Source organism: Streptomyces sp. NPDC048002 (assembly GCF_040653275.1).
Taxonomy (GTDB): Bacteria; Actinomycetota; Actinomycetes; order Streptomycetales; family Streptomycetaceae; genus Streptomyces.
Genome location: NZ_JBEZNL010000001.1, coordinates 349,037 through 672,185, shown reverse-complemented (window position 1 = coordinate 672,185; position 323,149 = coordinate 349,037). Strand labels below are relative to the sequence as shown.

The 323,149-nt window shown below is 71.0% G+C and carries 284 protein-coding genes, 4 tRNA genes, 1 other RNA gene, 4 pseudogenes and 1 riboswitch; of the genes and pseudogenes, 139 read left to right on the top strand and 154 right to left on the bottom strand.

The window, feature by feature from the left end; genetic code table 11:
- Nucleotides 1-101: 101 nt before the first annotated feature.
- Nucleotides 102-1,016 carry a hypothetical protein gene (locus AB0E07_RS03015; protein WP_362245710.1) on the bottom strand — a complete coding sequence of 305 codons (915 nt, stop codon included), beginning with the start codon at nt 1,014-1,016 and terminating at the stop codon, nt 102-104.
- Entirely contained in the window at nt 1,013-1,558 is a 546-nt protein-coding gene (locus tag AB0E07_RS03010; protein ID WP_362245708.1) for a SigE family RNA polymerase sigma factor, read from the bottom strand. Before AB0E07_RS03010 ends, AB0E07_RS03015 begins: the two co-directional genes overlap by 4 nt.
- An 81-nt stretch (nt 1,559-1,639) precedes the next feature.
- On the opposite strand from AB0E07_RS03010, the gene AB0E07_RS03005 reads away from it, so the two are divergent.
- Entirely contained in the window at nt 1,640-2,077 is a 438-nt protein-coding gene (locus AB0E07_RS03005) for a protein phosphatase (protein ID WP_362245706.1), read from the top strand.
- 42 nt (nt 2,078-2,119) lie between these two features.
- Here the strand turns inward: AB0E07_RS03005 and AB0E07_RS03000 are convergent, their stop codons facing one another.
- The gene (locus tag AB0E07_RS03000; protein WP_362245704.1) at nt 2,120-3,712 is read right to left on the bottom strand and encodes an alpha/beta hydrolase; all 1,593 of its coding nucleotides are present in this window, start codon (nt 3,710-3,712) and stop codon (nt 2,120-2,122) included.
- Between the two features lie 102 nt (nt 3,713-3,814).
- Nucleotides 3,815-3,955: pseudogene (locus tag AB0E07_RS02995) on the bottom strand (GNAT family N-acetyltransferase); the annotation flags it as partial.
- 100 nt (nt 3,956-4,055) lie between these two features.
- Between AB0E07_RS02995 and AB0E07_RS02990 the strand changes: the two are divergent.
- From AB0E07_RS02990 to AB0E07_RS02975, 4 genes are all read left to right on the top strand, one after another.
- Complete coding sequence (locus AB0E07_RS02990) at nt 4,056-4,856, top strand: SCO2525 family SAM-dependent methyltransferase (RefSeq protein WP_362245702.1); 801 nt, start codon at nt 4,056-4,058, stop codon at nt 4,854-4,856.
- 59 nt (nt 4,857-4,915) lie between these two features.
- On the top strand, nt 4,916-6,763 hold the full coding sequence (locus AB0E07_RS02985; protein ID WP_362245700.1) for an SCO2524 family protein: 1,848 nt from the start codon (nt 4,916-4,918) through the stop codon (nt 6,761-6,763).
- Between the two features lie 4 nt (nt 6,764-6,767).
- Nucleotides 6,768-7,685, top strand: a complete 918-nt coding sequence (locus AB0E07_RS02980) for an SCO2523 family variant P-loop protein (protein WP_362245783.1) — start codon at nt 6,768-6,770, stop codon at nt 7,683-7,685.
- A 114-nt stretch (nt 7,686-7,799) separates the two neighbouring features.
- Nucleotides 7,800-8,780: an FAD-dependent oxidoreductase gene (locus AB0E07_RS02975; RefSeq protein WP_362245697.1), complete on the top strand. Its 981-nt coding sequence runs from the start codon at nt 7,800-7,802 to the stop codon at nt 8,778-8,780.
- Here AB0E07_RS02975 and AB0E07_RS02970 read toward each other — a convergent pair.
- Nucleotides 8,770-9,903: a GNAT family N-acetyltransferase gene (locus AB0E07_RS02970; protein ID WP_362245695.1), complete on the bottom strand. Its 1,134-nt coding sequence runs from the start codon at nt 9,901-9,903 to the stop codon at nt 8,770-8,772. The genes AB0E07_RS02975 and AB0E07_RS02970 overlap by 11 nt on opposite strands.
- Nucleotides 9,904-10,171: 268 nt before the next feature.
- On the opposite strand from AB0E07_RS02970, the gene AB0E07_RS02965 reads away from it, so the two are divergent.
- From AB0E07_RS02965 to AB0E07_RS02945, 5 genes are all read left to right on the top strand, one after another.
- On the top strand, nt 10,172-11,149 hold the full coding sequence (locus AB0E07_RS02965) for an SCO2522 family protein (protein WP_362245781.1): 978 nt from the start codon (nt 10,172-10,174) through the stop codon (nt 11,147-11,149).
- A gap of 1 nt (nt 11,150) precedes the next feature.
- A complete protein-coding gene (locus AB0E07_RS02960) occupies nt 11,151-12,140 on the top strand; it encodes an SCO2521 family protein (protein WP_362245693.1) in 990 nt (329 codons plus the stop codon).
- A 162-nt stretch (nt 12,141-12,302) separates the two neighbouring features.
- Nucleotides 12,303-12,518 carry a hypothetical protein gene (locus AB0E07_RS02955; RefSeq protein ID WP_362245691.1) on the top strand — a complete coding sequence of 72 codons (216 nt, stop codon included), beginning with the start codon at nt 12,303-12,305 and terminating at the stop codon, nt 12,516-12,518.
- A 59-nt stretch (nt 12,519-12,577) separates the two neighbouring features.
- A complete protein-coding gene (recO, locus tag AB0E07_RS02950) occupies nt 12,578-13,324 on the top strand; it encodes a DNA repair protein RecO (RefSeq protein WP_362245689.1) in 747 nt (248 codons plus the stop codon).
- Nucleotides 13,325-13,340: 16 nt separating this feature from the next.
- Nucleotides 13,341-14,177, top strand: coding sequence for an isoprenyl transferase (locus AB0E07_RS02945; protein WP_362245687.1), 837 nt, complete (start codon nt 13,341-13,343; stop codon nt 14,175-14,177).
- A gap of 144 nt (nt 14,178-14,321) precedes the next feature.
- Here the strand turns inward: AB0E07_RS02945 and AB0E07_RS02940 are convergent, their stop codons facing one another.
- Genes AB0E07_RS02940 through AB0E07_RS02925 form a run of 4 tightly spaced genes read right to left on the bottom strand, consistent with a single transcriptional unit; the run spans nt 14,322 to nt 17,455 of the window.
- Nucleotides 14,322-14,732 (bottom strand): transcriptional repressor, encoded by a 411-nt coding sequence (locus tag AB0E07_RS02940; RefSeq protein WP_362245685.1) that lies wholly within the window; start codon nt 14,730-14,732, stop codon nt 14,322-14,324.
- Nucleotides 14,733-14,790: 58 nt separating this feature from the next.
- A complete protein-coding gene (locus AB0E07_RS02935; RefSeq protein ID WP_362245683.1) occupies nt 14,791-15,693 on the bottom strand; it encodes a metal ABC transporter permease in 903 nt (300 codons plus the stop codon).
- Nucleotides 15,693-16,463 (bottom strand): metal ABC transporter ATP-binding protein, encoded by a 771-nt coding sequence (locus AB0E07_RS02930; RefSeq protein WP_362245682.1) that lies wholly within the window; start codon nt 16,461-16,463, stop codon nt 15,693-15,695. Before AB0E07_RS02930 ends, AB0E07_RS02935 begins: the two co-directional genes overlap by 1 nt.
- A gap of 17 nt (nt 16,464-16,480) precedes the next feature.
- A complete protein-coding gene (locus AB0E07_RS02925) occupies nt 16,481-17,455 on the bottom strand; it encodes a zinc ABC transporter substrate-binding protein (protein ID WP_362245680.1) in 975 nt (324 codons plus the stop codon).
- A 130-nt stretch (nt 17,456-17,585) separates the two neighbouring features.
- On the opposite strand from AB0E07_RS02925, the gene AB0E07_RS02920 reads away from it, so the two are divergent.
- From AB0E07_RS02920 to AB0E07_RS02905, 4 genes are all read left to right on the top strand, one after another.
- On the top strand, nt 17,586-18,968 hold the full coding sequence (locus AB0E07_RS02920; RefSeq protein WP_362245678.1) for a glycine--tRNA ligase: 1,383 nt from the start codon (nt 17,586-17,588) through the stop codon (nt 18,966-18,968).
- A 194-nt stretch (nt 18,969-19,162) separates the two neighbouring features.
- Nucleotides 19,163-19,780, top strand: a complete 618-nt coding sequence (locus AB0E07_RS02915; protein WP_362245676.1) for a LysE family translocator — start codon at nt 19,163-19,165, stop codon at nt 19,778-19,780.
- Nucleotides 19,781-19,881: 101 nt separating this feature from the next.
- Nucleotides 19,882-20,889 carry an aldo/keto reductase gene (locus tag AB0E07_RS02910; RefSeq protein WP_362245674.1) on the top strand — a complete coding sequence of 336 codons (1,008 nt, stop codon included), beginning with the start codon at nt 19,882-19,884 and terminating at the stop codon, nt 20,887-20,889.
- Between the two features lie 32 nt (nt 20,890-20,921).
- A complete protein-coding gene (locus AB0E07_RS02905) occupies nt 20,922-21,512 on the top strand; it encodes a TetR family transcriptional regulator (protein ID WP_362245672.1) in 591 nt (196 codons plus the stop codon).
- 30 nt (nt 21,513-21,542) lie between these two features.
- On the opposite strand, the gene AB0E07_RS02900 is transcribed toward AB0E07_RS02905, so the two are convergent.
- The 3 genes from AB0E07_RS02900 to AB0E07_RS02890 form a co-directional block, all read right to left on the bottom strand.
- Nucleotides 21,543-22,166, bottom strand: coding sequence for a GNAT family N-acetyltransferase (locus AB0E07_RS02900; RefSeq protein WP_362245669.1), 624 nt, complete (start codon nt 22,164-22,166; stop codon nt 21,543-21,545).
- Between the two features lie 85 nt (nt 22,167-22,251).
- Complete coding sequence (locus AB0E07_RS02895; RefSeq protein WP_362245667.1) at nt 22,252-22,458, bottom strand: hypothetical protein; 207 nt, start codon at nt 22,456-22,458, stop codon at nt 22,252-22,254.
- Between the two features lie 133 nt (nt 22,459-22,591).
- On the bottom strand, nt 22,592-24,040 hold the full coding sequence (locus AB0E07_RS02890) for an MFS transporter (RefSeq protein ID WP_362245665.1): 1,449 nt from the start codon (nt 24,038-24,040) through the stop codon (nt 22,592-22,594).
- Between the two features lie 99 nt (nt 24,041-24,139).
- Here AB0E07_RS02890 and dusB point away from each other — a divergent pair, with 99 nt between their 5' ends.
- A complete protein-coding gene (dusB, locus tag AB0E07_RS02885) occupies nt 24,140-25,279 on the top strand; it encodes a tRNA dihydrouridine synthase DusB (protein ID WP_362245663.1) in 1,140 nt (379 codons plus the stop codon).
- An 82-nt stretch (nt 25,280-25,361) separates the two neighbouring features.
- On the opposite strand, the gene AB0E07_RS02880 is transcribed toward dusB, so the two are convergent.
- From AB0E07_RS02880 to AB0E07_RS02870, 3 genes are all read right to left on the bottom strand, one after another.
- Nucleotides 25,362-27,554, bottom strand: coding sequence for a CDP-alcohol phosphatidyltransferase (locus AB0E07_RS02880; protein WP_362245779.1), 2,193 nt, complete (start codon nt 27,552-27,554; stop codon nt 25,362-25,364).
- A 164-nt stretch (nt 27,555-27,718) separates the two neighbouring features.
- A complete protein-coding gene (locus tag AB0E07_RS02875; RefSeq protein ID WP_362245661.1) occupies nt 27,719-29,659 on the bottom strand; it encodes a glycogen debranching N-terminal domain-containing protein in 1,941 nt (646 codons plus the stop codon).
- Nucleotides 29,656-31,125 (bottom strand): hypothetical protein, encoded by a 1,470-nt coding sequence (locus AB0E07_RS02870; protein ID WP_362245659.1) that lies wholly within the window; start codon nt 31,123-31,125, stop codon nt 29,656-29,658. The genes AB0E07_RS02875 and AB0E07_RS02870 overlap by 4 nt, the downstream gene beginning before the upstream one ends.
- 120 nt (nt 31,126-31,245) lie before the next feature.
- On the opposite strand from AB0E07_RS02870, the gene AB0E07_RS02865 reads away from it, so the two are divergent.
- Together AB0E07_RS02865 and ppdK are read left to right on the top strand one after the other, a co-directional pair.
- Nucleotides 31,246-32,442 carry an ROK family protein gene (locus AB0E07_RS02865; protein WP_362245657.1) on the top strand — a complete coding sequence of 399 codons (1,197 nt, stop codon included), beginning with the start codon at nt 31,246-31,248 and terminating at the stop codon, nt 32,440-32,442.
- 406 nt (nt 32,443-32,848) lie between these two features.
- A complete protein-coding gene (ppdK, locus tag AB0E07_RS02860; protein WP_362245655.1) occupies nt 32,849-35,554 on the top strand; it encodes a pyruvate, phosphate dikinase in 2,706 nt (901 codons plus the stop codon).
- A gap of 117 nt (nt 35,555-35,671) precedes the next feature.
- Here ppdK and AB0E07_RS02855 read toward each other — a convergent pair whose 3' ends face one another.
- The 6 genes from AB0E07_RS02855 to AB0E07_RS02830 all read right to left on the bottom strand — a co-directional run bounded on the left by AB0E07_RS02855 (nt 35,672) and on the right by AB0E07_RS02830 (nt 42,980).
- Nucleotides 35,672-36,088, bottom strand: a complete 417-nt coding sequence (locus AB0E07_RS02855) for an excalibur calcium-binding domain-containing protein (RefSeq protein WP_362245653.1) — start codon at nt 36,086-36,088, stop codon at nt 35,672-35,674.
- Nucleotides 36,089-36,333: 245 nt separating this feature from the next.
- The gene (locus AB0E07_RS02850; RefSeq protein WP_362245651.1) at nt 36,334-37,494 is read right to left on the bottom strand and encodes an alkaline phosphatase PhoX; all 1,161 of its coding nucleotides are present in this window, start codon (nt 37,492-37,494) and stop codon (nt 36,334-36,336) included.
- A 249-nt stretch (nt 37,495-37,743) separates the two neighbouring features.
- Nucleotides 37,744-38,388, bottom strand: a complete 645-nt coding sequence (locus tag AB0E07_RS02845; protein WP_362245649.1) for a LysE family translocator — start codon at nt 38,386-38,388, stop codon at nt 37,744-37,746.
- 373 nt (nt 38,389-38,761) lie between these two features.
- Nucleotides 38,762-39,112, bottom strand: coding sequence for a nitrite reductase small subunit NirD (gene nirD / locus AB0E07_RS02840; protein ID WP_362245647.1), 351 nt, complete (start codon nt 39,110-39,112; stop codon nt 38,762-38,764).
- Complete coding sequence (gene nirB, locus AB0E07_RS02835) at nt 39,109-41,736, bottom strand: nitrite reductase large subunit NirB (protein ID WP_362245645.1); 2,628 nt, start codon at nt 41,734-41,736, stop codon at nt 39,109-39,111. The genes nirD and nirB overlap by 4 nt, the downstream gene beginning before the upstream one ends.
- Complete coding sequence (locus AB0E07_RS02830) at nt 41,736-42,980, bottom strand: FAD-dependent oxidoreductase (protein WP_362245643.1); 1,245 nt, start codon at nt 42,978-42,980, stop codon at nt 41,736-41,738. The genes nirB and AB0E07_RS02830 overlap by 1 nt, the downstream gene beginning before the upstream one ends.
- A gap of 210 nt (nt 42,981-43,190) precedes the next feature.
- Here AB0E07_RS02830 and AB0E07_RS02825 point away from each other — a divergent pair, with 210 nt between their 5' ends.
- Nucleotides 43,191-43,973 carry a TSUP family transporter gene (locus tag AB0E07_RS02825; protein ID WP_362245641.1) on the top strand — a complete coding sequence of 261 codons (783 nt, stop codon included), beginning with the start codon at nt 43,191-43,193 and terminating at the stop codon, nt 43,971-43,973.
- 51 nt (nt 43,974-44,024) lie between these two features.
- Here the strand turns inward: AB0E07_RS02825 and AB0E07_RS02820 are convergent, their stop codons facing one another.
- On the bottom strand, nt 44,025-44,669 hold the full coding sequence (locus tag AB0E07_RS02820; protein ID WP_362245639.1) for a class F sortase: 645 nt from the start codon (nt 44,667-44,669) through the stop codon (nt 44,025-44,027).
- A 108-nt stretch (nt 44,670-44,777) separates the two neighbouring features.
- Nucleotides 44,778-45,299: a hypothetical protein gene (locus AB0E07_RS02815; RefSeq protein WP_362245637.1), complete on the bottom strand. Its 522-nt coding sequence runs from the start codon at nt 45,297-45,299 to the stop codon at nt 44,778-44,780.
- 281 nt (nt 45,300-45,580) lie between these two features.
- On the opposite strand from AB0E07_RS02815, the gene AB0E07_RS02810 reads away from it, so the two are divergent.
- Nucleotides 45,581-46,171, top strand: a complete 591-nt coding sequence (locus tag AB0E07_RS02810; protein ID WP_362245635.1) for an NAD(P)H-dependent oxidoreductase — start codon at nt 45,581-45,583, stop codon at nt 46,169-46,171.
- Nucleotides 46,172-46,265: 94 nt separating this feature from the next.
- Here AB0E07_RS02810 and AB0E07_RS02805 read toward each other — a convergent pair whose 3' ends face one another.
- On the bottom strand, nt 46,266-46,679 hold the full coding sequence (locus AB0E07_RS02805) for a helix-turn-helix domain-containing protein (protein WP_362245633.1): 414 nt from the start codon (nt 46,677-46,679) through the stop codon (nt 46,266-46,268).
- A gap of 83 nt (nt 46,680-46,762) precedes the next feature.
- Between AB0E07_RS02805 and AB0E07_RS02800 the strand changes: the two genes are divergently transcribed.
- Entirely contained in the window at nt 46,763-47,638 is an 876-nt protein-coding gene (locus AB0E07_RS02800) for an NAD(P)H-binding protein (protein ID WP_362245631.1), read from the top strand.
- Between the two features lie 7 nt (nt 47,639-47,645).
- Here the strand turns inward: AB0E07_RS02800 and AB0E07_RS02795 are convergent, their stop codons facing one another.
- Complete coding sequence (locus AB0E07_RS02795; RefSeq protein ID WP_362245629.1) at nt 47,646-49,298, bottom strand: M4 family metallopeptidase; 1,653 nt, start codon at nt 49,296-49,298, stop codon at nt 47,646-47,648.
- A gap of 135 nt (nt 49,299-49,433) precedes the next feature.
- Between AB0E07_RS02795 and AB0E07_RS02790 the strand changes: the two genes are divergently transcribed.
- The gene (locus tag AB0E07_RS02790; protein WP_362245627.1) at nt 49,434-49,841 is read left to right on the top strand and encodes a gamma-glutamylcyclotransferase family protein; all 408 of its coding nucleotides are present in this window, start codon (nt 49,434-49,436) and stop codon (nt 49,839-49,841) included.
- Nucleotides 49,842-50,018: 177 nt separating this feature from the next.
- Here the strand turns inward: AB0E07_RS02790 and AB0E07_RS02785 are convergent, their stop codons facing one another.
- Nucleotides 50,019-52,145, bottom strand: a complete 2,127-nt coding sequence (locus AB0E07_RS02785) for a molybdopterin oxidoreductase family protein (RefSeq protein WP_362245625.1) — start codon at nt 52,143-52,145, stop codon at nt 50,019-50,021.
- A 100-nt stretch (nt 52,146-52,245) separates the two neighbouring features.
- Nucleotides 52,246-52,947 carry an ElyC/SanA/YdcF family protein gene (locus tag AB0E07_RS02780; RefSeq protein WP_362245623.1) on the bottom strand — a complete coding sequence of 234 codons (702 nt, stop codon included), beginning with the start codon at nt 52,945-52,947 and terminating at the stop codon, nt 52,246-52,248.
- 178 nt (nt 52,948-53,125) lie between these two features.
- Between AB0E07_RS02780 and AB0E07_RS02775 the strand changes: the two genes are divergently transcribed.
- The 5 genes from AB0E07_RS02775 (at nt 53,126) to AB0E07_RS02755 (ending at nt 60,438) form a co-directional block, all read left to right on the top strand.
- Entirely contained in the window at nt 53,126-53,959 is an 834-nt protein-coding gene (locus AB0E07_RS02775) for a sirohydrochlorin chelatase (RefSeq protein WP_362245621.1), read from the top strand.
- A 439-nt stretch (nt 53,960-54,398) separates the two neighbouring features.
- A complete protein-coding gene (locus AB0E07_RS02770; protein ID WP_362245619.1) occupies nt 54,399-55,679 on the top strand; it encodes a deoxyguanosinetriphosphate triphosphohydrolase in 1,281 nt (426 codons plus the stop codon).
- A 145-nt stretch (nt 55,680-55,824) separates the two neighbouring features.
- The gene (locus AB0E07_RS02765) at nt 55,825-57,090 is read left to right on the top strand and encodes an FAD-dependent oxidoreductase (protein ID WP_362245617.1); all 1,266 of its coding nucleotides are present in this window, start codon (nt 55,825-55,827) and stop codon (nt 57,088-57,090) included.
- Nucleotides 57,091-57,130: 40 nt separating this feature from the next.
- Nucleotides 57,131-59,032 carry a DNA primase gene (gene dnaG, locus AB0E07_RS02760; RefSeq protein WP_362245615.1) on the top strand — a complete coding sequence of 634 codons (1,902 nt, stop codon included), beginning with the start codon at nt 57,131-57,133 and terminating at the stop codon, nt 59,030-59,032.
- 104 nt (nt 59,033-59,136) lie between these two features.
- Nucleotides 59,137-60,438, top strand: coding sequence for an RNA polymerase sigma factor (locus AB0E07_RS02755; RefSeq protein WP_362245613.1), 1,302 nt, complete (start codon nt 59,137-59,139; stop codon nt 60,436-60,438).
- Between the two features lie 108 nt (nt 60,439-60,546).
- Here the strand turns inward: AB0E07_RS02755 and AB0E07_RS02750 are convergent, their stop codons facing one another.
- The 4 genes from AB0E07_RS02750 to AB0E07_RS02735 all read right to left on the bottom strand — a co-directional run bounded on the left by AB0E07_RS02750 (nt 60,547) and on the right by AB0E07_RS02735 (nt 66,194).
- Nucleotides 60,547-62,475: an ABC transporter ATP-binding protein gene (locus tag AB0E07_RS02750; protein WP_362245611.1), complete on the bottom strand. Its 1,929-nt coding sequence runs from the start codon at nt 62,473-62,475 to the stop codon at nt 60,547-60,549.
- A complete protein-coding gene (locus tag AB0E07_RS02745) occupies nt 62,475-64,208 on the bottom strand; it encodes an ABC transporter ATP-binding protein (RefSeq protein ID WP_362245609.1) in 1,734 nt (577 codons plus the stop codon). The genes AB0E07_RS02750 and AB0E07_RS02745 overlap by 1 nt, the downstream gene beginning before the upstream one ends.
- Before the next feature lie 171 nt (nt 64,209-64,379).
- Nucleotides 64,380-65,816 (bottom strand): FGGY family carbohydrate kinase, encoded by a 1,437-nt coding sequence (locus tag AB0E07_RS02740; RefSeq protein ID WP_362245607.1) that lies wholly within the window; start codon nt 65,814-65,816, stop codon nt 64,380-64,382.
- 72 nt (nt 65,817-65,888) lie between these two features.
- Nucleotides 65,889-66,194: a YtxH domain-containing protein gene (locus tag AB0E07_RS02735; protein ID WP_362245605.1), complete on the bottom strand. Its 306-nt coding sequence runs from the start codon at nt 66,192-66,194 to the stop codon at nt 65,889-65,891.
- A 130-nt stretch (nt 66,195-66,324) separates the two neighbouring features.
- On the opposite strand from AB0E07_RS02735, the gene AB0E07_RS02730 reads away from it, so the two are divergent.
- From AB0E07_RS02730 to AB0E07_RS02715, 4 genes are all read left to right on the top strand, one after another.
- Nucleotides 66,325-66,397: transfer RNA gene (locus tag AB0E07_RS02730), tRNA-Asn, on the top strand.
- 6 nt (nt 66,398-66,403) lie between these two features.
- A tRNA-Asn gene (locus tag AB0E07_RS02725) sits at nt 66,404-66,476 on the top strand.
- Nucleotides 66,477-66,655: 179 nt separating this feature from the next.
- Nucleotides 66,656-66,729 (top strand) — tRNA-Ile (locus AB0E07_RS02720).
- 103 nt (nt 66,730-66,832) lie between these two features.
- Nucleotides 66,833-68,068: a tyrosine-type recombinase/integrase gene (locus tag AB0E07_RS02715; protein WP_362245603.1), complete on the top strand. Its 1,236-nt coding sequence runs from the start codon at nt 66,833-66,835 to the stop codon at nt 68,066-68,068.
- Nucleotides 68,069-68,110: 42 nt separating this feature from the next.
- Here AB0E07_RS02715 and AB0E07_RS02710 read toward each other — a convergent pair whose 3' ends face one another.
- From AB0E07_RS02710 to AB0E07_RS02695, 4 genes are all read right to left on the bottom strand, one after another.
- The gene (locus AB0E07_RS02710; RefSeq protein ID WP_362245777.1) at nt 68,111-68,458 is read right to left on the bottom strand and encodes a DUF6527 family protein; all 348 of its coding nucleotides are present in this window, start codon (nt 68,456-68,458) and stop codon (nt 68,111-68,113) included.
- A gap of 188 nt (nt 68,459-68,646) precedes the next feature.
- The gene (locus tag AB0E07_RS02705; protein WP_362245775.1) at nt 68,647-69,213 is read right to left on the bottom strand and encodes a transposase; all 567 of its coding nucleotides are present in this window, start codon (nt 69,211-69,213) and stop codon (nt 68,647-68,649) included.
- Nucleotides 69,129-69,725 (bottom strand): winged helix-turn-helix domain-containing protein, encoded by a 597-nt coding sequence (locus AB0E07_RS02700; RefSeq protein WP_362245601.1) that lies wholly within the window; start codon nt 69,723-69,725, stop codon nt 69,129-69,131. Before AB0E07_RS02700 ends, AB0E07_RS02705 begins: the two co-directional genes overlap by 85 nt.
- A 189-nt stretch (nt 69,726-69,914) precedes the next feature.
- Nucleotides 69,915-71,246, bottom strand: a complete 1,332-nt coding sequence (locus AB0E07_RS02695) for an ISAs1 family transposase (protein ID WP_362245599.1) — start codon at nt 71,244-71,246, stop codon at nt 69,915-69,917.
- A 142-nt stretch (nt 71,247-71,388) separates the two neighbouring features.
- Between AB0E07_RS02695 and AB0E07_RS02690 the strand changes: the two genes are divergently transcribed.
- Nucleotides 71,389-72,156: an IS5 family transposase gene (locus tag AB0E07_RS02690; protein ID WP_362245597.1), complete on the top strand. Its 768-nt coding sequence runs from the start codon at nt 71,389-71,391 to the stop codon at nt 72,154-72,156.
- Nucleotides 72,157-72,573: 417 nt separating this feature from the next.
- On the opposite strand, the gene AB0E07_RS02685 is transcribed toward AB0E07_RS02690, so the two are convergent.
- The 4 genes and pseudogenes from AB0E07_RS02685 to AB0E07_RS02670 form a co-directional block, all read right to left on the bottom strand.
- Entirely contained in the window at nt 72,574-73,503 is a 930-nt protein-coding gene (locus AB0E07_RS02685; protein ID WP_362245595.1) for a family 16 glycosylhydrolase, read from the bottom strand.
- 420 nt (nt 73,504-73,923) lie between these two features.
- A pseudogene (locus AB0E07_RS02680) lies at nt 73,924-74,570 on the bottom strand (transposase); the annotation flags it as partial.
- A gap of 174 nt (nt 74,571-74,744) precedes the next feature.
- A complete protein-coding gene (locus tag AB0E07_RS02675) occupies nt 74,745-77,081 on the bottom strand; it encodes a beta-galactosidase (RefSeq protein ID WP_362245593.1) in 2,337 nt (778 codons plus the stop codon).
- 425 nt (nt 77,082-77,506) lie between these two features.
- A complete protein-coding gene (locus AB0E07_RS02670; RefSeq protein WP_362245591.1) occupies nt 77,507-78,985 on the bottom strand; it encodes an aldehyde dehydrogenase in 1,479 nt (492 codons plus the stop codon).
- Nucleotides 78,986-79,116: 131 nt separating this feature from the next.
- Between AB0E07_RS02670 and AB0E07_RS02665 the strand changes: the two genes are divergently transcribed.
- The 14 genes from AB0E07_RS02665 (at nt 79,117) to AB0E07_RS02600 (ending at nt 96,355) form a co-directional block, all read left to right on the top strand.
- Complete coding sequence (locus AB0E07_RS02665; protein ID WP_362245589.1) at nt 79,117-80,196, top strand: LacI family DNA-binding transcriptional regulator; 1,080 nt, start codon at nt 79,117-79,119, stop codon at nt 80,194-80,196.
- Between the two features lie 322 nt (nt 80,197-80,518).
- Entirely contained in the window at nt 80,519-81,679 is a 1,161-nt protein-coding gene (locus AB0E07_RS02660) for an extracellular solute-binding protein (protein ID WP_362245587.1), read from the top strand.
- Nucleotides 81,680-81,816: 137 nt separating this feature from the next.
- Nucleotides 81,817-82,662, top strand: a complete 846-nt coding sequence (locus AB0E07_RS02655) for a sugar ABC transporter permease (RefSeq protein WP_362245585.1) — start codon at nt 81,817-81,819, stop codon at nt 82,660-82,662.
- Between the two features lie 11 nt (nt 82,663-82,673).
- Nucleotides 82,674-83,555, top strand: a complete 882-nt coding sequence (locus AB0E07_RS02650) for a carbohydrate ABC transporter permease (protein WP_362245583.1) — start codon at nt 82,674-82,676, stop codon at nt 83,553-83,555.
- Between the two features lie 26 nt (nt 83,556-83,581).
- Nucleotides 83,582-84,694: a glycosyl hydrolase gene (locus AB0E07_RS02645; RefSeq protein WP_362245581.1), complete on the top strand. Its 1,113-nt coding sequence runs from the start codon at nt 83,582-83,584 to the stop codon at nt 84,692-84,694.
- 61 nt (nt 84,695-84,755) lie between these two features.
- The gene (locus AB0E07_RS02640) at nt 84,756-85,841 is read left to right on the top strand and encodes a mandelate racemase/muconate lactonizing enzyme family protein (RefSeq protein WP_362245579.1); all 1,086 of its coding nucleotides are present in this window, start codon (nt 84,756-84,758) and stop codon (nt 85,839-85,841) included.
- Nucleotides 85,842-85,980: 139 nt separating this feature from the next.
- Nucleotides 85,981-88,935, top strand: a complete 2,955-nt coding sequence (locus tag AB0E07_RS02635; protein WP_362245577.1) for a glycoside hydrolase family 2 TIM barrel-domain containing protein — start codon at nt 85,981-85,983, stop codon at nt 88,933-88,935.
- Between the two features lie 440 nt (nt 88,936-89,375).
- Nucleotides 89,376-90,362: a C-terminal binding protein gene (locus AB0E07_RS02630; protein ID WP_362245575.1), complete on the top strand. Its 987-nt coding sequence runs from the start codon at nt 89,376-89,378 to the stop codon at nt 90,360-90,362.
- A gap of 8 nt (nt 90,363-90,370) precedes the next feature.
- Nucleotides 90,371-91,393: an alcohol dehydrogenase catalytic domain-containing protein gene (locus tag AB0E07_RS02625; RefSeq protein WP_362245573.1), complete on the top strand. Its 1,023-nt coding sequence runs from the start codon at nt 90,371-90,373 to the stop codon at nt 91,391-91,393.
- Nucleotides 91,393-92,145 carry an SDR family oxidoreductase gene (locus tag AB0E07_RS02620; RefSeq protein ID WP_362245773.1) on the top strand — a complete coding sequence of 251 codons (753 nt, stop codon included), beginning with the start codon at nt 91,393-91,395 and terminating at the stop codon, nt 92,143-92,145. The genes AB0E07_RS02625 and AB0E07_RS02620 overlap by 1 nt, the downstream gene beginning before the upstream one ends.
- A gap of 221 nt (nt 92,146-92,366) precedes the next feature.
- A complete protein-coding gene (dgoD, locus tag AB0E07_RS02615) occupies nt 92,367-93,491 on the top strand; it encodes a galactonate dehydratase (protein ID WP_362245571.1) in 1,125 nt (374 codons plus the stop codon).
- Between the two features lie 127 nt (nt 93,492-93,618).
- Nucleotides 93,619-94,620 carry a sugar kinase gene (locus AB0E07_RS02610; protein WP_362245569.1) on the top strand — a complete coding sequence of 334 codons (1,002 nt, stop codon included), beginning with the start codon at nt 93,619-93,621 and terminating at the stop codon, nt 94,618-94,620.
- A 38-nt stretch (nt 94,621-94,658) separates the two neighbouring features.
- The gene (locus AB0E07_RS02605) at nt 94,659-95,306 is read left to right on the top strand and encodes a bifunctional 4-hydroxy-2-oxoglutarate aldolase/2-dehydro-3-deoxy-phosphogluconate aldolase (protein ID WP_362245567.1); all 648 of its coding nucleotides are present in this window, start codon (nt 94,659-94,661) and stop codon (nt 95,304-95,306) included.
- A 269-nt stretch (nt 95,307-95,575) separates the two neighbouring features.
- On the top strand, nt 95,576-96,355 hold the full coding sequence (locus AB0E07_RS02600; RefSeq protein ID WP_362245565.1) for an NAD-dependent epimerase/dehydratase family protein: 780 nt from the start codon (nt 95,576-95,578) through the stop codon (nt 96,353-96,355).
- Nucleotides 96,356-96,505: 150 nt separating this feature from the next.
- Here AB0E07_RS02600 and AB0E07_RS02595 read toward each other — a convergent pair whose 3' ends face one another.
- Entirely contained in the window at nt 96,506-96,934 is a 429-nt protein-coding gene (locus tag AB0E07_RS02595) for a transposase domain-containing protein (protein WP_362245563.1), read from the bottom strand.
- Between the two features lie 5 nt (nt 96,935-96,939).
- Here AB0E07_RS02595 and AB0E07_RS02590 point away from each other — a divergent pair, with 5 nt between their 5' ends.
- The 6 genes and pseudogenes from AB0E07_RS02590 to AB0E07_RS02565 all read left to right on the top strand — a co-directional run bounded on the left by AB0E07_RS02590 (nt 96,940) and on the right by AB0E07_RS02565 (nt 100,619).
- A complete protein-coding gene (locus AB0E07_RS02590; RefSeq protein WP_362245561.1) occupies nt 96,940-97,440 on the top strand; it encodes a transposase family protein in 501 nt (166 codons plus the stop codon).
- 15 nt (nt 97,441-97,455) lie between these two features.
- A pseudogene (locus AB0E07_RS02585) lies at nt 97,456-97,911 on the top strand (transposase); the annotation flags it as partial.
- Between the two features lie 60 nt (nt 97,912-97,971).
- Nucleotides 97,972-98,511: a winged helix-turn-helix domain-containing protein gene (locus AB0E07_RS02580; protein WP_362245559.1), complete on the top strand. Its 540-nt coding sequence runs from the start codon at nt 97,972-97,974 to the stop codon at nt 98,509-98,511.
- On the top strand, nt 98,508-99,056 hold the full coding sequence (locus AB0E07_RS02575; protein ID WP_362245771.1) for a transposase: 549 nt from the start codon (nt 98,508-98,510) through the stop codon (nt 99,054-99,056). The genes AB0E07_RS02580 and AB0E07_RS02575 overlap by 4 nt, the downstream gene beginning before the upstream one ends.
- 72 nt (nt 99,057-99,128) lie before the next feature.
- The gene (locus tag AB0E07_RS02570; RefSeq protein ID WP_362245769.1) at nt 99,129-99,650 is read left to right on the top strand and encodes a transposase; all 522 of its coding nucleotides are present in this window, start codon (nt 99,129-99,131) and stop codon (nt 99,648-99,650) included.
- Between the two features lie 492 nt (nt 99,651-100,142).
- On the top strand, nt 100,143-100,619 hold the full coding sequence (locus tag AB0E07_RS02565) for a hypothetical protein (RefSeq protein WP_362245557.1): 477 nt from the start codon (nt 100,143-100,145) through the stop codon (nt 100,617-100,619).
- 86 nt (nt 100,620-100,705) lie between these two features.
- Here AB0E07_RS02565 and AB0E07_RS02560 read toward each other — a convergent pair whose 3' ends face one another.
- The 14 genes from AB0E07_RS02560 to AB0E07_RS02495 form a co-directional block, all read right to left on the bottom strand.
- Nucleotides 100,706-101,743 carry a rod shape-determining protein gene (locus tag AB0E07_RS02560; protein WP_362245555.1) on the bottom strand — a complete coding sequence of 346 codons (1,038 nt, stop codon included), beginning with the start codon at nt 101,741-101,743 and terminating at the stop codon, nt 100,706-100,708.
- A 461-nt stretch (nt 101,744-102,204) separates the two neighbouring features.
- Nucleotides 102,205-103,560: a carboxyl transferase domain-containing protein gene (locus tag AB0E07_RS02555; RefSeq protein WP_362245553.1), complete on the bottom strand. Its 1,356-nt coding sequence runs from the start codon at nt 103,558-103,560 to the stop codon at nt 102,205-102,207.
- Nucleotides 103,553-104,998, bottom strand: a complete 1,446-nt coding sequence (locus AB0E07_RS02550) for an acyl-CoA synthetase (protein WP_362245551.1) — start codon at nt 104,996-104,998, stop codon at nt 103,553-103,555. Before AB0E07_RS02550 ends, AB0E07_RS02555 begins: the two co-directional genes overlap by 8 nt.
- A gap of 105 nt (nt 104,999-105,103) precedes the next feature.
- Complete coding sequence (locus AB0E07_RS02545; protein WP_362245549.1) at nt 105,104-105,997, bottom strand: hypothetical protein; 894 nt, start codon at nt 105,995-105,997, stop codon at nt 105,104-105,106.
- 94 nt (nt 105,998-106,091) lie between these two features.
- Complete coding sequence (locus AB0E07_RS02540) at nt 106,092-106,724, bottom strand: hypothetical protein (protein ID WP_362245547.1); 633 nt, start codon at nt 106,722-106,724, stop codon at nt 106,092-106,094.
- On the bottom strand, nt 106,702-107,508 hold the full coding sequence (locus AB0E07_RS02535; protein WP_362245545.1) for an FkbM family methyltransferase: 807 nt from the start codon (nt 107,506-107,508) through the stop codon (nt 106,702-106,704). Before AB0E07_RS02535 ends, AB0E07_RS02540 begins: the two co-directional genes overlap by 23 nt.
- Complete coding sequence (locus tag AB0E07_RS02530) at nt 107,505-107,732, bottom strand: Trm112 family protein (RefSeq protein ID WP_362245543.1); 228 nt, start codon at nt 107,730-107,732, stop codon at nt 107,505-107,507. Before AB0E07_RS02530 ends, AB0E07_RS02535 begins: the two co-directional genes overlap by 4 nt.
- Nucleotides 107,729-108,649 (bottom strand): hypothetical protein, encoded by a 921-nt coding sequence (locus AB0E07_RS02525; protein ID WP_362245767.1) that lies wholly within the window; start codon nt 108,647-108,649, stop codon nt 107,729-107,731. The genes AB0E07_RS02530 and AB0E07_RS02525 overlap by 4 nt, the downstream gene beginning before the upstream one ends.
- A gap of 28 nt (nt 108,650-108,677) precedes the next feature.
- Nucleotides 108,678-109,436 carry a class I SAM-dependent methyltransferase gene (locus tag AB0E07_RS02520; protein ID WP_362245541.1) on the bottom strand — a complete coding sequence of 253 codons (759 nt, stop codon included), beginning with the start codon at nt 109,434-109,436 and terminating at the stop codon, nt 108,678-108,680.
- A complete protein-coding gene (locus AB0E07_RS02515; protein WP_362245539.1) occupies nt 109,433-111,031 on the bottom strand; it encodes a condensation protein in 1,599 nt (532 codons plus the stop codon). Before AB0E07_RS02515 ends, AB0E07_RS02520 begins: the two co-directional genes overlap by 4 nt.
- Nucleotides 111,028-115,191 (bottom strand): alpha-(1->3)-arabinofuranosyltransferase family protein, encoded by a 4,164-nt coding sequence (locus AB0E07_RS02510; RefSeq protein ID WP_362245537.1) that lies wholly within the window; start codon nt 115,189-115,191, stop codon nt 111,028-111,030. Before AB0E07_RS02510 ends, AB0E07_RS02515 begins: the two co-directional genes overlap by 4 nt.
- Nucleotides 115,188-115,922 (bottom strand): class I SAM-dependent methyltransferase, encoded by a 735-nt coding sequence (locus AB0E07_RS02505; protein WP_362245535.1) that lies wholly within the window; start codon nt 115,920-115,922, stop codon nt 115,188-115,190. The genes AB0E07_RS02510 and AB0E07_RS02505 overlap by 4 nt, the downstream gene beginning before the upstream one ends.
- Nucleotides 115,919-117,181 carry a glycosyltransferase family 4 protein gene (locus tag AB0E07_RS02500; RefSeq protein ID WP_362245533.1) on the bottom strand — a complete coding sequence of 421 codons (1,263 nt, stop codon included), beginning with the start codon at nt 117,179-117,181 and terminating at the stop codon, nt 115,919-115,921. The genes AB0E07_RS02505 and AB0E07_RS02500 overlap by 4 nt, the downstream gene beginning before the upstream one ends.
- Before the next feature lie 260 nt (nt 117,182-117,441).
- Nucleotides 117,442-118,416 (bottom strand): DUF3068 domain-containing protein, encoded by a 975-nt coding sequence (locus AB0E07_RS02495; protein ID WP_362245531.1) that lies wholly within the window; start codon nt 118,414-118,416, stop codon nt 117,442-117,444.
- Between the two features lie 266 nt (nt 118,417-118,682).
- Here AB0E07_RS02495 and AB0E07_RS02490 point away from each other — a divergent pair, with 266 nt between their 5' ends.
- Together AB0E07_RS02490 and AB0E07_RS02485 are read left to right on the top strand one after the other, a co-directional pair.
- Nucleotides 118,683-118,835 carry a hypothetical protein gene (locus tag AB0E07_RS02490; protein ID WP_362245529.1) on the top strand — a complete coding sequence of 51 codons (153 nt, stop codon included), beginning with the start codon at nt 118,683-118,685 and terminating at the stop codon, nt 118,833-118,835.
- Nucleotides 118,836-118,838: 3 nt separating this feature from the next.
- Nucleotides 118,839-120,074, top strand: coding sequence for a helix-turn-helix domain-containing protein (locus tag AB0E07_RS02485; RefSeq protein ID WP_362245527.1), 1,236 nt, complete (start codon nt 118,839-118,841; stop codon nt 120,072-120,074).
- A gap of 10 nt (nt 120,075-120,084) precedes the next feature.
- Here AB0E07_RS02485 and AB0E07_RS02480 read toward each other — a convergent pair whose 3' ends face one another.
- The 12 genes from AB0E07_RS02480 to AB0E07_RS02425 all read right to left on the bottom strand — a co-directional run bounded on the left by AB0E07_RS02480 (nt 120,085) and on the right by AB0E07_RS02425 (nt 134,441).
- Nucleotides 120,085-121,215 carry an MBL fold metallo-hydrolase gene (locus tag AB0E07_RS02480; protein WP_362245525.1) on the bottom strand — a complete coding sequence of 377 codons (1,131 nt, stop codon included), beginning with the start codon at nt 121,213-121,215 and terminating at the stop codon, nt 120,085-120,087.
- Between the two features lie 178 nt (nt 121,216-121,393).
- A complete protein-coding gene (locus AB0E07_RS02475; protein WP_362245523.1) occupies nt 121,394-122,677 on the bottom strand; it encodes a helix-turn-helix domain-containing protein in 1,284 nt (427 codons plus the stop codon).
- A 46-nt stretch (nt 122,678-122,723) separates the two neighbouring features.
- Entirely contained in the window at nt 122,724-123,629 is a 906-nt protein-coding gene (locus AB0E07_RS02470; RefSeq protein WP_362245521.1) for an ABC transporter permease, read from the bottom strand.
- Nucleotides 123,616-124,404 (bottom strand): ABC transporter ATP-binding protein, encoded by a 789-nt coding sequence (locus AB0E07_RS02465; RefSeq protein ID WP_362245519.1) that lies wholly within the window; start codon nt 124,402-124,404, stop codon nt 123,616-123,618. The genes AB0E07_RS02470 and AB0E07_RS02465 overlap by 14 nt, the downstream gene beginning before the upstream one ends.
- Nucleotides 124,405-124,446: 42 nt before the next feature.
- On the bottom strand, nt 124,447-125,613 hold the full coding sequence (locus tag AB0E07_RS02460; protein WP_362245517.1) for an ABC transporter substrate-binding protein: 1,167 nt from the start codon (nt 125,611-125,613) through the stop codon (nt 124,447-124,449).
- Nucleotides 125,600-126,853: a GTP-binding protein gene (locus AB0E07_RS02455; RefSeq protein ID WP_362245765.1), complete on the bottom strand. Its 1,254-nt coding sequence runs from the start codon at nt 126,851-126,853 to the stop codon at nt 125,600-125,602. Before AB0E07_RS02455 ends, AB0E07_RS02460 begins: the two co-directional genes overlap by 14 nt.
- 133 nt (nt 126,854-126,986) lie before the next feature.
- Entirely contained in the window at nt 126,987-127,895 is a 909-nt protein-coding gene (gene cysD, locus AB0E07_RS02450; RefSeq protein ID WP_362245515.1) for a sulfate adenylyltransferase subunit CysD, read from the bottom strand.
- Entirely contained in the window at nt 127,892-128,440 is a 549-nt protein-coding gene (cysC, locus tag AB0E07_RS02445; RefSeq protein ID WP_362245513.1) for an adenylyl-sulfate kinase, read from the bottom strand. The genes cysD and cysC overlap by 4 nt, the downstream gene beginning before the upstream one ends.
- On the bottom strand, nt 128,437-129,570 hold the full coding sequence (locus AB0E07_RS02440) for a sulfotransferase (RefSeq protein WP_362245511.1): 1,134 nt from the start codon (nt 129,568-129,570) through the stop codon (nt 128,437-128,439). Before AB0E07_RS02440 ends, cysC begins: the two co-directional genes overlap by 4 nt.
- Before the next feature lie 102 nt (nt 129,571-129,672).
- Nucleotides 129,673-130,719 (bottom strand): 3-oxoacyl-[acyl-carrier-protein] synthase III C-terminal domain-containing protein, encoded by a 1,047-nt coding sequence (locus tag AB0E07_RS02435; protein WP_362245508.1) that lies wholly within the window; start codon nt 130,717-130,719, stop codon nt 129,673-129,675.
- 428 nt (nt 130,720-131,147) lie between these two features.
- A complete protein-coding gene (locus AB0E07_RS02430; protein WP_362245506.1) occupies nt 131,148-133,586 on the bottom strand; it encodes an MMPL family transporter in 2,439 nt (812 codons plus the stop codon).
- A gap of 123 nt (nt 133,587-133,709) precedes the next feature.
- Nucleotides 133,710-134,441: a DUF2993 domain-containing protein gene (locus AB0E07_RS02425; RefSeq protein WP_362245504.1), complete on the bottom strand. Its 732-nt coding sequence runs from the start codon at nt 134,439-134,441 to the stop codon at nt 133,710-133,712.
- A 74-nt stretch (nt 134,442-134,515) separates the two neighbouring features.
- Between AB0E07_RS02425 and AB0E07_RS02420 the strand changes: the two genes are divergently transcribed.
- The 3 genes from AB0E07_RS02420 (at nt 134,516) to AB0E07_RS02410 (ending at nt 136,954) form a co-directional block, all read left to right on the top strand.
- On the top strand, nt 134,516-135,136 hold the full coding sequence (locus AB0E07_RS02420; protein WP_362245502.1) for a helix-turn-helix domain-containing protein: 621 nt from the start codon (nt 134,516-134,518) through the stop codon (nt 135,134-135,136).
- Between the two features lie 139 nt (nt 135,137-135,275).
- A complete protein-coding gene (locus AB0E07_RS02415) occupies nt 135,276-136,049 on the top strand; it encodes an IclR family transcriptional regulator (RefSeq protein WP_362245500.1) in 774 nt (257 codons plus the stop codon).
- A gap of 11 nt (nt 136,050-136,060) precedes the next feature.
- A complete protein-coding gene (locus AB0E07_RS02410) occupies nt 136,061-136,954 on the top strand; it encodes an SMP-30/gluconolactonase/LRE family protein (RefSeq protein ID WP_362245498.1) in 894 nt (297 codons plus the stop codon).
- 12 nt (nt 136,955-136,966) lie between these two features.
- Here AB0E07_RS02410 and AB0E07_RS02405 read toward each other — a convergent pair whose 3' ends face one another.
- From AB0E07_RS02405 to AB0E07_RS02395, 3 genes are all read right to left on the bottom strand, one after another.
- Nucleotides 136,967-138,361 carry an FAD-dependent oxidoreductase gene (locus AB0E07_RS02405; RefSeq protein WP_362245496.1) on the bottom strand — a complete coding sequence of 465 codons (1,395 nt, stop codon included), beginning with the start codon at nt 138,359-138,361 and terminating at the stop codon, nt 136,967-136,969.
- A gap of 169 nt (nt 138,362-138,530) precedes the next feature.
- The gene (locus tag AB0E07_RS02400) at nt 138,531-139,751 is read right to left on the bottom strand and encodes an MAB_1171c family putative transporter (RefSeq protein ID WP_362245494.1); all 1,221 of its coding nucleotides are present in this window, start codon (nt 139,749-139,751) and stop codon (nt 138,531-138,533) included.
- Nucleotides 139,748-140,359, bottom strand: coding sequence for a toxin-antitoxin system, toxin component family protein (locus AB0E07_RS02395; RefSeq protein ID WP_362245492.1), 612 nt, complete (start codon nt 140,357-140,359; stop codon nt 139,748-139,750). Before AB0E07_RS02395 ends, AB0E07_RS02400 begins: the two co-directional genes overlap by 4 nt.
- A 296-nt stretch (nt 140,360-140,655) precedes the next feature.
- Between AB0E07_RS02395 and AB0E07_RS02390 the strand changes: the two genes are divergently transcribed.
- From AB0E07_RS02390 to AB0E07_RS02355, 8 genes are all read left to right on the top strand, one after another.
- The gene (locus AB0E07_RS02390) at nt 140,656-142,005 is read left to right on the top strand and encodes an extracellular solute-binding protein (RefSeq protein WP_362245490.1); all 1,350 of its coding nucleotides are present in this window, start codon (nt 140,656-140,658) and stop codon (nt 142,003-142,005) included.
- Nucleotides 142,002-142,940 carry a sugar ABC transporter permease gene (locus AB0E07_RS02385; protein ID WP_362245488.1) on the top strand — a complete coding sequence of 313 codons (939 nt, stop codon included), beginning with the start codon at nt 142,002-142,004 and terminating at the stop codon, nt 142,938-142,940. Before AB0E07_RS02390 ends, AB0E07_RS02385 begins: the two co-directional genes overlap by 4 nt.
- 35 nt (nt 142,941-142,975) lie before the next feature.
- Entirely contained in the window at nt 142,976-143,869 is an 894-nt protein-coding gene (locus tag AB0E07_RS02380) for a carbohydrate ABC transporter permease (protein ID WP_362245763.1), read from the top strand.
- Between the two features lie 41 nt (nt 143,870-143,910).
- Entirely contained in the window at nt 143,911-144,837 is a 927-nt protein-coding gene (locus tag AB0E07_RS02375; RefSeq protein WP_362245761.1) for an arabinan endo-1,5-alpha-L-arabinosidase, read from the top strand.
- A gap of 120 nt (nt 144,838-144,957) precedes the next feature.
- Entirely contained in the window at nt 144,958-146,472 is a 1,515-nt protein-coding gene (locus AB0E07_RS02370; protein WP_362245486.1) for an alpha-N-arabinofuranosidase, read from the top strand.
- Between the two features lie 62 nt (nt 146,473-146,534).
- Nucleotides 146,535-146,993, top strand: a complete 459-nt coding sequence (locus tag AB0E07_RS02365; protein WP_362245484.1) for an Rrf2 family transcriptional regulator — start codon at nt 146,535-146,537, stop codon at nt 146,991-146,993.
- 91 nt (nt 146,994-147,084) lie between these two features.
- The gene (locus AB0E07_RS02360) at nt 147,085-148,017 is read left to right on the top strand and encodes a sulfite exporter TauE/SafE family protein (RefSeq protein WP_362245482.1); all 933 of its coding nucleotides are present in this window, start codon (nt 147,085-147,087) and stop codon (nt 148,015-148,017) included.
- A 133-nt stretch (nt 148,018-148,150) separates the two neighbouring features.
- The gene (locus tag AB0E07_RS02355; RefSeq protein ID WP_362245759.1) at nt 148,151-149,365 is read left to right on the top strand and encodes a sialidase family protein; all 1,215 of its coding nucleotides are present in this window, start codon (nt 148,151-148,153) and stop codon (nt 149,363-149,365) included.
- 47 nt (nt 149,366-149,412) lie between these two features.
- Here the strand turns inward: AB0E07_RS02355 and AB0E07_RS02350 are convergent, their stop codons facing one another.
- Nucleotides 149,413-150,174, bottom strand: a complete 762-nt coding sequence (locus AB0E07_RS02350; RefSeq protein ID WP_362245480.1) for an intradiol ring-cleavage dioxygenase — start codon at nt 150,172-150,174, stop codon at nt 149,413-149,415.
- A 323-nt stretch (nt 150,175-150,497) separates the two neighbouring features.
- Between AB0E07_RS02350 and AB0E07_RS02345 the strand changes: the two genes are divergently transcribed.
- Together AB0E07_RS02345 and AB0E07_RS02340 are read left to right on the top strand one after the other, a co-directional pair.
- On the top strand, nt 150,498-151,061 hold the full coding sequence (locus AB0E07_RS02345; RefSeq protein ID WP_362245478.1) for a Uma2 family endonuclease: 564 nt from the start codon (nt 150,498-150,500) through the stop codon (nt 151,059-151,061).
- 248 nt (nt 151,062-151,309) lie between these two features.
- Entirely contained in the window at nt 151,310-151,963 is a 654-nt protein-coding gene (locus AB0E07_RS02340; RefSeq protein ID WP_362245476.1) for a DUF4360 domain-containing protein, read from the top strand.
- Between the two features lie 30 nt (nt 151,964-151,993).
- Here AB0E07_RS02340 and AB0E07_RS02335 read toward each other — a convergent pair whose 3' ends face one another.
- The gene (locus tag AB0E07_RS02335) at nt 151,994-152,200 is read right to left on the bottom strand and encodes a DUF397 domain-containing protein (protein ID WP_362245474.1); all 207 of its coding nucleotides are present in this window, start codon (nt 152,198-152,200) and stop codon (nt 151,994-151,996) included.
- The gene (locus AB0E07_RS02330; protein WP_362245472.1) at nt 152,197-153,033 is read right to left on the bottom strand and encodes a helix-turn-helix transcriptional regulator; all 837 of its coding nucleotides are present in this window, start codon (nt 153,031-153,033) and stop codon (nt 152,197-152,199) included. The genes AB0E07_RS02335 and AB0E07_RS02330 overlap by 4 nt, the downstream gene beginning before the upstream one ends.
- 172 nt (nt 153,034-153,205) lie before the next feature.
- Here AB0E07_RS02330 and AB0E07_RS02325 point away from each other — a divergent pair, with 172 nt between their 5' ends.
- The 4 genes from AB0E07_RS02325 to AB0E07_RS02310 all read left to right on the top strand — a co-directional run bounded on the left by AB0E07_RS02325 (nt 153,206) and on the right by AB0E07_RS02310 (nt 156,905).
- Nucleotides 153,206-153,631, top strand: a complete 426-nt coding sequence (locus tag AB0E07_RS02325; RefSeq protein WP_362245470.1) for an ATP-binding protein — start codon at nt 153,206-153,208, stop codon at nt 153,629-153,631.
- 75 nt (nt 153,632-153,706) lie between these two features.
- Nucleotides 153,707-153,931, top strand: coding sequence for a hypothetical protein (locus tag AB0E07_RS02320; RefSeq protein WP_362245468.1), 225 nt, complete (start codon nt 153,707-153,709; stop codon nt 153,929-153,931).
- Between the two features lie 599 nt (nt 153,932-154,530).
- Complete coding sequence (locus AB0E07_RS02315; protein ID WP_362245757.1) at nt 154,531-155,490, top strand: arabinan endo-1,5-alpha-L-arabinosidase; 960 nt, start codon at nt 154,531-154,533, stop codon at nt 155,488-155,490.
- A complete protein-coding gene (locus AB0E07_RS02310; protein WP_362245466.1) occupies nt 155,472-156,905 on the top strand; it encodes a family 43 glycosylhydrolase in 1,434 nt (477 codons plus the stop codon). The genes AB0E07_RS02315 and AB0E07_RS02310 overlap by 19 nt, the downstream gene beginning before the upstream one ends.
- Nucleotides 156,906-157,005: 100 nt before the next feature.
- On the opposite strand, the gene AB0E07_RS02305 is transcribed toward AB0E07_RS02310, so the two are convergent.
- From AB0E07_RS02305 to AB0E07_RS02270, 8 genes are all read right to left on the bottom strand, one after another.
- The gene (locus AB0E07_RS02305; RefSeq protein ID WP_362245464.1) at nt 157,006-158,580 is read right to left on the bottom strand and encodes a histidinol-phosphate transaminase; all 1,575 of its coding nucleotides are present in this window, start codon (nt 158,578-158,580) and stop codon (nt 157,006-157,008) included.
- 126 nt (nt 158,581-158,706) lie between these two features.
- Complete coding sequence (locus AB0E07_RS02300; RefSeq protein ID WP_362245462.1) at nt 158,707-159,855, bottom strand: aldose epimerase family protein; 1,149 nt, start codon at nt 159,853-159,855, stop codon at nt 158,707-158,709.
- Between the two features lie 54 nt (nt 159,856-159,909).
- Nucleotides 159,910-161,154: a multiple monosaccharide ABC transporter permease gene (gene mmsB, locus AB0E07_RS02295; RefSeq protein WP_362245460.1), complete on the bottom strand. Its 1,245-nt coding sequence runs from the start codon at nt 161,152-161,154 to the stop codon at nt 159,910-159,912.
- A complete protein-coding gene (mmsA, locus tag AB0E07_RS02290; protein ID WP_362245458.1) occupies nt 161,151-162,701 on the bottom strand; it encodes a multiple monosaccharide ABC transporter ATP-binding protein in 1,551 nt (516 codons plus the stop codon). The genes mmsB and mmsA overlap by 4 nt, the downstream gene beginning before the upstream one ends.
- 32 nt (nt 162,702-162,733) lie before the next feature.
- Nucleotides 162,734-163,846: a multiple monosaccharide ABC transporter substrate-binding protein gene (gene chvE / locus AB0E07_RS02285; protein ID WP_362245456.1), complete on the bottom strand. Its 1,113-nt coding sequence runs from the start codon at nt 163,844-163,846 to the stop codon at nt 162,734-162,736.
- Nucleotides 163,847-163,935: 89 nt separating this feature from the next.
- Nucleotides 163,936-164,904 carry a hypothetical protein gene (locus AB0E07_RS02280; RefSeq protein ID WP_362245454.1) on the bottom strand — a complete coding sequence of 323 codons (969 nt, stop codon included), beginning with the start codon at nt 164,902-164,904 and terminating at the stop codon, nt 163,936-163,938.
- A 111-nt stretch (nt 164,905-165,015) separates the two neighbouring features.
- Nucleotides 165,016-166,020 (bottom strand): alcohol dehydrogenase catalytic domain-containing protein, encoded by a 1,005-nt coding sequence (locus AB0E07_RS02275; RefSeq protein WP_362245452.1) that lies wholly within the window; start codon nt 166,018-166,020, stop codon nt 165,016-165,018.
- Nucleotides 166,017-167,174, bottom strand: coding sequence for a mandelate racemase/muconate lactonizing enzyme family protein (locus tag AB0E07_RS02270; protein WP_362245450.1), 1,158 nt, complete (start codon nt 167,172-167,174; stop codon nt 166,017-166,019). The genes AB0E07_RS02275 and AB0E07_RS02270 overlap by 4 nt, the downstream gene beginning before the upstream one ends.
- Before the next feature lie 267 nt (nt 167,175-167,441).
- On the opposite strand from AB0E07_RS02270, the gene AB0E07_RS02265 reads away from it, so the two are divergent.
- The gene (locus tag AB0E07_RS02265; RefSeq protein WP_362245448.1) at nt 167,442-168,227 is read left to right on the top strand and encodes a hypothetical protein; all 786 of its coding nucleotides are present in this window, start codon (nt 167,442-167,444) and stop codon (nt 168,225-168,227) included.
- 318 nt (nt 168,228-168,545) lie between these two features.
- On the opposite strand, the gene AB0E07_RS02260 is transcribed toward AB0E07_RS02265, so the two are convergent.
- A complete protein-coding gene (locus AB0E07_RS02260) occupies nt 168,546-168,983 on the bottom strand; it encodes a MarR family transcriptional regulator (protein WP_362245446.1) in 438 nt (145 codons plus the stop codon).
- Between the two features lie 90 nt (nt 168,984-169,073).
- On the opposite strand from AB0E07_RS02260, the gene AB0E07_RS02255 reads away from it, so the two are divergent.
- Both AB0E07_RS02255 and AB0E07_RS02250 read left to right on the top strand, forming a co-directional pair.
- Nucleotides 169,074-170,096: an NADP-dependent oxidoreductase gene (locus AB0E07_RS02255; protein ID WP_362245444.1), complete on the top strand. Its 1,023-nt coding sequence runs from the start codon at nt 169,074-169,076 to the stop codon at nt 170,094-170,096.
- Between the two features lie 111 nt (nt 170,097-170,207).
- Nucleotides 170,208-170,627: an organic hydroperoxide resistance protein gene (locus AB0E07_RS02250; protein ID WP_362245442.1), complete on the top strand. Its 420-nt coding sequence runs from the start codon at nt 170,208-170,210 to the stop codon at nt 170,625-170,627.
- A gap of 66 nt (nt 170,628-170,693) precedes the next feature.
- On the opposite strand, the gene AB0E07_RS02245 is transcribed toward AB0E07_RS02250, so the two are convergent.
- Nucleotides 170,694-171,848, bottom strand: a complete 1,155-nt coding sequence (locus tag AB0E07_RS02245) for a serine hydrolase domain-containing protein (protein WP_362245440.1) — start codon at nt 171,846-171,848, stop codon at nt 170,694-170,696.
- 255 nt (nt 171,849-172,103) lie between these two features.
- Here AB0E07_RS02245 and AB0E07_RS02240 point away from each other — a divergent pair, with 255 nt between their 5' ends.
- Together AB0E07_RS02240 and AB0E07_RS02235 are read left to right on the top strand one after the other, a co-directional pair.
- Nucleotides 172,104-172,967, top strand: coding sequence for a hypothetical protein (locus AB0E07_RS02240; protein ID WP_362245438.1), 864 nt, complete (start codon nt 172,104-172,106; stop codon nt 172,965-172,967).
- Nucleotides 172,968-173,010: 43 nt separating this feature from the next.
- The gene (locus tag AB0E07_RS02235; RefSeq protein ID WP_362245436.1) at nt 173,011-173,802 is read left to right on the top strand and encodes an EI24 domain-containing protein; all 792 of its coding nucleotides are present in this window, start codon (nt 173,011-173,013) and stop codon (nt 173,800-173,802) included.
- On the opposite strand, the gene AB0E07_RS02230 is transcribed toward AB0E07_RS02235, so the two are convergent.
- The gene (locus tag AB0E07_RS02230) at nt 173,792-175,024 is read right to left on the bottom strand and encodes a pyroglutamyl peptidase (RefSeq protein ID WP_362245434.1); all 1,233 of its coding nucleotides are present in this window, start codon (nt 175,022-175,024) and stop codon (nt 173,792-173,794) included. The two genes, AB0E07_RS02235 and AB0E07_RS02230, sit on opposite strands and share 11 nt — an antisense overlap.
- A 58-nt stretch (nt 175,025-175,082) precedes the next feature.
- Nucleotides 175,083-176,015, bottom strand: coding sequence for a LysR family transcriptional regulator (locus tag AB0E07_RS02225; RefSeq protein ID WP_362245432.1), 933 nt, complete (start codon nt 176,013-176,015; stop codon nt 175,083-175,085).
- A gap of 58 nt (nt 176,016-176,073) precedes the next feature.
- On the opposite strand from AB0E07_RS02225, the gene AB0E07_RS02220 reads away from it, so the two are divergent.
- Nucleotides 176,074-176,880: an NAD(P)-dependent oxidoreductase gene (locus AB0E07_RS02220; RefSeq protein WP_362245430.1), complete on the top strand. Its 807-nt coding sequence runs from the start codon at nt 176,074-176,076 to the stop codon at nt 176,878-176,880.
- A complete protein-coding gene (locus tag AB0E07_RS02215) occupies nt 176,877-177,272 on the top strand; it encodes a RidA family protein (protein ID WP_362245428.1) in 396 nt (131 codons plus the stop codon). The genes AB0E07_RS02220 and AB0E07_RS02215 overlap by 4 nt, the downstream gene beginning before the upstream one ends.
- On the opposite strand, the gene AB0E07_RS02210 is transcribed toward AB0E07_RS02215, so the two are convergent.
- Nucleotides 177,250-177,825, bottom strand: a complete 576-nt coding sequence (locus AB0E07_RS02210) for a TetR/AcrR family transcriptional regulator (protein ID WP_362245426.1) — start codon at nt 177,823-177,825, stop codon at nt 177,250-177,252. The two genes, AB0E07_RS02215 and AB0E07_RS02210, sit on opposite strands and share 23 nt — an antisense overlap.
- Nucleotides 177,826-177,927: 102 nt before the next feature.
- Between AB0E07_RS02210 and AB0E07_RS02205 the strand changes: the two genes are divergently transcribed.
- Entirely contained in the window at nt 177,928-180,363 is a 2,436-nt protein-coding gene (locus tag AB0E07_RS02205; RefSeq protein WP_362245424.1) for a glycoside hydrolase family 3 C-terminal domain-containing protein, read from the top strand.
- Nucleotides 180,364-180,441: 78 nt separating this feature from the next.
- Here AB0E07_RS02205 and AB0E07_RS02200 read toward each other — a convergent pair whose 3' ends face one another.
- Both AB0E07_RS02200 and AB0E07_RS02195 read right to left on the bottom strand, forming a co-directional pair.
- Nucleotides 180,442-181,416 carry an aldose epimerase family protein gene (locus tag AB0E07_RS02200; protein ID WP_362245422.1) on the bottom strand — a complete coding sequence of 325 codons (975 nt, stop codon included), beginning with the start codon at nt 181,414-181,416 and terminating at the stop codon, nt 180,442-180,444.
- 15 nt (nt 181,417-181,431) lie between these two features.
- A complete protein-coding gene (locus tag AB0E07_RS02195) occupies nt 181,432-182,325 on the bottom strand; it encodes an SGNH/GDSL hydrolase family protein (protein WP_362245420.1) in 894 nt (297 codons plus the stop codon).
- A 256-nt stretch (nt 182,326-182,581) separates the two neighbouring features.
- On the opposite strand from AB0E07_RS02195, the gene AB0E07_RS02190 reads away from it, so the two are divergent.
- Nucleotides 182,582-183,076: a DUF3145 domain-containing protein gene (locus AB0E07_RS02190; protein ID WP_362245418.1), complete on the top strand. Its 495-nt coding sequence runs from the start codon at nt 182,582-182,584 to the stop codon at nt 183,074-183,076.
- Nucleotides 183,077-183,251: 175 nt separating this feature from the next.
- Here AB0E07_RS02190 and AB0E07_RS02185 read toward each other — a convergent pair whose 3' ends face one another.
- The 5 genes from AB0E07_RS02185 to fasR form a co-directional block, all read right to left on the bottom strand.
- Nucleotides 183,252-184,523: a beta-ketoacyl-[acyl-carrier-protein] synthase family protein gene (locus AB0E07_RS02185; RefSeq protein WP_362245416.1), complete on the bottom strand. Its 1,272-nt coding sequence runs from the start codon at nt 184,521-184,523 to the stop codon at nt 183,252-183,254.
- 84 nt (nt 184,524-184,607) lie between these two features.
- On the bottom strand, nt 184,608-184,856 hold the full coding sequence (locus tag AB0E07_RS02180; RefSeq protein ID WP_152787270.1) for an acyl carrier protein: 249 nt from the start codon (nt 184,854-184,856) through the stop codon (nt 184,608-184,610).
- 81 nt (nt 184,857-184,937) lie between these two features.
- Nucleotides 184,938-185,939: a ketoacyl-ACP synthase III gene (locus AB0E07_RS02175; protein ID WP_362245414.1), complete on the bottom strand. Its 1,002-nt coding sequence runs from the start codon at nt 185,937-185,939 to the stop codon at nt 184,938-184,940.
- A 16-nt stretch (nt 185,940-185,955) separates the two neighbouring features.
- Nucleotides 185,956-186,870, bottom strand: a complete 915-nt coding sequence (locus AB0E07_RS02170; RefSeq protein WP_362245755.1) for an ACP S-malonyltransferase — start codon at nt 186,868-186,870, stop codon at nt 185,956-185,958.
- A gap of 89 nt (nt 186,871-186,959) precedes the next feature.
- On the bottom strand, nt 186,960-188,165 hold the full coding sequence (fasR, locus tag AB0E07_RS02165; protein WP_362245412.1) for a fatty acid biosynthesis transcriptional regulator FasR: 1,206 nt from the start codon (nt 188,163-188,165) through the stop codon (nt 186,960-186,962).
- Between the two features lie 51 nt (nt 188,166-188,216).
- Here fasR and AB0E07_RS02160 point away from each other — a divergent pair, with 51 nt between their 5' ends.
- Entirely contained in the window at nt 188,217-188,885 is a 669-nt protein-coding gene (locus AB0E07_RS02160; protein ID WP_362245753.1) for a pirin family protein, read from the top strand.
- A gap of 154 nt (nt 188,886-189,039) precedes the next feature.
- On the opposite strand, the gene AB0E07_RS02155 is transcribed toward AB0E07_RS02160, so the two are convergent.
- The gene (locus AB0E07_RS02155) at nt 189,040-189,861 is read right to left on the bottom strand and encodes a serine hydrolase domain-containing protein (protein WP_362245410.1); all 822 of its coding nucleotides are present in this window, start codon (nt 189,859-189,861) and stop codon (nt 189,040-189,042) included.
- Between the two features lie 19 nt (nt 189,862-189,880).
- Nucleotides 189,881-190,351, bottom strand: coding sequence for a GNAT family N-acetyltransferase (locus AB0E07_RS02150; protein WP_362245408.1), 471 nt, complete (start codon nt 190,349-190,351; stop codon nt 189,881-189,883).
- Nucleotides 190,352-190,447: 96 nt separating this feature from the next.
- Between AB0E07_RS02150 and AB0E07_RS02145 the strand changes: the two genes are divergently transcribed.
- Both AB0E07_RS02145 and AB0E07_RS02140 read left to right on the top strand, forming a co-directional pair.
- Nucleotides 190,448-190,912, top strand: a complete 465-nt coding sequence (locus AB0E07_RS02145) for a MerR family transcriptional regulator (RefSeq protein ID WP_351930183.1) — start codon at nt 190,448-190,450, stop codon at nt 190,910-190,912.
- Nucleotides 190,909-191,928, top strand: coding sequence for an aldo/keto reductase (locus AB0E07_RS02140; RefSeq protein WP_362245405.1), 1,020 nt, complete (start codon nt 190,909-190,911; stop codon nt 191,926-191,928). Before AB0E07_RS02145 ends, AB0E07_RS02140 begins: the two co-directional genes overlap by 4 nt.
- A 34-nt stretch (nt 191,929-191,962) precedes the next feature.
- Here AB0E07_RS02140 and AB0E07_RS02135 read toward each other — a convergent pair whose 3' ends face one another.
- From AB0E07_RS02135 to AB0E07_RS02125, 3 genes are read right to left on the bottom strand one after another with little or no spacing between them, the layout of a single operon-like run.
- Nucleotides 191,963-192,832 (bottom strand): DUF4429 domain-containing protein, encoded by an 870-nt coding sequence (locus AB0E07_RS02135; RefSeq protein WP_362245751.1) that lies wholly within the window; start codon nt 192,830-192,832, stop codon nt 191,963-191,965.
- A 58-nt stretch (nt 192,833-192,890) separates the two neighbouring features.
- Nucleotides 192,891-194,108 (bottom strand): alpha/beta hydrolase, encoded by a 1,218-nt coding sequence (locus AB0E07_RS02130; protein WP_362245403.1) that lies wholly within the window; start codon nt 194,106-194,108, stop codon nt 192,891-192,893.
- Between the two features lie 54 nt (nt 194,109-194,162).
- Nucleotides 194,163-194,789 (bottom strand): TetR family transcriptional regulator, encoded by a 627-nt coding sequence (locus AB0E07_RS02125; RefSeq protein WP_362245401.1) that lies wholly within the window; start codon nt 194,787-194,789, stop codon nt 194,163-194,165.
- Between the two features lie 66 nt (nt 194,790-194,855).
- Here AB0E07_RS02125 and AB0E07_RS02120 point away from each other — a divergent pair, with 66 nt between their 5' ends.
- Both AB0E07_RS02120 and AB0E07_RS02115 read left to right on the top strand, forming a co-directional pair.
- Entirely contained in the window at nt 194,856-196,448 is a 1,593-nt protein-coding gene (locus AB0E07_RS02120) for an MFS transporter (protein WP_362245399.1), read from the top strand.
- A gap of 273 nt (nt 196,449-196,721) precedes the next feature.
- Nucleotides 196,722-197,012, top strand: coding sequence for a small hydrophobic protein (locus AB0E07_RS02115; RefSeq protein ID WP_362245397.1), 291 nt, complete (start codon nt 196,722-196,724; stop codon nt 197,010-197,012).
- A gap of 322 nt (nt 197,013-197,334) precedes the next feature.
- Here the strand turns inward: AB0E07_RS02115 and AB0E07_RS02110 are convergent, their stop codons facing one another.
- Both AB0E07_RS02110 and aceE read right to left on the bottom strand, forming a co-directional pair.
- Nucleotides 197,335-198,141: a potassium channel family protein gene (locus AB0E07_RS02110; protein ID WP_362245395.1), complete on the bottom strand. Its 807-nt coding sequence runs from the start codon at nt 198,139-198,141 to the stop codon at nt 197,335-197,337.
- Nucleotides 198,142-198,227: 86 nt separating this feature from the next.
- Nucleotides 198,228-200,975, bottom strand: a complete 2,748-nt coding sequence (aceE, locus tag AB0E07_RS02105) for a pyruvate dehydrogenase (acetyl-transferring), homodimeric type (protein WP_362245393.1) — start codon at nt 200,973-200,975, stop codon at nt 198,228-198,230.
- 389 nt (nt 200,976-201,364) lie between these two features.
- Between aceE and AB0E07_RS02100 the strand changes: the two genes are divergently transcribed.
- The 6 genes from AB0E07_RS02100 to AB0E07_RS02075 all read left to right on the top strand — a co-directional run bounded on the left by AB0E07_RS02100 (nt 201,365) and on the right by AB0E07_RS02075 (nt 205,880).
- The gene (locus AB0E07_RS02100) at nt 201,365-201,805 is read left to right on the top strand and encodes a DUF3052 domain-containing protein (RefSeq protein WP_362245391.1); all 441 of its coding nucleotides are present in this window, start codon (nt 201,365-201,367) and stop codon (nt 201,803-201,805) included.
- A gap of 120 nt (nt 201,806-201,925) precedes the next feature.
- Nucleotides 201,926-202,384, top strand: coding sequence for a peroxiredoxin (locus tag AB0E07_RS02095; RefSeq protein WP_362245389.1), 459 nt, complete (start codon nt 201,926-201,928; stop codon nt 202,382-202,384).
- Between the two features lie 113 nt (nt 202,385-202,497).
- The gene (locus tag AB0E07_RS02090; RefSeq protein ID WP_362245387.1) at nt 202,498-203,073 is read left to right on the top strand and encodes a calcium homeostasis/redox stress adaptation protein; all 576 of its coding nucleotides are present in this window, start codon (nt 202,498-202,500) and stop codon (nt 203,071-203,073) included.
- A gap of 107 nt (nt 203,074-203,180) precedes the next feature.
- Nucleotides 203,181-203,756 (top strand): TerD family protein, encoded by a 576-nt coding sequence (locus AB0E07_RS02085; protein WP_362245385.1) that lies wholly within the window; start codon nt 203,181-203,183, stop codon nt 203,754-203,756.
- A gap of 152 nt (nt 203,757-203,908) precedes the next feature.
- Entirely contained in the window at nt 203,909-205,051 is a 1,143-nt protein-coding gene (locus AB0E07_RS02080; protein WP_362245383.1) for a DUF475 domain-containing protein, read from the top strand.
- 88 nt (nt 205,052-205,139) lie between these two features.
- Nucleotides 205,140-205,880, top strand: a complete 741-nt coding sequence (locus tag AB0E07_RS02075) for a Tellurium resistance (RefSeq protein WP_362245381.1) — start codon at nt 205,140-205,142, stop codon at nt 205,878-205,880.
- A gap of 28 nt (nt 205,881-205,908) precedes the next feature.
- Here AB0E07_RS02075 and AB0E07_RS02070 read toward each other — a convergent pair whose 3' ends face one another.
- Nucleotides 205,909-206,715, bottom strand: coding sequence for a TerD family protein (locus tag AB0E07_RS02070; protein WP_362245379.1), 807 nt, complete (start codon nt 206,713-206,715; stop codon nt 205,909-205,911).
- Between the two features lie 188 nt (nt 206,716-206,903).
- On the opposite strand from AB0E07_RS02070, the gene AB0E07_RS02065 reads away from it, so the two are divergent.
- The 3 genes from AB0E07_RS02065 to AB0E07_RS02055 are packed head-to-tail and all read left to right on the top strand — an operon-like array spanning nt 206,904 to nt 211,369.
- Complete coding sequence (locus AB0E07_RS02065; RefSeq protein ID WP_362245377.1) at nt 206,904-208,070, top strand: HpcH/HpaI aldolase/citrate lyase family protein; 1,167 nt, start codon at nt 206,904-206,906, stop codon at nt 208,068-208,070.
- A gap of 21 nt (nt 208,071-208,091) precedes the next feature.
- On the top strand, nt 208,092-210,557 hold the full coding sequence (locus AB0E07_RS02060) for a phosphoribosyltransferase (RefSeq protein ID WP_362245375.1): 2,466 nt from the start codon (nt 208,092-208,094) through the stop codon (nt 210,555-210,557).
- The gene (locus tag AB0E07_RS02055; protein WP_362245373.1) at nt 210,557-211,369 is read left to right on the top strand and encodes an HAD family hydrolase; all 813 of its coding nucleotides are present in this window, start codon (nt 210,557-210,559) and stop codon (nt 211,367-211,369) included. Before AB0E07_RS02060 ends, AB0E07_RS02055 begins: the two co-directional genes overlap by 1 nt.
- 55 nt (nt 211,370-211,424) lie before the next feature.
- Here the strand turns inward: AB0E07_RS02055 and AB0E07_RS02050 are convergent, their stop codons facing one another.
- The 3 genes from AB0E07_RS02050 to AB0E07_RS02040 form a co-directional block, all read right to left on the bottom strand.
- Nucleotides 211,425-211,637: a zinc ribbon domain-containing protein gene (locus AB0E07_RS02050; RefSeq protein ID WP_362245371.1), complete on the bottom strand. Its 213-nt coding sequence runs from the start codon at nt 211,635-211,637 to the stop codon at nt 211,425-211,427.
- An 80-nt stretch (nt 211,638-211,717) separates the two neighbouring features.
- Nucleotides 211,718-213,100 (bottom strand): hypothetical protein, encoded by a 1,383-nt coding sequence (locus AB0E07_RS02045; RefSeq protein WP_362245369.1) that lies wholly within the window; start codon nt 213,098-213,100, stop codon nt 211,718-211,720.
- A gap of 77 nt (nt 213,101-213,177) precedes the next feature.
- A complete protein-coding gene (locus AB0E07_RS02040; RefSeq protein WP_362245367.1) occupies nt 213,178-213,948 on the bottom strand; it encodes a DUF4097 family beta strand repeat-containing protein in 771 nt (256 codons plus the stop codon).
- 164 nt (nt 213,949-214,112) lie between these two features.
- Between AB0E07_RS02040 and AB0E07_RS02035 the strand changes: the two genes are divergently transcribed.
- Nucleotides 214,113-214,184, top strand: a tRNA-Val gene (locus AB0E07_RS02035).
- 67 nt (nt 214,185-214,251) lie between these two features.
- On the opposite strand, the gene AB0E07_RS02030 is transcribed toward AB0E07_RS02035, so the two are convergent.
- Nucleotides 214,252-214,482: a DUF2277 domain-containing protein gene (locus AB0E07_RS02030; RefSeq protein WP_362245365.1), complete on the bottom strand. Its 231-nt coding sequence runs from the start codon at nt 214,480-214,482 to the stop codon at nt 214,252-214,254.
- 119 nt (nt 214,483-214,601) lie between these two features.
- Between AB0E07_RS02030 and AB0E07_RS02025 the strand changes: the two genes are divergently transcribed.
- The gene (locus AB0E07_RS02025; RefSeq protein ID WP_362245363.1) at nt 214,602-215,498 is read left to right on the top strand and encodes a 2-dehydropantoate 2-reductase; all 897 of its coding nucleotides are present in this window, start codon (nt 214,602-214,604) and stop codon (nt 215,496-215,498) included.
- A gap of 109 nt (nt 215,499-215,607) precedes the next feature.
- Here the strand turns inward: AB0E07_RS02025 and AB0E07_RS02020 are convergent, their stop codons facing one another.
- Entirely contained in the window at nt 215,608-216,114 is a 507-nt protein-coding gene (locus tag AB0E07_RS02020; RefSeq protein WP_362245361.1) for an N-acetyltransferase, read from the bottom strand.
- A 106-nt stretch (nt 216,115-216,220) separates the two neighbouring features.
- On the opposite strand from AB0E07_RS02020, the gene AB0E07_RS02015 reads away from it, so the two are divergent.
- Nucleotides 216,221-216,568 (top strand): hypothetical protein, encoded by a 348-nt coding sequence (locus tag AB0E07_RS02015; protein ID WP_362245359.1) that lies wholly within the window; start codon nt 216,221-216,223, stop codon nt 216,566-216,568.
- Here the strand turns inward: AB0E07_RS02015 and helR are convergent.
- The 6 genes from helR to AB0E07_RS01985 all read right to left on the bottom strand — a co-directional run bounded on the left by helR (nt 216,545) and on the right by AB0E07_RS01985 (nt 224,599).
- A complete protein-coding gene (helR, locus tag AB0E07_RS02010; RefSeq protein ID WP_362245357.1) occupies nt 216,545-218,695 on the bottom strand; it encodes an RNA polymerase recycling motor ATPase HelR in 2,151 nt (716 codons plus the stop codon). The two genes, AB0E07_RS02015 and helR, sit on opposite strands and share 24 nt — an antisense overlap.
- 204 nt (nt 218,696-218,899) lie before the next feature.
- Nucleotides 218,900-219,502, bottom strand: coding sequence for a VTT domain-containing protein (locus AB0E07_RS02005; protein ID WP_362245355.1), 603 nt, complete (start codon nt 219,500-219,502; stop codon nt 218,900-218,902).
- 100 nt (nt 219,503-219,602) lie between these two features.
- Nucleotides 219,603-220,040: a DoxX family protein gene (locus AB0E07_RS02000; RefSeq protein WP_362245353.1), complete on the bottom strand. Its 438-nt coding sequence runs from the start codon at nt 220,038-220,040 to the stop codon at nt 219,603-219,605.
- A 51-nt stretch (nt 220,041-220,091) separates the two neighbouring features.
- Nucleotides 220,092-221,993, bottom strand: coding sequence for an FAD/NAD(P)-binding protein (locus AB0E07_RS01995; RefSeq protein ID WP_362245351.1), 1,902 nt, complete (start codon nt 221,991-221,993; stop codon nt 220,092-220,094).
- A gap of 207 nt (nt 221,994-222,200) precedes the next feature.
- Complete coding sequence (locus tag AB0E07_RS01990; protein ID WP_362245749.1) at nt 222,201-223,844, bottom strand: alkaline phosphatase D family protein; 1,644 nt, start codon at nt 223,842-223,844, stop codon at nt 222,201-222,203.
- Nucleotides 223,845-223,954: 110 nt separating this feature from the next.
- Nucleotides 223,955-224,599: an HNH endonuclease family protein gene (locus tag AB0E07_RS01985; RefSeq protein WP_362245349.1), complete on the bottom strand. Its 645-nt coding sequence runs from the start codon at nt 224,597-224,599 to the stop codon at nt 223,955-223,957.
- Nucleotides 224,600-224,951: 352 nt separating this feature from the next.
- Between AB0E07_RS01985 and AB0E07_RS01980 the strand changes: the two genes are divergently transcribed.
- The 3 genes from AB0E07_RS01980 (at nt 224,952) to AB0E07_RS01970 (ending at nt 226,969) form a co-directional block, all read left to right on the top strand.
- On the top strand, nt 224,952-225,533 hold the full coding sequence (locus AB0E07_RS01980) for a TMEM165/GDT1 family protein (protein ID WP_362245347.1): 582 nt from the start codon (nt 224,952-224,954) through the stop codon (nt 225,531-225,533).
- A 169-nt stretch (nt 225,534-225,702) separates the two neighbouring features.
- Complete coding sequence (locus AB0E07_RS01975; protein ID WP_362245345.1) at nt 225,703-226,368, top strand: HAD family hydrolase; 666 nt, start codon at nt 225,703-225,705, stop codon at nt 226,366-226,368.
- Between the two features lie 118 nt (nt 226,369-226,486).
- The gene (locus AB0E07_RS01970) at nt 226,487-226,969 is read left to right on the top strand and encodes a hypothetical protein (RefSeq protein ID WP_362245343.1); all 483 of its coding nucleotides are present in this window, start codon (nt 226,487-226,489) and stop codon (nt 226,967-226,969) included.
- A gap of 46 nt (nt 226,970-227,015) precedes the next feature.
- On the opposite strand, the gene AB0E07_RS01965 is transcribed toward AB0E07_RS01970, so the two are convergent.
- Nucleotides 227,016-227,978 carry a peptidoglycan-binding protein gene (locus tag AB0E07_RS01965; RefSeq protein WP_362245342.1) on the bottom strand — a complete coding sequence of 321 codons (963 nt, stop codon included), beginning with the start codon at nt 227,976-227,978 and terminating at the stop codon, nt 227,016-227,018.
- A 208-nt stretch (nt 227,979-228,186) separates the two neighbouring features.
- On the opposite strand from AB0E07_RS01965, the gene AB0E07_RS01960 reads away from it, so the two are divergent.
- Nucleotides 228,187-230,223: a DHA2 family efflux MFS transporter permease subunit gene (locus AB0E07_RS01960; RefSeq protein ID WP_362245340.1), complete on the top strand. Its 2,037-nt coding sequence runs from the start codon at nt 228,187-228,189 to the stop codon at nt 230,221-230,223.
- Here the strand turns inward: AB0E07_RS01960 and AB0E07_RS01955 are convergent.
- Complete coding sequence (locus AB0E07_RS01955; RefSeq protein ID WP_362245338.1) at nt 230,216-230,707, bottom strand: GNAT family N-acetyltransferase; 492 nt, start codon at nt 230,705-230,707, stop codon at nt 230,216-230,218. The genes AB0E07_RS01960 and AB0E07_RS01955 overlap by 8 nt on opposite strands.
- A gap of 106 nt (nt 230,708-230,813) precedes the next feature.
- Here AB0E07_RS01955 and AB0E07_RS01950 point away from each other — a divergent pair, with 106 nt between their 5' ends.
- Nucleotides 230,814-231,389 carry a hypothetical protein gene (locus tag AB0E07_RS01950; RefSeq protein ID WP_362245336.1) on the top strand — a complete coding sequence of 192 codons (576 nt, stop codon included), beginning with the start codon at nt 230,814-230,816 and terminating at the stop codon, nt 231,387-231,389.
- A 5-nt stretch (nt 231,390-231,394) separates the two neighbouring features.
- A complete protein-coding gene (locus AB0E07_RS01945) occupies nt 231,395-232,165 on the top strand; it encodes a hypothetical protein (protein ID WP_362245334.1) in 771 nt (256 codons plus the stop codon).
- Nucleotides 232,166-232,184: 19 nt separating this feature from the next.
- Here the strand turns inward: AB0E07_RS01945 and AB0E07_RS01940 are convergent, their stop codons facing one another.
- Nucleotides 232,185-232,604, bottom strand: coding sequence for a DUF1992 domain-containing protein (locus AB0E07_RS01940; RefSeq protein WP_362245332.1), 420 nt, complete (start codon nt 232,602-232,604; stop codon nt 232,185-232,187).
- Between the two features lie 80 nt (nt 232,605-232,684).
- Between AB0E07_RS01940 and AB0E07_RS01935 the strand changes: the two genes are divergently transcribed.
- Nucleotides 232,685-233,077: a hypothetical protein gene (locus tag AB0E07_RS01935; protein WP_362245330.1), complete on the top strand. Its 393-nt coding sequence runs from the start codon at nt 232,685-232,687 to the stop codon at nt 233,075-233,077.
- An 81-nt stretch (nt 233,078-233,158) separates the two neighbouring features.
- On the opposite strand, the gene AB0E07_RS01930 is transcribed toward AB0E07_RS01935, so the two are convergent.
- The gene (locus tag AB0E07_RS01930) at nt 233,159-233,830 is read right to left on the bottom strand and encodes an O-methyltransferase (RefSeq protein ID WP_362245328.1); all 672 of its coding nucleotides are present in this window, start codon (nt 233,828-233,830) and stop codon (nt 233,159-233,161) included.
- A 47-nt stretch (nt 233,831-233,877) separates the two neighbouring features.
- The gene (locus tag AB0E07_RS01925) at nt 233,878-234,939 is read right to left on the bottom strand and encodes a DUF2330 domain-containing protein (protein WP_362245326.1); all 1,062 of its coding nucleotides are present in this window, start codon (nt 234,937-234,939) and stop codon (nt 233,878-233,880) included.
- Nucleotides 234,940-235,388: 449 nt separating this feature from the next.
- Here AB0E07_RS01925 and AB0E07_RS01920 point away from each other — a divergent pair, with 449 nt between their 5' ends.
- Nucleotides 235,389-237,434 carry a bifunctional glycosyltransferase 87/phosphatase PAP2 family protein gene (locus AB0E07_RS01920; RefSeq protein ID WP_362245324.1) on the top strand — a complete coding sequence of 682 codons (2,046 nt, stop codon included), beginning with the start codon at nt 235,389-235,391 and terminating at the stop codon, nt 237,432-237,434.
- A gap of 10 nt (nt 237,435-237,444) precedes the next feature.
- Here AB0E07_RS01920 and AB0E07_RS01915 read toward each other — a convergent pair whose 3' ends face one another.
- On the bottom strand, nt 237,445-238,680 hold the full coding sequence (locus AB0E07_RS01915; RefSeq protein ID WP_362245322.1) for a cytochrome P450: 1,236 nt from the start codon (nt 238,678-238,680) through the stop codon (nt 237,445-237,447).
- Nucleotides 238,681-238,879: 199 nt separating this feature from the next.
- Between AB0E07_RS01915 and AB0E07_RS01910 the strand changes: the two genes are divergently transcribed.
- Entirely contained in the window at nt 238,880-240,049 is a 1,170-nt protein-coding gene (locus AB0E07_RS01910) for a steroid 3-ketoacyl-CoA thiolase (protein ID WP_362245320.1), read from the top strand.
- Here the strand turns inward: AB0E07_RS01910 and AB0E07_RS01905 are convergent.
- On the bottom strand, nt 240,033-240,215 hold the full coding sequence (locus tag AB0E07_RS01905; protein WP_362245318.1) for a DUF397 domain-containing protein: 183 nt from the start codon (nt 240,213-240,215) through the stop codon (nt 240,033-240,035). The two genes, AB0E07_RS01910 and AB0E07_RS01905, sit on opposite strands and share 17 nt — an antisense overlap.
- Nucleotides 240,196-241,023 carry a helix-turn-helix transcriptional regulator gene (locus AB0E07_RS01900; RefSeq protein WP_362245316.1) on the bottom strand — a complete coding sequence of 276 codons (828 nt, stop codon included), beginning with the start codon at nt 241,021-241,023 and terminating at the stop codon, nt 240,196-240,198. Before AB0E07_RS01900 ends, AB0E07_RS01905 begins: the two co-directional genes overlap by 20 nt.
- A gap of 74 nt (nt 241,024-241,097) precedes the next feature.
- Here AB0E07_RS01900 and AB0E07_RS01895 point away from each other — a divergent pair, with 74 nt between their 5' ends.
- The 5 genes from AB0E07_RS01895 to AB0E07_RS01875 all read left to right on the top strand — a co-directional run bounded on the left by AB0E07_RS01895 (nt 241,098) and on the right by AB0E07_RS01875 (nt 244,716).
- Nucleotides 241,098-241,517 (top strand): ATP-binding protein, encoded by a 420-nt coding sequence (locus tag AB0E07_RS01895; protein WP_362245314.1) that lies wholly within the window; start codon nt 241,098-241,100, stop codon nt 241,515-241,517.
- A 161-nt stretch (nt 241,518-241,678) separates the two neighbouring features.
- Nucleotides 241,679-242,056, top strand: coding sequence for a hypothetical protein (locus AB0E07_RS01890; protein ID WP_362245312.1), 378 nt, complete (start codon nt 241,679-241,681; stop codon nt 242,054-242,056).
- Nucleotides 242,057-242,426: 370 nt separating this feature from the next.
- Complete coding sequence (locus AB0E07_RS01885) at nt 242,427-243,398, top strand: hypothetical protein (protein WP_362245310.1); 972 nt, start codon at nt 242,427-242,429, stop codon at nt 243,396-243,398.
- Nucleotides 243,380-243,979, top strand: a complete 600-nt coding sequence (locus AB0E07_RS01880) for a hypothetical protein (protein ID WP_362245308.1) — start codon at nt 243,380-243,382, stop codon at nt 243,977-243,979. The genes AB0E07_RS01885 and AB0E07_RS01880 overlap by 19 nt, the downstream gene beginning before the upstream one ends.
- Nucleotides 243,976-244,716 (top strand): ATP-binding cassette domain-containing protein, encoded by a 741-nt coding sequence (locus AB0E07_RS01875; protein ID WP_362245306.1) that lies wholly within the window; start codon nt 243,976-243,978, stop codon nt 244,714-244,716. Before AB0E07_RS01880 ends, AB0E07_RS01875 begins: the two co-directional genes overlap by 4 nt.
- Before the next feature lie 153 nt (nt 244,717-244,869).
- On the opposite strand, the gene AB0E07_RS01870 is transcribed toward AB0E07_RS01875, so the two are convergent.
- The 7 genes from AB0E07_RS01870 to AB0E07_RS01840 all read right to left on the bottom strand — a co-directional run bounded on the left by AB0E07_RS01870 (nt 244,870) and on the right by AB0E07_RS01840 (nt 251,934).
- Nucleotides 244,870-245,049, bottom strand: a complete 180-nt coding sequence (locus tag AB0E07_RS01870; RefSeq protein WP_362245304.1) for a hypothetical protein — start codon at nt 245,047-245,049, stop codon at nt 244,870-244,872.
- A 103-nt stretch (nt 245,050-245,152) separates the two neighbouring features.
- A complete protein-coding gene (locus AB0E07_RS01865; RefSeq protein WP_362245302.1) occupies nt 245,153-245,569 on the bottom strand; it encodes a transglycosylase SLT domain-containing protein in 417 nt (138 codons plus the stop codon).
- Between the two features lie 334 nt (nt 245,570-245,903).
- Complete coding sequence (locus AB0E07_RS01860) at nt 245,904-246,764, bottom strand: ECF transporter S component (RefSeq protein ID WP_362245300.1); 861 nt, start codon at nt 246,762-246,764, stop codon at nt 245,904-245,906.
- Nucleotides 246,761-248,821 carry an ATP-binding cassette domain-containing protein gene (locus AB0E07_RS01855; protein WP_362245298.1) on the bottom strand — a complete coding sequence of 687 codons (2,061 nt, stop codon included), beginning with the start codon at nt 248,819-248,821 and terminating at the stop codon, nt 246,761-246,763. Before AB0E07_RS01855 ends, AB0E07_RS01860 begins: the two co-directional genes overlap by 4 nt.
- Complete coding sequence (locus tag AB0E07_RS01850) at nt 248,818-250,089, bottom strand: energy-coupling factor transporter transmembrane component T (RefSeq protein WP_362245296.1); 1,272 nt, start codon at nt 250,087-250,089, stop codon at nt 248,818-248,820. The genes AB0E07_RS01855 and AB0E07_RS01850 overlap by 4 nt, the downstream gene beginning before the upstream one ends.
- Nucleotides 250,082-250,702 carry an SCO2322 family protein gene (locus AB0E07_RS01845; protein WP_362245294.1) on the bottom strand — a complete coding sequence of 207 codons (621 nt, stop codon included), beginning with the start codon at nt 250,700-250,702 and terminating at the stop codon, nt 250,082-250,084. Before AB0E07_RS01845 ends, AB0E07_RS01850 begins: the two co-directional genes overlap by 8 nt.
- Complete coding sequence (locus AB0E07_RS01840; RefSeq protein WP_362245292.1) at nt 250,699-251,934, bottom strand: prenyltransferase/squalene oxidase repeat-containing protein; 1,236 nt, start codon at nt 251,932-251,934, stop codon at nt 250,699-250,701. Before AB0E07_RS01840 ends, AB0E07_RS01845 begins: the two co-directional genes overlap by 4 nt.
- A 116-nt stretch (nt 251,935-252,050) precedes the next feature.
- A riboswitch (cobalamin riboswitch) is annotated at nt 252,051-252,195 on the bottom strand.
- A gap of 19 nt (nt 252,196-252,214) precedes the next feature.
- Between AB0E07_RS01840 and AB0E07_RS01835 the strand changes: the two genes are divergently transcribed.
- Nucleotides 252,215-252,397 (top strand): hypothetical protein, encoded by a 183-nt coding sequence (locus AB0E07_RS01835; protein ID WP_362245290.1) that lies wholly within the window; start codon nt 252,215-252,217, stop codon nt 252,395-252,397.
- Nucleotides 252,398-252,430: 33 nt separating this feature from the next.
- Here AB0E07_RS01835 and AB0E07_RS01830 read toward each other — a convergent pair whose 3' ends face one another.
- Entirely contained in the window at nt 252,431-253,456 is a 1,026-nt protein-coding gene (locus AB0E07_RS01830; RefSeq protein ID WP_362245288.1) for an MBL fold metallo-hydrolase, read from the bottom strand.
- A 182-nt stretch (nt 253,457-253,638) separates the two neighbouring features.
- Here AB0E07_RS01830 and AB0E07_RS01825 point away from each other — a divergent pair, with 182 nt between their 5' ends.
- Both AB0E07_RS01825 and AB0E07_RS01820 read left to right on the top strand, forming a co-directional pair.
- On the top strand, nt 253,639-255,096 hold the full coding sequence (locus AB0E07_RS01825; RefSeq protein WP_362245286.1) for an aldehyde dehydrogenase: 1,458 nt from the start codon (nt 253,639-253,641) through the stop codon (nt 255,094-255,096).
- A 3-nt stretch (nt 255,097-255,099) separates the two neighbouring features.
- Nucleotides 255,100-255,333 carry a ferredoxin gene (locus tag AB0E07_RS01820; RefSeq protein ID WP_362245284.1) on the top strand — a complete coding sequence of 78 codons (234 nt, stop codon included), beginning with the start codon at nt 255,100-255,102 and terminating at the stop codon, nt 255,331-255,333.
- A gap of 389 nt (nt 255,334-255,722) precedes the next feature.
- Here the strand turns inward: AB0E07_RS01820 and AB0E07_RS01815 are convergent, their stop codons facing one another.
- Nucleotides 255,723-256,382 (bottom strand): TetR family transcriptional regulator, encoded by a 660-nt coding sequence (locus AB0E07_RS01815; RefSeq protein ID WP_362245282.1) that lies wholly within the window; start codon nt 256,380-256,382, stop codon nt 255,723-255,725.
- A 220-nt stretch (nt 256,383-256,602) separates the two neighbouring features.
- Here AB0E07_RS01815 and AB0E07_RS01810 point away from each other — a divergent pair, with 220 nt between their 5' ends.
- From AB0E07_RS01810 to AB0E07_RS01800, 3 genes are read left to right on the top strand one after another with little or no spacing between them, the layout of a single operon-like run.
- Complete coding sequence (locus tag AB0E07_RS01810; protein ID WP_362245280.1) at nt 256,603-257,991, top strand: glycosyltransferase family 4 protein; 1,389 nt, start codon at nt 256,603-256,605, stop codon at nt 257,989-257,991.
- On the top strand, nt 257,985-258,764 hold the full coding sequence (locus AB0E07_RS01805) for a class I SAM-dependent methyltransferase (protein WP_362245278.1): 780 nt from the start codon (nt 257,985-257,987) through the stop codon (nt 258,762-258,764). The genes AB0E07_RS01810 and AB0E07_RS01805 overlap by 7 nt, the downstream gene beginning before the upstream one ends.
- The gene (locus AB0E07_RS01800; RefSeq protein WP_362245276.1) at nt 258,761-259,831 is read left to right on the top strand and encodes a prenyltransferase; all 1,071 of its coding nucleotides are present in this window, start codon (nt 258,761-258,763) and stop codon (nt 259,829-259,831) included. The genes AB0E07_RS01805 and AB0E07_RS01800 overlap by 4 nt, the downstream gene beginning before the upstream one ends.
- A gap of 46 nt (nt 259,832-259,877) precedes the next feature.
- Here AB0E07_RS01800 and AB0E07_RS01795 read toward each other — a convergent pair whose 3' ends face one another.
- The 8 genes from AB0E07_RS01795 to AB0E07_RS01760 all read right to left on the bottom strand — a co-directional run bounded on the left by AB0E07_RS01795 (nt 259,878) and on the right by AB0E07_RS01760 (nt 267,778).
- Nucleotides 259,878-260,168, bottom strand: a complete 291-nt coding sequence (locus AB0E07_RS01795; RefSeq protein WP_362245274.1) for a hypothetical protein — start codon at nt 260,166-260,168, stop codon at nt 259,878-259,880.
- A gap of 37 nt (nt 260,169-260,205) precedes the next feature.
- Nucleotides 260,206-261,213 (bottom strand): LLM class F420-dependent oxidoreductase, encoded by a 1,008-nt coding sequence (locus tag AB0E07_RS01790; protein WP_362245272.1) that lies wholly within the window; start codon nt 261,211-261,213, stop codon nt 260,206-260,208.
- A gap of 102 nt (nt 261,214-261,315) precedes the next feature.
- A complete protein-coding gene (locus tag AB0E07_RS01785; RefSeq protein ID WP_362245270.1) occupies nt 261,316-262,104 on the bottom strand; it encodes a hypothetical protein in 789 nt (262 codons plus the stop codon).
- Between the two features lie 158 nt (nt 262,105-262,262).
- A complete protein-coding gene (locus tag AB0E07_RS01780) occupies nt 262,263-263,210 on the bottom strand; it encodes an N-acetylmuramoyl-L-alanine amidase (protein WP_362245268.1) in 948 nt (315 codons plus the stop codon).
- Nucleotides 263,211-263,232: 22 nt separating this feature from the next.
- Nucleotides 263,233-263,883, bottom strand: a complete 651-nt coding sequence (locus AB0E07_RS01775) for a class I SAM-dependent methyltransferase (RefSeq protein WP_362245266.1) — start codon at nt 263,881-263,883, stop codon at nt 263,233-263,235.
- Nucleotides 263,884-263,974: 91 nt separating this feature from the next.
- A complete protein-coding gene (locus AB0E07_RS01770) occupies nt 263,975-265,714 on the bottom strand; it encodes an MFS transporter (RefSeq protein ID WP_362245264.1) in 1,740 nt (579 codons plus the stop codon).
- Nucleotides 265,715-265,805: 91 nt separating this feature from the next.
- Nucleotides 265,806-266,438 carry a response regulator transcription factor gene (locus tag AB0E07_RS01765; protein ID WP_362245747.1) on the bottom strand — a complete coding sequence of 211 codons (633 nt, stop codon included), beginning with the start codon at nt 266,436-266,438 and terminating at the stop codon, nt 265,806-265,808.
- A 5-nt stretch (nt 266,439-266,443) separates the two neighbouring features.
- The gene (locus AB0E07_RS01760; protein ID WP_362245262.1) at nt 266,444-267,778 is read right to left on the bottom strand and encodes a sensor histidine kinase; all 1,335 of its coding nucleotides are present in this window, start codon (nt 267,776-267,778) and stop codon (nt 266,444-266,446) included.
- 266 nt (nt 267,779-268,044) lie between these two features.
- Here AB0E07_RS01760 and AB0E07_RS01755 point away from each other — a divergent pair, with 266 nt between their 5' ends.
- From AB0E07_RS01755 to AB0E07_RS01745, 3 genes are read left to right on the top strand one after another with little or no spacing between them, the layout of a single operon-like run.
- Complete coding sequence (locus AB0E07_RS01755) at nt 268,045-268,902, top strand: MaoC/PaaZ C-terminal domain-containing protein (protein ID WP_362245260.1); 858 nt, start codon at nt 268,045-268,047, stop codon at nt 268,900-268,902.
- Between the two features lie 36 nt (nt 268,903-268,938).
- Nucleotides 268,939-270,015, top strand: coding sequence for a Zn-dependent alcohol dehydrogenase (locus AB0E07_RS01750; protein WP_362245258.1), 1,077 nt, complete (start codon nt 268,939-268,941; stop codon nt 270,013-270,015).
- A complete protein-coding gene (locus tag AB0E07_RS01745; RefSeq protein WP_362245256.1) occupies nt 270,012-270,986 on the top strand; it encodes a 3-oxoacyl-ACP reductase in 975 nt (324 codons plus the stop codon). Before AB0E07_RS01750 ends, AB0E07_RS01745 begins: the two co-directional genes overlap by 4 nt.
- Nucleotides 270,987-271,049: 63 nt before the next feature.
- Here the strand turns inward: AB0E07_RS01745 and AB0E07_RS01740 are convergent, their stop codons facing one another.
- Nucleotides 271,050-271,202 (bottom strand): hypothetical protein, encoded by a 153-nt coding sequence (locus AB0E07_RS01740; protein ID WP_362245254.1) that lies wholly within the window; start codon nt 271,200-271,202, stop codon nt 271,050-271,052.
- A gap of 252 nt (nt 271,203-271,454) precedes the next feature.
- Complete coding sequence (locus AB0E07_RS01735; protein WP_362245252.1) at nt 271,455-272,624, bottom strand: hypothetical protein; 1,170 nt, start codon at nt 272,622-272,624, stop codon at nt 271,455-271,457.
- 198 nt (nt 272,625-272,822) lie between these two features.
- Here AB0E07_RS01735 and AB0E07_RS01730 point away from each other — a divergent pair, with 198 nt between their 5' ends.
- From AB0E07_RS01730 to AB0E07_RS01720, 3 genes are read left to right on the top strand one after another with little or no spacing between them, the layout of a single operon-like run.
- Nucleotides 272,823-273,662 carry a Nif3-like dinuclear metal center hexameric protein gene (locus tag AB0E07_RS01730; protein WP_362245250.1) on the top strand — a complete coding sequence of 280 codons (840 nt, stop codon included), beginning with the start codon at nt 272,823-272,825 and terminating at the stop codon, nt 273,660-273,662.
- Nucleotides 273,659-274,402 (top strand): C4-type zinc ribbon domain-containing protein, encoded by a 744-nt coding sequence (locus tag AB0E07_RS01725; RefSeq protein ID WP_362245745.1) that lies wholly within the window; start codon nt 273,659-273,661, stop codon nt 274,400-274,402. Before AB0E07_RS01730 ends, AB0E07_RS01725 begins: the two co-directional genes overlap by 4 nt.
- Nucleotides 274,403-274,441: 39 nt before the next feature.
- Nucleotides 274,442-276,046, top strand: a complete 1,605-nt coding sequence (locus AB0E07_RS01720) for a bifunctional RNase H/acid phosphatase (protein WP_362245248.1) — start codon at nt 274,442-274,444, stop codon at nt 276,044-276,046.
- Here the strand turns inward: AB0E07_RS01720 and AB0E07_RS01715 are convergent.
- Together AB0E07_RS01715 and yaaA are read right to left on the bottom strand one after the other, a co-directional pair.
- Nucleotides 276,021-276,653, bottom strand: a complete 633-nt coding sequence (locus tag AB0E07_RS01715) for a bifunctional 4-hydroxy-2-oxoglutarate aldolase/2-dehydro-3-deoxy-phosphogluconate aldolase (RefSeq protein WP_362245246.1) — start codon at nt 276,651-276,653, stop codon at nt 276,021-276,023. The genes AB0E07_RS01720 and AB0E07_RS01715 overlap by 26 nt on opposite strands.
- An 80-nt stretch (nt 276,654-276,733) precedes the next feature.
- On the bottom strand, nt 276,734-277,516 hold the full coding sequence (gene yaaA, locus AB0E07_RS01710; RefSeq protein ID WP_362245244.1) for a peroxide stress protein YaaA: 783 nt from the start codon (nt 277,514-277,516) through the stop codon (nt 276,734-276,736).
- Nucleotides 277,517-277,592: 76 nt separating this feature from the next.
- On the opposite strand from yaaA, the gene AB0E07_RS01705 reads away from it, so the two are divergent.
- The 6 genes and pseudogenes from AB0E07_RS01705 to pglW all read left to right on the top strand — a co-directional run bounded on the left by AB0E07_RS01705 (nt 277,593) and on the right by pglW (nt 288,068).
- Entirely contained in the window at nt 277,593-279,029 is a 1,437-nt protein-coding gene (locus AB0E07_RS01705; protein ID WP_362245241.1) for an RNB domain-containing ribonuclease, read from the top strand.
- 122 nt (nt 279,030-279,151) lie between these two features.
- Entirely contained in the window at nt 279,152-279,745 is a 594-nt protein-coding gene (locus AB0E07_RS01700) for a Uma2 family endonuclease (RefSeq protein WP_362245239.1), read from the top strand.
- 33 nt (nt 279,746-279,778) lie between these two features.
- An RNA gene (rnpB, locus tag AB0E07_RS01695) (RNase P RNA component class A) lies at nt 279,779-280,182 on the top strand.
- A 226-nt stretch (nt 280,183-280,408) separates the two neighbouring features.
- Nucleotides 280,409-280,823 (top strand): annotated as a pseudogene (locus AB0E07_RS01690) (transposase); the annotation flags it as partial.
- Nucleotides 280,824-280,994: 171 nt separating this feature from the next.
- Nucleotides 280,995-283,271, top strand: a complete 2,277-nt coding sequence (locus tag AB0E07_RS01685) for a DUF262 domain-containing protein (RefSeq protein ID WP_362245237.1) — start codon at nt 280,995-280,997, stop codon at nt 283,269-283,271.
- Between the two features lie 411 nt (nt 283,272-283,682).
- Nucleotides 283,683-288,068: a BREX system serine/threonine kinase PglW gene (gene pglW / locus AB0E07_RS01680; protein WP_362245235.1), complete on the top strand. Its 4,386-nt coding sequence runs from the start codon at nt 283,683-283,685 to the stop codon at nt 288,066-288,068.
- A 147-nt stretch (nt 288,069-288,215) separates the two neighbouring features.
- Here pglW and AB0E07_RS01675 read toward each other — a convergent pair whose 3' ends face one another.
- The 3 genes from AB0E07_RS01675 to AB0E07_RS01665 all read right to left on the bottom strand — a co-directional run bounded on the left by AB0E07_RS01675 (nt 288,216) and on the right by AB0E07_RS01665 (nt 291,662).
- Nucleotides 288,216-289,691 (bottom strand): hypothetical protein, encoded by a 1,476-nt coding sequence (locus tag AB0E07_RS01675; protein WP_362245233.1) that lies wholly within the window; start codon nt 289,689-289,691, stop codon nt 288,216-288,218.
- On the bottom strand, nt 289,688-291,040 hold the full coding sequence (locus AB0E07_RS01670; protein ID WP_362245231.1) for a P-loop NTPase: 1,353 nt from the start codon (nt 291,038-291,040) through the stop codon (nt 289,688-289,690). The genes AB0E07_RS01675 and AB0E07_RS01670 overlap by 4 nt, the downstream gene beginning before the upstream one ends.
- Nucleotides 291,041-291,110: 70 nt before the next feature.
- Nucleotides 291,111-291,662, bottom strand: coding sequence for a hypothetical protein (locus AB0E07_RS01665; protein ID WP_362245229.1), 552 nt, complete (start codon nt 291,660-291,662; stop codon nt 291,111-291,113).
- A gap of 155 nt (nt 291,663-291,817) precedes the next feature.
- On the opposite strand from AB0E07_RS01665, the gene pglX reads away from it, so the two are divergent.
- Nucleotides 291,818-295,576, top strand: a complete 3,759-nt coding sequence (gene pglX, locus AB0E07_RS01660; protein WP_362245227.1) for a BREX-2 system adenine-specific DNA-methyltransferase PglX — start codon at nt 291,818-291,820, stop codon at nt 295,574-295,576.
- Nucleotides 295,577-295,642: 66 nt separating this feature from the next.
- On the opposite strand, the gene AB0E07_RS01655 is transcribed toward pglX, so the two are convergent.
- Entirely contained in the window at nt 295,643-295,834 is a 192-nt protein-coding gene (locus AB0E07_RS01655; protein ID WP_362245225.1) for a DUF397 domain-containing protein, read from the bottom strand.
- Nucleotides 295,831-296,661, bottom strand: coding sequence for a helix-turn-helix transcriptional regulator (locus tag AB0E07_RS01650; protein ID WP_328428142.1), 831 nt, complete (start codon nt 296,659-296,661; stop codon nt 295,831-295,833). The genes AB0E07_RS01655 and AB0E07_RS01650 overlap by 4 nt, the downstream gene beginning before the upstream one ends.
- Before the next feature lie 151 nt (nt 296,662-296,812).
- Between AB0E07_RS01650 and AB0E07_RS01645 the strand changes: the two genes are divergently transcribed.
- Nucleotides 296,813-297,322 (top strand): ATP-binding protein, encoded by a 510-nt coding sequence (locus tag AB0E07_RS01645; protein ID WP_362245222.1) that lies wholly within the window; start codon nt 296,813-296,815, stop codon nt 297,320-297,322.
- On the opposite strand, the gene AB0E07_RS01640 is transcribed toward AB0E07_RS01645, so the two are convergent.
- On the bottom strand, nt 297,280-298,341 hold the full coding sequence (locus AB0E07_RS01640) for a hypothetical protein (protein ID WP_362245220.1): 1,062 nt from the start codon (nt 298,339-298,341) through the stop codon (nt 297,280-297,282). The genes AB0E07_RS01645 and AB0E07_RS01640 overlap by 43 nt on opposite strands.
- 389 nt (nt 298,342-298,730) lie before the next feature.
- On the opposite strand from AB0E07_RS01640, the gene AB0E07_RS01635 reads away from it, so the two are divergent.
- The 4 genes from AB0E07_RS01635 to AB0E07_RS01620 are packed head-to-tail and all read left to right on the top strand — an operon-like array spanning nt 298,731 to nt 308,864.
- Nucleotides 298,731-302,636: a PglY protein gene (locus AB0E07_RS01635; RefSeq protein ID WP_362245218.1), complete on the top strand. Its 3,906-nt coding sequence runs from the start codon at nt 298,731-298,733 to the stop codon at nt 302,634-302,636.
- The gene (gene pglZ / locus AB0E07_RS01630) at nt 302,636-305,401 is read left to right on the top strand and encodes a BREX-2 system phosphatase PglZ (RefSeq protein WP_362245216.1); all 2,766 of its coding nucleotides are present in this window, start codon (nt 302,636-302,638) and stop codon (nt 305,399-305,401) included. The genes AB0E07_RS01635 and pglZ overlap by 1 nt, the downstream gene beginning before the upstream one ends.
- A gap of 5 nt (nt 305,402-305,406) precedes the next feature.
- Entirely contained in the window at nt 305,407-306,738 is a 1,332-nt protein-coding gene (brxD, locus tag AB0E07_RS01625; RefSeq protein ID WP_362245743.1) for a BREX system ATP-binding protein BrxD, read from the top strand.
- Complete coding sequence (locus tag AB0E07_RS01620; protein ID WP_362245214.1) at nt 306,735-308,864, top strand: DEAD/DEAH box helicase; 2,130 nt, start codon at nt 306,735-306,737, stop codon at nt 308,862-308,864. The genes brxD and AB0E07_RS01620 overlap by 4 nt, the downstream gene beginning before the upstream one ends.
- Before the next feature lie 109 nt (nt 308,865-308,973).
- Here the strand turns inward: AB0E07_RS01620 and AB0E07_RS01615 are convergent, their stop codons facing one another.
- Nucleotides 308,974-309,438, bottom strand: a complete 465-nt coding sequence (locus tag AB0E07_RS01615) for a hypothetical protein (protein ID WP_362245212.1) — start codon at nt 309,436-309,438, stop codon at nt 308,974-308,976.
- A 527-nt stretch (nt 309,439-309,965) separates the two neighbouring features.
- Here AB0E07_RS01615 and AB0E07_RS01610 point away from each other — a divergent pair.
- Entirely contained in the window at nt 309,966-311,852 is a 1,887-nt protein-coding gene (locus AB0E07_RS01610) for a DUF2075 domain-containing protein (RefSeq protein WP_362245210.1), read from the top strand.
- A gap of 225 nt (nt 311,853-312,077) precedes the next feature.
- Complete coding sequence (locus tag AB0E07_RS01605; protein ID WP_362245208.1) at nt 312,078-313,082, top strand: hypothetical protein; 1,005 nt, start codon at nt 312,078-312,080, stop codon at nt 313,080-313,082.
- A 13-nt stretch (nt 313,083-313,095) separates the two neighbouring features.
- Here the strand turns inward: AB0E07_RS01605 and AB0E07_RS01600 are convergent, their stop codons facing one another.
- Nucleotides 313,096-314,352, bottom strand: a complete 1,257-nt coding sequence (locus AB0E07_RS01600) for a PE-PGRS family protein (protein WP_362245206.1) — start codon at nt 314,350-314,352, stop codon at nt 313,096-313,098.
- Nucleotides 314,345-316,447, bottom strand: coding sequence for an AAA family ATPase (locus AB0E07_RS01595; RefSeq protein WP_362245204.1), 2,103 nt, complete (start codon nt 316,445-316,447; stop codon nt 314,345-314,347). Before AB0E07_RS01595 ends, AB0E07_RS01600 begins: the two co-directional genes overlap by 8 nt.
- 424 nt (nt 316,448-316,871) lie before the next feature.
- Here AB0E07_RS01595 and AB0E07_RS01590 point away from each other — a divergent pair, with 424 nt between their 5' ends.
- Both AB0E07_RS01590 and AB0E07_RS01585 read left to right on the top strand, forming a co-directional pair.
- A complete protein-coding gene (locus AB0E07_RS01590) occupies nt 316,872-317,762 on the top strand; it encodes a helix-turn-helix transcriptional regulator (protein ID WP_362245202.1) in 891 nt (296 codons plus the stop codon).
- Nucleotides 317,759-317,947 (top strand): DUF397 domain-containing protein, encoded by a 189-nt coding sequence (locus tag AB0E07_RS01585; protein WP_362245200.1) that lies wholly within the window; start codon nt 317,759-317,761, stop codon nt 317,945-317,947. The genes AB0E07_RS01590 and AB0E07_RS01585 overlap by 4 nt, the downstream gene beginning before the upstream one ends.
- A gap of 222 nt (nt 317,948-318,169) precedes the next feature.
- Here the strand turns inward: AB0E07_RS01585 and AB0E07_RS01580 are convergent, their stop codons facing one another.
- Complete coding sequence (locus tag AB0E07_RS01580) at nt 318,170-318,529, bottom strand: MazG-like family protein (RefSeq protein ID WP_362245198.1); 360 nt, start codon at nt 318,527-318,529, stop codon at nt 318,170-318,172.
- A 37-nt stretch (nt 318,530-318,566) separates the two neighbouring features.
- Entirely contained in the window at nt 318,567-319,124 is a 558-nt protein-coding gene (locus AB0E07_RS01575; protein ID WP_362245196.1) for a DoxX family membrane protein, read from the bottom strand.
- Between the two features lie 134 nt (nt 319,125-319,258).
- On the opposite strand from AB0E07_RS01575, the gene AB0E07_RS01570 reads away from it, so the two are divergent.
- Nucleotides 319,259-319,588 (top strand): nuclear transport factor 2 family protein, encoded by a 330-nt coding sequence (locus tag AB0E07_RS01570; protein WP_362245194.1) that lies wholly within the window; start codon nt 319,259-319,261, stop codon nt 319,586-319,588.
- Between the two features lie 86 nt (nt 319,589-319,674).
- Here AB0E07_RS01570 and AB0E07_RS01565 read toward each other — a convergent pair whose 3' ends face one another.
- From AB0E07_RS01565 to AB0E07_RS01555, 3 genes are all read right to left on the bottom strand, one after another.
- Entirely contained in the window at nt 319,675-320,361 is a 687-nt protein-coding gene (locus AB0E07_RS01565; protein ID WP_362245192.1) for an ABC transporter ATP-binding protein, read from the bottom strand.
- A gap of 29 nt (nt 320,362-320,390) precedes the next feature.
- Nucleotides 320,391-321,875, bottom strand: a complete 1,485-nt coding sequence (locus AB0E07_RS01560) for an ABC transporter permease (RefSeq protein WP_362245190.1) — start codon at nt 321,873-321,875, stop codon at nt 320,391-320,393.
- 436 nt (nt 321,876-322,311) lie between these two features.
- Nucleotides 322,312-323,079, bottom strand: coding sequence for an SDR family oxidoreductase (locus AB0E07_RS01555; RefSeq protein ID WP_362245188.1), 768 nt, complete (start codon nt 323,077-323,079; stop codon nt 322,312-322,314).
- Between the last annotated feature and the right edge of the window lie 70 nt (nt 323,080-323,149).

Here is a 323,149-nt window from a genome sequence, read left to right as displayed (position 1 = left end):
GTAGACGTCGCAATCCACACCGAACCGGAAGGCCCTCGCCCGTTCAAGACGCCTCAGCCGAGACCTGGCTCACCCGTCCCCAACCTCACAGGGCACTACACCTAGGGCAGCGCCCTCTCGTACGTCGGGTCCTGGTCGGAGTCGTAGACGAGTTCGCCGCCCGCGTCGTAGCCCTTCACCCGGGGGGCCACCGTGACCTGCTGGTCCAGGACACCGGAGGCCACGAACCAGCCGTGGTCCAGGGCGGCGGGGCGGGTGTCGCCGCCGTAGTCGACGGTGACCTCCGCGACCGACGGCTCGACCGTGCCGATCACGCCCCAGCGGAAGGGCAGGGTCCAATGGCCGCGGTCGAGGACGGACTGCTGGTACAGCTTGCCGGCGTTGATGTCCGGCACGACCGCGGAGGCGTCCGGGCCGTTGCCACCGCTGCTGATGTTGAGACCCTGGGCCTCCCCGTCGCGGATGTTGCAGATCAGCCGGGTCGCGTCCGCGCCGCTGCCCTTCACCGCGACCACGAACATGCCGTCGCCGGGCGCGTTGGAGTCGCCGGTGCTCTTCATCGCGAGGATGATCCGGTAGCCCGCCGCCGGACCCGGGCCGTCGCCCTGCGGACCCGTCGTGTGCTGCGCGTCGTACGCGAGGCACTGGTCCAGGGCGTGCGCCGACTGCTCGTAGGAGATCCCGTCCAGCAACTGCCCGTCCGTGCCGGGCCGCGCGGGCCCGGACGGGGTGGCGGACGGCGTCGGGTCGAGCGTGCCGCTCGCCGACGGGCTCGGCGCGGACGCCGTCGAGCCGCCCCCGCCGTCCTTCCCGCCCACCGCGTACGCCCCCACGGGCAGCGCGGCCAGCGTCACCAGCACCGCCCCGGCCGCGGCCACCCGGCGCCGCCGCTCGGCCGCGCCCCGGCGCCGGATCGCCGGGTACGGCGCCGCCGAGGGGCGGATGGTGTACGCGTCCTCGGCGAGCAGCTCACGCAGCCGCTCCTCGAAAACCAGCTCCCGCTCTTCCTCGCTCACCGCTGTCTCCCCCCGTCTGCACATGGCTCCGCCCGGTCCCCGGTCAGGACCCGCGCGAGCTCCGGACTCGTACGCAACTTCGCCAGACCCTTGGACGCCTGACTCTTGACCGTGCCGGGCGAGCAGCCGAGCGTGTCGGCCACCTCCGCCTCGGACAGGTCCTCCCAGTAGCGCAGCACCACCACCGCCCGCTGCCGGGGCGGCAGTTGGGCGAGCGCGGGCAGCAGGGCGCTGCGTTCGTCGGCCCAGCCGTACGCCTCGTCCCGGCCCGCCCGCTCCGGCGGGGCCGCGGTCAGCGCCTCGGGCACCCGCCGCTTGCGGAACCGGTCGCTGTTGCAGCTGACCAGCATCCGCCGGACGTACGCCTCGGGGTTGTCGCTGCGCGCCACCCGCCGCCAGGACCGGTACGCCTTGGTCAGCGCGGTCTGGGTCAGGTCCTCGGCGAGGTGCGGGTCCCCGGTGAGCAGATAGGCGGTCCGCACCAGACGCGACCACCGGGCTCTGACGAACTCCTGGAAACGGTCCTCTAGTTCGACCTGCATCAAGCATCCTCCCTCGCCCTCCAGACCACCCTCGGCGCGGATTCGGTTGCCCCGGCTCCGGGAACGCGTTCGAATGGCTCCGTGACGGGTGAGGAGTGCTGGGAGGAGGGGGCCGCCGGGGTGCTCCGGCTGCCCTCGGGGCGGCTGATCCGGGGCCGGGGCCTGCGCCGCCCCCTGCCGCCGGGGGAGCCGTCGCCTTCGTACGGCGTCTATCTGCTGGGCCGGCGGCCGCCCGAGGTGCCGTGGGAGTCCGGCTGGATCCGCTGGCCCGACTTCCGGCTCCCGGCCGACCCCGGCGCGGCCCGCGCCACGCTGGCGGAGGTCTGGCGGCGGTGCGCCGCCGAACGCGTCGAACTCGCCTGCGGCGGCGGCCGCGGCCGTACGGGGACGGCGCTGGCCTGTGTCGCGGTCCTGGACGGGGTGGACCCCGCGGAGGCCGTCGCGTACGTCCGCCGCCACTACGACCCACGCGCGGTGGAGACGCCGTGGCAGCGGAGGTACGTACGCGGGTTCGGGTGAGGCCGTGGCCGGGTCGGCCTCGGCTGGGCCGCCTCGGCCGGGTCAGTCGCAGTGGACGTCCCGGCGGGGCCGTTCGCCGGTCGCGAGGAAGCGGGAGACGAGCCTGTCGCCGCACTCGGTGCCGTTGGCGAGGTACGCGTCGTGCCCGGTGGCGTCGTTGACCACCAGGACCGCCCGCCGGCCGAGCGCCTCGCGCAGCTTCAGCGCGCCGCCGAGCGGGGTCGCCACGTCCCGCTCGTTCTGGACCATGAGGATGCCGGCCGCGCCGCCGGGGGTCACCCGCACCGGCGCCTCCCTCGGCGGGAAGGGCCAGGCGGCGCAGAGCATGGCGTTGCGCGGCATGCCGGCCGTCAGCGGGTGCTTCGCCCGGCTCTCGGTGACGTCCTGCTGGTAGACGGCCGGGTCCGAGGGCCACGCGGCGTCGTTGCAGATGGTCCCGGCGCCGACCGCGGTGTAGTTCTGCAGCATCTCCTCGGGCGGGGACGGCGGCGCGGGCGGGACGGTGCCCTGTTCGGCCGCGCGGATCAGCCGGGCCAGCGAGGGGAAGTCGTCCGGGTCGTAGAACGCGGTGAGCATGGCCTGGCGCAGCTCGGTGCCGTTGAGCACGGGCGGGTTGGCGCCGGGCCACGGCAGGGGCGCGCGGTCGAGACGGTCGGCCAGCTCCAGGAACCGCGACCGCACCTCCCGGGGCGTCCCGGCCAGGCGGTCCGGGTTGCCGGGGCGGGCCGCCCACTGCGCGAACTCCGGGAAGACGTCCTCGGCGCCCTGCTCGAACGCGGCCAGCCAGGCGCGCTCGGCGTGGACGGGGTCGGCGTGGCCGCTGCTGTCCAGCACGATCCGGTCGGCCCGGCGCGGGAACATCTCCGTGTAGGCGACGCCGACGTACGTGCCGTAGGAGACACCCCAGGCGGACAGTTCCCGCTCGCCGAGCGCGGCCCGGATCCGGTCGATGTCCCGTGCCTCGTTCCTGGTGCTGATGTGCCGGATCAGCTCGCCGCCGTTCTCGGCGCAGGCGTCGGACATGCGCCGGGCGGCGGCCATGTTGCCGGTGACGGAGCCGTCGGCGGCGGGCCAGGGCCGCAGCGTGGAGAAGGCGAGGTCGGCGGGTTCGAGGCCGCAGGTGACGGCGGTGGAGGGGGCGTTGCCGCGCGGGGCGAACCCGATCAGGTCGTAGGCATCCCGCACCTCCCGCGGCAGCTCCTGGCCCTTGCCGGAGGGGTCGGACAGGCTGTCGCCGCCGGGCCCGCCGGGGATCATCAGCAGGGCGCCCCGGCGGGTCGCGGGATCCTCGCTCGGGATACGGGAGACAACGAGGTCGATCATCCGGCCGTGGGGCTCGGAGTAGTCCATGGGCACGGGGACGACGGCGCACCGCTGACGCGGATCGAGCCCCTCGCCCGCGCAGGCGGTCCACTTCAACTCCGGCGCCGGCGAGGTCGGTTCGGCACGCGCATCAGCGCCGGACGTGCCGGACGCGCTCGATGTGCCGGATGTGCCGGACGCGCCCGCTGTTCCGGGCACCCCGGACGCGCCCGCTGTTCCGGGCACCCCGGACGCGCCCGCCGGTACGGCGAGTCCGAGGGCGGCGACAGTGGCCGCGGTGATCAGGGCCGCGCTCTTCGCGATCTGCTTCATGCGTCGAGCCTCGCGGACCCGCGCCGCCCCACACATCCGGGCAACAGCCCTGTTTTGAGGGGGGTTTACCCCCAGCCCCGGCCTCCGGGGAACCCCTCGGGGTCAGAGGCTCAGCGCCATCACCAGCCGGTCCTCGCCGGGCCCGAAGTAGTCCTTGCGCACCCTGTCCTCCGAGGTGAAACCGATGGAGCGGTACAGCATGATCGCGGCGGCGTTGGTGGGCTCCACGGTCAGAGTAAGTTTCTCCCTCTACTCATGAGCAGTCAGCTACCTCTCGGGGATCTTTTCTCTCTTTGCGAGGCAAAGGGGTGGATGCACCCAGAAGCGTTGATACCGTTGAGGAATGGCACTGCGAGCTTCTCGGTGGGACTGGCTCAATGCGGATGTATCCTGGGCGGCATTTGACCCGATAGCCTACATCGACCATAACTACTTGTATTTACAGGCAGGGGACGCGGAGATCCTCTCTTTGATCCGGGATCACTTCAGCGGTCATTGCCCGCGTGATCGCGGTCGGTCTATCGCTGGAATCGACGTCGGCGCCGGCGCGAATCTCTACCCCGCGCTCGCCATGCTGCCCTGGTGCGACGAGATCGCGCTCTTCGAGCGCTCGCCCGCCAACGTTCGTTACCTCAAGTCGCAAGTGAAGTCCTACGCCGACAACTGGGACCAGTTCTGGCGTGTGCTGTGCAAGAACGAGGCCTACGGAGCCCTCGACATGGACCCGAGGGCACGCTTCCGTGGAGTCGTCCACGTCGAGGAGGGCAACCTCTTCGACCTCATGCTCCACCAGGGCCGCTGGTCGATGGGGACGATGTTCTTCGTCGCCGAGTCGATGACCTCCTCCCGCGAGGAGTTCGACCTGGGTGTCGAGTGCTTCCTGCGCGCCCTTGCCCCCGGCGCGCCCTTCGCCGCCGCTTTCATGGAGCATTCCCATGGCTATCAAACCGGTGATCACTCCTTCCCCGCCTGCGATGTGGGGATGTTCGAGGTCGAGTTGAGCCTGAAGCGATTCGCGGACGACGTCAAGACCGAGCGGATCGAATCCCAGACCAGAGTGCGTGACGGCTATTTCGCAATGATCGTCGCCTACGGCCGAAGGAATTCGGATGGTGATATTCCGCAGTCGGACCGTGACCGCTGACAGCAGAAGAGGGATTCTTCCTCAATTGATGGCAGTGCGGCCTGTGTGAGGGGCATGGGATGCAGATCAAGCCACGCCAGCACCTGCTGGACATCTGGCAGGCGCTGGGGCGCCACTCGTTCGAGGGCGGGGAGTGGAACTGGGGTGAGTACGGCGGCGAGAGCAGCGTCGCCGACGCGGAGCGGCTGCTCTGCCTGCTCTATCCGGCGACGGAGATCCCGGCGTTCCGGCTGGACGACCCGGACACCACGCAGGACGACGTCCAGCAGGTGCTGAAGAGGGCCGGCGGACGTCTGGACGTCCCGGTCAACCTCGTCACGGCGACCGCCGAGTTCATGCGCACCCACACCGGGGAGGACAAGCGGCCTACGTTCGCCGGGGGTTACTACTTCGGCGCCCGGGACAAGACCGAGGAACTCACCGAGGAGCAGCGCCAACTCGGCGTGGTGGACAGCTTCTCGATGTCCATCACGCTGTGCCTGGCCACGCTCGGCTTCCTCAAGGTCTACGAGGGCAAGACCCGGCGCACCGATGTCAAGGAGACCATCGCCGAGCTGCGTTCGGCCACCAGCACCCGGCTCACCGCGGCCATGGTCAGCCTGCTGCGCTCCTTCACCGTCAACGTCTTCGACGCCGACGCCTCCCAGGGCCGGACCCTGTGCGAACTCCTCGGCCAGGGACGGCTGTCCCAGCGCCAGGTGGTCAAGCAGTTCCAGGACCGGTTCCGCCCGCTGCGCGCCGCGATCGCGGAGAGCCTCCAACTCGGTATCGACGTCCAGGAAGGCCTGAAGGACGAGAGCCAGCTCTTCGAGTGCGGCTGGGCCTGGAGCCTGGTGAAGGACGCCCCCGAGGTCGAGACCGACGACCCCATCGGCCCGCAGCCCGAGGGCGCCGCGAGCCCCGTGCCGTACCTGTACTTCACCGTCGTCGCCCTCGACGGCATCCAGGACCTGTTCACCGACCGCACCCTCACCCTGGGCCTGCTCAACACCGAGCAGCAGAAGCTCGCCGAGGCGCTCCGGCTGCGCTGGGAACTGACCCAGCAGTACTGGTCCCGCATCGCCCGCTTCGACGCCGACCGCTGGCCCCTGGAGGACCTTCCCTGGCGTACGACGGGACAGAAGCTGGAGTCGGAGTACTTCTCCCTCTCCGTCGCCGCCATCCTCGTCCACGACCTGATGCGCCGCCGCGCCACCGACGACGACTTGACGCGCACGGTCAGCATCCTGGAACGGCTCGCAGAAAGGGGGCGCATCACCAGCCGGATGACGAGAGAGGACTCGCTGGTGCAGCAGTTGCACTGTGAGGGCGTGACGATGGTGTTGCAGGGCAGCGAGCGACTCGGTGTCCCTATGACCTGGTCCGCGACCGACTTCTCGGCGTATCTGCTGAAGCGGACCGTCCAACTCTGCACGCTCTCCCGGAACCTGGCCTCGCACGACCGGCTGCTCCAGCTCGCCGAAGCCATCTTCGAGCACATGTGGCGCCGCCGGATCCGCGAGGGCGAAGGCGTCGGGCTGTGGGACAACGTCCACGCCGTGTTTCCCGAGGCCGACATGGTCAAGCGGCACGGGCCGGTGTCCTGGAGCATCACCGAGCGGGTCACCGAGGTGATGGTCCAGGCCTACCTCATGTACCAGCAGCCGCCGATTCGCAGTCCCGAACTGAGCGCGCTGGCAGCGGCGTTGCTCTCGGAGGCCAAGCACCTGTTGGGGAACGAACAGATGGAACCGGCACTCGGCGGCGACGGACGGCACGATATGCATCTGCGCGAAATCGAAGTCAGGTTGAGGCGTGCCGACAGACTCGTTCATGACCGACCGGGCACTTCCTACTCGCTGGCATTGGAAGCGCTGCGACAGCTGGATGCGCTCAACAGGGCCCGCGAGGCATTCCGGGGGAGGTGAGTTGGTGCTCATCCTGGCGGCCTCCGACAAAGGAGGCACGGGCCGGTCCGTGACCAGCGCCAACCTCGCCTACCACCGGGCGCTGGCCGGCGACGACGTGTGCTACCTGGACTTCGACTTCGGCTCGCCCACCGCCTCCGCCGTCTTCGACGTGCCCGACGCCCGCCAGGCCGCCGAGGACCGCGGACTGCACTCCTACCTCGTCGGCGAGGTCGGCGAGCCGGTCCGCGTCGACGTCTGGGCGGACACCGAGCACCGGGTCCTGCGCAACCGGCCGCCCGGCTCGGGCCGGCTGGTGCTGATGCCGGGCGACCTCAGCGGCGGCGAGTTCGCCACCGACGACGACAACCTGCGCCGCTGCGTGGACCTGCTGCTGCGGCTCAACTCCGAGTTCGACCTGATCGTCGTGGACCTCAGCGCGGGCCGCTCGTACGCCGTGGACATGGTCCTGGAGGCCACCTCGCTGCCCGAGATGCGGGGTGTGGAGTCCCGCTGGTTGGTCTTCCACCGCTGGACCCGGCAGCATGTGGCGGCCGCCGCCGGGCTGGTCTTCGGCAAGCGCGGGATCGTCGCCGGCGGAGTCGCCCGCGGCCACGACGAGGACACCCTGCGCGGCTCCATCCGCTTCGTCCGGGCCGCCGTGCCCGACCCCTCGTCCCAGCTGTGGTCCCAGGTCTCGGCCACCCAGTCGGCGTGGATGCGCGAGTGCGACCGCGAGCTGAAGCAACTCGCCTCCTCGCACGGCATCGGCTACAGCCAGGTCCTGGGCGCCGTACCCCTCGAACCCGTGCTCCAGTGGCGGGAGCAGCTGATCACCGACGAGGACGTGCTCGACAGCCAGATCGCCAACATGGAGACCTGGCAGGCGCTCAGCGACCTGGCCCGTCGATTGACGGACAACGAGTGCTGGAAACCGGCGTGAAGGGAGGAGCCGACAGCACCGTCACGGGCGTACGCACGTGATGTCGGTTAGCCTCGAAGATCCGGCCAGCGTCGCCCCGATGGGCGCGGGGAATGCCGGAGAGGGAGGCGAGCAGTGTCGGCCAGTGCGGTGGTAATCGGCGCCGGAGTCTCGGGACTCACTACGGCGGTATGCCTGGCGGAGTCCGGCTTTGACGTCCGTGTGGATACGGACCGGCCGTCGAAGCTGACGACCTCGGCTGCCGCGGGCGCCATGTGGGACCCCTATCTGGCCGAGCCCCGTGAACTGGTCGACCGATGGAGTAGAGAGACGCTCTCGGAACTCACCTCGTTGAGTGCCGACTCCGGCACCGGAATCCGACTGGTTGAGGGCACCCAGGAGTCCAGGGTTGCCTGCCCGATGCCGGACTGGGGCAGCTTGGTGGGGGCGCGCATGTGCGCATCCGACGAGTTGCGGGACGGGTTCGTCGCGGGGTGGCGGTACCGTGCCCCGCTGGTCGACATGCCCCGATACCTCGATTACCTCGCACGAAGGCTCGCGCGGGCCGGCGGCTCGATCCGACGCCATCACTACGAGACGCTCTCGGAAGCGATGCCCGAAGCCACTGTGGTCGTCAATTGCTCCGGATCGGGGGCCAGATCGCTTGCTTCCGACCCGCTCGTGGAAGCGGTGCGGGGACAGGTGGTCGTGGTGGAGAACCCGGGTGTCCGAACCTTCTTCTGCGACGACACACCGGATGCCGAGGAACTCACCTACATCTACCCGCACGCCGATGCGCTGGTTCTGGGAGGGACCTCGGATCGGGGCAACTGGGAACTGGTGCCCGACGAGGTCGAGGCCCGAGAGATCATCCGTCGCTGCGCCGCCGTTGAACCATCGATCGCTGGAGCCCGGGTGATCGAACAGCGTGTCGGGCTGCGTCCCGCCAGGAGTTCGGTTCGGCTGACGGCGGAGCAGCATCGGAGCACGCTGTTGCTTCACAACTACGGTCATGGCGGTGCCGGCCTGACCATCTCCTGGGGATGCGCCCGCGAGGTTGTGGAGCGGGTCTTCGAAGCGGGTATTCACGCCGCCGGCGCGCGGCCTAGTCCCTGATCTGCCACTGCCGACGCTCCGCGATATCCGCTTCCGGGCCTCGGCGGAAGAGGTAGAGCCAGGTTCGGGCAGCCAAGGTGATCGTCAGGGCGATGGTCCAGGGCCAACTAGTGGCGTCGGCCGCCACCAGAGCCGCACCGGACGTAGGTGAGACTGCCGTCATCACCATCAGGCTGACCTCGACCGGTGTGCGCCGAAAGCGATAGGCGATCGAGAACTCGGAACGTTCGTACCAGGCGATGGCCGCGCTGAGCAGCACGGCGAGCACCATCGTGGTCCATGGATCGCCGCTGGCCTGTGCATACGTGACCGGAAGCGAGATCAGGAAGGGAAAGACGCCGCCGTACTCGGAAAGTACGTTCCCCCATTTCATTATCTTGCCGAAGGAGTTGGAGCGGATGCGAGCCAGCTCACCCGAGGCACTCGCGTAGATGATCAGGGACAGCACGGTGCTGAACGTCGCGCCGATGAGAAGCAGGCGTACGTCGTCCGGGAAGCGCGTGGAGGAGAAGGCGAAACCGAGGAGGAAGGTGATCGCCGCGAGTATCGCCCCGGAAAATGCGATTCCGGCTGCGGCCTCGCCCGACTGCAGAGCCGCGGGGTCGTCCTGCTCGAAGCGTGCTACTTCGAAGGCGGGCTCGCCCCCCAGGCTCACGAGCGCCGTTACTGCGTGGTCGGAAGGGGCCAGGGAGTCGGTGAGCTGCTCCCGTGAACGTACCGGAACCAGATGCCGGGCATCCGGGTCCATGTACTCGACGCGTGCCTTGTGCTGAAAGTGAATGTGGAGAGGCTGACCCGCGGTTCCAGAGTGCATGGTGCGCGTGCCGATGAAACCGGATGCCAGCAGGAGCTGCGTCACCTCCAACTGTTCCGTACTCGCAACGGCGGAAATCAGCGGTGGCTCGCCGGACATCTGAGGTAACGCCTTCATTGCCTCGGTCAGGAGTTCCGACGCCACGCCCTGCCGCCGATAGGCGCTCCTCACTGCGACCGCAGACAAGCGGGCATGCCCTGGTGAGGGCATCTCCGTCGCGATGCAGCCCACCAACTCGCCCTCAACCTCGGCCACTCGGACGAGCTCGCATTCCACGGCCGCGCCGAGAAGCGCGAGGGAAGGCACCACGGTCGGTTCGCACGACTCGATCAGTAAGGACCGGAGGCGGGCAAGGTCAGTAGGGCGCGCCGTCCGGGTCGACCATGCAGAAGCCATATGTCTCATCCCCCCATGACGAGTGAGCATCCTACAGATCAAGGCTGAGCAGGCAGATCGATGTGCCGAAGCCATGTCGTCATCACAACTTCACCCGGATAAAGTCGAGTTGCACGATTCGCTCGCCCGACTGCGAGCCGTGTCTGGAGCCAACCGCGACGTGGAGGGACCGGCGGCCGCGATGGAGTCCGTATTCCGTGAGCTCGGGGCGGAACCACGCACCCAGGCCGTGCCGCTGTCCCATCTCTCGCTGGAGCTGGGGCACCTGTACATGGAGGACTTCGAGGCGGGGCCCAAGCGGCTCGGGGAGCACTTCGCCGAGGTGCGGATCTGGGTCGAGGCCGCCCGTGCCTCCGCCGCCCGCCGGGCCGCCCCCGGCCGGGCCAGGATCAGCACCTGCTTCCTCATCGACGACTACTTCAGCCGCTTCTCCACCCCGGCCGAACTCGTGCCCCTGATCCTGAAGGAGGCCGAGGAGGCCGGCCTCACCATCGACTACCTCGCCCGCGAGTCCGGCTGCGCCGTCGCCGACCGGATCGAACTCGCCGAGTCCGTCATGCACCGCCTGGTGGAGTCCCCGCCGCCCGGCTCCTTCGGCTCCCGCCCGCCCGTCAGCCGCACCGGCTGGCTCGCGAACGGGCAGCGCAGCCCCGGCCGGGGCGCCGCGCTCTCCGAGGTCACCACCTGGCAGCCGCCCCAGGAGACCGCCGCCCGCAACCACTCCGTCTTCATGGACGTGGAGCTGTGGTCCGAACAGGACGGCCGCCGGCTGTGGTCCTGCCCCTTCCTGGCCGCCGTCTGGCAGCTCGCCCGGCTGGGCCTGCTGCGCCACCTCGGCGAGCCGGTGCTCACCCCGAGGCCCTGGGACGGCGGCGACTTCCCGCACGACTGGGACCGGCTGCCGCCGCTGCTCCGGCTCAACCCGGACGCCGACCCGTTCAGCGCCTACCGCACCTGCACCCTGATGCCCAACCGCTTCCTCGCCGTCGAGGACGCGGTGCGGATGATCCTGGACCAGATAGACGTGGACGCCACCGCCCTGGAACAGGTCGACCGGCGCTCGCGCGGCGAGCGGGCGCAGGTCCCCGCGGCCGTCGCCCAGCGCGCCTCCTACGTCTTCTACGAGGAGCCCGCCGACTCCGCCCCCGAAGGGGGCTGAGATGGCCGCCCCCGGACAGTCGGCGCGCCCGGTCCTGGTCTGCGGCGAGGTACGCACCTGTCTGCTGCCGTCCTTCCACGCGCTGGACGGCCGGGCCGCCGCCCGACTCCTGCGGCTGCGCGCCGACGAACACGTCCGCGTCTCCGAGCGGCCCAACCTCTACGTCCGCTCGCCCGAGGTCCTGAACGGCGTCGACTGCCGGCTGCCCACCGCCAACGGAGCCCGTGTCCGGGCCGTGGGCACGGTGGCCGCCCGCGCCGCGCTCACCGAGGGCCGGGTCCTCCAGGCCACCGCCTGGTTCAGCCTCCCGGCCACCGGCCCCGACCTGCGCCGGCCCTGGGGGCAGTACCTGGTCCGCCCCGGGCTCGTCGAACCCTTCGGCAAACTGCCCGAACAGGCCATCGCGCAGGGCGTGCTGCGCGGTGCCGGGCGCGGCGAGCTGGACCTCGGCATGATCGCCGAGGGGCTGCTCGCCCCGCTGCTGCGCCACCCGCTCCTCGACCACAAGGCGCCCTTCAAGTCCCGCCGCACCCACCTGCGGTGGACCGCGCACCGGGCCCCGGCCGGGACGGAACCGGCGCTGACCCGCTTCACGCTCGCCGAGGACGGGCTGCGGACCATGGAACTGCGGCTGCCGGAGGAGACCCCGGCCGCCGCGGCGGCCGGACTGTGCGAGAACCTCGCACTGCACGACTGGCTGCTCACGACCGTCGTGCACCTGCTGGACAACAGCCGGACCGGCACGGCGGACGGGCCCTCGGCCGTGCTCGCCCTGCGGCCGGCCGTCGATCACCTGCTGCATCTGTGGATGCCGCGCGCCCATGTGGACCGCTCCCTGGGTCATCTCTGGGACGAGCTGGAACGAGAACCGGGGTTCACCCGCCAATGGCGGAATCTCGTCCAGCGGATCCGCGACCAACTGGCGGTTCAGATGACTGTTGCTGCATCGAGCCTGGTCGAGGAGGGGAAGCGACCGACAGTAGGCGGGTGACTGATGCCTGTTACGTCGGCGCCGCTGATCACGCAGCCCCGAGTGATCTTCCCGAGTCTAGACGCGGAGCGTCGTCGTCGGGATGCGAAGAGTGAAACAGGGGACGCCTGGGGAACGAACGGGACGGAAAGCTGTGTGAGCAACGGGGAAGGAATGACTGCCGTGAAGCCACCCGTCGGTTCCTACGTCGTGGACACCCGCTCCGGAAGACTGGGCGTCGTCATGGGCCACGAAGGGCCCTACATCCAGCTCAGACCGTACGGCGGCGGCCTGGAGTGGGACGCGGCGCCGGACTCCGTACGGCAGGCCACCACCGCCGAGCGGACCGGCGTCACGGGGGCGCCCACCGATCCCCGCAGCCTCGGTGAGGTGCCCTGACGCGGCATCAGCCGCCCCGACCGTCCCCGCCGCCCGGCGGGGTACGGGAGAATGGCTCCATGAGCCTGTTCCGTGACGACGGCATCGTCCTGCGCACCCAGAAGCTGGGTGAGGCGGACCGCATCATCACGCTGCTGACGCGCGGACACGGGCGGGTGCGGGCCGTGGCCCGGGGGGTGCGGCGGACCAAGTCGAAGTTCGGGGCCCGGCTGGAGCCGTTCTCCCATGTGGACGTGCAGTTCTTCGCCCGGGGCAGCGAGCTGATCGGGCGCGGGCTGCCGCTGTGCACCCAGAGCGAGACCATCGCGCCCTACGGCGGCGGCATCGTCACCGACTACGCCCGCTACACCGCCGGGACGGCGATGCTGGAGACCGCCGAGCGTTTCACCGACCACGAGGGCGAACCGGCCGTCCAGCAGTACCTGCTGCTCGTCGGGGCGCTGCGCACGCTGGCCCGCGGGGAGCACGCGCCGCACCTCGTTCTCGACGCCTTCCTGCTGCGGTCGCTCGCCGTCAACGGTTACGCCCCCAGCTTCGGCGACTGTGCGAAGTGCGGGATGCCCGGTCCGAACCGTTTCTTCTCGGTGGCCTCCGGGGGCTCCGTATGCGTCGACTGCCGGGTGCCCGGTAGCGTCGTACCCTCGCCGCAGACCCTGGACCTGCTCGGTGCGCTGCTTACGGGAGACTGGGGGACTGCGGACGCCTGCGAGCCGCGGTACGTCCGGGAGGGCAGCGGACTGGTCTCCGCCTACCTGCACTGGCACCTGGAGCGCGGGCTGCGTTCGCTTCGCTACGTGGAGAAGTAAGGGAGACGAGGGGCACATGGTGGTACGCGGGATTCTGGGGCGGCAGCGACGGGAGTACCGGGCGCCGCAGCCGCATCCGTCCGGGGCCCGTGCGCCGAAGCTGCCGGGGGAGCTGATCCCCAAGCATGTGGCGATCGTCATGGACGGCAACGGACGCTGGGCCAAGGAGCGCGGGCTGCCCCGCACCGAGGGCCACAAGGTCGGCGCCGAGCGGGTGCTGGACGTGCTCCAGGGCGGCGTGGAGATGGGCGTCGGCGCGATCTCGCTGTATGCGTTCTCCACCGAGAACTGGAAGCGCTCGCCGGACGAGGTGCGCTTCCTGATGAACTTCAACCGCGACTTCATCCGCAAGACCCGGGACACCCTCGACGAACTGGGCATCCGGGTGCGCTGGGTGGGCCGGATGCCCAAGCTGTGGAAGTCGGTCGCCAAGGAGCTCCAGATCGCGCAGGAGCAGACCAAGGACAACGACCGGCTGACGCTGTACTTCTGCATGAACTACGGCGGGCGGGCCGAGATCGCGGACGCCGCGCAGGCGCTCGCCGAGGACGTACGGGCGGGGCGGCTGGATCCGTCGAAGGTGAACGAGAAGACCTTCGCGAAGTACATGTACTACCCGGACATGCCGGACGTGGATCTCTTCCTGCGGCCCAGCGGGGAGCAGCGGACCTCCAACTACCTGCTGTGGCAGAGCGCCTACGCCGAGATGGTCTTCCAGGACGTCCTGTGGCCGGACTTCGACCGGCGTGACCTGTGGCGGGCGTGCGTGGAGTTCGCCTCCCGGGACCGCCGCTTCGGCGGCGCGATCCCCAACGAGGAGCTGCTGGCCATGGAGGGCCGGCCGGAGGACTGAGCGGGGGCGTCGTGGCGGGGTGCGGCAGGGGTGTTCTTCGCCCCCGCCGCCCCTTCCCGTCCCGACCCCGGGGCTCCGCCCCGGACGCCGCTCCTCGAACGCCGGAGGGGCTGATTTTCAGCGGGCGCCGGAGGGGCTGATTCGTCAGCGGGCGGCGCAGTCCGCGCAGGTGCCGAAGATCTCCACCGTGTGCGCCACGTTCACATAGCCGTGCTCCGCGGCGATGGCGTCCGCCCACTTCTCCACCGCGGGGCCCTCGACCTCCACGGCCTTGCCGCAGGCCCGGCAGACCAGGTGGTGGTGGTGCTCGCCGGTGGAGCAGCGGCGGTAGACCGACTCGCCGTCGGAGGTGCGCAGGACGTCGACCTCGCCGGCCTCGGCGAGGGACTGGAGCGTGCGGTAGACCGTCGTCAGCCCGACCGAGTCGCCCTTGTGCTTGAGCATGTCGTGCAGATCCTGCGCGCTGCGGAACTCGTCGACCTCGTCCAGGGCCGCCGCAACGGCGGCCCGCTGCCGGGTCGAACGGCCCTTCACGGGCGGTCCAGCGGTCGTCACGGGGTGCCTCCTCAGGTCTGCCTGCCCGGGCCATTGTGCCAGCCCGGCCTGTCGGCGGTCAGACGCCGACGTTCCCGCCGCTGCCCCGTCCGGCCGGAACCACGCACTCGGCGGGGTCCCCGGTTCCCGCGGCCAGTCCCAGGGCCCGTGCGCGGCGCCGGGCGAGCGGTACGGCCAGCGCGGTCAGCAGGACGAACGCGCCGATCGTCAGCAGCACGATGGTCGCGCCGGGCGGTACGTCCTGGTAGTACGAGGTGACCGTGCCGCCGATGGTCACGGTCACGCCGATGGCGACCGCGATGGCGAAGGTCGCGGCGAAGCTGCGGCTGAGCTGCTGGGCGGCGGCCACCGGGACCACCATCAGCGCCGACACCAGCAGCAGGCCGACCACGCGCATCGCCACCGTGACCGTGACGGCGGCGGTGACCGCGATCAGCAGGTTCAGGGCGCGCACCGGCAGGCCGGTGACCCGCGCGAACTCCTCGTCCTGGCTGACCGCGAACAACTGGCGGCGCAGGCCGAGGGTGACCAGCACCACGAAGGCCGCCAGGAGGCAGATCGCGGTGACGTCGGACTCGCTCACGGTGGACAGGGAGCCGAAGAGGTACGAGGACAGGTTGGCGTTCGAGCCGCCCGGCGCGAGGTTGATGAACATCACGCCGCCCGCCATGCCGCCGTAGAAGAGCATGGCCAGGGCGATGTCGCCGCGGGTCCTGCCGTACCAGCGGATCAGTTCCATGAGCACCGCGCCCACCATGGCGACCAGCGTCGCCATCCACACCGGGGACCAGGACAGCAGGAAGCCCAGGCCGACGCCGGTCATCGCGACATGGCCGATGCCGTCGCCCATCAGGGCCTGGCGGCGCTGGACCAGGTAGATGCCGACGGCGGGGGCCGTGATGCCGACCAGGACGGCGGCGAGCAGCGCCCGCTGCATGAAGGCGTAGTCGAGGATTTCCATCAGCTCAGCAGTCCCGTGCGGATCGGTTCGGCGCCCGCGGGGGCGTGCGGGTGGACGTGGTCGTGGCCGGGCAGCGCGTGCTGGCCGACCGCCTTGGGCGGGGGACCGTCGTGCAGGACGCAGCCGTCGCGCAGCACCACCGCACGGTCGATCAGCGGCTCCAGCGGGCCCAGTTCGTGCAGGACGAGCAGCACGGTCGTACCGGCCGCGACCTGTTCGCGCAGGGTCGCCGCCAGGACCTCCTGGCTGGCCAGGTCGACCCCGGCCATCGGCTCGTCCATGATCAGGAGTTCGGGTTCGGCGGCGAGCGCGCGGGCGATCAGCACCCGCTGGTGCTGGCCCCCGGAGAGCGCGTCGACGGGGTCCTTGGCGCGGTCGGCCATGCCCACCAGCTCCAGGGCCCGGCCCACCGCCGCGCGGTCGTTCCCGCGCAGCAGGCCGAAGCGGGTGCGGGAGAGGCGGCCGGAGGAGACGACCTCGGTCACCGTCGCCGGGACACCGCTCGCCGCGGTGGTGCGCTGGGGGACGTAGCCGACCCGGTGCCAGTCGCGGAAGCGGCGGCGCGGGGTGCCGAACAGGTCGATCTCGCCGGCGCTCACCTGCACCTGGCCGATCACACTGCGGACGGCGGTGGACTTGCCGGAGCCGTTGGCGCCGAGCAGCGCGACCACCTCACCGCGGTGCACGGTGAGGTCGATGCCCCGCAGGACGGGCCGCGAGCCCAGGTCGGCGCGGACTCCGCGCAGGGATATGACGGGCTCGCTGCTCATGGTGCGGTCCTCCGGTTTCACTTCGCGCCGAGGGCGGTCTGGAGCGCCTTCAGGTTGGCCTCCATGACCTCGAAGTAGTCGTCGCCCCGGGACTGGTCCGTGATGCCCTCCAGCGGGTCGAGCACATCGGTCTTCAGGCCCGCGTCGTCGGCGAGGGTCTTGGCGGTCTTGTCGGAGACCAGCGTCTCGTAGAAGACGGTGGTGACGCCGTCCGCCTTCGCCTCGGTCTGGAGCTCCTTCATGCGCGCGGCGCTGGGCTCGCTCTCCGGGTCCACGCCGGAGATGGCCTCCTGGGTCAGGCCGTAGCGCTCGGCGAGGTAGCCGAAGGCGGAGTGGTTGGTGAAGAAGACCTTGCTGTCGGTGTTCTTCAGGCCGTCCTCGAACCGCGTGTCGAGGTCGTTCAACTTGCCGACCAGGGCCGCGGTGTTCTTCTTGTAGTCGGCCGCGTGGTCGGGGTCGGCCTTCTCGAAGGCCGCGCCGACGCCCTCGGCGATCTCGGCGTACTTCACCGGGTCGAGCCAGACGTGCGGGTCGAGGGCGCTCTCCTCGTCGGAGTGGCCTTCCTCCTCGGCGTGCTCCTCCTCGCCCTCGTGCCCGTGGCCGTGCTCGACGTCGCCGTGGTCCTCCAGCCCGGTCAGGGTGGCCGCGTCGATCTTGGTGCCGACCTCGGACTGGGAGATCGCCTCGTCGACGGAGGGCTGGAGCCCCTTGAGGTAGAGGGCCGCGTCGGCCTCCTGGAGCTGCGCGGTCTGCTTGGCGCTGATCTCCAGGTCGTGCGGCTCCTGGCCGGGCTCGGTGAGGCTGGTGACGTTCACATGGTCCCCGCCGATCTGCTCGGCGAGGAAGGCCATCGGGTAGAACGACGCGACGACGTCGAACTTCTCCGTGTTGCCCGCGGCGGAGCTGTCGGAGCAGGCGGCGAGGGTGCCGAGACCGAGGGCGGTGACGGCGGCCACGGCCACCCGGGATATGTGCTGTCGTCGTACGTTCATGACTCTCATTTTCAACAAATCTGGAAACCGTTGTCAACAATCCCAAGGTGGGGAACCGATTTGATACAGGGGTGGGCCACGCCGGTAACCTGAGTCATTCGCTGCCGTCCATTCGCATGAAGAGAGCACCGTGGCCGCCGACAAGATCGACACCATCGTCAGCCTGAGCAAGCGCCGTGGCTTCGTATTCCCCTGCAGTGAGATCTACGGCGGTCAGCGCGCCGCCTGGGACTACGGACCGCTGGGTGTCGAGCTCAAGGAGAACCTCAAGCGCCAGTGGTGGCGCTACATGGTGACCTCCCGCGAGGACGTCGTCGGTCTCGACTCGTCCGTGATCCTGGCCCCCGAGGTCTGGGTCGCCTCCGGCCATGTCGCCACCTTCACGGACCCGTTGACGGAGTGCACCTCCTGTCACAAGCGGTTCCGCGCGGACCACCTGGAGGAGCACTACGAGGCCAAGCACGGCCGCCTCCCGGAGAACGGCCTCGCGGACGTCAACTGCCCCAACTGCGGTAACAAGGGCCAGTTCACCGAGCCCAAGCAGTTCTCGGGTCTGCTGTCGACGCACCTCGGCCCGACCCAGGACTCCGGCTCGGTCGCCTACCTGCGCCCCGAGACCGCCCAGGGCATCTTCACCAACTTCGCCCAGGTGCAGGTCGCTTCGCGCAAGAAGCCGCCGTTCGGCATCGCCCAGATGGGCAAGTCCTTCCGCAACGAGATCACGCCCGGCAACTTCATCTTCCGCACCCGCGAGTTCGAGCAGATGGAGATGGAGTTCTTCGTCAAGCCGGGCGAGGACGAGAAGTGGCAGGAGTACTGGATGGAGCAGCGCTGGAACTGGTACACCGGTCTCGGCCTGCGCGAGGAGAACATGCGGTGGTACGAGCACCCGAAGGAGAAGCTCTCCCACTACTCCAAGCGCACCGCCGACATCGAGTACCGCTTCCAGTTCGGCGGCAACGAGTGGGGTGAGCTGGAGGGCGTCGCCAACCGCACCGACTACGACCTCGGCGCCCACTCCAAGGCATCCGGCCAGGACCTCTCCTACTTCGACCAGGAGGCCGGCGAGCGCTGGACGCCGTACGTCATCGAGCCGGCGGCCGGTGTCGGCCGCGCGATGCTGGCGTTCCTGCTGGACGCCTACGTCGAGGACGAGGCGCCCAACGCCAAGGGCAAGCTGGAGAAGCGCACCGTGCTGCGCCTGGACCACCGCCTCGCCCCGGTGAAGGTCGCGGTGCTGCCGCTCTCCCGCAACGCGGACCTGTCCCCGAAGGCCAAGGGCCTCGCCGCCGCGCTGCGCCAGCACTGGAACATCGAGTTCGACGACGCCGGCGCCATCGGCCGCCGCTACCGCCGCCAGGACGAGATCGGCACGCCGTTCTGCGTGACCGTCGACTTCGACACCCTGGACGACAACGCGGTGACGGTCCGCGAGCGTGACTCGATGAAGCAGGAGCGCGTCTCCCTGGACCAGATCGAGGGCTACCTGGCCGCGCGCCTGATCGGCTGCTGAGCCCTCCGCCAGGAGTGCCGCGCCGGGCCGCCGGCCCGATATGCAGCGCCGTCGTGGCTGATCGCGCGGTTCCCCGCGCCCCTCAGGGGCGCGGCCGAACCGCGGTCGGCCGCGGCGGCGTTCGTCATTGGTCCCCGATGCCGGTACCGGAGTGGTCCTGTCACAGGGACCGCCCCGCCGACAGGCTGGGCCGCATGAGCATCGCCTTCCTGCTGACCACCCTGGTCGTGGTCGTCACCCCCGGCACCGGAGTCGTCTACACCCTCGCGGCCGGGCTCTCCCACGGCCGGCGGGCGAGCGTCGTCGCCGCCTTCGCCTGCGCCCTCGGCATCCTGCCGCACCTGCTGGCCACGATCACCGGGGCCGCCGCGCTGCTGCACACCGGCGCGACCGCCTTCCAGGTCCTGAAGTACGCCGGTGTCGCCTACCTCCTGTACATGGCCTGGGCCACCCTGCGGGACAAGGAGGCGATCACCGTGGAGCGGACGACCGCGCCCCTGTCGGCGGGCCGGACGATCCTGCGGGGCGTCCTGATCAATCTGCTCAACCCCAAGCTGACCCTGTTCTTCTTCGCGTTCCTGCCCCAGTTCGTGGACCCGGAGGGGCCGGGCGCGGTGCCCCGGATGCTGGCGCTGGGCGGGGTCTTCATGCTGGCGACCTTCGTCGTCTTCGCCGCCTACGGCATCCTCGCCGCCTCCGTCCGCAGCCATGTCACCTCCCGGCCCGGGGTGATGACCTGGCTGCGGCGTAGCTTCGCGGGATCCTTCGTCGCGCTCGGCGCGAAGCTGGCGTTCACGGCACGCCAGGCCTGACGCACGCCAGGCCTCACACACGCCAGGCCTGAAGCACGGCGGCTGACAGGTGACAGCTGACAGATATTGAAATCTGTCAGCTGTCATGCCATGCTGGATCCATGACCGCACAGACACGCACCCTCGGAACCACCGGCCCCCAGGTCTCCGCCCTCGGTCTCGGCTGCATGGGCATGTCCGCGCTCTACGGCGAGGCCGACCGGGCCGAGTCCGTCGCCACCGTCCACGCCGCCCTGGAGGCCGGCGTGACCCTGCTCGACACCGGCGACTTCTACGCCATGGGCCACAACGAGCTGCTCGTCGGCGAGGCCCTGCGCACCGCCCCCGCGGCCCGCCGCGAACAGGCCCTGGTCAGCGTCAAGTTCGGCGCGCTGCGGGGCCCGGACGGGACCTGGAGCGGCTACGACGGACGGCCCGCCGCGGTGAAGAACTTCGCCGCGTACTCCCTCCAGCGCCTCGGTGTCGACCACATCGACGTCTACCGGCTCGCCCGGCTCGACCCGGCCGTACCCATCGAGGAGACCGTCGGCGCCGTCGCCGAACTCGTCGAGCAGGGCTACGTCCGCCACATCGGCCTGAGCGAGGTGGGCGCCGACACCGTGCGCCGGGCCGCCGCCACCGCGCCGATCGCCGACCTCCAGATCGAGTACTCGCTGATCTCCCGCGGCATCGAGGACGAGGTCCTGCCGACCACGCGCGAACTCGGCATCGGCATCACCGCCTACGGAGTCCTCTCCCGCGGCCTGATCTCCGGCCACTTCACCAGCGACCGCCGGCTCGCCGCGAACGACTTCCGCGCGCTGTCCCCCCGCTTCCAGGGCGACAACCTCCGGCACAACCTGGAACTCGTCGAAGCCCTGCGGAAGATCGCCGAGCAGAAGGGCGTGAGCGTCGCGCAGATCGCCATCGCCTGGGTGCTCTCCCGGGGCGAGGACATCGTCCCGCTCGTCGGCGCCCGCACCCGGCAGCGGCTGGACGAGGCCCTCGGCGCCCTCGACGTCACGCTGGACGCCGACGACCTCGCCGCCGTCGAGCGCGCGGTACCGGCCGGCTCCGCCGCGGGCGACCGCTACCCGGCGGCGCAGATGGCCCACCTCGGCACCAAGTAGCCGAGGCCCGGGAGCCAGGTACGGTCTGCTCCATGGCACCGAGTTCCGAAACCCTGACCGCCGAGCGCATCCTCGAAGCCACCGAGGAGGTGCTGCGCCGCCACGGCCCCGCCAAGGCGACCGTGGTGGACGTGGCCCGCGCGCTCGGCGTCAGCCACGGCAGCGTCTACCGGCACTTCCGGACCAAGGCGGCGCTGCGCGAGGCGGTGACCAAGCGCTGGCTGGACCGCACCTCGGCCGCCCTCGCCGGGATCACCGCCGACACCGGCCGGACCCCGGAGGCCCGGCTGCACGCCTGGTTCCTCGCCCTGTTCGACGCCAAGCGGCACAAGGCGGGCGACGATCCCGAGCTGTTCGCCACGTACACCGTGCTGACCGGCGAGAACAGCGCGGCGGTCGACGAGCACATCGACGAACTCACCGGCCAGGTCGCCCGGATCGTCGGCGCGGGCGTGGAGTCGGGCGACTTCGTCTCCGCCGACCCGCTCACCACCGCCCGCGCCCTCTTCCAGGCCACGGCCCGCTTCCACGACCCCGGCTACCACCGGGAGTGGGAACGGCCCGGCGTGCAGGACGAGTTCGAGGCCGTGGTGGCGCTGCTGACGCGGGGGCTGCGGGCCTGAGTAGGGCCCGAGTGGGCCTGAGGGGGCGGTTCAGTCGCCCTCGGTCGGCCGCCCGAGGAAGGTGGCGTCGCCGGGGTCCGGCACCTTGATCTCGACGAACCCCACCCGGTCGTAGAAGGCCCGCGCCCGGGTGTTGGCGGTCGCCATGACCAGGTGCACGGCCGGGACCCCGGCCTCGTGCAGGGCCCGGCGGAACGTCCGCATCAGGGTCCGCCCGTGGCCCTGTCCCTGCCACCGCGGCAGCAGGTCGATGTGCAGATGGGCCGGATGGTCCGCCACCTCGGGCACGATCATCCGCTCGGGGCGGTGGAGCAGGTCGGCGATGGTCTCGTCGGGGGTCGTGGGCGGGCCCTTCGGCGCCGGGTGGCGGTCCGCGACCGTCGGCAGCCAGCGCTCCCGGAAGGCGGCGGCGAAGCGCGGGGTGTCGGCGGTGCCGACGATGTAGCCGACGGCCCGGCCCTCGCCGTCGTCGAGAACGAAGGCCAGCTCCGGCTCCAGTTCGACGTACGGGGTGGCGAAGGCGGCCGGGAAGACGGCGGGGTCCGCGTAGTGGGGGCGGCTGTCGCCGCCGTTGTGCGCGGTGCGGACACAGATGTCCTCGACGGCGGGAAGGTCGTCGGGACGGTAGGGGCGTACGGCGGGTGTACGGGTCACCCGTGCATCGTGCCGCGCTTGGGAGCGCTCCCACAAGGGGGCGGAACCCGGCCGGACGCCCTTCCGCGCGGGCGGGTGCCCCGAGTCACGCCACGCTGGGGTCCACGGTCGCCTGGTGCGCCTCGGCGAGGTGCTCCTCCGCCTTCAGCCACGGCAGGAACTGCGCCGAGATGCGCCACCCGCAGGTGTCGCATCTGACCGTGCGCTGCACTCCGGTCCGCCGTACCTGGACGACGTGCGCGCGTCCGTGCCGGTCCCAGCGGGTGACCTTGCTCGTGTTGATCTGCGGCACGACGCCTCCAGAGTCCCGGGAAAGTCAAGGAGGAGTGTGCAGCAAGACCAACATCGACAGGGGCTCCTTCACGGCGAGTTGGCCAAGCTGTGCCCTGGCGCCGGGGCGCGGCTCGGGCCGTTCCGGGCACGGACTACGCGGGGACCCGCTGCGGTTCGCGCGGAGCCGGGGCCTCCGACTCCAGGCGCCGGGCGGTGCGTTCGGCGGTGGCGCGCGCCCACCGGCCGCTGGTCAGCAGGCCGAGCACCAGGACGGCGAGCCCGCACCCGGTGAGGATCCACCAGCCCGGCCCGGCGGCCCCGACGAAGGCGTCCCGGTACGAGGAGGCGCCGATCCCGGCCGCCAGCGCCGCCCCCACCACCGCGACACCGAGGGTCTGCCCCAGCTGGCGGCTGGTGGAGGCGACGGCCGCCGCGACCCCGGCCTGCGACCGGGGCATCCCGGACACCGCGGTGTTGGTGATGGGCGCGTTGACGAAGCCGAAGCCGATGCCGAAGAGCACGTACCCGAGGAACAGGGTGACGTCGGAGGTCTCCGCGTCGAACAGGGCGAACAGGGCCGCGCTCGCCGTCATCGCGACGCCGGCGATCAGCAGGGGGAGCCGCGGTCCCCGGGTGCCGACCAGCCGCCCGGACAGGGGGGCGCACAGGAAGGTCGGCACCGCCATCGGCAGCATCCACAGCCCGGCGTGCAGGGCGCTGAGCCCGCGTACGTTCTGGAGGTACAGCGTCGACAGGAACAGGAACCCGCCGAGCGCCGCGAACGCGCTGATCGCGATCAGGGTCGCCCCGCTGAACGGTGCCGAACGGAAGAACCTCAGGTCGATGAGGGGTTCCCGGCGCCGGGGCTCGTAGAGGAGCAGCCCCGTCAGGGCGGCCAGGGCCAGTACGGCGAAGGGTGCGGTGACGGCGAGGGAGTTCGGCGCCTCGATGATCGCGTACGTCAGCGAGCCGAACAGCGCGATCACCAGCACCTGTCCCACCGGGTCGGGGCGGCGGGCCTTCGGGGCGCGGGACTCCGGGACGTAGCGCAGGGTCAGCAGCAGGGCGGCCAGGCCCACCGGCAGGTTGACCCAGAAGATCGACCGCCAGCCGACCGAGTCCACCAGCACTCCGCCCACCAGCGGTCCGGCGGCCATGGAGAGGCCGACCACCGCGCCCCACACCCCGATGGCGCGGGCCCGCTCGCGCGGGTCCGTGAAGGTGTTGGTGATGATCGACATGGCGACCGGGTTGAGCATCGAGCCGCCCACCGCCTGCACCATCCGGAAGACCACCAGCGCTTCGAGGTTCGGCGCGACGGAGCACAGCACCGAGCCGATGGTGAAGACCACCAGGCCGGCCATGAAGACCCGCTTGCGGCCGATCCGGTCGGCCGTGGAGCCCGCGAGCATCAAAAGCGAGGCGAGGACGAGGGTGTAGGAGTCGATCGTCCACTGGAGGCCCGCCGTGCTCGCGTGCAGGTCCTGCTGCATGGCGGGCAGGGCGACGTTGAGCACGGTGTTGTCGAGGCTCACGATCAGCAGGCTCATACAGCAGATCGCGAGCACCAGCATGCGTCGGCGACGGCTGAGCTCGGGCATGAGTTTCACGGTACACCGACTTCAATAGTGTGTCTAACTAATAGTGCACCTAACTAAAGAGTGGCCCGGGTCCGTGTCCGTACACGGCACAATGGGGGAATGCCCACGACCGCCTCGCCCCTGCAGATCGGCCCGCACACCGTTCAGCCGCCCGTCGTCCTGGCCCCCATGGCCGGGATCACCAACGCGCCCTTCCGCACCCTGTGCCGGGAGTTCAGCGAGGGCAAGGGGCTGTTCGTCAGCGAGATGATCACGACCAGGGCGCTGGTCGAGCGCAACGAGAAGACGATGCAGCTGATCCACTTCGACGCGACGGAGAAGCCGCGCTCGATCCAGCTGTACGGCGTGGACCCGGTCACCGTCGGCAAGGCCGTCCGCATGATCGTGGAAGAGGACCTCGCCGACCACATCGACCTCAACTTCGGCTGCCCGGTCCCGAAGGTGACCCGCAAGGGCGGCGGCTCCGCGCTGCCGTACAAGCGGAACCTGCTGCGGGCGATCCTGCGCGAGGCCGTCTCCGGCGCCGGGGACCTCCCGGTCACGATGAAGATGCGCAAGGGCATCGACGACGACCACCTCACCTACCTCGACGCCGGCCGGATCGCCGTCGAGGAGGGCGTGACCGCCATCGCCCTGCACGGCCGCACCACCGCCCAGCACTACGGCGGCACCGCCGACTGGGAGGCCATCGCCCGGCTCAAGGAGCACGTCCCGGAGATCCCGGTGCTCGGCAACGGCGACATCTGGTCCGCCGAGGACGCGCTGCGGATGGTCCGGGAGACCGGCTGCGACGGCGTCGTGGTCGGACGCGGCTGCCTGGGCCGGCCCTGGCTCTTCGCCGACCTGGTCGCCGCCTTCGAGGGGCGCGACGACTTCCGGCGTCCGGTGCTGCGCGAGGTCGCCGACATCATGGTCCGGCACGCCACGCTGCTCGGTGAGTGGATCGGCGACGAGGCGCGCGGAGTCATCGACTTCCGCAAGCATGTCGCCTGGTACCTGAAGGGCTTCGCGGTCGGCTCCGAGATGCGCAAGCGGCTCGCGGTCACCTCGTCCCTGGACGCGCTGCGCGCGGGGCTCGACGAACTCGACCTCGACCAGGCGTGGCCGACCGGGGCGGACGGGCCGCGCGGGCGGACGTCCGGCAACAACCGGGTGGTACTGCCGGACGGTTGGCTCAAGGACCCGTACGACTGCGCGGGCGTGAGCGAGGACGCGGAACTGGACACGTCCGGCGGGTAGCGGTCCGATCCACCCCGGGTGCGTGGTTCGGCCGCGGCGCCGCTGTGGCCGGTCGCGCAGTTCCCCGCGCCCCTGGGGGCGCCTAGCCCTTCGTCGGGTGGGGTGTGGAGCCGTAGGCGGTGAGGAAGCGGTCTCGGAAGGTGTCCATCTTCCAGACCGGGGCGTCGGGGGCGGGCTGGAGGCCTTCCGTCCAGTTCCAGGCGGAGATCTTCTCCAGCACCTCGGGGTCCTTCGCCACGATGGACACCGGGACGTCCCTGCTCGCCCGGACGCCGCTGACCCGGGCGATCGGCTGGTGGTCGCCGAGGAACACCAGGACCGTGTCGTCGGTGCCGTAGCGCTCCAGCCACTGGGTCAGCGCCGTCACCGAGTACTGGATCGACTTGCCGTACTCCTCGCGGGACCTGGTGGTGTCCGTGACGATGTCCTGGGGGCGCTTGCCCGCCTTCTCGATGCCCTCGAAGACCGAACCGTCGCCCAGGTCCTCCCAGTCGACCAGCTCCGGGATCGGCGCCCAGGGCTGGTGACTTGAGGTCAGGATGACCTCCGACATCAGCGGCTTGTCGCGCTTCTTGCCGTGCACCTGACGCTGGAACGCCTCCAGCGCGTACTGGTCGGGCATCGTCGACCAGCTGAACTTCGGCCCCCGGTAACCGAGATGGAAGGCGTCGTAGACCTTGTCCAGGCCGTAGAAGCTCGCCTCCGGCCAGGCCTTCTGCACGCCCGGCATGATGCCCACGGTGTCCCAGGCGCCGCTCTTCCGGAACGCCTTGGTCAGGGTGAGGTGGTCGCCGGAGGTGACGGTGCGGTAGCGCTGCTGGTTGTCGACCCACAGTCCGGACAGGAAGGTCGAGTGCCCGAGCCAGCTGCTGCCGCCGTAGGTCGCCGACGTCAGCCAGCCGCTCCTCGCCCGGTAACCGGCCGCCGCCAGCGCCTCGGTGCGGGCGTCCAGGGTGTCGGTGACCCCCGGTGCCATGACCGGGTCCTCGATGGCGCTGCGGCCGTAGCTCTCGATGAAGGCGATGACGACGTCCTTGCCGCGCAGGTCGGGCAGGAGCTGGTCGGCGGGGGTCGCGCCGAAGCTGTCCGCCTTGGCCTCCTTCGCGAAGGCCGCCTCGTCCCGCAGGGTGTCCTGGACCCGCCGCGCCTGCATCGCCAGCGCGGACGCGGCCCGGTCGGAGGCGAGGGGCAGCCCCGCGAGCTGGACGCCGATCGCGGTGCAGGTGATCCACACCGTGGCGGCGACGAGCGTGCCCCGGGCGGCCCGCTGCCGGTGCGCGGCCAGCAGGTTGGCGAGCCGGACCGTGGCGAGGGAGGTGAGGACGAGCAGGAGTACGGCGAGCAGGACGGCGCCGACGGCGGCGGCCAGCGTGGTGGCCTCGCCCATCGAGTCCTCCATGTACGCCTGCGCGTCGTCGAGGAGGGACCAGTCGAGGATCAGGTTGAAGCCCCGGCCCAGGTATTCGCGGAAACCGATGTCCAGGAGGTTGAGCACGGTCAGCGCGCCCAGTGCCGCGCCGCTCACGGCCGCGGTGACCGTCCGCGTGCGGCGGGGCAGCATGAGGACGACGGCGGCCCCGACGATCGCCTCCGCCGGGATCCGGGTGAACCGGTCGACACTCGTGGCGGCGGCGAGGCTGTTCGGCAACAACAGCGAGCCGAGCACGAGCACGGCACAGAGCACGGTGACGCTCCGCCCGACGACCGTGCGGAGTCGGCTCCGGATGACGGGGTTCTCGGTGCCGGACGGCTCCGGCTCGCCGGGGGCCGTGCGGTCCCGCTCGTCGGCGCGGGCCGCCCGCTCGGGACCGTCGGCGGTGGTCTCAGCGGCGGGGTGGTGGTCGAGGGCCGGGGCAGCGGGTCCGCCGACGCTGCCGGCTTCCTCGGAGAGGGCCGCGCGCTCGGTCTCCTCGGCGGCCGTGGGCTCTGGTCCAGCGGCTGCGGTGGTGTCGTCGGCCGCGCGGCCGGGTGCGGTGGCGGGGGCCGGACCGGCCGGACCGCGGGAATCGGCAGCCGCGCTTGCGCCTGCGGAGACCGTGGCATCGGCATCGGCATCGGCGCCCGCGGCACCGGCTTCGGCGACCGTGCCGGAGGTCTCGTCGGCCGGGGTGCCGGGTTCGGGGGCCGGGGTGCCGGCCGAGGGCTGGGTGCTGTCCGGATCCCCGGGCTCAGGGGCCGCGTTCGCCGGTTCCGCCGGCTCCTCGGTGCGGGGAGTCCCGTCGGTGGCCGTCGGGGCGGCCGGTCGGGGGGTGCGTGTGCCCGGTAGCTGGCGCAGGCGCGTGAAGACAGGCACCGGTGGTCCTTCCGTGCGGTCCTGACGGCGTGGTGCGGCGCGCCCGGAGCCCGCCGTCCTCCCGTACGGTGCCGCGCCCGCCCTTGTTCAGCCATGTCGACCAAGGGCTCGGCAAACACCGGGCAAACGGCGGGCCAAGCGGTGCGCTACGCCCCGCCCACCGCGGTCAGCAGCGCCAACGGCGCCGTGGCCGAGCGCGACTCCCGCACGCAGGCGTGGGGATAGGGCACCGGTTCGGGGTGGGTGTCGCGGCCGTATCCGGCCAGGACCTCCGGGAGGCGGTGGCCGGTCGAGGTCGCCGCCTCCACCAGGGCGTGTGCCACCGCGCGGGCCTCGTCGTGCAGGCCGTAGCGGGCCAGCCCCAGGGTGATCAGGGCGTTGTCGTGCGGCCAGACCGAGCCGCGGTGGTACGACAGCGGGTGGTACGCGGGCTGGCCCGCGGCGAGCGTACGGACGCCCCAGCCGGAGAAGAAGTCCGGCTCCAGCAGCCGCCGGCCCACCACCTCCCCGTACTCCTTGTCCAGCAGGCCCGACCAGAGCAGATGCCCCGCGTCCGAGGCCAGCGCGTCCACCTGGCGGCCCTCGCCGTCCAGTGCCAGCGCGGGGAAGGACCGCTCCGGCATCCAGAAGTCCCGCTGGAAGCGGTCGCGCAGATCACCGGCCGCCTGCTCCAGCAGCGCCGCGTACGTCTCGTCCTCCCACACCGTCCGGGACAGCCACGCCGTGCGGCGCAGCGCGTCGTACGCGTAGCCCTGGGCGCCCGCCGCCATCACCGGGCCGCTCGCCCGGGTGCCGTCGGACCAGCAGATCGCGCCGGGGGAGTCCTTCCAGTTCTGGTTGGCCAGTCCGCCCCGGTCGGCGCGGTAGACCAGATAGCCCCGCGAGGTGAGGCCGCCGTGGTCCAGCATCCAGGCGACGGCGGCCCGCGCGTTCGGTTCCAGCCGGCGGGCCAGCCGGACGTCCCCGGTCCGCTCCGCGTAGGCGCCGAGCAGCACCAGGAACAGGGGGGTGGCGTCCACCGAGCCGTAGTAGCGCCCGAAGGGCACCTGGCCGAAGTGGGCCAGCTCGCCGTGGCGCACCTCGTGCACGATCTTGCCGGGCTGCGCCACGGTGTCCACGCCGGTCTCGGTGGCCTGCGTCGCGGCCAGCGCCGGGAGCGTGGCCGCCGCGAGACCGGGGCGGTAGGGCAGCGCGAACAGGGAGGTGAGCAGCGCGTCCCGGCCGAGCAGGGTCAGGAACCAGGGCGCGCCGGCCGCCGGGACCCGGAGTTCCTCGCCGTCCGGGCCGGTCGCCGGGATCTGCAGCGAGGCCAGGTCCGCGAGCCCGCGGGCACAGGAGGCCGCCAGTTCCGGCCAGCCCGTGGGGAAGGACACGCCCTCCACGAACTCGCCCTCCAGCGCCAGCAGTTGTTCGTTGAGGGCGGCGGGGGAGCGGGGCACCCGGAGGGCTCGCCGGTCGCCGTGCGGGCGGGCCATCACCCGCAGCGCCAGTTCGGTCGTGCCGTGCGGCTCCAGCTCCAGGGTCCACACCAGGCGCCGGGCCCCGGTGCCGGTCTCCTCCACGGCGTCCGGCGCCGGTTCGGCCGTCACCGTCGTACAGGACCGCCATTCGCCGCGCTGGTAGGTGAACTCCAGTCCGTGTTCCAGGACTTGCCGGGAGCGGACGGCTCCGGTCTTGCTGTACGTGCGGTGGTCGGAGCGGAGTTCGAACTGGTCCGTGAAGTCGGCGTCCGCGGTGATGCCCAGGCGGACCGTGGTCGGGGTCGGCAGGTTGCTGGTCACCCGGATCGACTCGACGAACGCGCCGTCCCCCACGGCCTGTTCACGGAAGACCGTGTACGCGGGGGGCTCCTGGCGCCCGCCCCGGGGGACCAGGACGCAGCGCGCCGTGTCACCGTCGGCCACCGGGGCCAGGGACTCCGGCACCGCGCCGTCCAGGGTCAGCTGCCAGCGGCTCAGATGCCGTGCGTCCCGTACGAATAAACCGTCCGGGGAGCTGCCGGCGCCCCGGACGCCACTGATGTCCCCGCCGTCGCCCACGGCGGCGAACGTCTCCCCGTGCACGAGCAGATGATGCCGGTCCGTCATCCCCGGTCCCCTCCCTTGATCTCCGTGGTGCTGGTGCCGTAGGTGTCCCACGAGGGCTCGCCGTGCAGCAGGTCCAGCGTCAGCGCGGCCGTCCAGCCGAAGTCGGTGGTGCCGCAGGCCGCACCGGTGTACGGGTCCACGTACTCCGCGAACCCGGAGCTGTCCGCCAGCTCCAGGACCGACTGCCGCAGTCCGTCGGCCAGTTGGCGCTCACCGTGGGTGCGCAGGCCCCGCTCCAGCAGCCAGCCGGTGTTGAACCAGGCCGGGCCGCGCCAGTAGCGGTGCGGGTCGAAGGCCTCGCCGAGCAGGTCGTAGCTCGGCACGAGGCGGGTGGTGTCGCCGAGCGAGAAGTGCGGGCCGCGCGCGGTGCGGACCAGCGCGTCGGTGATGTCGCGCGGGAGCGTCGGCAGCAGCAGCGGGATCAGGCCGGAGACGCTCCGCTCGGGGATCAGCCCGCCGCCGCGCACGTCCCGGCAGAAGAACATCCCCCGCGCCGGGTCCCACAGCCGGTCCACCAGGACCCCGGTCAGCCGCTCGGCGCGCGCGTGCCGGGCCGTGCCGGTCGCCCCCAGTTCGCGGGCGATCCCCGCCAGGGCGTGCTCCGAGGCGATGAGCAGGGCGTTGAACGAGGGGTCCTCCACCGCGAAGCCGCCCACCCGGCCACCGGCCTCGCCGTCCGAGTAACCGCCCACCCGGCCACCGGCCTCGCCGTCGGCGTACCCGCGGTCCCGGTAGTCCGTCGCCAGCCGCACGTACCGCCCGTAGTCCAGGTCGGTCGGCCGGTCCTCGGCGGCGCCGTGGTCGAGGTCGGCCCGGCGGAAGGAGCGCGCCGGGGCGGGCACCACCCGGGCCAGCGGCGCGTCCCAGCAGGGGCTGTTGTCCATGCCCTGTTCCCAGGGGTGCACGACGGAGGCCAGCCCGCCGCCGCCCAGGTCCCGCCGGTGCAGCAGATAGCGGTGCCAGGAAGCCAGCCTCGGGTAGACCCTGGCCAGGAAGCCCCGCTGACGGGAGAGCCCCGGGTCGGCGCGGTGCACCAGCCAGGCGGCCAGCGCGTGCACCGGTGGCTGCACGATGCCGGACGTCTGTACGGTGCGCGGGGCGCCCGCAGCGCGCCCCGCGGTCGAGGAGCGCCAGAAGTCGGGGCTCGGGAAGTACGCGTCGAGCGGGACGGAGGGGTTGAAGACGATGTGCGGGATCCGGCCGTCGCCCCACTGGGCGTCCAGCAGCGTCTCCAGCTCCCGCTGGGCCCGCAGCGGCGACAGGTGCCGCAGTCCGATCGCGATGAACGCCGAGTCCCAGGACCACTGGTGCGGATACAGCCCGCGCGAGGGGACCGTGGAGCTGCCCGTCCAGTTGTCCTCCAGCACCCGCGCGGCCCTGACATGCAGCGATCGCGGCCGGTTGGCCGGATCGTATGCGATGGCACGCGTCGCGGGGCGGGCGACGAGCTCGGCGGTGCGATCCACTCGGGACTCCCGGGAGACGACTCGGCTGACCGGTTCGGCAACAGCTACCGTAGGGTTACGTCTATTTAACACGCAAAACTCAATATGTAATGCAAGCTTGAGAAACACAAGGGGGTGCGCATGACGGGTCGAGGTCAGGTCAGCGCCGGCGATCTGCTCGAACTGGTCCGCAGTGGCCGGGCCACGACGCGCGGCGCCCTGCAACAGGTCACCGGACTCTCCCGGGCCACCGTCGGCCAGCGCCTGGACCGGCTCTTCCGCGCGGGCTGGCTGCGCGAGGGCGCCGGCGGACCGGTCGACTCCCCGCAGGGCGGACGCCCCTCGATCACCCTGGAGTTCGACGACGCGCACGCCGTCGTCCTCGCCGCCGACCTCGACACCCGGCACGCCCGCGCGGCCGTCCTGACGCTGACCGGCGAGATCCTCGCCGAGCACGGCGGCACCCTGGTCGTCGAGGACGGCCCGGAGGCGGTCCTCGGGGAGCTGGGGCGCTGGTTCGCCGAGCTGCTGGAGAAGGCCGGGCACCGGGCCTCGGAGGTCTGCGGCATCGGCGTCGCGGTGCCGGGGCCGGTCGACAGCGAGACCGGCCGGGTCGTCCAGCCGCCGATCATGCCGGGCTGGGACGGCTACGACATACGGGGCCGCCTCGCCCGCGCCCTCACCGAGCACACCGGAGCACCCCGGGTCCCCGTCCTGGTGGACAACGACGCCAACCTCATGGCGTACGGCGAGCAGCGCACCGGCTACCCCGACTGTTCGGCGTTCGTCCTGGTCAAGGTCTCCACCGGCATCGGTGCGGGCGTCGTGGTGGACGGCTCGCTCTTCCGGGGCGTGGACGGCGGCGCCGGCGACATCGGGCACATCCGGGTGGGCGCGGACGCCCTGTGCCGCTGCGGGTCCTACGGCTGCCTGGCCGCCGTGGCCAGTGGCGGCGCCGTGGCCCGGCGGCTGGCCGAGGCCGGGGTGCGGGCGGCCTCCGGCTCCGACGTACGGGATCTGCTGGCGGCCGGGCACCCGGAGGCCGTGGGCCTGGCCCGGGAGGCGGGACGGCAGGTCGGGGACGTCCTGGCGACCGTGGTGACCCTGCTCAACCCCGGTGTGCTGATGATCGCCGGAGATCTGGCCGGCACCGCCTTCGTGACCGGCGTGCGGGAACTCCTCTACCAGCGGGCGCTGCCGCGCTCCACCGCTCATCTGGAGGTCGTCACCTCCAGGCTGGGCGAGCGGGCGGGGCTGGTGGGGGCGGGTGCCCTGGTCGTGGAGCACCTCTACGCCCCCGACCGGGCCGAGGAGCGGCTCTCCGCGCTGGGCGTGTGACCACCGTGTTTCCTGTCCGGAAACCGGTCCGGATGGTGAAATCGGGGCCGCTTCGACGGCGTGATTCTCGCCACCCTTGATAAGGGTTGCGCTCAGATGAGCGATTCTCGGTCTACTGCACTTCTCCAAGGGGTGGCACTCGGTGCCACCCCTTGATCGTTCATCGATCGAAATCAGACGTGTAAATCACCGCTCAGATGAGCGAAATCGGGGGCCTGTGGGGGTTCATTCGTTCAAGAAGTGAACGCAAGGCGGCGCGCTTCCTTGCCAAGCCTTGACTTTCGATCCACTGGCTGACGGGTGGTTACAGGCGCATGACGCACAAGTGGACGTACCCAGGTGCCTTCGATCTGGGTATGTTCCTCGCCGTCAGGGCAGCCACCGAGTCCTCGAGGAGTTGGGACCCGTGTCGGAAAACAATAAGTTCGTTTACGACTTCACCGAGGGCAACAAGGAGCTCAAGGACCTTCTGGGCGGTAAGGGTGCGAACCTCGCCGAGATGACCAACCTGGGCCTTCCGGTACCCCCCGGCTTCACCATCACCACCGAGGCGTGCAAGACCTACCTCGACAGCGGCGAGGAGCCGGCGGCACTGCGTGACGAGGTGAGTGCGCACCTCGACGCCCTTGAGACGAAGATGGGCAAGAAGCTCGGCCAGGCCGACAACCCCCTTCTCGTGTCGGTCCGTTCCGGTGCCAAGTTCTCCATGCCCGGCATGATGGACACGGTCCTCAACATCGGCCTCTCCGACAAGTCGGTGAAGGGCCTCGCCGACCAGGCGGGCGACGAGCGCTTCGCGTGGGACTCCTACCGGCGCCTCATCCAGATGTTCGGCAAGACCGTCCTCGGCGTCGACGGCGAGCTCTTCGAGGAGGCGCTGGACGCGGCGAAGGCGGCCAAGAAGGTCACCGTCGACACCGAGCTGGAGGCGGCCGACCTCAAGAAGCTCGTCACCAAGTTCAAGCGGATCGTCAAGACCGAGGCGGGCCGGGACTTCCCGCAGGACCCGCGCGAGCAGATGGACCTCGCCATCAAGGCGGTCTTCGAGTCCTGGAACGGCGACCGGGCCAAGCTCTACCGCCGCCAGGAGCGCATCCCCGGCGACCTGGGCACCGCCGTCAACATCTGCTCCATGGTCTTCGGCAACCTCGGCCCCGACTCCGGCACCGGCGTCGCCTTCACCCGCGACCCCGCCTCCGGCCACCAGGGCGTCTACGGCGACTACCTCCAGAACGCCCAGGGCGAGGACGTGGTCGCGGGCATCCGCAACACGGTCCCGCTGGCCGAGCTGGAGACGATCGACAAGAAGTCGTACGACCAGCTGATGCAGATCATGGAGACCCTGGAGAACCACTACAAGGATCTCTGCGACATCGAGTTCACCATCGAGCGCGGCCAGCTGTGGATGCTCCAGACCCGCGTCGGCAAGCGCACCGCGGGCGCGGCCTTCCGGATCGCCACCCAGCTGGTGGACCAGGGTCTGATCGACGAGGCCGAGGCGCTCCAGCGCGTCAACGGCGCCCAGCTCGCCCAGCTGATGTTCCCGAAGTTCGACGAGGAGGCCAAGGTCGAGCAGGTCGGCCGGGGCATCGCCGCCTCGCCGGGCGCGGCCGTCGGCAAGGCCGTCTTCGACTCGTACACCGCGGTGAAGTGGTCCCGTTCGGGGGAGAAGGTCATCCTGGTCCGCCGGGAGACCAACCCCGACGACCTCGACGGCATGATCGCGGCCGAGGGCATCCTGACCTCCCGCGGCGGCAAGACCTCGCACGCGGCCGTGGTCGCCCGCGGCATGGGCAAGACCTGTGTCTGCGGCGCCGAGGAGCTGGAGGTCGACACCAAGCGGCGCCGGATGACCGTGCCCGGCGGGCACGTCGTAGAGGAGGGCGACCTCATCTCGATCGACGGCTCCTCCGGCAAGGTCTACCTGGGCGAGGTCCCGGTCGTGCCGTCCCCGGTCGTGGAGTACTTCGAGGGCCGGATGCACGCCGGTGCCCAGGACGCCGACGAGCTGGTCGAGGCCGTGCACCGGATCATGGCGTTCGCCGACCGCAAGCGCCGGCTGCGGGTCCGCGCCAACGCGGACAACGCCGAGGACGCGCTGCGCGCCCGCCGCTTCGGCGCCCAGGGCATCGGCCTGTGCCGCACCGAGCACATGTTCCTCGGCGACCGGCGCGAGCTGGTCGAGCGGCTGATCCTGGCCGACACCGACGAGGAGCGCAAGGACTCCCTCAAGCAGCTGCTGCCGCTCCAGAAGAAGGACTTCGTGGAGCTGTTCTCCGCGATGGACGGCCTGCCCGTCACCGTCCGGCTGCTCGACCCGCCGCTGCACGAGTTCCTGCCCGACATCACCGAGCTGTCGGTCCGGGTGGCCCTCGCCGAGTCCCGCAAGGACCCGCACGAGAACGACCTGCGCCTGCTCCAGGCCGTGCACCGGCTGCACGAGCAGAACCCGATGCTGGGTCTGCGCGGCGTACGCCTGGGCCTGGTCATCCCCGGCCTGTTCACCATGCAGGTACGGGCCATCGCCGAGGCGGCCGCCGAGCGCAGGAACGCCAAGGGCGACCCGCGCGCCGAGATCATGATCCCGCTCGTCGGCACGGTCCAGGAGCTGGAGATCGTCCGCGAGGAGGCAGACCAGGTCATCGCGGAGGTCGAGGCCGCGACCGGCGTCCAGCTGAAGCTGGCCATCGGCACCATGATCGAGCTGCCGCGGGCCGCGCTGACCGCCGGTCAGATCGCGGAGGCGGCGGAGTTCTTCTCGTTCGGCACCAACGACCTCACCCAGACGGTGTGGGGCTTCAGCCGGGACGACGTGGAGGCCAGCTTCTTCACGGCCTACCTGGAGAAGGGCATCTTCGGCGTCAGCCCCTTCGAGACGATCGACAAGGACGGCGTGGGCTCGCTGGTGAAGTCCGCGGTGCAGGCGGGCCGCGCGACCCGTCCCGACCTCAAGCTCGGCGTCTGCGGCGAGCACGGAGGTGACCCGGAGTCGGTCCACTTCTTCCACGAGGTGGGTCTGGACTACGTCTCCTGCTCCCCGTTCCGCATCCCGGTCGCCCGTCTCGAAGCGGGGCGTGCGGCCACCCAGTCGGAGGGCAGCGACCACCGCTGACCTCACCGGTTCCGGAGCCGTCGTGGGTCCCCGACCCTCAACACCGATCCACGCCGGCTCCGGATCGCCCAGAGGAGGGGCGGCAACCCGTGCGGGGGTGCCGCCCCTCCGGCCTGTCTACTCCTGCGGGGCGCGGCGCCGCCGTACCGCCATCAGCAGGCCCGCCCCGGCCGCCATGACCACGACGCTGCCGCCGGCGAGGTAGGGAGTGGCGCCGCTGCCGCCGGTCTCGGCGAGGTCGGTGCCCTCCGAGGTGTCTTCGGCCGCCGTGTCCTCGGCGGTGTCCGCGCCCGTGTCCTTCTCCTCGGCCGGCTCGAAGTCCGCCGGAGGCCGGTCGCAGCCCACGCCGTCGCCGTCCCGGTCCAGATGGCTCCCGTAGTGCTCGTCGCCCTCGGCGATGTGGGCGTAGCCGTTGGCGTACGCCTCCGAGCAGTTGGGGAACGGGTGGTCGCCCTCGTGGGCCAGGGCGGCGCCGGGCGCGAGGGCCAGGACGAGTCCGGAGGCGGCCAGGACGGCGGACGTGCGGAAGTTCATGTAAGGGACCCCCCTTGGGTCGTGCGGACATCCGCGCACCTGATCACGGAGAGGCGATCGGCCGGATGTGAGGTGCCGACGCTATTGAGGGGCCGTTGGGGGTGTGGAGGATTCGTGAAGCCGTGACGGAAGCGTGACGTGACCGCCCGGTAACGCTGCGCGAGGTACGGGCCCGCGGCGGGCCGCCCTCGTACGGATGTGCCGCCCTCGTACGGCTGTTCCGTACGAGGGCGGCCGTTCGACCGTCAGGACCGGAAGGGCCCCTTCACCTCGTACGTGATGCCGCCCGAGGAACTGCCCGTCGTGCCGCGCTGGCTGGAGAAGTACAGCCGGGTCCCGTCGGGGGAGAAGGCCGGGCCGGTGATCTCCGAACTCGACTGGCCGTCGATGCGGAGGAAGGGGGCGATCACGTCGTTCGGGGTGATGACGCAGATCTCCATGTTGCCGCCGTCCTCGGCCACGAACAGGTCGCCGGAGGAGGTGCCGGTGATGTTGTCGACGCCGGTGAGGGGAGCCGAGCCCGAGGTCACCAGGGAGTCGTCGTAGGCCAGTTCGTAGGTGCTGTTGGCCAGGTTGAGCTGCCAGACCCGGTTGTCGCCCTTCGTGGTGAACCACACCGTGTCGTCGGCGTAGTAGCAGCCCTCGCCGCCGTTGAAGGACTTCGAGCCCGAGACCTGGGTGCGGGTGGTGGTCGGGGAGCCGTCCGGGTCGGGGACGTTCGCCCAGCTGAACGAGCCCGAGGTGCCGGAGCCCGCCACCATCACCTGGAGGGTGCCGGAGGAGAGGTTGCCCCAGGTGGTCGGGACGAAGCGGTAGAAGCGGCCGTTGGTCTCGTCCTCGGTGAGGTAGACGACCTTGCGGACCGGGTCGGCGGCGGCGGCCTCGTGCTTGAAGCGGCCCATCGCGTCCCGGCGCACGGCCGCGTTCACCCCCCACGGGTCCGTCTCGTAGACGTACCCGAGTGAGACCTCCTCGCAGGACAGCCAGGTGTTCCACGGGGTCTTGCCGCCCGCGCAGTTGGTGCGGGTGTTGGAGAGGATCCGGTACGCGCCCGTGATCGCGCCGGCGGCGGAGAACTTCACCGCGCCCACCCCGCCGCCCGGGTTGATCTCCGAGTTGGAGACATAGATCCAGCCGGTGCCGTCCGGGTAGCAGGCGCCGCCGTCCGGGGCGTTGTGCCAGGTGTACGACGTTCCCGTGACCGTCTGCCCGGAACGGGCGATCACCCGGCTGGTGAAGCCGCTCGGGAGCCTGATGCCGTTGGCGTCCGGCGAACCGAGCGCCCCGTACGGGCCGGTGCCCGGCTGGGCCGGCGCGGCGTACGCGGCGCCGCGCCACAGGGTTCCGCCGAGGACGGCGGAGGAACCGCCGAGGACGGCCGCACGCAGGACAGTACGACGTTCCACTCTCGCTCCAGGGGTGGAGACCGCCCCGCCGCCGGTCGGTGGCGGGGTCGTGCGGAGAGGGACGCTAGAAGGGCGGGGTTACCGCGCCCGGGGGTCCTGGGTTGACGGGTCATGGACAGGTTGTGACGGCGGCGCACGGTCCTTTGGCCATGGCTCGCGCTCCGGCCCCGGCGCGCGGTGCCTCACCCGCGCCGCGCGGTGCCTCGTCCGCGCCGCGCGGTGCCTCGTCCGCGCCGCGCGGCCCGGAGGTCAGTCCTTGCGCCCGGTCACCGCGATGGTGACGCCCAGGCCGATCATGGTCATCCCGCCGATGCCGCCCACCGTCGACAGCCGGCGCGGGGAGCGGGCGAACCAGCCGCGCGCGGTCGCCGCCGCCAGGCCCCAGACGCTGTCCGAGGCGAGCGCGATGGCGTTGAAGACCAGGCCCAGCAGCAGCATCTGCGCGGTCACGTGCCCGGCGCCCCGGTCGACGAACTGCGGCAGCACCGCGGCGAAGAACACGATGGTCTTGGGGTTGGTCACACCGACCGCGAACCCCTCCCAGAACGTCCTGAGTCCGCCCTGCGCCACCGCCGCCGCGTCGTCGGCGAACGCGGCCCGCAGCGCCCCGCGCTCCCGCCACGCCTTGATGCCCAGGTACACGAGATAGGCCGCGCCGGCCAGCTTGAGCAGGGTGAACAGCAGTACCGAGCGCTCCACGACCGAGCCGACGCCCGCCGCGACGGCCAGCACCAGCACGTAGGCGCCGACGGTGTTGCCCGCCACCGTCGTCAGCGCGGCCCGGCGCCCCTGGGCGAGCGCCCGCCCGACGACGAACAGCACGCTGGGGCCGGGCACCACGATCAGCAGGGACGACATGGCAGCGAAGGCGAGAAGCCGCTCGGAGGACATCATGCCCCGCATGGAAGCAGGGGCTGCCGCCCCCGGGCCAGCCGTTTTCCGGATGCCCGGCCACCGAAGCGGGAGCCCGGCGAGGCCGGGTGTACGGCAGGGGCGGTGCCGCACCCGGGCGGGCCCCGGTCCCGGGGAGCGCGGCACCGGCAACGCAGGGCGCGGGCGCGGGGTGTGCGGCGGTGGGGGACGGTGCCGAACCCGGGCCGCGCGGCGTCGGGCCGGTCGGGCGGCAACGCATGGCGCGGGCGGCTGCGCGCGGCGCGGTCGAGCCGCCGGTGCGGGCCGTGTGGGCTCCGGGGCGGCGACCCGGTGATGCGTCAGGCCCGCCCGGACGGTTCCGGGCGGGCCTCACGCGTCGTAGGGATCAGGTCGGTCAGGTCGTGCGGACCGGGTAGGTCGTCACGCGGACCGACTCGTCGTCCAGGCACTGGCCGGAGGCGAGGTCGAAGCGCTGCTTCAGCAGGGGGGAGGCCACGAACGGGCGGCCCTGGAGGGAGCCGGTCAGCCCCCGGGAGAGCACGGCCGCGCCGCCGAACGGGTCCCGGTTGTCGATGGCGTACAGGGCGCCGCCGCGGTCCCGGAAGAGGGCCACCTGCCGGCCGTCCGGCAGCAGGGCCGCCACACCGCGCCCGGGGAGCAGCTGGGCGAGGTCGCAGACCGTGAACCAGCCGTCCGCCAGCTGGAGCTGGACCTTGAGGTCGGTTGTCTCGGGTGCCAGGGTCATCGCTGGGCGCTTCCTTCCAGGACGTCCGCCGTGTCTGCGGCGGGGCGCATGCCGATGGAGAGCAGCGGCAGGTCGGGCTTGATCTGATCGCGCTCGGGGACGAAGCCGACGACCGGGTCGGGAGTGTCCGGGGCGTTCACGAAGGACACGAACCGGGCGAGCTTCTCCGGGTCGTTGATGGTGGTCGCCCACTCGTCGGCGTAGTGGGAGACGTGGTCCGTCATCAGGGACTCCAGCTCCTCGCAGATGCCGAGGGAGTCCTCCACCACCACGTCCCGTACGTGGTCCAGGCCGCCGGGGATCCGCTCCAGCCAGGTCGAGGTGCGCTCCAGGCGGTCGGCGGTGCGGATGTAGAACATCAGGAACCGGTCGATCAGCCTGATCAGCTCGGTGTCGTCGAGGTCCTGGGCGAGCAGGTCCGCGTGGCGCGGGGTGGCGCCGCCGTTGCCGCCGACGTAGAGGTTCCAGCCGTTGGAGGTGGCGATGATGCCGAAGTCCTTCGACTGGGCCTCGGCGCACTCGCGGGCGCAGCCCGACACCGCCGACTTCAGCTTGTGCGGGGAGCGCAGGCCCCGGTAGCGCAGCTCCAGGTCGATCGCCATGCGGACGGAGTCCTGGACGCCGTAGCGGCACCAGGTCCGGCCGACGCAGGACTTCACCGTGCGCAGCGACTTGCCGTAGGCGTGGCCGGACTCGAAACCGGCGTCGACCAGGCGGGTCCAGATCAGCGGGAGCTGCTCGACGCGGGCGCCGAACATATCGATCCGCTGACCGCCGGTGATCTTGGTGTAGAGGCCGAAGTCCCGGGCGATCTCACCGATCACGATGAGCCCCTCGGGGGTGATCTCACCGCCGGGGATGCGCGGCACGACCGAGTACGAGCCGTTCTTCTGGAGGTTGGCGAGGAAGTGGTCGTTGGTCTCCTGGAGCGCCGCCTGCTCGCCGTCCAGGACGTAGCCGCTCGCGCCGATCGTCGGGGCGAGGGAGGCGATGATCGAGCCGACGGCCGGCTTGCAGACGTCGCAGCCGTCGCCGCCCCTGGCCCCGTCGCGGCCGTAGCGGTCGAGCAGGTCCTGGTAGGTGTTGATGCGCAGGGCGAGGACGATCTCGTACAGCTCCTCGCGGGTCTGCGCGAAGCAGCCGCACAGGCCCTTGTCGACCTCGACGCCGGACGCCTCCAGCTCGGCGGTGACCAGCTGGCCGAGGACCTTGACGCAGGAGCCGCAGCCGGTGCCGGCCTTGGTGCACTTCTTCACCTCGGGCACGGTCGTGCACCGGTGGTCGGTGACCGCGCCGCGGATGGCGCCCTTGGAGACGTTGTGGCAGGAGCAGATGACCGCCTCGTCCGGCAGCGCGGACGGGCCGAGCTGGACCGGGGCGCCGGCGCCGGCGGGCAGCACCAGGGACTCGGGGGAGACCGGCGGGACGGAACCGGTGAACGCCTTCAGCGTGCCGTACGCCTCCGCGTCGCCGACCAGGATGCCGCCGAGGAGGGTGCCGTCGCGGCCGATGACCAGCTTCTTGTACAGGCCCGAGCGGGAGTCGGAGTAGACGACGTCCAGGCAGTCCTCGGTGGCGCCGTGCGCGTCGCCGAAGGAGGCCACGTCCACGCCGAGCAGCTTCAGCTTGGTCGACAGGTCGGCGCCGGTGAACGACAGCTCCTCGGCCGCTTCGTCGGCGGCGATCGCCGAGGCGGCCGTCAGGGCCTGCTCGTAGCCGGGGGCGACCAGGCCGTAGACCCGGCCGTCGGAGGCCAGCGCGCACTCGCCGATCGCGAAGACGTGCGGGTCGTTCAGTGAGCGGCACCGCTCGTCCACCGCGATACCGCCGCGCTCGCCGACGCTCAGGCCGCAGTCCCGGGCCAGCTGGTCGCGGGGCCGGACGCCGGCGCTGAACACCACCAGGTCGGTGGCGAGTTCGGAGCCGTCGGAGAGCTTCATGCCGGTGACCGCGCCGTCCTCGCCGACCACGATCTCCTGCGTGCCGACACCGGTGTGGACGCTCAGGCCCATGTCCTCGATGGTGCGCAGCAGCGCCGCGCCGCCGCCCTCGTCTACCTGCACCGGCATCAGCCGGGGCGCGAACTCCACGATGTGGGAGGTGAGTCCGAGGCCCTTGAGCGCGCCGGCCGCCTCCAGGCCGAGCAGACCGCCGCCCACCACCGCGCCCGTCGTCGCGGTCTTCGCGTACTCCTCGATGGCGAGCAGGTCCTCGATGGTGCGGTAGACGAAGCAGCCGGTGGCGTCCTTGTTCGGGACCGGCGGCACGAACGGGAAGGAGCCGGTGGCCAGGACCAGGACGTCGTAGTCGAAGACCTCGCCCGACTGCGCGGTGACCTTGCGGGCCTCGCGGTCCACGGAGAGCGCCGGGTCGCCGACCCGCAGTTCGATGCCGTGCCGCTCGATGAACTCCATGTCCGTCATGGACAGGTCCTCGGGCGACTTGCCGGAGTAGTACGAGGTGAGGGCGACGCGGTCGTAGGCCGGACGCGGCTCCTCGCACAGCACGACCACGCGGTGGGTGGCGGTCAGGCCGCGCTCGGCGAGCGCCTCGAGGAAGCGCTGGCCGACCATGCCGTGGCCGACGAGCACGATCGTGGGGGTGGCCCCCGGGGTGGCGGTCATCAGGAGCCTCCGTCGTTGGTGAGCAGGTGGAGCAGGGGTGCGCCGTCGGAGGGGAGCGGCTCTGCTCCCTCCCAGGCGCGGGCGAGCGCGCCGACCGTGCCGAGTTCGCCGACGAGCACCCCGCCGACCACGCGGTCCTCGCGGACCACGACCTTGCGGTAGGTGCCGCGGGTGGCGTCGGTGAGCTGGACGACGTCGTCGCCAGGGAGCGCCTCGGTCTCGCCGAACGCGGCGAGGTCGAAGGCGCCGAGGCCGAAGGCGCCCGGATCGGGCGCGGTGGCCCCGGGCAGCGTCAGCCGGGTCAGCGCCCGGGTGCCGGTGTAGCGGGCGGTGCGGTCGCCGGCGAGCAGCTCGGCGAGCGCGTCGGCCTGTTCCAGGGCCGGGGTGGCGAGTCCGTAGAGCGTGCCGTCGTGCTGGGCGCAGTCGCCGACGGCCCGGATGTCCGGGTCGGAGGTGCGCAGTTCGTCGTCGACGAGGACGCCCTTGTGGACGGCGAGACCGGCGGCCTTGGCGAGGCCCACCCGCGGGTGCACCCCGCAGGCCAGCACCACCAGGTCGGCGTCGAGGGCGTAGCCGTCGGCCATCTCCACCGAGCGGACCGCGCCGCCGACGCAGCGCACGTCCCGCACCCGGCACTCGGTGTGCACCTCGACGCCGAGGTCCTTCAGATGCCGCAGCACCAGCTTGGAGGCGCCCGGGTCGAGCTGGCGCTCCATGAGCCGCTCGGACTGCTGGGCGAGCACGACCTGGGCGCCCCGCGCGGCCAGCGCGCGGGCGGCGGAGACGCCGAGCAGGCCGCCGCCGATGACGACGGCGCGCACGCCCGGCCGGACCGACTTGGACAGGCCCAGGCAGTCGTCCATGGTCCGGAACGCGTGCACACCCTCGGGCAGCTCGTGGTCCGGGGTGAACAGACCGCGCAGCGGCGGCAGCACCGGGTTGGAGCCGGTCGCCAGCACCAGCGTGTCGTATGCGATCTTCGACCCGTCCGCGCACTCGACGACGTGCCCGTCCCGGTCGATGCCGGTGACCCGGGTGCGCAGCAGCCCGGCGGGGGTGGGCAGTGCGATCACCTCGGGGGCGTACCGCCCGGCCAGCACCTCGGCGAGCAGGACCCGGTTGTACGGCCGGTGCTCCTCCTCGCCGAGCAGCAGCGCGGGCGTGCCGAGCTCGCCGAGCCGCCGGGCGAGCCGTACGCCCGCGAGGCCGGCGCCGATCACCACCACACGCGTATTCGAGGTCATGCCATTGAGCGTGCGGTGCGGGTGTTACCCGGCCGCATCACGTCTGTTTCACGCGAGGAACTCTGCCCTCAGCGGCGCCCGGGGGCGGGTGTGAGGGTTCCCGGCGCGGGGCGGGGGCGGGCTGTGAGGAGGGGGTGCCGCGGCCGGGCAAGCTCAGAAAGCCCTCAGGTAGTTGGACAGGGCATGTATCCCGTCCTTAAGGTCCGGACCATGCCCGAGATATCGCTGACCGTGCTCGTCGTCCTCTGCCTCGCCGCCTTCGCTGCGGGCTGGATCGACGCCGTGGTCGGCGGCGGCGGACTGCTCCTGCTGCCCGCGTTGCTGCTCGGGCTCCCGTCGGGCACTCCCGCCGCCCACGCCCTCGGCACCAACAAGGCGGTCGCCATCGTCGGCACCACGGGCGCCGCCGTCACCTACGCCCGCAAGGCCCCCGTCGACGTCCGCACCGCCGTGCGCATCGGGCTCGCGGCGCTCGCCGGGTCGTCGGGCGGCGCCTTCCTGGCCGCCGGGATGAGCACCGAGGTCCTCAAGCCGGTGATCATGGTGGTGCTGCTCGCGGTCGGCGCCTTCGTCATCCTGCGCCCCTCCTTCGGCACCGCCCCGGCCACCGGCCCCGCCTCCCGCCGCCGGATCCTCGCCGCGATCGGCCTCGCGGGCCTCGGTATCGGCTTCTACGACGGACTGATCGGCCCCGGCACGGGCACCTTCCTCGTCCTCACCCTCACCGCCGTCCTCCACCTCGACCTGGTCTCCGCCTCCGCCACCGCCAAGATCGTCAACTGCTGCACCAACGCGGGCGCGCTCGCCACCTTCGCCTGGCAGGGCGCGGTGCTGTGGCAGTTGGCCGCCGTGATGGCCCTGTTCAACCTCGCGGGCGGCACCCTCGGCGCGCGCACCGCGCTGAAGAAGGGCAGCGGCTTCGTCCGGATCGTCCTGCTGACGGTGGTGTTCGCCCTGGTCGCGAACCTGGCGTACGGGCAGTGGCTGGCCTAGGGACCCTGTGGCCCCCTACGGCCCCTTAGGGAGTTTCCGGGGATCGGTTCCTCACCGGCTGCCGGTGAGGTGCGCGAAGACGACGACGTTGCCCTGGTAGCCGGTGGCGCGTGAGTAGCCGCCGCCGCAGGTGATCACCCGCAGCTCGGGCCGCCCGGCCGCGCCGTAGACCTTCTCGTCGGGGAAGTCCTCGGCGTCGTACACCTCCACGGAGTCGACCGTGAAGACGGCCGTGCCGCCGTCGCGCCGGTCCACCTCCACCGTGCTGCCCCTGCGCAGGGCGCCCAGACGGTAGAAGACGGCGGGCCCGTCGGCGTTGTCGACGTGTCCCGCGAGGATCGCGGTGCCCGTCTCACCGGGCGTGGTGCCGGCCTCGTACCAGCCCGCGAGGTTGGTCCGCTCGGCGGGCGGGACGTCGAGACTGCCGGACGGCGTGAGGCCGAGGCCCATCAGGGGGGCGTCCACCCGGATCGAGGGGATGCGCACCCGGCTCGCGGGGGACGGCGGCAGCGCGGGAGCGGCGGACGTCCGGCGGCCGTCCGGTTCCGCGTGCGTCTGGGCGGCGGACGGCTGCGCCTGGGCGGCGGACGGCTGCGGAGGGGCGTGCCCGGCGGCGCCGCCGGCCAGCAGCCAGGCCCCGGAGCACAGGGCGACCACGGTGACGGCCGCTATCGCGGTGTTGCTGCATCGGCGCACGCGAGCCTCCTGGACGGACCCTGGTCCCCCTCCGGGCCGCGAGGGGCGTCGGACCCGGAGGGGGAGGGGACATGCGGTACCGGCGGGACGGACTGCGGAGGGTGTCCGTCAGATCCCGTCGCCTCTCGCCCGGCGATGCAGGAGCCAGGTACCGCCCGCGGCGGCGACGGCGAGAGCCGCCACGCCGGCCGCGGTCTGCACGGGATCGGGGCCCAGAGCGCCGCCGACCCCCGTCTTCACACTTCCTCGCGGATGCACCGGCTGCCGCTGCGAGGTCAGCGTCACCACCAGGTCACCCGTCACCTTCCGCCCGCCCCCGGCACAGGCCGCGGTGATCTCGTACGTGCCCGGCTGCGCGCTCGGCGGCACCCGGAACTGCCCGATCGCTTCCTTCTCGCGGCTGGTCGGCGCCAGCGTGAACGAACCGGCGCCGACCGCGCCGGCGTCGCCCTCGGCGGCACCGCCGTCCACGCAGGCCGACGTGTTCACGGTGACCCGGTCGCCCGGCACCACCGAGGAGGGGGACACATCGAGGCCGCCGGCCCCGGCGCTGTGGGCGGGGGCGGCGAGCAGTCCCGTGGCGGCGACGGCGAGTGCGCTCCCGGACAGCAGGCGGGCGGTACGGCGCATCGGCGCTCCTTCGGACTCAGCGGTGGTGGCTGTCCTTCCGAGGTAAGTGGCAGCGGCCCGGAAACGCTTCCTGAGGGTGCGTCAGAATTGGGGTGAACGGGTGTCGGGCGGGCCGGGCCGCGCCCCGAGGCCGACGCTGTTTCAGCAGGTCAAGACCACCGTGCCGGAGTGCCGTGGAAAAGAACCCGAAGGGGGCGGGGCGCGCGTGTGAACGGGTGACCCCGATCCCGTCCGCGCCGCCGCTTGACCTCAACAAAGCTTGAGGTACGAGGCTGTGAGGCATGCAGACCAACAGCGCCCACGCGCCCCTGAACGTCGCCGTCGTCATCGGCAGCAACCGCCACGGCCGCTTCGGCCCGGTCGTCGCCGACTGGATCCTGGGTCATGTCCGGGACCGGGAGGACCTCCTCCCCGAGGTCGTCGACGTCGCCGAGATCGACCTGCCCACGTCCTTCGCCCGCACCCCCGAGGCGGCCAGGGTCCTCACCGACGTCACCCCGAGGCTGGCCCGCGCCGACGCGTTCGTCGTGCTGACCCCCGAGTACAACCACTCCTTCCCGGCCGGCCTGAAGAACCTCATCGACTGGCACTACGGCGAGTGGCGCGCCAAGCCCGTCGCCATGGTCTCCTACGGGGGCCTCGCGGGCGGTCTGCGCGCCACCGAGCACCTGCGGCAGGTCTTCGCCGAACTGCACGCCGTCACCGTCCGCGACACCGTCTCCTTCCACAACGCCGGCGCCTCCTTCGACGACTCCGGCCGGCTGAAGGGCGCCACGGGTCCGGACGCCGCGGCCAAGGCCATGCTCGACCAACTCGTCTGGTGGGGCACCGCGTTGCGGGAGGCCAGGGAGCGGCGACCGTACGCCGCGTGAGGGCCCGGCGCCTCCCACCCCGTCCGTACTCCGCGTGAGGGTGTCGGTGCCCCGTTGGTACGCCGCGTGCGTTCCGGCGCCTCCCGCCCCGCCCTCAGGGCGCCGGGTGCTCCGCGTCCCACGCCTCCCGCGCCGCCGCCGTCGCCGACCGGTGGTCCCGGGACCAGTCGGCCAGCGCGGAGATCATCCCCGAGAGGCTGCGGCCCATCGCGGTCAGCCGGTACTCCACCTGCGGCGGCAGCGTCGGATGGACGATCCGCTCCACCAGCCCGTCCCGGCACAGCCGTTTGGTGGTCAGCGACAGCATGCGCTGCGAGATCCCGGGCACCGCACGCTCCAGCTCGCCGTAACGACGGCTGCCCTTGGCCAGTTCCACGACCACCAGCACCGTCCACCGGTCGCCCAGCCGGTCCAGCACCTCGCGGATCCCGCAGTCGTCGTCGCCGCACGGCCCCGGCGCCGGCGCGCCGCCGACCTGGGAACTTACGGCGGTGTTCGGGGCTGACACGAAAGTGCCTCCTTATGCGACCGCCCGACTCGGCGGATGCTCGGGTGTGTTCGTACACGGGGTTCAACACAAGGACGGCTCGGATGATTCTCGTCACCGGTGTTTCCGGAGCGCTCGGCAGGCTCGTGCTCCAGGGGCTCTCCGCTCGCGACGGCACCGAGGTGGTCGCCGGCACCCGCCGAGGTGACGGCACCACCGCCCGCCGCGTCGACTTCGACGATCCCGGGAGCCTGCCCACGGGCTTCGCCGGGGTGGACGTCCTGGTGATGATCTCGGCCGGATACGCCGAGGACGACGTCGTCCTGGCCCGGCACGGCGCGGTGGCCGACGCGGCGGCGGCAGCGGGGGTCCGCCAGGTGATCTACACCAGCCTCGCGGGCTCGGGCGGGTGCACCACGCTCGCCCTCCCGCATCGCTGGACCGAGGCCCGGCTGGCGGCGGGGCCCTTCGCCACCACCGTCCTGCGCAACGGCCTGTACGCCGAACTGCTCGGCGCCCTGTCGGCGGGGGCCGCCGAGGAGGCCGCCGGGACCGGGGTGTTCTCCGCCGCGTTCGGCACCGGACGGATGTCGGTGGTGGCCCGGCAGGACCTCGCCGACGTCACCGTGCGGGTGGCCGCCGAGGCGGACGCCGCCCTGGCCTCCGGGGGCCCCGGCTGGCACGCGGGACGCACCTACGAACTGGAGGGCGTCACCGCGCTGGGCGGCGAGGAGGTGGCCGGTCTGCTGGGGGAGCGGTACGGCAGGCCGGTCGCGTACCGGCCGCTCTCCCTGTCCGACGCGCGCGCGGCACTCGCCGGACAGGGCCTGGCGGACTACCAGGTCGCCCACACCCTGTCCCTGCTCTCCAACACGGGCGCGGGATTCCTCCGGGCACGGCGCTCCGACCTGGCAGAGCTGCTGGACGGGGCACCCCGTCCGGTGGACGACCTGGTGGTGTCCGCCGCCCACAACGCCTGACGCCTGGTCAGTTCACCCCGACCGCGCTCCAGGCCGCCGCCACCGCCTTGTACTCGGTGCCGCCCGCGCCGTAGAGGTCCTTCGCCGCGTTCAGGGTCGCCGTCCGCGCCCCCGCGTAGTCGGTCGAGGAGGTCATGTGGACCGTCAGCGCCCGGTACCAGATCGCGCCCAGCTTGGCCCGGCCGATCCCGGTCACCGTGGAGCCGTCACAGGTGGGCGAGTCGTGGGCGACCCCGCCGATGGTGCGGGCGCCGCTGCCCTCCGCGAGCAGATACGCGAAGTGGTTGCCGACGCCGGAGGAGTAGTGGACGTCGAGCGAGGCGGTCTCCGTGGTCCAGCAGTCCTGCGAACTGCCGTCCGCGCTCGGCCGGTCCATGCGGCGCAGCGCCTCGCGTCCGAGTCCGTCCCGGACGATCTTCTCGCCGATCAGGTAGTCGCCGGGGTCGGAGGCGTTCGCCGCGTGGAACTCCACCAGGGTGCCGAAGACGTCGGAGGTCGCCTCGTTCAGGCCACCGGACTCACCCGAGTACGTGAGGGCCGCCGTCTTCGAGGTCACACCGTGCGCCATCTCGTGGCCCGCCACGTCCAGCGACACCAGAGGGCCGAGGGTGGTCCCGTCGCCGTCGCCGTAGGTCATGCAGAAGCAACTGTCGTCCCAGAAGGCGTTGTTGTAGCGGTTGCCGTAGTGCACCCGGTTGTACGAGCCCTTGCCGTCGCCCGCGATGCCGTCGCGGCCGTGCACGGACTCGAAGTAGTCCCAGGTGGTGTCCGTGCCGTACTGCGCGTCCACGGCGGCCGTCGCGCGGTCGGTGGACGTGCCGGTGCCCCAGTGGTTGTCGGCGTCGGTGAAGACCGTCGCGGGGGCCCGGGTCAGGCAGATCCTGCCCAGCAGGCAGAGGTCGGACTGCCCGGCCGCGTCCCCCGTGTAAGTGCCGCCGCGCGAGGCGTCCTTGAGCTGGTACGTCGATCCCGACCGGGACGTGTTCAGCGGCACCGTCCCGCTGTACAGGGACCTGCCGTCGCCGGACGCCGTCTCCAGGGTGTCCCACGCGTCGATCCGCGCGCCGTTGGTGGCGTCGGTCAGCACGGTCCGCCCGACCGGGTTGCCCCGCTCGTCCCGCGCCACGGCCTCGGTCCGCCAGGCGAGCCTGGGCGCGCCGTGCAGGGCGTCCACGACCAGCCGGGACTCGGCGGTGAGCCGGCGCAGCGCCTCGCCGAGGTGGGCGGCGCGCAGGGCGTCGGTGGCGAGGTCGGCGGCGCGGGCCGAGGAGAGCGCGGGGCTGACCCCGGAGGCCGGCGCGAGGGTTCCCCGCGTCGCCCGCGCGGCGCCGCGGTACGTCCCGTCCCGGTCCAGGTGGACGACGAAGTCGCCGCCCAGCACGGGGAGTCGGCGGTACGTCCGGTCGTAGCGGACGTGCTGGGTGCCGTCGGCGTCGACGACGACGTCCCGGACCGTGGTGTCCTGCTCGGAGGTGAGACCGAGGGCGGTGGCGTGCTCGGTGAGGGCGGCGGCCGCGTTCGCCACGGCGTCGGCGCGCGTGGGCCGTTCGGCCGCTCCGGCGGACGGGACGAGCGTGGCGGCGAGCAGGCCGGCGGCGGTGGCGGCCGCACCGGCGATGGCGAGACGGGAACCTCGGACGTGCGGCCGTATCCGGCTCATGGGTCTCCTCGGGACCACGCCGGGGTGAGGGGCGTGGGGTGTGGGGGGTGATCTTGCCCTGCGATTTAAGGGGCCATGACATATCGATGGCCAGGGCCGTCCCGTGGAGATGTGTGAGAGGACAGAATCGTTTCTGTGACCCTCTCCTTCTTCGTCTACGGCACCCTCCGCCCCGGAGAGCCCAACCACGACGCCTTCCTCCGCGGCCGCACGCTGTCGGAGGAACCCGCCACCCTGCCCGGCGCCCTGCTCTACGACGGCCCCGGCTACCCCTACGTCGTGGAGCACCCCGGCGCCCAGGTGCGCGGCGACCTGGTCACGGCCCGCCCGGAGGAGTACCCGGAGCTGCTGAAGGAGCTGGACCGGCTGGAGGAGTACACCCCGGGAGACCCGCGCAACCTCTACGAACGGGTCGCGCGCGAGGTCACCACCGAAGCGGGCCACAGCCGCGCCTGGGTGTACCTGGCCGCCCCCGCGGTCGCCGCCCGCCTGCGCGCGCACGGCACCCCCCTGGCGAGCGGCGACTGGTCCCTGCGCCGGTGAACCGCGCGCGGCGCCCCACCGGGACGAGCCCGCGCGGACCCCGCACGACACCTGGCTCGCGCGGACGTCCTACGACACCGACCCCGCGCGGACCCCGCACGACACCTGGCTCGCGCGGACGTCCTACGACACCGACCCCGCGCGGACGCCCGACGACACCGACCCCGCGCGGACGCCCTACGAGGGCGGCTTCGCCCCTGCGCCCCGCTCCGGCGGGCCCGCCACCGCCTCCACCCGCACCGCGCACGACTTGAACTCCGGCATCCGGGAGGTCGGGTCCAGCGCCGGGTTGGTCAGCGTGTTCGCGCGGCCCTCGCCCGGCCAGTGGAAGGGCATGAAGACCGTGTCCGGGCGGATCGCGGTCGTGATCCGGGCCGGCGCCACCGCCCGCCCGCGGCGGGAGACCACCGCCACCGGGTCGCCCTCGGCCGCCCCGAGCCGCGCCGCCAGCCGCGGGTGCAGCTCCACGAACGGGCCCGGCGCCGCCGCGTTCAGCTCCGCCACCCGGCGGGTCTGGGCGCCGGACTGGTACTGGGCCACCACCCGCCCGGTCGTCAGCAGCACCGGGTACTCGGCGTCCGGCTCCTCGGCCGTCGCCCGGTGCGCGACCGGGGCGAACCGGGCCCGCCCGTCCGGAGTGGCGAACCGGTCGAGGAAGAGCCGCGGGGTGCCGGGGTGCTCCCCGGCGGTGTCGGCCTCCTCCGCCGGGCACGGCCAGAACACGCCGTTCTCCTCGGCGAGCCGGCGGTAGGTGATCCCGGAGTAGTCGGCGAGGCCGCCCGCGCTGGCCCGGCGCAGCTCCTCGAAGATCTCCTCGGCGTCCGTCGGGAAGCCCTTCTCCACCCCCAGCCGGTCGGCCAGTTCGTGCATCACGTCGAGGTCGCTGCGGATTCCGGCGGGCGGAGTGATCGCCTGGCGGCGCAGCAGCACCCGCCCCTCCAGGTTCGTCGTCGTGCCCGTCTCCTCCGCCCACTGCGTCACCGGCAGCACGACGTCCGCGAGGGCGGCCGTCTCCGAGAGCACGACATCGCAGACGGCCAGGAAATCAAGGGACTTGACGCGCTCCTCGACATGCGCGGCACGCGGCGCGGAGACCACCGGGTTGGAGCCCATCAGCAGCAGCGCGCGGATGTCCGTGCCGAGCGCGTCCAGGAGTTCGTAGGCGCTGCGCCCCGGACCCGGCAGCGAGTCGGGGTCGACGCCCCACACCTCGGCGACATGACGCCGGGCCTCGGGGTCGTCCAGCTTGCGGTACCCGGGCAACTGGTCGGCCTTCTGGCCGTGTTCACGCCCGCCCTGGCCGTTGCCCTGGCCGGTCAGACAGCCGTAGCCGGACAGCGGGCGGCCCGCCCGGCCGGTCGCCAGGCAGAGGTTGATCCAGGCGCCCACCGTGTCGGTGCCCTTGGACTGCTGCTCCGGGCCGCGGGCGGTGAGCACCATCGCCGACTCCGGCTCGCAGAACATCCGTACCGCTTCCCGCAGTTCGGGCACGGACACGCCGGTGATGCGCTCGACGTACTCGGGCCAGTGCGCCAGCGCCTCCGCGCGGGCCTCCTCCCAGCCGGTCGTCCGCTCGCGGATGTACTCCTCGTCCGTGCGCCCCTCGGCGACGACCAGGTGCAGCATGCCCAGGGCCAGCGCGAGGTCGGTGCCGGGCCGGGGCGCGAGGTGCAGATCGGCCTGCTCGGCGGTCCGGGTGCGGCGCGGGTCGATGACGATCAGGGTGCCGCCGTTCTCCCGCAGCTCGTTGAAGAACCGCAGCGACGGCGGCATCGTCTCGGCGAGGTTGGAGCCGACGAGGATCACACACCCCGTCCGCGGGATGTCCTCCAGCGGGAACGGCAGCCCCCGGTCCACCCCGAACGCCTTCATGCCGGCGGCCGCGGCGGAGGACATGCAGAAGCGGCCGTTGTAGTCGATCTGCGAGGTGCCGAGCACCACCCGGGCGAACTTGCCGAGCGTGTACGCCTTCTCGTTGGTCAGACCGCCGCCGCCGAAGACCCCGCACGCGTCCGGCCCGTGCTCGGCCCGGGTACGGCCGAGCCCCTCGGCGATCCGGTCCAGCGCCTCCTCCCAGGAGGCGGGCACCAGAGTCCCCTCGCGGCGCACCAAGGGCGAGGTCAGCCGCACACTCGCCGAGAGCACCTCCGGCGCCGTGCGCCCCTTGCCGCACAGCGCGCCCCGGTTCACCGGGAAGTCCGCACGCTCACTGACCTCGACCGTCCCGTCGGCGACGGGCGTCAGATTCATCCCGCACTGCAGGGCGCAGTAGGGGCAGTGCGTGGGCGTGACGGTGTTCTGCATACCGTCCAGCGTGCTTCGGCCGTGTTACGTGCCGTGGCAGGGGTTTGTTACGCCGAGTCGACGGCGCCCTCCCCGCCGGCCCCTGTCCGCGGTGAGGGCCTCACCGTCCGGCGGCCAGCGCGTCCCGTACGCCCGCTTCCCTCGGGCCGAGGAAGTGCGGATCGGGCCGGAACAGCACGTCCAGCGCCGCCTTGCCCGCCGCGAGGATCTCCCGGGTGCCGCCGTAGTACCAGGTGGCGTCGTGCCGGTCGTCCACCCCGACGCCGTACGAGGTGACCCCCGCCGCCTCGCACAGGGCCACCGCCCGCCGGATGTGGAAGCCCTGGCTGATCAGCACGGCCTCGTCCACGCCGAAGATCTTCTTCGCCCGGACGCAGGAGTCCCAGGTGTCGAACCCGGCGTAGTCGCTGACGATCCGGGCGTCGGGCACCCCGTGCCGGGTCAGATAGGTCCGCATGGCGTCCGGCTCGTCGTACTCCTCGCGGCTGTTGTCGCCGGTGACGAGGACGACCTCCACCCGCCCGGCGCGGTACAGCTCCGCCGCCGCGTCCAGGCGGTGGGCGAGGTACGGGGACGGCTCGCCCTGCCACAGGCCCGCGCCGAAGACCACGGCGACGTCGGTGCGCGGCGCGTCGGCGAGCGTGTGCAGGCGGTCGCCGGTGGAGACGCGCATCCAGGTGGCCGGGAGCAGCGCCAGCACACAGGCCGCCATCAGCGCCTGGACCAGGCGCCGCTGTCCGGCGCGGGTGCGGGGGAGACGCGGTCGGCGGATCGGTCGGCGGATCGGTAGGCGGATCCTCATCCTCATACGCCGTAGGACGCCCCGGGCGGGGGCCCGGTTGCCTGATCGGGCCCACCGGGCCGGCGAAAGCGCAGGTCATGGAGGCTCACAACAGGGGTACCCGGTGCGGTGAAGGTGCGGAAAAGACCCGTGACGCCCGTGCAACCGAGCGGCAACCTGGGCCCCCCACCATCGGTTCATGACGGCGTCGAAACACCTTCACGACGAGTCCACGTCCTTCGACAGTACGGCGACCCTCATGAACCGGATCAGCAGCCAGCTCGCCAGCCAGCTCAGCCTCGTCTCGCTCGACGGCCGGCGCCGCACCACCCGGCCCCCGATGGTGGTCGTGGCCCACGGCAGCCGGGACCCGCGCGCCCTGAGCACCGTCCGCGCCCTCCTGGACCGGGTCCGGGAGGCCCGGCCGGAGCTGTCCGTGCGGCTGGGCCACATCGAACTGAACGCCCCGCTGCTCCCGGACACGCTCGCGGACCTGGGCACCGACGAGGCCGTCCTGGTGCCGCTGCTCCTGAGCCGGGGCTACCACGTGAAGCGGGACATCCCCGAGACGGCCGCCGCGTCCGGGGTGCGGGCGCGGGTGGCGAAGGCGCTGGGGCCCCACCCGTACCTGGTGGAGGCGCTCTGCGACCGGCTGGCCGAGGCGGGCTGGGCGTGGACGCCGGGCACGGCGGTGGTGCTGGCCGCGGCCGGGTCCCGGGACCCGGAGTCCGGGACGGACACCGCGCGGACGGCCGCGTTGCTCTCCGAGCGGCTGGGGGTGCCGGTGCGGGTGGCCTACGCCACCACGGCCGGGCCGACGGTGCCGGAGGCTGTCGCCTCGCTGCGGGGGCTCGGGCATCGGCGGATCGCCGTGGCCTCGTACTTCACGGCGCCGGGGCGGTTCGCCACGGAGTGCTCGGCGCAGGCGCCGTGGATCGTCTCGGCGCCGCTGGGGGATCACCCGGGGATGGTCCGACTGCTGCTGCACCGGTACGACCAGGTTCTGCTGGACCGGCTGAACGCCGCAGCGTAACCACCCTCCGATCGCGCAGTTCCCCGCGCCCCTGGGTGGTGGGTGGTGCGGTCGGTCGTTGGCCCCCAGCCGACGGTGGCCGTTCGCGCAGTTCCCCGCGCCCGTGGGTGGTGCGGTCGGTGGTTGGCCGCGGGCCGGTGGGGCTTGATCGCGCAGTTCCCCGCGCCCCCAAAACCCGCACCCGAAGTTCAACGAACACCCCCCAGGGGCGCGGGGAACTGCGCGCTCAGCCCCCACCCACCCGCACCCAAAGGTCAACGACCACCCCCTCCAGGGGCGCGGGGAACTGCGCGCTCAGCCCCCGCCCACCCGCACCCGTAGTTCAACGACCACCCCCTCCAGGGGAGCGGGGAACTGCGCGATCAGACCCCGCCCACCCGCCGGTGGGGGACGCGTCCCGGTGCCCCGGCTCCGGGGAGCCGCCGCATAGGGTCGACGCATGGCGCACGAGAATCACGTTCCCCCCGCCGGCTACGACCCGACGTCAGTCGCCCGCTGGGTGCAGGAGCCGGACAAGCGACCGGGCCGCACCGCCTTCCAGCGCGACCGCGCCCGCGTACTGCACTCCTCCGCCCTGCGCAGGCTCGCCGGAAAGACACAGGTGGTCACGCCGGGCACCCGCAGCCAGGCGTGGGACGCCAGCCCCCGCACCCGCCTCACCCACTCCCTGGAGTGCGCCCAGATCGGCCGCGAACTCGGCGACGCACTCGGCTGCGACCCCGACCTGGTGGAGGCCGCCTGCCTCTCCCACGACCTCGGCCACCCCCCGTTCGGCCACAACGGCGAACAGGCGCTCAACGAGTTCGCCGAGGACATCGGCGGCTTCGAGGGCAACGCCCAGTCGCTGCGCCTGCTCACCCGCATCGAGCCCAAGCGGTTCACCCCTGAGGGCTCCGTCGGCCTCAACCTCACCCGCGCCACCCTCGACGCCGCCACCAAGTACCCCTGGCCGCGCGGCGCCCACCCCACCGACCCCGCGTCCCCGAAGTTCGGCGTCTACGAGGACGACCGGCCGGTCTTCGACTGGGTCCGCGAGGGCGCGCCCGGCACCCGCACCACCTTCGAGGCGCAGGTCATGGACTGGACCGACGACGTGGCGTACTCCGTGCACGACGTGGAGGACGGTCTGCACGCCGGCCACATCGACCCCAACTGCCTGCACGCCGAGCCGGAGCGCCGGGCCGTGTTCGAGGTGGCCCTCGGACGGTACGTGCCCGAGGACACCGACCCCCACGAGCTGGCCGAGGCCCTGGACCGGCTCCATGACCAGCCCTGGTGGCCGCACGGCTACGACGGCACCGCCGTCGCGCAGGCCAGGCTGAAGGACGCCACCAGCCAGCTGATCGGCCGGTTCTGCCTGGCCGCCGAGCGCGCCACCCGCGCCGCGTACGGCACCGGCCGGCTCACCCGGTACGGCGCCGAACTGGTCGTACCGCGCGAGACCCGGCTGGAGTGCGCCGTGCTGAAGGCCGTCGCCGACCGGTACGTCATGCAGCGGGCCGAGCAGGAGCGGCTCCGGGCCGACCAGCGGATCGTGGTCGCCGAGCTGGCCGAGGCGCTCACCGCGCGGGCGCCGGAGGGACTCGACCCGCAGTTCCGGTCGCTGTTCGACGGGGCCCCCGACGACCGGGAGCGCAAGCGGGTGATCGTGGACCAGATCGCGTCCCTCACCGACGCCTCGGCCCGTTCGCTTCACGTGCGTCTGACGGGGCACCCGTGAGCAGGAGGGGGCACATGCGGGCACGAGTGAAGTGAAACAGACCCGAATGTGACCCTCCGTGGCCTGATCGGGCCACTCCCTCTTCCCCCATCACGCTCCGTGCGGGACGCTCCCATGTGGCGGCACCCTTACGAGGAGGCATCAAGTGGTCGACGCGGATCAGACATTCGTCATCGTCGGAGGCGGACTCGCCGGCGCGAAGGCGGCCGAGACGCTGCGGGCGGAGGGCTTCACGGGCCGGGTGATACTGATCAGCGACGAACGCGACCACCCCTACGAGCGTCCACCGCTGTCCAAGGGCTACCTGCTCGGCAAGGAGGAACGCGACAGCGTCTTCGTGCACGAGCCCGCCTGGTACGCCCGCAACGACATCGAGCTGCACCTCGGCCAGACCGTCGACGCCGTGGACCGCACGGCGAAGACCGTCCGCTTCGGGGAGGACGGCACGGTCGTCCACTACGACAAGCTGCTCATCGCCACCGGCGCCGAGCCCCGAAGGCTGGACATCCCCGGCACCGACCTGGCCGGCGTGCACCACCTGCGCCGCCTCGCGCACGCCGAGCGGCTCAGGGGCGTCCTGGCCGCACTCGGCCGCGACAACGGCCACCTCGTGATCGCCGGGGCCGGCTGGATCGGCCTGGAGGTCGCCGCCGCCGCCCGGGAGTACGGCGCCGAGGTCACCGTCGTCGAGGCGGAGCCGACCCCACTGCACAGCGTGCTCGGCCCGGAGCTGGGCCAGCTCTTCGCCGAGCTGCACCGGGAGCACGGGGTGCGCTTCCACTTCGGCGCCCGGCTGACCGAGATCACCGGGCAGGACGGCATGGTCCTGGCGGCGCGCACGGACGACGGCGAGGAGCACCCGGCGCACGCCGTGCTCGCCGCGATCGGCGCGGCGCCCCGGACCGGGCTCGCGGAGGCCGCCGGTCTGGACCGGGCCGCCCGGGAGCACGGCGGCGGCATCGCCGTCGACGAGCAGCTGCGCACCTCCGACCCCGACGTCTACGCCGCCGGTGACGTCGCGTCCTTCCCGCACTCCCTGTTCGGCACCGCCCTGCGGGTCGAGCACTGGGCCAACGCCCTCAACGGCGGCCCCGCCGCGGCCCGCGCCATGCTCGGCCGGGACGTCGTCTACGACCGGGTGCCCTACTTCTTCTCCGACCAGTACGACCTGGGCATGGAGTACTCCGGCTGGGCGCCCCCCGGCTCCTACGACGAGGTGGTGATCCGCGGCGACGCCGGCAAGCGGGAGTTCATCGCCTTCTGGCTGCACGAGGGCCGGGTGCTGGCCGGGATGAACGTCAACGTGTGGGACGTCACGGAGCCCATTCAGAGGCTGATCCGGTCCGGCGTACGGGTGAGCGCGGAGGCGCTGGCCGACCCGCACACCGCGCTGGACGGCCTCGTGCCGTAGCCGCCGCGGGAGTGTCCGTCCTGCCCCGTAGAATCACCACGTGGCAGGACGGATCAACGACGAGGACGTGAAGGCGGTACGGGACGCGGTCCCGATCGACGCCGTGGTGTCCGAGTACCTCCAGCTGCGCAACGCCGGCGGCGGCAACCTCAAGGGCCTGTGCCCCTTCCACGACGAGAAGTCGCCCTCCTTCCAGGTCAGCCCCGCCAAGGGGCTCTTCCACTGCTTCGGCTGCCAGGAGGGCGGCGACACCATCACGTTCGTGATGAAGGTCGACCACCTCACCTTCTCCGAGTCGGTGGAGCGGCTCGCCGCCCAGGCCGGCATCACGCTGCGCTACGAGGAGGGCGGCTACAACCCCGCCCACCAGCGCGGCGAACGGATCCGGCTGGTCGAGGCCCACAAGATCGCCGCCGACTGGTACGCCGAGCAGCTCGCCATCAGCCCCGAGGCCGAGACCGGCCGGGTCTTCCTCGCCGAGCGCGGCTTCGACCAGGCCGCCGCCGTCCACTTCGGCGTCGGCTACAGCCCCCAGGGCTGGGACCACCTCACCCGCTTCCTGCGCGGCAAGGGCTTCACCGACAAGGAACTGATCCTCTCCGGCCTCTCCCAGGAGGGCCGCCGGGGCCCCATCGACCGCTTCCGCGGCCGGCTGATGTGGCCGATCCGCGACATCGGCGGCGACGTCGTCGGCTTCGGCGCCCGCAAGCTGTACGAGGCGGACAACGGCCCCAAGTACCTCAACACGCCGGACACGGCGATCTACAAGAAGAGCCACGTCCTGTACGGCATCGACCTCGCCAAGAAGGACATCGCCAAGGCGTCCCGCGCGGTCGTCGTCGAGGGCTACACCGACGTGATGGCCTGCCATCTCGCGGGCGTCACCACCGCCATCGCCACCTGCGGCACCGCGTTCGGCGGCGACCACATCAAGATCCTGCGCCGGCTGCTGATGGACAACGGCTCGGCCCGCGTGATCTTCACCTTCGACGGCGACGCGGCCGGACAGAAGGCGGCCCTGCGCGCCTTCGAGGACGACCAGAAGTTCGCCGCCGAGACCTACATCGCCATCGCCCCCGACGGCATGGACCCGTGCGAGCTGCGCCTGGCCAAGGGCGACGAGGCCGTCGCCGAACTGGCCGAACCCCGCACCCCCCTCTTCGAGTTCGCCCTCCGCCAGATCGTCGTTCGCTACGACCTGGACACCCCGGCGGGCCGCGCAGCCGCCCTGGACGAGGCCGCCCCGATCGTCGCCCGCATCAAGAACAGCGGCGCCCAGCACGAGGTCGCCGTCCAGCTCGCCGGGATGCTCGGCATCCTCGACACCCAGTTCGTGGTCAAGCGGGTGGCCCAGCTGGCCCGTTGGGCCCGCGACCGGGGCGGCAAGGGCCCGGCCCCGGCCCGCGGCCCCCAGCAGCAGTACGAGGCCGCCCCACGGACCTCCGCCGGCGGCCCCGCGCTCAACCTCCGCAACCCCGTCTACGCCACCGAGCGGGAACTGCTCAAACTCGCCCTCCAGCGCCCGGAACTGGTCTCCCCGGCCTTCGACGCGTACGGCGTCGACGAGTTCACGGCCGCCCCCTACGCCGCCGTGCGCCAGGCCGTCATGGAGGCGGGCGGCGCCGAGTACGGCCTGCACGACGCGCAGGACTACCTGGTCCGGGTGCGGGACGCCGCGCCCGACGACGCGGTCCGCGCGATGGTCACCGAACTGGCCGTCGAGGCGATCATGCGGCGCACGGTCGACGAGAACTACGCCGGCGAGCAGCTCGTCACCGTCCGCCGCCGGGCCGTCGAGCGCCGGATCCGTGACATCCAGTCGCAGATGACCCGTCTCTCGGCCGGCGGCGACCCGGCCCAACTGGCCGCCGTGCAGAACGAACTGTGGGTCCTCCAGCAGTACGACCAGGCTCTTCGCGCGCACGGAGCGGCGGCGCTGTAGCCCCGTCCGGTCGGCCACGGACAGCACGCGGTCACGGACCGGACGCAAAAAGTCACCGCACGCCCCTCGTGGCGGCGATGTGTCGTACTCCACACTGGGTTCCGGTGCCTGAGTCCTCGGAGCGCGGCCGACCCGTCCCCCATGGGTCGCACACCCCCGCGGTTCCGCTCATCGCGTACGGGACGGACAGCGGCGGCGAGGCCGCCGACTCCGCCCTCGAAGCCGCGCTGCCGCACACCTCAGCAGCGATCATCCTGGAGGTCGCCCCCGTGCAGACCCAGACCCTCACCCAGACCGACATGAGTACCGACGGCACGGAACCGGACGGCGAGACCGAGGTCCTCGTCGCGGTGCCCCCGCAGAACCGTGCCGCGCTCCACCCCGAGAGCGAGCCCGAGCCCGACCACCCGGCCGGCCCGGAGGAGCCGTCCCCCGAGGTGGTGGAGGCGTCCGAGCCGGTGGAGCCGGTCCGCGCCGCCCGCGCCGACACCGGCGGCCCGTCCTCGGACCTGTTCCGCCAGTACCTGCGGGAGATCGGCCGGATCCCCCTGCTCACGGCGGCGGAGGAGGTCGAACTCGCCCGCCGGGTCGAGGCCGGTCTGTTCGCCGAGGAGAAGCTCGCCGGCACCCCCGACCTGGACAGCCAGCTGGCCCTCGACCTGGACCGCCTGGTCGTCATGGGCCGGATGGCCAAACGCCGCCTGATCGAGGCGAACCTGCGGCTCGTGGTCTCCGTCGCCAAACGGTACGTGGGCCGCGGTCTGACCATGCTGGACCTGGTCCAGGAGGGGAACCTGGGTCTGATCCGGGCCGTGGAGAAGTTCGACTACGCCCGCGGCTACAAGTTCTCCACGTACGCCACCTGGTGGATCCGCCAGGCCATGTCCCGGGCCCTGGCCGACCAGGCCCGCACGATCCGCGTCCCCGTGCACGTCGTCGAGCTGATCAACCGGGTCGTCCGGGTGCAGCGCCGCATGCTCCAGGAACGCGGCTACGAGCCGACCCCGGAAGAGGTCGCCGACCATCTGGACCTGCTCCCGGAACGGGTCAGCGAGGTCCTGCGCCTGGCCCAGGAACCCGTCTCCCTGCACGCCCCGGTGGGCGAGGAGGACGACGTGGCCCTCGGCGACCTCATCGAGGACGGCGACGCCGCGAGCCCGGTCGAGTCGGCGGCGTTCCTGCTGCTCAGGGAGCACCTGGAGGCGGTCCTCTCCACCCTGGGCGAGCGCGAGCGCAAGGTGGTCCAGCTCCGCTACGGCCTGGCCGACGGCCGCCCCCGCACCCTGGAGGAGATAGGCCGCATCTTCGGCGTGACCAGGGAACGCATCCGCCAGATCGAGTCCAAGACCCTCAACAAACTCAGGGACCACGCCTTCGCGGACCAACTGCGCGGCTACCTGGACTAGTGAGGGGGCCGCCGGAATGGCGGCCCCCCGGGGGCGCGGGGAACTGCGCGACCTGCCACAACGCCGCCGCACCCGCCCGAAGCCCCCCCCGCACCCCCACGTCCGCGCTCAGTCCACCTCGGCCACCGCCTCCGCGAACTGCGCCCGGTACAGCCGCGCGTACGCCCCGTCCGCCGCCAGCAGCGCGCCGTGCGCACCCTGCTCCACGATCGAGCCGTTCTCCATCACCAGGATCGTGTCGGCGTCCCGGATCGTCGACAGCCGGTGCGCGATCACGAACGACGTACGCCCGTGCGCGAGCTTCGCCATCGCCTTCTGGATCAGCACCTCGGTCCGGGTGTCCACCGAGGACGTCGCCTCGTCCAGCACCAGGATCACCGGATCCGACAGGAACGCCCGAGCGATGGTGATCAGCTGCTTCTCACCGGCACTGACCCCGGCGCCCTCGTCGTCGATGACGGTGTCGTAGCCGTCGGGGAGGGTACGGACGAACCGGTCCGCGTGGGCGGCGCGCGCCGCCTCCTCGATCTCGCCCCGGGTGACCTCCCGGGACGCCCCGTACGCGATGTTCTCCGCGATCGTCCCGCCGAACAGCCAGGTGTCCTGGAGCACCATGCCGATCCCGGAGCGCAGTTCGTCCCGGGACATCGCGGCGATGTCCACCCCGTCCAGGGTGATCCGCCCGCCGGACACCTCGTAGAACCGCATGAGGAGGTTGACCAGCGTGGTCTTCCCGGCGCCGGTCGGGCCGACGATCGCGACCGTCTGCCCCGGCTCCACCGTCAGCGACAGATCCTCGATGAGCGGCTTCTCGGGGTCGTAGCGGAAGGTCACCTTCTCCAGCGCCACCCGCCCGCGCAGCTCCTCGGGCCGTACCCCGGGCACGGGGTCCGCGGACTGCTCCTCGGCGTCGAGGAGTTCGAAGATCCGCTCGGCGGAGGCGACCCCGGACTGCACCAGGTTCGCCATGGACGCGATCTGCGTCAGCGGCATGGAGAACTGGCGCGAGTACTGGATGAACGCCTGGACGTCACCGATGGACAGCGAGCCGGACGCGACCCGCAGCCCGCCGACGACCGCCACCAGCACGTAGTTGATGTTCGACACGAACATCATCAGCGGCTGCATGACCCCGCTGTTGAACTGCGCCTTGAACCCGGCCTCGTACAGCGCGTCGTTCTGCTCGGCGAACTGCTTGGCCGACTCCTCCTGCCGTCCGAACACCTTCACCAGGGTGTGCCCGGTGTACATCTCCTCCACATGGGCGTTGAGCTTGCCGGTGGAGCTCCACTGCTGCACGAAGTGCGGCTGCGAGCGCTTGCCGACCCGGGTCGCCACCACGAACGACAGCGGCACCGTCACCAGCGCGACCAGCGCCAGCACCCAGGACACCCAGAACATCATCGCCAGCACGCCGATGACGGTGAGCACGGAGTTGATGAGCTGGCCCATCGACTGCTGGAGCGTCTGGCCGATGTTGTCGATGTCGTTGGTGGCGCGGGAGAGCACCTCACCGCGCTGACGCCGGTCGAAGTACGACAGCGGCAGCCGGGACAGCTTCCCCTGCACGTCCTCGCGCAGCCGGAACATCGTCCGGTTCACGGACCGGTTGACCAGCCGCGTCGCCACCGCCATCAGCAGCCCCGCCACCGTGAACACGGCGAGCGCGAGCAGCAGCACATGACCCACGGCGGTGAAGTCGATGCCCTCGCCGGGCGTGAAGTCGGTGCCGCGCAGCATGTCGGCGGTGTCCCCGTCGCCGCGCTCCCGCATCGCGTCGAGGACCTGTTCCTTCGTCGCGCCGGGTTCCATCTCCCGGCCGACGATGCCCGCGAAGACCAGGTCGGTGGCCCGGCCGAGGATCTTCGGTCCGGCGACCGACAGCCCCACGCTGACCACGACGCAGAACAGCAGCACACCGATCGTGGCCCGTTCGGGCCGGAACCGGGCGACCAGCCGCCGGCCCGACACCTTGAAGTCCAGCGAACGGTGGTCGGGCCCGGTGCCGGCCATCATCCGTCCCATCGGCCCGGCCATCAGGCGGCCTCCGCTTCCGTCAGCTGGGAGAGCACGATCTCCCGGTAGGTCTCGTTGTCGGCCATCAGTTCCTGGTGCCGCCCGGTGCCGACCACCCGTCCCTCGTCGAGGACGACGATCCGGTCGGCGTCCCGGATGGTCGCCACCCGCTGGGCGACGATCACGACCGTGGCCTCGGCGGTCTCCCGGGCGAGCGCGGCGCGCAGGGCGGCGTCGGTGGCGTAGTCGAGGGCGGAGAAGGAGTCGTCGAAGAGGTAGATCTCCGGGCGCTGCACCAGTGTGCGGGCGATGGCGAGCCGCTGCCGCTGGCCGCCGGAGACATTGGTGCCGCCCTGGGCGATCGGTGCGTTCAGCCCGCCCTCCAGCCGCTCCACGAACTCCTTGGCCTGCGCCACCTCCAGCGCGTGCCACAGCTCCTCGTCGGTGGCGTCCGGATGGCCGTAGCGGAGGTTCGTCGCCACGGTCCCGGCGAACAGGTACGGCTTCTGCGGCACCAGTCCGACGGTCCTGGCCAGCACCTCCGGGGCGATGGCCGCGACGTCCTCGCCGTCCACCAGGACCTGTCCGCCGGTCGCGTCGAAGAGGCGGGGGACCAGGCCCAGCAGGGTGGACTTGCCGCTGCCGGTCGAGCCGATCACGGCGGTGGTCTCGCCGGGCAGCGCCAGCAGGTCGATGCCCCTGAGCACCGGCTCCTCGGCACCCGGATAGCGGAAGCCCGCGCCCCGGATCTCCAGATGGCCGTGCCGGCGCAGCTCCCGCACCGGCGCCACCGGTGGCACCACGCTGGACTCGGTGTCGAGCACCTCCTGGACGCGCTCCGCGCACACCTCCGCGCGCGGCACCATCATGAACATGAAGGTGGCCATCATCACGGACATCACGATCTGCATCAGATAGGCGAGGAACGCCGTCAGATCACCGATCTGCATCTCGCCGCTGTCGATGCGACGGGCGCCGAACCACACCACCGCGATGGACGACATGTTCACCACCGTCATCACGATGGGGAACATCAGCGCGAGCAGGTTCCCGGAGCCCAGCGACATCTCGGTCAGCTCGACGTTGGCCTTGCGGAAACGCTGCTGCTCGTAGTCGTCGCGGTTGAAGGCACGGATGACCCGGTTGCCGGTGATCTGCTCGCGCAGCACCCGGTTCACCGTGTCCAGCCGCACCTGCATCGCCCGGAACAGCGGCCGCAGCCGCAGCACGATCAGGGTCACGCTGATGCCCAGCACCGGCACCACGGCCACCAGCACCGCCGACAGCGGCACATCCAGACCGAGGGCGAGCACGATGCCGCCGACGCACATGATCGGCGCCGAGACCATCAGCGTGAACGTCATCAGGGCCAGCATCTGGATCTGCTGGACGTCGTTGGTGGTCCGGGTGATCAGGGACGGCGCGCCGAAGTGACCGACCTCACGCGCGGAGAACGACTGCACCCGGTCGAAGACGGCGGCCCGCACGTCCCGGCCGAGCGCGGAGGCGGTCCGGGCGCCGTAGTACACGGCCCCGATGTTGCAGACGACCTGGGCCAGCGAGATACCGATCATCAGGGCGCCGTAGCCCAGGATGTAGCCGGTGTCCCCGTTGACGACACCGTTGTCGATGATGTCCGCGTTGAGGGTGGGCAGGTAGAGCGTGGCGCAGGTCTGCAACAGCTGCAGCAGCACCAGCAGGGCGATGGGTTTTCGGTAGGGCCTGAGGTAGGTCCGCAGGAGTCGTATGAGCACGCTGTGTCTCTCGGGGTCGGCGTCGGGGCGACTGGTTGCCCCTGGCCCCTATCGTCGGACACTCCACCGGTGTTACCTCAACCGATTAAGCCGAGAGCAGTGCCCTTTGCGGCCTCACGCGTACGGCTCCCACCGTCCTCTTACCTTCTCTCGCCTTCCGGGGCCCCACGCCTACCGGAACGCCCCGGGGTGGGTCTGCTCCCGCACCGACACGTACTGCTGCCGCACGGCCTGTCCCACCGCCAGTTCGTCACCGGGGTCCAGCACCTGGGCCGCCGCGCCCTGCCAGGCCGGCGGGGTCCGCGCGTCTAGCACGCCCTGCGACGCGCCGAGCGCCCAGGCCGCCTGCCGCGCGGCGCCGATCGCCGCGTAGTCCGCGGGCTGCGGTACGACGACCTGCGCGCCGAACAGGGCGGGCGCCGCGGCCTGCACCGCGGGCAGCTCCGCCGCCGCGCCCAGCAGGAACACCCGCCGTACCTCCACGCCCCGGCCGCGCAGGACGTCGAGGGCGTCCGCGAGCCCGCAGAGCATGCCCTCGAACGCGGCCCGCGCGAGGTGCTCGGCCCGCATCGCCTCCCGGCGCAGACCGGTCAGGGTTCCGGCGGTGTGCGGCAGGTTCGGGGTCCGCTCGCCCTCCAGATAGGGCAGCAGGACCAGGCCGTGCGCCCCCGGAGTGGACTTCATCGCCAGGTCCGACAGGGTCTCCAGATCCGGCAGACCGAGCAGCTCGGCGGTGCCGCGCAGGGTCCGTACGGCGTTCAGGGTGGTCACCACGGGCAGGTGCATGCCGGTCGCGTCGGCCAGCGCGGTGATCATGCCGGACGGGTCGTGCAGGGCCTCGGGGTGGACGGCCATCACGGAACCGGAGGCCCCGAGGGAGACCACGGCGTCCCCGAGCCCGATCCCGAGCCCGAACGCGGCGGCCATCGTCTCGCCGGTCCCGGCGGAGATCAGCAGCCCCTCCGGTGTCGTACCGGCGGCCTCGGCGGGTCCGATCACCTCCGGCAGCATCGCCTGGTGACCGAGCGCCAGCTCGACCAGGTCCGTGCGGTAGGTGCCGGTGGCGGCGGACCAGTAGCCGGTGCCGGAGGCGCCGCCCCGGTCGGTGGTCCGGCGCACCGGTCGGCCGAGCAGCTGCCACACCAGCCAGTCGTGGGCCTGGAGCAGGACGGCGGTGCGGGCCGCGGCGTCGGGTTCGCTCTTGGCCAGCCAGCGGAGCTTGGTCACGGGCTGCGGGGCCTGCGGCACGCAGCCCACGGCCTGCGCCCACGCCTCGCGCCCGCCGAGCGCGTCGATCAGGTCCGCCGCGGCGACCTGGGCCCGCTTGTCGCCGCCGACCATCGCGGGGCGGGCGGTGTTGCCCTGGGAGTCCAGCGGGACCACGGCGTTCTGCTGCGCGGAGACCCCGATCGCCTGGACGCCCTCCAGCAGGCCGCCGCCGGCCGCCTCACCGAGGGAGAGCAGCCAGGCCTGGGGGTCGACGTCGGAGGGCCGCCCCTCCACCGGATGCGGCGCGTACCCCTGCCTCAGCACGGCTCCGCTGTCCGTGTCGCAGACGACGATGCGCGTGAACTCGGGCGAGCTGTCCAACCCGGCGACTATCCCCATGGCGAAAATTCTATGGGTCACGGGCGGCGGGAGTGTCCGCCCCGTCCGGGGCGGTCCCGGCCCGGTCCCCGCCTAGGTGTTGCTGGTGCCCCAGTCGTCCTCGACCTCGCCGTTGGGGTGACGGTCGCGCAGGCTGCGCACCTTCTGGGCGACCGAGTCGGGAACGTGCTCGCCGACCTTGTCGCTGACCGCGTGGTACGCCTTGCCCGCGTAGACCCGGCTCTGCTGGGCGGCGGTCTCGGCGGTGTTCCGGACGGCCGGGTTCTGGGCCACCTGGCGTGCCGACTTCTTCAGCTGTTCGTAGCGTTCGCGTCCGGCGCGGGTGCCGAGCACGTAACCCAGAGCCAGCCCGGCGACGAACGTGAGCTTGTAGCGCATGGCGGCATGCCTTCCCTCGTGGGAGAACCGATTGGCGGAGCACCCCCCTGCTTGCGCTAATGTATGTGTCGCAGCGAGCGCCCGCCCCCTGGCGAATACCCAGGTAGGTACGTTCGATGCAACGAGGCATTCCTCCGTAGCTCAATTGGCAGAGCAGCCGGCTGTTAACCGGCAGGTTACTGGTTCGAGTCCAGTCGGGGGAGCTTCGGTCCTCCGTAGCTCAATTGGCAGAGCAGCCGGCTGTTAACCGGCAGGTTACTGGTTCGAGTCCAGTCGGGGGAGCAGGATGGACGAGGACCCTTCGGGGTCCTTTTTCATGCCCTGATCCCCTTGCCCGGGAACCGCGCGGACCGCGCCGAAGTCCTTCTGGGCAGGCGTAGTCGACCATCCGAAGCAGGAGATCGTATGAGCGGCTATGCTGCGGCAGACGGCGCGTACAAATGTGCGCGACACGCCGCTATGGGGCGGTAGCTCAGCCGGTTAGAGCAGCGGACTCATAATCCGTCGGCCGTGGGTTCGAGTCCCACCCGCCCCACTCCAGCAGAATCGTCGTGACCTGCGAGAACGCAGGTTTCACGCTAGCGCAGGCGTCGCGTTCGCCACACAAACGCCACACCGAAGCCCCGTACGATTTCTCCATGGCTTCGATCAAGACCAATTCTCGGCTGTCCGGAGACCCCTCCTACACCATCGTCTGGCGGGCTGGCGGGTCCCGAACAGGGGAGTGGTGCCGCGAGACCTTCGATGACGAGGATCAGGCGAAACGGTTCCGCGATCTCGTCAACGGTCACGGACAGCAATGGCCGCCGGGGTGGGTCAAAGGGAAGGGTTTCGTCGAGACGGGCGAGCCGCCGATGCCGGACTCGGAGAAGTTTGCGGTCTATGCGCACGCCTACGTGGGGCTGCTGACGGACATATCCGAGCACACTAGAACCAACTACACCAGATTTATTGATAACCACATGACCCCGTGGTTCGGCGAGCTGTCAGTCTCGGACCGGGGGAGCAGGCTCACCCGTGACCACGTCAGCCAGTGGATTCTGGACCTTCAGAACGGGAGGCCCGGCCCTCTGCACCCAGCGGGTACGAAGCGTCGGGCGTACGCCCCGAAGACGATCGCCAATCTCCACGGCCTGCTCTACAGCATCTTCCAGTCCGCCGTGAGCGCCGATCCCGCCCTGCGCGACTCGAACCCCTGCGCGCACACCCGCCTGCCCAAGGGGAACGACACCGAGGACGACGAGGTCTTTCTCGAACCCGAGGAGTACGCACTCCTCAAGACGCACCTGCGTGCCGATGCTCTCGACATCGTCGATGCCCTGGTGAGCACCGGCCTCCGGTGGGGTGAGGTGACGGCACTCCAGCCCCGGGACTTCACCTTCGTATCGAAGCGGCCGACGCTCCGCGTGCAGCGCGCGTGGAAGCGACGCGGGGAGGGAGGGACGTTCCTCGGCGCCCCTAAGACGAAGAAGTCGCGACGGACTCTTGTGCTCACCGCGGAACAGGTGCAGTTGTTCCAACGGCGCTGCCTGGGAAAGCAGCCAACCGACCTGGTCTTCACCGCACCCGAGGGTGGGGCCTGGCACTCCGGAGTCTTCTACGCACACCGCTGGAAGCCCGCCCTTGACGCGGCTAACGCGGTCGGCCTCACCAAGCGCCCGCGGATCCACGACCTACGGCATACGCACGCTTCCTGGCTCATCGCCGGCAAGGTCCCGCTGCCGGTGATACAGGCCCGCCTCGGCCACGAGTCGATCACCACGACCGTCGACCGGTACGGACACCTGCTGGAGGCCTCAGACGACGAGGTTGTGGCCGCCGTTGAGTGGGCCATGGGCGCCACGGTTCCGGACGCCATGACCAAGGCGGCATGAGGTCGGTCCCGGAACGCAGGGAGCCGGACACTGTTCGGGGGCTTACGAACGCCAGAACTGCAGAAGGCGACGGAGCCTGAAGGACCGCACCGGCTCGCGGGTCCCTGTGCCTTGGGTCAGCAGGCGACGGTCCCGGGCCCGGTTGTCATCGATTTCCGCCGACGAGTATCGGCGGCTCCAGCGGACGTGGCCACTACGGATCCAGTAGTGCGACTGACACGGGAGTGACCAGTTGCCGATCGAGGGAGCGAGGGACGCGCTTTCGCCATCGTAGGTAAACGACCATTGGGCCGGGGAAAGCGGTGTGACGACTTCCTGGCCACAACCGCAGCAGCACAAGTGGCCGCACGTGCGGTAGGGAACCGAGATGTAGAGCACGCCCGCGTCCATCGTTGACGGGAAGGTCTCGGTGAACACCGGCCGCAGAGTGTCCTGCCTAGTCATGGCAGGTCCTCGTTGGCGATCTCGTTGGTGATCAGTGAGTACGTCGAGTGGCTCTCGCCGGTGGCGTCGGCGTAGATGCCGAGAGAGCGTTTCCAACGGATGACGGCCAGGACGGCGTTACTGACTTCGGCTGGTCAAGGTGACGTGGGTTCGTCGAAGTTCAGGCCGGTGCCGGCTATGAAGCCGTCGAGGGTGTCGGGCCGGTACTGAAGGCGCTTGAGCCGGTTGCGGACGAGGGCTTCGAGCCGGTCGAGCGCGACCACGGCGAGGTTGGCCAGGCTGCGTTTGACGTGCGCCCATACCCACTCGACGGGGTTGAGGTCGGGCGAATAGGCGGGCAGCAGGAACACCGTCAGCCACTCACGCTCGGCGATCAGCTCGCGCATGACGTGGGAGACGTGGGTGTTCAGCCGGTCCCAGACCAGCACGATCGGTGCCTTGACGAGCTGGTGGACGCCGTCGACGAGTGCGATGAAGTCCCGCTCGCCCATGCTGCGGCGTGCGCTGCTGCCCGCTCGGTGAGTGCGCAGACGGTGGCACAGCCGGGTGCGCGAGCCCGGCCGTATCGCGATCAGCCCGGCCACCGACAGACGCCCCGAGCGGCGCCCGCTGACGGTCACGACCGGGGTGCGCCCTCGTCGGCTCCAGGTCCGTCCCCGGGGCGGCTTCCGGGTGAAGCCTGCTTCGTCCTCGAAGCAGATGTAGCCCCCGCAGGCCGCCCGGGCCCTTTTACCTCCGCCCAGGTCCCCTCCTTCCACGCGGTCACGGCCTGCTCGTCGCGCTCGGCGGCCCTGCGTGCGGGGACCTGCGGGCTGAAGCCGAGCCGGTGCATCAGCCTGGTTACGCCGGAGACGCTGTAGGAGACGTGGAACTTCCTGCCGATCAGCGTGGCCACCCTCGAAGCGGTCCACACCTGGTCCTCCACCCAGCCGTGGGCAGCCGGGCCCTCATCGAGGTACGCGGCCAGCTTCTCCAGGCAGCGCGGGGACAGCCGACAACGGGATCCACTCGGGCCGCGGGAAGCAAGAGCTTCACGACCGCCATCACGCCACAACTGGTGCCAGTGGTACGTCGACTTCACGCTCACCCGCAGCCGCCGTGCGACCTCCGCCGGCTTGATCTCCTGCTCGAACCACTCGGCCGCCTGCATCCGCACTGACTCACGGCGCCGACGTCCCGCAGGAGGCAGCCCGCCCCCATCCGCATATCTCACACCACACGGATACAGCCGCCCACCCACACCCATCAGAGGCTTCGCAAAGATTCACCCTGACGAGCCGAAGTCAGTATTGAGGGAGGGGTCTCCTTCGTGAATGCGCACGAATTGCGCAAAATGCCAGCTCAGGGGTGCTGTGGTGCCGGTCACTTCTGGACAGTTCGGGCAAGTAGCACGTTTACGCTTTCAGTCATGTCGAACGCCAAGACCACGAAGTACATGTCCGACCACCCCGAAAGGTTCAACTCGCCGGCCCATGCCCGCGAGTGGTTCCAGGGTCATTGCGTGAAGTGATCTTGTCCGGGTTCGCCAGGTGAGGCCGAGGGCGGTCAGGGGGCGACGGTAGTCGCGGGCGGCCTGGCGGAGGGCGGCGGCCATGTTGGTCTGGCCGTTCTGGCGGTGGACGCCGACGGCGAGGTTTCGCAGGGAGGCCATGGTGCGGGGCAGGTGGCCGGTGCGGATCTTGGAGTCGTCCTCGCGGAAGGTCCGGTCACGGACGTGGTGCAGGAGGTTTTCGATGCCCCAGTGCCCTCTGATCCAGGAGGCGAGTTCGGTGCCGGTCGCGGCGCCGGGGGCGAGGCTGGTGATCAGGTAGATCCGTTCGATCGACTGCTTTCCGGTGCTTCGGTCCATTCTCCAGCGGACGATCGGGAGGGCCTGCTTGGCGTCGGGGTAGTCGAGGTGCTCGAACGCGGCAGCCTTGAGGCGACGGATCTCGATGCGGTGGTGGGCTCGGGTGCGGTCGTAGTGCTCCAGCGGCATGTCCCGCCAGGGCAGGTGCCGGACCCGGTCGAAGAGTTTGGCGTGGTTCCTCTTCACGACCGCCAGGTAGTGGGCGCCGCGTCCGCTCAGGTAGGTGCCGTGGGCGTGCTGAGTGTGCAGGGCGTCCGCGGTGATCACGGTGTTCTCCAGATCCTCGATCGAGTCCAGCAACGGCGCGAAGGCGGGGATCTCGTTGCTCTTGTCAGCGATCTGCCGTTGGGCCAGGACGCTTCCGGCGTGGTCCATCGCGGCGATCAGGACCAACGCGTTCCTCTTGGCGGTGCGGGAGCCCCGGACGGTCTTGCCGTCCACCGCGACGGCCCGGCGGATTGCCCGCGCGGCCGGCCCGTCCACCGTGACGGTTGCGGCCGACCGGGTGTCGAGGAACGCGCCGACGGCTCGGTCGAGGGCGTCGCCGTCGAGGCGTTCCAGCAGGCGTCGGACGGTCGCGGGGTGCGGGGCGGAGATCTGCCCGGTGAACGGGTCGGGGGTGAAGCCGAGTGTCCGCAGGGCCCAGGGCGGTGCATCGGTGATCCATTCCCCGATAGCGGCCAGCGACTTCGCACCGGTCAGGACGGCGGCCACCGCGCAGACCAGTGCGGTGAAGGGGTAGATCCGGCCTTTACGGCCACTGGGATCGGGTATCCCGGTCAGGAATGTTCGCAGGTCAACGGCATCAAGGAGCGGCGACGGGGCGGATACCGAGGCCAGTTGGCCCAGCAGGGCGGGGATAGGCGATGATGCAAGGACAGGCACGGGCTCGCTCGGTGTTCATGGGACGTAGACACTGAGCTCGTTCCAACCTGGCGACTGGGCACCTCAGTTGGGCTGACAGGCAGGTGAAGCCCCTGGTAGATGGGTTTTCGACCAAGAAATCCGTCTCCACCAGAGGCTTCGTGTGCTTGTCTACCCGTCGGGCGTCAACGTGCCCAGTTCTGCCCTGCGCTTCCTGTCCGCCAGACTCCGCCGACGCCGTCGGGAGCTCGGTACCCGATGGCGGCGCCTGAGCCCGGGCCGGCAGGCCCTGCTCACCCTCGCCCACCTTCGCAACGGCCACCCGTATGCCCAGCTCGGAGCCGGATTCGGCATCGGAACCACGACGGCCCACCGGTACGTCGCCGAGGCCGTCGAGCTCCTGGCCGCCCTCGCCCCGACTCTCGCAGAGGCGGCCCGGACGGCATCGACGAAGACGTTCGTGCTGCTGGACGGCACCCTGCTGCCGATCGACCGGATCGCCGCGGACCGCCCCTTCTACTCCGGCAAGCGCAAGAAGCACGGGATGAACGTGCAGGTCCTGGCTGATCCGTCCGGCCGGCTGCTGTGGGCGTCACCGGCTCTGCCCGGAGCCGTCCACGACGTCCGGGCCGCCCGTGAACACGGCATCACCGCCGCTCTCACGGACGCCGGCATCACCTGCTGGGCCGACAAGGGATACCGAGGCGCCGGGGGCACGGTCCGGGTTCCGCACTGGGGTCGTTGGGAGAATCTCTCCACAGGCCAGAAGGCCGTCAACCGGTCCCACGCGAAGATCCGGGCCCTGGTCGAGCGGGCCGTCGCCACCCTCAAGTCCTGGCGACTCCTCCGCAAGCTGCGGTGCTCGACCACCCGCATCACGAGCCTCGTCCAAGCCGTCCTGACCCTGCATTTGGCCAGCTCAGGCCGATGATGGAAAGGGCTCACTCACATGATCACCGGCACCGTGCCTGTACTACGTTCCACCCCAGAATCGGACCAACCCTGACATGACGACACGTCACGGGCAGACCTGGCGAAGCACCTTCACGCAACGCCCCTGGCGAGTGGTTCGACGCGTTCATCACGTACTACAACCACGAGCACCGGCATGCCGGCCATCGGCCGGCACACACCGGCCAGCATGCACTTCGGTACCGCCGAGGAAGTCTGCGACCAGCGGGCCGTCATCCTCGCCGTTGCATACGCCCGCCACCCCGAACGCTCCCGGATACCCCCAACAGGAATGGATCAACGGCCAGGACAAGCGCCGCGAGTCCGCATCATGAACCGCATGGCGTCACGACGGTCTCACTGGACTTGACAGCTTCACGTTCCGTGAGGTGCTGTCCTACACGGCCCGATACGTCCTGACCCAGCGGTAGTAGACGTTGTTGATGCTGGGGTCTGCGAGTTCCGCGTCCGTGGGTTCGATACCCCGGTCGACGCGCCACTGATGACTCTCGGTGTTGAGGATCAGATGCATTGGCTGGTCGAAGAACCGGCCCCGGGGGTCCCTGAGGTCGTTCGACCGGTTCAGTCGGCGCACCAGCCTGCCGTTGAAGTAGAAATCGAATTCGGTGGCGCTTATCCAGTGCATACCGTAGCGATGGAATCCGTTCCGAAGGAGAGGTTGCCCGGTGCCGTCCCCAAATACTTGCCCAGTCTCACCATTGTACCCGTAGCTCCCATCTGCGAAATATCCCTTCTGGCTTCTCGCCAGTTCAGTGAAGGGGTTCCGCTGGAATATGTGGTAGGCGGTGTTCATGTGTTTCCCGTGCAATGGCTCGTTGCCGTAGCATTCGATCACGTCAATCTCGTTGACGTCATCTCTGCTCAGGAGCCAGAAATTCGATGACAGCTTCAGCCCGCTCACCTGCATGAGCACTTCGGTGTACAGGGGGTACTTGACCGGAGTGCGGGAGGTCACGTAGCCGCAGTAGACCCTCCCGTCCGGTGCCCTGCGGCCCTCGATGATGAGGTTTCCGTCCGCCACCCAGGAATGGCGCGCACTGTAGAGGCTGTTGGCCGGGCCCGACCAGCCATCCTTGTGCTGGTCCAGCCATCTGTCCGTGAAGCTTTGCGGCTTGCCGGTGTAGTTGAACTCGTCCGAATGGCTGGGGAGTAGCTGCCATGACCTGTTTCCGCCAGGGGCGGCCGGCACGGGGTACTGCTCCCACTCGAGGCCTGCGGCATGAGCGGCGGCCGCGGGACCCACGAGCCCCGCGCCCGCACCGAGTGCGAAGGCACTCCACTTGATGAGATCACGACGGTTGGCCATGATAGTTCTCCTTCTTCGATTCCCGCCTGGCTGAAGAATCCCATATTTGGTGTGATGGCTCCGCAGTCCCTGGTCGCCAAAATTCGAGGACCGCGTGCGTGCAGAAGGTTCGGAACGCCCACGTGGACCGATCATTCCGTGGCGCAGGAGTAAGTAGGCTCCGGGAGGTGGGTGTCTGGGTTTCTGCTCGCCTGATCACTCAACAAGGTGAACCGGTTTCCCGATTACTATAGCTGAGTGTCGCAGGGTGGCAATCGGTACGGCTATAGTAGTTCCAGGATTTCGTGCCGGTGCCCGGCTGCGATCCAGCGGCGACCTTGGTCATCCACCCCGTCGTGCCGGGCGCGAATCATCAAGGCCCAGATCAGGACGCTGATTCCGAGAATTCGCGGCATTCAGGTGAGAGCGGTCGATTGCTTTTCATGAGCAGGCGGTTCGTCGGAGTAGCTGCGACAGGCGCTGGGTCCCGGGTCCGGCCGACCGGATCCGGGGCCAGAGGCGGTGCCTCCCGAGTTGCCCGACAAGCGGGTCTGTGTGACGAACGGTGGAACTCGGTTGGTTTTCAGTGCCGGTCGGGTCCAGGCTCATGACGGCCAGGCAGACGCACTTGAGGGCGGCCTGGTCGGTCGGGAAGTGTCCTCGGGCCCGGACGTGTGTGCGGATGCGCGCGTTGGTGCTCTCGATCGCGTTCGTGGTGCAGACGATCGTGCGGATCTCCACGTCGAACCGGAGGGAGGGCACGAACTCCGCCCAGGTCGCCTCCCAGAGCCGGACGATCACCGGATAGTTCCCGCCCCAGGCGTCGGTGAACTCCACGAACCGCTTCAGGGCGGCGTCCTCGCTCGGCGCGGTGTGGACAGGCCTGAGCGCCTTCACGATCTTCTCCCAGTCCTGCCGGGCCGCGTAGCGGAGCTGTTCCGCAGCAGGTGGACGACGCAGGTCTCGACGATCGCCGCAGGCCAGACGGTATTCACGGAGTCCGGGGGCCCGGTCGCGCCGTCGCAGACCAGCATCAGGACCTCGGCCGCGCCGCAGTTCTTGAACTCGGTCAGGACCTGGAGCCAGTACGTCCGCGGACTCCAGCACTCGCTTGGTCAGCTGCTGCAGCAGGCCGCCATGCCGGGTAGGCTCCACGAATGAGATGACGTTCAAGTACCGGCAGGCACACGTGCCACGGGTCCAGGGCCGCCGTCCGTGTGTGCGGGCGGCGGCCCCGGACGGAGTGTCCGTCTCTCGATCGGCTACTCCGCTGAACGCCGACCGGTGTAGTGTCCCTCGGCCGTGGCCAGGTCGCCGTATCGGCGGTCATAGAGACGCTGGTTCACGTCGCGGGCAGCGGCGACGATCTCCGGGTAGGGACGGTCCGTGACGGAGACGAAGCCAATGTTGTAGTTCTCCCCGTCGAGTGCTCTGCCAGTCACGGGCGAGTCGGCATACTGGAACCAGTGGCCGCCCACCATGTACGGGTTGTCAATGAGCTGGTCCATGTACTCGGCGTACATCCGTGCCCGCTCGGCCTGCGTTCCCGCCGAGACGAGACCCGGATGCGGCTGCCCGGTAGTGGTCGTTCCCATGTGGAACTCTCCGATGAGGCTGGGCTTGTCGAGCTCTTCGAGGAACGCCCACTCGCTCGGGTGCAGTCCTTCGCGGTACTCGTTGTAGCTCATGACGTCGACGTACTTGCTCGCTGCCTCGACGACCTCCGGTGTGCGGCCCCAGCTGGCGAACCTCGAACCCGCGTAGAGGTAGTCCGGCATCACCTTGTCGAGCTCGGCGTCGACCGTCTTGAAGTACTGAGTGGCGTAAAGCGTCATGAGCTCGGAGTAGTCGGCCTGCTTCGCGGTCTCGTCGGAGCCGAGGTCGGCACTGCCGCTACGGAGTGCCTCCCATGATGGAACTGTCGTCTGCCAGGCGGCGTTGAGAGCGTCGATGGTCCCGTACTTCTCTTCCAGTTCGTCGGAGAACGCCGACTTGGTGGGGCTCTCTGCCGCGTCACGTGACATGGTGTCGATGACGATGCCGTAACGGGTGCTGAAACTGCCGGTGTTGCCCCAGCTCAGTTCGTTGTCCATGAATACGCCGATCGCCCACGGGCTGTCCGCGACCTCGTCGGCTACGGCTCGCGCGGTTCTGGCTGCGGCGTCGGAGAACGCGGGGTCGAACGGGTCCGGCATCGGGCCCCAGTAGTCCTGGCCGGTGCTCACCGTTTTGAAGTCGCCCTTGATCCAGCCGTGGGCGAAGTACGGGATTCGATCGTTGTCGTACATCTCCGGGTCGGTCCAGTTGCCGAAGGAGGTGAAGCCCCAGCTGAGCATCCGGTCGACCGTGTTGTCCCGCCACCGCTCCATGTAGTTGCTGCCGGGGTACTTCCGGGCGACGTTCGCCTTGTAGAAGCTGTAGGTCTCGCCCTGCGCGACGGGACCGGCCAGGGTGTCGGGGGCATATCCGAAGCCCTCGCCCGCGCGGGTGCCGTACTTGGGCAACTCGCTGAAGAGGTCGGCGCGGGTTTGGGACATCTTCGTGCGGGTCGGCAACGCCGACTGCTGGACGCGGTTGAGGTCCTCGGGGCCGCCGGCCGTCAGGCTGGGGGGCGGCAGCTCCTGGATCGCGTCGTGGTCGAAGTCGTAACCCGTCGTGGTCGGGGAGTCGAACATGCGGGCGTTGTCGATGCCGGTTGAGAAGAACAGGTAGCCGTCAGGGTCCACCAGGGTCCACTGCCCCTGGTACTTCTCCACGCGGAAGTTGCCCGTCGCCTCGAGTCGTGGACCGTTCAGCCAGCCGCCGTACCTGGACCGGTCCTCCGGAACTGGATGCCTGCGAAGGTCCTTGGCTTCGGCAGCGCGCTGCCGAAGAATATCCGACGTCCTGGAGACCTTTCCCTTGTAGTCGACCTTGCTGTTCTGACCGAAGGCGTCGACCAGGCCCTTGAGGTAATCGGGGTCTGCCGGCGCGTCACGGACGACGCGGATGTCGTCCACGATGACCGACCGGTCGTGCAGCAGGCCGGCGACGTAGAAGTTCAGCTGGCTGATGCGGCTCGTGTCCGTCTCCTTGGAGCCCCACATCCAGACCGCAGAGGTGACGTCCTTGTCCGCGAGCCAGGACGGATCGGCGCGCAGCCCGGTGTCGCGGTGGAGCGCGGGGCTGTCGACGTCGAAGTAGTACGTGCCACCGCCGCCGGCCGGGACGTTGACACTGCGGGTGGCGACGCCGGTCGAGCTCTCCAGATCGATCGTGAGCTGGACGGAGCGGCCGCTCGGGTTCGTGAGCTCCATCGCGATGCCGAGCGACTCGGACTCCTCCGCCGACCAGTTCCACACGGGCTCGGGGCGTACGGAGAATGAAGAGTAGTAGTTCTTCTGGGCCTGGAAATCGACCCGGAGCTTCTTGTCGCCGCGACCGACGATCGTCGTCTTCGCCTGGTACGGGCCGACCTCGGCCGGTACCAGGCCGTCCTGGAAGTCGTAGAGCATGGTCTCGTCGCCGAGGTCATGAGCGCCGGCCGCGACGGCCGGAGGGCTGGTGGTCGCCAGGACGAACCCTGCGCAGGCGGCCGCTATCAGAACAGGCCACCTCACGCGGAACGACCTGCTGGCTCGCGGCGGCGGAGTGGTGCAAGCGCGCTTGTGCACGGTCATGCTTCCCTCCATCTGGGAGGTGAGCAGAGGACCGGCTCGCGCGGTCAACTGCTCACGCTGCGCCTCGATCTACCGTGACCGAAGGGGCGCGGCCCGATGGTAAACCGGTTTTTTTGAGCGGGGCAAGTGTCTGCACCAGATTGCGTCCTGTGTGGCGTGCAACCATGTGACGGGACAAAAGCGCAGCTCAGAGAAGGGGTGACGGCTCGGTGGAGGGCAGGGCGAGCATCCGGCCGGGTGGAAGAACGCCCTGCCCACACGCTCACGACGACAAGATGGGCTCCGCCCGGAGGGGGCCCGGACGCTCCGCTGGGGCCGCACCCGAGCGCCGGATGGGTAGGAAGTCCCCCGGCGGGGCCTCGCCGTCAGACAGCGTGACGCACGTACACGGTCTTGCGCCGGAGGTACTTCTCATAGCCGTGCGGGCCGTCGTCGCCTCCGAGGCCGGAGCTTTTCCAGCCCGTGTGGAAGCCCTGCACCTGTTCGGGCCCGGCCTGGTTGACGTAGACCTCCCCGAATTCCAGGGCGTCGATCATGCGCATCGCCCGGGAGAGGTCTCGGGTGTAGACGTAGGCGGTCAGACCGTATGCGGTCGAATTGGCCGCGGAGACGACCTCGGCTTCGGCGTTGAACGGAATGATGGGCAGGACCGGCCCGAAAACCTCCCGCCGCGCGATGTCCATCTCGGGACGCACGCCCGTGAGCACCGTGGGCGCGAACCACGCGCCGGACTGGTACTGCTCCCCGTCGGGACGGCCGCCTCCGGTCCGGACGCGGGCACCGGACGCGACGGCCGCATCAACCATCCCCTGGACCCTGGTCCGTTCCCGCTCCGCCACGAGTGGGCCCAGTCGCGAGCCGGCCGCGAACGGATCGAGCGGGGTCACCGAGGCGAACCGGTCGAGCACGCGGCGCACGAACTCGTCGTGCAGATCGGCGTGCACATAGGTCACCTCGTTGCACGTGCAGACCTGTCCCGTGTTCCAGAGCCGTGCGTCGGCAGCGGCCTCGACCGCGGCGTCCAGGTCCGCGTCCTCGAAGACGATGAACGGAGCCTTCCCGCCGAGCTCGAGGGAGACGGGGATGATCTGGTCGGCCACCTGGGCCAGAATCTCCCGGCCGCCGCGTGTCGAGCCCGTCATGGTGACCATCCCGACGCCTGGGTGGGTGACGAGGGCCCGTCCGGTGTCCCTGCCCTCTCCGCACACGACGCTCAGCAGCCCGTCAGGCACCCCGGCCAGCTGGCAGAGCCGGGCGAGAGCGAGTGCGGAGAGGGGAGTGAGTTCTGACGGCTTCAGGACGACGGCGTTGCCGGCCATGAGCGCGGGAGCGACCTTGCGGGCGAAGATGGCGACCGGGAAGTTCCAGGGGAGGATCGCCGCCACCACGCCAATCGGTTCCTCGCGCACGTAGAGCGACCGGCCCGGCTCACTCGCCATCATGGAGCCCACGGCCCGGTACTTCTGGCTGATCGCGAAGTCGAAGAAGGCGCACGCGCCCTCCGTCTCGCCACGGGCGTCGGAGAGAGGCTTGCCCTGCTCCACCGAGACGATCCGCGCCAGCTCTTCGGCGTGCACCGCGATCGCGTCGCGCACGGCTTCCAGCACGGCCGCGCGCGCGACGTGACTGCGGCGCCCCCATTCGCGCTGCGCGGCCACCGCCGCCGTCACGGCCCGGTCCACCGTTGAGGAAGAGCTGCTGGGCACCTCGGCGACGAGTTGCCCGTTGGCGGGATTGATCACCGGGAGCGTGCCGTGCGAGGAGTCGAGCTCGTATTCACCGGCGACGAAGGCCGCCGGTGCGCTGCCCAGCAGCCCTTTGCTGTCGAAGAGTTCGTGAGTCACGTCGTTCCTTCCCGCCGAGGACGCCTGAATCACGTCCGCGCGTCACAGATAACCGGTTTACCATACGGTGACACGCCTGGTCGACAACGGGCATCGGAGCACGCCACGATCCTCTGCCAGGCAAGATGTTCGTGGCAGCGGCGGTGGGAGAGGGGCACGGAATGACATCGGAGGCAGGGGCGGGCCAGGCGAAAGCGCTCCCGGCTCGAGCGCGGCTCGTCGACGTGGCCAAGCGCGCGGGGGTGACCAAGTCCGTTGTCTCACGGATCCTGAACGACGACACCACGCTCCGGATCAGGCCCGAGACACGTGAGCGCGTCCTCGCTGTCGCCGCGGAACTCGGGTACCGGCCCAACGTCACGGCGCGCGCCCTGTCGGTGTCGCGGACCAGGGCGTTCGCGCTGCTCATCCCTGATCTGTCGAACTCCGTGTACGCCGCGGTCACCCGCGGAGCCTTCCGCAGGGCGCGTGACCACGGCTACGTGCTGCTCATCGCCGAGGACGCCGCAGGGGACGACGACGCGGCCTATGCAGAGCTAGTGACGGCCGGACGGGTGGACGGTCTCCTCGTCGCGTCGTCCCGGCCCGAGCACCCCCTGGTCGAGCGCCTCCTCGCCGATCGCGGTGGGCTGGCACACGTCTTTCTCAACCGAGAGGTCCAGGGGTCCAACCGCAATGTCGGCATGGATATGCAGGGGGCGAGCGCTCTGGTCGTCGACCACCTTCATGGCAGGGGGCATCGGCGTATCGGAATGGTGACGGGTCCCCTGGACCTTGCTCCGGCCCGGTCCCGGCTTGACGGGTTTCAGGGCAGGCTGCGCGAGCTGGGCCTGGACGACACCGCCCACTCCGCCGGAACCTTCAGCGAGGCTGGCGGATGCGCGGCGGCACATGGACTGCTTGACGCGCGGCCGGAGCTGACCGCCCTGTACGCCAGCACGTTCCCGCAGGCCGTCGGGGTGATGAAGGCGGTGCGCGACCGAGGGTGGAAGGTGCCCGACGACGTGTCGCTGATCGCGTACGACGACCTCCCCATGGCGGAGTTCCTCGATCCTCCCCTCACTACCCTCGCCATGCCGCTGGCGACGCTGGGAGCCGCGGCCGTCGACGCTCTCGTCGACCAGATAGAGGGACGTGTGATCGGCAGCCGTCAAGTGCTGGGGGGGTACGAGATCGTGGAGCGGGCCTCGGTCGCCGCACCGCGAGACTGACGACTTCGAGGCGGTCGTGAGCTGATCGACGGGCGGCTGTCACCCGGGAGACAGCCGCCCGTCGACGTGTATGAGATCGAGGGTTGTGGGGTACGGGCTGCCACGCTACGGTGGAAAACCGGTTCTCCAGTGGGGGGCATCCCGATGCAACGACGCTCGAGGGAGATGTTCGATGACCAAGCCTGTTGTGCCCAGCGGTGTGTCCCGACGGGGATTCCTGGGCGGTTCACTGGGTGTGGCAGGGACGGTGCTGTTGGCCGCGTGCTCTGGTGGCGGAGACTCGTCCCAAGGCTCCGGTGGCTCGAAGTTCGCGTTCTGGGACATGCCCTGGGGGTCGCCCGGGCCGGACTACCTCGCCGCCGGCAAGGAGATCTCCGCAGCGTTCCCGGGTGGCTCGGCGACGTACCAGTCGATTAGCTGGGACGGGTGGCTTCAGACGTTCAGCTCGGCCATCGCCGCTGGGACCGGTCCGGCCATATCCACGGGCGGGGCGTTCCAGTCGTTGCAGTACTACGTCCAGGACGCGGTCCATCCGGCCGACGGGGTAATCGCGAAGCTGAGGTCCAAGGGGCAGCTGGACGACTTCCTGCCGGGCACGATCGATGTGTTCAAGTACAAGGGCGCGTACACCGCACTGCCGTGGAACGTGGACTCGCGGCTGCTCTGGTACCGCAAGTCGCTGCTGGAGAAGGCCGGTGTGGAGGAGCCGCGCAGCTGGGACGACCTGTACCGGGTTGGTGTGGCGCTGAAGAGGAACGGCGTGTACGGCATGGTCGCCTCGGGCGGTGCCGGGGGCAACGCCTACCAGACGTTCCTGTCGTTCGTGTTCAACAACGGTGGGGGCCTGTTCAACAAGGCCGGTGAGCCGCAGTGCGTGACGGACGCGAACGTGGAGGCCGTGGAGTTCCTCATGAAGCTGGCCAAGGACGGGATCATGGACCCGGGCAGCGTGAGCTATACGGTGGCGAACCTGAACGACCAGTTCTCCTCGGGCGCCGCGGCGATGTCGATCCTGCCACCGGACATCGCCAATTCCTTCGACGACCCGAAGCTCAAGGCCGACATCACGCTGGGCAGCCCCCTGACCAGCCCGAACGGTACCAAGGGCACCATGGCGTACACCTCGGACCTGATCCTCTACACCGGTGACTGGGACACGGACGTGGTCGAGGACTTCACGGTCTACTACCTCGACGCCATGTCGGCGTACTGGAAGAAGGGCGTCCTCAACAAGGTCCCGGTGCGCCAGAGCATCCTCGAGCTGCCCGAGGTGCAGGCGCAGCCCAACCTGGTCAAGGCGACCAAGGAGTGGCTGCCCGTGGGCAAATCCCTCACCCAGCTCGCCGGTGAGCCCTTCCCCGAGATCAACGCGATCGACGGGGGCCAGGCTATCACTCAGTGGGCCCAGCAGGTCATCCAGGCCAAGAGCACTGGTGAGCAGACCCTTCGGACCCTGCAGGACGGCATCGAGAAGGTCATGTGACCCACGGGTCATTTGACGCACAGAAGGAGGCGTCCATGACGGACGTGTCGGTGCCGAGGAGATCGGCGGCCAAGACGGACAGGCCTCGGAGCCGCGGGAGGAAGGCCGGGAGCCGGCACCCCGGGAGTACGAAGACGATGGCGGCGATGCTCGCCCCGTCGATTTTCCTGCTCATCGCTCTCAACGCCTATCCGCTCTTCTACGCGGTTTCCCAGTCGCTGCGTGACGGCGGGATCGCGGGGCCCGGGGAGTTCATCGGCCTTGAGAACTACACGACCGCCTTGCAGGACCCCGCGTTCTGGGAAGCCGGGCGCTTCACCCTCCTGTTCACGGTGGTCTCGGTCTTCGTGGCCTGGGTGATCGGCACAGCCCTCGCTCTCGTGCTGCGCCGGTCCTTCCCCGGCAGGTCAGTGTTCCGGGTGCTGCTCCTGCTGCCCTGGGTGGTCCCGGTGGTTGTCAGCACGACGAGCTGGAACTTCCTGGTCGCGACGCCGTCCAGCCCGGTGCCCACGCTCCTGCGTGAGCTTGGGTTCGGTGACGTCCAGATCCTGGCCAACCCCAATTCGGCGATGGCGATCGTGATCGTCTTCAAGATCTGGGGGACGGTCCCCTTCATGATGATGATGATGAGTTCCGCGCTGCAGGCGGTGGACCCCAGTGTCGAGGAAGCCTGCCGGCTCGACGGGGCCAGCCGTTGGCAACGCATCCGGCACGTCATCCTGCCGATCATGTCGAAGCCCATCTACATTGCGTGGGTACTCGCCTCGATCTTCACGATCAACGACTTCCCCTCCGTCTTCCTGCTGACCGGGGGAGGACCCGTCGGGTCGACCTCGACGCTCGTCGTGTTCGCCTACCGGCTCGTGTTCCAGGACTTCCGCACCGGTTACGGCGTCGCGGTCGCGTTCCTCATCACCACCGCCATGATCGCCATGTCCATCTACTTCTTCCGTCGCATCAACCGTGCGTCGGCGAACGGCTGAGGGCGGTACACATGACCACTCCAGTACATTCCGCCCTCCGGGCCGGAGCAGCCACCCCCGCCGACGACCGCATCACGCGCAAGCAGCGGCGGGAATCCGCTGCGGGGTGGGCCAAGACAGCGGTGATGTCCGTCATCACACTCGTGGCCCTGGCACCCATCATCATGATCCTGGTCCTGTCGGTCCGCTCGGGACAGACCGCCGCCGGGACGTACTCGTGGAACTTCTCGAACTACGTCGAGATCTTCTCCAAGACCCCTGTCCTCGACTACCTGTACAACAGCCTTGCCGTCACCCTGGGGACGACCGTGTTCGCGGTCGTGATCGGGGCGTTGGCGGGCTATCCGATGTCGAGACTGCGCAACAGGTTCATCGGTGGCTACACGCTCTCGCTCTTCGTCGTCCAGAGCCTGCCCGTCATCGTCTTCGTCATCCCGCTCTTCGTGGTCTTCGCGAAGATCGGGATGGCTGACACGCTCAGCGGTGTGGCCGTCATCTTCATCGCCGGCAGCATGGCCGTCACGTGCTGGATGATGGCTGCCTACTACGACTCCATCCCCGTCGAGCTGGAGGAGGCCGCCTGGGTCGACGGGGCCTCCCTGTGGGGAGGATTCGTCCGTGTGGTGCTGCGCAACTCGTACCCGGGCATTCTCTCGGCGGCGATCTTCAGCTTCCTCGTCGCGTGGAACGACTACCTGGTCGCCACCGTCTTCCTGAGGTCGCAGAGCAACTTCACGCTGCCGATCGGGCTCCAGACCTACTTCCAGCAGAATGCCACCGACTGGGGGCCCGTGATGGCGATGTCGGTCGTCATGCTGCTGCCGCCGGTGATGGTGTTCGCCGTGCTCAACCGATTCTTCTCCATCGGAGGGATCGGCGGAGCGATCAAGTGACCACCCCTCATGAGGAGTACGAGCGCATGACCATGCCCGCAGAGAGTGCGGCGACCGTTCGAGGCAGGCGGTATCCGGCTGATCCCGAGTGGTTCTGCGACTTCCGTACGTTCCCTGTCCAGGGACTCGGTCCCGAGGCGGGCGTACACCGCCGGGACCCGAGCTCCGTCCTCACGGTCGACGGGCGCTACCACGTCTGGTACACCCGCTCGACCGGGGAGACCGATGGCTTCGGAACCGGCGACCCGACGGCCAAGGTCTTTCCCTGGGACTGGTCCGAGATCTGGCATGCCACGTCCGACGACGGCGCCGCCTGGGTCGAACAGGGGCGTGCCCTCGGCAGGGGCGAGCCAGGCAGCTACGACGACCGGAGCGTGTTCACCCCGGAGGTCCTGGAGCACGAAGGCTGGTTCTACCTCGTTTACCAGGTGATCCGGTCGCCCTACGTGCTACGGAGCTTCGAGTCCATCGCGATGGCGAAGGCACCGAGCCCGGACGGTCCGTGGGTCAGGTCCCCCCGGCCGATTCTCCGACCCCAGGCGGACGGCGAGTGGGCGGGAGAGGAGGACAACCGGCTGAGCGTCGTCTCTCAGGGGTCCTTCGACAGCCACAAGGTGCACGACCCGATCCTTGTCCCGTTCCAAGGCAGATTCTTCCTCTACTACAAGGGCGAGCAGATGGGGGAAGGGTTCTCCGCCGGCGGACGCACGACCCGGTGGGGCCTGGCGATCGCCGACGACATCGAGGGCCCGTACCACCGATGTCCGGCCAACCCCGTGACGAACAGCGGACACGAGACCTGCGTCTGGCGATACGGCGACGGCATCGCCGCGATGCTCACCACCGACGGGCCGGAACGCAACACGATGCAGTTCGCGCCCGACGGGATCAACTTCGAGATCATGGCCTACATCGCGAACCCACCCGTCGCCGCCGGTCCCCTCAGGCTCCCCGACCACGCCGTCGCGCCACTGGACGGGGTTCGCTGGGGACTGTGCCATGACGTCACGGCATCGTGGCACTACATCCAGGGGTTCGCGGCCGACGAGAGACAGAAGACGTTCTACACCAGCGGCCTGAGCCCCGAGACGGCGGAATCGACGGCGGTCGACGTGCTTCCCGCTCCGCACGAAAAGTGACCTCAGCTCCTTGCCATGAGGCCGGGTCAGACGCACACCTCAGAGAGAAACGGTACAAGGCATGATCGAACGGGTATGTACCGACCTCTATCGCATACCGCTCCCGACCAAGCTCACCGACTCGACGCACGGCGCCATGATGGACTTCGAGCTCATCACCGTGCGGATCGAGGACAGCGACGGGGCGACAGGTCTGGGCTACACCTACACGGTCAACCATGGCGGGGCGGCCGTGGCGACGATGGTGGACAAGGACCTCACGGGCTGCCTGCTCGGTGCCGACGCCGAGCAGATCGAGAAGATCTGGCAGTCGATGTGGTGGCGGCTGCACTACGCCGGCCGCGGGGGGCACGCCACATCGGCGATCTCGGCCGTCGACATCGCCCTGTGGGACCTGAAGGGAATCCGGGCACGGACGCCGTTGTGGAAACTGTTCGGGGGATACGACCCTGTCGTGCCCGTGTATGCCGGCGGCATCGACCTGGAACTGCCCGTCGCCGATCTGAAGATGCAGGCGGACCGCTTCCTGGCCGAGGGATTCCGGGCCATCAAGATGAAGGTGGGCCGCCCCGACCTCAAGGAGGACGTCGACCGGGTGTCGGCGTTGCGTGAGCACCTCGGCGACTCCTTCCCGCTGATGGTTGACGCCAACATGAAGTGGACGGTGGACGGGGCGATTCGCGCGGCTCGGGCACTCGCACCCTTCGACCTGCACTGGATCGAGGAGCCGACGATTCCCGACGACCTTGTCGGCAACGCCCGGATCGTTCGGGAGAGCGGTCACACCATCGCGGGCGGCGAAAACCTCCACACCCTGTACGACTTCCACAACGCTGTCCGCGCCGGCTCCCTGACGCTTCCCGAGCCGGACGTCAGCAACATCGGCGGGTACACGACGTTCAGGAAGGTCGCCGCTCTGGCGGAGGCGAACAACATGCTGCTGACGTCGCACGGCGTGCACGACCTCACGGTGCATGCGCTCGCCTCGGTCCCCCACCGGACCTACATGGAGGCACATGGCTTCGGCCTGCACGCCTACATGGCCGAGCCGATGGCCGTCACGGACGGATGCGTCTCCGCTCCCGACCGCCCCGGGCACGGTGTGGTGCTGGACTTCGAGCGCCTTGGCCGTCTGGCGGTGGGGTGACCGGTCGCCCGGCTTGCGGCCGACCCCGTCGGCACCGTCGGCGGACCACCGGCCACGGCCGGTATGCCGATGAGCGGGCAGTCCCCGGTGACCGGGACCGGCTGCCTCCCCGTGACGTCCCATGACGTAAGGAATCGACATGCTTCCCATCATCGGTGCTCTCCGCCCGTGGGCGGACCCTACGGTGACATCCCTGCTCCGACTCCCGATGCGCGCGCGTCCCGCGGCCGAGGGGGACCGCCGGCTGTCGCTGGACGGCACCTGGTCCTTCCGGCTGTTTCCCTCTCCCGACCAGGTGCCTGCCGATGCCGTGAGAGGAGAGCGGGAGCCCGGGCGGTGGCAATCGGTCGGCGTGCCCGGTAGCTGGCCGGTCCAGGTGGCCGACGACATTCCGCACTACACGAACATCCAGATGCCGTTCGCCGAGCCTCCGCCGCGGCTCCCGTCGCGCAACCCCACAGGTGTGTACCGCACGGCGTTCGACGTCCCGTCCCGCTGGGAGGGCCAACGGTTGCTGCTGCACGTGGGGGGCGCTGACAGTGTGCATGCCGTCTACCTCAACGGCGTGTTCGTCGGATACGGCACCGACGCCCGTCTCGGGAGCGAGTACGACGTGACCGAAGCGGCCCGCGTGGGGAGGAACCAGCTTGCCGTGGTCGTCGTGAGGTACTCGGCGCACAGCTTCGTCGAGGACCAGGACGGATGGTGGCTCGCCGGTCTCCACCGCGGTGTGCGTGTCGAGGCCCGGCCGCCTGTCGGACTCGTCGACCTGGATGCCCGGGCGGACCTCGATCCCCGCTCTGGTGAGGGAACGCTCGATGTCCGCGCCACGGTCGACTTCGGCGAAAGCACGGAGGCGGAGGGATATCGCGTGCGGGTTTCGCTGTCGGGCCGCGACGGTGCGGGTGTGGCGAGGCCTCAGGACGCGCCGGTTCCCCACGCGGTCAACAACACCTACGAGTTCTCCGGGCACATCGCCCGGCTGCGCTGGGACGGGCTTCGGATCCTCCCCTGGTCGGCGGAGACGCCGGCGCTCTACGAAGTCGCAGCGGAGCTCATCGACCCGGCCGGAGACGTGGTCGACGCGACCCGGGTACGCGTGGGTTTCCGACGCGTCGAGATCGACGGGCCGGACTTCCTCGTGAACGGCCGACGTGTGTGGATCTTCGGGGTCAACCGGCACGACCACCACCCCGACACCGGTGCCGCGGTCACCGTGGAGGACATGCGTGCCGACCTGGCGGCCATGCGCCGGATGAACATCAATGCCATCCGTACGTCCCACTATCCGAACGACCCCGCCTTCTACGACCTCTGCGACGAACTGGGCTTCTACGTCGTCGACGAGGCCAACATCGAGTCGCACGCGTTCAACTGGTACCTCTGCGGCGACCCGCGGTACCGCGCGACCTGGCTGGAGCGCGGGGCCCGCATGGTGGCGCGTGACCGCAACCATCCCTGCGTGGTCCAGTGGAGTCTGGGCAACGAGAGCGGGTACGGCGTCAACCACGACGCTCTCGCGGGGTGGATCCGCCGCGCCGACCGCTCGCGTCCGCTCCACTACGAGGACGCCATCCGGAACTCCGGGTGGACCGACGGGGGCCGTCACGCCACGGACGTCGTCTGCCCGATGTATCCCGGCATCGAGGAGATCCGGGCCTATGGGGAGCAGGTGGCCGCCGGGGCGGCGGACCGCCCCTTGATCATGTGCGAGTACTCGCACGCCATGGGTAACAGCAACGGCTCACTGGCCGACTACTGGGATGTCATCACCTCCACGCCCGGACTTCAGGGCGGCTTCATCTGGGAGTGGAAGGACCACGGCCTGCGACAGCGGCTCCCCGACGGAACCACCCGCCTCGCGTACGGTGGGCAGTTCGGCGACGCGCCCCACGACGCGAACTTCGTCGCGGACGGCCTGGTTTCCGCCGATGTCGAGCCTCACCCCGGAACGGCCGAAGTCGCCTGGGCGTACCGGCCTGTGACCACTGAGTACGTGGACGGCGGGTTGTACGTGACCAACCGACGCCGTTTCGCCTGCACGGGAGACCTCGCGGCAGGCTGGGAACTCCTTCTGGACGGCGCCCCGGCGGCCTCCGGCACGCTCGACCTCCCCGACGTCGCGCCCGGTGGGAGCGTGACCGTGCCGCTGCCCGTGGACGCGGCGTACTCGGGCGCCGCGCAAGCCCTGCTGACCATCACGTGGCGGACCCGAACAGAGTCGTGGTTCGCACCGGCGGGACATCCCGTCGCGTGGGACCAGCTCGCTCTGCGGGACGGACGACCCGCCCCCGGCCCGCCGGCGAAAGGGGCTGTCGCGGTGCCGGGCGAGACGGCGGACGACCCGATGCCCAACGTGTGGCGCGCTGCGACGGACAACGATGGGCTCAAGCTGATGGAGCACATCGTCCGTGTGAGAGAGATGGGATCACGCACCCTTATCCGCTGGAGGGACGCCGGCCTGGACACGCGGCCCGCGCACGAGATCGTGGACCACACCGTCTCCGTGTCCAGGAGCGAGAGCGGTGCGGAATACCGTCACCGGTTCGAGGTGCCCGACGAGGCGACGGACCTGCCGCGTGTCGGCGTGCTGTTCCGCGTGGACCCCCGATTCGACCGGTTCGTCTGGTTCGGGCGGGGCCCGCACGAGAACTACCCGGACCGGAACCGGTCGGCGATGTTGGGCCGCTGGTCGTCGCAAGTGGAACCCTCTCCCTACCTCGTGCCGCAGGAATTCGGGCTGCGCACCGGGACGCTCTGGCTTGAGCTGATCGACGACGATCGCGGCGACCGCCTTCGGCTGACCTCGCTCGGTGGTGACTTCTGCTGGTCGGCGACGCGGTTTGCGCCTCAGGCGCTGTTCGCCGCCGAGAACGCCAGTGATCTGCGCGAGGACGACCGACTGGTCGTGTGCCTGGATGCGGCGCACAGGGGGGTCGGGACCGGGGCGTGCGGGCCCGACGTCCTCCCGCGGTACCGGATCGGACCGGGACGGTACGAGCTGGCCTACCGGATGGAACTGGTCCCCGGGGTGCAGGGGGTGGCGGGGGCGCCGCCGCACCCTCAGGACTCATCCGCGTGCCGCATCGGTTGACGGTAGTCAGCGCAAGGACCGTCATGTAAGCTGAAAAACCGGTTTACCTACCTGGGTTGCGGTGACTGGCGCGATCTGGTCGACAGGCGGACGTAGGAGCCGTGGCCGAAGACGGGCGGGTCGTTCGACTGCGGCGAAGTGGTCCAGCCGGCTGCCGACGACAGTCAAGACGCCTGAACCACCACGGCCACCGCCGGCGCGGTTCGGACCACGTCGCCGCCGGTACCGGGTGTTCGCGAGTACGGCGCTCGGTGAACTGAACAAGCCGTAGCAGACGCTCTGCACCGCGGAGGAAGCCTTCCAACCGAGCGATCGCCGGTGGGAGGGAGTCACGCGGGGCGCCAGGGCGGCGTTCCGTCGAGCACCATCACACATCACACAGAGCCTGGAGAGTGATCCGCCTGATGACGGCCATGAGAACGGCAGGCGGTGGCCCACTGGTGGCCATCACGGAGTGCGACCATGATTCCTTCGACATAGAACGAGACGTAGTCGCCTCCGCAGGGGGGCAACTCCTCGTCACCCAGTCCCGGGACGCCGACACGATCGTGGTCAATTGTGCCGGCGCCGACGCGATCGTGGTGCAGTACGCGGCGATCACGGAGCAGGTGATGGACCGTCTCCCACGCCTCAAGGTGATCGGACGCTACGGCGTCGGTGTCGACTCGGTGGACGTGGAGGCGGCGACGCGGCGCGGCATTCTCGTGTGCAACGTGCCCGACTACGGCACGGAGGCGGTATCGGACCACGCGATCGGGCTCGCCCTGTCCGTCGCCCGGGGCATCCCCCGTCTCGACCGGGGCGTGCGCGCCGGCTCGTTCGACCTCCCTGCGGTGCGTCCCCTGTACCAAGTGGGCCAACGAGTCTTCGGAGTCGTCGGGATGGGCCTTATCGGCGCGGCCACCGCACGCAAGGCAGCAGGCCTCGGCTATGACGTCATCGCCTACGACAGCGCCGCGGACCCGGACTCGCAGACGTTCCGCGGTTTTCGCTCCGTCGGCCTCCACGAGCTGCTCGAACGGGCACAGGTCGTCTCCGTCCATACGCCCCTCACGGAGCAGACGCGCGGTCTGCTGGGCGCCGACGCGTTCGCACGGATGCGTCCCGACGCGATCGTCGTCAACACGAGCCGAGGCGGGGTGATCGATACGGGTGCTCTCGTTGACGCCCTCAAGCGCGGCGCCGTCGCAGGAGCTGGCATCGACGTCCACGAGATCGAGCCGCTCCCGCGGGATCACCCGCTGACGTCGTTCGACAACGTCGTACTCACGCCGCATCTTGCCTGGTATAGCGAGGAGTCCTACGCGGAGCTCAAGAGGCGCACCGTGGAGAACGTCGTCGACGCCTGCGCTGGGCGCACGCCCCGAAATGTGGTGAATCCCGAGGCGCTGCCGGCGGCTGCGCAGCGGTCGGAGGGTCGGCGATGACGGGCGGGATGAGCGCCGTGGTGTGGGCCGGCGTCAACGATGTCCGCGTGGAGGAGGTGCCGATGCCCGAGGTGCCGCCGGGATGGGCGCTGGTCCGGGTCGCGTGCACCGGGATCTGTGGCACGGACCTGGGGATCGTGCATGGCAAGCACCCGCGGGCGCGACAGGGACTGATCCTCGGTCACGAGATCTCGGGCTGGGTCGAGGTCACGGCGCCGGGCGGGCCTCCGGAACGTGCGCTGGTGGTCGCAGAACCGCTGATCTCCTGCAAAGACTGCCGTGCGTGCCGGGAGGGCCACAGCCATGTGTGCGCCCGGCTCGGTCTGTTCGGCATCGACGCGCCAGGAGGCGCCGCGCAGTTCGTGGCGCTGCCGACGTCGACTCTGCATCAGGTCCCGTCGCGCGTCGGACCCACGCAGGCGGCGCTGACCGAGCCGCTGGCGGTCGCCGTACACGCGGTCCGCCGCTCGGGGATGGCAGCCGGGGATGTGGTGGCTGTCTTCGGCGCGGGGCCGATAGGCATACTCACCGCACTGGTGGCCCGGCACGAGGGGGCATCGCACGTGGTGGTCGCCGAGCCGAACGCCCGCCGTCGTGCGGTGGCGAGCGACATGGGGCTGATCGCGGTCCCTGACGGTGCACAGCTGTGGGACATGGTCGCGGAGCTCTCGCAGGGCGACGGAGCCGACACGACGTTCGACAGCGCGGCCCACCCCGCTGTGGCCGCCGAACTCGCCGATGTCACCCGTGTCCTCGGCCGCGTAGTCATCGTCGGTGTGTACAAGGAACCGGCCGCGGTCGACCTCCAGGCCGTGTGCTTCAAAGAGCAGTCCGTGGTCGGCGTGCGGGTCTACACGCGCGAAGACTTCCGCACCGCGATCGACCTGGTCGCTCAGAACGCGCTGGGGCTGGACAGGTTCCCGGTGTCCGTCTACGGGTTCGACCGGATTTCCGACGCCTTCGACGCAGCGGCCACAGGGTCGGGCGGACTGAAAGTTCTCATCAGCGCACACAGGGACGAAGCCGCATGATCTCCCCATTCGACCTCACGGGCCGTACCGCCGTCGTCACGGGCGGAGGGCGCGGCCTCGGACTGGGTATCAGCCGCGCGTTGTTGAACGCGGGCGCCGATGTAGTCGTGCTCAGCCGGAGCGCCCTGGATGACCGGCTGAGGCGGACAGCCGCAGATCTCGGACGCTCGGTGAGTCACGTCGGTGTCGATCTCCGGGACCGCGAGGGCGTGGCGGCCGCGGGGGCCGAAGTGCTCGCCGGTCACCAGGTCGACATCCTGGTCAACAACGCCGGAGCGCAGATCCGGCACCCTGCCGAGGACTTCCCGCTCGATGCCTGGGACGCGGTGCTCGACGTCAACCTGCGCTCGGTGGTCCAGCTGTGCCAGATCTTCGGGCGGCCCATGATCCAGCGCGGTGAGGGAAAGATCATCAACCTCGCATCACTGCTCAGCTTTCAGGGCGGATTCACCGTGGCCGCGTACGCGGCGAGCAAGGGTGCCGTCGCGCAGCTCACCAAGGCTCTGTGCAATGAATGGGCGGGCCGGGGGGTCAACGTCAACGCGATAGCGCCCGGATACATGGCCACAGAGATGAACACGGCACTGCTTGAGGACCCCGTCCGGCTGGAGCAGCTCTCGGTCCGTATCCCGGCCGGCCGATGGGGAGGCCCGGATGACGTGGGCGACGTGGCGGTTTTCCTGGCCTCCCGCGCGGCGGCATACGTTCATGGCCAGGTCCTCGCTGTCGACGGGGGATGGCTTGCCCGTTAGGCGCCGGGCGCCGCAGTTCGGTGACGTGAGTCGAGGCGCCGTCCACGCCGGTGCCGGGGAGCGCGGCGCCAACGCCACGGCCGGAAGGTCGCGTGGGACGAGGACACCGAGCGGCAGATGCAGGTACGCGGGCGACCCGCCGGGCGCACCGCCCAGGAATCTACAACTTGTCGTCAAAAGGCGAGGAATATCGCACCAAGAGGGGATTCGCGGTGAGAATAGTGAAGGTCCGCACCTTTCACGTTCGCCCTAGATGGCTGTTCGTGGCGGTGGAGACCGACAAGGGTGTCATCGGATGGGGTGAGGCCGTTGTCGAAGGGCAGGCGAGGGTCGTCGAGCGCATGATCGGCGACCTCGCGGAATACCTCGCAGGGCGCGATCCCAGACGGATCGAACACCACTGGCAGGGAATGTACCGTGGGGCCTTCTACCGCGGCGGAGCCGTCCTGTGCAGTGCGATCAGTGGAATCGACCAGGCGCTGTGGGACATCACCGCCAGGGACCTGGGAGTCCCCGTCCACGCATTGCTGGGCGGCGCTGTTCGTGATTCGGTGCGCATGTACGGGCACGCCCGGGGCGTCACGGACGCGGAGTTCGCCCAAGCCGCGCGGCGCTCACGGTCCGCGGGAATGACGGCGATCAAGTTCGGGTTGGACGGACCGGTAAGGGCCCTCGACACAGTGGAGTACGTCGACCGCCAGGTTGCCCGCGTCGCTGCGGTTCGCGAGGCTGTGGGCCCCGCCTTCGACATCGCGCTCGACTTCCACGGCCGCACGTCACCTGCCATGGCCCGACGCCTGGCAGAACGCCTGAGTCCGATGGGCCCCCTCTTCATCGAGGAGCCGTGTCTCCCAGAGAACGTCGACGCCCTGGCGGAGATCGCCAGGGCGACGAACGTGCCGATCGCGGCCGGCGAACGGATCTTCACCAAGTGGGGCTTCCGGGAACTCCTCGAACGCCGGGCCGTGTCCGTCGTCCAGCCCGACCTGTGCCATGCCGGCGGGATCAGCGAAGTCCGTCGGATCGCCGCCATGGCCGAGGCCCACTACGTCGCGCTCGCTCCGCACAACCCCCTGGGGCCCGTCTCGCTGGCCGCCTGCCTTCAAGTGGCGGCCAGCACACCCAATTTCCTGATCCAGGAGTATCTGGCACTGGACGACGGCGCCGATCTCGGCGCCGGGATCCTGGCGGTCCCGTTCTCGGTCGAGAACGGACACATAGCCGTACCCACCGGGCCGGGCCTGGGCATCGAAGTCGACGAAGCACAGCTCATGGACCGTGTCTACGCCGGCGACTGGACCACACCCCGCTTCACCCACCAGGACGGATCGCACGGTGACTGGTGACGCGGGCCGACAGCGAAGCACTCGACACCTCGAACAGGCGGGACAGAATGGGGACCATGAAGACCGGGCGCCGGCCGGACGAGGGAGCCGTCGGAACGTCCGTGACCATGCACGAGGCGGAAGCCCGATGACCCGGCCTGTGGTGGAAGGAGGGCCTGCCGTCGTCTGTCTGGGCGAGACGATGGCGCAGATCGTGCCGATCGACGGCCTTCGTCTTCACGAGGCGTCCGCCTGTGCCTTCGGGGTGGCGGGCGCCGAGTCGAACGTCGCGATCTCCCTCTCGAGGCTGGGCACAGCCGCGTTCTGGGCCGGATTCGTCGGAGACGACCCGATGGGTCTCCGTGTCCTTGGCGAACTCCGTCGGCACGGCGTGGTGACGAAGCTCGCGCGTACGATGCCGGGACGCAGAACGGGCGTCTACTTCAAGGACCCCGCGCCCGAAGGGTCCGACATCTACTACTACCGGTCCGGCTCGGCCGCCACGCTCATGGACGGAGAGTACGCGGAACGGATCGCTGCGGTGCGTCCCCGCTGGATCCACCTGACCGGTGTGACGCCGGCCTTGTCGGAGAACTGTCGTGAAGCGGTCATCTCGCTGATCGAGCTCGCGGGTGACACGGGAGCGAGTGTCAGTTTCGACGTCAACTACCGCCCGTCCCTCTGGCCAGCCCGCGACGCTGCGGCACAGTCGCTCATGGCCATCGCCGATCGTTGCAATGTGGTTTTCGTCGGCCTCGACGAGGCGCAGACCCTGTGGAAATCTTGCACCGCGGGAGCGGTCCGGGACCATCTCCCGAGTCCGGACGTCGTCGTAGTGAAGGACGGCGGCAGAGAGGCCGTCGCCTTCCGCGGAGGCCGTCGGACCGCGGTGCCCGCGCTGCCCGTCGACGTGGTCGAACCCGTCGGTGCCGGTGACGCGTTCGCCGCAGGATGGATTCACGGAGCCCTCGTGGGCCTTGACGATGCCGGTTGCCTGCGACTCGGGCACTTGCTGGCCGGTGCCGCGATGACATCGCTCTCGGACGTTGCCGACCTGCCTACCGCCCCGGCAGCGCTGGTAGCACGGGCGAAGCACGGCAACGAATGGCCCGGACACGGTTCCCCTGCCGAGGCGAGCCCACACCTCTGAACACCAAGCACCCCACGGACACCGTCGTCGGAGGAGTCATGCCGCGTTACGAGACTGCCAGCCGAATCGCCCGAGATGGGGTCGTCGCTGTGGTCCGCTCACAGAGCCCTGATCTCGCCCGAGAGCAGGCACTAGCCCTGTTGAAAGCCGGTCAGCGCGTCGTGGAGGTGTCGATGACCACTCCCGGGGCCCTTGATGTCGTCGCGGACCTGAGCCACGGCTGGTCGACGCACGAAGCTCTGATCGGTGTCGGCACCGTCCTGGACGAAGCCACCGTACGCATGAGCGAGCTCGCCGGCGCACGATTCGTCGTATCTCCCACGGTGAACCGCACTGTCCTCCGAGCCGCACATCGCTACGGCATGGCGACCCTGGCGGGCGCACTGAGCCCCACCGAGGCCGTCACGGCGATCGAGGAAGGCGCCGACTTCGTCAAGTTGTTCCCCGCGAGCGTATACGGTGCGGACGCCGTGAGACATCTGCTTGCTCCCTTCCCACAGCTCGCCCTGGTTCCCACCGGCGGCGTGCCCCTCGAGCTGGCGCCCGACTACATCCGGGCCGGTGCGGTGGCTGTGGGAATCGGCAGCGAACTGACTTCAGGAGACCCTCGCTCGATCGAGGGCAGGGTGCGGCAGTTGCGCACCGCGGTGGCCCGAGAGAAGGCCGAGCGCACGGCGAGGGCATGACCATCCTGTCCGGCGGTGCGGAAGGCACTGCGACGCGGCGCGGCGTGGGCGCGCGCTGGTGGTCATGCGTTCGGCTGGATGACGGTTCCGGCTGGGCCGAGCAGCAGCCAACGCGCCGGGCGAGCCGTGAGGGCGATCGTGAAGAGAGGAGAAGACGGCGTGTGTGTCCGGCTGGAACCTTCCGTCTTTCTGCCTGGGCCTCGGGTCCCGGGAGAGCCTGGAGACTTCGGGTCTCCGTCGACGCTTGCTGATGCGATGAGGAGCATTCGATGCGACGTACTGAGTCCCGGCGGCTGGTGGTAACCGGGGGCTTCGGCCGGGTCGCGGGAGTAGTTGTGCCTCCGCTGGCCAAGAACTGGCGTATTCATGTCATTGACAGGTCTGTGGGAGACCCTTCATTCTCACCTGAGCGAATCACGATCAGCGACATGCGCGACCCGGAACCTCTGCGACGGGCGATGCGGGGGGCCGACGCGGTGCTCCATCTTGCCGCAAACGCCAGTCCGTGGTTGCCGTGGCCCGTCGCGATCGACAATCTGACACTGGCACAGAACACGCTCGACGCCGCCGCGGAGGAGAGTGTGCCCACCGTGGTGCTGGCCAGCTCGGTGCACGCCGCCGGCGGAGCCTACCGAGAAGGGCACGTTCCCGTTGCAACCGATCGGCCTGCGCGCCCGTGCTGCCACTACGGCACCGGCAAGGCGGCGATGGAGGCGGCCGCCGCACTGCATCACGATGCTACGGGCGCTGGGGCCTCTTGCCTGCGACTAGGGCTCACCGGCTGGCCGCTGACACATCGCGAACTGGCAGACGGCTGGCTGGGTGAGGCGGATGCGGCCGCGCTGGTTCGACATGCCTTGTCCGCCTCCGGGGCGGGTGTCTACCACGGAGTCTCGATCCACGGTGCACGCGCCTGGGACGTCAACAACGCAGCGCGCGACCTCGGGTGGGCGCCGCGACAGGAGTTGCCTGTGCCCCTTGGCTCCCTGCCTGCTCTGGAGTCGTGGCCGTGCCGCATGTTCAGCGGTCCCCGGCGGGCGACGACGTGACAGAGCATGTGAACCGCTCGCGGGCCGGCCGTACCCATGGAATCCCGACGGCGGCCCAGACCTTGCCCTCTGACGGCATTGGCGCCGGCCGCGGATCAGCGGAAGGAGGCTCACCTGGCGCGTGGGAACCGCCGGGCGTACGCGTCGTCGTCACCACTCTCGATGCCGAGTGACCACTTGGTAGCCGAACTCGCGTACGGGGCCGATGTGCTTGGGGTAGTGCCAGGTCACAGCGGGTTCGTCGGGGGCGTTCAGAGTGGTGCCGTCGATGGCGACCACGCGCTGTCCGCGGTAGAAGGCGCAGGTCTGGGCAGGGGTGGCCACCGGCCCGGCCAGAACGGTGAACAGGGCACGCAAGGGGGCGACGCCCAGCCGGCGGCGGGCCCGTGACAGAGACGACGCGCACGCATGAGCCACGACAATATTGCCGAGGCCCGCGGTGAGTTTGCTCCAGACGCCCTCGTAGGAGGACCGTTCGAAGAAGGCCAGGGCCAGGACGAATGACGGCGGCCAGCAGAAATTGGCTCTGTCGCGAGTTCCGTGATTCCCGAGATGTTGATCTATCTCGGGCGTGATCATGCCCGATGTCTGTCGCTAACCTCCTCGCCGCCCTGTTCCCGCACTTCGTACGTCTGCACGTCGAGTTTGTTCGAGTCGTAGGCCGGACCGTCTGTATCCGGGCTCGGGGGAAGGAGACGTCGGCGGTCTGCACCGGGTGCGGGGAAGCGGCGACGCGGGTGCACAGCCGGTACGAGCGCAGGCCCTCCGACACCGCAATCTCGAACCAGCAGACCGTGCTTCATCCGCAGGTCCGCCGGTTCTTCTGCGACCGGGCCAGCTGCGAACGCCGGACCTTCGCCGAGCAGATATCCGGCCTGACGTTCCGGCACGGCCGGTGCACCGTGCTGCTGCGCACGATCCGCGAGCAGATCGCTCTCGCCCTGGGCGGCCGCGCCGGCGCCCGCCTCACCGAACGCCACGCCATCGGCCTCGGCAAGGACGCCTTGCTCCGGCTCATCCGCAGCCTGCCCGACCCGGACGTGAAGACCGTCCGTGTACTCGGGGTCGACGATTTCGCCCTGTAGAAGGGGAACCACTACGGACCGATCATGATCGACCTGGAGGAACGCCGCCCCGTCGATGTCCTGCCCGAACGCTCCGCAGACGCCCTGGCCAACTGGCTCACCGCCCACCCCGGCACCGAGATCATCTGCCGCGACCGTGCCGCCTGTTACGCCGAGGGAGCCGACCGCGCAGCAGGCACCGCCACCCAGGTCGCGGACCGATTCCACCTCTGGCAGAACCTCGCCGACGCCACTGAACGCCTGGTCAAGCGGCTTCGCACGCAGTGGGAACCACCCCCGGCGGCGAAGCAGGAGGCCGTACCCGACGTTCCCGAGAGCACGCGCACCCAGCAGACTCGGCAACGGCACGCCGCCGTTCACGCGCTCATGGCCAAGGGCGTCAGCCACTCCGGCATCGTCGCCGAGTTCCGGATGGACCCCAAGACCGTACGCAAGTACATGCGCGGCCACCGCGGACGAGCTGGTTACTGACCTTGAAGTCGTCTTGCCGTGGGGGCTGACGGTTGGTGATCGTCGCGGTAGGCCGGAGGTATGAGGTATCCGCAGGGTGGGGGTCTGACCGCGGAGAGACAAGCGTTCCGCGAGCGGGTCCGGATGGAAGCGGTCGCCATGTTCGCCGACGGGCGGGGCAGTACGGAGATCGCGAAGGAGTTACGGGTCAGCGTTCGGTCGGTTCAACGGTGGAGGCAGTCCTGGCGGGAGGCCGGCCGGGACGCGCTCCGTTCCCGCGGTCCGGTGTCCCGCCCGAAGCTGAATGACCGGCTCTTCGCGATCCTCGAGGAGGAGTTGGTCAAGGGCCCGGTCGCGCACGGCTGGCCGGACCAGCGATGGACGCTCGATCGGATCAAGACGCTGATCGGCCGACGGTTCCACAAGTCCATGACGTTGTCCGGGATCTCCCAGATGCTGCGGCGGCATGGCTGGAGCCATCAGGTTCCGGGCCGTCGCGCGGTCGAGCGCGACGAGGCAGCCGTTGCCGGCTGGGTGAAGGATGCGTGGCCGCATCTGGAACCACCGCGGCGGCGCTCGGGGCCTGGATCGTCTTCGAAGACGAGGCCGGATTCTCGATGACGCCGCCGACCTCACGCACGTGGGGCAGACGCGGATCCACCCCGGTTATCCGGGTGAGGGGCCGTTCCCAGCGTCGCTTCTCCGTGGCAGCCCTGTGTTGCTACCGGCCCGGCGAACGCTCCCGCCTGATCTACCGGCCCAAACGGCATACCGACCATAAGAGCGGCGGCCGCAAGAGCTTCGCCTGGACCGAGTACCGCGACCTCCTCATCGCCGCCCACCAGCAGCTCGACGGACCCATCGTCCTCATATGGGACAACCTCAACGTCCACAAAGACCGCCGCATGAGGGCCTTCATCGACGCACAGGACTGGATCACCGCCTACCACCTGCCGCCTTACGCACCCGACCTCAACCCCGTCGAAGGCATCTGGTCAGTACTCCGCCGGACCACCCAGGCCAACACTGCCTTCACCGACCCCGACGACCTCATCCGCCGGCTACGGCACGGCCTCCGCCAAATCCAATACCGCAGCCACATCATCGACGGATGCCTCACCGGGACCGGTCTCACACTGACGACATCACGCCTGCAATCTCAGTAGTGGCCGCCCGACCGGGCGGCGCAGCGTCCTGGACGAGCACACGGCCTACCTCCTCGCCCGCTTCAACGAGGGCTGCACCAGAGTCGACCGCCTCCGCAAGGAACTCGACGAACGCGGCTTGAAGGTCAGCGAGCGCACGGTCCGGCGCTTCGTCCGCAATCTCAGGCAGAACGATCCGTCCGACGCCACCACACCGGTGCCCACGCTCGCGAGGTCACCACCGTCGTCCTCACCCACCCCGACTACCGCACCGAGGACAACCGCGTCACCCTCAAGGAACTCCGGGACCGCTGCACGGACCTCGATACCGCCTGCGACCTGGTCGCCCGGTTCGCTGAGATGCTCGTCAACCTCCGCGGCGAAGAGAAGCTCGCGGTGTGGGTCACGGACGCCGAGAACAGCACCCAGCCTGAGCTGCGAGGATTCGCCGCCGGGTTACGCAAGGATTGGGATGCCGTCATGACCGGCCTCAGCCTGCACTGGAACTCCGGCCCGGTCGAAGGACACGTCAACCGGGTCAAAATGCTCAAGCGACAGATGTACGGCCGGGCCAAACCCGACCTCCTCCGCAAGCGCGTACTCCTCTACCGCTGAAGATCAACTTCACGGGATTCACTGAACTCGGGACAGAGCCGGAACGCGTGGCGACTTGTGCGGTGCTTCGGGGACGCTGGCCGGAAGAGCCGTCCTGAGCTTCGCTTGTGCGGTGGAAGTGCAGGACGCCGAGAAGTCGGTGTGGCGAACGCCTAACAGCCCTCGATGGAGCGGGATCGAGGAGGACGCAGCCGGATGGAAACGGATAGATATGTCCGATCCTTTGGCATCGTCGCAGGTGAGACGCGTCACTGAAATGGGTTCGAGTCCCACCCGCCCCACCGCGCACTCCTCGTGCAGAAACGATGCGGCCCGCGGTCCGCGTCCGGATCGGCCGGTGTGGGCCGATATGGACCGGGGAGCCCCGGCGGGCGCCTCCTGGAGGCGGCGGGGGCCCCGAGTCGGAACCTTGCCCTGGTGAGGGCGTCGGAGCCCGCAGGGAGCCGCCTGAAGCGCCGCCCCGGGGCCGGAATGGCTCACTAGGGTGCCGGCATGAGGTACAGCGAACTTGAGGTGGAGATAGGGCGCTTGGTCGCCGCCGCGCCCGAGCACGGTGTTCGTGCCTTCGGGGCGGACACGGTCACCCGTCTGGCGAGGGCGGACCGGCTGGACGACGCCGACGAGGACGAGCTCACCGAGGACGCCTGGGCGGCGCTCACCGGCGCGTGCGCGAACGTCCTGACGATCGGCGCGGGGGAGTTGCGCCGGGCGCTCACGACGATCGACGAGGGCATTCTGGCGGACGGCGATCTGGACACCGAAGTCGTCGCCGTCATCAGTGCGTTGGAGCACTGGCAGGGCTACCTGGAGGGCGACGGGCGCGACCAGATCCGCGAGCTGGCCCTGCGCGCGATCGAGGACGTCGACCATGAGGTCTCCGCCGCCCTCGACGACTTTCTCGCCGCACCGGAGGTGGCCGCCGAGTACGCGCGTCTGCGGCGGTTCCTCGCTCCCCGCGCGGAGCGGTGACGGGGCAGGCCGACGCGGTGAGCCCGGTCGCGCCGAGGGCGCGACCGGGCTCACCGGTGTGTATTGAGGGAGGAGTGCGGGGGGTCCTACGTGGCCAGCGGGTCCAGGGTCAGGGGGGTGATCCTGCCCTCCAGCATGGTGCCGAGGCCCTGTACGGCGCACACGTCCGGGCGTTCGGCGATGTGCACCGGCATCCCGGTCGCCTGCCGCAGCATCTGGTCGAAGCCGGGGAGGAGCGCGCTGCCGCCGACCATCATGATCCCGCGGTCCGCGAGGTCGGCGACCAGATCGGGCGGGCAGTCCCGCAGCACCTTGCCGATGCCGTCGAGGACGGCGGTCAGCGGGGTCTGGATGGCGTTGCGCACGGCGGCGGTGTCCACCTGCACCGTGCGGGCCAGCCCGGTCGCCACGTCCCTGCCGTGGATCTCCGTGGAGGTCGGGCCGTGCGGCGTCAGGCCGTTGCCGGACAGGGCGACCTGGAGCGGCCGTACCGACTGGCTCGGGAGCATCAACTCGTGCTGGTGGCGCAGGAGCTGGACGATCGCGTGGTCCACCGCCTCGCCGCCCACCGGGATCCGGTCGGCCGTCACGATCGAGCCGAGGGAGAGCACGGCCACCTGGGTCGCGGCCGCCCCGCACACCATGATCATGGTCGCCTCGGGCCGCTCCACGGGCAGCCCGCAGCCGACGGCCGCCGCGATGAGCGTGTCCACCAGTTCCACCCGGCGCGCGCCGAGACCCACCAGCGTCTCGATGGCCGCCCGCTGGGCCAGGGGATCGGCGTCGTGCGGGGTGCAGGCCGCGGCGCGCAGCCGGGGCTTGCGGCGCAGGGTGCGGCGGATCTTGTCGCCGAGCAGGTGCCGCAGCATGCGCTGGGCCATCTCGATGTCCACCACCGTGCCGCCGGAGACGGGGCGGACGACGCGGATGTAGCTCGGGGTGCGGCCGGTCATCTTCTCGGCGAACTCGCCGACCGCGATCAGCGCGCCGGTCCGGGTGTTCACGGCGGCGGCGGAGGGCTGGTCGACCACGAGCCCGGCGCCCTTCACGTACACCCGGGTCCGTGCCGCGCCCAGGTCCACGGCGAAGTGGCAGCGGCGCAGCTGCTCCAGACTGGCGGTCATGGCGGGTCCTCCCGAGAGCACAGACCGTGGGCCGCCGGGTGGCGGGCCTCATTGGCATCGTGCGGGGGCGGGGGAGCGGGCGCGTGTTGTGGTGGGCCGGGCGGGGCGCCGCTGAATGGGGGTTTTGCGGCTTATGTCTGATGTAGGGGTGGTGTAAGTGTGATCGGGGGCGGTGGTCGGTGGGCGCATGGTTCCCGCGTTCGGGGGAACACGGACGGAGCCGCCTCCCTGGGACGGGGAGGCGGCTCCTTGTTCGGCGGTCCTCTGCCGTCAGACCAGCCGGCCGATGAAGTGGACCAGGCCGGCGAGGACGTCGGTGAGAAGGTTCATGATGGTGCGTTCTCCTTGCAGAGGTATCTGTGGGACTCGCGCCGGCCACGGTCTGCAGCCCGTCGCTCGCGCACCGTAAGTATCGCCCGCGCTGCGCCGCACGGGTGATCTCCTGAGCGACGATCACCTGTTCAAGGGAACAACTGATCCCCTGTTCGGGTCGGAGCGATACCCCGGACCACTCCCAGCTCCACCAAGTCCTGCGGGCGGACGCCGAGTTGGTCCGCCGTCGCCTCCACCTCCCCGGCCGGGCGCTTCAGGATCGCCGCCGCCAGCTCCGGCGCGATCACCGAGAAGTAACTGTCCGGAGCCGCCCAGGTGTTGCCCGGTGCCGCCAGTGCCAGCGCGCCGCCGGAGCCGCCCTCGCCGATCACCAGCGTGGTGACCGGGGTGCGCGCGGCGGCCACCGCCGCGAACAGGTCCGCGATGGCCGCGCCCGCCCCCTGCCGCTCCGCCTCCGCGTCATTGGCGGCGCCCGGTGTGTCCACCAGGGTCAGCACCGGGATGCCGAGCCGGTCCGCGAGCCGGACCAGCCGGGCCGCCGTGCGGTACCCGGCGGGCCGGGTCGCCGTCCCGGTCTGCGCCGCGTACGCGACGGTACGGCCCTGATGCGTGCCGAAGCCGCACAGCATGCCCTCCGGGTCGGTGCCGCCCGCCCGGTCACCGCCGATGGCGGCCCGATCGGTGAAGTAGGCGTCCAAGTACCGCTCCGCGCGCGGACGTTCGGGGGACCGCGCCCGCCGCACCGCGTCCCAGCCCGTCGCCGGCAGCTCCGCGGAACCGAGCGCCGCCGGGACCGGGGCCGGCGCGGTGGAGGTCCCCGTCAGCAGCCGCAGCCACCTGCCGAGCGTGCCGCGCAGCTCCTCGGGCGGCACGAGCGCGTCCGCCGCCCCCGCCGCGACCTGCGCCTCCGCCGTGTACGCCGTCGGGTCGGCGTCCGCCGGCCGCACCCGGGACCCCGCGAAGCCGACCTGCGCTCCGGGCAGCGCCAGCACCACGTCGGCGCCCGCGCCCAGCGTGGCCCAGCCGCCACCGGTCGTGGGGTCCCGCAACACCGCGAGCTGCGCCAGCCCGGCCTCCCGGGTCAGCACCGACTGCCGTGCCACCCGCTGGAGTTGGGTCAGCGCGGGCACACCCTCCTGCATCCGGCTGCCGCCCGTCGCGATCAGCGGCACGACGGGCAGCCGGTACCGGCGGGCGTGCTCGTACGCCGACTCCAGGCGGTCACCGGTGCGTTCGCCCAGCGAGCCGCCGAGGAAGCCGAACTCGAACGCGATCAGCACCGCGCGCGTCCCCTCGACCCGCGCGGTGCCGCAGACCACGGACTCCTCCTCGCCGGTGCGCTCCGCCGCCCGCAGCCGGGAACCGTCGTAACCGCGCCAGCCGAGCGGCCCGTCCGGCCCGGAGTCCCGTTCCGGAGCGGGCAGTTCGACGAAGTCGTCGCAGACCAGGGCGAGGAACTCGCGGGCCCGGAGCCGGTCAGCCACGGCTCAGCGCCCGCTTCATGATCTTCCCCATGTCGTTGCGGGGCAGCGCCCCGAGGTGGTGCACCACGCGGGGCCGCTTGTGCGGGGCGAGCCGCCGCGCGACGTGTTCGGCCAGCTCCTCCAGACCGGGCGGCGCCGCGGGATCGGCCGGGACCACCCACGCCACGATCCGCTCACCGAGGTCCGCGTCCGGCTCCCCGGTCACCGCCGCCTCCCGCACCGCCGGATGCTCCAGCAGCGCGTTCTCGATCTCCCCGGCCCCGATCTTGTAACCGCCGCTCTTGATCAGGTCGGTGGCCTTGCGGCCCACGATCCGGACGTACCCGTCGGGATCGCGCACCGCCATGTCCCCGGTGCGGAACCAGCCGTCCGCGGTGAACGCCTCCGCCGTGGCGTCGGGCCGGTTGAGGTACTCGGTGAACAGGTTCGGCCCGCGCACCTGGATCTCGCCCACCGTCTCCCCGTCGTACCCGGCGATCGGCGTGCCGTCCTCCTCCACCAGCCGCAGCTCCACACCCGGCAGCGGCACCCCGACCGTCCCCGGGCGGGCCTCACCGTCCGCGCGGATACCGGTGTTCATCAGCGTCTCGGTCATCCCGTACCGCTCGATCACCCGCCGCCCGGTCGCCGCCGCGATCCGTTCGTGGTCGTGGACGGGCAGCGCCGCCGAACCCGAGACCAGCAGCCGTGCCGCGCCCAGCGACCGGGCCAGCCCCGGGTCCTCGGGGAGCGCCTGGGCGATCCGGTGGTACATCGTCGGCACCCCGAAGAGCATGGTCGCGCCGTCGTCCAGCTCCCGCGCGACGCCCTCGGGGCTGAACCTGCCGAGGTGCCGCACCGAACCGCCGCGCCGGAGCGGGCCGAGGACGCCCAGCACCAGGCCGTGCACATGGAACAGGGGCAGCCCGTGCACCAGGACGTCGTCCCCCGTCCACTCCCAGGCGTCGGCGAGCGCGTCCAGGGTGTGGGCGACGGCCCTGCGGGGGATGACGGCACCCTTGGGCGGGCCGGTGGTGCCGGAGGTGTACACGACGAGGGCCGGGTCCTCGCCGGTGGCCGGTGCCGGGCGGTGCGCGCCGGTGGCCCGTACGTCGACGTCGACGCGCTCCAGGCCCTTGAGCGCGGGTGGCAGTTCGTCACCGGGGGCGGCGAGGGCCAGGTCCGGCGCGCTGTCCGTCAGGATGTGGCCCAGTTCCGTACCGCCGGACTTCGGGTTCAGCGGCACGGCGGCGATCCCCGCCTCCAGCGCGGCGACCACCGCGACGGCGGTCTCCAGCTCCGGTGTCGCCCACACCGCGACCCGGCCGCGCCCCGCGATCCGGTCCGCGAGGGCGCCGGTCGCGGCGGCGAGTTGCGCGTACGTCAGGGACCGCGCGCCGAAGCGCAGGGCCGAGCGGTCGGCCGGGCCGTCGGCCAGGGCCGGGAAGAGAGAGGACACGCGTCGTATCTCCTTTGCTGTCACCGTCCGTCCCGCACCACGATGCCGCGCCCCGCCCGCGCAGGACGGCAGATTGCGCCCCACCGCACCGCCCTGTGCCCCTTATCACCCCGCGTGACGGGACCCGCCGTCCGCGGCCGCCGCCCGTACGGCCTCCACCACCCGGTGGGTCGACCCGGGATGCAGGAACAGGAACAGGTTCGGCTCGACGAGTTCCAGTTCCATCACCCGTGGCTCCCCGTCGTCCCCGTCGACGAGGTCCACCCGCGCGTACAGCAGCCCGGCCGCGTCCGGCACGGCCGCCAAGGCCCGCTCGGCCACGGCGAGTTCGGCGGGGGACGCGGTCCAGGGCTCCAGGCCGGGGTGGGCCACCTTCTTCGCGTCGAAGTCCGTGCCGGGCGTCAGCACCGCCTGTTTGCGGCTCGCGTGCAGCAGCCGCCCGCCGAAGAACTGGAGCGCCCGCTCCCCACGGGTGTCGATGCCGCGCACATAGGGCTGCACCATCGCGGTGAACCCCTCCTCGTGCATCCGTGCGAGCTGCCCCAGCGCACGGTCGCGCTGGTCGGGGGTGTACCGGGCGGCGTAGCGCGCGCCGGCGCCGGAGGTGGGCTTGACGACGTACTCGTGGTCGTCGGGCAGCTCGGCGGCGGCACCCGGCGGCAGATAGCGCGTGGGTACGACCGGCACGCCCGCGGCGGCGAGGTCCCCGAGGTACCGCTTGTCGAGGTTCCACCGCACGACCGGGGCCGGATTGGCGAGCCGGGTGGCCTTGCCGCACCGCTCGACCCAGTCCAGGAACTCGGCGGTGCGCCAGCTGTAGTCCCAGGTCGACCGGATCAGCGCGAGATCGTAGGAGGCCCAGTCGACGCCCTCGTCGTCCCAGTACACGATCTCCGCCTCGGCACCGGCTGCGGCCAGCGCGTCCCGCAGCACGGGCAGGTCGCGGTCGTGGCTGGGTTCGGGCCGGGGATCGTAGGTGACCAGGGCGATACGGGACACGGCGGGCTCCAGAGTCGGGGACGGACCGCCCGCAGGCTAACCACGTCCCGCGCGCCCGCGACAACCGAATTCCCCGGCCCCGGCCCCGGGCGGGCTACGGCCGGTTCGGCGTGGGCGGGTGTTCCGCCGGGCCCACCGAGACGCGTTGGAGCAGGCCCCAGGTGAACTCCGCCGTGCACGCGTGGCGGGTGCCCTCCGGGGTGGGGGCCGTGAAGGCGAGACCCCAGCGGGTGGGGGCCGAGCCCTCCAGGGGGCGGGCCGGGGCGAAGGCGCGGGCCGCCTCGTCCGCGGTGCAGGACCAGGGGGTCAGGTCCGCGAGGGTGCGCAGCGGCGGCGGCTCGGCGCCGGGGGCGCGGACCAGCCACTCGTTCCACACCGTGCCGCCGCCCGGCGCGAGCAGCGCCTCGAAGCGCAGCGTGGGCCAGAGCGGGACCGGCCACAGCCACGCCTCGCACTCCAGGTCGCCGACCTTCCGCGTCACCACCGACTCGGGCGCGCCGAGGACCGAGCGGTAGCGGGAGGCGGCGGTGCGGGCGCGCGGGGAGCGCACCATCGCCTGCCATCTCTTGTTGGCCTCGCGCATCCCGGCCACCGGGACGCCCAGTTCCTGCCGGGCCCGCTCCACCAGGAGCGGGTTGTGGTCGGCCATCCGGCGCAGCAGGACGAGCTGGAAGTCGAGCGGGCCGAAGGGCCTGGACACGGGCTCAGTGGACGGCATGCGACCCATGGTCGCGCACCGGCCCGCCGGGGCGGCGGCCGTCCGGCAGGAACAGCACCGAGTTGACGTACCGCGGTCCGCCGCCGGGCAGCACCCGACGCAGCAGGCCCCGGGTGACGACGTGCGCGGCCTCGGCCTGGTGCGCCCTGAGCGGGAACCCGTCGAGCGGCACCCAGTGCGCGCCGGGCAGCACCCAGCCGCGGTAGCGGAGCAGGGAGAGATAGGTGACCACGGGCTCGACGGGCTGGATGCGGCACTCCAGTTCCACGAAGAGCGCGGGGCGGTCGCGGGCCAGGATGCCGGTCGCGCCGCGCAGCACGGCCAGTTCGCTGCCGTCCACGTCGATCTTGATGAAGCCGACGTCCCGCAGCCCCAGCTCGTCCAGCGTCACACAGCCGACGTCCAGGGCGCGGCCGTGGATGTCCCGGCGGACCAGGGAGGACACCCCGCGGTCGCCGGCGTCGCCGGGCGGCAGCCAGAGCCGGGCGGTGCCGGGCCGGTCGGAGGCGGCGGCCTGCACCACCCGGACGTTCGGCGGGGCGCCCGAGGCGAGCAGCCGGGCCAGCCGGGGGACCGGTTCCACGGTCACCACCCGGCCGACGCGCCGGGACAGCCGGTGCGTCCACGGCCCGTACCAGCCGCCGACGTCCACCGCCGTGCCGCAGGTCGGCGGGCACAACTCGTCCAGCCGGGCCAGTTCGGGCTCGAACCGCGGGTAGACCGCGCGGGCCGCCGCGGCGACCAGGCGTGCGGGCAGCAGCGGCGCCACACGGGCCGCGAGGGTCCTGCTCATGGCACCATCCGTTTGAGGAGCGCCTCGTGTTCGTCGTCGCCGACCTGCTCCCCGGAGGACGGCAGCAGTTGCGGGATGCCGTCGACGATCGGGTAGCGGCGGCGCAGTCTCGGGTTGTACAGCGCCTCGCCCGGATCGGCGGGACCGTCCGGCGGGAGCAGGTGCAGCGGCCCCTTGTCGAGCGGGCAGGCCAGGATCAGCAGCAGCGGGTCGTCGGGGTTCACGGTGGGGTCAGCTCCTTGGCGCCGAGGGCGGGTGGGGTGCGCGCCGGCCGGTCGTGCCGGGGCATGGACAGCAGGACGGCGACGGCGAGCGCGATGCCCGCGACGCGCAGCGTGAGCCGCAGCGGGTCCTCCGGCAGCGCCTCGCCGAACGTGAGCGTGCCGAGCACCGCCGTGAAGAGGCAGGTCACGGTCGTGCACACCGGAACGATCAGCGAGGCCCGGCAGCGCTGGAGCGCCGCCTGCGACATCACCAGACCGAACGCGCCGGTGAACAGCAGCAGATACGGGTACGGCGAGCGCAGCAGTCCGGACAGCGCCCCGCCCCAGCCCTCGGCGGACAGCCGGCTCGACACCCCTTTGATGGCGAGCGAACTGACGCCGTAGAGCAGCCCCACCGCCACGCCGTACTCGACCCCCGTGGTGGGCAGCCGGTGCCGGTGCCGGGTGCGGCGCTCGGCGGAGTTGTAGAGCCACACCCCGGCCGCCAGCGTCGGTACGCAGACCAGGAGGATCAGCGGGTACGGGGCGTCCTGGCCGACGGCCTCGCCGCCCTCGGGGCCCTCGCGCAGCGAGAGCACCACCATCAGCAGGGCGGCGAGGATCGCGACGAGCGCGTACCGCTCGCGTCCGGTGGTCTCCTCGCCCAGCAGCCGCGCGGAGAGCAGCACCAGCAGGACCAGGCCGGAGACGAACAGGCCCTGGGCCGCGGCGATCGGCAGGGTGCGGTACACGGCCAGCTGGGCGGCGAACCCGGCGGCCAGGGCCAGGGAGCCGCCGATCCACAGCGGGCTGCCCAGCACCAGCCGCAGCAGCCGGGCGGGTTGCCGGACCGTCACCTGCGGCAGCGCGGCCAGCGCCCGTTTCTCCAGGACGAATCCGGTGCTGTACAGGACGTTCGCCAACAGGGCCGCGGCCACTCCCCACCACATGGACTGCGTCCCCTTCCTAGGTCTTGCGCGCGGGTGTCTTCTGGGCGTGCAGCAGCAGGATCGAGGCGAGCGGGGGTCTGGAGCAGGCAAGCCGGTCGAGCGGGCGCAGCACCCGCGGTACGCCGTGGAAGGGGGCGCCGGCCAGCCGGACCACCTCGAAGCCGGAGGCGGCGACGAACTCCTTCAGCGCGCGGGCGGTGTAGAGGCGCAGGTGGCCCACCACCTCGCGGCCCGGGCGGCCGTGGATCGCGCGCAGGCTGACCTCGGAGAACACCGGCTGGACGCCCGCCAGCAGCAGACCGCGGTTGTACCAGGCGGCCAGGTTCGGGGTGGACAGCATCAGATGGCCGCCCGGCCGGAGCACCCGGCGGATCTCGTCGAGCGCCGCGTCGGGGTCCACCAGGTGCTCGACGACCTCGCTGAACAGCACCGCGTCGGCGGACTCGGACCTGAACGGCAGTCCGCCGTCGGTGAGTTCGCCGCGCACCGGGCACCACGGGAGGCGGGCGCGGGCGCGCCGCAGGGCGTCCTGGGACCAGTCGACGCCGATGACGCGGTGCCCGGTCAGCAGGGGGGCGGCGACGGCCGCGGCGGTGCCGTCGCCGCAGCCGATGTCGAGGATCGTGCGGGGGCCGTCGCCGCCCGTGCCGGGCGCGGCGAGGGCCGCCGCCAGCATGCGGGCCTGGCGGAGGCTGCGCGGGGTGCCGGAGGAGACGGGGACGGCGGGGTCCTCGTAGAAGTCCCGCAGGTCCTTGGGGGGCGCGGTGGTGGTCACCGGGACACCTCCGTGGTGTGCAGATAGTGCTCGAACAGGTCGCGCAGATGGACGCCGTCGCCGTGGCCGAGGAGCGCACGGGACCAGCGCAGGGCCAGGTGCAGGCGGCCGGCCGTGGAGGCGGTGGTGAAGGTGAGGCCGCGGGGCATCCGGGCCGGGGCGGAGAACCACACCGCGGTGGCGCGGCCCGCCTCCTCGCCGAAGTCCAGCGCGTACGGGATACGGCCGATGTTGCTCAGCAGGACCGTCGACGTCCAGGGGGCCGCGGCCCGGCGCAGTCCCCGGGTGAGCGCGGCCCGCAGGGCGACGGGGGTGACCGGGGCGGTCAGCAGGGCGGCGCCCCGGCCGAGTTGGGGGCGGGGCAGGGCCTTGAGCGCACGGGTCCTGGCCGCGGTGCGGCCGAGTAGCCCCGGCAGGTCGTCCGACGCCAACTCCTGCGGTGCGAAGGGTACTTCGACCAGTCGGGTGCCGTTGCCGATCGGCATCGTGAGGTCCCGAGGACGGTCGTCCACCGGCATGGTGACGCGCAACGGGCGCTGCGGTACGCCGTGTTCACGGTTCCAGTGCGCGATCGTCAGGGCCGTGGCCACCATGAGCTGGTCGTTGACCGTGTACGGGGAGCCCTTGGGGCGGTGCGGCAGCGGCAGCTCGGTGACGAGCATCCCGTTGCCGGGGGACGGCTCCGGAGTGCCGGGGGCGACCCGGGCCGGGCGGGACCAGTTGGACGGGGTGTCGGCGGGCGGCCCGGCGGCCTCGGCGGGCCGGGCGGGCGGTGCGGCGGGTGCGTTGTCGCGGCCCCCGTACACCTCCGCCGCGGTCGCCAGCACCCGCAGACAGGCGGGACCGTCGAGGGCGGTGTGGTTGATGGTGAGAAACAGCACGGTACGACGCCCCACCCCGCCCCCTTCCGCGCCGGTGGTTCCTCCGGCGCCGGCCGCTCCCGCGCTGCCGCCGCCCTGTGCCGTGCCGGCCGACGTGGGACGGGATGCCCGGGTCGCCGCCGCGCCGCGGATCGCCTCCGAGGCGGCCGACCCGCGGGCGGTCGTGGGTGGCTCGGGCCGAGAGGCGGGCGCGGCGCCCGCCCCGGTGGTGGGGGAGGCCGTGCGTGAGGGGTCGCCGCGGAGGCCCGGCGCCCGGGGCGTCCGGGAGTCCGGGGTGCCGGGAGGGGGCGGTGCCGGTAGCGCGGCCGCGGCCTCGCTGCCCTCTGGTGGGCCCGCGTCCCGGACGACCTCCAGGCGGATCGGCGGGGACGCCGACAGGGGCGGTACCGCGGTGAGGGCCCGGGTCCGGGCGGCGCGGAGCGCGTCCCGGCCCGGGGGTGGGAAGGCGACCACCTCGACGTCCGGTTCGCCGGTCAGCTCCCACTCGTAGCGCCGCCGGTACCAACGCCCCGGGGCCTCCCGCATCAGGACCCGTGGATGGCGGCGCAGCGCCTCCACGAACGCGGCCCGCAGCCGGTCCGGGTCCACCTGCCCGGGCAGGTGCACCTCGATGTGGACGGTCTCCGGCTCCTCCTCCTGGAAGCAGTGCCGGGCGACCTCGTCCACCACCGGGAAGGGGACACGGCCGGAGGGCCGCTGGTCCAGTGCCGTCATGCCCGCGCGCCCCCGTCCGTCTTCCCGTCCCCGTCGGCGTCCCGGTGCTCGGACCGCTGCCCGGCCCGCGGCTCCCGTACGCTCACGAGTGCCGCGAACAGGCCGATCAGAGCCAGGAGTTGAGCCGTCGGCCCGAACGCCCCGGTGCCGTCGCGGACCGGTTCGCCCGCGCCCGCCGCCGTCACCACGCCCGCCGCGACGAACGCCACCAGGGCGACGGGCACCAGCAGTTCGTGCCGTCTGCGGGCCAGCAGCGCCAGCGCCGGCACCAGCAGCGCGAACCAGCCCGCGATCACCGCGGCGACCAGGGTCAGCGCGACCGTGCCCAGCCACAGCCCCGGCAGCGGCGGCACCGGCTGCGGCTCGTCCGCGTTGGGTTCGCGGCGCCGCCACAGGGCCAGCCCCACCAGGGCCGCGAGCCCCACCCCGCTGCCGATCAGACCGGCCTCGTAGGTGACGGCGGGCTCGTAGGACAGCTTCACCGTGCCGCCCTCCCCGGCCGGGATCCGCCAGCCCTGCTGCCAGCCGTCCAGCCGGACCGGGGTGAGTTCCTCGCCGTTCAGCTCGGCCCGCCAGCCGTCGTTGAAGTTCTCGTACGTCGTCAGGTAGGACGCGGCGCCCGGGCCGACGGTCAGCTCGCGGCGGTCGCCCAGCCAGTCCTTCACGCCCAACTCACGCCCAGAGGCAGGCGATTGGGTGATCTCGCCCCGGGTCAGGGTCACCGCGGTCACGGTCAGCGGGCCGGCGTCCCCGGCCTCCACCCGGTGCTCGCCGGACGCCAGGTCCAGTCCGCTCTCCGGGCACAGGGTGACCTCGACCGGGCGGCGGTCCATCAGGTCGCCCACGGTCCCCTCGGCGCTCGTCTCGTACAACTGGCCGTCCACCGCGACCACCGGCCCCTTTCCGCACGGCAGCGAGAAGGCGCGGTCGGCCTCCGGCTTCGGGGTGCGGTAGGAGTCGAGCGCCGGGACGTACGCCTCGGTCAGACCCACCGGGAGCTGCATGTCCTCGTCGGCGAACGGGTTGTACAGGGTGAGCGGCGCCGTCTCGGTGACCGTGATGTCCAGCCGGTCCGTGGTGATCGCCGGGAAACGGACGTTGCCGTTCTCGTCGACGCCCGCGATGGCCGCGCCGTCCGGGGAGCTGATGTGCACCTCCGCCGGGCGGCTGGAGAGTCCGCCGGCCGACGGCAGCACGATCTCGTCGACCGCCTGCTTGCCCTCCCAGCTCAGATGGACGGTGGGCCGGTCGCCCGCGATCCACGCCGTGGTCAGGTCGCCGTCGGTGAGGTTCCGGGCGGACAGGCCCGCTCCCAGCCGTGCCGTGGAGTCGGCGGTCGCCACGATCCGGTTCTGCTGCTCGGGCGCCACCTCGTACAGCAGCCGGTCCAGCGCCTCGCCCGGCACCGGCACCGCGCTCGCCCGCACCTCGTACGTGCCCGCGGACCCGGTCGAGAAGGTCCGGTGCAGGCCCGCCTCGGTGCCCGTCGCGGACAGCCCGGTGGGGTCGGCCGCGCGGGACAGGGAGACGATCTCGGCGGCGGCCGAGGAGTCCTCGGCGTCCGTGGGCAGCCTGAGCAGCCGCGTCACCTGGACGTCGGGGAGCGAGATCTCGGAGAAGCCCGCCCCGGTCAGTCCGGTCCGGCGTTCCACCGAGTCGACGATCGTCAGCTTCATCCACTCGGTGGGACCGGCGGGCGCCTTGACGTTCTGCGCCGTGCCGTCGGCCTCCAGATAGCTCGTCCGGCTGCCCTGCTCGGTCTCCACCCGCACCCGGGTCGGCGCCGGCCGCACGCTCTCCTGCGGCAGCGGCGCCACCTCGAACGCGGACGGCATGTCGTACTTCCCGGTGAACCCGATCCGCAGCCACTCCCCGTCCGGCGAGCCCAGCGAGCCCTCCGTCCAGGCGGTGTCCGGGTTGCCGTCGAAGGCGTTCACCGGGTCGTACTGCGGGAGGTGGAACAGCCAGCTGCCGTACGAGGACGCCGACACCGAGCGGGCGCCGCGCAGTTCGGCCACCGTCTGGTGGTCCGGTCCGTCGGTCGGCAGGATCTGGTGCGGCTTCTCACCGGCGTCCTGCGTCGCGTCGGGCGCGTTCCGCTCGTCGGGGGTGTACGTGTACGACGTGTTGGCGTTGACCAGCCCGAACCGGGTGTCGGCGCGCCGCAGTCCGTCGCCGATCACCTGCACCGGCGGGGAGCCGAGCCCGGGATGGTTGTCACCGGTCAGCACGCTCGCCCGGCCGCGCAGCTCACCGGCGACCGGCAGCAGCGACTCGGGCCCGCCGGAGACCACGGCGGTGTCGGCGAGCGAGGTCAGCCCCGCCTGTCCGGGCCGCGGCACGTCCTGCGGCGGCTGGTAGATCTCCACCGCCCGCTGCCTCGGGTACAGGCCCTCCACCTGGAGCGGTGTGCCGGGGGCGATCACGCCACCGGTCCCGACCGGCCCGAAGCCCTTCACCCGCTCGTAGCCGGACTGTTCGAGCGTCCGCTTCACGATGGTGGTCGGTACGTTGCCGACCTGCGCGGGGTCGAGGTCGTTGCGGACGACGACGTAGTGGACGCCCGCGCGGCTCAGGAAGTCGGCCAGGCCCGGGACTTCGGCTCCGGTGGTCAGCGCCTGCTGCACGGCGTCCATGGCACGCCGGTTGCCGGCCGTGCCGAAGGGCACGTAGTCGCGCTGCGCCCAGCGGGAGTCGGCGGTCACGTCGAGCGGCTGGTCGATGGTGGAGCCCCAGGTGTGGATGCCGTGCGCGGTCGCGGGGACGACCAGGACCCGCGCGTCGGGGGAGTACTCCTCCATCCAGTCCGCCGTGGCCTCCCAGTAGTCGGGGATCTCCTTGAACGAACCCGGGTTGAGGATCGACCCGTTGAGGTACGGCCACATCAGCCCCGGCAGCACCAGCACCGCCGCGACGAGCGGCGCGAACCGGCGGCCCGGCACCGGACGGGCGCCGCGCGACTCGGCGGCCACCCCGACCAGATGGGCCAGGCCCAGCACCAGGGCCAGGGCGAGTCCGGTCTGGAACTTGTAGATGTTGCGGAAGGGCACCAGCCAGCCGTCCAGCCAGTCCTGCGCCAGCCCGTGGAAGGGCGCCCCGAACGAGCCGCCGTACCCGGCGAGCAGCACCAGCGCCACCGTCAGCACGGTCAGCACCAGCCAGCGCCGCTCGGGCATGTCCCGGCGCGCGAGGCCCGCGAGGCCGAGGCCCGCCGCCACCGCCGAGCCGAGGATCACCAGGACCGACGAGGCGACGGCCCAGCCGGCGGGCAGCCAGGCGTCCCCGAAGTGCAGATAGGCCACCCAGTTGCCGGCCCCGCGCAGTGCCTCGGTGGCCGCCATGGTCTCGGTGGTGGTCTGCGAACTCTCCACATAGGGTAGGAAGTTCTCCCCGTAGGCGCCGAGCAGCAGCAGTGGGATCAGCCACCACGCGGTCGCCAGGAGCACCCCGGGCACCCACCAGGCGATCAGCTTGCGCTGTCGCGGCCCGGACGGGCGGGACAGCAGGTACAGGCCGACCGGGAGCAGGGAGGCCAGGGTGGAGGCCGCGTTGACGCCGCCCATGAAGGGGATGACCAGCGCCGAGCGCACCGCCGCGATCCGCGCGCTGTAGCGCTCGTCGGTGAGCGGCAGCAGCACCCAGGGCAGGAACGCGCCGGGCAGCGCGGCGGCCGAGGTGGAGCCGATGACGACGGTGAACACCGGCCACAGCGCGTACGCGCCGGCGGCGAGCAGCCGGGAGGCGCCGCTGCCGACGCGCAGTCGCTCGGCGAGCCTGAGGGCGCCCCAGAAGGCGACGGAGACGATCAGTGACAGCCACAGCCGTTCCGCGAGCCACACCGGCAGCTGTACGAGGTCGGCCACCCAGTAGAAGGGGAGCATCGGCCAGAGGTAGCCGGCGTACTGGTCGGAGATGCCGCCGAAGCCGTTCTGGTCCTGCCAGAGCTGCCCCAGGTCGGACAGGAACCGTCCGGGATCGACGGTCACCCCGAGCTTGGTGTCGAAGGTCTGCCGGCCCGGGTGCACCGCGAGGAGGAGCACGAACACGACGGCCCAGAACCCCAGCAGCCAGCGCCGGGAACGCGGGCCCTCGGGGGGACCCGCCATGGCGGCGGTGGTGGGAACCGCCGCCGGGGGTGGAGCCTGGACCGTGCTCGTCATGGGGGACACCGCCGGAGGATGAGGAGGAGGTTCCAGGTGGCGACCTCGCGGATGCCGGGCGCCTTGACGACCGTCTCCGCGAGGAAGGGCCAGTAGCGGGAGCGCGCCGAGACGACCGTGACGTCGTCGCGGGCGCGGACCTGCCGCAGGGTGGGCCCGATGTGCACGGCGAAGAGGTTCTCGCCGAGGGTGTGCTTGGCGGGCCCGCCGGTACGGCGCCGGTAGCGGGCGCGGGCCCGCTCGGCACCCAGGTAGTGCCAGGGGGCCCATTCGTGCCCGCCCCACGGCGACAGCCAGTTGGTGAACGACACGTAGATCAGCCCGCCGGGCCGGGTCACCCGGACCAGTTCGCTGAGGAAGGTCTGCGGGTCCGCCACGTGCTCCAGCACGTTGGAGGAGAAGGTGACGTCGGCGACCCGGTCGCGCAGGGGGAGCAGATAGCCGTCGGCGACGACACTCCCCTCCGGCGGTTTCGCGCCCAGCTCGGCGAGGTCCGGCTCGAAGAGGTAGGCGTGCGCGCCGCGGCGCCGGAACTCCTCCGTGAAGTACCCGCCGCCGCCGCCGACATCGGCGACGATCCGCCCGGCGACCCGGCCGTCGTAGGACTCGACCTGGTCGACGGCGTCCCGGGCCAGCAGCGCGTAACAGGCCTCGGGGTCCTCCTGCTCGCGCAGGAAGGCGCGGAAGAGGCCCAGGGAGCGGCGCAGCGACGGATCCTTCACCGGTCTCATGACGGCCGGCCGCCTCGTGCGTTCTCCACGGAGCCGCCCCGTACGGTCTCCGCGGCGCTGCCCCGTACGGTCTCCGCGGCGCTGCCCCGTACGGCCTCCGCCGCGACGGCCCGGAACTGACGGACGGTCCGCTCCCAGCGGTAGCCGGCCGCGTGGTCCCGGGCGGCCTTGCCCATCAGTTCCCGCCGGTGGCCGGAGAGGGCGAGGGTGCACCAGGCGGCGGCGAAGGAGGACTCGCCGGAGGCGAGCAGACCGGTCTCCCCGTCGACGACGGAGTCCCGTAGTCCGGGGACGTCGAAGGCGATCGTGGGCGTCTCCCGGGCGGCGGCCTCGGTCACCACCAGGCCCCAGCCCTCCACCGCCGACGGATGCAGCAGCAGCCAGGCCGCGCAGAGCAGCCGGTGCTTCTCCGCCTCGCTCACATGACCGGTGAACTCGACTCCCTCACCGGCCAGTTGCTCAAGGCGTCGGCGCTCGGGACCGTCGCCGACGATCACCAGCCGCCCGCCGGTCACGGGCCGTACCCGCTCCCAGAGCCGCAGCAGCAGATCGATCCGCTTGTACTCGACGAGCCGTCCCACCGCGACGAAGAGCGGCTCGGCGGAGCGGTCCGCGCGCGGGCCCGGCTCCTCGACGCCGTTGTGGACGACGCGTATGCGTTCCCGCTCGACACCGATCGCGCGCAGCGCGTGCGCCGTGGACGGGGACACCGCGACGAGCAGACCGCGGCGGCGGGCACCGGTCAGTGCCCAGTGCTCCAGTCTCCGCCCGAGCCGGGCGGCCGGGGCCAGGGGCCCGCCGAACCGCATCTGCCACAGGTCGGTGTGGACGTGGTTGACCAGGCACAGCGTGGGACCGCGGTGCCACAGGGGAGCCAGGTACGGCACCCCGTTGCAGACCTCGACCAGCAGGTCGGTCTCGCCGACCTGGCGGGCGAAGGCGGAACGGGCGCGCAGGTAGTGGTCGTAGGCGCCGCCCGCCGACACGACCCGGTAGTCGCGGAACGGGGCGCCGCCCGCGAGGGTCGGTTCGAGGGTGGGCGAGGCCGGGCCGCCGCAGAGCAGGGTGACCTGGTGGCCGAGCCGGGTCAGGCCGTCGGCCAGCCGGTCGACGAGCAGTTCGGAGCCGCCGGCGGCCTGGTTCCCCAGGTCGCGGTGGGCGAGGAAAACGATTCGGCGCGGATGTGGGGGGAGCGCCGGAGGGTGCTGCGACTCCGTGGGGAACGGAGCGTGCAGCGGGGACGGCACGTGCTGGGGCATCGGTGCTCCAACATGTCTCGGGGTGCGGAACTCAGCGTGGGGTGGATCGCGCCGATCGTGCACGGACGGGGTGGGGTCGTGCGCGGTGGAGTGGGCCGGGGCGTACCGGCGTCGGACGTTTCTGTGGGGGAACCGGGGGCTTTCCACGGACTGGCTGTGGACGGGTTGTGCTCGGGTGGGGTGGACAGTTTTCGCCCCGCCGTTCGCCACGGCTACTCACCCGAGTGACAATTTCCGGCTTTATTAGAGCTGACGTCACGTCACATCGTGACCGGCGACCGGGGCGAACCGGAAGAACCAGGACGCTGCCTCCCCCGTACCACCAAAACGCCCCCCGCCGCGGCCAGGACGAAACCGGCCACACCCGCACCGATCGGCAGGGTCAGCCCCACCAGCCGCAGCAGCCCGCTGTCCTCCTCGGCCCGCTCCACCGCCTCCTTCTGCGTTGCAGTGGTGAACGAGATCTTCCGGCTGTCCAGCAGCACGGCGGCGTCCTTCTCCTCGCCCGGCGCGCGCAGGGTGCGACGCGGTCCCGTCTGTGCGTACAGCACACGGCCCGTGGACTGGTCGACCACCAACTCCAGGCCGTGGTTGGCGTACCACTCCTCGGCCAGCACCTGCGGAGTGTCGTCCATGCCGACGAGCCGCCCCGGCACCAGCCGCGTCCCGGTCTTCGTCGCCGGCACCGAGGCGGTGAACCGGTAACCGGTGTACCCCTGGACCTCCTTGGTGCCGCGGTAACTCATCGTGACCGTCCCGCGCAGGGTGTTGTCCCACCAGCGGTAGTCCCGCTTCTCCACGTCGAACGGGAACTTCAGGTACGCCTCGCCCTCGAAGTAGGGCTTCTCCTCGCAGCAGTGCACCGGCTTCGTGGTCTGCCGGTCCATCACCCAGCGGTGCGGGGAGAAGTCCAGCGCGTCGTAAGGGTCTTCGGCGGGCAGCGACTTGTCGGTGTCGACCGTGGTGATCACGTCCCACACGGCCTTGTCGCCGTCACTCTCCGCGACGTTTCCGCGTACCCGCTGTGTGACGGTGATGGTCTGGTCCGGCACGGTGGCGACCTTCTCCAGGTCGAACACGCTGCCGGTGCCCTTGTAGACGGCGGTGGTGTCGATGTCGATCGGGTTCACGGCGGCCCGCGGCTGTACGTACCAGGCGAGCAGGGGCGCCAGTACCAGCAGGAAGGTGCCGAGACCCAGCAGGATCAGCGAAAAGGGTGAAGCTGTACGGCGCATCCGGGCACTCCAGGGGCTCGGGACGACGCGACGGGGGAGGCGGCCGCGCCGAGGGGAAAGGTGCGCGTGCGAGAGGGGGTGCGGCGCGGTTCGGTCCGCGGCACCCGTCTGGGCCGGGAACCGTAGGCGCCCCTTGACGCGGTGTCAATGTCATGTTGACACTGGGGACTCGACAGGCAGGGACGGGAAGCCCGGGTGGGGCGACCGAACAGCGGCCATTCACGGCCGTCGGCCCGAAGCGGCCGTACAGAGAGGCTGACCCTGCGATGTCCAGACTGCTCGCCGCCGCGCTGACCGTCGCGCTCGCCGCCGCCCTGGCGGTCGGTGCCGCGCTCGGCGTGGTCGCCCTGCTGGAGGCCACCCCCGACCAGCCGAACAATCCCCTGATCACCTACGAGCAAGTCGGCCAGGGGAGTTGACCGGTGCCGTCCGCAGCCCGCACCGACGCCCTCTCCACCCGCTCGGCCTGGCACGACGTCCCCCGGCTCCAAGTGCGCCGCTTCGCCGCGATCGCCATGGCCGAGGCACCCGAACTCGCCGAGCAGATCATGACCGAGATCCGCCGCGAGTACCCCCATCTGCCCGTCGTGCTCGACGAGTCGGGCGAGCCGATGGCCCTCGTCGGCATCCGCCGTGCCATCGAGGTCTTCGTCCAGCACCTGGAGACGGCGGAGGGCCGCCCGACCGTACCCCCCGGAGTCTTCCAGGACTTCGGCCGCGGCGAGGGACTCAACGGCCGCAGCCTCGACTCCCTCCAGGCCATCTACCGCATGGGCGTCCGGCTGGCCTGGCGCCGTTTCGCCGACATCGGCCAGCGCGTCGAGATCCCGCCCCCGGCGATGTACGAACTCGTCGACGCGGGCTACGAATACCTCGACGGACTGGTCGACCAGTCCGTCCGCGGCTACGCCGAGGCCGCCGCCCGCCAGGCGGGCGAACGACTGCGCCTCCAACGCCGCCTGATGGAATGGCTGTTGGCCGAGCATCACCGCGGCGACCCCGCCGACGCCCTCTCCGAGCGGGCCGCCCGCATCGGCTGGCCGCTGCCCGGAAAGGTGGCGATCGGCGTCCTGCTGCGCCCCGCCCGGGAGGCGGTGGCCCCCGCCGTCGGCCAAGGTGTCCTCCTCGACATGGACTACGAACAGCCCCGCATGGTCGTCCCCGAACCGGACGCCGCCGGCCGCTCGGAGCTCCTCCACCGGGCCCTGACCGGCTGGTCCGGCGCGATCGGCCCGCCCGTGCCGCTCGCCCACGCGGCCAAGTCGCTCCGCTGGGCGGAAGCGGCCGTACGCCTCATGGAACGCGGGCTGCTACCGGCCGGCGAGGTCCTCTACTGCACGGAACACACCGAGGCGCTGGTCCTGCTCCAGCCCGAGGAACTCATCGACGACCTGGCCGTACGCTGCCTGGCCCCCCTCGGCCACTGCGGCCCCACCCACGGCCGCCGCCTGGCCGAGACCCTGCTGGCCTGGCTGGAGACCAGGGGCGGCGCCCCGGAGGTCGCGGCCCGCCTGGGCGTCCACCCCCAGACGGTCCGCTACCGCCTGCGCCAGATCCGCGAACTGTGGGGCGACGAGATCGACGACCCGGACCGCCGCTTCGAACTGGAACTGGTGCTGAGGGCCCAGCGGCTGCGGGGGCGACTGGGCCTCTCGTGAGCGGCCCGGGTCAGGTCCGCCCGGCTCCCACGGGCAGCCGGGCGAGGTCGTTGCCCACGATCACCCGGCCCGAGTAGCCCTTGCTCGCCCTGGTGTGCCAGGTCGAGTCGGGGACCACGTTGGTGGCGCCGGGCACCAGATGACTCAGTACCAGGGTGCCCACGCCCGCCCGTTCGGCGATCGGGCCCACCCGGGTCACGTCCGTGTGACTGATCTCCATGTGCCGCATCTGCGCGGGCCGCAGCCCGCCCAGGGCCAGCGTCGGGAGGTCCATCACCTCGTGCACCAGGACGTCCGCGCCCTTTGCCAGGCGCGCCACGTTCCCGCACGGCGCGGTGTCGCCGCTGAACACCACCGAACCGTCGGCCGTGTCGAAACGGTAGGCGAAGGAGGGGAACACCGGCGGATGCTCGACGAGTACCGCCGTCACCCGGACCCGGTCGTCCCGCATCACCTCGAACGGTTCCATCGGCGGCGCCATCAGCCCGCGCGGCCCCGCCCCCTTCGGCAGCGGGACCCGCACGTCGTGCGGGCGGATCAGGGTGCGCAGGTCGGGCCAGCCCTCGCTGCGCATGCGCACGTTGACGTCGTACGCGGTGGCGGCGATGTGCCCGGCGATCAGCTCCTCCGTGCCCGGCGCCGGACGCGACGGGCAGACCGTCCGCACCGCCCGCCCCTTGGGCCGGACGGCGGGCAGGGTTCCTGCCGAACCCGGACCGTGGATGTGCACCGGGCCGCCCAGCGGCTGGAACCCGCCGAACCGCAGCCACAACAGGGCGTACAGGTCCGCCAGATGGTCGGAGTGCAGGTGGGTGACGAAGACGGCCGTCAGCTGCTCCGGCGTCAGCCAGGCCTGCGCGTACCGGCCGAAGGCCCCGGGGCCGCAGTCCACGAGATAGGCCCGCCCGTCGACCACCAGCGCCGAGCAGATCCCGGACCGGCCGTGCATGGGGACCGGGCCGCCGCCGGTGCCGAGCAGGATCAGCTCCGTGCCCCTGACCGACCGGGCGGCGGCCCGCGCGGGGTGCGGGGTCGGCGCGGCGGCGGCGGTGGTGAGGGCGGAGGCGGCAGCGGCGGTGCGCAGCAGGGTGCGGCGGGTGGGTGCGGTGGGGCTGGCCTCGGTCGTGGGGGACGAGGGCATGGCGGCTCCCGGAGGGGTGAGGGGGTACGGCTGCGGGTACGCGTTGGGGCGCGCGTCAGGTGCTGTTGGTCTTCCTTGCAGTGAACGGTGGTGGCGCCCCGCGGGCTTTGGGCCGGTGGCACAGACTCCGGCCGCCGTTTGGGACCGGGGGCCATGCCCGGTCCGGGGCTCCGGACCGTCACGGCCCCAGCAGCCGGGCGATCTCCAGTGCCATCCGCAGCTCCAGCGCGTCCGCGCCCAACGGCCGCCCCCACACCTGCACGGCCCGCCGCACCCGGTACGTCACCGTGTTGCGCGCCACGAACAGCCGCTCGGCCGCCCCTTGCGGACTGCGCCCCTCCGCGAGGTACACCCGCAGGGTCTCCCGCAGCTCCCGGGTCCGCGGATCGTCCGCCCCGAGTGCCCCCAGCACCCGCGCCGCGAACCACCGCGCGTGCTCCGTGTCCGAGGTGAGCAGTGCCGCCGCGCTCACCTCGGTGTAGTCGCACAGCCAGCCCGAGCCGCGGAGCCGGGCCACCCGCTCGGCCTCCCGGGCGCAGCGATGGCTGCTCCGGAAGCCCTCCACGCCGTAGGCCACGGGTCCGATCGCCGCCCGCAGCGGCCGGCGCTCCGGGACCAGCGCGGGCAGGGCGGCCAGCGCCTCGCGGGCCGGCTCGGCCGGCCAGCAGGCCCAGGCCCACAGCTCGGTGGGGTCCGCCGTCACGGCCAGCAGGTTCTCGCCCCCGGCCGCGCGGCACAGGTCCGCCGCCAGCCGGCGCAGTGCGTCGGCGGAGGTGTCCGGGGAGGGTGAGGTCACGATGAACGCCGTGTGATGGCGGGCGAGTTCGTAGCCCAGCGTGCGGGCGGCGACCGCCCCGCCGATCAGCCGTCCGGCGAGCAGGTCCTCCACCGTCCGGCGCCGGGCGGCCTCGGTGCTGCGCCGCCACCGGTCCCGTTCGGCGACGTACTCCTCGGCGAGGGTGCTGGCCTGGACATCGGCGTACACGAAGAGCAGTTCGCTGATCCGGCGCACCTCCCGGGCACGGATGTGGGCGGGTTCCCGGTCCAGGGCCGCCATCAGCCGCGCGTGCAGATGGGCGTGGCCCAGCCGCACCCCGCGCAGCACCTGCTCCAAGGGGATCTCGCGGCGGGCCAGTTCGGCGTTCCAGGCCACCGCCTCCGGGGCGACCAGCGAGGCGGTCGGCTCCGGTTCGGTGACGAGGCCGCGCAGCGCCGTCAGCACGGTCGCCTCCACCGCCCGCCGGAACTGCGGGTACGCGCCCGGGGTGCCGTGCTCGGGCACCTGCCGCACGATGTGCGCGGCCATGTCCCGGGCCACCTCCACACCCCAGCCGACCGGTCCGGGACCCAGCGGCCGTTCCGCCAGGGCCAGCGTCTCCGGTGGACACGCCGGTTCCGGCGGCACCGCGGACGGCGCCAGCCGCAGCAGCCACGTGGGTCCCGAACCGGTGGTCGCGCTCACCGGGCCAGTACAGCAGACGGCGTGCGCGAGGGTGCTCCGCTCGTCACTACCGGGCCACCGCCAGCCCCCGCGAGCGCAGCACCCGCCGCTCCAGCGGCGCGAACAGCAGCAGGTCGACGGCGATGCCGACCACCAGGATCTCCCCGATGGCGGCCAGCACCAGGGCCATGTCCTGGTAGGTGCGGGCGTTCTCCAGCAGTTGCCCGAGCCCGAGCCCCAACTCGGGCGAACTGGCGATGAGTTCGGCGGCCATCAAGGAGCGCCAGGAGAACGCCCAGCCCTGCTTGAGCCCGGCCAGGTAGCCGGGCAGGGCCGCGGGGAGCAGGACGTACCGGACCCGGGCGAACCCGGACGCGCCGAGGACCTGTCCGGCCCGCAGGTAGAGCGGCGGGACCTGGTCCACGCCCGCCAGCAGCCCGTTCGCGACCGAGGGCACCGCGCCCAGCAGGACGACCGCGTAGATCGTGGCGTCGGTCAGCCCGAACCACACGACGGCGGCCGGCACCCACGCCACCGACGGCAGCGACTGGAGCCCCGACAGCACGGGACCGAGCGCGACCCGCAGGGTCCGCACCGCGCCGAGCAGCAGTCCCAGCGCGGTGCCGAGGGCGACGGCCGCCGCGAAACCGAGGGCGCCGCGCCACATGCTCGTCCAGACCGTGGAGAACAGCGTGCCCTCGTACCACTGGTCCGACAGCGCCCGCCCCACGTCGGCCGGCGAGGGCAGCAGATAGTCCGGTCTGATCTCGGCCTCGTACGCCAACTGCCAGGCGAGCAGCACCAGGACGACGGCGGCCACCGGTGGCAGCGCCCGTTCCCGGAGCGTCTGCCGCAGTGGAGTCCGGGCCGCGGTCGCCGTGCTGTCCAGCGCGTCGAGACCGGCCTCGACGGCCGCGGTGTCCCGGTCCTCGCGCCCACCCTTCCCGGCCGCCACCGTCTCACCCGCGCCCATGGCGGCGGATCTCCTCCCGCAGGGCGTCGGTGATCCGCGCGGTCAGCGCGGCCTCCGGGAGGCCGGTGTCGGTCCACTCGCGGGCCACCCGGCCGGGGCGGGAGGAGAGCAGCACGATCCGCCGGCCGAGCCGGACCGCCTCCCGGACGTTGTGGGTGACGAAGACGACGCTGAGCCCGTTCTCCGCCCAGACCCGCTTGAGTTCGTCGTGCAGGACGTCCCGGGTGATGGCGTCGAGCGCGGCGAACGGCTCGTCCATCAGCAGGACGTCGCTGTCCTGGGCGAGCGCGCGGGCCAGGGCGACCCGTTGGCGCATACCGCCGGACAACTCGTGGACGCGTTTGCCGTGGGCGTCCTTCAGCCGCACCAGTTCCAGCAGCCGGCGGGCCTCGTCGTGCTGCTCGCGCCGGGGCACACCGCGCAGCCGCAGGGCGAGTTCGACGTTCCGGCCCGCCGTGAGCCAGGGGAACAGGGCGTGGTCCTGGAACATCAGCGCGGGCCGTCGGCCGCCGGTCACCTCGATGGCGCCCGCGGACGGCCGGTCGAGTCCGGCCACCAGGTTGAGCAGGGTCGACTTACCGCACCCCGAGGCCCCGAGCACACAGACGAACTCCCCTCGGTGGACGGTCAGTTCGATGTCGTCCAGGACGGTCTGGCGCCGACCTGCGGTGTCGAACCACTTGGAGACGTGGGTGAGCCGTACGGCTGGTTCCGCCACCTGCGCCAGAGCCAGGGGGCGGGCCGGGGACGAGGTCCGCAGCGCCGTTTCTGACATGTCATCACATCCTTCGCTGTGCGGGCATGGCTGCCCGGAGGGTCAGTCGGATGCGGGCACCGCGAGCCCGAGGTCCGCGTCGTCCACGGCCGGTGCGCGCCGCTCGGCGAGGACCCGGTTGAGGGGGCGCAGATCGAAGATCCCGCGCAGCGCCGCCCGGGTGCCGGTGTCCCGCGCGCCGTCCGGGAGGTCCAGCAGCCCCAGCCGGCCGGCCCGGTCCGCCTGCTCGGCGAGGGTCGCGGCGAGCGGATCGTCGGTGAGGCTCACATGCCGCCAGGCCGCGTCGAGCACGGCGGAGTCCAGCCGTCGGCCGGTCACGTTCTCGATGGCGTCGTTGACGGCCGTCTTCCCGTCCGCCGGGTTGTCCCGCAGCCAGGCGCCGGTCCGTACCGCGCCCCGAAGGACGGCCTCGACGACGTCCGGATGGTCGGCCAGGAACGACGGGTCGACCACGACCAGGGCGGTGACGAACACGCCGTCGTCCCACAGGTCGGACTCGTCGAGGAGGACCCGCCCGCCGGCCGCGACGAGCTGGGCGGCGACCGGCTCCGGCACCCAGGCGCCGTCGATCGTTCCCCTGCGGAAGCTGGTCGGTATCTCCTTGGACGACTGCCGGACCACGGTGACGTCACCGCGGCCGGTGCGCGGGTCGACGTCCCAGCCCTGCTCGTGGATCCAGTGCAGCAGGGCGACGTCCTGGGTGTTGCCGGCCTCCGGGGTGGCGATCCTCAGCCCCCGGACGTCGGTGCCGCGCACCTTCGCGTCCTCGTCGACGACCAGGGCGACCCCGCCCGACGCGGCGCCCGAGACGATCCGCACCCCCTTCCCCCCGGACCGCAGATAGCCGTTGACCGCGGGCGACGGTCCCATCCACGCGATGTCCACGGCCCCCGCGTTGAGGGCCTCCAACGCCGACGGGCCGCCGTTGAAGACCTGCGTGCGCAACCGGGTACCGCCCAACTCGCGCGTGAGGTAGCCCCGTTGCACCCCGGCGAGCGCGGTGGCGTGGGCGACGTTGGCGAAGTAGCCGACGGACACCTCGTCCGCCGACAGCGCCGGTCCGGTGCCCGCCGCCGGAACCGCGGCCACCGGCGCCCGGGACCCGTAGCCGCAGCCCGCGGCCACGACCAGCACCAGCAGCAGGGTGAGAGCCACACCGAACGGGCGCCGGGCGCGGGATGCCGCGGGGCCGGGCTCAGGCAGCCGCATCGAGGGTTCCCGGGGCTGTCGCGCCGATCATCCCGGCGGCCAGCGTGGATCCGTCGGCCGGGTCGATCAGCACGAAGGAACCGGTGCGCCGGCTCTCCTCGTACCGGTCGAACGCCAGGCGTTCGGAGGTGCGCAGGAACACCTGGCCGATGTCGTTCAGACGCAGGCGGCCGGGTCCCGGGATACGGCGGACCACCGCGCGCACCGTGCGCGCGGTGTGCTTCAGCAGCACCTGGTCGCCGGGCCTGAGGGGGCGTTCGTGCAGATGGCACACGGCCGCCTCGATGTCCCGGGACACCGTGGGCAGCGCCCCGGCCGGGACGATCAGATCGCCGCGGCTGACGTCGAGTTCGTCGGCGAGCCGGAGCGCCCCGGACTGCGGGGCGCGGACCAGCCCGGCCGGGGCGCCCAGCACGTCGATGCCCGCGACGGTGGTGGTGCGCCCGGACGGCAGCACCGTGACCCGGTCGCCGACCCGCAGCGCGCCGGAGGCGACCTGACCGGCGTAGAGCCGGGTGTCGCCGGCCCGGATGACGTACTGGACCGGGAACCGGGCGGGTTCGCCGGTCGGGTCGTCCTCGACGGGGACGCTCTCCAGATGGCCGAGGACGGTCGGGCCGGTGTACCAGTCCATGCGCGTGGACCGCTCGACGACGTTGTCACCGGCGAGCGCGGAGATCGGGATCGCGGTGGCCGCGGGAGCGCCGAGCCCCGCGGAGATCCGGCCGAACTCCTCGACGACGGAACGGAACACGGACCGCTCGTACGCGACGAGGTCCATCTTGTTGACGGCGAGAACGACGTGCGGCACCGCCAGCAGCGCCGCCACGGCCGCGTGCCGCCGGGTCTGCTCGACCACGCCCTTGCGGGCGTCGACCAGGATCACGGTCAGCGCGGCCGTGGAGGCGCCGGTGACCATGTTGCGGGTGTACTCCACGTGACCCGGGGTGTCGGCGAGGATGAACCGCCGCCGGGGCGTGGCGAAGTAGCGGTAGGCGACGTCGATGGTGATGCCCTGCTCGCGCTCGGCGCGCAGTCCGTCGGTGAGCAGGGCGAGGTCGGGTCCCTCGCCGGAGGAGGCACGGGTGACGGCCTCCAACTGGTCGGCGAGCACGGACTTCGAGTCGTGCAGGAGCCGTCCCACGAGGGTGGACTTGCCGTCGTCGACCGAGCCGGCGGTGGCCCAGCGGAGCAGGTCGGCCTCGGCCGCTGTCTCCTGGGAGGGCCGGGCGGTGGCCATGGGGTTCACTCGTCCTTTCTGGGGGCGGGCGCCGGCGGTCAGCCGGGACCGGGTTTCCTGGAAGATGTCGCGCATCATCAACGCGGCGGTGGAGTGGGGCGGTTGGCCGAGGAAGGCGGTGTCCGGGGTCACGTCAGAAGTACCCCTCGCGTTTGCGGTCCTCCATCGCGGCCTCCGACAGCCGGTCGTCGGCGCGGGTGGCGCCGCGCTCGGTGAGCCGGGACGCGGTGATCTCGACGATCACCTCGTCGACCCCCGAGGCCTCCGACAGCACGGCACCGGTGCAGGACATGTCGCCCACGGTCCGGTACCGCACCCGGCGCCGCTCCACCGGTTCGCCGTCCCGCGGGCCGCCCCAGCCGCCCGGCGCCAGCCACATCCCGGAGCGCAGGAACACCTCCCGCTCGTGCGCGAAGTAGATGGAGGGCAGCTCGATGCCCTCGCGGGCGATGTACTGCCACACGTCCAGCTCGGTCCAGTTGGACAGCGGGAAGACCCGTACGTGCTCACCGGGCAGATGGCGGCCGTTGTAGAGCTGCCACAGCTCGGGCCGCTGACGGCGCGGGTCCCAGGTGCCGAACTCGTCCCGCAGGGAGAAGACCCGCTCCTTGGCCCGCGCCTTCTCCTCGTCGCGCCGCCCGCCGCCGAACACCGCGTCGAACCGGCCGCGCCGGATCGCCTCCAGCAGCGGGAGCGTCTGGAGCGGGTTGCGGGTGCCGTCGGGACGTTCGCGCAGGGCGCCCCGGTCGATGTAGTCCTGCACCGAGGCCACATGGAGGGTGAGCCCGTGCTCGGCCACCGTACGGTCCCGGTGGGCGAGCACCTCCGGGAAGTTGTGCCCGGTGTCGACGTGCAGCAACGTGAACGGCAGCGGCGCGGGCGCGAACGCCTTGAGCGCCAGGTGCAGCATGACCACGGAGTCCTTGCCGCCGGAGTACAGCAGCACCGGCCGCTCGAACTCGCCGGCCACCTCCCGGAAGATGTAGGTCGCCTCCGCCTCCAGGACGTCGGTGAGCCCGAGCCGTGCGGGGGCCGTGGTCACAGCAGCCCCCGTCGGGTCATCAGCTCGTGCACGGCGTCCACCGACTCCTCCACGGACTGGAGCTGGGTCTCCACCCGCACATCGGGACGGCTCGGAGGCTCGTAGGGGTCGTCGACGCCGGTGAGCCCGGACAGCCGTCCGGCGCGGGCCTGCGCGTACAGGCCCTTCACATCGCGTACGGCGCACACCTGGACCGGTGTCGCGACATGCACCTCCAGGTACGGGGTGCCGCTCGCCTCGTGCCGTTTGCGGACCGCCTCCCGGCTGTCGGCGTACGGCGCGATGACCGGGACCAGCACCAGGATGCCGTTGCGGGCCAGTACCTCCGCGACCAGGCCGATGCGCTGCACGTTGGTGTCCCGGTCCTCGCGGGTGAAGCCGAGACCGGCGCTGAGGAAGGTGCGTATCTCGTCGCCGTCGAGCACCTCGACCCGCTGCCCCTCGCGGGTGAGGCGGCTCGCCAGTGCCTGGGCCAGCGTCGTCTTGCCGGAACTGGGCAGCCCGGTCAGCCACACCGTGGCGCCCACGGACGGCGGGGTCCTCATGCGATGCTCCCCGCCGTCGTACCGGCCCTGGGGACGACACCGTGCGCGGCGAGCACGGCGAACCCGGCGGAGCACGCCCGGTCCAGTTCCTCGCGCTCGGCGTCCGGCAGGTCCCGCCAGGAGGAGGAGGGGGTGCCCACCATCGCCGCGCACCGGCGCTCCCAGTCCGCGTCGACGAAGTCCGCGCCGAGGAACTCGCCGACACGGTGCAGGGACTCCTCGGGCGCGCAGAGCAGGTCCTCGTACCAGAGGTGCAGCACGTTCTCCTGGGGGAGCCTGGACAGCGCGTCCATGCCGCGCTGCATCTCGTCGGACCAGTACGCGGCGAACAGCGAGGCCGGGAGCCGGTAGTCCCGCACGGCGTCCGCGTCGAAACGGTCCGGCAGGAACGGCAGTAACTCCTCCGGTACGAAGCCCAGGTCCCCTTCGGTGTCCGGAGTCGCGGTCCCGGTGTCCGGAGTCGCGGTCTCGGCGTACGGGTCGCGGCCGAGGGTGAGGTTCAGCGCCATCACCACCGCGCCCATCCGGAATCCGGTGTGCCGGCTCATCGACAGCGCGGTGTCCCGGCCGTCCCGCACGATGTGCAGGTAGCGGGCGTCGGGGAAGTGCTCGCTGAACCGGCCCGCGAGGATCAGTGAACCGCCGCTGCGCTCGGCCCACAGCGTCCTGCCGAACCGGGCGCACAGCCAGGCGAACATGCGCCGGTAGTGGTCGCCGACCGGGGCGGCGGGGAACGCGGCCACCGCCTCCCGGAGTTCGTCGTACAACTCGTCCGGGGTGTCGGTGAGATGGGGGAGCGTGGTCATCAGGACCGCCGGGATGCCGGTGTCGGCCTGGAACCGGCTGGTCGCGGAGGGGCGGTAGAGGACCTCGCTGGGGGAGAGCCCGTGGGCGCCCAGCAGCCGGTTGACGGTGTTGCGGGAGGACAGGATCCGCCAGAACTCCTCCGCCGAGAGCGTGCCCTCGGGGAAGACCGCGGCGGTGGTCCGGTACATGTCGGTGAGGTAGTTGAAGAGCTCGGACAGGCTGAGCGCCCTCGGGTGCTCGCGCAGCAGCTCGGAGACCAGTGTGGAGCCGCAGCGGCCGGTGCCGGTGACGAAGACCTGGCCCGGTGAGGTGGTGTGGTGCATGGCGCAGCTGTTCCTTCCGTGCGTCCTTGATGTGTCCTGGTCGTGCGGGAAGGCGCTCCGGACGGGCCGGCGGAGTGGGGTCCGCCGGCACTCCGGCAGGCGTCAGGACCTGCGCAGCAGGGCCGCGTAGAGGGTCAGGCCGGGGCCGAAGGCCATGGCGACCACCGGGCCGTCGGTGCGCGGAAGGCGCTCCAGGACCATCAGGACGGTCGGTGAGGAGCAGTTGCCGCACTCGTCGAGCACGCCGTAGGACGCGTCGAGTGCCTCGGCGGGCAGGTCCAGCCGCTCGCCGACCACCTCCAGGATGCGCTTGCCGCCGGGGTGCACGGCCCAGCCTGTGACCTCCTCGGGCGTGAGCCCGTGCGGGGCGAGCAGCTGGTCGCGGACCACCTCGCCGACGTGCTGCGCGAGCACGTCGGGCACCTTCGGCGAGAGGCCCATCTTGAAGCCCAGGTCGGTGATCTGCCAGCTCATGAGGTCGGCGGTGCTGTGGTCGGTGACCGCGACGACGTCGACGACCTCGAAGCCGGAGCCGGCGTCGGGCTCCAGGACCACGGCGGCGGCGGCGTCCGCGAACAGCGCGTGGGCCACGATCTGTTCCATGTCCTCGGTGGGCGGCTGCACATGCAGCGAGGTCAGCTCCAGACAGAGCAGGACCGCGGGACGGCCGCGCGAGGCGACGAAGTCGGCGACGGCGCCGAGCGAGGGGACGGCGGCGTAGCAGCCCATGTGGCCGATGAAGAGCCGCTGGACCTTGCTGCTCATGCCCAGTTCGTCCGCGAGGCGCAGGTCGAGGCCGGGCGTGGTGTAGCCGGTGCAGGAGGCCACGGCCAGCATGCCCACGTCCGACGGCGCGAGGCCCGCGGACTCCAGGGCGGCGGAGACGGTGCGCCGGCCCAGGGGCACGGCCTCCTCGATGTAGCGCTCCATGCGGCGGCCGGTGCTCCAGCCGGACACCTCTCGCTCGGCGCGCGGGTCAACGGCCGTGGACCGGGAGCTGATTCCGGAATTCTCGAATATCCGGCGAGCCAGCGGCAAACCGTTGTAGTGCTCCAGGAAGAATTCCTGCCACAGATCGCCCTGGCTGGTTTTTGTGTCCGGAAAGAAGTGTGCTGCTCCGGTGATTACCGGGCGCGCGGCAGCGCGCATCCCGTGAGGCGCAGGAGCGATTTTCGCTTCGAGGTGCATGCGTGTTCCCTTGGCTTTTGGGCGGCGGAAATCAGCCGCGTTGGCCTACGGCGAGAATGGGAATCGTGCGCGCCAATGGCGTCCGGCTCTGGCATCTTTGCACAGGTCAGAGCGCCACGATGAAGATGCGCCCGGGATGGGCGCATGAAGATGGGTGGAGCCTGATGGCTCTCACCGAAGTGATCCGGATGTCTTTCCGGCGCTGCCAGTCAAACACGGAAGTTCTGGCGGAATCAAATGTTCCAAGGTGAATTTACTCGGCGGTAATGCCTGACGATGCGAAAAACTTTGGCCCGCCCCCGGGTGAACCGTCGGGGGCGGGCCGAATCTGCGTGATCGGGTCCGGTTCTGTCGGCCGGACCGAGATTCTGTTGAAAGTCCGGAGTAAATCAGCCGGAGTGCGAATTGACTTCGGTCAGCGGTCGCTCGGGTTCGTCCGGGGCCGGCTCACGGCTGGGCTCGCCCAGCCGTGAGCCCTCGATGTCCAGGTCGGGCAGCATCCGGTCCAGGCCGCGTGGCAGCCACCAGGCGTGCCGCCCCACCAGCGCCAGGACCGCCGGTACCAGCGTCATCCGGACGACGAAGGCGTCCACGAGTACTCCGAACGCCAGGGAGAACGCGATGGGTTTGACGATGGCGTCCTCGGTCGTCACGAAGCTGGCGAAGACGAAGAACATGATGAGCGCGGCCGCCGTCACCACCCGCGAGGCATGTCCGGCCCCGTCGACGACGGCCGGCCCGGCCCGGCCGGTGCGCACCCACTCCTCCCGCATGCCGGACACCAGGAAGACCTCGTAGTCCATGGCGAGACCGAAGAGCACCGCCATCAGCACGATCGGCAGGAAGCTGACCACGGGGCCGGTCCTGGCCACGTCCAGTGCCTCGGCGAGCCAGCCCCACTGGAACACGGCCACGACCGCGCCGAAGGACGCCCCGACCGAGAGCAGGAAGCCGATGGTCGCCTTGACCGGCACGACCAGGGACCGGAACACCACCAGCAGCAGGATCAGGCAGAGCCCGACGACCACGGCGGCGAACGGCAGGAGCGACGCGCTCAGCCGGTCGGACACGTCGATCCCGATCGCCGTGGTCCCGGTGACCGACACCGCGGCGCCGGTCTCCCGCTCGACCGCGGTCGCGTCGTCGCGGATGGCGTCCACGAGGTCCTGCGTGGGCTCGTCCTGCGGTCCGCCCTCCGGCACGACCTGGATCACGGCCCGCCCGGACTCCGGCGCGTACTGCGGTTGCCCGGTTTTCGCCACCCCCTCCAGCCCCGCCAGCCACTCCGTGACCGCCGCGGCCTGCCGCTGTCCGGCCTCCCCGGGGGCGTCCGCCTCGGCGAGCACCAGCAGCGGCCCGTTGAAGCCGGGCCCGAAGGCCTGCTCGACGGTGTCGTAGGTCTCCCGCTGCGAAGTGCCGTGCGCCGCCGTCCCGTTGTCGGGCAGCGCGAGCCGCAGGTCGGCGGCGGGCAGGGCGAGGGTGACGAGGGCGGCGACGGCGCCGACGACGACGAGCAGCGGACGCCGGGTGACGAGCAGGGCCCAGCGCCGGCCGAGCGCGGACGGCTGAGCGGGGGCGCTCCCGGCACCACCGGCATCACCGGCATCACCGGCATCACCGGCATCACCGTCGGCGCCATGCGCCGGGACGTCTTCCTTCGCGTCCGCGCCCCGCTCCGGGACGCCTTCCTTCGCCGCCTGGACGTCCTCCGTCGCGCCGGTGTCCGCCGCGCCGGTGTCCGCCGCGTCGGTGTCCGCGGCCTCGGTGTCCGTCGCTGCGGCCTCCCCGTCGGCCGCCGCCCGCCGCGCGGCGCGTGACCCCGGGCGTGGCGTGAGGCGGGCGCCGGCGAGGCCGAACAGCGCGGGCAGCAGCGTCACCGCCACCAGGACGGAGATCAGCACGGTCGCCGCCGCGCTCAGGCCCATGACCGTCAGGAACGGGATCCGCACCACGACCAGGCCCACCAGCGCGATGACCACCGTCGTACCGGCGAAGACCACCGCGCTGCCCGCCGTGCCGACCGCCCGTCCCGCCGACTCGCGGGGCTCCATCCCCTGTGCGAGCTGCGTCCGGTGCCGGGAGAGCACGAACAGCGCGTAGTCGATGCCGACGGCGAGCCCGAGCATCAGCGCGAGGCTCAGCGCGGTCGACGACACCGTAACCCCCGAGGACAGCGCCAGCAGCCCGGCGAGGCCCGTGCCGATCCCGACGAAGGCGGTCAGCAGCGGCATCCCGGCGGCGAGCAGCGAGCCGAAGGTGACGGCGAGCACCGCCAGCGCGACCACGACACCGAGCAGTTCGAGGACGGTGGGGGTGAGCACCCCGTTCCCGTACGCCTGACCGCCCACGGAGACCTCCAGTCCCGCCTCCTCGGCGGCCCGGGTGGTCTCCTCCAGCGCGTCGAGCGTGCCGTCGTCGAGGTCGGAGCGGCTGACGTCGTAGCCGACCTGGGCGAGCGCGGTCCGTCCGTCGGGGGTCACGGTGCCGGCCAGGTCGGGCGGGATCACCACAGTGACCTGCGGGGCGTCCTGGGCGGCGGCCAGGGTCTGCTGGATGCCCCGCTCGGCCGACGGATCGGTGATCCGTGTGCCCTCGGGCGCGGTGAACACGATCTGGGCGCTGGTGCCCGCGGCGGCGGGGAAGTCCTCGGCCATCGTGTCCAGGGCCTGCTGGGACTCCGAGCCGGGAATGGTGAACTCGTTGTCGAGCGACCCGCCCACGACGAGCAGCGCCGATACGGCGGCGGTCAGCACGGCGGACCAGGCCGCCAGGACGAGCCGGCGGCGGCGGTAGGCGCCGATACCGAGCCGGTAGAGCCAAGTCGCCACGGTGATGCTCCTCGTGCGGTAGTGGCAGGTGCGAGGGGACGGGGCGGGTGACGGGTGGGTGAGGGGGCGAGTGACGGGAAGGGTGAGGGGGCGAGTGACGGGATGGGTGAGGGGGCGTAGGGCTCAGGTCTCCACGGTCGTGCTGCCTCCGGCCAGCTCCAGGCGCAGTCCCTCGGCGGTGACGGCGACCGCTTCCGGTTCCAGGTCGAGGGGGAGCCCGGAGAGGTCCACCTCCTGGGGGGTGTCGCCGAGGAACTGGTCGGCCAGGACGTCCGGGACGGCGCGCTCGCCCAGGCGCACCCCGGTGCGCTCGAACCGGACGCCCTGCCCCTCGGGGTCGAGCACAGGCCGGAAACCGATGGAGATCCGGCCCGCGGGACCGGCGTGCACCACCAGTTCGCCCGTTTCCTGATCGGTGGAGACGCCCGCGATGTTCACCCCGCCCCCGGTCACCGTGGTGACGGCGTCTGCCAGGGCGGCCTCCGCCAGTTCGGCGCTGACGTGCGTGTCCGCGACCGACAGTCCGTCGTCGGTGCGGACCACGTCGGCCAGCTCGGCGTGCAGGTCGAGGCCGGAGAACCGGCGGAAGCTGGCGTCCTCGCCGGAGACCTCCACCTGCGGGAAGGACCCGCGGGCCAGTTGCAGCACCACCGGTGTCGGTCCGAAGTCCACGTCAAGGGCCGTGTGCAGGCGTTCCTCCATCCGGTCCGCGAACCGGTCGGCGGCCCGGTGCCGCGCCACGGCCTCGACGCCGATCCCGGTGACCAGCACCGCGCCGACCACGCCGAGGGTGACCAGGCGGGTCCTGCGGGGGTTCCGCCCGCGCGGCGCACGCCCCCTCCGTAAATGTGTCATGACTGACACCATACCCAATCTGTCATGGCTGACAGATTCCACACCGTCGGTTTTGCGCCTGCGATACTCCGTTCATGGCATCCACTGACGCTTCCGCCGCAGGGCCGCACGGACGTCGTGAGGCGCACAAGGCCGCGACCCGGAAGGCCCTCCAGGGGGCCGCGCACCGCATGTTCGAGGAGCGTGGCTACGAGCGGACGACCGTGCGGGACATCGCCGCGGCCGCCGGGGTCACGGAGCGGACCTTCTTCCGCTACTTCCCCTCCAAGGAGGACCTGGTCCTCGACGAGGTCCTGGACCTCGTCCCGGTCATGGGCGCCGGCGTGCTCTCCCGGCCCGCCGACGAGGACCCCTACGCCGCCGTCCTGGGCGCCTGCCTGGAACTGATCGCCGCCGGCGCTCCGGCCCTGATGTTCAGCGGGCCGCCGCAGCGCTTCCCCGGACGGCCCGTGCGGCAGTTCCTGCCGGTGCTGACCCAGTTCGAGGACGGGCTCGCCGACGCCCTGGCCAAACGGCTCGCGGAACACGACCCCGACGCCGCCTCGCCGCTGCGCGCGGCCGTGCTCGCCCGTGCCTCCGTAGGGGCGATGCGCTCGGCGCTGTTCGCGTACGCGGGCCTGCCGGAGGGGGAGCGGACGCCCGCCGTGGCGCGGGAACTGCTGGCCACCGCGTTCGGCTACCTCCCGGAGCGCTGATCGCGCGCCGCGTGAACGCAGGGTTGCGGCAGGGCCATTGCCCGGTCGAACTCACCTTCAGTAGCCTGTGTTCGTCATTCCGATCGGCTGTTGAAATTTCGAACACAGCCTTACAGATACCCAAGGGAGGGGGCCGGAAGTGGGACGCCTCGTACCTGCCGTGACCCGGGCTCTCGACATTCTTGAGCTCTTCCTCGACGGGGACGGCACGCTCTCCGCCCCCGACATCGTGCGCAAGCTCCAGCTCCCGCGCACCACCGTGCACGAACTGGTCACCACGCTCGCCGCCCGGTCCTACATCGTCCCGGTGCCGGGACAGCCGGGCCGCTACCGGCTCGGTGTGCGGCCCTACCAGCTCGGCAGCCGGTACGCCGAGCAGCTCGACCTCGCCGCCGAGGGCCAGCAGGTGGCCCGCTCGGTCGCCGAGACCTGTGACGAGACCGTACACGTCGCGATCCTCGAAGGCACCGACGTCATCTACATTGCCAAGGTCGACTCCACCCACGCCGTGCGCATGGTGTCGGCGGCCGGCCGCCGGCTGCCCGCCCACTGCACCTCCGTCGGCAAGATGCTGCTGGCGTCCCTGCCCGAGCCGGAGCTGGCCTCGCGCATCCCCGACGGCGCCGAGCTGGTCGCGATGACGCCGAACAGCATCACCGACCCCGCGGTCCTGCGGGAGGCCCTCGCCGAGATCCGGCACCGCCAGATCGCGGTGGAGAGCCGCGAGTCCAACCCGGACGTCTCCTGCGTGGCCGCGCCGGTGCGGGACCGGGCCGGGCGGGTCGTCGCCGCGCTCTCCATCTCCGTGCCGATGATCCGCTGGAGCGAGGAGCGCCAGACGGAACTGGAGCAGCTCGCCGCGAAGGGCGCCGCCGAGCTGTCCGAGCGCCTCGGCCACCGGAGCGCGGCATGAGGACGCGCGGCATGACGACGCGCGGTACGGCGACGCGCGGTACGGCGACGCGCGGATCGGCGACGGCGTACGAGGTCGCGGTACGGGCCGAGGCGACCCTTGGTGAGGGCCCCACCTGGGACGCGGCCACCGGGCGACTGCTCTGGATCGACATCCTCGGCGCCCGGATCCACTCCTACGATCCGGCCTCGGGGCGCAGGACGGTCCGTACGACCGAGCAGCACATCGGCGCGGTGAAGCCCCGGGCGGGCGGCGGTCTGGTCCTTAACCTCCGCGACGGCGTCGCGCTCCTCGACCCCGACGACACCTTCTCCTGGCTGCACCGCGAGCCCGTTCCCGGGCGCCGTGCGAACGACGCCGCCGTCGCGCCCGACGGGTCCCTCTGGGCGGGCACCATGCGCTACGACGAGGCCCCCGGCGGCGGCACGCTCTCACGGATCACCGGCGACGGTTCCGTCGAGGTCGTCCTCGACGACGTCGCCGTCAGCAACGGCACCGGGTGGAGCCCCGACGGGCGGCTCATGTACTACATCGACTCGCCCACCCGCCGCGTCGACGTCCTCGACTTCGCCGACGGCCGCGCTACCGGCCGCCGCCCGTTCGTCGGGATCGAGGACGGCGCCGGGTTCCCCGACGGCCTCACCGTCGACGCCGACGGCTGTGTGTGGGTGGCCCTGTGGGACGGCGCGGCGGTACGCCGCTACACGCCGGACGGCCGGCTGGACCGGGAGATCCCCCTCCCCACCCCCCGCGTCACCGCCTGCGCCTTCGGCGGCCCCGACCTCACCGACCTGTACGTGACGACGGCCCGAGTGGGCCTGAACACCCCGCACCCGTTGGCGGGTTCACTGCTGGTGGTGCCGAGGGCGGGACAGGGAATGCCCCAGCGGCCTTTCGCCGGGTGAGTGGGTTTCCCTTTACTGCAACCCCGCCCGCTTCAACTCGTCCCCCGTCAGGGGAGGTCCGCTCAACGGAGGCTTGAGCGGACCGCGTACCGCCGCCACCAGCACACTCGGCGTGAGCAACGCCCCCGCCCCCTTCTCCAGCGACATCACGTCCGTCACGGCCCGCGCGACACGGCCGTTCCCCGTCGCCGTGTAGGTGAGGCGGTCTACGTACGCGGCCACCAGCCGTTCCGCCCACGTGGGCCCGTTCTCGGTCGCCCCGGGGTAGAACACGTCCATCCCGATGGCAAGGTCCCACGCGGCACCGGCCGGCCGGGCCACCGCCTTCTGCAGGCGCCGGGACAGACCGGGGGTGGCCCAGCCGAACGCTTCCACGGTGTCGCGCAGGGCGAGGGCGGCCTGGGCGGCGGCCGACATGCCGTGCCCGTAGATCGGGTTGAACGCGGCCAGGGCATCGCCGACGACCACGAAGTTCTCCGGCCAGGCGGGCATCCGTTCGTACAGGTGCCGCCGGTTCGCCGTCGTGCGCGTGAAGGCCACCTCGGTCTGCGGCTCGGCCCGCGCCATCAGGTCCGCCAGGATCGGGTGGCGGAGCTCCTCGCGGGCGTAGGTGTCGAAGTCGGCGGTGTCGGGGCTCGGTTCGCCGCCCCGGGTGCCGAACAGGGTGACCAGCCAGCGGCCGTTCTCGATCGGTAGCAGCACTCCGCCCTTGCCGGGGCCGCCGCTGCGCGGCGCGGGCTGGACGTTGACGACGGGGAAGCCGTCCCTGGCCGCTTCGGGGGCGAGGTAGACGCGGCTCGCGTAGGCCACCCCGGAGTCCACCTTCCGTACCTCCGCCTGCGGCAGGCCGAGTCCGGTCAGCCACTTCGGGGTCCGGGAGCCGCGCCCGGTGGCGTCGACGACGAGGTCGGCGGCGAGGACGCGCTCCCCGCCGTCGGACGAGCGCAGCCGCACCCCGCTCACCGCCGCGCCGGTACCGTCGAGGCCCGACACCTCGGTCCGCTCCAGCAGTTCGATGCGCTCGTCGGCGAGCAGCAGGTCCCGTACGGTCGCGTCCAGCAGGTCCCGGCTGCACAGCAGCATGAAGTGGGACTCGGCCCAGCGCCGGTACCAGCCGCGGGGGGAGAGGCCGACCATGTCGGTGGTGATGGGCAGGCGATGGGCACCCGCCTCCCGCAGCCGCGCGGTGACACCGGGCAGCAGCTCCTCCATGGCCTGCGCGCCGCCGGACCACAACTGGTGGACGTGGCGGGCCTGGGGGAGGCCCTTGCGGGGCTCGGGGCCGGCGGGAAGGGCGTCGCGTTCGACGAGCGTGACGCGGACGCCGACGGACGAGAGCGCGCGGGCGGCGAGCATCCCGGCGACGGAGCCGCCGAGCACTACGGCGGTGGCACTGCGATCACTCATGGACGGCTTGCTCCTGAACGTCTCTCGTCTGGATGTCACTCATCGACGACTTGTTCTTCGCCGAAATGGCTCGAATGCGGTACGAACTACTGAACGAACTACAACACGTGAACTCGGCATGGGGTAGCCCTCGACGCTGAGGACGCGGGTGGACGGGTGGTGCCGGCTCTCAGGACGCCGATGCCATGGACGGAGCCTCGGTCGGGCCGCCCCGGACCGCCTCCAGGAGTTCGGGCCGGCGCAGGGCCCGGGACACCGCGCCGATCTCCCGGAGCAGTTCGGTGGTGTCCGGATCGCCCGTTCCCTCGCTCTCCGGGGACCGCCGCTTGACCTCGACGGCGTCCTGGATGGCGACGGCGGCGGCGAGCGCGCGGGCGCGGGCGGCGTTGAAGCCGAGTTCGCACGCGCGGTCGTAGGCGCGCTGCCGGGTGTCCTCGTCGAGGTGGCGGGCGAGGGGCAGCAGGATGTCGCGGATGAAGGTCTCCCGTCGGATCAGGCGCAGTTCGGGGGTTGTGCGCAGCATGAAGGGGAGCCGGTTTCCGCTGACCGTGCGCATCAGCAGGTAGAGCGGGCGCAGTTCGCGGTGGGCGAGCCGGACCCGCCAGCGGTCGTGCAGGTACTGGCCGGCGTGCGGCAGGATGAATCCGACCGCGATGAGGATGGCGGAGAAGGCGGCGACCGGCGGGGCCAGGTCGGTGCTGAGCCAGTCCAGGTCATGGCCGGTCCAACGGGCCACCACGGCGGTGAGTTTGGCGCCGTCGAAGATCAGGTTCACCACGTAGCCGGCGCCCAGCAGCTTCAGCCCCCAGCGCAGCCAGGCGTCGAGTCCGTCGGTGCGGACCCAGTTCCAGATCAGCCGCGAGGTGATGAGGACGGCCACGGTGTGGGCGAGGAGGTAGAGGACGATCTCCTCACGCATGAAAGGCGTGTTTGCGTAGTAGGTGTCCAGGTCCTTGAGGCGTTCCACCGGCGCGTCGGCGAGGGCGAACAGCACCCACAGGGCGACGATCACGCCGGAGTAGACCGAGACGAGCCAGCGCATCGCGCGACGGGTACCGGCGTTGCGGTCGGACAGGCCGTTGCGCCAGGCGATGATCAGCAGCAGGCAGGAGCCGCAGAACGCGGTGAGCAGCGAGTAGCACCAGGGCGCGGAGATATTGGGCACGCCGACGAACCTGTTGACCCGGGCGATCGTCGAGGGCGAGCAGAAGACGAACACTCCGCAGGCGAGCAGCAGCAGTCCGCCGACCGCGCGCAGTAAGGGGTCCCGCCAGAGCCGGATGATGGTGGGGAGTTTGATCGCCAGGGCGGCGGCGAGCACCGCCGTCGGGATCCAGAAGGAGATGTAGAGGTCGCTGAGCAGGGCGGAGGGGTCCAGGGCGTACGTCATCGTTCCTGTCCTCCACGTCCGCGGTAGCCCAGGGAGCGCTGGAGCGGGTCGAGGGGCGTCGCGGGCGCGGCTGGGGCGGTGAGGTACGAGCGGAAGGTGGCCGCCAGCCGGTGGCCGAAGTCGTCCGCGTCGGCCTCGTCGCGTTCCCGGGAGCCGTTGCGGGCGGCTGCGCCGAGGGCGATGTCCTGCCACTCGGGCCGTTCGGCCAGGGCGTCGACGGCTACGGAGCCGGCGAGGTGGGAGTGCCGGTGCCCGGCGTGCAGATGCCACAACTCATGGCCGAGGATGACGAGTTGCTGCATGGACTCGGCTCGCTCCTCGACGATGACGAGGTCGAAGTCCTGGAACTCGACCCAGAGACCGGTGACTTCGATCTCGTCGGGGAACCGCTCGAAGCGCAGCTCGACGGGCCGTCCGCCGCGGCGGACGCTCATCTCGGCGCACAGGGCCGCGCAGAGTTCGCGCACATCGGCCGGGCGGTGGCCGCCGGCGCGCAGGGCGGTGGCGAGTTCGGCCGCCAGTCCGCGCATCGCGGAGCCGCCGCGCGGGCGTCGCCGCAGCGCCGCGGCGATCCGGGCCGCCCTCCTGCGAGCGCCCGCGACATCCATCCGTCCCCCTTCGTCTCGCCGCCGTCCCGGTGCCGTACGGCGGGCCGTTCGAGAGTACGCGGAGGGATGTGTCCGCGTCATGCGTCCAGGGGACCGTAGTTCAAGCGGGAACGACCGTTCGTGGACGTCCGCGGCCTGAGGGTGCCTTGAAAATCCTGCGCAACCCATTGACGCGCAAGCGCTTCAACTTTACGGTCCCGTTCGAAGTTACGGGCGTCATTCGGAATCTCGAACACGATGGGTATCAAGAGCACGCGCACACCCGCACACCCACACACGAACAGTTAGGGCAGGGCATGGGACGACCTGGCCTGAGTCGCAGGCAACTCCTCGCCGGAATAGGCGGGTTGACCGTCGCCGGAAGCTTCGGCTTCGCGGCGCTCGGGACCGGGGCCGACGCGCTCGCCTCCGGCGCCGACACCCGGGTGCGCTACTGGAACCTCTTCAGTGGCGGCGACGGCTACAACATGATCGCGATGCTGGACGCCTTCCGCGAGGCGAACCCGGCCATCGACGTGAAGGACTCCACCCTCCAGTGGGGCAACCCCTTCTACACCAAGCTCGCCATGGCGGCCGCCGGAAACCGCGCGCCCGACCTCGGCGTGATGCACATGGGCCGGGTCACCGGCTTCTCACCCGGCCGCCTCCTGGACCCCTGGGACGTCGACCGGCTCGCCGAATTCGGTGTCAGGGAGGCCGACTTCAACCCCGCGCTGTGGAAGCGCGGCGTCATCGACGGCGAGCTGTACGCTCTGCCCCTCGACATCCACGTCCAACTCTGCTTCTACCGCAGGGACATCCTGAAGCCGGCGGGCCTGATCGCGGACGACGGCAAGCTCGTCCCGGTCACCTCCACCACCGAGTGGTTCGAGGTGCTGAAGGAGGCCAAGAAGGTCACCAAGGACGGCCTCCAGACCATCGGCCTGTGGACCAACGACCAGAACTTCCAGTGGTGGTTCTTCGTCGCCTTCTACACCCAGCTCGGCGGCACCTGGTTCGACGACTCCCACACCGAGGTCACCTTCGACGCCGACAAGGCCACCCAGGTCCTGGAGTTCCTGCGGCAGCACGTCACCGACGGCCACACCATCCCCGGCGCCCCCACCGGCGAACAGTTCATCAACGGCGCCCCCTTCACCTGGGAGGGCAACTGGTCGGTGCCGGTCTTCTCCGGTGCGGAACTCGACTACGGCGCCACCCCGCTGCCGCCCGTCTTCGGCAGGCAGGCCACGCACGCCGAGTCGCACGCCTTCGTCCTGCCCCACCAGTCCGGCCGGGGCGGCGCCGCCAACGACGGCGCCCACCGGCTCGCCGCCTACATCGTGCGCAACGCCCAGGCATGGGCCGGCGGCGGCCACATCCCCGCCTACACACCGACCCTGTCCACCCCCGAGTACCAGGCGCTCGTACCGCAGAACGAGTACGTGAGCGCCATGGACCACCAGGCCACCGAGCCGAAGGTGTGGTTCGCCGGCTCCACCGGCGTCCTCGCCCAGGACCTCGGCCCGGTCGTCGTCTCCTCGACCATGGGCTCCGCCGAGCCCGCCGCCGTCGCCCGGCGGATGAAGTCCCGGCTCACCGCGCTCCTCGCCTCCCGCAACCCCATGGACGGCAGGACCGCCGCCGAGGGAGGTGCCGTCGCATGACCACCACCGCAGAGACCGTCGCCGTACCGGCCCGCACCGGGACCGCCACCGCCACCGGGAGCGTCCGCCGCGACCAGGGGTTCCAGCACGGGGGCTGGTTCGTCGCCCCGTTCCTGCTGCTCTTCGCGCTCTTCGTGATCTGGCCGCTGCTGCGCGGCGTCTACCTCAGCTTCACCGACGCCAACATCTCCGGTGACGGCGCCGGCTTCGTCGGCCTCGACAACTACCGCGAGGCGCTGGACGACGCGGCGATGTGGGACGCCCTCGGACACAGCGCCTACTTCACGCTGCTGGTCGTGCCCTGCATCACCGTCCTCGCCTTCCTCCTCGCGATGCTCGCCCACCACATCGAGCGCGGGAAGTGGCTGTGGCGGCTGTGCTTCTTCGCGCCCTTCCTGCTGCCCTCCACCGTCGCCGCCAACATGTGGCAGTGGCTGTTCACCCAGGGCATCGGCCTGTTCAACGAGACCTTCGGGCTCGACACACCCTGGCTCACCGACAAGTCGTACGCGATGCTCGCCATCGTCATCACCACCCTGTGGTGGACGGTCGGCTTCAGCTTCCTGCTCTACCTCGCCGCCCTCCAGGGCATCCCGGGCCATCTGTACGAGGCCGCCAAGCTCGACGGCGCGAACGCCTGGCACCGCGTGGTCCACATCACCCTGCCGATGCTGCGCCACATCACCGGACTGGTGATCGCGCTCCAGATCCTCGCCTCGCTCCAACTCTTCGACCAGGCCGTGGTGATGATGGACTTCGGCCCCGGGCCCGAACTCAGCACCCGCTCGTTCGTCCAGTACACCCTCGAACAGGGCTTCACCAGCTACCGCGTGGGCTACGCCTCCGCGATGTCCGTCATCTTCTTCGTGATCATCGCAGTCGTCGCGCTGGGGCGGATGTGGCTGCTGCGCAACCGTGCGGAGGCCACCCGATGAGCAGCAGTACCGAGATGACGCGCGGCACCGAGACGATGCGCGGCACCGAGACGACGCGCGGCACCGAGACGACGCGCGGCACCGAGATCCGGCTCAAGCCGCGCCGGCCCTGGACCCCCGGCCAGATCGTCCTCACCCTGATCGGCGCCGCCGTCTCCGTCGTCTTCATGGCGCCGATCGCCGCGGCCCTCCTCACCTCCTTCAAGTCCGAGGCGGAGGCGGCCGAGATCCCGCCGCACTGGCTGCCCGAGGCATGGACCGGCCAGGCGTGGCAGGCCCTCTTCGAGACCGGCAACATCACCAACTGGTTCGTGAACTCCCTGGTGGTGTCGGTCTGCGTCACCACCGTCGTGCTCGTCGTCAGCGCCCTCGCCGGATACGGCTTCGCCCGCACCGAGTTCCGCGGCAAGAACGTCCTGCTCGGCGTCGTCATGGCGGGCCTCATGATCTCCCCGGCGGTCCTCGGCGTCCCCCTGTTCACCACGGTCCAGCAGATGGGGATGGTCGACACCTACTGGGGCATGATCCTGCCGCAGTGCGCGCCCGCCGCGATGGTCTACATCCTCTACAAGTTCTTCCAGGGCGTCCCGCGCGAGCTGGAGGAGGCCGCGTTCATCGACGGCGCCGGACGCTGGCGGGTCTTCTTCACCATCGTCGTCCCGCTCGCCCGGCCCTCCCTCGCCGCGGTCGGCATCTTCACCTTCATCGCCTCCTGGAACAACTTCCTGTGGCCGTACATGGTGACCAACAACCCCGACCTGATGACCATGCCGAACGGCATCGCCACCGTCATGAACTCCTACGGCATCCAGTGGGCCCAGCTGATGGCCGGCGGCCTGATGGCGGGCCTCCCCCTGATCGTGGTCTTCGTCTTCTTCCAGCGGCAGATCGTGGCGGGCGTCGCCCACACGGGATTGGCGGGACAGTGACCCTGCGCAGAGCCCTCACGGCGGTGGCGACGGCGGCCGTCATGGCCCTCCTGCCGAACACGGCCCAGGCCGCGGGGACTTACCCCGACCCCCGCCCCCTCACCGGCCAGCAGATCATCCACGACCCGACCGTCATCCGCCTCAAGTCCGGCCGGTACGTGGCCTACTCGACCGGCGGCGTCATCGGCGCCCGCCTCTCCCGCGACGGCAAGCAGTGGGACGACGCCGGCAACGCCTTCGCCGAGCCGCCGAGCTGGTGGTACGAGTACAACGACACCGGCGACCCCTGGGCCCCGGACATCTCCTACCGCGCGGGCCGGTACTGGCTCTACTACGCCGTCTCCTCCTGGGGCACCAACCACTCCGCGATCGGCGTCGCCACCTCCCGCACCGGCCTGCCCGGCACCTGGACCGACCACGGCAAGGTCTTCGCCTCCGAGACCACCGACCACTGGAACGCCATCGACCCCGCCCTGATCAAGGCGGACGGCAAGCTGTGGATGTCCTTCGGCTCCTACTGGACCGGCATCCGCATGGTCGAACTCGACCCCGGCACGGGCAAGGCCGTCCCCGGGACCACGGTCCACCACCTCGCCACCCGCCCCGACCTCCCGTACGCCGTCGAGGGCCCGTACATCGTCCGACACGGCCGCCACTACTACCTGTTCGCCTCCTACGACGCCTGCTGCGCCGGAGTGAACTCCACCTACAGGATCAAGGTGGGCCGCTCGACGGACATCAGGGGCCCGTACGTCGACAGCACCGGCAAACCCCTCCTGGAGGGCGGCGGCGACCTGCTCCTCGAAGGCCACGGCCGCTACATCGGCACGGGCGGCCAGTCCGTCTTCCAGGACAAGGGCAAGGACTGGCTGGCGTACCACTACTACGACGCCGAGGACAACGGCACCCCGAAACTGGGCCTGAACAGACTGACCTGGAAACCCAACGGCTGGCCGACCGTCCGCTAAGGACGCCCTTTTAGGGGCGCGGGGCTGTGTTGATCTGCGGCTCCGCCGCGCAGGCGCGACAAGCCACAACGAGCCCGCACCCGCCACCGATCCCGGAACCACCCCCTGCGAAAGGCGACCATGCACACCGCCCGCTTCACCCTCGACCCCGCCTTCACCGTCGGCAAGGTCAACCCCCGCCTCTTCGGCAGCTTCGTGGAACACCTCGGCCGCTGCGTCTACACCGGCATCTTCGAACCGGACCACCCCACCGCAGACGACGCCGGCCTCCGCCAGGACGTCCTCGACCTCGTCAGGGAACTCGGCGTAACGGCAATCCGCTACCCCGGAGGCAACTTCGTCTCCGGCTACAAGTGGGAGGACTCCGTAGGCCCCGCCGAGGACCGCCCCCGCCGCCTCGACCTCGCCTGGCACTCCACGGAGACCAACCGCTTCGGCCTCTCCGAGTACATCGCCTTCCTGAGGAAGGTAGGCCCCCAGGCCGAGCCCATGATGGCCGTGAACCTCGGCACCCGCGGTGTCGCCGAGGCCCTGGAACTCCAGGAATACGCCAACCACCCCGCCGGCACGGAACTCTCCGAGCGCCGCCGCGCCCACGGCGACAAGGACCCCTTCGGCATCCGCCTGTGGTGCCTGGGCAACGAGATGGACGGACCCTGGCAGACCGGCCACAAGACGGCGGAGGAGTACGGCAGGATCGCCGCCGAGACGGCCCGCGCGATGCGCCAGCTCGACCCCACCGTCGAACTCGTCGCCTGCGGCAGCTCCGGCCAGTCCATGGAGACCTTCGCCGAGTGGGAGGCGGCGGTCCTGAAGGAGACGTACGACCTCGTCGACCACATCTCCCTGCACGCCTACTACGAGCCCCTCGACGGCGACGTGGACTCCTTCCTCGCCTCCGCCGTCGACATGGAGTCCTTCATCGAGAACGTGGTCGCCACCTGCGACCACGTCGGCGCGCGGCTGAAGTCCAAGAAGAAGATCAACCTGTCCTTCGACGAGTGGAACGTCTGGTACCTGAGCCGCTGGCAGGAGCAGGCGCAGACCTTCGAGCAGGACGACTGGCCCGAGGCGCCCCGGCTGCTGGAGGACAACTACTCCGTCACCGACGCCGTCGTCTTCGGCTCGCTGCTGATCGCGCTGCTGCGCCACGCGGACCGCGTCACCGTCGCCTGCCTCGCCCAGCTCGTCAACGTCATCGCGCCGATCATGACCGAGCCCGGCGGCCCGGCCTGGCGGCAGACGACGTTCTTCCCCTTCGCCCAGGCCGCCCGCCACGGCCGCGGCGAGGTCCTCGACGTACGGGTGGACTCCCCGACGTACGAGACCAGGAAGTACGGCGAGGCCGATCTGCTGCACGCCACCGCCGTACGCGGCGAGGACGGCACTGTCACGGTGTTCGCGGTGAACCGCGGCCGTACCGAGGCGCTGCCCCTCGACGTCGCCCTGAACGGGCTGGACCTGACCGAGGTCGTCGAGCACAGCGCGCTCGCCGACGCCGACCCGGACGCCCGCAACACCCTCGACGCGCCCGAGCGGGTCGTCCCGCACCCGGTGGAGGGCACCGCGGTCACGGACGGCCGGCTCACCGCCGTACTGGAGCCGCTGTCCTGGAACGTGATCCGCCTCCGCTGATCCGTCCCCGTTGATCCGCCTCCGCTGACACACGCGCGGCGCACACCGGCCACAATGGTCGTATGAGGATCTCGGCACGGGCGGACTACGCGGTACGAGCGGTACTGGAACTCGCCGTACGGCGCGACGACGGCCCGGTGAAGGCGGAGGCCATCGCCACCGTGCAGGACATCCCGCACAAGTTCCTGGAGGGCATCCTCGGCGACCTCCGCCGCGCCGGTCTGGTCGACAGCCGGCGCGGCGGCAACGGCGGCTACCGGCTGGCCCGGGAAGCCTCCGACATCACGGTCGCGGATGTGATCCGGGCCGTCGACGGCCCCATCGTCTCCGTGCGCGGGGTCCGGCCCACCGGCCTGTCCTACGCCGGGTCCGCCGAGCCGCTGCTGCCGCTGTGGATCGCGCTGCGCGCCAATGTCCGCCGGATCCTGGAGGGCGTCACCATCGCGGACGTCGCCGCCGACGCGCTGCCCGAGTCCGTGGTCTCGCTGGCCGCGGAACCGGCCGCCTGGGAAAACCCTTAACCCGTTCTCAGCTCGCGCTCAGTTTGATCGCCTAGCGTCCCGTCCCGTCATTCCTACTCAGCCGGTAGGAAAACCAAGGGATGGGAACCGCATGCGCACGCTGATACTGCTCGCCCTCGCGGGCCTGGGCGCCCAGCTCGTGGACGGCAGCCTCGGCATGGCCTACGGAGTCACCTCCACCACGCTGCTGCTCGCCCTGGGCACCAATCCGGCGGCCGCCTCGGCCACCGTCCACCTCGCCGAGATCGGCACCACCCTGATGTCGGGCGCCTCGCACTGGCGCTTCGGCAACGTGGACTGGAAGGTCGTGGCGAAGATCGGCGTCCCGGGCGCGGTCGGCTCCTTCCTCGGCGCGACGGTCCTGTCGAACCTCTCCACCGAGCTGGCCGAGCCGGTCATGTCACTGATCCTGCTCGGCCTCGGCCTGTACGTCATGTCCCGGTTCACCTTCCGCGGCCTGCCCAAGGGGCAGCTCGGCAAGCCGCTGCGCAAGCGGTTCCTGTCGCCGCTGGGCCTGGTCGCTGGGTTCCTGGACGCGACCGGCGGAGGCGGCTGGGGCCCCGTCGGCACGCCCGCGCTGCTGGCCAGCGGCCGGATGGAGCCGCGGAAGGTGATCGGTTCGATCGACACCAGCGAGTTCCTGGTGGCGGTCGCCGCCAGCCTCGGCTTCCTCGTCTCCCTCGGCTCCCAGGGCATCGACTTCGTCTGGGTCCTCGCCTTCCTGCTCGGCGGGCTCGTCGCCGCCCCGATCGCCGCCTGGCTGGTCCGCCTGCTCCCGCCGCGCATCCTCGGCTCGGCGGTCGGCGGCGTCATCATCGTGACGAACGTCCGCACCCTGCTCCACAGCGACTGGATCACGGCGCCGGCGACGGTGTCCACGGCGGTCTACGTCCTCCTGTACGCGACCTGGGCGGCGGCCCTGGCCTGGTCGATCCGCGCGTACCGGGCGGAGAAGGCGGCGGAGTCCACCCCCGAGACCCCCGAGACCGCCGACAACGCGGAGTACGTCCCCGCGAACGGCTGAAGCGGCCTCCGGCGCACCCTCCGGGCTGTTCATATCCCCTTCACCTCAAGGGCGTTGGTATGCCACGGAAGCGGTCCTAGGTTCGGTGCGACCGTCCCGTCGACCCCGGAGAACCATGCGCCGTCCGTTACCGATCCGGCCCGTGTCCGTGTTCGGTGCCGTCCTGATCGGTCTCGCCGTGGCGGCGGTGACCGTCCCGCCCTGGGCGGAGGGCCGGGCCGACAGCGCGGATGCCGAGCCCGGACGGGGCTGCGACTCCTCGGTCCCGTACATCGCGGGCGAGGGCGGGTACGCGAGCTACCGGATCCCCGCGGTCGTCCGGACCGGGGCCGGCAGCCTGCTCGCCTTCGCCGAGGGCCGGGTCGGCGGAAAGGCGGACCACGGGGACATCGACGTCGTGCTCAGGAGGTCCCTGGACGGCGGATGCACATGGGGACCGCTGCACGTCGTCGCGGACGGCGCCGGAGACACCCGCGGCAACCCGGCACCGGTCGTCGACCCCCGGACGGGGAACGTCGTGCTCGTCACCTCGCACCACAGCGGTGACATCACCGAGGAGCAGATCCTCCGCGGTGAGGCCCCGCATGGGGCCGGACGGCGGGTCTTCGTGCAGATCAGCGAGGACGACGGCGGCTCGTTCTCGGCGCCGAGGGAGATCACGCCGCAGGTGAAGAAGCCTGACTGGCGCTGGTACGCGACCGGCCCCGGGCACGCCGTCGCACTCACCCGGGGCGAGCACGCGGGCCGCCTGGTCGTCCCCGCGAACCACTCCGCCGCGCCTCCGCCCGGCTCCCCGGACACCGGCCAGGAGCCCAGGTACTACGGGGCACACGCGATCTACAGCGACGACGGGGGCGAGTCCTGGCACCTCGGCTTCGTCGACGACTCCTACGACGGCGTGCACAACGCCAACGAGTCGACGGCCACCCAACTCCAGGACGGACGCCTGTACTTCAACGCCCGCAACCAGAAGGGCACGAGCGAGGGCAACCGCCTGGACGCCCACTCCAGTGACGGAGGCTCCACGCTCGACCGGCCCTACGCGGAGCAACCTTCGCTGAACGACGTGCCGTTGGTGGAGGGCAGCGTGCTGCGACTCGACGGCCGCCTGCTGTTCTCGGGCCCCTCCGTACCGACCGACCGTGCGGCGATGGCGGTGTGGAGCAGCGCGGACGACGGCCGTTCCTTCACCAAGGCACTGACCCTGTCCGACCTGAAGGCCGGCTATTCGGACCTCGTACAGGCCGACGCCGGCCACGTCGGCGTCCTGTACGAGACGGGCACCCGGACGGCGTACGAGCGGATCGAGTTCCGGCGGGTCGCTTCGGAGAGCGTGGGCCGGCGGTAGGCGGCCGGATCCCGCCCGCCGTCTGCGGGCGGGCGGGGCGGTGGGGGTCAGCTCTGTTCGATGCCCAGGGTCAGGGTGCCCGTGTATCCGGCCGAGGTGGTGCTGCCGAGGGCGGTGAGGGTCAGCAGGCCGGACGCGGCGCCTCCCTCGTCGTAGATGGAGTCCTCGGCGAGAGTGGTGCGGGTGACCGTGTTGCCCGTGTACGGCGAGATCGCGGCGACCCGGGTGCTGATCGTCTCGCTGAAGAAGAGCTGGCCGGTGTGGAGTTCCTGGCCGCCCGTGAACGAGCCGTCCGAGGTCAGGGTGACGTTCGTGTGCACCTTGATGTGGATGTGGATGCAGCGGCCCCGGTACCAGCCCGGGTAGACCGTGGTGATGTTCGCGACGCCGTTCGCGCCCGTGAGGACTCCGCCGCGCAGGAAGGTTCCGTTGTCGGGCTCGTTGTGGCCGTTGTTGCCGACGAAGCCGGAGTACTCGCCGAGCACGTCGGCGTGCCAGATCTCCACCAGCGCGTTGCTCAGGGGCGCGCAGGTGTCGTCGTCGACGACGGTGAGGGCGAGCTTCAGCGGAATGCCGGTCTTGTCCTCGGCGATGTTGGACCGGACGAGCTGTCCGTCCAGGTAGTAGGGGCCTTCGGTCATCTCCTTCGTGAGGGTGCACACGGCCGCGGCGGCGACGGGCTCGGCGCGTGCGGGGGAGGGGGACGGCGACTCCGGGGCGGCCGTGGTCACGGCGAGCGTGGCGGCGGTGGCGCCCGTGGCGATGAGGACGGTACGCCGTCCGACGGGGGTTCCTGCGGTGTCTGTCATGAACACGGCACCGTAAGGAGGGTGGCTGTCCGTGGGCTGTCAGTTGTGCAAAATGACACTTCGTCAAGCCGTGCGTCGGTCAAGGGGTGAGTGGAAGAGGGAACCGGCCTCGGGTGGCCGGATCGCGTCGCGCGCGTACTGGGCGCGGTTCGGGCCACGGGTGGCGCCTGCCCGGAACGCTCCCTCTGGGGCTGTGGCCTCTCCTGTGCGCGTTCGCGCCCGTGGCGTGACGTGGTGTCGACGGGTCCGGGCGCCCGTATGCTGACCGGGTAACGCCCGTCTGGGTCGCATCGAGACCGCCGGTCGGACGAGGAGGCGAGGGAATGAGCGTTGCCGTCGACCACACCGGGCCCTGGACCGTCGCCGATGTCCTGGCCCTGCCGGAGGACCGCACCACCCGCTACGAGCTGCTGGGGGAATCCCTGGTGATGTCCCCCGCCCCCGGCATCCGCCACCAGCGGGCCTCGCTTCGGCTGGCCATGATCCTCCACAGGGCGGCCGCCGCTTCCAAAGCGCCGGTCGAGGTGCTGGAGGCCATCAACGTCATCCTGCCCTCCGGTCTTGTCGTCCCGGACATCGTGGTGACCGACGCCGGCGCGACAGCGGAGGATGCCGTCAGCGTGGACGCCGACGGTGTCCAGCTCGTGATCGAGCTCGTCTCGCCCGGTAACCGCATGGTGGATCGAAAGTTCAAGCCGATGCTCTATGCGGAGGCCGCCGTTCCGTACTTCTGGCGACTCGAATTCGATCCCGCGCCCATGCTCGTCGCCTACGAGCTGGCCGGCGGCCGGTATGAGGAGCGGGTGACCGCGCTCGCGGGCACGACCACTCACCTGGACGCCCCCGTCCCTGTGGCGATCGATCCGGCCGAACTCGTTCGCCAGTAACGCCTCTATCTGCGAGGGAGAGGCGGGCCTGCCGCTTGTGCGGGGGATGGCGTGCGCCGAAATCGTGCATTTTGTGCCGTTCCGGCTGGCCGGTTGAGGTGGTCGCGCGAATGGCCGGAGGTTGCCCTGTCCATGCCAACACGGGCTACCTACGATGCGTACGCCTCCGTCTTCACAGGAACCTCACTGTTTCTTCAAAGCGAAACCAAATGCGGAGGCGCAGCCACCCCCCAACCCGAGGAGAAGCCATGAAGCGTGGCCTGCTGCTGAGCGGCGCCGCACTCGCCGCTCTCGTCTCCACCGCACTGCCCGCCAACGCGGCGGACCCGTTCGACAACCCGCCCCCGGACAAGATCATCATCAAGGTCGCCACGGTGAACGGCTCCGGCTGCCCCCAGGGCACCACCGCCGTCGCCGTCTCCGAGGACAACACCGCCTTCACCGTGACCTACAGCGAGTACCTCGCCCAGGTCGGCGGCAACTCCGAACCCACCGCGTTCCGCAAGAACTGTCAGCTCAACCTCGTCGTCCACGTCCCGCAGGGCTTCACCTACGCCGTCGCCAGCGCCGACTACCGGGGTTTCGCCTCGCTCCAGTCCGGCGCGAGCGCGGTCCAGCGGGCCTCGTACTACTTCCAGGGCTCCCCGCAGACGGCGTACCGCAGCCACCCCTACAGCGGCCCGCTCAACGACAACTGGCAGGCCACCGACAGTACGGAGTGGGCGCAGCTCGTCTGGGCGCCCTGCGGGGTCCAGCGCAACTTCAACATCAACACCGAGCTGCGGGTCAACGCCGGTTCCTCCCCGGCGGACAAGGTCAGCTTCATGACCATGGACTCCACCGACGGTGACATCAGCACGGTGTACCACCTGGCCTGGAAGGAGTGCCCGGCGAAGTCCTAGCGAGCCATGAGCGCCGGGGGCCGCGCCGCGTCAGCTCCGGCCGGCCCCCGGCGTCCCCGTCACGGTGTGCCCGAGGAAGGTTGTCCAGGTGACGGGGGAGAGGGTGAGGCGGGGGCCCTCGGGGTTCTTGGAGTCGCGGATGTGGATGGTGGCGGGGGTGTGGGCGACCTCTACGCAGTCGCCGTCGCCGCTGCTGCTGTAGCTGCTCTTGAACCAGATCAGTTCGCCAGTGCTCATAGCTCTCCTCGCAACTGCCTCAGCAGGCTCACGGAGTCTTGGAGGGTGAGAGCCTGCGAACGCATCCTGGCATACCGCTTCTGAAGCACGCTGAACTCATTCGAGTCGGTGACGAGCATGCCGCCACGTTGGCCCTCGCAGTAGGCGTACCACTTGTTCTCCGCGGTCTCCAGAAGCTGCATGGGACCGGCCAGCCCGGCGTGCGATGCTTGCAGCAACGGCATGATCTGAACCTCTACGTTCCGCAGCTGGGTGATGGCCAGCACATGCTCAATCAGCTCCCGCGTGACCTCCGCCCCGCCCGTGCGCCGACGGAACAGATGCTCCTCCAGGATGAAGGCGAACGCCGTGTTGGGCCGCTCGGTGAGCAACCGCTGCCGCTCCTCCCGAGCAAGCCACTGCGCCTCGATCTGCTCGTCGCTCAGCGGCGGGAGTTGGTTCGTGAACAGCGTCCGCGCATACGCCTCCGTCTGCAACAACCCCGGCACCAAACGGCATTCGTACGTGTACAGCGTGATCGCCGACGCCTCCAGCCGTGCCCACTGCCGGAACCACGCGGCCAGCCCCGGTGGCCGGGTGAGGTGCTGGGCCGCCCGGGCCAGTGCCCCCGTGTTGCCGAGCACGCCCTCCGCCCGCTCCGCGAACCTCGGGTCCGGCATGCGACGGCCGAGTTCCAGGGAGGCGACCGTATGCCTGGACAACCCCACCCGCTCCCCGAACTCCTCGCGGCTCAGGCCCGCGTGCTCCCGTAACGCCTGCACCACCGCGCCGAAGGTCCGCAGGCTGTCCGACGCCTCCGGTTCCCCGCCCGTGCCCACCACACCATCGACCACTGTCGGTCACCTCCCGCGCTCATGGTCACGCGCGGTCACGCGTACTGTCCACCCCGTGACCGCGTACGCTTCCTCGGCGTACACGGCTTCTGCCTGGTGAATCGCCCGTCGGGGACGCCAGATTGGGCCCATGACCGCACCGAACCCCCCACACTCCCCGGTTACCGTACGTATGTTCACCCAGCGGTTCGCCGCGACCCCGCGCGGTGCCCGCCTCGCCCGCCGTCTCGCCGTGGGGCAGTTGGACGCGTGGGGCATCCCGCACGGCACCGAGGTGTCGGACACCGTCGCTTTGGTAGTAGCGGAGTTGGCCGCCAACGCGGTCACCCACGCCCGCGTTCCGGGCCGGAGCTTCGAGCTGCGGGTGTCTCTCGTCACTGGGAGCGTCCGCGTTGAAGTGAGTGACGCCTGCGCAGAACGCCGTCCGCCCACACCCGCCGACGTGGGATGTCCGGACCCGCTCGACGAGGCCGGGCGCGGTCTTTTCCTCGTCCAGGCCCTCGCGAGCCGCTGGGAGGTGCTGGGGCGGGGCGCAGTCGGCAAGACGGTCCGCGTGGAGGTCGACGTACCGAAGTGGTCCTCGCTGCAACCCATTTGAGGGCAGCAGCGAGTCGCGGGCGAGGGGGCCGTGGCGCGATGGACTGTTCCCAGTGGTGGTTGGGACCATTGAGTCATGGATGATGACGAAGCGCGTGATCTGGCCGTGGGCTTCCTGCTGTCACGGGAAGCCGCTGCTGCCCGCTGGAAGATGCAGGGACCCTCTCGCGAGGCTGCGGGCTCCGCGTCGGACAGGCGCGAACGCTTGGTGTTCGACTTCTGGCCGTCCAGTGGATCGGCGGAGGAACCGACACACAGGGTCGCCGTGGATCCTGAGACGCGGGAGGCGTTCCTGTTGTGAACCGCGCTCGGCAAGTGCCGATTGTGAAAATGGCTCAGATGCTCCTGAGGGGCTGCTGCGCCGTCAGTGACAGTGCTCATACGGTCTGCTCGGCCACGGGGGCATGAGGAGTCGGCCAATGATCCACCGGTAGCCAGGCGTTAGAACCGTGGGCGCGAGTCCTTCCTCCCGGTGTGGCGCCACCGAACCGGGCATCGCGGCCGTGACCCGCACCGGCCGTCTCTCGGCCGTCAGCTGCGGATTGCCCCCGGCCTTACGGGGCTGCTCGCGACCTCGTCCACCGTCCTGCGGGCGATTACGAACCGCTTCCACGCGGCCTCCGCCTCGCGCAGGTCGGCACCGCGTGCAGCTTCGCCCGGCCTTCCGCAGCCTGGGCCCGCGGCGGGATCGGCGTGGAATGCGGCGCGAGAGAGGCTCCAGACCTCGGCCGGCTCGTCCAACGGCGACGCCGAACAACATGCAACCAAAGGGGACCCGGCGGGGCGATTGACGGCTGTTGCTGCGTGAGCCATTGACGCGAAGGGGGTTCGATTCTACCTTCCCGTCCGAAGTGACGATCGATGTTCGACATACAGAACAGGAGCGTTCACGTGAGCCGCATGAGAACCACCCTCCTCGCCCTTCCCGCAGCCGCGGTCCTCGCCCTGCTGCCGTCCACGGCGCAGGCGTACCCGAACCCCGGCACGGTGACGGGTTCCACCGTCGTCCACGACCCGACGATGATCCGGACCGCCTCCGGGCAGTACCTGCTGTACGCCACCGGTGGCGGCATCGCCAACAAGACGTCCAGCAACCGCGTCGCCTTCAGCGCGGGCGCCGACGCCTTCTCTTCCCGACCGAGTTGGTGGTCGAGCTACTCCTCCGTGCCCGAGGCCTGGGCGCCGGACATCTCGTACCAGGGCGGCAAGTACCTGATGTACTACTCCGTCTCGAAGTTCGGTTCCAACACCTCGGCCATCGGGCTGGCCGGGTCCAGCACGGGCCTGCCGGGCAGTTGGACGGACTACGGGACCGTCTACACCTCCGGCTCCTCCAGCGACTACAACGCCATCGACCCGAACCTGTTCGTCGACAGCGACGGCAAGTGGTGGCTCTCGTTCGGGAGTTGGTGGACCGGGATCAAGATGATCCAGATCAACCCGTCCACCGGGAAGCAGCTCTCCTCCAACACCACCCGCTACTCCCTCGCCTCCCGCCCGACCGGGACCAAGGCCGTGGAGGCGCCGTACATCGTCAAGCGCAACGGCTACTACTACCTGTTCGCCTCGTACGACACCTGCTGCGCCGGCACCAGCAGCACGTACAAGGTCAAGGTGGGCCGTGCCACCAGCGTCACCGGGCCGTACTACGACAAGAACGGCGTGGCGATGATGAACAACGGCGGGACGCCCGTGCTGGAGTCGCACGGCCGGTACATCGGCCCCGGCGGGCAGTCGATCATGAACGACGTCGACGGCGACCTGATCGTCTACCACTACTACGACGGCCAGGACAACGGCACGCCCAAGCTCGGCATCAACCTCCTGAACTGGAGCACCGGATGGCCCGTCGCGTACTGACCCTGCTGGCCGCGCTGGTCTTCCTACTCGCCCTGGGGCAGACCCCCGCCAGCGCCGCCTCGTTCAGCAACCCGGTGAAGTCGGTCAAGGGCGCCGACCCCTGGATCTCGTACCACAACGGCAACTACTACCTGATCAGCACGAGTTGGACCGACCGCATCACCATCCGCAAGTCCACCACCCTGGCCGGACTGGCCACCGCGCCCAGCGTGCAGGTCTGGCAGGGCGACGCGGCCTCCCGCTGCTGCAACATCTGGGCGCCCGAGCTGCACTATCTCAACGGCCGCTGGTACCTGTACTACGTCGCCGGGCAGAACGTCTCCGACTACATCCCGACGCAGCGCACCCACGTCCTGGAGAGCGCCGGCTCCGACCCCATGGGCCCGTACACCTACCGCAACCAGCTCAACTCGGCCTGGATGCTGGACCCGACCGTCGGCACGATCAACGGTCAGCTCTACCTGTTCGGCAGCGCGAGCGGCGGCACCCAGAACCTGGTGGCGGCGCGGATGTCGAACCCGTACACCCTCGCCACCGGCTTCTCCACCATCTCGACCCCGACCTACGCCTGGGAACAGGTCGGCGGCACGGTCAACGAGGGGCCCGAACTCCTCCAGCGCGGCGGCCAGACCCATCTCATCTACTCCGCGAGCGGCTGCTGGACACCCGACTACAAGCTCGGCCAGCTCAGACTCACCGGTTCCGACCCGCTCTCGGCCTCCTCCTGGACCAAGAAGTCCACGCCGGTCTTCCAGCGCAACGACTCCGCGGGCGTCTACGGGCCCGGCCACAACGGCTTCTTCACCTCGCCCGACGGCACGGAGAGCTGGATCGTCTACCACGCCAACGACTCCGCCTCGGAGGGCTGCGACAACGGCCGTACGACCCGGGCGCAGAAGTTCACCTGGAACTCCGACGGCTCCCCGAACCTCGGCACTCCGGTGGCACTGGGCGCGAGCCTGACCGGCCCCTCGGGAGAACCATCGGCGGCCTCCACCACGTACACCCTCACCAACCGCAACAGCGGCAAGTGCCTGGACGTGGCGGACGGTTCGACGGCCGACGGCGCCAATGTCCGGCAGTGGACCTGCAACGGGGCGAACCCCCAGCGCTGGCGGCTGGAGGACCTCGGCGACGACACCCACCGCCTGGTCAGCGTCGCCACTGGCAAGGTCCTGGACACGGCGGACTGTTCCGCCGCCGACGGCGCGGACCTGCGTCAGTGGTCCTGGCTGAACAACACCTGCCAGCGCTTCCGGTTCGTCGCCACGACCGACGGCTACGTCCGCATCGTCAACCAGGCGACGGGCAAGGTCGCCGACGTGGCCGACTGCTCCACGGGGGACGGAGCGGACGTCCGCCAATGGACCTGGCTGAACAACAACTGCCAACAGTGGCGCCTAAACCCGGTATAGAGGAACCCACCTCTTAGGGGCGCGGGGCTGTGTTCGATGTGCGGCTCCGCCGCGTGGGCGCGACCAGCCACAACGAACCCGCACCCGCCACTCAACAGGTTCACCCCATCCCGGCCGCGTTCGGCCAAGCCCCCGCATTGGGCCACCCCGTGGCCGGCGCCGGCGCCAACCCGGGCCCGGTGGTCCCCCGGACCTGCGCCGCCGTGAGCCCGCCCCTGGCGGGAACCCCCGGCGGCGTGGGCCCGAAGGCAGCCGCCGCGGGCACAGCCGCAGGCACGGGCTCGGGCACAGGAGCGGGGACCGGCATCGGCATCGGCGCAGGAACAGGAGCCGGCGCCGCCGTCGCAGCGGCGGCCGCGGGCATGGGCGCGGGCATCGGCGTCGGTACAGGCGTCGGAGCCGGCGCCGGAGCCTGCGCAACCATGGCGGCCGGGATGCCCATCGGCGCCGCCATGGGAATCCCCGCCCCGTTGGTGGAGCCGACCAGCCGGTCCACGGCCGCCGTACCCGAGCTGTAGCTGGTCCCTGTAGCCAGCTCGGGCACGGCGGCCGCTCCCCTCCTGGTCCCGTAGAGCACCTGTTCCAGACCGGACACCAGGCGACGCACGTCCGTCTGGGGGCGCACCACGAGTCTCAGGAAGCGGCTCGACGAACCGATCTTGTTGCCGCATTCACGGACCAGGATCCGGTGCTCGGTGAGCAGCCGGTCCCGGACGACGGTGCCCTCGGCGCCCACGGGCAGGCGCACGAAGAGGAAGTTGCCCTGGGAGGGATAGACCGTGAGGCCGGGCAGCGCGGCGAGCTGGGTCGCCATGTCGAGGCGGTCCCGGCGCACCTGGTGCAGGCTCTCGGCGTACTCCTGCCCGTGATTCTTCAGCATGAACACCACGTGCTCGGCGAAGGCGTTGAGGTTCCACTTCGGCAGCATCGAGCGGACCCGCCCGGCGAGCGCGGGGTTGGCGACGAGGTAGCCGAACCGGATGCCGTGCAGACCGAAGTTCTTGCCGAGGCTGCGCAGCACGATGACGTTGGGCCGCAGCATCGCCTCCTGCACGACCGAGGGCTCCGCCTCCGCGTCGGCGAACTCCAGGAACGACTCGTCGATGACGACCAGGTCGAGATCGGCCATGGCGTCCATGAACTGCACGAGCGCGTGCCGGTGCAGGAAGCCGCCGTCGGGGTTGTTGGGGTTGCAGATCACGGCGACGCGGGTGCCGCGGGCCCGGATGAACTCGGCGTACTGCGCGAGGTCGAGGGCGAAGCCGCTGGACTCCTGGAGCGGGAACATGTCGACCCGCTTGCCGGTCTCCATGGGCTGGTCGGTCCAGCGGCCGAAGGTGGGGACGGGGACGGCGAGGGACTCGCGGACCAGCAGGTGGTCGATCCAGGTGATCAGCTCGGTCGAGCCGTTGCCCATCGCGACGGCCTGCGGCGGGAGTTGGAGGAGGTTGCACAGCTCGGACGTGATGGTGTCGGCGCTGCTGGGGTAGTACGTGATGATGTCGCGCAGCCGGCCCGCCATGTCGTCGAACATGGCGGGCGTGGGGAAGTACGGGTTGCACGGGATGCAGAAGTCGATCGGCCCGACCCCGTCACCGCCTTCACGCGTCAGCGCGGCCATCGAAGGGCTGTGCGCCGCCGTGCTGCGGAACAGCGAGGTGACGTTCTCAGCCAAGGCAACCTCCGTCTGTGGGTGGCCCGCGCGGGGGAGCACGGGCCACCCATGGATACGGATGGTTGTGAGGCGCTGTTCAACCTCTGTGAATTTGTCGGGAAGTTGTGAAGAGGCTGTGACCGACGGTCATGCGCCGAAGGAGTGCACCGTCGTCGTGCGGTACGTCTGACCGGGCCGGAGCACCGTCGACGGGAACGAGGGCTGGTTAGGCGAGTCCGGGAAGTGCTGGGTCTCCAGGCACAGGGCGTCGCCCTGCCGGTAGACCGTGCCGCCGCTGCCGACGAGGGAGCCGTCGAGGAAGTTGCCCGAGTAGAACTGGAGCCCCGGCTCGGTCGTGGCGATCTTCAGGGTGCGGCCGGAGGAGGGGTCGCGCAGGGTCGCCACCCACTCCGGGCGCGAGGTGATCCCCTTGTCCAGCACCCAGTTGTGGTCGATGCCCTTGCCGTACAGCAGTTGCTGGTGGGCGACGCGGATGTCCTCGCCGACCGTCTTGGTGCGGCGGAAGTCGAAGGGGGTGCCCGCGACCTTCGCCAGTTCGCCCGTGGGGATCAGCCCCGAGTCGACCGGCGTGTAGCGGGAGGCGGCGATGGAGAGTTCGTGGTCGTAGATCGTGCCGCTCGCCTCGCCGGCCAGGTTCCAGTAGACGTGGCTGGTGAGGTTGACGACGGTGGCCTTGTCGGTGGTGGCCTCGTAGTCGACGCGCCAGTCCCCGGTGCGGGTCAGGGTGTACGTCACCTTGGTGCGCAGGGTGCCGGGGTAGCCCATCTCGCCGTCGACGGAGGTGTAGTAGAGGTACAGGCCGACGTCGGAGCCCTTGGTGAACGGCTCGATGTCCCAGACGACCTTGTCGAAGCCCTGGGACCCGCCGTGCAGGCTGTTCTCGCCGTCGTTCACGGACAGCTGGTACGCCTTGCCGTCCAGGGTGAAGCGGCCCTTGCCGATGCGGTTGCCGTAACGGCCGATGAGGGCGCCGAAGTAGGGACTGGAGGAGACGTAGTCCTCGATGGTGTCGAAGCCGAGGGAGACGTTGGTGTACCGGCCGCGCCGGTCGGGGATCTCCAGGGACTGCACGATGCCGCCGTAGGAGAGGACCTTCAGGCGGGTGCCGCCGTTCTCCAGCGACCAGCTGTGGATCCTGGTGCCGTCGGCGAGCCTGCCGAAGAGGGACTTCATCGGTCCGCGGCCGCCGCCCGAGGCGTGGGCGGTGCCGCTGAGGGCGGCGGTGACACCGGCGGCCGCGGCCCCGGCGATGAGGGTGCGTCTGTTCAGTTCCATGTTGCGGCTCCTGCAAAGGAAGCGGGCCCCGCCTTCCGGCGGGGCCCGAGCGACTTATGAACCGACCTTGCGCTTGTTCCACACGTCGAATCCGACGGCCGCCAGCAGCACCAGGCCCTTGATGACCTGTTGCCAGTCGGTGCCGATGCCGACGAGGTTCATACCGTTGTTCAGCACGCCCAGGACCAGGCCGCCGATGATGGCGCCGAGCACCGTGCCGACACCGCCGCTCATCGACGCGCCGCCGATGAACGAGGCGGCGATGGCCTCCAGTTCGAAGTTGAGGCCGGCCTTGGGCGAGGCCGCGTTGAAGCGGGCGGCGAAGACCAGACCCGCCAGGGCCGCGAGCATGCCCATGTTCAGGAAGACCAGGAAGGTGACCTTCTTGTCCTTCACACCCGACAGCTTGGCCGCGGGCAGGTTGCCGCCGATGGCGTAGATGTGGCGGCCGATGATCGCGTTGCGCATGACGTAGCCGAAGCCGACCAGCAGCACCCCGAGCACGAGCAGGACGTACGGGGCGCCCTTGTAGCTGGCGAGCAGCATCGTCACGGTGAGGATGGCGGCGCCGAGCGCGACCAGCTTGAGCAGGAAGAGCTTGAACGGCGGGACTTCGAGGGCGAACTCCTGCTGGCGGCGGCGGTCGCGGAACTCCTGGAACACCACGAAGGCGATCAGCCCGAGACCGAGCAGCAGCGTGAGGTTGTGGTAGTTGGTGTCCGGGCCGACCTCGGGCATGAAGCCGTTGGACACCTTCTGCAGGCCCTCCGGGAACGGGCCGAGCGTCTGGCCCTCCAGGAAGATCTCCGTCAGACCGCGGAAGACGAGCATGCCCGCGAGGGTGACGATGAAGGAGGGTATGCCGCCGTAGGCGATGAAGAACCCTTGTGCCGCGCCCGCTATCGCGCCCATCGCCAGGCAGAGGATGACGGCGACCGGCCAGGGCAGATCGTTCTTGACCATGAAGACGGCGGCCATGGACCCGATGAACGCGGTGAGCGAGCCGACCGACAGGTCGATGTGGCCCGCGATGATCACCAGCATCATGCCGATCGCGAGGATCAGGATGTAGCTGTTCTGGAGCACCAGGTTGGAGACGTTGCGCGGCAGCAGCAGGTCACCGTCGGTCCACACGGCGAACAGCACCACGATCAGACCGAGGGCGATCAGCATGCCGTACTGCCGCATGTTGCGGCGCATGCCCTCCATCACCAGGTGGAGCAGGCCGTCGCCGGTGGCCGCGCCGCCCTTGCCGGGCGGCGCCGGCGCCGGAGTCCTGTCGGTCACTTCCGTGCTCATCGGGATACCTCTTTGTCCTTGGTCATCTGACGCATCAGCGATTCCTGCGAGGCCTCGGCCCGCGAGAACTCACCCGTGAGCCGCCCGGCGGCCATGGTGTAGATGCGGTCGCACATGCCGAGCAGCTCCGGCAGCTCGGAGGAGATGAAGACGACCGCCTTGCCCTCGGCGGCCAGTTGGTCGATGACGGTGTAGATCTCGTACTTGGCGCCGACGTCGATGCCGCGCGTCGGCTCGTCCAGGATCAGCACATCGGGACCCGCGAAGATCCACTTGCTGAGGACGACCTTCTGCTGGTTGCCGCCGGAGAGCTTGCCCACCGGTTCGAAGACGGTGGGCGCCTTGATGTTCATGGACTTGCGGTAGCCCTCGGCGACCTGCCGCTCCTCGTGCTCGTCGACCACGCCCCGCCGGGCGACCTTGCCCAGCGCGCTGAGCGAGATGTTGCGGTTGATGGTGTCGATGAGGTTCAGGCCGAAGTGCTTGCGGTCCTCGGTGACGTAGGCGATGCCGTTGCGGACCGCCTCGGGGACGGACTTGGTGCGGATCTCCTCGCCGTCCTTGAGGACGGTGCCGCCCGCGTACCGGCCGTAGGTCCGCCCGAACACGCTCATCGCGAGTTCGGTGCGGCCCGCGCCCATCAGGCCCGCGATCCCGACGATCTCCCCGCGCCTGACCTCGATGGAGACGTCGTCGACGACCTTGCGCTGCTGGTCGATCGGGTGGTGCACGGTCCAGTTGCGGACCTCCAGCGCCGGGGCCGCGCCCTCCTCGGGCGTGTGCGGGGTGCGGTCGGGGAAGCGGTGCTCCAGGTCCCGGCCGACCATCCCGCTGATGATCCGGTCCTCGATGGTCCCCTCGGCCTTCACATCGAGGGTCTCGATGGTCCGGCCGTCGCGCAGGATCGTCACCGAGTCGGCGACCTTGCGGATCTCGTTGAGCTTGTGGCTGATGATGATCGAGGTGACGCCCTGCTTCTTCAACTCCAGGATCAGATCGAGGAGTTTGCCGCTGTCCTCGTCGTTCAGGGCCGCGGTCGGCTCATCCAGGATGAGCAGCTTCACCTTCTTCGAGAGCGCCTTCGCGATCTCCACCAGCTGCTGCTTGCCCACGCCGATGTCGGCGACACGGGTGTCCGGGTGGTCGGAGAGGCCGACCCGGCGCAGCAGTTCGGTGGCGTGCCGCAGCGTCTCGGTCCAGCTGATGATGCCGCGGGTGGCGTGCTCGTTGCCGAGGAAGATGTTCTCGGCGATGGAGAGGTAGGGGATCAGCGCCAGTTCCTGGTGGATGATCACGATGCCGTGATGCTCACTGGCCCTGATGTCCTTGAAGGAGCAGAGCTCTCCCTCGAAGAGGATCTCGCCCTCGTACGTGCCGTGCGGGTGGACTCCGGAGAGCACCTTCATCAGGGTCGACTTGCCGGCCCCGTTCTCCCCGCAGATGGCGTGGACCTCGCCCTGCTGGACGGTCAGTGTGACGTCCGACAGCGCCTTGACGCCGGGAAAGGTCTTGACGATCGAGCGCATTTCCAGGACGGGTCCCGCCATGGTCGTGCCTTCCAATCAGTGGGTGTCGGCGGTTACTTGAGGTCGCTCTCCTTGATGTAGCCGGAGTCGACCACCGTCTTCTGGTAGTTGGTCTTGTCGACGCTGACCGGCTCCAGCAGGTAGGCCGGGACGACCTTCGAGCCGTTGTCGTAGGTCTCGGAGTCGTTGACCTCGGGCTTCTTGTCGTTCAGCACCGCGTCGACCATGTTCGAGGCGACCTTGGCCAGTTCGCGGGTGTCCTTGTAGACGGTCATCGACTGCTCGTCGGCGATGATCGACTTCACCGAGGCGACCTCGGCGTCCTGGCCGGTGACGATCGGCAGCGGCTTGGACTCGGAGCCGTAGTCGTCGGACTTCAGCGCGGACAGGATGCCGATGGAGATGCCGTCGTACGGGGAGAGCACCGCGTCGACCCGCTCGGACTTGTAGGCCGAGGTGAGGATGTCGTCCATGCGCTTCTGGGCGGTGCCGCCGTCCCAGCGCAGGGTGGTGACCTGGGTCAGCTCGGTCTGGCCGGAGCGGACGACGAGCTGCTTCTTGTCGATGTAGGGCTGGAGGACGTTCATCGCGCCCTGGAAGAAGTAGCGGGTGTTGTTGTCGTCGTTGGAGCCGGCGAACAGCTCGATGTTGAACGGTCCCTTCTCGGAGCCGTCCGCCAGACCCAGCTTCTCCAGGATGTAGTTGCCCTGGAGTTCGCCGACCTTCTCGTTGTCGAAGGACGCGTAGTAGTCGACGTTCTCGGTGCCGAGGATGAGACGGTCGTAGGAGATGACCGGGATGTCCGCGTCCGCGGCCTGCTGGAGGACGTTGTTCATCGACTTGTTGTCGATGGCCGCGACGATCAGCGCCTCGACGCCCTGCGTGATCAGGTTCTCGATCTGCGAGACCTGCTGGTCGGGGTCGTCCTCGCCGAAGACCAGCTTGGTCTTGTAGCCCTTGGACTCCAGGTCCTTGACGACGTTGTCGCCGTCGGCGATCCAGCGCTCGGAGGACTTGGTGGGCATGGCGATACCGATGGTGGCGCCTTCCGAACCCCCCTTGTTCTCCTCGCTGCCGCCCTCGCTGTCCTGGCCGCAGGCGGTCAGGGTCAGGGCCAGGGAGGCGGCGGTGGCTATGGCGGCGAGAGCGGCTCTGCGGTTGCGCATGGTCATCTTCCTTGATGTCTCAGCACGACTGGGTGTGTGGGATTCTGTTGGGGTGCGTTGTGTTGCGTGAAGGGCCCGCGTCGAAACCTTTATGAATATGTTTCGAAACGTTGAAGCTCGCCGGGCAGACGCGAGCCCAGTGGGGCCATGTCGCCGTCCACCCCGTGCCGGGCGAGCAGATCCAGGGCCAGCCGGCCCCGGCGCACCCGCTCCTTGGCGGTGGACAGCGTCAGCTCGCGCAGGTGGTGGCCGTAGGGGTAGATCCCGGGGGCCTTGGACAGTCCGAACTTCAGGTAGAGCGGGGCGCCGCGCCGGATCAGCTCGGCGACCTCGTACATCCGGACATAGCCGCCGAGATCGTCGGGGGCCTCGATGTACATGTCCATGGGGGCGGCCGAGACCCGGCGGATCTCGGTGAGGTGATCCAGCGTCAGATCGCTCGGCACGTTGACCGAGTCGGCCCCCAGCCGCTCGTACACCGCGTAGGCGGCCGGGTTGACCGGACCGATCAGCGCGCTCACCTTGAGCGTGGTGTCGGCCGGAAGGATCCCCTGCGCGCGGGCCCGGTGCAGGGTCCACAGCACGCCCTCGTCCGCGACGAGCAGGCACTTCACGCCCAGTTCCGTGGCGCGTACGGCGTCCTCGACGCAGCCGGCCACCGCGTCGTGGCCGCGGGCCCGCACGCCCGCGCCGCGGGAGTCCGTACGGGTGGAGCCGCCGATGTCCCAGGTGCCGCGCGGACCGGTGAACAGGCAGAGCTCGATGTCGCGTTCGGCGGTGGCCTCGACCATCTCGGTGATCTCCGAGTCGGTGAGCATCCACACGCCGCTGCCCTGGCTGATCCGGTGGATCGGCACATCCAGCCGCGAGGACTCCTTCAGGACGACGGCCAGCGCTTCGGGGCCCTCGCACGAGGGGATCTCGGTGCGCCAGCGGCCGCCGCCCGGGAAGGTGTGGGGCGAGGCGTCGGCTGGGGAGAGGTCGGGCGCGCCCAGACCGAGGGCGGCGAGCGCCTGCTCACCGGGTCGACGGGCTGCCGTGGCGGAAGCGTCGGTCACAAGCTGTCCTTCTTGTTCGGTATTTCGGACGAAGTTCGCGGCTCTGGGTACGGAAGGGCCGGGTGCGCGCCGGTACGGGGGACGTCAGGTGACCCCCGTACCGGCGCACGGCTAGGGGCGCAGCAGCACCTTGCCGACCTTGGGATCTCCGGATCCCACCAGCTCGATGGCGCGCGCGAACCCGTCCAGCGGGAGCTCGTGCGTGACCAGCGGGAGCGGGTCGAGCAGACCGGCCGCGAACACCCGCACCGTGTGCGCCCAGGCCTCCGGCGGTGCCCCGAAGACGGTGTGCACCTCCAGCTGCCGCACGACCAGGTCCGTCGGGTCGAGCCCCTCGGCGCCGGGCGCCGGGATACCGGTCAGGACCAGGCGTCCGCCGCGCCGGAGCAGGGAGGCGGCGGTGCGCGCGGCGGACGCGGACCCGGCGGTCTCGACGACCACGTCGAAATCGTCCGGGAGTTCCTGGTCCCTGGTGCGGAAGTCGGTGGCGCCGAACTGCCTCGACAGCTCCTCCCGGTCGGGCCGGGTGCCGACCACCAGCAGCTCGCCGGGCGAGCCCGCGCGCAGGAACTGCACGGCGAACATCCCGAGCGTCCCGGTGCCGACCACCGCGACCCGCTCGCCGGGCAGCGCGTTCGCCTTGATCGCCGCCGCCGCGATACAGGCGGCGGGCTCCATCAGCGCGGCGGCCGTCAGATCGCAGTCGTCGGGCAGGACGTGCAGCAGCCGGGCCGGCAGCGTGAGCGTCGTCGCCATCGCGCCGGGCTGGGTGAACCCCGTCTCCTCGTACCCCGCGGTGCACAGGGTGGTCTCGCCGGCGTGGCAGCGGTCGCAGACCTGGCAGTTGCGGAAGCCCTCGCCGACGACCTTGCGGCCGGTCAGCGACTCGGGCACCCCGGCGCCCACCGCGGCCACCGTCCCGGCCCACTCGTGGCCGGGCGTGAGCGGGTAACGGACGTACCCCTCGGGCCGGTTGCCCTGGTACAGCTCGCGGTCGCTGCCGCAGATGCCGACCGCGTGGACGCGCACCAGCGCCTCCCCGGGGCCCGGGTCGCGCGGGGTGTGCCCGGTCAGCCGGTGCTCGCCGGGCGCCTCGACGACGACGGCGGTGCTCACTGGGTGCCCTTGGGCTTGCGCTGCTCCCAGCCCTCGGCCCACAGGTCGAACCGGGCCTGCTGCTGGGGGAATTCGGCGGCGGCGTCGGCGTCGAACTCGACCCCGAGGCCGGGTGCGTCGGAGAGGTGGAAGTAGCCGTCCACCACCTGCGGGGCGCCCTTGACGACCTTCTTGATGTCGGCGTCCGCGAAGTCGTTGAAGTGTTCGAGGATCTTGAAGTTGGGGGAGGTGAAGCCCACTTGGAGCGAGGCGGCGGTCAGCACGGACCCGCCCACGTTGTGCGGGGCGACCAGCACGTAGTGGGTCTCGGCGGTGGCGGCGAGCTTACGGGTCTCCCAGATGCCGCCGATGTGGCCGACGTCGGGCTGGATGATGTCGACGGCCTGGCTCTCGAACAGCTCCCGGAACTCGATCCGGTCGTGGATCCGCTCACCGGTGGCGACCGGCATGTCGACCTTGGCGGCCACCTTCTCCAGCGCCTTGAGGTTCTCCGGCGGCACCGGCTCCTCCAGCCAGGCCGGCTTGAACGGCGCGAGCTCCTTGGCGAGCCGGACGGCGGTGGCCGGCGAGAACCGTCCGTGCATCTCCAGCATCAGCTCGGCGTCCGGACCGATGGCGTCCCGTACGGCCTCGATCAGCGAGACGGCGTACAGGCTCTGCTCGTGGTCGAGCTCGAAGTGCCCGGTGCCGAAGGGGTCGATCTTGAGCGCCTTGTACCCGCGCTCCATGACCCCCTGCGCGGCCTTGTGGTACGCCTCCGGCGTCCGCTCGGTGGTGTACCAGCCGTTGGCGTACGCCTTGACCTTGTCGGTCACCTTGCCGCCGAGGAGCTGCCAGACCGGCACGCCCAGCGCCTTGCCCTTGATGTCCCAGCAGGCCATCTCGATGACGGCGATACCGGACATGACGATCTCGCCGGCCCGCCCGTAGTCGCCGTACTTCATCCGGCGTACGAGGTCTTCCGTGGCGAAGGGGTCGGATCCGAGAATGTGGTTGGCCTCGGCCTCTCGCAGATAGCCGATCAGCGCGTCGGTGTGGCCCAGCATCCGGGTCTCGCCGACTCCCGTGATCCCCTCGTCGGTGTGCACCTGTACGTAGGTCAGGTTGCGCCAGGGCGTTCCGACCACGTGTGTGCTGATTCCGGTGATGCGCACGGCAGTTGTCCCTTGCTGCGTCGTCGGCTCATGTCCGTGTGTTCGAGATTTCGTCACACGTTCGAAATGCTGACGTGACAGTAGGGAGGGGGCGGTGGGGGTGTCAATGGGTCGTACCCATAACGGTTTCGACACCGCTTTCGACACGGCTTTCGGTGCGGATCGGGCGTATACCTCAAGCGACTCGCCGGAGGGGGGAGTTCCGTACAGAACTTTCACAGGGAGCCCTATGAACGCTCTTCGCGCGGAACCTAGTCTTCCCGCGTCATGGACTACTGCCACCCGTGCCGACGGCACCTGAACGGCGCCCTCGCCTGCCCGGGCTGCGGCGCACCGGCCCAGCAACTCCCCGCGCGCGCGAGCGAGGAGACGTACGGCGAGGCCGAAACCGCCCCCGAACCGGTCGCGGTGGGCGCGGCCGCGGAGCCCGTACGGCCGGGAGGCCGGGCGGAGGCCCGCCGCGCCGCGCGGGGCGGACGCGGTGAGCCGAAGGAGGAGTACGAGTCCGGGTCCGAGGTCGGGTCCGAGGTCGGGTCCGAGGTCGAGGGTGCCGGTACGAGTCGGCGGGACCGGAAGGCCGCCGCGCACCGCAGGCGCCGCCGCCGCACCCTGCTGATCACGGCGGGCTTCGTACTCGCCGCGGGCGGCCTGAGCCTGGCCGAACTGGGCCTGGACGCCCCGGGCTCGTCCCCCGCCCCGGCCGCGGCGGGCGACACCTCTCCGGACGGCGCCACCGGCGAGGAGGCCGAGGCGGGCACGACGGCCCGGCCGGTCGACGCCCCCCTGGACGCCCCGCGGGACGAGGCGTCCCCGAGTGCGTCCCCGTCCCCGTCCCCCTCCGACTCCACCTCGGACGAGCCGTCGGAGACCCCGGACGACAAGCCCTCCAAGAACGCCCAGTCCGCCACCACGGGAGGCCCGGCCCCCACCCCCTCGGAAGCGGCCCCCCAGTCAACCGAGGCGGCCCCCACCCCCACAACGCCCCCCACGACAGCCCCCCCGACCCCAGCCCCCTCAGAAACCTGCACCCGCTTCCTGTGGTGGTGCAGCTAACGACAAGGCGTCCCACCCAGGGGCGCGGGGCTGTGTCGATGTGCGGCTCCGCCGCGCGGGCGCGATCAGCCCCCACCTGCCCGCACCGGAGGCCAGGGGCCCCGGTCCCGAGGAAGCCCGCGGCCAGACATCCCACCCAGGGGCGCGGGGCTGTGTCGATGTGCGGCTCCGCCGCGCGGGCGCGATCAGCCCCCACCGGAGGCCGGGAACCCCGGTCCCGAGGAAGCCCGCGGCCAGACATCCCACCCAGGGGCGCGGGGAACTGCGCGACAAGCCCCCACCGGGTCGCACCCGAAGAACGACCCTGCGAGCCGTCCCCTAGGACGACAGCATGCGCTGCAACAGCTCCCGCAGAACCACCCGCTCCCCCTCGGAGAGCCCCGCGAGCGGCTCGCGCGCAAACCGCAGCGACTCCCGCAGACTCCGGGCCACCCGCCGCCCCTCCTCCGTCGCGGCAGCGACCTTCACCCGCCGGTCGGCGGGATCGGGCCGCCGTTCCACCAGCCCCCGCGACTCCAGCCGGTCCACGATCCCGGTCACGTTCGACGGCTCGCACTTCAGCCGCTGCGCGAGCTTCCGCATCGGCAGCGGCTCCAGCGACAGCAGTCCCAGCAACCGCGCCTGCGCCCCGGTCAGCGCGTGCTCACCCGCCGCGTCCTCGTACTCCTCGTGGTACCGGGCCACGACCGACCCGATGAGGTCGACGACGTCCATGGTCAGCTCGTCGGGGCGAGGGGTTCTCTGCGGTGTGGCCATGCCATCCAGCCTAACGGGTTACTTGACATCCTGAAATATTCAGGCGCATGGTTGTTTCAGGTACTGAAGTATTCAGGAAGGTCACCCGCCATGCCCGAGACGCCCGCCCTCCCCGCCGTCAGCCGTGAGTGGCACCTGCTCAGCCGCCCGGTCGGCTGGCCGAAGCCCGAGGACTTCGCCCTGGTCGAGACGGAGATCCGGCAGCCCGGCCCGGACGAGGTGCTGGTACGCAACGAGTACCTCTCCGTCGACCCGTACATGCGCGGCCGGATGAGCGCCGCCAAGTCCTACGTCGCCCCCTTCGAGCTGGGCAAGGTCATGCAGGGCGGCGCCGTCGGCGAGGTCGTCGCCTCGAACATCGACGGCATCGCCCCCGGCGACCACGTCCTGCACTTCGGCGGCTGGCGCGAGTACGCCACCGTCGGCGCCGCCCAGACCGTCAAGGTCGACGCGGGCGCCGCGCCCCTGTCCACCTACCTCGGCGTGCTCGGCATGACCGGCCTCACCGCCTACGCGGGCCTGCTGCGCACCGCCTCCTTCAAGGAGGGCGACTCGGTCTTCGTCTCCGGCGCCGCCGGCGCGGTGGGCAGCCAGGTCGGCCAGATCGCCAAGCTCAAGGGCGCCTCCCGGGTCATCGGCTCGGCCGGCTCCGACGAGAAGGTCAAGCTGCTGGTCGAGGAGTACGGCTTCGACGCCGCCTTCAACTACAAGAACGGCCCGGTCCACGAGCAGCTCAAGGAGGCCGCCCCGGACGGAGTCGACGTCTACTTCGACAACGTGGGCGGTGACCACCTGGAGGCCGCGATCGGGCGGCTCAACCGGGACGGCCGGATCGCCGTCTGTGGAATGATCTCGGTCTACAACAACACCGAGGCCGCTCCCGGCCCGCGCAACCTCGCCCGGCTGATCCAGACCCGCGGCCGGATCGAGGGCTTCCTGGTGGGCGATCACTACGACCTCCAGCCGGAGTTCGTCCAGGAGGTCGGCCCCTGGGTCGCCTCGGGCGCGCTGAAGTACCGCGAGACGGTCGTCGAGGGCATCGAGAACAACCTGGAGGCGTTCTTCGGCGTCCTGCGCGGCGACAACATCGGAAAGATGATCGTCAAGCTCTGAGCCCCCGGCAGGCGACCTGGCCAGTACATTCCGGCATGCGGTAACTTCTTTCCGAAACCGTCGTCGATCGTGGGCGCGAGTCGCGGCGGACCGAGGAGGAGAAGACACCGCATGTCCATCCAGCAGACCGACGTCCTGTACACGGCCGTCGCCACCGCCGAGAACGGCCGCGACGGCCGGGTCGCCACCGACGACGGCCGGCTCGACGTCGTCGTGAACCCGCCGAAGGAGATGGGCGGCAGCGGCGCCGGCACCAACCCGGAGCAGCTGTTCGCCGCCGGTTACAGCGCCTGCTTCCAGGGCGCCCTGGGCGTCGTCGCCCGCCAGGAGAAGGCCGACATCTCCGGCTCGACCGTCACCGCCAAGGTCGGCATCGGCAGGAACGACGACGGCTTCGGCCTGATCGTGGAGATCTCCGCGGCCATCCCGAACGTCGACGCCGAGACCGCCGCCGCCCTGCTGAAGAAGGCCCACGAGGTGTGCCCGTACTCGAAGGCGACGCGCGGCAACATCACCGTGACGCTGGTCTGAGCCGACCCACGCACCACGAAGGCCGCACCCCGGACCCGGGGTGCGGCCTTCGCGCGGTCCGGGCCGTCAGGCCGTGTCCAGGGCCGCTCGGTGCACGGCCCGCACCAGCGCCACGTTCTCCGGTGCCGCCCCGCCCGGGAAGGCGCACCGGCGCCGGGTGTAGCCGTAGGCCAGCCCGCTGCGGGGGTCGGCGAAGCCCTGGGAGCCGCCCGCGCCGCTGTGGCCGAAGGCGCCGGCGCCGAGGAACGGGTACCAGACGTCCGCGGTCGCCTGGAAGCCCAGACCGAACGCCTTGTGCGCCCGCGCCACCAGGTCGTACCCGACGGAGTGGATCTGCCCGACCTCGCTGACCGTGTCCGGCTTCAGCAGCGGCGGCCGTCCGTCCACCTCGCTGATCGCCGCCGCGTACATCCCGGCCAGCCCGCGCGCGGCGGCCACACCGCCCGCCGAGGCCGGCCCCTTGGCGCGCACGGTACGGGAGTTGGCGTGATCCACCAGCTCCCCGGGATCGGGCACATGGGTGTTGAAGGCGATCGAGGCGAGCGTGTGCGGACCGGTGGGCGCAGCGTCCAGCAGGGCCCGCTGCTCGGGCGTCGGCGCCATCGGCAGCACCGGGCGGAAACGGGGCTCCAGCGCGGCCGGCAGCCCCAGGAAGAAGTCCAGCCCGTACGGGGCGCGCACCCGCTCCTCGTACACCTCCTGAAGGGTGCGGCCGGTGGCCCGGCGGACGACCTCGCCGGTGAGCGCGCCGATGACCAGCGCGTGATAGCCGAAGGCGGTGCCCGGCCGCCAGAACGGCTTCTGGTCGGCGAGGCGTTCCGCGATCACCCGGTCGTCGGCCAGTTCCTCCGCGGAGAACCCGGCGTCCAGGCCCACCAGGCCCGCCCGGTGCGCGAGCAGGTCGCGCAGGGTCAGCGCGCCCTTGCCCTCGGACCCGAACTCGGGCCAGTAGTACGTCACCTTGCGGTCGAGTTCCAGGGTGCCGTCCTGCACGAGGAGGGCGGTCACCAGATGGGCGGCGCCCTTGGTCGAGGAGAACACGCCGTACAGCGACTCCCCGTCGGCGCCGTCCCCGGCCCACAGGTCGACAACCCTGCGGCCGTGCACATACGCACACAACTGGCCCTCGTAGTCGGGCCGCTCCGCCGCCACGAACGCGGCGAACTCCTCGCGCACCGCAGCGAAACCGTCCGCGACGGTGCCGTGGATCTCCAGCGTCATCCGCACTCCTCGTTGTCGACCGGCCGCTGTGCGCGTGTGCCCGGGTGAACGACGCCCTGACCGGCTGGCCGCATTCTCTCCCGGCCGCGCACGTGTACCTCCTCGGGGGCTTCCTGAGATCGGTACGGCAAGGTGTGCCCCTTCGACTCAACTGCGCTGGTGCGGAGTTGGTGCCGACAATGCCCCGGATGGCGTATCGGGCGGGGCGCGGGGCGGGCATCCTGAGGGCGACGGTGCCCGAGCCGAGGAGAGCCCATGGCGACGATCCCGCCGCTGCCCAGCAGGGACGACGTACTGCGCATGGCGCGCAACACCACCGACATCACCGGCCAGTTGCTGGACACGGCCCAGAACATCACCAGGATCGCCCTCAACACCCTGGACCCCAGGGACGGTTCGGGACAGGAGATGCTGCGCGTCCTGCGCCGGACCACCGCCGAACTCGCCGAGGCCAGCGCCTCCCCGCAGGCTCAGGAGGCGTATCTCCGCGTCGTCGAGACCCTCACCCGGCTCGGCGCGACCGGCGCCCCGCTCGCCGCGCACCCGGTCAGCGAGCCGGCCCAGGCCCTGCTCGCCGCGCTCGGGGACAGCCTGCTGCCGGTGCTGGACGCGGTGGAACCGGCGGTCGAGGAGTTCGCGACGGCCCTCGGCGAACTGGTCGAGGCGCTCTCCCCGCTCCTCCCGGCCGGGGCGGGCCTCGCCGCGGGCGTCCTGCTCGCCCTGACCCCGGTGCTGCGCTCGGCGGCGGACGTCCTGCGCGACGGCACCCCCGAACTGCGGCGCATCGCGGACGCCCTGACCGCGGCCGGCGCCCCGCTGGTCCCGCTCCAGGTAGCCCTGGCCGAGCGCGCGTCCGCCGCGGGCGCCGACGTCGTACGCGCCACCCTGCCGCCGCTGGCCGACCTGACGGAGGCCGCGGCGGCCACCACCAGGGCGGCCCGGCCGGTCCTGATCGCGGGGGAGGAACTGCTGGTGGCCGGTCTGGAGCAGCTCCAGCCGCTGCTGCTGTCCGGCACGGCGCGGGCCGGCCGGGTGGCGCGGGCGGTCGCGGTACGGGTGTCGGCGGCCGTCTCGCCCACCGCCGAGCCGGGGGTGGTGGTGGCGGTCGCGGCGGGGTGAGGCGAGCCGGGACCGTCCCGGGCCGAGCGATAGGGTTCACCACATGCGCGATCTTGGGGTGGGTTTCCGCTATCTCCTGAAGGGCCAGCGTTGGATGGCCCTGCACGGCAAGCAGTACGGCTTCGGTCTCCTGCCAGGCCTGATCACACTCGTCCTCTACCTGGCGGCGCTCGTCTCGCTGGCGGTGTGGGGAGAGGACTTCGTCACCTGGGCGACGCCGTTCGCCGACGACTGGTCCAGCCCCTGGGCCGGGCTCTTCCGGGGCTTCCTCACCGCCGTCCTCTTCGTCCTCGCCCTGCTGCTCTCCGTGCTGACCTTCACCGCGGTCACCCTGCTGATCGGCCAGCCCTTCTACGAGAACCTCTCCGAGAAGGTCGACCGGGACGTCTCCCCGGACGGCAGCGCCCCCGAGTCCGGCCTGCCGCTCCTGCGGGAACTGTGGATCTCGGGCCGGGACAGCCTGCGCATCCTGGTCCGCGCCGGGCTCTGGGGCCTGCTGCTGTTCGCCCTCGGCTTCGTCCCGTTCGTCGGGCAGACGGTCGTCCCCGTGATCGGGTTCCTCGTCACCGGCTTCTTCCTCACCGAGGAACTGGCCGCGGTGGCCATGCAGCGCCGCGGGGTCGAACTCCGTGACCGGCTCGCCCTGTTGCGTGCCCGCAAGACCCTCGTCTGGGGCTTCGGCACCCCGCTGGCCGTCAGCTTCCTGGTCCCGTTCGTCGCGGTGTTCCTGATGCCGGGCGCGGTGGCCGGAGCCACCCTGATGGCCCGCGACCTGCTCGGCGAGGAGATCCTGGAGGCCGACGGCAAGATCGCGGGCCAGGACGTCAGCGCGTGACCGGCGTGCCGGTCGCCACCGTCAGGATCGTGCGCACCTGGGCGATGATGTCCAGCCGGTTGCGCACGAACTCCGGATCGGTCACCTCGGAGGTGTTGCCGGCCGCGAACTGCAGTACGGGCGTGTGCACATGCCCGGCCGGCAGCGAGCCGTGCAGCCCCAGCCGGTCCCGCAGCAGCGTCGCCCGGTAGGCGACCTCGTTGGACAGGTAGTTCCCGCCGCCCCCGGCCCGCGCCACGGATCCCGGCGTGGGTCCGTCCGGGCGGACCACCGGCTCGGTGCCGCCCGCCGGGATCTCGGTCACCCCGGTGTTGTCCAGCACCGGGAACCGTCCCGTCGACGCCTCCGTGATGGCCCGGTACGGCAGGGTCGTCGTCGTCCACTGCGGCTGCGAGGCCGGGTCGGTGACCGGGACGGTCTCGGTGCGGCCCACGTTGTCGTTGTCCGGGAAGCCGCCCCGCCAGGCCCCGTTGGTCCGCTCGATGTCGAACCGCCCGACCCGGCCCTGGCTGACCGTGGTCAGCAGGTCCACGCCCCGCAGATACGGCTTCAGCGTCCGCTCCACCGTCCCGTCGGTGAAGTCCTGCCAGCGCACCGGGAACACCACGGCCTCGATCCGCGCCGGACCCGACGCCGTCTCGATCACCGTGCCGTCGAGGGCGAGCGCGGTCGCCCCGGACGGGTTGGAGATCCGGATGTCGCGGTCCAGGGTGAACGGATCGAAGCCGGTGACCAGGATCCGCCCGATCCCCTCGCCGTGCGGGTAGCGGATCGCGCTCTGCCCCCGCGAGGTCCGCTCCAGCCGCCCGATCAGCTCCGCCCGCCGCTGCTCGCTGAGCCCGAACCGGGGCTCCCAGGACCGCAGTTCCCGCGTCATCGCCAGCCGGGCCCAGTACAGCGGCCGGTCGTCGTCCCGGCTGAGGTCGCCGCCGGCCGGCCCCCGCCCCTGCGCCCGGTCGACGGCCCGCCGCCACAGCGCGCCGCCCTCGCGCGTCACGAGGGCACGGGCCTCGCCGTACGACCGGGCCCCGGCCAGGTCACGCGCGAACCCGGCCGCCACGGCGTCGAATCCGGACCGCCGCAGGATCTCCTGGGGCACCGCCCCGTCGAGCCGCGCCTCCTCGACCGTCGGCCCCTCGGCGGCGGTCGCGGTCACCGGCGCCGTCAGGGTCGCGGCCAGCGCCAGGCCAAGGGCGCAGAGTCCAACACGTATGGAATTCAAGGGACTTGTGGTCCTTCCGGTGCGGTGGGGGAGCGTGGTGACTGCTCGCTTCCCCGCTTCAGGGCACCGGAACCCCCCGGGCCGCCTCGCGCAGCGCGGCGAGGAACGCCGTACCGGCCGGGGTGAGGGACCGGCCGCGCGCGGTCGCCGCGTACACCGCGCGGGCGGGCGCCTCCTCGTCCAGGACCGGTACGAGGGCGATGTCCGGGCGCACCGAGGCGGCGGCGAGCGCCGGGACCAGCGCGACGCCGAGGCCCGCGGCCACGTACCCCTGCTTGGCCGTCCACTCGCCGACGACGTGCGCCACGCGCGGCCGGAACCCCTGGCGCAGGGCCGCGTCCAGCAGGGTGCCCTCGGGGCGGGGGCTGCCGGAGATCCAGTCGGCGTCGGCCAGCCGCGCGAGCCGGACCGGGCCGCCGCCCGCCAGTGCGTGGCCCGCGGGGAGGGCCACGTAGAGCGACTCGTCGAGCAGATGGTGGAGTTCGTGGGCGTCCAGCGGGGCGCCGCCGGTCGTGGAGACCACCGCCAGATCGAGGTGGCCCGCGTTCAGCCGGTCCAGCAGGCCCGGGGTCAGGCCCTCCTCGCGGGAGACCCGGACGCCCGGGTGGCGGGCCCGGAAGGCGGCCAGGGCGAGCGGCACCAGGGCCGCGTCGGCGGTGGCGAAGGCGCCGAACCGCAGCCGCCCGCCCGCCGCCTCCCGCAGCTCCGCCAGCTCCCGCACGGCGCCGTGCAGCGCCGCGGTGACCGTCTCGGCGTGGGGGAGGAGGATCCGCCCGGCCTCGGTCGGCCGCACGCCTCTCGGCAGCCGGTCGAACAGGGGCGCTCCGCCCAGCGCGTCCTCCAGCGAGGAGATCTGCCGGGAGACCGCCGACTGGGTCCAGCCCAGGTTGCGGGCCGCGACGGTGAAGGAGCCGTACCGGGCCACCTCCAGGAAGACCCGGAGCCAGACCGACGACAGTCCCGGGTCACTGCTGTGATGCTGATTCGGCATGGCTGCCATGCTAGACATTCGCTTGTCGCATCGGTGGGTCGCGCCTAGCGTCGACGGCATGCAGAAGATCGCCTTTCTGGGGCTCGGCCGTATGGGCGCCCCGATGGCCCGTCGACTCCTGGGCGCCGGGCACCCGTTGACCGTCTGGAACCGTACGGCGGCGAAGGCCGCGCCGCTCGCCGCCGAGGGCGCCTCGGCGGCCGACTCCCCGGCCGGGGCGGTGCGGGACGCGGACGTCGTGATCACGATGCTCACCGGCCCCGAGGCCCTCGCCGCCGTCGCCGACGCGGCCGCGCCCGCCCTGCGCCCGCGAACCCACTGGATCGACATGTCGACCGTCGGACCGGCGGCGGTGCAGGGCCTCGCCGCCCGCCTCGGTCCAGAGGTCACCCTCGTCGACGCGCCCGTGATGGGCAGCACCGACCGGGCGGGCACCGGCGGGCTGAGGATCCTCGCGGGCGGCGGGGCGGACGGCGTGGCCGAGGTGCTGGGACGGCTCGGCGAGGTCGTACGCACCGGTCCGCCCGGCACCGGCGCCGCGCTCAAACTCGTCCTGAACGCCGCGGCCGTCGGCGGGGTCGCCCTGGTCGCCGAGTCCCTGCGGCTCGCCGACGCCCTCGGCCTCGACGACACCCTCGCCCGCGGCGCCCTCGCCGACGGCCCGCTCGCCGGCGCGGTCGCCCGCAGCTTCGCCGAGGGCGCCCACTTCGGCACCGCCCTCGCCGTGAAGGACCTCGCCCTGGCCACCGGGACGGCCCGACTGCCCGCCCTTCAGGCGGTACTGGAGCAGTACCGCACCGCGGGCGTCCCCGACGCCGACATCTCCGCCGCCGCAGCCCAGATCCGTACCGGGAGCAACGTATGAAGGTCACCCTCGACAACCCCGCCAACGCCCCCCAGCCCTACAGCCCCGCCTACTCGCAGGTGGCCCGGGTCGAAGGCGCCGACGGCGGCGTGCTGTTGTTCGTCTCCGGCCAGATCGCGCCGGGGGAGACGCTGGCGGAGCAGAGCCGGGGGGTCTTCGCGATCCTCACCGAGCTGCTCGGCGCGCACGGTGCCACGCTCGACGACATCATCAACATCCGGACCTACCTGACCGACATCTCCGAGCTGGCCGAATACGCCGCCGTGCGACGGGAGTCGATCACCGGTACCCCGCCCACCAGCATGACCTTCGAGGTGCCGAGGCTGTTCCGGCCCGAGGCCCTGATCGAGATCGAGGTGGTGGCCGCGGTCACTCCTCGCCCAGCAGCCTGAGGAAGTCCCGGAACGCGCCCGGCATGTCCACCGACTCCGGGTCCAGCAGCCACTGGTACTGGAGCCCGTCCATGACGGCCACGAGCAGGGGCGCGGCGCGTTCCGGGGTGAGCCCGTTCGGCAGCCGGTCGCCGTACTCGGCGCGCAGCACCTCCGCCATGCTGGTGCGGACGCGGACGTAGCGGCCGGTGAAGTAGTCGCGCGCCGGATGCCCCTCGGTGACGCTCTCGCCGAGCAGCGCCGCGAAGGTCTGGATGATGCCGGGCCGCATGGCGTTGTACTCCACCAGCGAGGCGAGCAGGTCGACCCGCCACCGGGTGTCCGGCACCGCGTCCCACTGGTCCCGCTCCTGGAGCACGGCGACCAGCAGCGCGTCCTTGGTGGGGAAGTAGTGCAGCAGCCCCTGCTGGGTGAGCCCCACCCGTTCCGCGACCGCCGCCAGGCTGGCACCCCGGTACCCGCGCTCTGCGATCACCTCAAGGGCCGCGCGCACGATCTCAGCGCGGCGCTCCTCGCTCCTGACCCTCGCGTTCATGGCGTCACCGTACGTCATCCACCCGAGTGAAATATTACAGCCGAATAACGAAACCTACCGGTCTACAGGTAACCGATGCAGGATGGAGGCACAGCACGGACTCACCGAGGAGGCACCGCCATGGCGGCAACCCGCACCCAGGCCGATGACGCACGCGAGGCGGTGGTCGAGGCGGCCCTGGCCCGGCTCGACCTCGACGCGAAGGCACGGCTGCTCGCCGGCCAGGACATGTGGACGCTGCCCGCCCTGCCGGAGATCGGCCTCGCTTCCCTCGTCCTGTCCGACGGCCCGATCGGCGTCCGCGGCGTGCGCTGGACCGCCGAGGACCCCTCCGTCGCGCTGCCCTCCCCGACCGCCCTCGCCGCCACCTGGGACCCCGAACTCGCCCGCCGGGCCGGCGTGCTGCTCGCCCAGGAGGCCCGCCGCAAGGGCGTCCACGTCCTGCTCGCGCCCACCGTCAACCTGCACCGCTCCCCGCTCGGCGGCCGCCACTTCGAGGCCTACAGCGAGGACCCGTACCTCACCGGGCGGATCGGCACGGGCTATGTGAGCGGCGTCCAGTCCGGCGGCGTCGGCACCACCGTCAAGCACTTCGTCGCCAACGACGCCGAGACCGACCGCTTCACCGTGAACAACACCGTGAGCGAGCGCGCCCTGCGCGAGCTGTACCTGGCGCCCTTCGAGGCCATCGTCGAGAACGCCCACCCCTGGGGCATCATGACCGCCTACAACTCGGTCAACGGCCCCACGATGACCGAGCACCGCTACCTGGTGAACGAGGTCCTGCGCGGCGAATGGGGCTTCGACGGCTTCAACGTCTCCGACTGGATGGCCGCCCGCTCCACCACCGGCGCCATCGAGGGCGGCCTCGACGTCGCCATGCCGGGCCCGGACACCGTCTACGGCACCGCCCTCGCGGCGGCCGTCCGGGCCGGCGAGGTCACCGAGGACCGCGTCGACGACGCCGTGCGCAACGTCCTGCGGCTGGCCGCCCGGGTGGGCGCCCTGGAGGGCGCCGAGCCCGCCGTGACCGAGCCGCCCGCCGAGGTCGACGGCGAGGCGCTGGCCCGCGAGATCGCCGGCCGCTCCTTCGTCCTGGTCCGCAACGAGGGGGCCCTGCCGCTGCCGGCCGGCGGCACCGTGGCCCTGATCGGCGCCGCCGCCCGCGACGCCCGCATCCTCGGCGGCGGCTCCGCGACCGTCTTCCCGGCACGGATCGTCTCCCCGCTCGACGGCCTCACCGCCGCCCTCCCCGAAGGCGCCCTCCGCTACGCCCTCGGCGCCGACCCCACCACCGAACTCGCCGTCGCCGACAAGGGGTTCGAGCTGCGGGCCGTCTGCCGCGACGCCGAGGGCCGGACCATCGGCACCTCCGCCACGCCCAACGGCCAGATCCAGTGGATGGGTTCGGACCTCCCCGACGGCGTCAACCACGACAACCTGCACACCGTGGAGCTGACCGGCACCTTCACCCCGCGCGAGACCGGCCCGCACACCTTCGGCATCAAGGGCCTCGGCCCCTTCACCCTCACCGTCGCCGGCACCACCCACTACGACGACGTCCAGGGCACCGACGCCTCCGACCCGTTCATCGCCTTCTTCGGCGCGCCCGAGCCGCGCGCCGTGGCCGAACTGACCGCGGGCGAGCCGGTCGAGATCTCCCTCACCCACACCGTGAGCATCCCCGAGGGCGCCCCGATCAAGGTGGTCGGCTTCGCCCTCGCCCACCAGGAGCCGCAGCGCGACGCCGACGAACTCATCGCCGAGGCCGTCGAGGCGGCCCGCGCCGCCGACACGGCCGTGGTCGTGGTCGCCACCACCGACCGGGTCGAGTCCGAGGGCTTCGACCGCACCGACCTGAACCTCCCCGGCCGCCAGGACGACCTCGTGCGCGCCGTCGCCGCCGCCAACCCCCGCACCGTCGTGGTCGTCAACTCCGGCTCCCCGGTGGAACTGCCCTGGCGGGACGAGGTGGCCGCGGTGCTGCTCAGCTGGTTCCCCGGCCAGGAGGGCGGCGCCGCCCTCGCCGACGTCCTCACCGGCGCCGAGGAGCCCGGCGGCCGACTGCCCACCACCTGGGGCTCCCTCGCCGACGCCCCGGTCACCCAGGTCGTCCCCGAGGACGGCGAACTGCCCTACACCGAGGGCGTCTTCATCGGCTACCGCGCCTGGGACAAGGCCGGCCGCACCCCCTCGTACCCCTTCGGGCACGGACTCGGCTACACCGAGTGGGCCTACGAGTCGCTGGAGCTCGACGGCCGGACCGCCAGGATCCGCGTCCGCAACACCGGCGACCGGACCGGCCGCGAGGTCGTGCAGGTCTACCTGGCGCCCGCCGAGCCCGACGCCGAGCGCCCGGCCCGCGTCCTGGCCGGATTCGCCCAGGTGACCGCGGAACCCGGTCGGACCGTGGAGGCCGTCGTGGAGATCCCGGGCCGCGCCTTCGAGATCTGGGACGAGAAGACCGGCTCATGGTCGTTTGTGAAGGGTTCGTACGAGATCCAGGCCGGACGTTCGATCGCCGACCGCAGGCTCACCGGGACGATTAACGTCTGATCCGGGCCCCGCGCCCCACGGACAGCCCCGGTCCGGGACCTGACGCCCGGACCGGGGCTCATCGCGCCCGCCGCCCGACTACCGGGTGGAGAAGGCGTACACCGTCTCCGAGCGGAACACCTCGCCGGGCCGCAGCACCGTGCTCGGGAACTCCGGGCGGTTGGGGGAGTCGGGGAAGTGCTGGGTCTCCAGGGCGATGCCGTCGCCCGGCGCGAAGGGCTCGGAGAGATGGTCGGCGGTGTACAGCTGAAGGCCGGGCTCGGTGGTCGACACCGTCAGTACCCGCCCGGACGCCGGGTCGTGCAGCTCGGCCACCTCCCGCGGGGCCGCGGTAACGCCCTTGTCCAGCACGAAGTTGTGGTCGTAGCCGGCGCCCACCTTGCGCGCGGTACGGAAGTCGAAGCGGGTGCCCTCGACGGACTCGGTGCCGGTCGGGATCAGATGCTCGTCCACCGGAGTGAACCGGGAGGCCGCGAGCCGCAGTTCGTGCCCGCCCGCGTTCCCCGACCGCGCCCCCGAGAGGTTGAAGTAGCTGTGGTTCGTGAGGTTCACCACGGTCGGCTCGTCCGTCACCGCCCCGTAGACGATCCGCAGCGCGCCGTCCGCGTCCAGCGTGTACTCCGCCGTCAGCTCCAGCCGCCCCGGGAAGCCCTCCTCGCCGTGCGCCGCGACCCGGCTCAGCCGCACCCCGTGCTCCACCGGCTCCGCGTCCCACACCCGCCGGTCGAAGCCGCGCTCGCCGCCGTGCAGACAGTTCGGCCCGTCGTTGCGGGGCAGCGCGTACGTCAGCTCGTCCAGGGTGAACCGGCCGCCCGCGATCCGGTTGGCGTACCGCCCCACCAGCGCCCCGAAGTACGGTCCCGGATGCGCCGGGTACCCCGCGAGGTCCTCGAAGCCCAGCACCACGTTCCCGGCGACGCCGTCGCGGTCCGGGACCTCCACCGACTGCACGATCCCGCCGTACGTCAGCACCCGTACCCGCACACCGGCCCGCTCCAGGGTCCAGCGGTGCACGGCCGTTCCGTCGGAAAGTGTGCCGAAGAGTTCGTTCATGTGCGGAACTTTAGGTCACCCGGACTGCGCCGTGACCGTCCGGTAGGCGATCTCGGCCAACCGGGCCTGACCGTCCACACTCGGGTGGAACCAGTCCCAGCGGCTCAGCTGCTTCGTCCCGAACCGGTACGCGTACACCGCGCCCCCGTCGAACCGGCACCGCCGGTCCTTGGCGCACACCTCCCGCAGCACCCCGTTGTAGTCCTCCACCCGCTTCCGCACCGTCTCCCGGCGCAGCGTCGCCGCCGCGTCCAGCGAGTCCGCGTCACCGAGCATCGACGGGCAGATACCGAGCTTCCACACCTGCTTGCCCAGCGCGTTCGTCCGCCCCTGCGACCACAGCCGCTTCAGGTCCGGCACGCTCGCCACGTACACCTGCGCCCTCGGCAGCGCCCCGCGCAGCGTCCGCATCGCCTCCTCGAACTGCGCGCGGAAGTCGGCCACCGGGGTCATGGCGTCGGTCGTCGCCCGGCAGGCGTCGTTCGCCCCGGCCATCACCGTCACCAGCTCCGGCCGGCGTGTCGCCGCCTGCGCCATCTGCCCGGCCAGGTCGCTCATCCGGGCGCCCGTCACCGCGTAGTTCCAGCTCCGGGCGGCCGCGTCCCGCTCGCCCAGCAGCCGGACGGCGAGGCTGTCCACCTCCTCGCTGCTGCCGGTCGCCCAGGACACCTCCGGGCAGTCCGACAGCACCGAGCAGGCGTCGAACCCACGGGTGATGGAGTCGCCCACGGCCGCCAGCGACTCCGGGCTGCGGTCCCACACCGGCGTCGGCGTGGGCTTCACCCGCCCGGTGCCCGTCCCGGACGGCGCCGACGCGTTGCCCCCGACGGCGTCGCAGCCCGCCAGGCCCAGGACGGCCGCCGACACCACGGCGAGCACGGCCCGTGAGCGGTGTCCTGTCTTCCGCATCCGCTGCTGATCCCCTCGGTCCTCGGCGACGGCTCCCCTCCCCATACAACGCGCGGGAGTTCCCGGGCGCGCGCGAAGCACCCCCTCCGCCCCGTACAGGCGTCCTGCCGGGTGAATGGCGGACGTTTCACGGCATCGGGACCGACGGTACGTCACACTCCTTGCGCCGCCGCACGGTAGCCTCGCCATCAGTGGGGCCGCCCGGCCACCGCAGTCCGCCAGTTCGCAAGATGTCCCGCTCAGCCCGGAGGTCCCGGTGACGACACGTGGAGTTCTGTACGTGCACTCCGCGCCCCGCGCGCTGTGCCCACACGTCGAGTGGGCCGTCGCCGGGGTGCTCGGCACGCGCGTCAACCTCGACTGGATCCGGCAGCCCGCCGCGCCCGGCACCTGGCGCTCGGAGTTCTCCTGGCAGGCCGAGGTGGGCACCGCCTCCAAACTGGCCTCCGCGCTCCGCGGCTGGCAGATGCTGCGCTTCGAGGTGACCGCCGAGCCGTGCCCCACCGCCGAGGGCGAGCGCTACAGCTGCACCCCGGACCTCGGCATCTTCCACGCGGTCACCGGCATCCACGGCGACATCCTGATCCCGGAGGACCGCCTGCGCGCCGCCCTGACCCGCTCCCAGCGCGGCGAGACGGACCTGGAGGCCGAACTCTTCAAGCTCCTCGGCAAGCCCTGGGACGACGAACTCGAACCCTTCCGCTACGCAGGCGAAGGAGCCCCGGTCCGCTGGCTCCACCAGGTGGTCTAGACGGTGCTCCCAAAGGGGTGGCGTAAGAACGCCCCGAGGGGCAACTCCCCAGGGGCGCGGGGAACTGCGCGACCAGCCACGACGCACACCGCACCCGGCGAACGACCCCACACCACAACGACGATGGCCCGGACCCCCCGAAAGGGGACCCGGGCCATCGCCACACCTACGGAGTTCAGACCGTACGGAACGCCAGCACCACGTTGTGCCCACCGAACCCGAACGAGTCGTTCAGCGCAGCGATACGGCCCTCCACGGGCAGCTTCCGCGCCTCCCCACGGACCACGTCCGCGTTCGCCTCGGCCTCGGGGTCGAGGTTCTCGACGTTGATGGTCGGCGGAGCCACCCGGTGGTACAGGGCCAGCACGGTCGCCACCGTCTCGACCCCACCGGCACCACCCAGCAGGTGACCGGTCATCGACTTGGTCGCGGACACCGCCATGTGGTCGGTGTCGTCGCCGAACACCTTCCGCAGCGCCTTCAGCTCCGCGATGTCACCGGCCGGCGTCGAGGTGGCGTGCGCGTTCACGTGCACGATCTCCGCCGGGTCCAGATCCGTCCGCTCCAGCAGGTTCTGCAGGGCGTGGCTGATGCCGCGCCCCTCCGGCTCCGGCTGCACGATGTCGTGGCCGTCGGCGGAGATGCCCTGGCCGACCGCCTCGGCGTACACCCGGGCGCCGCGCCGGGCGGCGTGCTCGGCGGACTCCAGGACGACGACACCGGCGCCCTCACCGAGGACGAAACCGTCCCGGGCGACGTCGTAGGGGCGCGAGGCGCCCTCGGGGTTCTCGTTGTTCTTGGACATCGCCATCATGTTGCCGAACGCGGCGATGGGCAGCGGGTGGATCGCCGCCTCGGTACCGCCGGCCACGACCACGTCGGCACGGCCGGAACGGATCATCTCGATGGCGTAGCCGATGGCCTCGGCGCCCGAGGCGCAGGCGGAGACCGGCGTGTGCACGCCCGCACGGGCGCCCACGGCCAGACCCACGTTCGCGGAGGGGCTGTTGGGCATCAGCATCGGCACGGTGTGCGGGGAGACGCGGCGTACGCCCTTCTCCTTGAGCACGTCGTACTGGTCGAGCAGGGTCGTCACGCCGCCGATGCCGGAGGCGATGACGGCACCGAGCCGGTCGGGGTCGACGTTCGCGTCCTCGCCCGCCTTCTCGGTGAAACCGGCGTCCGCCCAGGCCTCCTTGGCCGCGATCAGCGCGAACTGCGCCGAACGGTCCAGGCGTCGGGCCTGCGGGCGGGGGATCACCTCGGTCGGCTCCACGGCGACCGGCGCCGCGATCCTGACCGCCTGGTCGGCGGCCCACTCCTGCTCCAGGGGCCGGACACCGGAACGTCCGGCGACGAGGCCCTCCCAGGTAGAGGCCGCGTCGCCACCCAGCGGTGTGGTTGCGCCGATACCGGTGACGACCACGGTGCGATTGGTCGAGCTCACGGGAATTCTTTCTCCAACGGGATACGAGGATTCAGCGGCGCCACCGCCGGGTGGCGGGGCCGGGGCACGTCCGGCCTAAGGGACTCAGGCCTGGTGCTTGAGGATGTACTCGGTCGCGTCGCCGACCGTCTTGAGGTTCTTGACGTCGTCGTCCGGGATCTTGACGTCGAAGCGCTCTTCGGCGGCGACGACGACCTCGACCATGGACAGGGAGTCGACGTCCAGGTCGTCGGTGAAGGACTTGTCCAGCTGGACGTCCTCGACCGGGATGCCGGCGATCTCGTTCACGATGTCGGCGAGACCGGCGACGATCTCTTCCTGAGTGGCGGCCATGTCAGGCGCTCCTTCGTAGATTTCCAGAGGGTGTGGCGTTGATTCCGTAACGGACCGACACGATGATCCGGCACGGAGTGCCTAGGGGAGGGTAACGACAGTGGCTGCGTAGACGAGACCCGCCCCGAAGCCGATGACGAGCGCGGTGTCGCCGCTCTTCGCCTCGCCGGTCGCCAGGAGCCGCTCCATAGCGAGCGGGATCGAGGCGGCCGAGGTGTTGCCGGTGGTGCGTACGTCGCGGGCGACCGTGACGTGCTCCGGCAGTTTCAGCGTCTTCACCATCGAGTCGATGATCCGCTCGTTGGCCTGGTGGGGAATGAAGACGTCCAGGTCGTCCGGGCTGATTCCGGCCGCGTCCAGCGCCTGCTGGGCGACCTTCGCCATCTCGAACACGGCCCAGCGGAACACCGCCTGGCCCTCCTGCGTGATCGCAGGGAACTTGTCGACCTCGCCGGTGCGGTAGTCCGTCCACGGCACGGTCTGCTTGATGGTCTCGGACTTGTCGCCCTCGGAGCCCCAGACGGTCGGGCCGATGTGGGGTTCCTGGGCGGGACCCACGACCACCGCGCCGGCGCCGTCGCCGAACAGGAAGGCCGTCGCGCGGTCCTCCAGGTCGGTCAGGTCGCTCAGCCGCTCCACGCCGATGACGAGCACGTACTCCGCGCTGCCCTCGACGACCATGCCCTTGGCCAGGGTGAGGCCGTAGCCGAAGCCCGCGCAGCCGGCCGAGATGTCGAAGGCGGCGGCCTTGGCGGTGCCGAGCTTGTCGGCGATCTCGGTGGCGACGGCCGGGGTCTGCTTGAAGTGCGAGACGGTCGAGACGATCACTCCGCCGATCTGCTCGGCGGTGATCCCGGCGTCGGCGATGGCCTTGCCGGACGCCTCCACCGACATGGCGGCGACGGTCTCCTCGTCGTTCGCCCAGTGCCGGGTCTCGATGCCGGAGCGCGAGCGGATCCACTCGTCGGACGAGTCGATCGTCTCGAGGATCACCTCGTTCGGCACGACCCGGGTGGGACGGTAACCGCCCACACCGAGGATGCGCGCGTACGGGGCGCCCTTGCTGGGCCTGATCTTCGACATGCTGCTCGGCTCCTTGTCAGGCGCTGTGCTCAGCGATGAGCTCGCGAGCCGCGTCGAGGTCGTCGGGGGTCTTCAGGGCGAGCGTCGCCACGCCGGGCAGCGCGCGCTTGGCGAGGCCGGTCAGGGTGCCGCCCGGGCACACCTCCAGCAGCGCCGTGACGCCCAGCTCCTTGAAGGTCTCCATGCACAGGTCCCAGCGGACCGGGTTGGCGACCTGGCCGACCAGCCGGTCCAGCACCTCGGCGCCGGTGGCCACGGTCCGGCCGTCCTTGTTGGAGACGTAGGGGACCGTCGGGTCGGCGGGCGACAGCTCCTTGGCGGCCTCGGCCAGCGCGTCCACGGCCGGCGCCATGTGGTGCGTGTGGAAGGCGCCGGCGACCTTCAGCGGGACGACCTTGCGCACGCCCTCGGGCTTGTCCTCGGCGAGCGCGGCGAGCTGCTCCATCGTGCCCGCGGCCACGATCTGGCCGGCGCCGTTGATGTTCGCCGGGGTCAGACCGAGCTTCTCCAGGTGCGCGACGGAGGTGTCGGGGTCGCCGCCGAGCAGCGCCGACATCCCGGTCTCGGTGATGGCGGCGGCCTCGGCCATCGCCAGACCCCGCCTGCGTACGAGGGTCAGGGCGGCGGTGTCGTCCAGCACGCCCGCGAAGGCGGCGGCGGTGATCTCACCGACGCTGTGTCCGGCGACCGCGCCGGGGGTGATGTCACCCAGTGCCGCGGCGGAGAGGAGTCCGGCGGCGACCAGCAGCGGCTGGGCCACCGACGTGTCCCGGATCTCGTCCGCGTCGGCCTTGGTGCCGAAGTGGACGAGGTCGAGGCCGACGGCGTCGGACCAGGCGGCGACGCGGTCGGCGGCGCCGGGCAGGTCGAGCCAGGGAGTCAGGAAGCCGGGCGTCTGGGCGCCCTGGCCGGGAGCGACGAGTACGAGCACTCTCACACTCTCTCTTGGGGACGGCCACGGCCGCCCGTGGGGACAGGGACGAAGAACAGCAGGGGGTTTTGTGGGCCCCCGACAAAAACCTAGGGCTGAAGATCGCCGTCGACCAGACGTCCCAGGATGAGTGCGATCCGCAGCGTGAACGCGGAGCGTACATCGGAAGGCGACCAACCGGTGACGTCAGTCACACGTCGAAGCCGGTAGCGCACGGTGTTGGGGTGAACGAAGAGCATCCGGGCGGCGCCCTCCAGACTGCTCGCCTGTTCCAGGTAGACCGAGAGGGTCTCCAGCAGAGCGGACCCGGCCTCCTCCAGCGGTCTGTAGATCTCCTCCACCAACTGCTCGCGGGCGCTGGGATCACCGGCGATGGCACGTTCCGGAAGCAGGTCGTCCGCCAGGACCGGGCGCGGCGCGTCCTGCCAGGCGGAACAGGCTTTCAGCCCGGCCGCGGCGGCCTGCGCGGAGCGGGTGGCGGCGAGCAGGTCCGGCACGATCGGCCCGGCCACCACCGGACCGGCCGCGTACGGGCCGATCAGCGACTTGGCGACGGCGAGCGGATTGTCGCTGCCGCCCGCGATGACGACGAGCCGGTCCCCGAGGACACCGGTCAGCACCTGGAGCTTGGCGTGCCGGGCGGCGCGCCGGATCGCCTCGACGGTCAGCTCCGAGTCGCCGTCCGGGGCGGTGCCGAGTACCACGCACACATGTTCGGGCGAGTTCCAGCCGAGCGCGGCGGCCCGGGAGACGGCGCCCTCGTCCGCCTCGCCGCTCAGCACGGCGTTCACCACCAGGGACTCCAGCCGGGCGTCCCAGGCACCGCGTGCCTCGGCCGCCTGGGCGTAGACCTGGGCGGTGGCGAAGGCGATCTCGCGGGCGTAGACCAGCAGCGCCTCGCGCAGCACGGACTCGTCGCCCGGGGCCGCCACCTCGTCGATGGCGGACTCCATGACCTCGATCGTCGTCCGGACCATCTCCACGGTCTGGCGCAGCGTGATGGCCCGGGTCAGCTCCCGGGGCGCGGTGCCGAAGACATCGGTGGAGATGGCCTGCGGGGCGTCGGGATGCCGGAACCACTCGGTGAACGCCGCGATGCCGGCCTGGGCGACGAGACCGATCCAGGAACGGTTCTCCGGGGGCATGGCCCGGTACCACGACAGCGTCTCGTCCATGCGCGTGATGGCCTGGGCGGCGAGACTTCCGGAGGACTTCTCCAGCCGCTTCAGGGTCGCGGCGTGCGGATGGGCGCCGTGCGCTGCGGCTTCGGGCTTGCTGGCTTCGGGTTCGGGCACGGGGACAAGACTGCCTTATCCGGACGGGAGCATGCGCTGGTGGGGTCTACGGTGGGACGCGTGACGGACGTACGGCGCGCCGACGAGCGCTATCCAGGCGGCGACCCGGCGGCGGGGATCGAGTCCCGGCACGCCTTCTCCTTCGGTCCCCACTACGACCCCGACAACCTCCGCTTCGGGGCGATGATCGCCTGCAACGAGGAGCGGCTGGCACCGGGTGCCGGGTTCGACGAGCACCCGCACAGCCACACGGAGATCGTGACCTGGGTGGTCGAGGGCGAGCTGACCCATCGCGACTCGCACGGCAACGAGACCGTGGTCCGGCCCGGGGACGTGCAGCGGCTCAGCTCGGCCGGGGGCGTCCGGCACGTGGAACGCAACGACGGGGGCGGGCCCCTCGTCTTCGTCCAGACCTGGCTGGCCCCGCTCTCGCCGGGCGGCGACCCGGCGTACGAGATCGTCCGCGGGATCGCCGACTCCACGCCGTACGCCGTCCCCGAGGCGGGAACGATGCTCCACGTCCGCCGCCTGTCGCCCGGCGAACGCACCGCCGTTCCCGACGCGGCGTACGTCTACCTCCACGTGGTCCGCGGCGAACTCCGCCTGGCGGACCGGACCCTGGCCCCGGGCGACGCGGCCCGCCTCGTCGCCCCCAAGGACATGGAAGCCCTGGCAACGGCCGAGTCCGAACTCCTCGTGTGGGAAATGGCCCCGGCCTGAGATCGCCCCCGGACCCCCCTTCGGCCCCGAAAGGGCCTCGTCCTCAAACGCCGGACGGGCTGAAACCAGCCCCTCCGGCGTTTGAGGAGCGGGGGTCTGGGGGCGGAGCCCCCAGGTTGGGACGGGAAGGGGCGGCGGGGGCGAGAAGCCAGGCTCAGCCCCGCGCCTCCGCGAGGACCGCGTCCGTCAAGGCCGGCCACGCCTCCATCGCCCACGTCCCGAACGCCCGGTCCGCCAGGGCCACACACGCGCACCCCGCGTCCGGATCGACCCACAGGAACGTCCCGGACTGCCCGAAGTGACCGAAGGTCCGAGCCGAGGACGAACCCCCCGTCCAGTGCGGAGACTTCCCGTCCCGGATCTCGAACCCGAGCCCCCAGTCGTTCGGATTCTGATGCCCGTACCCCGGCAGCACACCCTTCGTCCCCGGATACTGCACGGTCATCGCCTCCGCCACCGTCCGCGGATCCAGCAGCCGGGGCGCCTGCACCTCCGCCGCGAACCGCAGCAGATCCTCCACCGTCGACACCCCGTCCTTCGCCGGCGAGCCCTCCAGCGAGGTCGACGTCATCCCCAGCGGCTCCAGCACGGCCTGCCGCAGGTACTCCCCGAAGGGGATCTCCGTCGCCTTCGCGACGTGGTCCCCGAGCTGCTCGAAACCGGCGTTGGAGTACAGCCGCCGCTCCCCGGGCGCGGCGAGCACCCGGTGCTCGTCGAAGGCGAGCCCCGAGGTGTGGGCCAGCAGATGCCGCACCGTCGAGCCCTCGGGACCGGCGGGCTCGTCGAGTTCGACCGCGCCCTCCTCGTAGGCGACGAGCACGGCGTACGCGGCCAGCGGCTTGGTGACCGAGGCGAGCGGGAAGCGGTGCCCGGCCGGACCGCGGGTGCCCAGAACCGTTCCGTCCGCGCGCACCACACCCGCGGCGGCGGTGGGGACGTCCCAGTTCTCGATCAGTGAAAGGCTCTGCAAGGACATGCCCGTGAGCCTAAGCCGCTCACAGGTGCAGCCGCATCGAGGGGTCGGTGTCCCGGGTGAAGCCCAGCGAGGCGTAGAGCGGCTCGGCGTCCGGGGAGGCGGTGAGCATGACGTACCCGGCGCCCCGCTCGCGGAACCAGTCCAGCAGCCCCTCCATGCACACGCGCGCGTATCCGCGCCGCCGTGCCGCGGGGTCGGTGGCCACACTGAAGACGTAGCCGATCAGCCCGTGCGGATTGTCGGCCCGGCCGATCCGGTACTCCAGCGTCCCCGCGGCGAGCGCCGCCAAGGTCCCCGGCCGCTCGGGGTCGTCCACGACGAACGCCGCGAACTGCCCGTCCGGCGCGGCCAGTCGGTCCCGCAGCGCCGGCAGTGACTCCGCGTGCCAGTCCGTGGCACCCCGCGCGGAGGCCAGCGAATCGATCATCACCTGGCGCAGTCGCAGCACTTCGGGGGCGTCCTCGGGCGTGGCGCGGCGTACGAGACTCATGCGCCGCACGCTAACCGGGGTGATCACGCCATGTCCCGTGGATTTCTCACCCATTCGCTTGCTTGGAGCGCACTCCAAGGCCATAGCGTTGAGCGCATGACGGTGATGGAGACCACGGGTACCAGGACCGACACCTGCGCGGGGCCGCCGAGCCCCGACCGGCGCCCCGACGGCCAGGACAGCTACACGATCAGCGAGGTCGCCGCCTTCACCGGCCTGACCGCGCACACCCTGCGCTGGTACGAGCGCATCGGCCTGATGCCGCACATCGACCGCTCGCACACCGGGCAGCGCCGCTACAGCAACCGCGACCTCGACTGGCTCGACCTGGTCGGCAAGCTCCGTCTGACCGGCATGCCGGTCGCCGACATGGTGCGCTACGCCGAACTGGTGCGCGAGGGCGACCACACCTACGACGCACGGTACGAACTGCTGGAGGAGACCCGCCGGGACGTCCTGACCCGGATCGCGGAACTCCAGGACACGCTCGCCGTGCTCGACCGCAAGATCGCTTTCTACGGCGACGCCGGGCGCGCCCTGGCGTCGGAGAGGCCCCGATGACCGAGAACGGCAGGATCCCCACGGCACGACTGGGCGCCACCGGCCCCGAGACCGGGGTGCAGGGCCTCGGCTGCATGGGCATGAGCTTCGCCTACGGCCCCTCGGACGCGAAGGAGTCCAGGGCCACCCTGGAGCGCGCGCTGGACCTGGGCGTCACCCTGTACGACACCGCGGACGCCTACGGGGCCGGGGAGAACGAGAGCTTCCTGTCCCCGTTCTTCCGGGCGCACCGCGACGAGGTCGTCGTCGCGACCAAGTTCGCCCTGTCGATCCCGCCGGGCGAGCCGACGCGCCGGGTCATCCGCAACGACACGCCGTACATCCGCCAGGCCGTCGAGGCGAGCCTGAAGCGCCTGGACGTGGAGGTGATCGACCTCTACTACATGCACCGCCGGGACGTGAACGTGCCGATCGAGGAGACCGTCGCCGTCATGGCCGAACTGGTCCGCGAGGGCAAGGTCAAGCACCTGGGCCTGAGCGAGGTCACGGCCGCCGAACTGCGGGCCGCGCACGGGGTGCACCCCATCGCCGCCGTCCAGTCGGAGTGGTCGCTGTTCAGCCGCGACATCGAGGCCCAAGTGGTGCCCGCGGCACGGGAGCTGGGCGTGGCGCTGGTCCCGTACTCCCCGCTCGGCCGGGGTTTCCTCGCCGGGTCCTTCGGGTCCGCGGACAAGGACCTCACCGCCGACGACTTCCGCCGTCAGCAGCCCCGTTTCACCGGCGACAACGCGAGGGCCAACGCGGCCCTGCTGGCGCCCGTCCGGAAGATCGCCGAAGCGCACGGCGCCTCCCTGGGGCAGATCGCGCTGGCCTGGGTCCAGCAGCAGGCGGCGGTGCACGGCCTGCCGGTGGTGCCGATCCCCGGCACCCGCAAGCCCGGCCGGGTCGAGGAGAACACGGCCGCCACCCGCATCGAACTGACCACCGACGAGCTGGCGTTGCTGGAGCCGATCGCCCAACAGGTGGCGGGGGACCGGTACGCGGACATGACGTTCACGTCCGCCGGCCGGGAGTAGCCCCGGGTCGAGGGCGGGACCTTCGAGTCACGCCCTACAGCTCCGCGAGCAACTCCGCCTTCTTCGCGGAGAATTCCTCGTCGGTGAGCAGTCCCGCCCGGTGAAGTTCCCCCAGATGGCGGATGCGTTCGGCGATGTCCGCCGGGTCGCTGCGCGGTGCCGCCGCGGCCGGGACGGCCGGGACCACCGGGACGGCGGGCGCCGCGGAGCGCACCGCGGCCAGCACCGAGGCCGCGAACGGCAGCGACTCGTGCACCGGCCCGTAGCCCAGACCGAACACCACGGCCGCCGGATCGTGGTCCACCTGGGCCGGGCCGGTCTCGCCGCGCCGCAGCAGCCGCAGATGCCCCTCGAAGACCTCGGGGGAGCGCCACTCGACGCCGCACAGGTCGCCGATCGCGAAGGACTGGTCCCCGGCCTTCCACTTCGCCGAGGACGCCCCCGTCCAGAACCACCGGAAGGAGACGGTGCGCCCGTCGAAGGACGCCTTGCCGTCGTACGCCTTGAACGCCCTCGGCGCCTCGGGCGCCGCCACGAGGAACCGGTCCGCCGGGCCCGACTCCTTGAGCCGCGCCTTGAGTTCGTCGGCGTAGTACTCGGCGAGGGTCTCCCGCTCGGCCGGCAGCACCAGCCGGTAGGGGTCGCAGCCTTCCTTCAACTGCCCGCCGGCCGCCTCCATCAGCGGATCGGCCCCGGGCCGCGGCTCGACCCGGAGCACCACGGTCCCGCGTTTGCCGGGATCGAGGGTCACCGCGGAGATCGCGTCCAGCGGCACGCGCCGCTCGCCGAGCGCCTGGAGCAGTTTGGGTGTCCGAATCCCCCGTTCGTAACGGATGAGCACGGAGTCGGACTCGAACTCCCAGGCGGCATGAAATCCGGCCAGTACGTCACCCATGCGGCTCATCGTATGCGGCACGAGCTCCTCCGTCGCCTCATCGAGCAGACCGTAGTTTCTGCGCTCTCTACGCGCGTCCGTCCGTCGTGGTGCCGGACAAACCCTCCCGGCACCCTTCGTCGTCGTCCTTGCAGTGCACCGAGTCATACGCGCCAACCCCGATCCCGGCGAGGTTGCGCACGCTGTCCGTGCCCGGTTCGAAGTACCCGCTGTGCCCCTCGGCGTCCGCCGCCGACAGCACCCGCGCCCCGAACGCCGAGGACATCGGGTCGGCGCCGTGGCCGAGTCCGCCCAGCTCCAGGTAGGGCACGTCCTGGATCCAGTCGTCCGCGTCCCGCATCGCCCACACCCGGGCCGAGGTGCCCAGGTGGGACGCCTTCGCCACCCGCATGCCGGGACTGCCCGCGACCGCGATGTCGGAGACCCGGCCGGGCGTCGAGCGCGCGGCGACCCCGCAGACCACCGAGCCGTAGCTGTGGCAGAACAGCGACACCGAGGCGTCGCCGGGCAGGGCGCGCACCAGCGCGTTCAGCCGTACGGCCCCGTTCTCGGCGCGGGTCGCGGTGGCCGAGTCCAGGCCGAGGCCGCCGGGCGCGGTGTAGTCGGCCCAGGCGATCACCGCGGTGCGGGTGCCGGGGGCGGCCGAGCGCTCGGCCGCGTACAGCGACTGGGCCATGCCGACCGGCGCCGCGTACTTGCGGTAGGTGCGCTGGAAGCTGAGCAGGTCGGTGTCGACACCGGGGACGACGACCGAGATCCGCTCGGCCCGGTCCAGGTCGCCGAAGACCTCGGCGACCCGCCCGGAGCCCGCCGGGTCGAAGGCGAGGATGTTCCGTCCGGGGCTCATCAGAGCCTCGTAGCGGTGCATCCGTCGGCCGGCCTCCCGCTGCCCCTCGGGCGTGAGCCGCTTGTCGTGCATCCGCTTCAGCTCGACCTTGCGGGCCTGGAGCAGCGCGACCCGGTTGGCGCGGTAGCGCAGTTCGACGGGGGCGCCGTTCATGTTGCCGACCGCGAGCGGATAGCGGCGCACCAGGGCGGAGCGCTGGTCAGCGGTGAGCGAGGCGAAGAAGGCGGCCAGCCGCGCGGAGGTCGACTCCGGGTCGGGCAGCGGGTGCCCGGCGATCCGTCCGTGCTCCCAGGCGGAGAGCGAGCGCTGGAGCGCGGGAGTCGTGCGCTGGTTGCGCACCGCGGTCCACCCGGTGGTCGCCAGCATGACGAACACGACGGCCAGCGCGAGCACCGCGCGCCAGACGTTCAGTTGCGGGGACGTGTCGAAGGAAGTCACTGGGAGGACACACTAGGAGAACGAACGAGTCTCCCGTTAACCGAGTGACGGGTCTCACGTTTCGCGCCAGCTCTCGGTCAGTGCGGGTCCCACCTGCTCCAGGTAGGCGATCGTGAGCCGGCGGATGCCGTCGAGGCTGAAGTCCTCGCCCATGCTCCACTGCCGCTCGGTGACCCGCATCACCCCGCCGAACACCGCCACCGCCAGCCGGGGCCGCGGGTCGGCGTCCACGTCGAGGCCCTCGCGCTCGGCCAGCACCCGCGCGATCCGCTCCTCGGTCTCCGCCGACCGCCGCAGATGCGCGGCGAGCAGCGCGGGCGTGGACTCCACGACCCGGTACATCCGCAGGTACAGCTCGACCGGCACGACCGAGGCGATGACGTCGTTGAGTCCGTCCCAGCCCTCCACCACGGCCTGCCGCAGCGCCTCCATCGGCCGCTCGCCGGGCGGCCGCAGCCGCACGGCCTCCACGTAGTGCGCCTCCGTCATCTCCTGCACGGCGAAGGCGGCCTCCTCCTTGCTGGCGAAGTAGCGGAAGAAGGTCCGCTGGGATACCTCGACGGCGTCGGCGATGTCGTCGACCGTCGTCTCCTCGTAGCCCCGGGTCGTGAAGAGCCGCAGCGCCGCCAGCAGCAGTGCGTCCCGAGTGCGCTGTTTCTTACGTTCGCGCAGAGTTTGCATATCCGTCAGTTACCGACTTGTGAATTGGTTTGTCAATTGTCAGAGGCTGTCACTAGCCTCGGCGGCATGACTAGTCAGACCGTCGTCGACAAGGCGCCCCAGGACGCCGTCCCGCCCTCCGGGCTCCGCGGGCATCCCTGGTTCACGCTCATAACCGTCGCCGTGGGCGTGATGATGGTGGCGCTGGACGGCACCATCGTGGCCATCGCCAACCCGGCCATCGCCGACGACCTCGGCGCCACCTTCGCCGAGGTGCAGTGGATCACCAACGCGTACTTCCTCGCCCTCGCGGTCTCCCTGATCACCGCGGGCAAGCTCGGTGACCGCTTCGGCCACCGGCAGACCTTCCTCGTGGGCGTCGTCGGCTTCGCCGCCGCCTCCGGTGCGATCGGTCTCTCCGACAGCATCGCGTTCGTCGTCACCTTCCGGGTGCTCCAGGGCCTCTTCGGCGCCCTGCTGATGCCGGCCGCGCTCGGTCTGCTGCGGGCGACCTTCCCCGCCGAGAAGCTCAACATGGCGATCGGCATCTGGGGCATGGTCATCGGTGCCTCCACCGCGGGCGGCCCGATCCTCGGCGGTGTCCTCGTCGAGCACGTCAACTGGCAGTCGGTCTTCTTCATCAACGTCCCGGTCGGTGTCCTCGCCGTCGCGCTCGGCGTGCTGATCCTGCTGGACCACCGGGCCGAGAACGCCCCGCGCTCCTTCGACCTGCTCGGCATCGCGCTGCTCTCGGCCGCGATGTTCTGCCTGGTGTGGGCGCTCATCAAGGCGCCGGAGTGGGGCTGGGGCGGCGGCCAGACCTGGGCCTTCCTCCTCGGGTCGCTGGCGCTCTTCGCGGCCTTCGCCTTCTGGGAGACGAAGGTCAAGGAGCCGCTCATCCCGCTCGCGCTGTTCCGCTCGGTCCCGCTGTCGGCGGGTGTGGTGCTGATGGTCCTGATGGCCATCGCCTTCATGGGCGGCCTGTTCTTCGTGACGTTCTACCTCCAGAACGTGCACGGCATGAGCCCGATCGACGCGGGTCTGCACCTGCTGCCGCTCACCGGAATGATGATCGTCGGCTCGCCGCTCGCCGGTGCCATGATCACCAAGTTCGGTCCGCGGGTGCCGCTGGCCGGCGGTATGGCCCTGACGGCCATCGCCATGTACGGCATGTCCACGCTGGAGACGGACACCGGCAGCGGCATCATGTCGGTCTGGTTCGCCCTGCTGGGCCTCGGCCTCGCGCCCGTCATGGTCGGCGCCACCGAGGTCATCGTCGGCAACGCGCCCCTGGAGCTGTCCGGTGTCGCCGGTGGTCTCCAGCAGGCCGCGATGCAGATCGGCGGCAGCCTCGGCACGGCCGTGCTGGGTGCCGTGATGGCCTCCAAGGTCGACAGCGACCTCGCCGGGAACTGGACGGACGCCGGGCTGCCCGCGCTGACCCCCGCGCAGGAGGCGCAGGCCTCCGAGGCGGTGCAGGTGGGTGTGGCGCCGGTGGCCGAGGGGACGCCGGACGCGATCGCCGCGAAGATCACCGAGGTCGCCCACGACACCTTCATCTCCGGTATGAGCCTCGCCTCGCTGGTCGCCGCTGCGGTGGCGGCGGTCGCCGTCGCGGTCGCCTTCCTGACCAAGAGGGGCGAGAACGCCGAGGCCGGGATGGGCGGCGCGCATATCTGACGCGGTTCCCGACGAGGTCGCTTTTCCCTCATCAGGGTGACAAAGCTAAAGATTCCTCGTCCCCGGCACGCGCCGCAGGTCACAGTGGGTCAAGCCCTCCGTACGGCATCCCTCGGGCAAGTTCGTACGGCAAGGAGGGCGACGGGTGCTGCGGCGCGCTGCCGGAGGGGGACAGCGCGCCCGGCAGCCCGTAGGCATATCCGCGGGGTACGGGGTATCCGATCCAGGAACCGAAATCCAACGAATCCAAGGTTCCCGGGAGTTGAGAAACCCATGGCGGGCTTCGGAAGTGCAACGCGCAGGCGCCCCCGCACGCGTGGCCGGATGCGGTCACGGTCCGGGCCGGATCGCGCGACCCTCGGCATCATCGGAACCATCTGCGCGGTCGCCGGCTTCTTCACACTGGGCATCGTCCTTGGCCCGGCGGCCATGGTCTGCGGCTGGCTCGCGATGAACCGCCGCTGGTCCGGACCCCGCCCTCTCCCGGCACTGATCGCCCTGGTCCTGGGCGCGATCGACACGGTCCTGGCCCTGACCTGGCTGACCGGCTCGGGCCCGCTCTAGCCCCATCCGTGCCGGGCGGTCCGGTAGTGGGCCGGCTGCGGGCCCCCGTGGCCGATCGCGCAGTTCCCCGCGCCCCTAGGTGGGAACACCTGGCCCAGGACCAAACGCCACGGCACCGCAGCCGAAGAACCACCGCCCCCACCCCGCACCCCAGGGGCGCGGGGAACTGCGCGATCAGCTCCCACGGGCCGGTGGTCGGCCCACTGCCGCGCGCTCCAGGCACCTCAGGGGCGCGGGGAACTGCGCGATCAACTCCCACGGGCCGGTGGTCGGCCCACTGCCGCGCGCTCCACGTACCTCAGGGGCGCGGGGAACTGCGCGATCAGCCCCCACCGGCCGGTGGTCGGCTCACTACCGGGGTTGCCGGACCAGGAAGCGTCGGCACCGCGTCCCCCGGCGGAGCCGTCCGTTCAGACAGCGCGGACACCTCCGCCCGCAGACGCCGCACCTCCTCCGTCAGCAGCCGGATCGCCTCCGTCTGACGCCGCTCCTCCTCGTCGTCCCGCTCGAAGCGCGCGATGAACCACGCGGCGATGTTCGCGGTGACGACACCCAGCAGGGCGATCCCGGACAGCATCAGGCCGACCGCGAGGATCCGCCCCAGACCGGTGGTCGGCGCGTGGTCCCCGTACCCCACGGTCGTCATCGTGGTGAACGACCACCAGACCGCGTCACCCAGCGTCCTGATGTTCCCATCCGGCGCGTCCCGCTCCACGGACAGCACGGCCAGCGAACCGAACATCAGCAGGCCGATCACCGTGCCGACGACATACGTGGTGAGCCGGACCTGGGAGGCCATCCGGGCCCGCCGGCCCGCCAGCATCAGCGTCGACACCAGACGCAGCAGCCGCAACGGCTGGATCAGCGGCAGCGCCACCGCGCACAGGTCCAGCCAGTGCCGCCGGACGAAGTCCCAGCGCCGCTCGGCCAGCCCCAGCCGCACCAGGTAGTCACCGGCGAACGCCGCCCACACCGCCCACTCCACGGCCGCGCACGCGCGCGTCAGCCCCCGGCTCGCCGAGCCGTCCACGATCGGCACGGCGTACGCGACGGCGAACAGCACCGCCAGCACTAGCAGCGGCCTTTGGGTGAGCCGCTCCCAGCGGACCTGCGCGGTTGTCTCCTTCATGCCCGCATCGTAGGAAACGTCGGAGGGCCGGGGAACTCCAGCCCCTCGGCCCTCCAGCCGCACCCGAGCGTTCCCTCGGGTCCGCTCTACGCGTCGCCGCCCGCGGCCCCGGGGTCCGCCGCCGAGACGTCCAGCAACTGGTACCGGTCGATCGCCTGCTTCAGCGCCGAGCGGTCCACCTTGCCCTCCTTGGCCAGCTCCGTCAGCACGCCCAGCACGATCGACTGCGCGTCGATGTGGAAGTACCGCCGTGCCGCGCCCCGGGTGTCGGCGAACCCGAACCCGTCGGCGCCGAGCGACTGGTACGTCCCCGGCACCCACCGCGCGATCTGGTCCGGAACCGACCGCATCCAGTCGGAAACGGCCACGAACGGGCCCTCCGCGCCGGACAGCTTGCGCGTCACGTACGGCACCCGCTGCTCCTCCTCGGGGTGCAGCAGGTTGTGCTCCTCGCAGGCCACGGCCTCGCGCCGCAGCTCGTTCCAGGAGGTCGCCGACCAGATGTCGGCCTTGACGTTCCACTCCTCGGCGAGGATCCCCTGCGCCTCCACGGCCCACGGCACCGCGACACCGGAGGCGAGGATCTGCGCCGGGACGGACCCCGCCGTGCCCTCGCTGAACCGGTGGATGCCCTTGAGGATGCCCTCGACGTCCACGTTCTCCGGCTCGGCGGGGTGCTGGATCGGCTCGTTGTAGACGGTCAGGTAGTAGAAGACGTCCTCGCCCGGCTTGCCGTCCGCCGTCGGGCCGTACATCCGCCGCAGACCGTCCTGCACGATGTGCGCGATCTCGAACGAGAAGGCCGGGTCGTAGGCGACACAGCCCGGGTTGGTCGACGCCAGCAGCTGCGAGTGGCCGTCGGCGTGCTGGAGTCCCTCACCGGTCAGAGTCGTGCGGCCGGCGGTCGCACCGAGGACGAAACCGCGCGACAGCTGATCCGCCATCTGCCAGAACTGGTCACCCGTCCGCTGGAAACCGAACATCGAGTAGAAGACGTAGACCGGGATCAGCGGCTCGCCGTGCGTGGCGTAGGCCGAGCCCGCGGCGATCAGGGAGGCCGTGCAGCCCGCCTCCGAGATGCCGTCGTGCAGCATCTGCCCGTTCGGCGCCTCCTTGTAGGCCAGCAGCAGCTCACGGTCCACCGACTCGTACTGCTGCCCGAGCGGGTTGTAGATCTTCGCACTCGGGAAGAACGAGTCCATGCCGAAGGTGCGGTACTCGTCGGGCGCGATCAGCACGAACCGCTTGCCGATCTCCTTGTCCCGCATGAGGTCCTTCAGCAGGCGCACAAAGGCCATGGTCGTCGCGATCGACTGTTGACCCGAGCCCTTCTTCACGGACGCGTACGTCTTGTCGTCCGGCAGGGCCAGCGGCTTCGCCCGCACGACACGGGTCGGGACGTACCCGCCGAGCGCCTGCCGGCGGTCGTGCATGTACTGGATCTCCTCGCTGTCCCGCCCCGGGTGGTAGTAGGGCGGCGCGCCGGACTCCAGCTCCTTGTCGGAGATCGGCAGGTGGAGCCGGTCGCGGAAGCGCTTGAGGTCGTCGACCGTCAGCTTCTTCATCTGGTGCGTGGCGTTGCGGCCCTCGAAGTTGGGGCCCAGCGTCCAGCCCTTGATCGTCTTGGCCAGGATCACCGTCGGCTGGCCCTTGTGCGCCGTGGCCGCCGAGAACGCAGCGAAGATCTTCTTGTGGTCGTGGCCGCCGCGCCCCAGGTGCAGGATCTGGTCGTCGGTCATCCCCTCGACCATGGCGCGCAGCCGGTGGTCGTCGCCGAAGAAGTGGTCCCGGATGTACGCGCCGGTCTCGGTGGCGTACGTCTGGAACTGCCCGTCCGGCGTGGTGTTCATCCGGTTGACCAGCACACCGTCCCGGTCCTGGGCCAGCAGCGGGTCCCAGCTGCGGTCCCAGACCAGCTTGATCACGTTCCAGCCGGCACCGCGGAAGATCGACTCCAGCTCCTGGATGATCTTGCCGTTGCCGCGCACCGGCCCGTCCAGCCGCTGGAGGTTGCAGTTCACCACGAAGGTGAGGTTGTCCAGGCCCTCACGTGCGGCGATGGACAGCTGGCCGAGCGACTCCGGCTCGTCCATCTCGCCGTCGCCCAGGAACGCCCACACGTGCGACTTGGAGGTGTCCGCGATCCCGCGCGCCTCCAGGTAGCGGTTCATCCGGGCCTGGTAGATCGCGCCGATCGGGCCGAGGCCCATCGACACGGTCGGGAACTCCCAGAAGTCCGGCATCAGCCGCGGGTGCGGGTACGAGGACAGTCCGTTCGGCGCCTTGGACTTCTCCTGGCGGAACGCGTCCAGGTTCTGCTCGGTCAGCCGGTCCAGCAGGAAGGCGCGGGCGTAGATGCCCGGTGAGGCGTGGCCCTGGAAGAAGACCTGGTCACCGCCGTCGCCCTCGTCCTTGCCCCGGAAGAAGTGGTTGAAGCCCACGTCGTACAGGGAGGCGGAGGAGGCGAAGGTCGCGATGTGGCCGCCGACGCCGATACCGGGGCGCTGGGCCCGCGAGACCATGACCGCGGCGTTCCAGCGGGTCGCGTTGAGGACCTTGCGCTCGATCTCCTCGTTGCCGGGGAAGAACGGCTCGGCCCGGGTCGCGATCGTGTTGACGTAGTCCGTGCTGCGCATCTCGGGCACGGCGACACGCTTCTCGCGGGCCCGCTCGATCAGGCGGAGCATCAGGTAGCGGGCCCGCTCACGGCCGCGCTCGTCCACGGCGGCGTCGAGGGAGTCGAGCCACTCCTGGGTTTCCTCGGGATCGAAGTCAGGAACCTGACTCGGAAGGCCGCCAATGATGATCGGATTGCGATCGGATCCGGAAGCCACGCTGTTCCTTACCTGTCGGAGGGCTGGTTGTCTGGCCTGCATCGGGCTTGTTCTCGCGCTGGTCGCCGCTGGTTGCGGGCTGCTCCGCCCGCACCGTCCCCATCGTCTACCTCGGGGAGGCATACGTCATCTCTTCCCCCGGGTAATCCAAGCGTGGTCCCCGAGGAGGGTTCCCAAAAGCGCAAAGAGGGCAGAACGGTGTGGCGTGTGTCACCTTGGGTCGTGGTGGCGTGACGGGAGTTGCGGTGACACAGCCCGGAACGTCACCGTTTCGGCGGTCTGAACGGCCGGGTACTTGCGCGATTCGCCCCGCCCGTGTGGACTACGGCCAATGCTTCGCGCACGCGCGTGGCTGAGTCATTCCCGAAGACATGATCAGGAGGCAACCCGTGAGCGCGACCGCGGACCACGCGGAGGAGCGGACGAACCCTGCCGTCAGGCTGGGGTTCCAGCCCGAGCAGGTGGTCCAGGAGATCGGCTACGACGAGGACGTAGACCAGGAACTCCGCGAGGCCATTGAGGAAGTCATCGGCAGCGATCTCGTGGACGAGGACTACGACGACGTCGCCGATGCCGTGGTGCTGTGGTTCCGCGACGAGGACGGCGACCTGACGGATGTACTGGTGGACGCCATCACGTACATCGAGGAGGGCGGCTCGATCCTGCTGCTGACGCCGAAGACCGGCCGCGACGGCTACGTCGAGCCGAGCGACATCTCCGAAGCCGCCACGACGGCCGGACTGTCCGCGTCCAAGAGCGTCAGTGTCGGCAAGGACTGGAGCGGCAGCCGACTGGTGACGCCGAAGGCGGCCAAGACGACCAAGAAGTGACCCTCCCCCGGAGACGCCGGACGGGCTGACTACGGTCGGCCCGTCCGTGGGCCCTTCACGATCGCTGCGTAGGGTGGTTCCAGACCACCCGAACAGCCCCATCGAAGGGACACAGCCGGTATGGCCATCCAGGTCGGCGAGAAGGCCCCCGACTTCGAGCTCAAGGACAACCACGGCCGCGCCGTGAAGCTCTCGGACTTCCGCGGCGAGAAGAACGTGGTCCTGCTCTTCTACCCGTTCGCCTTCACCGGTGTCTGCACCGGCGAACTCTGCGAGCTGCGGGACAACCTGCCGAAGTTCGCGGACCGCGACACCCAGCTGCTCGCCGTCTCCAACGACTCCGTTCCCACCCTGCGCGTCTTCGCCGAGCAGGAGGGACTCGACTACCCCCTGCTGAGCGACTTCTGGCCGCACGGCGAGGTCTCCCGCGCCTACGGCGTGTTCGCCGAGGACAAGGGCTGCGCGGTGCGCGGCACCTTCGTGATCGACAAGGAGGGAGTCGTCCGCTGGACCGTCGTCAACGGACTGCCGGACGCCCGTGACCTGAACGAGTACGTCAAGGCGCTCGACACCCTGTGATTCTTCGGTTCCAGGGCCTGCGTGCCACGGGAACCCCTCACTAGGATCGACACGTTGATCCGGTATCAAACGCACGGCGGGGCTCCCCGCCCATGGACATCAATGGAGGACTCGTGGGAGTCAGCCTCAGCAAGGGCGGCAACGTATCGCTGACCAAGGAGGCCCCCGGGCTGACCGCGGTCATCATCGGTCTGGGCTGGGACGTCCGCACCACGACCGGTACGGACTTCGACCTGGACGCGAGCGCGCTGCTGCTCAACAACTCCGGCAAGGTCGCCAGCGACGCGCACTTCATCTTCTTCAACAACCTCAAGAGCCCGGACGGCTCCGTCGAGCACACCGGTGACAACATCACCGGTGAGGGCGAGGGCGACGACGAGCAGATCAAGATCAACCTCGCCGGTGTCCCGGCCGAGGTCGAGAAGATCGTCTTCCCGGTGTCGATCTACGACGCCGAGAACCGTCAGCAGTCCTTCGGGCAGGTCCGCAACGCGTTCATCCGCGTCGTGAACCAGGCCGGCGAGGCGGAGATCGCCCGCTACGACCTCAGCGAGGACGCCTCCACCGAGACCGCGATGGTCTTCGGCGAGCTGTACCGCCACGGCGCGGAGTGGAAGTTCCGCGCCATCGGCCAGGGCTACGCCTCGGGTCTGCGCGGCATCGCGCAGGACTTCGGCGTCAACGTCTGAGCCGGCGCTCACCCGCGCTGTGACCGCCCGGCGCCGCACGGTTTGCGTGCGGCGCCGGGCGCGCAGGGAAACAACCAAAGAAGCACGACCCGGGGAGGACCAGCATCATGGGCGTCACGCTCGCCAAGGGGGGCAATGTCTCCCTGTCCAAGGCCGCACCCAATCTCACCCAGGTGGTGGTGGGACTCGGCTGGGACGCGCGCTCCACGACCGGAGCCCCCTTCGACCTCGACGCCAGCGCGCTGATGTGCAGTGGCGGACGGGTGATGGGGGATGAGTGGTTCGTCTTCTACAACCAGCTCAAGAGCCCGGACGGCTCCGTCGAGCACACCGGCGACAACCTCACCGGTGAGGGGGACGGCGACGACGAGTCGCTGGTGATCGACCTCTCCAAGGTGCCCGCCCAGTGCGACAAGATCGTCTTCCCGGTCTCGATCCACATGGCGGACGAGCGCGGCCAGACCTTCGGTCAGGTCAGCAACGCCTTCATCCGGGTCGTCAACCAGGCCGACGGTCAGGAACTCGCCCGTTACGACCTGAGCGAGGACGCCTCCACCGAGACCGCGATGATCTTCGGCGAGGTCTATCGCTACCAGGGCGAATGGAAGTTCAGGGCGGTCGGACAGGGGTACGCGTCGGGTCTGCGCGGCATCGCTCTGGACTTCGGGGTCAACGTCTCATAACGCGTTATGAGCAAAAGCCAGGACCGGGTGGGCCGCCGAGGGGGGCCGACTACACTGCGGCTTCAAAAGTTCGTAAAGCCGAGTACGGCGCGGGGGAGGCCCTCCTCCACACTCCGTGTGGGAGGGGCCCCCAACACAGGATTGGGTAGCCAGTGGTTCTGAAAACCTTCGGCTGGTCGTTCGCGGTCACCGCGGCCGGTCTGGTCGCAGCGGTCCTCATCGGGGGGTGGACCGCTTTCGGCATCGTGGCGATCCTCTCCATCCTCGAGATCTCGCTGTCCTTCGACAACGCGGTGGTCAACGCCGGAATCCTGAAGAAGATGAATGCCTTCTGGCAGAAGATCTTCCTCACGATCGGCATCCTGATCGCCGTCTTCGGCATGCGACTGGTCTTCCCCGTCGTCATCGTCGCCGTCAGCGCCTCGATGGGGCCCATCGAGGCCGTCGACCTCGCGCTGACCGACAAGGACCGCTACGAGCAGCTCGTCACCGACGCCCACCCGTCGATCGCGGCCTTCGGCGGCATGTTCCTGCTGATGATCTTCCTGGACTTCATCTTCGAGGACCGGGACATCAAGTGGCTCGGCTGGATCGAGCGCCCGCTGTCCAAGCTGGGCAAGGTCGACATGCTCTCGGTCTGCATCGCGCTGATCGTGCTGCTGATCACCTCCATGACCTTCGCGACCCACGCCCATCTGCACGCGGGCAGCGCGGACAAGGCAGAGACGGTTCTGCTGTCCGGTGTCGCCGGTCTGATCACGTACATGATCGTCGGTGGGCTCTCCGGCTACTTCGAGGACAAGCTGGAGGAAGAGGAGGAGCGCGAGCACGAGGCCGAGGAAGCGGCCGAGCGCGCGGGCAAGCCCCGCTCGGCGGTCGTCCTGGCCGGCAAGGCCGCCTTCTTCATGTTCCTCTACCTCGAGGTCCTGGACGCGTCGTTCTCCTTCGACGGCGTGATCGGCGCCTTCGCCATCACCAACGACATCGTGCTGATGGCGATCGGTCTGGGCATCGGCGCGATGTACGTCCGTTCGCTCACCGTCTACCTGGTCCGCCAGGGCACCCTGGACGACTACGTCTACCTGGAGCACGGCGCCCACTACGCGATCGGCGCCCTGGCCGCGATCCTGCTGATCACCATCCAGTACCAGATCAGCGAGATCATCACCGGCCTCATCGGCGTCGTCCTGATCGCCCTCTCCTTCTGGTCCTCGGTGCGCCGCAACCGCGCGCTCGCGGCCGCCGAGGGAAAAGCGGAAGCCTCGGACAAGACTGAGGTCTCGTCCGGGGTGTGACACCCCTTGGAGTGAGGAACGCTTCTGAACGGGGCGGCCGGGCCTCCGGCCGCCCCCTCGGTCTGTAGAAACGCGGGTGGGGGCGGGAATGGGCTTGTTGGACGGGCTGCTCTGGCGCGGACGTGCCGCGCAGTTCGACTCGGGGAGCGCGGCGAGCAACGCGATCGAGCTGACCAAGCGCCACGGCCAGGTGTCGCTCACCAAGCAGGACGCGGCCACCGGCCATCTACGGGTCAACCTCAACTGGCGGATGCGCAGCTCCGACATAGGCGGGCCGCAGCGGGAGAGCCTGCTGCGGCACCCGTTCAAGGCGCTGCGGCCGCCGGAGGTGGTCGGGCACAGCCAGAGCATGGTCAACGTCGACCTGGACCTCGGCTGCCTCTACGAGCTGGCCGACGGCTCCAAGGGGGTCGTCCAGCCGCTCGGCGGCCTGCTGGGGGACGTCAACGCGCCGCCGTACGTGAAGCTCAGCGGGGACGACCGGTTCGGCTCGGCGTCCGGCGAGACGATGTACGTCAATCTCGACCAGCGCGAGCACATCAAGCGGCTGCTGGTCTTCGTCTACATATACGACCAGACGCCGGCCTTCGACCGCACGCACGCCGTCGTCACGCTGTACCCGAGCAACGGGCCCCGGATCGAGATCGGGCTGGACGAGCGGCATCCGCAGGCCCGCTCCTGCGCGGTGGTGATGATCGAGAACGTGAAGGGCGAGATCGTCGTCCGCCGCGAGGTCAAGTTCGTCTACGGGTTCCAGGGCGAGCTGGACCGGCTGTACGGGTGGGGCCTCCAGTGGGGGCGCGGCTACAAGGCGAAGGCGGACCGCTGACCCGCCCCCGCCCTGCCGCGCGGGGCGTCTACCGCCCGATGAACTGAGGCCCCTGCGGGGGCAGCCGGAAGTCGCCGGCGGGGGCCGGGGCGACGGGCTGCGGGTAGCCGTAGCCGCCCTGGGCCGGCCGGGCCGCCGTCTGGGGGTAGCCGTACCCGGACTGCTGCGTCGTGGGAGGCGGGGCCTGCGGGTAGCCGTAGGCGGGCTGCGGCGGGACCACCGTCGTGGGCTGCTCGGGCGGCAGGGGCTGCGACCGGGGCTCCTCGGCGGGCTCCTGCGAAGCAATGCCCTCCGACTCGTCGACGGAGATCCCGAAGTCCGTGGCCAGGCCCTTCAGCCCGTTGGAGTAGCCCTCGCCGAGCGCGCGGAACTTCCAGCCCTCGCCCCGGCGGTACAGCTCGCCGCAGATCAGGGCCGTCTCCTCGCCCGTCTCCGGCTTGATGTCGAAGTGCAGCAGCGGCTCGCCGTCGGCGACGGAGGCGTCGTACAACAGGATGCGCAGGGACCGTACGCGGTCGAAGGCGGCACCGTCGGCCGAAGCGACCAGGTAAATCTGGCTGACGTCCGGCTCGACACCGGTGAGATCTGTCTGGATCGTGTCGGTGAGGCCCTCGGTGACCCGCTTCTTGCCGAGCCGCCAGACCTTCCCGGAGGGGTGCCGGGGCTGGTTGTAGAACACGAAGTCCTCGTCGGATCGCACACGGCCGTCGGGACCGAGGAGCAGCGCCGAGGCGTCGACGTCCGGGACCCCCTGCCCGGTAGTCCAGCGGAGCACGGCACGTACGGTCGTGGCTTCGAGCGGGACGTTCGACCCCTTCAGCATCGCGTGCGTCATGCGGTCATCCTGCCCTCTCGGTCCTGGTCACGACAACGCGGGGGGTCCATGATCTGCAAAGGGTGTCCGCGCTCGCGTTACCAGAAATTCATGCCCCACGGGAACCCCTGACATGGGTATCTACGTACTATTACCGGCCACCTGTGAACGGTTCACAGGAGCCGCTCAAGCCGCCACGGGGGAGTTCTATGCGTCATTTCGGGCACATCGCCCCTGAGGTGCGGCAGCGCCTCTTCCACCAGGAGCCGTGCGAGTTCGACGCGGACTCCCCGGCCCGGCTGCTCTCCGCGGCCCTGGGCGCCACCCTGTACAGCCCGGCCACCCGCCCGCGGCTGGCCGACGACGTCCTGAAACAGGCCGCACGTGGCGTGGTCTCGATGGTGCTGTGCCTGGAGGACTCGATCGGGGACGAGGACGTCGCCGCGGGCGAGGAGAACCTCGTCCGGCAGTTCACCGACCTCGCGGGCCGGGAGCGGGCGGATGTGCCGCTGCTGTTCGTCCGGGTCCGCGCCCCCGAGCAGATCCCCGACCTGGTCCGGCGCCTCGGCCCCGCGGCCCGGCTGCTGTCCGGTTTCGTACTGCCGAAGTTCACCGAGGAACGCGGCATGCCGTTCCTGGAGGCGGTGGCCGACGCCGAGGCGGCCAGTGGGCGGCGCCTGTTCGCCATGCCCGTGCTGGAATCCCCCGAGCTGCTCTTCCGCGAGTCCCGGGTGGAGACGCTGGAGGGGATCTCCCGGGCGGTCGACAAGTACCGTGAGAGGGTGCTCGCGCTCCGGCTCGGCGTGACCGACTTCTGCTCCTCCTACGGACTGCGCCGGGCCCCCGACATGACGGCGTACGACGTGCAGATCGTCGCCTCCGTCATCGCCGACGTGGTCAACATGCTCGGCCGCGCCGACGGCACCGGCTTCACCGTCACCGGCCCGGTGTGGGAGTACTTCCGCGTGCAGGAACGCATGTTCAAGCCCCAGCTGCGGCGCAGCCCCTTCCTGGAGGGGCGGGCCGAGGAACTGCGCGAGGTCCTCATCGAGCACGCCATGGACGGCCTGCTCCGCGAGATCGCCCTCGACCAGGCCAACGGCCTCACCGGCAAGACCTGCATCCACCCCTCCCACGTACCCGCCGTGCACGCACTGTCCGTGGTCAGTCACGAGGAGTTCAGTGACGCCCAGGACATCCTGCGCCCCGAGCGCGGCGGCGGGGGCGTCATGCGGTCGGCGTACACGAACAAGATGAACGAGGTGAAGCCGCACCGCGCCTGGGCCGAGCGGACCCTGCTGCGCGCCGAGGTCTTCGGTGTGGCCAACGAGGACGTCGGCTTCGTCGAGCTGCTCGCCGCCGGAATCCCCGGCTGACACCTGACAACCAAGGGACGCATGAACAAGGCAGTGAACAACGGGGTCTGGTCCGGCACCTGGGTCGCGGAGCGGCTCGGGGTCGGACTCCTGGGCGACGACACGCTGAAGGACCTGCTGGGTCTCGCGCTGCGCCGCAACCCCAAGCGGGCGCACCTGCTCGTCTCCCATGTGCTCGGCAAACACATCCCGCAGTCGCCGGCCGTGGTCTACGGACACGGCCTCGCCCTCGGGCGGCGCGTGCGCGAGCTGCTGGGCGCCGAGCAGGCGGCCGACGCCGTCGTCCTCGGCTACGCGGAGACCGCCACCGGCCTCGGCCACTCGGTCGCCGACGGCCTCGGCCTCGCCCCGTACCTGCACTCCACCCGCCGCCCGGTCCCCGGTGTCGCCCCGGCGGGCGGCTTCGAGGAGTCCCACTCGCACGCCACCTCCCATCTGCTGCTGCCCGAGGACCCGGCCCTGCTCGTCGGCGACGGCCCGCTGGTCCTCGTCGACGACGAGTTCTCCACCGGCAACACCGTCCTGAACACCATCCGCGACCTGCACGAGCGCTACCCCAGACGGCGCTACGTCGTGGTCGCGCTGGTCGACATGCGCTCGGCGGCGGACGCCGGGCGCCTGGAGGAGTTCGCCCGGGAGATCGGCGCCCGCGTGGACCTGGTCGCGGCCGCCTCCGGGACGGTGAGCCTGCCCGAGGGGGTCCTGGAGAAGGGGCGGCGGCTCGTCGCCGAGCACGAGGAGCGCACCGGCCCGCAGGCGCCCCCCGCTCCCGCCGACCCGCCGCACGGCCGCGCCACCCGGGTCGACCTGCACTGGCCCCGCGGCCTCCCCGACGGCGGCCGGCACGGCTTCACCCCCGCCCACCGGGACCGCCTCGAAGCGGCCCTGCCCGCCATGTCGGCCCGCCTCGCCGAGGCGATACCCGAGGACGCCCGGCGCGTCCTCGTCCTCGGCTTCGAAGAGCTGATGTACGCCCCCCTCCGCCTCGCCCGTGAGCTGGAACAGCTCACCCACGCCGAGGTCCGCTACTCCACCACCACCCGCTCACCCGTCCTCGCGGTCGACGACCCCGGCTACGCCATCCGCAGCCGCCTCGTCTTCCCCGCGCACGACGACCCCGCCGACGGGCCGGGCGACCGCTACGCCTACAACGTCGCCGGCGCCGGATTCGACACCGTCGTCGCCGTCGTCGACTCCACCGCCGACACCGACGGGCTGCACGCCCCCGGCGGCCTGCTCGACGGGCTCGCCGCGCACGCCCCGCACGTGCTGCTCGCGGTCGTGCCGTCCTACGTCCCCGAGCCGCTGTACGTACCCGAAAGGCCCTCGATGCTGCCCGAGCCCCTCCGCGGCCCCGCCTTCTCCTCGTACCCGCCCGAGGAGGTGGGCTGGCTGCTCCAGGACCTCTCCGAGGTCACCCTGGAGGCGCCGACCGAGGAGCGCGAGGAGGCCATCCAGAGCGGCGGCGCCCACTACGCGGAGTCCCTGCCGGTGGAGTACCAGCCGAGCGCCCGGTACCAGCAGCTGTTCCAGGACGCGCTGGAGGAGTCGGCGGACCGGCTCGCCGAGGCCGTCGGCGCGGTCACGGAGGTCGTGCTCGCCGAGCGGTCGCCCCGCCCGGTGCTGGTCTCACTGGCCCGCGCCGGCACCCCGGTCGGCGTCCTGATGCGCCGCTGGGCCCAGCACCGCCACGGCCTGGACCTGCCGCACTACGCGGTGTCCATCGTGCGCGGCCGCGGCATCGACGCCAACGCGCTGCGCTGGCTGGCCGCCCACCACGACCCCAGGGACGTCGTCTTCGTCGACGGCTGGACCGGCAAGGGCGCCATCACCCGCGAACTGGCCGTCGCCATCGAGGAGTTCGAGGCCGTCGAGGGCATCACCGGCTTCGACCCGGAGATCGCCGTCCTCGCCGACCCGGGCTCCTGCGTGCGGACCTACGGCACCCGCGAGGACTACCTGATCCCGTCGGCCTGCCTCAACTCCACCGTGTCCGGCCTGATCTCGCGCACCGTCCTGCGCGCGGACCTGGTCGGGCCGAACGACTTCCACGGCGCGAAGTACTACCGCGAACTCGCCGGTGCCGACGTGTCGGTGGACTTCCTGGACGCCGTCTCCGCCCGCTTCGCCGAGGTCGCCGACGCCGTCGACGCCCGCGCGAAGGAGCTGCTGTCGGCCGACCGCACCCCGACCTGGGAGGGCTGGGCGGCGGTCGAGCGGATCAGCGAGGAGTACGGCATCCACGACGTCAACCTGGTCAAGCCCGGCGTCGGCGAGACCACCCGGGTGCTGCTGCGCCGGGTGCCCTGGAAGATCCTGGCGCGGGCCGGTGCCGGCGCCGACCTGAACCATGTCCGACTGCTCGCCGAACAGAGAGGGGTTCCGGTGGAAGAGGTCGCCGAACTGCCGTACACCTGTGTGGGATTGATCCACCCGAAGTACACACGCGGGGCGACGGGCGCCGACGGCCGGGCGGTGACCGCCTGATGCCGGTGCTGGTGGCGAGTGACCTGGACCGTACCCTCATCTACTCCTCGGGGGCCCTCGCGCTGACCATGCCGGACCCGCGGGCGCCCCGGCTGCTCTGCGTGGAGGTGCACGAGAGCAGGCCCCTGTCGTTCATGACGGAGACCGCCGCCCGGTTGCTGGCGGAACTCGGCGACGCGGCGGTGTTCGTGCCCACCACGACCCGCACCCGCAAGCAGTACCAGCGCATCAACCTGCCCGGTCCGCCCCCGAAGTACGCGATCTGCGCCAACGGCGGGCACCTGCTGGTGGACGGTGTCACCGACGCCGACTGGCACGGCCGGGTCCTCGCCCGGCTGGCCGAGGAGTGCGCGCCCCTCGACGAGATCCGCGACCACCTCATGGCCACCGCGGACCCGGTCTGGGTGCGCAAGCACCGGATCGCCGAGGACCTGTTCGCCTACCTCGTCGTGGAACGCGAACTGCTGCCCGAGGAGTGGGTGAAGGAACTCGCCGTATGGGCGGAGAACCGGGGCTGGACCGTCTCCCTCCAGGGCCGCAAGATCTACGCCGTGCCGAAGCCGCTCACCAAGAGCGCCGCGATGCGTGAACTGGCCCGGCGCACCGGGGCCGACCTCACCCTGGCGGCCGGCGACTCGCTCCTCGACGCGGACCTGCTCCTCGCGGCGGACCGGGGCTGGCGCCCCGGGCACGGGGAACTGGCCGAGGCCGACTGGACGGCACCGGCCCTCGCCGCGCTGCCGGAGCGGGGCGTGCTCGCGGGTGAGCGCATCCTGCGGGAGTTCCTCAGGGCGGCGCGGGAGGCCAGGTAAGGGGCGTTGGGAGGGGTGTCGGGGCGGGCCGTTTCAGGGCCGCCCCGTACGGCCGTCAGCCGCAGCAGCCGCCACCGCAGCAGCCGCCTCCGCCGCCCCCCTGGGGCGCGGGGGCGCTCGCCGTTCCGCCCACGGCCACCGTCGACAGCAGTTTCACGCTGTCCTCGTGTCCCGCCGGGCAGGCCGCGGGGTCGGAGGACTGGGCCATCGGGCGGCTGAGTTCGAAGGTGTCGCCGCAGGTCCGGCACCGGTAGTCATAGCGAGGCATGCCGACAGGTTAACCGGCGCCGCCCGAACGCCACAGAGCCCTTCCCGGACCGGGACCGCGGCGGGTTGCCCCAGCACACCTCAGTGGCCCGCGCCGCGCTCCTCGCGGATCTGCGACACGACCCGGGCCACCGCCTGACGGACGCCCTCCAGCTCCGTCAGGAAGTGCCAGTAGTCCGGATGCCGTCCCTCCAGCGTCCCCAAGGCCCGGTCCAGCCGGGCCACCGAGTCGTCCAGCGGGCGTGCGTGCCGCGGATCGGGCGTGTTCCGTCCGGCCATCGCCAGCCGCTGGGCGTCCCGGACGGCGAACCGGGTCCGCTCGATCTCCGCCTGCGGATCCTTCTGCACCGCGTTCAGCCGGCGCAGCCGGTCCCCGGCCGCGGAGACCGACTCGTCGGTGGAGTTCAGCAGCGCGCGGACCGTCGACAGCAGGGCCGTCGCGTCCGGCCACCGCTGCTCGTCCCGCGCCGCGCCCGCCTCCCGCAGCTTCGTCTCGGCCTGCCGCACGTTCTCCAGCGCCTGGTCCGGCACGCCCTGGAGGTCCTGCCAGCAGGCCACCGCGAATCTGCGGCGCAGCTCGCTGAGGATCGGCTCGACCTGCTCGGACCGGGTGGTCAGGGCCTGCGCCCGGGTCCGCAGGGAGACCAGCCGGTGGTCGATCTCGGCGGCCCGCTCCGGCAGCCGCTCGGCCTCCGCGCGCACCGCCCCGGCCTCCCGCGCGACCCGCTCGGCCCGCTCCAGCGTCTGCGGTACGCCGTGCTGCCCCGCGCCCTGGTTCAGCTTGGTCAGCTCCGGGGCGAGCGCCGCCAGCCGGGCGGCAAGGTCGTCCGCCTTCAGCCCCGACCCGCGGGCCGTGTCCAGCGCGTTGGAGGCGGCGAGCAGCCCCTGCCGGGCCCGCTCCACGGCGGGCGCGAGCCGGGCCAGCTGGGTCTCCGCCTTGCCGAGCAGCGGTCCCAGACTCTGCTCGAAGCGGTCCAGCTCCCGCTTGACGTTCGTCAGCTCGTCCTTGGCCCTGGTCAGCTCCGTGCGCGCGCGGACGGCGGCCGACGCCTCCAGGTCGTCCCGGTCCAGGTCGTGGGCGTCGACGGCCTCGATGTACTGGTGGGAGACCTCGTCGATCCGCCTGCTGACCGCCTCGAAGTCGGTGACCGCGCGCCGGGCCGCGGGGGAGTCGTCGACGGCCGTGATGGTCTCTATCGAGATCCGCAGATCCCGCTGGGCGGTGTCGAGTTCGTAGAAGGCGGCGGCGGCCGCGTCCTTCGCCGCCTGCGCCTCGGCCCGCTGGCTCTCGGCGCGCCCGCCGAACCAGCGCCTGGTGCCGCCGCCGGCGAACGCGGCGGGGAGCGCGAGCGCAGCGGCGAGCGGCAGCGCGACCAGGGTGAGGGTGTCCGCGAGAGCGCGCCGCACGGGACGGGGCGCGCGCGGCGTCAACGGCGAGTACGGCTGCGATGGTGTCGCCGTCACATCCCTCTCCCGTGCTGTGGTCCGCCCTGCCCGGCGCTGTCATTCTCCCACCGGTTAAGGACGAACACACGGGCCGGTTAGTTCGCGGTTCGGACGGTGACTTTGCCGTCGCCGGTCCGGGCGGTGACCACATGCCCGCTCCGCTCGTCCCGCGGGACGTCGACGTCGACCCCGCCGTCCCCCGTCTCCGTGGTCACCCGGTACGTGGCCCTCGGCACCTCGATCGTCACGGAGCCGTCGCCGGTGCGGGACTCCACCAGGTCCGGTACGACGCCGAGTTCGAGCCGTACCGAGCCGTCGCCGGTCTGCGCGCGGACCTCGCGCGAGTCGACCTCGGCGCGCACCGAGCCGTCCCCGGTGCGCACCCGCAGCGGCCCGCTGGTGTCGGTGACGTGCACCGACCCGTCGCCGGTACGGATGTCCAGGGCGTCCTCGAAGCCCCGGGCGCGGACGCTGCCGTCGCCGTCCTCGACGCGTACGGCGACACCGCGCGGCACCTCGATCCGGTGCCGGGCGGAGCAGTCGGCGATCACTCCCGAGCACCGCATCCGCAGCGTCAGCCGGTCGCCCGCCATCCGCCAGGTCACCTCGGGCTCGTCGCCCACGACGACCGAGCCCTTGAACCACCGCGTCACCTCGACCTCGCCCGCCGTGTGCCCCTCGGCGGCGACGATCTCCAGCGCGGAGTCGTCGGAGTCGACCACGAGGGTGCTCCCCTGGAGCGCGAAGGCACGCCGCTCGGGTTCCCTGTCGTCCTCCGCGGAGGCGCCGCACCCGGCCACCCCCGCACCCGCCAGCAGCAGGACACCCCCTGCGACCACGGCACGAGCCACACCACCACGGGCCATGACGGCCTCCCCCTGTACGGAATCCGGAACGGAACGACGAACCACTCCGACCGTACGAACCCCCGCCCCGCGGCGGGATCCGGGACGCTCCCGGATCCCGGGTGGGGTTAACCCCCGGGTTTGCGGGGCAGTGCCCCGGGCAAGGTACGCTGTCGACTCGTCACGGGTGCGTAGCTCAGGGGTAGAGCGCCTGCCTTACAAGCAGGATGTCGGCGGTTCGAAACCGTCCGCGCCCACCGAAGTACGAAGCAGGCAGAGGTCTCCCGGGAATCCCGGGGGGCCTCTTGCTCGTTCCGGCCGGCGTCAGCTCGCGCTGCGGGCGGGGTGGCCGCGCACCTCCAGATGGTCGAGGAGGTCCGCGGTGGCCCGGGCGACGGCGTCGACGGCCTGGTCGAAGACCTCGCGGTTGTGGGCGGCGGGGGCGCGGAAGCCGGAGACCTTGCGGACGTACTGGAGGGCCGCGGCCCTGATGTCGTCCTCGGTGGCCTCTTCGGGCAACGCCGGCGGGCGGAGTGTCTTGATGCTTCGGCACATGTGTCCAGTCTTGCGCGCGGCACTGACAATCCGCGTCCCCGTGCCCGAGGGGTCTGCCATGATCGCCGCTGAGGCGGCCACCGGACCGACGGGGCCGACCGGCGAGAGGACGTACGACCATGACCAGTCTCAGCATCGCGATACTCGGGCCCGGCGGGATCGGTGGCCTGCTCGGGGCCCTGCTCTCCCGTGCCGGACACCGGGTCGTCTGCCTGGCGGGCGAGGGGACCGCCGAGGTGCTGCGCGACTCCGGGCTCCGGGTCCGCTCCGGTCTCTACGGCGACTTCACCGCGCGCGTGGAGGCCGACACCGAGCTGCGCGAGCCGGTGGACGCCTGTCTGATCGGGGTCAAGCAGACCTCCCTCGACGCGGCCCTGGAGCGGATTCCGGCCAAGGTTCTGGGCGATGCCCTCCTCGTACCGTTCCTCAACGGGGTCGAGCATCCCGCCGTGCTGCGGGAGCAGTACCGGGCCGATCTGGTCGCGCCCGGCGTCATCCGGGTGGAGTCCACCCGGGTCGCCCCCGGGGTGATCGAGCACGGCAGTCCGTTCGCCGAGGTCGATCTGGCCGGTGACACGGTCGATCGCGGGCGGCTGGACGCGCTCGCCGAGGCGCTCGGGGCGGCCGGGCCCGTCACCCGGGTCGTGGCGGACGAGACGGCGGCACTCTGGGCGAAGATGTCGTTCCTCGCGCCGTTCGCGCTGCTCACCACCCGGCACGCCCTGCCGCTGGGCGAGGTGCGCACCCGGTACCGGGAGGAGCTGACGGCGCTGGTCGAGGAGACCGCCGCGGTCAGCCGGGCGTGCGGGGGCCCCGCCGATCCGGCGCAGGCCCTCGCACGCTACGACGCGTTCCCGGCGACCACCCGCTCCTCCATGCAGCGGGACGCCGAGGCGGGGCGGCCCCTGGAACTCGACGCCATCGGCGGCGCCCTGCTGCGTGCGGCGGACCGCCACGCGGTACCGGTGCCGGTGACGTCCCGGCTGGTGGGCGAACTGAGGGCGGCGGGGCACTGAGCTGCCCTCCCGCCGGAGGCCCGCCATTCCCGCCGGAGGGCCGCCACTCATCCGGCCCGGCAGGCTCGCCGCCTGCCGGGCCGGGCCCGTACCCGTACCGGCGGCGAGGTCAGATGCCGAACGGCTTGGCGTAGTGGATCGTGCCGGGTGGGAGCGGGGCCGCCCGGAGGCTGAGGGCCATCAGGGCTTCCTCCGGGACGTCGAAGGGGGCTCGGATGCGGTGTGCGGCGGCTCGCTCGAAGCCGAAGCGCGGGTAGTAGGCGTGGTGGCCCAGGACCGTGACGAAGTCCTCGCCCAGCTCCCGGGCCGCCTCCAGGGCGGAGCGGATCGCCACCGCTCCGGCGCCCTGCCCCTGGTGGTCCGGGTGGACCGCGACGGGGGCGAGGCAGAGGGCCGGTACGTCGTCGATGCGGCAGCGGGTCAGCAGGGCGTGGCCGACGAGGGTGCCGTCGGCGTCGGTGGTGACGTGGGACAGGCCGTCGATCCAGGCCTCGTCGGCGCGCAGCGCGTCCACCAGGTCGGCCTCCAGCGGGGTGTCGAAGGCGGCCAGGACGATGTCACGTACGGCGTCGATGTCGGCGGCCGTCTCGGGGCGGGCGGTCCAGTGTGAGTGCATCCCTCCATTTTGGGCGTCGGTCAGCGCGGCGCGATGACGCACCCGTTCGAATGAACCCCGCGAAGCAACTCGCCTCTCAAAATCGAACAGGCGTACCATTGCCGACGTGGCTACGACCTATGACTTTCCGAGTGACCTCCTGGCCGGTCAGGAGGAGCTGCACCAGGTCAGGGCCGAGCTGTCGGCCCTGCTCAAGAGCCTGCCCTGGTCGGTGGAGCCGCTGGACGGATTCAGCGACGACCACGGCTGGCGCAGGATCGAGCGCCCCGCTTCCCCCGGCTGGACCGCCGACGAGCAGGCGGCCGTGGAGAAGCTCCGGCGGCGCGAGCACGAACTCGCCGTGTTCGTCAGCACCCACCGCTTCTGGGCCGAGGTCGCCGCGGCGGACCGCGTCGACGCCCGGATGCGGGCCAAGCACGCGCACGAGACGTCAGGCGCCGGTGAGGACGACTAGCCGCTGCGTCGCCCGCGTCATCGCCACATAGCGGTCCACCGCTCCCTCGATCCCCTCCCCGAACCGCTCCGGCTCGACCACGACCACCAGGTCGAACTCCAGCCCCTTCGACAGTTCCGGCGTCAGCGACCGGACCCGGGAGGTCGCCCGGAACGACGGGTCGCCGATCACGCAGGCGACGCCCTCCTCGTGCGCGGCGAGCCACTCGGCGAGCACCACGTCCCGGCCCGCGAGCCGGCCGTGCAGCACCGGGATCCCCGAACTGCGCACGGAGGTCGGCACGTTGGCGTCCGGCAGGGCCGCCCGGATCACCGGTGCCGCCTCCGCCATGACCTCCTCCGGGGTGCGGTAGTTGACGCTGAGGGAGGCCACCTCGATCCGGTCCAGGCCGATCCGTTCGAGCCGCTCCCGCCAGGACTCGGTGAATCCGTGCCGAGCCTGGGCCCGGTCGCCGACGATGGTGAAGCTCCGCGACGGGCAGCGTTGCAGCAGCATCTGCCACTCCGCGTCGGTCAGTTCCTGCGCCTCGTCCACCACGATGTGCGCGAACGGACCGGCCAGCAGATCGGGGTCGGCGGTGACCAGCTCGGACTCGTCGACGAGGTTGCGCCGGAAATCCTCCCGCCGCAGCTGGGTCATCAGACCCTCGCCGTCGTGGTCGGCGGCGATCAGGTTCTCCACGACCTGCGCCATCCGCTCGCGCTGCGCCGCCAGCGTGGCCTGCTGCCGCCGCCGGCGCCGGGCCGCGCCGGGGTCGCCGAGCCGCTGCCGGGCCGCGTCCAGCAGGGGCAGGTCCGCCACCGTCCAGGCGTGCGGCGCCTCCTTGCGCTGGAGCGCGCGGACCTCCTCGGGGGAGAGCCACGGCGCGCACAGCCGCAGATAGGCCGGGACCGACCACAGGTCGCCGACGAGGTCGGCCGCCTCGACGAGCGGCCAGGCCCGGTCGAGCGCCCCGACCAGCTCGGTGTCGTGCAGCAGCGCCTGGTGGAACCGGTCGAACGGCACCTCGGCGTCGAGCTTGTCCAGCAGGATCGTGGACAGCTCCTCCCGGATCAGCTCACGGGCCTCGTTGTGCGGGACGCCCGGCCCGGGGGCCTCGAAGGCCTCCGCCCAGTCGGTGGCCGTCAGGGGCACGTCGCCCCACGGGGTGCTCACCGTCATCGCGTCGGTGGGCGGCTCCTCGTAGAACCGGACCGCCTTCTCGATGCCGCGCACCAGGTCCGCGGCGGACTTCAGCCGCGCCACCTCGGGGTCGGTCTCCTCCCGGGCCTCGGCGCCCTCGGCGACCAGGTCGCGCACGGTGCAGGTCCGCACGCCCTCCTCACCGAGGCTCGGCAGCACGTCGGAGACGTACGACAGATACGGCTGGTGCGGGCCGACGAAGAGCAGGCCGCCGCGCCGACCGCCGAGCCGCGGGTCGGAGTAGAGGAGGTAGGCGGAGCGGTGCAGGGCGACGACGGTCTTGCCGGTGCCCGGGCCGCCGTCGACGACGAGGGCGCCGCGCGACCCGGCGCGGACGATGGCGTCCTGGTCGGACTGGATGGTCGCCAGCACGTCCCGCATCCGGTCCGAGCGGCCCGCGCCCAGCGTGGCGATGAAGGCGGACTGGTCGTCGAGGGCGGCGTGTCCCTCGCGGCCGTCGGCGGTGAACACCTCGTCCCAGTAGTCGCTGATCCGGCCGCCCTGCCAGCGGTAGCGACGGCGGCTGGCCAGGCCCATCGGGCTGGCGTGGGTCGCGGCGAAGAACGGCTCGGCCGCGGGGGAGCGCCAGTCGATCAGCAGCCGCTCGCCCGCGCGGTCGGTCAGGCCGAACCGGCCGATGTAGACGGGCCGGCCGTCGGCGCCGACGATGCGGCCCAGGACCAGGTCGAGTCCGAAGCGGCGCAGGACGCGCAGCCGGGAGGTGAGCCGGTGGACCTCGGCGTCCCGGTCCATCGCCGCGCGCCCGGAGCCGCCGGGAGCCCTCAGTTCGGTGGCGAGGCGGTCGGACAGTTCGGCGACCGTCTGCTCCAGGCTCTCCGCGACGGCCGTGAACTGCCGCTCGTCGGCGGCGATCAGCGCGGGGTCCGCCTTGGCGGCGAGGCGGTCGGGCAGGTCGAACGCGCTGTCAACCAGGGGGGCAGTCACTTCGGGAATCACTCATTTCCGCAGCTACGGGCGTTGGATGAGTGATTCTGAGGCACCAGGGGGGCCTTGCCGCAAGGCCCCCCGTGCGCTATAAGTTGAGAGTGGCAAGGGATGCGACTCCCTTGCTTTTCTTTTTTGAGCGGTCCCTCTCTGCGGGCGGCCTTTCTTCCTGAGCGGGCTTTCCTCGTGAGCGGGCCCGGCCCCTCAGGCCGCCGGACGCCGCCGCACCAGATACGTCGCTCCCGCGCCCGCCGCCGCCAGCGCCCCCAGGGACACCCCCGTGGCCAGCCAGCCGGCCCCCATCCACTGCGCGCCGAAGTAGCCGAGGGCGACGCTGTAGGCGGCCCAGGACAGACCGGCCAGCGCCGACCAGGGCAGGAAGTCACGGGCCCGCCGGTGTGCCGCGCCGGCGCAGAAGGAGACCACCGAGCGGCCGGCCGGGGCGAAGCGGGCGAGGACGACCAGGGCGCCGCCGCCACGGGCCAGCGCGGCGCCGAGACGTTCCTGCGCGAGGGTCAGCCGCCGGGAGCGGGCGATGGTCCGGCTCAGCCGGGTGCCGCCGTGCCAGGCGAGGCGGTAGGCCACCAGGTCGCCCAGCACGGACGCGGTCGTGGCGCAGAGCGTGAGCGCCAGGATGTCGGGCACCTCCGCCGCCGTGCCCGCCGCCGCGGCGGTGGCGGCCATGATCACCAGCACACCGCTCGGCAGGACCGGCAGGAACACGTCCAGCAGGACCGACAGGGCCACCACCCCGTAGATCCATGGACTGGCGGTCAGTGACCCCACACTTTCGAAACTCTCCAGCACCCCGACTCCCCGTTTCCCCCGTGGCTGTACAGCGTACGCCGCGGGAAGTGACGGGGGGTTCACAGGGGGCTCGTGTGCTCAATACGTGATGTTCACCCGGTCAGGCCGGGGTGGGGGTCCGCTCCACGGCGGGCTCGCCCGGCGCGGGGGAGCGCCGGGCGAACAGCCGGTCCAGGCCGAAGGCGCCGGAGCCGGTGAAGATCAGCAGGAACATCGCCCAGCAGTACATCGCGGCGCCCTCGCCGGAGTTCTGGATGGGCCACAGGGCCTCCGGCTGGTGGACCTTGAAGTAGGCGTACGCCATCGCGCCGGAGGAGACGAAGGCGGCGGCGCGGGTGGCGAGCCCGAGCAGGACCAGGGCGCCGCCGACCAACTCGATGACGGCGGCGTACCAGTTGGGCCAGGCGCCGGTCTCGACGCTGCTGCCGCCCAGCACGCCGAACAGGGAGGCGGCGCCGTGGCAGGTGAAGAGCAGCCCGACGACTATCCGGAACAGTCCGAGGGCGTAGGGCTGGGCGCTGTCGAGGCGTCCGGTCATGGGGGAACTCCTTGGGACGTGGGGGGTGGGAGTTGCTGTGAGTTCCCCAGGTTAGGTACGCCTAACCGTGCTTGCAAGTTCAACATTCAGCCGAACATCCGCCTCCGGTTGGCCGATCGTGTGCGATCCCGCCGCCCGCAGCGCGGCCCGCGCCACCGCGTCGGCGTCCGCGAGCGTGACGGAGTCCACGCCCGGCCGGGCGCCGGCCGCGGTCACCCAGTGCACGCCCTCCGTCGGCACGCCGAAGGCGAACCGGGCCCGGTGCGGCTTGCCTTGACGGTCCCTCAGGCGGTACGGCCGCTCGGTCACGTCCAGTCCGCCGGTCTCGTGGCCGTCGACCGTGTGCGGACGGCACTGCCCGGTCTTCAGCAGCCGGGCGAGGAGTTCGTCGGAGGTGCGGCGCAGGTCCGGTTCCGGCAGCCGGGCCTCCACGAGCGTGGTGACACGGACCGCCGAGCCCGGCACCTCGGGGGAGTGCGCGACCCAGGCCCCGTCCTCCTCGCGCACCTCCAACCGGGGCCCGAGCACCTCCACGGTCCCCGCCTCCAGCAGCGCGGTCAGCTCCTCCACCCGGCGCCGGGGCGGGCCGATGGAGAGGAAGGCGTTCAGCGGCGTGTACCAGCGGTCCAGGTGGTCCCGGCGGGAGGCGCCGGACAGTCCGCCGTGGTCCACGATCCGCCGCAGTTCGTTGCGCAGGTCCCGCAGGACGTCCAGAGCCGCCTTGAGCGGGCCCGCCACATTGCCCAGGGCGGCCTGCCGGGCGTCCTCGCGCAGATACGCCAGCAGCCACCCGCGCCACGCCCCGGGCCCGCCGAACCGGGTGCCCGCGTAGGGCCGCGAGATCCGGTCCCAGGACCAGCGGTCCGCCTCGGGAATCCCGAACTCGTCCAGCAGCGCCGCCTCTTCGGGGCCGCGGTGCGCGGTCGCCAGGAAGCGGCCGGTGAACTCCGGGGGCGTCCCGGGCAGGGCGGAGTAGTAGACCGACTCCACCTCCTTCGCCACCAGCGGCCATATCTCCGCGAGGAAGTCCGGGGCCCGCCCGGACCCGGCCCGCGCGCGGAAGCCGGCGATCACCTCGGAGGTCAGGACCAGCGGGAGATGGCGACCGTAGGGGCCCTTGGCGTTGTCACCGCGCGCCTGGTACGGCAGGCCGCGCCGCGAACCGGCGTACAGACGGGGCTCGTTGCCCGAGGGCAGATAGCGCAGCCGCCCTCCGGCGCGGACGAACCGGCCGCCCCTGCCCCGGGTCAGCAGTGCCAGGTGGTCGAAGAAGTTCAGGCCCAGCCCGCGCAGCAGCAGCGGCTCGCCCGGGGGTACGGCCGACAGGTCGACGTCGGCCGGGTTGGCGGGCGGGACATGGCGCAGGCCGTGCCGCCCGGCGTACGCGGAGAGGCGGCGCTGCGGGGCGTCGGGTGCCGTGGGCAGGTGGCCCTGGGCCAGCACGACGGCGGACAGGCCGGTCAGCGCGCGTCCGTCGTCGAGCGTGAGGGTCTGGTGGCCGTCGGGGGTGTCGTCGAGCCGGGTCGCGCGCGCCGCGTGGGTCCGTACCTCCACCGAGGGCGGTGCCTCGCGGACCGTGCGGGCGAACACCCACTCCAGGTAGCGGCCGTACTGGGCGCGGGTCGGGTACTCGTCCGGCCCGAGCGTGCCGCCCGCCCACTCGTACAGGCTGGGGCCGGGCCGCAGCGGGCCCGCGCAGTCCACGCTGGCGTCGGTGAACAGGGTGACCTGGCAGGCCACGGTGTTCATCAGCAGTTCGGGCGACTGGTCGGTGCGCCATACGCGGCCCGCTCCGGGCGGCGCCGGATCGACCATGTGGACCGTCAACCGGGCTCCGGGCGGCAGGAGTTCGGGGGCGGAGGCGCAGAGGCGTTCCAGTACGCCGGTGCCGCGCGGGCCGGCGCCGACCACGGCGACGGAGACGGGTGCGGGGGCCGTGGGCTGTGCGGGCAAGACGGTGACTCCCGGGCGGTGGGGCGCATGGGCGGGCGGACCGCCCGCCGTACGGCGGCGCCCGATGGCCCCACCGGAAGCGGACGGTCCGCCTCATCATGCCGTCGCCGGGGGGTGCTTCCGGGGCCGGGTCGGCGGGAGTGTGAGATGCGTCACCGATGTCGGGGGTACTCCCTACGACTTGTGTGCCAATTCCCCGAAGGGGGCTTATCGCCGGCTGAGTTCCGACTCCACGACCGTCCTCAGTCGTGCCCCGCCGCCCTTCACCGGGTCGGCCTGCTCCAGTCGCAGTGTGGCCGAACGTCCGCGCAGTACCAGCGTCATCAGCTGGTTGCCGAACCAGGGCCCGCCCGTGCGCCGCCAGTCGATCCGCGGCCGGGGCACTCCGCCGTGCCCCGCGACACGCCGGCCGAGGGCCCGCGCGAGCGCGCTCCAGCCGAACCGGAAGCCGAGCCGGATGTAGCGCGGAATGGAGTTGTGGACCGGGGAGCAGGTGAGCTGGAGGACGCGCGCCTCGGGACCGTCGCCGTCCGGCCAGGTGGGCTCGGCGACATACGCGTGATGGACGTCCCCCGACAGCACGCAGACCGTCGCCGGCGCCCCCGGCCCGGAGCCCGCCTGCCGGATCGCCTCGGCCAGTGCCTCGAACGAGGCCGGGAAGGCCGCCCAGTGCTCCAGGTCCGCCGCGCGCCGCAGCCGTTCCCCGAACCGCGCCCAGCGCTCGCCCCGATCGCCCCGGCACAGCGCCGCGTCCCACGCCTCGGCGTCGTGCACCAGGTGCGGCAGCAGCCAGGGCAGCGAGGTGCCGAGGAGCAGATGGTCGTAGGAGCCCCGGCCGTCGTGCACCTGCGCGCGCAGCCAGGCGGCCTCCTCGGGGTCGATCATCGCGCGCCGGTCCTCCTCCAGGACGCGGGCCGCCCGGGTGTCGATCATCAGCAGCCGGACCCGGCCGAAGTCGCGCCGGTAGCTCCAGCGCACGGTGGCGGGTTCGGCGTCGGCGCGGCAGGCGAAGGCGCGCAACTCGTCGGTGCCGTCCGGGGTTTCGCGTACGGCGGCGTAGAGCGGGTCGGCGGCCAGCTCGGCCGGGGTGAGGTTGCCCAGGTGCTGGTGGACCCAGTACGACATCAGACCGCTCAGCAGGCGCTCGCGCCACCACGGGGTGGCCCGCATGTCGGCGAGCCAGGCGGCGGAGGTGTTCCAGTCGTCGATGACGTCGTGATCGTCGAAGATCATGCAGCTGGGCACGGTGGAGAGCAGCCAGCGCACCTCGGGGTCGAGCCACGACTCGTAGTACAGCCGGGTGTACTCCTCGTAGTCCGCCACCTCCGCGCCCGGCGGCTCGCCGAGGTCGCGGCGGGCGGCGAGCCAGCGGCGGGTGTCCTCGGAGACCTCGTCGGCGTAGACCTGGTCGCCCAGGAGCAGCAGGACGTCGGGGCGCTCGCCGTCGGGGTCGGCCGCGATCCGGGAGGCGAGGGTGTCCAGGGCGTCCGGGCCGACCGGGTCGTGGCCGCCGTCCGGCGGCGCGGCCCAGCGGCAGGAGCCGAAGGCGACCCGGACGGTGTCCTCGGCGGCCGGGGTGCGGATCACCGAGGGCGGGAACGGGGAGTCGGGCGGCGGCCACACCCGGGCGCCGTCGAGGAAGACCTCGTACGCCTGGCTGGTGGCCGGGGTGAGTCCGGTCACCTCGACGAGCGCGTAGTGGTGCCCGGCGACCTGGAAGGTGCGGGTCCCGCCGTGCGCGCCCGCCGCGCCGCGCACCTCGGCGGCGCACGGACGGCTCGTCTCGACCCACACGGTCGCGGACGAGCCGTCGGCGTATCTCAGCAGTGGTCCCAGGCGCAGTTCCGCCACAGCGATCACTCCCCTCCGTCGCCCCGTACGGTACGGAACGACGGAGGGCGTTGGGGAGGTTCCGGAGCCTTCTTCGATCTGTCTTCCGTCGGTCTTCCGTCAGACTTCCGTCAGCACGCGTTCAGGTAGCTGGTGAGCGCGCTCTTCTCGGCGGTGTCCACGGAGAGGCCGTAGTAGTACTTCACCTGGACCCAGGCGCGGACGTAGGTGCAGCGGTAGGCGGTGCGGGACGGCATCCAGGTGGCCGGGTCCTGGTCGCCCTTGGCCTGGTTGACGTTGTCGGTGACCGCGATGAGCTGCGGGCGGGTGAGGTCGTTGGCGAAGGACTGGCGCTTGGAGCTGGTCCAGCCGTCGGCGCCGGAGTCCCAGGCCTCGGCCAGCGGTACGAGGTGGTCGATGTCGACGTCGGAGGCGGCGGTCCAGGTGGCGCCGTCGTACGGGGAGTACCAGCTGCCGCTGGTCGAGGCACAGGCGGAGTCGGTGACGACGCCCGAGCCGTCGCGCTTGAGGACCGTCTCACGGGTGTTGCAGGTGCCGGAGATGGTGATCCAGTGGTTGAACAGGTCGCGGTTGTAACCGGTGCGGTCCTCGGTCGCCACGGTGAGCGAGGCGAGGTAGGTGCGGGCGGTGGCGGCGCTGACCGGGGTGGGGAGGGCGGCGGAGGCGGCCGGTCCGTTGAAAAGGCCGACGGAGGCTATGAGCCCGGTGAAGGCGGCGAGTATGCTCAGGCGTCGACGCGCGTAGAACTTCGACATGCGAACTCCCTTGGGGTGTGGGGGTGTTGGCGATGCGGGCGTGGGAATGCTCGCGGCGCCGTGTTGCCGCGGGGTGTGCGTTGCGTGAGAAGTTAATGACGCGTGCATGACATGACAAGGTTCATGAAGAAACATTCACGTACACTCGGGGGCGCAGAAGGGGAGTAGCTCTTCGCCGGACCGTCGACATACTGCTCAGCTCGTCTGAGCCGGCGCCCGGAGGCCGACCTCGTCAGAGGTCGCGCCAGCGAGACCTTCGGCAAGCAGTGCATTGACCGTGCGCTGCCGTGCCGAGGTGTCTTTTTTCGCGGTGACGCACTCTCGGTGGGGCAGCCCGACCGATTGAGGAACCTTGATCAGCTTCAGTGTGACGGCGCTCGTGTTCGGCGTCGTCTTTCTCGCGGAACTGCCCGACAAGACGGCACTCGCGGGGCTCGTCCTCGGCACCCGCTACCGCGCCTCCTACGTCTTCGCCGGCGTCGCCGCCGCCTTCGCCCTCCATGTCGCGCTCGCCGTCGCGGCGGGCAGTGTGCTGACCCTGCTGCCGCAGCAGTTGCTGCACGCGCTGACGGGTGTGCTGTTCCTCGGTGGCGCGGCCGTGCTGCTGATGAAGAAGGACGAGGGCGAGGAGGAGATCCGCAAGCCGGAGAACCAGTCCTTCTGGAAGGTGTCCGGGGCGGGGTTCATGCTGATCCTCGTCGCCGAGTTCGGTGATCTGACGCAGATCATGACGGCGAACCTCGCGGCCCGCTACGACGACCCGCTCTCCGTCGGCCTCGGCGCGGTGCTCGCGCTCTGGGCGGTCGCCGGGCTCGGCATCGTCGGCGGGAAGGCGCTGATGAAGCGGGTGCCGCTGAAGCTGATCACGCAGATCGCGGCGCTGCTGATGCTCGCGCTCGGGGTGTGGAGCCTGTGGGAGGCGGTCGCCGGCTGAGCGCCGGTCGGCCGGCGGCCCGTCTGAACGGGGGATGAACGTTTCCCGGAGGCGGTGGCGGGATCATGGAACTGTTTTGTACCGTAGAGAAACAAAGTGGATCCCGCCTGTTCTCCCTGACCGGCGGGCGGGACCACCTTGTCAACCCCCCCGCGCTTTGGAGCTGCCGATGACGGCCACCGTCTCACTCACCGCCCGCGCCCTCCTGCTGGACATGGACGGCACCCTCGTCGACTCGCACGCCGTCGTGGAACGGATCTGGCGTCGCTGGGCCGACCGGCACGGGCTGAACGGGGACGAGGTCATGAAGGTCGTGCACGGGCGGCAGGGGTACGCGTCGATGGCGCTGCTGCTGCCCGCCCGGCCGATGGCGCAGAACCACGCCGAGAACGCGCGGATGCTCGCCGAGGAGACGGCCGACATGGACGGCGTCGTCGAGATCCCCGGAGCGGGGGAGTTCCTCGCCGCGCTGCGGACGGGGTCCGTGCCGCACGCGCTGGTGACCTCGGCGGACGTCGCGCTGTCCACCGCGCGGATGGCCGCGGCGGGGCTGCCGCTGCCGGACGTCCGGGTGACGGCGGAGTCCGTGGGGGCGAGCAAGCCCGACCCCGAGGGCTTCCTGAAGGGCGCCGCCGAACTGGGGATCGAGCCGGCGGACTGCGTCGTCTTCGAGGACTCGGGCGCCGGCATCCAGGCGGGCCGGGCGGCCGGAATGCGAGTGGTGGGCGTAGGCCCCCAGGCCGGCTTCCACAGCCCCGACGTCCTGGTCCGCGACCTTTCCCGGGTACGGGTGGAGGCGCTGGCGGACGGGGTTGTGCGGCTGCACGTGGGGTGAGGGGGGTCGCCCCTGTCCTTGCCGCCCCCAGGGACGGCCGCGCCGGGACCCCCGCTCGGGGTGCTTCCCGTGCTCGGAAGGGGCTCGGCTCCGCCCGTGAGTACAGCAGGATGATGCGATGACTCCTGGCCCGGTGCTTGCCTCGCCCTTCTCCTCGTCCGGGGGGTTCGACCAGATCGCGGTGTTCTTCGTGGTCGTCTGCGGGCTGTTGGTGCTGGTCGGGCTGTTCGTGTACGTCGGCTCGTCCCTGGCTCGTCGTGATCCCGGCGATCGGCGGGTGTGGATCAGGTGCGGGGCCGCGTTGTGTGCGTGCGCGGCCCTCGGTGTCTACCTCTGGGGCGTGCTGCACGTGCTGGCCATGGAGGACCTCACTATGCGCGAGGCGTGCACCCGGGCCGGCGGGGAGGCGGCCGCGTTCATGGTCAGCGGGTACGAGCACAGCTATCTGCCGCTCCGCTTCACCTGCCGCACCGGCGAGGAGGGCGGCTACCCGGCCGCAGTCCCCTCCTGGATCAATCCCGCCGTGGTGGTGTTCGCCGCCCTGGGCGTGCTGGTCGCCGCGGCGGCGCGGAAGGTCACCGACGATCGTCGGCCCTCCTGATGGGGCGCGGGGTCCCGCCGGGGCCGGGGACGGGGTCGGGATCCGGCTACGGTTCCGACGTCTCCGATTCCAGGCTTGCCCTGGTTTCTGCCGTGTAGACGCCCAGGTTGTCGCGGTCCAGGCCGCGGCTCCACTGGTAGTTGCGCAGGGCGTCCTCGACGCCCTCGGTGAAGTCGCCGTTGATGTCGTTGTTGTAGAGCCAGAGCTGGCGCAGGCGGAGCTGGAGTTCCTCCACCTCGGGGCCCGAGTCGCCGCGGCGGAGGACCACGGGTTCCGGCTCCTCCTCTTCCTCCTGCGCGGGCGGGGCGTCCGAGGCGCGGGCCGGGGTGGAGGTCTTGGACGGGGACGGGGACGCGGAGGCCGAGGCGGACGGGGACGCGCTCGACGCCGAGGGGGACTCGCTCACGGAGGGTGAGGGGGACGCGCTGGAGGCCGACGGGGACGGGGACGCGGAGGACGCCTGTGCCGTCGTAGGGCTGGGGGACGTGTCAGGGACGCTCGCCCGTACGGCCTCCGGGCGGGACGTGTCCCGCGTTGGGGTCTCGTAGCCGAACAGGCCGCTGGCCATGCCGGCCGCGCCCACCACCACGATCACCGCGGCCGCCGCCGCGCCCAGCAGCAGCGTCCTGCGGCGGCCCCGCGCGGGTTCCTCCGCCGGCGGTTCCGGGGCTGCCGGGGCCGCGTCCGGGCGCGGGGCCTCGAAGAGGCGGATGTCGGTGGCGCTCGGCTCCGGCGTCTGCGGCACCGGCGGGATCGGCGGGATGCGCAACGGCATCGTCTCCCCGGCGTCCGGCACGGCGGGCGCCGCCGGTTCCGGCTCCCCGCCGCCGTCCAGCTCCACGTACGGGCGTATGCGCAGCGGGTCGAAGTCCTCCGCCGCCGCTGCCTGGGCCTCACGCGCGTCGCGCAGGGCCTCCGACGCCCGTTCCGTGCAGGAGCAGGACGGAGTGTTGTCGGCACCGCGCGGCGTCCCGCACTCCGGGCAGGCGTGGTCCTTCGGTCCTGTCATGTCGTTCGACCCTCCCCTCGCGTCGCGACTCCCCTCGCGAACTCCAGAGATTATGCAGATTTCCTTCACAGCCGCGGCGACGCGCCCCCCGAAGTCGCCCCGAAGTCCGCCGGCGGTCCGGATCCCGGCGGGACTCAACAGGCCATAACCGGCCACACCACCCACGATGGAAGTTGCATTGAGCCTCGGGAGGCCGGGAGGACCGCACATGGCCGGGGATACCCACGCACGGCACGGGACCGTGGTCCGGGAGAACGTGCCCGGCAACGTCCTCGTCCCGATCGGCGCCCTGCTGCTCGGGATGCTGCTCGCCGCGCTCGACCAGACCATCGTCTCCACGGCGCTGCCGACCATCGTCAGCGACCTGGGCGGCATGGAGCACCTGTCGTGGGTCGTCACCGCCTATCTGCTGGCCTCCACCGCCGCCACCCCGCTGTGGGGGAAGCTCGGCGACCAGTACGGACGCAAACGGCTGTTCCAGATCGCCATCGTGATCTTTCTGATCGGCTCGGCGCTGTGCGGCATGGCCCAGGACATGCCGCAGCTCATCGGCTTCCGGGCGCTCCAGGGGCTCGGCGGCGGCGGGCTGATGGTGCTGTCGATGGCCATCGTGGGCGACCTCGTCCCACCCCGCGAACGCGGGCGCTACCAAGGCCTGTTCGGCGCCGTGTTCGGCACCACGAGCGTGCTCGGTCCGCTGCTCGGCGGACTGTTCACCCAGCACCTGAGCTGGCGTTGGGTCTTCTACGTCAACCTGCCCCTCGGTGTCGTCGCCCTCGTCGTCATCGCCACCGCGCTGCACATCCCGCGCCGCACCGAGCGGCATGTCATCGACTACCTCGGCACCTTCCTGATCGCCTCGGTCGCCACCTGCCTGGTCCTGGTCGCCTCGCTCGGCGGCACAACCTGGGACTGGGCCTCACCGCAGATCGTGGGACTCGCCGTCCTCGGCGCCGTACTCGCCGTCGCCTTCGTGGCGGTGGAGCGGCGGGCCGCCGAACCCGTGCTGCCGCTCAAGCTGTTCCGCATCCGCACCTTCACCCTGTCCGCCGTCATCAGCTTCATCGTCGGGTTCGCGATGTTCGGGGCGATGACCTACCTGCCGACGTTCCTCCAGGTCGTGCAGGGCGTGACACCCACCATGTCCGGTGTGCACATGCTGCCGATGGTGCTGGGGCTGCTGCTGGCGTCGACCGCCTCCGGGCAGATCGTCAGCCGCACCGGCCGCTGGAAGGTGTTCCCGATCGCGGGCACCGGTGTGACCACGCTCGGACTGCTGCTGCTCCACCGCCTGGACGTGGACAGCTCCACCTTCGTGATGAGCCTGTGCTTCTTCGTCTTCGGCCTGGGCCTCGGACTGGTCATGCAGGTGCTCGTGCTGATCGTGCAGAACGCCGTGGGCTACGAGGACCTGGGCGTCGCCACCTCGGGCGCGACCTTCTTCCGGTCCATCGGCGCGTCCTTCGGCGTCGCCATCTTCGGCACGGTCTTCGCCTCCCGCCTCGACGACAAGCTCGCCGACGCCTTCCGCGGCGTCGAACTGCCCGCCGGCGTCACCGTGGACGCGCTGGAGGCGGACCCGCGGGGCATCTCCGAACTGCCCGGCTCGCTCCAGCCGACCGTGATCGAGGCGTACGCCACCTCCATCACGGACGTCTTCCTCTACGCCGCCCCCGTCGCCCTCCTCGGCTTCGTCCTCGCCTGGTTCCTCAGGGAGGACAAGCTGCGCGGCTCGGTCACCGCGCCCGACATCACCGAGACGCTGGCCAGCAACCCGGTGGAGCGGTCGTCCTACGACGAGGTGTGCCGGGCGCTGTCGGTGCTGGGCACCCGGGAGGGCCGCCGCGAGATCTACGTGAAGATCACCGAGCGGGCGGGCTACGACCTCCTCCCCGGCGCGAGCTGGCTGCTGCTGCGCATCAACAAGTACGGCTGGGTGGAACCCGGCGGGCTCGCCGAGCGCAGCACCGTGCCGCTCCAGGTGATCCTCGACGCGGCCCGTCAGGTCGAGGAGCGCCGGCTGGCCACCCGGGAGGGCCTGGACCTGGTCCTGACCGAGGAGGGCCGCGAGGTGGCGCACCGGCTCGCCCAGGCGCGCGAGGACTCGCTCGCCGAACTGCTGGGCGACTGGTGGGGCCCGGACCGCCCGACGGACCTGACCCAGCTGGTCAAGGAACTCAACACCGAACTCTGCGGCTCGGACCGCGAACAGCCCCACGACGACTCGACGGGGCGGATTACTTGAGCTCCTTGCGGAACCAGTGCTCGGCGTAGGCATCGTTGTTGTGCGGGCCGGTCTCCGTGTAGCCGAGCCGGGCGTACAGGGCGCGGGCCTCCGTCAGGTCGCTCCGGGTGTCCAGGACCAGGCGAGTGGCTCCCAGGGCACGGGCGGCCTCCTCGGCGGCTTGCACGAGAAGCACCGCGCCGCCCTTGCCGCGCAGCGACTCGCGTACGAACACCCGCTTCAGTTCGGCGGTTTCGGCGGTCAGCAGGTGCACTCCCGCGGTCCCCGCCGCCTCTCCGGCCCAGCGGGCCACGAGTAACCGGCCTGCCGGGGAGGCGAGTTCGCCCCAGGTCCGGGCCGAGATCTCGCGCTCCAGTTCTTCCGGATCGGTACGACGCCCTTCGTGCATGAGGTAGTACCGGTCGCTGACCTCGGTGTAGTACTCCCGCCAGAGCGCCCCGGCGGCAGGGGAGTCCGGCGGTTCGGGTGAGACGGTCCAGGTCATGTCCGCCATTCTCGTACCGCCCCGTTTGAGGGTGTCCGGTGGGGCAACCCGGTGTCTCGTACCGGTTCGCACGGAGGGCCGGTTGGGTCGAGACCGGAAGGCATCCATGTCCACAGGCCTGATCATCGCTTTGATTGTGATCGTGGTGGCCGCTGTCGTCGTCGCGGCCGTCCCCGGTCTGCGGGCCAAGGGCCCGCAGCGGGGCCGGAGCCTCAAGCGGCGCTTCGGGCCCGAGTACGAGCTGGCGGTCGCCCGCCACAACGGTGACGCCAAGGCCGCCGAGCGGGAGCTGGGCGAGCTGGTGGAGCGTCACGGGTCGCTGAAGGAACGCCCGTTGGAGCCCGAGCGCCGGCAGGAGTACAAGGAGCGCTGGGCCGAGGCCCAGGCGCGCTTCGTCGAGTCGCCGGAGGAGTCCCTCCGCGAGGCCGACCGGCTGCTGGCCGAACTGGCCGTCGAGCGGGGTTTCCCCGAGGGCGGTCAGCGCGAGGAGCAGCTCGCCGCGCTCTCCGTCCACCACCCGCGTCACGTCGACGGCTACCGGCGCGTGCACCGGGCCTCGGCCGAGTCCAACGGTGCCGACACCGAGGAGATGCGGGCCGCCATCGTGGAGGCCCGAGGGCTCTTCAAGGAGCTCGTCGGCTTTGAATCGTCCCGTGAACCCGCGCTGCACAAGGGGAGTTGAGCGACATGCCCGACGAGAACACCAACGGCAGGACGACGGGTACCGACAAGCCCGTCGGTGACGGCAGGACCCCGACCGCCCCGACGCCGCCGACGACCCCCGACTACGGCAGGACGGCCGACGCAGACAGGGGCGACAGGGCCGACAAGGGCGTCCAGGGCGACAAGAAGGCCGGCGGCGGCCGGGCCGCGGACCACGCGCCCGTCGTGGACGGCGGCCGGAGCACAGGGCTCGGCGCCACCACCGGCACCACGGGCACGGCCAAGGGGGCCGACCCCGCGGCACCTCCGCCGCCGCCCCCGGCGGCCCCCGCACCCGTGCCGCTGCCGGACTCCCCGCAGGGCCGCACCGAGCGCCCGGCCCCGGTCGGCAGGTCCGCCGACGAGAGCAGGCCTCCCGCGAGCAAGCCGCACGAGAGCAAGCCGCACGACAGCAAGCCGCACGACAGCGAGCCGCACGCGGGCGACGCCCACCGGAAGAGCCCCGACAAGGCCCACGACGCGGGCACCAAGCCCCTGCTGTCCCGCGAGGAGTCCGACAAGCTGGACCTGCGCCTCCAGGGCGCGCTGTCCGGGTTCATCGACGCGCCGCGCGCCGCCGTCGAGGAGGCCGACCAGCTGCTGGAGGAACTGGCCGGGCGGGTCACCGAGGCGCTGCACCAGCGGCGTGACACCCTGCGCGGCTCCTGGCACGACCAGACGGCCTCCGACACCGAGCGGCTCCGGCTCGCCCTGCGCGACTACCGGGAGCTGGCCGACCGTCTGCTGCACGTGTGAGGGGTGCGGGCACCGCCTGCTACTCCTCCGAGGTTCCCGGCCGCCCGGCCTCCCGCCAGCGCCGTACCACGTCTTCCACGTCGTACGGCTTCATCCCCAGCGGGGGGCCGGGCGGCGGCCTGAACATCATGTCCCGGATCTTGACGTTGACGTCCGTGACGATCTTCCGGACCAGTCGTTCCGTGGGCGCCTTCAGCGCCGCCTCCAGGGCGTCCTCCGCCTCCTTGCGCAGCGCGAGGGTCGGCGGCAGCACCGAGAGCCCCTCGCGGGCCATCTTCTGCCTGATCCACCACAGTTCGTCGTACGAGGTGTCCGTGCCCGGGGGCAACGGCTGCCCGGCGCCCGGCAGTTGGTCGAACTCGCCCCGCCGCTCCGCGTCGCGGATCTGCTTGTCCACCCAGGACTCGAACGGGACCCCCGGTGGCTTTCGCTCGGTCATGGCTCCATTGTGCCGGACAGGGTCGGGCCGGGCGATTTATCATGCGGCCGCTGAGTAAGGACACTTCAGGAGGAACGCCCGTGCTCGAACTCACCATGGCCGCCGTCACCGCGGCGGAGGAGGGTGCCACGGCCGGCATGCTCATGGCCGACGCGCCCAGCGAGCCGGGCGCCGTGCTGCGCGTGGGCCGGGACAAGTCCGTCTGCCGGCTGAGCACCCCCGACGACTGGCTGTTCGTCTCCCGTGTGCACCTGGAGTTCCTGTGCGGCCCGGACGGCACCTGGCAGGTGACCTGGCTGCGCGGTTCGCAGCCCGACCCGTCCTCCGAGGTGCGTCTCACCGTCGGCGGGCACGTCCAGTCCCTCGCCTACGGCGGCACGGCCCCGCTGCCCAGGGGTGGCAGCGGGGAGATCGTCGTCCACGACCGCACCGCGCCGCGCAGCGTCAACGTCGGCTTCTACCACGAGGTCTGACGCCCGGAGCCGGACCCGGGCCCGCACCGGGACCCGGGCCCGCACCGGGACTCGGGCCCGCACCCGGTTCCGGGCCCCGGCCTACGCGAGCACCCGCGCCAGCGCGAAGCCGTCGTAGCCCTTGCTGCCCACCGTCTGGATCGCGGTGGCGCTCAGGCGCGGGTGGCTGCCGAGGAGTTCGATGGCCGCCCGCGTGCCCTGGACGTCCGGGGCGTTCGCGGCGGCGTCGGTCACCCGGCCGCCGCGCACCACGTTGTCCACGATGATCAGGCTGCCCGCGCTGGTGAGCCGGAGCGCCCACTCCACGTAGTGCGGGTTGTTCGCCTTGTCCGCGTCGATGAAGACCAGGTCGAAGGGGGCCGGGTTCTCGTCGGCGAGCTGGGGGAGGGAGTCGAGAGCCGCGCCCACCCGCACCTCGACCACCTTGTCCAGACCCGCGCGGGCGATGTTGCGGGTGGCGACCTCGGCGTGCACGGGGCTGTACTCCAGCGAGATCAGGCGGCCGTCGGCGGGCAGCGCGCGGGCCAGCCAGATGGTGCTGTAGCCGCCGAGGGTGCCGATCTCCAGGATGGTGCGGGCGCCCTGGGTCTGCGCCAGCAGTTGGAGGAGCTTGCCCTGCGGGGCGGTCACCGCGGCCTGCGGGAGGTCCGCCGTCTCGCTGTCGCGCACGGCCGCCCGGAGCGCCTCGTCCTCGGGGGAGAGGTGGGAGGAGAAGTAGTCGTCGACGGCGTCCCAGAGTTGCGACTCGCTCATGTACCTGTGCCTTTCATATGGCTAGTTAGAGCAGCTAAGTAGTGTTGCTAAGGAATATAGTCGCCCACCGGCCACCGTGAGCGGCGTACGAGGAACGCCGACACGGCCGCGACGCCCGCCGCCAGCGCGCCCGCCGCGGTCGGCAGCCAGACCGGAACGCCCGCCACCGTCCGCAGCCGGTCCTCGTGGATGACCTGCCGGAAGGGGTCGTCGGTCGCGGCCCGGCGCAGCAGATGATCGCCCGAGATCCGCTCCGGGTACGGGAACTCCTGGCCGATCGCGGTCAGGTACGGCGCCCCGGCCGCCAGTTCCCCCAGCGGCCCCGACGTGTCGCCCACCCGTCCGGCGTACGTCACCCGGGGTCGCTCCCCGCCGATCCGGGAGGCCGGTTCCATACGGTGCGCGGCGAGGACGTACAGGCCGAGCGACTGCGGGGCCGGGGCCAGCCGGGACAGCCGCATCGGGTAGACCGGCTCGGCCGCGTCGAAGCTCAGGTGGAGGGGGTCCAGGTCGCCGTCGAGCCGGTCGCCGGCGTGCTCGGGGCTCAGCCGCACCGCCACGTACTCCCAGCGGCGCTCCACGTACGGCCGCAGGGTGTCCGGCAGCCGGGGCGGGAGGGCGAAGCCGTTGCGCTCCAGCCAGCCGTCCAGGGCGCCGGGGTCGGTCGCGGTCAGCCGGGCCACCTCGAAGGGGCCGAGCCGCTGCCGCCCCACCACGCCCACCGGCCGCCCGCCCCGCCCGCCCGGCGGTGGCCCGGAACGCTCGTCATGGCCGCTGACCAGCGGCCAGTCGCCGTCCTGCGGCCAGAAGTGGTACCGCTCCCGGCTCACCGGCGCGGTGAGCGCGTGCAGCGCGTCGAAGAGGGCCGGGTCGCCGAGTCGCACGGTCGCCCTGCTGGGCACCGGCATGATCCACGCGGCCCGCTCCGCGTCCCCGGTGACGGTCAGCCGCAGCACGGTCTGCTGCCGCCGTCCGTCCCAGCGGACCAGGGACTCCTCCCGGTCCACCGTCACGCGCTGCCCGGCCGCCGGGATCACCGCCCCGCAGCCGCACGCGTGGGCCGGGGCGAGGATCCCGCCGGCCTGGGCGGCCACCAGGGCCAGCCCCACGACCGCGACCCGCGCCCCCGTCCGCCGCGGCGGCAGCGTCCGGAGTCGCAGCCACCGGAGCGGTATCCCCCGCAGCCGTATCCCCCGGAGCGGTATCCCCCGCAGCCGTATCCCCCGGAGCGGTAACCCCCGGAGTCGCAGGAAACGCAGGAGTCCCACCACCGAAGCCTTCCGCCGACCGCCCCCGTCAGGTCTCAGACGGTACGGGCGGCCGCCCGTACCGGTGGGCGGCGTTCCGCATTGTGATCGAACTCGCGCCCCACGCACGCCCCGCGAAGCGAAGGATCCGGCCCCGGACTATCGTCATTCGGACAAAAGGAGAGAGGACGTCAGGTGAATCGGGGGTTGCCTGCGTCTCTCCCCGGGGTGGTGCAAGCCTCATAGGGTTCGCAAAAGGGATCTTCCCGCGCCTCGCGCGTGGGACGGACGGGGCGGGAGGCCGACCAGGCGTGGCGAATGCGGAGCACAGCGGACGACCGGCGGATGCCTTCGGAGCGACGGCCGTCGGCGCGGCCGGAGCGCGCCTGCGCGCGGCCCGCGTCGGCCTGTGGCTTCTCGCCGCGATCCTCGCCGTACGTCAGGTCGCCGTCGTCCTCGGCACCCCCAGCGGAGAGCGCCTGACCGCTCTGGAGACCTGGGTCGGCCCCGACGGCGTCCTCCACGTCAACGGCTCGCTCTACGACTCCACGCAGTTCACCGGTACCCCTTTCGGGGGACTTGTGCTGAAGCCCCTGACCAGGTCCGCCGAGCAGGCCCTCGGCTGGGGCTGGACCTTCGGCACCCTGCTCCTGGTCGTCGCCCTCGGTCTGGTCGCCGCCCGCGCGCTGCCCCAGCCGGTGAGCCGGCGGACTTCCCTGATCGCCGCGCCCGTCGCGGTCAGCCTGCTCATGCTGTCGCTGCCCGTGCGCAACAGCTTCTGGCTCGGGCAGACCAGCATCATCCCGGTCCTGCTCGTCCTGCTCGGCTGCTTCGCCGTACGCGGGCAGCGGGCGAGCGGGGTGCTCATCGGTGTCGCGGCCGCCCTCCAGCCGACGCTGCTGCTCTTCGCCCCGCTGCTGTGGTGCACCGGGCGCAGACGGGCCGCCACCACCTCCGGGGCCACCTTCGCCGGGGCCACGCTGCTCGCCTGGGCGGCCATGCCGCACGACTCGTACACCTACTGGGTGCACCACATCGGCGGGGCCGGGCTCGGCGGGCCGGCCGACGCGGCGGCCAACCAGTCGCTGCACGGCGCCCTGCTCCGGCTGGGCCTGGAGGGTCCGCTGGAGATCGGCCTGTTCCTGACGCTCGCCGCCGCCGTGGCCGTCCTCGGCCTGCGCCGGGCGGTGCGCTACGCCCGGGACGGCCAGCTGCTCCTCGCCGTCGCCGTCACCGGCTGCGCCGCCATAGTCGCCTCGCCCACCGCCTGGCAGCACCAGCTGCTCTGGGTGCTGCTCACGGTGGTCGGCCGGGTCGGGAAGAAGGAGCGGGACCGTCCGCTGTGGCCCGTCGCCGTGGTGCTGGTGATGTCCCTCCCGGCGAAGATGATGCTGCCGAACATGGCGACGCTGTACCCGCTGCGGGACAACCTCGTCCTGCTGGCCGCGCTGGCCGCCGCCACCTTCGTACCGTTCCTCTCCCGCACCTCGCCCCACTACCGGTCCCCGATCCCGACCCGGTACGCCGACCCCGTCCCCACCCGGTTCAAGTACGTCCCGCTGCTGCCGTTCCTGCGCCGGGCGCTGACCCGCCCGAACCTGCTGCTGGAGCTGCTGCTCATCCGGGTCGGCTACGCCGCCTACGCCAAGGTCCGCCTCGCCGCGACCGGAGGCAGCAACTCGGCCGGGCGCGAGCGGGCGGAGGAGCACGGACAGCAGATCCTCGACCTCGAACGCCTGCTGCACATCGACATCGAGCACACGCTGAACCACGCCGTGGTGAAGGTCGGCTTCCTGCGGGACTTCTTCGACTTCTACTACACGTCGTTCCACTTCGTGGTCCCGCTGACCGTGCTCGGCCTGCTCTACTGGCGCCGCCCCGTCGACTACCGCTGGGCACGCTCCGCCCTCGGCTTCGCCACCCTGTTCGCCCTGGTCGGCTTCTGGCTCTACCCGCTGGCCCCGCCGCGCCTGATGCCCGGACTCGGGATCATCGACACGGTCCACGGCGTCCAGGACTTCTCCCAGCCGGACTACGGCACCCTCACCGCGCTGACCAACCAGTACGCGGCGATGCCCTCGCTGCACTTCGGCTGGTCGCTGTGGTGCGGCCTGGTCATCGCGATCGTGGCGCCGAGGGCCTGGATGAAGGCGCTCGGTCTGCTCCACCCCGCCTTCACGCTCACCTCGATCGTCGTCACCGGCAACCACTGGGTGCTGGACGCCCTCGGCGGCGCCGTCGTCGTCGGCGCCGGCTTCGGGCTGACCTACCTGCTCCAGGGCCCGCGGGCCCGCCTGACGCGGGAGGCGGCGGTCAGCGGCGCGCGGGAGCCGGTGAAGGACCGCGCGCCGAGCTGATTCCGGCCTCTCAGCCCAGGCTGACCCGGAGGTGCTTCACGCCGTTGATCCACGCCGAGCGCAGCCGGTCCGGGTCCCCGGCCAGCCGCAGTCCGGGCATCGCGTCCGCGACGGCGTTGAAGATGAGGTCGATCTCCAGCACGGCCAGCGACTTGCCGAGGCAGTAGTGCGGGCCCCCGCCGCCGAAGCCGAGATGGGGGTTGGGGTCGCGCAGCACGTCGAAGACCTCGGGGGCGTCGAAGACCTCCGGGTCGTGGTTGGCGGCCGCGTAGAAGACCCCGACCCGGTCGCCCTTGCGGATCAGCTTGCCGCCCAGCTCGGTGTCCTGGGTGGCGGTGCGCTGGAAGGAGTTGACCGGGGTCGCCCAGCGCACGATCTCCTCGGCGGCCGTCGCGGGCCGCTCCCGCTTGAACAGCTCCCACTGCTCGGGGTGGGTGAGGAAGGCGTGCATGCCGTGGGTGATGGCGTTGCGGGTGGTCTCGTTGCCCGCGACCGCCAGCATCAGCACGAAGAAGCCGAACTCGTCGGAGCCCAGGCTGCCTTCGTCCTCCGCCGCGACCAGCGTGGTGACGATGTCCTTCGCCGGGCACTCCTTGCGGTCGGCCGCCATGTTCATCGCGTAGGCGATCAGCTCGGTGGCCGACTCCGCGCCGACCTCCTCGGTGATCGCGTACTCCGGATCGTCGTACGAGATCATCTTGTTGGACCAGTCGAAGATCTTGGCCCGGTCGTCCTGCGGGATGCCGATCAGCTCGGCGATGGCCTGGAGGGGCAGTTCGCAGGCGACCTCGGTGACGAAGTCGAAGGGACCGGAGCGGGCGCGCGCCTCGGTGACGATGGCCTCGGCCCGGTCGCGCAGCCGCTGCTCCAACGCCCTGATCGCGCGCGGGGTGAAGACCCGCTGCACGATCTGGCGGACCCGGGTGTGCTCGGGCGGGTCCATGTTGAGCAGGATCAGCCGCTGGGCGTCGATCGCGTCGCGCGGGATGTGCTCGTTGAAGCGGATGATCGCGGTGTTGACCCAGGAGGAGAAGAGTTCCGGGTGCGTGGAGACGTACTTGACGTCCGCGTGCCGGGTGACCGCCCAGTACCCGTCGTCCTGGAAACCGGCCACCCCGCTCGGCTGCGGGATCCAGCGCACCGGCTCGGCCCGGCGCAGCGCGGCGTACTCCGGGAAGGGGACGCGGTGTCGGAGGAGGTCGGGGTCGGTGAAGTCGAACCCGTCGGGAAGCGCTGGACAGGGCATGGCGGCTCCAGCCATCGGCCGTCTCGGGCCGTCTCGGACAACGATCTGACGGACCATCAGGTATCGCGCAAAGTAACGGCGGGCTCCGAAGACTGCAAGACCCTTGCGGTGATGGGCGTCACATCCGCAGACTGCACACAGAACTAGAACACGTACTAGTTGTCACGTCTGCTGGTTCCGGACGAGAGGACCGTCCCCCATGGCCGCCGAACCCGTGATCGTCGAAGCCGTCCGCACCCCCATCGGCAAGCGCGGCGGCGCGCTGGCCCACCTGCACCCCGCCTACCTGCTGGGCGAGACCTACCGTGAACTCCTCGGCCGCACCGGCATCCCCGCCGACTGCGTCGAGCAGATCGTCGGCGGCACGGTGACCCACGCCGGCGAGCAGTCCATGAACCCCGCGCGCACGGCCTGGCTCACCATGGGCCTGCCCTACGAGACGGCGGCGACGACCGTCGACTGCCAGTGCGGCTCCTCGCAGCAGGCCTCGCACATGACCGCCAACATGATCGCCGCCGGGGTCATCGACGTCGGCATCTCCTGCGGCGTCGAGGCGATGTCCCGCGTGCCCCTGGGCTCGGGGTCCAAGCACGGGCCGGGCAAGCCGTTCCCGGACGAGGCCAACGTCGACCTCCCCAACCAGTTCGAGGCGGCCGAGCGGATCGCCCGCCTTCGGGGGCTGACGCGCGAGAACGTCGACGCCCTCGGACTCCGCTCGCAGGAACGGGCCGCCGTCGCCTGGGCGGAGGAGCGGTTCAAGCGGGAGACGTTCGCCGTCCAGGTCCCCACCACCGAGGACGAGCAGCGCGCGGGCCAGGGCATGTGGCGGCTGGTCGACCGGGACGAGGGCCTGCGCGACACCTCCATGGAGGCCCTGGCCGGCCTCAAGGCCGTCATGCCGAAGGCCATCCACACGGCAGGCAACTCCTCCCAGATCAGCGACGGCGCGGCGGCGATCCTGTGGGCCTCCAAGCGGATGGCGCGGGCGCTGAAGCTGCGTCCCCGCGCGCGCATCGTCGCGCAGGCCCTGGTCGGCTCCGACCCGCACTTCCACCTCGACGGACCCATCGACGCGACGAAGGCGGTCCTCGGCAAGGCGGGCATGTCCCTCAAGGACATCGACCTCGTCGAGATCAACGAGGCTTTCGCGTCGGTGGTGTTGAGCTGGGCCCAGGTCTTCGAACAGGACCTGGACAAGGTCAACGTCAACGGCGGTGGAATCGCACTCGGGCACCCGGTCGGGGCGACCGGGGCACGGCTGATCACCACGGCCCTTCATGAACTGGAGCGCGCCGACAAGGAGTTCGCGCTGGTGACGATGTGCGCGGGGGGTGGCTTGGCCACCGGCACGATCATTCAGCGGTTGTAGCGGCCCAGGTGGTGAAGGCGGAGAAGGCGGCGGGGTCGAGAGTGAGGACCGGTCCCGCCGGGGTTTTGGAGTCGCGGACGGCGACGGTGCTTGAACTCTCGGCGATTTCTACGCAGTTGCCGCCCTGGTCGCTGCTGTAGCTGGACTTACGCCACTTGTTCTCCATAGCTGTCCTCCATCACGCGCCGGATCAGCGCCGCCGATTCTTTGAGGGACAGCGCAGCGGCTTGCAGATGATCGTAACGGAGCGAGCAGTTCTTGACCGTGTCCGGGTTGGCCGTGGGGTGCGCGCTGCCGTAGCCCTCCGTATAGACGATGGTGGGGTCACCCGTGAAGCGGTAGATGTCGAATGAGCCCGTCAGTCCTGCGTGTGCTCCCGTCGCATAGGGAAGCACTTGGATGTTGATCCTGGGGCTCTCCTCGAAGGACAACAGATGGGCGAGCTGGCTCCGCATGGCCTGCCGTCCGCCGATCTGTTGGTGCAGTGCGGCCTCGCTGAGGATCGCCCAGAAGGTGGGCGGCTCCTCCTTCTCGAAGATGCTCCGCCGAGCGAGTCGTACTGCGACGCGGTCGTCGAGATTGGTCGTGTCCAGCGCGCCGAGCACCGCACGGGCGTACGCCTTCGTCTGGAGGAGGCCGTGCACCATATGGGTCTCGAACGAACAGATCTCCGCAGCCCTCGACTGGAGCTCCGCGACCTGCTGAAACCAGGCCGGAAGTTGACTGCGCATCACCAGTGCGACCAGCCGGGACAGTAACCCGCCCGTCTGGAGGGCCGCGTCCGCGCGCTGGCTGAACTCCGGGGTGGGGAGTTTGCGGGCCGTCTCGATCTGGCCGACGAGGGAGCCGGTGTAGTTGACGATGTCGCCCAACTGGCGCTGAGTGAGACCGGCGGCCTCGCGGTACCGGCGCAGCTCGAACCCGTAGTAGTCGAGCGGCGAGGCTCCCGGATCCAGCACGTTGATGTTCGTCACGAACTGCCTCCACACCTGGGCATGTTGTGTTCGACCGGTAGCCCAGCGTAGTCGCGGGAGGTCAGCCTCGTATCGTGAACGAATACATTCCCTCCGGGTACGCGATGCACCTCACGGTCGGTGAGCACTCGGCGCGGCACATCCGCCGGATCGCGCACTCGCTGCTGGCCGACTGGGAGTTGCCGGAGCTGTACGACGCCGTGGCGCTGGGCGTGACCGAGCTGGTCGCGAATGTCGTATGCCATGTCCCGGACCGGCGCTGTCGGCTGCTGTTGATGCGGCAGGAGACGGGGGTGCGGGTGGAGGTGGCGGACGGGTGCGCCGAACTGCCCTGCGTGGAGGCCGGGTCGGGGTGGGGCGCGGAGGACGGGCGGGGGCTGGTGCTGCTCAGCGCGGTGGTGGACAAGTGGGGGGTGGACCGGCGGGGCGGGAGTGGGAAGACGGTGTGGTTCGAATGCGGCGATCCGAATGGCCGGAAGTCCGACTTTCCCTGATTTGGGTCCGTGGTGAACGCGGGGCGATTGACGCGTGATCATCAGGTAAATATGATCTGCTGGTCCAGTGTCAACTCTGTTGCCTGGCGGATTAGTTGAGGCGCAGTCCAGAATTCAAGGAGTATCCCTTTCATGTTCAAAAAATAGCTGTCACTGCTGGCATGACTTCCGCATTTCTTCTCGCCCTGGCCCCCAATGCTTCTGCGAACTGGCAGAGCTTCATTTCCAATGCGGCCACTGGCTTCGAGTCGAGTCGTTGGGAAGACGAGCAATACAGCGAGGTTCGGTTCAAGGACTGTAATCAGTACTATGCGACCGGGGGATGGGTGAAGGTCGCGCTCTGGGAGGACAACTTTGCCTCGCCCGACACCAATCACGGCACTAAGGAATTCACCAACTGCTTCAATGGCACGAATTCCGTCAGTGCGGGCGAATGGACGGGTCTTCCCCTCGATGGCTACTACTTCCGCCTGCAGGACACCGATGGCGGTCTTCTGGATGTAAGAGTTGTCGCGATTGATACGACCAAGGCGGATTAGGGCGGATCTGTTAACGCGTCAAGCAGAGGGGGATCCATGGATCGGCGCCCCCCTCTGTCACTCCTCCCCCAGAGAGAAGCTTGTGCGTACAGGGACACTTCTGTTCGGCAGCAATGCGAAATGGTCGGCACCGTTCGCTGTGGTGCTGTCGCTTCTTTACTATTACGGAGGCGGTGTTGCCCGAGAGGGATTCGGGTATTCTCCGGCCTTGGTGTCTTCTGCCCTCGGCACTATGTATGCAATCGCGTACGCTGTCGCTTCTGCGCTCGCGGTGTGGGAAAGCGCCCGCCTGAGAAAGGCGGGGATTTGGGAAGCAGCTCCGGTTCGCTCTCGCTACCACGTGGCTTGGAACGGAATGGTCCCTGCTCTGGTGTCCGCGTGGATCTTGCTGCTTCTTCCGGTCGTGCTCGCACTGGGAAGCGCGGCCGCGCTTCCCACCCCGGCCAGTTTGGGGCCCTTGGTGATGGCGATGCTTCTTTGCCTCGCCCACGCGGTGATCGGGTTCGGAGTCGGCCTTGTCGCGCCGCCCGTTGTCGCGGCCCCGTTGATGGCCGTACTGGTCTGGGTGCTCGTCGCCTTTTCTTGGTCGGCTGACGCTTTCTGGATTCGGCACGTTTCGGGTCAGTACCCGACGACGCTGATGTTCGGCGAGTCCGCTACCTACGGGTCCTTGCTGCCGCATCTGTTGTTCACCGGAGGACTGGCGGTCGGAGCCGCGTTGTTGTGGCTGCCGATGCGATCGAGGTGGATCCGCGGGGGACTTGCTGCCGTGGTGGCCTTCAGTTGTCCGGTAGTCGCGGTTCGGGCCGTGCAAGGCTGGGAAGCGAATCCGCCTCTGCTGGCCGGTCAGGCGCCCATGGACTGTGTCGGAACGGCGCCGAAGGTGTGCGTGCCGCAGGCTGCTTCGGTCCGCGCCTCCGCCGTCCGCAAGGACGCGGTATCCGTCCTTGCAGACCTTCACTCCGCAGGATTCACGAAAACGCCGGACGTGATTGTCGACCGCCTGGGCGAGGGCCGGTACGCCTTGCCGTCGACGGCGACCATATGGCGGGTTGGCCTCACCAGTGGAGCACAACGGGATGAATTGCGCTATCAGATCGCCAGAGCCGCAGTTCAGTTCCCTTGTCTTAGCGTCGATCCCACCTACGGCAACGCGGTGATGCTCTGGGCGGCTACCGTGACGGGTGAAGCGGACACCTACAACGATCATATGAAGGGCCGGAAGTTCGTCGAAGAGGATGAAGTCCGCAGAACGGTGGACCGAGTTCTGACCACTGATCCTCGGGAACAGGGGAAGTGGTACCGCCAGAGTCTGATCGCCGGATGTCAGGCAGGATCATGATCTGGTGGGTCAAGGCGCGACGCGCTCACAGCGTCCTGCCGATCGTATTCACGCTCTTCGTGCTGCTCCTGCTGCTCCTGCAGGGCGATTCGGTTGTTCTCCCCTCCCTCACCGGTGGTGCCACGCACGTGGTCCTGGCTCTCTTCATTCCGGTTCCTTTGGTTTCCGGGCTGGCGATGTGCCTCGACTCGCGCCTGTACTCCGCCGAGGACACAGCGGTACGCGCGGTGCGGCACATCGATGGCGGTCTGGTGCTGGTTGTCAGTGCACTTGCCATGGCCGTGAGCGCAGTGGTCGGAGTGGCGCTCGGAGATGCGGTGACCGTGGCGGTGGGTAGGAACGCTCTGTTTCTGACCGGACTGATGCTGGTCGGCCGGGCACTGTTCGGCAGGGCCGGCATTCTGTTGCCCACGGCTTGGCTTCTCACAGTCTGTCTGTGTGGTTTCCGGCCCGGCAACGACGCATATCTCTGGACCGTCCTACCGGAACCTCTCGGCGCGCCGCATGCCGCCCTCGGAGCGGTACTGATGTTCGCCTGCGGAGTCACCGTTCAGATCCGATACGCGAGGAACTCGTCATGACGCTTGAACTCATCTCCTGCACGTACGGCTACGGACCCAAACGCCGCAAGAGGTATGTGCTCGACCACTTCAACTACCAACTGCCGAGCGGACTTACGATCCTGCTGGGCCCCAACGGTGCCGGAAAGTCAACGATGCTGAAAGTTGCCGCATCTGTGGTGAAGCCGGACAGCGGCACAGTTGTCTGCGGCAGCATTCCGAGTACTTCGAAGCAGTTCCGCCGGACCGTCGCACGGATGCCTCAGGACATCGTCCCTCTGCCCGGCCTCACCGCACGCGAATACGTGGCGTACGTCGGCTGGTTGAAAGGCATGAGCCGCAGTGATGCTTGGAAGACGGCACGCCGCGTGCTGGCCAGGGTGGAGCTGACGGAGCAGAGCGATGTCAGGACGACCGCGCTCTCGGGCGGACAGCTGCGGCGAGTCGGTGTAGCGGCCGCGCTCGTGCACGGTGCCCGAGTGCTCTTGCTGGATGAACCAACGGCGGGTATGGACCCGAGGCAACGTCGGGTGTTCCGGGACCTCCTTCGTGACCTCAGTGGCGAGGTGAGCGTGCTCATGTCCACGCATGATGTGGCCGATCTGGCCGAAGATGCCGATCAGGTAACGGTTTTGGCCGATGGCAGGGTGCTCCACTCGGGAACCACGAGCGCATTCCTGGCCTTTGCTCCTGACGGCACAGCCGCGGGTCGGACGGCCGAGGGCGCGTACACGGAACTGATCTCGCGACACGAGTAGGCACTGGGCAGGTCAAGCCGATTCGGATCGTGTCTTCCTGCCGGCTGGAAGGCAGGTCATTTGCTTCAACGCCGACTCGTTCGAAGCCTGATCCGGCGTGACGGAGCCCGACTGCTCGGGCCCCGCCGTGCAGGCGCTCCAGGTCGACGAGGATCACCTCTCGGTGAGTGCTTCGAGGAAGAAGCTCTTGCCCTGCCTGCGGCGTCCGGACACGACCCCCAGGCGTGGCCCCGGCTCCTCGTCGGAGACGAACGCGGTCAGCTCGCTCCACTCCCAGTCACGGTCGAAGACGTGGGGTGGCTTGGGGAGGTTCCGGTGACGGCGTCGCGGCATGGCGGCCTCTTATGTAGGGACGTAGTTCTAAGAAGTACATCCCTACAAACGACACCGCACCCGTGTGGGCACGGGTGCGGTTCTCTGTGTGGTCGGCTGCGGCTCAGTACCAGCCGTTGGCCTGCCAGAAGTTCCAGGCGCCGCAGGCGCTGCCGTAGCGGTCCTTCATGTAGTCGACGCCCCACTCGATCTGGGTCGCGGCGTTGGTCTTCCAGTCGGAGCCGGCGGAGGCCATCTTCGAGCCGGGCAGGGCCTGGACGAGGCCGTAGGCGCCGGACGAGGCGTTGGTGGCGTTCACGTCCCAGCCGCTCTCGTGCTCGACGATCTTGGAGAAGCACTGGTACTGCGCCGAGTTGCCGATCATCTTCTTCGCGGTGGCCTGGGCGGAGGAGGCGCCGGTCGTGGCGGCCTGCGCGGGCGCCGCGGCGATGATCGAACCGGTGGCGACAGCGGCCACAGCGGCACCGGCGAGAGCCTTCTTCGGGGAGGCGACGCGTCGAATGACGGAAACGGCGGACAAGGCGGTGACCTTTCGTCGGGGACGTTGCGGCCGCCGCACATCCGGACCACTCGGGGCGTGGGGGACATGCGTCGGCGCCGAGGCCCGTGGGCTTGTCGGCGCCGTGCGACGTCATCCAGAGAAGCAGGCCGGGAAGAGGTCCGCAATGACCGCTTTTGCTAGTTGTGGTCGTATGTGGGGTGACCGGGGTCCGTGTGACTCGGCTCTCAAGGTGCAGGTCAGGGGGTGTTATGGCGTGGACATGGCGTCCGAATTGTCCGACTAGGTCGGATCGTAGGTGATGTGGGTCATGTGGGGTGCTTCACCAAAGGTCTGACAGTCGGTCCGCGGGGGCTCACGCAGTGCGGTCGTCGAAGGTGACCGGGGCCTCGAACGCGGCTCTGCGGGTGGCTCGGCGCAGGGCCTTGAGGATGGCCGGGCCGAGGGTGAGCGTGAGGGCCACGGTGACCAGGGCCCGGCCCAGGTCCCAGCCGAGCGAGGTGGCCAGGCAGTACGCGACGAACCGGGCCAGGTTCTCCGGCAGGCCCGCGTCCGGGTCGTAGGCGATGTTGGAGGACAGCTCGCCCAGGAAGGGCCAGCCGGCGAGGTTCGTCATCGTGCCGTAGACGAACGCGGCGAGGAATCCGTACGCGGCGATCATCAGCAGCTCCGCCCGGCCCCGGAGCCGGTCCGGGCCGGGGAGCAGCCCCGCGCCCATCGTGAACCAGCCCATCGACAGCATCTGGAACGGCATCCACGGCCCCACCCCGCCCGTGAGCAGCGCGGAGGCGAACATGCTGAGCGCCCCGAGGACGAAGCCGAAGCCCGGTCCGAGGACCCGGCCGCTCAGCAGCATCAGGAAGAACATCGGCTCGATCCCCGCCGTGCCCGCGCCGAGCGGCCTGAGCGCCGCGCCGGTCGCCGCCAGCACGCCGAGCATCGCCACCGCCTTCGGACCGAGCCCGGACTCCGAGATCGTCGCCGCGACGACGGCGACCAGGAGGACCAGGAGCGCCGCGAAGAGCCAGGGCGCGTCCTGGGCGTGGGCGCTCGCCTGGGACTCCGGTGCCGCGATGAGCGGACGGCAGATCACGGCCAGGCCGATCGCGCTCACCAGGGTCAGGGCGGCCAGGGAGCGCGGGCCCAGCCGGATCGGGCGCGCCTGGCGCGTCGGGGGCGTGGCCGGGGGCGGGGTGGGGGTGGGCGTCGGGGTCATGCCAGGGCCCGTTCGATCTGGGCCACGGTCAGCCAGTGCTGCGGGGCGAGGATCTTCGTCACCTGCGGGGCGAAGGACGGCGACGACACGACCACGTCCGCGGTCGGGCCGTCGGCGATGATCTCGCCCTCGGCCATCAGCAGCACCCGGTGCGCCAGCTCCGCGGCCAGCTCCACGTCATGGGTGGCCAGGACGATCGCGTGGCCCTCGGCGGCCAGTCCGCGCAACACGGTGACCAGCCGGGCCTTCGCCGCGTAGTCCAGGCCCCGGGTCGGCTCGTCCAGCAGGAGTAGGGGCGGGCGGGCGGTCAGTACGACGGCCAGGGCGAGCGCCAGGCGCTGGCCCTCCGAGAGGTCCCGGGGGTGGGTGTCGTCGGCCACGCCGGGGAGCAGCTCGCCGACCAGGGCACGGCAGGTGCCGGGGTCGGCCTGCGCGTCGGCGTCGGCGGCCGCGCACTCGGCGGCGACGGTGTCGGCGTAGAGGAGGTCCAGCGGTTCCTGTGGGACGAGGCCCACGTGGCGGACCAGTTCGGGGGGCGGGGTGCGGTGGGGAGTGACGCCGCCGACCCGGACCGTGCCCCTGGTGGGGGCGAGCAGGCCCACGAGGGAGGAGAGGAGCGTGGACTTTCCGGCGCCGTTGCGGCCCATGAGCGCGATCGTCTCGCCGGGACCGACGGTCACGTCCACCTTGCGCAGGGCGCGGACCCCGCCACGGGTGACGGCGAGCCCGCTCACCTCGGCGGGGAGACGTACGGGCGCCTCGGGGCCGGCGGCCCCCTTCGACACCGGCGCGCGCCGGAACCAGCGACGGGGGGTGGGGGGAGCGGAGGGTGCGGGACGTCGGGGGGGTGTGGGGGCGGAGGGTGCGGGAGGCCGGGGGGTTGTGGGGGCGGAGGGTGCGGGAGGCCGGGGGGTACTGGTGTCGTCGGACCTCGCGGCCGAGTCTGCGGCGGCTTGGTGGGCCGCGCCTGCGTCGGGCTCCCCGGCCGTGTCGGTGACGGGTTCCCCGGTTGTGTCGGTGACGGGTTGCCCGGTTGTGTCGGGGGAGGGCTTCCGGGTCGTGTCGGCGACTGGTTCTCCGGCCGTGTCGGCGGCGGGTTGCCGGGCCGTGTCGGCGGCGGGTTCTCCGGTTGTGTCGGGGGAGGGCTTCGCGGCCGTGCGGGCGACCGGTTTCCCGGCCGGGCCGGTGACGGGATTCCCGGCCGGGCCGGTGAGGGGCTTCCCGGCCGTGTCGGTCGTGGGCTCGCCGAGTCGTTCCCGTAGGGGTGCCGCGCGGCGGCGGGCGTCTCGTACGGTCAGGGGGAGCGGGGTCCAGCCCGCCAGGCGGCCCAGGTCCACCACGGGCGGGGTCACCGGGGAGACCGCCATGACCTCGGCCGGGGCGCCCAGCACCGGGGCCTCGCCGGGACCGGGCAGCAGGACGACGCGGTCGGCGTACTGGATCACCCGCTCCAGCCGGTGCTCGGCCATCAGGACCGTCGTGCCGAGGTCGTGCACCAGCCGCTGGAGGACCGCGAGGACCTCCTCGGCGGCCGCCGGGTCCAGCGCCGAGGTCGGTTCGTCCAGCACCAGCACCCGAGGGTGCGGGGTGAGCACCGAGCCGATGGCCACCCGCTGCTGCTGGCCGCCGGAGAGGGTGGCGATCGGCCGGTCCCGCAGACCGGCGAGACCCAGCAGGTCGAGGGTCTCCTCCACCCGGCGCCGCATCACCTCCGGCGCCAGTCCCAACGACTCCATGCCGTAGGCGAGTTCGTCCTCGACCGTGTCCGTCACGAAGTGGGACAGCGGATCCTGCCCCACCGTGCCGACCACGTCGGCGAGTTCGCGGGGCTTGTGGGTGCGGGTGTCCCGGCCCGCCACCGTGACCCGGCCGCGCAGGGTGCCGCCCGTGAAGTGCGGGACCAGCCCGCTGACGGCACCGAGGACCGTGGACTTGCCCACGCCGGACGGGCCGACCAGCAGGACGAGTTCGCCCTCCGGGACCTCGAAGTCGACGTCCCGGACGGTGGGTTCGGTACGGCCGTCGTACGTCACGGAGACGTTCTCGAAGCGGATCACGACGACGGCTCCCTCGGGGCGGCGGCGGACGGAGTGGGGGGCGTGGGGGGCGTGGGGGCTACGAAGGCCGGCAGCAGGCCGAGCAGGATCGCGGCCGCGGGCCACAACGGCAGGGTGGGGGCGGTCAGCGGGAGCACACCCGGCTCCAGGGCGCCCGGATCGGCCGAGGCGGCCACGAACATCAGCGCGGCGACCGCCACGCCGGAGCCCGTGACCAGCCAGGCCCGCACGTCCCACGGGTCCGGGCGGTACCGGGTGCGGGCCGCCCGGCGCCCGCCCAGGCGCAGGCCCACCAGGGCGGCGGCCAGCCCGGCCAGCAGCAGCGGCAGCCCGTACGCCCCGCCCTCGGCCGTGAGGACGCCGTAGGTGCCGGCGCACACGCCGAGAAGGCCGCCGAGGGTGAACGCGGTCGTGGTGCGGCGCACCCGCGCCGGTACGTCGGCGGTACGGCCGTACCCGCGGGCGTCCATCGCGGCGGCGAGGGCGACGGAGCGTTCCAGAGCGCCTTCGAGGACCGGCAGGCCGACCTGGAGCAGGCCCCGGATGCCGTTGTCCGGGCGGCCCCGCAGGCGCCGGGCGGCGCGCAGACGCTGGACGTCGGCGATGAGACTCGGGGCGAAGGTGAGCGCGACGACGACGGCCACGCCCATCTCGTACAGCGCCCCCGGCAGGCACTTGAGCAGGCGGGACGGGTTGACCAGGGCGTTCGCCGCGCCGACGCAGATGAGCAGGGTGGCGAGCCGTACGCCGTCGTACAGGGCGACGAGCAGGCCCTCCGCGTGCACCCGGCCACCCAGCCGGATGCCCTGCGCCCAGTCGGGGAGCGGGACCTCGGGGAGCGTGAACAGGGTGTGGGTGCCGGGGATGGGCGAGCCCAGGAACACCGCGAAGACCAGCCGGATCAGGATGACGGCGAGGGCGAGCTTGACGAAGGCGCCGTAGGAGCGGGACCAGGGGGTGCTGCGGCGGCAGGTCACGACGACGTACGCGGACGTCGCCACGAGCAGCGCCAGCAGGAGGGGGTTGGTGGTGCGGGTGGCCGCGGCGCCGAGTCCCAGGGCCCACAACCACCAGGCGCCGGGGTGCAGTTGCGCGGGCGGGCGGGTTGCGGGGAGGGCGGGGGCGTCGCCCGTAGCGCCGCCGCCGCTGCCCTTGTCTCCGCCGGCGCGGACCGTACGCGTGGCGCGGTCCGTACGAACATCGCGGTCCGTACGAGTGCCGCGGTCCGCGCGGCCCGTAAGAGCGCCGCGGTCCGCCGGGTTACGCATGCCTGCGTCGGCGTGCCTGCCAGACCGCCGCCGCTCCCAGGGCCGCCACTCCCGCGACGCCCGCCCACAGGCCGAGGGACGGACCGTTGCCCTTGCCCTTGCCCTCGCCGGCCGGGGTCTTCGCGATCTGTTCCCCGCAGCCCCTGGCCGGGTAGCCGTCGATCGCGCAGAGCAGCGCGCTCGTGTCGTACCGCAGGGGCTTCGCCACCCGCGCCAGCGCCTCGGCCGTGGTCGCGTCCTCACCGACCCGCGCGCACACCGTCCGCGGCCGCGGCGGGGTCTCGCCCGACGGGGAGTCCGCCTTCGTGCCGAAGTCGATGACCAGGGCCACCCGTTTCTCGCCCGCCCGCGCCGGGGTGCGCGCGCAGATCACGTCGAAGTCCGCCGCGCCACGCGGCTGGGCGGCCTGCGCGGAGTCCTCGCTGAGCGTGAACCGGAAGCCCTGGACGTCGCCGTCCGAGGGGACCGCCACGGACGGCCCCTGGGTGGCGTAGATCCACGAGGAGCCGTCGTGGTCCCAGAAGGACCAGTAGCGGTAGGTGGCGGCCTGCGCCGGTGCGGCCGTCCACACCAGGAGCACGGCCGCCAGCAGTGCGCAGGCCCGGCGGATCACTGCCGCTGCCCCTTGTTGCGTCCGCTGATGAGGAAGCCGACGCCGATACCGGCGACCGCGCCGACGCCGATGATCCACCAGACGCTGACGCCGCCGTCCTCGTCCTTCTCCTCGTCCTTCTTCTCCTCGGACGCGTCCGAGGAGCCGGTCTGCGTCCGCGGCTCCGGGCCCGTCGCGTTCAGCTGGCTCACCAGGTTCGCGCCACCGAAGTCACGCGGGTCCGCGCCGGCCGCCTCCGCCGCCAGGATCAGCTGGGCGTACGCGGCGGGGCCGCTCTGCTTCGCCCAGTCCGCGGAGTTCTCCTCCAGCCAGGCCAGCGGCTTCCGCGCGGCCTCCGGGCCGCCCGTCACCGCGAGCGCGACGACCGCGTCGGCGGTGTTGCCGTAGTCGGGCTGGTCCTCGGCACCGGGCAGCGCCGACACCAGGTGACCGTCCTTCGCCATCTCCCCGGCCAGGTAGGACGCGCCGTTCGCGGCGGACTGCCCGGGGTCGGAGGCCTTGGCGGTGGCGCAGGCGAGCTCCGTGTCGTCGGCGGCCTTCGCCGACACCATGCTCATGCCCTTCATGCCGACCACGGCCGCCGCCGTCGCGTCCGCGTTGGCGGCGAGCTTGCCCTTCTTGTCCGGCTGGTAGGCGAAGGCACCGCCGTCCGCGCAGGACAGGGCCAGCTCGCGCAGGGCGTCGTAGGGCGACTTGCCGTCCTTCACGGCGGTCCCGGGGTCCTGGCCCACGGCGTTCAGGGCGCCGATGACGACCGAGGTCGAGTTGGCGTCGCTGGCGCCGCCGGGCGTGTAGCCCCAGCCGCCGTCCTTGTTCTGCACGCTCTTCAGCCAGGTGACCGCCTTGACGGCGTCGTCCATGCGGTCGCCGTCCCCGGCCAGGGACAGGGCCTGCGCCGCGGCGGCGGTGCTGTTGGTGTCGACCATCACCTTGGCGTCGCAGTCCTGGGCGGGCTCGGCGCGGAACGCGGCGAACGCCCCGTTCGCGCACTGCTGCCCGAGCAGCCAGTCGACGGCCTTCTCGGCGGGCTCGACGTCCGACCGGTACTGCGCGACCAGGGCGAGCGACTGGCGCCAGACACCGTCGTAGGTCGGGTCGCTGGTGCCGTACAGGCCGGACGGTATCGCCACGGACGGCGACGGCGACGGCGACGGGGACGCGGCCAGGGCGGGCGTGGCCAGGCCGATCACGGCGGTGGCGGCCAGGGCCGCGGCGCTGCGGCGGACGTTCATGATCGGCGGGTGCCTCTCCCTGAAGGGAGCCGGGCAGCGCGGGACGACCCCGGGCGGCTCGGCTCCGTAGACCTCGACGGTGCCCGTGCGCCGACGGACCGCCGGCGCACGCGAGCCGTTCACATGCCGTACGGGGCGGTCCGGCTCACAGCCTCGCGACTGCTCACGGTTGCGGGTCAGCGCCGGATTTGCACCGGCTTCTCCCTGTACGGGTGTAGTGACGACGCGGCCACTCTACCGGCCCGTAGGGAAGCGCCTGGGAGGAGGCTGTGCCGGGCCGGTGCGCGCGACACTCGTCGCGCTCCTCTCCGACCCCTCGGACGTCACGGAGGCGGGACTGGCCGAGGCCCGGCGCCGACGCGCCGCCAACCCCACCATGACGGTGGCCGAGATCGAAGCGCTCGGCGAGGCGGAGCGGTTGGTGCGTGCTTTCACGGACCGGGGAGCCCCGGAAGGGGACTGAGCCGGATCGGACGGCCACCTGCGTCGAGTCGGCTCAGACGGCCACGTACGTCACCGGATCACTGCCCGTGACCGCCTCCGCTCGGCCCAGCTTCACCAGGCGGCGCAGGTGCGACTCGGCCTCCGACACCGCGATGTTCCGTGATCCGTAGGGGATCCGCTCCCAGGGCCGGTTCCACTCCATGCGCTCCGCCAGCCGCCAGGGAGTGAGGGGTTCGGAGAGCAGGGCGAGCAGACCGGTGAGGCGCTCCTCGTGGTGCGCGAGCAACTCCCTTACGCGCGCGGGCGCGTCGGTGAAGGCGTGCTGGTGGGCCGGTAGCACCTCGGCGGGGGCCAGTCGGCCCACCCGTTCCAGGGAGTCGAGGTAGTCGCCGAGGGGATCGGTGACGGTGGTGTCGTCCGGGTCCTCGTACAGGCCGATGTGGGGCGTGATGCGGGGGAGGAGGTGGTCGCCCGAGAACAGGCGCCCGCGGCCCGGAAGTTGGGCCGGGTGCTCCTCCTCCAGGTGCAGGCAGACGTGGCCGGGGGTGTGGCCCGGGGTCCAGATCGCGCGCAGTCGGCGGCCCGGCAGGTCGAGCAGTTCGCCGGGGACGATCTCGCGGTCCGGGAGGGCGGGGGAGAGGCCGGGCAGGGTGCTGCGGCGGGCGCCGCGCAGGGGTGCCACGTGCTTCTCGGGGGCGCCGGCGGCGGTGAGCTTGGCCGTCATGTACGTGAACCAGCGCTCGGGTTCGGCCGACCGGGTGCGGCGCACGATCGCGGTGTCCGCGGCGTGCATCGCGATCCAGGCGCCGGACGCCTCGCGGACCTTGCCGCACAGGCCGTGGTGGTCGGGGTGGTGGTGGGTGACGACCACGCCGTGGATCTCCTCGACCGCGGTGCCGCAGGCCGCCAGCCCCTCGGTGAGGGCGTCCCAGGAGGCGGGGTCGTCCCAGCCGGTGTCGATCAGCACCGGGCCCCGGTCGGTGTCCATCACGTACACCAGCGTGTGCCCGAGGGGGTTGTCCGGGATCGGAACCTGGACGGACCGTACGCCCCCGCCGTGCTCGTGCGTGTTCGTCATCTGCCCTCCGCCTCGCGGCCATTGCCCACTATAACTAGAACTGGTATCAGTTCTGAAGCATCGTCAGAAATCAAGCACCGTCAGAAATCAAGCACCGTCAGAAATCAAGCACCGTCAGAAATCAAGCAACGCAACGGATCCGACCCACACAACCCGCTTCGGCTCCGCAGGAGGCGTCGGCCATGACCGAGCTCGTGGAACACGGACAGCTGTTCATCGGCGGGGAGTTGACCGACCCCCTCGGCAAGGACGTCATCGAGGTGATCTCGCCGCACACCGAGGAGGTCTTCGGGCGCGTGCCGCACGCCTCCACCGCCGACGTCGACCGGGCCGTCGCCGTGGCCCGGCGGGCCTTCGACGAAGGGCCCTGGCCGCGCGCGACCCTGGACGAGCGGATCGAGGTCGTCACCCGGATCAAGGACGCCATCGCGATCCGGCACGAGGAGATCGCCCGCGTGATCTCCTCCGAGAACGGCTCCCCGTACTCCTGGAGCGTCCTCGCGCAGGCCCTCGGCGCGATGATGGTCTGGGACTCGGCGATCACCGTCGCCCGGAACTTCACCTACGAGGAGCAGCGCGACGGCGTCCTCGGCCGGATCCTCGTCCGGCGCGAGCCCGTCGGGGTCGTCGCGGCCGTCGTGCCGTGGAACGTCCCGCAGTTCGTCGCCGCCGCCAAGCTCGCGCCCGCGCTGCTCACCGGCTGCACGGTCGTGCTCAAGCCGTCGCCCGAGTCGCCGCTGGACGCCTATCTCCTCGGGGAGATCGCCGCCGAGGCCGGGCTGCCGGAAGGTGTGCTGTCGATCCTGCCCGCCGACCGCGAGGTCAGTGAGTACCTCGTCGGGCACCCGGGCGTCGACAAGGTCTCCTTCACCGGCTCGGTCGCCGCCGGCAAGCGGGTCATGGAGGTCGCCGCGCGCAACCTGAGCCGGGTCACGCTGGAGCTGGGCGGGAAGTCGGCGGCGGTCGTCCTGCCGGACGCGGACGTCGAATCGACGGTGGCCGGGATCGTCCCCGCGGCCTGGATGAACAACGGCCAGGCGTGCGTGGCCCAGACCCGCGTGCTGCTCCCGCGCTCGCGCTACGACGAGTTCGCCGAGGCCCTCGCCGCCGCCGCGAACGCCCTCGTCGTCGGCGACCCGCTGGACCCGGCGACCCAGGTCGGCCCGCTGGTCGCCCGGCGCCAGCAGCAGCGCAACCTCGACTACATCCGCATCGGCCAGGAGGAGGGCGCCAAGATCCTCACCGGTGGCGGGCGGCCACCCGGGCTGGACCGCGGCTGGTACGTCGAGCCGACCCTCTTCGGCGACGTCGACAACTCCATGCGGATCGCCCGGGAGGAGATCTTCGGCCCGGTGATCTGCCTGCTGCCCTACGGCGACGAGGCCGAGGCGGTGCGGATCGCCAACGACTCCGACTACGGGCTGAGCGGCAGCGTCTGGACCGCCGACGTGGAGCGCGGCATCGACGTCGCCCGCCGGGTCCGTACCGGCACGTACTCGGTGAACACCTTCAGCCTGGACATGCTCGGCCCGTTCGGCGGCTACAAGAACTCCGGTCTGGGGCGGGAGTTCGGGCCCGAGGGGTTCGGCGAGTACCTGGAGCACAAGATGATCCACCTGCCCGCCGGCTGGGAGGCGTAGCGGATGGGGGACCGCTGGCACGTGGAGGTCGACCGGTCCGTCTGCATCGGCTCGGCCCAGTGCGTCCACCGGGCGCCCGACGGCTTCCGGCTCGACACCGCCCGCCAGTCGCACCCCGTGGAGCCCGACCTGGACGCGGGCGAGGGCCTGCTGGCGGCGGCGGAGAACTGCCCGGTGGAGGCCATCGCGATCACCCTGGCGGGTACCGGGGAGCCGGTCTTCCCGCCGGAGGAGTGAGCGAGCCCGCCCCGCGGCCCCGGCCGCGCGGACACGCCGGTGTCCGCGGTCGGGCGGTCGCATTCGTGCGGGCCGCCAGGCGGTCCTACTCGCGCCGGCCGTCGGGCATCCGTGCCCGCGCCTGCCCTCGGGTGTCCGTGCTCGCGTGGGCCGTTGGGCGTCCGTGTCCGGGTCTGCCCGCGGGTGTCTGCGGTCGCGTGGGCCGTCGGGTGTCCGTGTGCGGGTCTGCCCGCGGGTGTCTGCGGTCGCGTGGGCCGTCGGGTGTCCGTGTCCGGGTCTGCCCGCGGGTGTCTGCGGTCGCGTGGGCCGTCGGGCGTCCGTGCCCGCGCCTGCCCTCGGGTGTCCGTGCTCGCGTGGGCCGTCTCGGGCGTTCGTGCCCTCGGCGGTCCTCAGCCGTCCGTCGGCGTCGGCGTCGGTGCCGTCAGGTCGATCAGGCGGCACACCGTTTCGATGTCGATCTTCACCTGGGCGATCGAGGCCCGGCCCGACAGCCAGGTGATCAGCGCGGAGTGCCAGGTGTGCTCGATGACCCGGACCGCCGAGAGCTGTTCGGGCGTCGGGTCCGCCTGGCCCATCGCGTCCAGGATGATCACGGTCGTCTGCCGGGACACCTGGTCCACCTCGGGCGAGACGCTGCGGTCGGCGAAGGTCAGGGCGCGGACCATGGCGTCCGCGAGATGCGGCTCGCGCTGCAGGGCGCGGAAGGCGCGCATCAGCGTCTCCGCGACCCGTTCCGCGGCCGTGTCACCCGCGGGCGGCCGTTTCCGCAGCGTGCCGTGCATGTGTTCCAGCTGGTCCTGCATGGTCGCGACCAGCAGATGGATCTTGGACGGGAAGTAGCGGTAGAGCGTGCCGAGCGCCACCTGGGACGACTCCGCGACCTCGCGCATCTGGACCGCGTCGAAGCCGCCCCGGCTGGCCAGCTGCGCGCTCGCGTGCAGGATGCGGCGGCGACGGGCCTCCTGTCGCTCGGTCAGGGGCGGCGAGGCGGTCCGCGCGATGCTCGCTTCCACCGTGTCCCCCTTTTTCACCCTGGCTTGCGCAGGCATGGATCCCGTCCGTGGCAGTGGCAGTGACAGTCGGTGAGGGTGTGCGATCAGACAGCATGCCAGGGCCTCGGCCGTGGCGTGAATCACCTGATCCCCCGCTCACAGGGCCGCTACCTGCCGGTAGATTCGGAGCCTGTTTGAACGATCAAGTCTGTAACTTGTTCTAGATTAGCGTCCCGTCGTAATGTCGCGGGACCGTGCAGGGAGAAGGGGGCCCGGAGTGACCGCTGAGGCCAGTCGGACGGGTTCCTCGACGGAGCCCGCCGCGGACGGCGAGCGAGCTCTCGACATCGCGCTTCTCACCTATAAAGGGAACCCGTTCTGCGGCGGTCAGGGCGTCTACGTCCGCCACCTCTCCCGCGAACTGGCCCGCCTCGGGCACCGCGTCGAGGTCATCGGCGCCCAGCCCTACCCCGTGCTCGACGAGGGCGTGCCGCTGACCGAACTGGCCAGCCTCGACCTCTACCGCCAGCCCGACCCGTTCCGCACCCCGGGCCGCGACGAGTACCGCGACTGGGTCGACGCCCTGGAAGTCGGGACCATGTGGACCGGCGGCTTCCCCGAGCCGCTGACCTTCTCGCTGCGCGCCCGCCGTCATCTGCGCGCCCGCCGCGGCGAGTTCGACGTCGTGCACGACAACCAGACCCTCGGCTACGGCCTGTTGGGCGATGTCGGCGCACCCCTGGTCACCACCATCCACCATCCCATCACCGTCGACCGGCAGTTGGAGCTGGACGCGGCCGAGGGATGGCAGCGCCGGTTCTCCGTGCGCCGCTGGTACGCCTTCACCCGGATGCAGAAGCGCGTCGCGCGCCGGCTGCCCTCCGTCCTCACCGTCTCCGGCACCTCCCGCTCGGAGATCGTCGAGCACCTCGGGGTGCGCGAGGAGCGTGTGCACGTCGTCCACATCGGCGCCGACACCGATCTTTTCTCGCCGGATCCGTCCGTCGCGCGGATCCCCGGCCGGATCGTCACCACCTCCAGCGCCGACGTGCCCCTCAAGGGCCTGGTCTTCCTCGTCGAGGCGCTCGCGAAGGTGCGCACCGAACACCCTGACGCCCACCTCGTGGTGGTGGGCAAGAAGCCCGCCGAGGGCCCGGTCGCGCAGGCCGTCGAGCGGTACGGCCTGGAAGGCTGCGTCGACTTCGTCAAGGGCATCTCCGACGCCGAACTGGTCGACCTGGTCCGCTCGGCCGAGGTCGCCTGTGTGCCCTCGCTGTACGAGGGGTTCTCCCTCCCCGCCGCCGAGGCGATGGCCACCGGCACCCCGCTGGTCGCCACGACCGGCGGCGCGATCCCGGAGGTCGCCGGACCGGACGGGGAGACCAGCCTGTCGGTGCCGACCGGCGACGCCGGTGCGCTCGCCGCCGCGCTGAGCCGGCTGCTCGGCGACCCCCGACTGCGCGAACGCCTCGGCCGGGCCGGGCGCGAACGGGTGCTGGAGCGCTTCACCTGGGCCCGCGCCGCCGAGGGCACGGTCCGCCACTACCGCGAGGCCATCGCCCGCTCCGCCCGCTCCGCCCGCTCCGCCCGCGGCCCCGTGCCCGCGGCGCCCACGACCCCGACCACCGCAACCGGCGTCTATCCCGAAAGCAGGGCCACGTGCTGACCGTCGACTTCTCCCGGTTCCCGCTCGCCCCGGGCGACCGGGTGCTGGATCTCGGCTGCGGTGCCGGCCGGCACGCCTTCGAGTGCTACCGGCGCGGCGCCCAGGTCGTCGCGCTGGACCAGAACGCCGAGGAAATCAGCGAGGTCGCGAAGTGGTTCGCGGCGATGAAGGAGGCCGGCGAGGCCCCCGAGGGCGCCACCGCCACCGCCATGGAGGGCGACGCGCTCGCCCTGCCCTTCCCGGACGAGTCCTTCGACGTCGTGATCATCTCCGAGGTCATGGAGCACATCCCCGACGACAAGGGCGTCCTCGCCGAGATGGTCCGGGTCCTCAAGCCCGGCGGCCGGATCGCCATCACCGTCCCGCGCTACGGCCCCGAGAAGGTCTGCTGGGCGCTCTCGGACGCCTACCACGAGGTCGAGGGCGGCCACATCCGCATCTACAAGGCGGACGAACTGCTCGGGAAGATCCGCGAGGCGGGCCTGCGCCCCTACGGCACCCACCACGCGCACGCGCTGCACTCGCCGTACTGGTGGCTGAAGTGCGCGTTCGGCGTCGACAACGACAAGGCGCTGCCGGTGCGGGCGTATCACAAGCTGCTGGTCTGGGACATTATGAAGAAGCCGCTGGCCACCCGGGTCGCCGAGCAGGCGCTGAACCCGCTGATCGGCAAGAGCTTCGTGGCCTACGCGACCAAGCCGCACCTGCCCGCCCTGGCGGCGACCGCCGCGACCGCCGCGACCGCCGCGTCCTCCGAGGCGGCCGCCCAGTGACCACTCCCCGGACAGAACACCTGGTCCTGCCCGGGGTCCTCACCGCCGAGCAGGCCGCCGCGACCGTCGCCGGACTGCTCGCGGTGCAGCGGGAGGACGGCGCGATCCCGTGGTTCCGCGGACACCACCTCGACCCCTGGGACCACGTCGAGGCGGCCATGGGCCTGGACGCGGCCGGCGAACACGACGCCGCCGAGCGGGCGTACACGTGGCTCGCCCGCCACCAGAACACCGACGGCTCCTGGTACGCGGCCTACGCCGACGGCGCCCACGACGACGTCACCGACCGCGGCCGGGAGACGAACTTCGTCGCCTACATCGCGGTCGGGGTGTGGCACCACTACCTCTCCACCGGCGACGACACGTTCCTCGACCGGATGTGGCCCACCGTCTACGCGGCGACCGAGTTCGTGCTCCGGCTCCAGCGGCCCGGCGGCCAGATCGGCTGGCGGCGCGACGACGACGGCACCCCGACCACGGACGCCCTGCTGACCGGCTCGTCCTCGATCCACCACGCCCTGCGGTGCGCGCTCGCCATCGCCGAGCAGCGCGAAGAGGCCCAACCGGACTGGGAGTTGGCGGCGGGAGCCCTGCGCCACGCGATCCGGCGCCACCCCGAGCGGTTCCTGGACAAGGACCGCTACTCCATGGACTGGTACTACCCGGTGCTGGGCGGCGCGCTGACCGGCGCCGAGGCCAAGGCCCGCATAGAGGAGTCCTGGGACCGTTTCGTGGTCCCAGGACTCGGGGTGCGGTGCGTCGTCCCCAACCCGTGGGTCACGGGCGGGGAGTCGGCCGAACTCGCCCTGGCCCTGTGGGCGATGGGCGAGTCCGACCGGGCCCTGGAGATCCTCCAGTCGATCCAGCATCTGCGCGACGACGCGACCGGCCTGTACTGGACGGGCTACGTCTTCGACGACGACGCGATCTGGCCGCTGGAGCTGACCACCTGGACGGCGGGGTCCCTGCTGCTCGCGGTCGCCGCCCTGGGCGGTCACGAGGCGACCTGCCAGGTGTTCGGCGGGGAGCAGTTGCCGAGGGGACTGGACCCCGACTGCTGCGCCTGACTCGGTCGCGGGGCGCTCGGTTGTGGGACGGTCGGTTCCGGGGCGCTCAGTGACGGTGCACCCGGTTGGCGATGGCGTGGCCGACGAACAGGTACACCAGTGCCGCCAGGCCGTACCCGGCGACGACTCGTGCCCACGCCTCGTCGAAGGTGAACAGGTCGTAGGACCAGCCCGCGAGCCAGTGGGCGACGTCGTGGACGAACTGCACGAAGTCGTTGCCGCGGTTGGCGTCGAGCAGGTACATCAGGATCCACAGGCCCAGGATGAAGGCCATGACGTCGGCGACGACCGCGATGATCCGGCCTGCCGAGCTACCGTTGCGATATCGAGGGGACATGACCGTCGGGTTGCCGGTCGCGGCCGAATGAAACGCGTCACGTGGTGAGTTCGGCCAGCAGCCGCAGGGTCCGACGGTCCGGGGACAGCGCCAGCAGGTCGGTGACCGGGCCCTTGCGCCACAACTCCAGCCGCTCGGCGATGCGTTCACGCGGACCGACCAGCGAGATCTCGTCGGCGAAGGCGTCGGGCACGGCCAGCACCGCCTCCTCCCGGCGCCCTTCGAGGAACAGCCGCTGGATCCGGCGGGCCTGCTCCTCGTAGCCCATGCGGGCCATCAGGTCGGCATGGAAGTTGCGGGCCGCGTGGCCCATCCCGCCGATGTAGAAGCCGAGCATCGTCTTCACCGGAAACAGCCCCTCGGCCACGTCCTCGCAGAGCTGCACCCGGGCCATCGGCGCCACCAGGAAGCCCTCCGGGAGGGTGTCCGGCAGCGCGTAGGCGTCGGGGCGGGTGGGGGACCAGTACAGCGGGAGCCAGCCGTCGGCGATGCGGAGGGTCTGGGCGACGTTCCTCGGGCCCTCGGCGCCGAGCAGGACGGGCAGTCGGGAGCGCAGGGGGTGGGTGATCGGCTTGAGCGGCTTGCCCAGACCCGTGGCGCCCTCGCCGCGGTAGGGGAGGGGATGGAAGCGGCCGTCCACCTCCACCGGGCCCTCCCGGCGCAGCACCTGCCGTACGGCGTCCACGTACTCCCGGGTCGCGGTGAGCGGGGAGGCCGGGAACGGGCGGCCGTACCAGCCCTCCACGACCTGCGGGCCGGACAGCCCGAGACCGAGCATCATCCGCCCGCCGGAGAGGTGGTCGAGAGTGAGGGCGTGCATCGCGGTGGCGGTCGGAGTGCGGGCCGCCATCTGGGCAACGGCCGTTCCCAGCTTGATGGTCGAGGTGTGGGCCGCGATCCAGGTGAGCGGGGTGAAGGCGTCCGAACCCCAGCTCTCCGCCGTCCACACCGAGTCGTAGCCCAGCCGTTCCGCCTCCTGGGCGAGCGGGAGGTGGTCCGGGGAGGGGCCGCGGCCCCAGTAGCCGAGCGCGAGACCGAGCCGCATGCCTGCCTCCTGACGGTGCGTCAGCCGGGGGAGGCGACTGTACGACAGCGGCCCCTCACCGGGAAGGGTGAGGGGCCGCTGTACCGGTACGGCTGGTGCGACTCAGCCGCGCTGGATGCCGCTGGTGTCCTGGAGGACACCACGACGACCGTCCTGCGTCTGCGCGATCAGGCTCGGGCCGCGCTGCTCGACGGCCAGGTACCAGGTGCCGGGCGCCAGTTCGGCGATCGGCGACGGGGAACCGTCCTCCGCGAACAGCGGGCGCGGCACCGGCACCGCGAACCAGAACGGGGAGAAGTCCCCGGCCGGGGCCGGCGGCTGCGACTGGCCCGGCTGGCCGCCGAACGAGGGCTGACCGCCCTGCGGCTGCCCACCGAACGGCTGCCCCGGCTGCGGCTGCGGAGCGCCGGGGTACCCGTAACCACCCTGCGGCTGACCCCCGTAGGGCTGCGGCGCCGCCGGCCCGGGGGCCGGCAGGAGCGGAGCCTTGAGCGCGGGAAGAAGCGGCCCGGCGATGGCACCACCGGCCAGCAGCAGGGCTGCGATGAAGCCCAGGATGAGCGCCGCACCGGCGGAGACGCCGTCCGGGACGTCCACGAGGGTCCAGAACAGGACCCAGGTGGCGAAGATCGTGAACGCCGTGCCGACCACGCCCAGGTCAAGGCCGGCGACCTTGCGCGGGGCGGGCAGCAGACGGTTGACGACGATCAGAGCGGCACCGATCACCCCGCCCAGGTAGACACCCATCCCGGTGTTCATGTTTTCCCACGCGCTCGGGATGTCGCCGCCGAAGCCGTCGACGGAGTACATGTCGAGGAAGGACGCAATGAAGAGCAACACCGCTGCTCCGATCACCACGCCGTCGCCTCGAGTGAGGGAGCGGATATTCACTTCAGGTCCTTCGTAGGTCGTCTCGTCATCGGTAGAGGCGTCGCTCTCACCATGGCGCCGTCGGGCCCGGGTGTGAAGCGCGGGGGTGGCCCCTCATCGTAGGAATGACCTTATCCCCCCTACGATCAGGCTGTCCGCAGGGATCAGCGCGCTGATCGCTACCCGCGCAGGAAACTCACGATTCCCTCAGAGATCCCTTGCGCCGCCTTCTGCCGCCAGGCACCGCTGGTCAGCTGTGCCGCGTCCTTGCTATCGCGCATGTTGCCGCACTCGATGAACACCTTGGGAACCGTTGACAGATTGAGACCGCCGAGGTCCTTACGCGTGACGAGCCCGGTGCCGTCGCCCACGTAGTTGGAGGGCGCGCTGCCGGTGACCTTGACGAAGTGCCCCGCGATGCGCTCGCCGAGGTCCTTCGAGGGGGCGACGATCGGACGGGTGTCGGCGGAGCCGGAGTTCACCGCGCCGGGCAGGATGACGTGGAAGCCGCGGTTGCCGGTGCCGGAGCCGTCGGCGTGCACGGAGACCACCGCGTCGGCCCTCGCCTCGTTGCCGATCCGCGCCCGCTCGTCGATGCAGGGGCCGTAGGGACGGTCGCCGTCCTGGGTCAGCCGCACGGTGGCGCCCTGCTCCTCCAGCAGCGTGCGCATGCGGTGGGCGACGTCGAGGGTGAAGTCGGCCTCGGGGTAACCGGAGTTGGTGGTGGTGCCGGTGGTGTCGCACTCCTTCATGCCGGTACCGATGTCCACCTTGCGGTTGATCTCCGCGGTGTGCTGGAAGTTGGCGGGGTTGTGGCCCGGGTCGATGACGACGACCTTGCCCTTGAGCGGCCCGGACGCGGCGGACGCGGAGGGGGTGCCGTCGGTGGGGCCGGGGCTCGGCTTCTCGTCGTCGCCGGAGGTGCCGGAGGTGGCGGGGGAGGACACCGCCGGCGACGGCGTCGCCGCGGCCGCGCGGTCCGTACCGCCCCCGCCGTCCGAGCCGCCGAACGCCTCGTACGCCACCCAGCCGAGCAGGGCCCCGGGCACGAGCGCGGCGAGGGCCACGGTCAGGGGGCGGCGCCGGGGGCGGCGGGGCGGATCGAATTCAGGGCCTGCGTACGACACGTCTGCGACTCTAACCGCGCCCTCAGATCCCCGCCCCCGTTCGCCGCAGCACGCGCAGCGAGTCGGTCGCCGAGACCTCGGTGAACGCGCCGGAGGCGAGAGCCCTGAGGTAGACGCGGTACGGGGCCTGCCCGGTGAACTCGTCCACCGGGTCGGGGAAGACGTCGTGGATCACGAGCAGCCCGCCCTCGGCCACCTGGGGCGCCCAGCCCTCGTAGTCGGCGCCCGCGTGCTCGTCGGTGTGGCCGCCGTCGATGAAGACCAGGCCCAGCGGGCCCGCCCAGACCCGGGCCACCTGCGGGGAGCGGCCCACCAGCGCGACCACGTGCTCCTCCAGACCCGCCCGGTGCAGGGTGCGGCGGAAGGTGGGCAGCGTGTCCATCAGACCGATCTCGGGGTCGACCGTCTCCGGGTCGTGGTACTCCCAGCCGGGCTGCTGCTCCTCGCTGCCGCGGTGGTGGTCCACGGTGAGCGCGGTCACCCCGGCGGCGCGGGCCGCGTCGGCGAGCAGGATCGTCGAGCGCCCGCAGTAGGTGCCGACCTCCAGCAGGGGCAGCCCGAGCCGCCCGGCGTCCACGGCCGCCGCGTACAGGGCGAGGCCCTCGCCCGCGGGCATGAACCCCTTCGCCGCCTCGAACGCGGCCAGGATCTCGGGCTTGGGGGCCGGGGCCATGGGGGCGCCTTTCGGTCGTACGGGTGTCTCGGCGCCCCATGCTGCCGTACCCCCGGGCAGCGGGACTACCGGGGGGTAGGGCGGGGCCGCGTCAGGAGGCGGGGACGGTTCCGCGCGGCAGGGGGAGGTCCACGTCGATCGTGCCGTCGTCGCGCGCGTGGGTCGCCGAGGAGGCGTGCGGGCCGTGGCCGTCGGCCTTGGCGGCCAGCACGTAGGCGCCCTGGGAGGGGACCGCGAGGGCGTAGCTGCCGTCCTCCGCCGAGAGGGTCGCGCCCGCCCGGCGGCCGCGGCGGTCGATCAGGGTGACCCGGGCGCGGGCGACCGGCGCGCCATCGGCGTCCAGCACCCGGCCGCGGAAGCCGTTCAGGGCCTCCTCGGCGCGGGCCAGGTTGGCGTCCTCCTCACTGCTCGCGCGCAGCCTCGGCGCGCGGTCCGGCTTAGGCAGCAGCAGGGCCAGCAGCAGGCCGATCGCCACCGCGCCGGTCGCGATCAGGAAGGAGACGCGGAAGCCGTGCATGGACGGGACCTCCACGCCGTTCACGGTGTTCGCCGTGTTGGCCAGCACCATGCCGATGACGGCGCTGGAGACGGAGGTGCCGATGGACCGCATCAGGGTGTTCAGGCCGTTGGCCGCGCCCGTCTCCGAGGCCGGGACCGCGCCGACGATCAGCGCCGGGAGGGAGGAGTAGGCGAGGCCGATGCCCGCGCCCAGCAGGACCGCGATGACGAGTGACTGCCATGCGGCGCTCATCAGGCCGAGGCCGGCGCCGTAGCCGACGCCGATGATCAGCAGGCCCAGGACCAGGGTGAACTTGGGGCCGTGCTGGGCCGACAGGCGGGCGTAGACGGGGGCCGTGAACATCATCGTCAGGCCCAGCGGGGCGACCAGCAGGCCCGCCGTCACCATCGACTGGCCGAGGCCGTAGCCGGTGGCGGTGGGCAGCTGGAGGAGCTGGGGCAGGACCAGGGAGACGACGTAGAAGGAGACGCCGACCATGATCGAGGCGAGGTTGGTGAAGAGGACGGCGGGGCGGGCCGTGGTGCGCAGGTCGACCAGAGGGGCTTTCACGCGCAGCTCGTAGACGCCCCACAGCAGCAGTACGGCGGCGGACGCCGCGAACAGGCCGAGCGTGGTGGCGGAGGTCCAGCCCCAGTCGCTGCCCTTGGTGATCGGCAGCAGGAAGAGGACCAGACCGGCGGAGAGGCCGAGCGCGCCCGGCAGGTCGAAGGAGCCCTCGGCGCGCATCGGGGACTCCGGTACGGCGAGCAGGGTGAGGGCGATGGCGAGCAGGCCGAGGCCGGCGGCCCCGTAGAACAGGGCGTGCCAGTCGGAGTGCTGGGCGACCAGGGCCGCGGCGGGCAGCGCGAGGCCGCCGCCGACGCCGATCGAGGAACTCATCAGGGCCATCGCCGAGCCGAGCCGCTCGCGGGGCAGCATGTCGCGCATCAGGCCGATGCCGAGCGGGATCGCGCCCATCGCGAAGCCCTGGAGGGTACGGCCGACGATCATCGGGAGCAGGGCGCTGGTGACGGCGCTGACCAGGGCGCCGACCACCATCACGGAGAGGCTGAGGACCAGCATGCGGCGCTTGCCGTACAGGTCGCCGAGCCGGCCCATGATCGGGGTGGCCACCGCGCCGGAGAGCAGGGTCGAGGTGAGGACCCAGGTGGCGTTGGAGGGGGAGGTGTCCAGCAGCTGCGGCAGGTCCTTGATGACCGGGACGAGCAGGGTCTGCATCACCGCGACCACGATGCCCGCGAAGGCGAGAACGGGTACGACGGTTCCGCGGGCCGTTCCGGCAGTGGGCGGCTCGGGCGAAGGGCGTGTCATGTGTAGCTTGAACTCGGTGCGCCCGAGCAACTATTCCGATGCTTTGGCAACCTAACGAAATCTTGACCTTCTCTTGAGGCAACGGTCCGGGCTACACCCACCCCTGCCGGCGGGCCGCCCGCAGGGCCTCCGTCCGGTTGCGGGTGCCCGTCTTGCCGATGGCCGCCGAGAGGTAGTTGCGGACCGTCGACTCGGAGAGGTGGAGGCTCGCCGCGACGTCCGCGACGGTCGCGCCGTCGGTCGAGGCGCGCAGCACCTCGCACTCGCGGGAGGTGAGCGGATTGGGGCCGGCGCTCAGGGCGGCCGCCGCCAGCGCCGGGTCGATCACCGTCTCGCCGGTCAGGACCCGGCGGATCGCCCCGGCCAGCTCCTCCACCGGGCCGTCCTTCACCAGGAAGCCCACGGCGCCCGCCTCCATGGCCCGGCGCAGATAGCCGGGCCGGCCGAACGTGGTGAGGATCAGCACCCGGCAGTCGGGCACCTGGTCGCGCAGGTCGGCCGCGGCGTCCAGGCCGCTGCGGACGGGCAGTTCGATGTCGAGGAGGGCCACGTCGGGCCGGTGGAGGACGGCCGAGTCCACGATGGCGTCGCCCGAGCCGACCTGTGCCACCACCTCCAGGTCCCGCTCCATCCCCAGCAGCAGCGCCAGCGCGCCGCGCATCATCCCCTGGTCCTCGGCGAGCAGCACCCTGACCGACTTCGCGGGACGGTGGTCCCGGGGCATCTCGTTCACGGGCCCAGCGTAGGACGGGACGGTCCGGTCGGCGCGGTGTCGGAGCGGGGTTCTTGCAGGTGGCGGGTGGGGGAAGGGGGGAGACCGGGTGTGGTTGAAGCCAACTCCGGCTCCGGGGTTGGCAGTTCGGCGAGCAGCAGGAATCCCCCCTCGTCGTCGGTCCTGGACTCCAACACCCCGCCCGCGGTCGAGAGGCGTTCACTCAGACCCAGCAGCCCGGTGCCCCCACGGGGCACATCGGCCTCCGCGCCCGGCCTTCCCCGCACCCTCCCGCGACCGTCGTCCGACACCCGCAGCCGCACCGCCCCCGCCTCGGAGTCCCGCGAGACGGTGATCGCGCAGTGGCGGGCGCTGCTGTGGCGGATGACGTTGGTCGTCGCCTCACGGACGACCCAGCCGAGCAGGGACTCGGTGCGGGGCGGCAGGGGGAGGGCCGGACGGTCCACCGTCACCGCGATCCCCGCCGCCGTCAGCGCCGAGCGCGCACGGTCCAGTTCGGTGGCGAGGCCGCCCGCGCGGTAGCCGGTGACCGCCTCACGGATCTCCGTGAGGGCCTGGCGGCCCACCGACTCGATGTCGGTGATCTGGAGGACGGCCGCATCGACGTCGCGCGGGGCCAGTCGGCGGGCCGCCTCCGACTTGACCACGATCACCGAGAGGGTGTGGCCGAGCAGGTCGTGCAGGTCGCGGGAGAAGCGCAGCCGTTCCTCCTCGACCGCGCGCCGGGCCAGTTCCTCGCGGGCGGCGCCGAGTTCGCGTACCGCGTCGGACAGGGAGAGGATCGCCGCCGTCACGAGGGCGGAGATCGCCGTCGCGTAGACGGTGCCCAGGCCGCCCCAGCCGTCGCGCAGGACACAGACCACCGCGGCCAGCGCGGTCACCGCGGCCCCCGCCGTACGCAGCCGGGGCATCCGTACCGCCGCACCCGTGGCCAGCCCGAGCAGCGGGAAGAACAGCAGCCAGGTGCCGCCGTAGCCGAGGCCCAGGGCGCAGGTCACCGCGGCGAGCAGGGCGAGCGCGACCCGGGTGGAGAGCGCCTCGCGGGTCTCCCGGCCGAAGGAGCGGAAGGTCACGTAGATGTAGAGGGAGTTGAAGGCCAGCAGGCCCAGGCCGCCGATCCAGGGGTTGGACGCCTCGCCCTGGAAGAGGTTGGAGAAGGCGCCCATGCCCAGCAGTAGCCATGGCAGGAGGGTCAGCCGGGTGGGTGGGTGGTTCGGGGCGCTCCCGGCTCCCTCGGCCTTCCCGGCTCCCTCGGCCTTCCCGGCCGTCCGGCACCCGCACCCGCCCGCGCCCTCGCCCGCGTCCGCCGAGCAGTGTTCGTACGTCGTCATCCGGCAACCCCCGTTCGCCTGGTGGAGCACTCAGCGTAGGAAGCGGTCATGCCGTCGCGGCAGGGCCTGCCGTACGGACTCTCCCGGTACAAATGTCACCGGACCCGGAACAGCTGACGCTGCGTCAGGAGTCTTCACAACTTCGGGGCGCTCGGCTATAACGAGGGCGCCGGACTGGAACGCGTTCTAGGTCCGCCCATGCGCGACCTCGGTGCGGCCGACGGTGCGGACGACCGCGCCGAGGTCTCAGACCCGTCAGGAGTCCCATGCCCATCGACGCAGCGAAGGCGCTGGCCGCCGAACCCCGGACCGGGGAGATCACCTGGACCACCAAGGACGTGCAGCTCTACCACCTGGGCATCGGCGCCGGCATCCCCGCCACCGACCCCGGCGAGCTGCGCTACACCCTGGAGTCCCGGTTGCAGGTGCTGCCCAGCTTCGCCACCGTCGCCGGAGCCGGCGCGCCCGGCGTGATCAGCGGCCTGTCGCTGCCCGGTATCGAGGTCGAACTGGCCCGCGTGCTGCACGGCGGCCAGAGCCTGCGGCTGCACCGCCCCATCCCCGCCGAGGGCACCGCGACCACCACCTCACGCCTGGCCGCCCTGTACGACAAGGGCAAGGCCGCCGTCCTCGTCCTGCGCACCGAGGTCGAGGACGGGGACGGCCCGCTGTGGACCAACGACTCCCAGATCTTCGTGCGCGGAGAGGGCGGCTGGGGCGGCGACCGCGGCCCGTCCGCCCGCCTGGAACCGCCCACCGGTGAGCCCGACAAGACCGTCGAGCGGACCCTGCGCGAGGACCAGGCGCTCCTCTACCGTCTCTCCGGCGACTGGAACCCGCTGCACGCCGACCCCGAGTTCGCCGCGCGCGCCGGGTTCGAACGGCCCATCCTGCACGGGCTGTGCACCTACGGCGTCACCCTCAAGGCCGTCGTCGACACCCTGCTCGGCGGCGAGACCGGCCGGGTCCGCGCGTACTCCACCCGGTTCGCCGGGGTCGTCTACCCGGGCGAGACCCTGCGCATCCGGATGTGGGACCTGGGCGACTCCGTCCGGGTCACCGTCACCGCCGTCGACCGGGACGACGCGCCCGCCCTCGCCGACACCGTCGTCCAGCACACCTGAGCCCGAGCCCAGCCCATCGCCGAGGGGAGCCGCACCATGCGCGCAGCCGTACTGCACGAGACCGGCCAGGACAAACTGGAGGTCCTCGACGACATCGAGGCGGTGGGCTTCGGTCCCGGCCGGGTCCGGATCCGGGTGCGGGCCACCGGCCTGTGCCACTCCGACCTGTCCGCGATGAACGGCGTACTGCCCCAACCGGTGCCCTTCGTGCCCGGCCACGAGGGAGCGGGGGAGATCCTCGAAGTCGGCGAGGGCGTCGGCCACTTGAAGCCCGGCGACCGGGTCGTGGTGTGCTGGCTGCCCGCCTGCGGCGCCTGTCCCGCCTGCCGGCGCGGCCAGACCGAGCTGTGCCTGGCCGGGTTCATGAACGCCGGCACCCCCAACTTCAAGCGCCCCGGCGGCGATGTCTTCGGCTTCGCCGGCACCGGCACCTTCGCGGAGGAGGTCGTCGTCGACGCGGGCTGCGCGGTACCGGTCCCCGACGACGTGCCCTTCGACATAGCCGCGCTCATCGGCTGCGGAGTCACCACGGGCCTCGGTGCCGCCATCAACACCGCCCAGGTGGAGGCGGGTTCGTCGGTCGCCGTCATCGGCTGCGGCGGCGTCGGCATCTCCGCGATCCAGGGCGCCCGGCTCCAGGGCGCCGCCGAGATCGTCGCCGTCGACCCGGTCGAGGGCCGCCGCGAGGCCGCGCTGAGGTTCGGCGCCACCCAGGCCGTGGCACCCGAGGAACTCCCCGACGCCAAACAGCGGATCACCGCCGGAGAGGGCTTCGACTACGTCTTCGAGGTCGTCGGCAAGTCCGCCACCGCCCGCACCGCCTACGACCACACCCGGCGCGGCGGCACCCTCGTCATCGTCGGCGCGGGCGCCATGGACGACATGCTCCAACTCAACATGTTCGAGCTGTTCTTCGACGAGAAGCGCATCCTGCCCTCCATGTACGGCGGCGGGGACGTCCTGCGCTCCTACGAGCGGACCATCGCCCTGTGGCGGGCGGGCCGGGTCGACCTGGCCGGACTGATCACCCACCGGGTGCCCCTCGCGGAGATCAACGAGGCGCTGGACCAGATGCGCACCGGCAGCTCCCTGCGCACCTGCGTCGAGCTGTGACGGCCGCGCCCCTGGACGGGCTCACCGCCGTCGTCACCGGCGCGGGCCGGGGCCTGGGCCGCGCCGAGGCGCTGGAACTGGCCCGGCTCGGCGCGGCCGTCGTCGTCAACGACTTCGGACAGCCCGGCCGGGACGGCTCCGGCGCCGCCTCCTCCGGTCCCGCCGAGGAGACGGCCGCCGAGATCCGCGACGCGGGCGGCCGGGCGCTCGCCCACGCCGGGGACGTCGCCGACTTCCAGCAGGCCGCCGCCCTGATCGGGCTGGCGGTCCGCGAGTTCGGGCGTCTCGACATCCTGGTCAACAACGCGGGCATCCTGCGCGACCGCATGGTCTTCTCCATGACCGAGGACGAGTGGGACTCGGTGATCCGCGTCCACCTCAAGGGCCACTTCAACACCACCCGGTTCGCGGCCGCGCACTGGCGGGAGCGGTCCAAGGCGGAGGGGCGGCCGGTGTACGGGCGGATCGTGAACACCTCCTCGGAGGCGTTCCTCGCCGGGTCCGCCGGACAGCCCAACTACGCGGCCGCCAAAGGCGGGATCGTCGGCCTGACCACGTCCACGGCCCTCGCGCTCGCCAAGTACGGCGTGACCGCCAACGCCATCTGCCCGCGCGCCCGCACCCGGATGACCGAGGACGTCTTCCAGCCGCCCTCCAGTGCCGACGGCCTCGCGCCCTCGGCCGGCCTCGCCCTCTCGCCGGGCCTCGACCCACTTGCCCCCGAGCATGTCGCCCCGCTCGTCGGCTACTTGGCCTCGCCCGCCGCCGCCCGGATCAACGGGCAACTACTCGTCGTCCACGGCGGGATGGTAGCGATCGTCGAACGGCCGCGCGTGTGCGCCCAGTTCGACAGCAAGCAGGACACCTTCAGCCACGAGGAGCTGGACGCCGTCCTCACCGCGCACTACGCGGACCGGCCGCCCGGGGAGACGTTCGCGGCGGCGGAAGTGCTCGGGCTGAAGCGTTCGTAGCGGGCCCGCCGACACGAAGAAGGCCCCCGCGCACCTCGGTGCGCGGGGGCCCTTTTCGTCGGTTCAGGCCGCCGTCCCGGTCTGCTCCACCGGCTTGCGGTGACGGCCCTGCGGGGCCGCCTCGCCTTCCTGGGACGAGACCGGACCACGGTGCCTGCCGTGACCAGCGTTCTCCTGGATCTCGGCAGACGGCTGGGCCGTAGTGGCGTTGCTCATCGGAAGAAATTCACCCCGTAGACAATATCTTTCGGACAACCGGGCGAGCTTACCCGGCGGCCCTCGGGCCCGATCCAGCCGCACACGCCAACCGCCGCTACTTCGTTACAAGAGATGAAATCGTGACAAGGGGACAAGGGGGCAAGGGGACAAGGGGGCAAGGGGACAAGGGGACAAGGGGACAAGGGGGCAACGGGACGAGGGGGCAACGGGACGACGGCTCGCGGCAGGTTGCCGGTGCGCGCCGGCGCGTCACTTCGCGGCGAGACGCGCGAGCGGTGCCTGTTGCAGGGGGACCGGCCGGGCCGCGACGGGCTCCGGGGGATCCGGGTCCGCCGTCGGTGCCTGCGCACCGCCGAGGGCCGGATCCCCCGAAGCGTCCTCCCCCTCCCCAGTGGGAGTCCAGGCGGGCAGGACCCGCTCCACGCCGCACGGCACCTCGCCCGTGGCGTACGGCAGCAGCAGTTCCCCCTCCCGCGTCCACAGCCCGGCGCCCGTCAACCACCCGTCGGGCGCCGGAAGATGACGCATCTGCTTCTCCGCGGGCCGCCACACCCCGACCCAGTTCCCCGACGAGCCGCCCATATGCAGGGCCACCCCGCAGCTCTCCGGTGTCAGCACCTGCCCCGGCTGGATGGCGAACGGGGTCACCGAGCAGTCCGGCACCCGCAGGCACTCCGGGAACCGCACCGGAAGCGTGCTGCCCAGCACCCCCCAGCCCAGTCGGGGACCCTGCCCCGGATCCGGCGCGTCCGAGCCGATCAGCAGCAGCCCGCTGTCCGGGTCGGCGAGCAGCAGCCGGTCGTCGCTGTCCGCCGCGATCTGGAGCAGCGGCGACACCTCGCCGCCGCGCTCCAGGTCCACCACGATCGCCTTGGTCCGCCCGCCGACCTCCCGGTCCAGGGCCAGCATCCGCCCCGCCCGGTCCAGCCACACCCCGCCCGAGCAGCGCCCCGGCAGCTCGGCCACGTGCTCCGGCCCGAACGCGCCGCCCGCCACCAGCCAGATGTCACTGGTGTGCCGGCCCACCGCCAGGGCGTACGCGCGGCGCCCGCACGGAGCCGGGGGCAGCAGCCGCAGCCGGGTGCCGTCGTCCGGGCACTCGACCGCGCCGATCAGCAGCTCACCTGTGCCCGGCCCGGTCGGGTAGAGCAGGCTGAACACATGCCGTCCGTCGGTCGGCCGCCGGATCAGGACCCGCCCGTCGCCCATCGGCTGCACCTCGGTGCCGGGCTCCTCCGGCTGGTTGGCGGGCAGCGGCACCGCGTACGGCTCGGGCCCGTCCAGCGTCCAGCGCTCCGGGAACCAGCTCTCGCCGTCCAGCGCGAGCCGGGCGCCGTAGGCGCCGTCCGCGGTGATCGCGCACTCCGCCCGAGGGGTCCCGGACTCCGGAACCGCGGGTTCGATGGCACAGGCCGTCATCGTCTGGTCACCTCCGGCGACGAAGCTAGTTTTCGCACGCACAGACGGGGGACCGGCAGGCTTCCGCTTCACACATAAGGGTGGCCAAGAAACGATTCGCCTGAGGGAACGGGGGCGCCTGTGCTGTGCGGGAACCGTGACCGGCGACGGACCCCGCGACGGTTCTGCGGCACAGAGCAGGCAGGTAGCCTTTTCCCCGTGCCCCGTCTGTCTGAAGTCATCGCCGCGCTGGAGAACCTGTGGCCCGCCGAGCGGGCCGAGTCCTGGGACGCGGTCGGCACCGTCGTGGGCGACCCCGACCAGGAGGTCACCCGGGTCCTGTTCGCCGTCGACCCGGTGCGGGAGATCGTCGACGAGGCGGTGGCGCTCGGCGCCGACCTGCTCGTCACCCACCACCCGCTCTACCTGCGCGGTACGACCACGGTGGCGGCCTCCCACTTCAAGGGCCGGGCCGTGCACACGCTGATCAAGAACGACATCGCGCTGCACGTCGCCCACACCAACGCGGACACCGCCGACCCGGGCGTCAGCGACGCGCTCGCCGGCGCGCTGGACCTGCGGGTCGTACGGCCCCTCGTGCCGGACCCCACCGACCCCACCGGCCGCCGCGGCCTCGGCCGCGTCTGCGAGCTGGACCACCCGCTGACCGTGCGCGAGCTGGCCGCCCACGCCGCGAAGCGGCTGCCCGCCACCGCGCAGGGCATCCGCGTCGCCGGCGACCCCGAGGCGACCGTCCGCACGATCGCCGTGAGCGGCGGCTCCGGCGACAGCCTCTTCGACGTCGTGCGCGCCGCCGGTGTGGACGCCTTCCTCACCGCGGACCTGCGCCACCACCCGGCGTCCGAAGCCGTCGCCCAGAGCCCCCTCGCGCTGCTCGACGCGGCGCACTGGGCCACCGAGTGGCCCTGGTGCGAGCTGGCCGCCGCCCAGCTCGACGAGATCTCCGACCGTCACGGCTGGGACCTGCGCGTCCACGTCTCGAAGACGGTCACCGACCCCTGGACCAGTCACTCCCCTTCACCTGGAGCCCCCAACTGAACGCCGCGCCCGCCGACCAGATCCGCCTTCTCGACGTCCAGGCCCTCGACGTCCGCCTCCAGCAGCTCGCGCACAAGCGCCGCTCGCTGCCCGAGCACGCCGAGATCGAGTCGCTGACCAAGGACCTCACCCAGCTGCGCGACCTGCTCGTGGCCGCGCAGACCGAGGAGAGCGACACCGCCCGCGAGCAGACCAAGGCCGAGCAGGACGTCGACCAGGTCCGCCAGCGCGCCGCCCGCGACCAGCAGCGCCTGGACTCCGGCGCCATCTCCTCGCCCAAGGACCTGGAGAACCTCCAGCGGGAGATCACCTCCCTCGCCAAGCGGCAGGGCGACCTGGAGGACGTGGTCCTGGAGGTCATGGAGCGCCGCGAGTCCGCGCAGGAGCGGGTCGCCGAGCTGACCGAGCGGGTGGGTTCGGTGCAGGGCAAGGCCGACGACGCGAGCGCCCGCCGCGACGCCGCGTTCGAGGAGATCGACGGCGAGGTGGCGTCCGTGACGAAGGAGCGCGAGGTCGTCGCGGCCTCCGTCCCGGCGGACCTGCTGAAGCTCTACGACAAGCTGCGCGAGCAGGGCGGCGGGATCGGCGCGGCGAAGCTGTACGCGCGTACCTGCCAGGGCTGCCGCCAGGAGCTGGCCATCACCGAGCTGGCCGAGGTCCGCTCGGCGGCGCCGGACACCGTGGTGCGCTGCGAGAACTGCCGCCGCATCCTGGTGCGTACGGCGGAGTCGGGTCTGTAGGCCTTCTCGGTGTCGGCCGGTTTCTGAGGAGCTTGGGGCGTGCGGGAGTTCATCGTCGAGGCGGACGGCGGGTCGCGGGGCAACCCGGGGCCCGCGGGCTACGGCGCGGTCGTCAGCGACGCGACGACGGGCGAGACGCTCGCCGAGCGCGCCGAGTTCCTGGGCGTGGTCACCAACAACGTGGCCGAGTACCGGGGGCTGATCGCCGGGCTGCGAGCGTCGTTCGACCTCGATCCGACCGCGTCGGTCCATGTTCGGATGGACTCCAAGCTCGTCGTGGAGCAGATGTCGGGCCGCTGGAAGATCAAGCACCCCGACATGAAGCCGCTGGCCATGGAGGCGTCACGGGTGTTTCCACCGGAGCGGGTGACGTACGAGTGGATCCCCCGCGAGCAGAACAAACACGCGGACCGACTGGCGAACGAGGCGATGGACGAGGGCACCTCGACTACGCAGGATGCCTCTTCTTCGGGGGCCTCTTCTTCGGGTACCGGGGGTACGGGAGCCGACGGGGCATCCGCTGACGTCGGCGCCGGGGGCGGCAGCAGTCTTGGGGCCGGGGCTGAGACCGGTGCCGGTGCCGGTGCCGGGGTGCGGGCTGAGACCGGCACCCGGGCCGGAGCCGAGGCGGCGCGCGCGGGCACTGGTGCCGCGACCGGCATCCGTGCTGAGGCGGCTGCCCCTGCCGGGGCCGGTATTCGTGCCTACGCCGGTGCGCGCGCCGGGACCGGCGCCGCTGCCGGGATCCCTGCGGGCGCCGAGGCGGGCACCCGCGCCGGGGTCGCTGAGGACGCCGAGGCGGGCACCCGCGCCGGGGTCGCTGAGGACGCCGAGGCCGGCACCCGTACCGAGGCCGGTACACGCGCAGCGGCCGGCACCACTGCCGGGGCCGGCACCACTGCCGGGACCGGCACCACTGCCGGGACCGGCGATCGTGGCGGCGCCGACGCACGGGCCGCCGAGGCCGACATCCGGGCCGCCAAGGTCGTTGCCGCTCCCGGGTGGGCGCCTGCCGACATGGGGGCGCCCGCGACCTTCGTGCTGTTGCGGCACGGGGAGACCGCGCTCACCCCGCAGAAGCGGTTCTCCGGCAGCGGCGGCAGCGATCCCGTGCTGTCCGAGATCGGCCGGGACCAGGCCGAGCGCGTCGCCGCCGCGCTGGCGAGGCGCGGCACGATCCAGGCCGTCGTGGCCTCGCCCCTCGCCCGTACCCGGGAGACCGCCGGCGCCGTCGCCCGACTCCTCGGCCTTGAGGTGGCCGTCGAGGAGGGCCTGCGGGAGACCGACTTCGGGGCCTGGGAGGGCCTGACCTTCGGCGAGGTCCGCGACCGTTACCCCGACGACCTGAACGCCTGGCTCGCCGACCCCGAGGCCCGCCCCACCGGCGGCGGCGAGAGCTTCGCCGAGACCGCCACCCGGATCGCCGCCACCCGCGACAAGCTGGTGGCCGCCTACGCGGGCCGTACGGTCCTCCTGGTCAGCCACGTCACCCCGATCAAGACCCTGATCCGGCTCGCCCTGGGCGCGCCGCCCGAGTCCCTGTTCCGCATGGAACTCTCCGCGGCCTCACTGTCGGCGGTGGCGTACTACGCCGACGGCAACGCGAGCGTGCGGCTCTTCAACGACACCTCGCACCTGCGCTGAGTCCGGCCGCCGCCCGCGCCAGCGACTCGACGCGGGCCCAGTCCCGGGCGGCGACCGCGTCCGCGGGAAGCATCCAACTGCCGCCGACGCAACCGACGTTGGGCAGCGCCAGATAGTCCGGCGCGGAGTCGGGACCGATGCCCCCGGTCGGACAGAACCGGGCCTGCGGCAACGGCCCGGACAGCGACCTCAGATACGCCGTCCCGCCCGCCGCCTCGGCCGGGAAGAACTTCATCTCCCGCACCCCCCGCTCCAGCAGCGCCACGACCTCCGAGGTCGTCGACACCCCCGGCAGGAACGGCACCCCGGACGCCCGCATCGCCGCGAGCAGGGAGTCCGTCCACCCCGGGCTGACGAGAAAGCGCGCCCCGGCCCCGACGGCCGCGTCCACCTGCTCCGGCGTGATGACGGTCCCCGCCCCGACCACGGCACCCGGCACCTCGCCCGCCACGGCCCGTATCGCCTCCAGCGCGCACGGAGTACGCAGGGTCACCTCGATCGCGGGCAGCCCCCCGGCGACCAGCGCACGGGCGAGCGGCACGGCATCGGCCGCGTCCTCGATCACGACGACGGGAACGACGGGGGCGAGATCAAGCACGGAGGTCATGGCGACATCCTGCCGCCGCGCACCAACATGCGCAAAGGGCGTTGCAACATGCGCAACGCCCTTTCGTCTCCGGCGCGGGGTCAGTGAATCTCGTCCACCAGCACATCCAGCGACCAGGCGGTCCCCGCCTTCTTCGGCGCCTCCGCCTCCACCTCGTACCCCAGGTCCCGCAGCGCCTCCACCAGCTCCGCCGGCCCCGCCGGCCGCACCCCGCCCGCGAGCAGACTCCGTACGATCCGCCCCTTCGTCGCCTTGTTGAAGTGGCTGACGACCTTCCGGGTCGGCGCGTGCAGCACCCGCACGCTCGCCGTGCGCCCCGCGACCTCGCCCTTCGGCTTCCAGGCCGCCGCGTACGCCGACGACCGCAGATCCAGCACCAGACCGTCCCCGGCGGCCTCGGGCAGTACCGTACCCATCGCCGTACGCCAGTGGGTACCGAGCGCGCCGAGCCCCGGCAGCCTCACGCCCATCGAGCAGCGGTAGGAGGGGATCCGGTCGGTGACACGGACCGCGCCCCACAGCCCGGAGAACACCAGCAGCGACCGGGCCGCCCGCTTCTTCGCCGGAGCGTCGAGGGAGGCGAGGCCGAGAGCGTCGTAGAGCACACCGGTGTAGATCTCCCCGGCGGGCCGGGCGCCCGCCGTCCGCAGCTCCACGTTCTTGGCGACCTCGCCCCGCAGCCCCTCGCTCAGCCCGAGGACCTCGCGCGCCTTCTCCTCGTCCCCCGCGCACAGCTCGACGAGTTCGTCGAGGACGGCCTTACGGGCCTCGGTGAGCCCCGGCAGCGACAGCGACTCCGGCTTGAGCGGGGCGCCACGGCCGGAGGATGCCTTGCCCTCGGAGGGCGGCAGCAGGACAAGCACGGGTGGATCTCCTTCTGTAGAGCTCGGCCACAGCGTACGGCGTGCCGCCCGGCGGCCCCCGACCTACGCTCGCTGTATGCCCCGCCGCCACATCCGCGTGACCGGCACCCCCGAAGCGCCCCTCCGGGCGGCCCTCACCGCGTTGCGCGCCGAACTCGACATCCCCGGGACCTTCCCGCCGCAGGTGCTGGCCGAGGCCGAACGAGCGGCCCGCGACCCCCTGCTGCCGCTGACGGACGCCACCGACCTCCCCCTCTTCACCCTGGACCCGGCCACCTCCACCGACCTCGACCAGGCGATGCACCTCTCCCGCCAGGGCGACGGCTACCGCGTCCGGTACGCCATCGCCGACGTGGCGGCCTTCGTGAGCCCCGGATCACCGCTCGACACCGAGGCCCACCGGCGCGTCACGACCCTCTACTTCCCCGACACCCGGATCCCCCTCCACCCCGCCCTCCTCAGCGAGGGCGCCGCGAGCCTCCTCCCGGGCCAGACCCGCCCCGCCGCCCTGTGGACCGTCGACCTCGACGCCGACGGCAGCCCCCTCGCCGTGGACGTCCGCCGCGCCCTGGTCCGCAGCCGGGCCAAGCTCGACTACGCGGGCGTACAGAGGGAGATCGACAGCGGCACGGCGGAGGAGCCGCTGGCCCTGCTCAAGGAGATCGGACTGCTCCGGGAGGCCCTGGAGATCGACCGGGGCGGCATCTCCCTGAACGTCCCCGAACAGGAGATCACCGAGCGCGACGGCACCTACGAACTGCACTACCGGGCCCCCCTCCCCACCGAGGCCTGGAACGCCCAGATCTCCCTCCTCACCGGAATCGCGGCGGCGGACCTGATGCTCGCGTACGGCACGGGAGTGCTGCGCACGCTCCCGGCGGCCCCCGACGGGGCCGTCGGCCGACTGCGCCGCACCGCGACCGCCCTCCACATCGACTGGCCGCACCACGTCTCGTACGCGGCCCTCGTCCGCTCCCTCGACCCCGCGCTCCCGCACCACGCCGCGTTCCTCCAGGAGTGCACGACCCTCCTGCGCGGCGCGGGCTACACGGTCTTCCGCGACGGCGTGCTCCCGGAGATCGTGACCCACTCGGCGGTCGCCGCCCCGTACACCCACTGCACGGCACCCCTGCGCCGCCTCGCCGACCGCTTCGCCACGGAACTGTGCCTGGCCGCGGTCGCGGACGGTCCCGTCTCCGACTGGGTCCTCGCCGCCCTGGAATCCCTCCCGAAGGAGATGGCGGAGGGCTCCCGGAGGGCGGGCGCGGTGGAACGGGCGTGCGTCGACCTGGTGGAGGCGGCCCTGCTGAAGGACCGCCTCGGCGAGGTCTTCGACGGCTGCGTGGTCGACGTGGACGACCACGAGCCCGGCATCGGCACGGTCCAGCTGGAGACCCCGGCGGTGATCGGCCGCATCGAAAGCCCCGGCCCACTCCCGCTGGGGGAGCGAATCCGGGCCCGCCTCACCCAGGTGGACGTGGCGGCGGCCCGAGTGCGGTTCGCGCCGGCTTAGGGGCGGGGCAGCCCCGGGGTCCACGATCGGGGGACGAACTCCCGATCTCACGCACATGGGTCACCCCGGTGGTCGAGTCTGACGAGCGACGACCGAGTACTTCACTGGAGGGGGCGACACGCATGACCGCCATGTCCCACGAGTCCCTCAGTCACGCAGAGATCCTGCTCGGCGGGTTCCTGGCCCTGGATGTCCCGGACGGTTTCCGGGCGGAGCTGATCGAGGGGGAGATCATTGTGACGTCGCCGCCGGACGGGGACCACGAGCACTGCATCAGCCGGATCGCGCGACAAGTGATCAAGAAGTCCGGAACGGACATGGACTTCTCCGGCAACAAGGGACTGAAGCTGGGAAAGGCGGAGGGCTTCCCCGGGGACCGTGTGATCCCGGACGGTGCATTCGCGCCCGCACAACTGGAGCTCTACAGGGGAGCGGACCGCTGGATGCCCAGCGCCGGCGTCGCCATGGTGCTGGAGGTCACTTCCACCTGGCCCAGTCCCAGTCCCAGTCCCGACCGGGAGGAGGCCAAGCGCCGCGCGTACGCCAGGGGCGGCATCCCGCTCTACCTCCTGGTCGACCGGGATGCGGCCGCGGTCACCCTCTTCTCCTCCCCGGAGGGCGACGACTACCGGCAACTGCTCACCCTGCCCTTCGGCAAGCCGGTGCCCCTCCCCGCCCCCTTCGCCTTCGACCTGGAGACGGCGGACTTCCTGTGACCCGGGGCCCGGTACCATGGTCGACACGGCAGACGAGCCGGGCGGGCGGCCGCGTGGAGTCCCCTCACAGGGGCTTCCCGAGGAACGTCCGGGCTCCACAGGGCAGGGTGGTGGCTAACGGCCACCCGAGGCGACTCGCGGGACAGTGCCACAGAAAGCAGACCGCCGGGGACTTCGGCCCTCGGTAAGGGTGAAACGGTGGTGTAAGAGACCACCAGTGCCCAGGGTGACCTGGGCAGCTAGGTAAACCCCACCCGGAGCAAGGTCAAGAGGGAGCGCCCCGGCGCTCCTGCGCGGACGTTCGAGGGCTGCCCGCCCGAGTCCGCGGGTAGACCGCACGAGGCCGGTGGCAACACCGGCCCTAGATGGATGGCCGTCGCCCGGAGTTCCGCGAGGAACCCCGGGAACAGAACCCGGCGTACAGCCCGACTCGTCTGCCACCAAGGGTCCCTGACCAGCGAAAGCGCTGGTCAAAGGCCTTCCTTTGCCGGATCAGGGGCTCGCTCACACCCCGTTCCGCACCGGTTCAAACCGGACCGCTCGGCTACGTAAGTAGCCGCGAGAGTAGCCATGAATCGTGGGGCCGGAGATCGGCGCGGCGGGGTCTGACCAGGTGCAGGCGGCCTCTGTCCTGGGGCATCGGGACGGTTCCGCCACGACGCCTCCTTCGTCCTGACCGAGGGACAGGCCGAACGACAGCCCCCGGTTCATCCCGGTCCTAGACAAAGTCAAGGTCTGAGGTCCGGTCGGCTGCCCACGCGCCAGGCCCGACGCGGTTGCCGGCGACAGGGCGTAGTCCTCCCGCGCCAATCGCGCTCACCTGCGCAGACGGAACATCAAGACGGTGATCCCGGAGCAGGCTGACCAGGCCACCAGCCCCAAGAAGAAGGAGAGTGCCGGCGGTCGCCCGGTCAGCCACAACGCCGCGCCCAACAAAGATCCCAACACTGTCGAGCGCCTAACCAACAAGCTCAAAGCGTGGCGCGGCATCGTGACCCGCCACCACAAGACACCCCAGAACTACCTCGCCGGCCTCCGTCTGCGAGGAGCAGTGATCTGGATGTGCAGCCTTCAGTGATCGCGATCTCAGGCAGGACCTAGTTGGGTCCCGCTGCCGTGCAATCCTCCTTGTGGCGAGGGCCGTTGGTCCTGCGTTGCGGCCTGTCCGCGTGGTAGAAACCTGATGGTGTTCCCACGCTCTGACCGCTTCCGCCGGCCAGTTGCCCTCGGACGTTAGGAGCCCTCGGCTGTGTCACCCACCTTGTATCGCGACACTGGTTACACGCTCCGGCACCTGATCGAGAACATCGAAGGCGGCCGTATCGGACTCCCCGACATCCAACGCCCGTTCGTCTGGTCGGCGGCGAAGACCCGCGATCTCTTCGACTCGATGTATCGGGGCTACCCGATCGGCACCCTGATGTTCTGGGAGACCGGCGCTGAGGTGGGGACGCGGCAGATCGGGACGCAAGCCAGCGATCGAGCACCCCAACTGTTGGTCGTCGACGGGCAGCAGCGGCTCACCGCCCTGTTCGCCGTCCTCACCGGGCGCAAGATCGTCACCAAGTCTTTCGACGAGATCAACGTTCGCATCGCGTTCCGCCCGGAGGACCAGACTTTCGAGGTCACGGACGCGGCGATCGAGCGTGACGCCCACTTCATTCCGGACATCACCGCGCTCTGGGCCCACGGCGGTTACAAGCCCACCGTCCGGCAGTTCTTTCAACGGCTCGAACAGGTCGGCGGACAGCCTTTGTCGGACGCTGCCAAGGACGAGCTCGAAGAACGCATTGACAGGGTCCGGGACCTGCACGAGTTCCGCTTCCAGGTGGTGGAGCTGGGCGCTTCGGCCAACGAGGAGCAGGTCGCCGACATCTTCGTGCGCATCAACTCCGAAGGCGTGAAGCTCAACCAGTCAGACTTCATCCTCACCCTGATGTCAGTGCATTGGGAGAAGGGGCGCCGCCAGCTCGAAGACTTCAGCCGCAGCGCGGTGATCGCAGGACTCCCCGGTCCGAGCCCTCGGAACGCCTTCCTGGATCCCAGCCCGGACCAACTGCTGCGCGTAGCCGTCGCTGTCGCCTTCCGGCGCGCCCGGCTGCAGCACGTCTATAGTGTCCTGCGAGGAAAGGACCTCGAAACCGGCAAGGTCACCGCCGCTCGGCGGCAGGAGCAGTTCGACCGGCTCGCCCAAGCACACACGAAGGTCCTGGACCTGACCAGCTGGCATCAGTTCTTCCAGTGCGTCACGGCGGCCGGCTTCCGCAGCCGCAAGATGATCACCTCCGACAACGCCCTGCTGTACAGCTACACGATCTGGCTGATCGGACGCCACGACTTCGGGCTGACGGCCGATGAACTCCGCCCCGTGATCGGACGGTGGTTCTTCATGGCGCACACCACCGGCCGGTACTCCAACTCGCCCGAGTCACAGATGGAGTTCGATCTGGGACGCATCGGCAGTCTGCCGCCAGGTGACGGCCGAGCCTTCACCGCGGAACTCGACCGGATCATCGCAGCGAACTTCACCGGCGACTACTGGGACATCTCCCTGCCGAACCGATTGGACACCTCCTCGTCGCGTTCACCGGTGCTGTTCGCCTACCAGGCGGCGCTCAACATCCTCGACGCCGAAATGCTCCTCGGCGACCAACGAATCCGTGATCTGCTGGACCCCTCAGTCAAACCCGCCAAGGCTGTCGACCGGGACAACCTGTTCCACCGCAAGGCGCTCGCCCGGTTGGGTATCACCGACCGGCGCCAAGTCAATGCCATCGCCAACATGGCCTACGTGACGTGGCCGGCAGATGAGCTGTCCAACACCGACGCACCACATGACTACTGGCCGAGAATCACGGACGCGATGGACCCGAAGGTGCTCGAGCGGCAGGTACGGTGGCACGCGCTCCCGGTCGGCTGGGAACAGCTCGACTATTTCACCTTCCTGGAACGGCGGCGCCAGCTGATCGCCAAGGTCGTGCGGGAAGCGTTCGAAACCCTTACGGGGGAACGCCCCTCGTACGTCCCGACCACCCCGGCGGACATGATCGCTGCCGGCGAGTCCCAGGGCACCGAGTTCAAGGCCAGCGCCCGCTGGAACGTGCACACCCGGCAGGCCGACAAGTCCCTGCGGCACAACATCGTCAAGGCCGTCTGCGGCTTCCTGAACGGCGAGGGCGGAAACCTGTTTGTCGGCGTCGCCGACGACGGGACTGTCCTCGGCATCGAGAACGACCTCACTACTCTGGAGTCGCAGGCCGATGTCGACGGGTACGAGCTCTTCGTACGCCAACTCCTCGACAGCAGCCTGTCGACCCCGACAGCGACCACCGTCCGCGTACGCTTCCCCGAGATTTCCGGCAACGTCGTCTGCCAGATCAGCGTTGCCGCGGCCGGTAGGCCGGTGTTCGCCAAGCCCGCCAAGGGCGGCAACGGCGCCACCGACTTCTGGGTCCGGGTCGGCAACGCCACCAAGCAGCTCCACGGCGATGACCTCCTGCGTTACCAGGAGGAACACTGGGGATGAGCGTCCTCATGGCCCGCCCTCCGACCAGAGGGGAATGTGAACTGTTCCGGGGTTGATCGAGACTCTAGGTTGTGGCTGTGACCTGGTGTTTCGTGGTTTCGCGGTAGTAGTTGGTCTCGTGTTCGGCGGGTGGGATGTGCCCTACATCACCGTGCAGTCGGCGGTGGCAGTACCAGTCGACCCTCTCGGCGGTGGCCGGCTCGACCTCGGACGGCGTCTTCCAGGGCCGACGAGGCTTGATCCGCTCGGTCTTGAACTCTTCGCCGGTCGCCTCCTGCCGCCCACCTTGGGAGCAAGCCAAACGGATGCTGCCTGTCAGTGGGGCGCGGTAAGGTCAACCAGGGATTTTGGCCCGAAAGGGCGTGAGGAGACAGCGGAGGTCGGACGGTGACGGCAGGAGGCTCGCGGCCGGTGCCCAAGCCGGGACCGCCGCGTCCGGCGCAGCAGTGGTTCCAGGATCGCCCCTCCCCGTACCCCTGGGAGCAGGACGCTCTCGACCACGTACGCCGCCTGATGCCGGCCGCCGAGCCGTATCGCGCCTGGGCCACGTTCTCCTTCACCGCGCAGTCGGGCCGTATCAACGAGTGCGACCTGCTGATAGCGGTACCCGCCGGCCTTTACCTGGTCGAGATCAAGAGCCATCCAGGGCGGCTGGAGAACAACGGATCCACCTGGAACTTCCACGGCTCCGACCGCACCAGGACGATCAACAACCCCCTCCACTTCAACGACGCCAAGTCGAAGGACCTCAAGAGCAGGCTCCTGTGGGCGGCGCGCAAACTGGGTATCCCGGAGCGCTCCGTGCCGCGTGTGGAGCCGGCGATCTTCCTCTCGGCTCCGGACCTCGAGAGCCATCTCGACGACGTCCAGAAGGTCAAGGTCTACGGTCGTGACGACCGCCCCACCGGCCTGAAGCGCATCTGGCAGGACTTCCTCGGCCTGCCGCCCGACCGCCCCGACCGCCGCATCACGCCCGACTTCTCCCGCAACACGCTGCCGCGTCTGCTGAAGGCCATCGGTGTCCAGCAGTCCACGGCCCATCTCAGGTTCGGCGACGCCTGGAAGCTGCAGCCGCACCCCCTGGACCGCGGGCAGTCCTGGGAGGACCGCCTGGCCACGCGCGACGACGGCCTCGTCCAGGAGGAGGGCCGGGTCCGCATCTACCTGGTCGGTCATATGGCGACCGAGGCCGCGAAGAAGTCGACCGATCGCGCGGCCCGCCGCGAGTACCAGGTCCTGCAGGGCATCACGCACCGCGGCATCGTCGAGGCCGTCGAGATCCGCGAGCACCAGGGCGGACCCGCGATCCTCTTCCGTCACCGGCACACGGACCTGCGCCTCGACCAGTACCTGGCCACCTACGGGGGCAAGCTCACCCCCGAGATCCGCCTCGACCTCGTACGGCAGCTCGCCGAAGCCGTCCGCTACGCGCACAACCGCGCCCTCTACCACCGGGCCCTGGCAGCCAGTTCCGTCTACGTCTCCTTCCGGTCCGACGGGACGCGCCCCGAATTGCGCATCACCGACTGGCAGACCGCGGCCCGCGACTTCGACAGCAACGCCACCTTTTTCCGCTCCATCGGCGGCTCGGCACTCGACGCCGCTCTGATCGAGGACGCGGCCCGCCTCTATCTCGCCCCCGAGACCGATCAGCCGTACGCCGATCCGGCAGACCTGGACATGTTCGGGCTCGGCGCGGTCGCGTACCTGATCCTCACCGGTCAGCCTCCCGCCACTCAGCGCAGCGCGCTGAGCGAGCGGCTGCGCACCGACTCCGGGCTGCATCTGTACGCCGTCGCCGACGGTTTCTCGGACGCCCTCGACGACCTGGTCTTCAAGGCCACCCGCTCCGACGTGACCGAACGCCTGGGCTCCGCCGAGGAGTTCCTCGACCTGCTGGACAAGGCGGAGCGCGCCAGCGTGCTGCCCGAGGCACCCACAGCCGTAGGGGTCGATCCGCTGGAGGCGCTGCCCGGTCAGTCGCTCGACGCGGAATGGTCCGTACGCCGTGTCCTCGGCACCGGCGCCACGGCCCGCGCCCTTCTCGTGGAGCGCGCGGTCGAGGACGAGGACGGCGATGTACAGATCGACGAACGGGTCTTCAAGGTCGCCCTGGACGAGCAGAAGGCCGAACGGCTGCGTGCCGAGGCGGGCGTCCTCAAAGAGGTGGGCGGCGGCGCGGTCGTACAGCTGCGGGGTGAGGGGCTGCGCGAGATCGGTGGGCGGACCGTCCTGCAGCTCGAGTACGCCGGTGAGCAGTCCCTGGGCGCCCGGTTGCGCGGCAAGGGCAAGCTGACCTACCACGAGCTGGAGCGCTTCGGCGACGATCTGTTCAGGGCGCTCGACCAGCTGGCCGCCAACGGAGTCCTCCACCGCGACCTGAAGCCCGACAACTTCGGCATCCACCACAGCAAGGACCGCATCTGGCGTCTGAAGCTGTTCGACTTCTCCCTCGCCGACGCCTCCGAGCGCGACATCAAGGCGGGTACGCGCGGTTACCTCGACCCGTTCCTCGGCTCGTTGCGGCGGCCGTACTACGACGACCACGCCGAGCGGTACGCGGCGGCCGTCACCCTGCACGAGATGGCCGGCGGCGAGCGCCCCATGTGGGGCGACGGACAGCTGGACCCGCTCACCAACGAGTCCGCCGAACTGTACGTCGCCTCCGAGCTGTTCGAGCCGGCCCTCAGGGACGGCCTCACGTCCTTCTTCCGGCGGGCGCTGCACCGCGACACCGAGCACCGGTTCGACACGCTGCGGCAGATGCACGACGAGTGGCGCGAGGTGTTCCGGGCGGCCGACGCGACCAAACCGGCCACCACCCCGGCCACGGTCGGCACCCTGGCCGAGGACGCGGAGGAGGCCCGTGACGCCGCCGCCGAGGCCGCGGACGCCGAGACCCTGCTGGATGCCGCAGGCCTGTCGCCCCGGGCCGTGTCCGTCGCGCACGGGCTGGGCGCCACCAAGGTGGGAGAGCTGCTGGGCGTCCAGCCGTACGCGATCTCGAAGGCGCGGGGCGCGGGTGCGCTCGTGCGCAAGGAACTCAACCGGCGCCGCAAGCAGTGGGCGATCGCCCTGCGGCAGCCCACCGGGGCCGATGTCCGACCCGCGGTACCGGCCGCGCGCACGGACGGTGAGGCCGAGCCGGACGGATCGTTGCTCCTGTCGATAGACGACATGGCCGCCAGGCTCACCCCCGAGCCTGGTCGCAAGGGTTCCCACCGTGCGCCGGTGGTCCGGCTCACGCTCGGTCTGCCGCCCGAGGAGGGCGGACTGTCGCCGTTGGGCCCCTGGCCGGTCCAGGCCCGCATCGCCGACCACCTCAAGATCAAGCAGCCGCCGGTCTCGCGTCACCACCGCATCGAGATCAAGCAGTGGGCCGAGGCGGACTGGCTGCGGCGGGTGCGCGACGAACTCGTCGAGATCGTCACGGCGGCCGGGCGGGTCATGACCGCCCAGGAGGCCGCCGCCGAACTGCGCGTCCGGCACGGCGCGGGCGACGACACGCCCGAGCGCACGCTCGCGAGGGCGCTGGCCGTCGTACGGGCCGCCACCGAGGCCGAGCTGTGGGACGGCGAGGGCGTGGAACAGCACGAGCCACGCCTGGCTGTGCACCGGCGAGGCGACACCGTACTGATCGCCGCGGAGTCGCTGCCCGGGACCGACGACCCGAGCCCCCGTGAACTAGCGGACTACGCAGCCGAGTTGGGGTCGGTGGCGGAGCGACTGGCGCGTCAGGAGCCACTGCCGGGACGAGCCGCGGTGGTCCGGGACCTGCGCGCGGTGCCCGCCCCGGAGGGCTTCGCCCCGCTCGCGGACACCCGGCTGGTCGACCTCGCAGCCGCCGTCGCCGTGGGGACCGAGGTCACTCCGCGCCTTGAGCTGTACCCCCGTGACCTCAGCCTGGACCGCGCCCTGCGCATCTCGCAGGCAGGGGCGGGAGTACGACGGGACCGTGGCATCACCGTCGCCGAGCTGCTGGCGCGGCTGCGCGCGCGCTTCCCCGTGCTCGACGCGCTCTCCACAGAGCGGGAGCCGACGTACGTCGAGCTGGAGGACCCGCTCAGGGAGGCCCGCTTCGAGCTCCAGTACGACACCAAGCTGGAGCGGTTCTTCCCGCCGGCCCTGGAGACGGCCGGCCAGTGGACGTCCACCGGGACGGGCACCAGTTACGTGTCGCCCGGCCACGGCATACCGGCGGTCGCGGAGGTGGACGGGGACCCGCACGCCGCCACCCGTGCCAGGCTCGCTTCCCGGGTTCAGCGCGGCGGGTTCCTCGCGCTGACCGTGAAGGGCAGCCGGCTGCCGGGTGCCGCCGAGGCGGTGGCCGCGGCGTTCCCCGTCGAACCCGTCGACCTGGGGCGGGAGTTCCTCGCCGAGTTCCGAGCGCTGGCGGCGGAGAAGGGGCAGGACTGGGAGAAGGTCCTGCGCGCCGACGCGGGCTCCGCGCCGGGGCAGATCAAGCGGGGTCTGGCTTCGTTCGTACGTGCGGTCTGGGTACGTCTGGAGGCGGCCCTGCTGGAGCGGGCCGCGGCACCTCGCACGGTCCTCTTCCTGCATGATGCGGGGCTGCTCGCCCGGTACTGGGACGAAGGCGGCCACGACCTCCTGGTCCGGCTGCAGACGGCGGCCCGCCGATCGGCCGACGACCCGCACGGGCTGTGGCTGCTGTGCCCCGTGGACACGCGGACGCAGGTCCCGCACCTGGACGGCCGGACGGTCGAGGTGATTGGCGGCGACGGGGAACGGGCGTACCTCGACGGCGACTTCCTGACGGCGGTGACCGCGGCGGCCTGAGTGCTCCGCTGGAAGCGCCGCGTGGAAGCGCCGCGATGTGCCGTCGGTCGTTCTGTGGCGCCGTCGTGGCCGGTTCGCGCAGTTCCCCGCGCCCCTTCGGGGCGCCCTCCGCCGCCTTCAAGGCCGCACGCCGGGATCTGCCTGTGGTCAGTGCGCGCGCCGGGAGACGCCTCCCTTGCGGCCGATGCCGAAGGCCAGGCGGTAGACATCGGGAATGTCGACCGCGTAGTCGCGCAGGTCGGTGGCGCCCGCCGCGCGCCGTGTCATCACGCCGAGCCTCTCCAACTCGTCGATCAGCTCACGGTGGTTGTCGACATCCTCCGGGCCGCTGCCCTGCGAGCCGTTCGCCAGAACCTCGCGCAGCTTCGCGGAGAGGGAGGCGTCCCGCCAGTAGGCGAGGACCACCGACGGCTGCATCGGCACCTGGCCGCCCCGCAGTTGCTCGACCGCGACCGCCGCCCAGCGGATGTCCTCCGTGATCTCGTCCACACGGATCTGGGAGGCGGTACTCACGGACGCGCGGATGGCGTCGTAGTGAAGGGCGTATTCGTGTGCGGGGTATCGATCCCGGCTGATGGTCGCCGCTGTGGCGACGGCCTGGAGGAGCGTGCGTGGACTCACCTGACCCTTGCCGTCCTGCAGGTGGTTGGGAAGCCAGGTGTACGTGTGGCCGCGGCGATGGCTCGCGCCCATGTACGGGCCGGCCATCGTGACGAACAGATCGTGCTGCCGCTTCGGGGTGGCGATGACGTCGACGGGGGCGATGCACCGTCCTTCGCCCTCACTGCGCCAACTGCCGGTCGACGCACGGAACTTCTCCGCCTCGGGGCTCGGGTGGTTGCCGAGCTGGTGGTAGAGGAGGCCGTACAGGTTCTCCGTCGTCCAGGTCAGGTCGGTGGCGTTGGCGCCGAGTTTGGAGGCGTCGGGGAAGTGTTTGGGCGCGCTCTCGTACATGTCCGGGCGGACGAAGATCTTCGCCCGAATCGCGCTGGTGCTCATGCGAAGATCCAGTGCCACTTCGAAGAGGCCGGAAACCAGCTGGTCGACGACCGGCCTCTCGTTGTGGAGGTGCTCCAGGGCGTCGAAGATCAGCAGGCGGGTGCGGCCGCTCTTGCGGGCCTCCTGGTCGATCGTCCACAGCGCCCGTTCGTAGGACTCCATGTGCTCGGCGACCCAGCGGACCCGCTTGTCCCAGCCTTCGATGCGCAGGATCTCCGGGGCCCCGAGTCCGGCCAGGACCACGGCTGACCAGAGGTGCTGGGGTTTGACGTCGTCGTTCAAGAGCTTGCTGATGACGTTCTTGCTGGGGTGGTGCAGGTTGGGCTCGCCGCCCTTCGCATGGCCCGTGGCGACCGTCATCCGTTGCAGCCGGGGCATCATGTACGAGGCCGCCGCGATCTCGCGCATGCTGTCGTCGCTGAGCACCTTGGTCCACACGGTCTTGCCCGAACCGCGTGCGCCGCGCACCACCGTCACGTCGGGGTCCAGCGCACGCCGGTGGCTCGACGGCGTGAACAGCCGCGTGACGTCGGGGCTCACGGTGTCGGCGTCGAAGGCGCTGCCGGGCGCGGTGGCGAGCAGCGTCCGGTACTCGTCGGTGGACAGCGGGTCCGGGACCGTCATGACAGTTCCTCGCTCGGGAAGACGAGTTGGCAGACCTCGTCGAGGAACCTCTTGTACGCGGCCTCCACGAAGGGCAGTTCGGGCCAGCCGCGGTCCTGAAGCGGGTCGAGGCCGATCAGGTCGTGGCTGAAGAGGATCGGGATGGGCGAGTGCGGGGCCTGGTCGTCCTCCAGGGCCGGGTGGTACGCGTCCAGGTCCGCGCCCTCCGCGTCGTCGTAGAGCGTGTCGGCGAACATCTTCTGGGCGTTGTCGCGGAGCTTGTGCAGCCGCTGTATGTCCCCGGCGGACCGGAACATGGCGGCCACGATCCGGAGGCGCTCGCGCAGGTCGACGGCCCGGTCCGGGCGCTGCTTCCACTGGGAGAGCAGCATGCCGTAGCCGTACCAGGTGGACGGGTTGTCGACGGTGAAGAGCAAGGACAGCCCGCTGAGCTGGGTGAGGGTGACGGCGGCGATGTCGTGGATGCCGGCGCGGCTGTCGAGCAGGACGACGTCCGGCTGCCGCGAGATCCCGGCCACCTGGGCTTCGCAGGCGGCGATGGCCTCCTCCAGCCGCACGCAGAACGGCTTGGGCGCGCCGCCCGGTTCGGCGGCCGGAAGGTCGCTGTATATGCGGTTCAGCTTCGCGAGGTAGTCGTAGTCGTCGCGGGGGCGGCCTCCGGCGGGGGCCAGCCAGATCTCGCCGTTGCCCTGGGTGGGGGTGAAGAACGAGCTCTGGGTGACCAGCTCCAGCCCTTCGGCGTTGCCGACACCGGCCTCGACCAGATGGTCGACGATGCCGTGTTCGGGCAGTTCGTCGAGGCCGTGCAGGAGCGTGGAGACCCCGGGAGACTCCAGGTCCAGGTCGACGACGAGGACGCAGTGGCCCTTGTCGGCGAGGTGCCGAGCCAGGACGGCGGTGGCGGTGGAGCGCCCGACGCCGCCCTTGAAGCCGTACAGGGCGACGCGTCGCTCTCGCACCTCGGGCTGCGGTGAAGCGCCCGGTGCGGCTTCCCGGGCCCAGTCGGCGCCCACGACGGTCCGTTCGAGTACGGCGACGCGGCCCCGCTGTCCTTGCTCGCCCTGGTCCTGCACGATGAGTTCGGGGGAGGCGAAGAACATCTCCGGTGCGAACATCGTGGACGCGGCCTGGACGGGTTGGGGGCCTGCGAAGGCCTGGGTGTCGCGTCGGAACGCCTCCGCGAGCGATTCCAGCTCCTCGGCGGGCAGTGGCGCAGACTCGTCGTCGATGAGGAGCGACGCACGCCCGAACAGGTCGCGTACGAGGACGGTGTCCCGGCCGGTTTCGGCGGCCCGGTGCGCGTGGCCCAGGGCGGCGTGCCACGCGGCGTCGAATCGGGTGGGGTTCATGGGGCGGGCGCCTGCTTTTCCATTTCGGCTTCGGCTTGGCTTCGGCTGCGTTTGTGATTCGTGCTTTGTGCTACTTCGCCTGTTGGTAGGCGGCGATCACCGTACGGGCCGCGGCGAGGTGACGTTTCACGCGCTGATCCGATATCTGGCTGCTGTCACGGTAGCGGTGGGCCACGTCCCACTCGTCGGCGGATTCCCGGAAGGGGTTCTGCTGGGGGATCTGCGCGAGGACGGTGGCGCCGCGGTGGCCGTTGGCGAGCAGGAGGAGCTGGTCCCAGACGTGAGGGAGGTGACCGTGTTCGGAGGCCTTCCTCGCCTTCTCGATCTGGGTCTTGCTCGGCGCCGCCGGGTTGTTCCTGATCGCCGGGCTGTACGGGATCCCGAGCGGGGTGTCCTGTCGGGAACCGAAGAAGTCGAGGAGCATCGCCTTGATGACGCACTCCGCCGCAATTCCGGCCAGGTGGTCGGCGGAGCCGAAGAGCGGGGGTGACTTGGCGAGTTGCGTCGCCGCGTCGTAGTGGCAGCGGCCCACCTCTAAGAACGAGTGTTGGTGGGCGGGTGCGGTTCCCGGTGTGGGTGCGGGCGAGGCCGCCGGGACCGGAGGAGGTGTCTGAGCCGTCACGGTGATCACCTTAGCGGCGTGATCATGGCAGATGAGAGTACTTTGCCATGACTCCTGCGGGATCTGTTTCGGTCGACGGTGCTGGCAGGATTGGGACGCGAAACCGTATGGCGATGTGCGGTGGGTGACGTGGTGCTGCGAGAGGGATGCGAAGAGTGACGGTCACGGGCCAGGATGCGCGGGCAGGGCTGGACCAGGCGGCGCTGCTGAAGGATCTGCGGCGGCAGGTCGTGATCCTTGAGGACGATCTGCGTGCGCGCAGTGAGTCTGTGGAGGAGTACCGCGTCCGGCTGGAGTCCGAGTACCGGCGGGCCCGGGAAGCGCAGCGTACGGCAGCGACGTATGGGGCGTGGCGGGACGAGCGGGTGACTCAGGCTGCGGTGGCTTGGGTGCTGGCCTGTGTCTTCGTGCGGTTCTGTGAGGACCACGGACTGATCGAGGCGCCGTTCATCGCCGGGCCCGGGGAGCGGTTGGTCGAGGCGGAGGAGCGGCACGAGGCGCACTTCCGCGAGCATCCCGACCACAACGACCGGGACTGGCTGCTTGCCGCCTTCGAGCATCTTGCGGGGGCCCATGAGACCGTGGCCGGTCTCTTCGACCGTGCGCACAATCCGCTGTGGGAGCTGATGCCTAGCTATGAGGCCGCGACGGAGTTGTTGCGGTTCTGGCGGCGGTGGGACGCGGACGGGCAGATCGTTTACGACTTCTCGGATCTGGACTGGGATACGCGGTTCCTCGGTGACCTGTATCAGGACCTGAGTGACCATGCCCGGAAGACGTACGCGCTATTGCAGACGCCGGAGTTCGTCGAGGAGTTCATCCTCGATCTGACGCTGGAGCCGGCCATCGAGGAGTTCGGGCTGGATCCCGTGGTGGAGGGGCCGGGGGGTGTCGAGCGGCGGGGGCTGCGGACGATCGACCCCGCGTGCGGCTCCGGGCACTTCCTGCTGGGAATCTTTGGGCGGCTCGTGGAGAAGTGGCGGGAGGCGGAGCCCGGCGCGGACGAGTGGTCTGTGGTGCGGAGGGCTCTGGAGTCCGTCCACGGGTGCGACAAGAATCCGTTTGCGGTGAGTATCGCTCGGTTCCGGTTGCTGGTCGCGGCTATGCGGGCTGCGGGGGCTGAGCGGTTGGCGCTCGCGCCGGTGTTTCCCATCAATGTGGCGGTGGGGGACTCGTTGCTGCATGGGCGGGATGCGGCCGGTATTCAGACGGATTTGGGAACGTTGTTTGAGGAGGTGGAGGGGGGCGGTTCTGGAGGTGGAGGCGCCTTTCTTTACTCTACGGAGGATGCAGGGGATTTTGCCCGGCGGATGGATCTTCTGGGGCGAGGTTCGTATCACGTTGTGGTGGGGAATCCGCCTTATATCACGGTAAAGGATAAGCAGGAGAACGAGAATTATCGGGCGGCTTATGACGCCTGTGCGGGGACGTACGCACTATCGGTTCCGTTTGTGCAGCGGCTGTTCGAGCTGGCACTGAAGGGCTTCGGTGGTGCGGTCGGTGGGGGTGGTTTCGTAGGTCAGATTACTGCGAATTCCTTCATGAAGCGTGAATTCGGTAAGAAGCTCATCGAGGTCGTCTTCCGAAACCGGGTTGAACTCTCGTACGTGATCGACACATCCGGGGCGTTCATTCCCGGGCACGGGACGCCGACGGTAATTCTTGTGGGGCGGAACAGGGTGCCGAATTCAGAGCGGTCGGTTCGTGCTGTTTTGGGAGTTCGCGGCGAGCCGTCGCAACCTGCCAACGCTGAAGAGGCACTTGTTTGGAGGGCGATTGTTGAGCAGGTTGGAAGGCCTGGCAGCGAGTCTGACTGGGTGAGCGTCGTTGATTCTCCAAGGGAGCGTTTCAGGGAGTTCCCGTGGAGTCTCTCGGGTGGCGGATCGGGGCCGTTGCAGGAGCGTATCGAAGCGGCGGCCGTGGCTCGGTTGGGGGAGAGGTCTACGAGCATCGGGCGGACTACGGCCAGTGGTGCGGATGATGCCTACTTCTTGCCGGACCGGATGACGGTGCGCCGGTTGAGGGAAGGGGATGCCGCTCGTGAGCTGGTTACCGGCGATGTTGTTCGTGACTATTCTTTCTCCCGGGTTGTTCAAGTAAGGAACCCGTATACCGACGCCTCGAACTCATCACTCATCGACACGGGTCACCGACTTGTGACACATTCCCTGTGGCCGCTTCGAGTTCTTCTGGAGAGGCGAGTTATCTTCGGGAAGACCGTGACCGAGAATGGTTTTCCGTGGTTTGTTCATCTGGAGAACTATTCCAGTAAGCTTCGCGTGGCTGCGGGGCTAGGATTTGCGTTCGTAGCAACCCATAATCATTTCACCCTGGACCGCGAATCGCGGCTTTTCAATCGTACTGCTCCGGTAATCAAGCTGCCGGAGGGGGCGGGGGAGGATGAGCATCTAGAATTGCTCGGGGTGTTGAACTCGTCAACGGCTTGTTTTTGGTTGAAGCAAGTCAGTCACGATAAGGGAAGCCAGTCCGGTACTGGTGGATTCATGCATGACGAGTGGGAGCGCTTTTATGAGTTCACTGGCACGAAGCTGCAAGATTTCCCGATTCCTGGTCGATTGCCGCTTGCAGTAGGGCGCCTATTGGACTGTAAGGCGAAGGAGTTGGCTCAGGTCGAACCTTCTGCTGTTTGTGCTGCGGGGGCGCCGACTCGTGCTGTTCTCGATCGTGCACGCACTGCGTGCGCAACTATCCGTCAGCGGATGATTGCTCTCCAGGAGGAGTTGGACTGGCAGGTCTACGGCTTCTATGGCTTGCTGCCCGGAGGTGATGTAGCGCGGACTACTGTCGCGTCTCCCGATCAGGACGCTCCCGAAGTTAAGCTCGGGGAGCGGGCATTCGAGATTGTGTTGGCTCGGCACGTGGCACGTGGCGACACAGAAACGGTGTGGTTTGACAGGCATGGATCGACCCCCGTAACCGAGATCCCCGAGCGCTGGCCCCAGTGGTACCGAGACATCGTTCAGGCCCGTATAGACATCATTGAGCGGCGCAAGGACATCGGACTCATTGAGCGGCCCGAATACAAGCGGCGTTGGGCCGTCGAGCCATGGGAGAAGAAAGAGAAGGCTGCGATCCGTACCTGGTTGCTTGACCGGTGTGAAGATCCCGTCCTTTGGTTCAGCCTGCGTGAGGGCATCAAGCAGCCTCGCCCCCTCACTGTCAATCAGCTTGCCGATGCCCTGAGTTCTGACGCTGACTTCAACTCCGTCGCAGCGCTGTACGCCTCCGACTACCTCAACAAGCCGGACCTGCCGCTCGGGCACGTGCTCGCCGACGTCATCGCCGACGAGCACGTGCCGTATCTCGCTGCAATGCGGTACAAGGACCCCGGCCTCCGCAAGCATGCGCAGTGGGAGGAGGTCTGGGAGCAGCAGCGGGAGGAGGACCGGACTGGGCAGCGGTTCGACATCCCCGTACCGCCGAAGTACTCGTCCGCTGACTTCCTCAAGCACTCCTACTGGTCCCACCGCGGCAAGCTAGACGTGCCCAAGGAGCGGTTCATCTCCTATCTGGAGGCCGGGCCCGACGCAGATCCGACTGTGCTGCTCGGGTGGGCCGGGTGGGATCACAAGGATCAGGCCCAGGCGCTCATCAACCTCATCGAGGATCGTACGGAGCAGAGTGGTTGGGGCACCGAGCGGTTGACCCCGTTGATCGCCGGGTTGCATGAGGTCATGCCCTGGGTGCGGCAGTGGCACGGTGAGTACGACCCCGAGTGGGAGTCTGTGCCGGCGGAGGACTGTGATGCCTTCCTGGACGAGCAGATGGGCAAGCATCGGCTCAGCGCGGCGGACCTCAAGGGCTGGCGGCCGGTGAAGCGGGCGCGGGGGCGTAAGGCTGCCGCGTCGAAGAAGGCCAGCGTCCCGGAGCAGCCCGTCCTTGACGGCGAGTAGGCGGAACGTGGCGATGGGGCTGCCGGAGTACTGAACTCCGGCAGCCCCACGGGCGTTGGGCGGGTGTCAGAGTCGGGCGTCTGCCGCGTACGTGACGAAGGCCGACCACGTGGTGCGGGAGAGGGCTAGCTGGCCGCCGTCCTTGTCCTTGGAGTCCCGGACGTGGACAGCTTCAGTGCAGTGAGCGACCTCAACACAGTTGTCGCCCTGTGTCCCGCTGTAGCTGCTCTTGAACCAAGTCAGCTCGGTGGTGCTCATAGCGCTCCTCGCATCTGCTTCAACAGCCCCACGGTCGCCTCGTGGCTGAGGGCCTGCGAGCGCATCTTCCCATAGCGCTGAAGGAGGGCGCTGGTGTCTTTCGAGCCGGTGATCAGGGCACTTCCCTGCTGACCCTCGAAGTAGCCGAACCACTGGTTCTCCGGAGACTCCGCCAGGTACATGGGGCCGTCGAGTCCCGCGTGATCGTCTTGGCGCATGGGCATGATCTGGAGCTGCACATTGCGGAGTTCGGCCCGCTGCAGCAGGTGGTCGATGAGGATGGCGGTGACCTCGTCTCCACCCGTCCGGCGTTCGAGTAGCGCCTGCTCGATGATGAAGCTGAAGGCCACGTTCTGCTTCTCGGAAAGGACACGCTGTCGTTCGAGCCGCGCCTCGACCTGCCGTTCGAGTTGCTCATCGGTCAGCGGTGGCAAGCTACTCAGAAAGACCGCCCGAGCGTACGCCTCCGGCTGCAACAACCCAGGAATAGCCCGGCACTCATACGCATAAAGCGAGATCGCCTCCTCCTCGATCCCCGCCCACTGCACGAACCACGAAGCCAACCCCTGCCTCCGAGTCAGATGCCGTGCCGCCGCCTTGAGCACCCTCGGCGCCTGCAGGACCACCCCGGCCCGCTCGATGAACCTCACCGACGGGAACCGCTTCCCCTGCTCCAGCTTGGCCACCGCATGCACCGAGTACCGCACCTGCGGCGCGAACTCCTCCTGCGTCAGACCCGCTTCCTCCCGCAACGCCTTCAGGACCGCGCCGAAGCTCTTGAGGCCGTCCGACACTTCCGGTTCACTGCTCGCGACGCCGTCCAACACGCCCGGCCCACCTCCCACGCACCCACCGGGACATCAACCCACCCATGGTTACGGGGCGTCACTCACCCTGTCCACTCAGTGAACCCACCCAGCCGCGGCTGTACCAGCGCCGTACCTGTTGAAGTGCTCTACCTCCCACGACGCTGGCCGCATGACCGCACCTCAGACTCAACCGGCCGTCACCGTACGTGTGTTCCTCCAGCGGCTCAGCGCGACCCGGCGCGGCGCCCGCCTCGCCCGCCACCTCGCCACGCACCAACTCGACTCCTGGGGCATCCCGTTCGGCTCGGACCTCTCCGACACCGTCGCCCTCGTCGTCGCCGAGCTGGCCTCCAACGCCGTACTCCACGCCCGCGTACCCGGCCGCGACTTCGTCCTCCGCCTTGAACACCGTACGGACGCACTCCGCATCGAGGTCGCCGACGCCCGAGGCGACCGCCCCCTCACTGCGCAGCCGCCCGCGACCGGCGCCACGGACGCGACCACCGATCAAGACCACGGCCGGGGCCTCGTCATCGTCGACGCCCTCTCCTCCCGTTGGGGCGTCGCCGACCGTCGAGGGCCCTGCAAGGTCGTCTGGGCCGAGATCGACCTCCTCGACAGCGCCCCGAGCATCCGTCACGGCATCGGAACCGCCGGCGGGCTCGGCCGCTGCCAGTAGTGCAGCACCGGAGGATGCGCGACCTCCTCCCTGAGATCGGAGGTCAGCAGGTGATGCCGGGCAACCGCATCGTCGACGATCTGCCGCCACCACTCCAGCCTGTCCGGACCCGCGTCGGCCGAGATCAACTCATCGTGCAGCGCGTACAGCTCACACGTGTTGTGCCACTGCGACTCGCGTACGCCGGCGTTGCTCTCGCTGAAGCGGGACAACTCGGCGCCCTCGCACACCGCGCACCCGCACGTCCACGGTTCGACGCGCGCGAACCAGTTCTGCAGCACCTCCACCCGGTGGTACTTCAGCAGCTCGCGGACGAGCACCACCGGATACGGCCGCCAGCCCCGGCCCTTGCGGCGCGGGTCCATGCCGTGACGGAGCATGGCGGTGACCCCCACCGCCGTGCCCAGGGCGCCGTGCGCCAGTGCGTCGAACGCCGCCAGGTCCGTACGCCACAGCAGCAGACGCGGGCATGACCGGCACAGCACGCGCAGGCCCTCGGCGACGCCCACCCGCTCCAGCGGGTCCTTGTAGTGCTGCATGATCAACGCCACGGGATGCCGACTCGCCCGTACCGCCGCCACCAGGTGCAGCAGCGACTCGTCCCGCAGCCAGCGGTAGCTGCACGGCAGCAGAACGACCGTGTCCGTCCGCTCCAGCCGGTTGGCCTGGGTGATCACGGCACGCAGCACGCGCGCGTCGCCGTCTTCATCCGGCGGCGGTATGAAACAGGTCGGGGTCACCGCGAACGCCGCCTTGTTGGCCAGCTGGCCGTTCAGGACCTCCTCCAGGCCGGAGTGGTCCAGCGCGTGCCAGCCGTCGGCCGCCTGATAGCCGAAGGGACGGTCGGCGGTCGCGACCCGGTGTTCGTGGCCGCCGTAGTCGACGGCCACGACGGTGTCCGGGTAGCTGTTGCGTATGTTCCGGCACCTCGCGGCGGCATCGGCACCCGTGAGAAGCAGACCCCCGGTGTTGCCGTCGATGTGCGGTAGCAGACCGATTGCCGACCTGTCGTTCACCATGATCAGTAATCGGTCGCGCAGTAAGCCCTCGATCCCAGTGCTCCCCATGGGGTCCCCCTCGCGGTCATCAAGCACGCCGGCATGTCCCGCTGGTCACGAGTGTCAGAGCCGGTTGAAAAGGAGCACAAGACGGTCGTATGCGGGCTTGAGTGGTTCTCGGCCAGTCTGTCGGCGGGCCTACACCCAGGTGAAGGCCACGGAGAGATGCTCACTCGTCGCTTTGCGTGAGAGGTTCGTGCGCTCGAGTCGCTCAACGTGACATCAGCGTCACGCAACTTGCGTCTGGCCTGGGCACAAGGCATGCCAAGACTGGCAAGATTGGATGTCGCGCGTGAGATCCGGGAGATCGGCGCGCCCCGACTGCTGCCGAGTGAGGGAACGAGAGCCGGATGCCCACCAGCGAACTCTTCCTGCGGGATGTCATCGACATCAAGGAAGACGTCCATGCCGGCGATTTCAAGGTCGAGCTGTCCGGCGGGTTCACGGAAACCGATGCCCGCGTCGCGGAGTACGTGGTCACCGAGCAGCTGCAGGGGGCCTTCCGGAGCGCGCTCGGGCTGGTCGGGGCGGCGGTCAGGTCGGGGAACTCGCACGCCGCCTACCTGCACGGTTCGTTCGGCGCCGGTAAGAGCCACTTCCTGACCGTGCTGCACGCCGTGCTGAACAACAGCGCGGCGGCGCGCTCCAAGCCGCGGCTGCAGGAGGTCATCGCCGAGCACGACGACTGGCTGCGCGACAGCAGGTTCCTCATGGTGCCCTACCACCTCGTGGGCTCCACCGACCTGGACTCGGCCATCCTCGGCGGCTACGTGCACGCCGTGCGCTCCCTTGACGGGAACAAGCCCACCCCCGCCGTCTACCGGGCCGACTCCGCGCTCGCGGACGCGCGCAGGCAGCGGGAGTTCCTCGCCGACGACGCCAAGTTCGTGCAGTGGCTCGGGGACGGGGCCGCCGCGGTGGCCCCGGGCGGCGGTGCCGTCAGCGCGGACGGCGATGACGACGACCTCGACATGCTGGACTCGGACGACGCCGCCCCGGCCGCCGGCAGCTGGACCTCCGCCGACCTGGACCGTGCCTTCGACGCGCCCGCCGGGGACCCGTACCGCGAGGCACTCGTCTCCGCGCTGCTCTCCGGGCCCATGGCGGCGTACGCGCAGGGGGCCCGCGGTGACAAGGACGCCTTCGTGCCGCTGGAGAACGGGCTGTCGGTCATCTCCCGGCACGCCAAGTCCCTCGGCTACGACGGCATCGTGCTCTTCCTCGACGAGCTGATCCTCTGGCTCCAGGCGCACATGGGCGAGCAGGACTTCGTACGCGACCAGGTGCAGCGGCTGGTCAAGCTGATCGAGTCCGGGGACACCGACCGGCCCGTGCCGATCGTGTCCTTCATCTCGCGTCAGCGCGACCTGTCGCAGCTCATCGGCTCCGACGTGGCGGGCGCCGAGGTGCAGAACCTGGAACAGCAGATCGAGTACCTGGCCGGACGCATCGACGTCGTCAATCTGGAGGACAGCAACCTCGTCGAGATCATCAAGCGCCGTGTGCTGGAACCGAAGCCCGGGATGGAATCGGCCCGCGACGAGGCCTTCACGCTCGTCGAGTCGTCCAAGGACGAGGTCCGGCAGGTGCTGCTCGACGCCCACGGGCGGACCGAGGCCAGCTGGGACGACTTCCGCACCCTCTACCCGCTCTCGCCCGCGCTGCTCAACGTCCTCGTGGACCTCTCCGGAGCGCTCCAGCGCGAACGCACCGGCCTCAAGCTCGTCCAGGAACTGCTGCGGCGCCGGCGCGACGACCTGAGGATGGGGGAGCTGATCCCGCTCGGCGACCTGTGGGACGTCATAGCGTCGGGCACCGGCGAGGCGTTCACCGCCAAGCTGCGCCGCGAGTCCGAGATCGCGCACCGCTTCCACGCACGCGTACGGGCGCATCTGCTGGAGAAGTACGGGTCCGTCGACGATCCGCGCTACCGGCGGGACGACCGGCTCGTCAAAACGCTGCTGCTCGCCGCGCTCGCCCCCAACGTCCCGGCTCTGGCCCGGCTGACCGGTGGGCGGCTCGCCGCCCTCAACCACGGCACGATCAGGGCCCGGGTGGGGTCGGCCGGATCGATCGCGGTCAAGGCGCTGCGAGACCTCCAGGCCCAGGGCTTCGGCGAGCTGAGGAGCGAGGGCGACGCCGACCCGGTGTTCCATCTGCACCTGTCCGACCTGGACGTCGAGCCGCTGCTCGAAGAGGTCCAGGGGGTCGCGGACAAGGGCGGACACCGACGGCAGTGGGTCAAGGACCAGCTGTGGGCGGCCTTCGGCATCAAGGACACCCAGGCGTTCGTGTGCGAGCGCGAGATCGTCTGGCGGGGCACCAGGCGGACCGCCGAGTTCGTCTTCGGGAACGTACGGGATCCCCATCTGCCGGACGAGCAGTTCGAACCGCAGACGGACGGCAACATCCGTTTCGTGCTGGACTATCCCTTCGACGAGCCGCAGCGCTCGCCCATCGAGGACGTCCACCGGATCGAGGCCCTGAAGCGGTCGGGACTGTCCGGGAACACCATCGTCTGGCTGCCCGACTTCTTCTCCGAGCAGCGGGCCCGGCAGCTCGGACGGCTTCTGAAGATCAACTATCTGCTGGAGCGCGACCGCCTCGACGACGTCACCGCCACCCGCCCGACCGAGGAACGGATCCAGATCCGCCACCAGCTCAAGGCGCAGAGCGACAACCTCACCACGCAACTCTCCGCCGTACTGGAGCAGTTGTACGGGATCAGCAAGGCGGAGGCCGCGAACGTCGGGGCCGAGGTCCCGGCGGACCAGCACGTGTGGTCGCTGCGGCCCGGCTTCACGCGGCAGAAGCCCGAGCCCGGGATCGGCTTCGAGAAGAACCTCTACGCCCTCGCGGACGAGATGTTCGCCGTGCTCTACCCGAAGCACCCCGACTTCGACCCCGCCCTCACCCGCAAGCCGGTCACCCTGCGCGAGCTGAAGACGGCGCTGGAATGGATCGGCCGGGCCATGGAGAGCGGCGAGCGACGCATCGTCGTCGACAGTCACCAGCTGGCCATGGTGAAGAAGATCGTGCACCCGCTGGGACTGGGCGAGGTGTACGACGGTCCGCTGAACGTCAGCCGTGAGTGGCGGCTGCGGATCAACCAGAAGGCCGCCGACGCGCACGCCGGGACGGACCTGTCCGTCGAGGACATCCGCAGGTGGATCGGCCAGCTCGGGTTCACCGGCCTGGAGAAGAACGTCAGCAACCTGATCATCGCCACCTACGCGCTGCTCGACGACCGGACGTGGGTGTACCAGACCTCACCGCTGCGGCAGGCGCCGGAGCTGGACAAGATCGGTCCCGGCTACGGACTGCGCGCCGTCGAGAAGCCGACCGACGAGGAGTTCGCGACCGCGCGTGAACGGGCCGGAAGGATCTTCGGGGTTCACGTACCGGCCGCGCTCATCGCACTGAACGTCGCCAAACTCGCCACCGGCGTGAAGGAAGTGGCCGAGCAGCATCGCGATGCCGTGAGCGGGGTCCGGTCGGTGCTGCAGAAGCGGGCCGGAGAGCTGGGGCTGCAGGGCCCCCAGGGGACGGACGCCCCGCGGATGAGGTCCATGAAGGCCGCGGCGGACCTGGTGGCCCGGCTCGGGCGCACCGACGACGCGGCCGTGGTGGTGCGCGAGCTCGCGGCGGTGGCGTACGACGTGACCGACCAGGAGATCGGGGCGGCCCTCAAGCAGGCTCCCGAGGTGCTGGCCGCGCTCGACGACACCAACTGGAAGCTGCTGGGCAGCGTGCGCGGCTTCACCGGCCGGGACGACGGCGTGGGCGACCGGGCCGCACGGTTGATCCAGGTCATCGAGGAGACCGCGAACGACCACGAGCAGGCCCGCTCGCTCGTCCCCGTACTCGAACAGCTCCAGGACCGGGCGCTGGCCCTCGTCAACGAAGTCGCACGCCTCGCGCAGGTCGCCCAGCCCGTGCCACCTCAGCCGACCGCGGACGACATCAGCTTCACGGAACACGGGAAGCCGGTGATCCCGTCGGCGCCCGTCGTGCCGGAGGACACGCCGCAGCAGGTCGATGGTGGCGGGCGGCCGGTCGACGTACCCGCTCACGCCGTACGCCCGGGGGCTCCGCATGTCGTCGAGCCCACTCGGCTCGAAGCGTCCCTCGCCGCCACGGTCGCCGACGTGGAGGAGGAGATCAGGTCGTACCTCGCCGCGCATCCGGGCACCCGCATCCAGGTCACCTGGCGCCCCGTGCCCACCGACGACCAGGAGAAGGAGACCGGACGCTGATGGGCGCCGCCCTGCCCCAGGTGGGCCGTCGCACCATCGAGGCCCTGCTCGCCACGCACGCCTCCGGACTCGGAGACCGGCGTCTCGTCCTGGTGCACGGGCGCTACACGGCCGGCGCGCCCGAGGAGTTCACCGTGCGGACGGGGGATGAGACGCGGCGCGTCCGCGTCAGCCACCAGGCGTCCGTCCTGGGCATCCTCGAGGAGTGGACCAAGCACCGGGACAAGGCCGCCGGTGCGGACCTCCTCGTCGTCACCACCGGCGTCGACGACGGTCAGATCGGCTGGGACCTGCGCGGGCAGGCGGTACGGCGGCAGACGCTCACGGTGGAGAACGCCGAAATCGTCATGCAGCGCTTCGGAGCGGCCGGACTCGACCCGCGCATGTACGACGAGGGATGGCTGCTGGAGGCGCTGCTCGACGCCGAGCCGTCCCAGGGGTGGAGGCGCGCGGGCTCCGTCCTGACGCGGGACGCGGCGCTGCGCGCGCTGGCCGTGGCCCGGCTCGGGCTGGGCGACGGCGACGACGGGGCGGCCCCGGCGGCGGGGACAGTCGTCGATCTGGACGCCCTGCTCACCTGGTCCCGAACACCTGCGGGGCCCATGCGGTTCGCCGAGCTGGACCAGACCGAACGGGACGAACTGAAGAAGTGGCTCGGTGAGACCACGGGACCGGCCGCACCGGTCCTGATGTCCCTGGCCGAGACCGGGCGCGGACCGGACGCGATGCCGCTCGGTCTGCTGGGAGCCGTCCTGCGCGACCAGGCCGCGAGCCCGGACGTGGTGCTCGCCGTGGGCGGGCTGTTCGGCCAGGTGATGCCGCGCCGGACCGAACTGCAGTCCTTCACCGAGGCCGTCGAGGGCGCCCTCATCCGCTGGATCGGGGAGGCCCGGCACAACGCCGACGCACTGGAGCGGGTCTCCGCCGTCCTCAAGCGCGCCGACAAGCTCGCCGAGGACGCCGGACTCACCACGGCCCTCGAATCCAACCGCTTCCTGCCGTCCAGCTTCACGGCCCAGCTGCGGCAGGTGACGGCAGCGGCCCGCACCTCCCCGGAAGCGGGGGAAGCGGCCCTGGCCGAGCTGAAGGCGCACATGCTGGCCCGGCTGAACGCGGACCGCGTCGGCGTGGCCGAGATGGCCGTTCGGATCGCCCGCTGGCTGGCCCTTCCGCGGCCCTCGGTGGCGTCGGTGGCGGCCGGAGTACGGGACCAGGCGGGGGACTGGGGCTGGGCGGACCGGGCGCTCGCCGTTCTGTGGGCCGGCGACCCCGAGGGGGACGCCGCCGCGGGCGAGGACCTTCGTGCGCTGTACGAGGCGGCCAGGGAGCGGCGGGAGCGGCTGGACGAGGAGTTCGCCCGGCGGCTCGCCTCCTGGACGCCGAATGCCACCGCGCTCCACCCCGGCGGCTGCCTGGTCGTCGAGAACGTACTGGCCGAAGCCGTCAGGCCGCTGGCCGGCGACACGGCTCCGCTCGTCCTGGTGCTGGACGGCATGAGCTGCGCCGTCGCCGCGCAACTGGGCGAGGAGGCCGAGCGCGAGGGCTGGACCGAGGCCGTGCCCGGCAAGGCGGGCTCGGAGGAAGAGCCGCGGCGGATGGCCGCGGTGTCCATGCTGCCCTCGGTCACCGAGGTCAGCCGTGCCTCCCTGCTCACCGGAACGGCGGTCAAGGGCGGGCAGGCGAAGGAGAGTTCGGGATTCGCCGCCTTCTGGAAGCAGCGGCGACTCGACGCGCTGCTCTTCCACAAGGCAGGGATAGAGGGAGGAGCGGGAAGGTTCCTCTCCGAGGAGATCATGGCCGCGCTCGCCTCCGACGCGGTCGTCGGCGTCGTACTGAACACCATCGACGACGCCCTCGACAAGGGACAGCAGGGGCGGCGCACCCAGTGGAGCCTGGGTGACGTCACCTACCTGCGGGAACTGCTGTCGGCGGCCAAGGGGTACGGGCGCCCGGTCGTGCTCGTCGCGGACCACGGCCATGTGCTGGAGCGGGGCGCGAGCCAAGGACCTGTGGGTGATGAGGGCGCGGGGCCCGGCTCGGCCCGATGGCGTACCGGCGCGGCGAAGGACGGCGAGGTCCAGCTGTCGGGGCCGCGCGTCCTGGAAGGCGGCGGCAGCATCGCCGCGCCCTGGCGGGAGGACATCCGCTACACCGGCCGCCGGGCCGGGTACCACGGTGGAGCCGCGCTCGCGGAGGTCACGGTGCCGCTGCTCGTCCTGGTGCCCGACCGCGACATGGTGCCGAAGGGGTGGGAGGCCCTGCCCCGGGAGCAGGCCGTCCCCCGGTGGTGGGCCCCCTACAAGGGCGGGCGGCCCGAGGCCGTGGCAGCGCAGGAGGCACCACGCAAACCGAAGCGGGGCAAGCCGAAGGAGCAGCACGTGGGCGAAGGGCTCTTCGCCGCTGCCGACGTCGTAGCGCCGGCCGCGGACGGAGCCGCCCCTGCCACCCTGGGCGAGCGAGTGGTCGCCAGCGAGGTGTACGAGGCGCAGAAGGAGTACGTCCGCAAGGCTCCCGAGAGCAAGGTCGTGGCGGCCGTCATCGACGCGCTGGCCGGGGCGGGCGGCACCATGTCACCGGCCGCGCTCGCCGGCGCCGTCTCGGCGACCGGGCGGGTGCGGCGCAACATCGACGGGTTCATCGCCACCGTGCAGCGGCTGCTCAACATCGAGGGCTACCCGGTCCTCGGCTTCATCGACGCCGGGCACACGGTGAAACTCGATGTGACCCTGATGCGCGACCAGTTCTTCCCGAAGGAGCCGACGTGACGCCGATGACGCCGCCGCCCGACGTGAGCGCGGTCCGGCGGCGGGAGGTCGTCGACGCACTGCGCCGGGGCACCGTGCCGCACTCCGGGCTCGACCTCTTCGCGGTCGGCCTCGACCGGTTCACCGGCGCCCTCGACGAGGACGTGGCCACGGTGGCGCGGGGCGGGGCAGCCTTCCACGCCATCCGCGGTGAGTACGGCTCCGGCAAGACCTTCTTCGCACGCTGGCTCGCCGAGCGGGCCAAGCGCGCCGGGCTCGCCACGGCCGAGGTGCAGATCTCCGAGACGGAGACACCTCTGCACCGGCTGGAGACGGTGTACCGCCGGCTGACCGAGCGGCTGTCCACCGCGACACACCAGCCCAGTGCGCTGCGCGCGATCGTCGACTCCTGGTTCTACACCCTGGAGGAGGAGGTCCTCGACAACGGGGACGTGGACGAGGACGACGAGGTGGCGCTGGCAGCGGCCGTCGACGTACTGATGGAGCGCCGGCTTGCCGATGTGGCCCGCACCACACCGGCGTTCGCCGCGGCGCTGCGCGGGTACCGGCGCGCGGTCGCGGCCGACGACGCGGCGACCGCCGAAGCCCTCATCGCCTGGCTCGGCGGTCAGAAGTCCGTCGCGGCGTCTGCCCGCAGGGCCGCCGGAGTACGGGGAGACCTCGACCACTTCGCGGCGCTCGGCTTCCTGCAGGGACTGCTCACGGTGCTGCGGGACTGCGGCCATCCCGGCCTGCTGGTCGTCCTCGACGAGATCGAGACTCTCCAGCGGGTACGTGGTGATGTGCGGGAGAAGGGGCTCAACGCTCTGCGGCAGCTTCTCGACGAGATTGACGCGGGACGCTTTCCCGGGCTGTTTCTCGTCATCACCGGGACCCCGGCATTCTTCGACGGTCAGCAGGGAGTGCAGCGGCTTCCGCCGCTGGCGCAGCGGCTGGCGACCGACTTCAGCACCGACCCGCGCTTCGACTCTCCGCGAGCGGTCCAACTGCGGCTTGCGGGCTTTGACTTGGAGCGGCTCGGCGAGCTGGGCAGGCGAGTGCGCGACCTGTACGCGGGTGCTGCCCGGTATCCGCAGCGAGTCGAGCAGCAGGTGGACGACGCCTATCTCATGGAACTCGCCACTGCCGTCACCGGCGGACTCGGGGGCAAGGTCGGGGTAGCGCCCCGCGTCTTCCTGCGCAAGCTCGTCGCCGATGTGCTCGACCGGGTGGACGAGTTCGAGGACTTCGATCCGCGCAAGCACTACGCGCTCACCATCACGGACGGCGAGCTGACCGAAGTGGAACGCAACGCGGCGGCCGCACGCGCCGACGACATCGACCTGGAGATGCCGTGAGCGGCATCGACGATCTCGAACCCGCGCTGGTCCACCACATCGTCAACACGCTCGGCTGGCCCGGACTGCGCCCTCTGCAGGAGGAGGCCATCGGGCCGCTGCTCGCGGGCGACGACGCGCTTCTTCTGGCACCCACCGCCGGAGGCAAGACGGAAGCCGCCTCGTTTCCACTGCTGTCGAAGCTGGTGCAACGGAGGTGGTCAGGGACGTCCGTCCTCTACGTGTGTCCGCTCAAGGCGCTGCTCAACAACCTGCTGCCCCGGCTGGAGACGTACAGCTCGTGGCTCGGACGCACGGCCGCCCTGTGGCACGGGGACGTCACCTCCGGCGCGCGGAAGCGGATCCTGGCCGCGCGGCCCGACATCCTGCTCACCACGCCGGAGTCGCTGGAGGCGATGCTGGTGAGCGCGAATGTCGATCACACGCCCTTCTTCTCCGGACTGCGCGCCGTGGTTGTCGACGAGGTGCACGCCTTCGCCGGGGACGACCGGGGCTGGCATCTGCTCGCGGTCCTGGAACGGCTGCAGCGCGTCGTAGGGCGCCCCGTCCAGCGCGTTGGGCTGTCCGCCACGGTCGGCAACCCTGAGGAGCTGTTGCTGTGGTTGCAGGGATCCGGAGCGGGGAAGCGGCCGTCCGTGGTGGTGGCCCCGCATCTGGCCGACCCGCAGTCGGCGACGCCGGGAGCGGTGTCGCCGCCCCCGGCGGACATCCAGCTCGACTATGTGGGTTCCGTCGACAACGCCGCAACCGTGATCGCGGCCCTGCACCGCGGCGAAAAGCGGCTCGTCTTCTGCGAGTCCCGTCAGCTCGTCGAGGAGCTCGGGGAGAAGCTGCGAGCCAAGGGCGTGACGACCTTTCTCTCCCACGCCTCCCTTTCGGTCGACGAACGCCGTCGCGCGGAACAGGCATTCGCCGAGGCCCGCGACTGTGTCATCGTCTCCACGAGCACCCTCGAACTCGGCATCGACGTCGGGGATCTGGAACGGGTCATCCAGATCGACGCCCCGCTCACCGTCGCCTCCTTCCTGCAACGGCTCGGCCGCACCGGACGCAGGCCCGGGGCATCACGCAACTGCCTGTTCCTCGCGCTGGACCGCGATGGACTCCTCGGCGCCGCGGCCCTTCTCCTGCAGTGGTCGCGCGGCTGGGTGGAGCCTGTCGTCGCCCCGCCGGAGCCGCGGCACATCGTGGCCCAACAGCTTCTCGCGCTGTGCCTGCAGGAACCGCAGGTCGGGGACCGTCTCTGGCAGGAGTGGTGGAATGGCCTCGGCCCGTTCGGTCAGTCCGCCGAGCCGATCGTCCGGCACCTGGTCGACAACGGCTACCTGAATCAGGACGGCGGACTCCTGTTCATCGGCCCCGAGGCGGAACGGCGCTTCGGGCACCGGCACTTCATGAACCTCACGGCGGTCTTCACCGCGCCTCCCCAGTTCACAGTGCTGCAAGGCCGCCAGGAGATCGGCAGGACGGATCCGAGCCTTCTCACCGAACGGATCGACGGACCAAGGCGGTTGCTCCTGGCCGGGCGGAGCTGGCAGGTCACGTACATCGACTGGAAGCGCAAGCGGTGCTTCGTCGAGCCCGTCGACGGCGGCGGCAAAGCAAAGTGGAGCGGTGCCGGCCTCGACTTCGGCATCTCCTTCGAACTCACCCGCGCAGTACGAGAAGTGCTTCTTGGGGCGAACCCGCCGGTGGACCTCACGGCGCGAGCGGAGAAGTACCTGGTCGAAGCACGGGAGCACTTCATGGAAGAGGTGCACCCCGGAGGCACGGTGATCACCCGCGGTTCCGGAGGATACGTGAGGTGGTGGACATGGGCCGGCCATCGGGTGAACGCCACACTCGCGGCGACGCTCGCTGAGGTCGCCGTACCTGCCCAGCAGATCAACGACTGCTGGATCCGGCTGCGTGAGGACCTCAGCCCTGACGCCTGGAAACAGGTCTCGGCCGCCGCTTCGGACCATCTGTGCCTGCCGGAGGTCGACGAGCGGGCGGTCAAAGGACTCAAGTTCGCGGATGCACTGCCGCCCAAGCTCGCCGAATCGACGCTGGCAAGGCGGCTGGCGGACCTGGAGTCGGTAGCGCGAGTGCTATCTGAACACGTGCGGTTCGTTGCACGGCCATGACGAGTACTTGGGTGAGCCTCACTCAAGTCGACTGATACCGCCTCTGGTTGAGGGCCGCTGCAGACTGCCGCTTACCTTTCAACGTCGTGCTGCCGCAGCTCCAGGCACCTCAGCCATTGAACAAGAGCCGCCCGTGCCTTCGGCAGCTAAATCCTCTGCAAACCACTCGTCCACGAAGCCGGTCCTCGCCGTCCGCTGTACGACGATGACCAGATATGCGCAGATCGGTCTCGCGAGGCCGGGACACGTCGGCAGGCGACGAGTCGACCTCAACGGCCGCCTCCCGGCCCACAATCCGATTCAGCAGGCGCGGCGACGCCACCGACTGCTGCACCTCGTCGGCGATCGATTCGAGATCGGCCAGTTCTGCTGCTACCTCTTCCCCGGCTTCCTGGGCGAGTGGTTGCCGCAGGCGTTCCCCGGCAACCTCGCCGTGTGCACCGGCTTCATCGAACACGCAGTCGCAGGCGTTCAGTCCGGTGAATGCCCGCTCCATCGTGGCGATCGAGGCTCTCAGCATGCCCGCTGTGTCCTCGCCGAAGATGAAGATTGCGCAACACCAGGCGATGACCATGACCAGGTTCCAGCGCTGATCGTGGCCCGAACTGTACGCCGACGAGGGCCTGCACTGTACTCAGTGAGGCCTTGGACGCTGCGGACCGACTGCCCACAGGCGACAAAGCTCTGCTGTACGGTCTGGTGCCGGGGCAGGGACTTGCTGCTACGGGGGAGATGGGACGCATCCGCGCTTGCGTAGCCGCCAAAGTAGCCACGCTGGTGGACGTTACGGCCATCTGTGCACGTCATAGCCCTGCGACGGCTCTCCCCGGCGTACAGCCCGACTCGTCTGCCGCTCACGGCGGTGTACTGCGACGCCGGGCCCGAGTTCGACTCGGGCTCCGGATTCCGCATCGAGGTCGGCTCCGAGAGCCGTGCCGATCCCCGGCGACAATGCCGTTCACCCGTACGACCGCCGGTACCGCCGGGTACCCTCGGACACGTCGTCAACGCGGCCCGACGGGCTTCCGCTCCACTCCGGTGGAGTCTCGAAGGACATGCCCCCACCCGCACGAGTCCTTTCGTGCTGCCTGGGGGAATTCCTTGCTGTTCCGCGCGTCCGCGAAAACGGTCGCCGTCATGGCACTCGACGGTTCGCTGTTCCTGCACCTCACTGACAACTTCGTCCACATGCGCGGCTATCGGCCCGGCACCTCGGAGGCACGTTCCTGGGAACGCAGCATTCCCGTGCTGGCCGCGGCGCTCAACGACGCCGGCCTGGGCGACGTGGAGGTCATGCTGGAGTACGCGCTCCCGCTGAACAGCAAGCGCGCTGACGCCGTCCTGGCGGGAGTGCACCCGGGCACCGGTGAGCCGTCGTACGTCGTGATGGAGCTGAAGCAGTGGAGCCAGGCGTTGCCCCACGAGGACGACCCCACCCTGTGTCATGTCGACGCCTATGCTCACCCGGTCCTCAACCCCATTGAGCAGGTCCGGCGTTACCGCGACTACCTCGTCAACTTCAACGGGGCGGTGGCCGAACAGGGACACCGTGTGGCCGGAGTGGCGTATCTGCACAACGCCACCGAGTTCGGTGTGACCGGCCTGCGTGAGATCGAGCGCGACGGCCGCGGACTGCTTTTCACCGCGGAACGCCGAGGGGCCTTCACCGATCACCTTCGTACGCTGCTGAGCGACAGGCATACCGGGGCCCAGGCGGCCGACGAACTCCTCGCGGGCGCCACGGTGCCGTCGAAGCAGCTCATGTCCGTGGCCGCCGAAGAGGTGCGTGAACGAACGCAGTTCGTCCTCCTCGACGAGCAGCAGGTCGCGTACCGGATGGTGCTCAACGCGGTGGAGAAGGCGAAGCACGCCGATCGCAAGGAGGTCGTCATCGTCACGGGCGGCCCCGGCACCGGCAAGAGCGTCATCGCTCTCCAACTGCTGGGTGAGCTCTACCGGCGCGGGGTGCCCGCACTGCACGCCACCGGCTCACAGTCGTTCACGAAGACGATGAGGAAGGTCGCCGGAGCCCGCAAGCGGGAAGTCCAGGACCTGTTCAAGTACTTCAACAGCTTCATGACCGCCGAGAAGAACAGTCTGGGTGCCCTGATCTGCGACGAGGCTCACCGTATCCGGGAGACTTCGGCCAACCGCTACACGCGCGCCGAGAACCGCACGGGCAGGGCGCAGATCGACGAACTCATCGATGTCGCCCACGTGCCCGTGTTCTTCCTCGACGAGCACCAAGTGGTACGCCCCGGCGAGATGGGCACGGTGTCCGACATCAAGGCGGCAGCGGCCACCCGAGGCATCCCTTGTCACGTCGTCCCGCTGGACAGCCAGTTCCGCTGCGGGGGCAGTGACGCGTACCTGCGCTGGGTCGTACGGCTCCTCGGGCTCCAGACCGGCGGTCCGGTGGTTTGGGAACCCGACGACCGCATGCAACTGCTGGTCGCCGACAGCCCGCAGGAGATGGAGGCGTTTCTGGAAGCCCGCCGGGCCCAGGGCTACGGCGCACGCATGTCCGCAGGCTACTGCTGGCGCTGGTCTCCGGAACCCAAGCCCGGCGACCCGCTGCCTCCCGACGTCGTCATCGGAGACTGGGCCCGCCCCTGGAACCTGCGCGGCGACCGCTCCGTGTCCGGTGCGCCCCCGGCTGCCCTGTGGGCCACCGACCCGGCGGGCTTCGGCCAGGTCGGCTGCGTCTACACCGCCCAGGGCTTCGAGTACGACTGGTCCGGCGTCATCGTCGGCCCTGACCTGCTCTGGCGAGGCGACCGTTGGGTTACGGACCGCACGGCGTCCAAGGACCCCGTCTTCAAGAAGTCCACCCCGGACGCCGACGTGGACCGCCTGATCCGCAACACCTACAAGGTGCTGCTGACGCGGGGCATGGTCGGCACGGTCGTGTACTCGACGGACTCGGAGACACTGGGGAAGCTGCGGGAACTCGCGGGAGCGCCGACGCGCAGACTGGCAGCGACCTGATTGCGGCATCCAGCGCCGGAATAGCGATCGAACCCTGGGGCGGACCGGGCAGGCCGTGAACCCTTCCAACGCCGCGGCACAACCCTGTGGGCCACTTGTGGGTCTCCCTATTGATCACGTCGTGATCGGAGCTACGAGGAGACCATCATCAACGCTGTACGCAAGACCCTGACCGCCACCGCCGTCGTCGGCGCCGTTCTCGCGGGAGCCGCTGCCTGCGGGACCGTGGAGCAGTTGTCCGCCGGCCAGAAGCTCGACCGGGCCTTCGACAAGCTCGGTGAGAAGAACACCGTCTCCTTCGAGCTCGACCTGGACACGGACGCCGCGTCGCTGAAGGCGCTGGACGCCTCGTCCGACCCCGCGCCCGGTGACGAGATGCCGGACGAGATCGCCGAGATGTTCAGCAGCGCGAAGATCACCATGACGGTGCACTCGAAGAAGCCGCTGGAGAAGTCCGGGGAGAAGGACCTCGTCGGCATGGCCATGAAGGTCAGCACCTCGGACGGTGACCTCGTCGAGTACCGCCTGATCGGCGACGACGTCTACCTCCGTGCCGACATGGACGTCATGGGCGAGGCGATGGGCGCTCCCCTTCCCGACGCCGACGAACTGCCCGCGGAGGCGGGGGCGTTCAAGGACGTCATCGAAGGCAAGTGGGTGAAGTTCAACGTCAAGGAGATGGAGGAGGCCGCCGAGGAGGGGCAGGTGGGCGAGCCGGCTCCTGAGCCGTCTCTCGACGCCAAGCAGCAGAAGAAGCTCGTGAACGCCCTCCGCAAGGTCATGGCCCGTGAGGTGGAGTTCAAGACGTCCGACGGCGAGGACGGCACCGAGCACGTCACCGCGACGGCCCCCTTCCGCACGCTGATGACCGAGCTGCTGGGGGAGGTCGAGCCCCTGCTGAAGGACCTGCCGATGGGCGCGCCGATCCCGACGGAGAAGGACCTGAAGGACGCCCCCAACGCCAAGGTGACCGCCGACTTCACGCTCAAGAACGGCGAACTGGCCCAGGTGGACCTGGACCTCGCCAAGCTGACCGAGAACGCCAAGGTGAAGAAGCTCGGCCTGACCCTGCGCGTGGTCGAGGGCAAGAAGCCGACCGCTCCGGCCGGCGCGACAAAGCTCGACATGGGCGAGCTCATGACGGGGCTGCTCGGCGGGTCGATGATGGGCGACGCCGAGTTCGAGACGAGCGGGCTCGACGACCCGGAGTTCACGCTCGACGAGTTCTGATCGCGCGGCACGGTCAACGAGCGCTCCAGGCAGGCAGCTTCCCCATCCGGGCGGCTGCCTCCTGGGGCGTCACCTCGGTGTCGACGCCGATGACGTGGACGCTTCCCAGCGTTCCGCGCGGTCCGTCGATCCGCAGGACCCGGTGCGCCATGCCGCCGGGACTTGGGTGGACGATCACGGCACGTGGATCGGCGCCCGACGCGTATCCGGCGCCGTAGGTGAGGAGTTGGTGGACATCGGCGGCTCCGACGCCGTGCCGGTCGTAGCGCTTGTACTTGGCGTCGATCGGCAGCAGCGCGCGCGGGGCGGACTCCCGGCCGGGGAGGCCGAGCAGGACATCCGGCCGGAAGGCCGAGGCGTTGCCGAGGTCGCCCCGCACGGTGATGCCGGTCGCGCCGCCACCGGAGACGGCGTGCCCGCCCAGCGGTGCGGTGGCGTCCACGGCGAGGCGCCGTACGACGGCCTCCCAGAGAGCCGGCATGGGGAGCAGGAGGCCGTCCGCGGTGGTACCGCGGTCGGCGAGGAGGTCGGTCACGCCTCCGCCGCGCAGGACCAGCCGGGCCCAGGTGTGGGCCGCGCGGTAGCGGGTGTTCAGCGGTGTGTACCGGGTGCGGTCCAGGGCGCGCAGGGCGGCTTCGGAGGTGGCGGCCCGCGGGAACGCGCCCGCGACCGAGGCGAGGTCGCGGACCAGGTCCGGTTGTGTGGCCAGGCGCTGGGCGGCCCGCAGCGCGGTTCCCAGGACCCGGTTGTCCCACACGTCCGTCTCCCGGTCGAAGGTGCGGACGTACAACTGGTCCAACTGCCCGTAGCGGCGGGACACCTGGGCGTTGAAGTCCAGGCGCCCCCGCAGGACCGGTTCCACGCTGTCGCGTCGTACGTAGTCCCGGCGCAGCCCTTCCCGTACCAGTTGTTCGCACCGCTCCAGCAGGGCGGCGGCCACGAGGTCGGCGTAGCCCTCCGGGCCGGTGGCCCACCGTCGTGCTGTCGCCGGGAGCGGGGCGGGCGCGCCGAGAGCGTAGGACAGCCAGCTCATCAGCCGGTCGCCCCGGACGGCGAACTTGGGCACGATGACCAGCCGGACGCGGTCGAGTACGAGGACGCCCACGGTGGCGTCGGCCTTGAGCCTCCATCCGGACGGGGCCTCGTCCAGGGTCAGGCGGCCACTCGCCTGGAGGGAGCGGAGCCGCTCGACGTCCCGCGCGGTGAGCTGCTCGGCTCCCAGCCGTACGGTTCCGTACTCCGCGAGCCGGATCTCCGCGCGGTCAGGCATCGGGGCCGGGCGCGCCGGTGGTGAACTCGGTGGCGAGGGCGGCGGCGAGGTCCTGCGGTGACATCAGCGCGGGACGTCCGGTGTCCGCGTCGACGAGGCCGCCGAGAATGCGGTGCAACAGGTCGGCGCGGCCGAGGCAGTAGTCCTCCAGGAGCGGGATCACCTCATGGTGGAAGGCGGCCGCCAGGTCCGCGTCGGTGGCGAGCGGTTCGCCGTCCCGGAGCAGGTAGGCGTGCCCTATCTGATGGTCGGCGTCCAGGTGCCGGGAGATCCGGGTGTTGAGGGACTCGAAGAACTGCGCCAGGTCCAGGGGGCCGACCGTGCCGGACAGCGCGTCGGGGTCCGGGCCGACCGGGAGGAAGGCGAAGCGGCGGCGAATGGCGGCGTCCAGGTGACTGATGCTGCGGTCCGCCGTGTTCATGGTGCCGATGATCCGCACGTTCGGAGGCACGGAGAAGGTGCGCCTGCTGACCGACAGCGCGAGCGGCAGATCCCGTTTGTCGAGTTCGAGCAGCGTGATCAACTCACCGAAGATCCGGGGCAGATCACCCCGGTTGATCTCGTCGATGATCAGCAGGAACGTCTCGTTCGGGCGCTCGGCCGCCCGGGTGCACAGGCTGTGGAACACGCCGTCCACGAGGGAGAGGGTCAGCCCTGTGCCCTGGGCGCTCAGATCGGGCTTGAAGCCCTCCACGAAGTCCTCGTAGCCGTAGGACGGATGGAAGGTCACCATCTGGACGCGGCCGGAGCGCAGCATCTCGGCCTGGGCGGTGGCTCGTTGGTCCGACGCCGAGTTCAGGGCGTCCGGACGTCCCGCGAGGGCGAGGGCGGTGCCGAGCGCGAGCCGGGTCTTGCCCGTGCCGGGGGGCCCGTGCAGGATCACCTGCCCCTTGCGCTCCAGCGCCTCCAGCACACCCGCGACGTCCTCCGGCAGAGTGACCGGCTCGTCGGCGTGGGGCGGGTGGTGCTCCGCGCCCGGTTCGCCGGGGCTCGTGGTGAGCCGGGCGAAGAACGCCGGCGGCACCTTGGCGAAGGTGGACCGCCAGCCGGGCTGGGGCTCGGACAGCCGGCGTCCGTGGGAGACGTCCCAGGACACCGGTACGACGTGCCGGTACTCCGCGTGGTCGGCCTCGAAGCGGTAGTTTCCGGAGACGGTACCGGTGGCCAGCACCTCGTCCGTACCGCGGTTGGCCACGATCCGGTCGCCCGCCTCCAGGTCGCGGAAGGCCAGCAGGCGTCGGGCGAGCGTCAGACTGCCCCCGCTGCTCCGGGGCCAGATCGCGTCGAGGGCGTTCTTCAGTTCGGTGTCGCTCTGGAACTGGCCGAGGTCACCGAGCTGGTCCCAGCCGACCCGGATCTCCTCCCTGTCCCGGCACTCGTCCCACAGACGGCCTCGTTCACCGGGAGCGATCTTCCAGATGCTGCGCTGCTGGGTACGGGGGTTGAAGTTGTCGTACAGGAAGCGCATGACCTGGCGCCTGCTCCAGCCCTCGAACTCCGGGCGGGTGCGGACGAGTTCGAGGAGCCGTCGGTTGGTGTGCCAGGACGACGCGCCGGCCTTCGCCGTTCCGCCCAGCAGGGCGACGAACGTGCGCAGGTGCTCGGCCGCGTAGATGGGCAGGAAGTGGTCGGGGAAGTAGGTCGCGAGGGACTTCGTCACCAGCGTCGGGCCGAACCGGAGCGCCTCCAGGTCGTCCACGGCCTCGAAGTCGCCCGCGGCCACGGCCTCGAAGGCCCGCACGAACTGTCCGCGCAGTTCCTCCCACGCCTCCTGAGGCTCCATCCCGCGCAGCGGGGCGGCGACCCGCCACTCGCCGGAGTTGTGGTGGTACATGATGTGCTTCGCGGCGCTGCCGCCCTTGATGCTGCCGAGGTGCGGGGTGCCGAACTCCATCAGTCGGCAGTACGTCGAGGCGCTCCCGGAGGGTGCGGCCTGTCCCAGGGCGTAGCGCGACAGGGGCAGTGACGGCCATTCCTCCAGGGGGAACTGCGTGAGCACCTGCTTGCGTTCGTCCTCGGCGGCCGCCTCGGCTTCCGGCGCGTTGGATCGGTCATAGGTCGCCACTGCCTCGCGCAGGGCCGCTTCGTCCGCCATGAAGGTCATGATGCCGGATCAGCGGCAGGCCGGCCGGAGTCACTCGTGCCGCTGTCTCCAACTGGCGTCGTCGTCACGACGACTTCCCCGCGCAGGCGGGGGCGGTGTGAACAGCCCCCTCTACGCTCAACCAGCTGATCGCCGGCCTGGCGGAGGTGGCCGGGGGCCAGAAGTGGTGTGGAGCCGTCCGGACGGCTCGCTCGTGGTCGCCGCAGTAGGGGGCGTTGTGGGCCGGGGAGTCCATCTGGAGGGACTCCAGGGCTGGACGACGGTGAAGGGCTGACCGCCACGGCTGCCCGCACATCCCGTACGCGGAGTAAGCGTACGGGGGCGGAGAGTGGACAGTACGCGGCGCGGGCCGTCACGCTGAGTGGCGGGTGCGGTGCGGCGTACGGAGCCGTCCGGGTGCGGAGAGAGGCGGCGCATGGACATCGTCGGAGTCGAGGACGGCAGGGCCGAGGGCGCGGGCGGGCGGGTGGGTGGTTCCGCGGGGGAGTGGGAACGGGAACCCCACCCGTCAGACAGCCTCCGTACGTTCGGGGCGGTCGTCCAGGCGTTACGCGAGCACGCCGGCCTGAGCCGGGGGGACCTCGCCGTGGTCGTCCAGTACTCCAAACACACGGTGGAGTCGGTGGAGTTGGGCCGCCGCATGCCCGACACGACGTTCGTGGAGCGCGCGGAGGCTGCCCTCGGCAACACCGGTGCGCTGCGGAGGGCGGCCCGCCATCTGACCCGGGGCGAGGCGGGCCTCGCGGCCTGGTTCCGCCGGTGGGCCCGGCTGGAGCGGGAGGCGGTGAGCCTGTGCACGTACGAGTGCCGTTTGGTGCCGGGGCTGTTGCAGTCGGAGGCGTACGCGCGGGCGGTGTTCGACAACAGCATCCCGCTGCTGACCGATCAACAGACGGAAGCACAGCTCACGGCGCGAATGGAGCGGCAGAGGATGCTGTCGGAACGGCCGACTGTGCCGTTCAGCTTCATCGTGGAGGAGTCTGTTCTCCGGCGGCGGCTGGGCGGTACGGAGGTGCAGGCGAGCATGCTGGACCACGTGCTCGCCCTTACTGCGCCGCGCAATGTGACGCTTCAAGTGGTGCCGGTGGATGTGGAGTTTCACGGCTGTCTGGACGGGCCGGTCCAATTGCTGGAAACGCAGGACGGGCGACGGCTCGGGTACTCGGAAGGACAGCAGAACGGACGCTTGATCTCCGACGTGAAAGAGGTGAGCCTGCTCTGCCGTCGCTATGAAACACTGCGCTCGCAGGCCCTGAACCCCCAAGATTCCAGGGATCTGTTGGAGCGACTGCGAGGAGAGCTATGAGCAGCGGTACGACGGGCCTCGCCTGGTTCAAGTCCAGCTACAGCGGCACCCAGGGCGACAGCTGCGTGGAGATCGCTATCGCCGAACAGGTCGTCCACGTGCGGGACTCCAAGGACGTGACGCGTCCGGCGTTCGCTGTCGGGCGGGCCGAGTGGGACCCGTTCGTGCGCTTCGTGGCCCGTTGAGAAGGGTCCGGCGGCACACGGCCTGGGTGTCGCCCGGCGGCCCGCCTTCGCGGAACGGGCCGCCGCCCATCGCGTGACGTTCGCTCAAGCTTGCTCGTGGCGTTCCCCTTTAGGGCGAAGTCCTTGCGCGAGACGGTCACTTCACGGACCGAGAGCCTCGCGATGAACGAGGTGATCACCGGCTGAGGGCGAGGGGGCGAGGACCTCGGCACCACCACGAACCTACGCCCCGTCTCCCAGCGACCGTTGCCGGACCCGGTTCAGGTGGTGGGTGAAGACCTCGCCCGGTTCCGGGGTCAGGGTGCGCAGGGCGACCAGGGCCGTGATCGCCACGTCGCAGAGTTCCGCCCGGACGTCGTCCCAGGTGTGGGTCGTGCCCTTGCGCGGGTTGCGGCCCGTGGCGCCGATCACCGCCTCCGCGACCTCGCCTACCTCCTCCGACAGCTTCAGTACGCGGACCAGGAGGGTGTCCGCGCTGTCGGGGGCGCGGTTCGACTCCAGCCAGGTCCAGAGGTCGTCGATGCCCGTCCAGAGGTCGGCAGGGGGAGCGGGGGGAGTGGCCGGGTCCGGCGTACGCGTCATGCGCGCAGCCTTTCACCGGCCACTGACACGGACCCCGTCAGCCGGTGAACTTCTCCTCGAACAGGGCCCCCTGCTCGCCCTCCCGTTCCTCCCTGAGGCGCTTGTTGCGCATGCCCACGACCACCGCCGTGCCGGCCGCCGTCGCCGCGAGGGCCATGGGGACCATCCAGCCCCGGTCGACGACGTGGCCGAGCGCGTGGTCGAGGGAGAGCCGGCCGGGGCCCGCGATCGCCAGGCCCGTCGCGGCCAGGCCCAGGGTCGCCGCGTACTCGTAGCCGCCGCCCGTGTTGAAGAAGCCGTTCGGGGTGTGCACCGCGGCCGCGCCCGCCATCGCCCCGGCCGCCGCCGCGCCCGCCGCCGGAGTGGCGAGCCCCAGCGCCAGCAGGGTGCCGCCGCCCGCCTCGGCCAGGCCCGCCAGCCTCGCGTTGGCCTGGCCGGGCCGGTAGCCGACGGACTCCATGAACTGTCCGGTGCCCTCGATGCCTCCACCGCCGAACCAGCCGAACAGCTTCTGCGCGCCGTGCGCGGCCAGGACGCCGCCGGCACCCAGCCGGAGCAGGAGCAGGCCCAGATCACGTCGGTCGTAAGCGCTCACGATGTCTCCCGGAACAGGCAGCAGGTACGCGGTCCCCTCCCGCTGTCCAACCGTCCACCTCCGCCGCCGACCCGGCCCGTCCGGGCCAGCCGTTCGGGTGGCGGGGTGGCGGGAGCGGTGTGAGTCTGGCGGGCATGACGATCCAACCGAAGAACCTCAGCGACCCGGTCGTCCGGGACTTCGTGACCGCCGTCAACGCGCACGACCGCGATGCCTTCGTGGCCCTGCTCACGCCGGACGCGACCATGGCGGACGACGGCTCCGACCGCGACCTGGACGACTGGATCGACCGGGAGATCTTCTCCTCCAACGGTCATATGGAGGTCGACCGGGAGTCCGACGGGGGCCACGCCCTCATCGCCCGCTACCGCAACGACACCTGGGGCGAGATGCGGACCCGCTGGCGCTTCGAGGTCGACGACAGCGTCGGCAAGATCCGCCGGTTCGAGACCGGTCAGGCGTAGCAGGCGTACGAGACCGGTCGTAGGCAGAAACAGGAAGGGCCCGGTAGGTACCTCCACAGGTACCGACCGGGCCCCTTCCGGTCGCGTCAGTACGCCACCTGCTGTTCCGTCAGCGTGATCTGTCCCGACCTGATCGTCGCCAGGCGCGGTGCCCGGCGGGCGATCGACGAGTCGTGGGTGACCATGACGAACGTCAGCCCGTGCTCCCGCCACAGCCCTTCCAGCAGGGCCATGATGTCGTCCCGGGTGCCCTCGTCGAGGTTGCCGGTGGGTTCGTCGGCGAGCAGCACCTTCGGGCGCTTGACCAGCGCGCGGGCGATGGCGACGCGCTGCTGCTGGCCGCCGGACATCTCCGAGGGCACGTGCGTCAGGCGTTCGCCGAGGCCGACCGAGCGCAGGGCCTCGGCCGCCCGCTCGCGCCGCTCGGCGGGCTTCACGCCGAGCGGGACCAGGGCCGTCTCGACGTTCTCCTGGGCGGTCAGCGTGGGGATCAGGTTGAACGCCTGGAAGATGATGCCGATGTTCTCGGCGCGTACCCGGGTCAGCTTGGCCTCGCTGACCTTCGCCAGGTCGACGCCGTCGAGTTCGACGCTTCCCTCGGAGGGGCGGTCCAGGCCGCCGATCATCTGGAGCAGCGTCGACTTGCCGCCGCCGGTGGGGCCCTGGATGACGAGCTGGTCGCCGTCGGCGATGGTCAGGTCGACACCGCGCAGCGCCTCCACCGTCTCCTTGCCGCGCGTGTAGCGCTTGGTGACGCCGGTGAGCTTGTACATGGGTTCTTCTCCGAAATCTCGGTGAGGGGTCAGGAGACGCTGCGCAGCGCGTCCGCGGGGCGCATCCGGGAGGCGCGCCAGCCGCCCATGGCGCCGGCGATCAGGCCGCCGGCCACCGCGAGGCCGACCGCGAGGGCGATGGTGGTGACGGAGACCGGCGCCGACAGGGCGATCTCCATGGTGTTGGCGGTGGACTGCTGGCCCGGGCCGCCGCCCATGCCGCCACCGCCGCCGCCGGGGCCGCCGCCCATGCCGCCCCCGCCGCCGGAGGAGCCGAGCTGCGCGGTCAGCTTGGGGCTGATCGCGGTGACGGTGTAGGCCGCCGCGAGGCCGAGGGCGATACCGAGACCGCCGCCGATCAGGCCGTTGACCATCGACTCACCGACCACCTGCCGGGTCACCCGGCGGCTCGGCCAGCCGAGCGCCTTGAGGGTGCCGAACTCGCGCACCCGGCGCGACACGGCGGAGGAGGTGAGCAGCGCGGCGACCAGGAAGGCGGCGGCGAGCACCGCGATCGACAGCCACTTGCCGACGCTGGTGGCGAGGTCGGAGGCGGTGGACAGCGAGCCGGACACGGTCTCCGCGAGGTCGGCGGAGGTCGTCACGGTCGTACCGGAGATGTTCTTCTGGATCGCCGACTTCACGGCGTCGATCTGCTGGGAGTCGGTCGCCTTGACGTAGATCGTGGTGACCTGGTTCTTCGCGTCGCCGAGGGTCTGCGCCTGCTTCAGCGGCAGGTAGACGTCGGTCGTGGAGTCGCTGCTCTCCGGGGTGGCGATGCCGATGACCGTGTACTTGGTGCCGGAGATCTTGAACTTCTCGCCGACCTTGTACTCGTTCTCCTTGGCGTACGACTTGCTGAGCACCACCACCTTCGCGTTGGCCTGCGCGGTGGTGAAGGTCTTGCCGGAGGTGATCTCGGAGCCGGCCAGCGGGCCGAGGTCCTGGTTGGTGACGTCCACGCCGGCTACGGAGTAGGAGTTGACGTCGAAGGAGGCGCCGCCGCCCTGGACCTGCGGCTGGCCGGTGGAGCCGGCACCGCCGCCGGGGCCGCCCTGGGACTGGCCCTGGTCCTGGGACTGGGCCTCGCCCTGGGTGAAGGAGCCGTCGACCTTGGTGACGTTCAGGGTGAGGGCGCCGACCGCGTCGGCGACGCCGTTCTGCGCCGCGACCTTCTCGACGAGCGCGGCCTTCAGTGCCTCGCCGCCCTGGGTCATGACCCGGTCCGAACTCTGCTCGGCGTCCTCGTCGGAGCCGGCGTCGAACTCGAACCTGGGACCGCCGGAGGTTCCGCCCGAGGCGTTGTCCGTCGGCGCCGAGCGGGCCTTGGTGACCGTCATGTCGGTACCGAGGCCGTAGAGGCTCTCAAGTACCTTGTCCTGCGCCTTCTGCATGCCCGCCGACACGGAGCTGACCGTGATGACGAGCGCGATTCCGAGCGCCAGACCCAGGGCGACCACCAGAGCCGCCTTCTTGCGCCGGCTCAGCTCGCGCTTGAGATAGATGCCAAACATCCCGTTCCTCGAGGTTCTTGGCGCCCGCTGTGGGCGCGGCCTCAAGCTAGGGACGAAACGTTGCGTGGCCGTGAGTAAGGGTTATGTACGACCTGAGAAGGAATGTGAGCGAGCTGAGAATCCGCCCGCCGGCCCGCCGGCCCGCCGTGGGCCTTCGGTCCCGCCGACCTCCGGTCTGTGCGGCAGCCGCTCACGGCGCGGAGCGCACCCCGCGGTCCCGCGCGGGGTCCACCCCCAACCCGCGCCGTGAACGGCTGCCGTCTCCCCCCTCGGTGTGGTCGGCGGAAGGCCATCCTTCCAACTGTGAAGCTCTTGTGTAGGTGATTTGAGCATATGGCTCCGACCGGCCGCAATGGAGCGGACGGTTAAATTCCGTATGTGTAGGTTGTGGAGTCAACCGCTTGAGGGGCGGCGCCCGTTGCCGCCCGGGGCGGGCTCAGCCGCGGCCCACGTACGGCATCGCCGTCGCCAGTACTGTCGCGAACTGCACGTTCGCCTCCAGCGGCAGCTCCGCCATGTGCCGGACCGTGCGCGCGACATCGGCCACGTCCATCACGGGCTCGGGTGCGATCTCGCCGTTGGCCTGGAGCGCGCCGGTCTGCATCCGGGCGGTCATGTCGGTCGCCGCGTTGCCGATGTCGATCTGTCCCACCGCGATGCCGTAGGGCCGGCCGTCCAGGGACAGTGACTTGGTCAGTCCCGTCAGCGCGTGCTTGGTCGCCGTGTAGGCGACGGAGTGCGGGCGGGGGGTGTGGGCGGAGATCGAGCCGTTGTTGATGATCCGGCCGCCCCGCGGATCCTGCCCCTTCATCTGCCGGAACGCGGCCTGCGCGCACAGGAACGCGCCGTTGAGGTTGGTGTCCACCACGTGCCGCCAGGCCTCGTAGGGGAGTTCCTCCACCGGGACCCCGCCCGGACCGAACGTCCCCGCGTTGTTGAACAGCAGGTCGACCCGCCCGAACCGGTCCACCGTCGCCGCGAACAGCGCCGCCACCTGCTCGGGGTGTGAGACGTCTGTACGGATCGTGAGACCCGCCCCCTCGGGTGCCTGTGCCGCGGTCTCCTCCAGGGTCTCGGTGCGGCGGCCCGCCAGCGCCACCGACCAGCCCGCGCGCAGCAGCTCCACGGCGACCGCGCGTCCGATGCCGGAGCCCGCACCCGTCACCACGGCGGTCCTCGGTCCCTCAGTTCGCATGGTGTTCATGGGCCCGCAGCGTACGGGAGGGTCCGGCATCCGGAACTCATCAGTCCGTCATGCGAATGTTGTGTACGCG

Excerpts from the sequence above, each read along its gene's own strand:
- AB0E07_RS02490 (WP_362245529.1), top strand. The coding sequence starts at position 118,683 with ATGTCCAGACTGCTCGCCGCCGCGCTGACCGTCGCGCTCGCCGCCGCC.
- AB0E07_RS02325 (WP_362245470.1), top strand. The coding sequence starts at position 153,206 with ATGTTCACCCAGCGGTTCGCCGCGACCCCGCGCGGTGCCCGCCTCGCC.
- AB0E07_RS02195 (WP_362245420.1), bottom strand. The coding sequence starts at position 182,325 with ATGCGGAAGACAGGACACCGCTCACGGGCCGTGCTCGCCGTGGTGTCG.
- AB0E07_RS02335 (WP_362245474.1), bottom strand. The coding sequence starts at position 152,200 with ATGAGCACTGGCGAACTGATCTGGTTCAAGAGCAGCTACAGCAGCAGC.
- AB0E07_RS02890 (WP_362245665.1), bottom strand. The coding sequence starts at position 24,040 with ATGCCCGAGCTCAGCCGTCGCCGACGCATGCTGGTGCTCGCGATCTGC.
- AB0E07_RS01860 (WP_362245300.1), bottom strand. The coding sequence starts at position 246,764 with ATGACCCCGACGCCCACCCCCACCCCGCCCCCGGCCACGCCCCCGACG.
- AB0E07_RS02050 (WP_362245371.1), bottom strand. The coding sequence starts at position 211,637 with ATGCCTCGCTATGACTACCGGTGCCGGACCTGCGGCGACACCTTCGAA.
- nirB (WP_362245645.1), bottom strand. The coding sequence starts at position 41,736 with ATGACCGCCACCCCGGGGGCCACCCCCACGATCGTGCTCGTCGGCCAC.
- AB0E07_RS02640 (WP_362245579.1), top strand. The coding sequence starts at position 84,756 with ATGATCGAACGGGTATGTACCGACCTCTATCGCATACCGCTCCCGACC.
- AB0E07_RS02465 (WP_362245519.1), bottom strand. The coding sequence starts at position 124,404 with ATGTCAGAAACGGCGCTGCGGACCTCGTCCCCGGCCCGCCCCCTGGCT.
- AB0E07_RS02600 (WP_362245565.1), top strand. The coding sequence starts at position 95,576 with ATGCGACGTACTGAGTCCCGGCGGCTGGTGGTAACCGGGGGCTTCGGC.
- chvE (WP_362245456.1), bottom strand. The coding sequence starts at position 163,846 with ATGCGCAACCGCAGAGCCGCTCTCGCCGCCATAGCCACCGCCGCCTCC.
- AB0E07_RS02155 (WP_362245410.1), bottom strand. The coding sequence starts at position 189,861 with ATGTCCTTGCAGAGCCTTTCACTGATCGAGAACTGGGACGTCCCCACC.
- AB0E07_RS01910 (WP_362245320.1), top strand. The coding sequence starts at position 238,880 with ATGGCCGCCGAACCCGTGATCGTCGAAGCCGTCCGCACCCCCATCGGC.
- AB0E07_RS01705 (WP_362245241.1), top strand. The coding sequence starts at position 277,593 with ATGCCCCGCCGCCACATCCGCGTGACCGGCACCCCCGAAGCGCCCCTC.
- AB0E07_RS03000 (WP_362245704.1), bottom strand. The coding sequence starts at position 3,712 with ATGAAGCAGATCGCGAAGAGCGCGGCCCTGATCACCGCGGCCACTGTC.
- AB0E07_RS01760 (WP_362245262.1), bottom strand. The coding sequence starts at position 267,778 with ATGACGACGTACGAACACTGCTCGGCGGACGCGGGCGAGGGCGCGGGC.
- AB0E07_RS02400 (WP_362245494.1), bottom strand. The coding sequence starts at position 139,751 with ATGACGTACGCCCTGGACCCCTCCGCCCTGCTCAGCGACCTCTACATC.
- AB0E07_RS01585 (WP_362245200.1), top strand. The coding sequence starts at position 317,759 with ATGAGCAGCGGTACGACGGGCCTCGCCTGGTTCAAGTCCAGCTACAGC.
- AB0E07_RS02390 (WP_362245490.1), top strand. The coding sequence starts at position 140,656 with ATGGGACGACCTGGCCTGAGTCGCAGGCAACTCCTCGCCGGAATAGGC.
- AB0E07_RS01830 (WP_362245288.1), bottom strand. The coding sequence starts at position 253,456 with ATGACGAACACGCACGAGCACGGCGGGGGCGTACGGTCCGTCCAGGTT.
- AB0E07_RS02750 (WP_362245611.1), bottom strand. The coding sequence starts at position 62,475 with ATGGCCGGGCCGATGGGACGGATGATGGCCGGCACCGGGCCCGACCAC.
- AB0E07_RS02360 (WP_362245482.1), top strand. The coding sequence starts at position 147,085 with ATGCGCACGCTGATACTGCTCGCCCTCGCGGGCCTGGGCGCCCAGCTC.
- AB0E07_RS02775 (WP_362245621.1), top strand. The coding sequence starts at position 53,126 with ATGACGGCGTCGAAACACCTTCACGACGAGTCCACGTCCTTCGACAGT.
- AB0E07_RS02300 (WP_362245462.1), bottom strand. The coding sequence starts at position 159,855 with ATGGAACTGAACAGACGCACCCTCATCGCCGGGGCCGCGGCCGCCGGT.
- AB0E07_RS01880 (WP_362245308.1), top strand. The coding sequence starts at position 243,380 with ATGTCAGGCAGGATCATGATCTGGTGGGTCAAGGCGCGACGCGCTCAC.
- AB0E07_RS02205 (WP_362245424.1), top strand. The coding sequence starts at position 177,928 with ATGGCGGCAACCCGCACCCAGGCCGATGACGCACGCGAGGCGGTGGTC.
- AB0E07_RS01655 (WP_362245225.1), bottom strand. The coding sequence starts at position 295,834 with ATGAGCACCACCGAGCTGACTTGGTTCAAGAGCAGCTACAGCGGGACA.
- AB0E07_RS01850 (WP_362245296.1), bottom strand. The coding sequence starts at position 250,089 with ATGCGTAACCCGGCGGACCGCGGCGCTCTTACGGGCCGCGCGGACCGC.
- AB0E07_RS01735 (WP_362245252.1), bottom strand. The coding sequence starts at position 272,624 with ATGACGGCCTGTGCCATCGAACCCGCGGTTCCGGAGTCCGGGACCCCT.
- AB0E07_RS02645 (WP_362245581.1), top strand. The coding sequence starts at position 83,582 with ATGACCATGCCCGCAGAGAGTGCGGCGACCGTTCGAGGCAGGCGGTAT.
- AB0E07_RS01825 (WP_362245286.1), top strand. The coding sequence starts at position 253,639 with ATGACCGAGCTCGTGGAACACGGACAGCTGTTCATCGGCGGGGAGTTG.
- AB0E07_RS02660 (WP_362245587.1), top strand. The coding sequence starts at position 80,519 with ATGCCCTGGGGGTCGCCCGGGCCGGACTACCTCGCCGCCGGCAAGGAG.
- cysC (WP_362245513.1), bottom strand. The coding sequence starts at position 128,440 with ATGAGGACCCCGCCGTCCGTGGGCGCCACGGTGTGGCTGACCGGGCTG.
- AB0E07_RS02455 (WP_362245765.1), bottom strand. The coding sequence starts at position 126,853 with ATGGCCACCGCCCGGCCCTCCCAGGAGACAGCGGCCGAGGCCGACCTG.
- AB0E07_RS01580 (WP_362245198.1), bottom strand. The coding sequence starts at position 318,529 with ATGACGCGTACGCCGGACCCGGCCACTCCCCCCGCTCCCCCTGCCGAC.
- AB0E07_RS02540 (WP_362245547.1), bottom strand. The coding sequence starts at position 106,724 with ATGGGTCGCATGCCGTCCACTGAGCCCGTGTCCAGGCCCTTCGGCCCG.
- AB0E07_RS02935 (WP_362245683.1), bottom strand. The coding sequence starts at position 15,693 with ATGGAAATCCTCGACTACGCCTTCATGCAGCGGGCGCTGCTCGCCGCC.
- AB0E07_RS02985 (WP_362245700.1), top strand. The coding sequence starts at position 4,916 with ATGCAGATCAAGCCACGCCAGCACCTGCTGGACATCTGGCAGGCGCTG.
- AB0E07_RS02685 (WP_362245595.1), bottom strand. The coding sequence starts at position 73,503 with ATGGCCAACCGTCGTGATCTCATCAAGTGGAGTGCCTTCGCACTCGGT.
- brxD (WP_362245743.1), top strand. The coding sequence starts at position 305,407 with ATGACGCCGCCGCCCGACGTGAGCGCGGTCCGGCGGCGGGAGGTCGTC.
- AB0E07_RS01595 (WP_362245204.1), bottom strand. The coding sequence starts at position 316,447 with ATGGCGGACGAAGCGGCCCTGCGCGAGGCAGTGGCGACCTATGACCGA.
- AB0E07_RS02830 (WP_362245643.1), bottom strand. The coding sequence starts at position 42,980 with ATGACCTCGAATACGCGTGTGGTGGTGATCGGCGCCGGCCTCGCGGGC.
- AB0E07_RS01815 (WP_362245282.1), bottom strand. The coding sequence starts at position 256,382 with ATGCCTGCGCAAGCCAGGGTGAAAAAGGGGGACACGGTGGAAGCGAGC.
- AB0E07_RS02650 (WP_362245583.1), top strand. The coding sequence starts at position 82,674 with ATGACCACTCCAGTACATTCCGCCCTCCGGGCCGGAGCAGCCACCCCC.
- AB0E07_RS02440 (WP_362245511.1), bottom strand. The coding sequence starts at position 129,570 with ATGCACCACACCACCTCACCGGGCCAGGTCTTCGTCACCGGCACCGGC.
- AB0E07_RS02310 (WP_362245466.1), top strand. The coding sequence starts at position 155,472 with ATGGCCCGTCGCGTACTGACCCTGCTGGCCGCGCTGGTCTTCCTACTC.
- AB0E07_RS02435 (WP_362245508.1), bottom strand. The coding sequence starts at position 130,719 with ATGCGCGCTGCCGCGCGCCCGGTAATCACCGGAGCAGCACACTTCTTT.
- AB0E07_RS01930 (WP_362245328.1), bottom strand. The coding sequence starts at position 233,830 with ATGAGCGAGTCGCAACTCTGGGACGCCGTCGACGACTACTTCTCCTCC.
- AB0E07_RS02480 (WP_362245525.1), bottom strand. The coding sequence starts at position 121,215 with ATGCCCTCGTCCCCCACGACCGAGGCCAGCCCCACCGCACCCACCCGC.
- AB0E07_RS01560 (WP_362245190.1), bottom strand. The coding sequence starts at position 321,875 with ATGTTTGGCATCTATCTCAAGCGCGAGCTGAGCCGGCGCAAGAAGGCG.
- AB0E07_RS02320 (WP_362245468.1), top strand. The coding sequence starts at position 153,707 with ATGGATGATGACGAAGCGCGTGATCTGGCCGTGGGCTTCCTGCTGTCA.
- AB0E07_RS01840 (WP_362245292.1), bottom strand. The coding sequence starts at position 251,934 with ATGAACGTCCGCCGCAGCGCCGCGGCCCTGGCCGCCACCGCCGTGATC.
- AB0E07_RS01715 (WP_362245246.1), bottom strand. The coding sequence starts at position 276,653 with ATGACCTCCGTGCTTGATCTCGCCCCCGTCGTTCCCGTCGTCGTGATC.
- AB0E07_RS01640 (WP_362245220.1), bottom strand. The coding sequence starts at position 298,341 with ATGGTGAACGACAGGTCGGCAATCGGTCTGCTACCGCACATCGACGGC.
- AB0E07_RS01950 (WP_362245336.1), top strand. The coding sequence starts at position 230,814 with ATGTCCACAGGCCTGATCATCGCTTTGATTGTGATCGTGGTGGCCGCT.
- AB0E07_RS02845 (WP_362245649.1), bottom strand. The coding sequence starts at position 38,388 with ATGATGTCCTCCGAGCGGCTTCTCGCCTTCGCTGCCATGTCGTCCCTG.
- AB0E07_RS02965 (WP_362245781.1), top strand. The coding sequence starts at position 10,172 with ATGGAGTCCGTATTCCGTGAGCTCGGGGCGGAACCACGCACCCAGGCC.
- AB0E07_RS02000 (WP_362245353.1), bottom strand. The coding sequence starts at position 220,040 with ATGACCGGACGCCTCGACAGCGCCCAGCCCTACGCCCTCGGACTGTTC.
- AB0E07_RS02535 (WP_362245545.1), bottom strand. The coding sequence starts at position 107,508 with ATGAGCAGGACCCTCGCGGCCCGTGTGGCGCCGCTGCTGCCCGCACGC.
- AB0E07_RS02855 (WP_362245653.1), bottom strand. The coding sequence starts at position 36,088 with ATGAACTTCCGCACGTCCGCCGTCCTGGCCGCCTCCGGACTCGTCCTG.
- AB0E07_RS02065 (WP_362245377.1), top strand. The coding sequence starts at position 206,904 with ATGCGTCATTTCGGGCACATCGCCCCTGAGGTGCGGCAGCGCCTCTTC.
- AB0E07_RS01960 (WP_362245340.1), top strand. The coding sequence starts at position 228,187 with ATGGCCGGGGATACCCACGCACGGCACGGGACCGTGGTCCGGGAGAAC.
- AB0E07_RS02070 (WP_362245379.1), bottom strand. The coding sequence starts at position 206,715 with ATGACGCACGCGATGCTGAAGGGGTCGAACGTCCCGCTCGAAGCCACG.
- AB0E07_RS02200 (WP_362245422.1), bottom strand. The coding sequence starts at position 181,416 with ATGAACGAACTCTTCGGCACACTTTCCGACGGAACGGCCGTGCACCGC.
- AB0E07_RS02655 (WP_362245585.1), top strand. The coding sequence starts at position 81,817 with ATGGCGGCGATGCTCGCCCCGTCGATTTTCCTGCTCATCGCTCTCAAC.
- AB0E07_RS02715 (WP_362245603.1), top strand. The coding sequence starts at position 66,833 with ATGGCTTCGATCAAGACCAATTCTCGGCTGTCCGGAGACCCCTCCTAC.
- AB0E07_RS02240 (WP_362245438.1), top strand. The coding sequence starts at position 172,104 with ATGGCGACGATCCCGCCGCTGCCCAGCAGGGACGACGTACTGCGCATG.
- AB0E07_RS02710 (WP_362245777.1), bottom strand. The coding sequence starts at position 68,458 with ATGGACGCGGGCGTGCTCTACATCTCGGTTCCCTACCGCACGTGCGGC.
- AB0E07_RS02210 (WP_362245426.1), bottom strand. The coding sequence starts at position 177,825 with ATGACGTACGGTGACGCCATGAACGCGAGGGTCAGGAGCGAGGAGCGC.
- AB0E07_RS02150 (WP_362245408.1), bottom strand. The coding sequence starts at position 190,351 with ATGAGTCTCGTACGCCGCGCCACGCCCGAGGACGCCCCCGAAGTGCTG.
- AB0E07_RS02945 (WP_362245687.1), top strand. The coding sequence starts at position 13,341 with ATGGTGGTACGCGGGATTCTGGGGCGGCAGCGACGGGAGTACCGGGCG.
- AB0E07_RS01600 (WP_362245206.1), bottom strand. The coding sequence starts at position 314,352 with ATGCCTGACCGCGCGGAGATCCGGCTCGCGGAGTACGGAACCGTACGG.
- AB0E07_RS02595 (WP_362245563.1), bottom strand. The coding sequence starts at position 96,934 with ATGATCACGCCCGAGATAGATCAACATCTCGGGAATCACGGAACTCGC.
- AB0E07_RS01740 (WP_362245254.1), bottom strand. The coding sequence starts at position 271,202 with ATGAGCAACGCCACTACGGCCCAGCCGTCTGCCGAGATCCAGGAGAAC.
- AB0E07_RS02565 (WP_362245557.1), top strand. The coding sequence starts at position 100,143 with ATGAGGTACAGCGAACTTGAGGTGGAGATAGGGCGCTTGGTCGCCGCC.
- AB0E07_RS01555 (WP_362245188.1), bottom strand. The coding sequence starts at position 323,079 with ATGAACACCATGCGAACTGAGGGACCGAGGACCGCCGTGGTGACGGGT.
- AB0E07_RS02930 (WP_362245682.1), bottom strand. The coding sequence starts at position 16,463 with ATGAGCAGCGAGCCCGTCATATCCCTGCGCGGAGTCCGCGCCGACCTG.
- AB0E07_RS02350 (WP_362245480.1), bottom strand. The coding sequence starts at position 150,174 with ATGACAGACACCGCAGGAACCCCCGTCGGACGGCGTACCGTCCTCATC.
- AB0E07_RS01905 (WP_362245318.1), bottom strand. The coding sequence starts at position 240,215 with ATGGAGAACAAGTGGCGTAAGTCCAGCTACAGCAGCGACCAGGGCGGC.
- AB0E07_RS01875 (WP_362245306.1), top strand. The coding sequence starts at position 243,976 with ATGACGCTTGAACTCATCTCCTGCACGTACGGCTACGGACCCAAACGC.
- AB0E07_RS02245 (WP_362245440.1), bottom strand. The coding sequence starts at position 171,848 with ATGACGCTGGAGATCCACGGCACCGTCGCGGACGGTTTCGCTGCGGTG.
- AB0E07_RS02425 (WP_362245504.1), bottom strand. The coding sequence starts at position 134,441 with ATGACACATTTACGGAGGGGGCGTGCGCCGCGCGGGCGGAACCCCCGC.
- AB0E07_RS02315 (WP_362245757.1), top strand. The coding sequence starts at position 154,531 with ATGAGAACCACCCTCCTCGCCCTTCCCGCAGCCGCGGTCCTCGCCCTG.
- AB0E07_RS01890 (WP_362245312.1), top strand. The coding sequence starts at position 241,679 with ATGACTTCCGCATTTCTTCTCGCCCTGGCCCCCAATGCTTCTGCGAAC.
- AB0E07_RS02385 (WP_362245488.1), top strand. The coding sequence starts at position 142,002 with ATGACCACCACCGCAGAGACCGTCGCCGTACCGGCCCGCACCGGGACC.
- AB0E07_RS02375 (WP_362245761.1), top strand. The coding sequence starts at position 143,911 with ATGGCCCTCCTGCCGAACACGGCCCAGGCCGCGGGGACTTACCCCGAC.
- AB0E07_RS01820 (WP_362245284.1), top strand. The coding sequence starts at position 255,100 with ATGGGGGACCGCTGGCACGTGGAGGTCGACCGGTCCGTCTGCATCGGC.
- AB0E07_RS01765 (WP_362245747.1), bottom strand. The coding sequence starts at position 266,438 with ATGCCCCGGGACCACCGTCCCGCGAAGTCGGTCAGGGTGCTGCTCGCC.
- AB0E07_RS02345 (WP_362245478.1), top strand. The coding sequence starts at position 150,498 with ATGAGCGTTGCCGTCGACCACACCGGGCCCTGGACCGTCGCCGATGTC.
- AB0E07_RS02825 (WP_362245641.1), top strand. The coding sequence starts at position 43,191 with ATGCCCGAGATATCGCTGACCGTGCTCGTCGTCCTCTGCCTCGCCGCC.
- AB0E07_RS02380 (WP_362245763.1), top strand. The coding sequence starts at position 142,976 with ATGCGCGGCACCGAGACGACGCGCGGCACCGAGACGACGCGCGGCACC.
- AB0E07_RS02420 (WP_362245502.1), top strand. The coding sequence starts at position 134,516 with ATGGCATCCACTGACGCTTCCGCCGCAGGGCCGCACGGACGTCGTGAG.
- AB0E07_RS02060 (WP_362245375.1), top strand. The coding sequence starts at position 208,092 with ATGAACAAGGCAGTGAACAACGGGGTCTGGTCCGGCACCTGGGTCGCG.
- AB0E07_RS02815 (WP_362245637.1), bottom strand. The coding sequence starts at position 45,299 with ATGCGCCGTACCGCCCGCCTGCTGTCCGGGAGCGCACTCGCCGTCGCC.
- AB0E07_RS02260 (WP_362245446.1), bottom strand. The coding sequence starts at position 168,983 with ATGGCCACACCGCAGAGAACCCCTCGCCCCGACGAGCTGACCATGGAC.
- AB0E07_RS02910 (WP_362245674.1), top strand. The coding sequence starts at position 19,882 with ATGACCGCACAGACACGCACCCTCGGAACCACCGGCCCCCAGGTCTCC.
- AB0E07_RS02110 (WP_362245395.1), bottom strand. The coding sequence starts at position 198,141 with ATGAAGGAGACAACCGCGCAGGTCCGCTGGGAGCGGCTCACCCAAAGG.
- AB0E07_RS02460 (WP_362245517.1), bottom strand. The coding sequence starts at position 125,613 with ATGCGGCTGCCTGAGCCCGGCCCCGCGGCATCCCGCGCCCGGCGCCCG.
- AB0E07_RS02215 (WP_362245428.1), top strand. The coding sequence starts at position 176,877 with ATGAAGGTCACCCTCGACAACCCCGCCAACGCCCCCCAGCCCTACAGC.
- AB0E07_RS01870 (WP_362245304.1), bottom strand. The coding sequence starts at position 245,049 with ATGCCGCGACGCCGTCACCGGAACCTCCCCAAGCCACCCCACGTCTTC.
- AB0E07_RS02095 (WP_362245389.1), top strand. The coding sequence starts at position 201,926 with ATGGCCATCCAGGTCGGCGAGAAGGCCCCCGACTTCGAGCTCAAGGAC.
- AB0E07_RS02470 (WP_362245521.1), bottom strand. The coding sequence starts at position 123,629 with ATGGGCGCGGGTGAGACGGTGGCGGCCGGGAAGGGTGGGCGCGAGGAC.
- AB0E07_RS01945 (WP_362245334.1), top strand. The coding sequence starts at position 231,395 with ATGCCCGACGAGAACACCAACGGCAGGACGACGGGTACCGACAAGCCC.
- AB0E07_RS02255 (WP_362245444.1), top strand. The coding sequence starts at position 169,074 with ATGCCCGAGACGCCCGCCCTCCCCGCCGTCAGCCGTGAGTGGCACCTG.
- AB0E07_RS02780 (WP_362245623.1), bottom strand. The coding sequence starts at position 52,947 with ATGAGGATCCGCCTACCGATCCGCCGACCGATCCGCCGACCGCGTCTC.
- AB0E07_RS02785 (WP_362245625.1), bottom strand. The coding sequence starts at position 52,145 with ATGCAGAACACCGTCACGCCCACGCACTGCCCCTACTGCGCCCTGCAG.
- AB0E07_RS02575 (WP_362245771.1), top strand. The coding sequence starts at position 98,508 with ATGACGCCGCCGACCTCACGCACGTGGGGCAGACGCGGATCCACCCCG.
- AB0E07_RS02025 (WP_362245363.1), top strand. The coding sequence starts at position 214,602 with ATGACCAGTCTCAGCATCGCGATACTCGGGCCCGGCGGGATCGGTGGC.
- AB0E07_RS01975 (WP_362245345.1), top strand. The coding sequence starts at position 225,703 with ATGACGGCCACCGTCTCACTCACCGCCCGCGCCCTCCTGCTGGACATG.
- AB0E07_RS02770 (WP_362245619.1), top strand. The coding sequence starts at position 54,399 with ATGGCGCACGAGAATCACGTTCCCCCCGCCGGCTACGACCCGACGTCA.
- AB0E07_RS02075 (WP_362245381.1), top strand. The coding sequence starts at position 205,140 with ATGGGCTTGTTGGACGGGCTGCTCTGGCGCGGACGTGCCGCGCAGTTC.
- AB0E07_RS01570 (WP_362245194.1), top strand. The coding sequence starts at position 319,259 with ATGACGATCCAACCGAAGAACCTCAGCGACCCGGTCGTCCGGGACTTC.
- AB0E07_RS01565 (WP_362245192.1), bottom strand. The coding sequence starts at position 320,361 with ATGTACAAGCTCACCGGCGTCACCAAGCGCTACACGCGCGGCAAGGAG.
- mmsB (WP_362245460.1), bottom strand. The coding sequence starts at position 161,154 with ATGAGCACGGAAGTGACCGACAGGACTCCGGCGCCGGCGCCGCCCGGC.
- AB0E07_RS02905 (WP_362245672.1), top strand. The coding sequence starts at position 20,922 with ATGGCACCGAGTTCCGAAACCCTGACCGCCGAGCGCATCCTCGAAGCC.
- AB0E07_RS01775 (WP_362245266.1), bottom strand. The coding sequence starts at position 263,883 with ATGGCCCCGGCCCCCAAGCCCGAGATCCTGGCCGCGTTCGAGGCGGCG.
- AB0E07_RS03010 (WP_362245708.1), bottom strand. The coding sequence starts at position 1,558 with ATGCAGGTCGAACTAGAGGACCGTTTCCAGGAGTTCGTCAGAGCCCGG.
- AB0E07_RS01635 (WP_362245218.1), top strand. The coding sequence starts at position 298,731 with ATGCCCACCAGCGAACTCTTCCTGCGGGATGTCATCGACATCAAGGAA.
- pglZ (WP_362245216.1), top strand. The coding sequence starts at position 302,636 with ATGGGCGCCGCCCTGCCCCAGGTGGGCCGTCGCACCATCGAGGCCCTG.
- AB0E07_RS01915 (WP_362245322.1), bottom strand. The coding sequence starts at position 238,680 with ATGCCCTGTCCAGCGCTTCCCGACGGGTTCGACTTCACCGACCCCGAC.
- AB0E07_RS02030 (WP_362245365.1), bottom strand. The coding sequence starts at position 214,482 with ATGTGCCGAAGCATCAAGACACTCCGCCCGCCGGCGTTGCCCGAAGAG.
- AB0E07_RS01940 (WP_362245332.1), bottom strand. The coding sequence starts at position 232,604 with ATGACCGAGCGAAAGCCACCGGGGGTCCCGTTCGAGTCCTGGGTGGAC.
- AB0E07_RS02515 (WP_362245539.1), bottom strand. The coding sequence starts at position 111,031 with ATGACGGCACTGGACCAGCGGCCCTCCGGCCGTGTCCCCTTCCCGGTG.
- AB0E07_RS02800 (WP_362245631.1), top strand. The coding sequence starts at position 46,763 with ATGATTCTCGTCACCGGTGTTTCCGGAGCGCTCGGCAGGCTCGTGCTC.
- AB0E07_RS01750 (WP_362245258.1), top strand. The coding sequence starts at position 268,939 with ATGCGCGCAGCCGTACTGCACGAGACCGGCCAGGACAAACTGGAGGTC.
- AB0E07_RS02735 (WP_362245605.1), bottom strand. The coding sequence starts at position 66,194 with ATGCGCTACAAGCTCACGTTCGTCGCCGGGCTGGCTCTGGGTTACGTG.
- AB0E07_RS02495 (WP_362245531.1), bottom strand. The coding sequence starts at position 118,416 with ATGCGCCGTACAGCTTCACCCTTTTCGCTGATCCTGCTGGGTCTCGGC.
- recO (WP_362245689.1), top strand. The coding sequence starts at position 12,578 with ATGAGCCTGTTCCGTGACGACGGCATCGTCCTGCGCACCCAGAAGCTG.
- AB0E07_RS02875 (WP_362245661.1), bottom strand. The coding sequence starts at position 29,659 with ATGACGGACCGGCATCATCTGCTCGTGCACGGGGAGACGTTCGCCGCC.
- AB0E07_RS01590 (WP_362245202.1), top strand. The coding sequence starts at position 316,872 with ATGGACATCGTCGGAGTCGAGGACGGCAGGGCCGAGGGCGCGGGCGGG.
- AB0E07_RS02115 (WP_362245397.1), top strand. The coding sequence starts at position 196,722 with ATGGCGGGCTTCGGAAGTGCAACGCGCAGGCGCCCCCGCACGCGTGGC.
- AB0E07_RS02265 (WP_362245448.1), top strand. The coding sequence starts at position 167,442 with ATGGACTACTGCCACCCGTGCCGACGGCACCTGAACGGCGCCCTCGCC.
- AB0E07_RS02560 (WP_362245555.1), bottom strand. The coding sequence starts at position 101,743 with ATGACCGCCAGTCTGGAGCAGCTGCGCCGCTGCCACTTCGCCGTGGAC.
- AB0E07_RS02040 (WP_362245367.1), bottom strand. The coding sequence starts at position 213,948 with ATGGCCCGTGGTGGTGTGGCTCGTGCCGTGGTCGCAGGGGGTGTCCTG.
- AB0E07_RS01795 (WP_362245274.1), bottom strand. The coding sequence starts at position 260,168 with ATGTCCCCTCGATATCGCAACGGTAGCTCGGCAGGCCGGATCATCGCG.
- AB0E07_RS02220 (WP_362245430.1), top strand. The coding sequence starts at position 176,074 with ATGCAGAAGATCGCCTTTCTGGGGCTCGGCCGTATGGGCGCCCCGATG.
- mmsA (WP_362245458.1), bottom strand. The coding sequence starts at position 162,701 with ATGGCGGGACCCGTCCTGGAAATGCGCTCGATCGTCAAGACCTTTCCC.
- AB0E07_RS02925 (WP_362245680.1), bottom strand. The coding sequence starts at position 17,455 with ATGAACGTACGACGACAGCACATATCCCGGGTGGCCGTGGCCGCCGTC.
- AB0E07_RS02055 (WP_362245373.1), top strand. The coding sequence starts at position 210,557 with ATGCCGGTGCTGGTGGCGAGTGACCTGGACCGTACCCTCATCTACTCC.
- AB0E07_RS02625 (WP_362245573.1), top strand. The coding sequence starts at position 90,371 with ATGAGCGCCGTGGTGTGGGCCGGCGTCAACGATGTCCGCGTGGAGGAG.
- AB0E07_RS02365 (WP_362245484.1), top strand. The coding sequence starts at position 146,535 with ATGAGGATCTCGGCACGGGCGGACTACGCGGTACGAGCGGTACTGGAA.
- AB0E07_RS02405 (WP_362245496.1), bottom strand. The coding sequence starts at position 138,361 with ATGAGTGATCGCAGTGCCACCGCCGTAGTGCTCGGCGGCTCCGTCGCC.
- AB0E07_RS01965 (WP_362245342.1), bottom strand. The coding sequence starts at position 227,978 with ATGACAGGACCGAAGGACCACGCCTGCCCGGAGTGCGGGACGCCGCGC.
- AB0E07_RS02020 (WP_362245361.1), bottom strand. The coding sequence starts at position 216,114 with ATGCACTCACACTGGACCGCCCGCCCCGAGACGGCCGCCGACATCGAC.
- AB0E07_RS02225 (WP_362245432.1), bottom strand. The coding sequence starts at position 176,015 with ATGCCGAATCAGCATCACAGCAGTGACCCGGGACTGTCGTCGGTCTGG.
- AB0E07_RS02810 (WP_362245635.1), top strand. The coding sequence starts at position 45,581 with ATGCAGACCAACAGCGCCCACGCGCCCCTGAACGTCGCCGTCGTCATC.
- AB0E07_RS02605 (WP_362245567.1), top strand. The coding sequence starts at position 94,659 with ATGCCGCGTTACGAGACTGCCAGCCGAATCGCCCGAGATGGGGTCGTC.
- AB0E07_RS02580 (WP_362245559.1), top strand. The coding sequence starts at position 97,972 with ATGAGGTATCCGCAGGGTGGGGGTCTGACCGCGGAGAGACAAGCGTTC.
- AB0E07_RS02865 (WP_362245657.1), top strand. The coding sequence starts at position 31,246 with ATGACGGGTCGAGGTCAGGTCAGCGCCGGCGATCTGCTCGAACTGGTC.
- AB0E07_RS01675 (WP_362245233.1), bottom strand. The coding sequence starts at position 289,691 with ATGACGGTCCCGGACCCGCTGTCCACCGACGAGTACCGGACGCTGCTC.
- AB0E07_RS01790 (WP_362245272.1), bottom strand. The coding sequence starts at position 261,213 with ATGCGGCTCGGTCTCGCGCTCGGCTACTGGGGCCGCGGCCCCTCCCCG.
- AB0E07_RS02740 (WP_362245607.1), bottom strand. The coding sequence starts at position 65,816 with ATGGGGATAGTCGCCGGGTTGGACAGCTCGCCCGAGTTCACGCGCATC.
- AB0E07_RS02590 (WP_362245561.1), top strand. The coding sequence starts at position 96,940 with ATGTCTGTCGCTAACCTCCTCGCCGCCCTGTTCCCGCACTTCGTACGT.
- AB0E07_RS02500 (WP_362245533.1), bottom strand. The coding sequence starts at position 117,181 with ATGCCCCAGCACGTGCCGTCCCCGCTGCACGCTCCGTTCCCCACGGAG.
- AB0E07_RS02915 (WP_362245676.1), top strand. The coding sequence starts at position 19,163 with ATGAGCATCGCCTTCCTGCTGACCACCCTGGTCGTGGTCGTCACCCCC.
- AB0E07_RS02145 (WP_351930183.1), top strand. The coding sequence starts at position 190,448 with ATGACGGTGATGGAGACCACGGGTACCAGGACCGACACCTGCGCGGGG.
- AB0E07_RS01955 (WP_362245338.1), bottom strand. The coding sequence starts at position 230,707 with ATGACCTGGACCGTCTCACCCGAACCGCCGGACTCCCCTGCCGCCGGG.
- AB0E07_RS02510 (WP_362245537.1), bottom strand. The coding sequence starts at position 115,191 with ATGACGAGCACGGTCCAGGCTCCACCCCCGGCGGCGGTTCCCACCACC.
- AB0E07_RS02990 (WP_362245702.1), top strand. The coding sequence starts at position 4,056 with ATGGCACTGCGAGCTTCTCGGTGGGACTGGCTCAATGCGGATGTATCC.
- AB0E07_RS02235 (WP_362245436.1), top strand. The coding sequence starts at position 173,011 with ATGCGCGATCTTGGGGTGGGTTTCCGCTATCTCCTGAAGGGCCAGCGT.
- AB0E07_RS02795 (WP_362245629.1), bottom strand. The coding sequence starts at position 49,298 with ATGAGCCGGATACGGCCGCACGTCCGAGGTTCCCGTCTCGCCATCGCC.
- AB0E07_RS02085 (WP_362245385.1), top strand. The coding sequence starts at position 203,181 with ATGGGCGTCACGCTCGCCAAGGGGGGCAATGTCTCCCTGTCCAAGGCC.
- AB0E07_RS02635 (WP_362245577.1), top strand. The coding sequence starts at position 85,981 with ATGCTTCCCATCATCGGTGCTCTCCGCCCGTGGGCGGACCCTACGGTG.
- AB0E07_RS02960 (WP_362245693.1), top strand. The coding sequence starts at position 11,151 with ATGGCCGCCCCCGGACAGTCGGCGCGCCCGGTCCTGGTCTGCGGCGAG.
- AB0E07_RS02180 (WP_152787270.1), bottom strand. The coding sequence starts at position 184,856 with ATGGCCGCCACTCAGGAAGAGATCGTCGCCGGTCTCGCCGACATCGTG.
- AB0E07_RS02395 (WP_362245492.1), bottom strand. The coding sequence starts at position 140,359 with ATGGATGTCGCGGGCGCTCGCAGGAGGGCGGCCCGGATCGCCGCGGCG.
- AB0E07_RS02175 (WP_362245414.1), bottom strand. The coding sequence starts at position 185,939 with ATGTCGAAGATCAGGCCCAGCAAGGGCGCCCCGTACGCGCGCATCCTC.
- AB0E07_RS02140 (WP_362245405.1), top strand. The coding sequence starts at position 190,909 with ATGACCGAGAACGGCAGGATCCCCACGGCACGACTGGGCGCCACCGGC.
- AB0E07_RS02120 (WP_362245399.1), top strand. The coding sequence starts at position 194,856 with ATGACTAGTCAGACCGTCGTCGACAAGGCGCCCCAGGACGCCGTCCCG.
- AB0E07_RS02340 (WP_362245476.1), top strand. The coding sequence starts at position 151,310 with ATGAAGCGTGGCCTGCTGCTGAGCGGCGCCGCACTCGCCGCTCTCGTC.
- AB0E07_RS02250 (WP_362245442.1), top strand. The coding sequence starts at position 170,208 with ATGTCCATCCAGCAGACCGACGTCCTGTACACGGCCGTCGCCACCGCC.
- AB0E07_RS01770 (WP_362245264.1), bottom strand. The coding sequence starts at position 265,714 with ATGACACGCCCTTCGCCCGAGCCGCCCACTGCCGGAACGGCCCGCGGA.
- AB0E07_RS01700 (WP_362245239.1), top strand. The coding sequence starts at position 279,152 with ATGACCGCCATGTCCCACGAGTCCCTCAGTCACGCAGAGATCCTGCTC.
- AB0E07_RS02610 (WP_362245569.1), top strand. The coding sequence starts at position 93,619 with ATGACCCGGCCTGTGGTGGAAGGAGGGCCTGCCGTCGTCTGTCTGGGC.
- AB0E07_RS01670 (WP_362245231.1), bottom strand. The coding sequence starts at position 291,040 with ATGAACCCCACCCGATTCGACGCCGCGTGGCACGCCGCCCTGGGCCAC.
- AB0E07_RS01970 (WP_362245343.1), top strand. The coding sequence starts at position 226,487 with ATGACTCCTGGCCCGGTGCTTGCCTCGCCCTTCTCCTCGTCCGGGGGG.
- AB0E07_RS01985 (WP_362245349.1), bottom strand. The coding sequence starts at position 224,599 with ATGTCGAAGTTCTACGCGCGTCGACGCCTGAGCATACTCGCCGCCTTC.
- AB0E07_RS02505 (WP_362245535.1), bottom strand. The coding sequence starts at position 115,922 with ATGAGACCGGTGAAGGATCCGTCGCTGCGCCGCTCCCTGGGCCTCTTC.
- AB0E07_RS02125 (WP_362245401.1), bottom strand. The coding sequence starts at position 194,789 with ATGCAAACTCTGCGCGAACGTAAGAAACAGCGCACTCGGGACGCACTG.
- nirD (WP_362245647.1), bottom strand. The coding sequence starts at position 39,112 with ATGACCCTGGCACCCGAGACAACCGACCTCAAGGTCCAGCTCCAGCTG.
- AB0E07_RS01615 (WP_362245212.1), bottom strand. The coding sequence starts at position 309,438 with ATGGTCATCGCCTGGTGTTGCGCAATCTTCATCTTCGGCGAGGACACA.
- AB0E07_RS01645 (WP_362245222.1), top strand. The coding sequence starts at position 296,813 with ATGACCGCACCTCAGACTCAACCGGCCGTCACCGTACGTGTGTTCCTC.
- AB0E07_RS02135 (WP_362245751.1), bottom strand. The coding sequence starts at position 192,832 with ATGAGCCGCATGGGTGACGTACTGGCCGGATTTCATGCCGCCTGGGAG.
- AB0E07_RS02410 (WP_362245498.1), top strand. The coding sequence starts at position 136,061 with ATGACGACGCGCGGTACGGCGACGCGCGGTACGGCGACGCGCGGATCG.
- AB0E07_RS02370 (WP_362245486.1), top strand. The coding sequence starts at position 144,958 with ATGCACACCGCCCGCTTCACCCTCGACCCCGCCTTCACCGTCGGCAAG.
- dusB (WP_362245663.1), top strand. The coding sequence starts at position 24,140 with ATGCCCACGACCGCCTCGCCCCTGCAGATCGGCCCGCACACCGTTCAG.
- AB0E07_RS01755 (WP_362245260.1), top strand. The coding sequence starts at position 268,045 with ATGCCCATCGACGCAGCGAAGGCGCTGGCCGCCGAACCCCGGACCGGG.